The organism is Pseudomonas sp. RC2C2, assembly GCF_018390435.1.
In the GTDB taxonomy this organism is placed as follows: domain Bacteria; phylum Pseudomonadota; class Gammaproteobacteria; order Pseudomonadales; family Pseudomonadaceae; genus Aquipseudomonas; species Aquipseudomonas donghuensis.
In genome coordinates this window covers 2,429,612-2,887,762 of the sequence record NZ_JAHBAX010000001.1, presented here as the reverse complement: position 1 = coordinate 2,887,762, position 458,151 = coordinate 2,429,612, and the positions used below count along the sequence as shown (strand labels likewise).

Here is a 458,151-nt window from a genome sequence, read left to right as displayed (position 1 = left end):
GTTCGCCATGTTGATGATCTTTATCGGCCCACTGGTTTCCCAGTCGATGCCGATGGATCACCGTGCCATGCCGGCCGGCATGAGCATGGACAGCGCTGCCGATTATTGCCATGCCGACAGCCACCACGGTGGTAGCCCGGCGCTGAAGGTGATCTGGGAGAAGTGCGGCTATTGCAGCCTGTTCTTCCATTGCCCGGCGCTGCCCCAGGCCCTGAGCCTGCTCAACACCGAAGCCGTTCCCGCCAGCCACCGACTGCTCGTCCACCCGCGCCAGGGCCATGCCCGGCAGACGGTATTCCCCGGCGCCCGCAGCCGCGCGCCGCCTTCCCCCATCGTCGTCTGAGCCCACTACCTGCGCCCGAAGTCCGGCAACTGCCGTCGACTGCGCGCACCCTTATGACTGATCGATGTTGGAATCATTATGTCCGGCTGCACCGCTGTTTTTCGTCTGTCCCTGCAAGGGACCATCGCCGTGATCTGCGGCACCCTGCTCAGCCCCCTGGCCCTGGCCGCCAACCAGGCCCAGGACACGCATGTCCATGACCAGGCCGAACTGAGCCCGACGGTGATCACCGCCGTGGCTCCCAGCTCGCCACTGACCATCGTCACCAACCCCAAGGACCCACGCCAGCCGGTACCGGCCAGTGATGGCGCCGACTACCTGAAAACCATCCCGGGCTTTTCGGCCATTCGCGCTGGTGGCACCAATGGTGACCCGGTCCTGCGCGGCATGTTCGGCTCACGCCTGAACATCCTCACCAACGGCGGCGTGATGCTCGGCGCCTGCCCCAACCGCATGGATGCCCCGACTTCGTACATCTCGCCGGAAACCTACGACCGCCTGACCGTGATCAAGGGCCCGCAAAGCGTGATCTGGGGCCCGGGCGCCTCGGCCGGGACCATCCTCTTTGACCGCGAGCCGGAAAAATTCGGCGAGCTCGGCAGCCGCGTCAACGCCAGCCTGCTGGGTGGCTCCAACGGCCGCTTCGACAAGGTGCTGGATGCCGCCGCCGGCAATCGCTACGGCTATGCGCGTTTCGTCGGCAACCAGTCGCGCTCCGATGACTATGAAGACGGCAATGGCGACACCGTGCCGTCGCGCTGGGACAAATGGAACGGTGACGTCGCCCTGGGCTGGACGCCGGACGCCGACACCCTGGTGGAACTGACCGCCGGCAAGGGCGACGGTGAAGCCCGCTACGCCGGGCGCGGCATGGACGGCTCGCAGTTCAAGCGCGAAAGCCTTGGCCTGCGTTTCGAGAAGTCCAACATCGGCGAGGTCTGGGACAAGCTCGAAGCCCAGGTCTACTACAACTATGCCGACCACGTGATGGACAACTACAGCCTGCGCACGCCCTCGGGCATGGGCATGATGGGCATGCCGATGGTCAGCAACGTCGACCGACGGACCCTTGGCGGGCGAATCAAGGGCACTTGGCGCTGGGATGACCTGCAACTGATCAGCGGCATCGACGCGCAGACCAACGAACACCGCCAACGCGGCGGCATGGGCATCGATGCGCACAAGCACATGGCCTGGACCAAGGACGCCGACTTCCACAACTACGGGGTGTTCGGCGAACTGACCTGGTACGCCGCCGAACAGGACCGGCTGATCACCGGCGCGCGCCTGGACCGTGCATCGGCCAAGGACTACCGAGCCACCAGCGCCACTCGCGACAATACCCGCGCCGATACCCTGCCCAGCGGTTTTATCCGCTACGAGCATGACCTGGTGGACGTTCCCGCCACCACCTACGTCGGCCTCGGCCACGCCCAGCGCTTTCCCGACTACTGGGAGCTGTTCTCGCCCAAGTCCGGTCCGGCCGGTTCAGTCAACGCCTTCGACAGTATCAAGCCGGAGAAAACCACCCAGCTCGACTTCGGCATCCAGTACCAGACCGAGACCATCGACGCCTGGGCCTCGGGCTATGTCGGGCAGATTCGCGATTACATCCTCTTCGACTACCGGCCGGGGATGATGGGCATGCCCAGCTCGCGCGCGCAGAACATCGACGCGCGGATCATGGGCGGCGAACTGGGCGCGGCGTACAAGTTGACCAGCAACTGGAAAGCCGACGCCACCCTCGCCTACGCGTGGGGCAAGAACAGCAGCGACGGCAAGGCACTGCCGCAGATGCCACCGCTGGAAAGCCGCCTGGGCCTGACCTACAGCCGTGATGTGTGGAGCGCCGGCGCCTTGTGGCGCCTGGTCGCGGCACAAAACCGCATCGCCGAGAATTCCGGCAACGTGGTGGGCAAGGACTATGAGAAGAGCGGCGGTTTCGGCGTGTTCTCGCTCAACGGCGCCTACAAGGTCAGCAACAACCTCAAACTCAGTGCCGGGGTCGACAACCTGTTCGACAAGGCGTACGCCGAACACTTGAACCTGGCGGGCAATGCCGGCTTCGGCTTCCCGGCCAGCGACCCGCAGCCGATCAATGAGCCGGGGCGTACGTTCTGGACCAAGGTCGACCTGAGTTTCTGACCCACCCCGGGCGCGATTACTGATCGCGCCTTCCCCAGGCAACACGGGAGCGGGCTTGCCCCGCGAGACCCTGCGACTGAAGAACCGCTATCGCGGGGCAAGGCGAATCGCCACGCCGCCGCTCCTACAGCAAATCCGTTAACATAGGCCCCCGCTTTTTCAGGCCCGCAGGACCTTGATGAGTACCCTGAGTATCAGCGACCTGTACTGGTCGCCCCTGGGCCACGGCCACTGCCACCACCAGTTCCAGCTGCGCGCCGTTGAGCTGCAGGTCGGCGTCGGCGAGTTCGTCGGCCTGATCGGCCCCAACGGCAGCGGCAAGACCAGCCTGCTGCGCTGCGCCTACCGCTTCAACAAGCCGGAACGCGGCCAGGTGCGCCTGGGCGCACATGACCTGTGGCAGCAGTCTTCGCGCTGGTGCGCCCAGCGCATTGCCGTGGTGCTGCAGGAGTTTCCCGATGCCTTCGGCCTGAATGTCGAGGAAGTCGTCGCCATGGGCCGCACGCCCCATAAAGGCCTGTTCGACGGCGACAGTCACGCGGATCGCCAGTTGGTGCAACAGGCCTTGCAGGCGGTCGGCCTGCAGGGTTTTGATGACCACACCTTCGCCAGCCTGTCCGGCGGCGAGAAGCAGCGAGTGATCCTCGCCCGCGCCCTGGTCCAGCAACCCCAGGTGTTGATCCTCGATGAGCCGACCAACCACCTCGACCCCCGTTATCAGCTGGAGCTGTTGCAGCAGGTGCGGCGCCTGGGCATTGGCACCCTGGCGAGCATCCATGACTTGAACCTGGCTGCGGCCTTCTGTGATCGCCTGTATGTGCTCGATCACGGGCGCATCGTCGCCAGCGGCACGCCTGACCAGGTGCTGACTGCCGAGTTGCTGCAGGAGGTGTTCGGCGTGCAAGCGCTGATCGACCGCCACCCTCTGGCTGACCACCCACGCCTTACCTGGATAACCCAGCGATGATTCGATCCACCCTGCTGCTCGGCCTGGCCTTGCTGCTGGCCAGCCCCGGCGTTTTCGCCGAGGCGACCCAATACCCGTTGACCGTGCAGAGCTGCAACCGCCAGGTGACCTTCACCCAAGCCCCGGAGCATGCCCTGAGCCATGACATCAACATGACCCAGATGATGCTCGCCCTCGGCCTGCGCTCGCGCATGGTCGGCTACAGCGGCGTCAGCGGCTGGAAGGCGGTGACCCCGCAGTTGCGCAAGCAACTCGACGGCCTGCCGGAACTGGCGGCCAAGTACCCGTCGGTGGAAACCCTGCTCAACGCCAATGTCGACTTCCTGTTCGCCGGCTGGGACTACGGCATGCGCGTCGGTGGCGACCTGACGCCACAGAGCCTGGCGCCGCTGGGCATCCCGGTCTATGAGTTGACCGAGTCCTGCGCCTTTGTCATGAAGCGCCCGGCCGCGAGCCTGGATGACACCTATACCGACCTGCGCAACCTCGGCAGGATCTTCGACGTGCAGGAACGCGCCGAGCGACTGATCGGTGAGATGCAACAGCGCGTCGCCGTGGTCCAGCAGCACTTGCCGGCACAGCGCCCACGGGTGTTTCTCTACGACAGCGGCGAAGACCGGGCCATGACCTCCGGGCGCCTGGGCATGCCCGAGGCGCTGATCGCCGCAGCGGGCGGGCGCAATGTGCTCGACGACATCGAGGCCAGCTGGACCCGGGTCAACTGGGAGAGCGTGGTCGAACGCAACCCCGAGGTGATCGTCATCGTCGACTATGGCGAAGTCAGCGCCGCGCAGAAGCAGGCGTTTCTCCAACAGCACCCAGCCCTGCAATCGGTCGATGCGATCCGCAACAAGCGCTTCGTGGTCATTCCTTACGTGGCGGCCACGCCAAGCCTTGAGAACGTCGAAGCCATCGAGACCATCGCCAAGAGCCTGCACGGCGCATGAGGTCCGCAAGCGCCCGTCATCGCCTGTTGCTGCTCGGGCTGTTCGCCCTGCTGCTGGTCTCCTGCGTGGTCTCCCTGGGCTTCGGCTCGGCACCGGTGCCGGTCGAGGTGGTCTGGCGGGTCCTGCTGTTCAAGCTGTTCGGCGTTACCGGCGAAGCGCCTGCATGGAGCACCGGCCAGGAGCATATCGTCTGGTTGATTCGCGTGCCGCGCATGCTCCTGGCGGCGCTGGTCGGCGGCGGCCTGGCGATGATTGGCGCCGTACTGCAGGCCGTGACCCGCAACCCGCTGGCCGACCCGCACCTGCTCGGCGTCACCTCCGGGGCAACACTCGGTGCAGTACTGGTGGTGCTGCATATCGGTGAACTGCTGGGTGTGTTGACCTTGCCCCTGGCGGCCTTCATCGGTGCCCTGTGCAGCATGCTGCTGGTGCTGGCCATCGCCAGCCGCCACGGCCGCCTGGACAGCGACCGTCTGCTGCTCTGCGGCGTGGCGGTGGCCTTTGTGATGATGGCAGCGGCTAACCTGCTGCTGTTTCTCGGTGATCACCGGGCAAGCTCGGCGGTGATGTTCTGGATGCTCGGCGGCCTGGGCCTGGCGCGCTGGGAGCTGCTGCCGATTCCGGCCATCAGCGTGTTGCTGGGGCTGGCCTTGCTGCTGGGCATGGCCCGCTCGCTGAACGCGCTGATGGCCGGTGAGCAGACCGCCGTGACCCTTGGCCTGAATGCGCGCAAGGTCCGTCTGCTGGCGTTTCTGATCTGTTCACTGTTGACCGGCGTGCTGGTGGCGATCAGTGGCTCGATCGGCTTTGTCGGCTTGATGGTGCCGCACATCGCCCGGCGCCTGGTCGGTGCCGAGCACAGCCGCCTGCTGCCGGTGTGCCTGCTGCTGGGCAGCCTGTTCCTGATCTGGGTCGACGTCGCCGCGCGCACGTTGATCTCGCCCGAGGACCTGCCCATCGGCATCGCCACCGCCGCCATTGGTGGCTTGTTCTTTATCGGCCTGATGCGCCGACGTTGATCGCGGTCAACACCGCCGGCGCCTTGAGACGTATTGTCGCGCTAGCGCCAGGAAGGCGCGTGTTAGCCTAGCGGCGCACAAAAAGACTGACCTCAACGGAATGCCTGCCGATGACTGTGAACCTGCCCCCGCAACACCCCGTTCCCGATGACCATGACCACCTGCAACGCAGCCTGTCCAACCGCCATATCCAACTGATCGCCATCGGTGGTGCCATCGGCACCGGCCTGTTCATGGGCTCGGGCAAGACCATCAGCCTGGCCGGTCCGTCGATCATCTTCGTCTACATGATCATCGGTTTCATGCTGTTCTTCGTCATGCGTGCCATGGGCGAACTGCTGCTGTCGAACCTCAACTACAAGTCGTTCATCGATTTCTCCGCCGACCTGCTCGGGCCCTGGGCCGGCTACTTTACCGGCTGGACCTACTGGTTCTGCTGGATCATCACCGGCATCGCCGATGTCATCGCGATCTCGGCCTATTCGCAGTTCTGGTTCCCTGACTTGCCGCAATGGGCGCCGGCGATTGCCTGTGTCGGCCTGCTGCTGTCACTGAACCTGATCACGGTGAAGATGTTCGGCGAAATCGAGTTCTGGTTCGCCATGATCAAGATCGTCGCTATCGTCGCCCTGGTCGGCACCGGTCTGTACATGGTCGTGGCCGGCTTCCAGTCGCCCGCCGGGCGCACCGCCGACATTGCCAACCTGTGGAATGACCAGGGCATGTTCCCCCATGGCCTGATGGGCTTTTTTGCCGGTTTCCAGATTGCCGTGTTCGCCTTCGTCGGCATCGAACTGGTGGGCACCACCGCCGCCGAAGCGAAGAACCCGGAGCGCAACCTGCCGCGGGCAATCAACTCGATCCCGGTGCGCATCATCGTCTTCTACGTGCTGGCGCTGATCACCATCATGGCGGTCACGCCATGGCGCGACGTGGTGCCCGGCAAGAGCCCGTTCGTGGAACTGTTCGTGCTCGCCGGCCTGCCGGCGGCGGCCAGCATCATCAACTTCGTGGTGCTGACCTCGGCGGCCTCGTCGGCCAACAGCGGCGTGTTCTCCACCAGCCGCATGCTCTTCGGCCTGGCCCAGCAGGGTGATGCACCCCGCAGCTTCGAACACCTTTCCAGCCGCAAGGTGCCGGCCAACGGCCTGTACTTCTCCTGCACCTGCCTGCTGCTGGGCGCCGCACTGATGTATGTGGTCCCCGACCTGATCGAAGCCTTCACCCTGGTGACCACGGTATCGGCGATCCTGTTCATGTTCGTCTGGACCCTGATCCTGCTGTCTTACCTGAGCTACCGCAAGCAGCGCGCGGCGCTGCACCAGGCCTCGAAGTACAAGATGCCTGGCGGGCGCTTGATGTGCTGGGTGTGCCTGGCGTTCTTCGCCTTCATCCTGGTGCTGCTGGGCCTAGAGCACGATACCCGCCAGGCACTGATCGTCACGCCGCTGTGGTTCGTGTTGCTGACCGTGACCTACCAGTTCGTGCGGCGTAACCGCGCGCTGCTGATGGCCAACGCCGACAGCTGATCAGCCGAACTACAGGCCGCCCTGCTCGTACGCCGCCGCCACACTGTCCCACAGCTGTTCCAGTACGGCGGCGGCCTCGGCGCGCTGTGCCTCGCTCGGGCCGTCGATGAACTCACTGCGGCCCTGGCCAAGGCTCAGGCAGGCATCGATGCCATTGCCCCAGATGTACGAATAGATCAGCAGAAAACTGTCCGAATCGACGTCGGCGTAGTGCGCGACCTGCCGCAGGGGCGCCAGCAGTTGCAGCATCTCGCCATAATTGTCAGTGAACTCCAGCACGGCGAACGTCCACACCCCGGCCTGCTCATCGTAATGACTGCGGCTACCCGGGGAGAACTCAACCCAACCTGCGATCAGGTCGCCCAGGCTGCAGGTAGTGGATCGGTCCAGGTCATGGGCGGACAGCTCACCCGCCCCGTAGGCGTCCTTGCTGTCATACCAGCGTTGCCAATCATCGAACTGCCGCGGGTTGGCCACCGGCGCGCTCATAACCGCCTGATAGGCAGCGGGGCTGAGGTTGCAGCGAATGTACAGCGACGAAGCTTCCATCGGGTCTGTCCTTGTTCCGTGGGTGAGGGTTGATTAAAGCCAGCACAGGGCCGCTTAGCGTTGTGCCGCCTTGAACAGTTCGGCCAGCACTGCGTCGGCCTCCTGACGTTGGGCCGGCGTCGGCGCCTTGGCAAACTGGCTGCGGCCGTTGAGGGTCAGGTAGGCGTCGTCGCCGTTGCCCCAGATGTACGAGTAGACCAGCATGAAACTGTCGGAGTCGGCCGCGCAATAGGGTGCGACGCTGCGTAGCGGCGCCAGCAGGGAGATCATCTCGCCGTAGTTATCACTGAACTGCAACAGGGCGAAACGCCAGGCGCCCGCCTTCTCGTCGTACTCCGAGTACGTGCCCCAACCAGTGACGCCGACCAGCTCTCTAAGGTTTCGCGCCACCAGCGGCCGCAGGTCTTCACTCCTGACCTTGCCCGGGCCATACATCCCATGGCTGTCGAACCATTGCTGCCAATCATCGAAGGCTGGCGCCCCGCCTGGCGGGGCGGCCTTGACCTCGGCGTACTGGGCAGCGGTCATGTTGCAGCGAAAATACAGCGAGGACGGCTCGCTGGCCTGCACCTGCCCCACTGCGGCCCACAAGCCGGCCACCAGCATCCCTGCACGCACGTGTCTGTTCACTGTCATCGTCCCTGATCGGTGTTGAAGGCGGCGATGATACCCGCGCGAACCAAAGCTGTGCAGACAAGTTTGCAGCGCACAGGTCCCGGCGCCATCACGGTGCAGGCACGCTTCATTGCCGTCGCAAATCCCCATGAAACCCCTGTCCCAGACAGCCTCGCGCTACCCGGCACAGCCCTTGCTAACGCTCTTGGGCGAAGTCGCCATCTGCCCAACAGAACATCCGATTCCATGGAGAGAGCACTATGAAGCGTCGCAGTCTGATCAAGGCCTTTACCCTCAGCGCGTCCATCGCGGCCATGGGCCTGAGCTGGAGCATCCAGGCCGCCGAGACCATCAAGGTCGGCATCCTGCACTCGCTGTCGGGGACCATGGCGATTTCCGAAACCTCGCTCAAGGACATGGCCCTGATGACCATCGAGCAAATCAACGCCAAGGGTGGGGTCAACGGCAAGCTGCTGGAGCCGGTGGTGGTCGACCCGGCCTCGAACTGGCCGCTGTTCGCCGAAAAGGGCCGCCAGCTGCTGACCCAGGACAAGGTCGCGGTGGTGTTCGGCTGCTGGACCTCGGTGTCGCGCAAGTCGGTACTGCCGGTGTTCGAAGAGCTCAATGGCCTGCTGTTCTACCCGGTGCAGTATGAGGGCGAAGAGATGTCGCCGAACGTCTTCTACACCGGTGCCGCACCCAACCAGCAGGCGATCCCGGCGGTGGAATACCTGATGAGCGAAGACGGCGGCAGCGCCAAGCGCTACTTCCTGCTGGGTACCGACTACGTCTACCCGCGCACCACCAACAAGATCCTGCGCGCCTTCCTGCACAGCAAGGGCGTGGCCGACAAGGACATCGAAGAGGTCTACACGCCGTTCGGCCACAGCGATTACCAGACCATCGTCGCCAACATCAAGAAGTTCTCCGCCGGCGGCAAGACCGCGGTCATCTCCACGGTCAACGGCGACTCCAACGTGCCGTTCTACAAGGAACTGGCCAACCAGGGCCTGAAAGCCACCGACGTGCCGGTGGTGGCCTTCTCGGTGGGCGAGGAAGAACTGCGCGGCATCGACACCAAGCCGTTGGTCGGGCACCTGGCGGCGTGGAACTACTTCGAGTCGGTGGATAACCCGGTCAACAGCCAGTTCGTCGCCGATTGGAAAGCCTACGCCAAGGCCAAGAACCTGCCAGGCGCCGACAAGGCGGTGACCAACGACCCGATGGAGGCCACCTACGTCGGCATTCATATGTGGGCCCAGGCGGTCGAGAAAGCCAAGTCCACCGATGTCGACAAGGTCCGCGAAGCCCTGGCCGGGCAGACCTTCAAGGCGCCGTCGGGCTACACCCTGACCATGGACAAGAGCAATCACCACCTGCACAAGCCGGTGATGATCGGCGAGATCCAGGATGACGGTCAGTTCAACGTGGTCTGGGAAACCGGGCAGCCGCTGCGTGCGCAGCCATGGAGCCCGTTCATTCCGGGCAACGACAAGCGGCCGGATTATGCGGTGAAGGGCAACTGAGCCACCGGGGCCGCTTGGCGGCCCATCGCTGGCAAGCCAGCGCCCACAAGGACCGCGCCTCCCCACAGGCACTGCATGTACCTGTGGGAGCTGGCTTGCCAGCGATGAGGCCCTGAGAAACTCCACAACCGCGACGGATCCCGCTATGCCCAAGGCCCTCCAGCGCCTCCTCCTCGGTCTGCTCCTGCTGCTGCCGCTAGCCGCCCCGGCAGCCGACGCAGACTACTTCATCGCCGCCAAGGCCAATGAGCAGGCGCGCCTGCTCCAGGACTGGGCGGCGCAACCGGACCCGGCCCGCGTTGAACTGCTGAGCGCTCTGCAACAAGGCCGCATCGCCGCCGGCGACACCCGCAAACTGCGCCTGAACAACCGCTTGCGCGGGCTTGTGGATAACGCCCTGGCCAGCCATCAGTTGCTCAGCGCAGATAGCACAGTGCGCCTGGCGGCTGCCCAACAATTGCAGAAAAGCGCCCAGCCGGCCCAGGTCGCCTTCCTCGACCGGCGCTTCGCCAGCGAAGCCGATGCCGCCGTCCATGCGGCATTGGCCCTGGCCCTGGCCAACCTGCAACTGGTCGACAGCGACCCGGCCGTGCGCCTGGCGGCGGTGCGCCTGCTCGGCGAAACCGGCGACCCGATGGCCCGCACCCGATTGGAGGCGCTGCTCGAACCCGGTGTCGAGAGCAACGCCGGCGTGCGTACCGCCGCCGAAACCAGCCTGGCCCAGGTCAAGCGCAAGCTGCTGTTTGGCGAGCTGCTCGGCCAGGCCTTCAGCGGCCTGTCGCTGGGTTCGATCCTGTTGCTCGCGGCCCTGGGCCTGGCCATCACCTTCGGCCTGCTCGGGGTGATCAACATGGCCCACGGCGAGATGCTCATGCTCGGCGCCTACGCCACCTATGTCGTGCAGGTCCTGGTGCAACGCTACGTGCCCGAGGCCATCGTGTTCTACCCGCTGATCGCCCTGCCGGTGGCCTTCGCCGTCAGTGCCGGGGTCGGCATGCTCCTGGAGCGCACGGTGATCCGCCACCTGTATGGCCGCCCGCTGGAAACCCTGCTGGCCACCTGGGGCATCAGCCTGATCCTGATCCAGGCCATCCGCCTGCTGTTCGGCGCACAGAACGTCGAAGTGGCCAACCCGGCCTGGCTCTCCGGTGGCCTCCAGGTGCTGCCCAACCTGGTGCTGCCCTACAGCCGCCTGGTGATCATCGCCTTCGCGCTGTTCGTGGTGCTGCTGACCTGGTTGCTGCTCAACCGCACGCGCCTGGGCCTGAACGTGCGTGCCGTCACCCAGAACCGCAACATGGCCGCCTGCTGCGGCGTACCGACCGGGCGTGTGGACATGCTTGCCTTTGGCCTCGGCTCCGGTATCGCCGGGCTCGGTGGCGTGGCCCTGAGCCAGATCGGCAACGTCGGCCCGGACCTGGGCCAGAGCTACATCATCGACTCGTTCCTGGTGGTGGTGCTGGGCGGCGTCGGGCAACTGGCCGGTAGCCTCTGGGCGGCCTTTGGCCTGGGCATCGCCAACAAACTGCTGGAGCCGCAGATCGGTGCAGTGCTCGGCAAGATCCTCATCCTTGCGCTGATCATTCTGTTCATCCAGAAACGCCCGCAAGGCCTCTTCGCGCTCAAGGGACGGGTAATCGACTGATGAACCAGCCTCTGCTTGTTACCGCCAGCCAGAAGGCCGGCCCGCGCTGGACCCTGGCCATCGGCACCACGGTGCTACTGGTGCTGCTGGCCCTGCCAGTGCTGTCGTTGCTGCCCGCCGGGCACAGCCTGCAGGTCTCGGCCTATACCCTGACCCTGGTCGGCAAGATCCTCTGCTACGCCATCGTCGCCCTGGCCCTGGACCTGGTCTGGGGCTATGCCGGGTTGCTGTCGCTGGGCCATGGCCTGTTCTTCGCCCTCGGCGGCTATGCCATGGGCATGTACCTGATGCGCGAAGCGTCTGGTGATGGCCTGCCAGCGTTCATGACCTTCCTGTCGTGGAGCGAACTGCCCTGGTACTGGGCCGGCACCCAGCACTTTGCCTGGGCCCTGTGCCTGGTGGTGCTGGCGCCGGGTTTGCTGGCGCTGGTGTTCGGCTACTTCGCCTTCCGTTCACGGATCAAGGGCGTGTACTTCTCGATCATGACCCAGGCCCTGACCTTCGCCGGCATGCTGCTGTTCTTTCGCAACGAGACCGGCTTTGGCGGCAACAACGGCTTCACCCATTTTCGCAGCATCCTCGGCTTTGAAATCACCGCGCAAAGCACCCGCGCGGTGCTGTTCCTGCTCACCGTCGCCTTGCTGGTGGCCAGCCTGTACCTGGGCTGGTGCCTGGCCCGGAGCAAGTTCGGCCGGGTCCTGACCGCCCTGCGCGATGCCGAGAACCGCCTGATGTTCTGCGGCTACGACCCGCGCGGTTTCAAGTTGTTCGTCTGGGTGCTGAGCGCGGTGCTGTGCGGTCTGGCCGGGGCCTTGTACGTGCCGCAGGTGGGCATCATCAACCCTAGCGAGATGTCGCCGACCAACTCCATCGAAGCTGCCGTGTGGGTCGCCCTCGGCGGACGCGGCACACTGATCGGGCCGCTGCTGGGGGCCGGCCTGGTCAACGGCATGAAGAGCTGGTTCACCGTGGCCTTTCCCGAGTACTGGCTGTTCTGCCTCGGAGCGCTGTTCATCCTGGTGACCCTGTACCTGCCACGGGGCGTGGTCGGTCTGCTGAACAAAAGGGGCGAACAATGAGAGCCATCCCACTACCGCCGGTGCACCCGGAATTCATGCTCGAACCGATCCTCGACGCTGGCAGCGGCCGCGATGCCATCGGCCTCGGCCAGCGCCGCGGCGAAGGCCTGGAGGTGCGCCACGGCACGCTGCTGACCCTGGAAGACATCAACGTCAGCTTCGACGGTTTCAAGGCGCTGAACAACCTCAACCTGTACATCGGCGTCGGTGAGCTGCGCTGCATCATCGGCCCCAACGGTGCCGGCAAGACCACCCTGATGGATGTGATCACCGGCAAGACCCGCCCTACCAGCGGCAAGGCCTGGTTCGGCGACACCCTGGACCTGACGCGCATGAGCGAGGTACAGATCGCCCAGGCCGGAATCGGCCGCAAGTTCCAGAAGCCGACGGTGTTCGAGGCCCTGAGCGTATTCGAGAACCTGGAGCTGGCGCAGAAGGCCGACAAGTCGGTGCTGGCCAGCCTGCTGGCGCGCCTGAGCGGCGAGCAGCGCGAGCGCATCGACGAGATCCTGCAGACCATTGGCCTGAGCGCTTCGGCCCAGCGCCCGGCCGGTTTGCTCTCCCACGGCCAGAAGCAGTTCCTGGAGATCGGCATGCTGCTGATGCAGGACCCGCAGTTACTGCTGCTGGATGAGCCGGTGGCGGGCATGACCGATGCCGAAACCGAATTCACCGCCGAACTGTTCAAAAGCCTGGCCGGCAAGCATTCGCTGATGGTGGTCGAGCATGACATGGGCTTTGTCGGCAGCATCGCCGACCACGTCACCGTGCTGCACCAGGGCAGTGTGCTGGCCGAAGGGTCGCTGGAACAGGTGCAGGCGGATGACCGGGTGATCGAGGTCTACCTCGGGCGATGAGGCCAACAAAGGACGACAACATGCTGAAAATCGACTCACTGCACCAATACTACGGCGGCAGCCACATCCTGCGCGGCTTGTCGTTCGAGGCCAAGGTCGGTGAAGTCACCTGCCTGTTAGGCCGCAATGGCGTCGGCAAGACCACCCTGCTGCGCTGCCTGATGGGCCTGCTGCCCACCCGCGAAGGCAGCGTGCACTGGGAAGGCCAGGCGATCACCGCGCTCAAGCCGCACCAGCGGGTGCACGCCGGCATTGCCTACGTGCCCCAGGGCCGCGAGATTTTCCCGCGCCTGAGCGTCGAGGAGAACCTGCTGATGGGCCTGTCGCGCTTTGGCGCCAGCCAGGCCCACAGCGTGCCGGCGTTCATCTACGAGCTGTTCCCGGTGCTGCTGCAGATGAAACAGCGCCGTGGCGGCGACCTCTCCGGTGGCCAGCAACAACAACTGGCCATCGGCCGCGCCCTGGCCAGCCAGCCGCGCCTGCTGATCCTCGACGAGCCCACCGAAGGCATTCAGCCTTCAGTCATCAAGGAGATCGGCGCGGTCATCAGCACACTTGCCGCCCGTGGCGACATGGCGATCCTGCTGGTCGAGCAGTTCTACGACTTTGCCGTGGAGCTTGCCGACCAGTACCTGGTGATGTCACGCGGTGAAATCATCCAGGCCGGGCGTGGCGAAAATATGGAAGCCGAGGGTGTGCGCGGCCTGGTAACCATTTAACCTGAGCCGATCACAGTGCCCCTGTTCGAGAACCTGCCATGACTTACCTGTTGCGCGATGCAGTGCCTGCCGACCTGACGGGCATTCGCGATATCTATAACGACGCCGTGCTCAACACCACGGCGATCTGGAACGAGCAAGCGGTCGATCTGGACAACCGCCAAGCCTGGTTCGATGCTCGCCAGGCCCAGGGTTATCCAATCCTGGTGGCGGTGAACGCTGCCAACGAGGTACTCGGCTATGCTTCATTTGGCGACTGGCGGCCGTTCGAAGGTTTTCGCCATACCGTCGAGCACTCGGTGTACATCCGCAGTGACCAGCGCGGCAACGGCCTGGGGCCCAAGCTGATGCAGGCGCTGATCGAACGGGCCCGCGCCTGCAACAAACACGTAATGGTCGCCGCCATCGAAAGCGGCAACGCCGCCTCGATTCGCCTGCATCAGCGCCTGGGCTTCACCCTCAACGGGCAGATGCCCCAGGTCGGGGTGAAGTTTGGTCGCTGGCTGGACCTGACCTTCATGCAATTGATCCTCAGCCCCGATGCCCCGCCCCCGACAATGGAGTGACGCCTGTGAATGCTGCGCAGCTCAATCGTGTGACCCATGAAAGCTTTGCCTACTACCGCGACGGCCTGGTGGCGTTGCTGCTCGATGCCGTGCAACACGGCGCCTCGGTGGGGTTTCTGGCCGATATCGATGCGCAGCAGGCCGAGGGCTATTTCGAGGAGGTGCGCCAGCGCCTGGTCAGCGGTGAGCTGTTGCTGTGGGTGGTGGGCAAGGACAAGGAAGTGCTGGGCAGTGTCCAGCTGGGCTTGTGCCTTAAGCCCAATGGTTTGAACCGGGCTGAAGTGCAAAAGCTGCTGGTGCACAGCGCGGCACGGCACCGGGGCCTTGGCCAGCAACTGATGCAGGCGCTGGAAACGACGGCGCGGCAGAAGCAGCGCGGCATGCTGTACCTGGATACCGAAGCCGGCTCGGGGGCCGAAGCTTTTTATCGGTCGCAGGGGTACAGCAAGGCCGGGGAGATTCCTGATTATGCCTGTGGGCCGGACGGGATCTATCGGGCAACGGCGCTGTACTACAAATTGCTCTAGGTCTTCAGGGCCAATCGCCGGCAAGGCCGGCTCCCACAGGGTACTGCATGCACAGGGCCAGTGTGGGAGCCGGCCTTGCCGGCGATCGGTCGCGCAGCGCAGGCAATGAACTCAGCCCTGCACAAACCGCCCCAAACGTTGCCTGAGCATGCTGTTCTCGCTGCGCAGTTGCTGCACTTCCTCCAGCAGCTCCAGGGCCAGCGCGACCCCTTCCCACTCCAGTTGCAGATCGTGGTGCAGCTTGGCCGCGCGCTTGGCCAGCACCGGCGCCTGATCGTCAAACAGCCAGTCTTCCGGCGTTCGCCCGGAAGGCTCGACAATGCCGTGTTCGACGATTTCGATCACGTAGGCCGCCGGCAGATCGGCTTCCTGACAGAGGGTCTGCATGTCCAGTTGAACGACCAGGGTACTGCTCATGATCAGCTACTCCATTGTGTCCTCGGGTTGAATGCGGCCTTTTCCGACAACTTGGTCCACAGCTCGCGGGCGGCGGCATCGGACTGGCTCGGCATCACCACTTTCAATTGCGCGAACAGGTCGCCGCGCTGGCCGTGCTTGTTGCCCAGGCCCATGCCCTTGATCCGCAGGCGCTGACCGTTCTGGCTGTCCGGACGGATGGTCAAGTTGACCTTGCCGGTCAGGGTCGGCATCGCCACCTTGGTGCCCAGCGCGGCCTCCCACGGTGCCAGCGGCACGGTGATGATCAGGTCATGACCTTCGACATCGAACAGCGGATGCGGTGCCATGCGAATGGTCAGGAACAAGTCGCCATTGGCCCCGCCACCGACGCCCGGTGCGCCCTGGCCCTTGAGGCGGATCTTCTCGCCGTCGCTGACGCCGGCCGGGATCTTCACGTTCAGGGTCTTGGTGGTAAAGCCGGTGCGCTGACCACTGGCGTTGTGCTGCGGCACCTGGAAGCTGATCTGCTTGGACTCGCTGGACAGGGTCTCTTCAAGGAAAATCGCCAGTTCCATTTCCACGTCTTGCCCCCGCCGTCCGGCACTGCGTTGCTGGCCGCGGCCAAATGGATTGCCATTGCCACCGCGCGAACCGAAGATCGAGCTGAAGAAATCGGAAAAATCGCCACCGTCACCAAAGCCGCCAGCACCTGCCGAACCGCGGCTTTGCCAGCCTGGCGGGCCCTGGAACGGCCGGCCGTGCTGGCCGTATTTGCGCAGTTCGTCGTACTCGGCGCGTTTTTCCGGGCTGCTCAGGGCTTCATAGGCCTCGTTGGCCTCCTTGAATTTCTCCTCGGCGTCACGCTCTTTGCTGACGTCGGGGTGATACTTGCGCGCGAGCTTGCGGTAGGCGGTCTTGATCGCCTTGTCATCCGCCGTCGGCTCTACGCCAAGAATCTTGTAATAGTCTTTGAAGTCCATCTAAGGAATCACCATGGGTTAATCGAATGCTTGTGTAGATTGGGGTCAAGCATAGCCTTTCAAGGTGCCCATGGGTTTGCTGCAAAGCAGATAATCGGTCTTGATTCTGCTGACGGCTGGCATAAACTGCGCGGCCGTTTTTCCCCCGGAAGTACAACCCATGAGTGACGCATCCCCGGCCCATGCCTGCGGCATCGACTTTGGCACCTCCAACTCCACCGTCGGCTGGCACCGCCCGGGCGTGGAGTCGTTGATCGCCCTGGAAGACGGCAAGATCACCCTGCCGTCGGTGGTCTTCTTCAACATCGAGGAGCGCCGCCCGGTGTATGGCCGCCTGGCCCTGCACGAATACCTCGAAGGCTATGAAGGCCGCCTGATGCGCTCGCTCAAGAGCCTGCTGGGTTCCAAGCTGATCAAGCACGACACCAGCGTGCTGGGTATCGCGCTGCCGTTCAAGGACCTGCTGGGCATGTTCATCGGCGAACTGAAAAAGCGCGCCGAAGCCAATGCCGGCCGGGCCTTCGACGAGGTCGTACTGGGCCGCCCGGTGCATTTCGTCGATGACGACCAGGCCGCCGACCAGGAAGCCGAAGACACCCTGGCGCAAGTCGCGAAGAAGATCGGTTTCAAGCACGTGTCGTTTCAGTACGAACCCATTGCCGCGGCCTTTGACTATGAGTCGAACATCCAGGGCGAAGAGCTGGTGCTGATCGTCGACATCGGCGGGGGTACTTCGGACTTCTCCCTGGTGCGCCTGGCCCCCGAGCGGCACATGCTCGATGACCGCCAGCAGGACATCCTCGCCACCGGTGGCGTGCACATCGGCGGTACCGACTTCGACAAGCAGCTGAGCCTGCAGGGCGTGATGCCGCTGTTCGGCTACGGCAGCCGGATGAAAAGCGGTGCCTTCATGCCCACCAGCCACCACATGAACCTGGCCACCTGGCACACCATCAACTCGGTGTACTCGCAAAAATCCCAGCTGGCCCTGGGCAGCATGCGCTACGACATCGAAGACACCGACGGCATCGACCGCCTGTTCAAGCTGATCGAACAGCGCGCCGGGCACTGGCTGGCGATGGAAGTGGAAGAAACCAAGATCGAGCTGACCCACAACGAGCGCCGCCTGGTCGACCTCAAGCGGGTCGAGCCGGGCCTCAGCGTCGAGCTGAGCCGGGCGCTGTTCGAGGAGTCGATCGACAACCTGCTCGAGCGCGTGCGCGGCAGTGTCAGCGAGTTGCTGGTCAAGGCCGGCGTCGGCGTCGCGCAGGTCGACACGGTGTTCTTCACCGGCGGTTCCAGCGGCATCCCGGCCTTGCGCCAGAGCGTGGCGGCGATGCTGCCCAATGCCCGCCATGTCGAAGGCAACATCTTCGGCAGCATTGGCAGCGGCTTGGCGATCGAGGCGCGCAAGCGTTACGGTTGAGATAGCCGGGGCCGCGTTGCGGCCCTTTCGCCGGCAACGCCGGCGCTAGCCTTCAGTTCACACCAGCTCTTGCTGGCGCAACTCACTCTTCAGGTAGGCGTAGTAAATCGGCCCCGCCACCACCCCCGGCAAGCCGAACGCCGCCTCGCATACCAGCATCGCCAGCAGCAATTCCCACGACTTGGCACTGATCTGCCCGCCGACGATCCGCGCGTTGAGGAAGTACTCGACCTTGTGGATAACGATCAGGTAACCGAGCGCCGCCATCGCCACCCAGATCGACAACGACAGGCCGACGATGGTGATCAGGGTGTTGGACATCAGGTTGCCGATCACCGGCAGCAAGCCGAGCAAGAAGGTCAGCACGATCAGGGTCTTGGTCAGCGGCAGGTGCACGCCGAACAGCGGCAGTACCACGGCAAGGAAGATGCCGGTGAAGAAGGTGTTGAGCAGGGAAATCTTGATCTGCGCGAAGACAATGTTGCGAAACGCCTGCACTAAAAGCGCCAGACGGTTGAACAACGCCGCCGCCAGAGGCTTGCGCTTGGAGATGTCGGGGATGCGCTGCAGGGCGACAATGGCGCCGAGGATCATGCCGATCAGCAGGGTGACGAACATGTGCGCCGCGCCCTTGCCCACCAGTTGCAGCTCACCCAGGTGGGTCTTGAGCCATTCGCCGATGGCCACTTTGAACTCCGAGGCGCTGGCCGGCAGGTAGGCATCGATGAACGGCGGCAACTGCCCGCGGGCCTGGTCGACCAACAGCATGAACTTGTCCAGGGATGCCCCGGGGTTTTCCGCTTCATGCAGCAAGAAACTGATGGCGCCGGCGAACAGCAGGGTCAGGGTGCTGACCACCAGGGTGCCGAGCAACGCCACCGCCAGCCAACGCGCCCGTTGCCCGGCAATCAGGTGCTGCAGTTTGGGGGTGAGCATGTTGACCAGTTCGAACACCAGCAGACCGGCCAGCAGGCTCGGCAACAACTTGAGCGGCAACACCAGCAACAGGCCGGAGAAGACGATGATCCAACTGGCCAGGGTGATCTGGCGCGGAGTAAAGGTCATACAACCTCGAAAGGCGACGGCATGGAAAACCGGCAGTCTGCCAGCCTTCGCCCGGCAGGCATAGTGGCATGCAGCGGCACTGCGGCTGGCAATGCCGTTGTGATGTTTCTATGATTGCCGCCCCCCGATGGAATGGTGGCGTCTCGCAGCGCATTCGCAGGTAAGCGAAACAGGAGTCCCTCTGTGCCTTCCCACCTTCAAGGCAAAGAGCTCCAGACCATGTGCAAACTGCTTGTCCTGCTTCCGCTGATGCTGCTTGGCGGCTGTTCGGAAGATTTCGCCACCCTGCATTTCGCGCAGCCGGTAAGCGCCTACTATGGCGACCTCAGGCCGCAATACGGCGATGACCTGTACCAGGCCATCCTGGCACTGAAAATCGATCCAAAAGACATCGAGGTCGAGCTTGACGATGACCACCGGCAGAACTTGCTGATCAACGTCTCACGCTCGCTCGATGCCGGTAAGCGCCAAGCCCTGCGCGAGTTGTTCGATGAAATTCCCCGGGCTCGCGCCGCCGCTTCCTGGGAAGTCGATGTCACCCTTGAACCGCACGCGCCGGGCGCCAGGTTCGACGGTTTAAGCGAGGCGGTCAAAAGCATCCAGGGGCCAGTCACCCTGCAGCTCAAGCTTGGCAATCGTATCGAAGCGCTTTCCAGTGCCACGCTGCGCGAGCGCACGCTTGCCGCCGAGAACAACAGTGAAGTGTCGAGCATCATCACCTGTCACGTGCTGGCCGAGGTGTCCGGTGGCCCATTCAAGTTCAGGTCGATCGTGCAGCGCGACGATGGCCCACCGGAACGCGCGCAGGTCATTATCGAGTACGCGCCGATGCATTTCGCCCAACTGCCGGCACGCTTCGACTTCAAGGACCCGACCCTGCGGGAGAGAATTCACAACGGCCAGGTCAAGGCCTGGCAAGCCGAGGGGACGCCGCAGCGCAGCCCGTGGCGCCCCTTCGAGATCGGCTCGCTGGGCAAGCAGAGCCTGAACTTGAATCCGGGCAAGGACCTGCGTATCGGCATGCTCCAGGGCGACTGCCGGGACCTGGCCAACCGCGCCGGCCGGCCATTCTCGCTGTTTCTCGGCGAGGGCCTGGACCGGCTCGAGTCGGTGACTTACGCCGCCGACGACTGAAGCTGGTCGCGAAAGGCTTCAGCGTTCTCGACATTGAAGCGGCTGAGGCGGTGCGCGCCGCTGAAGTCAACGATCAGGCGATTGCACAGCAACAGGTTCTGCACCTTGACCTCGGTGATCTCCTCCACTGGCACCGACACCCGGTACTGCTTGCCGTCGAAATAGTGCACCTTGCCCTCTTCCAGGCTCAGGCTGGTGGCAATTTCCTTGCCGCAGACCATGTTGAACAGGGCGGTGACCGACAACAGGGTCAGCAGGCTGAAAAAGGCCAGGTCACTGCCGTCGATCCAGTAGTTGATCGTGGCAATCGAGTAGAGGAAAAACGCTGCGGCAAAGAACGCCGAGCAGCCGAGCAACAGATGCTGGCGCGAGAAGTTGAAGTCCGTTTTCATGAAGATCCTGGCGATGAAGTGTGCAGGATGAACCACCCTGCCCGGGCCGCGGATCATAGGGGGGTGGCGACAGGCTCGCAAGGATCTCGGGCCTGCCGCCAGCAGCAGACGTTACTTTTTCTTCAGGCAGTCGCTCATGTAGGCCTTGCGCTCATCGCCCTTGAGCGCCTTGGTGGTGGCGTCGGCGTTGCAGGTTTTCATTTTCTCCTGCTGGGTCGCCGGCTTGGCTTTCAGGCAGTCGCTCATGAACGCCTTGCGCTCGTCACCCTTGAGCGCCTTGGTGGTGGCATCGGCATTACAGGTTTTCATTTTTTCCTGTTGCGCCGTGGCGGCAAATCCTTGGGAACACATCAGCAAACCCAGCAACAGCAACGGCACACGCACCATCTTCATGGCGTTTTCTCCTGGTCGCCGCGCACCACGCGCAGCTCTGGCGAGAGTGTAGACAAATATGGTTACAAACCTCCAGCACGCGGCTCTTCGGCCCGCGCTTGCCGCCGGTATTGCTCGGGCGTGCAGTGGGCCTGGCGCTGGAACATGGCGATGAAGGCCGAGGCGCTGCTGTAGCCCAGGTCGAAGGCAATCTGCTGAATCGGCAGGTTCTGTTCCAGCGCCTCGATGGCGCGCAAAAAGCGCAGGCGCAGGCGCCACTCGCCAAAGCTCATGCCCAGCTCGCGGATGAACTGGCGGGCCAGGGTGCGTTCGCTGACATGCAGGCTGGCGGCCCAATGGCCGAGCGGGCGATTGTCACCGGGCTGGGCATGCAGGGCCTGCAGCACCTCGCTCAGGCCGGCGCTGCGCGCGTATGGCAGGTAGCAGGTCTGGGTCGGTGCGCGGCGTAACTGGTCGACCAGCACCTGGGCCAGACGCTGGTCGGCCTGATCCTGCGCCACCTTGACGTCACGGGCGGCGAAGTCGCCGAGGATGGCCTTGAGGATCTCGCTGATCACCAGGGTGCAGGGGGCATCAGGCAGGCCCTGGCACAGCTCGCGATCCAGATAGACCGAGCGATAGACAATGGCCTGCGGGTTGTAGCAGCTGTGCTCGGTATCCGGCGGCACCCACACCGCATAGTGCGGTGGCGAGATGAAGCGCTGGCCGTCGATCTCCAGGTGCATGATGCCATGGGCCGCATAGTTGAGCTGGCCCCAGGCGTGCCGGTGCGCGGCGCTGTGGGTGTCGGCGCCGAATTCGTCGTAACGAAAGTACACCGGGGCCGGCAAGACCTCGAATTGCGGGATTTCTACGTACTTTATCGCCATGCTGTCTGGATCTATGCGCAGGTTGTCTGGATGCAAGTATAAGCAACAGGACAGACAAGCGGATAATGGCCGCCTGTTCCCTCAAGAGTTTCTGTTTCATGAATTATGCGTTTCCGTTGCTGGCGATCTTCATCTGGGCCGGCAATACCGTGGTCACCAAGATGTCTGCCGGGGCGATCTTCCCGGCCGAAATCGGCTTCTATCGCTGGCTGCTGGCAGGCCTGTTGTTCACCCCGTTCCTGCTGCGCCCGGTGCTGCGCAACTGGGCGGCCATTGGCCCGAACCTGGGCAAGGTCTTCATCCTCGGCGTATTGGGCATGGCGGTGTACCAGAGCCTGGCCTACTTCGCCGCCGCCATCACCAGCGCCACCAACATGGGCATCATCCTTTCGCTGATGCCGCTGATGTCCCTGGCCCTGGCGATCATCAGCCTCGGTCAGCGGCTGACCATCGGCGCGCTGATCGGGGCGCTGGTGTCGTTCATCGGTGTGCTGGTGGTGGTGTCGGCGGGCGATCTGGCGGTGCTGGCGCAACACGGGGTCAACGGCGGCGATGCGCTGATGCTGATCGCCACCCTGGCCTACGCGGTGTACAGCACCCTGCTGAAAAAGTGGCAGCTGCGTATCCCGCCGTTGCAACTGCTGTACCTGCAGGTGCTGGTGGCGATCATCGTATTGCTCCCGCTGTTCCTGTTCTCGGCAAAGACCGGCCTGGGCGCGGGCAACATCGGCCTGGTGATCTATGCCTGCGTTCTGGCCTCGATGATCGCGCCGCTGGCCTGGATGCAGGCGGTCAGCCGCCTGGGCCCGAGCCGCACGACCCTGTTCTTCAACCTGTTGCCAGCGGTGACGGCGGTGATCGCCGCCGGGGTGCTGGGTGAGCAACTGGCCCTTTATCACCTGGTGGGCGGGGTCTTGACCCTGGTCGGGGTGATCCTTGCCGAACGCCGGAAAACACCCCTGCGCCGCGCGACTATAGCCCCGCAGCCTTGAGCCTGGCGGCATGCTCGGTGAACAGCCGCACCGGCTCCGCGCCCTTGCCCACCGCCCCTAGCGACTGGTTGACGATGTCCAGGTGATCGAGCGGATAGTCATCACCGATCACCTGGCCCAGGTGCGAACTGAAGCGCCCGACCATACCGTCACACTGGCCCTTTTCCCGCACGAACGTGCGGGCGAACAGGCGGCAAAAGCGGTTGCTGCCGTCCAGGCGGTTGAGGCCGCGGTCGGTCCGCCCCGGTTGCAGGGTGCCGGACCAGGAGTAGTAACGCACACCATTGACCTCGGCCGGGCCCTCACCGCCCCAGGTGGTTGGCAGGCCCTGTGGATAAGCCTGGTTGAACAACGCCACCCCGGCGCTGGTCAGGGAGTGGTGCGAAGCGTGCACGTCGATCGGCAGTTTCGGCCCACGCCAGCCAGTCTCCAGCCAGCCCATCAACACCCCCAAGCCATGCAACAGTGCTGTGAGCAGGCGGCCACGAACAGAATCGGCCGGGTAGTGTTCGAACAGGTAATCGGCCAGTTCCGAGCCATGGTTGGGGCCGGCGATCGAGGTAACCGAGGCAACCCATTCCGGCCGCTTGGCCGCAGCGTAGCGCGCGGTCAGGGCGCCCTGGCTGTGGCCCATCAGGTTGACCTTGTCGGCCCCTGTACGCTGGCGAATACCTTCGATGATCAACAGCAACTGCTCGCCGCGCACCTCACTCGAGTTGAGCGCTGACACCTGCACGGCAAACACCTTGGCGCCGCCCCGGCGCAACGCCGAAACGATACCGAACCAGTAGGGATACAACAGCAAGCGAACAAACCCGAGCATGCCCGGCACCAACACCAGTGGATAACGCGTGGCGAGCCCTTGGGCCATGGCTGCATTCCCCGTTCCGTGGACAGTCGGCCAACCCTACAGGCAATTCGATGGCAATCGCAATCGAACTCCCGCCGCTCGCTGGGGTTCCAAGCCAATAGACCCTCAGCAAGGAGCTCAACCATGTACAAACATATCCTGGCCATTCTGCTGACCACCGCCACCCTGGCCGCCTGCGGCAGCCGTCCTGAGAACCCGGTGGACTACGTCACCTACCACGAGGAACCGCTGGTCAAACAGGTCGAGAACGGCATGACCATGCAGCGGGTGATCGCCATTGGCGGCAGCCCGTCGACGGTGATCGACCTGCCCCACGGCGGCACCTGCAACAACTACATCCTCAACCGTGACGGCAAGCAGCAGGCCTACTACGTACGCTTCGATGCCACTGGCCATGTCGACGCCAAGGGCTTCAAGACCTGCGAACAGCGTCAGGTCGATGACGATGCCGTCGAGAAGGCCAAGGCCAAGCTATAAAACTTTTCCGCCTGCCGGGGACTCACAGCTTAAGTAACCAGCGCGCCGACAGAGCGTGAAGATCTATCCATTTTCAGCCTGGAGATGATGATGAGCAACGTTGAACTGACCGATGTTAAAACCTTGCGTGAACGCGCCCGCCAGCATGTCGAGCAGGGCGCGGTGACCGAGGGCTACAGCGCCGACCGGGAGAAAATCCTGCGCCTGCTCAACGAGTCGCTGGCCACCGAGTGGGTCTGCGCCCTGCGCTACAAGCGCCACTACTACATGGCCAGCGGGATCAAGGCCAGTGTCGCCGCCGACGAGTTCCTCGAGCACGCCACCCAGGAGCTGGAGCACGCCGACAAGCTGGCCGAGCGCATTGTCCAGCTGGGCGGCGAACCGGACCTGAACCCGGACAACCTGAGCAAGAACTCCCATGCCCAGTACGTCGCCGGCAGCAACCTCAAGGAAATGGTCCTGGAAGACCTGATCGCCGAGCGGATCGCCATCGACAGCTACCGCGAGATCATCCAGTACATCGGCGAGAGCGACCCGACCACCCGGCGCATCTTCGAAGACATCCTGGCCCAGGAAGAAGAGCACGCCGACGACATGGCGGATTTGCTGCAAGGCCTCTGATCACCTCCCGCCAAAGGGCCGCGAAGCGGCCCCGCCCCTCACAATTACCCCGCCTTCACCGCCCGCGGTGCCTTGCCAGCCTTCATCTGCTCCAGCAACGGCGTGCACTGGTTGGGTACATCGCCACTTGGCGCAATCAACGCCAGCAAACCGGCTGCCGGGCCGGCAACCACGCCCAACGCCACCATCCCCGCCCCCCGCAGCGCTAGCGGCAGCGCCTGCACGCCAGCACTGGGCTTGGCAAACGGCCCGCGCACATACAGCGGCGAGCGCAACGAGAACAGGCGCACGCCCTTGGACTCGGGGTTAATCTTCAGGTCCAGCTGCTCGCTGGCAAAGTTGGCCGTGCCATCGATGTAGACGATCGCGTTCTCGGTGTCGAAGACGAACACCCGGGTCGTGGCCAGGCCATCCTTGATACCGAAATCGGCCGCCGCGCAGTTGATCTTCACTTCCTTGTCGCCAAACAGCTTGCCGACCACGTAGTTGCCGACGTTGAGCCCGGCGATCTCCATCAGTCCGCGGCTGATCGCACCATCGTTGATGAGCATTTTCAGGTCGCCATTGGCGGTGGCCAGCAAGGCCGCGACCGAGTTGCCGAGCCCGCTGATGTCGGCGTCGCCATTGAGCTCGCCGAAGCTGGTCTTCATCGGCTCGAAGGTCGGGAACAGTTGCTTGAGCTTGAAGTTGCGCGCACTCAATTGCGCCCTGCCCTGCAGCGGCACGCTGCGGCCATCGAGGCGCACCTGGGCGTCGAGCTTGCCGCCGGCGATGCCAAAGCGCAGCGGCTCCAGGCGCAGCACACCGTCATCGAGGACGAAGTGGCTGGACAGGTCAGTGAACGGCAACTCGGCACTGTGCACGATGCGTTTGCCGCTGAAGGTCACGTCGGCGTCCATGGTCCGCCAGCGTTCGGTACGAAACTCCTCGACCGGCAACACCTTGCCCGCCGGTTGCTTGCTGGCACCGCCGCGGGCTTTCTGCTGGGCGTTGGAGTCAGCGCCGATCAGCGGCGCCAGGTCCTTGAATAACAACTGGTTGGACACCAGCTTGCCGGTCAGCTTGGGCCTCGGTTGGCTGGCGACGAACGCCAGGTCGCCATGGATATCGCTGTCGCCGATCTTGCCATTGAAGCCTTCATAGCGAAATACCGCGCCGCCCGGTTCATGCAGCTTGGCGGTCAGATGACCGTCGGTGGCGTAGGGCGGCGAATCAGGCAGGGTCACGCCGGTCAGCGGATACAGGTTACCGAGGCTCGCGCCCGACAGCCGCAGGCGCAGGTCGAGGGCACCGAGGTTGCGCGGGTCGGTCAGGGTGCCAGCGACGGCGATGCGGGTATCACCAATGGCCATGTCTGCCTGCAGTGGGAACGGCTGCGAGGCGTCCTGCAGGGCCAGCAAACCGCCGATCTTGCCGGTACCGGCCAATGTCTGGCCTTTATAGCGACCCTTGACCATGAGGCCGAAGGCGTAGTCCTGGGCACTGCCGGCCTTCTGCGCTGAAGCCTTGCCGACGATGTCGCTGAACGGAATCGGTTTGCCCAGCGGGTCGATCAGTACGTCCAGACGGGTTTTCAAGGTCTGGTCATCAACACTGACCTGGCCCTTGTCGAAGCCGATGGCGCCGATGTCCAGCACCCACTCCGATGGTTGGGCCTGCTCATCCTTGGGGCCGAAGTCGAAGGTCCAGTTGGCACGACCGTCGGCCAGACGCTTGAGGCTGGCGGTCGGCTGGTTGAGGTCGATGCGCGGAATGACGATCCGCTGCACCAGCAGCGGCAGCGGCGCCAGGCGGAACTCGACGCGCTTGAGGCCGACCATCTGTGGCTCCTTGAGCCAGTCCGGGTTGCCCAGGGTCAGGTCTTCGGCGATGAAATGCGGCCATGGCAACCAGGCGCGCCAACCACCCTGCTCCAGCTCGCGCTGCCAGCGCACCGTCAGGTTACCGTTGATAGCGAAGGGCCGGTGCAGCGCTTCGGAGACCTTGGCATTGAGGGTGGGCTTGACCCGGTTCCAGTCGAACGTGGCGATGACGATCACCAGTACGGCCAGGACCAGCAGCAGGCTGGCGAGGGTCCAGGTGATGAGTTTGGCGGGGCGCGTCATTGCACGATTCTCCTGATGACTGCATGGCAAAAAGCGGGCGCGTTGATGGCACTTATCTCTTCGGACTGATGAAAAGCCGAGGGGTTTAATGGATCAGCCATGATATCGAGGTTTTTTCTGACCTCTCTCTCAACTTTTGTTGATCGTTACCCCATCCGCCAGCCCCGCCAACGGCCTCAGCAGCGCTGCTCATCGCGCCGTAACCAGCTAGCTAGAGCGGTCGCGGTAAAACATCAATTCCGTTGATTGTTACCATTATCTTTATGAACTTTTATCTGGCGTGTCCCGGCGTAGCATTGGCTCCGTACCCACTTTCCAGCCCCGCCGAGGAGCACCGAATCATGAAACGCCAATTACTGCTGAGCCTGTCCCTGTCCATTCTGGCCGCCAACGCCTTTGCCGTTCCCGCCGCCGACCAAGCCCTGAGCGCCGAATCGCGCTCGAGCTCGACGGTGATTTCGCAGCCACTGAACCCGCTGGCTGAAGGCGGTTCGGATCGCGTACTGGAACGCAACAACCGTGTCGCTGAAGGCGGTTCCGATCGCGTACTGGAGCGTAACAACCGTGTCGCCGAAGGCGGCGCCGATCGCCTGAATGACCGGGTCAAAGTTGCCGAGGGTGGCTCTGATCGCCTGAAACAGTATTACAAAGTAGCCGAAGGTGGTTCTGACCGTCTGAAAGCACGCTTCGAGGTCGCAGAAGGTGGCGCTGATCGCCTGATCGAAATCCAACGCGCGAGCTGAAGCCTATGCCAGACAACAAGACTCACCAATACTGTAGCGGCTCCCCTCCCAGCCCGGTCCATTGACCGGGCTTTGTTTTTCCGGCGCCAGCCTATTAGAGTGCAGGGCTGTTTCACTGCCTGCCGATACTTGCCATGCTGCCGCGCGCCGAACAAAAGCAACAGACCCGCCACGCCCTGCTGGATGCCGCCCGCCACCTGATGGAAAGCGGTCGAGGTTTCGGCAGCATCAGCCTGCGCGAAGTGGCGAAAACCGCAGGTATCGTCCCGACCGGCTTTTACCGGCATTTCTCCGACATGGACCAACTGGGCCTGGCCCTGGTCAATGAAGTCGGCGAAACCTTTCGCCAGACCATCCGCCTGGTACGCCAGAACGAATTCGAGCTCGGCGGCATCACCGACGCCTCGGTGCGGATCTTTCTCGATGTGGTAGCGGCCAACCGCGCCCAGTTTCTGTTCCTGGCCCGCGAGCAATATGGCGGTTCGCAACCGGTGCGCCAGGCCATCGGTACCTTGCGTCAAGGCATCAGCTCGGACCTGGCTACCGACCTTGCGCGTATGCCGCGTTGGCAGCACCTGGACGCCGCAGCCCTGGCGGTGATGGCCGACCTGGTGGTGAAAACCGTGTTCGCCACCCTGCCGGAACTGATCGATGAGCCGAGCGACAATACCGCCGTGCCAATCAGCGCCCAGGAAAAAATCACCCAGCAGCTGCGCTTCATCTTTGTCGGCGCCAAGCACTGGCAGGGGCTCAGCACCCTGTAGGCAGTCTGTTCTGGGGCTGCTTCGCAGCCCATCGCCGGCAAGGCCGGCTCCCACAGAGATCACTGCCCCCACCGAAGTCCTGTGGGAGCTGGCCTTGCCAGCGATGAGGCCGGCAAAGTCCCCGCCGTTTCCTGCTACCATTGCGCGCAAACGCACTGACCGCGACGAACTTTCTCCATGCCCGACCTTCGTACTGCCCAGCCTCAACTGCCCGCCCTGCTCGCCGAGGTCCAGGCGCACTTTGCCCAGCGCATCGTGCCGCTGTGGCAAGGCCCGGGCTGGAATGCAGAGATGGCCCTGCCCTTCGAAGCCCTCGACTCGCAGCAGCAGCCATTGCCTGCGCAGCGCTACCGGGCCATGGCCTGCGCGCGCCAGCTGTACCTGTTCAGCAGCCGCATCGAGCAGCCCGGCGCCAGCGAGCGCGCCGCGGCTCTGTTTCGCTCGTTGCAGCGGCACTTCCATGATGCCGAACACGGCGGCTGGTTCTACAGTATCGATGCCCAGGGCAAGCCGCTGGACCGGCGCAAGGACCTCTACACCCACGCCTTTATCGTCTTCGCCTGCGCGCATTACTGGGGCAAGGTTCGCGAGCCACTGGTCGAATCGACCCTCAATGCCGCGCTGGAAGTGGTGGCCGTGCAGTTCGCCCGCGATGACGGCCTGTACGAAGCGAGCCTTGGCGAAGATTGGTCGGACCTGGCCAGCGGCCCGCTGCAAAACCCGCTGATGCACCTGGCCGAAGCCTTCCTTGCCACCCTGGCAGTGCGTGACGATGAAGCCGTTCAACACGCGCTGGAAACCCTGGCAGCGGCCATGCAGATGCACTTCATCGATCCCGATCACGGGGTGATGCTGGAAAAACCGCGCGGCGCTGTGGATAACTGGTTCGAACCGGGTCACCAGTTCGAATGGTTCTACTTGCTGGAGTCTTCGCCGCGGCTACGCGGTGGTGAGTTGCATGGATCGCTCAGCCGGGCATTCACCTATGCCGAGCAATGCGGGGTGAAGGACACCGCGGTGCTGGCAATGCTCAGCGCCGATGGCCAGGTGCGCGACGCTACCCAGCGCATCTGGGCCCAGGCTGAATACCTGCGCGCCCTGACCTTGCGCCCGGAGAGCGCCGCCACGGTGCTGGCCCAGCTCAAGGCGCTGCAACAGAACTTCCTGCATGCCGGTGGCTGGTATGAGTGCCGGGATGCCAGTGGCAAGGTCAGCCGCTTCGATATGCCATCGACTACGCCTTACCATCTGGCGACGTGCCTGGAAGGCTTGCAGCGTCAGGTCTGACGCTATCGCCGGCAAGACCGGCTCCCACAACGGCCCTGGTGGCCTGAACCCCCTGTGGGAGCTGGCTTGCCAGCGATTAGGCCCTCACGCCTTGCCCGAACGATCGATAGAGAAACCCGCCCACGCCTGACTGACCGGCATCAGCTCAAGGCTGTTGATGTTGATGTGCGCCGGCTGGTTCATGATCCAGAAGATGGTCTCGGCGATATCCTGCGGCTGGATTGGCTCGGCCCCGGCATAGGTGGCGTCGTAACGCGCCTGGTCGCCACCGAAACGCACCAGCGAGAACTCGCTCTCGCACAGGCCCGGCTCGATGTTGCTCACCCGCACGCCAGTGCCCTGCAGGTCGCAGCGCAGGCTCAACGAGAACTGCCCGACGAACGCCTTGGTGCCGCCATACACGTGGCTACCCGGGTACGGATAGTTACCGGCCACCGAGCCGACGTTGAGGATGGTCGCACCACGGCCATGGGCGATCAGCCGTGGCAGCAGCAGGCGGGTGCTGTACATCAGGCCCTTGATGTTGGTGTCGACCATGGTTTCCCAGTCATCCAGATCACACTTGGGCGCCGGGTCCGCGCCCAGGGCCAGGCCTGCGTTGTTGATCAGCCCGCGCAGCTTGGCGAACGACGGCGGCAGGTTGGCGATGGCTTCTTCCATGGCCTTGCGGTCACGCACATCAAGCACCAGGCCGTGCACTTCGGTCAGCTGGGACAGCTCGGCGCACAGCGCTTGCAGGCGCTCCTGACGGCGACCGGTGAGCACCAGCGACCAGCCGGCTTCAGCAAAACGACGGGCGCAGGCTTCACCGAAGCCGGATGTTGCGCCAGTGATGAAAACGGTAGAGGTCATGCGGGTCTCCTTGATGAGGCTGATCACAGGGTTTTCAGCATGCCCACCATCGCATCCGGCAGCAAGCCATTCGGTTTACTGTACAAAAATCGATCAAACCTTGGAAAGGCCCGGTATAGAAGGCCTGCGGCAAACTTTGCTCATCTTATCCACAAGCCCTTCCACAAAATCCGGGGGCAACTTGAAAACCCTGAAAGCCATGTAATCCGGGCCTTGCGCAAGTATTTTCCTTGACCTTGGGCGCTGGCCTTGACCTCAGGGCCGTGGCGCGCGCTCACGGCGCGGATTTCCATGATGGCTCCAGGCCTGTAACTACGCTGTGTACGTCGATCTTTCCAAGGCTTGCCCACAGAGTTATCCACAGGCATTTGGAGCCCGTTAATCGCTATTTGCACTAAGGACAAAACACTTGACAAACCCTGATGCGAACGCCGGAAAAAAACCTGATCAAAAAACAACCACAAGCCTGAAGGCCTTGTAAATAAAGGCCTACAGCAAGCTGCACCCAAGTTACCCACAGTCGCTTCCACACCAATGGTGGACAACTCAAAAGCTGATAAAACAGCCAGTTAAAGCGACTTTCTGTCGCGCCCAAAAGAACGTTACCGCAAGGTTTTCCACAAAACTGTGGACAAAAAAAGACGCCCCGTCAGGCGGGGCGCTTTTTCCAGCTACAGATCAGTGCCCGCCCAGATAAGCGTTACGCACCTCCTCGTTGACCAACAGCTCCTGGCCAGTGCCAGTCATGCGGATATGGCCGTTGACCATCACATACGCGCGGTCCGAGAGCTTCAGCGCATGGTTGGCGTTCTGCTCCACCAGGAAGATGGTCATGCCGGTCTGCGCCAGCTCGCGCAAGGTGGCGAAGATCTGCTTGACCACGATCGGCGCCAGGCCCAGCGACGGCTCATCGAGCAGCAGCAACTTGGGACGGCTCATCAGCGCCCGGGCGATGGCGAGCATTTGCTGCTCGCCGCCGGACATGGTCATGGCGCGCTGGTTGCGCCGCTCCTTGAGCCGTGGGAACAGCTCGAACATGCGCTGCATGTCCTCGCTGGCGAACGTGTCGCCAATGGGGATGGTGCCCATCATCAGGTTCTCTTCCACCGACATGTCGGGGAACACCCGCCGGCCTTCCGGCGACTGGGCGATGCCGTTGGAGGCGATATAGTGCGAAGACTTGTGGGTAATGTCGGTGCCACGGTAGACGATCTGCCCGGCCGCCGCTCGCGGCTGGCCAAAGATCGACATCAGCAGGGTCGACTTGCCGGCACCGTTGGAGCCGATCAGGCTCACCGTTTCACCTTCATCGATGTGCAGCGAGACTTTTTTCAGGGCCTGGATCGGCCCGTAAAACACGTCGATCTCTTTCAGTTCGAGGATCGCTGTACTCATACCAGTTCCTCTTCATCGGCGCCCAGGTAAGCGGCAATCACCGTCGGGTTGTGACGGATGTCCTGTGGCGCGCCTTCGGCGATCAGTTTGCCGTGGTCGAGCACCACGATATGGTCGGAAATACTCATGACCATGCCCATGTCGTGCTCGATCAGCACCACGGTCAGGTCATGCTCGTCGCGCAGTACACGGATCATCTTGCTCAGCGCTTCGGTTTCCTGCGGGTTGAGGCCGGCGGCCGGTTCGTCCAGGCAAATGATTTGCGGGCGCGTGCACATGGCCCGGGCAATCTCCAGGCGACGTTGCTGCCCGTACGACAGCTCACCGGCCAGGCGGTTGGCACAGTCGACCAGGTCGACCACTTCCAGCCAGTAGAAGGCATGGTCCAGGGCATCGCTTTCGGCCTTGCGGTAGCCCTTGGTGTTGAGCACGCCAGCCAACAGGTTGCGGTTGACCCACATGTGCTGGGCTACCAGCAGGTTCTCGACCACCGACATTTCCCGAAACAGGCGAATATTCTGGAAAGTCCGCGCCAGGCCCGCGCGGTTGACCAGGTGGGTGCCGCCGAACATCTTGTAGTGCAGGCGGTTGATGAAGCGCTTGGGCGAGACGAAATCGCCCAGCCGGAAGCGCTCGCCCAACAGCTGGATCACGTTGGTGCGGGTGCCGCGCAGGTTCAGTTCGATGTTGCCGCCACTGGCTTTGTAGAAGCCGGTCAGGCAGTTGAACACCGTAGTCTTACCCGCACCGTTGGGGCCGATCAGGGCGAAGATGGAGTTGCGCTTGACCTTCAGGCTGACGTCACTGAGCGCCTTGATCCCGCCAAACTGCATCATCAGGTTGTCGACCGAGAGAATCACCTCATCGCTCATGGCGCTACTCCTTTACGCGGGACTACACCGGTACGGCTGATGCGAATCAGGCCGCGCGGTCTCCAGATCATCATCAGCACCATCAGCACGCCGAACAGCAGCACCCGGTACTCGGAGAAACTGCGCAGCAGCTCGGGCGCCACGGTCAGCACGAACGCCGCGATCACCACACCGACCGTCGAGCCCATGCCGCCGAGCACAACGATGGCGAGGATCAGCGCCGACTCGAAGAAGGTGAACGACGACGGGTTGACGAAGCCCTGGTAGCTGGCAAAAAACACCCCGGCAAGGCCGGCGGTGGAGGCGCCGAGAGTGAAGGCCGAGAGTTTCACCAGCACATGGTTCAAGCCCATGGAACGGCAAGCGATCTCGTCTTCGCGCAGTGCTTCCCAGGCGCGACCGACCGGCATGCGGGTCAAACGGTGCTTGATGTACAGCACCGCCAGCACCACCAGGAACAGCACGATGTAAATGAACAGGAATTTCAGGTTGGGGTTGTAATCAACGCCGAAGAACTCGTGGAACGGCACCCCGCCGTCCTTGGCCCGCCGGCCAAACTCCAGGCCCATGAAGGTTGGCGAAGGCACCGGCATGCCGTTGGGACCACCGGTGAACGACAGCCAGTTGTTGAGCACCAGACGGATGATTTCACCAAAGCCCAGCGTCACGATGGCCAGGTAGTCACCATGCATCCTCAGCACCGGGAAGCCCAATATGCACCCGGCCAGCGCCGCGGCCAGCGCCGCCAGCGGCAACACGGTCCAGAAGCCCAGCCCCAGGTACTGGTAACCCAGCGCCAGGCCATAGGCGCCGATGGCATAGAAGGCCACGTAGCCCAGGTCGAGCAGCCCCGCCAGACCGACCACGATGTTCAGGCCCAGGCCCAGCAGCACGTAGATCAGGCCGAGGATGACCACGGTGAGCAAGTACTTGTTGGCGAAGAACGGAAAGACGATGGCAATCACGATCAGTGCCGGGATGATCCAGCGCAGCCGCGACTTGTAGTCCGGCGCCAGCACGTGCACGCCGGAACCACTGCCCTCGAAGCCCTGGAGGATCGACTGGCCCTTGGGCGTCTGCAGGAACAGGCTGAGGATAAAGCGCCCGGCCATCACCCCGGCCACCAGCCAGGCAACACGGGTGGGTTCCAGGTTGAAACTGTAGCCGTCGAGCACCACGCCGACGATGGGCCCGAACACGATCAGGGAAATCAGCCCGGCGAGAATCGCATCGATCAGGCTGCGCTTGATATCGAATGTAGTTGTTTTGGCAGCAGACATACTTACACCTTCGCCACGAGTGGGCGACCCAGCAGGCCTTGGGGACGGAAGATCAGGATCAGCACCAGCAGCGAGAAACTGAACACGTCTTTGTAGTCGGAGTTGATCAGCCCGGAGAACAGCGACTCGGAAATACCGAGGATGATCCCGCCGAGCATGGCGCCCGGTAACGAGCCGATGCCACCGAGCACCGCGGCGGTGAAGGCCTTGATGCCGATGATGAAGCCGGCATAGAAGTCGAAGGTGCCGTAGTTCATGGTGATCAGTACGCCGGCCAGGGCCGCCATTACCGCACCGATGACGAACACATAGGAGATCACCCGGTCGGTGTTGATACCCAGGATCGAGGCCATCTTGCGATCCTGCTGGGTGGCCCGGCACATGCGCCCAAGCTTGGTGAACTTGATGATGTAGGTGAGTGCGGCCATGCCGACGAAGGCAGCCACCAGGATGAAGATCTTGGTGTAGGTCAGTTGGACGAAACCGGTGCCCACCTCGACGCGCCAGGCGCCTTCGAGCAGGGTCGGTACGCCTTGCTGGCGTGCGCCCTGGCTGATCTGCGCGTAGTTCTGCAGGATCAGCGAGATACCGATGGCACTGATCAGCGGTGCCAGGCGGGTGGAGTTGCGCAGGGGTTTGTAGGCAATGCGTTCGATGGTCCAGCCGTAGACTCCAGTGACCACCACCGTGAAGATCAGCGTCCCGAGCATCAGCAAGGGGAAGGATTCGATACCGAAATACGCCAGCAATGCCAGGCTGATTGCCGCCAGATACGCGGAAATCATATACACCTCGCCGTGCGCGAAGTTGATCATGCCGATGATGCCATAGACCATTGTGTAGCCGATGGCGATCAGGCCATAGACAGACCCGAGGGTCAGCCCATTGACCAGTTGCTGCAGGAAAATACCATCCATAACGCAATCTCACGTATTTGAGATTGCACAAGCGCCGACTACGGTGAGCCCTGGATGAAGCGGCTCTCGCAGCGCAGGGTTGTGCAGATCTACGAGAAAAGACAGGTACGGCGCAAAACCGGGCAGCGACCCGGGCACAGGCCCGGGTCGCCTACCGTTGTTATTTTTGTTTTTCCAGTTGGTGATACTTGCCGTCCTTGTCCCACTGGTAGACCACGTAGTCGGAGACCGTCAGGTCACCCTTGCTGTCCCACTTCTTCTCACCCATCACGGTTTGCACCGGGTTGGCCTTGAGCCACTTGGCAGCGTCTTCGCCCTTGTTCGACTTGGCGCCGTTGAAGGCGGCGGCCAGGGCCTGAACCGAGGCGTAGGCATACAGGGTGTAGCCTTCAGGTTCGGTGCCGCCTTTGCGGAACTCTTCAACCACTGCCTTGCTGTCTGGCAGCAGGCGCGGGTCGGCGCCGAAGGTCATGTACACGCCATCGACGTACTGCGGGCCGCCAGCGGTGGCGACCAGTTCGTCAGTGACGATGCCGTCGTCGGACATGAACTTGACGTCTTTCAGACCCGCCTCACGCAGTTGCCGGACCAGTGGGCCGGCTTCCGGGTGCAGGCCACCGAAGTAGACGACGTCGGCACCGGTTCCGCGGATCTTGGTGACCACAGCGCTGAAGTCCTTCTCGCCACGGGTCAGGCCTTCATACAGCACTGGTGTCACGCCGCGTTTGACCAGTTGAGCCTTGGTCGCATCGGCCAGGCCCTGGCCGTAGGTGTCCTTGTCGTGCAGGACCACGACCTTCTTGCCCTTGAGCACATCGACGATGTAGTCGCCGGCGACGATGCCCTGCTGGTCATCACGCCCGCACATGCGGAACATGCCGGTCAGGCCGCGTTCGGTAACTTGCGGGTTGGTCGAACCCGGGGTGATGGCGATGACACCGGCTTCGTCGTACACCTCCGAAGCGGGGATGGTATTGGACGAGCAGAAGTGCCCGACCACACCGACGACCTTTTCCTGATCAACCAGGCGGTTGGCCACGGCCACGGCCTGCTTCGGCTCGCAGGCATCGTCACCCTTGACCAGCTGAATCTTCTCGCCGTTGACACCGCCTGCGGCGTTGATCTTGTCGGCCGCCGCCTGTGCACCTTTCATGTACTGCTCGCCAAACGCTGCGTTGGCACCGGTCATCGGGCCTGCTACGCCGATCTTGATGTCGGCCTGAACATACGAAGAAACGCCCAGCGCCGTAGCCACGGCAAGGGCCAGAAAGCCTTTCTTGTAAAACGTCTGCGACATGAGGTGGTGCTCCTGGAGTTTTTTTTGGTTGGCACTACAACTTTCAGCAATTGCTCTGAGCAAGCGCCGTGCCAGTGGTTTTTTATTCTGGAAAAACTCGTGAACAAGTTGCAGTGCAAGGATTCGCGGCCTTTTTTTATTGGTCGTGCAACCGTCTGCCTCACGGCAAGCGCCACCCGTTCCAGCAAAAAAGAGCAACCGCGAAGTGCCATCATTGCAACCCTTGGTTGTGGTTACGTGCAACCGGCCTGTAACAGGATGCGTAACCGAACTGCACATCCGTGGTGCGCGACTGCTACAGCGGGCACCATTACAGGCTAGCCGCTGAGCGCTAAAAGCGCCGCTACCTGTAGCCTGCTACTGAATTACCCCAGGCCTGGCCTGCCCCCGCAGCGATAAAGGCTGGCACAATGCGCAGGTCTGTGCGTCGTCGCGGCTGGTGATGGCGTGCGCCCCCTTTGGAGCCCTTTATGAGCGAGAGTGCATTTGCCGATCGCATCGTGCAGAACCTGCTCGACACCGATTTCTACAAGCTGACCATGATGCAGGCCGTGCTGCACAACTACCCCAACGTCGACGTTGAATGGGAGTTCCGCTGCCGCAATGGTGAAGACCTGCGCCCTTATCTGGCGCAGATCCGCGAACAGATCGAGCAACTGTGCGAACTGAGCCTGGGTAATGGCCAGTTGGGTTTTCTTGAGCAGATCAGCTTCATGAAGCCGGACTTCTTGCGCTTTCTCGGGCTGTTCCGTTTCAACCTGCGCTACCTGCAACTGGGGGTGGAGAACGATCAGCTGTACCTGCGCCTGCGCGGGCCCTGGCTGCACGTGATCCTGTTTGAAGTGCCTTTGCTTGCGATCATCAGCGAAGTACGCAACCGCCATCGTCATCCGCAGGCAAAGCTCAGCGACGCACGCGACCAGCTGTACCGCAAGTTCGACTGGCTCAAGGCCAATGCCAGCAGCGACGAGCTGGCCGAGTTGCAGGTCGCCGACTTCGGCACCCGCCGACGCTTCTCCTACAAGGTTCAGGAAGAAATAGTACGGGTGCTCAAGGAAGATTTCCCGGCGCGCTTTGTCGGCACCAGTAACGTGCACCTGGCACGGAAACTGGATATCAAGCCCTTGGGGACCATGGCCCATGAATGGATCATGGCCCATCAACAACTGGGGCCGCGGCTGATCGACAGCCAGATCGCCGCGCTCGATTGCTGGGTGCGCGAATACCGCGGGCTGCTTGGCATCGCCCTGACCGACTGCATCACCATGGATGCCTTCCTGAGCGATTTCGACCTGTACTTTGCCAAGCTGTTCGACGGCCTGCGCCATGACTCGGGCGACCCGGTGCAGTGGGCGGAAAAGGCCATCGCCCACTACCGCAAGCTGGGGATCGACCCGATGACCAAGACCCTGGTGTTCTCCGACGGCCTGAACCTGACCAAGTCGCTGGAGATCTTCCGTGCCCTGCGCGGGCGGATCAACGTCAGCTTCGGCATCGGCACCAACCTCACCTGCGACCTGCCCGGGGTGGCGCCGATGAGCATCGTGCTTAAAATGACCGACTGTAACGGCCAGCCCGTCGCCAAGATTTCCGATGAGGCGGCCAAGACCCAATGCCGCGACGAAAACTTCGTCGCCTACCTGCGCCACGTCTTCAAAGTGTCCAAGGAGTAATTCATGCAAGCCGTCCAGCGAGAGATTGCGCAAGCGCTCAAGGTCCAGCCGCCGTTTACCGACAGCGCCGCGCTCGACGCCGAAGTCGCCCGGCGCGTGGCGTTCATCAAGACCTGCCTGAGCAACGCACGGCTCAAGACCCTGGTGCTGGGCATCAGCGGCGGCGTCGACTCGTTGACCGCGGCGCTGATGGCGCAACGGGCGATCAACGAACTGCGCCGCGAGACCGGTGACGAGCAGTACCGCTTCATCGCCGTGCGCCTGCCCTACCAACTGCAGCACGACGAGCACGATGCCCAGGCCTGCCTGGAGGTGATCAAGGCAGACGAGGTGCACACCGTCGACATCGCCCCGGCCGTGCGGGCCCTGGCAGCCGAGGTCGAGGCCCTGGAGAACGGCACGCCGGCAATGGTCGACTTTGTCGTCGGCAATACCAAGGCGCGCATGCGCATGGTTGCTCAGTACACCATCGCCGGCGCCCGTCAGGGCCTGGTGATCGGCACCGACCACGCCGCCGAAGCGGTGATGGGCTTCTTTACCAAGTTTGGTGATGGTTCCTGCGACCTGGCGCCGCTCAGCGGCCTGGTGAAAAACCAGGTACGGGCCATCGCGCGCAGCTTTGGCGCGCCGCAATCATTGGTGGAAAAGGTCCCGACGGCGGACCTGGAAGACCTGGCGCCCGGCAAGCCGGACGAAGCATCCCATGGGGTGACCTATGCGCAGATCGATGCGTTCCTGCATGGCGAGCCGGTGAGCCAGGAAGCCTTCGATATCATCAGCGCCACGTACCGCAAGACCCAGCACAAGCGCGAGATGCCGTTCGCGCCTTGAGGCGCTGATTGATTCGCCGGCAACGCCGGCTCCCACAGTAATCGGTGTGGGAGCCGGCGTTGCCGGCGATGGCTGGGGGGGGGCCCCCCCCCTGGGCTGCAAAGCAGCCCCAGGGCAATTACTTCAGGGTAACAGTGCCTTTCATCATCGAGATGTGGCCAGGGAACGAGCAGAAGAAGCCGTACTTCTCGTCTGCCTTGAGCTTGGACACGTCGATGGTCAGCGAATCCTTCTCGCCAGCGCCAATGATCTTGGTATGGGCGATCACGCGCGCGTCGCCTTCTTTCAGGTAGCTCTTGTCGATGCCAGCCGCCAGGCCGTCGGTGGCGATTGGCTGCATGTCAGCTTCTTTGCTGATCACCAGGTTGTGGCCCATGACGTTCTTCGGCAACGAACCGGAGTGGGTCAGCTCGACGGTGAAGGTCTTGCAGCTCTTGTCGATTTCGATGGCCTTGGTGTTGAAGGACATCTGGTCGGTGGAGTCGATCGTCGCCTTGCACTCAGCGGCAAATACCTGAGTGCTGGCGAGGGTCAGCAAGGATACTGCTACAACTTTGGCAAACATCGTGAATCTCCATGGCAGGGGTTTTTATCAGTTTGAAGACTGCCTGAAACCGCAAGACCGGCCCATGATGTGGGTCAAGCGCTGGCCGAAGAGCCAGGCAGTGAATTTGTTCTATGGATTGTATACAGGAAATCTAAGTGCCCATCATGCACCTTTGAGGGAGGATGAGACAACCTCTCATTTAGGAGTAAATGATCATGTCCTTTGGTACTTTCCTGAACAGCCTTCTGGCCGCCTACGCCTGCGGCGCTGCAGGCGCCTCCTGCGAGTTTGCCCGGCCGGAGTGAACACTGCGGGCTTGGAAGCGAGCGGCCAGCGCCTTACTCTGTGCACGCTTGTAACCGGAGAGAAGCAATGCCCGTACGTTCCGTTTGTGTGTTCTGTGGCGCCAGCACCGGCGTCAACCCGGCCTACCGCGAGGCGGCCATCGCCCTCGGCCAGGCCATCGCCGAGCGCGGCCTGACCCTGGTCTACGGCGGTGGCGCCGTGGGCTTGATGGGTATCGTTGCCGATGCGGCCATGGCTGCGGGCGGCGAGGTGATCGGCATCATCCCCGAAGCGCTGAAAAACGCCGAGATCGGCCACACCGGCCTGACCCGCCTGGAAGTGGTCGACGGCATGCACGCGCGCAAGGCACGCATGGCTGAACTGAGCGACGCCTTCGTCGCCCTCCCGGGCGGCCTGGGAACCCTGGAAGAACTGTTCGAAGTCTGGACCTGGGGCCAATTGGGCTACCACGCCAAGCCGCTGGGCCTGCTCGACGTCAACGGCCTCTACAGCAAGCTGGGCAGCTTTCTCGACCATGTGGTGGAAGAGGGCTTCGTACGCCCGCAACACCGCGCCATGCTGCAACTGGCCGACTCGCCCGCCGAGCTGCTCGACGCCATGGACAGCTTCGAAGCCCCGGTCCTGCCCAAGTGGGTCGACAAAAAGCCTGACTGACTGTGGGAGCGGGCTTGACCCGCGATCGAGCGCGTAGCAGTCGCAATCCAGGCAACACCTGATGGGCCTCATCGCGGGTCAAGCCCGCTCCTACAAGGCAGTGGCTTCATCCAGCGGCATCACCGTGACCTGCACCTGCGGGTCATGGCAGCCGCCACCGAGGATCACCCCGCGCAACGGCGACACATCGGAAAAGTCCCGACCCCAGGCCAGGGTGATGTGCTCCAGCGCCGGGCGCAGGTTGTTGGTGGGGTCGAAATCGATCCAGCCCTGCCCCGGGCAAAACACCGAAACCCACGCATGCGAGGCATCGGCACCAATCAGCCGTGGCTGGCCGGGTGGCGGACGGGTCAGCAGGTAGCCGCTGACATAGCGCGCCGCCAGCCCACGCGAACGCAGACAGGCGAGCATCAGGTGGGCAAAGTCCTGGCACACCCCACGACGGCGCTCCAGCACCTCCACCAGCGGCGTGGCGACCTGGGTAGCGTCGGCGTCGAAGGTGAACTCAGTAAAAATCTTCTCCATCAGCGCCTGCACGCCCGCCAGCAATGCCTGCCCGGGTTGAAAACAGGACTCGCTGAAGGCAACGAAGCGCTGCTTGAGCCGCACATAAGGTGACTCGAAGCGGTAGCGACAGGCTTCCAGAGCCGCGCTCGAAAGCGGCTGATTGGCATAGGTCAGGGCATCGCGTACCTGCTCCCACGCGGGCGCCGCGGCAAAGTCCGGCGCGGCCCGCTCCAGCACTTCGATTTGCAAACGCGCCACCACCCGCAACTGCTCATGCTGGCGCTCGAATGCCAGGCGGGTCAGCGGGTTGCCGAACACATCCCAGTCATCACGGCGCTGGGTCGGCTGCGGGCTGACCTGCAGGGCCTGGGCCGTACAGCGTTGCCAGGCACAAGGCCGCGGCCACAGGTGCGCCAGCTGCTGGGCCAGGGACACCGGGCTGTCGTAGCGGTAGTGGGTGTCGTGAACGATCTGGTAGCGGGCACTCATCACAGCGACACCGTCTGTTGGCTGACATCATCGACATGAGCGAAATGGCGTAGGGCCAGGCGCTCGGAGAGCTCGCCACTGGCGATGGTGACCGCTTGCAGCAGATCAGCCAGCCCGGCCAACACCGCCTGCACGCTGGCGTTGCCGAACAGTGGATGCTCCAGGCTGCGCAGGTCGAAGTGGCGCAATTGCTCAGCCAGCAGGGCCAGGGCCGGATCGCGAGGGCTGTCGAACTCTTCGCTCAAGCGCTGGTTGGCACGCACCAGCAGCTTGAGCTGGAACAGCACCGCGTGGGGGTTTTGTTCATCGAGCAACAACAGATCGAGCACCGGGATCAGTTGCGCAACGGCCAGATAACGCGAGCGATAAGTGATGCTGCTGTTGCCCAGCTCCAGCAACCATTCAAGCCCGGCTTGATCGTACACCGCCGGCCCGCGCAGAAACGCCGCCAGGCTACTGCACAGCGATTGCAGACGCTCGATGCGCCGGCCAAGCATCAAAAAGCGCCAGCCCTCGTCGCGGGTCATATCGTCCAGGGCAAACCCCGAGAGCGCCGCCAGCGACATCACCAGGCGGTTGAGAACATCCACCCGTTCGCCGAAATCCGCCTCGCCATCCTCCAGGCATTGCGCCTCCCGCTGCAGCTCGACCAGCGCCTGCCAGTTCTCCCGTGAGAGCTTGCCGCGCACCTGCGACGCCGCCCACTGCAGGCGCAGCAGGTTGGCGCGCAGGCTGAACGCCCAGTCCGCATCATCCAGCGCCGCGCGCAAGCGCCCGGGCAAGTCGCCCTCCTCCGGCAGCAGCGACAACTCATCGGCCAGCTCCACCGCTGCTTGCAAGGCCAGCGGATCGTCGCCGTCCAGGTAACGGGTTAGGATGATCCGCAGCAAACGCGCACTGGCATCGCAACGCTCGCAGTAGCGTCCGAACCAGAACAGGTTCTCTACCACGCGCGATGGCAGGTAAGGGTCCTGACGGATCAATTCGGCCACACCGATAGTGCGCTGGGCCCGCCACTGTTCACCCTGTGGTGCCGCCTCGCCAAGTACCCAGGTGTCCTTGCTGGCGCCGCCGCGCTGCATCGACACCACTTCGGCATCGGCCTGGGCCGCGACCCGGGTCAGGCCACCGGGCAACACCCGATACCCCTCGGCCGTGGCCACCGCATACACGCGCATGCCAATGGCCCGCGCCTGCAACTGGCCCTGCTCGGCCTGCCACACCGGCGCCTGGGACAACTGCGCCAACGCCTGGGCCACGTAGGCATAGGGCCGGGCCTGGATGCGCTCGGCCAGGGCCTGGCGTTGGGCCGGGTCGAGGTCGCGACCGAACACCGGGCTGAAACTCTGCGAGGGAAACGCCGGCCTGACCACCAACATGGGCAACTGCTCCAGGGCGCGGGCCATCACCGGAGGCTCACCACACCACCAGGTGGCAATCGACGGCAGGCTCAGGTCTTCAGCAAAAAAACGCTGGTTGATCGCGGGCAAAAAGCCGAGCAGGCCAGGCGATTCCAGCACCCCGCTACCCAGTGCATTGGCCACCAGCACCCGGCCCTGGCGCACCGCATCAAGCAAACCGGGCACGCCCAGGGCCGAATCGGTGCGCAGCTCCAGCGGGTCACAGAAGTCATCGTCCAGGCGGCGCATGATCGCGTGCACCCGACGCAAGCCGCTCAAAGTCTTGAGGTACACCGTGGCGTCGCGCACGGTCAGGTCGCTGCCCTCGACCAGTGGATAACCCAGTTGCCGAGCCAGGTACAGGTGCTCGAAATAGCTCTCGTTAAAGCGCCCCGGAGTCAGCAGCACCACCAGCGGCGCGTCCTTGTCGCTTGGCGCCAGACGCGCCAGGGTCTGTTGCAGGGTGCGGAAAAACCCGGACAGGTGCTGCACTTGCAGATCGCGGTAGAGCTCGGGCAAGGCCCGCGAGACGATGGTGCGGTTTTCCAGCGCGAAACCTGCACCCGACGGCGCCTGGGTACGGTCGGCGGTTACCCACCAGCGACCGTCCGGGGCGCGAGCAAGGTCCACGGCGTAGATATGCAGGTAAGTCCCTTCCGGCGCGGCGATACCCTGGCAGGGCCAGAGAAAATTGTTATGGCCATAGACCAGCTCGGCCGGCAGCAGGCCTTCACGGATCAACTGCTGCGGCCCGTAGATATCGGCCAGCACCGCATTGAGCAAACGCGCGCGCTGTTCAACGCCGGCCGCCAGCTGCTGCCATTCGGCGGCCGGCAGCAGGTGCGGCAACAGGTCCAGCTCCCACGGCCGGTCGGCGCCCTTGGGGTCGGCATAAACGTTGTAGGTGACGCCGTTCTCGCGTAACTGGCGGGTCAACGAGGCCTGGCGTTGAGCCAGTTGCGCCGGCCCGCTGCGCTGCAGGTAGGCGCACAGCAGTTGCCAATGGCCACGCACGGCGCCTTGGCCTTCGAGCATCTCGTGATAGGTCCCCGCACTCAGCGGGTAAGCATCAAACAGGTCAGGCATGGCAATGCTCGAAGGCCACAAGTCAGTTCAGAGTAGCGCTCAGCTGCGGCGCAAATCCAGGGTAAAGGGTAGTTCCGGGTTCACCTGCGGCTCAGGGATCGCCATCACGCCCGGGCTGTGTCCAAGGCGGAAGAAGCGCGCCTGACGCCGGCTCTGGGCTTCGTTGGCATTGACCGGCAGGGTCTGGTAACTGCGCCCGCCCGGATGGGCGACATGGTACTGGCAGCCGCCTAGCGAACGGCCCATCCAGGTGTCCAGCAGGTCGAACACCAGCGGCACATGCACCGCGATGGTCGGCTGCAAACAATTGGCCGGCTGCCAGGCGCGATAGCGCACGGCGGCGACGAACTCACCGACCCGCCCGGTTGGCTGCAAGGGTAGCGCCCGACCGTTACAGGTCAGTTGATAGCGCTCCGGCGACAGGCCGCTGACCTTGACCTGCAGGCGCTCCAGCGACGAATCGACATAACGCACGGTGGCACCGCCACTGCCCTCCTCGCCCAGTACATGCCAGGGCTCCAGGGCCTGGCGCAGTTCCAGTTCAATGCCATTGACGGCAAAGTCGCCGACCTTGGGAAAACGAAACTCCAGGTGCGCGGCGAACCACTCGGCCCGCAGCGGGTAACCTGCGGCGTTGAGCTCGACCAGCACATCAGCGAAGTCCTGCTCGATAAAGTGCGGCAGCATGAACCGGTCATGCAGTTCGGTCCCCCAGCGGGCCAGGCGCTTGGGCGCATAAGGTTCACGCCAGAAACGCGCGACCAAGGCACGCAGCAGCAGTTGCTGGACCAGGCTCATGCGTGCATGCGGCGGCATCTCGAAGGCACGCAGCTCAAGCAAACCCAGGCGCCCGGCCGGACCATCCGGGGAATACAGTTTGTCGATGCAGAACTCGGCGCGATGGGTGTTGCCGGTAACGTCGATCAGCAGGTTGCGCAGCAGCCGGTCGACCAGCCACGGCGGGCATTGCTCACCGGCCTCGGGCATCTGCGCGAAGGCGATTTCCAGCTCATACAGGGCATCGTTACGCGCTTCATCAACCCGCGGCGCCTGGGACGTCGGGCCGATGAACAGGCCGGAAAACAGGTAGGACAATGACGGATGGTTGTGCCAGTAGCTGATCAGGCTGCGCAGCAGGTCGGGGCGGCGCAGGAAGGGGGAGTCGGCCGGCGTCGCGCCGCCAAGGACGAAATGGTTGCCGCCACCGGTACCGGTGTGACGGCCGTCGATCATGAATTTTTCGCAGCTCAAGCGCGTCAGCCGCGCCTGTTCGTAGAGAAATTCGGTGCGCTCCACCAATTCATCCCAACTGGCCGAAGGCTGCACGTTGACCTCGATGACGCCGGGGTCGGGGGTGACTTTGAAATTGGCCAGGCGCGGATCGGCCGGTGGCTCGTAGCCTTCGAGGATGACCGGGCAATGCAGCTCGGCCGCGGTGGCTTCGATCACTGCGAGCAGCTCGAGGTAATCCTCCAGCCGTGACAGCGGCGGCATGAACAGGTACAACCGCCCCTCACGCGGCTCGGCGCACAGCGCCGTGCGCGTCAGCCAGTCTGCCGAAGCATCGATCTCGGGGGCTGCGCGCTCCTGCTGGTCGACTGCCTGCTGCGCACTGGCCTTGAGCAACTCTTCACAACCGGGCAAGTCGCCCAAGGTCTGGTTCGGGTCGGCGGGGTGCACATAGGGGTATTCAGCGGCCTTGACCCAAGGCTGCGCCGCCAGCGGCAAGCGATAGCCAAGCGGCGAGTCGCCAGGCACCAGCCGGCAATGTTCATCACGCAGGTACCAGCGCCCACTCTGCCAGCGTTGTTCGTCGGCGCTGCGGGCCAGCGGCAGAACCTGGCCGATGACCTGGTCCAGGCCCTGGCCAAACACCTTGCGCAGCCTCGCCCGTTCCATCTCGTCGTTCAGGCGCGCATCGTCGGCGCGCACATTGGACGGCAAGCCGCCCTCGCGCCATAGGTAATAGAGGTGGTCTTCATAAGCGGCGAAGACATAGCGTGGCGGCAGCTTCAGCCGTTCGGCAACGCTGGCCAGGAAGCGCCCGGCCAGGTTGCTGTCGGCACCGAGGTCCTCCTGCTCGTCGGCAATCAACGCCGGGTTGCTCCACAACGGCACACCATCGCGGCGCCAGAAGCAGTTGAGCGACCAGCGCGGCAGCTGCTCCCCCGGATACCACTTGCCCTGGCCGAAGTGCACCAGAGCGCTGGGGGCGTAATGCTTGTACAGGCGCTGGAACAGTTCGCCCGCCAGGCGCCGCTTGTTCGCACCCAACGCGGCGGTATTCCACTCGGCGCCGTCAGGGTCGTCGATGGCCACGAAGGTCGGTTCACCGCCCATGGTCAGGCGTACATCCGCCGCTTTCAGGTCGCTATCCACCTGCCGCCCGAGGGCAACGATGGCCTGCCATTGCTCATCGCTGTAGGGCAACGTCACCCGTGGCGATTCCCACAGGCGCTCGACGCTCATGTCATGTTCGAAGGTGCATGCGCAGGGCTCGACCAGGCCACTGATCGGCGCCGCTGAAGTCGGATCGGAACTACAGGCCAATGGAATATGACCTTCACCGGCAAACAGCCCTGAGGTGGCGTCCAGGCCGACCCAGCCAGCACCTGGCAGGTACACCTCGCACCAGGCGTGCAGGTCGGTGAAATCTTCTTCGGTGCCGGACGGCCCGTCCAGCGACTTGATGTCGGCCGTCAGCTGAATCAGATAACCGGAGACAAACCGCGCCGCCAAGCCCAGGTGGCGCAGCAGTTGCACCAACAGCCAGGCCGAATCGCGGCAGGAGCCGGAGCCCAGTTCCAAGGTCTGCTCCGGGGTTTGCACGCCAGGCTCCAGGCGAATCAGGTAACTGATGTCTTCGCTCAGGCGCTGATTGAGCGCCACCAGGAAATCGACGCTGGCTTGCGGCGCGCGCTCGATGCTTTGCAGGTAGGTGGCGAACATCGGCGTCAGCGGCAGCTGTTCCAGGTAGGGCATCAGCTCATGGCGTTCGTCACGGCCATAGCTAAAGGGAATCTGCTCGGCGCAGGGTTCAAGGAAGAAGTCGAAAGGGTTGAACACCGCCATCTCGGCGACCAGGTCGACTTCGACACGCAGGCTGTCGGTCTTTTCCGGAAACACCAGGCGCGCCAGGTAATTGCCCTGTGGGTCCTGCTGCCAATTGATGAAATGCCCACCCGGTTGCACTTTCAGTCCGTAGGAAAGGATCCGCGTGCGGCTGTGGGCCGCCGGACGCAGGCGCACGATTTGCGGGCCCAGTTCAACCGCACGGTCGTAGCGGTATTCGGTGACATGGTGCAAGGCGACATGAATCGACACGGCGGGCCTCCTGCGAGCCTGGGCGGTAGTGGAACCGCGCAAGACTTGTGCCATGGCCCCAGGCCTGCGATTCCTTGCATGCAGCCCGTACCGTCGCACTCAAAACGCACCGTAGCGAGGCCGCCGTGCAAGCCTTGCACAGATTTGAGGCTTTGCCAGCGACGCAAACAAAAACGCCAGCCCGAAGGCTGGCGTTTCAGTTAGCGCGGCAGAACCGGCTGGCGGGCGGGCTTCTTCTTGCCCTTGCCGCCCTTGGCGGCATCCTTGCGCGCCTTGGCCGCTTCCTGGTTGCGGGCAAACGCCGCAGCCTTGGCCTGTTCGCGCTTGTCCCAAGGCTTGGAACCGTCACTGGCACGCGGCGGCAAGCCGTTGTGCTGGGTGAGGATCTTCTGTTCCTTGGCCACCTTGTGGCTGCCGGCCGGGGTCGAGTTCTTGCGCCGGGCACTCTGGTAGCTGTCGGTCGCCGGCTGGTGCAGCGGGATCAACTGGTGCTTGCCCGGGCCGATCAGGTCGGCACGGCCCATGCGTTCCAGGGCTTCACGCAGCATCGGCCAGCCCTTCGGGTCGTGATAGCGCAGGAACGCCTTGTGCAGGCGGCGCTGCTGCTCGCTCTTGACGATGGTCACCGGGTCGCTCTTGTAGGTGACCTTGCGCAGCGGGTTCTTGCCCGAGTGATACATGGCCGTGGCCGACGCCATTGGCGACGGGTAGAACGCCTGCACCTGGTCGGCACGGAAGCCGTTGCCCTTGAGCCACAGGGCCAGGTTCATCATGTCTTCGTCGGTGGTGCCCGGGTGCGCGGCGATGAAGTACGGGATCAGGTACTGCTCCTTGCCCGCCTCTTTCGAGTACTTCTCGAACATGCGCTTGAAGCGGTCGTAGCTACCGATGCCCGGTTTCATCATCTGGTTCAGCGGGCCTTCCTCGGTATGCTCCGGGGCAATCTTCAGGTAGCCGCCGACGTGGTGGGTCACCAGCTCCTTGACGTACTCCGGCGATTCCACCGCCAGGTCGTAACGCAGGCCCGAGGCGATGAGGATCTTCTTCACCCCTGGCAGGTCACGGGCGCTGCGGTACAGCTTGATCAGCGCCGAGTGGTCGGTGTTCAGGTTCGGGCAGATGCCGGGGAACACGCACGATGGCTTGCGGCACGCCGATTCGATCTCGGGGCTCTTGCAGGCGATGCGGTACATGTTCGCGGTCGGGCCACCAAGGTCGGAGATCACCCCGGTAAAACCGGGAACCTTGTCACGGATCTCTTCGATCTCGCGAATGATCGACTCGTGCGAACGGTTCTGGATGATGCGCCCTTCGTGCTCGGTGATCGAGCAGAAGGTGCAGCCGCCGAAGCAGCCGCGCATGATGTTCACCGAGAAACGGATCATGTCGTAGGCAGGGATTTTCTCCTTGCCGTACGCCGGGTGCGGGATGCGCGCATAGGGCATACCGAACACGTAGTCCATTTCTTCGGTGGTCATAGGAATGGGTGGCGGGTTGAACCAGACGTCCACTTCGCCATGCTTCTGCACCAGGGCACGGGCGTTGCCCGGGTTGGTTTCCAGGTGCAACACGCGGTTGGCGTGGGCATAGAGCACTGGGTCGTTGCGAACCTTCTCGAACGACGGCAGACGGATGACCGTCTTGTCGCGGGTCATGCGCGGGCTGGCGAGAATCTGCACCACCTTGGCTTCGTTCGGGTCTTCGACCTCGCCCTTCTCCTGCTCGATGGCGCAGGCCTGGGTGTCCTGGGTGTTGACGTACGGGTTGATGATCTTGTCGACCTTGCCCGGGCGGTCGATACGGGTCGAGTCGACCTCGTACCAGCCTTGCGGGGTATCACGGCGTACGAAGGCAGTGCCGCGAATGTCGGTGATGTTCTCGATCGACTCACCGAACGACAGGCGCTGGGCCACTTCGACGATGGCCCGCTCGGCGTTGCCGTACAGCAGGATGTCGGCGCAGGCGTCGATCAGGATCGAATGACGCACCTTGTCCTGCCAGTAGTCGTAATGCGCAATACGGCGCAGGGAGGCTTCAATGCCGCCGAGGACGATCGGCACATGCTTGTAGGCTTCCTTGCAGCGCTGGCTGTAAACCAGGCTGGCGCGGTCCGGACGCTTGCCGGCCATACCGCCCGGGGTGTAGGCATCGTCGGAACGAATCTTCTTGTCGGCCGTGTAGCGGTTGATCATCGAGTCCATGTTGCCGGCCGCGACGCCGAAGAACAGGTTCGGCTCGCCGAGCTTCATGAAGTCGTCTTTGGACTGCCAGTTCGGCTGGGCAATGATGCCCACGCGAAAGCCCTGGGCCTCCAGCAGGCGGCCGATGATGGCCATGCCGAACGACGGGTGGTCGACGTAGGCATCACCGGTCACGATGATGATGTCGCAGGAATCCCAGCCGAGCTGATCCATCTCCTCCCTGCTCATCGGCAGGAACGGTGCTGGCCCGAAGCATTCGGCCCAGTACTTGGGATAGTCGAAAAGTGGTTTGGCTGCTTGCATGTCAGTGACCGGTGGCTAATCGATGAAAAATCGCGGGCGCGGAATATAGCACAAAAATTGACCAAATCCGACGGTGGTGGTCGGAATCAACCCACAACAATTATTTACCGCCCGTCGCCGCCAGTGCCGCGCTCTGATCTGCGTTTTCCACCAATGGAGACGCACACCATGCCCCCCTCAACTGTCGAGCAGGACCCACTGGCAGCCAACGACCAGCAACGCTGGTCGGATCGACTGACCCTGGAGCTGATTGAAGAGCATCTGAACCAGACCTTGCAAACCCTGGATGAACAAGAACAGCGCCGCTACCTGCAACTGGCCCGTCTCGGCCCGCAACTGCGCCAGCGCCTGAGCGATGCCCTGCGTCAGTTTCAACGGACTTTCGAGCACCAGGCCCTGGAGGACCTGCGCCAACAACTTGCCCTGGCATCCGGCCAGGCGCTGGACCCCCTGAGCACCTACCTGCACACCTATTCGCTGGAGATTCAGCGCGAGTTCCCCCACCAGGAAGTCGAACACCTGCAGACTCGCAGCCTCTGGCAGGCAGCCCAGGACAACTTTGGCTTCAACATTGCCCTGCAAAGCGGCTCAGGACAGGACTTCCTCAGGGCCAGCAGCATCAACACCCGCGAGTCAGGTGGGCGTCATTCGCTGATCCCGGTCAGCACCTTCGTCGATATCGTGCGCAAGCTGAACCTGGGCAAGCGCTTGCAAGACGCGTTGCAGCAGAAGCTACCTGCCCTGAGCGCACAAGCGGTCAGCGACTACCAGCGTGCCCTGCTGCAATTTGCCCTGCTGGAAGCCTATCGCAGCACCGAAGACCACGAATTCAACCGTGAGCAACTGGCTAGCCTGCAAACGGCCTGCGAGCGACCAGGGGGCCTGCAGTGGACGTATTTCAGCCTTAAGTTGCCGGACGGGGTCATCGAGCACCTGCTTCGGCTGGCCGAGGCCCAGCCACTGCTCAGGCCGATCAAGCAGGCACTGGATGCACTGGCCAGCCAGCGCATGACCCAGACCCTGATGGGCAACCTGATTCCTCTGCCATTCTTCGTGGTGCGCCTGGGCGATGGGGTTTTCAGCTATTTTCCCGAACGCCCGGGCGGCGCCTGGCGCTCTCACGTCTCGGCCGTCGACGCTGTGGACTCGCTGCGCCAGCAGATCCACCAGAGCCAAAACACCAGCGCGTTGCATTGGCTCTATCAATGGCTGCCGCTTGCGCTACAACAAAAACTCTCGGCACTGCTCAAGCCTGACAACGTTGACCGCAACCAGCTCAATGCATTGGCCAAATGGCTGTACGACACCTTCGCCACCCAGCCCTCCACCGCCCTGCTCGATGTCGTCGAGAACCCGAACAGCCCGTGGAAATCGCAATCACTGCTCCAGGCTATCGCCCAGGAGCAGCAGCACGGGATCGCCGCCGACCTTTCGCTGATGGCGATCAGCAACAACAGCGTGGATTTCGACACCTTCCAGAAAGGTGCGCTGTTCGTGGTCAGCGAAGTGCTGGAGCTGCTGACGCTGTCGGTTCCCGGCGGCGTTACCGGTCTCAACCGCGCCATGCTAACCGCCACCTTCGCCAGCCTCGGTTTCCAGTCGATTTGCGCAGCCAACGCACTGCTGTCCGGCCGCACCAGCGAAGCAGTCCAGGCAGCGGCTGATATCGCCGACCTGATAATCAGCGCCAGGCTTCAGGGCCTCGGCGCACGGCTCTCGGCGCGCCGCTCAAGGCAGTTGGTGACGGCCCTTGGCCGTGCACCGGCAATTGAGGCACGCGTGGCACAGCAACTGGATTCGCGAAGCTGGAGCGCCGCCAAATTGCTGGAACACCTGCTGCCTCAGCTCCCAGCCAAGGCGATAACCTCAGTGTTGCGCCTGAGCGGTGTGCAGCGCGAACAGCTGGAGGCGGCATGGAGCGTCGCAGCGGACCTGCCTTGGCAACTGCGCTGCGTGATTGAAAGGCAACAACCGACCAACGCAGAGGGCAACCCGGCCATTGCCGCCCTGACCCTGCGCTTCCCCGGTCTGTCTGTTGCGGCCGCGCGCGAAGCCCTGCACCGCCACCCCGAGCTGATGCAGCTACAAGCGGACAGCCTCATCGAGCCCGGCCCCATTGCGACCGTGCTCGGGCTTGCGCAAGAAAGCCGCAGCCTGTTGGCGCTGTGCAAGCTGGACGATGAACTGGCGGGCCCCGACCGGGATGTCGAAGCCCTGTGCTGTCAATTGCTCGCCAGCCACCCTGAGTGGCCAGCCACATCAGGCATCCGCATCGAAGAGAACCTTCAGGCCCCACCCGCTACAGGCTTCGCCCCCGCACCGCCCGTTCAGTACTTCGCTGCTCCCGACGCCACGGGCTACCTGAACCTGACCCGCACCGGCAGCCACTATCACTTCCAGGACATGCCAGGCGCTGCGCTACTGCAGGCCTTGCACGAGCATCCACACAACCCATTGCGCAAGGACGTTAGTGTTGCCATGTTGCGCGCACAACTGCTCGACATCGCCCTGCGCAACCGCGAACTGCTGCCGGAACTGCTGGCCGAGCCCCCTCTGCAAGCGGTCTCAGCCGGGCGATTGAGGGTCAGCGCCCATCCATTGGCCAGTACTGCTGGCACGCCTGGCAGCGGAATTCATCATTACCAAGGGACAACCTACGCCATGATCGAGGGCGCGGCATACCCGATAGTGCCTGACGCCCCGGCATCAACGCCAGAATGGCGGGTATGGCGGCTGGCAGACGGCCCGCGCGCCGATAGCCCGGCGATTGTGCTGTATCGCCAGCACTGGTACTACGCCCGGGTTCCTGGCGCCGCCGGCATGCCCCGCCGAGGAGGGCGTCTGGCGCAAATGCAGGAGCAGAACCGCGCAGCAGCCACAGCCGAGCGAGCTGCCCAATTTCAACAGCAGCACAACACTCGCCAGCAACTGCTTGAGGTCAACCAGGCACTGCTGACGACCGCCGACCAGATGACCCAAGTCACTGCGCGGGTCAACGCCGCGATTGGAGGCTCAGACACACAGCAACAAGCCATCGCCGCCCTGGTGGTGACCTACTGGAAAGCCATCAAACACATTTCGACGAAGATCGACCTGCTTGCAATCCTGGGCGACCCGCAAACACTGCCCCAGCAACGAGAGATGCACGTGTATCGGCTTCATTGCCTGGAAAAAATCATGCTCAGCCAGGACCTCGCCTTCACCGGTGAAACCGGGGAAATGCTGGCCGACCCGCATCAAGGCGAGCATGGCCGCTATCGCCTGCAACACCGGCGCATCCTCCAGCACCTGGAAGAAAAACGCCCCTTCCTCGACAAGCACGCCGCCTATATCGAGGCCCTGTCCAGCGGTTTTCCAGGCACTCAGACCGACACTTATCTCGCCCGAGCCAGGGAAGACTTCCCTGCAACCCCGCTGATGCGCCAAGCAGCGGTGATCCTGTTCAAGTTGGACTTGCTGGTGATCAGCGACACTCCGGACCCGCAAGCCCGGATCCAGTTCAATACCGAGGCGGCGCTGCGCCTGGTGCAACTGCACGACGCCCTGACCACCTACACCGACCTGGACAGCCTCCCGGAAAACTATCAGCTCTCACTGCTCGATGACCTGCAACGCCAGTTCGACAGCCACCAGCAAGGGCTAAGATCCATGCAGGACACCGCTGCCACGCTGGATAAAGCCCACCTGCGCGATATCGACCAGGTGCTGGTCAGCCTCATGCGGCAGATACAGCAGCGACTTGAGTCGATGTATCGGGACCTGACCAGCAACACCTTGTTGAGCCTTGATTCGCAGGCCCTGGACACTGATTTTCTGCCCGCCCAACCACTGCAGCGGCCTGTCGCCGGGCCACGCAAGCGGGTGATCAAAGTCAGGCAGCAGGGCACTACGGCATTTAAGGTAGGGCAAGCACATACCGACGAGCAGGGCCGGGAAGTGGTCGATATCATCAGCCCCGGCATCGTTGCCGGGCCCCGGGTGCAGCGCTACGTCAATCCGGTGGCCGGCTACTGGCAGCCACTTGCCGTTGAGCGCAGAGTTGGCACCGCTGCGTCACTGGCAACGCAACTGTCCCAGGCCAATACGTTACTGGGCAAAGTCGAGCAGCAACTGGACAGCGCACGCCAGGATGCCGAGAAACAGCAAAACCCGACCAACATCGTCGAGGCCCTTGAGCGTCACGCCGGGGCCTTGGAGGTTTTGGCACAGGGCATTGAGTCATCCAGCACCGAGGCTGAACAGCGAACACTGCTCGATCGCCTGCGCGGCGGCGCCCAGCGCTTGCGCCAGCACGGCGAAGCATTGCGCCTGATGCTGTACAAATCACCGGAAACGCTCGACATCAATCGCCTGCTGTACCTGATCGAGCACCGGCAAGTGAGCGTGCACAAGACACTGATGCGAGCGCCGCGCGGTAAAGGCCGGAACAAGCACTTCCTCGACATTTACCAGATCCGCGATGTCCAGGGCAGCCGCTCGACACTGTGGGAAGCGCATTTTCACTACGATGCCACAACGACCGCCATGGAGCAGTTCCAACTCAAGGGCGCGCACTTGAAGACCCTGGCGCAAAGCCGCCTGGGCGCGGCATCACAGGCCCAGGCCGAGCGGGAGGGGCAAGCCCATGTACCGATCTGGCGTGCTGCCTTCAGCCCTCAGGCAGCGCGCGAACTGTTCAGAGCCGCCAGTGACGGCTGAGCGACTTACTCGTCGTCGTCGAAGTTGTAACTGCCCGGCGCGAGGTTTTCGAAGCGTGTGTACTTGCCGATGAAGGCCAGGCGGATAAAGCCGATCGGGCCGTTCCGCTGCTTGCCGATGATGATTTCGGCAATGCCCTTGTGCTCGGTCTCCGGGTGGTAGACCTCGTCGCGGTAAACGAACATGATCACGTCGGCGTCCTGCTCGATCGCACCGGATTCACGCAAGTCGGAGTTCACCGGGCGCTTGTTTGGCCGCTGCTCGAGGGAGCGGTTGAGCTGCGACAAGGCGACTACCGGGCAGTTGAACTCTTTGGCCAGGGCCTTGAGCGAGCGGGAGATCTCGGAAATCTCGTTGGTGCGGTTGTCGCCGCTGGAGCCCGGGATCTGCATCAGCTGCAGGTAGTCGATCATGATCATGGCGATGTCGCCATGCTCGCGCACCAGGCGGCGGGTACGCGCACGCATCTCCGACGGGCTGATGCCGGCGGTATCGTCGATGAACAGCTTGCGGTCGTTGAGCAGGTTGACCGCCGAGGTCAGGCGCGGCCAGTCGTCGTCTTCCAGCTGGCCGGAACGCACCTTGGTCTGGTCGATGCGCCCGAGCGAGGACAGCATACGCATGATCAGCGATTCGCCTGGCATCTCCAGGGAGTACACCAGTACCGCCTTGTCGCTGCGCAGTACGGCGTTCTCCACCAGGTTCATGGCGAAGGTGGTCTTACCCATCGATGGACGACCGGCGACGATGATCAGGTCGGCGGGCTGCAGGCCGCTGGTTTTCTCGTCGAGATCGGTGTAGCCGGTGGACAGGCCGGTGATCGCGCTGTCGGTGTTGAACAACGTATCGATGCGGTCGATGGCCTTGGTCAGCAGGTCGTTGACGCCCACCGGGCCGCCGGTTTTCGGTCGGGCTTCGGCGATCTGGAAGATCTGCCGTTCGGCTTCGTCGAGGATCTCCGCGGCATTGCGCCCCTGGGGGTTGAAGGCGCTGTCGGCGATCTCGTTGCTGATGCTGATCAGTTGGCGCAGGGTCGCCCGCTCGCGGATGATCGCGGCATAGGCCTTGATGTTGGCCACCGACGGGGTGTTCTTGGCCAGCTCGCCCAGGTAACCCAGGCCGCCGACTTGCGAACTCAGGCCTTCCTTGTCCAGCTGCTCGTGCAGGGTGACCACGTCGAACGGGGCCATCTGGTCGGCGAGCTTGTGGATAGCGCGGAAGATCAGGCGGTGGTCATGCCGGTAGAAGTCGCCATCGGAGACTTGATCGAGCACCCGCTCCCAGGCGTTGTTGTCCAGCATCAAGCCACCGAGCACGGCCTGTTCGGCCTCGATGGAATGCGGCGGCACCTTCAGGGCAGCGGTTTGCAGATCATATTGCTCGGGGGCGGTTATCTCGTTCATGGCCACGCAGGAATCAGGGTGATGAAAAAGACAAAGGGCACGACCTGCAAAGCAGGATCGTGCCCGATGTTAACCGGCTGACACCCAAGGTGCCAGCCGATCGGTACAGCTTAGGCTGCGACAACAACCACGCGAACGGTGGCTTCAACGTCGCTGTGCAGGTGCACGGCAACGTCGTATTCGCCGACGTTACGGATGGTGCCGTTCGGCAGACGAACTTCAGCTTTGGCCACTTCAACGCCGGAGGCGGTCAGGGCGTCAGCGATGTCGTGGGTGCCGATCGAACCGAACAGCTTGCCTTCGTCACCGGCGGTGGCAGTGATGGTCACTTCCAGCTCAGCCAGTTGGGCAGCGCGAGTTTCGGCCGAAGCTTTTTTCTCTGCAGCGATTTTTTCCAGCTCAGCACGACGCTCTTCGAACGCAGCCAGGTTGGCAGCGGTCGCAGCGGTGGCTTTGCCGAATGGCAGCAGGAAGTTACGACCGTAACCGGCCTTAACATTTACCTTGTCGCCCAGGTTGCCCAGGTTGGCGACTTTTTCCAGCAGGATCAGTTCCATTTGGTATTAACCTCTTAACTTTTAACCTTCACCGTTCGCGTCATCGGCATCCTTGGATGCTGAACGACCACGAAAATCAATCAGGCTGTCGACAATGGCCAGAACCACGAGCAATGGACCGATCAAGTGCATGAAAGGCAACAGCGTGACGTATAACCCCACCAGCCAAAAATTGGCCAGGCGTTTCTGCGCGACCAGCCCGTGAATCAGGGCCAGCCCGGCGAACATGAACGCAACACTGCACAGCGGCAACAGAATCAATGCGTGCAGCCCCATGAACGGTGCTACAAACATGACGGCCAGCAATGCCAGCATCACGCCCTTGGGGAACCGAATCGCGCGAAATTCGCGACCGAAACCACCTGGGTTGTACAACAACGCCTGCCAATAACGCCCAAGAATCAGACATGACACGCTAAAGACCTGCAGCGTTATCGCTATTGAAGCGATCAAGATTGGGGCCATCACTGAGGCGAGCATTGCCTTCTGGTCCGCCGAGATAGTCTCGTAGGCTTTACCCATCACTAACGGCAAGGCATCTTGCGACGCTTTGGCGAGTGAATCGATGTAAGGACCCAGCAAGGTCCCCAGGCTCACCGCAAACAACAACCCCACTACCACGCTGACCAGCAGCACGCGGTTCCAGGAATGGCCTGCGCGCAAAACCAACGCAAGGCTGCAAGACCCCACCAGCACCAGCAACGCTGTCGGGTCCTTCAGGAAGTGCCAGCTCAACAACGTCGCCAGCAATCCCAGACCAAGGACGCTCAATGCGTCCGAACCGCGCCGCAGAAGCACAAGGCATCCCGCAGCGGCACTCAACCAGAACAACAGCGGCAATGCCGCCGATCCGGCCACGACAAGCGTGGCCTGCACACGTCCGCGCATGATGTAATCAGCTAGCGCTCGCATGCACTTTATCCTTTGCTACTTGTCGACGACCCGGTCTCAGCGGCCGTGGCTGTCGGTGTAGGGCAGCAGGGCCAGGAAGCGGGCGCGCTTGATAGCGGTAGCCAGCTGACGCTGATAACGAGCTTTGGTACCGGTGATACGGCTTGGAACGATCTTGCCGGTTTCGGATACGTAAGCTTTCAGGGTGTTGAGATCTTTGTAATCGATCTCTTTCACGTCTTCAGCAGTGAAGCGGCAGAATTTACGACGACGGAAGAAACGTGCCATGTAATAGGCTCCTCAAAAGGTCCGTGGATTACTCGTCAGCGTTATCGCTGTTGTCGCTGTCGTTGCTGTCATCGCCATCGGCGCTGTCAGCATGCTCAGGACGGTCGCGACGCTCACGGCGCTCACTGCGGTTCTCTTCAGCCTTGAGCATCTCGGACTGGCCGGTAACGGCTTCGTCGCGACGGATGACCAGGTTACGGATCACGGCATCGTTGTAGCGGAAGTTGTCTTCCAGCTCGGCCAGGGCCTTGCCGGTGCACTCAACGTTCAGCATCACGTAGTGAGCCTTGTGAACATTGTTGATTGCATAGGCCAGTTGACGACGGCCCCAGTCTTCCAGACGGTGGATTTTGCCGCCGTCTTCTTCGATCAGCTTGGTGTAACGCTCAACCATGCCGCCGACTTGCTCGCTCTGGTCAGGGTGGACCAGAAAGATGATTTCGTAATGACGCATGAATGCTCCTTACGGGTTGTAGTCTGCCACCAGAGTGGTCAGACAAGGAGTGAAGGACACTTGTATGTCTTGCCCTGGGAAAAGGCGCATGAACGCCTGCCAACATGGCAAGGGGCGCAATTGTAGAGAAGCGCCGAGGGACAAGCAAGGCAATTGGTGAATTATTGAGCAGCACCGAGGTGCTGCGATCGCCGGCAAGGCCAGCGCCCACAGACGTGCACAACACCTGTGGGAGCCGGCCTTGCCGGCGATGGGCTGCGAAGCAGCCCGCAGAGATCAGCGCTTGGCCTTAGCCTGCCGCTGACGAACGGCCTCGAACAGGCACACGCCCGTCGCCACCGAGACGTTGAGGCTGCTGACGCTACCGGCCATCGGCAGCTTGACCAGAAAATCACAGTGCTCGCGGGTCAAGCGGCGCATGCCCTTGCCTTCGGCGCCCATGATCAGGATGGTCGGGCCCGTCAGGTCCTGTTGATACAGCTCCTGCTCGGCCTCGCCCGCCGTTCCCACCACCCACAGGCCACGCTGCTGGAGTTTCTCCAGGGTCCGCGCCAGGTTGGTGACCGCCACCAAGGGGATGACTTCGGCCGCACCGCAGGCCACTTTACGCACCGCAGGGGTCAGGGTCGCCGACTTGTCCTTGGGCACCACCACCGCCAGGGCGCCGGCAGCATCGGCGGTGCGCAGGCAGGCGCCGAGGTTGTGCGGGTCGGTGACGCCGTCGAGCACCAGGATCAGCGGCGCGCCCTCAGTACGGTCGAGCAGCTCTTCGAGCATCGCCTCGCCCCAGACCTGGCTCGGGCTGACTTCAGCCACCACGCCCTGGTGCACGCCTTCAACCCAGGCATCCATCTCACGGCGCTCGGCCTGGCCGACCGCCACGCGGTTCTGCGCAGCAAGCTCAAGCAGCGGCTGCAGGCGCGGCTCGCTGCGCCCTTCGGACAACCAGATCTGCTTGACCCGCTTGGGGTGATGACGCAACAGGGCTTCCACGGCATGCACGCCGTAGATCTTTTCCAACTGACTCATGACTTGGCCTTGGGTTTACGTGACGCGGAGCCGGCTTTCGGCGGCCCTTTACGGTGCTTGCTCGGTTTTTCCGACTTGCCCGACTTGGATGCCGGCTTGCTACCTGCGTGCTTGGCATCGGACATCAAGGCCTTCTTCATCTCCCGGCTCTTGCGCACTTCGGCGTTTTTCGCCGCGGCATGGGAGGGGAAATAGGCTTCGGCGGTTTCGTTCTTCTTGCTCCGGCGCGCAGGTTCAGCGGCCTTGGTCACTTCAGCCTTGTCGAGCACCGGTACCGGCTTGCCGTCTTGTGGACGCACGCCTTCGCCACGCTGCTTGCGACCAATCGGCGCCTTGAGGGTGTTCTCGGCCATCTCGAAGTCGATCTTGCGCTGCTCGAGATCGACGCGCATCACCCGCACCTCGACGGTGTCGCCCAGGCGGAAGTTGCGCCCGGTACGTTCACCGGCCAGGCGGTGATGCACAGGGTCGAAGTGGTAGTAATCACCCGGCAAGGCGCTGACGTGCACCATGCCTTCGACGTAGATGTCGGTCAGCTCGACGAACAGGCCAAAGCCGGTCACCGCGGTGATCACACCCGGGAAGCTCTCGCCGACGCGGTCTTTCATGTACTCGCACTTGAGCCAGTTGACCACGTCGCGGGTGGCCTCGTCGGCACGCCGCTCGCTCATTGAGCACTGCTCGCCGAGCTGCTCCAGGGTCGCCTCGTCGTACGGGTAGATACGCGCCTTGGGAATGCTCATCGCACCGGCACGCTTGACGTGCGGGGTTTCCTGGCGCGAACGGATCACGCTGCGGATGGCCCGGTGGGTGAGCAGGTCCGGGTAGCGACGGATCGGCGAGGTGAAGTGGGTGTACGCCTCGTAATTCAGACCGAAGTGGCCATTGTTGTCGGCGCTGTACACCGCCTGGCTCAGGGAGCGCAGCATCACGGTCTGGATCAGGTGGAAATCCGGGCGGTCGGCGATGCTCGCCAGCAGTGCCTGGTAATCCTTGGGCGACGGCCCCTCCTTGCCCTTGTGCAGGGACAGGCCCAGCTCGCCCAGGAAGGCGCGCAGTTTTTCCAGACGCTCCGGTGGCGGGCCGTCGTGAACACGGTACAGCGCAGGGATTTCGTGCTTCTTGAGGAACTCGGCGGTGGCCACGTTGGCCGCCAGCATGCACTCTTCGATCAGCTTGTGGGCGTCGTTGCGCACGGTCGGGCGAATTTCGGCGATCTTGCGCTCGGAACCGAAGATGATCCGGGTTTCCTGGGTTTCGAAGTCGATCGCACCACGGGTATGACGGGCCGCCAGCAGCACCTTGTACAGCGCATAGAGCTGCTTGAGGTCCGGCACCACGTTGCTGTACTGCTCGCGCAGGGCCTTGCCTTCGCGGGTACGGGCGTGTTCGAGCATGCTGCTGACCTTGTTGTAGGTCAGGCGCGCATGAGAGTGGATCACCGCTTCGTAGAATTGGTAATCGACCATCTGCCCGGACTTGTTGATGGTCATTTCACAGACCATCGCCAAGCGGTCGACGTGCGGGTTCAGCGAGCACAGGCCGTTGGACAGCTCTTCGGGCAGCATCGGCACCACGCGCTCGGGGAAATACACCGAGTTGCCGCGCACCTGGGCTTCGGCATCCAGGGCAGAACCCAGGCGCACGTAGCTGGAGACGTCGGCGATCGCCACGTACAGGCGCCAGCCACCGGAGAACAGGCGCAACTTGCCCAGGCTCTCGCAGTACACCGCATCGTCGAAGTCGCGGGCATCTTCGCCGTCGATGGTGACGAACGGCAGATGGCGCAGATCGACGCGGTGCTCTTTGTCTTTCTCTTCGACTTCCGGCTTGAGCTTGCGCGCTTCCTTGATCACGGCTTCTGGCCAGACATGCGGAATATCGTAGCTGCGCAGGGCAACGTCGATTTCCATGCCCGGGGCCATGTAGTTGCCGATCACTTCGGTGATATCGCCCTGAGGCTGGAAGCGCGGGGTCGGCCAGTGGGTGATCTTGACCTCGACGAACTGACCGATCTTGGCACCGCCGTTGCGACCCGGGGTGATCAGCACTTCCTGCTGGACCTTGGGGTTGTCGGGGGTGACAAAGCCGATACCGCCTTCTTCGAAGTAGCGGCCGACGATGCTCTCGTGGGCACGGGAGATCACTTCGACCACCACACCTTCGCGGCGGCCACGACGGTCCAGGCCGGAAACCCGGGCCAGGGCGCGGTCGCCATCGAACACCAGGCGCATTTGTGCGGGGCTGAGGAACAGGTCGTCGCTGCCGTCATCCGGGATCAGGAAACCGAAGCCGTCGCGGTGGCCGGCGATGCGGCCGAGGATCAGGTCGAGCTTGTCTACCGGGGCATAAGTGCCGCGCCGGGTATAGATCAGCTGGCCGTCGCGCTCCATCGCACGCAGGCGGCGGCGCAGGGCTTCGATCTGGTCTTCGGTGGTCAGGCCGAACTCTTCGACCAGCTGCTCACGGGCTGCCGGCGAGCCGCGCTCGTCCAGACGCTGGAGGATCAGCTCACGGCTAGGAATAGGGTTTTCGTATTTTTCCGCTTCACGAGCGGCCTCGGGATCGAGGGTCTGCCAATCGGCCATTAGGAGGGGTTCACCTTGTCTATATAAGGGTTAGTTTGGCATAGGCGTATTGAAACCGGAAATTTCAGGCTTGGACAGCCCTGTCAGAGCCCCCTCAATGCTGCCAAAACCATCATAAGGAACAACGACTTGAATTTTTTAAGATTTTTTCTGAACGGGGGTTTACAGCTCTCAGAGGCATCCGTATAGTGCGCACCACAGCGACGGACACCGTCGTTATAGTTGAGATGCAACACGATGTGAAGCATCATGTTCCTCAGCGAAATGCCCAGATGGTGAAATTGGTAGACACGCCAGCTTCAGGTGCTGGTGACCTTACGGTCGTGGAAGTTCGAGTCTTCTTCTGGGCACCAATTTCAAATCTTAGAACTGCCTCCGGCTTCTGAGATTTACTGCAACACGCTACACTGTTTTTGTTTCAAGCTACACCGCTTCATTTTGCCCAGATGGTGAAATTGGTAGACACGCCAGCTTCAGGTGCTGGTGACCTTACGGTCGTGGAAGTTCGAGTCTTCTTCTGGGCACCAATTCAGATCAAACCCGCGAAAGCGGGTTTTTTCGTTTCTGCCCCTCCCCTTTTCCTCGCCTGCAATCCTGAAACGACCGATAGCCTGCTCATGAATTTTCCCTCACAAGGGCATTTGAGAAGCAATATCGATTATCATTGTTTCCAGATATGTAGCCGCAAGCGAGGAAGTACCCGCATGACGTTCCGCAATAACACCCTGTTGCGCGGCCTGGCCGTCTCTGTTTTTGCCATGGTGCTGGGCACGCCAGCCGCCATGGCCGCCGATCCTGTGGCACTGACCCTGTACAACGGCCAGCACAAGGAAATCGGTGAAGCCATCGCCAAGGCCTACGAGGCCAAGACCGGTATCCACATCAACATTCGCAAGGGCAGCAGCAACCAGCTGGCCAGCCAGATCATCGAAGAAGGCGATCGCTCCCCCGCCGACGTCATCTACACCGAAGAATCGCCACCGCTGAACAACCTCGGCGAGCTGGGCCTGTTGGCCAAGATCGATGATTCGACCCTGCAGGTGCTGCCCAAGGAATATGTCGCCGGCAACGGCACCTGGATGGGCGTCACCGCGCGCACTCGCGTGGTCGCCTTCAACCCCAAGGTGATCGACGAGAAAGACCTGCCGCCCTCGGTGATGGATTTCGCCGACCCCGAGTGGGACGGCAAGATCGGCTTCGTGCCGACCAGCGGCGCGTTCCAGGAACAGGCCGTGGCCATCCTCAAGCTGCACGGCCGCGACGCCGCCGAAGAATGGCTGACCGGCCTCAAGGCCTTCGGCAAGACCTACACCAACAACATGGTTGCACTCAAAGCCGTGGAGAACGGCGAAGTCGCGGCGGTGCTGGTGAACAACTACTACTGGTACGCCCTGAAGAAAGAGCGCGGCCAGCTGGACTCGAAACTCTACTACCTGGCCGATGGCGACGCTGGCGGCCTGGTCACCATCTCCAGCGCTGCTGCGGTGAAAGCCAGCAAACACCCGAAACAAGCCCAGGCACTACTGGCCTGGATGGCCAGCGAAGAAGGCCAGCGGGTGATTACCCAGACCACCGCCGAGTATCCGCTGCATAAAGGCATGGTCTCGGACCAGGGCCTGAAGCCCTTCGAAGACCTGCGCCCGCCGAAAATCAGCCCGGCCGACCTGGGTAATGCCGAAGAAGCCCTGGAGCTCGAACGCGAAGTTGGCCTGCTGTAATGAGCGCAGCCCTGCCCGCGGCCGCACTGGCCAGCCGTTACGTACCCAAGCGCAAGCGCCCGTCGATCTGGGTGGTGCTGCCGGTGTTGCTGCTGGTCGGGCTGAGCCTGTTACCGCTGCTGTATGTCGCCCTCAAGACCTGGGAAGCCGGCTGGCGCGAAGCCTTGCACCTGCTCTGGCGCCCGTTCGTTTGGGGCCTGCTGCGCAACACCCTGATGCTCATGGCCGGCGTCACCCTGGCCTGCATGGCCCTGGGCGTATCCCTGGCCTGGTTGCTTGAGCGCAGCGACCTGCCAGGGCGGCGCCTGTGGGGCGTGATCCTGTGCCTGCCGTTTGCCGTGCCGGCGTTTGTCAGCGGCTTTACCTGGGTATCGCTGAGCCCGCGCTTCGAAGGCCTGGGCGGCGCCATCCTGGTAATGAGCCTGTCCAAATATCCGCTGGTGTTCCTGCCGGTGGCGGCCACGTTGCGCAACCTCGACACCTCGCTGGAAGAGTCGGCGCGCACCCTGGGACAGACACGCTGGGGCGTATTCTTTCGCATCACCCTACCGCTGCTATGGCCGTCGATCATCGGTGGTAGCCTGTTGATTGCCCTGCACATGCTGGTGGAGTTCGGCGCCTTGTCGATCCTCGGCCTGCAGACGTTCACCACCGCGATCTACCAGCAGTTCGAGCTGGAGTTCAGCAACGCCAACGCCGCCATGCTCTCGGCGGTGCTGTTGTTCATGTGTCTGCTGATGCTATGGCTGGAACTGCGCGTGCGCGGCAAAGCCCGGCATGTGCGGATCGGCCAGGGCGTGGCCCGGCGTGGTGCGCCGATTCACCTGCGCGCATGGATGCCGGTGGGGCAGCTGTACTGCCTGACATTGGCACTGCTGGGCAGCGGCATTCCGTTGGGCATGCTCGGCTACTGGCTGAGTGTTGGCTCGTCGGCGGCGTTTCCGCTGGCCGATATCAGCCGCGCCCTGTTCTCGTCGCTGTCGCTGTCACTGGGTGGCGCCGGGCTGAGCCTGTTGCTGGCTCTGCCGGTTAGCTTCCTGGTGGTGCGCTACAAGGGCCGCCTGGCGATCTGGGCCGAGCGCCTGCCGTACTTGCTGCATGCGCTGCCGGGGTTGGTGATTGCCCTGACCCTGGTGTACTTCGCCCTGCACTACGTGCCGGCGCTGTACCAGACCACAGGATTGTTGTTGCTGGCTTATGCGCTGCTGTTCCTGCCGCTGGCCCAGGCACCGGTGCGCACGGCCCTGAACAAGGCGGCGCCACAGCTTGAAGAAGCCGCACGCACCCTTGGCGCGACGCAGTTCACGGCGTTCTGCCGGGTGACCCTGCCAATCATCTTCCCGGCCCTGGCTGCGGCATTTGCCCTGGTGTTCCTGGATGCCATGAAGGAACTGACGGCGACCCTGCTGCTCAGCCCGACCGGCATGACCACCCTGGCCACCGAGGTGTGGGCGCATACCGCCAACGTCGAGTTCGCGGCAGCGGCACCTTATGCGGCGCTGTTGATTCTAGTGTCCGGGTTGCCGGTGTATCTGCTGACTACGCGGATGTACCTGAACCGCGCGTGATGCCTGAAAAGCATCGCGGGGCAAGCCCGGAACTGCCCCAAGCTGGCCTTGAGCTGCGCTGCCAGGTCATCGAGCACCTTGCTGCTGGCGGTGGTCTGCATCACCACCTCGGCGGCCCGCTCGGCCTGGGTGTGAATGGTCTGCACCCGGCCGCGCACCGCCTGAGCACCCTGCGCCTGCTGCTCAGCCGCACGGGTAGCCAGGCCGATGGCCGCATGCACCTGCTCCACCGAGGCCTGCACCGACTGCTGCACGCGAGCGTTATCGCGTAGCACCAGCAGGCCCTCGCTGGCTTGCCGCCCTGCCTGGCTGATCGCCGCCACCGCTTCTTTCGCCCCTTGCTGCAACGCACCGATATGCGCCTGGATATCACCGGTAGAGCTCTGGGTTTTGCTCGCCAGCGCCCTCACCTCATCGGCCACCACAGCAAAACCACGGCCGGTTTCCCCGGCGCGCGCCGCCTCGATGGCAGCGTTGAGCGCCAGCAAGTTGGTCTGCTCGGCGATGCCATGGATCACCGTCAGCACCACCTCGATCTGCTCGCTTTGCTGGGCCAGGCGCTCGATGACCTTGGAACCGGTCTCGACCTGCCCGGCCAGGTCCTCGATAAGCTTGGCCACCTGAGTAGAGGTACGGCTGTTCTCGTCAGTGGCCTGACGAATATCCACCACCTGCTGCAAGGCCGACTGCATGGCCTGGCTTTCAGCCTGGGCCTCATCGGCCATGCTCGACAAGTCGCGCAGGCTGGCGGCAACCTCATCGCGCTGCAGCTCGGCAGCGGCGTCGGCGCCAGCATTGCGCTGGGCCATGGCGCCGATCTCGATGCCGGTACGCTGGGCCACCTCGCCGGCCTCGCGAACGATGGGCTGCAGCTTGGCGACGAACTGATTGACCGCTGCGGCCATATCGCCGATCTCGTCGCGGCTGTCGATGGTGACGCGCTTGGTCAGATCGCCCTCACCCGCCGCCAGGTCGTTCAACGCAGCGATCAACAGGCGCAACTTGTTGACCACGCGCCGACCGAGCACCACGGCCACCACCAGCAACACGCCCAGGCCGACCAGGGCCAGACCCACGCCGATGTTCCAGCGCAGGGTTGCCGCGGCGTCCTGGACGCTTTGCGCAGTGTTGGCCTGCATGCCGGCCGCACTCGCCTGAGCCGCTTCCAGGCGCGCGCTCAGGGCCTTGTTGCTGTCTGCTGCGGCGCCCACCAGGCTGTCGCCGACCAGTTGATCACCACTGGCAATCAACGCCGAGAAGCGCTTGTCCAGTGCCACCAGCTCATGGTCAACCACGGCAGTGGAGACGCCCATCAGCACCTTGCCGATCTCGACACCGTTGGGGTTGATCGAGGCTTCGACAAGGTACACCGACGGGTCGTTACGCGCGGCATCCAGTACCTTGTCCAGCGCCCGCTCGCCCTGCCCCCTCTCCAGCAGCGCCTGGTTGATCGGGTTCTGCCGGTTGAGGTAACGGGTCAGGTGCTGGCCCTGAGCGTCGTCGTACACCACGAACAACACGTTGGGGTTGCGCTGGGCCCGACGGGAGAACTCCGACAGGGTCGGCACGTCGTTATCCCACATGGCTCGCGGCGCCACCGAGGCCAGCAACTCGGCCATGTCGTTGGCCGAATCCTTGAGGTTCTTTTCAAGGGTCGCGCGCAATTGTGCCTGTTCATCCTGCAAGCGCGTGGAAAGGCCTGCAGTCAGGCGCTGACGGGTACTGGTGGAGAGGCTATCGAGCCCGGAGCTGACCTCCCTGCCAGCCTGTTCGAGTTCAGCGGCAAGCTTCTGGCTGTCGGTAGCCAGACGATTGTCCAGATCGGCCTCCAGGGCAGTGACCGTGCTCCGGGTCAGCGCGACCGCGACCAGCACCTGCACCAAAAGAGCGATACCAAGAGCAACAAAGACAGGCCGCAACAGGCGGCTTCGTAACAGTGAGAGAACGGCAGACACGAAAGAACCCTCTACTTCTGGGGCCATTAAGGTGATGGCACCGCTTGAGCGATTCTTACAGCAAAGGTTGTGCCGATCAGCCGACAGAAACGACAAAGGCCCCTATCAAGGGGCCTTTGTCTTTACATCAGTCGCGAATCAGGCGAACGGATGACGCAGCACGATGGTCTCGTTGCGGTCCGGGCCGGTGGAGATGATGTCGATCGGCGCGCCGACCAGCTCTTCCACACGCTTGATGTAGGCACGGGCATTGGCCGGCAGTTCTTCCAGGGTCTTGGCACCCAGGGTCGACTCGCTCCAGCCCGGCATTTCTTCGTACACCGGCTCCAGGCCGATGTAGCTGTCGGCGTCGGTCGGGGCGTCGATAACGGCACCGTTCTCGTTTTTGTAGCCCACGCAGATACGGATGGTTTCCAGGCCGTCGAGCACGTCCAGCTTGGTCAGGCACAGGCCGGAGATGCTGTTGACGTCGATGGCGCGACGCAGGATCACGGCATCGAACCAGCCGCAACGACGGGCACGGCCGGTGGTGGCGCCGAACTCATGACCACGCTTGGCCAGGAAGGCACCGACGTCATCGAACAGTTCGGTCGGGAACGGGCCCGAGCCAACACGGGTGGTGTAGGCCTTGGTGATACCCAGGATGTAGTCCAGGTACATAGGGCCAACGCCCGAACCGGTAGCGATGCCGCCAGCGGTGGTGTTGGAGCTGGTAACGAACGGGTAGGTACCGTGGTCGATGTCCAGCAGCGAGCCCTGGGCGCCTTCGAACATGATGTCCTTGCCGGCGCGACGCAGGTTGTGCAGCTCGGCAGTGACGTCGAGCATCATCGGCTTGAGCAGCTCGGCGTATTCCATGCACTCGTCCAGCGTCTTCTGGAAGTCGATTGCAGGCTCTTTGTAGTAATTGACCAGCACGAAGTTGTGGTAGTCCAGCAGCTCGCCGAGCTTGGCAGCGAAACGCTCGCGGTGGAACAGGTCACCGATGCGCAGGCCGCGACGGGCAACCTTGTCTTCATAGGCCGGGCCGATGCCGCGACCGGTGGTGCCGATCTTCTGCTCGCCACGGGCTTTTTCACGGGCCTGGTCGAGGGCCACGTGGTAGGACAGGATCAGCGGGCAGGAAGGGCTGATGCGCAGGCGCTCGCGCACCGGTACGCCTTTCTCTTCGAGCTTGTTGATTTCACGCAGCAGGGCGTCAGGTGCAACCACCACGCCGTTGCCGATCAGGCACTGCACGCCTTCGCGCAGCACGCCCGAAGGGATCAGGTGCAGCACGGTCTTTTCACCGTCGATCACCAGGGTGTGGCCAGCGTTGTGGCCACCCTGGTAGCGCACTACGGCGGCAGCATGTTCGGTCAGCAGATCGACGATCTTGCCTTTGCCCTCATCACCCCACTGGGTGCCCAGGACTACGACATTCTTACCCATAACACTTGTCCTCATTCGCGCAAACTTGGCGCCGGCTCGTACCGGCGGGGAATCTCAAATGGCCAGCGGCAGAACCTGCCAAAGCCCGTTTTGCTGAATCAATTGCCGATCGCAATCCGCCTCGACGGCGGCAGTCAATGGCTGCCCAGGCAAGGCCTGAACCACCCGCTGACCTTCACTGCGCAATTGGCAGACCAACTGCCAGAGTGCCGCATCGCTGCTGTCGGGCATCCAGATCCCGCCAGACGGCAATACCACCTCGGCTCGCCCCAGTGTGACCAGGGTCTTCAAATCCGTGGAGAAACCGGTGGCCGGGCGTGCCCGGCCAAAGTCTGCTCCGATGTCGTCGTAACGACCGCCCTGGGCGATCGACTGACCGACACCCGGGACGAACGCGGCAAACACCACACCGGTGTGGTAGTGGTAGCCACGCAACTCGCCCAGGTCAAAATACAGCGGCAGCTCGGGGTAACGCGTGGCCAGCCGCTCGGCGATCGCCATCAGGTCATCCAGTGCCGCCAGTACCGCCGCCGGTGCACGGCCCAGACGCACACGCGCCTCAGCCAGCACTTCGCGACCACCGCACAGCTCGGTGAGCGAGCGCAGCATGGCGGCCAGGTCCGCTGGCAGCTTGGCGGTCAGCTCGATCACTTCGTCGACGGCCTTGCGCTGCAGGGCATCGAACAGCTGCTGCTCGATCGCACCCGACAAACCGGCGGCACGGGCCAGGCCGCGGTAGATACCGACGTGGCCAAGGTCCATGTGCACGTCCGGTACATCGGCCAGTTGCAGCATGGCCAGCATCAGGCTGATCACCTCGACGTCGCTGACCGGGCTGGCGTCGCCGTACAGCTCGGCACCGAGCTGGATCGGGCTGCGCGAGGTCGACAACGCCCGTGGCAAGGCATGCAGCACGCTGCCGGCATAGCACAGACGGCTCGGACCTTCACGACGCAGGGTGTGCGCATCGATGCGCGCTACCTGCGGGGTGATGTCGGCACGGAAGCCCATCTGCCGGCCCGATTGCGGGTCGATGACCTTGAAGGTCCGCAGGTCCAGGTCCTGGCCGGCACCGGTGAGCAGCGATTCCAGGTACTCGATATGCGGAGTCACGACGAAGTCATAACCCCAGCTCTGGAACAGATCCAACACCTGCCGACGCGCGATTTCGATGCGCGCCGCCTCAGGTGGCAGTACTTCTTCGATGCCATCTGGCAGCAGCCAGCGGTCTACCGTTGCCATTACGCCATTTCCCCTATGGTCCGGGCGGCTTGCCCGCGGGCGAGCCTTGAGTGAAGCAGGTATCGGCAAACAATGGCGCGCAGCACCGATTCCAGCGCTACCGCCGTGCCTATACCCTCGAATACCTTGGGCTGCTCTGTAGACCCGAGCCGGGTTTGAACCGTTCGATCTTGCAGACGCAAAAAAGCCGGGAATTTCCCGGCTGCCGCATCATACACCCGTTTTCTCGCGGGATCACCCCGCCAGGCGTTTTAGCCGCCCGGCGGGGTAGATGCTTATGGCTTGGTCTTGCCCATAAAGCGGAAGAACTCGCTGCTCGGATCGAGCACCAGTACGTCGCTCTTGTCGGCAAAGCTCTCGCGGTAGGCCTTGAGGCTACGGTAGAACGCGTAGAACTCCTGGTCCTGACCGTAGGCCTTGGCGTAGATCGACGCTGCCTGGGCATCGCCATCACCGCGGGTCTCTTCCGATTCCCGGTAGGCTTCAGCCAGCAGTACCCGGCGCTGACGATCGGCGTCGGCACGGATGCCTTCGGCCAGCTCGTTACCCTTGGCGCGGTGCTCGCGGGCTTCACGCTCGCGCTCGGTGCTCATGCGCTCGAACACGCTGCGGTTGACTTCCTTGGGCAGGTCGATGGCCTTGACGCGAACGTCGACCACTTCGATACCCAGTTCCTTGCTGGCCATACGGTTCAGCGAGGCAGTGATGTCAGCCATCAGCGCGTCACGTTCACCGGAGACCACTTCGTGCAGGGTGCGTTTACCGAACTGGTCACGCAGGCCGCTTTCCAGACGGCGCGACAGACGTTCGTCGGCAATCTGCTTGAGGCCCGAGGTCGCGGTATAGAAGCGCTCGGCATCCTTGACCCGCCACTTGGCGTAGGCATCGACCATCACCGCTTTCTTTTCCAGGGTCAAGAAGCGCTGGGTCGGGGCGTCCAGGGTCATCAGGCGGGCGTCGAACTTGCGCACCTGGTTGACGTAAGGAACCTTCACATGCAGGCCAGGCTGGACATCAGCCTGGACCACACGACCAAATTGCAGGAGTACCGCACGCTCGGTCTGGGCCACGATGTAGAAGCTGTTCCAGGCCACGATCGCCAGCACCACGGCCACGATCAGGGCGATCAGCGATTTATTGCTCATCAGCGGCTCTCCCTAGTACGCAACTGTGTTTGCTGCTGTTGCAGTTCCGCCGCCGCACGGTTGGCCGCATCGGCATTGGCCGACGGCGCAACGGTGACCGGGGCAGAGCCGGAACGGCTGCCCTGCACCATCTTGTCGAGCGGCAGGTAGAGCAGGTTGCTCTGGCCGTCCTTGCCGGAAACCAGGACCTTGCTGGTGTTGCTGTAGACTTCCTGCATGGTGTCCAGGTACAGGCGCTGACGGGTCACTTCAGGGGCCTTGCGGTACTCGGCAACCAGCTTGGTGAAGCGGTCGGCCTCACCCTTGGCACGCGAGACGACTTCGTCGCGGTAACCGTTGGCGTCCTCGATGATCCGCTGGGCCTGACCACGGGCCTCCGGCACCACGCCATTAGCGTAGGACTCGGCCTGGTTGCGGGCACGCTGCTCGTCTTCACGGGCACGGATCACGTCGTCGAAGGCTTCCTGCACTTCACGCGGGGCTGCCGCGCTCTGTACGTTGACCTGGGTGACAGTGATACCGGTCCGGTAGGTATCGAGGAAACGCTGCAGGCGCTCCTTGATTTCCACGGCCATCTGCTCACGACCTTCGGTCAGCACCTTGTCCATCGCGGTGGAACCCACCACGTGACGCAAGGCACTGTCGGTCGCGTGCTGCAGGCTGATTTCAGGCTGATCGACGTTCAGCACGAAATCCTGCAGGTTGGTGATCTTGTACTGCACGGTCAGCGGCACCTCGACGATGTTCTCGTCTTCGGTCAGCATCTGCCCCTGCTTGGTATAGGCACGTTCGCGGGTAACGTTCTCCATGTACTTGCGATCGATCGGCGGGAAGTAGATGTTCAGGCCCGGCCCTACGGTTTCGTAGTATTTGCCGAAGCGCAGCACGACTGCCTGCTCCTGTTCGTCGACCACGTACACGGCGCTGTACAGCCAGATAGCTGCAAGCACGGCGAGACCGATGCCGAGCAGGCCGAAGCCACCGCCCTTGCCGACGCCGCCATCACCACCGCGTTTCTTGCCACTGCCGAACATGCCGTTCAGGCTGTCCTGCAGCTTGCGGAAGGCCTCGTCGAGATCCGGCGGCCCTTTCTTGTCGCCACCACGGCGCCCGCCCCACGGATCCTGATTGTTCGAGTTGCCACCCGGCTCATTCCAAGCCATAGCGCTCTCCATCTGATAAAGCAAAGACGCGCCCACGGCGCGCCGTCCAATGCTACAGAATGCCTGTCACGGCTGCCCGACCGCGTCGCCGGGCATTTATTGCAAAGTATGTTGCTCGATGAATTCCAGCGGCTGCAAACCTTCGCGGCTGACCAGGCGGTTCAACTCCACCCGCGGCAGTCGCACAGCCAGCAGGCTGCTGCCTTCATCGTCATGCTCTTCGCTCTGCACCGCGCCCAGTTCAAAGAACTGCGCACGCAACCGGGCAAAACGCTGTTCAAGGCGCAAGGTACCGACAAACAGGTCATCCCCCAGCAATTCGGCGACCGCCTGCCCCACCAGCTCCAGCCCCCGACCATCGCGGGCCGAGACCCAGACCCGTTGCGGCTTGCCATCGGCATCGCGCTGAATCTGCGGCTCGACACCTTCAAGCAGGTCGAGTTTGTTATAGACCTCGAGGATCGGCAAGCCTTCTGCACCGATCTCTCCCAATACCGCCATGACCTGCTCGATCTGCGCCATGCGCTCAGGCTCATGGGCGTCGATCACATGCAGCAGCAGGTCGGAGTTGCTCGACTCTTCGAGCGTAGCCCGAAATGCCTCGACCAGCTTGTGCGGAAGGTGACGAATGAAGCCCACGGTGTCGGCCAGCACGATCGGCCCGAGGTCGTCGAGCTCAAGCCGGCGCAGGGTCGGGTCGAGGGTCGCGAACAACTGGTCGGCGGCATAGACCTCGGACTGGGTCAGGGCGTTGAACAGGGTGGACTTGCCGGCGTTGGTGTAGCCGACCAGGGAAACCGAGGGGATATCCGCCCGTTTACGGCCACGGCGAGCTTGTTCACGCTGGCTGCGGACCTTCTCCAGGCGCGCCTTGATCTGGCGCAGGCGTACCCGCAGCAGGCGGCGGTCGGTTTCGAGCTGGGTTTCACCCGGGCCGCGCAGGCCGATACCGCCCTTTTGCCGCTCAAGGTGAGTCCAGCCACGCACCAGCCGCGTGCTCATGTGCTCGAGCTGGGCCAGTTCGACCTGCAGCTTGCCTTCATGGGTACGCGCCCGCTGGGCGAAGATATCGAGAATCAGACCGGTGCGGTCAAGCACGCGACACTCGAAGACTCGCTCGAGGTTACGTTCCTGACTGGGTGTGAGGGTGTGATTGAATATCACCAAATCTACCTGCTCGGCGTTGACCAGGTCGCGTAACTCTTCGACCTTGCCGCTGCCAATCAGGTATTTGGCGGTGGGCTGATGTCGCGCCACATTGGCGAACGCGACAATATCGGCCCCAGCCGACAGTGCCAGCTCCTGAAACTCCTGCGGATCTTCGCGCGCCTCAGGGTTCTGACCTTCCAAGTGAACGAGGACCGCCCGTTCACCACCACCGTGGCGCTCAAAGAACAAAGCAGACTCCTATCAGGCGTTACCTGGCTCAGCGTCGCCTTGCTCGGATTCGGTTGCGCTAGGCAGACGGATCGGACGCACAGGGACAACTGTCGAGATGGCGTGTTTGTAAACCATCTGGCTAACGGTGTTCTTCAGCAGAATCACGAACTGGTCGAAGGATTCGATCGTGCCTTGCAGCTTGATGCCGTTAACCAGATAGATCGAAACCCCAACTTTTTCTTTTCTCAAAGTATTCAAGTAAGGGTCTTGTAGCGAATGCCCTTTTGACATATGCCGCACTCCTGTAAGGATCAATAGTAAAAAAATCAAAGAAAAACTGATGGCTCAAGCCGCCCCACCCCAAGGATAGACGGCAATTGCAAGGACTCAGCTCAATATGGAGACCGATCCAAGGTATTTCAAGGTGCGAGACAGATTGTCGCAGGCCAGGCTGTCCAACCAGTGCAGGTCAGCCCAACTACGCAACCAGGTGAACTGCCGCTTCGCCAATTGGCGAGTGGCAATGATGCCGCGCTCCTGCATTTCAACTGAATTCAACTTGCCATCAAGGTGATCCCAGACCTGGCGATAACCAACCGCCCGTATAGACGGCAGCCCCGCGTGCAAGTCACTTCTGGCTCGCAGCAATCGGACCTCGTCAACGAAGCCCTGTTCCAGCATTTGCCCGAATCGTAGCGCAATCCGCTCGTGCAGTATGTGCCGATCGGTTGGGGCAATGGCCAGGCTGGCGACAGTATAGGGCAATTGTCCCGCTGCGGACGCGCCTGCGGCGCTACTTTCCGCGGATTGACGCTGGCGATGTGACGTCATCGTCAGGCCGCTGACCCGGTAGACCTCCAGCGCGCGGATCAGCCGCTGCGGGTCATTGGGGTGAATACGTGCCGCCGATTCCGGGTCGACCGCCGCCAACTGCTGGTGCAAGGCGTGCAAGCCGAGGCGCTGGGCCTCTTCTTCGAGCTCGGCACGCACCTGTGGGTCAGCCGCCGGCATGTCCGCCAGGCCTTCGAGCAAAGCCTTGTAATAAAGCATGGTGCCGCCGACCAGCAGGGGGATTTTGCCGCGCGCGGTGATATCGGCCATGGCCTCCAGCGCATCGCGACGAAAATCGGCGGCCGAATAGCTTTCAGCCGGGTCAAGGATGTCGATCAAGCGATGCGGATGGGCAGCCAGAATCTCTTTGGACGGCTTGGCAGTGCCAATGTCCATGCCACGGTAGACCAGCGCCGAGTCGACACTGATCAGCTCGCATGGCAGGACCTTGGTCAGCTCGATGGCAAGGTCGGTCTTGCCCGCCGCAGTCGGGCCCATGAGGAATATCGCTGGAGGTTTGCCACTCATGTCATCGACCGCGCAAAAACAGTTTGTCCAGATCGTCCAGGCCCATCTGGGTCCAGGTCGGCCGGCCATGGTTGCATTGACCGCTGCGCTCGGTGTTTTCCATGTCGCGCAGCAGGCCGTTCATTTCAGCGATGGCCAGGCGCCGGTTGGCGCGGATGGCGCCGTGGCAGGCCATGGTCCCGAGCAGCTCGTTCAGGTGCGCCTGAATACGGTCACTGGTGCCGTATTCCATCAGATCGGCCAGAACGTCCTGGACCAGGCGGTTGGCCTCGGCCTGCTTGAGCAGCGCCGGAATCTGCCGGATCGCCAGGCTTTCCGGGCCCAGGCGCTGCAGCTCGAAGCCCAGGCGCTGGAACCACTCGGCGTGCTCTTCGGCGCAATCGGCTTCGCGCTGGCTCAAGGCCAGGGACTCCGGCACCAACAGCGGCTGGCCGCTGAGGCCTTCGCTGGCCATGGCCACCTTGAGGCGTTCGTACATGATCCGTTCATGGGCGGCGTGCATGTCCACCAGCACCAGACCGACGGCGTTTTCGGCAAGAATATAAATGCCCTTGAGCTGGGCCAGGGCGTAGCCCAGCGGCGGGATGTCGCCCTGGCCTTCGGGCAAGGCCACCGGCGCAGCCTCGGCCAGCGGCGCAAAGAACTCCCGGTACACGCCCTGAGCTTCGGCTGCAGGCAATGCCTGGGTCGGTCGCGGCGTGTACTGGTATTGATAGCCTGCACCACTGCCATTGCTACCCACAGACGGACGCAGGCCTGGCTCGGCCATCGGCTGCTCAAGCAGGTTGGCAGCCAGGCGCATCTCGCCCTGGGGGCCGAACTCACCGGCCTGAATGCCGCTGGGGCGGATGATCTCGCTGGTGGCAGCGGGCGCGGCCAGCTGATCTTCCGGGCGCACATCGGCCAGGGCGCGATGCAGGGTGCCGTATAAAAAGTCGTGAACCATGCGCCCGTCACGGAAGCGCACTTCGTGCTTGGTCGGGTGCACGTTGACGTCGACACCGGTAGGGTCGACCTCGAAAAACAGCACGAAAGTCGGGTGCCGGCCATTGAACAGCACGTCACGGTAGGCCTGGCGCACGGCGTGGGCGACCAGTTTGTCGCGCACGGCACGACCATTGACGAAGAAGTACTGCAGGTCGGCCTGGCTGCGCGAGAAGGTCGGCAAACCGACCCAACCCCACAGGTGCAGGCCGTTGCGCTCAACCTCGATCGGCAGCGCCTGTTCTAGGAAGCCCGGGCCGCAGATGGCCGCTACACGGCGGGCGCGCGCGGTATCGTCATGGGCTTCGTGCAGGCTGAGGATGCTTTTGCCGTTATGGCGCAGGTGAAAACCCACGTCAAAACGCGCCAGCGCCAGGCGCCGGATCACTTCCTGCAGGTGATCGAATTCGGTTTTTTCGGTCTTGAGAAACTTGCGCCGGGCCGGGGTATTGAAGAACAGGTCGCGCACTTCCACCGAGGTACCGACCGGATGCGCTGCGGGCTGCACTCGCGGGGCCATGTCGCGGCCTTCGGTTTCCACCTGCCAGGCCTGTTCGGCATCGCGGGTACGCGAGGTCAGGGTCAGGCGGGCGACCGAGCTGATCGAGGCCAGGGCTTCACCACGAAAGCCCAGGCTCATGACCCGCTCAAGGTCTTCAAGGTCGCGAATCTTGCTGGTGGCGTGGCGGGCCAGGGCCAACGGCAGGTCATCGGCGGCAATACCAGCGCCGTCGTCGCGCACGCGCAGCAACTTGACGCCGCCCTGCTCGACTTCAACGTCGATACGCTTGGCGCCGGAGTCCAGGCTGTTTTCCAGCAACTCCTTGATCACCGATGCCGGGCGCTCGACCACCTCACCGGCGGCAATCTGGTTGGCCAGCCGCGGGCTGAGCAGCTCGATGCGGGCACTGCTGCTCATTGCTGGGCCGCCAGGGCGGTGGTCGGGATGTTCAGGTGCTGGCCGACTTTGAGCTCATCGGTTTTCAGGCTGTTGGCGCTGCGCAGGCTGGCAACGCTGACCTGATAACGCACGGCGATCATCGCCAGGGTCTCGCCCGGGCGCACCGAATGCTCGCGCGGGCCCTGGGCAATCTTGCCGCTGTCGCGCAGCCAGGCGACATAAGTGCCCGGCGGCGGGTTCTGCTGGAAGAACTGGCGCACGCCGCTGTGGATCGAACGCGCCAGGGATTGCTGGTGGCTCGGGGTAGCCAGCTTGGCCGCCTCGTTGGCGTTGGAGATAAAGCCGGTTTCCACCAGGATCGATGGGATGTCTGGCGATTTAAGCACCATGAAGCCGGCCTGTTCGACGCGCTGCTTGTGCAGCGGGGTGATCCGGCCCATGTTGCCCAGGACCTTCTGGCCGACGTTGAGGCTGGAGGAGAGCGAGGCGGTCATCGACAGGTCGAGCAGCACACCTGCAAGCATGCGGTCCTTGTCATCGAGGCTGACGTTGCCGGCACCACCGATCAGGTCGGAGCGGTTTTCGCTGTCGGCCAGCCAGCGCGCGGTTTCCGAAGTGGCACCGCGATCGGACAGCGCAAACACCGAGGCACCGAAGGCCGCCTTGGACGGCGCAGCGTCCGCGTGGATCGAAATGAACAGGTCGGCGCCCTTCTTGCGGGCAATCTCGGTGCGTTTACGCAGCGGGATGAAGTAGTCACCGGTACGGGTCAGCTCGGCGCGAAAGCCCTTCTCGGTGTTGATCTGGCGCTGCAGTTCCTTGGCAATGGCCAGGACGATGTCTTTTTCATGCTGGCCACGCGAACCGGAAGCCCCCGGGTCTTCACCGCCGTGACCGGCATCGATGGCAATGACAATGTCACGCTTGCCGTTGGGCACTGGAGGCAGCTTGATCGCCGGTTGCGCCGGGGTTACCGGCACAGCCGGCGTGGTCGCCACCGGCGGCGTTGGCGGTGGCGGCGCAGCATCGGCCTCCTGGTCGAACAGGTCGACCACCAGGCGGTTGCCGTACTGGGCATTGGGCGCCAGGATGAAGCTCTTGGGCGTCACCGATTTTTTCAGGTCGACCACTACGCGCAAGTCGGTCGGCGTACGCTGGGCCGAGCGCACGCTGGTAATCGGGGTATTGGAGGTGGACACCGACAACGGCGCAGCCAGGGTCGCGCCATTGATGTCGATCACCAGGCGATCCGGGGCGGTCAGGGTAAATACGCTGTGCTGCACAGGGCCCGAGAGGTCGAAGACCAGCCGTGTGTTATCCGGCGCTCGCCATAAACGCATACTTTTGACTTGCGTGACGGCCAGAGCGTCAACGGTCACTACCGTAAGCAGCAGTCCTACGACAGAAACCAGTGCGCGAATGCGCATACCTATCCCCATTTTCTATTTGAATTCCAAGGCCAGAGCGGCACACCAGGCTTCGCCACGTGCCCCCTGCGGCGACAGGTTGAGCGAACGACCGCCCGCCTGGGGGCTTATGGTAATGGTCAGGTCGGGCTTTGGCAAAATGCCCGCCCCTTTTTGGGGCCACTCGAACAGGCACAAGGCGTCATCTTCGAAGTAATCGCGGATGCCCAAGAACTCCAGTTCCTCCGGATCGACCAAGCGATACAGGTCGAAGTGGAACGCGCGAATGTCGCCAATCTCGTAAGGCTCAACCACTGTAAAGGTAGGACTCTTTACCGCCCCTTGGTGTCCGAGGCCGCGAATAATACCGCGCGACAGGGTGGTCTTGCCCGCTCCCAGGTCCCCTTCGAGAAAAATCACGCCGTGACCTTGAGTCACCTTGGCAATGCTATGGCCAACGTTGACCGTGGCCTGTTCATCGGCCAAAAACAGGGTTATGCCAAACACGCTGAATGCTCCTCCAATAACTGACGAATTGCCGGGACCATGTCGCTGGCCGCCAGGCCGCGGCCCTGCACGGCCAGGCGCTCGCCCGCACAGGCATGCAGCCAGACGCCCAGGCAGGCCGCGTCCCAGGCCGACATGCCCTGGGCGAGCAAGGCGCCGAGCACACCACTGAGCACATCCCCCAGGCCGGCACCCGCCATGGCCGGATGACCGCGCGAGCACAGCGCCAGTTGCCCCGCCGGGTCGGCTACCAGGGTGCCGGCGCCCTTCAGCACGCATATGACCGCGTATTTACGCGCGAGTTTGCGTGCCGCGCCGGGCCGGTCAGCCTGCACCGCCTCGGTCGATACACCCAGTAAACGAGCGGCCTCCCCCGGGTGCGGGGTGATGACGCTGCCTTTGGGCAATGGCAAAGGCTGGCGCGCCAGCAGGTTCAGGGCATCGGCGTCCCACACCTGCGGCGCCTGGCTGCTGGCCACCGCCGACAACAGGCTGCGGCCCCAGGCCGCCTGCCCAAGCCCCGGGCCGACCACCAGCACCGAAGCCCGCTCGATCGGCGTCATCAACTGGTTGGCCGAATGCACACCCAGGCTCATCACCTCGGGCAGACGGGCCATTGCTGCGGGCACATGCTCGGCACGCGTGACCAGCGACACCAGCCCGGCGCCGCAACGCAACGCCGCTTCGGCACTGAGCAGCACGGCACCACCCGTGCCGCGATCACCACCGACCACCAGCACATGGCCGAAGTCGCCCTTATGGGCGTCGGCAGGACGTGGCGCCAGGGGCGCAAGGGTGACGCTGGTGAGCCGATGTGGCTCGTTTGCGGGGTGTTTGGTCTGAGGCATGGGTCAAAGGCTCTGATGTCTGGCAGAATTATACGCACCTGAGTCCGTATTGCCTTATTCCCATGTCTGCTTCCGCCCCCGACCTACCCACGCTGGCCCAATCGATCAAGGATTGGGGCCGAGAGCTCGGCTTTGCCCATGTCGGCATCGCCGGGGTGGACCTGGGCGAGCACGAAAAACACCTGGAGCGCTGGCTTGAGGCCGGCTATCACGGCGAAATGGACTACATGGGCGCCCACGGCAGCAAGCGCTCGCACCCGGATGAGCTGGTGCCCGGCACCTTGCGCGTGGTGTCCCTGCGCATGGACTACCTGCCGGGTGATACGCGCATGGCCCAGCAACTGGCCCAACCGGAGAAAGCCTATATCTCCCGCTACGCCCTGGGCCGCGACTACCACAAGCTGGTACGCAAACGCGTGCAACACCTGGCCGAGCGCATCCAGAAAGAGATCGGCCCGTTTGGCTTTCGGGCGTTTGTCGACAGCGCCCCAGTGCTGGAAAAGGCCATCGCCGAGCAGGCCGGGCTGGGCTGGATCGGCAAGAACACCCTGCTGCTCAACCGCAAGGCCGGCAGTTACTTCTTTCTTGCCGAGCTGTTCGTCGATATGCCGCTGCCGGTCGATCCGCCACACGCCAGCGAACACTGCGGACGCTGCAGCGCCTGCCTGGACATCTGCCCGACCCAGGCCTTTGTCGGCCCCTATGTGCTGGATGCCAGGCGCTGTATCTCGTACCTGACCATCGAGCTGAAAAGCGCGATCCCCGAAGAGCTGCGACCGTTGATCGGTAATCGGGTATTCGGCTGCGACGACTGCCAGATTGTCTGCCCGTGGAACCGTTTTGCCCGCCCCAGCGGCGAGAGCGACTTCAAGCCCCGGCACAATCTCGATAGCGCCGGGCTTGCAGAGCTGTTCATGTGGGATGAGCAGACCTTCCTCGACAGCACCGAAGGCTCACCGCTGCGCCGTGCCGGTTATGAGCGCTGGTTACGCAACCTGGCGGTGGGGCTGGGCAATGCACCGTCGACTATCCAGGTGCTGGAGGCGCTCAAGGCGCGGCGGGAGTATCCGTCGGAGCTGGTGCGCGAGCATGTGGAGTGGGCGTTGGGGCAGCATGCCGAGCGGCAGGCTGGCTGAATCAGCGGCGCAGGCATCGCTGGCAAGCCAGCTCCCACAGGGGACCAGGCGGGTTGCATTATTGAGACCGGTCAGGGGCTATGTGGGAGCTGGCTTGCCAGCGATGAGGCCGGCACAAGCAAATCAATGCTCGTCGTTGTAATGAAACTTGGGCATTTCCCAATGAAACCGAATCGCCAGCAGCCGTAGCAGGAAACCGCCAAACAAGGTCAGCAGAATCGCCTGCTCACCCGGCACATTGAAGTACACGCACCCCAGATAGAACCAGGCCGCCGCGAACGACACACTGGCATACAGCTCTCGGCGGAAGATCAGCGGAATATCGTTACAAAAGATATCCCGAAGAATGCCGCCAAACACCCCGGTGATCACCCCGCTGATCGACGCCACCAGCATGCCCTGGCCCATTTCCAGCGCCGTCATGCAGCCGATCAGGGTGAAGGCCACCAGCCCCAGGGCATCGAGCACCAGGAACAGCGAGCGCAGGTGGCGCATCAGCGGTGCAATGAAGATGGTCATCAGCGCCGCGAAACTGGTCAACACCAGGTATTCCGGGTGCTTGACCCAGGTCAGCGGGTAATGCCCCAGCAGTACGTCGCGCACCGAGCCACCACCCAGCGCGGTGATGCAGGCGATCAGCACCACACCGAACCAGTCCATACCGCGACGGCCGGCCGACAGCGCGCCAGTCATGGCTTCAGCGGTGATAGCAACGAGGTAGAGCATCAACAACATGGCGCAGATCCGAGCAATGGGGCGCGCAGTCTAACCAGTTGCCACAGGCACCAAAAGGGGGCGCCGCACGGATTGTCTGTACAAGCCGACGGCGCTGCGATCAGAACTTGATGAAGTGCTCGCGATAGTGGCGCAATTCGTTGATCGACTCGCGGATATCGTCCAGCGCCAGGTGGGTACCGCCCTTCTTGAAGCTGTCGCGCACCTCAGGGGCCCAGCGTGCCGCCAGCTCCTTGAGGGTCGAGACGTCGAGGTTGCGGTAGTGGAAGTAGTTTTCCAGGTTGCGCATGTGGCGATAGAGGAACCGGCGATCCTGGCAGATGCTGTTGCCACAGATCGGGGATTTGCCTTTGGGTACCCACTGCTCCAGGAAAGCGATGGTCTGGGCCTCGGCTTCGGCCATGCTGACCGTGCTGTCCTTGACCCGCTGAGTCAGGCCGGAGGCGCCATGGGTGCGGGTGTTCCACTCATCCATGCGCGCCAGCACTGCATCACTGTGGTGAATGGCGATCACCGGGCCTTCGGCCAGGGTGTTGAGGTCGCTGTCGGTGACGATGGTGGCCATTTCGATAATGACGTCTTGATCCGGATCCAGACCGGTCATTTCCAGGTCGATCCAGATCAGGTTCTGTGGGTTCTGCATGATTCTGCTCCTCGGTAGGTGCGCAGTTTAGCCTAGTGGAGCGTGCTAAACTCCCCGCCGTTAAATATTGCCTCCCGAACACGGAACCTTCATGGCCAAACGCCAGCTCAATCGACGCCAGAACTGGCGCATCGAAAAAATCCAGGGTGAACGCGCTGCCCGCGCCGCCAAACGCGAACAACAGACCCTGAAGGAGCTCGAAGGCGGCGACCTCGGCCCGGAACAACTGGGCCTGGTTATCGCCCACTTTGGCGTGCAGGTCGAAGTCGAAGCCCAGGACGGCGACGTTGCCGGCCAGGTGTTCCGTTGCCACTTGCGCGCCAACCTGCCAGCGCTGGTCACCGGCGACAAGGTCGTGTGGCGGGCTGGCAACCAGGGCATCGGCGTGATCGTGGCACAGATGCCACGCCACACCGAGCTGTGCCGCCCGGACAGCCGCGGCCAGCTCAAGCCGGTGGCGGCCAACATCGACCTGATCGTGATCGTCTTCGCCCCGGCACCGGAACCCCATGCCAACCTGATCGACCGTTACCTGGTGGCGGCTGAACATGCCGGCATCCGGCCGTTGCTGCTGCTGAACAAGGCCGACCTGATCGACGAACAGAACGCGCCGGCGCTCAATGCGTTGCTGGCGGTGTACCGACAGCTGAGCTATCCCGTGCTGGAAGTGTCGGCCCATCAGGGCAATGGCATGGAGCAGCTGCAGGCGCAACTCGACGGCCACATCAGTGTGTTCGTCGGCCAGTCCGGGGTTGGCAAGTCATCGCTGGTCAACAGCCTGCTGCCCGATGTGCAGACCCGCGTCGGCGACCTGTCGGAATGGTCCGGCCAGGGCACCCACACCACCACCACCGCCCGCCTCTATCACTTCCCTGGCGGTGGCGAACTGATCGACTCCCCGGGTATCCGTGAATTCGGCCTGGGCCACGTCAGCCGCGCCGATGTCGAAGCCGGCTTCATCGAATTCACCGACCTGCTCGGCACCTGCCGCTTTCGCGACTGCAAGCACGATCGCGAACCCGGTTGCGCGTTGCTCAAGGCCCTCGAAGATGGCCGCGTGCAACAGCAGCGAATGAACAGCTACCGTTCGATCATCGCCAGCCTGCCGCAAGACAGCTACTGAGTACCCGAGGCTCGGAAACGGGCCTCAAACGGCTACAAAGTAGGACCTATATGTAGGGATTTTTACCCAAACAAGCAGGAAGCATCTTGTTTGTTGGTCGTACCTTGCTGTCCGAAAGACTTTCGCTGATTGTCACCTTTCAAGATTCGCCGCCATGAAGCGAATCGCCCCATGCCCTGCGTATGAAAGGAATCAACCATGACAATTCAGCCGTTACGCATCGATGCCACGCCCTCCAGCCTGGGAGGGCACCACTGATGCCAGTCTTTATCAGTTATCGCCACAGCCAACGCCTGGACGCCTTCATCATCAATGAACGGCTCAAGCTCGAAGGCATCAGTACCCAACTGGACCTGTTCGACAACGAGGCGCAGCAGACCACCGACGATATCAGCGGCATTATCCGGCGCAACATCAGCCAATGTACCCATCTGATCGCCGTGCTTGCCCCCGAGACCGCCGACGCCTGGTGGGTGCCCTTCCAACTGGGGGCGGCGACCCTGGTCAATCGCCGGGTTGCCTTCTACCAATGCGGCGAGGCCACCTTACCGGCCTATCTGGAGAAGTGGCCAACCATGTACAACCGCGAGCACATTGACCTGTACGTTCGCGCCTACCATGACGAGCAGACCTTCAAGCGCTCGATCGACAGTGAAGCCTGCGAGGCCAATGCCACCAACCGCTCCAACGCCGATTTCTTCCATGCCGACCTCAAGGCCAAGATCCGCCGCGGCTTCTAGTCCGTAGCGTAAAAAAACGCCCGTGGGCATCGCTGCGCACGGGCGTTTTTCTACAAACAGTATTACTGCTTGTTTTCGTCCATCTTCAACACGCCGTCCTCGAAGATGTTCAGCTTCTGCCGCAACTCCCGTGGCTGCATCGGCTCGGGCTCGGCCGCCGGGGCCTGCGCTTGCGGGGCAGCCGGTACCGGCGCTGCAGCACCGGGTTGCGCGGCATCAGGGGCAGCAGGCTGGGTCTGCTCGCCCTCGATGGTACGCTGGGCCTTCTTGGTCAGGACAATGATATCGATACGGCGGTTGACCGGGTTGAGCGGGTTCTGCCGGTCGAACAACGACGACGAGGCGTAACCCACTACCCGTGCCACCTGGGTATCCGGATAGCCACCGGCGACCAGCGCACGACGGGCCGCGTTGGCACGGTTGGCCGACAGCTCCCAGTTACCGAAGTCACCGGTACCGGCGTACGGCTTGGCATCGGTATGGCCGCTGATGCTGATCTTGTTCGGCACCGCCTTGATGGTGTCGGCCATGGCCAGCAGGATGTCTTCGAAGTACGGTTGCAAACGCGCGCTACCCAGGTCGAACATCGGCCGGTTCTCGGCGTCCATGATCTGGATGCGCAGGCCGTCCTGAGTGATTTCGAAGAGGATCTGGTCCTTGAACTTCTGCAGTTGCGGGTTTTCTTCGACCTTGTTCTGCAGCTCCTGCAACAGCAGTTCCAGGCGTTCGCGCTCAACCTGCTCGGCCATGCTCTCAACCTTGTCCTGGTCCAGTTGCAAGCTGGTGTCAGGGGTCGGCTCGGATTTCACTTCCGGGTTGATGGTTTTTTCCGGAGCGAGCTGGGGCGAACCACCGAGATCGATGATGTAGGGCGTACCGCTCTCGGAAAAACCGATCGGGTCTTTGAAGTAGCCGGCAATGGCAATCTTCTGCTCAGGCGTGGCCGTCGACAGCAGCCACAGCACCAGGAAGAACGCCATCATCGCCGTAGCGAAGTCGGCGAAGGCGATCTTCCAGGCGCCACCGTGGTGGCCGTCGCCAAAGCGCTTGATGCGCTTGACGATAATGGGCTGATTGTTCTCCATGGCTTAGCGACCGCGAACTGCTTGTTCCAGCTCGGCGAAGCTCGGGCGATGGGCCGGGAACAGCACCTTGCGCCCGAACTCCACGGCCAGCGATGGCGGCATGCCCGAGGCCGAAGCCACCAGCGAGGCCTTGATCGCCTCGTAGATGTTGAGCTCTTCCTTGGCGTCATGGCGCAAGGATGTGGCCAACGGGCCGAAGAAACCGTAGGCGGCGAGAATACCGAAGAAGGTACCCACCAGCGCTGCACCCACGTGCAGGCCGATGGACTTCTGGTCGCCATCGCCCAGCGAGGCCATGGTCACCACGATACCCAGAACCGCAGCGACGATACCGAAACCTGGCATGCCGTCGGCGATGCCGGTCACGGCATGGGACGGGTGCTCGAGTTCTTCCTTCATGCTCAGCAGTTCCATGTCGAACAGGCCCTCGAGCTCGTGCGGGGCCATGTTGCCAGTGGACATGATGCGCAGGTAATCACAGATGAACGCCGTCATGCGCTCATCCCCCAGGACTGCCGGGTACTTGGCGAAAATCGGGCTGGCAGCGGCGTCTTCGATATCGGCTTCGATCGCCATCATGCCTTCGCGACGGGATTTGTTGAGAATCTCGTAGACCAGGCCCAGCACCTCGATATAGAAAGTGTGGGTAAAACGCGTGCCAAACATCTTCAGCGACTTCTTGATTACATGCATGGTCATGTAACCAGGGTTGGCCTGAAGAAATGCACCAAAGGCAGCGCCACCGATGATCAGCACTTCGAAAGGCTGAATCAGGGCCGCAATCTTGCCGTGGGAAAGAACATATCCGCCGAGCACACTCGCGAATACGACGATGATGCCGATAATTTTAGCCATAGATAGGAAGCACTTACTGTCGTGGTCAGGGTCGTGAGCGGAAGTTAAAAAAACTCTTCTTCTACTTATCGGCAGAAGTGCGCCAGACTATAGTCAGTCAAGGCGAAAAGCCAGTTCGGCCTACCTCCAGCATGCCTATTGAAACCATCGTGCCAAGTCAAACACCAAAAACACTCGATGCCTGGGTCAAGCTCCTCGATAGCGTGCGCCTACCGGTGCCGCTGGCCAGTTTCGAGCGGGTAAAAGCCGCCATCGGCGACAGCCGCCGCTCATTGCGCGATATCGCCGAACTGATGCAGAACAGCCCGGCCCTGGTGCTCAGCGTGATGCGCGAGGCCAATCACCACAGCAGTACGGCCATGAGCGAGCCGGCCGAGAGCCTGGAAATCGCCCTCAACCGCCTGGGGCTTGCGCGTACCACAGAGCTGCTGGAACGCCTGCCGGCCGTGCCCGAGAGCGAGATTGCGCCCACCCTGCGCCAGTTGCAGATGGTCAGCCAGCACGCCAGCCAGCAGGCCAACGGCCTGTTCGCCAGCCGCCTGGCGCGTCTGTGGCAAGAAATCCACTGGGGTAGCCTGCTGTTCCTGGCGCCGCTGTGGCCGCTGGCGCTGACGCACCCCAAGCTCCTCGATGAATGGGAGCTGCGCGTGGTGCACAAAGGCGAGTCGGCCTCCCGAGTGGAAGAAGAGCTGTTTGGCGTACGGGTCATGAGCCTGTGCAAGGCCCTGGCCGAACACTGGCGCCTGCCGGACTGGGTAACCCGCGGTTACCATTTACTGCAGGAAGAACGCCGCCTGCTGGCCGAGGCGATCCTCATCGCCCGCGATCAGGACAGCCTGCACCAGCAACAACGCCTCGACGATCAGCCAAGCTTGCGCCGCTGGTTCAATCAGCCGGCCAATACCGTGCTACTGGCCAACGGCCTGGCCCTGGCCTCGCAGGCGGGCTGGACCAATGCACATGTGCAGCGCTGGCAGCTGCTCACCAGCCTTTACCTGCAAACGCCGTTGGACGATGTGCAACAACTGGTGCACCAACAGGCGGCGATCAGTGCCCGTCATCACGCCGGCCCCGGCCTGTTCCACCCGGCCGAGGCTCTGCTCTGGCCCTGGCAGCAACAACACCTGCACCAGGGCCAGATCGCTCCGCCAACGCCCTCGGCCCAGGCCCTGGGCACCTGGCGCAAGCTCTGCGGCGAGTTGCTCGCCGAGCCGAGCCCGTTCAGCAATGCCATCCACCTCACTACCCTGGCGCGCGATGCCCTGGTCGCCTGCGGCATGCAACGACTGATGCTGTTGATGACCGACAAGACCGTGAGCCAGTTGCGGGTTCACCAGACTGCCGGCATTCCCGGTGAAGCTGCCAACCTGGTGCTGCCTATCGAGCAAAGCAAACTGTTGCAGCGTTTGCTGAGCAAGTCGGCGCAACTGCGCCTGACCCCGGACAACCACGCCCAGTTCTCGGCCCTGCTGCCGGCCAGCCTGCGTGCGCTGTTTCGCAGCGAACATGTGTTGCTGCGCTCGCTATCGAGCAATGGCCGGGTGGTGATGCTGCTGGTCGCCGACCAGGGCGGCAAGCCATTGGCCGACGTCAGCGTGCAAGCCTTCGGCAAAACCGCGCAATGCATCGAGCGGGCCCTGACCGCCTTCAGCAACCGCAGCGCCTGAGCCATGCGCTACAATCGCCCCCTCTGTTCCGCTCTGGAGACTCTGGATGACTGACTTTTCTGGCTTGCCCCTGGTAATCGAGCCGGCTGATCTGCAAGCCCGGCTGGATGCGCCAGAGTTGATCCTGGTCGACCTGACCAGCCCCAACCGCTATGCCAGCGGGCATGTTCCCGGTGCGCGCTTCGTCGACCCGAAGCGCACGCAGCTGGGCCAGCCTCCCGCGCCAGGCCTGTTGCCGGCCAAGGCTGACCTGGAAAAACTGTTTGCCGAACTCGGCCATAACGCCAACGCGGTCTACGTCGTATATGACGAGGAAGGCGGCGGTTGGGCCGGGCGCTTCATCTGGCTGCTCGACGTCATCGGGCACAAGCGCTACCACTACCTCAACGGTGGCATCCAGGCCTGGCCGGCCAACAACCTTGCCACTGATGTGCCGCTCAACATCACCGGCACGGTCAGCCTGACCCTGCACGAAGAGCCAACGGCAACCCGCGAGTACCTGCAAAGCCGCCTCGGTGCCACCGACCTGGTGATCTGGGACGCGCGCAGCCCAGCCGAGTACCGTGGCGAGAAAGTCCTCGCGGCCAAGGGCGGGCATATCCCCGGCGCGGTCAATTTCGAATGGACCGCCGGCATGGACATGAACGATCACCTGCGTATCCGCAAGGACATGCCCGAAATCCTCGCGCAGCTGGGCATCAGCAAAGACAAGGAAGTGGTCACCCACTGCCAGACTCATCACCGTTCCGGCTTTACCTACCTGGTGGCCAAGCATCTGGGCTACCCTCGGGTCAAAGCCTACGCCGGATCCTGGGGCGAATGGGGCAACCACCCCGACACCCCTGTCGAAGTTTAAGGAAACCTAATGAAATCCCGCTTGTTCATCATCAGTCAGTACCTGCTGCCTCATCACCTGCTTTCGCGCCTGGCCGGCTGCATCGCCGAATGCCGCGTGCGCTGGTTCAAGAACGCCTTCACCAGCTGGTTCGCCAAGCGCTACCAGGTGGACATGTCCCAGGCCCTGGTCGAAGACGTCACCGCCTACGAGCACTTCAACGCCTTCTTTACCCGCGCCCTCAAGCCAGGTGCGCGTCCGCTGGATGAAACCCCGGGGGCGATCCTCTGCCCGGCCGACGGTGCCGTCAGCCAGCTCGGCCCGATCGAGCATGGGCGTATCTTCCAGGCCAAGGGCCACAGTTTCAGCGCCCTGGAGCTGCTGGGTGGCGATCCGGCCAACGCCGCGCCGTTCATGGGTGGCCAGTTCGCCACCATCTACCTGTCGCCCAAGGACTACCACCGCGTGCACATGCCGCTGGCCGGCACCCTGCGCGAGATGATCTACGTACCGGGCCGGTTGTTCTCGGTCAACCAGACCACTGCCGAAAACGTTCCGGAACTGTTCGCCCGCAACGAGCGCGTCGTCTGCCTGTTCGACACCGAACGCGGGCCGATGGCCGTGGTACTGGTGGGTGCGATGATCGTCGCCTCGATCGAAACCGTCTGGGCCGGCCTGGTGACGCCACCCAAGCGTGAACTGAAAACCGTGCGCTACGACGAAGCCAGCCGTGCGCCGATCCACCTGGAGAAAGGCGCCGAGCTGGGCCGTTTCAAGCTGGGTTCGACAGCCGTGGTACTGTTCGGGCCAGAGCAAGTGAAATGGGCCGAAGAGCTCGGCGCAGGCTCTGCGGTAAGCATGGGCCAGCGCCTGGCACTGCCGGAGCAAGCCTGAAAATAAAAAAGCCCGCAGCGATGCGGGCTTTTTTGTACCTGGCTTTCGGATCCTGCGCAAAACCCTGTGGGAGCTGGCTTGCCAGCGATGGGCCGCACAGCGACCCCGCCATCACGCGCGACCGTCGCGATCCCGGAAACCCAACAGGTACAGCACACCATCCAGGCCCAGGGTCGAGATCGCCTGCTTGGCCGATTGTTTGACCAATGGCTTGGCGCGGAAGGCCACACCCAGGCCAGCAATCGCCAGCATCGGCAGATCGTTGGCGCCGTCACCGACCGCAATGGTCTGCTCCATCTGCAGGCCTTCCTTGCGCGCCAGCTCGCCAAGCAGGTCGGCCTTGCGCTGGGCATCGACGATCGGCTCGACAGCCACGCCGGTCACCTTGCCATCGACCACTTCCAGCTCGTTGGCGAACACATAATCGATGCCCAGCTTGGCTTGCAGCTGCTTGGCGAAGTAGGTGAAGCCGCCAGAGAGAATGGCGGTCTTGTAGCCCAGGCGCTTGAGTTCGGCAAAGAGCGTCTCGGCGCCTTCGGTCAGGCGTAGCGAAGCACCGATCTGGTCCAGCACGCCAACGTCCAGGCCCTTGAGCAGCGCCAGGCGCTCCTTGAAGCTGGCACGGAAATCCAGTTCGCCGCGCATGGCCCGCTCGGTGATTTCTGCAACCTGCTCGCCTACACCCGCCGCCTTGGCCAGCTCGTCGATCACTTCGGCTTCGATCAGCGTCGAGTCCATGTCGAACACTGCCAGGCGGCGGTTGCGACGGAACAGCGAATCCTGCTGGAAGGCGATGTCAACGTTCAGCTCCTGGGCGACGCTGAGGAACTCGGCGCGCAGGGCCTGTGGATCAGCCGGTTCGCCACGTACCGAGAACTCGATGCAGCCCTTGCCCTGCTCAACCGGAGTGTCCAGCGCCACACGACCGGACAGGCGATCGATATGGTCGATGTTCAACCCGTACTTGGCGGTGATCGAGCTGACGCGCTGCAACTGCTCGGCAGTCACCTTGCGGGTCAGCAGGGTGACGATATGCCGGGCCTTGCCCTGGCCTTCGACCCAGTTCTGGTAGTCGGCTTCGGAAACCGGAGTAAAACGCACCTGCTGGTCGAGTTCGTAGCCCGCAAACAGGATGTTCTTGAGCACCGATGAAGCCTTCTCGGTATCCGGAATTTCCACCAGGATGCCAAAGGACAGGGTGTCGTGAATCACCGCCTGACCGATGTCGAGGATGTTCACCCCACCCTGGGCCAGGACGCCGGTGATGGCCGCAGTAAGACCCGGGCGGTCCTCACCAGTGATGTTAATCAGAACGATTTCGCGCAAGACGGGCTCCGACTCGTTGAAAAAAAGCGCATTCTACCGATTTTCGCTGACCATCGGGCGCAGTCGATACTTTGCCCGCCCCTGAGCCCTCGCTATACTGCGCAGCAACTTCTCCGACATAAAGAGCCGCGCTCTGTGAACCGGCCCACGCCCGTTAAGACCGACAACTTCTTCCTGCTGATCTTCCACGCCCTGCGCCAACGCCGAATACCGCTGGCGCTGCGTATCGCCTGCCATAACGTGTTCCTGGTGGCACTGGCGCTGGTGATCTACGCCTGCGTGATGGGCCTGCAGTTCAAGGAAGCCATGCATGAGCAGGCCGATGCCCTGGGGCAGAGCCTGACCACCCAAACCGCGACCTCGGCCACCGAGCTGCTGGTGTCCAACGACATCCTCAGCCTCAATGTGCTGCTCGGCAATCTGGTGAAGAACCCGTTGGTGGCCCATGCGGCGATCTACAGCGTCGACAACCGGATCCTTGCAGAAGCCGGCCAGCGCCCGAAAAACGGCCTGCTGGGCGAGGCCGAGGGCCTGTACCAGACCAAGATCACCTTCCAGGACGTGACCGCCGGGCAACTGCGCATCAGCCTGGACATGAGCCAGTTCCAGCAGCCGCTGACCATCAGCCTGCAGAGCATGGGCATTCTTGCCGGCATCCTGCTGGCCCTGGCACTGGCCATGAGCCTGCGCCTGGGTCGCTACATCTCCACCCCGCTGCTGCAATTGCGGGTCTGGCTGCGCGACATCAACGAGTTCACCCCGGCCATCGAGCGCCAGGATGAAATCGGCGACCTGGCGCGCCAGCTGCACACCCGCCTGGCACCGCCGCCACGGGAAGTCGAGCCGGAAGAAGAAGCCGAAGAATCCTTCGACGAGGATGAGCCGGAATTCGAAGTGCGCAACCTGCGCGACCCAAGCTTCGACGAGCAACCTGCCGTGGCCAGGGCCGCCAAACCGGTAAAACCTGCGGCAGATGACGACAGCGATGATGCCTTCGCCGACCTGCTCGACGAAGACCACAGCCCCGCCCCTGTTCCGGCTGCCCCGATCAACCGTGAGCCACAGGCCAGCGCCGTTCTGGCGGTGCAACTGGGCTCCCAGGAACAACTGCGACGGCTGCCGCGCACGCGCCTTACCGAACTGCTTGAGCGCTACCGCGACTGCCTCGACCAGGCTGCCTCGCTGTATGAAAGCGAAGTGCACACCCTTAACGACGGCAGCACCCTGCTGTTGTTCCACAGCCAGGACAGTGGCGAGGACTACCTCACCAACGCCATCTGCTGTGGCGAGCTGCTGCGTGCCCTGGGCCATGCCCTGCAGATCGAAGTGGCCGACAGCGGCATCACCCTGCAATTGCAGTTGGGCCTGGCCCTGGGTGAAGACCTGCACGGCCTGAGCCAGATCGACCTGTTGCTGACTGAAAAGGCCCAGGATGCCCTGGCCCTGTCGCAGCACAGCCGCAACCTGCTACTGGTCGAGCGCAAGATCAGCGACGACGCCCTGGTGCGCCAGCGCGCCCGCATCCGCCCGATCGCCAGCCCCGAGGGTGCCTGCTGCGTCGAGCGCTTGATGGAGCCGTACCCGTCGATGCTGGAACGGCAATTGGCGCGGATGCATGAGCGCCGGGTCAAGAGCTGAGCCCCTGCTAGACCTAAAAGCCCGCAGTGATGCGGGCTTTTTTGTTGCTGACCTGTGGGAGCTGGCTTGCCAGCGATGAGGACAGACCGGTGCTGGCTGACTTACGACCGCTTCACGGCCGATCGCTGGCAAGCCAGCTTCCACAGACAGGATGAGCGCCCACAAAAAAGCCCGCATCGCTGCGGGCTTTTTGTAGGCACTCGACTCAGAAGCGGAACACTTCCAGATCAGTACGAATCGGTGTCGCCAACGGAATTTTCGGCTTCTCCGGCTCTTTGCGCACCTGAACCGGTGCCGCCTTTTTCGGTTGTTCTTCAACCACCACAGGCTGATTGGCCAGCGGCTTCAAGGCAATACTCAACTGTTCTGCGAGCTTTTGCAGCAACTGGCCCTGGGCCTGGACCTGAGCGGCCGAGCTACCCTGGTGCTGTTGCTCCAGGTGCACGATGCGGTTGTCACGGACCTGGCCACGGCGATCCAGCAGGCGCCACTGGGCGTCGAGGATCGCTGGCTGGTTGGTACCGGAGTCCAGGCGGGTAATCGACAGCAGAACCTGTACATCCGGGGTGAAACCGGTGCTGGCCGGGGCCAGGACCACCCGCTGGCTGTCCAGACGCCAGGCCAGTTGACGGACCAGCAACTGGTCGATATCGGCCGACAGGCTACCGGCCCAACGGCCATCGGTGGCTGCGGTCAGGCTGCCATCGGCCTGGCGCTGCAGCAGGGTCTCGCGTTGCAGGTAGTCGGCAACCGATACAGGGCCGAGCACCACTGCCATGCCAGCGCTTTGCTTGGGTTGGCCAGGCTCACCGCTGTCGAGCTGATACAGGGATACCGGTTGGTGCATGCTGCAACCGGCCAATCCGAGCACGCCACACAGCAGAACCAACGGAAGGCGCAGAAATTTCATCATCCCATCCAGGCGGTCGCCACAAGGCAAACCGCAGTGATACTCATATAGATTCGTTCGGGTACACAGCCACGCTGGTACCGCAAGGGGCCTATCATCCGCGAAATAGCGGCTCGACTCCAGTGTTTCAACCCCGAACGGGCAGGAAAATACCCGTTCAGGCTGTCTAACCCAGACTTACCCGGGGATTTCGACCAACAGTGCGTCAACCCGCTGGAAGCCACGGGGCAGCTTGTTGCCCCGGCGCCCGCGTTCGCCCTTGTAATGTTCAAGGTCGTCGGCCTTGAGTGACAGGGTACGCTTGCCGGCCTGCAATACAAGGGTCGCGCCGTCAGGAAGGACGGCCAGATCTGTGACAAATTCTTCACGTGAGGCCACCCGATCACCCGGGATGCCAATGATTTTATTGCCCTTGCCCTTACCCAGCTGTGGCAGGTCGCTGACCTTGAAGATCAATAGCCGACCTTCGGTGGTCACCGCCGCAAGCCAGTTGTGCTCGCGATCGGCCACCGGCCGCGGCGCGATGACCTTGGCGCCGTTTGGCAGGCTGAGCAGCGCTTTACCGGCCTTGTTCTTGGCCTGCAGGTCTTCGCCCTTGACCACGAAGCCGTAGCCGGCGTCGGAGGCGATCACATACAGGGCGTCATCTTCAGGCAACAGCACGCAATCGAAGCTCGCCCCCGGCGGCGGCGTCAGGCGCCCGGTCAGCGGTTCGCCCTGGCCACGGGCCGACGGCAAGGTATGAGCGGCCAGCGAGTAGCTGCGCCCGGTGGAGTCGATCAGTACGGCAAACTGGTTCGAGCGCCCGGCAGCGGCGACCTTGAAGCCATCGCCGGCCTTGTAGGACAGCCCCGTGGCATCGATGTCGTGGCCCTTGGCGCAACGCACCCAGCCCTTCTCCGAGAGCACCACGGTGACCGGCTCGGTCGGCATCAGTTCGTTTTCCGACAGGGCCTTGGCTTCGGCCCGCTCGACGATGGGCGAGCGGCGGTTGTCGCCATAGGTTTCGGCGTCCTTGATCAGCTCGGCACGCACCAGCTTGCGCAGCTTGGTTTCGCTGCCCAGCAGGGCGATCAGCTTGGCTTGCTCCTTGGCCAGCTCGTCCTGCTCGTTGCGGATCTTCATCTCTTCCAGGCGCGCCAACTGCCGCAGGCGGGTCTCGAGGATGTACTCGGCCTGGGTTTCGGTGAGGTCGAAACGGGCAATCAGCGCAGCTTTTGGCTGGTCCTCGGTACGGATGATATGGATCACTTCATCCAGGTTGAGGAAAGCCACCAACAGGCCTTCGAGCAGGTGCAGGCGGCGTTCGACCTTGTCCAGGCGGAACTTCAGGCGGCGGCGCACCGTCTGCACGCGAAATTCCAGCCATTCAACCAGCAGCGCACGCAGGTTTTTCAGCTGCGGGCGGCCGTCCAGGCCAATGATGTTGACGTTGACCCGGTAGCTGGACTCAAGGTCGGTAGTGGCGAACAGGTGCTGCATCAGTTCGTCGAGGTCGACCCGGTTGGAACGGGCGATGATGACAATGCGGCACGGGTTCTCGTGGTCCGACTCGTCGCGCAGGTCGGCGACCATCGGTAGCTTCTTGGCCTGCATCTGCGCGGCGATCTGCTCCAGCACCTTGGCCCCGGAAACCTGGTGCGGCAGCGCGGTGACGACGATGTCGCCGTCTTCGATGCGGTACACCGCACGCATGCGCACCGAACCACGGCCGCTTTCGTAGATTTTCAGCAGCTCGGCGCGCGGGGTGATGATCTCGGCTTCGGTCGGATAGTCCGGGCCCTGGATGTGCTCGCAGAGCTGCTCGACCGTGGCCTTGGGCTCATCGAGCAGACGTACGCAGGCCGAGGCGACTTCGCGCAGGTTGTGCGGCGGCACGTCGGTGGCCATGCCCACGGCGATACCGGTGGTGCCGTTGAGCAGGATATTCGGCAGGCGCGCGGGCAGCACCGCAGGCTCGTCGAGGGTGCCGTCGAAGTTCGGCACCCAGTCGGCCGTACCCTGGCCCAGCTCGCTGAGCAGCACTTCGGAGTAGCGCGACAGGCGTGCTTCGGTGTAACGCATGGCGGCGAAGGATTTCGGATCGTCCGGCGCACCCCAGTTGCCCTGGCCATCGACCAGGGTGTAGCGGTAGCTGAACGGCTGCGCCATCAGCACCATGGCCTCATAGCAGGCCGAGTCGCCATGGGGGTGGAACTTGCCGAGCACGTCACCGACGGTACGCGCCGACTTCTTGTGCTTGGAGTCGGCGTCCAGGCCCAGTTCGCTCATGGCATAGACGATGCGCCGTTGCACCGGCTTCAGGCCGTCGCCGATATGCGGCAAGGCACGGTCCATGATCACGTACATGGAGTAGTTGAGGTAGGCCTGTTCGGTGAAGTCAGCCAGTGACCGGCGCTCTACGCCATCGAGGCTGAGATCAAGGGAGTCGCTCATGCGGGCCTCATCATTTCAGGTTCTGGCGCAGCAGCAAGGTGCCACCACGCTGGGTAAATTCGAGTTGTTTCAGGGCACTCATGCCCAGTAATACCTGTTCGCCATCCAGCCCCGGCACCACCAGCGCGCGGACATTGCGCAGGAGGATATCGCCCAGTTGCAACTGCTCCAGGCGTGTGCGATAGCCCTGGGTACGGCCGTTGGCGGTACTCAACATCACCGGCGCACCGTGTTCCAGGCCGAGCTTGCTGGCCAGGGCTTCGGGAATCGCCACGTCAGTGGCCCCGGTGTCGAGCAGAAAATGTACTGTCTGGCCGTTGATCCGGCCATCGGCGACGAAATGCCCCTGGCCATTGCCGGCCAGTTGCACTTCGATGTAACCCTCGCCATGTTGCGAGGTGACCACGGCATTGGGGTTGGCCTGGCGCTGTTCCCACTCGCCGAAAAAGCGCGTAGCCAGGAACAATCCGGCCGCCCAGGCCAGAATCAGCAATACCCGGCCAGCCCGCTTGCCCGGCGGCTGGCTCACGACTTGGCACTCCAGCCACCGGCCGGCGCGGCAAAGCGCCAGACGATCGGTCGCGATTCGCCGTCCTGGCGGGTCGCACCGTTGTTGTCCAGGCCGATCCAGGCGCCCGTGTCATCGATCACCAGAGCCTCGGCCAGGCCGAAAGGCTGCGAGTAATGCCGATGCTCGGCCAGCGCATCGGCGGCAAACGACCAGCAGCGTTCGACCTTGGCAGTCTGCGCGTCCCGCCGGCAGATGCGGTAGGCATTGCGTTCCAGGGTAAAGAGCTTGTCGTTGTACAGTGCCAGGTCGGCAAAGTCCCGCGACACCGGGCGCGGCTTGGTCATCTGCGATGGCTGCATCTCGACCCCGGCTTCGCTGAGCAGCACGCAGCCGTCGCCACAGTTCCAGGTGGTCTGCAAGCGGTTGATCAACAACAGGCCGCGGCGCTCGCGCTCGGCCGCCAGCCAGATGCGGTCACCGGCCGGGCTCACCGCCAGGCCTTCGAACAGCGCATTGAAATGCAGCAACATGCCACTGGCCCGCGCCTGACGGACCATGCTCGGGTCGATCTTCAACCAGTTAGGTGCACCCTCTACCGGCACTTGCAGCACTGCCGCATGGGCTTCGCTGACCAGGTAGTGGTTGCCGGCGCCGTCGCAGCTCAGGCCTTCGAAATCCAGCTCACCGCCGCGCACCTGCGAAGCAACCCAGGTGCGCGAACGCAAGCCCCAGGGCAGACCGCTTTCCGGTACCGGCGGTACGTCCATGTGCAGCGCTTGCGCTTGCCAGACCGTTGCCGAGGTGTCCAGGCGGTAGAGCAGCTCGTCGTCGCGGTCCGAAACCGCCCACAATCCGCCACGGCATGCACTCAGGCCGGACAGGTTGCCACCGCGCATGCCCTCGACCGGGTGCTCGGCAACCAGCTTGAGCTCGGGCCAGGGCGCCGCCTGTGACGACGGGGCGAACAGCGCCAGCAGCGCAGCCAGGGCCCGAGCTATCAAGCCAGGACCTCGGCCAGGTTGCCTTTGGATTCCAGCCAGCTCTTGCGATCGCCAGCGCGCTTTTTGGCCAGCAGCATGTCCATGATCTCGCGGGTGCCGTCCAGATCGTCCAGGGTCAGCTGGACCAGGCGCCGGGTGTTCGGGTCCATGGTGGTTTCGCGCAGCTGCGGCGGGTTCATCTCGCCCAGCCCCTTGAATCGGGTGACCTGCGGCTTGCCGCGCTTCTTCTCGGCCACCAGGCGGTCGAGGATGCCATCGCGTTCGGCTTCGTCCAGGGCGTAGTAGATCTCCTTGCCCAGGTCGATGCGGTACAGCGGCGGCATGGCCACATACACGTGGCCAGCTTCGACCAGCGGGCGGAAATGCTGGACAAACAGGGCGCAGAGCAAAGTGGCAATGTGCAGGCCGTCGGAGTCGGCGTCGGCGAGGATGCAGATCTTGCCGTAGCGCAACTGGCTCATGTCCGCAGCGCCCGGGTCGACACCGATGGCCACGGCGATGTTGTGCACTTCCTGGCTGGCGAGTACTTCGCCGCCATCGACTTCCCAGGTGTTGAGGATCTTGCCGCGCAGCGGCAGGATGGCCTGGAACTCTTTGTCACGCGCCTGCTTGGCCGAACCGCCCGCCGAATCACCCTCGACCAGGAACAGCTCGGCGCGCATCGGGTCCTGCCCGGCGCAGTCAGCCAACTTGCCGGGCAGTGCCGGGCCCTGGGTGATGCGCTTGCGCTCGACCTTCTTGCTCGCCTTGAGGCGCCGGCCGGCGTTGTTGATGGCAAGCTCGGCCAGTTGCATGCCCAGCTCGGGGTGAGCGTTGAGCCACAGGCTGAAGGCATCCTTGACCACGCCGGAGACGAACGCGGCCGCCTCGCGGGAGGACAGGCGCTCCTTGGTCTGCCCGGAGAACTGCGGCTCCTGCATCTTCATCGAGAGCACGAAGCTGATGCGCTCCCAGACGTCTTCCGGCGCCAGCTTGACCCCGCGCGGCAGCAAGTTGCGGAACTCGCAGAACTCGCGCATGGCATCGAGCAGGCCCTGGCGCAGGCCATTGACGTGGGTACCGCCCTGGGCGGTGGGGATCAGGTTGACGTAGCTTTCCTGAACGCTGTCGCCGCCTTCGGGCAGCCACAGCAGCGCCCAGTCGACCGCTTCCTTGTTACCGGCCAGGCTGCCGCAAAACGGCTCGTCGGGCAGGCGCAGGAAGTCGCTGACCGAATCGACCAGGTAGGAACGCAGGCCGTCTTCGTAATGCCACTCAACCTTCTCGCCGCTGGCCTTGTCTTCGAAACTGACCAGCAGCCCCGGGCACAATACCGCCTTGGCCTTGAGCACGTGCTTGAGGCGGCTGATGGAGAATTTCGGCGAATCGAAATACTTCGGGTCCGGAGCGAAGTACACGCAGGTTCCGGTGTTGCGCTTGCCAACGGTGCCGACCACTTCCAGCTCGGTGGCCTTGTAGCCATCGGCGAAGGTCATCTGATACTCGTTGCCATCACGCTTGACCTTGACCCGCACCTGGCTGGACAAGGCGTTGACCACCGAAATACCAACCCCGTGCAGACCGCCGGAGAACTGGTAGTTCTTGTTGGAGAACTTGCCGCCGGCGTGCAGCTTGGTGAGGATCAGCTCGACCCCGGAGACGCCTTCTTCAGGGTGGATGTCCACCGGCATGCCGCGACCGTCGTCGGACACTTCCAGGGAATGGTCGGCGTGGAGGATCACCTGCACCGACTTGGCGTGCCCGGCCAGGGCTTCGTCGACACTGTTGTCGATCACTTCCTGGGCAAGGTGGTTCGGCCGGCTGGTATCGGTGTACATGCCCGGGCGCTTGCGCACCGGGTCAAGGCCGGAGAGGACTTCGATGGCGTCTGCGTTATAGGCACTAGCGCTGGGAATGGCCATGGGTTCTCGTCGTCAGTCGTGGGTGAAAATAGGTTATCAAAATACAGAAAAATCGAGCGCTTGATACTGCTGCGGGGCAATACCGGCAAAGCTCAGCAGGGCTGGCAGGCGTTCGCTAAAGCCCTGGAAGCTGTGATCGCCACCGGCCTGGATGCGCAGCGCGCAAGCGCGGTAGAACTGCTCGGCCTGGCGGTAGTCCAGGGTTTCATCGGCGGTTTGCAGCCACACTTGAAAGCGACCGGCATCCACCGGTGCTGGCACTTCCAGTTCGGCCAACGCCTGCACGTGGTCCAGGGTCAGCTCCCAGGTTTCGCCGGTGTAGAGGTTCTGCTGGGGCCCCAGGTAGCCATCGAACAGCCGGTGCGGGTTGACCGCCGGGTTGATCAGCAAGGCCTTGAGCCCATGGCGCTCGGCCAGATGGGTGGCATAGTAGCCGCCGAGCGAGCTGCCGACCAGTAATGGCGATTCAAGCTCGGCAATGGCGGCGTCCAGCTGGGCAATGGCCTGGCGCGGGTGATGATGCAGCGCCGGGACGCGCAGGCGCTCGCTCAGCCCCAGTTGTGCCATGACTGCTACCAGTTGGCAGGCCTTTTTCGACGACGACGCGCTGTTGAACCCGTGAATATAGAGAATCGAACCCGACATGCCGCCCCCGATGCGCCTTGAATGCCTGGATCGCCAGGCAGGAAAGCGCGCATTTTAGCCTGTTCGGCGGCAGAAGGAGCGGTTTCAGTGTTTTGGCAACACTTAATAGCCGTCGCCTGCGTAATCGACGGTGAATTCGAAGTCGGTCACCCGCGATACGCCGGTGTCGATCGAGCCATCCGCCTGCAGGCGCAGCCAGCGATAGCCCGGAGCCTGCTCGCCGACTTTGAAGTCTTCGCTCCCCGGCTCGAACTGGATGCAGGTCGACGGTGAGGCCAATAGCCGCACACCGTCGCGCACCTGGTCCCATTCCTGATGAATGTGTCCCCAGAGCAAGGCGCGCACCTGTGGATAACCTTTCAGTACGGCAAACAGCGCATCGGCATTGCGCAAGCCGATCGGTGCCATCCAGGCGCAATCGATAGGCACCGGCTGGTGATGAAAGCAGATCAGGTGATGGCGCTCGGGCGCTTCGCTCAACGCTTGCTCGAGCACGTTGAGCTGGCCGTCATCGAGCAACCCCGGCACCGAGCCGGGCACTGCCGAGTTGAGCAGCAGGATTCGCCAGTTACCGATATCCACCACGGGATCGAGCAGTTCGGTGCCCTGCGCCGCCTGCTCCATCGGCAACGGCTCGTCATGATTACCGGCAAGCCAGCGTGCCGGGGCCTTGAGGCTGGCGGTCAGGTCACGAAAACTGGCGTAGGACGCCAGCGAGCCGTCCTGGGACAGGTCGCCGGTGGCCAGCACCAGGTCGATCCGCGGCTGCTCGGCGCGCACCCGTTCGATCACGCGCTGCAGGCTGTCGCGGGTGTTCATGCCCAGCAGCGTGCCTTGCGGGTCGGCAAACAGGTGGCTGTCGGTCAGTTGCACCAGGTGCACTGGCGCGTCGCGAAGTGGGATCGATGATTGCGGCAATGGCCGACTCCTTGAACGGATTCAGCGCGATTATGGCGGCTGGCGGGCTTTGAGCAAATACTCGAAAACGACCGCCGTCACATTTCAGCGAACGACGGCCAACTCATGGCCACAGGCCAGGCAATAGCTCAGCCATTCACCGAGGAAGAGGTTGAGCTGGGCCTTTTCATCCGGCTGGTGCATGGCCGCATTCGGGTACGGGTAGATGCTGCGAAAGCGCCGGGCATGCTCGGCGCTGACCACTTCGGCCATGCGCGCGTCGTGGTAGACCTGCACTTCCAGCTGCGGCACCGGCAGCCAGGGCAGGCTGTGCTCCTGGCGCACGCGCAAGGTGGTGGTGTAAGGGCAAGCGAGCACGACATCGAGGACCAGTACGCCAAGCATCTGGTCCCCTTGGGTCATGCCGATCCGGCGCGAGCTCTGGGTGCTGCGCATGTCGGGCAGCAGGCGCATCAAGCGCGCATAGTTGGCCTCGCAGGCAGCCTGCAACCCGACCAGATCGACCCGGTAGCGCTCGCGCAGCAGATTCACGACCATAGCCCCCTGACTTCAGCGCGGTTCAAGGCCAGCCATTGCAAGGCAATGATGGTTGCCGCGTTGGCAATTTTGCCATCGCGCACGGCCTGCAGCGCATCCTCGAACGCCCAGACCCTGACGCGAATATCCTCGCCCTCTTCTTCCAGGCCATGCAGGCCACCGGCCCCATCGCTGCTGCAGCGACCCAGAAACAGATGCACAAATTCATCGCTGCCGCCCGGTGACGGGAAATACCGGGTCATCGGCCACAGCGTACTGAACACAAGTCCAGCTTCCTCCTCGGCTTCGCGGTGTGCAACTTCTTCCGGTTGTTCGTCCTTGTCGATCAGACCGGCGACCAGCTCGATCAACCAGGGGTTGTCGACCTTGCCGATGGCACCGACGCGAAACTGCTCGATCAGCACCACTTCATCGCGCTGGGCGTCGTAGGGCAGCACGCACACCGCATCGTGACGCACGAAAAGTTCGCGGCTGATTTCGCGCCCCATGCCACCGGCATACAGCTCGTGGCTAAGGCGAAGTTTGTCCAGGCGGTAGAAGCCCTTGTAGCAAATGGCCCGGTCGATGATCTCGACCTTGCTGGGCGTTGCGTTGTTGAACGTGTCTGGCATGGGAATCCTCGTTACCTCATTTACCGCATCGCGCCATCCTAACCTGCACACCGCCGTGTTTCACCTCTTTAAAGATACTGTCCAGGCTGCGAGGATAGACACCCCGCTGGTCTATTCAGCTTAGTGGCGAACTGAAGGCCTTGCCGACGGTCCAAGTCCGATCACCTTTGCCTTACAAGGATCATCATGACGCTTGTGAAACTGACGTCCGTGGCCGTGCTGGCCCTGGCCCTAGGCGCTTGTCAGAGCCTGTTCCAGCCCAACATGCGCACGCCGCTGGAGGTCAAGCGCGACCGCTGGGAGCACATCAAGCCCGGTTGCAGCAACGCCGATTGCCCGCTGGTCAACATCGACACCATCCACTTCCCGGCCAACCCCAAGCTGGACGGCATCATCGAGAAACGCCTGCTACAACTGACCCAGGACAACGAGCGCAGCGCCCTGCCCGCCTCGCTCAAAGCCTATGAAGAGCAGTTCATGGCCAGCGCCGAAAGCCGCAACAGCAGCTACCTGCAAGCCAAGGTACGCGAGCAGCATGACGGACTGGTGATCATCGAGCTGTCCAGTTATCTGGATACTGGTGGCGCCCATGGTATGCCCGGGCGCGGCTTCATCAACTATTCGCGCCAGCAGGACAAGGTGCTGAGCCTGCAGGACATGCTGGTACCGGGCCAGGAAGCGACCTTCTGGAAGACTGCCGAAGAAGCCCACAAAGGCTGGCTGATCAGCACCGGCATGGACAAGGACGCCGAGTTCGTCAAGACCTGGCCCTTCCGCCAGACCCCGCACATTGCCCTGACCTACGGTGCGGTGGTGCTCAAGTACGAGGTCTATGCCATCGCCCCGTACTCCATGGGCCACATCGAGCTGAAAATCCCCTACCCGCGCCTGAACGGTGTGATCAAGCCGGAGTTGTTTCCCGGTCGCGGCTGACCGCTGGCGCTGCCGCCCAGTACACCAACCCTGCCAGCAGCAAGGCCGGCAGGGTCGAGCCGAGGTTCGGGGCGTAGTGTGCCAGCAGATGGTACGCCGCCACGCCAATCGCCCAGGCCAACAATGCCGGCCAATGCAGGCTGTGGATCGGGCTGGCATCGCTGCGGCGGCGACGGATGATGAAATGATCGACCAGCACCACGCCGAACAGCGGTGCGAACACCGAGCCGATCAGCAAGAGGAAGTTCTGGTACTGCGCCAACGGCGCGAAACTGGCGATCAGGGTGCACAGCACACCGATGGCCAAGGCCAGGTGCTCGACCTTCAGGCGTACCAGAAAACCGCTGGAAACGGCCGCCGAGTGAATATCGGCAAAGGCCTTTTCCGACTCGTCGAGCAGGATCAGCAGCAGTGGGATACCCAGGCCCGCGCCAGCCAGCGCCAGCAGCAGGGTATTGACCTCAGCCGCTGGAGCAAACGCCAGGGTGTAGGCCACGCCCAGGCTCATCATCCATACGTTGCCGATGAAATAGCCCAGCGCCGTGCCGGCAAACACCCGGCTGGCACGCTGGCTGAAGCGTGAGTAGTCGGCAATCAGCGGCAACCATGACAGCGGCATGGCAATCGCAATGTCGATACCGATCGCCAGCGGCATCGAACCATCGCCGGCACGCGCCCACAGCGCGGCCAGATCGGCCTTGGCAAAGAGGTTCCAGGTCAGCCACAGGCAGGCACCGATCAGCAGCCAGATCCCCCACTTGCGCAAGATCTTGCGCACGAAGGTCAACGGCCCGCTGATCGCCAGCAAGGTGGCCAGGACACCAAAGCACAAGGTCCAGAGCAACGGGTTGGTCAGCGCACTGCCTGCACCGAAGGCGCGCTCGCTGAGCAAGCTGGCGGCATCACGCATGACGATGATTTCGAACGAGCCCCAGCCGATCAACTGCAGCAGGTTGAGCATGGCCGGCAGGCGTGCGCCATTGCGGCCCAGGCTGCGGCGCAGGGCGGCCATGGACGACAAACCGGTGTCACTGCCGATGACCCCGACGGCGGCGAGCAGCAGCACGCCGACGCTGGTACCGACGATGATCGCCAGCACCGCATTGGCCAGGCCCAGGCCCGGGCCGAGCAAGGCGCCGGTCTGCAGGACCATCAGGCCGATACCGAGGGAAAACCACAGGGAACAAAGGTCGCGACCGCTGAGCACGCGCTGCTCGGCGCTGACCGGGTGATCGGGGGAAAACGGGCTGGGTGTGCTCACGAGAGTAGTCTCGACAGGAGGAATTTATTGTTCTTCAGGGCCCTAACGCTGGCAAGCCAGCTCCCACCGGTACCTTGTGGGAGCTGGCTTGCCAGCGATGCGGTGTGCACCAGCACACCGCCTGAACAGCCCGATCAGACCTTCTTGTACAACTGGCTGCCTTCCTGGCGGAACCGCTCGGCCTGCTCGCGCATGCCATCCTCGACCGCCACGTCCACCGCTTCGATGCGCTGGTTGGCGGCGTATTCGCGCACTTCCTGGGTGATCTTCATCGAGCAGAACTTCGGCCCGCACATGGAGCAGAAGTGCGCGACCTTGGCCGAATCCTTGGGCAGGGTTTCGTCATGGAAGCTGCGCGCGGTGTCCGGGTCCAGGCCGAGGTTGAACTGGTCTTCCCAGCGGAACTCGAAGCGCGCCTTGGACAGCGCGTTGTCGCGGATTTGCGCACCCGGATGACCTTTTGCCAGGTCCGCAGCATGGGCGGCGATCTTGTAAGTGATGATGCCGGTCTTGACGTCATCCTTGTTCGGCAGGCCCAGGTGTTCCTTGGGCGTGACGTAGCAGAGCATCGCACAACCGAACCAGCCGATCATCGCCGCACCGATACCGGAGGTGATGTGATCGTAGCCCGGGGCAATGTCGGTAGTCAGCGGGCCGAGGGTGTAGAACGGCGCTTCGTCGCAGCACTCGAGCTGCTTGTCCATGTTCTCCTTGATCAGTTGCATCGGCACGTGGCCCGGGCCTTCGATCATGCACTGGACGTCATGCTTCCAGGCGATCTTGGTCAGCTCGCCGAGGGTTTCCAGCTCGCCGAACTGCGCTTCGTCGTTGGCGTCGGCAATCGAGCCCGGACGCAGGCCATCGCCCAGCGAGAAGCTGACGTCGTAAGCCTTCATGATTTCGCAGATTTCGTCGAAATGGGTGTAGAGGAAGTTCTCTTTGTGGTGCGCCAGGCACCACTTGGCCATGATCGAGCCGCCGCGGCTGACGATACCGGTGACCCGCTTTGCGGTCAGCGGCACATAGCGCAACAGCACGCCGGCGTGGATGGTGAAGTAGTCCACGCCCTGCTCGGCCTGTTCGATCAGGGTGTCGCGGAACAGCTCCCAGGTCAGGTCTTCGGCCACGCCGTTGACCTTCTCCAGGGCCTGGTAGATCGGCACGGTACCGATCGGCACCGGCGAGTTGCGGATGATCCACTCGCGGGTTTCGTGGATGTGCTTGCCGGTGGACAGGTCCATGACGGTGTCCGAACCCCAGCGAATGCCCCAGGTCAGCTTGGCCACTTCTTCTTCGATGGACGAGCCCAGGGCGCTGTTGCCGATGTTGCCGTTGATCTTCACCAGGAAGTTGCGGCCGATGATCATCGGCTCCAGCTCCACGTGGTTGATGTTGGCCGGGATGATCGCGCGACCGCGGGCGATTTCCTCGCGTACGAACTCGGCGGTGATTTCTTTCGGGATGCTGGCACCGAAGCTGTGACCGGCATGCTGCTGGTCGAGCAGCCCTGCGGCGCGAGCTTCCTGCAACTTCATGTTTTCACGGATGGCGACGTATTCCATCTCGGCGGTAATGATGCCCTGGCGCGCATAGTGCATCTGGCTGACGTTGGCGCCGGCCTTGGCCCGGCGCGGGTTGCGCACGTGGGCGAAACGCAGTTTGGTCAGTTCGGCATCGGCCAGGCGTTGCTGGCCGAAGTCCGACGACAAGCCGGCGAGGCGTTCGGTGTCACCCCGGGCGTCGATCCACGCTGAACGGACATCGCCCAGGCCTTTGCGCACGTCGATGATCACGTTGGGATCGGTGTAGGGACCGGACGTGTCGTAGACCAGCACCGGAGCGTTGGCTTCGCCGCCGAAATCGGTCGGGGTGTCGTCCAGGCTGATTTCACGCATGGGCACGCGGATGTCCGGGCGCGAGCCTTCGACATAGATTTTGCGCGAACGGGTGAACGGCTGTACGGACTGTTGATCGACCTGGGCCGATTCACTCAGATTGGTATGTTTTTCTTGTTTACTCATCACAGGCTCTCCAGACGGCTTCCTAGCAGTGGAATGTCGGGGAGAACCTGAAAGGCACGGACGCACCATGGGTGGTGCTGTACCAAATGCGCGGTGATGCCTGCAGCGATGATGGCTGCCTCGACACTCCCGGACCTGGCACAAGAGACTCGCCGGGAAAGCGAGAAATCTTGTTCCCTACGCAGGCGCTAACCTGATCAGGTTCAACGGGATCCGGATTATCCGATCTCAGCCTCAACGCAAGGCACCCCGACAAGAACGTGGGCAGTCTAGACTGGAGTGGCATGCAAAGCCAAGCACCTGGACATGGACACGATAAATGGCGCAAATAGCGGATTGTTGCGAAATGCCTGCACAACTACACTCACCAGTTCAGAAATTCTCACCGTTCAAGGATTGCCCTATGCTGCGCAAACTCTCACTGGCCCTTGCCGTGTCTTGTGCTACCAACGGAATGGCCTGGGCAGCGGATGTGCCCCTGTCGGCGAAGACCGACCTGGTCAGTGTCTATCAGGAAGCCGTGAACAATAACGCCGACCTGGCGGCCGCCCGCGCCAACTACGGCGCCCAGAAGGAAGTGGTGCCCCAGGCCCGTGCCGGCCTGCTGCCAAACCTCTCGGCCGGCGCCGAGATGATGAGCAACCGCACCAAGATCGACAGCCCTTCGGTGACCTCCAACCGCAGCGGCAATTCCTGGCAGGCGACCCTGGCGCAACCGATCTTCCGCGCTGACCGCTGGTTCCAGTTGCAGGCGGCTGAAGCGGTCAACGAGCAGGCGGCCCTGGAGCTGTCGGCTACCGAACAGAACCTGATCCTGCAAAGCGCCGAAAACTACTTTGCCGTGCTGCGCGCCCAGGACACCCTGGCCTCGACCAAGGCCGAAGAAGCCGCGTTCAAGCGCCAGCTCGACCAGTCCAACGAGCGCTTCGACGTCGGCCTCTCGGACAAGACCGACGTGCTGCAGTCCCAGGCCAGCTACGACACCGCCCGGGCCAACCGCATCGTTGCCCAGCGTCAGGTCGATGACGCCTTCGAGGCGCTGATCACCCTGACCAACCGCGACTACAACTCGGTGCAGGGCATCGTCCACACCCTGCCGGTACAAGTGCCGGTGCCAAACGATGCCAAGGCCTGGGTCGAGACGGCCGGCAAACAGAACCTCAACCTGCTGGCCACCAACTACGCGGTAAGCGCCGCCGAAGAGACCCTGCGCCAGCGCAAGGCCGGGCACGCACCGACCGTGGATGCGGTAGCACGCTACCAGAAAGGCGACAACGACAGCCTGGGCTTCACCAACCCCAACCTCACCGGGCAGAACTACAGCGGCGATGTCGAACAGACCAGCATCGGCCTGCAGTTGAACATCCCGATCTACAGCGGCGGCCTGACCAGCTCGCAGGTACGCGAGGCTTACCAACGCCTGAGCCAGAGTGAACAGCAACGCGAAAGCCTGCGCCGCCAGGTGGTGGAAAACACCCGCAACCTGCACCGTGCAGTGAACACCGATGTCGAGCAGGTGCAAGCGCGCAAGCAGTCGATCATCTCCAACCAGAGCGCCCTGGAAGCCACGGAAATCGGCTACCAGGTGGGTACCCGCAACATCGTCGACGTGCTCGACGCCCAGCGCCAGCTGTACACCTCGGTGCGCGACTACAACAATACCCGCTACGACTACATCCTCGACAACCTGCGCTTGAAGCAGGCGGCAGGCACGTTGAGCCCGCAGGACCTGACGGATTTGAGCCGCTATCTGAAATCGGACTACAACCCGGACAAGGACTTCCTGCCGCCAGACCTGGCAGCAGCGGCCAAGGCCAACTTCGAAGCCCGTCCCTGAAAAGCGATCGCCGGCAAGACCGGCTCCCACAAAAACCTGTGGGAGCAACTGTCTTGATCAGGCTGTTTGCACTCGCCAAGGGGTATTGTCCCGCAGCATTGCATTCAGCCTGACGATCAGCACCCGCATGCAGGCTACGAGGGCCACTTTGGCGCACTTGCCACGCTCCCGAAGTGCTTCGTAGCGTGCTTTAAATTCCGTGTTGTGGCGGATGATGATCCAGCTCGACATGTACAGAACTCGCCTTACATGCGCCCGCCCCCCCCATATCTGGCGGTGCCCTCGATGGCTACCGCTATCGTTGTTGTAAGGCGCTACGCCCACCAGCGCGGCGATTTGACGGCGGTCCAACTGCCCCAGTTCAGGCAGTGAGGCGAGCAGATTTGCGGCGGTTACTCGACCGATTCCGCTCACCGCCAACAACTGACGCGCCCTGGTATCGTCAAGTTGCACCATCGCCTGGTCAATTTCTTCGTCGAGGCGTTTGATCAGCACTTTCAGCTGTTCTATGTGCTCATCAAAGTGGGCCATCACCATTGCCGAGCGGCATTGCAGGCGACGCCGCTTGTAGTCATCACGGCTCTGCACAAATTGGGCGCGCTGCTTCACCAGCTCTCGCAGCTCTTCGCGTTCAGGGCTGACCGGTTGGCCTTGAGGGGCGCTGAGGTGTGCAGTGAAGTCCGCAAGGACTTCGGCGTCGATCTTGTCGGTTTTGGCTTTTTTACCCATGGCATCGGCGAATTTTCGGGCACGGGCTGGGTTGATGCAGATGGTTTCGAAACCCGCTGAGCGCAATGCAATCAGCACCTCTTTCTCGTAGCCGCCGGTCGCTTCAATCAACACTCTGCTGATCTTGAAGTCCTTCAGTCGCCCGATCAGCACATCAAAGCCTGGGCGTTCATTGACTACTTCGAAGCGGATTTTCTGAGGTTTGATGCAGATTTCCAAAGTGGCTTTGGCAGTGTCGATTCCAACAGAAGACAACATGGCTGAACCCTCTTACACTCAGTTGTGAGAGCGCTCTGGCTTGGCCCACGCTTGTGATTCGAGAGGCGCTCAATCAACTGTTCGGGCTCGGGCCAGGGTGGAGAGGTGAATGGCAGCTTTGCTCCCACACGTGCTTTAAGCACTACCGGCGTACAGCTTGCCATTCACCGCTCTCACTTCTGATTCTATTCCTACCTAAAGACACAAGCCGGCCTTGCCGGCGATGGCAGGCGAAGCCTGCCTAGATCAACCGCCCCAGCGCATCCAGCAAGCGCTTCAATGCCCCCTGATTGGTCTTCATCACCGCCAACCCCGCCGCCCCCATGCGCTGCGCATCCCGCGGCAACTCGATCAGCCGCCGCACCTCGGCCGCCAGCCCTTGGGCATCATCGACTTCCTGCAAGGCACCGGCCTCACGCAGCATCGCCGCGATCTCGAGGAAGTTGAACAGGTGCGGACCACTGAGCACCGGCAGCGACAGCGCCGCCGGCTCCAGCAGGTTGTGCCCGCCGTTAGCCACCAGGCTGCCGCCAACGAAGGCAATATCGGCCAGGGCGTAGAGAAACAGCAGCTCGCCCATCGTGTCGCCGAGCAGCACGGCCGTATCCGCGTTGATCGGTTCGGCACTGGAACGGCGAACCGTTGGGAATTGCCCGCGACACAGCTCGAACACGCTGTTGAAGCGTTCCGGATGGCGCGGCACCAGGATCAGCAAGGCGTCGGCGTGATGTTCACGCAACTGCCGGTGGGCAGCGAGAATGACCTCGTCTTCGCCTTCATGGGTACTGGCGGCGATCCACACAGGGCGCTGGCTGGCCTGCCACTGCTCACGCAAGGCACGAGCGCGGTGCAGCAGTTGCTCGTCGATACTCAGGTCAAATTTGATCGAACCGGTGACCTGCACACACTCAGGTCGCGCACCCAACTGGCGAAAGCGCTGGGCCTCGGTTTCGGTCTGCACCGCGATCAGGCTCATTTCGGCCAGCATCGGCCGGGTCAACCCGGCAAAGCGCGCATAACCGCGGGCCGAGCGCTCAGACAATCGCGCGTTGGCCAACGCCACCGCTATACCGCGCTTGGCGCACTGGTGAATGTGATTGGGCCACAGCTCGGTTTCCATGATCACCGCAAGCTTGGGCTGCACGTGATCGAGAAAGCGCCCGGCAGCCCAGGGCAAGTCATATGGCAGGTAGCAGTGCTGAATTCGCGGCTCATCGGCAAACATCGCCCGGATCCGCTCGGACCCAGTCGGGGTCATGCAGGTGATGGTGATCGGCAGCTGTGGATAAGCCTGCAGCAAGGCGCGAATCATCGGCGCCGCGGCGATGCTTTCACCTACCGACACCGCGTGCACCCAGATACCGCCCTTGGCCATGGCCGGCAGGTTCAGGGCGAAACGCTCGCCGACACGCTGAGCATAGGCCGGGGCCTTGCGCGAACGCAGAAACAGGCGCAGCGCAACCAGCGGCAGGCCCAGGTGAAACAGCAGGGTATAGAGGGTTCTGTTCATGGCGCCGAAGTGTACTAGCCAATTGCGCGCAAGTGCACTGCGAAGCGTTCAGCCAGCCACTGTGCAGCGGGGCCCAGCGGCTCGTCACGACGCCACACCAGCTCGACCACCAGCGCCGGTGGCGTCCATTCGCTGGCCAGCTCGACCATTTGCGCCTGGTAGGTGGGGTACTGCACCACATGCCGCGGCAACCAGGCCCAGCCCAGGCCACGCATCAGCAACTCGGCCATGGCGTAGAAGCTGTCGGCACGCCAGATCTGCGGGCTGATCGGCTCGCCACCGGGATAGCCGCTTTCCTGTGGGGTGATCAGCAACTGGCGGTGCCTGGCCAGGTCCTGGCGGGTAACCCGCTGCAGGCCGGTCAGTGGATGATCCACCGCACACACCGTGACCATCTCGATCCGTCCTACAGCCCGGCGCTCAAGGGCCTCCGGCATATGGTCATGGTGAAACAACAGGCCCAGATCGGCGCGCCGTTCGATCAACTTGCGTGCAACGTCGCCCTGGGCGCCGCTGGCCATCTGCACCTCAAGCAAGGGGAACTGCCGAGCCAATTCGTCGAGGCTGTCGATCACCGGTTGATAGGGCATGGCCTCGTCCTGGGCCACGCGCAGCTGCGCCTCTTGCCCGCGCATCAGGGCCAGGGCACGGCCGTCGAGGCGTTCGCACTGGCGCAGCAGTTCGCGGGCATCTTCCAGCAAGGTTGCGCCTGCCTCGGTCAGGCGCGGCTGGCGGCCGCTGCTGCGCTCGAACAGGGTCACGCCCAGGTCAGTCTCCAGCAGGGCAATGCCGTTGCTCACCGCCGATTGCGCCTTGCGCTGCTCACGGGCCACTGCCGAAAACGAACGCAGCTCGGCGACCCGCACGAACATGCGCAACTGCTCCAGGTTCCACTGCTCGGCCATCAACCTATCTCCAGGAAAGATAGGTAATGACTTTACCCCATTCAGGCTTGCTCTAGAATGCCCAGCCAGAACAGAGGATTACCGACATGAATGCCTACACCTACCTGGCTATCGCCATCTGCGCCGAAGTTATCGCCACCGCCTCGATGAAAGCCGTCAAGGGCCTGAGCACGCCCCTGCCGCTGCTGCTGATGGTCTGTGGCTACGCGGTGGCGTTCTGGATGCTGACCCTGGTGGTGCGCAGCATTCCGGTGGGTATCGCCTATGCAATCTGGTCGGGCCTGGGCATCGTCCTGATCAGCATCGCGGCGCTGGTGATCTACGGGCAGAAGCTGGATGTACCGGCGATGCTCGGCATGGCCATGATCGTCGGCGGCGTGGTGGTGATCCAGGTCTTCTCGAAAACCGCCGGGCATTGATCCGCAACCGGGTGCAATGCTTCACAGGCTGTATACTGGGCGTCTGTCCAAGCTTGTGAGGTTCATGCATGCCAACCGTAATTTCCACCGATGTGCTGATCGTCGGCGCCGGGGTCGCAGGCCTCTGGCTCAATGCCCGCCTGCGCCGGCTCGGCTATTCGACGGTGCTGGTGGAACGCGCCAGCCTCGGTGGCGAGCAAACCCTCAAGTCCCAGGGGATCATCCACGGCGGCGCCAAATATGCCCTGCACGGTGCCCTGACCGGCGCCTCGGAGGCCATCGCCGACATGCCGCGGCGCTGGCGCGAGGCCCTGGCCGGCAACGGCGAGCTGGACCTGTCCGGCGTGCGCCTGCTGTCTGACGCCCATTACTTGTGGTCACCCGGCACCCTGGCCGGCAATCTCACCAGCTTTTTTGCCAGCAAGGCGGTGCGCGGCCGTGTCGATCAGGTCAAGGGCGATCAACTGCCGCCTGCCCTGCAGGACCGCGCCTTCAAGGGCAAGGTCTATCGCCTGGCCGAATTGGTCGTCGATGTGCCGAGCCTGCTGAACAAGCTCGCGGAGCTGGCCGGCGACAGCCTGCTGGCCGCTCAATCCATCGAACCGCTGAACGACAATGGCGAGCTGCTTGGCTTGCGCGTCGACGGCCGCGAGATCCGCGCCCAACGCGTGGTGCTCAGCGCCGGTGCCGGCAATGCCGCGTTGCTTGAAGCCCTGGGCCTGAGCCAGCCGGCCATGCAGCGCCGGCCGCTGCACATGGTCATGGCCAAGGGCGCCAGCCTCAAGCCCTTGTACGCCCACTGCCTGGGCGGCGGGCCGAAGCCGCGCATCACCGTCACCAGCCACCCGGCAGCTGATGGCCAGTGGGTCTGGTACCTGGGCGGCGACCTGGCCGAAGCCGATGGCGTAGCCCGCGAACCTGAAGCGCAGATTGCGGCGGCGAAAAAAGAAGTCGGCAACCTGCTGCCCTGGATCGACCTCAGCCAGGTGCGCTGGGCCACCGTGCGCATCGACCGCGCCGAGCCCGCACAGTCGGGGCTGGTGCGCCCGGACAACGCCTTCCTTGCCGAGCAACAGCGTCTGCTGGTGGGCTGGCCGACCAAGCTGGCCCTGGCCCCGGACTTCAGCGACCGGGTGCTGGCCACCCTTGAGCGTGACGGCATCAAGCCGGCCGCTCAGGCTACCCTGCCCGAACTGCCCCGGCCACCCATGGCCCTGCCGGTGTGGGAGCAACTGCTGCCATGAGCCTGCCGAGCCTGCACGACCTGCATCGTCCCCTCGGCAGTACCGGCCTGACGGTGTCGCCACTGGGCCTGGGCACCGTCAAGCTCGGCCGCGACCAGGGCGTCAAGTACCCCAACGGCTTCACCATTCCCGACGACGCTGAAGCACGCATGCTGCTGGCCCAGGCCCGCGAGCTGGGCATCAACCTGATCGACACCGCGCCAGCCTACGGCCGCAGCGAGGAACGCCTCGGCCCGCTGTTGCGCGGTCAGCGTGAGCACTGGGTGATCGTCAGCAAGGTGGGCGAGGAGTTCGAAGACGGCCAGTCGCGTTTCGACTTCAGTGCAGCGCACACGCGCTTTTCCATCGAGCGCAGCCTCAAACGCCTGGAAACCGACTGCATCGACCTGGTGCTGGTGCATTCCGACGGCAACGATCTGCATATCCTCGAACATGAAGAGGTCTACCAGACCCTCGAAGCGTTGAAGCAGGAAGGCAAGATCCGAGGTTTCGGCCTTTCCGGCAAGACCGCAGCGGGCGGCCTCAAAGCGCTTGAGCGCGGCGATTGCGCCATGGTCACCTACAATCTGAACGAGCAGGCTGAACGACCGGTGATCGATTACGCTGCCGAACACGGCAAGGCGATCCTGGTGAAAAAGGCCCTGGCCAGTGGTCACGTGTGCCTGAGCCCGGGGGTCGATCCGGTGCGCGCCAGCTTCGAACTGCTGTTTGCCCAGCCTGGCGTCAGCAGTGCTATTGTCGGCACCATCAACCCGCTGCACCTGGCCCATAACGTGGCAACCGTTGCCAACGTCCTGCGCCACTGACATCCACGCCGCCGCCGCGGCCGACCCCAACGCAAGAAGGAGCCGACATGCCGCGAACGCTGATCCGCAAGAACCCCAGCAACTTCAAGACCCTGCCGCTGCACGTCGAGGCCAGCCCCGAAGGCCTCGTCTACCAGAGCATCGGCATGCCGCTGAACTTCGCCCAGACCCTGCAACGGCGCAAGCCGATCCAGCTCGCCGACAGCCAGCACTTTGCTATCGAGCTGGCCAATCTCGGCGTGTCGGTGCGCCTGACCCTGCGCTGGCAAAATCGCGATTACTGGGTGCTGGTGCGTCAGCGCCGTCAGGACCGCGGCGATGTGGTGCTGAAACTGATTTCAGGCTATGTGCCCGCTCAGGAGCTGAACCTGCCGCTGCATACGGCAATTCAGGAGGTTGCCGAAGAATGCCTGCTGGAAACCCCGGAAGGCTGGCTTGGCGGGCGCTTCAACGACACCTGGCTACCGGCTCCCTACGCTGACGCCTTGCACTACCGCGAAGCCCTGCCCTTCGTGCTCACTCCGCAGTCCGGCGCCGCACGCCCGGTGCGCTGCGCCAATCTGCAGTTGCTGGAGCGGCCTCGGGCCTACGTGCACTTGCCCACCGCGTCACTGCAGTTGATCTACGACCTGTGTCTGCAAGTCCCCCGCGAGGCCAAATCACTGAGCCTGTTCCACGTTGACGAGCGCCTTGAAGGCGACCAACTCGTCGCTCGCCTCAACCGCAAGCGCCCCGACCTGTACCTGATGCCGCTGGAAGACGGCCAGCCACGTGCCGAACTCTACACCCTGAGCAAGGATCGTCTGCTACCGGCCAGCACCCGCGGCCTGTACCTGGCCGAAAGCTTTGCCAGGCAGGAGGGATGGCTGGTCAGGGATGAGCGGATACGTTGGAAGGACTGGGTCAGGCAGCAAGGCCTGACGCCAGCGAAGCCGGACAGCGGCTTGAAGCGGCTGACCGGTAGAGCGCGGGAGCTGTTGCAGATGGCCCGTGGCGGATTGCGCAAGTAGAGCCGATCGCGGGGCGACTTGCCCCGCGATGTTTCAGTTCTTGCGGATCTTCTCGACGATAGCGGTGGTCGAGCTGTTTTCCACCAGCCCCAGCACCTTCACGGTGCCGCCGTAGGCCGTGACGATATCGGCGCCGACCACCTGGTCGATGCCATAGTCACCGCCCTTGACCAGCACGTCCGGCTTGACCTGGCTCAGCAGGTTCTCCGGCGTAACCTCAGGGAAGCTGATGACCCAGTCCACTGCCCCGAGGCCGGCCAGCACAGCCATGCGCCGGTCAACACTGTTGATCGGCCGGCCCGGACCTTTCAGGCGGCTGACCGAGGCATCATCGTTGACCGCGACAATCAGGCGATCGCCCTGGGCACGGGCCTGCTCCAGGTAGGTCACGTGACCGGCATGGAGGATGTCAAAGCAACCGTTGGTGAAGACGATCTTCTCGTTGTGCGCGCGGGCATCATCGATGGCCAGCAGCAGCTGGTCGAGGCTCAGCACGCCACGCTCGGAACCTTCTTCGCGCTGGATGGCGCGGCGCAACTCCGGGGCACTGATGGCTGCGGTACCCAGTTTGCCGACCACGATACCGGCGGCAAGATTGGCCAGGCCCACCGCATGGGGCAGCTCTTCGCCGGCAGCAATGGCTGCGGCCAGGGTCGAGATCACCGTATCGCCGGCACCCGTCACGTCAAACACTTCACGGGCCCGGGCAGGCAGGTGCAGGGCCGGGTGACCAGGACGCAGCAAGGTCATGCCGTGCTCGCCACGGGTCACCAGCAAGGCACCGAGCTCCAGCTCGCTCATTAGTTGGCCACCCTTGGCCACCAGCTCGGCCTCGTCGGCGCAACGGCCAACGATGGTTTCGAACTCGCTGAGGTTGGGGGTGATCAGGCTGGCACCACGGTAGATCGAGAAATCCTTGCCCTTGGGGTCGGCCAGCACCGGAATGCCCTTGGCCCGGGCCGCCTGGATCAGGCTCTGGTGGTTTTTCAACGCTCCCTTGCCATAGTCCGACAGGACCAGCACCTTGACGCCATCGAGCAGCGCATCGACCTCGGTGCCCAGGGACAACGGGTCGGTGGCAAAGGGCTCTTCAAAGTCGATACGCAGCAACTGCTGATGGCGGCTCATGACCCGCAACTTGACGATGGTCGGCTGGTGGGCAATACGCTGGAAGATCGAGCGCACACCGGCAGCCTGCAGGCTGTTGGCGAGGCTGTCGGCCGCCTCGTCCTGGCCCGTCACGCCAACCAGTGCAGCCGGGGCCCCCAGGGCGGCGATGTTCAAGGCCACGTTGGCCGCGCCGCCGGGACGGTCCTCGATCTGTTCGACCTTGACCACCGGTACCGGCGCTTCAGGCGAAATCCGTGAGGTACCGCCATGCCAGTAGCGGTCGAGCATGACATCGCCCACCACCAGTACCGGGGCTTGATCGAAACGCGGCATGGACAACTTCATGGGCAACCCATATACAAAATAATTAACAGGGGCAGGATATTAGCACAGGCAAAGCGAAGGCTTGTTTACCGCCTTGTTGCCAGGCATTCCAAGGAAAGGCTGCCGGGGCACGACAGGCCCCGGCGCGTGTGAATCAGGTGATATCGGCCTTGGCCGGTTCGTCCAGGCCCATGGCATGCAGCCTGGCGTAATAGCCATTGGCAGCCAGCAACTCGGCATGGGTACCGCGCTCGACCAACTTGCCCTGATCCATGACCAGGATCATATCGGCCTTCTCGATAGTCGACAGACGGTGGGCGATCACCAGCGTGGTGCGCCCTTGCATCACGTGATCCAATGCGGCCTGGATGTGTCGCTCGGACTCGGTATCGAGGGCCGAAGTGGCCTCGTCGAGAATCAGCAACGGCGCATTCTTGAGCAGCGCCCGGGCAATCGCCAGGCGCTGGCGCTGACCACCGGAGAGCAGCACGCCATTCTCACCGACCTGGGTGTCGAAGCCTTGCGGCAACTGCTCGACGAACTCCTTGGCATAGGCATCGGCGGCAGCGGCTTCGATCTCGGCCCGCGGCGCACCGGCCAGGTCGCCATAAGCGATGTTGTTGGCCACGGTGTCGTTGAACAGGGTCACGTGCTGGGTCACCTGGGCGACGTGCTTGCGCAAGTTACGCAGTCGGTAGTTCTCGATCTCCACGCCGTCGAGCAGGATCTGCCCCTGGTCGTGGTGATAGAAGCGCGGGATCAATGCCGCCAGAGTCGACTTGCCACTGCCCGAACGCCCCACCAGGGCGATCATCTGCCCGGGTTCGGCGGTGAAGGAAATGTCGCTCAGGACCTGACGTTCGGTACCCGGATAGGTGAAATTCAGGTTACGGACCTCGAGGCGCCCCACAACACGGTCCAATTCAACGGTGCCACTGTCGACTTCCGGCGCCTCGTCCAGTTGCTCGAAAATGCTTTCGGCACCGGCCAGCCCCTTCTGGATGGTCGAACTGACTTCCGACAACTGGCGGATTGGCTTGGGCAGCAGGCCCGCCGCAGTGATATAGGCCACCAGATCACCGGCCGTAGCATCACCGCGCAGAAACAGCACCAGGAACATCAGCGCGGCCATGGCGGTATAGATCACCAGTTGCAGCATTGGTGTGTAGACCGCGCCGGTCTTGGTCATGCGCAGCTGCTTGTCGGTGTTGCTCTGGCTGGCATTGGCAAAGCGCTGTTGCTCATAGCTTTCGCCACCGAAGCTGCGCACGACGCGGTAGCCCTGGATGGTCTCGGAAGCGACGTGGGTGACATCGCCCATGGCCACCTGAATCTTCTTGCTCTGCTTGCGGAATTTCTTGCTCGCAGTTCCGACCATCAGCGCAATCACCGGCAGGATCGCCAGCATCACCAAGGTCAGTTTCCAGTTCATCCACAACAGGTAGACAAACAGGAAGACCACGGTCAGGCCTTCGCGGATCACCACCTTGATCGCATCGGTCGCAGCGCCGGTGACCATGGTCACGTTGAAGGTGATGCGCGAGATCAGGTGACCGGAGTTGTGGTTATCAAAGTAGCGGTTGGGCAGCACCAGCAGCTTGTTGAACAACTCGACCCGCAGGTCATGTACCAGACCCAGGGAGACTTTGGCCAGAAAGTAGTTGCCCAGGAACGAGCCGAGGCCCTGCCACGCTGCGATCAGCACGATCAGCAGTGGTACGGCCTGCAGCAACTGCAGGTCTTTCAGGTAAGGCACGGTGGGGAACAACACAGCCTGAGGGTTGCTCAAACCATCGACGAAATACTTGAGAATGCCGGCCAGCATTGGCTGGGTCGAGGCAAAGATCACAAAGCCGAGGATACTCAGCATAAAAATGCCGATGTACGGCTTCACATAGCTCAGCAGCCGGAAGTAGATTTTCAGGCTGGAGCTCTGCTCCGCCTCTCGCGGTGTTTCAGCCATCGTCGAGCTCGCTGTTCAGATTGAACCGGAAATTTTATCACAGCCTGGAGCTCGGGCACGCCCCCAGACCAGGACAGTGGCCAGGCCAACCGGCAGCCAGCTGATGAACCATTCAGCACGCGGGGTGCCAGTGAGGCTGGCGGCGTCAAACTGCATGGCCAGGGTCGAGAAAAGCCACAGGCCCATCAAGCCCTTGCCGAAGGCGGTGTCACGGGCTTTCCAGATTTCGCGTAATACACAAAGCCAGACAGCCAACCATAGCAGCATGCCGGGAATGCCCAGTTCTATTGCAATGTGAGTGAACATGTTATGCGCGTGATCAAACTCCAGGCCTACCGCCTGGATTTTATAGAACGCGCCCAATCCCAGGCCCGCCCATGGGTGCTCGGCAATCATCTGCAGGCTGGCCTGCAAGATTTCCGGTCGATAGGACGAGCCCCGCGCCATGATCAGCGGCTGCATCAAGACAAAAACAACAATCGCCACAACCATCGCCGCACCCGCGATCCAACAACTACGACGATCCCGGCACCAGATGGGCATGGCAAGCACTGAAATCAGCAGTGCCAGTGCCGCACCTCGACTCTGGCAGAGCAGCAGAAACATACCGAGGGCGATCAACGATAAGCCCCAGGCACCTTGCAACACCAGGGTGCGCGGCGGCCAATGAAGCATCCAGATAATGGCGGCAGCAATTACATAAGCGCCAAGAATAGGATGGGAAATTTCCCCTATACCGTAAAGTCGGGCATACCAGGGCTGTGCCTGAACCCCATAGAACAGCGCGATTGAACAGACCGCTGCGACCGCCAGACCAACACCGCCCCAGTTAAGCAGGCGCATCACACGCGCAGCGTCTGCATTGGCCATCATTGGAAAAAACAGCAGGAACACTGCGATATACACCAGGCGTTTGACCTCACGCCCACCCTCGTCGACACTGCTCCAGGAAAGACTCAGGGCAGACCAGCCAAGCAGCAGGGCAACCGAGAGCCATAGCCAGCGCTGGGCTTTCCAGGTATCAACAATGAGCACGCGAGCCGACCATAGCAACACCAGTGCCGGTAGCCACAAAAATGCGATCAAACCTTGCTGGTATACCTTGTTACTGGGCGCCAAAGCGATTGCCACCACGAACCACAACAAACCGATCGCCAGCCAGGACTGCGCCCAACGCCTTGCGTACATCATGCTTTTCCCCATCGTTTCAACAACACCGGCATGGTGCATCCTTAAAACTTTCGGCATTATTGCCGGTCATTTTGCTTGCCCGATGACAAGGCCCCTATCCATGCAATGTTCCCGGCTACCCCAGGTCGACTTCAATCAGCTGACACTCGGCGCCCAGGTCCTGGAGGCCGACAGCTACGGAGCTAAAGTCTACCTGCTAACCGATGGCAATATCCTCAAGCTGTTCCGACGCAAGCGGCTAATTTCATCTGCCTTGCTGCGACCTTACTCGCGTCGCTTCATCGACAACGCCTTGCAACTGAAGAAGCTTGGAGTTCCTACGCTTGAAGTACTCAAGTACTTCACCCTCGATGCCCCTGGCATGACCGCCGTGCTGTACCAACCTTTGCCCGGAGAAACCCTGCGCCAACTGTCCCGACAGCCGGGCTTCAGCTGGCAGAAGCACCTGCCGGAGCTGGTTGCCCTGATACAGCAGCTGCATCGTTCGGGCATCTACTTTCGCTCATTGCACCTGGGCAACATTGTGGTGACGCCACAACAGCAATGGGGCTTGATCGATGTGGCTGACATGCGTTTCCTGCGGGCGCCATTATCCGCACGACTGGTAAGGCGCAACGTGCAGCACTTTGCTCGCTACATTGGCCGAGAACAGTTGGGGGATGAGTTTCCCCTTGCAGAATTAGAGCGCGCCCTGTTGAAGTGAGGTTTTTCAGGGCGTGCGTAGCAGTTCACGGGAAGCCTGACTGAAACTCTGCCAGGCTTGATCCGGGGCCAGCGCCTGTTGCTGAGCCACCGCGACCTGTTCTGCAGGCAATGCCGTACAGTCAATGATCGCCTTGGCCCACGCCTGGGGATCGCCCGCCGGGGCATAAAGGCCCGCGTCACCCAATTGCTCGCGAAACACTGACAGATCGCTGCACAGTACCGGCACTTCTGCCATCACCGCCTCCTGGAGCACCAGCCCCAGGCCCTCAGCATGCGAGGGTATGAGCACCCAGTCAAATGCCCGGTAGAGTTGCGCCAGGCCGTTGCAATGGCCTGGCATCGAGACTTTATCAACCAGTCCCAGCGCCTTGAGCCGCCCTTCCAGCAATGCGCGTTGCACACCCTCACCAAGAATCACCAGGCGCAGGTCCGGCTGCTGCTGGCTAGCCTGAGCAAAGGCCTCCAGCAGGTAATCGAAACCCTTGCTATCAACGAGGCGGCCGACTGCACCCATTACCCGCACTCCTCGGGTTGGCAAGTTCAACGCCAGTCGGGCTTGCTCCGGCTCAAGCAGGCCACGGCGAAACCCTTTTGGCTCGAGGGCTGTACGTAATACGTTGACTGGTATGCCGAGGTCTTGCTCCAACGCGCTGGCAAGGGTCTGGGATACCGCCACAATACTCAACCGACTGCTGGGGATCGCGCGTAGCAAGGCGACATCTGCCCGACGTAAACGGGTCTTGCCGTGAAAGACGATAGCTGCCCGGACATCCGGCATTTTCTGCACGACCGGCAGAATCAGCCGCGACACCCCCAACCCATCCAGCACCAGCACCTGCGCATTGGCCTGCTCCAGCGCTTCACGCAGGCGGCCATGCAACCAGGGCCTGAGCAACACCCACAGATGCCGCCCCTTGAGCAGACGATGGGACAACTGCCACTCACGTGTCGATTCTGCGCTGCAGCAGGAACCCCGGCCTTGCAGTAGCCAACTGCTGATCCTTGCCCCAGGCTCCGCCTGGGACAAAATCTGCTGGTGAACCTTGTGCACCGAGCTATAGGCCGAGCCACCTGCCCACATGATGTTGACGATATTCACGGGGAGCCCCCCCCCTGCGTCGGACTGGATAACTGGCAAACCAGAAGTATCAATTCGCAAGAAGGCCAACCCACACTCCCATTGCAAATCCGATCAACAACATGACTGCCAGCTTGACCCGCTCGCGCTGACGCCGGCGGGCTTTACGCTGACGCTCTTCAGGCAGACTCACGTGCATGCCGAAGCCTGTGTGCAACACTGCGTCACCTTCCAGGCTCACCCCAGTCAGGTTCAACTCGGCATAGCGCTTTGACAATGCCTTTTCACCAGCATAGGCGGCAAACGGCGCACAGCGCTGATAATCGCTCAGGCGGCGCAAACCGGGGTTCAGCGAGAAGCTTTGCCACTCGGGCTTGTCCGACAGCAATGGGTAGCAGGGAACACCGGCGATCACCTGGCGCTCGCCCAGATGGATATACGGGCTGTGCAATTTCAGGTCGTAGACATAGCTACGCAACCAGACCTGCAGGAGCTGCGGGCTGACCGCCAGGATCGCCAGCGAGTCCTCGACAAAGCCTGGGCGGTAGAACTCCCAGTCATCCTCGCAATGGAAGATGTAGGGGGTCTTTACGTGACTATAGGAAAGGTCGATCGACGCCAACTGGCCCAGCTTCGGGCGATTGACGAAGACCGTGCAGTACGGCTTCCAGTGCTCGGGGATAGCCTGGTGAACAGCCTCATCCCCGGAGTCCTCGGTGATGAACACTTCACGAATAGGCGCGGTATTGAACCGGTCAAAGCTTTCCAGCGTAAGTTTTAGCAAATCGAAGCGTCCGCAACTGGTGACAACCAGTGTTACGTCACTATCTTGGCAGAATCGCACCGGACCCCCTCCCCATAAACTGTATTCAAATGTTCAAGACTACTTGCCTGGTTTCAGGACAGCCGGCTCATATGCCCAGTCTCAAACGCAAGCGCTGCCAGCCGGTCAGGGCTGGACGGGGACGAAGAGGTGGCTGCATTTTTTCCACGATGCTACGACCTACCTGGGCGAAGCTGAATTGCGAGACCGCCAGATCACGACCGTTATTGCTGATTCGCTCAACCAGTTCAGGGTCGGCACGCAACACTTTCAGCTTCTCTTGCAACTGGGCAATGCTGTCATAGAGCACCACGTTATGCATGTCTTTGAGGCCCAGGGCGCGATTCTCCGCCTCACCCTGGCTAAAGGCCAGCAAAACGCAGCCACAGGCCATCGCCTCGAAATTCTTGATCATGTATTCGCCCATGCCGACATCCGCGCTGACAAAAAAGCGGATGCGGTTGAGCGTGTTGCAGTATTCTTCGCCCGACTTGGTGCGCGTAACCAGCAGGTTTTCAACCTGGGCCAGCTCGTCGAGCAGCGCCTTGCGGCCACTGTAGGCAACACTGTTGGTACTGCCGACGAACGCCAGCTCGATGTCCCGCTCACGCCCCTGGTCGGCCAGCAACTGCTGGTCGTAGCCCTTGGGCACAAACACAGCATCAAAACCTTCCTGGCATAGCTGTTCGCTGACCCTGTAGCCGGAACTGATCACCCGCGCCCAGGGCAACTGGCGGTAGTGAGCGCTGAACTTGCCGGTGTACTTGCACGGGATGTAATTCTGGTAGGCATCATGTTCGAGGATGACCAGGTTGGGCACCGTGCGAATGAAGCCAACCTGGCGAATCTCTTGCTTGAAGCGCAGGAAGAACACGATCCGGTCGTACTTGTCGACCTCGACTTCGCGGCGAAAATAACGACGCAGATTACGCTGATCGTCACTGCTCAGCCAGCGCAGATCACAGTCGCAATGCGCAGCAACACCGTCATACAAGCGATCAAGGATCGCCCGTTGTTCTTTCTGCACCAGAAATAGAACTTTCATTGTCTTCCTTGCGGCGCTCGGGCCACAGCTTTCAATCTTGCAGCGTCATGATCAGAGGTCACGACGCCAGAACAATTCATGGCGACGCACGGCCTTGCGGAAAAATTCGTTCTCGCCATAAGGCGAAGCTCGGCGCCCGGCCAGCCAGCGTTGCAGCAAGCGGCGCAGGCGGCGCTTGAACGGTGCAGGAGGCTGCAGGTCGTGCATCATGCCCAGTGCCATGGCCTTGTCGCGCTGGCTTGGCAAGTCCAGCACCAGGCTGTAGGGCACCCAGCCCTGGCTCGCCTCCAGTTGCGGCGGCAAGGCCACCCCTGTACCGCTGTCACCCATTGGCCAACGGTCGTTGTCATACAGGTGATTGGCATAACACAGCAGGGTTTCAGGCTGCCATTCCAGGCCCAGCAACGCCTCAAGCACGGCCGCCTGGGCGCAGATGTGGTCAGGGTGCGGATCGAGAGTCGGGTGTGGCATCACCAGCACCTGTGGCCGGGCCTTGAGCAACAGTGCACGCAAATCGGCCAGCAGGTTGTTCCAGGTCGGCGCGCCGTCCTGGTCACCCGGCAGGGTCAGCGGGTTGAACTGGCGGAACAGGCGAGTATCGGTAAGCCCGGCCTCGCGCGAAGCCATCGGCTCTGCAGGCTCGGCCTGCATGACCGGGAGCTGCAAGCAGAAATACCCAAGCTGCACGCAGCGAGATTCCGGCACACCCGCCCAGCGCGGCACGGCGATGCTGTCCCAGGCCCGCAAGCGGCCCTTCAAACGTGCAGCCTCGGCCTTCTCCAGGCCCATTTTCTGGTAGTGTTCGGCTTCGATTTCACCAGCAGTCAAGGTCACCACCCAGGTCTCCTCGGCCTGGCTGTAGAGGCCAAATGCAGCGAGTTCGGCATCATCGGCATGGGGCGCAATGACCATCACCCGTCGTTGGCGCAGGTCCGCGCACGCTGCAACCCACAGCTGCGCTTCGCCCTCCAGCCGGCAGTAGCGCCCACGCAGGCGCAGGCCCCCAGCCATGAGCGGTTCAGCCAGCCCGGTAAGGTTCAGGTAACGAAGACCGTTTACGCCCCGTTCGAAGGTCTGAACATCTTCACCGCCCAGGCTTACCGCAGGGTCGAGGAAACGCCCCAGCCAACCGCTCTTCAGGCGCAGCTGAAGGATCAGCGTTTCGTCACCGCCAAGCTGCAGCGGCGAGTGCAGGCGCACAAGACCGTCGACCAGTGCGGCCGGATGGGCCACGCAGCCTGGCGGGAACTGATACTGATAGTCCTCGGTCGGCGAATAGAACAGGTGATCGGCAAACCACGCCTCGTGAGCCGCCCACAGCAGCGGCAGCAACAGCAGCGGCAGCCACCACTGGACAAAAATGCCCAGGGCGAGCAGCACCAGCAGACCAATCAGCAGCCCCAGGCGCTTGTTGCGCCGGTGGCGCTTGAGCAACTGCTGCTTGCGGCTCACACCTGAAACACCGGCACAGGGTTGCACCAACGGTCCTTGTACTCACGATCGGCACGGCCGAAGGAGAAACGCAGGGGCTTGTCGCGCGTGCGGGCGTCTTCCCAGGCGGCCTGGGTATTGAGGAAGCTCAGTACGCTGCCAGGGCTGAAAGCCTTGGTTTGCGGGTCGACACCGCCGTTGATGTATTCGACGCTGATCCACTGCGGCGCTTCGACCCGGTAAACCAGCTGGATGGCAATCGGCGCACCCTCAAGAAACAACACCGAACCGATCAACAACTCGCGCAGGCGCTCGATCACTTCGGCCATGCGCTCGCCACCGGTGGCCGGGAACTCCCAGCGGCGCTGGAACAGATCGCAGTAGATTGCGGCAAGTTCAGCACTGGAGAAATCCGTGACCGGCCGCACCTGGCCGCCCGCCTCTTCGAGCAAACGCAGTTCGCGGCGCTGGTTGTAGCGAAACTTCTTCGACAGGTCTTCAGGCGTACGCGCCATGGCCAGCGCTTCGGTCTGCGGCTTGAGGTTGGCAAAGCGGCCCTGGTTGAGCTCGGACAGATAGCGCCCGGCATGACGCAGCGGCGCCTGGGTATCGGCGGCAGCCGGCAGGATCAGCTCGGCGTTGCCCAGGTCGTACAGGCCTTTTTTGCCCTGACGCTTGAGCACATCCTTGGACAGTGCCAGATGGCGGCCCCAGGTAGGAATCGCGGCCTTGAGCTCGCCATTGCGCTGCCAACCCAGGTAACGCACCGGGATCTGTGCCAGATCAGCCAGTTGCTCGACCACCAGCGGATGGGTGGCGACACTGCCACCAAATTGGTGCCAGACCTGAGCGTAGGTAGCCGCATCGATCTGCGTCCAGCCGCGCTCGCGCCAGCCTTGAATATGATTGAGCATCAGGCCTCCGCCGCCAGCGCACGAACGTGCGGCAGTTGCCAGAAGGCCTCGCGCACCGCGGCATCGGAGAAACGCTCACGCAGGCGTTCAAGCATGCGCCCGGCACATTCCTGGCGTTGCCCTGGATCGAGCGCAGCCAGGTGCTGCAAGCCCTGGCCCAGGCGCTCGGCGTCGCCCAGCGGGAACAGGATGCCGACACCCTCGACCACCTCGACCGCACCACCACAGGCCGTGGCCAGCAGCGGTACACCAGCGACCATGGCTTCGAGCAAGACCATGCCGAACGGCTCGTGGTCGGAGCTCAAGGCGAAGGCGTCGAAAGCACGGAAGTAATGCCGGGCATCAGGCACCTGACCGAGAAAATCCACCTGCGCGGAAATACCGAGCTCGGCGGCCTGGTCCTTGAGCTTCTGCTCCAGGCGGCCCTTGCCGAGAATTACCAGCCGAGCACCGGCCGGCAGCTGCGGCAGAGCCTGGGCAAAACCACGCAGCAAGGTGGCCTGGTCCTTGTCCGGATGCAGGCGGCCGACGTTGCCGACAATCCATGCTTGCGGGTCCAGGCCCAACGCCTCGCGCGCCTGCGCGGCAGGTACCTGGCTGGCCTGCAGCGCCTCGATGTCGATGCGGTTGTAGAGGGTCTGGATACGCTCGGCCGGCCACTTGGGCAGGCATTTGCGCATGTCGTCGCGCACCGCATCAGAGACACCGAGCAGGCTCAGGCGCTTGCTGAACAGGTTGGCAAACAGCTGGCGGCTGCCCCGCAAATAGTCACCAAACGCGTGGTGCACGCCAATCACCGGCAAGCGCGTGCCAAGCAAGGCGATATAGATAGGCTTGAAGCGGTGAGCGATACAGAAGCTGAACTCGCGGCTGGCGACGATCCGCCGTAACGCACGGATCGCCCCCAGCTTCAGGCCACGGATGGCCTTGGAGCTGAACCCGAGGAAGATCACTTCATCCGAGGCGCAGCCGGCCGCTACCTGAGGGTCGGCAGCGCCGGTAAGGAACACCGTGGTGACCTTGTAGCCGCTGCCGTCGAACAGACTGGCGTACTGGCGCGCGCAGTCCAGAAACGGACCGTCATATCCATGACAGAACTGCAGTACGCGTTTTTCAGCCCTGGACGTCATAGGTGTCCGCGCCGTCCTTGACCACCAGGATGTCTTCCATGATCAGGTACTGCAGGTCCGAGCCGAAGAACATGTTCAGCGCATCGGTCGGCGAGCAGATCATCGGCTCGCCACGGCGGTTGAGCGAGGTGTTCAACGACACGCCGTTACCGGTCAGGGTCTCCAGCGCTTTCATCATGTCGTAATAGCGCGGATTGTACTCGCGTTTGAGCACCTGGGCCCGCGAGGTGCCGTCTTCGTGGACGACTTCCGGCACGCGGGTCTTCCACTCTTCAGCCACTTCGAAGGTGAAGGTCATGAACGGCGCCGGATGATCGATCTTGATCATCTGCGGTGCGACGGTGTCGAGCATCGACGGGCAGAAAGGCCTCCAGCGCTCGCGGAACTTGATCTGGTGGTTGATGCGGTCGGCAACGCCTTCCACGCTTGGGCAACCAATGATCGAACGACCACCGAGCGCGCGCGGGCCGAACTCCATGCGGCCCTGGAACCAGGCCACCGGGTTGCCGTCGACCATGATCTTGGCGATCTGCTCGGGCATGTTCTCCAGCTTGCGCCATTTCGGCTGGCTCGGGTGACGCGCACAGGCGGCGATCACGTCCTCGTTGGAGTATGCCGGACCGAGGTAGACGTGTTCCATCTTCTCGACCGGCACGCCACGGGCGTGGGACACATAGGCAGCAGCACCCACCGCGGTACCGGCGTCGCCGGAAGCCGGCTGGACGAACAGTTCCTTGAGGTCTGGACGGGCAATGATCTTCTGGTTGAGCTTGACGTTCAGCGCGCAACCACCGGCAAAGGCCAGCTTGCCGGTCTCCTTGAGGATGTCGCCCAGATAATGGTCGATCATCTGCAGGGCGAGCTTCTCGAACAGCGCCTGCATGCTCGCGGCGTAGTGGATGTACGGCTCGTCGGCGATGTCGCCTTCGCGTTTCGGGCCCAGCCATTCGATGAGCTTGGGCGAGAAGTAGAAGCCTTTGCCCTTCTCTTTATACCGACGCAGGCCGATGACGTTGGCGTAGTCGGTGTTGATCACCAGCTCGCCGTTCTCGAACGAGGCCAGGCGCGAGAAATCGTACTTGCTGGCATCGCCGTACGGCGCCATGCCCATGACCTTGAACTCGCCATCGAGCATCTCGAAGCCGAGGAACTCGGTGATCGCGCCATACAGGCCGCCCAACGAGTCCGGGTCGAAGAATTCCTTGATCTTGTGGATCTTGCCGTTTTCGCCGTAGCCAAAGAAGGTCGTGGCGTATTCGCCTTTACCGTCGATACCGAGGATCGCGGTCTTCTCCTTGAAGCCCGAGCAGTGGTAGGCACTGGAGGCATGAGCCAGGTGGTGCTCGACCGGCTCGATCTTGACCTTCTTCGGGTCGAAGCCCAGTTGCTCCAGGCACCAGACGATTTTCTTGCGATAGCGCTTGTAGCGACGGTTGCCCATCAGGATCGCGTCAAGGGCGCGGTCCGGGGCATACCAGTAACGCTTGGCGTAGTGCCAGCGAGCCTTGCCGAACAGGCTGATCGGGGCGAACGGGATCGCTACCACGTCAACGTCGGACGGTTTGATACCGGCCTGTTCCAGGCAGAACTTCGCCGATTCGTAGGGCATGCGGTTCTTTGCATGTTTATCGCGCACGAAGCGCTCTTCTTCAGCGGCGGCAATCAGCTTGCCGTCGATGTACAGAGCCGCGGAAGGGTCATGACTAAGGGCGCCGGACAGGCCAAGAATCGTCAATGCCAAGGGTCTAGCCTCTTCAATCTGTAAATATGCGCGCGGGCCATTGGGGCGGGCGGCAGCCAAAGCGCGGGATTATAACGCAAAGCGTAGGAGCGGGCTTGCCCCGCGATTGCATACATTCAGACACACCGCATTGCGGGGCAAGCCCGCTCCTACAGCAGTTATTCGGCGATCAACCAATCCATCCGCCAGCTACCCTGGGTCTGCGCCAGCACCTGGGACAGCCACGGCAGCAGCGCACGCAGCTCTTCTTCCAGGCCCCATGGCGGGTTGGCGATGGCCAGGCCCGAGCCGTTGAGGCCCTGCGGGCTGTCCTGTGGATGCACATACAGCTCGACCCGCAGCAGCTTCGGCGCACCGGTACTGGTCAGGTCCTGGTAGAAGCGCACCAGTTGGCGCTGGTCCTTGATCGGGTACCAGATAGCCGCGACGGTCTGGCGCATGCGACCGATGGTCTCTTTCATCGCCTGGGTGCAGCGCTTGAGCTCGTCGGCTTGCTCGAACGGTGGATCGATGAGCATGACAGCGCGTTTTTCCTGCACCGGCAACAAGGCCCGCGGCACATGCCAGCCCTCACCCAGGTGCACGGCGACGCGCGGGTCCTTCTTCATGTTGTCCTTGAGCAGGCGGCCGTCTTCGGGGTGCTTCTCGTTGAGCAGCACACGGTCCTGCTGGCGGGCCAGGCGCCGGGCCAGCTCCGGGGAACCCGGGTAGTAGCGCAGCTCGCCGTCAGGGTTCATCTTGCGCAGGATGCGCAGGTAGTCTGCGGTGACTTCCGGCAAGTCGTCGCGCCCCCAGAGACGACCGATCCCTTCGATCCATTCGCCGGTACGCGTCGCCTGGTCGCCCTGCAGGTCGTAAAGACCCAGGCCGGCGTGGGTGTCGAGGTAGGCAAACGGCTGCTCCTTGCGCGACATCAACGCGATCAGACGGGTCAGCACAAGGTGTTTGAAGACGTCGGCATGGTTGCCGGCGTGGAAGGCGTGACGATAGTTCATGGCAACTCCTGCAAGACCGCGCAGTTTACCTTGTCATGCGGGCGGCGTCAGGCACGGGCCGCCAAAACGACAACGGCCCGGGCTCTTGCGAGACCGGGCCGTTGTCAGGCGAAGCTCAACAGTCGATCAATGACCGGCTTTGAACGCCTCGTCGGCAGCTTCGAAGCGCGACACCATGCCCTTCGACGGGCTACCGGCCTTGCTGACGAAGTAGATCGCCAGGGCGCCGAGAATGAAGCCCGGGATGATCTCGTACAGACCCCAGATGGAGAAGTGCTTCCACACCACAACGGTGATCGCACCCACCAGGATACCGGCCAACGCGCCGTCACGGGTCATGCCTTTCCACAGCACCGAGATCAGCACCACCGGACCGAAGGCAGCACCGAAGCCGGCCCAGGCGTAGCTGACCAGACCCAGCACGCGGTTCTCAGGGTTGGAGGCGATCAGGATGGCAACCACAGCCACCAGCAGCACCATGGCACGGCCGACCCAGACCAGCTCCAGCTGCGAGGCACCCTTGCGCAGGAAGGTCTTGTAGAAGTCTTCGGTCAGGGCGCTGGAGCACACCAGCAGCTGGCAGCTCAGGGTACTCATGACCGCTGCCAGGATGGCCGACAGCAGAACACCGGCGATCCAAGGGTTGAAGAGGATCTTGGCCAGCTCAATGAACACCCGCTCATGGTTCTCGGCGACCGGGCCCGCGACGTCCGGATGCGCCGAGAAGTAGGCGATGCCGAAGAAGCCAACGGCGCAGGTGCCGACCAGGCAGAGGATCATCCAGGTCATGGAGATGCGACGCGCATTGGCGATCGACTTGACCGAGTCAGCGGCCATGAAGCGCGCCAGGATGTGCGGCTGGCCGAAGTAGCCCAGACCCCAGCCCATCAGCGAGATGATGCCGATGAAGGTGGTGCCCTTGAGCATGTCGAAGTTGCCCGCGTCCTGCAGTTCGATGGCCGCGAAGGTGGTATCGAAGCCACCGGTTGCGATCAGCACGATCACCGGCGTCAGGATCAGGGCGAAGATCATCAGCGTGGCCTGGACGGTATCGGTCCAGCTCACCGCCAGGAAGCCACCCACGAAGGTGTAAGCAATGGTCGCCGCTGCGCCAGCCCACAGCGCGGTCTCATAGGACATGCCGAAGGTGCTTTCGAACAGGCGGGCACCGGCAACGATACCGGAAGCACAATAGATGGTGAAGAACACCAGGATCACCACCGCGGAGATGATCCGCAGCAACCCGCTGTTGTCTTCAAAGCGGCTGGAGAAGTAATCCGGCAGGGTCAATGCATCACCGTTATGCTCGGTCTGCACACGCAGGCGGCCGGCGACGAACAGCCAGTTCAGGTAGGCACCGACGATCAGGCCGATGGCGATCCAGCTTTCCGACAGACCCGACATGTAGATGGCGCCCGGCAGGCCCATCAACAGCCAGCCACTCATGTCCGACGCACCGGCCGAAAGCGCGGTAACCACGCTGCCGAGGCTGCGACCGCCAAGAATGTAGTCAGAAAGGTTGTTGGTGGAGCGATAGGCCATGAAGCCGATCAGCACCATTGCCGCGATGTAGATCACGAACGTGATCAAGGTTGGATTGCTTACACTCATTGTTGCGCCCTGGCGTTTGTTTTTATGTAGCGACAGCCTCAGAGGAGGTTGCACCCAGGCCGCGAATCCTATGCAACAACGCAAAGAGGGTGCAACCTGTTTTTACAATCAAGTTGCACCTCGTCGGAAATTTTGCGTAACAGCAGGTTTTTGCTCCCTTTTGGAGCAAGAACACCTATTTTCAGAAGAAAATGCACCATAAACAGCCATTTCCGCTGCGGGGTTTTACCCACCGGACGAGTTGCACTTTTTTCCTGCATTTTTTGGGTTGCACTAGGTTGCACCCGAAATCGCGCACGGCTAATCTTGGCGCCAGCTTAAGTCACAACCTGTGGCAATAATGAGGATAAGAAATGGCGACGACCACCCTTGGGGTCAAACTCGACGACCCTACCCGTGAGCGACTCAAAGCAGCTGCGACGTCTATCGACCGCACGCCGCACTGGTTGATCAAACAAGCGATCTTCAACTACCTGGAGAAGCTCGAGGGTGGCGCCACCCTGACCGAACTCAACGGTCAGCCCGGCATTCATGCCGACGATGCCGGCGAAGTCCAGGCCGACCACGCCCACCAGTGCTTCCTCGAGTTCGCCGAGAGCATCCTGCCGCAATCGGTACTGCGCTCGGCCATCACCGCCGCCTACCGCCGCCCCGAGCCGGAAGTGGTACCGATGCTGCTTGAGCAGGCACGCCTGCCGGCTGCCATGGCCGAAGCGACCAACAAACTGGCCGCTGGCATCGCCGAAAAACTGCGCAACCAGAAAAGCGCTGGCGGTCGTGCCGGCATCGTCCAGGGTCTATTGCAGGAATTTTCCCTGTCGTCCCAGGAAGGCGTGGCACTGATGTGCCTGGCCGAAGCCCTGCTGCGTATCCCCGACAAAGGCACCCGTGACGCCCTGATCCGCGACAAGATCAGCACCGGCAACTGGCAACCGCACCTGGGCAACAGCCCGTCGCTGTTCGTCAACGCGGCCACCTGGGGCCTGTTGCTGACTGGCAAGCTGGTCTCGACCCACAACGAATCCGGCCTGACCTCTTCGCTCAGCCGCATCATCGGCAAGAGCGGCGAGCCGATGATCCGCAAGGGCGTCGACATGGCCATGCGCCTGATGGGCGAGCAGTTCGTGACTGGCGAAACCATCGCCGAAGCCCTGGCCAATGCCAGCAAGTTCGAAGCCAAAGGCTTCCGCTACTCCTACGACATGCTCGGTGAAGCGGCACTGACCGAACATGACGCCCAGAAGTACCTGGCGTCCTATGAGCAGGCCATTCACTCGATCGGCAAGGCCTCTCACGGTCGCGGCATCTATGAAGGCCCGGGCATCTCGATCAAGCTCTCGGCCCTGCACCCGCGCTACAGCCGCGCCCAGTACGAGCGGGTGATGGACGAGCTGTACCCGCGCCTGCTGTCGCTGACCCTGCTGGCCAAGCAATACGACATCGGCCTGAACATCGACGCCGAAGAAGCCGATCGCCTGGAGCTGTCGCTGGACCTGCTCGAGCGCCTGTGCTTCGAGCCGCAACTGACCGGCTGGAACGGTATCGGTTTCGTTATCCAGGCCTACCAGAAGCGCTGCCCGTACGTGATCGACTACGTCATCGACCTGGCCCGCCGCAGCCGCCATCGCCTGATGATCCGCCTGGTTAAGGGTGCCTACTGGGACAGCGAAATCAAGCGCGCCCAGGTCGACGGCCTGGAAGGCTATCCGGTGTACACCCGCAAGGTGTACACCGATGTGTCCTACATTGCTTGCGCACGCAAACTGCTGTCGGTGCCGGAAGTCATCTACCCGCAGTTCGCCACCCACAACGCTCACACCCTGTCGGCCATCTATCACATTGCTGGTCAGAACTATTACCCGGGCCAGTATGAGTTCCAGTGCCTGCACGGCATGGGCGAGCCGCTGTACGAACAGGTTGTCGGCAAGGTCGCCGATGGCAAGCTGAACCGTCCGTGCCGCGTGTACGCACCGGTCGGCACCCATGAAACCCTGCTGGCCTACCTGGTGCGCCGCCTGCTGGAAAACGGCGCCAACACCTCGTTCGTCAACCGCATCGCCGACCAGTCGATCTCGATTCAGGAACTGGTCGCCGACCCGGTCGCCACCATCGAGCAGATGGCCACCCAGGAAGGCAGCTTCGGCCTACCGCACCCACGCATTCCGCTGCCGCGTGACCTGTATGGCGCCGAGCGGGCCAACTCCGCCGGTATCGACCTGGCCAACGAACACCGCCTGGCTTCGCTGTCCTGCGCCCTGCTGGCCACCGCCCACAATGACTGGAAAGCCGCGCCGATGCTCGGTTGCGCCTCCAGCAGCGAAGCGCCTGCCCAGGTTTTGAACCCGGCAGATCTGCGCGATGTGGTCGGTCACGTCCAGGAAGCCAACGTCACCGACGTCGACAACGCCATCCAGTGCGCCCTCAACGCCGCGCCGATCTGGCAGGCCACCCCGCCAGCCGAACGCGCTGCGATCCTGGAACGTGCCGCCGACCTGATGGAAGCCGAGATCCAGCCGCTGATGGGCCTGCTTGCCCGTGAAGCCGGCAAGACCTTCGCCAACGCCATTGCCGAAGTGCGTGAAGCAGTCGACTTCCTGCGCTACTACGCCGTGCAGGCGCGCAACGACTTCAGCAACGACGCCCACCGCCCACTGGGCCCGGTGGTGTGCATCAGCCCATGGAACTTCCCGCTGGCTATCTTCAGCGGCCAGGTTGCCGCTGCGCTTGCCGCCGGTAACCCGGTGCTGGCCAAGCCGGCCGAGCAAACGCCGCTGGTGGCTGCCCAGGCCGTGCGCCTGCTGCTCGAAGCCGGTATCCCTGAAGGCGTGGTGCAACTGCTGCCAGGGCGCGGTGAAACCGTCGGCGCCCGCCTGGTCGGCGACGATCGGGTCAAAGGCGTGATGTTCACCGGCTCCACCGAAGTCGCCCGCCTGCTGCAACGCAACATCGCTGGCCGCCTGGACGCCCAGGGCCGTCCGATCCCGCTGATCGCCGAAACCGGCGGCCAGAACGCAATGATCGTCGACTCCTCGGCGCTCACCGAACAAGTGGTCATCGACGTAGTGTCGTCGGCCTTCGACAGCGCCGGTCAGCGTTGCTCGGCCCTGCGCGTACTGTGCCTGCAGGAAGATTCCGCCGACCGCGTCATCGAAATGCTCAAGGGCGCCATGGCTGAAAGCCGTCTGGGTAACCCCGAGCGCCTGGCCGTGGACATTGGCCCGGTGATCGACGCCGAAGCCAAGGCTGGTATCGAGAAGCACATCCAAGGCATGCGCGACAAAGGCCGTACCGTGTACCAGATGGCAATCGCCGATGGTGAAGAGATCAAGCGCGGCACCTTCGTGATGCCAACCCTGATCGAACTGGAGAGCTTCGACGAGCTGCAACGCGAGATCTTCGGCCCGGTACTGCACGTGGTGCGCTACAACCGCAAGAACCTCGACCAGTTGATCGAGCAGATCAATGCCTCCGGTTACGGCCTGACCCTGGGTGTGCACACCCGGATCGACGAAACCATTGCCAAGGTCATCGACAACGTCAACGCCGGTAACGTCTACGTCAACCGCAACATCGTCGGTGCCGTGGTTGGCGTGCAGCCATTCGGTGGTGAAGGCCTGTCTGGTACCGGCCCGAAAGCCGGTGGCCCGCTGTACCTGTACCGCCTGCTGTCGACCCGCCCGGCCGGCGCCATCGAGCAGTCATTCCAGCGCACCGACGGCGAAAACGCCCCGGACACCCGCCTGCGCGACAGCTTGAGCAAACCGCTGCAAGCCCTCAAAACCTGGGCGGCGAGCAATCAGCTGAACGACCTGAGCGACTTGTGCGAACAGTTCGCCCAGCAATCGCAAAGCGGTATCAGCCGCCTGCTGGCGGGGCCGACTGGCGAGCGCAACAGCTACACCATCCTGCCGCGCGAGCACGTGCTGTGCCTGGCCGAGGTCGAAGCTGACCTGCTGACCCAACTGGCCGCAGTCCTGGCCGTGGGCAGCTCGGCGGTCTGGCCGGAAGGCGAGCTGAGCAAGACCCTGCGCAATCGTCTGCCAAAGGAAGTGCAAGCGCGCATCCAGCTGGTGGCCGACTGGAACAAGGACGAAGTGGTGTTCGACGCCGTCCTCCATCACGGCGACTCCGACCAACTGCGCGCCGTGTGCGAGCAGGTGGCCAAGCGCGCCGGTGCCATCGTCGGTGTTCACGGCCTGTCGTCGGGTGAAACCGCGATTGCCCTGGAGCGCCTGGTGATCGAGCGCGCGCTGAGCGTCAACACCGCTGCTGCCGGTGGCAACGCGAGCCTGATGACTATCGGCTGACGTTAGCGCAACCACGAAAAAGGGAGAGCATCTGCTCTCCCTTTTTCGTTACGGGCTCAATAAAAACCTATCATCAGCGAACCTACAGCAAGCAACACCAACGACGGCCAAAACAATAGCCCCCAGAGCATCCAAATCCAGTTAATCAACGACAGCCTTGCATTGGCCAACCCCTGCTCATCTCCTTCACTGAAGTTGATGGCGCACTGAATTCTGACAATCACCCAGATGAATACTCCATGTGAAGTCAGCAGGAGCATCGTGGCGATATGAAAGAAATGTTCCCAGGCGCCCTGGTCCAACAACAGCAAAGGACCCACGCCAATCAGGTAAAGCAATGTCAGGACCAATGGTGACCATCGGTACTCAAGCCTTGATTGGCGAATCCGCGCATCGATCCGCCTCATCAGCGGATACAGGAAAATGATCGGGAACAAGGCGCGGACCAATGGCAAGACAGGCTCGCCTGTAACTTTTCGGTACAAGACCCAGCTTCGGTGAAAACAGAACCACCAATACAGGCCAAAGGTGAAGAAACTCATGATGGCCAGTTTTTTGGGCGACACCACAAAGAACTGAGGATGATCGTTGACCCCGGAAGTTGTTTCTGACGACATCGACAAATACCGACTCAGAGGAACAGAGAATGAGTCGACATCTAACCGGTTTGAGGCTGTTGAAATCTGCCATACCGATCCTAACCAGAAGTACGACCGGTCCTAAGCCGAGCGCCGCCGCTCGCTCATGCCCCGTCATCACCTGTACCTATTAACCTGTCCTGATCCCTGCCTGCACCCTAGACTCGGCCCATCCCCAGACAGGAATGCCGCCATGTCCGAGACCCTGCTCAGCGCCCGCAACCTGGCCTTCGAACTCTATGAAGTGCTCGACGCCGAGGCCCTGACCCAACGCCCGCGCTTTGCCGAGCACAACCGCGAAACCTTCGACGCCGCCCTGAGCACCGCGCGATCCATCGCTGAAAAGTACTTCGCCCCGCACAACCGCAAGGGCGATGAGCACGAGCCGCGCTATGAAAATGGCGAGGCGGTGCTGATTCCGGAGGTAAAGCCTGCGGTCGATGCCTTCCTTGAAGCAGGTTTTCTCAATGCCAGCCGTGACTTCGAAGCCGGTGGCATGCAGTTGCCGACCCTGCTGTCGCAAGCCTGCTTCGCCCACTTCCAGGCCGCCAACGCCGGGACCACGGCCTACCCGTTCCTGACCATGGGCGCTGCCAACCTGATCGAGAGTTTTGGTAGCGACGAGCAGAAACGCCTGTTCCTGCAGCCGATGATCGACGGCCGGTTCTTCGGCACCATGGCCCTGACCGAGCCGCACGCCGGTTCGTCCCTGGCCGATATCCGCACCCGCGCCGAACCGGCCGACGATGGCAGCTATCGGCTGCGCGGCAACAAGATCTTCATTTCCGGCGGTGACCATTCGCTGTCGGAAAACATCGTGCACATGGTCCTGGCCAAATTGCCGGATGCGCCGCCCGGGGTGAAGGGCATTTCGCTGTTTATCGTGCCCAAGTTCCTGGTCAACGCCGACGGCAGCCTGGGCCCGCGCAACGATGTGCTGCTGGCCGGGCTGTTCCACAAGATGGGCTGGCGCGGCACCACCTCGACGGCGCTGAACTTCGGCGACAACGGCCAGTGCGTCGGCTACCTGGTGGGCAAGCCGCACCAGGGCCTGGCCTGTATGTTCCAGATGATGAACGAGGCGCGCATCGGCGTCGGCATGGGTGCGGTGATGCTCGGCTATGCCGGCTACCTGTACTCGCTGGAGTACGCCCGCCAGCGTCCGCAGGGACGCCTGCCAGACAACAAGGACCCGGCCACTGCTGCCGTGCCGATCATCAACCACAGCGATGTCAAGCGCATGCTGCTGACCCAGAAGGCCTATGTCGAAGGCGCCTTCGACCTGGGCCTGTACGCGGCGCGATTGTTCGATGACAGCCAGAGCGGCGAAAGCGCAACGCTTCGCCAGCAGGCCCATGAGCTGCTCGACCTGCTGACGCCGATCGTCAAGTCATGGCCGTCGGAGTTCTGCCTGAAGGCCAACGAACTGGCCATCCAGATTCTCGGTGGCCATGGCTACACCCGCGAGTACCCGGTCGAGCAGTACTACCGCGACAACCGCCTGAATCCCATTCACGAAGGCACCCACGGCATCCAGTCACTGGACCTGCTCGGGCGCAAACTGGCGCAGAACGGCGGTGCCGGGCTCAAGCAACTGGTCCGTCTGATCGCCACCACCTGCAAGCATGCCCAACAGCACAGCAGCCTGGATCGCCTGCGTGTACCGTTGGAGCAGTTGCTCATGCGCCTGCAGGAAGTGACGCTCGGGCTGCTCGACGACTTGGGCCAGGGTCAGGTCAATGCTGCCCTGGCCAACTCGGCGCTGTACCTCAAGGCCTTCGGCCACTGCGTGATCGGCTGGCGCTGGCTGGAGCAGGCAGTGCGTGCCGAACAGGGCCTGGCCGGGGGTAACCCGGCTGATCGCGACTTCTACCTGGGCAAATTGCAGGCCGCGCGTTATTTCCTGACCTGGGAAGTGCCGGGCTGCCATAATGAGCTGGCATTGCTCGCGGCCCGTGACGATACCTGCCTGAGCATGCACGACGAGTGGTTCTGAGGGGGAACCACCGCGCACACGGAGGTTCCCGCATGTTCGAGTTGACCGCATTGCTGCGCCAGCGCTTCGCCGCCCTGCGCAGCAGTGGCGAATTCTTTTCCCTGCGTTATGTGCAGCAGAGCCAGCAGCACCTGTCGGTGCGCAAGAATATCGCCGAGCCGCCGTTCCTCAGCCGTGACGAAGGCGCAATGCTGACCGTGCGCCTCAATGGCGTGGAAACCTACGCCGCCACTGCCGACCTGTCCCAGGCCGGCCTGCAGCGGGCTCTGGAGCAGGCTGAAGCACTGGCCCGGCAGATCGCCGGGCGCGCCCTGCTCGACCTGCGCGAACAACCGGTGGCCACAGGCCGCGCCGACTACTGCTCGCCCAACCTCGAGCAAGCTTTCCCGTCCCTGGCCGAGTGCTACGCCCTGCTCGCCCAGGAGTCGGCCAGCGTGCCGAGCGACAGTCGTCTGGTGAACTGGCACGCCAGCCTCGGTATCAGCACTATCGAACAGATCTACCTGAACACTGCCGGCGCCGAATTGCGCCAGGCTCAGCGCTTCATCTACCCGGGCTTCAGCACCACTGCCTTCGACGGCCAGGACAGCCAGACCCGCACCCTGGGCCGGGAGAACTTCGGCCAGCAGGGCGGCCTGGATGTGATCGAGCGTTGCGGGCTGGTCGGCGCCGGAGCCAAGGTCGCCGATCAGGCCCTGCAACTGCTGCTGGCGCCGAACACGCCAAGCGGTGTGCGCGACCTGCTGCTGATGCCCGACCAGATGATGCTGCAGATCCACGAATCCATCGGTCACCCGCTGGAAATGGACCGCATCCTCGGCGACGAGCGCAATTACGCCGGCACCAGCTTCGTCAAAGCCAGCGACTTCGGCAACCTGCAATACGGCTCGAAACTGCTCAACGTGACCTTCGACCCGTCGATCCGCGAGGAGCTGGCCAGCTACAGCCACGACGATGACGGCAGCGCCGCGCACAAGCAGTTCCTGATCAAGGACGGTTTGCTGGTTCGTCCGCTCGGTGGCGCCCTGTCGCAGTTCCGCTCTGGCCTTGAAGGGGTGGCCAACAGCCGCGCCTGCGGCTGGAACCGCGCGCCGATCGACCGCATGGCCAACCTCAACATCGAGCCGGGCGACAAGCCCCTGGCGCAACTGATCGGCGGCATCGAGCAGGGCATCCTGATGCGCACCAACCGCTCGTGGTCGATCGACGATGCGCGCAACAAGTTCCAGTTCGGTTGCGAATGGGGCCAGTTGATCGAGAACGGCGAGCTCAAGGGCGTGGTCAAGAACCCCAACTACCGCGGCATCTCCGCACAGTTCTGGGGCAACCTCAGCGCCGTCGGTGACGCCAGTACCCTGCAGGTATTGGGTACACCGAACTGCGGCAAGGGCGAGCCCAACCAGGTGGTACGGGTGGGCCACGCCTCCCCCGCCTGCGTATTCAGCCAGATCGACGTATTCGGAGGAGACGCCTGATGGCTGCCACCCCACTGCAAAGCTTTCAGCACCTGGTCGCCAGCCTGCGTGACGCAGTACCCGCCCCTGAGCATTTCACCCTCAGCTACAGCGGCGAACACTCGCAGTTCATCCGTTTCAATCACGCCAAGGTGCGCCAGGCCGGTGAAGTCCAGCAAGCCAGTTGCGTGCTCAAGCTGATCGCCGACGGGCGCCAGGCCGAGCTGCAGTTCACCTTGGGCAACGATGCCGAAGTGGACCAACTGCGCTTGCAACAGGCTTTGGAGCAGCTGCGCCAGACCCTGCCGCTGCTCGAGCCCGACCCTTACCTGCAGCTCAACGACAGCGCCTGGCAAAGCCATAGCGTGCAGGATCAACCGCTGCCTGACAGCGCCGAGGTACTGGCGCAGATCGAGCAAGGCGCAGGTGATCTGGATCTGGTCGGCATCTATGCCGCAGGCCCCATCTGCCGCGGCTTTGCCAGCTCGTTCGGGGCATTTGGCTGGCACCAGGCCAATAGCTTCAACTTCGACTGGAGCCTGTTCCACAGCAACGGCGAAGCGGTCAAAGCCAACTATGCCGGGCAAACCTGGGACCACGAAGCCTTCGCCGTGCGCCTGCAGCAGACCCGCGAACAACTTGACTACCTCGGCCGCCCGCTGAAAAAGCTCGCCCCCGGCCAGTACCGCGCCTACCTGGCACCGGCGGCGCTCGACGAGGTCATGGGCATGCTCTGCTGGGGTGGCTTCTCGGCCCAGGCCATCGCCACCAAGAACAGCCCGCTGCAGCGCCTGTACAGTGCCGATGCCAGTCTGAGCCCATTGACCAGCATTGCCGAACAGGTCAGCGGTTCGCTGAGCCCGTCGTTCTCGGATGAAGGCTTGCTGCGCAGCGACCTGCGTCTGATCGACAAAGGCCAGGCCCTGGATCGCCTGATCTGCGCACGCAGCGCCGCCGAGTTCGAGCTGGCGGCCAACGGTGCCGACAGTCACGAAGCACCTTGCGCCCTGAGCATGGCGCCAGGTGACCTGGAGCACAGTGAAATCCTCACCCGCCTGGGCACCGGCCTGTACATCAGCAACCTTTGGTACCTGAACTACTCGGACCTGCCTGCGGCGCGCATGACCGGCCTGACCCGCTTTGCCACCTTCTGGGTCGAGAACGGTGAGATTCAGGCTCCAGTAAGCACCATGCGCTTTGACGACAGTGTCTACAGCTTGCTGGGTTCGCAGCTGGAAGCGTTGACGACAGACCGCGAGCTGATTCTGTCGACCAGCACCTACGGGCAACGGCAGACCAGTTCGAGCCATTTGCCGGGAGCCTTGGTCAAACGCCTGACGTTGACACTGTGATAACCCCGATCGCTGGCAAGCCAGCTCCCACACGGATCTGTGTGAACTTGTCCCTGTGGGAGCCGGCTTGCCGGCGATGAGGCCCTCGACCTTGTAGAGATGCCCATGCCCAACCGCGCCCCGCTGGACCCGACCACCGCCCGCTGGATCCCCTGGGTAGTGGCCATCGCCTTCTTCATGCAGTCGCTCGACGGCACCATCCTCAACACCGCCCTGCCGGCCATGGCCCGCGACCTGGCCGAAGACCCGCTGCGCATGCAGTCGGTAATCATCGCCTACATGCTCACCGTGGCCCTGCTGATCCCGGCCTCGGGCTGGATTGCCGACCGCTTCGGCACCAAGCGCATTTTCTTCGGCGCCATCCTCCTGTTCAGCCTCGGCTCGCTGCTCTGCGCCCTGGCCAGCAGCCTCGGCATGCTGGTGGCGGCGCGGGTGATCCAGGGCCTGGGCGGGGCATTGATGTTGCCGGTCGGGCGCTTGGTGGTGCTGCGCGCCTATCCGCGTTCGGAACTGGTGCGGATCATGAGCTTCATCACCATCCCCGGCCTGCTCGGTCCGTTGCTGGGCCCGACCATGGGCGGCTGGCTGGTGGAGATTCTCAGCTGGCACTGGATCTTCCTGCTCAACCTGCCGGTTGGCGCCATCGGTTGTTATGCGGTGTGGAAGTTCATCCCCGACCTGCGCGGCAGCGAGCGCACCCGCTTCGACAGCATCGGCTTCGTGCTGTTCGGCGCGGCGATGGTGCTGATCACCATCGCCATGGAAGGCCTGGGCGAACTGCACTTGCCGCACCTGCGGGTGATGTTGTTGCTGTTCGCCGGCATGGCCTGCCTGGCCGCCTACTGGCTGCGCGCCGGCAGCGTCGACAACCCGCTGTTTTCGCCAAAACTGTTCCGCACCCGGACCTTCTCGGTGGGTATCCTCGGCAACCTGTTCGCTCGTCTCGGCAGTGGCGCCCTGCCGTTTCTGGTGCCGCTGTTGCTGCAGGTGGCGCTGGGCTATTCACCGTCCCAGGCCGGCATGAGCATGATCCCCCTGGCCGCTGCGGCGATGCTCGCCAAGTCGATTGCCCGGCCGCTGATCGAGCGTTTCGGCTACCGCAACATTCTCACCGGCAACACCCTGCTGCTGGGCTTGCTGCTGGCCAGCCTGGGACTGGTCGACGAGCAGACGCCCTACGCCCTGCTGCTGTTGCAACTGGGCTTGCTGGGCGCGGTCAACTCGATGCAATTCACGGCAATGAACACCGTGACCCTGATCGATCTGGATGACCACAACGCCAGCAGCGGCAACAGCCTGCTGTCGGTGGTCGCGCAACTGTCGCTGAGCCTCGGCGTGGCCTGCGCTGGCGCCCTGCTCGGCGGTTTTACCGCAGCGGGCAGCGCCGAGGGCGTAGAAAGCACCCTCGGGGCGTTCCAGCTGACCTTCGTGACCATCGGCCTGATGGCCATGTTCGCCGCAGCGATCTTCATGCAGCTGTCCAGGGCGGACGGAAGGCGTGCCCCTCGTCCGGAACCGGAGATCGAGCCTTAGGGCTAAAGGCCACGAGGCTGGTACACTGCGCGACATTTTGTTTTGCAGGCCAGTCTCGTGACCACCATTGCCACCGTCTTCGCCACTTTGCCGCTGTCCGCCGCCATGCTGGCCAACCTGGACGCCCTCGGCTACGCCCAGATGACCCCGATCCAGGCCCAGAGCCTGCCGGTGATGCTCAAGGGCATGGACCTGATCGCCCAGGCCAAGACCGGCAGCGGCAAGACTGCCGCCTTCGGCATCGGCCTGCTCAACCCGCTCAACCCGCGCTACTTCGGTTGCCAGGCGCTGGTGCTGTGCCCGACCCGCGAGCTGGCCGACCAGGTGGCCAAAGAACTGCGCCGCCTGGCCCGCAGCGAAGACAACATCAAGATCCTCACCCTCTGCGGTGGTGTGTCCCTCGGCCCGCAGATCGCTTCGCTGGAGCACGGCGCGCACATCATCGTCGGTACCCCGGGCCGCGTGCAGCAGCACCTGAGCAAGGGCACCCTGGTGCTCGATGGCCTCAACACCCTGGTGCTCGATGAAGCCGACCGCATGCTCGACATGGGCTTCTACGACGCCATCGCCGACATCATCGGCCAGACCCCGAAGCGCCGCCAGACCCTGCTGTTCTCCGCCACCTACCCGGCCGGCATCAAGCAGTTGGCCTCGACCTTCATGCGCGACCCGCAGACCGTCAAGGTCGAGTCGCAGCACGCCGACAGCCAGATCGAGCAGCGCTTCTACGAGATCAACCCGGACCAGCGCATGGACGCGGTGAGCAAGCTGCTCGGCCATTTCCGTCCGCAGTCGTGCGTGGCGTTCTGCTTCACCAAGCAGCAGTGCCAGGAGCTGGTCGAGCACCTGCAGGCCAAGGGCATCGCCGCCCAGGCCCTGCATGGCGACCTGGAGCAGCGTGACCGCGACCAGGTCCTGACCCTGTTCGCCAACCGCAGCCTGTCGGTGCTGGTGGCCACCGACGTCGCCGCCCGCGGCCTGGATATCGATGCCCTGGACATGGTTATCAACGTCGAGCTGGCCCGCGATGCCGAGATCCACGTGCACCGCGTCGGCCGTACCGGTCGGGCGGGCGAGAAAGGCCTGGCGGTGAGCCTGGTGGCCCCGGCCGAAGGCCATCGCGCCCAGGCCATCGAAGACATGCAAAAGGCCGCCCTGCGCTGGGAACAGCTCGACAGCCTCAAGGCCCAGAATGGTGCACCGCTGCTGCCGACCATGAGCACCCTGTGCATCGCTGCCGGGCGCAAGGACAAACTGCGTCCTGGCGATATCCTCGGCGCCTTGACCGGTGATGCCGGCTTGCCGGGCACCCAAGTGGGCAAGATCGCCATCTTCGACTTCCAGGCGTTCGTTGCTGTCGAGCGGGCGGTGGCCAAGCAGGCGTTGCAGCGGCTCAACAGCGGCAAGATCAAGGGGCGGTCGTTGCGGGTACGGATCGTCTGACACCTTTTCGCCGGGCAAGCCCGTTCCTACACACCCTGTAGGAGCGGGCTTGCTCCGCGATCGCTTCACCACCGAATCTCGAGGATTTTGCAGTGCGTTCCACCGAAGTGATCATCATCGGCGCTGGCGCCGCCGGCCTGATGTGTGCCTTGACCGCCGCCAAACGTGGCCGCCAGGTGCTGTTGCTCGACCACGCCAACAAGCCGGGCAAGAAGATCCTCATGTCCGGCGGCGGCCGTTGCAACTTCACCAACATGTACACTGAGCCGAGCAACTTCCTCTCGCACAACCCGCACTTTTGCAAGTCGGCCCTGGCCCGCTACACCCAGTGGGATTTCATCGAGATGGTCGGCAAGCACGGCGTGCCCTACCACGAGAAGAAGCTCGGCCAGCTGTTCTGCGATAACAAGTCCAGCGACATCCTCGGCATGCTCCTGGACGAATGCGCCAGCGCCGGCGCCGAACTGCGCATGGATACGCGTATCGAGCAGATCGAAAAACTCGACAGCGGCTACCTGCTGGAAACCAGCGCCGGCCAGTTCCAGTGCCAGTCACTGGTGATCGCCACCGGCGGCCTGTCGATCCCGACCCTCGGCGCCACCGGTTTCGGCTACCAGGTAGCCCGCCAGTTCGGCCACACCTTGCTGCCGACCCGCGCGGGCCTGGTGCCGTTCACCATCACCGAACCGCAGCTCAAGGCCATCTGCACTGAACTGTCGGGGACCTCGGTGGATTGCGTAGCCAGCTGCAACGGCAGCAGCTTCCGGGAAAACCTGCTGTTCACCCACCGCGGCCTGAGCGGCCCGGCGATCCTGCAGATTTCTTCGTTCTGGCAGGCTGGCGACACGCTTGAAATCAACCTGCTGCCGGAGCATGACGCCCTGGGCTGGCTGCAACAGCAGCAAGCCGAGCGCCCCAACAGCGAGCTCAAGACCCTGCTCGGGGAGATCTTCACCAAGAAGATGGCCAACCTGCTGGCCGAGCACTGGTTCGTCTCCAAGCCGATGAAGCAGTACACCCCGGCGGAACTGGCCCAGGTCAGCGACAAGCTCGGGGCCTGGCAGGTGGTGCCGGCCGGCACCGAAGGCTACCGCACGGCCGAGGTGACCCTGGGCGGCGTCGATACCCGCGAGGTCTCGTCGAAAACCATGGAATCACTGAAAAGCCCGGGCCTGTACTTTATTGGCGAAGTGCTCGACGTCAGCGGCCACCTGGGCGGCTTCAACTTCCAGTGGGCCTGGGCCTCGGCGTACGCGGCCGCGCAGTTCGTCTAACCTTCGCGGTAGAATCAGCGCATCAAGGAACAAATTTTGCTGGTCAGAGGGTAGCGGTAACACCGCTGCCATCTGATTGGCTCAATTTCGATCATCGCCCAAGGCCTGCCCACCCGACATGTCATCTTCCTCGTTCAGCCAATCGTTGCGCCGCCTCTGGGCCCTGGACAAGTTCAGCTATGCCATCCGCGTTCTCATCGCCCTGACCGGCAGCATGCTGCTGTGCTGGTACAAGGACGAGATGAGCCTGCTGATCCCGCTGTTCCTGGGGATTATCGCCAGCGCCCTGGCTGAAACCGACGACAGCTGGCAGGGGCGCCTGAATGCCCTGGCGGTAACCCTGGTATGTTTCACCATCGCCGCGTTGTCGGTGGAGTTGCTGTTTCCCTATCCGATCATCTTCGGTTGCGCCCTGGCCCTGGCCAGCTTCGCCCTGACCATGCTTGGCGCCCTCGGTGAACGCTACGGGGCGATTGCCTCGGCAACGCTGATCCTCTCGGTGTACACCATGATTGGCGTCGACCAGCGTGGCGGCGAGGTCACGGACTTCTGGCATGAGCCACTGCTGCTGGTGGCCGGGGCCGCCTGGTACGGTTTGCTTTCAGTGCTGTGGCAGGCGCTGTTCTCCAACCAGCCGGTACAGCAGAGCCTGGCCCGGCTGTTCCGCGAACTGGGCCGCTACCTCAAGCTCAAGGCCACCCTGTTCGAACCGATCCGCCAACTGGACGTCGAAGCCCGCCGCCTGGAGCTGGCGCAGCAGAATGGCCGGGTGGTGGCCGCGCTCAATGCGGCCAAGGAGATCATCCTGCACCGGGTTGGCAATGGCCGGCCGGGGTCGAAGGTCAGCCGCTATTTGAAGCTGTACTTCCTCGCCCAGGACATCCACGAGCGCGCCAGCTCTTCGCACTACCCGTACAACGCCCTGACTGAAGCCTTCTTCCACAGCGATGTGCTGTTCCGCTGCCAGCGCCTGCTGCGCCAGCAAGGGGTGGCCTGTCAGCAGCTGTCCGAATCCATCCAGCTGCGCCAGCCGTTCACCTACGACACCAGCTTCACCCAGGCCCTGGAAGACCTGCACGCCTCGCTCGAACACCTGCGCATCCAGAGCAACCCGGCCTGGCGCGGCCTGCTGCGTTCGCTGCGCGCACTGGCGGCTAACCTGGCGACCCTCGACCGCCTGCTCAGCGACGCCAGCAACCCCGACAACCTCGCCGATGCCAGCGACAGCAGCCTGCTCGACCGTTCGCCGCGTAACTTCAAGGACGTCTGGAGCCGCCTGCGCCAGCAACTGACACCGACCTCGCTGCTGTTCCGCCATGCCCTGCGCCTGCCGCTGGCGCTGTCGATCGGCTATGGCATGGTGCACCTGATTCACCCGACCCAGGGCTACTGGATCATCCTCACCACATTGTTCGTCTGCCAACCCAACTACGGCGCCACGCGGCGCAAGCTGGTGCAACGGATCATCGGCACCGCCATCGGCCTGACCGTCGGCTGGGCGCTGTTCGACCTGTTCCCGAGCCCGGTCATCCAGTCGCTGTTCGCCGTGGCCGCCGGGGTGGTGTTCTTCGTCAACCGCACCACCCGCTACACCCTGGCGACCGCAGCGATCACCCTGATGGTGCTGTTTTGCTTCAACCAGATCGGCGATGGCTACGGGCTGTTCCTGCCGCGCCTGTTCGATACCCTGGTAGGCAGCCTGATCGCCATCCTCGCGGTGTTCCTGTTCCTCCCGGACTGGCAGGGACGGCGCCTGAACAAGGTGCTGGCCAACACCCTGAGCTGCAACAGCACCTACCTGCGCCAGATCATGCAGCAGTACGCCCAGGGCAAGAGCGACGACCTCGCCTACCGCCTGGCCCGGCGCAATGCCCACAACGCCGATGCGGCGCTGTCGACCACCCTGGCCAACATGCTCATGGAGCCTGGGCATTTTCGTAAGGAGGCGGATGTCGGCTTTCGCTTTTTGGTGCTCTCGCACACCCTGCTCAGCTATCTCTCGGGCCTGGGTGCACACCGCGATAACGCGCTGGATGCCGAGGTTCGCGAGCAGTTGATCGACAGTGCCGGAGCGCGCCTGGCCAACAGCCTGGATGAGATTGCCGAAGGCCTGGCCAGCAAGCTGCCGGTGGCCATTCACAGTGATGCCGAAGAGGCCCTGGCCAATGAGCTTGAGCAGATGCCCGAAGAGCTCGACGAAAACCAGCGCCTGGTGCAAACCCAGCTGGCGCTGATCTGCCGTCAATTGGGACCGCTACGGACCCTTGCCGCGCACCTGATCAAGGACAGCGCGACAGCCTGATCACAAGCCGTGCTGCCTGAGCAGCCGGGCATAGCTACCGTCGGCTTTCATCTGCGCAATGGCGCGGTCGAAGCCGGCGACGATCTGCTGGTGCTCGGGGTTCTTCAGACTGACCAGGATATGCAGGCTGTTCTCGCTGATGGGCTGGTCAAAGAACTCCACCGCCTCACGCACCTCTTTCGGTTCGCGCTTGAGGTAGTAACCGGCAACGAACTCATCTTCCAGCGCCAGGCGCACGCGGCCCGCGGCCAACATGCCGACGGCGACGGAAAAACTGCGTACCGGAATCTTCTGCAAATGGGTGTCGCTGTCGAACTCGGGCGAGTAGGCGTAATCGCGCACTACAGCAATGGGGAACGGGTACAGGTCGCTGAGGGCATTGAAGCGCACCGCGTCGCCTTTGCGCTTGAGCAGACGGATACGGTTGGTCAGGTAGCTGGCGGAAAACTGGCCAATCTGCGTACGCGCGTCGTTGTACCAGGCGTTGACCAGCACATCGTAGCGCCCGTCCCCCACTCCCAGCAGCGCCCGCGCCCAGGGCACCTGTTCGTATTGGCTGGTATAGCCGGCACGGGTCAGGGCGGTGGTGACGATGGCCGTGGCCAAGCCGCCGTTGGCCATGTTGGCGTCAGTGAAAGGTGGCCAGCTGTCAGCAACCAGGCGCAGCGTGGCGGCCTGCGCCGTCGTGCTCGCCAGCAGCAGTATTCCCAGCAAAGCCAAGACTCGAAGCAATGGCCGCATGCTCAAATCCTTTAGCGAACCTCTGGTTCGCGCCGTTGATTTCAACTGCTTGAGAATGTTCAGTGCCTATCAGCCATTGCAGGTTACACAAAGAAGCAGCACTCGGGCAGAGACAAATGATATCAAATAGCCTCTATTCTGGTCGACTTCGAGCCTGTGTTGACCTGGAGCAATTAGACCCTCGCCTCGCTGTCTGCCATGATCAGGGGTATCAACCGCTTGAGAGACGCCCATGGCCATCGACTGGATCTGCAAACACCACAGCGACATTGGCAAGGAACAACTCTATGCCATTCTGCGACTGCGCACCGAAGTGTTCGTGGTCGAACAGAAATGCGCCTACCAGGAGGTCGACGGCCAGGACCTGGAGGGCGACACCTGCCACCTGATGGCCTGGGAGGGTGACAATCTGCTGGCTTACCTGCGTTTACTCGATCCGCAATCCCAGGGCGGTGACGTGGTCATTGGCCGGGTACTGATCGCCCCAGAGGCACGTGGTCGTGGACTGGGTCATGAACTGATGGAGCACGGGCTCAAGTATGCAGAGGAATACTGGCCAGAAGTGCCGGTGTACCTGTCCGCCCAGGCGCACTTGCAGGACTACTATGCACGCCATGGCTTCAAGGTGGCGGGAGAGGAGTATCTGGAAGACGATATCCCGCATATCGGTATGCGTCGCGGCTGAAATTCAGGGCTGCTGCGCAGCCCATCGCTGGCAAGCCAGCTCCCACAGGAGTCACACAGAACCTTGTGGGAGCTGGCTTGCCAGCGATGGGGCCCTCAGGGATACCCCAGCACTTCACGAATACCGCGCAAATGCTGGATGATCCACTGCTTGTCGATCGCTCCCCAGTCACGAATCCGGTAGTGCCCGGCATGATTGCGCGCCCCTGCCTGCTGCTCGAACTCACAGACGATATCCAGGTCAGCCAGGGCGGCAATGGTGTCCTGGGCGGTGCGCCGCGGCATGCCGGTGGCCTCCATCAACGCCGGGACAGTGCTGGCCGTCTGGCTGTCGATCAGCCAGGCGACATACAGCCGGCGGTAGAAACTGCTCTTGGTCTTGCTCACTTCCATTGGCAAATCCTCAGGGCCTACAGGCTGGCGGGCAGCTCGCGGTAGGTCAGGTAAACCCGCAGGTCGAATTCCAGTTGATGGTAGCCCGGCTGCATGTATTCGCAGAGCTGGTAGAACGCCTTGTTGTGATCGGACTCTTTCAGGTGCGCCAGCTCATGCACCACGATCATCTTCAGGAACTGCGGCGCCGCCTCCTTGAACAACGAGGCGATGCGGATTTCCTTCTTGGCCTTCAATTTGCCACCCTGTACCCGCGACACAGCGGTGTGCAGGCCGAGTGCCCGGTGGGTGAGGTCCAGGCGGTTATCGAACAACACCTTGTCAAGGTTCGGCGCGTTGCGCAGGTGCTCCTGCTTGAGCGCCTGGGTGTAGGCGTATAGCGCCTTGTCGCTCTGCACCGCGTGCTTGTCCGGATAGCGCTGCTGCAGGTAATCGCCCAGGCGATTGCTGGCAATCAACTGGCGAACCTGGTCTTGCAGGGCGGGCGGATAGGCTTGCAGGTACTTGAGCACAGTCATGGTCAAAACGGCTGACGATAAAAGCGCCCAGTGTACCCAACTACACCCCTTGCCAGTCAAAAAAGCCCGGAAACGCCCCGGCGTCACCAGGAGTCATGGGCCGCGCCACCAAGAAGCCTTGCACATATTCGCAACCATTGGCTTGCAACCAATGCGCCTGCTCGCGGGTTTCGACGCCTTCGGCGATCACGCTGATACGGTACTGCCGGCACAGGTCAATCACGCAACGCACCAGCGCCGCGTCCGCTTGCGACCCGGGCAGACGTGCGACCAAATGGCGGTCAAGCTTGAGGGTGTCGATCGGTAGATCGCGCAGCATGCGCAACGAACAATCGCCGGCACCGAAATCGTCGAGGGCAACGCGTACGCCTAGCTCCCTGAGCTTGTGCAACTGCTTCAAGGCCACCTCGTTGTTGACCATCAGCGAGGTCTCGGCAATCTCGACCTCCAGCTGCGCCGGCTCCAGGCCCTGGCTGCCAATCACCCGCCCGAGCTCCTCGACCAGGTTGGGCATGGCAAACTGCACGCGACTGAGGCTGATCCCCAGCACCAAGGCTGGATCGAAGCAATCCTGCCAGTCATGCCGTTGCGCTGCACCCTGGGCATAGATCCAGCTGGCCAGGCGCGAAATCAACCGCGCCTCCTCCAGCAAGGGCAGGAACAGCCCCGGCGGTACATCGCCAACGCTGGGGTGCTGCCAACGCAACAACGCCTCGAAGCCGCGCAGGCGTCCGTCGGCAAAGGCGACCTGAGGCTGGTAGACCAGGCTGAAGTCCTCGTTCTCAATGGCGCCGCGCACCGAGTCCTCGAGCATCAGCCGTGAACGTGCCCGGCCGTTAAGGTCCTGGTCGTAATAGCGATATTGCTGGCGCCCAGCCTGCTTGGCCGCATACATCGCGGCATCGGCCGCACGCAGCAGGCCGTCGAGGTTGGCGCCACAATCGGGGTAGGTGGCAATACCGATGCTCACGCCCAGGGTCACTTCCATGCCGTCGATCTGCTGGCAGATCGACATGCGCTCGATCACCCGCTCGGCAAATCGCGCAGCCTGCTCCGGGTATTCAAGTGCATCGAACAGCGCCGTGAACTCATCGCCGCCCATGCGCGCGAGAATCGCGCTGGCCCCCAGGCAATCCTTGAGCTGCTCGGCCACCCAATGCAGCACCCGGTCGCCCGCCTCATGGCCGAGAAAATCATTGATCCGCTTGAATCCATCCAGGTCCAGGTACATCAGGGCCTGGGCCTTGTCGCTGCGTTCGTTGCGTACCAGCGCACTTTCGGCGGCCTGATAGAAGCCACGACGGTTGAGCAGGCCGGTCAGGGGGTCGGTGACCGCCTGGAACTCCAGTTGCTGGTGCAGGTTGCGCACCACCGACATGTCCAGCACCGTGACCACCATGGCCCGCTGACCATCGGTCAACGGCGAACAGGACAGCGCCACCGGCACCGGCTGGCCACCGGCGGTGCGCAGCAAAGCATCGTGGATACGGAAAATCTGCCGGTCCAGGTAGGCCTGGTAGAAGGCCGACTCATTCCACAACGTCATGCCTGGCGATTGCACGAAATCCAGCAGGCTGGCGCCTTGCAGCTTCTCGACAGGGGCTTCGAGCAACTGGGAAATGGCCGGATTGGCAAAGGTGATTCCACCGTTTTCATTCACCACCAAAATACCTTCGGCGGCATTGTTGAGCACCGAGGCATTGAAGGCCCGCGCCGCCTCGAGGTCGCGACTCAAACGCTGCAACGAGCGCCGGTTGCGCTGCTGCTCAAGCAAGGCCTGGACCTTGGGTTTGAGAATCTGCGGGTCGAAGGGTTTGAACAGGTAATCCACTGCGCCACTGGCATACCCTTTGAGCACGGCGGCCTGGGACTGCTCGTTGGCGGTAAGAAAGATGATTGGCGTCAACCGCGTGCGTTGGCTGCCGCGCATCAAGCGGGCAACCTCGAAACCGTCCATGCCGGGCATCTGCACATCCAGCAGCACCAGGTCCACTTCGTGTTCGAGCAACGCGCTCAGGGCTTCCGTCCCGGAGCTCGCGGTAAGTACTTGCCAATCCTGGCGGGCCAGCAAGGCCCGCATGCTGATCAGGTTTTCCGGGTAGTCATCAACGACCAGCAGTACTGAGCCGCTATCGTGTGACTGAGGTTGCGCGCAATCCATGCTGCTTCTCTTAAGGCACCAATGCCGGACTTCGGCTGAAATCTGTGCGTAACTCTAGACCCGGCTGCCGCAAATCTGAAGTCAGCACATTGCCATCATGCGCGGAATGGCCTGTTAGCCGACTAACGGTCTGTCCATCCGGGCCATGCGCGCCGACTCCCTGGCGCACAGGCACAAAAAAACCCGCATCGCTGCGGGTTTTTCTGTTCAGGCTTAGTTGACCTTGGCGGCCAGCTCGCCCTTGGCGTAGCGCTGGAACATCGCTTCCAGGGAGATCGGCTTGATCTTCGAGGCGTTGCCTGCGGTACCGAAGGCTTCGTAACGGGCGATGCAGACATCGCGCATGGCCTTGACGGTTTCGCCGAAGAATTTGCGCGGGTCGAACTCGCTCGGATTGGTGGCCATCAGGCGACGCATGGCACCGGTGGAAGCCAGGCGCAGGTCGGTGTCGATGTTGACCTTGCGTACGCCGTACTTGATGCCTTCGACGATTTCCTCAACCGGAACGCCGTAGGTTTCCTTGATGTCGCCGCCGTACTGGTTGATGATCGCCAACCACTCTTGCGGTACTGAGGACGAACCGTGCATCACCAGGTGGGTGTTGGGGATGCGCTTGTGGATTTCCTTGATGCGGTCGATTGCCAGCACGTCGCCGGTAGGCGGCTTGGTGAACTTGTAGGCACCGTGGCTGGTACCGATGGCGATGGCCAGGGCATCGACCTGGGTCTTCTTGACGAAGTCGGCGGCTTCTTCCGGATCGGTCAGCATCTGGCTGTGATCCAGCACGCCTTCGGCGCCGATACCGTCTTCTTCACCGGCCATGCCGGTTTCCAGCGAACCCAGGCAACCCAGCTCGCCTTCAACCGAAACGCCGCAAGCGTGAGCCATGGCCACGGTTTGCTGGGTAACGCGGACGTTGTAGTCGTAGTCGGTTGGAGTCTTGCCGTCTTCACCCAGCGAGCCGTCCATCATGACCGAGCTGAAACCCAGCTGGATCGAGCGCTGGCAGACGTCAGGGCTGGTGCCGTGGTCCTGGTGCATGCACACCGGGATGTGCGGGAATTCTTCGATGGCAGCCAGGATCAGGTGGCGCAGGAACGGCGCGCCAGCGTATTTGCGGGCACCGGCCGAGGCCTGGACAATCACCGGGGAGTCGGTCTTGTCAGCGGCTTCCATGATGGCGCGCATCTGCTCGAGGTTGTTGACGTTGAAAGCTGGAACGCCGTAGCCGAATTCAGCGGCGTGGTCCAGCATCTGGCGCATGCTAATGAGTGCCATTGTGTATCTCTCTCCCGACAAGCGTCGTTTTTCGTGCAAGCCTGCCGCAGCGGCGGTTGCTATTCAAGTAGTGTGGGCCATCAGACGGCCCGGCCAGTCACGGCGCCTTGCAGCCCCGCCCTATCAAATCGTTGGTGGCGACCCAGTACACCAGGCCTTCATCACCCTTGCTGTGGAACGCCAGCACTCCATCGCTGTACAGCGCACCCGAGCCACTGGGCTCCGGCTTGAGCCGGTAGACCTGGTCGCCGCCCCCGAGGCGTACATCCACGTCCTGCTGGCTGCTGTCGACAAAACGCCAGAGCACTTCGGCCTGGCTGTCACAGACCCAGCGGGTCCAGTTGTCGGTCGGCGCCGGTGCAGGCTTGAGGCTTGCACAACCACCGAGTACTGCCAGGGCCATCAAGGCCACTACCGCTTTCATCCAATACCCTCTAGCAGACCACAAACCGGCCGGTAGGTTGCCGCGAACCGATCAAGGGCAACCCTGGGCCCGGCGCTGATGTTCGTCGTCGTATTTTTCCAGGCCATCCGGGCCCAGCCTTTTGTTGATCACCGGTGCCGTTTCAGCCTGCCATTCAGACTGATAGCAGCCGCCTTTCGGCGTGCCGGGCTTTTGCGCCGCCTGCTCCGGGTTGCTGGAGCAAGCGCCGAGCAACCCGGCCAGGATAATCACAGGCAACTGCTTGACCATCAGGTCGCTCCCTTTGCCAGGCGCTGAGTGGATCAGGCCTTGGCCCGCTGTTCCAGCACTTCAACGGCCGGCAGCACTTTACCTTCGACGAACTCGAGGAATGCACCGCCACCGGTAGAAATGTAGGAGATCTGCTCGGCAACGCCATATTTGTCGATAGCCGCCAGGGTATCGCCACCGCCAGCGATGGAGAATGCAGCGCTGTCGGCGATGGCCTGGGCCAGGACCTTGGTGCCGTTGCCGAACTGGTCGAATTCGAACACGCCAACCGGGCCGTTCCACAGGATGGTCTTCGACGACTTCAGCAGCTCGGCGAAGTTGGCCGCGGTTTGCGGACCGATATCCAGGATCATGTCGTCTTCGGCAACGTCAGCAATCAGCTTGACGGTCGCTTCGGCGCTTTCGGCAAATTCCTTGGCAACCACTACGTCCACCGGCAGCGGCACGTTGACCTTGGCGGCGATGGCCTTGGCGGTGTCGATCAGGTCAGGCTCGTACAGCGACTTGCCGACCGGGTGACCGGCCGCAGCCAGAAAGGTGTTGGCGATGCCGCCGCCGACGATCAGCAGGTCGCAGATCTGGCTCAGGCTGTTGAGCACGTCCAGCTTGGTCGAAACCTTGGAGCCGGCAACGATGGCCGCCATCGGCTTGGCCGGGGCTTTCAGGGCCTTGCCCAGGGCGTCCAGCTCGGCGGCCAGCAGCGGGCCAGCAGCGGCGACCTTGGCGAACTTGGCAACACCGTGAGTCGAGCCTTCGGCGCGGTGAGCGGTACCGAACGCGTCCATCACGAATACATCGCACAGGGCGGCGTATTTCTGCGCCAGCTCGTCAGCGTTCTTCTTCTCGCCCTTGTTGAAGCGCACGTTCTCGAACAGGACGATATCACCGGCCTTGATTTCGACACCGTCGAGGTAGTCGGCAACCAGCGGCACGTCGCGGCCCAGGGCCTTGCTCAGGTACTCGGCGACCGGCTTGAGGCTGTTCTCGGCGGAAAATTCGCCTTCACTCGGGCGGCCCAGGTGCGAGCAGACCATCACGGCCGCGCCCTTTTCCAGGGCCAGCTTGATGGTCGGCAGCGAAGCGAGGATACGCGCATCGCTGGCAACCACACCGTCCTTCACAGGCACGTTGAGGTCTTCGCGGATCAGTACGCGCTTACCTTGCAGATCGAGGTCGGTCATCTTCAACACGGTCATGAATGCAGTCCTTCAGGGCTGTTTACAAGTGGAGCGGGTTTGATTGACGACGTGCAGAAAGTGATCGGCAACGTCGAGCATACGGTTGGCAAAACCCCATTCGTTGTCGAACCAGGCCAGCAGGTTGACCAGCCGGGGGCCGGAAACGCGGGTCTGGCTGGCATCGACAATCGCCGAATGCGGGTCATGGTTGAAATCACAACTGGCGTGCGGCAGTTCAGTGTAGGCCAGCAGACCTTGCAGCGGGCCGCTCAGGGCGGCTTCGCGCAGCACCCGGTTGACCTCGGCTGCGGTGGTATCGCGGGCGGTCTGCAGGGTGATGTCCAGGCACGACACGTTGACGGTCGGCACGCGTACGGCTTTGGCCTGAATTCGCCCGGCAAGTTCCGGCAACAGCCGTTCGATACCGCGGGCAAGACCCGTGGACACCGGGATCACCGACTGGAACGCCGAACGGGTACGGCGCAGGTCTTCGTGGTGGTAGGCGTCGATCACCGGCTGGTCGTTCATCGCCGAGTGAATAGTGGTGATCGACACGTACTCCAGGCCAAAAGCCTGGTCCAGCACCCGCAGCAGCGGCACCCCGCAGTTGGTGGTGCAGGAGGCGTTGGAGACCAGCGTCTCGGTGCCGTCCAGGCAATCCTGGTTGATGCCGTAGACCACCGTGGCATCGACATCCGCCTCGCTGGCCATGGGCTGGGAGAACAGCACCCGCGGCGCACCGGCGTCGAGAAAACGCATGGCATCGGCACGGGTGTTGTAGGCACCGGAGCACTCCAGCACCAGGTCGACGTCGAGCGCCGCCCAGTCGACCCCTTCCGGGGTGGCACTGCGCAACACCTTCACGCAGTCGCCGTTGATATGCAGACAATCGCCGTCGACCTTCACCTCACCGGGGAAACGCCCGTGGGTGGAGTCGAAGCGTGTCAGGTATTCGATGCTGGCCTGGTCGGCCAGGTCGTTCAGTGCAACGATCTCGAAGCCCGCCTTCGCCCCCCGTTCAAAGAGTGCGCGCAAGACGCAACGACCAATACGGCCGTAGCCGTTGAGTGCAACTTTGTAAGGACGCGATTGGGGCATGGGATGCTCACGGAACAGAAGCGTTATCTGCAACCTGCGGGAATCGAGTTGACTTCAATCGCTGGCAAGCCAGCTCCCACAGGGATCACCGCAGCCCCTGTGGGAGCTGGCTTGCCAGCGATGAAGCCGACGCCAGTCCCACAGGGAAACGGGATCAGTCTTCCAGCAGCTCTTCAGCAGTACCCAGGATGTTTTCCAGGGTGAAACCGAACTCTTCGAACAGCGCCGACGCAGGAGCCGACTCGCCGTAGGTGGTCATGCCGATGACGCGGCCTTCGAGGCCGACGTACTTGTACCAGAAGTCGGCATGGGCCGCTTCGATGGCGATACGCGCGCCGACTTCCAGTGGCAGCACCGACTGTTTGTAGCCAGCATCCTGAGCGTCGAACACACTGGTCGATGGCATCGACACGACGCGGACCTTGCGGCCTTGTTCGGTCAGCTTGTCGAACGCCTGAACCGCCAGGCCGACTTCGGAACCGGTGGCGATCAGGATCAGCTCAGGCTCGCCGGCGCAGTCTTTGAGGACGTAGCCGCCGCGGCTGATGTTGGCGACCTGCTCGGCGTCACGCGCCTGGTGCTGCAGGTTCTGACGCGAGAAGATCAGCGCCGATGGGCCGTCTTTGCGCTCCAGGGCGACCTTCCAGGAGACTGCCGACTCGACGGCATCGGCTGGGCGCCAGGTGTCCAGGTTCGGCGTGCTGCGCAGGCTGGTCAGTTGCTCGATCGGCTGGTGGGTCGGGCCGTCTTCGCCCAGACCGATGGAGTCGTGGGTGTAGACGTGGATGACCCGCTGCTTCATCAGCGCCGACATGCGCACCGCGTTGCGGGCGTATTCCATGAACATCAGGAAGGTCGCGCCGTAAGGCACCAGGCCGCCGTGCAGGGCGACACCGTTCATGATCGCGGTCATGCCGAACTCACGCACGCCGTAGAACATGTAGTTGCCGCTGGCGTCTTCGGCGCTGACACCTTTGCAGCCTTTCCACAGGGTCAGGTTGGAACCGGCCAGGTCGGCCGAACCGCCCAGCAGTTCAGGCAGCAGCGGGCCGAAGGCGTTCAGGGCGTTCTGGCTGGCTTTACGGCTGGCAATGGTCTCGCCCTTGGCCGCGACTTCAGCGATGTAGGCCGCAGCCTTTTCCGCGAAGTCAGCCGGCAGGTCACCGCTCAGGCGGCGCACCAGTTCATTGGCAAGCTCTGGGTGAGCGGCGGAGTAGGCAGCGAAACGCTGGTCCCATTCGGCTTCAACGGCCTTGCCGGCTTCCTTGGCGTCCCACTCGGCGTAGATGTCAGCCGGGATTTCGAACGGTGCGTGATTCCAGTTCAGCGCCTTGCGCGCCAGGGCGATTTCGTCGTTGCCCAGCGGGGCACCGTGGCAATCTTCCTTGCCCTGCTTGTTCGGCGAGCCGAAACCGATGATGGTCTTGCAGCAGATCAGGGTCGGCTGCTCGCTCTTGCGCGCGGTGTCGATGGCGGTGCGGATCTCGTCGGCGTCATGGCCGTCGACATTGCGGATCACCTGCCAGTTGTAGGCTTCGAAACGCTTCGGGGTGTCATCGGTGAACCAGCCTTCGACTTCGCCGTCGATGGAGATGCCGTTGTCATCGTAGAAGGCGATCAGCTTGCCCAGGCCCAGGGTACCGGCCAGGGAAGCGACTTCGTGGGAAATACCTTCCATCATGCAACCATCACCCAGGAACACATAGGTGTGGTGGTCGACGACGTTATGACCTGCGCGGTTGAACTGGCTCGCCAGGACTTTTTCCGCCAGGGCGAAACCAACGGCATTGGCCAGGCCCTGGCCCAGTGGGCCGGTGGTGGTCTCGACGCCCGGGGTGTAACCGAACTCCGGGTGGCCCGGGGTACGGCTGTGCAGTTGACGGAAGCTCTTCAGGTCGTCGATCGACAGGTCGTAGCCGGTCAGGTGCAGCAGCGAGTAAATCAGCATCGAACCGTGGCCGTTGGACAGCACGAAGCGGTCACGGTCAGCGAAGTTCGGGTTGGTCGGGTTGTGCTTCAGGTAGTCACGCCACAGAACCTCGGCGATATCCGCCATGCCCATAGGGGCACCGGGGTGGCCGCTGTTGGCCTTTTGCACGGCATCCATGCTGAGGGCACGAATGGCGTTGGCACGCTCACGACGGCTGGGCATCGCTTATCTCCTGGGTGTTGAATTAGTTACGAAACGAAAAAAGGCGGCCATTTTCGCCCAGGCACGTGCCCGGGGGCAATGACGGATGGTCGATGCAGCATGATTTTCCTGTGATTGAGAGAAGAATCAGGCGTTAGACCGGGCAAACAGCCGGATCGGTCGCACAGCCTGCGACGAATTGCCCCGCTTATCGCGCAATATCAAAACTTTTTGATATTGGCCTTGCGACGTTACCGCTGCCTGACTAGACTGCCGCACCATGAACCTACCCGTGCCGTCGATCCGCCAAGAGCAAAGCGACGCGCTGGCTGCCCTGTGCAAAGCCGGCGGCGACCCATTGCGCCTGAATGTATTGCGCGCACTGGCCAGCGACTCGTTCGGTGTGCTGGAGCTGGCGCAGATCTTCGCCATTGGTCAATCGGGCATGAGCCACCACCTCAAGGTGCTGGCCCAGGCCGGCCTGGTGGCGACCCGTCGCGAAGGCAATGCGATCTTCTACCGTCGCGCCCTGCCCGACGGCCCGAGCCTCGGCGGCAAGCTGCATGCAGCGTTGCTCGAAGAGGTGGACGGGCTGGGCCTGGCCGATGAAGTCCAGGCCCGTATCGCCCAGGTGCAACAACGCCGGGCCGCCACCAGCCAGGACTTTTTCCTGCGTGTCGAAGAGAAGTTTCGTGCCCAGCAGGACCTGATCGCCGGCTTGCCGCAATACCGCGAAAGCCTGCTGGCCCTGCTCGACAAACTCAGCTTCGAAACCGACGCCGATGCCCTCGAAGTAGGGCCCGGCGACGGCGAATTTCTTCCCGAGCTGGCCCGGCGCTTCACCCGGGTCACCGCTCTGGACAACAGCCCGACCATGCTCGACCTGGCCCGCCGGGTCTGCGAGCGCGAAGGTCTGGCTAATGTGAACCTGCAGTTGGCCGATGCACTCAGTGCAACGGATGTGGAAGCCGACTGCGTAGTGCTGAATATGGTCCTGCACCATTTCAGCGCCCCGGCCGAAGCCCTGCGGCAGCTGGCCAACCGCGTGAAACCAGGCGGAAGCCTGTTGGTAACAGAGTTGTGCAGCCACGACCAGAGCTGGGCCAGAGAGGCCTGTGGCGATATCTGGCTGGGCTTCGAGCAGGACGACCTGGCCCGTTGGGCCAGCGCTGCGGGACTGGCGCCCGGGGACAGCCTCTATGTGGGCTTACGTAATGGTTTCCAGATTCAGGTCCGCCATTTTCAGCGACCGGCTGGCGACATCACCATCGGTAAATTTTAGGAACCCGTCGAGATGAGCGAATACTCCCTTTTCACCTCCGAGTCCGTGTCTGAAGGGCATCCGGACAAAATCGCCGACCAGATTTCGGATGCGGTGCTGGACGCCATCATCACCCAGGACAAGTTCGCCCGCGTGGCCTGCGAAACCCTGGTGAAAACCGGTGTGGCAATCATCGCTGGCGAAGTCACCACCTCGGCCTGGGTCGATCTGGAAGACATCGTTCGCAAAGTCATCGTCGACATCGGCTACAACAGCTCCGACGTCGGCTTCGACGGCGCGACTTGCGCGGTCATGAACATCATCGGCAAGCAGTCGGTAGACATCGCCCAGGGCGTTGACCGCAGCAAGCCTGAAGACCAGGGTGCCGGCGACCAGGGCCTGATGTTCGGCTACGCCAGCAACGAAACCGACGTGCTGATGCCAGCACCGATCTGCTTCTCGCACCGTCTGGTCGAGCGCCAGGCCGAAGCACGCAAGTCCGGCCTGCTGCCGTGGCTGCGCCCGGATGCCAAGTCGCAGGTTACCTGCCGTTACGAAGGCGGCAAGGTAGTCGGTATCGACGCCGTTGTACTGTCGACCCAGCACAATCCTGAAGTGTCGCAAAAAGACCTGCAGGAAGCGGTGATGGAGCTGATCGTCAAGCACACCCTGCCGGCCGAACTGCTGCACAAAGGCACCCAGTTCCATATCAACCCGACCGGCCAGTTCATCATCGGCGGCCCGGTGGGTGACTGCGGTCTGACCGGCCGCAAGATCATCGTCGACAGCTATGGCGGCATGGCCCGTCACGGCGGTGGTGCGTTCTCCGGCAAGGACCCGTCCAAGGTTGACCGTTCCGCGGCTTACGCCGGTCGCTACGTGGCCAAGAACATTGTCGCAGCCGGCCTGGCCGAGCGTTGCGAGATCCAGGTTTCCTACGCCATTGGTGTCGCTCAGCCGACTTCGATCTCGCTGAACACCTTCGGCACCGGCAAGATCTCCGACGACAAGATCGTCCAGCTGGTGCGCGAGTGCTTCGACCTGCGCCCGTACGCGATCACCACCATGCTCGACCTGCTGCACCCGATGTACCAGGAAACCGCTGCCTACGGTCACTTCGGCCGTATCCCGCAGCAGAAGACCGTCGGCGACGACACCTTCACCACCTTCACCTGGGAACGCACCGACCGCGTCGACGCCCTGCGCGCCGCTGCCGGCCTGTAAGGGCTGAAGCCACAAGCTGCAAGTTGCAAGTTGCAAGTAAAAAGCCCCGGCCGGGTAACTGGCCGGGGCTTTTCATTTGGCAGCAGCACTCCCTCTTGTGGGACTGACCTGGACACATGACCTGACAGTTGCAATCCCTCAAGGCGAACAATCTTTCCTAGGCTTGGTGTTCCACTTCACCGAGCAAGGATGCTCGCCATGCTGCACCAATCCCTGTTCGCCCTACTGCTCTTGCTTTGGCTGCTCCCGGCACACGCGCAGACTTGCCCCGACTGGCCGACGGTCCAGGCCCGGGCTGAAATCCGCCAGCTCCAGCTGACGCTTGCCGACTGGGACGATCACTATCACCGTCAGGGTGTCTCACTGGTCGCCGACGAACTCTACGACCAGAGCCGTACGCGCCTGAGCCATCTGCAAAGCTGCTTCCCCTTGCCGGCCAAGGCGCCGGGCAACCCGCTGAAAACCGCCGTCGGCCCCCTGCGCCACCCGATTGCCCATACCGGCCTGGGCAAGCTGGCCGACGAGGCGGCAGTCAAAGCCTGGCTGCATGGCAAGCAAGACCTGTGGATTCAGCCCAAGGTCGACGGCGTGGCTGCCACCCTGGTCTATCGCGGCGGCAAGCTGGTGCAACTGATCAGCCGTGGCGACGGCGTTCATGGTCACGACTGGAGCCGCCACATCCCGGCCCTGGGCGGGCTCAACCAGCAGTTGCCCGAGCCGCTCGACCTTGTGCTTCAGGGCGAACTGTTCTGGCGCCTGGACGGCCATGTGCAAGCCAATGCCGGCAGCCTCAACGCCCGCGGCAATGTCGCCGGCTTGCTGGCACGCAAACGCATCAGCGCCGAACAGGGCGCGGTGGTCGGGTTGTTCGTCTGGGCCTGGCCGCAGGGACCGGCCGATCAGCGCGCGCGGCTCAAGGGTTTGAGCACATTGGGCTTTGAACATAGCGAGCGTTACAGCGAACCCTTGAGCACCTTTGCCGAGGCTGCCAGGTGGCGTGAGTATTGGTACCGCAGCCCGCTGCCGTTCGCCAGCGACGGCGTTGTGCTGCGTCAGGGCAATCGTCCGGACGGCACGCGCTGGCAAGCACGCGACCCTTACTGGATAACCGCCTGGAAGTACCCTTTTGCCCAGGCCCTGGCTGAAGTCCGTGGTGTGCAGTTCAACATTGGCCGCACCGGGCGCATCACGCCGGTGCTGCAGATCAAGCCGGTGCAACTGGATGACCGGCAGATCCGTCAGGTCAGCCTCGGCTCCTTTCAGCGCTGGCAGCAGCTGGACATCCGCCCCGGTGATCAAGTGGCCATCAGCCTGGCCGGGCTGACCATCCCGCGCCTGGACGAGGTCGTACTCCGCAGCGTTCAACGTATGAACATCGCGGTCCCGGACCCTGCCCACTACCACCTGCTCAGTTGCTGGCAAGCGAGCGATGGCTGCCGCGGCCAGTTCATCGCCCGGCTCAACTGGCTCAGCGGCAAGCAAGGCCTGAACATGCCAGGGCTGGGCCCGGGTACCTGGGAGAAACTGATCGACAGCGGTCATGTTCGCGGCCTGGGCGACTGGCTGGACCTCCAGGACCAAGACCTGCAATCGGTACCCGGACTAGGTGAGCGCAGCCGCCAGCAGTTGCTGCACGCCTTCGACCAGGCTCGCCAGCAACCCTTCGCGCGCTGGCTCAGCGCTTTGGGCGTTCCAGCCGCAACGCCTTTGGCAGCGGATACCACTTGGGTAGACCTGCTCCAGCGCGACGCCGGGCAATGGCTGAGCGAACCGGGTGTTGGCCAAGGTCGCAGTGCTCAATTGCTGGCATTTTTCAGCTCACCCGAGGTGCAGATAGTGGCCGAACAATTGCGCAGACACACAATCGAGGGTTTCTAATTTTCCCGGATCAGGGCAGCATCACGGATTCTGCCAAGCCCGCGACAACGGAGCCCCCAATGAAACTGCTTTCCCCGCTTGCCCTGTTCACTGCCTGCTCACTCCTGGCCGCGCCCCTGCTGGCCGCTGAAGAACAGCCAGGCCTGACCGGTTGCGCAGCCAAGAAGCAAGCCATCAGCGAGCAGATCGAGCAGGCTCGCGCCCATGGCAACAGTGATCAGCAAGCCGGCCTGGAAAAGGCCCTCAGCGAAGTGACCGAGCACTGCACCGACGCCGGTCTGCGCAAGGAGCGCGAGCAGAAAGTCCTCGACGCCCGCCATGAAGTGAACCAGCGCACCAAGGACCTGGACAAGGCCATGAAAAAAGGCGATGCCGAGAAGATCAACAAGCGCAAGGACAAGCTGGCCGAGTCCAAGCAGGAGCTGCAGCAAGCCCTGGATGAGTTGGAGAAGTAACAGCAGGCGGGAACATTGGGGCTGTTACGCAGCCCATCGTTGGCAAAGCCAGCGATGGGGCGCCTTGCGCCCCCTGATCAGTCAGTGATTACGAAACTCGGTATGACAGGCTTTGCATGCCGCCTCGACCTTGTTCATCGGCACCGTCAGCGCTGCCGCCTTGAGCGGCTGGGTACGGGTCGCCGCCACCAGCTCGGCGGTGGTGGCCTCCATCTGCCGGGCCAGGTCCTGGAAGCGCGCCTGCTTCTCCCAGACATCGGCGCGGGCGCTGCTATCATCCTCCTCACGAACCTGCGGGAAGTGCTTCCACGGTTCACGAGACAGGTTATCGAGCTTGACCGCGCCATCGGCGAACTTCTGCCCATCGAAGGCCAGGCGCCCACGCAACATGCCACCCAGATCTTCGCTGGTCTTGAGCATTTGCTTGAAGATCGTCTTGCGCTGGCCCAGCGGCGAGTTCGGGTCGACCCCGCCACAGGCACTCAGGGTCACACACGCCAGCAATACAACAGAAAGTCGCTTGAGCATCTTGATCACTTCGGCTCACGGAAAAAGGCGGCCAGTATCCTCGCCTCACCGGCAAAGACCAATACCCTTATTAAAACTACGGTTTGCAAAACAGGCGGCAAGCCCCGCAAACCGCCGAGGAACCCCGTTGATGAAACTTCCTTTGCGCCACTTTGGCTGGACCCTTTCAGTACTGGCCCTGCTGGCCGGCTGCAACGGCAGCGAGCCAGAAAAAACCCAACCTCATCCGCTGGCCAGCTATGTTGGCGCCACCTGGAAAGACCTGCCGCAGGTCAGCGACAGCGACCTGGTGGCCGGTTTCGAATCCTGGCGCAGTGCCTGCGAGCGACTCAAGCGCGATGCCGTCTGGGCCAACACCTGCACGGCAGCAGCAGCCGTTCCATCCAGCCCGGTTGAAGTACGCAGCTTTCTTCAAGCGCAGCTGGACGTCTACAGCATGCGTTCAGCCGACAACAACGCCAATGGCCTGATCACCGGATATTACGAACCGGTGTACCCCGGCAGCCTGACCCAGACCGCCAGCGCCAACGTGCCGGTCTATGGCGTGCCGGACGACATGATCGTGGTCGCCCTGGACAGCGTGTATCCCGAGCTCAAGGGCAAGCGCCTGCGTGGCCGCCTTGATGGCCGGGTGCTGAAGCCTTACGACACCGCTGAAACCATCAATGCCCAGGGCGTCAAAGCGCAGGTTCTGGCCTGGCTGACAGATCCGATGGACCTGCAGTTCCTGCAGATCCAGGGCTCGGGCCGCATTCAGCTGGAGAGCGGCCGCCAGCTGCGCATCGGCTATGCCGACCAGAACGGCCACCCTTATCGCCCGATCGGCCGCTGGCTGGTGGAACAGGGGCAATTGAAGAAAGAAGAAGTGACCATGGGCAGCATCCACGCCTGGGCCCAGAGCAACCCGACGCGGGTACCGGAACTGTTGGCGAGCAACCCCAGTTATGTGTTCTTCAGCACTCGCCCGGACAGCAATGAGGGCCCGCGCGGTTCGCTCAACGTACCGCTGACCGCCGGCTACAGTGTGGCCATCGATCGCAAGGTGATTCCGCTGGGCAGCCTGCTATGGCTCTCCACCACCCGCCCTGACGGTGCTCCGGTGGTTCGCCCGGTCGCGGCCCAGGACACTGGCGGGGCAATCACCGGCGAGGTGCGCGCCGACCTGTTCTGGGGCACCGGCAGTGAAGCCGGCAAACTGGCCGGCGACATGAAGCAGCAGGGCCAGATCTGGTTGCTGTGGCCCAAGGGCGCAGCGTTGCCGGCCGTGCCCCAGGTGCCGTGACGCGGCTTAGATCGAGACGAAGAAGAACGACGCTACCAGGCCCAGGCCGACGAACCATACCAGCGAGCGCAGGGCGGCCCAGTCGGCCAGGTAGCAGATGATGTAGAGCAGGCGGCTGGTGATGTAGAGCACCGCCAGAACATCCTGGGTCACCTGCTCGGCATTGCCGACGATGTCGGCGATGATTACCGCGGCGGCAAACGCCGGGAAGGCTTCGAAGCTGTTCAATTGCGCCGCGTGGGCTCGACGCGGGAAGCCCTCGAGCTTGTCGAGGAAAGCCCGCGGGTCGTGGTTCTGCCGCAGGCTGAAGCGACCGCTGCCAACCTTGGCGATGCTGGTACAGAGAATGGGGAGGAACAACGCGATCAGTACACACCAGAAGGCAACGGTCATGGCCAAGTCCTTGTCAGTAAAAATATCAGAGCTTCATGATCAGCATGCCGATCAGCACCAGCGCACAGGCTAAGAGCCTCGGCCTGCCAAAAGGTTCTTTGAGGTAGCGCATGCCCAACAGCACCACCAGGATCACGCTGACCTCGCGCAGCGCTGCCGCCTCGGCCACCGAGCCCAACTGCATGGCCCAGAGCACCAGGGCATAGCTCAACAGCACGCAAAAGCCTACCGCCAGCCCCAAGCGCCACTGCAGTCGCCAGAACAGCATGAACGGTGCGCGTCGGGCCACCCCTGCCAGCAACGGAAACGGCCAGGCGCTGACCAGGGTCAGCCATACAAGATAGTCCAGCGGCTGTGACCACAGGCGGATCGCCTGGCCATCGAACCAGGTGTAGCAACCGATGCACAAGCCAATCAAGGCCACCACCGGCAGCATCGACCAGGGTAGCCGATCACCGCCACCGCCTTGCCAGAGCAGACAGAGCATGCCGCAGGGGATCAGCAAAATGCCGATGATCTGCTGGCTGCTCAGGGACTCGCCGGCAAACGTCAGGGTCAGTGCCAGCACCACCAGCGGCGACAAGCCGCGCATCAACGGATAGACCAGCCCCAGGTCACCGACCCGGTAAGCTTGAATCAGCAGGAAACGATAGAAGAGCTCGAACAGCGCCGACGCCAGCATCCACGGCCAGACGTCAGCCGGCGGCACCTGGACGAACGCCACCATGGCAAACGCGAACACCAGTGCCACCACGTCCATGCTGGCAATTACCAGCAGGCGTTCGCCGCTGAACTTGATCAGGGTGTTCCAGGTCGCGTGCAGCAGCGCCGCGACCAGTACCAGTGAAGTGGCTAACACGCAAAGGTCCTTGGCAAGGCAGGTGAGGTCATCAATGGCCAGCCGCTATATAACCACTTCAGCGCAGGGCGCTGGAAACGAAATTGAAGGAACGTGGTCAACGGATCCAGTCAAAAGTGTGTCCCGAAGCCCTCGGCAGGTCATCAAAGAAATGCCCGAGGCTATCGGGTGTCGACTTGGAAGCCACTACAGGACCTAGGATGCTTGAGCTCGTTGCTGCGTTTATCTGTTTGACCACCCTCCTCACCTATGTGAACTACCGCTTCATCGGCCTGCCCCCGACCATCGGCGTCATGGTCACCGCCTTGCTGTTCTCCCTACTGTTGCAAGGCCTGAGCGTTATCGGCTATCCCGGCCTGGAAGAACGCGTGCAGGGCTTGATGAACCAGATCGATTTCAACGATCTGCTGATGCACTGGATGCTGTCGTTCCTGCTGTTCGCCGGCGCCTTGCACGTGAACCTGGCCGACCTGCGCAGCTACCGCTGGCCGATCGGCCTGCTGGCGACTGTCGGCGTGCTGATCGCCACCGTGGTCATCGGTTTTCTTGCCCACTGGATTTTCGCCCTGTTCGGCTGGCACGTGAGCTTGCTCTACTGCCTGCTGTTCGGCGCGCTGATCTCGCCAACCGACCCGATCGCGGTACTCGGCGCGCTGCGTACCGCCAACGCCTCCAAGCCGCTGAAGACCACCATCGTCGGTGAGTCGCTGTTTAACGACGGCACCGCCGTTGTCGTGTTCACCGTGCTGCTGGGCATCGCCCAGCTTGGCGAAACCCCCACGGTGGCTGACACCGCGATTCTGTTCGCCCGCGAAGCCATTGGCGGCGTGGTGTTCGGCGGCCTGGTCGGCTACATCACCTACCGCATGATCAAGAGCATCGAGCAGTACCAGGTCGAGGTCATGCTGACCCTGGCGCTGGTCATCGGCGGCTCGGCCATGGCCTATGAACTGCATGTTTCAGCGCCGATCGCCATGGTGGTGGCGGGCCTGATCATCGGTAACCTGGGCCGCAACCTGGCGATGAACGACATGACCCGTCGCTACCTGGATGGCTTCTGGGAACTGATCGACGACATGCTCAATGCCCTGCTGTTTGCCCTGATCGGCCTCGAGCTGTTGTTGCTGCCGTTCTCCTGGATGCACCTGGCGGCGGCTGGCGTACTGGCGCTGGCGATCCTGCTGTCGCGCCTGCTGACCGTGGCCCCGGCCATCGTCATGCTGCGCCGCTGGCGGTCGGTGCCACGCGGCACCGTGCGGGTACTGACCTGGGGCGGATTGCGCGGTGGCGTGTCGGTGGCCCTGGCCCTGTCGCTGCCAAGCGGCAGCGAGCGCGACCTGTTGCTGAGCATCACCTACATCGTGGTGCTGTCGTCGATCCTGTTGCAGGGCCTGACGATCGGGCGGGTGGTGCGCGGGGTTACCGAGCAGCCTTGAGGCCGCTATCGCTGGCAAGCCCGCTCCCACAGGGATATGTGGGAGCCGGCTTGCCGGCGATGCCTTTCATTCCACCGCGGTATCGAACTGATCCTTGATGTACTTGATCTCGGTGCGCCCGTGCGGCGCCGGCAGGCCGTCTTCACCCAGGTTGACGAAGACCATGCGGTCGACCGTGAGGATGCTCTTGCGGGTGATCTTGTTGCGCACTTCGCACTTGAGGGTGATCGAGGTGCGCCCGAATTCGGTGGCGGTGATGCCCAGTTCGATAATGTCGCCCTGGCGCGAGGCGCTGACGAAGTTGATCTCCGAGATGTACTTGGTCACCACGCGCTGGTTGCCCAGTTGAACGATCGCATAGATCGCCGCCTCTTCATCGATCCAGCGCAGCAGGCTGCCGCCGAACAGGGTGCCGTTGGGGTTGAGGTCTTCGGGTTTTACCCATTTGCGGGTGTGGAAATTCATCGCTACTCCTGACCTTGGCCTCTGAAAAGTCGAGCGCCAAAGGGCAATACAGCCCTCCGGCCCTTGTTCTACATGGTAGTCCCATTCGGGTGGCGTCGACCATTACGACCATTGGTCAGTAGCCATGGAAATTTCACCGGGCGCACTTTGACACCCCGCTCTATACATCTAGCCTGAGCATGTGATCCACAGATCACTCCAGGTAGTCGGACAACCGGAACTTGGCATACGGCGCGGCAGAACCGGCATCGCAGGAAGCGAAGCTCCGGGCAGTGCCAGTGGAGAGCAACTGAGGCTCACCATTGACCTACTCGAACTGTGAAAAGGAATCCACTCATGTCCCGAGTCATTGATGTCAGCATCAACTTCGACACCGAAACCATCCTCAAGAAATTCCCCAATCCGAGCAAGGACCCGAACAAGCCCACGTTCATCCCGCCGGAACATATCTACATGGTCACCTACCAGGACAACGTCATCGCCGGCCAGGCCGGCGGCGAGTTGCACCTCAGGGGCCGCGTAGGCGATGTAGTTCGCTGGCGCGAGCAGAGCATTTCATTTGGCTTCGAGCAGTCCGTAATCCTTTATGCGTTCGTCTGCGACGACCCGAAGCACCAACTGCTGGAAGACCCTCGTCCCCTGCGCGCCAAAGTGCAAACGGCTGTGCCTAACGCGAACAATAAGTCTGTTCCGACCTGCCAGATCAACGACAACTACTACTGGCGCGGCGACCTGCTCGCGCAAGGCAAAGTCACTTACCACTTCAAGTTCATGATCGTCGATCGTGATTGCAAGTGCTGTGGCTACTTCGAATGGGATCCGTTCATCACCATCACCAACTGATCCAGTGCATGTGCCATCGGCCTGCGGGCCGGTGGCACATGTCAAAACCCTCCCCAATTGGTGCTCATGGAAGGAGCTCATCATGGCTACGGAGAAACCTGAACACGTTGTGCTTATCGTCGATACCAAGGGCCTGCTCGACTCTCTTGAACCGCTGCCCATTGATCCCGACTCACCCGCCGATCTCGACCCCCGCCACCTGTGCATCCTGCACGCCCGCCCGGAGACGGACGCCCCCCTGCTTGTCGACGCTCCACGGCTGACCATCGAGGCTGGGAAAACGCTGCTGCTGCGCATGGTGCCAGTGGCGCTGCTCGGCGAAGAAATACTCTTCAGCCACAGCCCTGCCAGCACGCCCCCGCTGGCAATCGAGCTGATCGAACAGCACAACGTGCACCTGGCGCTTCCCGAAGCGTCCACCCCGCTGCAACCGTCGAGCCGTGAGGTCGACGATTATCACTGGCAGCTGCGCAGCGACCAGCCTGGCGAGTTCAAGCTTACCTGGCAGGTCATGCTACTGGCCCAGGACTGCGAGCCGCTGGCTTACCTGCGCCTGCACCTGGATCTGCTGGTCACGATGCCGACCGGCTGAGCCGTTGATTTGTCTTTAGCGCTTGGGAAGCTCGAAAAGCCCGGCTATAATCGCCCGGCATTATTCGACGGTGGCTACATTGGCTACCGTTCCCGCCACCTGTCCGAGGGGCGCTGCAGCAGGTTCAACCTGTCAGGCTCGGATGGGGCGTTGTCCCGCCAGGCATGCCTGCGGACACTAAACGCACAACGGCGCCCATTCGCACATTACGAATGGAGGCTCTCAATGAGCGCTGTAAACACGCCTGCTGGTTTTACCGATTACAAAGTCGCCGATATCTCCCTGGCTGCCTGGGGCCGTCGCGAGACCATCATTGCTGAATCGGAAATGCCTGCGCTGATGGGCCTGCGCCGCAAGTACCTGCAAGAGCAACCGCTCAAGGGTGCGAAAATCCTCGGCTGCATCCACATGACCATTCAGACCGCCGTGCTGATCGAAACCCTGGTTGCCCTGGGTGCCGAAGTACGCTGGTCGTCCTGCAACATCTTCTCGACTCAAGACCAGGCCGCTGCCTCCATCGCGGCTGCCGGCATCCCAGTTTTCGCCTGGAAAGGCGAGACCGAGGAAGAGTACGAGTGGTGCCTGGAGCAAACCATCCTCAAGGATGGCCAGCCATGGGACGCCAACATGATCCTCGACGATGGCGGCGACCTCACCGAGCTGCTGCACAAGAAGTATCCGGCTGTGCTGGAGCGCGTCCACGGCGTCACCGAAGAGACCACCACCGGTGTGCACCGCCTGCTCGACATGCTGGCCAAGGGTGAGCTGAAAGTCCCGGCGATCAACGTCAACGACTCGGTCACCAAGAGCAAGAACGACAACAAGTACGGCTGCCGTCACAGCCTCAACGACGCCATCAAGCGCGGCACCGACCACCTGCTGTCGGGCAAGCAGGCGCTGGTCATCGGCTACGGTGACGTCGGCAAGGGCTCGGCCCAGTCGCTGCGTCAGGAAGGCATGATCGTCAAGGTGTCGGAAGTCGACCCGATCTGCGCCATGCAAGCCTGCATGGACGGTTTCGAGCTGGTCTCGCCGTTCATCGACGGTATCAACAACGGTACCGAAGCGAGCATCGACAAGGCGCTGCTGGGCAAGATCGACCTGATCGTGACCACCACCGGTAACGTCAACGTCTGCGATGCCAACATGCTCAAGGCCCTGAAGAAGCGCGCCGTGGTCTGCAACATCGGCCACTTCGACAATGAAATCGATACCGCTTTCATGCGCAAGAACTGGGCTTGGGAAGAAGTCAAACCACAGGTACACAAGGTCCACCGTACCGGCCATGGCGACTTCGACCCACAGAACGACGACTACCTGATCCTGCTGGCCGAAGGCCGCCTGGTGAACCTGGGCAACGCCACCGGTCACCCGAGCCGGATCATGGACGGCTCGTTCGCCAACCAGGTCCTGGCCCAGATCTTCCTGTTCCAGCAGAAGTACGCCGACCTGCCAGCCGCTCAGAAAGCCGAGCGCCTGACCGTTGAAGTCCTGCCGAAGAAGCTCGACGAAGAAGTGGCCCTGGAAATGGTCCGCGGCTTCGGCGGCGTGGTGACCCAACTGACCAAGCAGCAGGCCGACTACATCGGCGTTACTGTTGAAGGGCCGTTCAAGCCACACGCCTATCGCTACTGAAAGTTGGTAGCTGCAAGCTACAAGCTGCAAGCGGTTCGCGCCGCTGCTGCTTATAGCTTGCGGCTTGTAGCTTGCCGCTGAAGAGAGTCTTCTATGTCTCAGGAACGTCGTTACAGCTTCGAGTTCTTCCCGACCAAGACCGATGCTGGACATGAAAAACTGCTTGCCACTGCCCGCCAGCTGGCCAGCTACAACCCGGATTTCTTCTCCTGCACCTACGGTGCCGGTGGCTCGACCCGCGACCGCACGCTCAACACCGTGCTGCAGCTGGAAAGCGAAGTGAAAGTCCCGGCGGCCCCGCACCTGTCGTGCGTCGGCGACAGCAAGGATGACCTGCGCTCGCTGCTGATCCAGTACAAGGCAGCTGGCATCCAGCGCATCGTTGCCCTGCGTGGCGACTTGCCATCGGGCATGGGCATGGCCAGCGGCGAGTTGCGCTACGCCAACGAACTGGTCGAGTTCATCCGCCAGGAAAGCGGCGATCACTTTCACATCGAAATCGCCGCCTACCCGGAGATGCATCCGCAGGCGCGCAATTTCGAAGATGACCTGAAAAACTTCGTACGCAAGGCCAACGCCGGCGCCAACAGCGCCATCACCCAGTACTTCTTCAACGCCGACAGCTATTTCTACTTCGTCGAGCGTGTGCAGCAGATGGGGGTGGATATCCCTGTAGTACCGGGGATCATGCCGATCACCAACTACAGCAAGCTGGCGCGTTTCTCCGACGCCTGCGGCGCCGAGATCCCACGCTGGATCCGCAAGCAGCTGGAAGCTTACGGCGACGACGTGAAGAGCATCCAGGCCTTTGGCGAAGAAGTCATCACCCGTATGTGCGAACAACTGCTGCAAGGCGGCGCACCTGGGCTGCACTTCTATACCCTGAACCAGGCCGATCCGAGCCTGGCGATCTGGAACAACCTCAAGTTGCCCCGCTGATCGGCTCGCTACACCACAGGTAACAATTGCGTCAAAATATTGATAAGGCCTTTAGCTTACGCTAAGGGCCTTTTCTGCATTCTTACCCCCTGACGGATTCTCGTGCCTTCATGCGCCAAGGACTTACCCCTGCTCGACCGCAACTTGTTTACCTGGTCTTCGGGCCACACACCTATCATCAGGAAGCCCAGTTCAGCATCGTCAGCGCCCTGGCCAACCTGCGCAAGACTCCCGGGCAAGCCCTTGATATCCAGGTCTACAGCGACAACCCCGAGCCCTACCTGCATCTGCCGGTAAGCGTACATCCACTCGACGCGGCCACCCGCGAAGCCTGGAACCAGCCCTACGGTTATCACTTTCGCAGCAAGCATGTGGTGCTGCGTAAGGTGCTGGCCAGTGCGCCCATGGCAGTGCTGATCGATACCGACACGTTTTTCCATCAGTCGCCCATCGAACTGTTCCACCGGGTCAAGCCAGGCACCTTGCTGTGCAACGCCATCGGCGGCACCTATGGCAGTGACCCGCAGTGCCTGCTGTTTCAGACCCTGGCACCGATGCTCGAGGAGCGCGGCCTGGCCGACCGGAACATGCCACTGCTGAACTCCGGGGTCATTGGCCTGATGCAGGAAGATGCACCGTTGCTCGACCGCTCCATCGCCTTGATGGACGAGTACTACCCCCACGCCAAGGGGGCTTACACCCTGGAAGAGTTCTGCCTGACTGTCGCGGCCTACCGGCAGATGCAGGTCAACCAGTGCACCGACCTGATCCATCACTACTGGAGCCGCAAGCAGCTGTTCCGGGCCAAGGTCCAGGCCTGGCTGGCCAAGCACCAGCATGCCCCTCTGACTGAAGCGGCGCTGGCCGATGTCTACCGCGTCAACGCCCAGCTGCCCAAGCCGCCCACCCTGCAGCGGCTGGGCTACAAGGCCTTGAGCCTGACCTTGCCGGCCGAACAGCGCCAGTTCATGCGCGAGTTGCTCAACGGCTGCTACGACTACCCCAACGAGTTCGACCGCGCCTGCGCCTCGGCTTGGTGGGACAAGGCCCTGGACAACGCCAAGGCCCGGCATCCGCAGCCGCTCTGCCCCGCGACCCTGCAGCAATGGTTCGAGCATCCCGGTATGCGCCTGTCCCTGGGCCGCAAGCACCGCACCGTGCGTGATTTGCTGTTAAAGCGATCACAGCGCTGACAACCCGGCTGGATCGACGTGCACGGCTACTAGCCATAGCCGTGCGCACGTCGTAATCTCCAGCCATGCCCGATTTCACCCGTCTGTTGACCGCGCTGTTTCTCACTTGCCTGAGTGCCTTTGCCCATGGCGAGAAGCTACGTATCGTCACCGAACCCTGGGCTCCCTATGTCTACCTTGAAGACGGTCAGGCCAAAGGCATCGACTACGAGGTGACCGCCGAAGTATTCAAACGCCTGGGCGTCGAGGTGGAATGGCAATTCCTGCCGTGGAAACGCTGCCTGGCCATGATCGAACAAGGTCTGGCCGATGGTGTGCTGGACATCTTCCAGACCGAACAGCGCGACAGCCAGCTGTTCTACCCCAGCGAACCGCTGTCCGACGTCGAATTCACCCTCTTCTACGCCAACGACCGACCGCACAAGGTCAAGCGCCTGGAAGACCTGCGCGGCCTGACGGTAGGGACCTCGCCCGGTTACAGCTACGGAGCGGCGTTTATCGAGTCGCCGCTATTCACCCGCGAACCTGCGCCCACCCATGAGGCCAACTTCGGCAAGCTGCAGCGCGGGCGCATCGACCTGCTGATCACTGACCGTCGAGTAGGCCGCTACCTAGTGCGCAACCTGGGCCTGGAGCAGCAGATCAGCGAACTGCCGCTGGTGATCAGCCGCCAGAGCCAGTACCTGGCGGTGCGCCGCAATGTCGGCATGGACCTGCTGGCCCAGCGCTTTGCCGCCGAGCTGCGCCGCTTCAAGCGCGAACCGGCCTATGCCGCGCTGCATGCCCGTTACGCCAGTGCCGGGGAAAACTTTCAACCCGCCGTTGAGCAGCAGGAACACAGCACGCGCTGAATGCTCTGTTATACTCGGGCCTTCCCGCCAGGCTTACGCCCGGACGCTCGGCCTTGCAAAAGGCATCCCGACCGGCAGGACAGCGCGGCCAAGAGCCCGCCCGCCGCCCCGGATGCGCATTGAAGGCCCTGCAGGACCGGACGCGATAGCATCACCTGATGCCCGTCGCGCCAGGCAAGATTATCCCATCGGGCTCAGCCCCCATTAGAACAGGATTACTCATGTCCTTTGCTTCCCTCGGTCTCTCCGAGGCTCTAGTCCGCGCCATCGAGGCAGCGGGCTACACCCAGCCCACTCCGGTGCAACAGCGGGCCATTCCCGCCGTGTTGCAAGGCCGCGACCTGATGGTTGCCGCCCAGACAGGTACTGGTAAAACCGGCGGCTTCGCCCTGCCGATCCTTGAGCGCCTGTTCCCAGGCGGTCACCCGGACAAATCCCAGCGTCATGGCCCACGCCAGCCGCGGGTACTGGTGCTGACCCCGACGCGCGAACTGGCCGCCCAGGTTCACGACAGCTTCAAGGTCTACGCCCGCGACCTCAAATTCGTCAGCGCCTGCATCTTTGGTGGCGTCGGCATGAACCCCCAGGTTCAGGCCATGGCCAAGGGCGTTGATGTGCTGGTAGCCTGCCCGGGGCGCTTGCTCGACCTGGCCGGCCAGGGCAGCGTTGACCTGTCCCATGTCGAAACCCTGGTGCTGGACGAAGCCGACCGCATGCTCGACATGGGCTTCATCCACGATGTGAAAAAGGTCCTCGCCCGTTTGCCGGCCAAGCGCCAGAACCTGCTGTTCTCGGCGACCTTCTCCAAGGACATCACTGACCTTGCCGACAAGCTGCTGCACAATCCGGAACGCATTGAAGTCACGCCGCCGAACACTACCGTCGAGCGTATCGAACAACGCGTCTACCGCCTGCCGGCCAGCCACAAGCGTGCCTTGCTGGCGCACCTGATCACTACCGGCGCCTGGGAACAGGTACTGGTGTTCACCCGTACCAAGCATGGCGCCAACCGCCTGGCCGAGTACCTGGAAAAGCACGGCCTGACCGCCGCCGCGATCCACGGCAACAAGAGCCAGAACGCCCGTACCAAGGCCCTGGCCGACTTCAAGGCCGGTACCGTGCGCATCATGGTCGCCACCGACATCGCCGCCCGTGGCCTGGACATCGACCAACTGCCGCACGTGGTCAACTTCGAGTTGCCCAATGTCGAAGAAGATTACGTCCACCGCATCGGCCGTACCGGCCGTGCCGGTCGCTCGGGTGAGGCCATTTCGCTGGTCGCTCCGGATGAAGAAAAGCTGCTCAAGAGCATCGAGCGCGTCACCCGCCAGAAAATCCCGGATGGCGACCTGATGGGCTTTGACGCCTCCAAGGTCGAAGCTGAAAAACCCGAAACCCGTGAACGTCCGCAAAACAATCCGCGCACTGGCCGTGGCCAACGTGCCGATGGCAGCAATGCCAACAGTGGCGGCCGCAAGGACAAGGGCAAGGATCAGGGCAAAGACAAAGGCCGCGACAAGGACAAGGAAAAAACTGCGGAGAAATCCGCTGGTGGCCGCCAGGAGCGCAAGCCGCGCGACAACAAGCCGCGTCAGGCCCAGTCGGCTCAGCCAGGTATCCCGCCAGTGCCGGCCAACCGTGATCCGGAAGAATTCCTGGATGACGAAGTCGACAACTTCGGTAACCGCGCCGACTACGTCAGCCCTTACCAGAACAAGGGCAACCAGGGCCGCAACCGTCGCCCGGGTGCACCTGCCCAGGCTGGCGCCGGTACGGGTGGCCAGCCACGGGGTGGTCAGCCACGCAGCAACAACGGCCCGCGTAGCGGTGGCAGTGCTTCGGCCAATGGAGAGAAACGCGGTGGTGGTGCCCGTAGTGGTGGTGGCGGCCGTGACGGCCAGGCGCGCCGCGACGGTGGTGGCGGTCGTAACCGTCGTCCAGCCCGCGATGATCAATCGAGCCAGGAACCGGCCGTGCGCAACCCGCGTGAAGGCCAGTCGCAGCCGAAGATCATGCACAAGGAGTCGAAGGTCGATCGCTTCCCGACTGCCGAGCAGCTCGAGCAACTGCCAAGCCGTCCACGTGGCGAGAAACCTGCTTTGCTGACGCGCAACCGCTGATTCAGCGACCGCGCCAACAAAAACGCCGCCCCTAGGGGCGGCGTTTTTGTTCGTTCAGCAGCAATTACTTCTGCTTGACGCCTTCGATCGTGATGTCCAGATCCAGGGTCTGCGATGCAGGGCCTGGGCCTTTGATGCCGAAGTCGTTCAGGTTCAGCGTGGTCTTGGCGTTGAAACCGGCACGCTCGCCACCCCATGGATCCTTGCCTTCACCGTTGAAGGTAGCCTTGAAGATCACCGGTTTGGTCACACCGTGCAGGGTCAGGTCGCCGGTCACGTCAGCGGTTTTCTCGCCGGTAGATTTAACGGCGGTGGACACGAACTTGGCCTCTGGGTACTTCTTCACATCGAGGAAGTCTTTGCTGGCGATGTGCTTGTCACGCTCGGCGTGGTTGGACCACAGGCTGGCGGTTTTCAGGTCGACTGCGATCTTGCTGGCCTCAGGCTTGGTCGAATCCCAGCTGAAGGAACCATCGAAATCCTTGAAAGTACCGTGGATGAAGCTGTAGCCCAGGTGGCTGATCTTCCAGTCAACGAAGGCGTGCTGGCCTTCCTTGTCGATCTTGTAATCTGCTGCCATGGCTTGGCCGGCGGACAACAGTGCGGTACCGAGCGCCAGAGCGGCAAAAGTCTTTTTCAACATGCGTCTATATCCCTTTGGAGTTGAGGTTGAACATCAAGCTTTGCGGCCCAGCATGCGGATCAGGGTCGCGTCACGGTCAATAAAGTGGTGTTTCAGGGCGGCCAGGCCATGCAGCCCGGCAAAAATCACCAGGCCCCAGGCCAGGTAGAAATGGATTTCGCCGGCGACGTCGGCCTGGTCGGGCAGATTGCTGACCAGCGCCGGCACTTCAAACAGGCCGAACACCGGAATGCCAACACCATCGGCGGTAGAAATCAGGTAACCGGCAATCATCACCGCGAACAAACCCAGGTACAGCAGGCCATGGCCGGCAGTGGAGGCCAGGCGAGTCAGTTTGCCGTGGCTGGCCGGAGCCGGCGGGGGCGGACTGACAAAGCGCCAGAGCACACGCAGCAGCATTACCCCAAGCAGCACCAGGCCGATGCTTTTGTGCAGGTCGGGGGCGTCTTTGCGCCAGGTGCTGTAGTAGTCCAGGCCCATCATCCACAGGCCCAGGCCGAACAGGCCGAATACGGCCAGCGCAACACCCCAGTGCAGGAAGATGCTGACAAGGCCATAACGAGAAGATGAATTGCGCAGTTGCATTGCCGTGTTTCCCTGTAAGAACTGTGCTCAAGACTAACGAGTTATTTATCGATTAAAAGCAGAAAAACTTGCTCTGAAATATCGAGAAATATGATCTTTAGTATGAAACGAAGCTATTAAGGAAACATTAACTACGTGGGAAGGGAAGACCCTGAGGGTCTTGGGGCCGTAGCGCGGCCCATCACCGGCAACGCCGGCTCCCACAGGTTCGGCTTGAACAAAACCCTGTGGGAGCCGGTCTTGCCGGCGATGAAGTCAGCGCATTACTGCGCCTTGGCCTGGGTATCGGCCACCGGCTTTTTCACCGGTTCCGCCTTGGCAGCGGCTTTCTTCACTGGCGCAGCCTTGGCTGCAGTCTTTTTCTGCTGTTGCGCTTTGGCCACCGGTTTTTTCGCCGGCGCCTGCTTGGCCGCAGGTTTGGCCGGGGCCGCTTTTACCGGCGCCTTGGCCGGTTCTTCCTTGGCAACCGGTGCTACCGTGGGTGCCGGTGCAGTAGCCGGAGCGGGTGCCGGGGCAACCTCGGCAGGCTTGGCGGATGGCTGCTCGGCAGGCTTGTCAGCACCGCCGAACAGACGCTTGAAGAACCCTGGCTTGCCCTCTTCCTTCTTCACCGGCTCCTCGGCCTTGGCCGACTTGTCGGACGAACCACCAAACAGGTTGCTGAAGAAGTTGCCCTTGCTCGCCGCCGCCGCAGCCGTGCCTGCAGCAGCGGTGGCCGCTACCGCCTTGACCGGTTCGAACGACTTGCCGGCCGCCAGATCCTGGACCTGGCTGGCAGCGCGCTGACCACTGCGCAGGGCGCCTTCGAGGGTGCCCGGGTACATCGCATCGGTGTGCTCGCCCGCAAAGGCAATACGCTGCACCGGACGCTCCCACAGGCGCCAGTACTTGCTGATCTGGCCAGGACCATAGGCCAGGTAGGCGCCACCGGTACCGACGTCGGTGCTGTAACGGCGCACTTCGTAGCCGGTGAAGGCACCGCGGGCCTGCGGGTAGAAGGCGTGCAGGCGGATCAGCACCTGATCGACCATCTGCTTGTCGCCAAAGGCTTGCAGCAGACGCGCGTTGTCACCGGAAAGGTTGATCACCACGTTGGCGCCGCCCTTGAGCGCAGGCTCGATCCAGAGCATGCCCAGGCCGGTGTTGCTGTAGATCTCGCCGGACATCCGCGAGCGGCTCTCCCACACCGGGGTCTTGAACTTGAGCATCAGCTGGTCGCGCCAGCCGTAGTTGGTACCCTTGAGCGCAGCCAGGTGCTTGGCGTCCAGGCCCGGGGTCATCTGGATTTTCGACAGGGCGCGCAGCGGCACGGCCAGCACTACGTAATCGGCCTGGTAACCGACGCTACCGACTTTGACGGTGACGCCGTCCTTGTCCTGGACAATGGCACTTACCGGCGATTGGGTCTTGATGGTCTTCAACTGTTTGACGAAGGCCTGGGCCAGTACCGGGCTGCCGCCTGGCAGGCGGGCCGCGCGCAGGTCACGGTCGCTGACGCCACGGTAGACGCGGGTCTGCTGGGCGAAATAGAGCAGCGACAGGCGCGATGGCTCGTCGTAGCGGGTACGGATTTGCTGATTGATCAACTGGCGTGCGGTGGCCGGCAACTGCAGCTTGTCGAGCCAGCCGGAGACGTTGAGCTGGTCGAGGGCAAACAGGGTGCTGTTGGCCGCCGGGTTCAGCGGATCGTCGATCGAGCGCGCCAGGTCGTCGAGGGTCTTCTCGTAACGCTTGAGCGCCTCGGCGGTGGCCGGCTGCTTGGTGGCCAGGTCGGTCGAGCTGAAATACTCGCCGTCGATCAGGTAACCCGGGGTCCGCACGAACTCCGGTGCCGGCAGGGTACTGAGCTTGAAGGTGTCCAGGTACTGGTTGAGCACCGGCTGGGCCTTGCTGTTGCCGATCCATTCGCTGGTGGCCAGGCCCGAGCGCCCGCCCATGCCGGCCTTGGCTTCCAGCAGGGTCACCTGCCACCCCTTGTTCTGCAACTCATAGGCGGCTGTCAGGCCGGCCAGACCGCCACCGACGACGATTGCCGTCGGGGCCTTGTCCTTGGCCAGCGCAGTGCCGCTGAACAGTCCTATCATTACCAGCGCACACGCGCGCAGCCAACCAGCAGACATTTGGCGAACTCCGGATCAAAGCAGAAGTGTTTGGGGGGATCCCCCCAGAAAGAGTAGCCGAAGGATACGCCACGCCAAGCGCCCCCGCCAGCAACGCCAGCACCCTGATTGCAGCGCACGGGTTGTTCTCGGCCGGCGCATTGCATAGGCTTGCGCGGCATGTCCGAGCCGCCGTCGCCAGGAGAATCGAAATGGGCCTCAACCAACAGTGGATGCAACGCGACCTCAAGGTCCTGTGGCACCCCTGCACCCAGATGAAAGATCACGAACAACTGCCGCTGATTCCAATCAAGCGCGGCCAAGGCGTGTGGCTGGAAGACTTCGAAGGCAAGCACTATCTCGACGCCGTCAGCTCCTGGTGGGTCAACGTTTTTGGCCATGCCAACCCGCGCATCAACCAGCGCATCAAGGATCAGGTCGACCAGCTCGAACACGTGATCCTCGCCGGCTTCAGCCATCAGCCGGTGATCGAGCTCTCCGAGCGCCTGGTGCAGATCACCCCTGAAGGCCTGGACCGGGTGTTCTACGCCGATAACGGTTCGTCCTGCATCGAAGTGGCGCTGAAAATGAGCTTCCACTACTGGCTGAACAAAGGTCAGCCGGAGAAAAAGCGCTTCGTCACCCTGAGCAACAGCTATCACGGCGAAACCATCGCGGCGATGTCGGTCGGCGATGTGCCGCTGTTCACCGAGACCTACAAGGCGCTGCTGCTCGACACCATCAAGGTGCCGAGCCCGGACTGCTACCTGCGCCCCGAGGGCATGGGCTGGGAAGAACACTCGCGCACTATGTTCGCGGCCATGGAGCAGACCCTGGCCGAACACCATGCCACGGTTGCCGCCGTCATCGTCGAACCGCTGATCCAGGGCGCTGGCGGCATGCGCATGTACCACCCGGTGTACCTCAAGCTGCTGCGTGAAGCCTGCGACCGCTATGGCGTGCACCTGATCCACGACGAAATCGCCGTGGGCTTTGGCCGCACCGGGACGATGTTCGCCTGCGAACAGGCCGGCATCCGCCCGGACTTCCTGTGCCTGTCCAAGGCCCTGACCGGCGGCTACCTGCCGCTGGCCGCCTGCCTGACCACCAACGAGGTGTACAGCGCCTTCTACGACGATTACCCGACCCTGCGCGCCTTCCTCCACTCGCACAGCTACACCGGCAACCCGCTGGCCTGTGCCGCGGCGCTGGCGACCCTGGATATCTTCGAGCAGGACAACGTCATCGAAGCCAACAAGGCTCTCTCCCAGCGCATGGCCACCGCCACCGCGCACCTGGTCGACCACCCGCATGTCGCCGAAGTGCGCCAGACCGGCATGGCCCTGGCCATCGAGATGGTCCAGGACAAGGCCAGCAAGACCGCCTACCCGTGGCAGGAGCGCCGTGGCCTGAAGGTCTTCGAGCACGCCCTGAGTCGCGGTGCCCTGCTGCGCCCGCTGGGCAGCGTGGTGTACTTCCTGCCGCCTTACGTGATCACCCCGGAGCAGATCGACTTCCTTGCCGAGGTGGCCACCGAGGGCATCGACATCGCCACCCGCAGCAGCATCAGCGTGGCGGTGCCGGCTGATTTCCACCCTGACTTCCGCGATCCGGGCTAACCGCATCGCGGGTCAAGCCCGCTCCCACAGAGATCCCTGTAGGAGCGGGCTTGACCCGCGATGAGGCCCGCACTGCCAACACATTTTTAGAGTTAGCCCATGAGACTGTCCCGCTTCTTCATCGACGCCCCCCTGAGCCTCGGCGCCCACGATCTGCCCGAAGCCCAGGCCCACTACATCGGCCGCGTGCTGCGCATGGCCACCGGCGACGCCGTGCAACTGTTCGACGGCAGCGGCCAGGAGTTTCGCGGCCAGTTGCTCGAAGTCGGCAAGAAAACCGTCCGCGTGCAGCTCGACGAAGCCTTCGCCGGTCAAGCCGACTCAAGCCTGCAGGTTCACCTCGGCCAGGGCCTGTCCCGCGGCGAGCGCATGGACTGGGCCATCCAGAAGGCCACCGAGCTGGGTGTCAGTGCCATTACCCCGATCGTCAGCGAGCGCTGCGAAGTGCGCCTGAAAGATGAGCGCGCCGACAAGCGCCTGGCCCACTGGCGCCAGGTGGCAATCAGCGCCTGCGAGCAGTGCGGGCGCTCCAGCGTGCCGGTGATTCACCCGCCGCAGCTGCTGGCCGACTGGCTCAAGGCCTGCGACGAAGACCTCAAGCTGGTCCTGCACCCGGTCGCTGAACCGATGGTCAGCCACCAGAAGCCGGCCAGCCTGGCCTTTCTGATCGGTCCTGAGGGCGGTCTGAGCGAAGCAGAAGTGGAGCAGGCCAAAGGCGCCGGCTTCCACGCCGCGCGCCTGGGCCCGCGGGTGCTGCGCACCGAAACCGCGCCGGTGGTGGCCCTGGCCGTCGCCCAGCAGCTGTGGGGCGACTTCTAGAGCACGTAGAAGAACACCGCGATGAAGTGCAGCAGGCTGCCGGCAATCACGAACAGGTGCCAGATGCCATGCCAATGGCGAAAGCGGCTGTCGTAGGCGAAGAAGATGATGCCGATGGTGTAGAACGCACCACCGGCCGCCAGCCAGGCAAAGCCTGCGGCGCCGAGACTGGCCAGCAGTGGCTTGACCGCCACCAGCACGATCCAGCCCATCAGTGCATAGATGATGATCGACATCACCCGCGCTTCGGAGCGCGGCTTGATCTCTTGCAGCATGCCGATCACCGCCAGCCCCCAGACTACCCCGAACAGGCTCCAGCCCCACGGCCCGCGCAGGCTGACCAGGCAGAACGGCGTATAGCTGCCGGCAATCAACAGGTAGATGGACAGGTGATCGAGCTTGCGCATGACCACTTTGGCCTTGCCGCGCACGCTGTGATAAAGCGTCGAGATGCTGTAGAGCAACAACAGTGTGAAACCGTAGATCGCCAGGCTGACGATCTTCCAGGGGTCACCTTGCAGGCTTGCCACCACCAGCAGCCAGATGGTGCCAATGCAAGCCAGCACGGCGCCGACCAGATGGGTCCAGGCATTGAAACGTTCACCGTGATACATGCAACAGGATCCTCCTGACTAGTAACAGGGCTCCCATCCTACACAGGCAAATGTTTCAAACCACCCCTGCGTTCACCAACAGCTGTTCCAGTGCAGGAAGATCCGGCACCCGCGCCACCTGTTCGCCCACCTGCACCGCCGCCATCTCCAGGGCGGCCAGCGGCACATCGACGTAGTTGAGCTGGCTGTCGAGCTTGCACGAGCGTGGAATGCCCTGCACCAGCAAGGCAACAAAGCGCAGCGGGCTGCTGCCCAGGGCATTGAGCACGACAATCCGCGCCCGCTCGCCAACCTGTAGCTGGCCGCCACAGGCCGATTCGAAGCTGAGCAGAGGCAAGCGCTGGCCACGCCAGTCGATCCAGCCAAGCAACCATTCAGGCGACGCCAGCACCGGGCTGCCGACCTGAAAGCCGATCAGTTCGGCCACGGCAACGTTGGGCAGCACCAGGCAGCGATCGCTCAAGGGCAGCAGCAAGCCGGTCAGGCTGCTGCGCCGGTTATGCCGGGCGGGTTGTTCAAGCATCGCGGCGGCTCCATTGGGCAATACTCTGCAGCAGCACCGACTCTTGATAGGGCTTGCCCAGGTAGTCGTTGACGCCGATGGCCATGGCCCGGTCGCGGTGTTTCTGGCCGGTACGCGAAGTGATCATGATGATCGGCAGGTCCTCGAGCTTGGGATCGTGACGAATCTGTGTGGCAACTTCAAAGCCGTCCATGCGCGGCATTTCAATGTCCAGCAGAAGCACGTCCGGACGATGTTCCTGCAACAGGGCCATGGCGTCGACCCCGTCCTTGGCGGTCAGCACGTTCATGCCGTGGCGCTCGAGCAGCCGCCCGGTGACCTTGCGCACGGTCACCGAGTCGTCCACCACCATCACCAGCAGCGGCCGTTCCGGCACGCTGCCATGGTTTTCCCGGCGCAGACCTTCGCTGCTGCGATGGTGCTGGGCCAACTGCTGCAGGCCGCGTAACTGGCCGAGCAAGTCGAGAATCAGCACCACCCGGCCATCACCCAGCAAGGTCGCCCCGGACAACCCCTGGACCGCAGCGAACTGCGGCCCCAGGCTTTTGACCACGATCTCGCGGCTGGCCGCCAGGCCATCGACCTGCACGGCGTACTGTTGATCGTGGGAATGCACCAGCAACACCGGCAGCGGCAGGCTCTGGCCCAACAGTTTCGGTTGCGCCGCGCCTTGCAGCAGCTCGCCCAGGTAGCGCAGCTCATAGCGGTGTCCGGCGTATCGGTAATGCGGCGGGTCGAGCTGGTAGCAGGCTTCAAGCTCGGCCGGCGGCACGCGGACGATGCCTTCGATGGTGTTCAGCGGAATCGCGTACAGCTCTTCACCGTACTGGACCATCAACCCACGGTTGATCGACACAGTGAACGGCAGGCGGATCAGAAAACGCGCGCCCTTGCCCGGCTTCGACTCGATCACCATCGAACCACCGAGCTGCTTGACCTCTTCATGGACCACGTCCATGCCCAGCCCTCGCCCGGAAATCTGGGTGATCTTCTCGGCGGTGGAGAACCCCGGCTGAAGGATGAACTGCATGATCTCGTGGTCGCTGAGCACCGCCGCAGGGTCGAGCAGCCCACGGTTGATCGCCTTGCGCCGCACGGCCTCAAGCGGCACCCCTGCACCGTCATCGGTCATTTCGATGACGATATCGGCGCCTTCATGCAACAGGTTCAGCGAGATCAGCCCCTGCTCCGGCTTACCGGCCGCCAGGCGCGCCTCGCGCGACTCCAGGCCATGGTCGACGGCGTTGCGCAGCATGTGCTCTAGCGGCGCCATCATGCGCTCCAGCACGCTGCGGTCCATCTCGCCCTCGGCATTGCCGATCACCAGTTCAACCTGCTTGCCCAGCTCGCTGGACACCTGCCGCACCACCCGCTGCAAACGCGGCACCAGGCGCTCGAACGGCACCATGCGGGTGCGCATCAGGCCTTCCTGCAGGTCGCTGTTGACCCGCGCCTGCTGCTGCAACAGGCTCTGCGCGTCATGGGCACGCACGCTCAGGGTTTCCTTGAGGTCAAGCAGGTCGGAAGCCGACTCGAACAGCGCCCGCGACAACTGCTGCAGTTGCGAATGGCGGTCCATCTCCAGCGGGTCGAAGTCATCGTAGGCCTGGCCGTCGCCGTCGGCCTGGCGGCTGAGAATGCGCCCCTGGGTTTCGGTATCCAGGCGGCGCAACTGGTCGCGCATGCGCTCCAGGGTGGTTTCCATCTCGTTCAGGGCCACCTGCGCATCGTTGACCTGCTGCTCGATGCGGCCACGGATGATCGAGTTTTCGCCGGCCAGATTGCCCAGGTCATCGAGCAACTCCGAGGCCACCTTGACCATGTCGCCGGCGCCACGCTCAGGCGCGGTCACCGGCAGTTCCGGCGGCGCCGTGTCCGGGTGCGCCTGGCCGGCGGCGGTATCGGCCAATGCCGCGCTGCTGAAGTTGCGGATGTAGTCGATCAGCGCCGTAGCCGCGTGCAGCGGCTGTTGCAGGCGCACGGCATCGAGCATGTGGGCCAGGCGGTCATGACAGTTCTGCAGCAGGCTGAACAGCGCCGGGCTGGGTTGCAACTGGCCAGCGGCAAGCAGTTCGTAGAGGAACTCCAGCTCGTGGGCCAGGTCGCCGATCGGCCCGATCTCGACCATGCGTGCACCGCCCTTGAGGGTGTGCAGGTCACGCAGCAGGTTTTCGACCTCGACGCCATTGCGCGGCTCGGCTTGCCAGCGCAGCAGGGCCGCACTGGAGCTTTCGACCAGGTCGAGGCTTTCTTCGAGGAAGATCTCCAGCAACTCTTTGTCGCCAGCGTCCTGCTGCGCTTCGACAGGCTTATCCACAACCGCAGGCGGCGGTGCGTCATGACGGAACTCGCGCAGCGCCGCCAGCAGTTCGACCTGGGCTGCCGGCACCTGGCCTTGCTGCAATTGTTCGAGCATCTGCGCCAGTTGCTGGTGGCTGCGCTTGAGCAGGGCAAACAGCTCGGCACCGGGGCTGAAGCGCCGGTCCACCAGGCCTTCGTAAAGCAGCTCAAGCTCTTGCGCCAGCACTTCGAACGCCCCCATGGCAGCCATCTGTGCGCCGCCCTTGAGGGTTTGCAGGTCACGGGCCAGCGACGACAGCGCCGAGGCGTTATCGGTATCCAGCAGCCAGCGCGCCAGGGCCTGGTCGGCACTGTCGAGAATGTCGTTGGCTTCATCGAGGAACAGCTCGAGCATGGCCGGGTCCGGTGCCTGGGCGGCCAGTTCGGCGGTGGCGCTGGCAAGCTCGGTGATTGCCCCGCCCTGGCTGCTGACCAGGCCCATGGCCGACGGTTCCAAGCCTTCGTCGAGCAGTTCGCGCAGGGCCTGCAAGCGTTCCGGACGCGGGTCGACTTCCTGGCCGGCGGCGATCTGGTCGAGCATGTCGATCAGCGCTTCATGGGCGCTCTGCGCCTCGCTGAAGAATCGCGGGCTGACCGCCAGGCTGCTCTCCTCCACTGCACCGTAGAGGTCGAGCAAGGCTTCACACAGTTCGTCCACCTGCCACAGGTCGGCCAGGTGCGCGCTCTGGCCGAGAGTGGTCAGTTCATCGAGCAGCGCATTGAGCTCCTGGCGCTCACCCGGATGCTCCTGCCAACGCAGCAGCAACGACTCGGCGTCGAGCAGGATGTCCATGCCCTGGGCCAGGAAGCTGGCAATCAGTTGCGGGTCGCGCTTGACCCGCAAGCCCTGGCTCGGCGCCTCCAGCAACGCCTGCAGGCGCGCATCGACCACCTGGTGAATATCGGCAATCAGCGTCGCAGCCCCGGCAATCGGCGCCAACGGTGAACTGGAAAGCTGCTGCACGCCACGGCGCAGCAGCGGATCTGCGGTTTCCAGGAGGTAGATTTCTTCAAGATCAAAGGCCAGCAGATGGGCCTTGAACTCGCGGGCCAGTAAGTCCAGGGCACCGGCCAGCTCGGCAATCGGCAACACCCCGGCCATCGCCGCGCTGCCCTTGAGGGTGTGCAGGGCGCGCTGCAGGTTGTCGCTGACCGGCAGCGGCAGGTGCTGATCGGCCTCGCGCAAAAAGGCTTCGAGGCTGTCCAGGTGCCCCAGGGCCTCGTTGCGGAATATCTCCAGCAATTGCGGGTCAATGGCTTCGCTGGCCACGGCCTCGCTGTGCGGGTCATTCATGGCCAGCGCATGCAGATGCGTCGCCAATTGCTCAATCTCGGGATGGGCCGGCGCCAGGGCCTGGGCAAACTCGCCAAGCAGCGCAGGCATCTCATCCAGGGCTTGTTGCAACGCGGCGAAGGGCGCCGCGCCAATCTCCACCCGGCCTTCGAGCACACGGTTGAGCAGGTGCTCCGCCGCCCATGCCAGTTCCGCCAGCGCCTGGGCGCGGACCATGCGCCCACTGCCCTTGAGGGTGTGCAGGCCGCGGCGCAGTTCGATCAGGGCTTCGCGATCGGCGCTGTCGGCTTGCCAACGGGCCCACATTTCATTGAGCAACGGCAGCAGCTCGTTGGCTTCTTCAAGGAATATCTCGCGCAACTCGTCATCGATCGGCATGACGTCAGGCGCAGCTACCGCCGGCACCTCTATCACCGCAGGTTCCGGCTCAAGGCGATAACCCAGGGCAGCAAGGCTGTGCTGGGCCGCCTCGAGGAACCGCGAGGGATTGGCCTGGGGGTCGGCAATCAGCCATTGCAGGTAACACTCGCAGGCACTCAAGGCCTCGGCCAGATGGCTCAGGGCCGAAGGCTCAGCAAGAGTTTCGTTGCCCAGCAGATGCTCATGTACATAGTCGCCGCAGTGGCCGATCAACGCCGCTGCCCGCGGCAGCATCAGCATCGCCAGGGCGCCACGGATTTGCTGCAGCAAGCCAGGCAGTGGTTGCAGGCGTTGTGGCTGCCAGCCAGCATCCAGGCAATCGCCGATCAGGTCCTTGACCTGTTGCAACACGGCTAAGGCCTCTTCAAGCACCAGTTGCCGAATCTCGGCCAGATCGGTGCCCGGCAGCGGGCTCTGGCTGCTCTGCTCCAGCGGCCCGACCATGCCGGCCAGGGTTGCCTCGACATACAGCAACGCCCCGGCGATATCCATCAACAGCGCATCGGCCGGCTCACGCTGGCCCTGGGCCAGGCTTTGCAGCACCAGCACCTGATCGATGATCACTCGGCGCGGCTGGCCAAAGCCGAGCACGGCCAGGGTGTCGGCGATCTGCCGCAGCGGCGCCAGCAACGGCTCCAGCTCGTCCAGATGCTGGCGATCGCCACGCACGAACTGGTCCAGACGCTCCTTGACCCGCTTGAGGTCTTCGCACAAAGCGGCGACCACCGAGCGCAGCGCATCGCGATCAGGCCCGGCCTGCAGGCGATCGCGCCAGGTCCCCAGGTACAGGTCGAGGTTGGCCAGCTCTTCAGCGTCAGCGGGGCTACTGGTCAGTAGGCTGTCCTGCGCCAGGGGCTCGGCGCCGCGCTCGGCACGCAGCTGGTTGAGTACCGGCAGCACCACCAGCGGCAGGTCACGGCGGGCGCTGCGCAGGCGCTCAAGGTACAGCGGTAATTGCTCCAGGCCGCGAAACAGTGCGCCCAGCGCTTCACCGCGCTGGCTGGCCCGGCCCTGGCGCAAGGCCAGACCCAGTTGTTCCATTTCTTCGGCGAGCAGGGCCGCGCCATTGAGCTCGAGCATCAGCAGGCTTCCGCGCACCTGATGCAGCTGTTCGACGAAGCCATCGAGTACGGCCTCATCTCCGGGCTCGGCGGCGAAGTGCTCCAGGGTCAGGCGCGCCTGGCCCAGGCAGTCGGCAACCGCCCCTTTGACCCAGGCCAGTGCTACCGTATCGTGCCGATCCGCCATAACTGCTCCCATCACCATGAGGCCCTCAACGCGGCGGTGTCGGCGGCAAAGTAAAGCCGGACACCGAGCGGCGCATTTCACTGGCCATGCGCGCCAGGTTGCCAATGCTTTCGGCGGTGGCGGTAGAGCCAGCCGAGGTTTGCGAGGTGATCTGCTGGATTACCGACATGGTATGCGAGATCTGCCCGGCCGAAGAGGTCTGCAGCTGGGCGGCATCGGAGATGCTGTGAATCAGGTCGGCGAGGGTCTGGGATACGCCTTCGATTTCCGCCAGGGCCACCCCGGCATCCTGGGCCAGGCGTGCGCCGCGCACCACCTCGGCGGTGGTCTGCTCCATGGAGATCACCGCCTCGTTGGTGTCGGCCTGGATGGTCCGCACCAGCGCTTCGATCTGGCGCGTGGCCGACGACGAGCGCTCGGCCAGGCGTTGCACTTCATCGGCAACCACGGCAAAGCCACGCCCGGCTTCACCGGCCAGCGAGGCCTGGATCGCCGCGTTGAGGGCGAGGATGTTGGTTTGGTCAGCAATGTCGTCGATCAGGCTGACGATATCGCCAATCTCCTGGGACGACTCGCCCAGGCGCTTGATCCGCTTGGCGGTGTCCTGGATCTGTTCGCGGATGTTGTCCATGCCGTTGATGGTGTTGTGCACCACCTCGTTGCCCTTGTTGGCGATGGCGACCGAACGCTCGGCCACTTTCGCCGACTCGTAGGCGTGGGTGGACACCCGGTCGATGGACTCGGCCATGTCGCCCACCGCCACCGAGGCATCGCTGATCTGCTGGGCCTGGTGTTCGGAGGCCTTGGCCAGCTGGCGCGCGGTGTTCTGGGTGTCCTGCACGGCGGCGGCCACCTCCTCGGCACTGAGGTTGATGGTCGCCACCAGGTCGCGCAGTTGGTCGATGGAGTAATTGATCGAGTCGGCGATGGCGCCGGTGAAGTCCTCGGTGACCGAGACCGTCACGGTCAAATCGCCATCGGCGAGGTCTTCGATTTCGTCGAGCAGACGCATGATCGCCTGCTGGTTGCGTTCGTTTTTCTCGGCGGTTTCGCGCAGCTGGCGGTGAGTGGTACGCACCATCACCAGGCCGATGAGGATGATCGAAGCCAGCGCCAGCAAGCCCAGCACATAGCCGCCGACGGTATCCAGAGTGCGCCCGCCGGCCAGGTTCTCGAAGCCGGTGGCCAGTCGCGAGGCTTCATCGAGCAGGGTTTGCGACAGGCCGAAGATACTCCCGGCGGCTTCGCGGACACGGAACAGTTCAGGCGAGGTTTCAAGGATTTCGTCGACCGAGCCTGCGACGAACTGGAACAGTTCGGCGATCTCGGCCAGCCGCGCGCGGGCATCGGGGTCTTGCACGCGGGTAACCTGGATCGCCTCGTTGCCGCCGAGCATGGCTTCGAGCACCTGGCCGAAACGGCTGGCGTCGCGGCCGAAGGCATCGGCGGCCTGAACCGCAGTGTCATCCCCGGCCAGAACGGTGTTGACCGAGCCGAGAATGCGCTCTGCCAGCAGCGACTGGCGCTGGGCCACCGCGACCTGACTGGCCGGGGCGCCGCTTTGCAGCAGGATTTCCACGACCTTCTCGTACTCCACCTGCAACTGCGGCACGGTTTCGGCCAGGGTCGCGGCGACCTGGTGCAGCGACAGCACGGTCTGTTCACTGGCAAGAATCGCGTCGGTGTTCTTGCGCAGGTTTTCCCAGTCGCGCAGCACCGCGTCCATTTCCTTGCGCACCGCCGGCGGCGCGGCAGGCAGGCCGGTACTGCTATCACCCTTTTTCAGGTAGCCCCAGCGCTGTTCGAAATCATTGCGCGCCTCGCTCAGCAGGCGAAAGGCCACAGCCTTGCCGGCCGCCGCTTCAGTGGCGTTCTTGGCAATGCGCTGGGACAGCACGCGCAGCTCGCCGGCATGGCCGATGTACTGCTTGTCGTAATTGGCCTGGGTGTTGAGGTAGGCGAAGTTGGCGAACAGCAGGATGATCGACAGGATCAGCACCACGAACAACGCCGCGATCTGCGCGCTGCTGCGGGAACCCTGGGGCGATGGAGCCGTCTTGGTGGTAGTCACGGAGGTGGCATTCCTTTACAACGCGACGTCGAGGAAACCCGGCGCCTGGGCCAGGGCGAAGGGGCTGAAGATCGCCCAACTGCGCTCACGCTGAAAATGCCCCTGAACGAAGGGCGCGGCAGCGCTCAATAACGGAGTTGGCGGCGACAGGTCGAGGTTGTGCAGCGCAAAGTGCTGCAGACCCAGCACCTCATCGACCAGCAACCCGGTAAACAACTCGTCATGGTCGAGTACCAGCACCCGTCGCTGCTTGCGTGGGGCCGACAGGCCGAGGCCGAAAAAACCGCAGAGGTCCATCACCGGCAACAAGCGGCCGCGCAGGTTGGCCACCCCGCTGACCCACGGCTTGACCCCGGGAATGCGGCTCAGACGCGGCTCGTGCAGGACCTCGGCGACTTCGCCCATGGGCGCGACGAACCACTGCTCGGCGATGCGAAAGCCGATGCCGCTCCAGCTCTGCAGGCGGGTTTCCTGCAACGGCAGGTCGGCGGCCAGCAGCCGGCAACGCCGGTCGATGTCCAGCAGCAGCTCGAAAGCCGTCAGCGACTCGCCCATGGGCTGGCTGGTCAACCTTTGAGCACGGCGTTGAGCTTCTTGATCAGGGTGTCTTCGTCCACCGGCTTGGTCAGGTAGTCCCTGGCGCCCTGACGCTGGCCCCAGACCTTGTCGGTTTCCTGGTCCTTGGTGGTAACGATGATCACCGGAATGTGCGCGGTCTCAGGGGTCTTGCTCAACTGGCGGGTGGCCTGGAAGCCGTTGACCCCGGGCATGACGATATCCATCAGCACCGCGTCGGGCTGTTCCTGGCGGGCCAGGGCCACGCCGTCGGCGCCGTTTTCGGCCTTGAGCACCTGATGCCCGTGTTTTTCGAGCATACCGGTCAGTTTGTACATTTCGGTCGGCGAGTCGTCGACGATCAGAACTCGGGCCATGCTGTTCCCCATGAAGGAATAGACGCCTGCGGCGGCGCAGCGTCAGGGTGCGTGTTGTTCTTCTGCGGCGAATCCCGGCACATGGGCCTTGATTGCGTCCAGCAGTTCTTCCTTGCTGAAAGGTTTGGTCAAAAATTGATCAGAACCGACGACGCGGCCGCGGGCCTTGTCGAACAGACCATCGCGAGACGACAGCAAAATCACCGGCGTGTCCTTGAAGGTGCTGTTCTGCTTGATCAGGGCGCAGGTCTGGTAACCGTCCAGACGCGGCATCAGCACGTCGACGAAAATGATCTGCGGCTGGTGGTCGATGATCTTGGCCAGGGCATCGAAACCGTCGATGGCCGTGATGACCTCACATCCTGCTTCGCTGAGCAATATCTGGGCGGTGCGGCGAATCGTCTTGGAGTCGTCGATCACCATCACCTTCAATGCCGCGCCGGGCTGTTCCATAATTGCTCTACCATCGCTGCTCGCTATGAGCGGCAAGCTACAAGTTTCTAGCGGCAAGAAAAAGCAGGGTGAACGCGGCGTGCTTTTTCTTGTGGCCTATGGCTTGTGGCTTGCAGCTGGAGACGGCCTCGCAGGCCACGTGCCAGGCCTTTTTAGCACACTCTGGGGGGTGCATTCCATCGGCCCGCGCCGACGCCCGCCGCAGCACCGGCCAGGATGCGTTTTTCCCTTGACCGCCAGCGCCGCGAGCGCCACCCTGACGCCACTTTTCATTCGAGCCAATGCGGCCCATTGCCGCTGAGAGGATTTAGCCCATGAGCGTTCGCCTCGGGATTGTCATGGACCCCATTGCGCGCATTTCCTATAAAAAGGACAGCTCGCTGGCCATGTTGCTGGCCGCCCAGGAGCGCGGCTGGTCGCTGTTCTACATGGAGCAGCAGGACCTCTACCAGGGTGCCGGCCAGGCCCGCGCGCGCATGCGCCCGCTGAAAGTCTTCGCCGACCCGGAGCACTGGTTCGAGCTCGACGCCGAGCAAGACTGCGCCCTGAGCGAGCTGGACGTGATCCTGATGCGCAAGGATCCGCCGTTCGACATGGAGTTCGTCTACAGCACCTACCTGCTGGAACAGGCCGAAGCCGCCGGCGTGCTGGTGGTCAACCGCCCGCAGAGCCTGCGCGACTGCAACGAAAAACTGTTTGCCACGCTGTTCCCGCAGTGCACGCCGCCGACCCTGGTCAGCCGCCGCGCCGACATCCTGCGTGAATTCGTCAACCAGCAGGGCGACACCATCCTCAAGCCGCTGGACGGCATGGGCGGCACCTCGATCTTTCGCCATCGCCCCGGCGACCCGAACCTCTCGGTGATCCTCGAAACCTTGACCGGCAACGGCACCCAGCAAATCATGGCGCAAGGCTATCTGCCGGCCATCAAGGACGGCGACAAGCGCATCCTGATGATCGACGGCGAGCCGGTGCCTTATTGCCTGGCGCGCATCCCCGCCTCTGGCGAAACCCGTGGCAACCTTGCCGCCGGTGGCCGTGGCGAAGCCCGCCCGCTGACCGACCGCGACCGCTGGATCGCCGAACAGGTCGGCCCAACCCTGCGCGAGAAGGGCCTGCTGTTCGTCGGCCTGGACGTGATCGGCGAGCACCTGACCGAAATCAACGTCACCAGCCCGACCTGCATCCGCGAGATCGACAATGCCTTCGGCACCAAGATCGGCGTGCAGTTGATGGATGCCATTGATCGCAAGCTCAAGGCGCGCTGACAGCCGACGCGGAGCAACCGCGCAGAGTGGGGTATCATGCCGGTCGTTTTTATGACCTGGGCACCTGCTCTGCCGGTTTTTCCCGGGTTTTGCAGCTGCTGGATACCTGATGACGCTTCCTGCTGACATCCCTGCCGACTTCTCTCCACCCCGCGTACGCCCGGTGGATCGCCTGGGTTTTACCTTGTTCCTGGCGGCGCTGCTGCACCTGGTGCTGATCCTCGGCGTCGGTTTCACCTTCGCCAAGCCCGAAGAAATCCGCCGGACCATGGAAATCACCCTGGCCACCTTCAAGAGCGAAAAAGCGCCGCAGAAGGCTGACTACCTGGCCCAGGACAACCAGCAAGGCAGCGGCACCCTGGACAAGAAAGCGCTGCCGAAAACCACCGAAGTGGCGCCCTTCCAGGACAGCAAGATCAATAAGGTCACACCGCCTCCAGCCGCCAAGCCCGAAGTGCAGCCGCAACCGACGCCGCCCAAAGCCGTGGTCGCGACCAAGGCACCGAAGCCGGAAAAAGTCGAAACCCGGCCCAAGGAAGCCAAGCCGCAGCCCAAACCCAAGGCCGCGACCCCGGATTTCGACAGCTCGCAACTGTCCAGCCAGATCGCCAGCCTCGAAGCCGAGCTCTCCAACGAGCAACAGCTGTACGCCAAGCGTCCGCGCATTCATCGCCTCAACGCCGCCTCGACCATGCGCGACAAGGGCGCCTGGTACAAGGATGAGTGGCGCAAGAAGGTCGAGCGCATCGGCAACCTCAACTATCCCGACGAAGCCCGGCGCCAGCAGATCTACGGCAGCCTGCGGCTGATGGTGTCGATCAACCGCGACGGCTCGCTGTATGAGGTGCTGGTGCTGGAGTCTTCGGGCCAGCCCCTGCTCGACCAGGCAGCCCAGCGCATCGTACGCCTGGCCGCGCCGTTCGCGCCGTTCACCGGCGACCTGGCCGATATCGACCGGCTGGAGATCATCCGTACCTGGCGTTTCGCCCGCGGCGACCGCCTGCAAAGCAACTGATCTAAGGCTCCGCCTGATGGCAAAACAATAGCCATTTTGCGATGATGCGCGCCCGTATATCCCCCTCGAGAAAGGATTCTTTTGATGTCGCGCATCCATTTCGCCCGCAAAACCGCTGCCCTCGGCCTGGCCCTGGCAGCGTGTGTATTGCCAGCTGTCGCCTTCGCCGACGCCGCCGAGCTGTCGCAGAAGCTGTACAACGAAGTTGGCGAGTACAAGTACGACGAAACCCCGGCGCGCCTGGCCAAGATCCAGGCCCTGCTCGACCAGGGTGCCGACCCGAAAGGCCAGCCGATGTTCCTGGCAGCCTCCTACAAGATCGTCGCGCCGTTCGAGCTGTTCCTGCCAAAGATCGGTGACGTCAACACGCCAATCCAGGAAAACGGCGAAACCCTACTGCTATTCGTCCTCAACCAGGCCGAACAGTCGAAGGCCTCCGAGGCTGACCTGCGCATGGTCAAGGGCCTGATCAAGGCTGGCGCCAACGTCAATGTATTAGCCCAGGGCGATTCCGCCACGCCGCTGAACACCGCAGCACGCAAGGGCTCACCCGAACTGATCAAGCTGCTGCTGGATTCCGGCGCCGATGCCAAGGCCGTCCGGCCGAACGGCTTTACCCCACTGACCGGACCGGGTGCTTCAAACCTGGAGGTGATCAAGCTGCTGGTCGCTGCCGGCGCCAATCCGTACCAGGTCACCCTGACCGGCTCGACGCCGCTGCACCATGTTTGCGAACGCGCCTTTGAGATGAACGGCCAGCCCGACCCGCAAGCCGCCCAGCGCATCGCCCTGCTGCTGAAAAAAGGCAGCTCGATCGATGCCTACCACGAGCAGCACGGCACCTTCCCGGTCGGTACGCCGCTGGAAGAAGCCGCCCGCTCGGACAACCCGGACTGCGTCGCCGCACTGATCAAGGCCGGCTCCAGCCTGAAGGCCCCGGCGTTCCCGGAGAGCTACCTGGCCAAGTACCCGCAGGCCAAGCAGCAGACCGTCCAGGAGTACGTGCTGTCGGCCGCTGAAGAGTCGCCAACCCTGTATACCGAAGAAGTGGTCAAGCTGTTCAAGTAACCCCGCAGTAAAGCTGACAAGGTGACGCCAGCACCTTGTCAGCGTGGCCGCTCACCGCCACACTATCAACCATGAAGAACCTCAGCCCGGATTACCTCAAGCACCAGTTCCTGATCGCCATGCCACACATGGCCGACCCGAACTTCGCGCAGACCTTGACCTACATTGTCGAGCACAACGCCAATGGGGCGATGGGGCTGGTGGTCAATCGACCGCAGGACCTCAACCTGGCCGACATCCTCGAACAACTGCGCCCGGAGGTCGATCCGCCGGCCAGTTGCACCCACGTCCCGATCTACATGGGCGGCCCGGTACAAACCGACCGCGGCTTCGTCCTGCATAGCAGCGAGCGCACCTTCCAGGCCACCGTCGAGCTCGACGGCCTGTCACTGACCACCTCCCAGGACGTGCTGTTCGCCATCGCTGACGGCCTTGGCCCCAAGCGGAGCCTGATCGCCCTCGGCTATGCCGGCTGGGAAGCCGGGCAACTGGAAGCGGAGCTGGCCGACAACGCCTGGCTGAACTGCCCGTTCGACCCCGAGATCATCTTCGGCATGGCCTGCGAGCAGCGCCTTGCAGCGGCCGCAGCACGCCTGGGGATCAACCTCAGCCTGTTGACCAGCCAGGCGGGGCACGCCTGATGGCCGAAGTACGCTTGCTGCTGGGCTTTGACTACGGCAGCCGCCAGATCGGCGTCGCGGTCGGCCAGGTCATCACCGGCCAGGCCCGCGAGCTGTGCACCCTCAAGGCGCAGAACGGCACACCGGACTGGGCCCAGGTGGAAAAACTGATCAAGGAATGGAAACCCGACGCCCTGGTGGTCGGCCTGCCATTGAACATGGACGGCACCCCCAGCGAGATGAGCGAGCGCGCGGAAAAATTCGCCCGCCGCCTCAATGGCCGCTTCAACCTGCCGGTGCACACCCACGACGAGCGCCTGACCACCTTCGAGGCCAAGGGCGAACGCATGGCCCGTGGCGGCCAGCGTGGCAGCTATCGCGACAACCCGGTGGACGCCATTGCCGCCGCCTTGCTGCTGCAGGGCTGGCTGGAGGCCAATACCGGGGCCTGAGACCCGATCATCGCATTCAAGCCGGGCCAGCGTACCGCTCCCCGGCCCCTTGAGGAGCAAGCATGAGCCTACCCAATCCCGCCGAACTGATCCGGCAGATGGCCGTTGACCTTCGCGCCCATCTGGCCCGGCGCGCCATTGCCGAGCCGCGCTTCATCGGCATCCGCACTGGTGGTGTCTGGGTCGCCCAGGCACTGCTTGAAGAACTGGGCAGCGATGCCGCCCTGGGCACACTTGACGTTTCCTTCTACCGCGACGACTTCAGCCAGAACGGCCTGCACCCGCAGGTGCGCCCGTCCGACCTGCCGTTCGAGATCGAAGGCCAGCACCTGGTGCTGATCGACGACGTGCTGATGAGCGGACGCACCATCCGCGCCGCCCTCAACGAACTGTTCGACTATGGCCGCCCGGCCAGCGTGACCCTGGTCTGCCTGCTCGACCTGGATGCCGGTGAATTGCCGATCCGGCCGAATGTGGTCGGCGCCACCCTGTCGCTGGCCGCCCATGAACGGGTAAAATTGACCGGACCCGCACCGCTCGCCCTCGAGCGCCAGGACCTCGCCTCCGCATCCGCCCTTTAAGAGTCCCCCGCGATGACGCCAATCGACGCCAAGCGCCCGCTGCAGCTCAATGATCAGGGCCAGCTGCGCCACTTTCTCTCGCTCGACGGTTTGCCCCGCGAACTGCTGACCGAAATCCTCGACACCGCCGACTCGTTCCTCGAAGTCGGCGCCCGGGCCGTGAAGAAGGTCCCGCTGCTACGCGGCAAGACCGTCTGCAACGTGTTCTTCGAGAACTCCACCCGCACTCGTACCACCTTCGAACTGGCCGCCCAGCGGCTGTCGGCGGACGTCATCACCCTGAACGTGTCGACCTCCTCGACCAGCAAGGGCGAAACCCTGTTCGACACCCTGCGCAACCTCGAAGCCATGGCGGCCGACATGTTCGTCGTGCGCCATGCCGACTCGGGCGCCGCGCACTTCATCGCCGAGCATGTGTGCCCGGAGGTGGCGATCATCAACGGCGGCGACGGCCGCCACGCCCACCCGACCCAGGGCATGCTCGACATGCTCACCATTCGTCGACACAAGGGCGGCTTCGAGAACCTCTCGGTGGCCATCGTCGGCGACATCCTGCACTCGCGGGTCGCGCGCTCGAACATGCTCGCACTGAAAACCCTGGGCTGCCCGGATATCCGCGTGATCGGCCCGAAAACCCTGCTGCCGATCGGTATCGAGCAGTATGGCGTCAAGGTCTACACCGACCTCGAGCAAGGCCTCAAGGACGTCGACGTGGTGATCATGCTGCGCCTGCAGCGTGAGCGCATGGCCGGCGGCCTGCTGCCCAGCGAAGGCGAATTCTACCGCCTGTTCGGCCTGACCACCGCACGCCTGGCCGGAGCCAAACCGGATGCCATCGTCATGCACCCGGGCCCGATCAACCGCGGCGTGGAGATCGAATCGGCCGTGGCCGACGGCGCTCACTCGGTGATTCTCAACCAGGTCACCTACGGCATCGCGGTGCGCATGGCGGTGCTGTCCATGGCCATGAGCGGGCAGACCGCGCAACGTCAATTCGAGCAGGAGAACGCCCAGTGACCCTCAGTATTCTCGGCGCCCGGGTCATCGACCCCCTGAGTGGCCTGGACCAGACCACCGACCTGCACATCGATGCCGGCAAGATCATCGCCATCGGCGCCGCCCCGGCAGGCTTCAAGCCCGCGCGCAGCATCGACGCCCAGGGCCTGGTGGCCGCACCCGGCCTGGTCGACCTCAATGTCGCCCTGCGCGAGCCCGGTTACAGCCGCAAAGGCAGCATCGCCAGCGAAACCCGCGCCGCCGCTGCCGGCGGCGTCACCAGCCTGTGCTGCCCACCGCAGACCAAGCCTGTACTGGACACCTCGGCAGTGGCCGAACTGATCCTCGACCGCGCCCGCGAAGCCGGGCACAGCAAGGTCTATCCGATCGGCGCCCTGAGCAAAGGCCTGGAAGGCGAGCAGCTTGCAGAGCTGATCGCCCTGCGCGACGCCGGTTGCGTAGCCTTCGGCAACGGCCTCAATGCCTTTGCCAACAACCGCACCCTGGCCCGTGCCCTGGAGTACGCCGCGACCTTCGACCTGACGGTGATCTTCCACTCCCAGGACCGCGACCTGGCCCAGGGCGGCCTGGCCCACGAAGGCGCCATGGCCAGCTTCCTCGGCTTGCCGGGCATCCCGGAAACCGCCGAAACCGTGGCCCTGGCGCGTAACCTGCTGCTGGTCGAACAAACCGGCGTGCGCGCCCACTTCAGCCAGCTGACCAGCGCCCGCGGTGCGCGGCTGATCGCCCAGGCCCAGGCACTGGGCCTGCCGGTCACCGCCGACGTTGCCCTGTACCAGTTGATCCTCACCGACGAAGCGCTGCGCGACTTCTCAAGCCTCTACCACGTGCAACCGCCGCTGCGCACCCGTGCCGACCGCGACGGCCTGCGCGAGGCAGTGAAGTCCGGGGTGATCCAGGCGATCTCCAGCCATCACCAGCCCCATGAGCGTGATGCCAAGCTGGCGCCGTTCGGGGCGACCGAACCGGGCATCAGCAGCGTCGAACTGTTGTTGCCGCTGGCCATGACCCTGGTGGAGGACGGCCTGCTCGACCTGCCAACTTTGTTGCAGCGTTTGTCTGCGGGCCCTGCCGCGGCGCTGCGCCTGCCAGCGGGCGAGCTGAAGGTTGGCAGTGCGGCCGACCTGGTGCTGTTCGATGCCAAGGCCTCGACCGTCGCTGGCGAGCAGTGGCGCTCCAAGGGCGACAACTGCCCGTTCATCGGCCACTGCCTGCCGGGAGCGGTGCGTTATACCTTGGTCGATGGGCATATCAGTCACGAGACCTGAAGGTCAGCCACAAGCTGCAAGCCTTGAGCTACAAGCGGACCAGGCCAGTCGCCGGTCCGCTTTTTCTTGCCGCTTCAAGCTTGCAGCTTATCGCTCACACACATGTGTGTAGTTGAAATCCTTCCCACCACCCCCATATGAGTCTGCATCAGGCATTTTCGCCCCGCTGCGTGGAGACTCTCCCTTGACCACCATCGTTTCAGTTCGCCGCCACGGCAAAGTCGTCATGGGTGGCGACGGCCAGGTTTCCCTCGGCAACACCGTGATGAAAGGCAACGCCAAGAAAGTCCGCCGCCTGTACCACGGCCAGGTCATCGCCGGTTTCGCCGGTGCCACCGCCGACGCTTTCACCCTGTTCGAACGCTTCGAAGGGCAACTGGAAAAACACCAGGGCCATCTGGTCCGTGCCGCCGTGGAGCTGGCCAAGGAATGGCGTACCGACCGCTCCCTGAGCCGCCTGGAAGCCATGCTGGCTGTGGCCAACAAGGACGCCTCCTTGATCATTACCGGCAACGGTGACGTGGTCGAGCCCGAAGACGGCTTGATTGCCATGGGCTCCGGTGGCGCCTACGCCCAGGCCGCCGCCCGCGCCCTGCTGCAGAAGACCGACCTCTCGGCCCGCGAAATCGCCGAGACCGCGCTGAACATCGCCGGTGACATCTGTGTGTTCACCAACCATCACCTGACCATCGAGGAGCAGGACCTGGCCGAGTAATTCAGCTGTTCTGGCGCCCGGCCCCGGTGGCCGGGCTTTTCCACGCTGACTTATCGAGCCCAAGGACCATCATTACCATGTCCATGACCCCCCGCGAGATCGTCCACGAACTCAACCGCCACATCATCGGCCAGGACGACGCCAAGCGCGCCGTCGCCATCGCCTTGCGCAACCGCTGGCGGCGCATGCAGCTGCCAGCCGAGCTGCGCGTTGAGGTGACGCCGAAGAACATCCTGATGATCGGCCCGACCGGCGTCGGCAAGACCGAAATCGCCCGGCGCCTGGCCAAACTGGCCAATGCACCGTTCATCAAGGTCGAAGCGACCAAGTTCACCGAAGTCGGCTATGTCGGTCGTGACGTCGAGTCGATCATCCGCGACCTGGCCGATGCCGCAATCAAGATGCTCCGCGAGCAGGAAATCATCCGTGTCGGCCACCGCGCCGAAGACGCCGCCGAAGAGCGCATCCTCGATGCCCTGCTGCCGCCTGCGCGCACTGGCTTCAATGAAGACCAGGTGACCAGCCAGGACTCCAACACCCGTCAGCTGTTCCGCAAGCGCCTGCGTGAAGGCCAGCTGGACGACAAGGAAATCGAGATCGAAGTGGCCGAGGCCATGGGCGTCGACATTTCCGCGCCACCGGGCATGGAAGAGATGACCAACCAGCTGCAGAACCTGTTCGCCAACATGGGCAAGGGCAAGCGCAAGAGCCGCAAACTCAAGGTCAAGGAAGCGCTCAAGCTGGTGCGCGACGAAGAAGCCGGGCGCCTGGTCAACGAAGACGAGCTCAAGGCCAAGGCCCTGGAAGCGGTTGAGCAGCACGGCATCGTGTTCATCGACGAAATCGACAAGGTCGCCAAGCGCGGCAACGTCGGCGGCGCCGATGTCTCGCGCGAAGGTGTCCAGCGCGACCTGCTGCCGCTGATCGAAGGCTGCACGGTGAACACCAAGCTGGGCATGGTCAAGACCGACCATATCTTGTTCATCGCCTCCGGTGCCTTCCACCTGAGCAAGCCAAGCGACCTGGTGCCCGAGCTGCAAGGCCGTCTGCCGATCCGCGTCGAGCTCAAGGCCCTGAGCCCGGAAGACTTCGAGCGCATCCTCAGCGAACCGCACGCCTCGCTCACCGAGCAGTACCGTGAGCTGCTGAAAACCGAAGGCCTGAACATCGAGTTCGCCGCCGACGGCATCAAGCGCCTGGCCGAGATCGCCTGGCAGGTCAACGAGAAGACCGAGAACATCGGTGCCCGTCGCCTGCACACCCTGCTCGAGCGCCTGCTCGAAGAGGTGTCGTTCAGCGCCGGCGACCTGGCCAGCGCCCACAGCGAAGCGCCGATCCACATCGACGCCGACTACGTCAACAGTCACCTGGGCGAATTGGCGCAGAACGAAGACCTGTCACGCTACATCCTGTAGCGCAGCGGCAAGCTTCAAGTTGCAAGCTGCAAGCTGGACACCGGTGTCTTGCAGCTTGTAGCTTGCAGCTTGTAGCCCAAGAGCCCTTATCCATGACCAGACTCCCCAGCAGCATCAACCTGCACAAAGCTTCCAAGACCCTCTCCCTGACCTACGGGCCAGGCGAGGTGTACCACCTGCCCGCCGAATTCCTGCGCGTGCACTCCCCCTCCGCCGAGGTCCAGGGCCACGGCAATCCGATCCTGCAGTACGGCAAGCTCGGCGTCGGCCTGAGCGGGCTGGAACCTGCCGGCCAGTACGCACTGAAACTGACCTTCGACGACGGCCATGACAGCGGCCTGTTCACCTGGGAATACCTCGAGCAGCTGTGCCTGCGCCAGGAGGCCCTCTGGGCCGACTATCTCGATGAGCTGGCAAAGGCCGGAAAATCCCGCGACCCCAACGAGTCGATCGTCAAGCTGATGCTCTAGCTCGCGCCCTCCAGGGTTTAGAGCGCATTTTCTAATTCTATTTGCTTGAATGCCTGCACTACGGCCAATGAGTGGCCGTCTTGCGCTATACCAAAAAGTCGGGTAACCAATGGATCTGGCAAGTTCCCTGCATCGGATTTAATGCAGGGTCGGGCTGGTATGTAGAGGTCGCGAGCGAAAGCAGGCAGTCTTCTCACGCAGAAAAAACCCGCAGGGCTCATCGTCGTTTGCATCCGGCCGCAGGACCGCAGTTCGTTATCACTGGTCACCCGAGCAGCAGTACCGGGCGTTCGTCTGTGTAACGCGCACAGTCAACCGGTACTCGTCTCAGGACAACGGAGCGTCGTAGATGAGTAACAAGAATAACGATGACCTGCAGCGCCAAGCCTCGGAAAACACCCTGGGTCTGAACCCGGTGATCGGCTTGCGCCGCAAGGATTTGCTGACTTCTGCTCGAATGGTACTGCGTCAGGCCATTCGCCAACCGCTGCACAGTGCCAAGCATGTCGCGCATTTCGGCATGGAACTCAAGGATGTGATCTTCGGCAAGTCGAGCTTGCAACCGGAAAACGATGACCGTCGTTTTCACGACCCGGCCTGGAGCCAGAACCCGCTGTATCGCCGCTACCTGCAGACTTACCTGGCCTGGCGCAAGGAACTGCACGATTGGATCGGTAGCAGCAATCTTTCCGACCAGGACATCAGCCGCGGCCACTTCGTCATCAACCTGATGACCGAGGCCATGGCGCCGACCAACACGGCGGCCAACCCGGCGGCGGTCAAGCGCTTCTTCGAAACCGGCGGTAAGAGCCTGCTCGACGGCTTGTCGAACCTGGCCAAGGACTTGGTCAACAATGGCGGCATGCCCAGCCAGGTGAACATGGACGCCTTCGAGGTCGGCAAGAATCTGGGCACCAGCGAAGGCGCGGTGGTGTTTCGCAACGACGTGCTGGAGCTGATCCAGTACCGGCCGATCACCGAACAGGTGCTGGAAAAGCCGCTGTTGGTGGTGCCGCCGCAGATCAACAAGTTCTACGTCTTCGACCTCAGCCCGGAAAAGAGCCTGGCGCGTTTCTGCCTGCGCTCCAACGTGCAGACCTTCATCGTCAGTTGGCGCAACCCGACCAAGTCCCAGCGCGAATGGGGCCTGTCGACCTACATCGATGCGCTCAAGGAGGCGGTCGACGTGGTCCTGGCGATCACCGGCAGCAAGGACCTGAACATGCTCGGCGCCTGCTCCGGCGGCATCACCTGCACTGCGCTGGTGGGCCACTACGCGGCGCTGGGCGAGAAAAAGGTCAACGCCCTGACCCTGCTGGTCAGCGTGCTCGACACCACCCTCGACACCCAGGTGGCGCTGTTCGTCGACGAACAGACCCTCGAAGCCGCCAAGCGCCACTCCTACCAGGCCGGCGTGCTCGAAGGCCGCGACATGGCCAAGGTGTTCGCCTGGATGCGGCCCAACGACCTGATCTGGAACTACTGGGTCAACAACTACTTGCTGGGCAACGAGCCACCGGTGTTCGACATCCTGTTCTGGAACAACGACACCACGCGCCTGCCGGCCGCCTTCCACGGCGACCTGATCGAAATGTTCAAAAACAATCCACTGCTGCGCCCCGATGCACTGGAAGTGTGCGGCACACCGATCGACCTCAAGCAGGTGACCACCGACATCTTCAGCGTCGCCGGTACCGCCGATCACATCACCCCGTGGCAATCGTGCTACAAATCGGCCCAGCTGTTCGGTGGCAAGGTCGAGTTCCTGCTGTCCAACAGTGGGCACATCCAGAGCATCCTCAACCCGCCGGGCAACCCCAAGGCGCGTTACATGACCAACAGTGAAATGCCCGCCAGCGCCCTCGACTGGCAAGAGAACTCGACCAAGCACACCGACTCCTGGTGGCTGTACTGGCAGACCTGGCTGGCCGAGCGTTCGGGCAAGCTGAAGAAAGCGCCGGCCAACCTTGGCAACAAGGCTTATGTGGCCGGTGCCGCAGCGCCAGGGACCTACGTTCACGAGCGTTGATAGCGAACACCGCCGCAGCTCGAAAAGGCTGCGGCGTTTATCCACCACAGGGCTTCGCGCATGCCGCAACCGTATATTTTCAGGACCGTCGATCTGGATGGACAAACCATCCGCACCGCCGTCCGACCCGGCAAGCCGCACTTGACGCCCTTGCTGATCTTCAATGGTATCGGCGCCAACCTGGAGCTGGTATTCCCCTTCATCCAGGCCCTGGACCCGGACCTGGAGGTGATTGCCTTCGATGTGCCGGGCGTCGGTGGCTCATCGACCCCGCGCCACCCGTACCGCTTTCCCGGGCTGGCCAAGCTCACCACCCGCATGCTCGACTACCTCGACTATGGCCAGGTCAATGTCATTGGCGTGTCCTGGGGCGGTGCCCTGGCCCAGCAGTTCGCCCATGACTATCCCGAGCGCTGCAAGAAACTGGTGCTGGCCGCCACCGCCGCCGGTGCGGTGATGGTCCCGGGCAAGCCCAAGGTGCTGTGGTTGATGGCCAGCCCCAGGCGCTACGTGCAACCGTCCCATGTCATCCGCATCGCGCCACAGATCTACGGCGGCGGTTTTCGCCGCGACCCTGACCTGGCCTTGTCGCACGCGGCCAAGGTGCGCTCCGGGGGCAAGCTTGGTTACTACTGGCAGCTGTTTGCCGGGCTCGGCTGGACCAGCATTCACTGGCTGCACAAGATCCAGCAGCCGACCCTGGTGCTGGCTGGCGACGACGATCCGCTAATTCCCTTGATCAACATGCGTCTGTTGGCCTGGCGAATTCCCAATGCCCAGCTACACATAATCGACGACGGTCATTTGTTCCTGATCACCCGGGCCGAGACCGTCGCCCCGATCATCATGAAGTTCCTCCAGCAAGAGCGCCAACGCGCCGTCATGCACCCTCGGCCCGCTCCCAGCAGCTGAGAAGCCTGCCACACCCGAGCCCTTGGCAGGACGCCAGGCAACCCGGGTGCGCGGCGTGAGGTTGGTGTCGCTCTTGCATTGATGTGTTTGTTGATGGCCTGACGACGGAGTGTTGCCTGATGAAAGACAAACCCGCGAAGGGATCGCTACCGGTCCCCGCCACCTATATGAACGTGCAGAGTGCGATCAGCGGCCTGCGCGGTCGTGACCTGCTCTCGACCTTGCGCAGTGTCAGCCGCCATGGCCTGCGCCATCCGCTGCACACCGCCAAGCACATGCTCGCCCTGGGCAATCAACTAGGCAAAGTGCTGCTCGGCGAAACCCCCTATCAACCCAACCCCCGCGACAACCGCTTCAAGGACCCGGCCTGGAGCCAGAACCCGCTCTACAGCCGCGGCCTGCAGGCGTACCTGGCGTGGCAGAAGCAGACCCGCCTGTGGATCGATGAAAGCCAGCTGGAACCGGACGACCGCGCCCGCGCGCACTTCCTGTTCACCTTGTTCAACGATGCCGTGTCGCCCAGCAACTCGCTGCTCAACCCCCTGGCGGTCAAGGAACTGTTCAACTCCGGCGGCCTGAGCCTGGTGCGTGGCATCAACCACCTGCTCGATGACCTGCGCCACAACGACGGCCTGCCGCGCCAGGTCAACCCACAAGCCTTTGAAGTCGGCCGCAACCTGGCCACCACGCCGGGCGCGGTGGTGTTTCGCAACGAGCTGCTGGAGCTGATCCAGTACAAGCCGATGAGCGAAAAACAGTATGCCAAGCCGCTGTTGGTGGTACCGCCGCAGATCAACAAGTTCTACATCTTCGACCTGAGCCCGGCCAACAGCTTCGTTCAGTACATGCTCAAGAACGGCTTGCAGACCTTCATGATCAGCTGGCGCAACCCCGACCCGCGTCATCGCGAGTGGGGCCTGTCGAGCTACGTCGAAGCGCTGGAAGAAGCCATGAACGTGTGCAGGGCGATCACCGGCAGCCGCGAGATCAACCTCATGGGCGCCTGCGCCGGCGGCCTGACCATGGCCGCGCTGCAAGGCCACTTGCAGGCCAAGCGCCAGTTGCGCCGGGTCAACAGCGCCACCTACCTGGTCAGCCTGCTCGACAGCCAGATCGACAGCCCGGCCAGCCTGTTCGCCGATGAACAAACCCTGGAAGCGGCCAAGCGCCGCTCCTACCAGCAAGGGGTGCTCGATGGCCGCGAAATCGCCCGGGTGTTTGCCTGGATGCGTCCCAACGACCTGATCTGGAACTACTGGGTCAACAACTACCTGCTGGGCAAGGCGCCACCGGCGTTCGACATTCTCTACTGGAACAACGACAACACCCGCCTGCCGGCCGCGCTGCATGGCGACCTGCTGGACTTCTTCAAGCACAACCCGCTGGCCCATGCCGCGGGCCTTGAGGTGTGCGGCACGCCGATCGACCTGCAGAAGGTCAACGTCGACAGTTTCAGCGTCGCCGGCAACAACGACCACATCACCCCCTGGGATGCGGTGTATCGCTCGGCATTGCTGCTCGGTGGCGACAAGCGCTTCATCCTCGCCAACAGCGGCCATGTACAGAGCATCATCAACCCACCGGGCAACCCCAAGGCGCATTACGTCGACAACTCGCGCCTGAGCAGTGACCCGCGGGCCTGGCTCTACGATGGCAAGCAGATCGACGGCAGTTGGTGGCCGCAGTGGCTGGAATGGATTCAAGCGCGCTCCGGCGCCCAGCGCGAAACCCTGATGGCCCTTGGCAACCAGCACTACCCTCCCATGGACCCCGCGCCCGGCAGCTACGTCCAGGCGCGCTGAACAAGAAGAACGGATGAAAACCCGCGACCGTATCCTCGAATGTGCCCTGCAGTTGTTCAACCGCCAGGGCGAGCCGAATGTCTCGACCCTGGAGATTGCCAACGAGATGGGCATCAGCCCGGGCAACCTCTACTACCACTTCCACGGCAAGGAGCCGCTGGTGCTGGGGTTGTTCGAACGTTTCGAGGAGGAGCTCACGCCACTGCTCGACCCGCCGCTGGAAGTGCGCCTGGATGCCGAGGACTACTGGCTGTTCCTGCACTTGATCGTCGAGCGCATGGCCCAGTACCGCTTCCTGTTCCAGGACCTGTCGAACCTGACCGGGCGCTTGCCCAAGCTGGCTCGCGGCATGCGCAACCTGCTCAACGCCCTCAAGCGCACCCTGGCGGCGCTGCTGGCCAGCCTCAAGGCGCAGGGCCAGGTGCTCAGCGATACTCGGGCGTTGGGGCAGCTTGTTGAGCAGATCACCCTGACGCTGCTGTTCTCGCTCGATTACCAGCGGGTGCTGGCCCGTGAAGGTGAGGTGGGGGTGGTGGTGTATCAGGTGATGATGCTGGTGGCGCCGCACCTGGAGGCGGGCTCGCGGCATGCAGCCGAGCAGTTGGCGCTAAGGTATCTGGAGGGCTGAAAGCACGCGGGGCAAGTCGGGTCGCCGCACCGCCGCTCCCACAAAATCCTGTGGGAGCGGCGGTGCGGCGACCCGACTTGCCCCGCGATAAAGCCAGTATCAGGACTGGCTGATCGGGCTTACCGGTGCCAATGGCGCCACAGAGGCCGGTGCAGCACTGGCTACCGATGCCGGGCTTGGCGCCGGTGCAGCGCTGGCCGCAGGTGCCGCCGGCTTCGCTGCTGCAGGTTTAGCTGCTGGCTTGGCCGCTGGCTTCTTCACTGCCGGTTTCTTCGCCGCAGCCGGTTTGGCTGCTGGCTTGGCCGCAGGTTTAGCCGCTGCGGTTTTCGCCGCTGGCTTGGCTGCAGGTTTAGCCGCTGCAGTTTTTGCTGCAGGTTTCGCCGCCGCTTTCGGTGCAGCCTTGGCCAATGGCTTGGCTGCAGCCTTGCTCGCTGCCGGCTTTTTCGAGATGGGCGTCACCGATGCACCGGTCAGCTTCTCGATCTGCTTGGTCAGCGTGTCGACCTGCTTGTGCAGGGCGGCGACTTCATTGCGGCTCGGAACGCCCAGACGCGAAATGGCACTGTTCAGGCGCTTGTCGAAAGCCTCTTCGAGCTCGCCCCATTTGCCCAGCGCGCGATCTTTGACATTACTGACCCGAGAGCTAGCCGATTTCGCAGTAGCCTTGGCCGAGTCGACCGAACTCTTGGCTAGCTTCTCAGCTTTCTCACCATCCTTGACCAGGGTGTCGAACAGCTTGCTGCCATCCGCATCGATCTTGGAGTAGATACCCAAACCAGCCAGCCAGATCTTGCGGGAATACTTCTCGATCCCCCCGACCCAGGAGCTGCCTTCTTTCTCAGTATTCTTCTTGCCAGCCATCCCGCTCTCCTTATTGTTTACGTGCGACACGTTCAAGCAATGCCGTGAGCTCATCGAGCTTGGCAGAGAGTGCCTCCACGTCATGTTTAGACGGAATGCCGATGCGATTCAAGGCGCTTGCGACCCGCGTGTCGAAAGCCTTTTCGATTTTGTCGAGTTGAACCTCGACCTTGCCCTTGACGCTGGTCAGCTCGCCCTTCACCGAATCAATCTCGGAGTTGGCAGCATCGACCTTCGCATCGAGTTTTTTCTTGCCGCGTTGTTCTACCGATTCGCCGGCCTTGACCAGCTCTTTAAGGTAGTCGGCACCTTCCTGACCTACCCGGGTGTAAGCCCCCAGGCCTGCCAGCCAGATCTTGCGCGCGTAGCCGCGCACCTCACCCAACCTGCGCTGGGCGTCGTCTTTTTTCTTCAGGATCACTTTGGCCATGCTCTGCACCTCACGCTCTGAACGGAAATGGAGGAACTGCCCACGGAAGTTGGGCCTGAGCACAAGGTAGGGGGGAAAATTAGAATTGGCACACTAATAAAGGGGCAGCGGCAAGCTTCAAGCTTCAAGCGGCAAGAAAGGGCAGCGGTGATCTTGAAACCGTCGCCCCCTCCCATTCACCGCGAAGCACTTGCAGCTTGCAGCTTGAAGCTCCCCCCTTGAGCCGCTAGGCGAGCGCCTTATCCAGCGCCCGCTCGATCTCACTCTTGATGGTCCCGCTCATCATCGACAGCATCATGCCCAGCTTCAGCTCGACCTTGATGCTGTCCTCGCCAATCAGCACGCTGCCGTTGGCACCACTGCGCTTGACCTCGACCCGGTCGCCGTTCCAGCTGGCCTTGAGGTCGTATTCGCGGGCCAGCTTGTCGACCAGGGCTTCGGCCTTTTGCCGGGCCGCGTCGCGGCCCAGGCTGTGTTTGCGTTCAACGCTGATCTGGGTCATTCATTCAATCCTGGGTTCGAAGGCATACTTATATTATGCCCGCGCCCCACCTGCGACACACCCCGCCAAGACAAATCCGACCGTACGCCCTAGAATGGCCAGTAATTTTTTCCGGTGAAGCGATATGAACGATCAGCGCAAAGGCGACCACGCCGAACCCACCACCCACTTCGGCTACAAGAACGTGCCGGAAAGCCAGAAGGCCGAGAAAGTCGCCGAGGTGTTCCACTCGGTGGCGGCCAAGTACGACCTGATGAACGATGTGCTCTCCGGCGGCATGCACCGCCTGTGGAAGCGCTTCACCATCGAGCTGTCGGGCGTGCGCCCGGGTAACCGGGTGCTCGACATCGCCGGCGGCACTGGCGACCTGGCGGCCAAGTTCTCGCACCTGGTCGGCCCTACCGGCCAGGTGGTGCTGGCCGACATCAACGAGTCGATGCTCAAGGTCGGTCGCGACCGCCTGCTCGACCGCGGCGTGGCAGGCAACATCGAGTTCGTCCAGGCCGACGCCGAAAAACTGCCATTCCCGGACAACCACTTCGACTGCGTGACCATCGCCTTCGGCCTGCGCAACGTCACCCACAAGGAAGACGCCATCCGCTCCATGCTGCGGGTGCTCAAGCCCGGTGGCCGGTTGCTGGTGCTGGAATTCTCCAAACCGACCAACAAGCTGATGTCCAAGGTCTACGACGCCTACTCGTTCGCCTTCATGCCGCTGGCCGGCAAGCTGATCACCAACGACTCGGAAAGCTACCGCTACCTGGCCGAATCGATCCGCATGCACCCCGACCAGGAAACCCTCAAGGCGATGATGGTCGAGGCCGGCTTCGATCGCGTCACCTACCACAACATGACCAGCGGCATCGTCGCCCTGCACCGGGGAATCAAGCCCTGATGCTCCTGGCCGGCCTGCTCGCCAGCGTCGAACACGGCCTCAACCGTGTTTTGCGCCTGGACAGCACAGCGCTGCCGCGCTTGAGCCCGCTGGACGGCAAGGTGATTGCCATCGACTGCCGCCAGCCGGCCTTGCAGCTGTTCATCCTGCCCAGCGACGAAGGCCTGATGCTCGCCGCGCACTGGGCCAATGAGGCTGACTGCACCTTGCGTGCGCCGGCCAGCAGCCTGGTGCGCCTGGCCCTGAGCCAGGACAAGAGCGCGGTGCTGCACAGCCCGCAGGTCGAGCTTGAAGGCGATAGCGCGGTGCTGCTCGATCTGGTCGCGGTGCTGCAGGACCTGGAGCTTGACTGGGAGTACGAAGTCTCCCGCTGGCTGGGGCCGATCGCCACGCAGTTGCTCAGCGGCCATTTGCGCAGCCGCGCCAACTGGACCCGCCAGGGCCTGGCGGCGCTCAACCAGAACCTCTCCGAGTACCTCGCCGAAGAGGCCCGGACCCTGGTAGGCCAGCGCGAAGCCGAAGCCCGTTTCAGCGAACTCGACACGCTAAAAGTCGATATTGAACGCCTTGAGGCGCGCATCGAGCGCCTTGCCCGATCCCTTGATACCAGCGATAACGCATGAAGCTGCTTGCCGTCCGCCGTCTGTTGCGCATCCAGCGCGTCGTGATCCGTTACCGTCTCGATGACCTGCTGTTCGCCCTGCCCCTGCCCTGGTGGCTGATGGGCCTGCGCTATGCCATGCCCTGGCGCTGGCTGCCGCGCAAAGAGCTGGAGCTCAGCCGTGGCGCGCGCCTGCGCCTGGCGCTGCAGGACCTGGGGCCGATCTTCATCAAGTTCGGCCAGTTGCTGTCGACCCGCCGCGACCTGCTGCCCGAAGACATCGCCGACGAGCTGATGCTGCTGCAGGACCGGGTGCCGCCGTTCGATCCGCAAAAAGCCATCGCCCTGATCGAAGAACAGCTCGGGGCGAAGATCAGCGAGGTGTTCAGCCGCTTTGACGTCGAGCCGTTGGCTTCGGCATCGGTGGCCCAGGTACACGCGGCCAAGCTCAAGAGCGGCGAAGAGGTGGTGGTCAAGGTGGTGCGCCCGGGCCTCAAGCCGGTCATTGCTCAGGACCTGGCCTGGCTGTTCCTGATTGCCCGCGGCGCCGAACGGGTTTCGGCCGATGCACGCCTGCTGCACCCGGTGGAAGTGGTCAACGACTACGAAAAGACCATCTACGACGAACTCGACCTGTTGCGCGAAGCGGCCAACGCCAGCCAGCTCAAGCGTAACTTCGAAGGCTCGGAGATGATGTACGTGCCCCAGGTGTACTGGGACTGGTGCCGGCCTAAAGTGCTGGTGATGGAGCGCATCTACGGTATTCAGGTCACTGACCTGGCGACCCTGGCCGACCAGCGCACCGACATGAAGATGCTCGCCGAGCGTGGCGTGGAGATCTTCTTCACCCAGGTCTTTCGCGACAGCTTCTTCCATGCCGACATGCACCCAGGCAACATCTTCGTCAGCACGGTCAAGCCGTGGTGCCCGCAGTACATTGCCATCGACTGCGGCATCGTCGGCAGCCTGACCCCCGAGGACCAGGACTACCTGGCACGCAACCTGTTTGCCTTCTTCAAGCGCGACTACCGCCGTGTGGCGCAGTTGCACATTGACTCGGGCTGGGTACCGGCACAGACCAAACTGAATGAATTCGAAGCGGCGATCCGCACCGTGTGCGAGCCGATCTTCGAAAAACCGTTAAAGGATATTTCTTTCGGCCAGGTGCTGATGCGCCTGTTCCAGACCGCGCGGCGCTTCAACATGGAAGTCCAGCCGCAGCTTGTTCTGTTGCAGAAGACCCTGCTCAACATCGAAGGCCTGGGCCGCCAGCTGTACCCGGACCTGGACCTGTGGACCACCGCCCAGCCGTTCCTCGAGCGCTGGATGCGCGAACGGGTCAGCCCCAAGACCCTGCTGCAGAACCTGCATGGCCAGGTCGAGCAGATCCCGCACCTGGCCGGCATGACTCGCGACCTGCTCGAACGCATGTCGCAGCCGCACCTGGCCGACCCGCCCGCGACCTGGCAGCCGAAGAACGATCACTGGGCCCTGCGCCTGCTCGGTGCCGGGCTGCTCGGCGGCGGCGCCACCCTGGCTGCCGGCGCGGTCAGCCTCAGCGCTCCCGCTGCCTGGCCTGCCTGGTTGATGCTGGCCGCTGGCCTCTACCTGATCGTGCGTCGATAGCCAGCCGGGCTGCTGGCTGGCACACTAGCACAAGGGTTCGGCAAAGGATCGGACCCGGCTTTGGAGTCGAAAATGAAAGACTGGCTGGACGAGATCAACTGGAACAGCGATGGCCTGGTACCGGCTATCGCCCAGGACCACAAGACCGGGCGCGTGCTGATGATGGCCTGGATGAACCGCGAAGCGCTGGCGCTGACCGCCGCCGAGCAGCGGGCCATCTACTGGTCACGTTCGCGTGGCAAACTGTGGCGCAAGGGCGAAGAATCCGGCCACGTGCAAAAGCTGCACGAAATGCGCCTGGACTGCGACGCCGACGTGATCATCCTGATGGTTGAACAACTGGGTCATATCGCCTGCCATACCGGCCGCGAGAGCTGCTTCTACCGGGTCTTCGACAACGGTGAGTGGAAGACCGTCGATCCGGTCATCAAGGACCCGCATGCCATCTACAGCGCAGGACATTGACATGAGCGACACCCTGACCCGCCTGGCCGAAGTACTGGAAGCGCGCAAAGGCGCCGAGCCCGACAGCTCGTACGTGGCCAGCCTGTATCACAAGGGCCTGAACAAGATTCTGGAAAAGCTCGGCGAAGAGTCGGTCGAGACCATCATCGCCGCCAAGGATGCCGCCCACAGCGGCGACTGCAGCGATGTCATCTACGAGACCGCCGATCTGTGGTTCCATAGCCTGGTCATGCTCGCCCAACTGGGCCAGCACCCGCAGGCGGTGCTGGACGAACTGGACCGCCGTTTCGGCCTGTCCGGGCACGCCGAGAAAGCAGCGCGTCAGCCGTCGGCCTAACTGAATTATTTCGAGGGATTGCACCATGGGTATTTTTGACTGGAAACACTGGATCGTCCTGCTGGTCGTGGTGGTACTGGTGTTTGGTACCAAGAAGCTGAAGAACTTCGGCAGCGACCTGGGCGAGTCGATCAAGGGCTTCAAGAAAGCCATGAACGAAGAAGAGACCAAACCGGCCGAACAGACGCCCCCTCCGGTGCAACCCGTCCAGCCGCAGGCCACTTCGCCGCTGAACCAGCCGCAGACCATCGATGGCCAGGCCCACAAGGTCGAAGAGCCGATCAGGAAAGATTGATCAATGTTCGGGATCAGCTTCAGCGAACTGTTGCTCGTGGGCCTGGTGGCCCTGCTGGTGCTCGGCCCCGAGCGCCTGCCGGGCGCCGCGCGTACCGCCGGGCTGTGGATCGGCCGGCTCAAGCGCAGCTTCAATGCGATCAAGCAGGAGGTCGAGCGTGAAATCGGCGCCGATGACATCCGTCGTCAGTTGCACAACGAGCACATCCTCTCCATGGAGCAGGAAGCGCGCAAGATCCTCAACCCCAACAGCGTGACGCCTGAGCCGCCTGCAACCCCGGTTGCCCATGGCGAAAGCGCCCCGGCGCCAACACCCAGCAGCAGCGAAACCACGCCGCCAGCCGCCAGCGCGCCCACCGAACCGACACAGCCCCCGCGAGCCCCATGAGCGATATTCCGGAAAACGACCAGCCGATGCCGCTGGTTTCGCACCTCACCGAGTTGCGTACACGCCTGCTGCGCTGCGTCGCGGCCATCTTCCTGATCTTCGCCGGGCTGTTTTCCTTCGCGCAGCAGATCTACACCCTGGTCTCGGCGCCGTTGCGCGAGCACCTGCCGGCCAACGCGACGATGATCGCCACCGACGTCGCCTCGCCGTTCCTGACGCCGTTCAAGCTGACCATGATCGTCTCGCTGTTCCTGGCCATTCCGTTGATCCTCCAGCAGATCTGGGGCTTCATCGCGCCGGGCCTGTACCGCCATGAAAAGCGCATCGCCATTCCGTTGCTGGTGTCGAGCATCATCCTCTTCTACGCCGGCATGGCCTTTGCGTATTTTCTGGTGTTCCCGCTGATCTTCGGCTTCTTCGCCAGCGCCACCCCGGAAGGGGTGTCGATGATGACGGACATTTCCAGCTACCTGGACTTCGTCATGACCCTGTTCTTCGCCTTCGGCGTGGCCTTCGAGATCCCGGTGGCCGTGGTCCTGCTGGTGTGGATCGGCGTGGTCGATGTGAAGTACCTGCGAAAGATCCGCCCGTACGTGATCATTGGCTGCTTCGTGGTCGGCATGATCCTGACCCCGCCGGACATCTTCTCGCAGACCCTGCTCGCCGTGCCGATGTGGCTGCTGTTCGAGATCGGCGTGCTGTTTGGCGGGCTGATCCGCAAGCGTAGCGAACACCCTGAAGACGCTGCCGACGACCATAACGACCAGCCGCCAGCGACTCAGCCGTGAACCTGCTGTTACTTGAAGAGGCCGATTTCATCGCGGCCGATCGCGTGGTGCTGGCTGACCGGCGCTTTACCCACATGCAGGAAATCCACCGCGTGGCGGTGGGCGATACCCTGCGCGTCGGGCGTATCGGCGGGCTGATGGGCCAGGCCGTGGTACTGCGCCTGGAAGGCCATGAAGCCGAGCTCAGCGTCAGCTTCGACCAGCCACCACCGTCCAAGCTGCCGCTGACTTTGGTGCTGGCCCTGCCACGGCCGAAAATGCTCCGTCGGGTGTTCCAGACCGTCGCCACCATGGGCGTGCCAAAGCTGATCCTGGTCAACAGCTACCGGGTCGAGAAAAGCTTCTGGCAAACCCCGTTCCTCGAGCCCGAAGCCATCCGCGAACAGCTGATCCTCGGCCTTGAGCAGACCCGCGATACCGTGCTGCCCGAGGTGATCATCGAGAAGCGCTTCAAGCCGTTTGTCGAAGACCGCCTGCCGGCCATTGCGCAAGGCACCCTCGGCCTGGTCGGCCATCCAGGCCCGTACCCGCCCTGCCCGCGCGGGCTGAACGAGCCGGTTACCCTGGCCATTGGCCCGGAAGGTGGCTGGATTCCCTACGAGATCGACCTGCTGGGCAAGGCCGGGCTGAACCCGGTACAACTCGGCGAACGCATCCTGCGCGTGGAAACAGCGGTCACCGCCCTGCTCGCCCGTCTGTTCTGACTTCAGTTTTGCCGCTCCAGGCCGATGCATTGGCACCAGAAAAATAATCGCCTCTGCCGATCGCAATGGAGTCCCACCATGTACCGTTGGTTAGCCCAGCACCTGGGTAACGTGAGCGTCAATCTCAAACTCGGCATCGGCTTCGGCCTGGTCCTGTTGCTGACCCTGGCCATTACCCTGACCGGCTGGCAGGGCCTGAACGGCATCAGCAACCGTGGCGACACCCTGGGCGGGATTTCCCAGGTGCACCAGGCCACCCTCGAACTGCGCATTGCCCGCCAGGGCTTCCAACTCAAAGGCGACGAGGCCGCGGCGCAGAACCTCAACAATGCCCTGGCTGCGCTTGAGCGCCAGTTGCAAGCGGTCGACCAACGCATCGTCCTGCCCGAGAACCGCCGTCGCATCGAGCAGCAGCACGAAGCCGTGCGCCAGTACCGCCAGGCGCTAAGCAGTGCCGACAAGGCCGCCCAACAGCGCGAAGCCGCTCGTGCCGTGCTCGGCAGCAGCGCCGACGAGGCCGCGGCGTTGATCGCCCAGGTCGAGCAACAACTGCTCAGCGGCAGCGACCTGAACCTGTTCAACAGCGTGGTCGGTGCCAGCAAGCTGCTGCAACAGGCGCGCTTCCAGGTGCGTGGCTACACCTACAGCGGCAAGCCCGAATTCCAGCACACTGCGCTGGAGGCCATCGACCAGGCCACCTCGCAGCTCAAGACCCTGGCCGAAGTACTGCCGGCCAGCTACACCAGCAACTTCAACCAGGCCGCCCGCGCCCTGGGTAACTACCGCGGCGCCGTGGTCGAGTTCGGCAATGCGCAAAACGCCTCCGAGCAGGCCGCTCAACAAATGGTTGTCTTGGGCCAGAACCTGATCGAGCAGAGCCAGCAACTGACCAGCACCCTTACCACCCTGCGCGATGACGAGTCGCAACACGCCAAGTCGATGCTGGCCCTGGCCACCGTGCTGGCCTTGCTGTTCGGCCTGCTGGCCGCCTGGGCGATTACCCGGCAGATCATTATCCCCCTGCGTCAAACCCTCAATGCCGCCGACCGGGTTGCCAGTGGCGACCTGCGCCACGACCTCAAGATCGACCGCCGTGACGAGCTGGGCCAGTTGCAGCGCAGCATGCAGCGCATGACCGTGAGCCTGCGCGAATTGATCGGCGGCATCGGCGACGGCGTCACCCAGATTGCCAGCGCCGCCGAAGAACTGTCAGCGGTCACCGAGCAGACCAGTGCCGGGGTCAACAATCAAAAGGTCGAGACCGACCAGGTGGCCACCGCCATGAACGAAATGGCCGCCACCGTACAAGAGGTCGCACGTAACGCCGAGGAAGCCTCGGAAGCGGCGGTGATGGCCGATCAGCAGGCCCGCGAAGGTGATCGAGTGGTCGGCGAAGCCATCGCCCAGATCGAGCGCCTGGCCAGCGAGGTCAACCACTCCAGCGAAGCCATGGGCCAGCTCAAGGCCGAAAGCGACAAGATCGGCAGCGTGCTCGATGTGATCAAGTCAGTCGCCCAGCAAACCAACCTGCTCGCCCTCAACGCCGCCATCGAAGCTGCCCGCGCCGGGGAAGCCGGGCGTGGCTTTGCCGTGGTCGCCGATGAAGTACGCAGCCTGGCACAACGCACCCAGCAGTCCACCGAAGAGATCGAACAGTTGATCGCCGGCCTGCAGAACGGCACCCAGCAGGTTGCCACGGTAATGGACGCCAGCCGCGGCCTGACCGACAGCAGCGTCGAGCTGACTCGCCGCGCCGGCACCTCGCTGGAAACCATCACCCGCACCGTGTCGTCGATCCAGGCGATGAACCAGCAGATCGCTGCGGCAGCCGAGCAGCAAAGCGCGGTGGCCGAAGAAATCAACCGTAGCGTGATGAACGTGCGAGATGTGTCGGACCAGACATCGGCCGCCAGTGAAGAGACGGCGGCGTCGAGCGTTGAGCTGGCGCGGTTGGGGACGCATCTGCAGACGCTGGTCGGCAAGTTCCAGCTGTAGAAAGCATCGCGGGGCAAGCCCGCTCCTACCGGTCTGGTGGGAGCGGGCTTGCCCCGCGATGGGGCCCTAAAGCACCTGCCGCAAAAACGCCTGTGCGCGCAGGTCCTTGGGTGAGGTGAAGAACGCCTCCGGCGGCGAATCTTCCAGCAGCTTGCCGTGATCGAAGAACAGCACCCGATCCGCCACTTCCCGGGCAAAGCCCATTTCGTGGGTGACGCAAACCATGGTCATACCTTCCAGGGCCAGGGTTTTCATCACATCCAGCACTTCGCCAACCATTTCCGGGTCGAGCGCCGATGTCGGCTCATCGAACAGCATCACCTTGGGGTCCATGGCCAGGGCCCGGGCGATCGCCACCCGTTGCTGCTGACCGCCGGACAGGCGTGACGGGTACTCGTTGGCCTTCTGGCCAATCCCGACCTTCTCCAGCAACGCCCGGGCCTTGGCCTCGCGCTCGACCTTGCCACGCTTGCGCACGACCTTCTGCGCCAGGCACAGGTTCTCCAGCACGGTCATGTGCGGGAACAGGTTGAAATGCTGGAACACCATGCCCACTTCACGGCGGTAGGCGTTGACGTCGGTCTTCGGGTCGGCCAGCTGCAGGCCATCGATGGCCACGGTGCCTTCATCGAACGACTCCAGGCCATTGAGGCATCGCAGGAAAGTCGACTTGCCCGAGCCCGAAGGGCCAAGTACCACCAGCACTTCGCCCTTGGCCACGTTGGTGCTGACGTGATCGACCGCACGCACCACCTGCCCGCGGGTATCGAAGACTTTTACCAGGTCACGGACTTCAATCACTTTGCGCAAGCCTCCGCTCAAGCCGGCTGGCCATGTGCGACAGCGGCAGGTTGATCAACAGGTACAGACCGGCGACGCAGAACCAGATCTCGAACGTCGAGAACGAGGTGGTGATCGCCTCGCGACCGCTTTTGGTCAGTTCGGTGATGGCGATCACCGAGACCAGCGAGGTGTCCTTGACCAGGCTGATGAACTGCCCGGCCAGCGGCGGCAGCACGCGTTTGAAGGCTTGCGGCAGCACCACATGGCGCATCGACTGACCGGCGCTCAGGCCCAGCGAACGGGCGGCTTCACCCTGGCCCTTGGCGATCGACTGCACACCGGCGCGGACGATCTCGGCGACATAAGCGCCGGTGAACAGCGCCAGCGCCGCCACCCCGGCAAACTCCCGGGACAGGTTGAGCACAGTGCCGATGAAGAAGTAAAAGATGAAAATCTGTACCAGCAACGGCGTGCCGCGCACCAGCTCGACGTAGACCGTCGACAGGTCACGCAGGGTCGGGTTGTTCGACAGCCGGCAAAGCCCGGCAAACAGGCCGATCAGCAGCCCCAGCACGCCGGAGGCGACCGAGATCCATACGGTGGTCCACAGGCCCCAGGCCAACGGCCCGGCAGCCCAGTGATGGGTAACGCCGATCAGGTCGCCTTCGGCCACATCGTCGCCGCGCGACAGCTGCACGCTGGCCTGTTCGACCTCGAAGACCTGCTCGCCACCGCTCTCGTCACGTACGGTGACGCTGGCCATGTCGCCTTTGCTGACGATGGCTTCGATGGTGCCGTTTTCGCTGACGCGTTGGGCGACTTCAGCCTGGTAGGCGAAATACTGCGGCACCCGGTTCCAGCGCCACTCGTAGGAAATCATCGAGGTCGCGTAATACAGGCTGACCGCCAGGCCGATCAGGACCAGCGCGGTCAGCCCGTGCCAGGGCCACTGGGCTTTCTTGTGTTTGATCACGTGAGGGTACTTCCGTAAAAGCGAACGCGCAGGGCCAGCCTGCGCGTCGGGTTTCAAGCCAGGCGTGGTGCCTCGGCCTTATTCCATGTCCTTGAGCCAGGCGGTGTCCTTGAACCACTTGTCGTGGATTCGATCGTAGGTACCGTCGTGCTTGATCTGGTGCAGGAAGTTGTTGATGAAGTTCAGGCTGTCGTAATCGCCCTTCTTCAGGCCGAAGGCCAACGGTTCGAAGGTGAACGGCTTGTCGAGGAACAGCAGCTTGCCGGCGCCGGCCTTGTTCACCGCCACGACGTTGTATGGGGCGTCGTAGACAAAGGCATCGGCCTTGCCGTTGACCACGTCCATCACCGCTTCCTGCTCGTTGTCGTAGCCGTGGTACTTGGCCTTGCCGATCAGTTTCTTGGCGACCATCTCACCGGTGGTGCCAAGCTTGGAGGTCAGGCGGTACTTCTCGTTGTTCAGGTCTTTGTAGGACTTGATCTCTTCAGCCAGTTCCTTGCGAATCAGCAGGGTCTGGCCGACCACGATGAAGGGCTCGCTGAAGTTCAGCTTGAGGTTGCGTTCCTGGGTCAGGGTCATGCCGCTGCCGATCATGTCGAACTTGTCGGTCATCAGCGCCGGGATAATGCCGTCGTAGGCGGTGGAGACCATCTCCAGCTTGACGCCCATGGACTTGGCCATGGCCTTGAGGATATCGACCTCGAAGCCGATGATCTCACCGCGCTTGTTGGTCATCTGGAACGGCATGTAGGTAGGGTCCATGCCGACACGCAGGGTGCCGCGCTTGACCGCGTCATCGATGGCACCGGCCGCCTGCGCGGCACTTACCGCAACCAGCGCCGTGACGCCGACCAGCAGCATCGACAGATACTTCTTAATCATCACCAGATCCCCTAGCAGGAAAGCTCGAATTTTATTGTTGGCGCGAACCGTCCTATTCAGACGGGTGCGAGATATTCGGGGAGGGATGCTAACGCATGAACGGCACGGTACATATAGCCGAAGACGACTTTGTTACCCATTGATCCCAGAAAAAACATCGCCGGCAACGCCGGCTCCCACAAGGTCAGTTGTGCATACAACCCTGTGGGAGCCGGCGTTGCCGGCGATTGCTTGAGCCGATCAGGCGATCAGGCACTGGCCAGCGAAGGCTGTACGGCAGGCTCCGGATGCAGGGGCAGCAGCGGCGAGTGCGGGTCGTTGGCGATCGACTGACGCCAGACGCCCAGCCAGGCCTCGTTCTGCTCATCCCAGACAGCTGTGTGCAGACGTGCCAGGGCGACCGGGTCGCTGAGCAGGGCCAGACGGGTATTGCCATCCAGACCGCTCGGGCCGCCGTCCAGGGCCTTGGCGATACGTTCGGCTCGCAGCGCTTCGATTGGCGCCGCGACGCCGTGACGGGCTGTGGCCAAGGCGCAGGCCAGGGCGTTCTGCTGCGGGTCGACCACGGCACGGACGAAGCCGTCGTGCATGGCGTGCCAGCGGTTCTCGTGGGTGTACTGGTCGGTGGCCAGCAGCTCATGAGGCGTGGCGTATTCCTCGGGAATCAGGAACAGGCTCTCGTCCTTGGCACGCAGGCCCAGGTGCACACGGCTGGAGATCACCGACACCGGGATCGACAGCATCAGCGAACCGACGATCGGCACCAGCCACCACAAAAAGCTCGGGTTCAGCCAGGCCACCAGCAGCGCCCAAGCCACACCCAGCAGGGTTTGCGGGCCATGGCGGCGTACCGCTTCACTCCACGGGGTGGAGTCATCGTCACGTTGCGGCGAGTTCCAGGTCGCGGCCCAGCCGAGGAACGCGGCAAGCACGAAGCGGGTGTGGAAGATCATCCGCACTGGCGCCAGGAGCATGGAGAAGAGCATCTCCAGCAGCATCGACAGGGTGACCTTGAAGCGCCCGCCAAACTCTTTCGCACCCTTGGCCCAGATCAGGATGACACTGAGCAGCTTGGGCAGGAACAGCAGCACGATAGTGGTGGAGAACAGCGCGATGGCCTTCTCCGGGTGCCACTGCGGCCACAGCGGGTAGAGCTGGCGTGGTTCGAGGAAGTACTGCGGCTCCATCAGGGTATTGGTCGCCAGCAACGCGGTCGACAATACCAGGAAGAAGAACCACAACGGTGCCGACAGGTACGACATCACCCCGGTGAGGAACACCGCACGGTGCACCGGGTGCATGCCTTTCACCAGGAACAGGCGGAAGTTCATCAGGTTGCCGTGGCACCAGCGCCGGTCGCGCTTGAGCTCATCGAGCAGGTTCGGCGGCAGTTCTTCGTAGCTGCCCGGCAGGTCGTAGGCAATCCACACGCCCCAGCCAGCCCGACGCATCAGCGCCGCTTCAACGAAGTCGTGGGAAAGGATCGCACCGGCAAACGCGCCCTTGCCCGGCAACGGCGCCAGGGCGCAGTGCTCGATGAAGGGCTTCATGCGGATGATCGCGTTGTGGCCCCAGTAGTGCGACTCACCAAGCTGCCAGAAGTGCAGGCCAGCGGTGAACAGTGGGCCGTAGACGCGGGTGGCGAACTGCTGCATGCGCGCATACAGGGTATCCATGCCCGAGGCTTTCGGCGCGGTCTGGATGATCCCTGCGTCCGGGTTGGCCTCCATCAGGCGCACCAGGCTGGTCAGGCATTCGCCACTCATCACGCTGTCGGCGTCGAGCACCACCATGTAGCGGTAATCGCCCCCCCAGCGACGGCAGAAGTCGTCGAGGTTGCCGCTCTTGCGTTTGACCCGGCGGCGACGGCGACGGTAGAAGATCCGCCCGAAGCCCTTGGACTCGCGGCAGACTTCCAGCCAGGCCTGTTGCTCGGCCACGGCGATGTCGGTGTCGTTGGTGTCGCTGAGCACGAAGAAGTCGAAACGGTCGAGGTCACCGGTTGCGGCCACCGACTCGAAAGTCGCCCGCAGGCCAGCGAATACCCGCGGCACGTCTTCGTTGCAGATCGGCATGACGATCGCAGTGCGAGCACCGGCTTCGATAGGCTCGTTGCCGGCACTGCTGCCGGAGATCCGGTACTTGTCACGCCCGGTAAGCAACTCCAGAAAGCCCATCAGCGCGGTCCAGAAACCCGCCGAGACCCAGCAGAAGAGGATACCGAAAAGGACCAGGATGCTGGTCTGCAGCGCATACGGCCAGACTTGCGTGGCGGTTTGCAGCAGCGGTTGGTGCATGACTTCGGCGAGGTCGACGAACGACCAGCCCTGGTACGGCAGGATGCCTTTCATGTACCAGCCGGCGACGATGGTCTGACCGAGCATCAGCGCCAACAGGATGTAGCGGCGCATCGAGCCGACCCAGCGCCAACGGGCCTTGGGCAGCTCACGTTTTTCCGGCGCCGGCGCGTTGGTGCGGCCGGTCAGGCGGCGCCAGGCGCGGATCAGGATGTTGGTGCGCCACGGCTCGGGGATTACCCGGGTGCGACGGATCGGCGGCGTGGCCTTCAGGCACACTCGGCCGCTACCGTCCACCGCAAGCATCTCGGCGTCTTGCAGGTCTTCGGCGCAGGTCACGTGCAGGCGCTCGCCCACCGAGGCCTGGACGGCCTCGGCAGCTTCGACGCCCGGCTGGGCAGACAGGCGCTGATGCAACTCGCTGAACGAGGAGCAGCGGGCGAGTTCCGCGCGTTGCTCGTCGCTCAGGGGCAGGTGGGCCAGATACTCGCTGAGCGATTCTGGCCGGGTATGGGCATTACTCATCGGCAGGCAACTGATAGCTCCAGGTCTCGGTCAGCACCTGTTCGGTGGTGGCCGGTGCCCCGGTGGTGGACGCCGCATCGGCGGCAGGTTGCTCGGCAGGCTTGTCGGCCTTGGCCTGTTTGGCCGCAGCTTTGTCCTGCTTGCTTGGTTTGGCAGGCTTGGCCGGTTCGACCGGAACATCACGCAGCAGCGCGGCGCGCATTTCCACGGACTTGCTCGGGTCCTTGACCTTCAACCGCAGGGTCAGGCGCCAGCCTTTGATTTGCGGGTTGTAACGCAGGTTGTTCTCGACCACTTCGGCATTGTCGCCGACGCTGATCTGGCTACGCACTGCGGTGTCTTCCGGCAGTTTGCTCAGCACCGGGCCTTCGAAGTCGACCAGGAAGGCCACGCTGCCATCAGGCTGACGGATCAGGTTGGACTGTTTGACGTCACCGGTCGAGCGCAGGGTCTGCTTGACCCAGCCCAGGTTCGGCGAGTGCAGGTTGGACTCGTCGATGGTCCAGTGCAGGCGGTAGGCGTATTCGAACGGGGTGCCTGGCTCCGGCAGTTTCTCCGGGCTCCAGAAAGCCACGATATTGTCGTTGGTTTCATCGGCGGTCGGGATCTCGACCAGATCGACGGTACCCTTGCCCCAGTCACCCACCGGCTCGATCCAGGCACTTGGACGCTTCTGGTAGTTGTCGTCGAGGTCTTCGAACTGGCTGAAGTCACGCTGGCGTTGCAGCAGGCCGAAACCACGCGGGTTCTCGACGCTGAAGTTGCTCACGGCCAGGTGTTTCGGGTTGTTCAGCGGGCGCCACAGCCACTCGCCGTTACCGGCATGGATCGACAGGCCTTCGGAGTCGTGCAGGGCCGGACGGTAGTTGAGCACCTTGGATGGCTGGTTGCCACCGAACAGGAACATGCTGGTCAGCGGGGCGACACCCAGGCGGCTGACGCGGTCACGCAGGAACACCTTGGACTGCACGTCGACAATGGTGTCGCTGCCCGGACGCAGGGTCAGGCGGTAGGCGCCGGTGGAGCGCGGCGAATCGAGCAGCGCATAGATCACCAGCTGCTTGTCGGTCGGTTTTGGACGCTCGACCCAGAACTCGGTGAACCGCGGGAATTCTTCGCCAGACGGCAACGCAGTGTCGATGGCCAGGCCACGAGCGGACAGGCCATACACATGGCCCTTGCCGACCACGCGGAAATAGCTGGCGCCAAGCAGGGTCATGATTTCATCCTGCTTGTCGGCCTTGTTGATCGGGTACAGCACGCGGAAACCGGCGTAGCCCAGTTTTTCGGTGGCCTTGGCGTCGAACTGCAGGTCACCGAAATCGAAACGGCTCGGGTCGTACTTGATCTCTTTCACCGCCTTGGGGGTGATTTCGTTGATCTTGACCGGCGTGTCGAAATGCATGCCCTGGTGGTAGAAGGACAGCTTGAACGGCGTCTTGTCCTTGGCCCACTCGGCCTTTTCGTTGAGGAAGCGGATCTTCTGGTAGTCCGCGTACTTCATTTCGCGGAACACCGCCGGCAGATTGCTTTTTGGCGCCTCGTACTTCTGCCCGGCAAGATCCTTCGCCTTGGCCGCGACATCGTCAAGGTTGAACGCCCAGAGCTGGCCTGCGCCGAGCAGGCTTACCAGCGTTGCGCCTGCCAACAGGGCCTTGCGCAGCCGAATGCCGGGAGTTCTTGGTGCATTACAGGGACTTACAATCACGAGCAACCCTCGCCGAAAACAGATCATAAAACCAACGGCCAGCGACATATGCCAGGTTGGCGAGCACTGTTCGGACTCCGAAAGGGCACAATGATTCCCCAAACGGTTCCGGACAGTCTCAAGTCAGAGTGAAACGAACCCACGAACGCAGGCCCACATAGCGCGCGATTATCCAGCAGGCCGCGTTACAACGCATCAGGCTGAACAAACTATTTATGCAACCAAACCCCTTGTTTTCCCGCAAACAGGGGTTTTTTGCCATCATATTTGTAACATAAATGTTACCGGGCCATCATTGACCAGGTGCACCTGCATGTCAGCTCCGAACTGACCACTGGCAACCGTCGCGTGCTGGACCTGGGCCTGGGCCAACATATAGTCGAAAAGCTCGGCGCCCAGCGCTGGCGGCGCAGCCGTGGAAAAACTCGGGCGCAGGCCGTTCTGGGTATCGGCGGCCAGGGTGAACTGCGACACCAGCAGCAGGCCGCCGCCAATATCCTTGAGCGACAGGTTCATCTTGCCCTGGGGATCGCTGAACACCCGGTAGTTGAGTAGCTTGTGCAGCAGCTTGTCGGCATGTGCGCGGGTATCGCCGGGCTCGACCGCGACCAGCACCAGCAGGCCCTGGTCGATGGCCCCGACGGTTTTGCCCTCGACATCCACCCGCGCGCCACGCACGCGTTGCAGCAAACCCTTCATGCTTCTTCCAGGGGCAGGTCGAGCAGGCGCCGGGCCATTTGGTCGGCGGCACGCACCAGGGCATCGGTAATGCCCGGCTCGGAGGCCGCGTGACCGGCGTCGCGAATCACCTTCAGCTCACTGTTCGGCCAGGCCTGGTGCAGTTCCCAGGCGTTGTCCAGCGGGCAGATCACGTCGTAGCGACCATGCACGATCACCGCCGGCAGGTGGGCGATCTTGGGCATGTCGCGGATCAACTGGTCCGGCTCAAGGAACGCATTGTTGGTGAAGTAGTGGCATTCGATACGGGCAATCGACAGTGCACGCTGCGGCTCGGAGAAACGGTCGACCACCAGCGGGTTGGGTCGCAGGGTCGCGGTACGTCCTTCCCAGGTCGACCAGGCCTTGGCCGCATGCATCTGGGCAATCTGGTCGTTGCCGGTCAGGCGCTTGTGGAAGGCCTTGACCAGGTCGTCGCGTTCTTCGGCCGGAATCGGTGCGATGTAGTCCTGCCAGTAATCGGGGAACAGGCGGCTGGCGCCGGCCTGATAGAACCATTCGATCTCTTGTGCACGGCACAGGAAGATGCCGCGCAGGATCAGGCCATGCACCCGCTCGGGGTGGGTCTGGGCATAGGCCAGGGCCAGGGTAGAGCCCCAGGAGCCGCCGAACAGCACCCACTTCTCGATCCCCAGGTGCTTGCGAATGCGTTCCAGGTCTTCGACCAGGTGCCAGGTGGTGTTGTTTTCCAGGCTGGCATGCGGGGTCGAACGACCGCAGCCGCGCTGGTCGAAGGTGATGATGCGGTACTGGTTGGGATTGAAGTAGCAGCGGCTCTGGGCATCGCAGCCGGCACCCGGGCCGCCATGGATGAACACCACCGGCAGACCTTCCGGCGAACCGCTCTCATCGACATACAGCACATGCGGTGCTTCCACGGCCAGATCGTGCCGGGCGTAGGGTTTGATCTGCGGGTACAAGGTCTGCATTACGCACTCCGTGTGGGAATTATTCTGCCGTTGGGCATCATAAACCTGAATTGCGCTTAGAGCATGTACCTGTGATGGCTTTGAGGGCCCTATCGCTGGCAAGCCAGCTCCCACAGGTTCGATACACCCTGCGGGAGCTGGCTTGCCAGCGATGAGGTCACCCCCGGCTCAAGCCTGGTAGCGCTCCTTGCCCCACGCCAGCACCGTCTCCAGCAATTGCTGTAACACCACCTGCGTCGGCGCGGCCAGATCCTCGCGGTACTTGAACGGCTCGACCTCTTCCATATAGGTGCTTTGCGCCAGCTCCAACTGCACCGCATGAATGTCGTTGGCCGGGTCACCGTAGTGACGGGTGATATGCCCACCCTTGAAGCGACCATTGAGCACATGGCTGTACTGCTCAAACTTTGCGCAAACGCCCTGCAGCCGCTCAGCCAGCTGCGAGTCGCAACTGGCGCCGTTGAAGGTGCCGAGGTTGAAGTCCGGTAGCTTGCCCTCGAACAGGTGCGGGATGTGCGAGCGGATCGAGTGGGCATCCCACAGCAAGGCATAGCCAAACTGCTCGCGCAGGCGCGCCAGCTCATTGCCGATAGTGTCGTGGTACGGCCGCCAGATCGCTTCCAGGTACCCCGCGCGTTCCTGCGCCGACGGCGCCTGGCCGTCCTTGAACAACGGCTCGCCCTCGAACAGGGTCGCCGGGTAGAGGCCGGTAGTGGCACCGACATACAGCGGCTTGTCGTCGTCCGGGCGGTTCAGGTCGATGACGAAACGCGAATACTCGGCCGCGACCACACTGGCACCCAAGCCACGGGCGAAGTCGTACAGCTGCGGAATATGCCAGTCGGTATCCGGCAGGCTTTGCGCAGGCTCGACCAAGCCCTGCTGCACCGCAGGCGTCAGGCGCAAACCGGCGTGGGGCATGCTGATCAGCAGCGGCAACGTGCCCTGGTGAAAACTCAGTACCTTGTCCATACGGCCTCTCTCAATTGAAAATTTCATGGCCCAGGCGCACCACCCGCTTGGGCAGTTCGCCGCCCAGCCAGTAAGCCAGGTCGGCCGGTCGTTCGATCTGCCAGGCGACGAAGTCGGCCACCTTGCCGGCCTCCAGCGAACCATGGCTATCGCCCAGGCCCAGGGCCGTGGCCGCGTGCAGGGTGACACCGGCCAAGGCTTCTTCCGGGGTCATGCGGAACAGGGTACAGGCCATGTTCAGCATCAGGCGCAGCGACAGCGCCGGCGAAGTGCCAGGGTTGAGGTCGCTGGCAATGGCGATCTTCACCCCATGCTTGCGCAGGGCATCCATTGGCGGCAACTGGGTTTCACGCAGGAAGTAGAAGGCACCGGGCAGCAGCACCGCCACGGTACCGGCCGCCGCCATGGCGATGGCGTCGTCTTCAGTCATGAACTCCAGGTGATCGGCTGACAACGCCTGGTAGCGCGCCGCCAGGCTGGAACCGGCCAAGGACGACAGTTGCTCGGCATGCAGCTTGACCGGCAGGCCCAGCTCCCGGGCCTTGATAAACACCCGCTCGACCTGGGCCGGAGAGAACGCCAGGTACTCGCAGAAAGCATCCACCGCGTCGACCAGGCCCTCGGCGGCCAGGGCCGGGAGCATTTGGTCGCAGATGTGGCTGATGTAGTCGTCTGCGCGATCCTTGTATTCCGGCGGCAAGGCATGGGCGGCCAGGCAGGTGCTGCGCACGGTCAGTGGCAGCTCCTCGCCCAGGCGGCGAATGACCTTGAGCAGCTTGCGCTCGCTGGCCAGGTCCAGGCCGTAGCCGGACTTGATTTCCAGGGTGGTGACGCCATCGCGCATCAGCGCCTGCACGCGCTGGCGGGCGCTGGCGAACAGTTCGTCCTCGCTGGCCGCGCGGGTTGCCCGCACAGTGCTGGCGATACCGCCGCCCTGGGCGGCGATCTCGGCATAGCTGACGCCTTGCAGGCGCTGCTCGAACTCACCGCTGCGGTTGCCGCCAAACACCGTGTGGGTGTGGCAGTCGATCAAACCCGGTGTGACCCAGGCGCCGCCCAGGTCCACGGTTCTGTCAGCGACCAGGGCCGGCAGTTGCTGGCGCGGGCCGATCCACTCGATATGACCGGCGCTGGTGACCATCGCCGCATCCTCGATGATCGAGTAAACGCCTTGCGCCATGCTTGCCACATGGCAGTGCTGCCAGAGGGTTTTCATCCAGAGTCTCCTTGATCAGAGTTGAGAAGGTTCCTGCACCAGCGGCTGCTCGACGGCAACCACCTGTGGCTTGCACCAGAGTTTGTACGCCACCACCAGGAACAGCACCCAGACCACGCCCACCAACAACGCTGCCTGCGTATCCGGGAAGTAGCCGAGTACGCCGAAAACGAACAGCATGAAAGCAATCGCCGCCGCCGGGCCATAAGGCCAGAACGGTACCGGGAATTTCAGCTGGGCGACTTCTTCGCGGCTCATGCTGCGGCGCATGGCAACCTGGGTCACCAGGATCATCAGCCAGACCCACACGGTAGCAAAGGTCGCAATCGAGGCGATCAGCAGGAACACGTTTTCCGGGATCAGGTAGTTGAGCACCACACCGCCGAGCAACGCCGCGCCCATGACCAGTACGGTCATCCACGGCACACCGTGACGGGAGATCTTGGCAAAGCCCTTAGGCGCCTGCCCTTGCTGGGCCAGGCCGTACATCATGCGCCCGGCGCCGAAGATGTCGCTGTTGATCGCCGAGACGGCAGCGGAAATCACCACGATGTTGAGCACGGTCGCCGCCGAACCGATCCCCAGATTGCTGAAGATCTGCACGAACGGGCTGCCCTGGCTGCCAATCTGCGGCCATGGGTACAGGCACATCAGCACGAACAGGGTCAGCACATAGAACAGCAGGATGCGCATCGGCACGGCGTTGATTGCCTTGGGGAGAACGCGCTGCGGGTCCTTGGCCTCACCGGCGGTGATACCGATGATCTCGATACCGCCGAAGGCAAACATCACCACGGCAAACGAGGCGATCAGGCCGCCAATGCCATTGGGCATGAAGCCGCCATGCTCGAACAGGTTGCTGATACCCACGGCGTTATCGGCACCGGCATTGCTCAGGCCGAAGGCCATGATGCCGAAACCGGCCAGGATCATCGCGACGATGGCACCGACCTTGAGCAGCGACAGCCAGAATTCCATCTCGCCGAACACCTTGACGTTGCACAGGTTCAGGCCGCCGATCAGAAAGACGATGCCCAACACCCAGATCCAGCGTGCCACTTCCGGGAACCAGAACCCCATATAGATGCCGAAGGCGGTGACGTCGGCCAGGCAAACGATGATCATTTCAAAGGCATAAGTCCAGCCGAGGATGAACCCCGACATCGGCCCCAGATACGTGCTGGCGTAGTGGCCGAACGAGCCGGATACCGGGTTGTGCACGGCCATTTCGCCCAACGCGCGCATGACCATGAACACTGCCGCGCCACCGATCAGATAAGCCAGCAGCACCGCAGGCCCGGCCATCTGGATGGCCGAGGCCGAACCGTAGAACAACCCGGTGCCAATCGCTGACCCCAGCGCCATGAAACGAATGTGTCGCGCGGTTAGCCCACGCTTGAGTCCTTGAGCTTGAGATTGCATTTTCGCGTCCTGTTCTTGTTGTAGGCGAAAAGCGGCACGGACCCGAGGGTCCGTGCGGCAGGCGGCTGGCCAGGCAGGCCAGCCCGAGGGGTCACAGGCTAGGCAGGACCTTGGCCGGCAGCAGGCCGGTCAGGCGCCCAGCGGCCAGCAGGGCGATGGCCGCCTCGATGTCCGGGGCGAAGAAGCGGTCTTTCTCGTAGAAGGCGACCTTGCTGCGCAGGGTTTGACGCGCCTGCTCCAGTTTTGGCGAAGTCTTCAGGCCTTCGCGCAGGTCCAGGCCCTGACAGGCGGCCAGCCATTCAACGGCGAGGATGCCGCGCACGTTGTCGCTCATTTCCCACAGACGCTTGCCGGCAGCCGGGGCCATCGACACGTGGTCTTCTTGGTTGGCCGACGTCGGCAGGCTGTCGACACTGTGCGGATGGGCCAGGGCCTTGTTCTCGCTGGCCAGCGCAGCTGCGGTGACCTGGGCGATCATGAAGCCGGAGTTGACCCCGCCATTGGCCACCAGGAACGGCGGCAGCTGGGACATGTGCTTGTCCATCATCAGCGAGATGCGGCGCTCGCTCAGCGAACCGATCTCGGCGATGGCCAGGGCCATGTTGTCGGCGGCCATGGCCACGGGCTCGGCGTGGAAGTTACCACCGGAGATCACATCACCTTCGGCGGCGAACACCAGCGGGTTGTCGGACACGGCGTTGGCTTCGATCACCAGCACTTCGGCGGCCTGGCGGAACTGGGTCAGGCAGGCGCCCATGACCTGTGGCTGGCAGCGCAGCGAGTACGGGTCCTGGACCTTGCCGCAGTTCTCGTGGGAGGCGGAGACTTCGCTGCCGTCACCCAGCAGGTCGCGGTAGCAGGCGGCGGCGTCGATCTGGCCGCGCTGGCCACGGGCTTCGTGAATACGCGCATCGAACGGCGAACGCGAACCCAGCACCGCTTCGACGGTCAGGCCACCGACCGACATGGCCGCGGCGAACAGGTCTTCGCCTTCGAACAGGCCGCGCAGGGCAAAGGCGGTGGACGCCTGAGTGCCGTTGAGCAGCGCCAGGCCCTCTTTGGCCGCCAGGGTCAGCGGCTCAAGGCCGGCAACCGCCAGGGCCTCGGTGGCCGACAGCCATTGGCCGTTGTGGCGCGCCTTGCCTTCACCCAGCAGTACCAGCGACATGTGCGCCAGCGGCGCGAGGTCGCCGGAAGCGCCGACCGAACCCTTGAGCGGGATGTGCGGATAGACTTCGGCGTTGATCAGCGCGATCAGGGCGTCGATCACCTTGCGGCGGATGCCGGAGAAACCACGGCTCAGGCTGTTGACCTTGAGCACCATGATCAGCCGCACCAGGGCATCGTCAATCGGCTGGCCAACGCCGGCGGCGTGGGACAGCACCAGCGAACGCTGGAGGTTTTCCAGGTCGTGGCTGGCGATACGGGTCGAGGCCAACAGGCCGAAGCCGGTGTTGATGCCGTAGGCGGTGCGGTTTTCCGCGAGAATCTGCTCGACACAGGCGACGCTGGCGTCGATCTGCTGGTCAGCGCTGGAGTCCAGCTTGAGTTTTACCGGCTGCTGGTAGATCGCACGCAGCTGAGCCAGGGTCAGGGTGCCGGGCTTGAGGGTCAATTCAGTCACGTTAATGCTCCGTACTCGTGAGGCGAATGCGCCTGCATAGATATCAGTATCAACCATTTACCGCAGATCAGCCTGTGATCATCGGCAGGTTCAAGCCTTGTTCTTTGGCGCAGTCGATGGCGATCTGATAACCGGCATCGGCGTGACGCATGACACCGGTGCCCGGGTCGTTGGTCAGTACGCGGGCGATCCGCTCGGCAGCCTCGTCAGTACCGTCGCAGACGATGACCATGCCCGAGTGCTGGGAGAAGCCCATGCCCACGCCACCACCGTGGTGCAAGGACACCCAGGTCGCGCCGCTGGCGGTGTTGAGCAGGGCGTTGAGCAGTGGCCAGTCGGAGACGGCATCGGAGCCATCCTGCATCGATTCGGTTTCACGGTTCGGGCTGGATACCGAGCCGGAGTCCAGGTGGTCGCGGCCGATGACGATCGGTGCCGACAGCTCACCGCGGCGGACCATTTCGTTGAACGCCAGGCCCAGCTTGGCGCGCTGGCCCAGGCCGACCCAGCAGATACGTGCTGGCAGGCCCTGGAAGCTGATGCGCTCGCGGGCCATGTCCAGCCAGTTGTGCAGGTGGGCGTCGTCCGGGATCAGTTCCTTGACCTTGGCGTCGGTCTTGTAGATGTCTTCGGCGTTGCCCGACAGCGCTGCCCAGCGGAACGGGCCGATACCACGGCAGAACAGCGGACGGATGTAGGCCGGTACGAAGCCCGGGAAGTCGAAGGCATTGGTCACGCCCTCTTCCTTGGCCATCTGGCGGATGTTGTTGCCGTAGTCGAAGGTCGGCACGCCCTGCTTCTGGAACTCGAGCATGGCTTTGACGTGTACGGCCATCGATTGCTTGGCGGCCTTGACCACGGCTGCCGGTTCGGTCTGCGCACGCTCGCGGTACTGCTCCCAGGTCCAGCCGGCCGGCAGGTAACCGTTGAGCGGGTCGTGGGCGCTGGTCTGGTCAGTGACCATGTCCGGGCGCACGCCACGCTTGATCAGCTCAGGCAGGATTTCGGCGGCGTTGCCCAGCAGGGCGATGGAAATGGCCTTGCCTTCGGCGGTGTACTTGGCGATGCGCGCCAGGGCGTCGTCCAGATCCTTGGCTTGCTCGTCGACATAACGGCTGCTCAGGCGGAAGTCGATGCGGCTCTGCTGGCATTCGATGTTCAGCGAGCAGGCACCGGCCAGGGTCGCCGCCAGAGGCTGGGCGCCGCCCATGCCACCCAGGCCTGCGGTCAGCACCCACTTGCCCTTGAGGCTGCCGTTGTAGTGCTGGCGACCGGCTTCGACGAAGGTTTCGTAGGTGCCCTGGACGATGCCCTGGCTGCCGATGTAGATCCAGCTACCGGCGGTCATCTGGCCGTACATGGCCAGGCCCTTGGCATCCAGTTCGTTGAAGTGTTCCCAGTTGGCCCAGTGCGGTACCAGGTTGGAGTTGGCGATCAGTACGCGCGGGGCGTTGCTGTGGGTCTTGAACACGCCGACCGGCTTGCCGGATTGCACCAGCAGGGTCTCGTCGTCGTTCAGGTTGGTCAGGCTCTCGACGATCTTGTCGTAGCACTCCCAGTTACGCGCGGCACGGCCGATACCACCGTACACCACCAGCTCTTTCGGGTTCTCGGCCACTTCCGGGTCGAGGTTGTTCATCAGCATGCGCAACGGTGCTTCGGTCAGCCAGCTTTTGGCGGTCAGCTTGTTGCCGCGCGCTGCGCGGATTTCGACGTCACGGTATTTCTTGAAGTTGTTGTCAGTCACGGAAATGGCTCCTCAGCGATCGGTCCAGAGCAACCCAGGCATTGGGTGGGTCATGGCACTTATACAAACACATCTTTACTTGTATGTACAAGCATAGGCAATTGAAATGCCAACTCCTCTCCTGGGTGCTTTCGCGGCGCTAATGCAGGCGCTAGAGCCCCGCAGCACGTGGGCTGTGGCGAGATAAAAAAATTTGAGCCGATGAGTGGTCGAACAACGTGGAGCCGTGGCGTTGCACCACTTTGGGTCAATCGGTAACAGCCCCGGCCGAACCGCTCAGCCGAGGCGTAACAACTTCAGCGAGGGCTCAGCTCGATCAGGCAGCAACGACCCTGGAGGTTCAAGGTCTGCAGGCTATCGGTACCGTCAAGGCGCATGCAGTCATAACGTCCGAGCACATGCTCACCCTGCCCGTCCAGCGCCACCTCGACCTGCGAGGCTGCCGCAAACAGCAGCAAGGTCGTCGCCGAACTGAACACCCGCTGGCTGCCATCGAGCCACTGCAGGCGCGCGCGGTAACGCTCGGGGGAATAGATCAGATTGAAATCGCGAATCGAACCGCCGAGCAGGCTGCAACTGACCTGACTCTCGCCCCTGAAGGCAAAGGCATCGAACGGCAACAGCGGGCGCGTCGGCTGACCATCAACCTGCAGGCGCATGCCCTCACCCTCAAGCACGGTGATAATCCGCTGATAACCGGCAAAGCTGGAAAAGCCACCGGACTCGGCGATATCGGCAATCGATAGACGCCAACCGAAACCCTCCAGGCCTGCGCCGGCATCGCGGGTGATTTCTTCGGTGCTGCCGCCGCCGTTCTTCCATGGCATGCGGGGGTAGTCTTTGGCGCGTAAAATCTGCAACTGGCTCATTTGCTGAAGCGTCCTTCCAGACGATGACGGGATCCGGGATGAATCAGACGAGCGGCAGTCACTGGCTGGCGCCCCGACCAGGTACGGCGGCGGATCAGCAGGCACGGCTCGCCTTGTTCGATTTGCAGCAGGCGGCATTCTTCCGGCTCGGCGAGGATCGCTTCGACCACGTGCTCGCCTTCGGTCAGCGGCGCGACCTGGGACAAATAGGCGTAGGGCGTCTGCCGGGTGAAGTCCTGCTTGAGGTAATCGGGTGCCACCGCGGCGTTGACGAAGCGGTCTTCGATTTGCACGGCAACGCCGTTCTCGTAATGCACGATCAGCGAGTGGAACACCCGCTGGCCTTCACGCATGTCCAGGGCCAGGGCGCGCTCGGAACCGGCGGCCTCTTCGGCCAGGACAATCACCTGGCACGTGTGCTGGTGCCCGCGGGCGGCGATCTCGTCGGCAATGTTGTTGACCTCGAACAGCGCCGAGCGGCTCTTGGGTTCGGCAACAAAGGTGCCGACGCCCTGCATGCGCACCAGCAGGCCTTCAGCAGTCAGCTCGCGCAGGGCGCGGTTGATGGTCATGCGACTGAAGCCCAGCTGGTTGACCAGCTCGCTTTCAGACGGCACCCGGTGATGCGGTGGCCAGCTGCCATTCTGGATCTGCTGGGCGATCATTTGTTTGACCCGGGCGTACAGCGGCGCCGGACCCTCGCCCATCTGGGCAACCAGCGCGGAGACAGGAGGTGTCGGCACGGAAAATATCCTTGTTCGATTGAATGAACGGTAGCTTGCCGGAGTTTACCCAGCAGGCAAACGTCTGTATATGTATATACAAATAATCACAATGAGGTGCCGTGCCGATGTCCGTCTTCTTTGCCGAACGTGCTTTGCTGCCTACGGGCTGGGCCGAAAACGTCCGAATCGAGGTCGGCGCTGATGGCCTGCTGACCAGCCTCCAAGCCAACGCCTCGGCCGAAAACGCCGAACGCCTGGCCGGTCCGCTGTTGCCGGGCATGCCCAACCTGCACTCGCATGCCTTCCAGCGCGCCATGGCCGGGCTCGCAGAAGTAGCCGGCAACCCTAACGACAGCTTCTGGACCTGGCGCGAACTGATGTATCGCCTAGTCGGCAAGATCAGCCCTGAACAGCTGCAGGTCATCGCCCGCCAGCTGTACATCGAGATGCTCAAGGCCGGCTACACCTCGGTTGCCGAATTCCACTACGTTCACCACGACACCCAGGGCCAGGTTTACGCCGACCCGGCGGAGCTATCCCTGCGCATCAGCGCGGCGGCGCGCGCCAGCGGCATCGGCCTGACCCTGCTGCCGGTGCTGTACAGCCACTCCGGCTTTGGCGGGCAAGCCCCGAACGAAGGCCAGCGGCGTTTTATCAACAGCACCGAACAGTATCTGAACCTGCAGGCGCGCCTGGCGCCGCTGCTGGCCGAGCAGCCCGCGCAGGCCCTGGGCCTGTGCTTCCATTCCCTGCGTGCGGTGACGCCGGAACAGATTGCCCAGGTCCTGGCCGCCAGCGACAAGGCCTGCCCGGTGCACATCCATATCGCCGAGCAGCAGAAGGAAGTCGACGATTGCCTGGCCTGGAGCGGTCGCCGGCCATTGCAGTGGCTCTATGAGAACACCGAAGTCGATCAGCGCTGGTGCCTGGTCCATGCCACCCATGCCGAACCCGACGAAGTCGAACTGATGGCCCGCAGCCGCGCGGTCGCCGGCCTGTGCCTGACCACCGAAGCGAACCTGGGCGACGGGATCTTCCCGGCGGTGGACTACCTGGCCCGCGGCGGGCGCCTGGGGATCGGCTCGGACAGCCATGTGTCGCTGAGCGTGGTCGAGGAGCTGCGCTGGCTGGAATATGGCCAGCGCCTGCGCGACCAGCGCCGCAATCGCCTGTACCGCGGCGACCAGCCGATGGTCGGGCGCACCTTGTTCGATGCCGCCCTGAGCGGTGGCGCCCAGGCCCTGGGGCAGCCGATTGGCGAACTGGCGGTGGGCAAGCGCGCAGACTGGCTGGTGCTCGATGGCAACGACCCGTACCTGGCGACGGCCAGTGCAGACGGCATTCTCAACCGTTGGCTGTTTGCTGGCGGCGACCGTCAGGTGCGCGATGTGATGGTCAACGGCCAGTGGGTAGTGCGCCAGGGCCGCCATGCCCAGGAAGAAGACAGCGCGCGGGAATTTGCCGGGGTGCTGCGCAGCCTGTTGGGCTGATCCAAGACCGAGGCGAGACTATCGCTGGCAAGCCAGCTCCCACAGGGATTGCACTGCCCTTGTGGGAGCTGGCTTGCCAGCGATTCGGGCATCAAGGCTTAGCCGCAGCCATGTCCTTGTCCGCCACCCGCCAGATCAGCCGCTGGGTGTCGTAGCCCTGCTGGCGCGCCTTGGCCAGCAGGCTTTCGCGCTGCAAGGCCGGGATGGTCGGGGTACGCGAGAGTATCCACAGGTACTTGCGATCCGGATTGCCGACCAGCGCGGTGTGGTATTTGTCGTCGACGTAGAGGATCCAGTAGTCACCCTTGGCAACGCCCGGCAGCAACTTCGAGAACCAGTTGTCGAACACCACCCAAAGCTTGTCGGTCTTGCCCGGCACCTGCACGTTGGCCGTGCCGCTGGCCTCCTGCCATTCGCCTTCAAGGGTGCGGCAGCGGTTGAGCACACCAACGCTGCCGTCCGGCTTGAGGTTGTAATGGGCCTCGGACTGGGCACAGTCACGCTGGAAATACATCGGCAAACGCGCCAGCTCATACCACTTGCCCTGGTAGCGCTTGAGGTCGACGCTGTTGGCGGTCTTCGGCTCAAGCGAGCCTGCACCGGAACTGGCGCAGCCGCCGAGGATCAACCCGGCGCACAGCGCCAACAGCAGGTGCAGCTGCTTCATTTGAGGCCCTGCCCGGAATACATCAGCACCTTGTCACCGGCGTACTGGACGCTGATAAAGGTCTTCTCGTCGCCCCAGGTGCAGCTGGACATGCCCAAGGCACCGGAGCAATCGGTCGGCGCACCGAGCAGTTTCTCGACCTCGGCCTTGGCCATGCCGGACTTGAGCTGTGAGTAGTTTTCCTGGTTGATCTTGTTGCACGCAGTGAGGAACACGCACAAGGACAGCAGGGCGAGGGAACGCAACGACATGAAGGGTCACTCCTGGACATGAGGGTGCAGGCGCAATGGCCTACCGACAGCTTAGAAGGGAAAAAGCCCATCCGGTTCCCGAGCGTCCCGGTTTTGTTGGCGTCAAAGCCCCGCCATTGGTCGACTGGTGAGTTCTGTGATTAATCTTTTGCCCAGAACGGACGACACAGGAAGGCGCTGCGACCGTTTGCCGCGCCCCATCCGTTGACCCCGCCTTGTGCAGACAGACCTCGCAATGACAAAAAACCTGAAGTTCAGCCACAAGATTCTGCTCGCCGCCGCCCTGGTGGTCGCTGTCGCCTTCACCTGTTTCATCCTGTTCAACGATTACCGCCAGCGCCAGACCCTGCGCAGCAATACCGAAGCCTCGATGCAGGAGCTCGGCAGCCTGACCAGCAGCAACATCCAGACCTGGCTGCAAAGCCGCATGCAAATTTTGCAATCACTGTCCCAGCAGGTCGCCATCGATGGCGCCAGCAAGGACAGCCTGACCCGCAGCCTGAGCCTGCCGGTGTACGGCAGCAACTTTCTGCTGACCTACTTCGGCGGCCAGGACGGCTACATGCAGTCGGTACCGCTGGGCAACCGCGCCGCCGACTACGACCCGCGAGTGCGCGGCTGGTACAAGGCTGCCACCGGCGCCGGCCAGACCATCGTCACCGAGCCGTACATTTCTGTTTCAGCGAACAAATTGGTGATTACCCTCGCCACCCCGGTACAGCATCAGGGCCGGCTGATCGGGGTCAACGGCGTCGACACCGACCTGGACAGCATCAGCGCGATCATCAACGCCCTGAACTTCGACGGCCACGGCCAGGCCTTCATCGTCAACGGCGCGGGCAAGATCCTCGTGCACCCGCAAGCCGACCTGGTCCTGAAAAACCTCAGCGACGCTTACCCGCAAGGCGCCCCGCAGGTCGGCAGCGGCCTGAAAGAAGCCGAACTGGACGGGCACAAGCAGTTCATCACCTTCACCAAGGTCAACGGCGTGCCTTCGGCTGACTGGTACGTGGCACTGGTGCTCGACCAGGATTTTGCCTTTGCCACGCTCAGCGAACTGCGCACCTCGGCGGTGGTCGCCACGGTGATCGCGGTGCTGATCATCATCGCCCTGCTTGGCGTGCTGATTCGCGTGCTGATGGAGCCACTGCACGTGATGGGCCGGGCCATGTATGACATCGCCGAAGGCGAAGGCGACCTGACCCGGCGCCTGCGCATCCATGGCCAGGACGAATTCGGCAGCCTCGGCCAGTCGTTCAACCGTTTTGTCGAACGCATCCATGAGTCGATCCGCGAAGTGGCCTCGGCCACCGGCCAGGTCAATGAAGTGGCCCTGCGCGTGGTCAGTGCCTCTAACGCCTCGATCCACAACGCCGACCAGCAGTCGAGCCGCACCAGCAGCGTCGCGGCGGCGATCAACCAGCTCGGTGCCGCCGCCCAGGAAATCGCCCAGAACGCCGCCCTCGCCTCGCAGCATTCCAGCGACGCGCGCAATCTGGCCGAACAAGGCCAGCAGGTGGTCGAGCAGACCATCGAGGTAATGAACCAGCTGTCGGCGAAGATCAGCGACTCGTGTGGCAACATCGAGACGCTCAATGCCAACACGGTGAACATCGGTCAGATTCTTGAAGTGATCAGCGGCATTTCCCAGCAAACCAACCTGTTGGCGCTCAACGCCGCCATTGAAGCGGCCCGCGCCGGTGAAGCCGGGCGTGGATTTGCCGTGGTGGCGGACGAGGTCCGCAACCTCGCCCACCGCACCCAGGATTCGGCGCAGCAGGTTCAGCGCATCATTGAAGAGCTGCAGGCCGGCGCCCAGGTGGCGGTCGGCACCATGACCGAAAGCCAGAGCCACAGCCAGCACAGCGTCGGCATCGCCAACCAGGCCGGTGAGCGGCTGGGCAGCGTGACCCAACGCATCGGCGAGATCGACGGCATGAACCAGTCGGTGGCCACCGCCACCGAAGAGCAGACCGCCGTGGTCGAGTCGATCAATGTCGACATTACCGAGATCAATACGCTGAATCAGGAAGGGGTAGAGAACCTGCAGGCAACCTTGCGCGCCTGCAATGACCTGGAGAATCAGGCCAATCGCTTGAAGCAGTTGGTGGGGAGTTTCAGGATCTGATCTACAGCTAATCGCAGGTCAGGCCAGCTCCCACAGGCAATGCAAATCTCTGTGGGAGCTGGCTTGCCAGCGATAGATTCAGCTCAAAACCTCGAGCCTGGCTCCAGCAGAAAATCCATCTCTTCGTCGGTGCTCGGCCGGCCCAGCAGCAAATTGCGATGTGGGAAGCGGCCAAAGCGGGCGATCACCCGCTGGTGCTGCTCGGCGTAGTCGAGAAAACCTTCGAACAAACGCCGATCGGCATCCGGCTGGGCCTCGAGCAGCCACTGGTAACGCTCGACGCTGATGTTCTGCCAATCCAGTACCTCGGCATGCTCCAGCACCAGCAGGATGAACACCCGCTGGATCGGCAGCAGCTGGTAATCCCAGTTCTTCTGCAAGCCCTGCATCACCACCACCTGCGCTCGCCGGTCGCCATCGAAGGCCCGCGGCGTATCGCGGTGGATCATGCGCGGCAACTGGTCGAGCAGCAACACCAGCCCCAACCAGCCCTGAGGGCATTGCTGCCACTCATCCAGGCCACCGGCCAGGGCGTGCTCCATCAAATCGCCGAACAGCGCCTGCGCCTCAGCATCATGGTGCTTGCCGAACCACAGCGTGCTCTTCTCGTCAGCCACGGCCTGGGGGCTGGTGCCCCAGCCAAACCACCACTCCAGTAACGGCTGCCAAGGTGCGAGCATGATTTACTCCTTGTGATAACCGGTAACGCGCTCGACTTCCTGCTTGGAGCCGAGGAACACTGCCACGCGCTGGTGCAGGCTATCCGGCTGGATGTCGAGGATGCGCTGGTGACCGTCGGTGGAAGCACCGCCGGCCTGTTCGATGATGAAGGACATCGGGTTGGCTTCGTACATCAGGCGCAGCTTGCCCGGCTTGGACGGCTCGCGCGCATCGCGCGGGTACATGAACAGGCCGCCACGGGTGAGGATGCGGTGCACATCGGCAACCATCGAGGCGATCCAGCGCATGTTGTAGTTCTTTTTCAACGGACCGGTCTCACCGGCCAGCAGCTCGCCCACGTAACGGGTCACCGGCGCTTCCCAGTGGCGCTGGTTGGACATGTTGATGGCGAACTCGGCGGTGGTTTCCGGCACCTGGATGTTCTCGTGGGTCAGCACGAAGCTGCCCAGCTCGCGGTCCAGGGTGAAGCCCTTGACGCCGTTGCCCAGGGTCAGGATCAGCATGGTCTGCGGGCCGTAGATCGCGTAACCGGCGGCAACCTGCTTGGTACCCGGCTGCAGGAAGGCCTGCTCGTTGAGGCTTTCGTTCTGGCTCAGGTATTCGTTCGGGCAGCGCAGTACCGAGAAGATGGTACCGACCGAAACGTTGACGTCGATGTTCGACGAACCGTCCAGCGGGTCGAATACCAGCAGGTAGGCACCTTTCGGGTACTTGCCCGGGATCTGGTAGGCGTTGTCCATCTCTTCGGAGGCCATGCCGGCCAGGTGACCGCCCCACTCGTTGGCTTCGAGCAGGATGTCGTTGGAGATCACGTCCAGTTTCTTCTGGACTTCGCCCTGCACGTTTTCAGTGCCCATGCTGCCCAGAACACCACCCAGCGCGCCTTTGGAGACGTTGTGGCTGATTTCCTTGCACGCACGCGCCACCACTTCGATCAGGAAGCGCAGATCGGCAGGGGTACTGTTGCTGCGGGTCTGCTCAATCAAATAGCGACTCAGGGTAACGCGGGACATGTAAGGCTCCGAAGGAAGGGGGGGTAATAAAAACCCACGCAGTTTACAGGGAGAGTGAAGCGCTAGCGAGCAATCAGACACGCCTGGCCGATCAGACGGCACATCGGCCCGAGAGTTCACCACCCCCCGGGCCGACCTTTGCAGCTTAGCCAAGCGCTCTCCAGATGTCAGTGGCGTACTCGCGGATGGTCCGGTCCGAGGAGAACCAGCCCATGCGCGCGGTGTTGAGCACCGCCATGCGCCACCACTGCCTGGGTTCGCGCCAGAGCGCTTCGACGCGCAATTGCGCGTCCCAGTAAGCGTCGAAATCGGCGCACACCAGGAAGCGGTCATAGGCCACCAACGAGTCGACCAGACCGACATAGCGACCCGGGTCATCAGGTGAAAACACCCCGCCGCGAATGGCCTGAAGCACGTCGTTGAGCCGATGAGAGGCGCCGATCGCCGCACTGGCGCCAAAGTCGCCGCTGCGCTTGCGCGCCTCCACCTGCTGGGAGGTCAGGCCGAAGATGAACATGTTCTCAACGCCGACCTGCTCGCACATCTCGACATTGGCCCCGTCCAGGGTGCCGATGGTCAGCGCACCGTTAAGGCCGAACTTCATGTTGCTGGTGCCGGACGCCTCATACCCGGCGGTGGAAATCTGCTCGGAGAGATCGGCCGCCGGGATGATGCTCTCGGCCAGGCTGACGTTGTAGTTGGGCAAAAACACCACCTTGAGCAGGCCGCGCACGGTCGGGTCGTTGTTGACCACCTTGGCGATGTCGTTGGCCAGCTTGATGATCAGCTTGGCCTGGTGATAGCTGGCCGCCGCCTTGCCGGCGAATATCTTCACCCGTGGCGCCCAGCCGGTGCCAGGCTCGGCGCGGATGGCCTGGTACAGGGCCACCGTGTGCAGCAGGTTGAGCAACTGGCGCTTGTACTCATGGATCCGTTTGACCTGCACATCGAACATCGCCTCGGGATTGAGGGTGATGCCAAGGCGCTCCTGGATCAAGCTGGCCAGGGCCTTCTTGCTGTGCAGGCGCTGGGCGGCGAATTGCTTGCAGAACGACGCTTTGTCGGCGAAGGGATCAAGGTCGCGCAGACGCCCTTGCGGGTCATCGAGCACGTCGGCGCCCAGCGCCTCGACCAGCATGCCGGTCAGCTGCGGGTTGGTCTGGAACAGCCAGCGACGGAAGGTAATGCCGTTGGTCTTGTTGTTGATTCGCTCCGGGTAGAGCTTGTGCAGCTCGGCGAATACCGTGCTGCGCATCAGCTTGCTGTGCAGCGCCGACACGCCGTTGACGCTGTGCGAGCCAAGGAACGCCAGGTTGCCCATGCGCACCCGGCGACCGTTGTCTTCCTCGATCAGCGACACCGCGCGCAGCACGTCGAAATCGTGGATGCCCTTGGCGCGCAAGGCGTCGATATGAAAGGCGTTGATCAGGTAGATGATCTGCATGTGCCGCGGCAGCATGCGCTCCATCAGGCCCACCGGCCAGGTTTCCAGGGCTTCGGGCAGCAATGTGTGGTTGGTGTAGGCCAGGGTCTCGACAGTCAGCTGCCAGGCCGTGTCCCAAGGCACTTCGTGCTGGTCGACCAATAGGCGCATCAGCTCGGCGACGGCGATCGAAGGATGGGTGTCGTTGAGCTGGATCGCCGCCTGCTGCGGCAGGTTGAGCAGGCTGTCGTGCATGTTCAGGTGACGGCGCAGCAGGTCCTGCAGCGAGGCCGAGACGAAGAAATACTCCTGGCGCAGGCGCAGTTCCTGGCCGGCCTCGGTACTGTCGGCCGGGTACAGCACCCGCGAGATACTTTCAGCCCGCGCTACTTCGGCGACGGCGCCCAGGTGGTCACCAGCATTGAAACGCTCCAGGTGCAGCTCTTCCAGCGCCCGCGCCCGCCACAAGCGCAGGGTGTTGACGCTGGCGCCGCGCCAGCCGACCACCGGCGTGTCGTAGGCCACCGCCCGCACGGTCTCGGCCGGCCACCATACCTGGCGCTGCTGGCCACCGGCGTCGTGCACGGTTTCGACGCTACCACCGAAGCTGATCGGGTAGATCACCTCGGCACGCTCGAATTCCCAGGGGTTGCCGAAGTCCAGCCAGTTCTCGGTCTGCTCCTGCTGCCAGCCATCGACCACCGCCTGGCGGAACAGGCCGTGCTCGTAACGAATGCCGTAACCGTGGGCGGCGATGCCGAGGGTCGACATGCTCTCCATGAAACAGGCCGCCAGGCGCCCCAGGCCACCGTTGCCCAGGGCCGCATCGGGTTCCAGCAGGCGGATGCGCTCAAGGTCGACGTTCAGCCCGTCCAGCGCCTCACGGGCGACATCCAGCAGGCCCAGGTTGCTCAAACTGTCGTACAGCAGGCGGCCGATGAGAAATTCCAGCGACAGGTAATACACCCGCTTCTGGCTTTTGCGGTAGATCTGCCGGGTGTGGTCCATCCAGTGATCGACCATGTGATCCCGGGCAGCCAGGGCAATGGCTTCGAACCAGTCGTGATCGAAGGCGTGCTCCGGGTCCTTGCCGACCGCGTAGGTCAATTTATCCAGCACAGCGGTGCGAAAAGCGGCCACCTCTGCGTCACGAGCGAGCGGTTCCTGAGACATGCGATGTCCTCGGGCAAGTTGACGAATGCGGATGGAGATTTCTCAGCCTAGACCGTTCGACACAGAGCGGAAGCGCAGGTTCGGGAGTTTCTGCGTAAAAACAGCGGCGATGGCGGGCGCAACCGGCAAATGGCTGTTCACATTTTGACCAACTCCGGTATGATCGCGCGCCCACCCGAACATCTAAAACCAGAACCTGATGAAACCGACCCTGATTGCCGCCGCCGAAGTCGACCGCCTGGAAACCTGGCAGAAGTACCAAAGCCATATGTGCGGAGGCTGCAACTCGACCTGCTGCACCTTGCCGACGGAAGTGAAAATCAAAGACCTGATCCGCATGGGCGTAGTGGATGAGTTCGAGGTGGGCGAGCCGCCGAAGAACATTGCCAAGCGTTTGCAGAAAGACGGGATCATCCAGCGCTTCAACCAGAAGTCGGGAATTTTCACCCTGGCGCAGATGAGCAACGACGACTGCCTGTACCTGGATCGTAAGAGCCGCCTGTGCACCATTTATGACACACGCCCGGACACCTGTCGCAACCATCCACGGATCGGCCCGCGGCCGGGTTATTGCGCCTACATTCCCAAGCCAGCGGCGCGCCGCTAAAAGCATCGCTGGCAAGCCAGCTCCCACAGGGTTGTACATGATCTTGTGGGAGCTGGCTTGCCAGCGATGAAGCCAACCCGGTTTCATGTCCCGCACAAACAAAAACGCCCCCGGCCTTGCGGCCGGGGGCGTTTTTTATTTCAGCCGAGCTTAGTTAGCCTTGGCTTTCTTGGCAGCGCGGGTACGCTCGCCTTCGTCGAGGATCTTCTTGCGCAGACGGATCGACTTAGGCGTGACTTCGCACAGCTCGTCGTCCTGGATGAATTCCAGAGCCTGTTCCAGGGTGAAGCGAACAGGTGGAACCAGGGCGATGGTTTCGTCTTTACCCGAAGCACGCATGTTGTCGAGCTTCTTGCCCTTGGTAGGGTTGACGCCCAGGTCGTTGTCACGGCTGTTCAGACCAACGATCTGACCGTTGTAGATTTCCTGGCCGTGCTCGACGAACAGCTTGCCGCGCGCCTGCAGGGTTTCCAGGGAGTAGGTCAGGGCCTTGCCGGTCTCGACCGAAACCAGTACACCGTTCTGACGGCCGGACATGTGGCCGGACTTCATCGGAGCGTAACGGTCGAAGATCGAGGTCAGGATGCCTGCACCGTTGGTCAGGGTCAGGAACTGGTTACGGAAACCGATCAGACCACGGGCTGGAATGTTGTATTCCAGGCGTACACGGCCCTTGCCATCCGGAACCATGTTGGTCAGGTCGCCTTTACGCAGACCCATTTCTTCCATGACCTTGCCCTGGGAATCTTCAGGGATGTCGATGGTGACGTTCTCGAACGGCTCGTGCTTGGCACCGTCGACTTCACGGATGATCACTTCCGGACGACCAACACCCATTTCGAAGCCTTCGCGACGCATGGTTTCGATCAGAACCGACAGGTGCAGCTCACCACGGCCGGATACCTTGAACTTGTCAGCCGAGTCGCCTTCTTCAACGCGCAGTGCAACGTTGTACAGCAGCTCTTTGTCCAGACGTTCCTTGATGTTGCGGGAAGTCACGAACTTGCCTTCTTTACCGCAGAACGGCGAGTCGTTGACCTGGAAGGTCATCGAAACGGTTGGCTCGTCAACGGTCAGCGGCTTCATCGCTTCAACTGCGTCCGGGGAGCACAGGGTGTCGGAGATGAACAGCTCGTCGAAACCGCTGATGCAGACGATGTCGCCAGCCTGGGCTTCTTCGACGTCAACGCGGTGCAGACCGTGGTGACCCATCAGCTTGAGGATACGGCCGTTGCGCTTCTTGCCGTCGGTGTCGATAGCGACAACCGGGGTGTTCGGCTTGACGCGGCCACGGGCGATACGGCCAACGCCGATAACACCGAGGAAGCTGTTGTAGTCCAGTGCCGAGATCTGCATCTGGAACGGGCCGTCACGGTCAACAGCCGGCGCCGGTACGTTGTCGACGATCGACTGGTACAGCGGGGTCATGTCTTCGGCCATTTCGGTGTGGTCCAGACCGGCAATACCGTTCAGGGCCGAGGCGTAGACGACTTTGAAGTCCAGCTGTTCTTCGGTGGCACCGAGGTTGTCGAACAGGTCGAAGATCTGGTCCAGAACCCAGTCAGGACGCGCGCCTGGACGGTCGACCTTGTTGATCACCACGATTGGACGCAGGCCGGCTTCGAAAGCCTTCTTGGTCACGAAACGGGTTTGCGGCATAGGGCCGTCCTGGGCGTCGACCAGCAGCAGCACCGAGTCAACCATCGACATTACACGCTCAACCTCGCCACCGAAGTCGGCGTGGCCGGGGGTGTCGACGATGTTGATGTGGTAGCCGTTCCAGTTGATGGCGGTGTTTTTCGCCAGAATGGTAATACCGCGCTCTTTTTCCTGGTCGTTGGAGTCCATGACGCGCTCGTCGTTGAGCTCGTTACGCTCCAGGGTGCCGGACTGACGCAGGAGTTTGTCGACCAGGGTGGTTTTACCATGGTCAACGTGGGCGATGATGGCGATGTTACGCAGATTTTCGATCACGTGTGTATCTCGATCAGAGGATTCGGGTTGCCGCCCAGTCTAGGCGGCGAATATGAATGAATGGCGCTCAAACGGCCCGGTGGTCGGGAGGGCGATGGCGGATGCTCCCGCCATATAGCCCCGGCGTCTTATGTCGGACGATAAACGCGCACATTGGCATGTCCCTCACTGAGCAGATGATGGGCATGCAGGCGACTCATTACTCCCTTGTCGCAATACAGCAGGTACTGGCGCGTGGCATCCAGCTCCTTGAAGCGACTGTTCAGGGCGTAGAACGGCAAGGCCTTGACCTCGATGCCGTCCAGTTCCAGGGGCTGGTCTTCCTGGGCATCAGGGTGACGAATGTCGATCACCACCTGCCCGGCCAGCGCCTGGCTGACTTCTTCGATCTGGATATCTTCGCTGAGTTCATCGATCACGTGGTCGATGGAGATCAGCCGGGCGCGTTCCAGGGCGCGCTCAAGCACCGCCATGTCGAACTGCTTCTCTTCATGGTCGAGGCGATGACGCTTGGCGCAGGTGGTCGGGTTCACCGAGATCACGCCGCAGTATTCAGGCATGTGCTTGGCGAACTCGGCGGTGCCGATCTGCTGGGCCTGGTCGATGATGTCCTGCTTGTGGCTGGCGAGCAAGGGGCGCAACACCAGTTTCTCGGTGGCCGAATCGATCACCGCGAGGTTCGGCAAGGTCTGGCTCGACACCTGGGAGATGGCTTCACCGGTCACCAGGGCGTCGATTTCCAGACGGTCGGCGATGTTGGTCGCCGCGCGCAGCATCATGCGCTTGAGGGTCACGCCCATGTAGCTGTTGTCGACCTTGCCGAGGATCTCGCCGACCACTTCTTCGAACGGCACGCTGACGAACAGCACGCGCTGGCTGCTGCCGTACTTCTTCCACAGGTAGTGGGCGACTTCCATCACCCCCAACTCGTGGGCACGGCCGCCGAGGTTGAAGAAGCAGAAGTGGGTCATCAGGCCACGGCGCATCATCTGGTAGGCGGCGACGGTGGAGTCGAAGCCACCGGACATCAGCACCAGGGTCTGCTCCAGCGCGCCCAACGGATAACCGCCGATGCCTTTGTGCTGGTTGTGAATGACGTACAGACGCTTGTCGCGCACCTCGATGCGCACCTCGACTTCCGGCGTACGCAGGTCGATACCGGCGGCGCCGCACTGCTGGCGCAGCTGGCTGCCGACATAACGGTCGACGTCCATCGAGCTGAAATCGTGGTGGCCGCCGCGCTTGCAGCGTACGGCAAAGCGCTTGCCGGCCAGCAGGTGACCGAAGTGCTGCTTGCACTTGGCGACGATGTCGTCGAAATCACCCAGCGGGTATTCGTCGACCTGCAGGAAGTGGGCTATGCCCGGCATGCAGGTCAGACGCTCGGTCATTTCGCGCAGGACTTTCTCGTCCTCGATGTGAGTGATCACTTCGAGGTTATCCCAGACACCGTTAACCGCGAGCGCAGGATCGAGGTCCTTGAGCACGGTGCGGATGTTGCGGGCCAGTTGACGGATGAAGCGCTTGCGAACCGGCCGGCTCTTGATAGTGATCTCTGGGAAGACTTTTACGATTAGTTTCATGAAAAACAGCGCGCGAGGTGCCGACTAAAAAAGTGGGGCGCGGATTATAGCGGAAATTGCTCAAGCTTTGAGCAACTTTTGTACAGAAGGTTTTCTGTGCGCCAAAATGGTGCGCCATGCTCGATTAGCGCATCTTTAAAGTGCAGAAAAAAGCCGTGAATTTGCGAAAACGGTCGAAAACGCTTGGGTTTGGGGCAAAAATCCCAACTCGGGGCACTGGCATGCAATTTGCTCCCTTGTGAGGCAGGTTGCCTTGGCCGACTATTCGCGCCCGGCATCACCCAAATTAAAGGGCTGCACAGGCAAGCTCTACCCCACCCGGAGGACACTATGTCGAAGTCGGTTCAACTCATCAAAGATCATGACGTTAAATGGATTGATCTGCGCTTCACTGACACCAAAGGCACTCAGCACCACGTGACCATGCCAGCTCGTGATGCGCTGGATGAAGATTTCTTCGAAGCCGGCAAGATGTTCGACGGTTCCTCCATCGCGGGCTGGAAAGGCATCGAAGCTTCCGACATGATCCTGATGCCGGACGACGCCTCCGCCGTGCTCGACCCGTTCACCGAAGAGCCGACCCTGATCCTGGTCTGCGACATCATCGAACCGTCGACCATGCAAGGCTATGACCGCGACCCACGCGCCATCGCCCGCCGCGCCGAAGAGTACCTGAAGACCACCGGTATCGGTGACACCGTGTTCGTCGGCCCAGAGCCTGAGTTCTTCATCTTCGACGAAGTGAAGTTCAAGTCCGACATTTCCGGCTCGATGTTCAAGATCTACTCCGAGCAAGGCTCGTGGATGTCCGACCAGGACGTCGAAGGCGGCAACAAGGGCCACCGTCCAGGCGTCAAAGGCGGCTACTTCCCAGTACCTCCGTTCGACCACGACCACGAAATCCGTACTGCCATGTGCAACGCCATGGAAGAAATGGGCCTGGTCATCGAAGTACACCACCACGAAGTGGCAACTGCCGGCCAGAACGAAATCGGCGTGCAGTTCAACACCCTGGTGAAGAAGGCTGACGAAGTTCAGACCCTCAAGTACTGCGTACACAACGTTGCCGACGCCTACGGCCGCACCGCGACCTTCATGCCGAAGCCGCTGTACGGCGACAACGGCTCGGGCATGCACGTGCACATGTCCATCTCCAAAGATGGCAAGAACACCTTCTCCGGCGAAGGCTATGCCGGCCTGTCCGACACCGCCCTGTACTTCATCGGCGGTATCATCAAGCACGGTAAGGCCCTGAACGGCTTCACCAACCCGGCCACCAACTCCTACAAGCGTCTGGTGCCAGGCTTCGAAGCACCGGTCATGCTGGCCTACTCGGCCCGCAACCGTTCGGCCTCGATCCGTATCCCGTACGTTTCCAGCCCGAAAGCCCGCCGTATCGAAGCGCGCTTCCCGGATCCGGCTGCCAACCCGTACCTGTGCTTCGCGGCACTGATGATGGCCGGCCTGGACGGTATCCAGAACAAGATCCACCCAGGCGATGCCGCCGACAAGAACCTGTACGACCTGCCGCCTGAAGAGGCGAAAGAGATCCCGCAGGTCTGCGGCAGCCTGAAAGAAGCCCTGGAAGAGCTGGACAAGGGCCGTGCGTTCCTGACCAAGGGCGGCGTGTTCTCCGACGACTTCATCGATGCCTACATCGCGCTGAAAAGCGAAGAAGAAATCAAGGTCCGCACCTTCGTACACCCACTGGAATACGAGCTGTACTACAGCTGCTAAGCCAGTGACGCTCGCGCAAGCGGCGTAGCTTGAAAAAGGCCTCCTTCGGGAGGCCTTTTTCATACACATTCTTCAGACGCTCCCGATAGGTCAACCCCCTGACCTCGACCATGCTGGCTCAGCAAACCACGCCCGAGCCCATCATGATCCGCACCCTTATCACTCTCCCCCTGTTCGCTTTGCTGACAGGCTGCAGCACCCCGCCAGCACAGGTCGAATCACAGGTGCTGCTGCGCACCAGCAACGCCTGGGATGGCAGCCAGTACCCAAACTACCCCGACGGCCCGCCGGAACTGACCCTGGTGAAGATCCGCATCCCGCCTGAAACAACGCTCGACTGGCACAGCCATCCAATGCCCAACGCCGGCTACCTGCTCGCAGGTGAATTGCTGGTAGAAACCCGCGACAGCGGCAAGCAGGTGCGCATCAAGGCCGCAGACGCCTTGGCCGAGATAGTCGATGGCGTGCATCGTGGGCGCACAGGCACACAAGCGGCCGAGTTGATCGTTTTTTATGCAGGCAGCTCCGGCGTGCCGCTCTCCCGCCCCGCGATATCATCCAAACCGCTGACGTCACTGCTCGACAGCATCGACCAACGACTGCACATCGCCCAAGCCGTTGCCCTGAACAAATGGGACTCGGGCCAGCCTGTAGAAGCGCCCGAGCGTGAGCAGCAGGTCATCGCCAATGCCCGGAGCCAGGCCCTGCGCTTTGGTGTGGACGAGCACCGGGCAGCCGTGTTCTTCGCCGACCAGATCGAAGCCAACAAGCTGCTCCAGTACCGCGCACTGTCGCGCTGGCATGCCGCAGGCAGCGCACCACAAACGCCACGAGTCGATCTGGGCAGCCAATTGCGCCCGCAACTGGATCGCCTGCAACGCACACTGCTGAGCCAACTGGCAGAGTTTGATCGCAACCGCCCGGCGCAATGCCAGGCAACCCTCGCCCAGGCCATCGGTCAACTGGGCAAAGATCCGCAGCAGTCCCTGGCCCTGATCCGCGCCACCACGCATTTATGCTCGTCGCAGTAAACCTTCCACTATGCTCTATATTGGTGCATGCAATTGCCTGCACCTGAGCAACTCAGCCCATTTTGGTTCATGAAAAGTGCTAACTCAGGACTTTTTAGCCATTTTTCGCGCAAATACAGGTCTTAATCCGGAAATTCCGCTTCTTTTCGGAGCCTTGGTTTGCTTTTTGCATTTTCTTTGTACCAGCGGATTACCAGCGACCGCGACTTGGGCCCAGGCCGAGGTTGTATGAGCCAAAAGAGGTCAACGACGCCCCATGACCATCAGCGATGCACTGCACCGACTGCTACTGGACAACCTGACCACCGCCACCATCCTGCTCGACGCCGACCTGCGTCTTGAGTACATGAACCCGGCGGCGGAAATGCTCCTGGCCATCAGTGGCCAGCGCAGCCATGGGCAATTCATCAGCGAACTGTTCACCGAATCGCCCGAAGCGCTGAATTCCCTGCGCCAGGCGGTGGAACACGCACACCCCTTCACCAAGCGTGAAGCCCAACTGACCTCGCTGACCGGCCAGACCCAGACCGTCGACTACGCGGTGACCCCGATCCTCAGCAAGGGCGCGACCCTGCTGCTGCTTGAGGTGCACCCGCGCGACCGCTTGCTGCGCATCACCAAGGAAGAGGCCCAGCTGTCCAAGCAGGAAACCACCAAGATGCTGGTGCGCGGCCTGGCTCACGAAATCAAGAACCCCCTCGGCGGTATCCGCGGCGCCGCCCAGCTGCTGGCCCGCGAACTGCCCGAAGATGGCCTGAAGGATTACACCAATGTGATCATTGAAGAGGCCGATCGCCTGCGCAACCTGGTCGACCGTATGCTCGGCTCGAACAAGCTGCCATCGCTGGCCCTGACCAACATCCATGAGGTGCTGGAGCGGGTCTGCAGCCTGGTCGAAGCCGAAAGCCAGGGCGGTATCACCCTGGTGCGCGACTACGACCCGAGCCTGCCGGACGTGCTGATCGACCGCGAGCAGATGATCCAGGCGGTGCTCAACATCGTGCGCAACGCCATGCAGGCCATCAGCGGCCAGAACGAGCTGCGCCTGGGCCGCATCAGCCTGCGCAGCCGGGCCATGCGCCAGTTCACCATCGGCCACACCCGTCATCGCCTGGTGGCCAGGATCGAGATCATCGACAACGGCCCCGGCATTCCTGCCGAACTGCAGGAAACCATCTTCTACCCCATGGTCAGCGGTCGCCCGGACGGTACCGGGCTGGGCCTGGCCATTACCCAGAACATCATCAGCCAGCACCAGGGCCTGATCGAGTGTGACAGCCACCCTGGCCACACCACCTTCTCGATCTTCCTGCCGCTGGAACAAGGAGCCACCGCCTCATGAGCCGAAGTGAAACTGTCTGGATCGTCGACGATGATCGTTCCATCCGCTGGGTGCTGGAAAAAGCCCTGCAACAGGAAGGCATGACCACCCAGAGCTTCGACAGCGCCGACGGGGTCATGAGCCGCCTGGCCCGGCAGCAGCCGGACGTAATCATTTCCGACATCCGCATGCCCGGCGCCAGCGGCCTGGACTTGCTCGCGCAGATTCGCGAGCAGCACCCGCGCCTGCCGGTGATCATCATGACCGCCCATTCCGACCTGGACAGCGCGGTGGCGTCCTATCAGGGCGGTGCCTTTGAGTACCTGCCCAAGCCGTTCGACGTCGACGAGGCGGTATCGCTGGTCAAGCGCGCCAACCAGCACGCCCAGGAGCAACAGGGCCTGGACGTGGCACCGAGCCTGACCCGCACCCCGGAGATCATCGGCGAAGCGCCGGCGATGCAGGAGGTGTTCCGCGCCATTGGCCGCCTGAGCCATTCCAATATCACCGTGCTGATCAATGGCGAGTCCGGCACCGGTAAAGAGCTGGTCGCCCACGCCTTGCACCGCCACAGCCCGCGGGCGGCATCGCCGTTCATCGCCTTGAACATGGCGGCGATTCCCAAGGACCTGATGGAGTCGGAGCTGTTCGGCCACGAGAAAGGCGCCTTCACCGGCGCCGCCAACCTGCGCCGCGGCCGCTTCGAGCAGGCCGATGGCGGCACCCTGTTCCTCGACGAGATCGGCGACATGCCGGCCGACACCCAGACCCGCCTGCTGCGGGTGCTGGCCGATGGCGAGTTCTACCGGGTGGGCGGGCATGTGCCGGTCAAGGTCGATGTGCGAATCATTGCCGCCACCCACCAGAACCTGGAAACCCTGGTGCTAGCCGGCAAGTTTCGTGAAGACCTGTTTCACCGTCTGAACGTGATCCGCATCCACATCCCGCGCCTGGCCGATCGTCGCGAGGATATCCCGACCCTGGCCAGGCACTTCCTCGGCCGCGCCGCCCAGGAGCTGGCGGTGGAGCCCAAGTTACTCAAGGCCGAGACCGAGGAGTTCATCCGCAACCTGCCGTGGCCGGGCAACGTGCGTCAGCTGGAGAACACCTGCCGCTGGATCACGGTGATGGCCTCGGGGCGTGAAGTGCATATCGGCGACCTGCCGCCGGAGCTGCTCAACCTGCCGCAAGACACAGCGCCGGTAACCAACTGGGAACAAGCCTTGCGCCAGTGGGCCGACCAGGCCCTGGCCCGTGGCCAGTCAAGCCTGCTCGACAGCGCCGTGCCGAGCTTCGAGCGGATCATGATCGAGACTGCGCTCAAGCACACCGCTGGCCGCCGCCGCGATGCCGCGGTGCTGCTGGGCTGGGGCCGCAACACCCTGACGCGCAAGATCAAGGAGTTGGGGATGAAGGTCGATGGCGGCGATGAGGACGGTGACGACGAGGCCTGACCTGTGGGAGCTGGCTTGCCAGCGATCGAGCGCGAAGCGGTCGCATCCGGTCTGTAGAGAATGCACAGACTGCATTGACCTCATCGCTGGCAAGCCAGCTCCCACAAGATTGCAATTTGCCCCATTGATGCACCGACGCCGCTATCGGTGCACCGCCTGAAGGCACAAATCCCCGGCAAAACCCTGCCTACCCCCTCAAAACCCACCATTTTGCGCACTGCAACAAAACTGGCACACACCCTGCACTAGTATCAGTACTTCCAGTTTTGGGGACCTTGGTACAGGCAGGCCGGGGAATCCCCTCTTTTATTCGCGCAGCTTCACCTGCACCCGCCAGCGTCCGCCCTCCTCTGCACCGGCCCATTCGCCGTGCAGGGGGCGGGCCGCGACCAGGGTCACGAGCAAGCCAGCATCACTGCTCTGCACCCGCCAGCTCACAGGCTTACCCTGCAACTGCAACTGACCACGCGCAGCCTTGCCCTCGGCCTCGAACAGCAGGGCCAGGGTGCCTTCGACCTCTTCGCCGTGCAGCTTGGGCTCCTCGTTGAACCACAGGTTCAAGCCCGCCTCGACCACCTCGACCTGCTCCAGCACGCGTGGCTCGGGCGCGGTCAGGCGACCGATCATCAGCCCCACCAGCATGCCGAACAGCGCCAGGGAAAACAGCACGCGCGGCCAGAGCTGCGAACGCGGGTCCGGTTCAGGAGTAGAATGCTCGCCATCTTTATGTTCGGAGCCGTGCATGTTTCACGTCATCCTCTTTCAACCAGAGATTCCGCCGAATACCGGCAACATCATCAGACTGTGCGCCAACAGCGGCTGCCACCTGCACCTGATCGAGCCGATCGGCTTCGAGCTGGACGACAAGCGCTTGCGCCGGGCCGGTCTGGACTACCATGAGTATGCCACGCTCAAGCGCCATGCAGACCTGCCCAGCTGCCTGGAAAGCCTAGGCCAGCCGCGGCTGTTCGCGTTCACCACGAAAGCATCGCACCCTTACCACGAAACCGCTTTCCAGCCGGGTGACGCCTTCCTGTTCGGCCCGGAAAGCCGTGGCCTTCCCGCCGAGGTACTGGACAGCCTGCCCGCCGAGCAGCGCCTGCGCCTGCCGATGCGTCCGGGCTGCCGCAGCCTGAACCTGTCCAACACGGTGGCGGTGACGGTGTACGAGGCGTGGCGCCAGCAAGGTTTTGCCTGAGAGATCCTTTCGCGGGTCAAGCCCGTTCCTACAGTGTTCGCGATAACCCCCAAGAAAAAAGCGCCCCGAGGGGCGCTTTTTGCTTCATCGCAACAGGCTTATTGCAGCGAAGGGGCTTCGCCAGCTTCCTGCATGCGTTGCATTTCCTGAGCGTACAGTGCGTCGAAGTTGACCGGCGAGAGCATCAGTGCCGGGAACGAACCACGGGTCACCAGGCTGTCCAGCGCTTCACGGGCGTACGGGAACAGGATGTTCGGGCAGAAAGCGCCCAGGGTGTGGCTCATCGACGCCGGGTCGAGGTTCTTGATCAGGAAGATACCGGCTTGTTGCACTTCAGCGATGAAGGCCACTTCTTCGCCGTTCTTCACGGTCACCGACAGGGTCAGCACGACCTCGTGGAAGTCGCCTTCCAGGCCTTTTTGCTTGGTGTTCAGGTCCAGGGCGACGCTCGGCTCCCACTGCTGACGGAAGATCGCCGGGCTTTTTGGCGCTTCGAACGACAGGTCGCGCACGTAGATGCGCTGCAGGGAGAACTGCGGAGTGTTGTCGTCGGCTGCGGCTGCGGCGTCGTTGTTCTGTTGATCAGTCATGACAGATCCTTCTTTCCAGAGTCTTTAATGGGTTTCTGATTCAGGCCTTGAGCAGCGCGTCGAGCTTGCCGGCGCGCTCCAGGGCATACAGGTCGTCGCAACCGCCGACGTGGGTGGCGCCGATCCAGATCTGCGGCACCGAGGTACGCCCGGCCTTCTGGCTCATTTCGGCGCGCACCTGAGGCTTGCCATCGACCTTGATCTCTTCGAAGGCCACGCCTTTGCTGGCGAGCAGGTGCTTGGCCCGCGAGCAGTAAGGGCAGTAATCGCTGGAGTAGACGATGACGTTGCTCATGTCACTTCACCAGCGGCAGGTTATCGGCCTTCCAGCTCGACACGCCGCCCGACAGCTTGGCAGCGGTGAAGCCGGCCTTGAGCAGCTCGCGCGCGGTGGTGCCGGCGTGCTGGCCCATGGCGTCGACGATGATCAGGGTCTTGTTGGCCTTGTGCTTTTCCAGCTCGCCGATGCGCGCGGCGACCTTGTCCTGGGGAATGTTCACGGCACCAACGATGTGGCCGGCGGCGTAGTCCTTGCTCGAACGGATGTCGATCACCAGGCCTTTGTCGGCGTTGACCAGTGCAGTCAGTTCGCCAGTGCTCAGGCTGCGGCCGCCCTTGCGTGCTTCGGTGACGATCAGCAGAACCAGCAGAACGACGAAGATACCGACCAGCAGATAGTGATTTGTTGCGAATTCAATCAGGTGAGCAACCATCGGAGGGTGTTTCCAGGCCATTAAAAATGTTGGCCAGTATACACAGCCCCCAAGGTCGGCCAAAGCCCGCCGGGCAGGGTTATCGCCAGTAATTCTCATTGCCGCGCTACAGCCCGTCGGCCAGCGCCAGCGGGGCTGCAAGGTTAATTCGTCATTCGTGGCAAATTTGCCCTAAAATGCGTGTCTTTATCATCTGAACAACCGTGAGTGTGGGATTGATGACGAGCACGCCAAAACCCTTGGTCCTGATCATCCTGGATGGTTTCGGTCACAGCGAAAGCCACGAATACAACGCCATCTACTCGGCCAATACGCCGGTCTACGATCGCCTGCGCGCTACCCTGCCGCATGGCTTGATCTCCGGTTCCGGCATGGATGTCGGCCTGCCGGACGGGCAAATGGGTAACTCCGAGGTCGGCCACATGAACCTCGGCGCCGGCCGCGTGGTGTACCAGGACTTCACCCGGGTGACCAAGGCAATCAAGGACGGCGAGTTCTTCGACAACCCGGTATTGTGCGGTGCGGTCGACAAGGCTGTCGGCGCCGGCAAGGCCGTGCATATCCTTGGCCTGCTTTCCGATGGCGGCGTGCACAGCCACCAGGACCACCTGGTGGCCATGGCCGAGCTTGCCGCCCAGCGCGGTGCCGAAAAAATCTACCTGCACGCCTTCCTCGACGGCCGCGACACGCCGCCCAAAAGCGCGCAATCGTCGATCGAGCTGCTCGACGCCACCTTCGCCAAACTCGGCAAGGGCCGCATCGCCAGCCTGATCGGCCGCTACTACGCCATGGACCGCGACAACCGCTGGGACCGCGTATCGGCCGCCTATAACCTGATCGTCGACAGCAACGCCGAATTCAGCGCCGACAGCGCCCTGGCCGGCCTCGAAGCGGCCTACGCCCGCGACGAGAGCGACGAATTCGTCAAGGCCACGCGCATTGGCGAAGCGGTCAAGGTCGAAGACGGCGACGCGGTGATCTTCATGAACTTTCGCGCCGACCGCGCCCGCGAGCTGTCGCGAGTGTTCGTCGAGCCTGAATTCAACGAATTCCCACGCGCGCGCCTGCCCAAGCTTGCCGCCTACATCGGCCTGACCCAGTACTCGGCAAAAATCCCGGCCCCGGCCGCATTCGCCCCGGGCAGCCTGGACAACGTGCTCGGCGAATACCTGGCGAAAAACGGCAAGACCCAGCTGCGCATCGCCGAAACCGAGAAATACGCCCACGTCACCTTCTTCTTCTCCGGTGGCCGTGAAGAGCCCTTCGAAGGCGAAGAACGCATCCTCATCCCGTCGCCGAAGGTCGCCACCTATGACCTGCAGCCGGAAATGAGCGCGCCGGAGGTCACCGACCGCATCATCGAAGCCATCGAGCAGCAGCGTTACGACGTGATCGTGGTCAACTACGCCAACGGCGACATGGTCGGCCACAGCGGCGTGTTCGAGGCTGCGGTCAAGGCCGTCGAAGCCCTGGACCTGTGCGTCGGGCGCATCGTCGAGGCGCTGGACAAGGTCGGCGGCGAAGCGCTGATCACCGCCGACCACGGCAACGTCGAGCAGATGGAAGACGAATGCACCGGCCAGGCGCACACCGCGCACACCACCGAGCCGGTACCGTTCATCTATGTTGGCAAGCGCAAAGTGCAGGTCCGCGAAGGCGGCGTGCTGGCCGACGTGGCGCCAACCATGCTCATGCTGCTGGGCCTGGAAAAACCGGCAGAAATGACCGGCTCGTCGATTCTGATCGACGGCTAAAGCCGCTGAAGACAAGCTACAAGCCGCAAGAAAGAGCCCATTCACCCGTTTTTCTTGCCGCTTGTAGCTTGCCGCTTGCCGCTAAAGCCGTTTTTTTTGCAAGCCATGGCGGGCATACTAGGCCAGTCTCTATGCCTGGTGCCGCCCACCCCATGTTTCGCGCCCTGATCGTACTCGCCCTGTCTTGCCTGCTCAGCCCGGCCTTCGCCGATGAGCGCGCGCAAACCCAGCAACAACTGGACGCCACGCGCCAGGACATTGCCGAGCTGAAAAAGATGCTTGGCAAGTTGCAGGAGGAAAAATCCGGCGTGCAGAAAGACCTGCGCTCGACCGAAACCGACATCGGCAAGCTGGAAAAGCAGGTGGAGGCCCTGCAACTCGAACTAAAAAAGACCGAAGGCGAACTGGAGCGCCTTGATACCGAGAAAAAAAAACTCCAGAGCGCCCGCATTGAACAGCAACGACTGATCGCCATCCAGGCCCGTTCGGCCTACCAGAATGGCCGCGAGGAATACCTGAAACTGCTGCTCAACCAGCAGAACCCGGAAAAATTCGCCCGCACCCTGACCTATTACGATTACCTGAGCCAGGCGCGCCTGAGCCAGTTGCGCAATTTCAACGAGACCCTGCGCCAGTTGGCCAACGTCGAAAAGGACATCAGCCTGCAGCAGGCCCAGTTGCTGGCCCAGCAAGGCACCCTCGACAGCCAGCGCCAGGAGCTGGAGAAAGTCCGTGCCGAGCGTAAAGAGGTGCTGGCCAAGCTCAACAATGACGTCAAGGCCCGCGACCAGAAGCTGCAGGCCCGCGAGCAGGACCAGGCCGACCTGACCAAGGTGCTCAAAACCATCGAGGAAACCCTCGCCCGTCAGGCCCGCGAAGCCGAAGAAGCGCGGCAGAAGGCCCTGCTCGCCGCCCAGGAGGCGGAAAAGCAACGCCAGCGTGAAGCCCTGGCCGCCAACAGCAGCGAGGCGCCGAAGAAGCCCAAGGCGATCCCTGGCCCACTGGTTTCCAGCAGCGGCGAAACCTTCGGTGGTGCTTTTTCTGCCGCACAGGGAAAACTTCCATGGCCGGTCAATGGTCGATTGCTGGCCCGCTTTGGCGAAACCCGTGGTGATGACTCGCGGGCCAAGTGGGACGGCGTGATGATCAGTGCCTCCCCTGGCAGCCAGGTGCGCGCCGTGCATGGCGGCCGGGTGGTATTTGCCGACTGGTTGCGCGGCGCTGGACTTCTGGTCATTCTCGACCATGGTAATGGTTACCTGAGCCTGTACGGCCATAACCAGAGCCTGCTCAAGAGCGCCGGCGACGTGGTCAAGGCCGGTGAGGCCATCTCCACCGTCGGCAACAGTGGCGGCCAAGACAGCTCAGGGCTGTATTTTGCCATCCGCCAGCAGGGCCGCCCCAGCGACCCCGCACAATGGTGCCGTGCCCAGGGATAGGCAACACCCCCCTTTTTGACGGCGTAGCGCAACTTCGGGCTGCGCCGATGCTCTACGGAGCGCTACCAGGATCAGGAGTTCGTTCGACATGCTGCAATCGCCTCGCCTCACCTCGCTGGCCCTGACCATCGCCATGGTCCTCGGCGCGCCCCTGGCCCGTGCGGCCGAGCCGGCCAAGCCCGCCGCGATTCCAGCGACGACCGTCTCGGCATCGTCATCCAAGGCACCGTTGCCACTGGAAGAACTGCGCACCTTCGCCGAGGTCATGGACCGCATCAAGGCCGCCTATGTCGAACCGGTAGACGACAAGACCCTGCTGGAAAACGCCATCAAGGGCATGCTCAGCAACCTCGATCCGCACTCGGCCTACCTCGGCCCGGAAGATTTCCTCGAGCTGCAAGAGAGCACCAGCGGTGAGTTCGGCGGCCTGGGCATCGAAGTGGGCATGGAAGACGGCTTCATCAAGGTGGTCTCGCCGATTGACGAGACCCCGGCCTCGCGCGCCGGTATCGAAGCCGGCGACCTGATCGTCAAGATCAACGGCCAGCCGACCCGCGGCCAGACCATGACCGAAGCGGTCGACAAGATGCGCGGCAAGGTCGGCGAGAAAATCACCCTGACCCTGGTGCGCGACGGCGGCAACCCGTTCGATGTAACCCTTGCCCGCGCGGTCATCCAGGTCAAGAGCGTCAAGAGCCAGATGCTCGAAGACGGTTACGGCTACATCCGCATCACCCAGTTCCAGGTCAAGACCGGCGAAGAAGTCGGCAAGGCGCTGGCCAAGCTGCGCAAGGACAACGGCAAGAAGATGCGCGGCCTGGTCCTGGACCTGCGCAACAACCCCGGTGGCGTCCTGCAATCGGCCGTGGAAGTGGCCGACCACTTCCTCACCAAGGGCCTGATCGTCTACACCAAGGGCCGTATCGCCAACTCCGAGCTGCGCTTCTCCGCCGACCCGGCCGATGCCAGCGAAGGCGTGCCATTGGTGGTGCTGATCAACGGCGGCAGTGCCTCGGCGTCGGAAATTGTCGCCGGCGCCCTGCAAGACCAGAAGCGTGGCGTGCTGATGGGCACCGACAGCTTCGGCAAAGGCTCGGTGCAAACCGTGCTGCCGCTGAACAACGACCGCGCACTTAAGATCACCACGGCGCTGTACTTCACCCCCAACGGCCGTTCGATCCAGGCCCAGGGCATTGTCCCGGACATCGAGGTGCGCCGCGCCAAGATTACCGCCGAGCAGGACGGTGAAAACTTCAAGGAAGCCGACCTGCAGGGCCACCTGGGCAACGGCAACGGCGGCGCCGACCGTCCGTCGGGCAAGGGCGGCGGCGCCAAGCCTCGCCCACAGGATGATGACTACCAGCTCAGCCAGGCCCTGAGCCTGCTCAAGGGCCTGAGCATCACCCAGGGTAAATAAGGCCAGTTGATGCGTTACCTGCTGTTGGCCCTGTTGTACCTGATGAGCGGTGTCGCCCTGGCGGCGCCGACTCAACCGGGCAAGGCCTACCTGACACTGATCATCGACGACCTGGGGCAGAACCCTGCGCGCGACTCACGCGCCCTGGCCCTGCCCGGCCCGGTGACCCTGGCGATCATGCCCGATACCCCGCATGCCACAGCGTTTGCCCGCCAGGCCCATCACGCCGGCAAGACGGTGATCCTGCACATGCCCATGGACCCGGCCACCGGCCCCTACGCCTGGCACCCCGGTACACCCTTGCCGGAGCTTGAGCGCCGGTTGAACGCGGCGCTCGACAAAGTGCCCTACGCCGTCGGGATCAACAACCACATGGGCAGCCGCATGACCGCGGAGCCTGCGGCCATGGCCTGGTTGATGGGTGAATTGCAGCGCCGCGACCTGTTCTTCGTCGACAGCCGCACCAGCGCCGCCACGGTGGCCGCCAAATCGGCACAAAGCATCGGCCTGGCCAGCGTGTCGCGGGATGTGTTCCTCGATGACCTGCGCACCACCGAAGCCATTACCGGCCAGCTGCAACAGGGTATTGCCCTGGCGCGCAAGCAAGGCACGGCGGTACTGATCGGGCATCCTTATCCACAGACGCTGGAAGTGCTCGAACGCGAACTGCCCAAGCTCAAGGCCCAGGGCGTCGAGTGGATAGAAATTCAGCAGATGATCGCCGAGCGCGGCAACCGGGCGATGCCGGCTCACGGCAAGCAGGGCTTTTACAGCCCTGCTCGCGCGGCCCAGTGAGCCTTCGTCAATCCCAGGGAAGGATCCGTTCGAGCTGACTGGCCTTCAGGTCTGCCCGATAGATCTCCAGGAACTGCTGGTTAGTCTTCGCCGCCTGCAACTGTGTCTCGCGCCCCCACGTACGTTCGGCCCAGAGTTTCAGGTGGCCTTTGCTGAACTGACGCTGGTTGGCGGCCTGGGAGCCGTAGTGCAGATGCACTTCCCATAAACCGCTATCCCGCGCAGGCCCTTGCGCCTTGCGCACTTCATAGACATCCAGGTAGTCGTCAGCTGCCAGCTTCTTGCGCTCAACGGTCCTTGCGATGGTGATCTGCCCTTCAGCGTGAAGGTAGGCAAGACTTTCACCATTCGGTCGACTGCTGGCCAAATGCAACGTCACCAGCAGATTGCGTTTGCGCTCATTCAAGCGGCTGATGCACTGCTCCACAGTTGCTCGCAGTGCATTGTCACTGGCTGCAGCGTCTGCGCCTTCAAGCATTCTCGCCACACGCTGCAGTTTCTCGACATGACGTTCGATGACAAAAGACAAGCTGTGTGGTTCGTTCGAGGAGATGTAGCGCTTTGCCAGGGCGATTACACCGGCAACCTCGTTGTTCAGGCGCTGTGCCTGGATACGGGCCTGCGCCCGCTCACTGGCAGTCAATGGCGCGGACTCAACCGGGAACGTGGCCGGCACCACTTCGATCCAGACGTCACCCTGCTGGTGGTAGGTGCCGAGCACCTTTTTGCTCACGGGGTCACGCTGCTCAACCACTGGCTCGCCGAGCAGTTGCGTCTCTTCGCCGACCAGTGTTTTGCCTCCTCGCAAATGAACCACACGACGCATGCCCACCCGCGGCTTGTACGGCAAACGCTTGAACGGAAGCGGCGTCTCCCACTTCTGTTCCCGAACGGCCGCCTCCAGTTCCAGCTCGGCCGTCGCTTTAACCAGCCGCACCTGCTCCTTGTAATAATTGAGCGCCTGCTTGTTTACCACCACACCACCAAAGCGTTCCAGATAGTCGACCATGGTCAAGGCATTGGCATACTCACTCTGCACGCTTTGCAGACCGCTGATGGTTTCTTCTGAGGCAAAGTTGCCGCTGATCAATTCATCCAGGGTACTGCCTGCACCGCTGACGGACTTGCCGATCAGGTAATCATTGGTGGAAACAAGTGTCTGCACATCGGTGCCAGACAGTCTTTCTAGCGAGAGCTCGGCAAGGTCCCTGATCAGGTCGATTTTCAGTTGCAATGTTGTCACTGAGCGCTGGCCAACAATACTGTGGACCTGCTCCTGCTTGCCGTCATAGGCAATAGTGCCGTCGGTCAATGTATCAATCAGCAGCACGTCCAGTTTTTCCATTACCTCCTGTAGACGCAGCTGCAATGGCACCACCGCCATATGCCTCGCTCGGTAGGTGTTGTACGCCGCTACCTGTTCCGGGGTTGCCGGCAAGGTTACTATCTGTTTGCGAAGCGCAGCTAACTCATCGAACCTGGCCAGCAATATCAGTTCATCATGGATCAACATATAGTTCCTGAGGAGCTGCTTGCGCACCATGCCTCGGCGCTGCTTCAACGGCCTTGCCGTAACCTCGGGGAGGAACTTTGAGAACTTCGGAGTGAGCAGCGTTTTCATGCTGGCTTCCACCTCCAGGTCAATCTTGATTGACTGTTCCAGCGTGTCGATCAACGCACTGCGTGTTGTGTCCAGCAGGCTCTTCTTATCGGTAATCTTTATGCGTGTACTGTCGACCAACGCGCTCAAGCCTTCTGTGCTATCACCCTGGTCAATCCGCGCCTGTAAGCTGTCGCGCAGGTTCAGCAACTACTGCAGCGCACTCGAATGCTCCGCCATCGATGCCCACTGCGGTGTCAGCTCGGCAACCAACGCATTGTTTTTCAGGTCCAGCTCACCTATTTCGGACTGCAGCTTACGGACTGCCTCCTGGTTGACCTCCTGCTGCCCCGCCACTCGCCGTTTGGGACCGCCTCCTCTGAGCCGCAGACTCAGGTCAAACTGCCATGTATTGTTCTCTATGGTCAGCCAGGGGCCAGGCCGGCCTTGCTCGTCGACCACTCGCATCCCTTGGGCGTCGGCCCTGACGTTGTAAACATGACCTTCAATCAACGCGTAGTATCGCCCGGCAAGCAGGTACAGGCCCCGATACGAGCCTTGGCTCAACGGCGGATGACTCCCCAGTGAAGCCGATGAACGAAAGCCCGATATCGGTCGAGGATAATCCGTCGAGCTCGACTTGAGCCCCTGGGGTCCATACCAGGAAAAATCCAGTTCCAAGTCCGCTTTCACCCTCAGGGCACTGGGAGCAAAGGTTTTGCCCTGGACAGGAATTGCCCGAGGTACGGAGGGCGTGAACCGGCGACTCGGACCAAAGACCGGGACCTCACGCTTGTCTGCGGCAACTGGCGGCTCGACCTTCGGTAGGCTGGCGTGAAACAACACCATGACCAGGTTGAGCAGCAGATCGACCACTGCCGTTGATTTTTCGAACTCATTGCCATTTTTCAATGCATCTGCATCAGCATGCACTGTCAGCGCACCCTGAACGAGCCAGGCAACCACAGCCGCTGGCCCCCGTAAAAACGGCGTGGCCACGCTGAACAGCAGGTTGAACAACAAACCTGCACCCTCGAGCAGCATCGCCCAGCGGTCTTCGGCATTGGAGATCGTCTCGCGCTCGGCCAGCTCCACCAGCATCTGTGTATTGGCCATGTACAAGTTGCTGTCCGCCCCCGGATGCCAGCCCTGCAAGTCCAGCTGTGCCGGCTGGACGGGCTCCAGCCCCAGTTGAGTATCGAGGATAGGCCGACGTAAATGCGGCTCCTGGAAACCGCCATGGCCATATACCCGCTGAGCGTCGCTGCTCATCCAGGCCAAAATGCTTTGCTGCAGATCCTCCTGCGCCAGAATCTGCTCAAGCAACGCCTGCTGGCTGGCAAACTCCTGGAACGGTCTGTCGGCGCTCATTGGCCGGTAGAGCACGACCTTTCCCGCAGCGTGCGCCGACATAAACACAAAGGTGTTGGTCACTCGATCGGCTTCGCTGGCAGTCTCCTCACGCTTGAACGCCAAAGGCGCCAACAGGCTTTGACTCTCACCGCTGTCCGCTCGAAAGAACGCGACAACACGCTGGTAACCGGTATCAGACAGCGCTCCATCGATCTTGGCCTTGAGCGCAAGGAGCGGCAACTGGCTTGCCTGTTCCATGGCGAACAGGCTTATCCGCTCGACATTCTGGTCCGCATCCTGAAGTTTTTTGCTCAGGTACTGGGGATAGGTGCGACCGATATCTGCACGCTGCACCAATGCTTTCAGGTAATCGGTTGTCAACCAGGGCCACAGCAGCTGATCGGTTTTATGCGTGATTTTTTTCAATATGGCTCCCCTGGCCGAGCCCAGGTTGCCAATGGCAAATTCAGTCAGGGGCATGCGCTTGATCTCCACGCTCCCTGAGAATGTGCCCGGAACTCCACGCGCCAACCAGAACTCCAGCACCAGGTCGTCGGCATCATAATTGGCCTCAGTCAGATGGTCAGCGCGCATCAGTTCAAGCAGGGACTGGCGCGTGAAGGCACGTAGATCAAGGATGCCATCAAGGGAGGACTTGCCGTTGGAACTGGCTTGCGCAACCAGCAGATCCAGCACCCGCGTACGGTACTCCAGTCGATCAGCCATTGAAGCTTGACGCAACCATTGCGGCAGTTCGGATTCGCCCTGCCGTAACTGCAAGAGCCGGTAAGGATGTGCGCAAAAGAAAGACGCAGGATCGGTCAAGGCAGCGTACCCCTGATCCAGCTCGACTACGGTGCTGAAATGCCGCCCGTTCACGGGCTCCAGACCTTCAAGCAGCAGGTTCAGGAGCACTGCCCCCTGCATCGCGAACATATCGGTTGTGATGGGGTAGCGATCCCAACCGAATGAATCAAGCTGATACTGACGGGCAAGCCCATCACTCAGGCTCTGGGCCATGCTGTCCAGCGAATCAAAGGCATCGATACGCCCACTGGGCTTGCACAACAGAACGATGTTGCGATTTGCCAATGTCAGTGTCACCAACAGGTCCGGCAGCAACTGCTGGTAACGAACCTCGGCGCCAGCCACAGTGACATCAAGCAAAAAAACTTCAGGCACCTCGCTGGGGTTGTGCCACGCAGTGCTGTTACTCGCCGCTAACAGCGCATAGATGCAACTGCGTTGCTCATCATCCAGACCTTGTGCTTCAACCCCGCTGGCCAGGGCGGCCTTGAGCATGTGCCCCACCCCCTGCAGAGGCGTGCCACCCGAGCCACTTCGTGTCTGCCAGAAATCGACCTGGGCCCGTTGAAGAAACGGCTCGACGTTGGCCAGCAGCTCATTGAACGCGTCGGTGACCAGGGTCAGATCAGGAAGTCTGCCCAGGCCACTGGTCGCGTCGCGGTCATAAATGGGTCGGGGCGTAGGGGTAAAGCTCAGGAAACAATTGCTCAGAGCAATCCCGGTAAAATTGAATGTTGTTTGCGAGATAAGCTTTTCGAGAAAGACTTCGGCCAGTGACTTTATCGTCAATGTGTCGAGATCTTCTGGCGCTCGCGTACAGAGATAGATCTCTTTTGACCCGCGCAGTTGCGGGTAGCTTTTGTCGATTTCCGGGTATTGCTTGGCCAGCCGCTGCACCAATTGCTGATGCACTACAGCGCGCAGCGTTGGCCGCGACGCAAACGCCAGGCCGACGGTTTGCTCAAAGGAGTCCAAGGCGATGGTCATTGTCGTTGTCTCTGGGTAAGGGACCCGTGACGATAACGACACCTACAGCATTGCCTGCGTTAACTATTGCTCAGGTCTTTTACAGGTAACGAGCAAACACCTGCTCGACAAAGCCCTCGGCTTTCATCTGCTCCAGCGCCTGCTGCAGCTTGTTCACCACCTCGTCCGGCACTTCACGGTTAAGCGCCAGGTACAGCTCGGCACCGTGAAAACGCAGCACCGTCTTAAGCTTGCTCACCCCCACCTGGCGCGCCAGGTAGCGCCCGGCCGGGTCGCCGCTGGCCCACAGGTCGATTTCGCCGTTCACCAGCTTTTTCGCGTTGTCGCGGTCGCGCAGCACCAACACCGGGTTCAGGCCTTGCTTGGCCAGGTATTCGGCAATCGCATCCCCTTTATAAGCCCCGATACGATAACGCTTGGCTTGCTGCAGGCTGCTCAAGGCAATCGGGCTGCCCTCGGGGGCCAGCAAAATCCAGTCATCCGGCCCCAGCGGCCCGACCCACTTGAACAGCTTTTCCCGCTCGGGCTGACGGGCCATGACGAAAACGCCGTAGCCGGGGGTTTGCAGGGCCTGCTCGTAGATGCGCTGCCAGGGGAAGCGCAGGGTCATGCTGTAGGGCACCCCGGCGCGCTTGAACATCTCGCGTACCAGGTCGGCGGCAATGCCATTGATGCCATCGTCGCGGGCGAAGCTCTTGCCGCTGATGGCCATGTTGTAGGGCGGGAAGTTTTCGGTGAGCAGCACCACAGGCTCGCTCGCCTGGGCAAGGTGGGTGAACGACAGGCAGCTGCACAGCAACAGGACAAGACGCTTGAACATGGTGGCACCGGGCTCCTTGGCAACGCCAAGAGTGCCGGGGCCTAGTGCGCCTGTCCAGTCTGCACCGGTATCACAACAAAAAGGGCCCTGTTCCTGCGAACAGAGCCCTTCGGGTCCATCAGCCGTTATCAGCTGTAGACACGCCCCAGCAACTGGCGATGGCTTTCGAACTGATCGAGCACATCCCGGGTGATCTGCTCCGGGGTGAAGCCCATCAGGTCGTATTCCTGACTGCCGTTGTGCAGGTAGACCTCGGCGCGGTAGAAGCGCTGGCGCACTTCCGACTCGCCTTCCACCGGTGCTTCGCTCGGCGCGGCCAGGTAGCCGTCCAGGCTTACTTCGTAAACGAACGGGTTACCTTCTTCCATGTCGATGCGCAGGCCCATGGCCGAACGCGACTGGCCGACCCGGGTCTGCACCTGGAAGCCCAGGGTCTGCAGCTGCGCGGCTGCTTCCTTGAGCGCCGGGCTGACGCGCTTGTCCATGAAGCGCTGAACGATCGCCTGGGTCGGCTGCAGGTCCAGCTGGCTCAGGCGCTCGCTGAAACCGCGACGGCCACGGGCAGCCAGTTCGGCCTGCTCCTGCTCGACCTGGCTGTCCTGTTTCATGGCCTTGTACAGGCCGAACATGAACAGCACCAGCACTACCGAGAACGGCAGTCCCGCCAGCACCACCATGGTCTGCATGGCCTGGAAGTTACCGGCCAGAAGCAAACCGATGGTGACCACGGTAATGATCGCCGACCAGAGAATACGCAGCCAGTTCGGCGCATCTTCGTCGACATGGCCGCCTTTGCAGGAAAGGTTGGCCATCATCACCGCGCCGGAGTCGGCTGGGGTCAGGAACAGTACGAAGCCAACGAAAATCGCGACACCGACCACGATCTTGGCAAACGGATAGTGCTCGAGCAGCTGGTAGATCGACATCGCCGGCTGTTCCAGCGCCGTTCGACCGAGTTCCACCGCGCCCTGGTTCATCACCAGGTCCAGTGCCGAGTTGCCGAAGATCGACAGCCAGGCCAAGGTGAAGCCCAGCGGAATCAGCAGCACGCCAGCGACCAGTTCGCGCACGGTACGACCGCGCGAGATACGGGCAATGAACATGCCGACGAACGGGCCCCAGGAAATCCACCAGGCCCAGTAGAACACGGTCCACAGGCCCAGCCAGCGCTCGGACTTGTCACTGTCGCCTTCATAGACGTACAGGTCGAAGGTCTTTAGCACCGCGCCGTTGAGGTAGTCGCCGATGTTCTGCACGAAGCTGTTGAGCAGGTGCAGGGTCGGGCCGTTGAGCAGCACGAACAACAGCAGGCCGCTGAACAGGATGATGTTGAGGTTGGACAGGCGGCGGATGCCGTTCTCCACACCCGACACGGCGGCGATGGTCGCCACGGTGCTCATCACCAGGATCACGATCAGCAGGTTGGTGTCGCTGTGCTGCATGCCGAACAGGTATTCCAGCCCCGAGGACACCTGCATCGAACCAATACCCAGGTTGGTCACCAGGCCCAGCAGGGTCACGAACATGCCGAAGATGTCGACGGTGTGGCCCGCGGCCCCCTTGACCCAACGCTCACCGACCAGCGGGTACAGCGCCGAGCGCAGTGCCAGGGGTTGGTTGTGGCGGTAGGCGAAGTAGGCCACGGCCAGGCCGACCAGAGCATAGATTGCCCAGCCATGCAGACCCCAGTGCAGGAAGGTCAGCTGCAGGCCTTCACGGGCCGCTTGCAGGCTGGCCGGTGCGCCTTCAGGCGGGTTGAAGTAGTGATCCAGCGGCTCGGACGCGCCGAAGTACAGCAGCGAGATACCGATACCGGAGGAGAACAGCATCCCGGCCCAGGCACCATAGCTGAAGTCCGGCTTGTCATCCTTGCCGCCAAGCTTGAGCTTGCCGAAATTGGAGAAGGCCAGAACGATGACGAACAGCAGGTAGCCGCCAATCACCAGCATGTAGTACCAGCCGAAGCTGCGCGACAACCAGGCCTGGGCCTCGTTCAGCACGCGGCCGGCGGTTTCGGGAACTGCGATCAGCAAGGCAGTCAACAGCAGGATCAACAACGTCGAGGTGAAGAACACCACGCTGTTGACCCGGACCCTCTCGGCAGGGGTCTTGATTAGGGAGGCAGAACTCATTGCACATAGGCTCCGGGCAGTGCGAGAGAAACACGAAACAATCGTTACCCAAGCAAATGGTGCAATAGCCCCACTGCTTCAGGTGTTATAAAAGCACCTTGAAAAAACCGTGATCCCGAATCGATTGCGTTGAAAAAAACAGGCCGAAAACCCCGTCCCGAGGGTTGGCCGCGCGGTGCGATACCGCTCGGCAGATCTGCTCAACGCGCCGTTTACACCCGTCAACACCTTGTATTCCGGGGGTTCCACGTCTTTTTGGGGTGCCAATTTGTGCTCACTGCAGGCAGGAAAAACCTGTCAATTGCACAGATTGTCGCAGAGCTTATTCTTTGTTGATTGAACGTTCAATCAAAACAAAATAGACTGGCCTTCGCCGAGGCAGCCGCTCGTCGACTGCTCGCAGGCCTGAGGAGATTTGCAAGATGCCCAAGGTCGGTATGCAACCCATTCGCCGCCAGCAGTTGATCGAAGCCACATTGATGGCCATCGACCAGGTCGGCATGGGTGACGCCAGCATTGCGCTGATCGCCCGTTTGGCCGGTGTGTCGAATGGCATCATCAGTCACTACTTTCAGGACAAGAACGGCCTGATCGCAGCGACCATGCGGTACTTGATGAGCGTGCTGAACGAGAACGTCGTCGCCAACCGGCAGGCGCTCAAGGACACCAGCCCGCGCGCCCACCTGCAGGTGATTATCGAAGGCAACTTCGACGCCAGCCAGGTCAACGGCCCGGCAATGAAAACCTGGTTGGCCTTCTGGGCTTCCAGCATGCACCAGCCGTCTTTGCACAGGTTGCAGCGGATCAACGATCACCGCTTGTATTCCAACCTGTGCTGCCAGTTCCGCCGCGTCCTGCCGCTGCCTGATGCACGCACCGCGGCCCGTGGCCTGGCAGCATTGATCGACGGCCTGTGGCTGCGCGGTGCGCTGTCCGGAGACGCGTTCGACACCGACCAGGCGAAACAAATCGCTTACGAATACATGGATCTACAACTGGCGAAACAGACGAGCCCGGACACGCAAAACCAGGCCTCTGAACCACCGCGCGTCGCGATTGCCAAACAAGCAGGAGCGCTGCACGGATAGCCAAACACACATATGCACTTGCGAGGACACTATGGCCCGTTTCGAACTGCAAAAACTCTACATTGATGGTGGTTATGTCGACGCTTCCAGCGACGCTACCTTCGACGCCATCAACCCGGCCAACGGCGAAGTCCTCGCCCAGGTGCAACGCGCTACCCAGGCCGACGTCGAGCGCGCCGTAGAAAGCGCCGAACGCGGCCAGAAAGTCTGGGCGGCGATGACCGCCATGCAGCGTTCGCGCATCCTGCGCCGCGCCGTCGACATCCTGCGCGAGCGCAACGATGAGCTGGCCGCCCTGGAAACCCTGGACACCGGCAAGTCCTACTCCGAAACCCGCTACGTCGATATCGTCACCGGCGCCGACGTGCTGGAATACTACGCAGGCCTGGTACCGGCCATCGAAGGCGAGCAGATCCCGCTGCGCGACAGCTCGTTCGTCTATACCCGCCGCGAGCCGCTGGGCGTGACCGCCGGTATCGGCGCCTGGAACTACCCGATCCAGATCGCCCTGTGGAAATCCGCTCCTGCCCTGGCGGCCGGTAACGCGATGATCTTCAAGCCGAGCGAAGTCACCTCGCTGACCACCCTGAAACTGGCCGAGATCTACACCGAAGCCGGCCTGCCGGACGGCGTGTTCAACGTTCTGACCGGCAGCGGCCGCGAAGTCGGCACCTGGCTGACCGAGCACCCGCGCATCGAGAAAATCTCCTTCACCGGCGGCACCACCACCGGCAAGAAGGTCATGGCCAGCGCCTCGAGCTCGACGCTCAAGGAAGTCACCATGGAACTGGGCGGCAAGTCGCCACTGATCATCTGCGACGACGCCGACCTCGATCGCGCCGCCGACATCGCCATGATGGCCAACTTCTACAGCTCGGGCCAGGTCTGCACCAACGGTACCCGCGTGTTCGTCCCTGCCTCGATGAAAGCGGCTTTCGAAGCCAAGATCGCCGAGCGCGTTGCGCGCATCCGCGTTGGCAACCCTGAAGACGAAAACACCAACTTCGGCCCGCTGGTCAGCTTCGCTCACATGGAAAGCGTGCTGGGCTACATCGCCAAGGGCAAGGAAGAAGGCGCACGCGTTCTCTGTGGCGGCGAGCGCCTGACCGCAGGCGAACTGGCCAAGGGCGCATTCGTGGCGCCGACCGTGTTCACCGACTGCCGTGACGACATGACCATCGTCAAGGAAGAGATCTTCGGCCCAGTGATGAGCATCCTCTCCTACGAGACCGAGGAAGAAGTCATCCGTCGTGCCAACGACACCGAATACGGCCTGGCCGCTGGCGTGTGCACCAACGACATCAGCCGCGCCCACCGCATCATCCACCAGCTGGAAGCCGGTATCTGCTGGATCAACGCCTGGGGCGAGTCGCCAGCCGAAATGCCGGTCGGCGGTTACAAGCAGTCCGGTGTCGGCCGTGAGAACGGCGTGAGCTCGCTGGCTCAGTACACTCGCATCAAATCCGTTCAAGTTGAGCTGGGTTCCTACAACTCGGTGTTCTGAAGCGACAAGCTTCAAGCGGCAAGCTGCAAATCAAAGCCGGTGCGTGTTGCGCCAACCGGCTCTTGCAGCTCTCACTCATTTGCGAGCCTCGCACGACCGCATTTTCTTGCGGCTTGTAGCTTGAGGCTTGCAGCTGCTTTCGGAGAAAGCCATGGAATATGACTACATCATCGTCGGTGCCGGCTCTGCCGGTAATACCCTGGCGACCCGCCTGACCGAAGACGAAGGCGTGACTGTCCTGCTGCTCGAGGCCGGTGGCCCTGACTACCGCATGGACTTCCGCACCCAGATGCCAGCCGCGCTGGCCTTCCCGCTGCAGGGCCGCCGCTACAACTGGGCCTACGAGACCGACCCGGAGCCGCACATGGACGGCCGCCGGATGGAATGCGGTCGCGGCAAGGGCCTGGGTGGCTCGTCGCTGATCAACGGCATGTGCTACATCCGCGGCAACGCCATGGACTTCGACGGCTGGGCAAAACTGCCAGGCCTTGAGGACTGGACCTACCTGGACTGCCTGCCGTACTTCCGCAAAGCGGAAACCCGCGACATCGGCGCCAACGATTACCACGGCGGCGAAGGCCCGGTCAGCGTGACCACGCCTAAAGCCGGTAACAACCCGCTGTTCCACGCCATGGTCGAAGCCGGCGTGCAAGCCGGTTACCCGCGTACCGAAGACCTCAACGGCTACCAGCAGGAAGGTTTCGGCCCGATGGACCGTACCGTGACGCCTAAAGGCCGTCGCTCCAGCACCGCCCGCGGCTACCTGGACACCGCCAAGAAGCGCTCGACCCTGACCATCGTCACTCACGCCCTGAGCGATCGCGTGCTGTTCGACGGCAAGCGCGCCGTGGGCGTCAGCTACCTGGTCGGCGCCAGCGAAGAGCGCGTCGAAGCCCGTGCGCGCAAGGAAGTGATCGTCTGCTCCGGCGCCATCGCTTCGCCGCAACTGCTGCAACGCTCCGGCGTTGGCCCGCGTGCGCTGCTGGAAAGCCTCAACGTGCCTGTGGTTCACGACCTGCCAGGTGTGGGCGAAAACCTGCAGGACCACCTTGAGCTGTACCTGCAGTACGCCTGCACCCAGCCAGTGTCGCTGTACCCGTCGCTGCTCTGGTACAACCAGCCGGCCATTGGTGCCGAGTGGCTGTTCAAGGGCACCGGTATCGGCGCCAGCAACCAGTTCGAAGCCGGTGGTTTCATCCGTACTCGTGAAGAGTTCGAATGGCCGAACATCCAGTACCACTTCCTGCCGGTGGCGATCAATTACAACGGCAGCAACGGTGTACAGGAACACGGCTTCCAGGCCCACATGGGTTCGATGCGCTCGCCTAGCCGCGGCCGTATCCAGCTCAAGTCCAAAGACCCGCGCCAGCACCCGAGCATCCTGTTCAACTACATGGCGACCGAGCAGGACTGGCAGGAATTTCGTGACGGCATCCGCCTGACCCGCGAAATCATGGCCCAGCCTGCGCTGGACGCCTACCGTGGCCGCGAAATCAGCCCGGGCGCCGACGTGCAGACCGACGAGGAACTGGACAAGTTCATCCGCGAGCACGCCGAGACCGCGTTCCACCCGTCCTGCTCGTGCAAGATGGGCGACGACGAGATGGCGGTGGTCGACGGCCAGGGCCGCGTGCATGGCATGCAGGGCCTGCGAGTGGTCGATGCCTCGATCATGCCGATCATCATCACCGGCAACCTCAACGCCACCACGATCATGATCGCCGAGAAAATCGCCGACAAGATCCGCAACCGCCAGCCGCTGCCACGCAGCACCGCCAAGTACTACGTCGCCAACGGCGCGCCGGTCAAAGGCAAGGCGCTGCGTGAGGTCAAGCAGGCGTAAAACCCTGCCGCCCCCATCGCTGGCAAGGCCAGCTCCCACAATTTAGGGTTGATCATCCTTCCCTGTGGGAGCCGGCCTTGCCAGCGACATAAAGAAAAAGCACCTGCCCGGTGCTTTTTTTGTCCCCGCGATTAACCCTTTACAGCCCGCCAACCCCTCAGGTTAGAATCCTTGGCACGCGACCTGCTTGATATTCAAAGCAAACCGCCCCTCCTTCCTGCTTTTCCCCGGAGTACTGCCTTTGGATGCGTCCACCATCAATAGCCTGTTCTTGATCGGCGCATTGCTGGTGGGTGCAAGTATTCTGGTCAGCTCACTGTCTTCACGCCTGGGCATCCCGATCCTGGTCATCATCCTTGCGGTCGGCATGATCGCCGGGGTCGATGGTGGCGGGATCATCTTCAACAACTACCCGACCGCCTATCTGGTGGGCAACCTGGCCCTCGCGGTGATCCTCCTCGACGGCGGCCTGCGCACGCGGGTGGCGAGTTTCCGCGTGGCCCTGTGGCCGGCGCTGTCGCTGGCGACCGTCGGCGTGCTGATCACCACCGGCCTGACCGGCATGGTCGCCGCCTGGCTGTTCAACCTGAGCCTGATCCAGGGCCTGCTGATCGGCGCCATCGTCGGCTCCACCGACGCTGCGGCGGTGTTCTCGCTGCTCGGCGGCAAGGGCCTGAACGAACGGGTGACGGCAACCCTCGAAATCGAATCGGGCAGTAACGACCCGATGGCGGTGTTTCTCACCGTAACCCTGATCGACATGATCGCCAGCGGCCAGACCGGCCTGCACTGGAGCCTGCTCACTCACCTGTTGCGCGAGTTCGGCATCGGCGGCCTGCTGGGCCTGGGGGGCGGCTGGCTGATGCTGCAGCTGGTCAACCGCATCAACCTCGCCGGCGGCCTGTACCCGATCCTGGTGGTGGCCGGCGGCCTGGTGGTGTTCTCGCTGACCAACGCCCTGCACGGCAGCGGCTTCCTTGCCGTGTACCTGTGTGGCCTGGTGCTGGGCAACCGCCCGATCCGCAGCCGCCACGGCATCCTGCACATGCTCGACGGCATGGCCTGGCTGGCGCAAATCGGTATGTTCCTGGTCCTCGGCCTGCTGGTGACGCCTCACGACCTGCTACCGATCGCCCTGCCGGCGCTGGGCCTGGCGCTGTGGATGATTATCTTCGCCCGGCCGCTGTCGGTGGTCGCCAGCCTGCTGCCGTTCAAGGCCTTCCATGGCCGCGAAAAAGCCTTTATCTCCTGGGTAGGCCTGCGTGGCGCGGTACCGATCATTCTGGCGGTGTTCCCGTTGATGGCCGGGCTGCCGGATGCCCAGTTGTTCTTCAACCTGGCGTTCTTCATCGTCCTGGTGTCGTTGCTGGTGCAGGGCACCAGCCTGCCCTGGGTGGCCAAGCTGCTGAAAGTGACGGTACCGCCCGACCCTGCCCCGATCTCCCGTTCGGCCCTGGAAGTGCACATCACCAGCGAGTGGGAGTTGTTCATCTATCGACTGGGCGCGGAAAAATGGTGCATCGGCGCCGCCCTGCGCGAGCTGAAAATGCCTGAAGGCACCCGTATCGCAGCGCTGTTTCGCGGTCAGCAACTGCTCCATCCGTCGGGAAGTACCACCCTGGAAGTCGACGACCTGCTCTGCGTGATCGGCCACGAACACAACCTGCCGGCCCTCGGCAAGCTGTTCAGCCAGGCACCGCAGCGTGGCCAGGACCTGCGCTTCTTTGGTGACTTCGTGCTCGAAGGTGACGCAGAACTGGGGGCTGTAGCGGCGTTGTACGGATTGAAGCTCGACGGCCAGGACCCGCACATGCCGCTCAGCCGCTTCATCGCGCAGAAGGTTGGCGGCGCACCGGTGGTCGGCGACCAGATCGAGTGGAACAGCACCTTGTGGACGGTTGCAGTGATGGAAGGGAACAAGATCCTCAAAGTGGGCGTCAAATTCCCCGAAGGAACTCGACCCGGCCCTGGATTGTTCCTTTAAACTCTGTTCTTCGCCTCTGCCTGTACGAATTTTCTGCCTATGTCCCTGCGCACGTTGTTAAGCGCAGCCCTGATCGGGCTGTGCCTGTCCTTCTCCCCGGTGTGGGCGGCTGAACCGCCAACCACGGCAGCGATCCAGCAAAGCCTGGACAAGATCACCGAACGCAAGCTGCCCGAGGCCGAACAGAAAGCCCTGCAGCAGGTGCTCGAAAAGACCCTGGCCTTCCTCGGCAACAAAGAGGACAGCGAGAAGAAGCTCACCGCGCTCAAGCACCAGCTCAACGACGCGCCGCGCCAGACCAGCGAAAACCAGCGCGAGCTGGCCAAACTCAAGGACAGCAAGGTGATCCCGGTCACCCAGCGCTACGCCGCCTCCAGCGTGCCGCAGCTGGAGCAATTGCTGGCCGAGCGCACCACCGAGCAGGGCGAACTGCAAAAAGCGCTGTCCGAGGCCAACAGCCTGACCATCACCGCGCAGACCCGGCCCGAACGGGCCCAGGCAGAAATCAGCGCCAACCAGACCCGCACCCAGCAGATCAACACCAGCCTGAAGATCGGCAAGGACGGCGGCAAGCCGCTCAGCGCCGACCAGCGCAACCAGCTCAACGCCGAACTGGCCGCGCTCAACGCCCTGACCCTGCTGCGCCGCCAGGAACTGGCCGGCAACAGCCTGCTGCAAGACCTGGGCAACAGCCAGCATGACCTGCTGATCGAGCGCGCCGCGCGCCTGGAACAGGAAATCCAGGACCTGCAGACGCTGATCAACCAGAAGCGTCTGGCCCAGTCCCAGCAAACCGTCACCGAACAGTCGATCGAAGCGCAGAAAGCTGGCGGCAGCACCCTGCTGGCCACCGAAAGCGCCGCCAACCTCAAGCTCTCCGACTACCTGCTGCGCAGCACCGACAGCCTCAACGACCTGACCCAGCAGAACCTCAAGACCAAGCAGCAGTTGGACAGCCTGACCCAGAGCGACCAGGCTCTGGACGAGCAGATCAGCGTGCTCAAGGGCAGCCTGCTGTTGTCGAAGATCCTCTACAAGCAAAAGCAGGCGCTGCCGCACCTGAAGCTCGACCGCGACCTGGCCGACCAGATCGCCGACATCCGCCTGTACCAGTTCGAGATCAACCAGCAGCGCGAGCAGATCAGCAGCCCGAGCAGCTATGTCGACAAGCTGCTCACCGCACAACCACCCGAGACCGTCACCCCGCAATTGCGCAAGGCCTTGCTGGAAGTGGCGATCACTCGCAGCGACCTGCTCGAACGCCTGAACCGTGAACTGAGCGCGCTGCTCAACGAATCAATCACTCTGCAGTTGAACCAGAAGCAACTGTTCAGCACCGCGCAGAACCTGCGTGCAACCCTTGATGAGCAGATGTTCTGGATCCCCAGCAACAAGCCGCTGGACCTGGAATGGCTGCGCAGCGTGCCCGAGCGCCTGCAGAAACAGGTGGTCAGCCTGCCCTGGGGGTCGGGCCTGCGGGAGCTGACCGACGGCCTGGCCCAGCGCCCGTTGCTGTTCCTGCCCTTGCTGTTGCTGATCGGCGCCCTGCTGTGGCGGCGCAAGTACCTGTATGCGCGCCTGACCAAGGTTCATCAGGATGTCGGCCACTTCAAGCGTGACAGCCAGTGGCACACGCCCCAGGCCATCCTGGTCAATATTCTCCTGGCCATGCCCCTGAGCCTGGGCCTGGCCCTGTGCGGCTATGCCCTGCAGGTCGACGCCCGCGGGCAGAACGCCAACCTCGCCTCGGCGCTGTTCCAGGTGGCCCAGGCCTGGCTGGTGTTCTACACCGCCTACCGGATACTCGCCCCGGGCGGCGTGGCCGAACTGCACTTTCGCTGGGAAAAGCCCCAGGTCGAATTCCTCCGTGGCTGGATCCGCCGCCTCGGCACCGTGGTCCTGGCCCTGGTCGGGGTGGTGGCGGTGGCCGAGCATCAACCCTCGGCGCTGGCTGAAGACGTGCTCGGCATCGGCGTGGTGCTGACCTGCTATGCGCTGATGGCCTGGCTGCTCAGCCGCCTGCTGCTGAGCAGCCCCACCCACCGCAACACCTCGCTGTTTCGCAAGGCCGTGGGCGTGGCCTTCACCGCGCTGCCGGTGGCGCTGTTCATCGCCGTGTGCTTTGGCTATTACTACACCGCGCTCAAGCTCACCGACCGCCTGATCGATACCCTGTACCTGCTGATGTTCTGGCTGGTGATCGAAGCCGCCTTCGTCCGCGGCCTGGCCGTGGCCGCCCGGCGCCTGGCCTACCAGCGGGCGCTGAGCAAGCGCCAGGCGGCCAAGGAAGGCCTGGATGGCGAAGTGCTGGTCGAAGAGCCGACCCTGGACATCGAACAGGTCAACCAGCAGTCCCTGCGACTGATTCGCCTGGCCCTGCTCGGCGGCTTCATCGCCGCCCTGTACTGGGTCTGGTCGGACCTGATCAGCGTGTTCGCCTACCTCGACAACATCACCCTGTACGAGTACACCAGCGGCACCGGCGCATCCATGAGCATGGTGCCGATCAGCCTGCGCGACCTGCTGGGCGCACTGGTGATCATCGGCATCACCGTTGCCCTGGCCGGCAACTTGCCTGGCCTGCTGGAAGTGCTGGTGCTATCACGCCTGAACCTGGCCCAGGGCAGCGCCTACGCCACCACCACGTTGCTGTCCTACGTGATTGCCGGGGTCGGCTTCGTCTCTACCCTGTCAGCCTTGGGCGTCAGCTGGGACAAGCTGCAATGGCTGGTGGCCGCACTGTCGGTGGGCCTGGGCTTCGGCATGCAGGAGATCTTCGCCAACTTCATCTCCGGGATCATGATCCTGTTCGAGCGCCCGGTACGGATCGGCGACACCATCACCATCGGCAACCTCTCCGGCACGGTGAGCAAGATCCGCATTCGCGCCACCACCATCACCGACTTCGACCGCAAGGACATTATTGTCCCGAACAAGACCTTCATCACCGGGCAACTGATCAACTGGTCGCTGACCGACACCATCACCCGGGTGACCCTCAAGCTCGGCGTCGACTACGGCTCGGACCTCGACCTGGTGCGCACCCTGCTGCTCAAGGCCGCCAACGACAACCCACGGGTACTCAAGGAACCGGCGCCGATCGTCTATTTCCTCAACTTCGGCGAAAGCACCCTGGACCATGAACTGCGCATGCACGTACGCGACCTGGGCGACCGCAACCCGGTACTCGACGAGATCAACCGCTACATCAACAAAGAGTTCAAGCGGCAGCACATCAACATCTCCTTCCGGCAGATGGAGATCTACCTGAAGAACATGCAGGGCCAGGAGTACAAGATGGTCCCGGTAGAAAGCCTGGACAAGACCGTGCTGCCAACCGCCAACAACAGCGGCAAGCCCGCTGACGAAGCGCCAGGCAAACCGGCCTGACTGGACGCCAGCGGCCATACCCTTGCAGAATACTCAGGTTTTCTCCAGGAGATGGCCGTTGAAAGCCCTCGACGAACTGACGTTCGATAACCGTTTCGCCCGCCTGGGCGACGCCTTTTCTACTTCGGTACTGCCCGAGCCGATTGCCGAACCGCGCCTGGTGATCGCCAGCGAAGCGGCCATGGCGTTGCTCGACCTGGAACCAACCGAAGCCTATTCCCCGGTCTTTGCCGAACTGTTCGGCGGCCACAAACTGTGGGCCGAGGCCGAGCCGCGGGCGATGGTCTATTCCGGGCATCAGTTCGGCTCCTACAACCCACGCCTGGGCGATGGCCGTGGCCTGTTGCTGGGCGAAGTGCGCAATGACGCCGGCCAATCCTGGGACCTGCACCTCAAGGGCGCCGGGCAGACGCCGTATTCGCGTATGGGCGATGGCCGCGCGGTACTGCGCTCCTCGATCCGCGAATTCCTTGCCTCCGAAGCCCTGCCAGCCCTGGGCATCCCCAGCAGCCGGGCGCTGTGCGTGATCGGCTCAAGTACGCCGGTCTGGCGCGAAACCCAGGAGCGCGCGGCCATGCTGTTGCGCCTGGCGCCGAGCCATGTACGCTTCGGTCATTTCGAGTATTTCTATTACACCCGCCAGCCCGAGCAGCAGCGCATGCTTGCCGAGCATGTGCTCAATACGCATTTCGCCGAGTGCCGCGACGCGCCGGAACCGTACCTGGCGATGTTCCGCACCATTGTCGAGCGCAACGCCGAGCTGATTGCCCGCTGGCAGGCTTACGGCTTCTGCCACGGCGTGATGAACACCGACAACATGTCGATCCTGGGCATCACCTTCGACTTCGGCCCCTTTGCCTTCCTCGACGACTTCGACGCCAACTTCATCTGCAATCACTCCGATGACCAGGGCCGCTACAGCTACAGCAATCAGGTGCCCATCGCCCACTGGAACCTCAGCGCCCTGGCCCAGGCCCTGACGCCGTTCATCAGCGTCGAAGCGCTGAAGGAAACCCTGGGGCTGTTCCTGCCGTTGTACGAGGCCCATTACCTGGACCTGATGCGTCGGCGTCTGGGCCTGACCCGCGCGGAAGACGGCGACAAGCTGCTGATCGAACGCCTGTTGCAACTGATGCAACCGGGCGCGGTGGACTACACCCTGTTCTTCCGCCAGCTCGGCGACCAGCCTGCTGAGCAGGCGCTGCAGGTAGTGCGTGACGACTTCATCGACTTGGCCGGTTTCGACCTGTGGTCAGCCGATTACCTGGCACGCCTGCAGCGCGAGCCCGGCAACGCCGAAGGCCGCCGCGCGCGCATGCATGCGGTCAACCCGCTGTACATCCTGCGCAACTACCTGGCCCAGCGCGCCATCGAGGCGGCCGAGGGTGGCGACTACGAGGAAGTTCGCCGCCTGCACCAGGTGCTGAGCAAACCGTTCGAGGAGCAAGCGGGGATGCAAGCCTACGCCCAGCGGCCACCGGAGTGGGGCAAGCACCTGGAAATCAGCTGCTCGTCCTAAGGCCTGCGCCTCAGCTGTCGAGCCACCAGTCGAGCAGGGTTTCGTCCTCGTCATCGTCGAGGTTGCGGTAGATGTTGGCGTAATACCACTCGACGCCGGTGCTCTGGCGAAAGCGGTCGAACACTTCACGGATGGCTGCAAAACCGTTACGCGCGGGGATGGCCAGGGTCAGGTTGCCCTTGTAGCGACCATCCAGAGAACCGCCGAGCAGCGTCTGCACTTCGTCTTGCAGTGTGTCGACAGCCCCCTGGGGCAAGTCGTCGGCATAGATATGAATGCAGAAGTTGCCACCCCGCTGCAGCACTTCGGCGCGCTGGTCCGGGTGGTTGATACGGATGGTATCGCCACGCGCCAAGTCGAGGGCCAACCCTGGTGACGACAGCAGCTCAAAGGTATTCGCATCGATCTGACGGACCGGCACGCTCTCGAATACCGGTTCGCCATTGGATCGGGAATCGACAAAAATGCGGATATGCGCTGAATGCTGGCAATCCATCGGGCACTCCATGGCCTGTGTACAAGGCGTACATGCTAAACCATTCAACATGTAGGTGCGGGCGTAACCCGCGAACGACCGCAGACCGGTCGCAACTCTCGGAGCTTTCATGACTGATCCACTACTCATCCCCTGCCCCCACTGCAACGGCCTCAACCGCATCCCCGGCGAACGCCTTGGCGACAGCCCGAAATGCGGCCGCTGCAAGAACCCGGTCCTGCTGAGCACGCCGTTTGATTTGAAACAGGGCGACTACGCCAGCCAGATCAAGGGCGACCTGCCGTTGCTGATCGATGTCTGGGCCGATTGGTGCGGGCCATGCAAGTCGTTTGCGCCGATCTTCGCGCAGGCGGCCAGCCAGCTCAGCGGGCGCTGCCGCCTGGCCAAGCTGGACAGCGAGGCCAACCAGCAACTGGCCGGGCAATTGGGGATTCGTTCGATTCCCAGCCTGATCCTGCTCAGAAACGGCCGGGAAGTGGCGCGCCAGAGCGGTGCATTCCCACTCCAGCAACTGCTGGAATGGTTGCGCAGCCAGGGCGTCTAGACGCCTTCTTCGAGCAGGGCGTGCAGTTCAACGAACTGCTGGGTCAGCTTGTGCCGCGGCTCCAGATGAATCAGCGGCAGGCTGGCCTGGTGTGATTCACGCATCTTCACCGAGCTGTTGAGGTATACCGGCAGCACCGGCAGCCCCTCGGCGATCAACTCGTCAAGCATCTGCTGGGGCAGGCTGGCGCGGGCCTGGAACTGGTTGACGACAATGCCTTCGACCCGCAGTTCTTCGTTGTGATCGTCCTTGAGCTCGTCGATCTCGGCCAGCAGCCCGTACAGCGCCTGGCGCGAGAAACTGTCGCAATCGAAGGGGATCAACACTCGATCAGCCGCGATCAACGCAGAAACAGCATAGAAGTTAAGCGCTGGCGGAGTATCCAGGTAAATCCGGTCATAGTCCTCGTCCAGCTCATCCAGCAGTTTGCGCAGCTTGTTGATCTTGTGCTTGGCCTCAAGCTTGGGCTGCAGGTCAGCCAGCTCGGCGGTGGCGGTCACCACATGCAGGTTGTCGAACGGTGTTTCGTAGATATCGACCTTGTTCTTTTTCGCAAACGGCCCGGAAGACAGGGTCTGCTTGAAAAAGTCGGCAATGCCCATGGGAATGTCCTCGCCGGTAAGGCCGGTAAGGTACTGGGTCGAGTTGGCCTGGGCATCCAGGTCGATCAACAGGGTTCGATAGCCTTCATTGGCACTCACCGCTGCCAGGTTGCAGGCAATGCTCGACTTGCCGACGCCACCTTTCTGATTGAACACCACGCGCCGCATGGAATGACCTCCGTGTGTCTGGGGATGACCGAGTATGTGTGCGAAGGGTTCGCTTGACCAGCACCGTTGGGCTCAAGTTGACGAGGAATCGACCGACAACCCATAACCTCCGTTGGTCGGGAAAAACCTGACTGATCTGACGAAGCTGAACAATCGAGGTCTGTTTCAAGCCGGAGTATTTGTAACCAGCATTTGCTACACGCCGACAGCACCGGGATAATGCGCGCCACTCGGCGATTGCGCCACACCCCTGTCAGGTCGTTGTTGCGAGTTACTCCCTCGGCAAGGAAGTCCCTCAGGGCGGGAAGTACAACAAAGTGATCACATTCAATATCAGCCAGTGGCGCGCGTGGGCACCAGGCCTGCAGACGGCTGCCGATTGGCAGGCCTGGAGCCAGGCAAAGCACTTGCCGGCAGAGGCTGAACAGGCACCGGATGTGTCGTTTTTACCAGCCATGCAGCGTCGTCGCCTGAGCCGCCTGGCGCGCATGGCCTTTGCCGTGGGCTGGCCGCTGGCCGAGGGTTTGCAGGATGTGCCGCTGGTGTTCGTTTCCCGGCATGGCGAAACCCCGCGTACCTTCGAGATCCTCAGCGACCTGGCCAATGAGCAACCGCTGTCGCCAACCCAATTCAGCCTGTCGGTACACAACGCGGTGATTGGCTTGTGGTCGATCATGCGGGGCGAAACCAGTGAGATGACCGCCCTGGCTGCTGCCGGTGACGGTTTCGAACAGGGTGTGCTGGAAGCTGCTTGCCTGCTGGGCGAAGGCGCTCCGGCGGTGCTGCTGATTGTTACTGAAGAGCAGCCGCCCGCGGCTTACGGCCCGAGGATTGATGACGTGCCCTTCGCCTATGCGCTGGGCCTGCTCCTGACACCAGGCGATGAATGGCAACTGCACCTTGGCGATAACGTCGGCGCTGTACCTTCGAGCGAACCCCATGCCTTGAGCTGGTTGCGTTGCCTGCTCAAGGGCGACAGCACTTGTACCCACACCTGGAAGAGCCGCACATGGAACTGGCAACGCAAGCCATAAGCAGACCGCGCGACGCCTATTACTGGCGCCTGCTCGCTACCGCCGTCAGCTTTCTGCTGTTCGGCGTCGGCGGCCTGTGCCTGCGCCTGCTGGTCTTCCCGCTGCTGGCCGGCCTGCCCGGCGATGCCGCACGCCATCGCCAGCGCGCCCGGCACACCATCAGCTGGCTGTTCTGGCGCTTCATTCGCTTCATGGCCGCCAGCGGCGTGCTCACCTATGAAATCAAGGGCGCCGAAAAGCTCGGCCGCCCGGGGCAGATGATCATCGCCAACCACCCGTCGCTGATCGATGTGGTGTTTCTCATCGGCCTGGTGCGCCAGGCCAATTGCGTGGTCAAGCAAAGTCTCTGGCACAACCCGTGCACCCGTGGCCCGGTGCGCTCGGCCGAGTACATCAGCAACGACGGCAGCATGGACATGCTCGACAGCGCCGTGGCGGCGCTGCAAGGCGGCCAAACCCTGATCATCTTCCCCGAAGGCACGCGCACCCAACCCGGCCAGCCGCCTGCCTTTCATCGCGGCGCGGCGGCCATTGCCCTGCGCGGTGCGAACATCATCACCCCGGTCACCATCAAGGTCGCCCCCAGCACCTTGACCAAGGCCGAACCCTGGTACCGCATACCCCAGCGCCGGGTGCATTTCAACTTGCAGGTCGGTGCCGACATCGACCCGCAGGCCTTCGCCGCACAAGGCCCTGCCCCGCAGGCCTCGCGCAAACTCAATGAACACCTGCATCAGCACTTCACCAAGGAGCTCGCCGAAGATGAGCGATCCACAGAACACCCTTAACCACGACATCAAGCTGTTGATCATCGACGCCCTGGGCCTGGAAGACATCAGCGCCCAGGACATCGGCGACGAGCAGACCCTGTTTGGCGAAGGCCTGGGCCTGGATTCGGTGGACGCCCTCGAACTCGGCCTGGCGATCCAGAAGAAGTACGGCATCAAGATCGACGCCGATGCCAAGGACACCCGTAACCATTTCACCAGCGTGGCCAGCCTTGCGGCTTTCGTCACCGCTAAACAGGCAGCCTGAGACAGCACCATGCAAACCCGCGAAGACATTTTCAACACCCTGCGCGACGCCCTGGTCGAACTGTTCGAACTGGATCCGGCCAGCATCAGCCTGGAGTCGAACCTGTACCAGGACCTGGAAATCGACAGCATCGACGCCGTCGACCTGATCGATCACATCAAGCGCCAGACCGGCAAGAAAATCGCCGCCGACGAATTCAAGGCCGTACGTACCGTCAATGACGTGGTCGAGGCGGTGTACCGCCTGGTCAACTCTGCGGCATGAAACGCCTGATCGGCCTCGGCCTGCTGCTGGCCGGTCTGCTGTACCCCTTTGCGGTGCATTTTGGCATGGCCCACTTTGCCCCCTGGCAGTTCGGCCTGTTGCTCGGCGGCCTGTGGCTGGCGCGCGCCTTGAGCGAACCGAGGCGGCCCGGCGGGCACTGGATGGCCGTAGCCGCGATTGCCTTCTGCGCGTTGCTGGCGCTGTTCAACAGCCCGCAGCTGCTGCGTTGGTACCCGGTGCTGATCAGCGCGTTCATGCTCGGCCTGTTTGGCCTGAGCCTGAAATTCGGCCCGCCGGTGGCCGAGCGCCTGGCGCGGCTGCGTGAGCCGGAACTGCCTGCCGTGGCGATCCACTACACGCGCCAGGTGACCAAGGTCTGGAGCCTGTTCTTCCTGGCCAACGGCCTGGTCGCCGCCGCCCTGACCCTGTGGGCGCCGCTGAGCTGGTGGACCCTGTACAACGGCCTGATCGCCTACGGGCTGATGGGCCTGCTGTTTGCCATTGAATGGCTGATAAGACAACGCGTGCGAGGACGCTCATGAAATGGATTGCCCTTGAGCAACTGCTGCACCCGGCCGATGCGCCGCGCACGGTGAGCTTCGCCCCGGCGCTGGACCACGCGAGCCTGTGCCAGCAAGCCCTGCAAGTGGCCGCCGGCCTCCAGCTGCGTGGCGTGAAGCGCATTGCCGTGCACCTGGAAGACGCCGCACAGCTGGCCGTCGCCCTGCTCGGCGCCTGGCGTGCCGGCGTGCAGGTGCTGCTGCCTGCCGACCTGCAAGCCCAGACCCGCCAGCGCTGGCGCGGCGAGGTCGAGCTGTGGCTGAGCGATCAGCCACAAGACACCACGCTGGAGGCCCTGTTCGAAGCGCCGCTGGCCGCCGCCGACCTGAATCTGGACCAGTGCCGGTTGAGCCTGTGCACCTCCGGCTCCAGCGGTGAACCCAAGCGCATCGACAAGAGCCTGCGCCAGCTGGCCAATGAGGTGCAGGCCCTGGAACAGCTGTGGGGCAAGGACCTGGGCGCTGCCTGCATCATCGGCAGTGTCGCCACCCAGCATATCTATGGCTTGCTGTTTCGCGTGCTCTGGCCGCTGTGCGCCGGGCGCCCGTTCGTGCGTCGCCAGTTGCCCTTCCCGGAAGACCTGCAGCGCGCCAGCCGCGAGCACCCGGCCTTTGCCTGGGTGGCCAGCCCGGCGCTGCTCAAGCGCATGGGCGACAACCTCGACTGGCCAGCGTTGAGCCCGGTGCGCCGGGTGTTTTCCTCCGGCGGCGAACTGCCGGCCAGCGCCGCCCAGGCCTTGCACCAGCGCCTGCAGCAATGGCCAACGGAAATTCTTGGCAGCTCGGAAACCGGCGGCATCGCCTGGCGTCAAGGCGACAGCCTGTGGCAGCCATTTGCCGAGGTGCGCCTGAGCCAGAACCAGGACGGTGCACTGCGCATTGAATCGCCTTACCTGCCGCCCGGTCATATCGAACAAAGCGCCGATGCCGTCGAGTTTGCTGCTGATGGGCGTTTTCGTTTGCTCGGGCGCCTGGACCGCATCGTCAAACTGGAAGAAAAACGCATCTCCCTGCCGATGCTGGAGCAGGCCCTGATCGAGCACGCCTGGGTCGAGGACGCGCGCCTGGGCGTGATCCAGGAAAACCGCGCCAGCCTCGGCGCCCTGCTGGTGCTCAGCGCTGTTGGCCTGTACGCCTTGCGCAACCAGGGCCGCCGCGCGCTCACCGAAGGCTTGCGTCAGCACCTCAGCCAGCACTGCGAAGCCCTGGCCCTGCCCCGGCGCTGGCGCCTGCTGCGGCAATTGCCGTTCAACGCCCAGGGCAAACTGCCCCAGGCCGAACTCCAAGCCCTGTTGCTGGCGCCCCGGCCGAAAGGCCCGGAAGTGCTCAGCCAGGCCGAGGTGGATGGCGAGCTGCAGCTACAACTGGCAGTGTCGGCGGACCTGGCCTATTTCAACGGTCACTTCCCGCAGACCCCGGTGCTGCCAGGCGTGGTCCAGGTCGACTGGGCGCTGGCCCTGGGACAACAATTGCTCGACCGGCCGCGCCAGTTCGCCGGCATGGAAGTGCTGAAATTCCAGCAACTGGTGCGCCCTGGCGACCCGCTGCAGCTGACCCTGCGTTTCGATGCCGAGCGCGGCAAGTTGTACTTCGCCTACAGCAACGCCGGGGTGCCCTGCTCCAGTGGCCGCATTGTGCTGGAGGCCATCGGTGAATAAGCCCTGTGCGGTAATCCCGGTGTACAACCACGAACTGGCCGTGCCCGCGGTGGTTGCCGACCTGCTCGCCGCCGGCCTGCCCTGCGTATTGGTCGATGATGCCAGCAGCCCGGCCTGCGCCACCGTGCTGCGCCAGTTGGCCGAGCACCAGCAGGTGTTCCTGGTGCAACTGCAGGTCAACCAGGGCAAGGGCGGCGCAGTCATGGCCGGCCTGCGCGAAGCCGCGCGCCTGGGCTTCAGCCATGCCTTGCAGGTGGACGCCGACGGCCAGCATGACCTGGCCGATGTCAGCCGCTTTCTCGAACAGTCGCAGGCTTATCCACAGGCGCTGATCTGCGGTTATCCACAGTACGACGCCAGCGTGCCCAAAGGCCGTCTGTACGCGCGCTACCTGACCCATGTATGGGTGTGGATCAACAGCCTGTCGCTGCAGATTCCCGATTCGATGTGCGGTTTTCGGGTCTATCCGCTGCCACCGACCCTGGCGCTGATCGACGCGGTGAACCTCGGCAAGCGCATGGACTTCGACCCGGAGATCCTCGTCCGCCTGGCCTGGCGCAACCAGCCGATGCGCTGGCTGCCGACCAAAGTGCATTACCCGGCCGATGGCCTGTCGCACTTTCGCCTGTTCCACGACAACGCGCTGATCTCGAAGATGCACACCAAGCTGTTCTTCGGCATGTTGCTGCGCGCCCCGGCAATCCTCTGGCGGCGGTGGCAGGCATGAGCAGTCGCGAACAACACTGGGCCGCACACCAGGAGCGCGGCAGCTTCTGGCTGATGAAACTGACCGCCTTGGGCATCAAGCTGCTCGGCCGGCGCCTGCTCAGCCCGGTGCTGTATGCCATCGTCCTGTACTTCTTCCTGTTCGGTCGCCGCGCCCGGCAGAGCATCTGGCAATACCAGCGGCGCCTGGCCGACTGGAGCGGGCAACCCCGTCTGCGCCCCAGCCACCGTCGGGTGTTCGGCCAGTTCATGGCCTTCGCCGATGCCCTGCTGGACAAGCTCGATGTGTGGAACGGCAAGCTGCGCCTGGAGCAGATCGAGATCGTCGACCCGGGCAAACTGCACACCCAGCTACGCGCCGAGCGCGGGCAGCTGCTGGTGGGTGCGCACCTGGGCAACCTTGAAGTCTGCCGCGCCCTGGCCGAGCTTGGCGAGCAAGTGACCATGAACGTGCTGGTGCATACCAAGCACGCCGAGCGCTTCAATCGCCTGCTGGGTGAATCGGGGGCGAGCAACCTGCGGCTGATCCAGGTCAGCGAGCTGGACCCGGCGATCATGCTGCAACTGAGCCAGCGCCTGGACCGCGGCGAATGGCTGGCGATTGCCGGCGACCGCGTGCCGCTGCATGGTGCGCGCACGGTCGAAGTGGATTTCCTCGGCCACCGCGCCGCCTTCCCGCAGGGCCCGTGGCTGCTGGCCGGGCTGCTCAAGTGCCGGCTCAACCTGTTCTTCTGCCTCAAGCAGCAAGGCCGCTACCAGGTGATCCTCGAACCCTTCGCCCAGGCCATCGAGTGGCGCCGCGGCCAGCGCGATCAGGTGATCGCCGACTGGGCCGGGCGCTACGCCGAACGCCTGGGCCACTATTGCCTGCAAGCGCCGCAGCAATGGTTCAATTTCTACCCTTTCTGGAAGACCGATGACGATGCATCCGCATAAGCCCGTGACCTTCGGCGCGCTGCCGTTGGCAATCGAAGACGTCCTCGCCCTGGCCCACCGCCAGGCCGAAACCCGCCTGCAGGACGACAGCGAATACCGCGCGCGGATTGCCCGTGGCGCGCAGTTCCTCGACTCGCTGCTGGACAAGGAAGGGGTGATCTACGGGGTGACCACCGGCTACGGCGACTCGTGCGTGGTGGCAGTGCCGCTGGAGCATGTCGAGGCCCTGCCCAAGCACCTGTACACTTTCCATGGCTGCGGCCTGGGCCAGTTGCTGGATGCGCCGGCCACCCGCGCGGTGCTAGCCGCCCGCTTGCAGTCGCTGTGCCACGGCGTCTCTGGCGTGCGCATCGAGTTGCTGGAGCGCCTGCAGGCGTTTCTCGCCCATGACATCCTGCCGTTGATTCCCCAGGAAGGTTCGGTGGGTGCCAGCGGCGACCTGACGCCGCTGTCCTACGTTGCCGCAACCCTGTCCGGCGAGCGCGAAGTCATGTACCGCGGCGAGCGCCGCAGCGCCGCTGACGTACACCGTGAGCTGGGCTGGCAGCCGCTGGTGCTGCGGCCCAAGGAAGCCCTGGCGCTGATGAACGGCACTGCGGTAATGACCGGCCTGGCCTGCCTGGCGTTCGCCCGTGCCGATTACCTGCTCAAACTCGCCACGCGCATCACCGCGCTGAACGTGGTTGCCCTGCAAGGCAACCCGGAGCACTTCGACGAGCGCCTGTTCGCCGCCAAGCCGCACCCGGGGCAGATGCAGGTGGCCGCCTGGTTGCGCCAGGACCTGGCCATCGACGCGCCGACTGCGCCGCTGCACCGCCTGCAGGACCGCTACTCGCTGCGCTGCGCTCCGCATGTGCTGGGCGTGCTGGCCGACAGCCTGGGCTGGCTGCGTGGTTTTATCGAGACCGAACTGAACAGCGCCAACGACAACCCGATCATCGACGCCGAAGCCGAACGCGTGCTGCACGGCGGGCACTTTTATGGTGGCCATATCGCCTTCGCCATGGACAGCCTGAAGAACCTGGTGGCCAACGTTGCCGACCTGCTCGACCGCCAGCTCGCCCTGCTGGTCGACGTGCGCTACAACCACGGCCTGGCGAGCAACCTGTCGGGCGCCAGCGCCGAGCGGGCGATGCTCAACCACGGCTTCAAGGCCGTGCAGATCGGCGCCAGCGCCTGGACCGCCGAAGCCCTGAAAAACACCATGCCGGCCAGCGTGTTCTCGCGCTCCACCGAATGCCACAACCAGGACAAGGTGAGCATGGGCACCATCGCCGCCCGCGATGCCCTGCGGGTGCTGGAGCTGACCGAACAGGTCGCCGCCGCCACCCTGCTGGCCGCCAACCAGGGCGTCTGGCTGCGCAGCCGCGAAGCCGACGCCCGCGACCTGCCGCCGGCCCTGGCCGAGATGCATGCAGCGTTGCTCGAAGATTTCGCCCCGGTGATCGAAGACCGCGCGCTGGAAAGCGATCTGCGCCGGTGCCTGAGCCGTATTGCCGAACAACACTGGAGGCTGCATGCGTAGTCAGGGAGTGCTGCACGTTGATACCGAAGTGCTGGTGCCATTCTTCGATGTCGACAGCATGCTGGTGGTCTGGCACGGCCATTACGTCAAATACCTCGAGGTAGCGCGCTGCGCGTTGCTCGACCGCCTCGAACACAACTACCTGCAGATGCAGGCCTCGGGCTTTGCCTGGCCGGTGATCGACCTGCAGTTGCGCTATGTGCGCGGCGCCACCTTCGGCCAGCGCCTGAACGTGCGCGCCAGCCTGGTGGAGTGGGAGAACCGGCTTAAGATCAACTACCTGATCAGCGATGCCGCCACCGGCGAACGCATGACCCGCGCCAGTTCCGTGCAGGTCGCCGTCGACATCGCCAGCGGCGAGATGCAACTGGCGTCGCCACAGGTGATGCTCGACGCAGTGAACCAGGTGCTCAAATGAAAACGCTATTGCGTAGCCTGCTGTGCATCGGCCTGCTTGCCAGTTGCACGCTGGCCCAAGCCTTTGGCCTCGATGAGCTGAGCAAGCAACTGGGCGAACCTGCGGTCATCAAGGGTCCGTTCATCCAGGAAAAACACCTGCGCGCCCTGCCGCAGCCGCTGGTCAGCAAAGGCCAGTTCGTTCTGGCCCGTGACCATGGCCTGCTGTGGCTGCTGCAAACGCCGCTCAAGCAGGACTACCGCCTCAACGCCCAGGGCATCGCCCGCCGCGACCCGTCCGGCTGGCAGATGCTGCCGGGCAAGAGCGCCGGCGCCGAGCAGAACCGCCTGTTCTTTGCCGTGCTGCAAGGCGACAGCAGTGGCCTGCAGCGTGACTTCGAGCTGAGCCTGCAAGGCGATGCCAAGCACTGGCAGCTGCGCCTGACCCCGCGTTCGCTACTGCTCAAGCAGGTGTTCAGCCAGATCGATATCGATGGCGGACGCTATGTCGAACGCATCCAGTTGCTGGAAACCCAGGGCGATAGCACGGTACTGCGCATGCCAGCGAGCAGCAGCGCCAGCCTGACCGACACGGAGCGCCGCGATTTTGCCGAGTGAGCGCCTGTTGCCACGACTGTTTTTACTGTTGTTGATCGCCGTGCTGGCCCTCGCGGGGTGGCAGTGGCACCGCGCTGCGCCTTTGTCTGCAGACCTGATGACGCTGGTGCCCGGCGCCACCCAGGACCCGCTGGTGCAGCGCGCCGAGCAGCGCATGCAGGAGCCGCTGAACCGCGAAATGCTGGTGCTGGTCGGCCATCCCCAGCGTGAGCAGGCCATCGCCCTGGCCCAGCGCCTGGCTGAGCAATGGCAGGCCAGCGGCGTGTTCGAGAAGGTTCAGTGGAGCCTGCAGACCGACCTGCAGGCGTTGCGCGAGCAGCTGCTGCAAGGGCGCCTGGCGATGCTCTCGCGCGCCGACCGCAACAGCCTGGTCGACAACCCGCAAGGCTTTATCGAGCAACGCGTACAAAACCTCTACGACCCCTTTGCCGGCTTTAGCCTGGTGCCGAGCCAGGACGACTGGCTGGGCCTGACCGGACGCATCCAGAACAGCCAGCCACGTCCTGCCGCGGTGCAACTGGACACCGCCAGCGGCGCGCTGGTGGCTGAAGCGGACGGGCAGTACTGGGTGCTGCTGCGTGCCCGCACCCTGGGCAATGCGTTCGATATGCAACTGCCCCTGCAAGTCGCCGACCTGCTCGCCAGCAGCCGGGTTGAAGCCGGGCAGCACGGCGCCCGCCTGCTGGCCGCCAGTGGCTTGCTGTATGCGGCCAACGGCCAGCGCCAGGCCAGCCAGGAGATCACCTGGGTCGGCGGCGGCGCCACGGTCGGCATCCTGCTGCTGTTGCTGCTGGCGTTCCGCCGCCTGCGGGTACTGCTGGCCTTCGTTCCGGTGCTGGTCGGCATGCTGTTTGGTGCGGTGGCCTGCGTGGCGCTGTTCGGCCAGATGCACGTGATGACCCTGGTGCTCGGCTCGAGCCTGATCGGCGTGGCCGTCGACTACCCGCTGCACTACCTGTCGAAAAGCTGGAGCCTGCGTCCCTGGCGAGCCTGGCCGGCTTTGCGGCTGACCTTGCCGGGCCTGAGCCTGAGCCTGGCCACCAGTTGCATCGGCTACCTGGCACTGGCCTTCACGCCGTTCCCGGCGCTGACCCAGATTGCCGTGTTTTCCGCCGCCGGCCTGCTCGGCGCCTACCTCAGCGCCGTGTGCCTGCTGCCGGCACTGCTCAAAGGTATCGAGCTGCAGCCTGCGCAATGGCCGTTGGGCATTGCCCAGTGGCTGGTGGACCTGCGTCAGAAACTGCTGAACAAGGTGCCAAGCGCCATCCTGCTCGGCCTGCTGATGCTGTTCTGCGCTGCGGGCCTGTGGCAGCTGGACAGCCGCAACGATATCCGCCAGTGGGTCGGCAGCCCGCCGCAATTGCTCGAAGAAGCCCAGGCCGTGGCGCGCATTACCGGCTACCAACCCACCAGCCAGTTCTACCTGGTGCGCGGCGCCGACCAGAGCCAACTGCTGGCACGCCTGCAAAGCCTCGGCACACGCCTGGACGAGCTGGTCGAAACCGACAAGCTCAAGGGCTACATGGCCCTCAGCCAACTGGTCGCCAGCCCAACCGAGCAGCAACAGGCACGCGACGCGCTGGGCAGCCTGCCGCTACAACCGCTGCTGGCCCTGGGCGTGCCGCAAAGCGCGTTACAGGCTGAACTGGCGAAAGTCCAGGCACTGCCTACCCTCGACATCGATCACGCCCTCAGCGGCCCGCTGGGCGAACCCTGGCGCACCTTGTGGCTGGGTGCGGACGGCCAGGGCGTCGCCGCCATCGTCAGCCTGCAAGGCTTGAACGATCCGGCGTTGCTGCGCCTGCAGGCCGACGATCTCGACGGCGTGCAACTGGTGGAGCGCCTCGGTGACCTCAACCGGGTGTTCGCCGCCACCCAGGTCAGCGCCGCCGAGCTCAAGCTGTTGTCGTGCGCGCTGATCGTGGTGCTGCTGATCCTGCCGTTTGGCCTCGGCGGCGCCCTGCGCATCGTCGCCCTGCCGTTGCTCGCCGCGCTGTGCAGCCTGGCTTGCCTGGGCTGGCTGGGCCAGCCGCTGACCCTGTTCAGCCTGTTCGGCCTGCTGCTGGTGACCGCCATCAGCGTCGACTACGCGATCCTCATGCACGAGCAGATCGGCGGCGCCGCCGTCAGCCTGCTCGGCACCCTGCTCGCAGCCACCACCACCTGGTTGTCGTTCGGCCTGCTGGCAGTGTCGAGCACTCCGGCGGTGAGCAATTTCGGCCTGGCGGTCAGCCTGGGCCTGGCCTTCAGTTTTGTCCTCGCACCCTGGGCGGCCACCGGGCACAAGGAACAGGCGGCATGAGTATCGCGTTGCTCTGGGCCCTGGCCCTGGTGTTGTTCTGGATCGTCAGTGAGCTCGGCCGGCGCCTGGGGCTGATCCCGATTGTCAGCCAGTTGCTGCTGGCAACCCTCGGCCTGCCACTGCTGATGTTGTTCTGGGTCGAGCCCCACTTGCAGCTCAGCGGCGCCGCGCTGGTGGCACCGGCCTGGCTGAAAACCCTGTATGGCCTGAGTTTTGCCCTGCTGCTGGGGCATATTCTTGCTGACGTCGTGGAGCTGAACGTCGACCGCCAGAGCCTGAAGATCGCCCTGCCGAGCTTCCTCGTGCCCTTTGCCTGTGGCCTGGCCTGTGGCGCGTTGTTGCTGCCCGAGCAGCCCTGGCTGACCACCCTGGCCCTCGGCCTGGTTTTCGCCATCACCGCCATCCCGGTGCTCTACCTGTACCTGCGCAACATCGACTACCCACCCGCCGCAACCCGCCGGCTGATGCAGTCGGCGATCCTCATCGACCTGACCTGCTGGCTGCTGTTCGGCCTCGGCAAGGGCAGCCTCGAACCCGTGAGCCTGTTACTGCCGCTGCTCGCTGCCTGCCTGCCGTTGCCGCTGTACGCCCTCGGTGTGCGTCGGCCCTGGGTCTACAGCCTGGGCTTTTTCGGCCTGCTGTTCGTCGCCGAACACTACCGGCTCAACGCGCTGATCTTCGGCATCGGCTACCTGTGCTGCCTGGCCTGGCTCAAGTTGCCGCTGCGCATGCCGTTATCGGACCTGTGGATAAAACGCCTGCAGAACGGCATTGCGATCCCGCTGATCCTGACCTTCGGCATCATCCAGATCGATGTCCACAACGTGCTACTGGGCTTCGATGCCATCCAGTTGAGTGCCCTGCTGCTGTTGCCGATCGTCAGCAAGCTGCTCGGCAACTGGCTGGGCCTGTGCTGGGCGACGCCGTCGTTCGCCGGCGCGAGCAAATGGCGGGAAAGCCTGCTGCTCAATATTCGCGGCTTGAGCGAGATCGTCTTTCTCAACCTGCTGCTGCAACAACAGTTGATCAGCCCGGCGCTGTACTTCGCGCTGATGCTGATGAGCCTGGTCGCCACGCTGATGCCCGCGCTGGCCGGCCTGCACCGGATTCCATTGAAGACTGCCCAACCGGCAAGGAGGCCTTATGCCGAACCCTGAACTGCAACAACGGCAGGTATTGATTATCGGCGCCGGCCCGTCCGGCGCCATCGCCGGGGCCTTGCTCAAGCGCAACGGCCACGACGTGCTGATCATCGAGCGCCAGCGCTTCCCGCGTTTTTCCATCGGCGAAAGCCTGTTGTCGCATTGCATCGACTTCGTCGAAGAAGCCGGCATGCTCCCGGCCCTTGAAGCGGCGGGTTTCCAGCGCAAGAACGGCGCGGCCTTCGCCTGGGGCGATGAGTACAGCGCCTTCGATTTCGGCGACACCTTCAGCAATGGCAAGCCGAGCACCTTCCAGGTTCAACGCGCCCAGTTCGACCAGCTGCTGGCCGACCAGGCCGAGGCCCAGGGCGTTGAAATCCGCTACGAAGAAGAGATCATCGCCGCCGACTTCGAGCGCCCGCGCCCGCAAGTGCGCGTGCGCCGCCTGGATGGCAGTGAGTACTGCATCGAAGCCGCATTCGTCCTCGATGCCAGCGGCTATGGCCGCGTGCTGCCGCGCCTGCTGGACCTGGAAGCACCGTCGAACTTCCCGGTGCGCCAGGCGGTATTCACGCATATCGAAGACCGCATCGACCACCCGGCCTTCGACCGGGAAAAGATCCTCATCACCACCCATCCGCAGCACCGGGATATCTGGTTCTGGACCATTCCGTTCAGCAACGGCCGCTGCTCCCTGGGGGTGGTCGCCGCCGCCGAGCACTTTGCCGCCGCGCCGGCCGACCTGGATGCCTGCCTGAAGGACTTCGTCGCCCAGACCCCAAGCCTGGCCAAGGTCCTGGCCAACGCCGTGTGGGACACCCCGGCGCGGACCATCGGCGGCTACTCGGCCAACGTCAAGACCCTGCACGGCCCGGGCTTCGCCTTGCTCGGCAACGCCGCAGAATTCCTCGACCCGGTGTTCTCCTCCGGGGTGACCATCGCCATGCGCTCGGCGAGCATGGCCGCCGGCGTCCTGCACCGCCAGTTGCAGGGCGAAGGCGTCGATTGGCAGAGCGAGTTCGCCGAGCCGCTCAAGCGTGGCGTCGACACTTTCCGCGCCTACGTTGAAGGCTGGTACAACGGCAGCTTCCAGGACGTCATCTACCACCCGGCCAGCTCGCCGGAAATCCGCGCGATGATCAGCTCGATCCTGGCCGGCTACGCCTGGGACCAACGCAACCCGTTCGTGGCCGAACCCAAGCGGCGCCTGCGCATGCTCGCCGAAGTCTGTGCCAGGACGCCGGCATGAAATTCCTCAGCGACAGCTACGTCGAGGAAACCCGTTTCGGCTTCTGGTTCCTGCGCAGCCATACCTGGCAGCATCATGTGCTGCGCGTAGCGATCAACGACCTGCGCCGGCTGTTCGACCAGGCACCACCCCGTGCCCCCGTGCTGCTCGATGCCGGCTGCGGCCAGGGCAAGTCGTTCCAGTACCTGCAGCGGGTGTTCGCCCCCGCCCGGTTGCTGGGTACCGACGCCGACCCGCACAGCCTTGAACTGAGCCAGGCCGAGGCCGGCCGCCTGGGCCTGAACGTCGAGCTGCGCGGCAGTGACTGCGCGGCGTTGCAGTTTGCCGACAGCAGCGTCGATATCCTCTTCTGCCACCAGACCTTCCACCACCTGGTCGAGCAGGAAAAAGCCCTGGCCGAGTTCTACCGGGTACTCAAGCCCGGTGGCTACCTGCTGTTTGCCGAGTCCACCGAGGCCTACATCGACACCTGGGTGATTCGCTGGCTGTTCCGCCACCCCATGCACGTGCAGAAAAGTGCCGAACAGTACCTGCAGATGCTCCGCGACCAGGGTTTCGAATTTGGCGCGCAGAATGTCTCTTACCCGTACCTGTGGTGGAGCCGTTCCAGCGACTTCGGCCTGCTCGAACGCTTTGGCCTGTGCAAGCCGCCACCGGTCGGCCAGCGCGAAGAGACCCTGGTCAACGTGGTCGCCCGCAAACCCTTGAACCCAGCCGAGCCGAGTGCATGAAACGCCTGTTGCTGATCCTCGCCTTCGCCCTGCTGAGCGCCTGCGCCAGCCGTGCACCGCTGCCCGTGCAGTTACCGCCGCTGAGCCTGCCGCTGCAGTTGCACATCCAGCGCGAACAGGCCGGGCAGCGACAGGACTGGTTGCTGGTGATCCAGCGCGAGGACACCAACCTGCGCTGGTCGCTGCTGGATCTGCTGGGTATTCCGCAAGCCCGGCAGTTGCTCGATCAAGGCCAGTGGCAAGCCGACGGCCTGCTACCGCCCAACCCGGCGGCCCGCGAACTGTTCGCTGCCCTGCTGTTCGCCCTGACCCCTGCCGAACAGCTGCAACAGCTCTATCCCGGCGCCCGCCAGCTAGGCCAGCAGCGCTGGCTGGGTGAACGCTGGCGCGTCGACTACCGACAAGCCGACGACTTCACCTTGAACCTCGACCGGGGCCTGCGTTATCTAGTCAGCCCACTACCCAGCGAGAACACGCCATGACCGCTTATCTCAATGCCCTGGGCCTGGTCTGTGCCCTGGGGCGCGGCCAGGCCGACGTTGCCCGCCGGCTGTTTGCCGGCGACTGCTCAGGCATGCGTGTGGAGGACGGCTGGGTACCGCAACGCGGTCTGCCGGTGGCGGCCGTACAAGACGAGTTGCCAAGCTTGCCCGCCGCGTTGCAGGCCCATCACAGCCGCAACAACCAACTGCTGTACGTCGCCTGCCTGCAGATTGACGCAGCGATCGAAGCGGCCATCGCCCGCTTTGGCCGCCAGCGCATCGGCATCGTCCTGGGCACCAGCACCTCGGGCATCAAGGAAGCCAGCGACAGCATCGCTCACTACCTGCGTGAGCAGCAGTTCCCGCCGAGCTACGACTACGCCCAGCAGGAGCTCAGCGCCCCGGCCAACTTTCTCGCCGACTGGCTGCAGCTGAGCGGCCCGGCCTATGTGATTTCCACCGCCTGCACCTCCAGTGCACGGGCCTTGATGAGTGCCCGGCGCCTGTTGGACCTGGGGGTGTGCGACGCGGTGATCTGCGGTGGTGTGGATAGCCTGTGCAAGCTGACCCTCAACGGCTTCACTGCCCTGGAAGCAGTCAGCGCCGAGCGCTGCAACCCGTTCTCGGTCAACCGCAACGGCATCAACATCGGCGAAGCCGCGGCGCTGTTTCTGATGACCCGCGAAGCCAACCACGAAGGCGCCAGCATCGCCCTGCTCGGTGCCGGTGCCAGCTCGGACGCGCATCACATCTCCGCCCCCGAGCCCAGCGGCAAAGGCGCCTTGCAGGCGATGCGCAAAGCGCTGGACAATGCCCGCCTGCAACCTGCACAGATCGACTACCTGAACCTGCACGGCACCGCCACGCGGCACAACGACGCCATGGAAAGCCTGGCCGTGCATGAACTGTTTGGCAGCCAGCTGGCCTGCTCATCGAGCAAGCCGATGACCGGGCATACCCTGGGTGCCGCTGGCGCCCTGGAAGCCGCGTTCTGCTGGTTGAGCCTGGCCGCCGACAATACCGAAGGGCGCTTGCCACCGCATGTCTGGGATGGTGTGGATGACCCACAACTGCCGGCCCTGAACCTGGTCGATGCCAGCCAGCGCCTGCCGGCCCAGGGCCCGCGACGCCTGATGAGCAACTCGTTCGCCTTCGGTGGCAACAACGTCAGCCTGATTCTCGGAGACACCCCATGATCACCTGGCCACTGGCCGAACTGCTGCCCCATGCCGGCGACATGATCCTCATCGATCAGGTCGAGTCCTTCGATGAAGAGCAAATCCATACCCACCTGACCGTGCGCCCCGGCGGCCTGTTCAACCGCGCCGACGGCAGCCTGCCGGCCTGGGTCGGCATCGAGCTGATGGCCCAGAGCGTGGCCGCCTACGCCGGTTGCCGCGCGCGCCAGCAAGGCCAGGCGGTGGCGCTGGGCTTTTTGCTCGGCACGCGTAAATTCGAATGCAATGTCGAACATTTCCCTGCCGGTGCCCACTTGCGCATCCATGCCCTGCGGTCGCTCGAAGACGACAACGGCATGGGGGTGTTCGAGTGTCACCTGCGTGGCCCGGGCATCCATGCCACGGCCCGTTTGAATGTTTTTCGCCCGCCACAGGCGGCCAGTTACCTGGCCGAAGCGGGCCCAGAGGAGTCCCCCCATGACTGATACCATCCTGGTCACCGGTTCCAGCCGAGGCATAGGCCGGGCCATCGCCCTGCGCCTGGCGCGGGCCGGTTTCGACCTGGTCCTGCATTGCCGAAGCGGGCGCAACGAAGCCGACGCCGTTGCAGAAGAAGTCCGGGGCTTGGGCCAGCAAGCCCGCGTGCTGCAGTTCGACGTTGCCGATCGCGCCGCTTGCGCCGCCATCCTTACTGATGACGTTGAAACCCACGGCGCCTACTACGGCGTGGTCTGCAACGCCGGCCTGACCCGCGACGGCGCCTTCCCGGCCCTCACTGAAGAAGACTGGGACCAGGTACTGCGTACCAACCTCGACGGCTTCTACAACGTTCTGCACCCGCTGATGATGCCGATGATCCGTCGGCGCAAAGCCGGGCGCATTGTGTGCATCACCTCGGTTTCGGGGATGATCGGCAACCGCGGCCAGGTCAACTACAGCGCTTCCAAAGCCGGGGTGATCGGTGCGGCCAAGGCCCTGGCGATCGAGCTGGGCAAGCGCAAGATCACCGTCAACTGCGTCGCCCCGGGGCTGATCGACACGGCCATGCTGGATGAACACGTGCCGGTCGAAGAGCTGCTGAAAATGATCCCGGTGCAGCGCATGGGCACCCCGGAAGAAGTCGCCGGCGCAGTGAATTTCCTCATGTCGGCCGAAGCCGCCTACATCACCCGCCAGGTGCTGGCAGTCAATGGAGGCCTGTGCTGATGAAACGTGTAGTCGTCACCGGCATGGCCGGTATCACCTCGCTGGGCAGCGACTGGCAGAGCATCGCCGGCAACTTCGCCAGCAACCGCAGCGGCATCCGCCGCATGGACGAATGGGACCGCTTCGAAGAGCTCAACACGCGCTTGGCCGGCCCCATCGATGACTTCAAGGTGCCCGCCGGCTGGACCCGCAAGCAACTGCGCAGCATGGGCCGGGTCTCGCGCCTGGCCGTGGCGGCAGCGCAGAACGCCCTGCGCGATGCCGGCCTGCTCGATGACCCGTCGATCCGCGATGGGCGCATGGGCGTGGCCTGCGGTTCGTCCACCGGCAGCACCGACGAGATCAAGGCGTTTGGCAACATGCTGCTCAACTCGGTGGCCGAGGGCCTCAACGCCAACTCCTATGTCCGGATGATGCCGCACACCACGGCAGCCAATATCAGCATTTTCTTCGGTCTCACCGGGCGCCTGATCCCCACCTCCAGCGCCTGCACCAGCGGCAGCCAGGGCATCGGCTACGCCTATGAAGCGATCAAGTTCGGCCGCCTGCCGCTGATGCTCGCTGGCGGCGCCGAAGAGCTGTGCCCGACCGAGGCCATGGTCTTCGACGCGCTGTACGCCACCAGCCTGAAGAACGATGCCCCGCACAGCAGCCCCAGCCCTTACGACAGCGGCCGCGACGGCCTGGTGATCGGCGAAGGCGGCGGCATGCTGGTGCTCGAAGAGCTGGAACATGCCCAGGCCCGCGGCGCACACATCTACGCCGAGATCGTCGGCTTTGGCAGTAACGCCGACGGCCAGCACACGACTCGCCCGGAGCAGGCGACCATGCGCCGGGCCATGGAGCTGGCACTGCAAGACGCCAACCTGGCGCCGGAGGCCATCGGCTATGTGAACGGTCATGGCACCGCCACCGAGCAGGGCGATATCGCCGAAACCCTGGCCACCAGCAGCCTGTTTGGCCCACGCATGCCGATCAGCTCGCAAAAAAGCTTCCTCGGCCACACCCTGGGCGCTTGCGGCGCGCTGGAGTCCTGGTTCAGCATCGAGATGATGAACAGCGACCGCTATGTGCACACCCTCAACCTTGAGCACATCGACCCGCGCTGCGGCGAGCTGGACTACTTGTGCGGCGAGTTTCGCAGCATGAGTCACGACTATGTGATGAACAACAACTTCGCTTTTGGCGGGGTCAACACCTCGCTGATTTTCCGTCGCTGGACCTGACCTGAAACCTGCTGGAGAGAAAGGAATGTCTTCATTGATTCGCGCCGCTGTCCTCGGCCTGGCCCTTGCGGGCCTGGCTGGCTGTACCTCGAAACCGGTACTGACCCCACAAGAGCAGCTTGTAGTCGGCCACAACTACAACCATGAGCAGGTGCAGCAGGCCATCCTCAAGGCCGTGGCCAACCGCGGCTGGACCCCGCGCAAGGTCACCCCGAACCTGATCCAGGCCGACATCCTGGTACGCAATACCTTCTATGCCGCCGTCGACATCCACTACAGCGTCAGCAACTTTCGCATCAACTACCGCGACAGCCGCGAGCTGGGCTACAAGGACGGCAAGATTCACCGCAATTACAACCGTTGGGTGAACAACCTCGACAAAAGCATCCTGCAAGAGCTGAACAAGCTGGAAGCCCAGAACATCGTGCAGCGCGCCATCAGCGAACAGCATTCGAACACTGTTGAATAATCAAGGAACGACATAATGCGTCTGAAAACCTGGACCGCCACCACCGCCCTGCTGCTCTGCGCCCTGCCCGGCCTCAGCCAGGCCCGCGACACCACCCACTACCTGCCGTTCGAGAAAGTCGTGGCGCAGATGACCGCCGAGAACAAGCTCGACGGTTCGGTGAAGTTCTACCTGGCCGGCGTGCAGCCCAAGGGCAAGGTCACCGTGGTCAGCCCGGCAGCGGTCACCAACAAGAAGACCAACGCCTTCAACAAAACGGACGCAGCAGCCTGCGAATGGGCCCTGCAATCAGCGCTACTGACCATGCAGGACGCCGCCCGCAAGGTTGGCGCCAACGCCGTGACCAACATCAGCAGCTACTACAAGCGCAACGAGCGCAAGGACGCCACCACCTACGAATGCCACGCCGGCGCGATCATGGCTGGCGTTGCGCTGAAGGGCGACCTGGCCAAGGTCCAGTAACTCAGCTGCGTTCCAGGGCCTGGCGGGTCAACAACTCGGCAAAGGCCCTGGCCATCGCCGACGGCGCATCGCGGCGCTGCACCAACCACACGGCAGTCACCGCGTCGTCGTCGAGCAAGGTCCGGTACACCACCCCGTCGATGCGCATGCGCTGGAACGAAGCCGGCAATACCGACACCCCCAACCCCGCCGCCACCAGGCCGATGATGGTCATCGCCTCCCCCGCCTCCTGGGCAAAATGCGGACTGAACCCGGCCTGGCGTGCCAGGCTCAGCAACTGCGCGTGCAAGCCACTGCCGTAACTGCGCGGAAAAAACACGAACGGCTCCTGGGCCAGGGCCGCCATGTGCACCCCGGCGTCACTGCCTTGCGCCAGCGGATGGGCAGCATTGATCACCGCCACCAGCGGCTCGCGAAACAGCTCGACGACATTCAGGCTCTCAGGCAAGGCCAAGGGGCGCATCAGGCCGACCTCGATCGACTCGTCGAGCAAGGCGTCAGCGACATCGCGGCTGCTCATTTCCTTGAGGTTCAGGTGCACCGCCGGGAAGCGCTGACGAAACGCGTGAATAGCCTTGGGAATGCTCGAGTTGAAGGGTGCCGAAGAAGTGAAGCCAATCTTCATCTCGCCCAGCTCACCCAGTTGCGCACGCCGGGCGACATCGGCAGCCTTGTCGACTTGCGCCAGCACCAGCCGTGCCTCTTCGAGGAACAGGCGCCCGGCCTCGCTGAGCTCGACCCGACGATTGGTTCGCTCGAACAAGCGTGCCCCCAGCTCCTGTTCAAGGGCCTGGATCTGCTGACTCAACGGTGGCTGGGAAATCCCCAGGTTCTGCGCCGCCCGGCCAAAATGCAGCTCTTCGGCGACGGCGATGAAGTAGCGCAGGTGACGCAATTCCATGGCAGCTCCAATAGGTCGTAAAACCTCTTAAACAGGTCGAACAATATATTGGAAATGATCATTAGCCAGCTATATGCTTTTTTCACTGCCTGACAGGCCGTAGCGCCCCCGAGGTCACCCGTGAAAACTGCTGTTGCGCCCCACGCCCACGAACTGCCCCCTGCTCCGCTCGACGAAATCGTCGCCACCCTCAACGAAAGCTGGATCGAAAAAGGCACCCCGGCCTTTTTGCGCACCGTACTGGCGCTGTTCTGCGGCGGCTTTGCCACCTTTGCCCTGCTGTACTGCGTGCAGCCGATGATGCCGCTGCTGTCACAGGAGTTCTCGATCAGCGCCGCGCAAAGCAGCCTGATCCTCTCGGTGTCCACCGGCATGCTGGCATTCGGGTTGCTGATCACCGGGCCGATTTCCGACCGCATAGGGCGCAAGCCGGTAATGGTCTTCGCCCTGTTCTGCGCTGCGCTGTGCACCATCGTCAGCGCCCTGATGCCCAGCTGGCACGGCGTGCTGCTGACCCGGGCGCTGCTCGGGCTGTCGCTGAGTGGCCTGGCGGCGGTGGCCATGACCTACCTGAGCGAAGAGATCCACCCCCAGCACATCGGCCTGGCCATGGGCCTGTACATCGGTGGCAACGCCATTGGCGGCATGAGCGGACGCTTGATCACAGGCGTGCTGATCGACTTCGTCAGCTGGCACACGGCGATGCTGGTGATCGGTGGCCTGGCTCTGGTTGCGGCGGCGGTGTTCTGGAAGATCCTTCCGCAATCGCGCAACTTCCGCCCGCGCTCGCTGCATCCGCGCAGCCTGCTCGACGGTTTTACCCTGCACTTTCGCGATGCCGGCCTACCTTGGCTGTTCCTCGAAGCCTTCCTGCTGATGGGCGCTTTCGTCACCCTGTTCAACTACATCGGCTATCGCCTGCTGGCCGAGCCCTATCACATGAGCCAGGCGCTGGTCGGGCTGCTGTCGGTGGTGTACCTGTCGGGGATCTACAGCTCGGCGCAAATCGGTGCCCTGGCGGACAAGCTGGGCCGGCGCAAGGTGTTCTGGGCGACCATTGTGCTGATGTTCGGCGGCTTGCTGATGACCCTGCTCAGCCCCTTGCCGCTGATTATCGTCGGCATGCTGGTGTTCACCTTCGGCTTTTTCGGCGCGCATTCGGTGGCCAGCAGCTGGATTGGCCGACGGGCGAGCAAGGCCAAGGGCCAGGCCTCGTCGTTGTACCTGTTCAGTTATTACGCCGGGTCGAGTGTGGCGGGGACGGCGGGCGGGGTGTTCTGGCACCAGGCGGGATGGAACGGCATCGGGCTGTTCATTGGCAGCTTGCTGGTAGTGGCCTTGCTGGTGGCGGTGCACTTGAGCAAGTTGCCGGCCAAGGCTTGAGCTGAGGGCCGCTGCGCGGCCCATCGCCGGCAAGGCCGGCTCCCACAGGAGCGGGCCTGCCACTGGATCAGTTGATCACTTCAACCCGATCAACATCCACTTCACGGCTCATCAGGTGCTTCTCGACTTCACCGCTCAGCTTGACCTTGGTCTTGTCGTTGAAGGCCACCGGCGGCAGGTCTTCGTCATCGATCTCGACGGTGATGGTGCCGGTGGTGTCCTTGAACTCGTACTTGTCATCGTTGTTCACTTTCTTCACCACGTAGCCTTGCAACACCACCGGGGTGTCGTCAGCGGCGTCATTGGCGGCGGCAACCGTGGTCACCGACTGGGCGCCAGGGCCGGTATAGCCGGCAGCCAGGGCAGCAGTGCTGAACAGCGGAGCAAGCAGCAGAGCGAGGTAACGCGTTTTCATGGTGTGGATCCTGTCTGGGTTTCGATGGAGCCAGATTACCCAGGCAGGCTGAATTGAACCTTAATAGCAGTGGGAGCGGGCTTGCCCCGCGATCGCGCTGATTCAGTCAGGTCGCAATCGCGGGGCAAGCCCGCTCCCACTTAGTGGTACTGCGCCGACAACTCGTGCACGGCGTTGATGAACACGCCGGCATGCTCCGGATCAACCTCCGGGGTGATGCCGTGACCGAGGTTGAATACATGGCCACTGCCCTGGCCGTAGCTGGCAAGGATGCGCCCGACTTCGGCACGGATGGCCTCCGGCTTGGCATACAGCACGGTCGGGTCCATGTTGCCCTGCAGGGCGACCTTGCTGCCAACGCGCTGGCGGGCTTCGCCGATGTCACAGGTCCAGTCCAGGCCCAGGGCATCAGCGCCGGCCTCGGCGATGCTTTCCAGCCACAGACCGCCGTTCTTGGTGAAGAGGATGACCGGCACCTTGCGCCCTTCGTGCTCGCGGATCAGGCCGCTGACGATCTTGCGCATGTAGGCCAGGGAGAACTCCTGGTAGGCCGCCGCCGACAGGTTGCCGCCCCAGGTGTCGAAGATCTGTACCGCTTGTGCACCGGCCAGGATCTGCCCGTTGAGGTAGCTGATGACCGACTGGGCCAGCTTGTCGAGCAGCAGGTGCATGGCCTGCGGGTTGTCGTAGAGCATGGCCTTGGTCTTGCGGAAGTCTTTCGACGAGCCGCCTTCGACCATGTAGGTGGCCAGGGTCCAGGGGCTGCCGGAGAAGCCGATCAGCGGCACGCGGCCATTGAGCTCGCGGCGGATGGTGCTGACGGCATCCATGACGTAGCCCAGGTCCTTCTGCGGATCAGGGATCGGCAGCGCTTCGATGTCGGCCAGGGTGCTGATGACCTTCTTGAAACGCGGGCCTTCGCCGGTTTCGAAGTACAGGCCCTGGCCCATGGCGTCAGGGATGGTGAGGATGTCCGAGAACAGGATCGCGGCGTCCAGCGGGTAGCGGTCCAGCGGTTGCAGGGTGACCTCGCAGGCAAACTGCGGGTTCATGCACAGGCTCATGAAGTCGCCGGCCTTGGCGCGGCTGGCGCGGTACTCCGGCAGGTAGCGGCCGGCCTGGCGCATCATCCACACCGGGGTGACGTCTACGGGTTGCTTGAGCAGGGCGCGCAGAAAACGATCGTTCTTCAAGGCAGTCATGTCGGCATCCGGAAAAAAAGTGGGGGCATTTTCTCAGAGCCCAACGTAAAAGGCACGGTATCAACCGTGCCTTTTGTCTATCGACTTGTGACAGGTCAATAGATTTCCTTAAAAGCATCGCTGGCAAGCCAGCTCCCACAAGGTGGGAGCTGGCTTGCCAGCGATCAGGCCCAATCAGACCTCCAGGTAATCCAGAATCCCCTCGGCGGCATTGCGCCCCTCGAAGATCGCCGTCACCACCAGGTCGGAACCGCGGACCATGTCGCCACCGGCGAAGATCTTCGGGTTGCTGGTCTGGTGCTTGTAGGTGTTCTTCTCCGGTGCCACGACGCGGCCCTGGCTGTCGGTCTGGATGCTGAACTGCTCGAACCACGGCGCCGGGCTGGGGCGGAAACCGAAGGCGATGACCACGGCATCGGCCGGGATGATCTCTTCGGAACCCGGGATCGGCTCAGGGCTGCGGCGGCCACGGGCGTCCGGCTCGCCGAGACGGGTCTCGACCACCTTCACGCCTTCGACCTTGTCTTCACCGACAATCGCGATCGGCTGACGGTTGTAGAGGAACTTCACCCCTTCTTCCTTGGCGTTCTTCACCTCTTTGCGCGAGCCGGGCATGTTCGCCTCGTCACGACGGTAGGCACAGGTCACGGCCTTGGCGCCCTGGCGGATGGAGGTGCGGTTGCAGTCCATCGCCGTGTCGCCGCCACCGAGCACCACGACCTTCTTGCCTTTCATGTCGACGAAATCTTCCGGCGACTTTTCAAAGCCCAGGTTGCGGTTGACGTTGGCCACCAGGAAATCCAGGGCATCGTGCACGCCCGGCAGGTCTTCACCGGGGAAGCCGCCCTTCATGTAGGTGTAGGTGCCCATGCCCATGAACACGGCATCGTATTCCTCGAGCAACTGCTCCATGCTGACATCCTTGCCCACCTCGGTGTTGAGGCGGAACTCGATGCCCATGCCGGTGAAGACTTCGCGGCGATTGCTCAGCACGGTCTTTTCCAGCTTGAACTCGGGGATGCCAAAGGTCAGCAGGCCGCCAATTTCCGGGTTGCGGTCGAACACCACCGGGGTCACCCCGCCGCGCACCAGCACGTCGGCGCAGCCCAGGCCGGCCGGGCCGGCGCCGATGATGGCAACGCGCTTGCCGGTCGGCTTGACCTTGGACATGTCCGGGCGCCAGCCCATGGCGAAGGCGGTGTCGGTGATGTACTTCTCCACCGAACCGATGGTCACCGCGCCGAAGCCGTCGTTGAGGGTGCAGGCACCCTCGCACAGGCGGTCCTGCGGGCACACCCGGCCGCAGACTTCCGGCAGGGTGTTGGTCTGGTGCGACAACTCCGCGGCGGCGAGGATGTTGCCTTCGGCGACCAGCTTCAACCAGTTGGGGATGAAGTTGTGCACCGGGCACTTCCACTCGCAGTACGGGTTGCCACAGCCCAGGCAGCGGTGGGCCTGTTCGGCCGACTGCTGGGGTTTGAAGGGCTCGTAGATCTCTACGAACTCTTTCTTGCGTTGACGCAACAGTTTCTTCTTCGGATCCTTGCGCCCGACCTCGATGAACTGGAAGTCATTGCTGAGACGTTCAGCCATTTTCAATACCTCTTTACCGCAGTTGCTAGCTTCAAGCTGCAAGCTGCAAGACGATCACGTGGGCCGGCAAACCTCGTACTGCTTTGAACTTGCAGCTTGAGGCTTGCCGCTTGCCGCTTGCCGCTACTGCGGGTTGGCACGGGTGCTGGACAGCAGGTTCTTCAGGTTGGCCGCCTTCGGCTTGACCAGCCAGAAGCGCCGCACGTAGTCGTCCAGGTTTTCCCAGAGCTCACGACCCCATTCGCTGTTGGTTTCTTCGACGTACTCAGCCAGCACGCGCTGCAGGTGGCTGCGATAAGCCTCCATGGCCTCGCCGCTGATGCGCTGGATCTCGACCAGTTCGTGGTTGAGCTTGTCGACGAAGCTGTTGTCCATGTCCAGCACGTAGGCAAAACCACCGGTCATGCCCGAGCCGAAGTTGTAACCGGTCTTGCCCAGAACGCAGACAAAGCCACCGGTCATGTACTCACAGCAGTGATCGCCTGTGCCCTCGACAATCGCGTGGGCACCGGAGTTGCGCACGGCAAAGCGCTCGCCTGCGGTACCGGCGGCGAACAGCTTGCCGCCGGTGGCGCCGTACAGGCAGGTGTTGCCGATGATGGCGCTGTGCTGGGTGGCGAACGGGCTGCCCGCAGGCGGTACGATCACCAGCTTGCCACCGGTCATGCCTTTACCGACGTAGTCGTTGGCATCGCCTTCGAGGTACATGTTCAGGCCACCGGCGTTCCACACCCCGAAGCTCTGCCCGGCAGTGCCCTTGAAGCGGAAGGTGATCGGTGCCTTGGCCATGCCCTGGTTGCCGTGCAGGCGGGCGATTTCGCCGGAGATCCGCGCACCGATGGAACGGTCGCAGTTGCAGATGTCCAGGTCGAACTCGGCGCCCGACAGGTCGCGAATGGCCGGCAGGGCCATGTCGACCATTTTCTCGGCCAGCACGCCCTTGTCGAACGGCGGGTTGCGGTCGACTTCACAGAACTGCGGCTTGTCGGCCGGCACGTGCTCGCTGCCCAGCAACGGGCTGAGGTCCAGGTGCTTCTGCTTCTCGGTTTCACCGGGGAGCATTTCCAGCAGGTCGGTACGCCCGATCAGCTCGCCGAGGCTGCGCACGCCCAGCTTGGCCAGCCACTCACGGGTTTCTTCGGCGACATAGGTGAAGAAGTTCACCACCATGTCGACGGTACCGATGTAGTGATCCTTGCGCAGCTTGTCGTTCTGGGTGGCAACGCCGGTGGCGCAGTTGTTCAGGTGACAGATACGCAGGTATTTGCAGCCCAGGGCGATCATCGGCGCGGTGCCGAAGCCGAAGCTTTCGGCGCCGAGGATCGCCGCCTTGATCACGTCCAGGCCGGTTTTCAGGCCGCCATCGGTCTGCACCCGGACCTTGCCGCGCAAGTCGTTGCCGCGCAAGGTCTGGTGGGTTTCGGCCAGGCCCAGCTCCCACGGCGCACCAGCGTACTTGATCGAGGTCAGCGGCGAAGCGCCGGTGCCGCCGTCGTAGCCGGAGATGGTGATCAGGTCGGCATAGGCCTTGGCCACGCCGGCGGCGATGGTGCCAACGCCCGCTTCTGCCACCAGCTTGACCGAGACCAGTGCCTGCGGGTTGACCTGCTTGAGGTCGAAGATCAGTTGCGAAAGGTCTTCGATCGAGTAGATATCATGGTGCGGCGGAGGCGAGATCAGGGTCACGCCAGGCACGGCGTAGCGCAGCCGGGCGATCAGGCCGTTGACCTTGCCGCCAGGCAGCTGCCCGCCCTCACCCGGCTTGGCGCCCTGGGCCACCTTGATCTGCAGCACTTCGGCGTTGACCAGGTACTCGGGGGTAACGCCGAAGCGGCCGGTGGCCACCTGCTTGATCTTCGAGCTCTTGATGGTGCCGTAGCGGGCCGGGTCTTCGCCGCCCTCACCGGAGTTGGAGCGCGCGCCCAGGCGGTTCATCGCCTCGGCCAGGGCTTCGTGAGCTTCCGGCGACAGCGCGCCGAGGGAGATACCGGCAGAGTCGAAACGCTTGAGGATATCTTCCAGCGGCTCGACCTGCTCCAGCGCCAGCGGCTGGTCGGCGACCTTGACCTTGAGCAGGTCGCGGATCATCGACACCGGGCGCTTGTCGACCAGCGCGGTGTATTCCTTGAACTTGGCGTAGTCGCCCTGCTGCACGGCGGCCTGCAGGGTGTTGACCACGTCCGGGTTGTAGGCGTGGTATTCGCCACCATGGACGAACTTCAGCAGGCCACCCTGCTGGATCGGCTTGCGCGCGCTCCAGGCTTCGGCGGCGAGCAGCTTCTGCTCGTTCTCGATGTCGACGAAGCGTGCGCCCTTGAGGCGGCTGGCAACGCCACGGAAGCTCAGGTTCACCACTTCTTCCGAGAGGCCGACGGCTTCGAACAACTGCGCACCACGGTAGGAACCGACAGTCGAGATACCCATCTTCGAGAGGATCTTCAACAGGCCCTTGGAGATGCCCTTGCGGTAGTACTTGAAGACTTCTTCCAGGTCACCGAGCACTTCGCCGGTGCGGATCAGGTCAGCCAGCACTTCGTAGGCCAGGTACGGATACACCGCCGAAGCACCGAAACCGATCAGCACGGCAAAGTGATGCGGGTCGCGGGCGGTGGCGGTTTCAACCAGGATGTTGCTGTCGCAGCGCAAGCCCAGCTCGGTCAGGCGGTGATGCACGGCCCCCACGGCCAGCGACGCATGCACCGGCAGTTTGCCCGGGGCGATATGGCGGTCGCTGAGCACCAGCTGGGTCTTGCCACTGCGCACGGCTTCTTCGGCCTGATCGGCGATGTTGCGCACCGCAGCTTCCAGGCCCAGGCTCTCTTCGTAGTTGAGGTCGATCAGCTGGCGCTCGAAGCCGGGGCGGTCGAGGTTCATCAGCGAACGCCACTTGGCTGGCGAGATCACCGGCGAGCTGAGGATTACCCGCGAGGCGTGCTCGGGGGATTCCTGGAAGATGTTGCGCTCGGCACCCAGGCAGATCTCCAGCGACATGACGATCGCTTCGCGCAGCGGGTCGATCGGCGGGTTGGTGACCTGGGCGAACTGCTGGCGGAAGTAGTCATAGGTCGAACGCACGCGCTGCGAAAGGATCGCCATCGGCGTGTCATCGCCCATCGAACCGACCGCTTCCTGGCCTTGCTCGCCGAGCGGACGCAGTACCTGGTCGCGCTCTTCGAAGGTGACCTGGAACATCTTCATGTATTGCTTGAGCTGGTCAGCGTCGTAGCTGGCCACGCCCTGGTCGTCGCTGAGATCGGCCTGGATGCGCAGGGCATTCTGGCGCAGCCAGCGCTTGTACGGGTGGCGCGACTTCAGGCGGTTGTCGATGGCGTCGGTGTCGAGGATCTGCCCGGTTTCGGTGTCCACGGCAAAGATCTGCCCCGGGCCGACACGGCCCTTGGCGATCACGTCTTCGGGCTTGTAGTCCCACACGCCGATTTCCGACGCCAGGGTGATATAGCCGTTCTTGGTCGTGACCCAGCGCGCCGGGCGCAGGCCGTTACGGTCGAGCAGGCACACCGCGTGGCGGCCTTCGGTCAGTACCACGCCGGCCGGGCCGTCCCACGCTTCCATGTGCATGGAGTTGTATTCGTAGAAGGCGCGCAGGTCGGCGTCCATGGTCTCGACGTTCTGCCACGCCGGCGGAATGATCATGCGCACGCCACGGAACAGGTCGATGCCGCCGGTGACCATCAGTTCGAGCATGTTGTCCATGCTCGAGGAGTCGGAGCCGACGCGGTTGACCAGCGGGCCGAGCTCTTCCAGGTCCGGGATCAGGTCGTTGGCGAACTTGGTGCGACGCGCCTGGGCCCAGTTGCGGTTACCGGTGATGGTATTGATTTCGCCGTTGTGGGCGAGGAAGCGGAACGGTTGCGCCAACGGCCATTTCGGCAGGGTGTTGGTGGAGAAGCGCTGGTGGAACACGCAGATCGCGGTTTGCAGGCGCTCGTCGCTAAGGTCCGGATAGAAGGCGGCGAGGTCCGCCGGCATCATCAGGCCTTTGTAGATGATGGTCTTGTGCGAAAAGCTGCAGATGTAGTGGTCGGTGTCGGCGGCGTTGGCCACCGAAGAGCGACGACGGGAACTGAACAGCTTGATGGCGAATTCCTGATCGCTCAGGCCTTCACCGCCGATGAACACCTGCTCGATCTGCGGCAGGCGTTCCAGGGCCAGGCGGCCAAGGACGCTGGTGTCGATCGGCACTTTGCGCCAGCCCACCAGTTGCAGGCCAGCCGCGAGGATTTCGCGGTTCATGTTGGCGCGCGCGGCTTCAGCCTTGGCGTTGTCCTGATTGAAGAACACCATGCCGACCGCGTACTGCTTGGGCAGCTCATTGCCGAACTGTTCGCGGGCCACGGCACGCAGGAACTGGTCGGGCTTCTGCATGAGCAGACCGCAACCGTCGCCGGTCTTGCCGTCGGCGTTGATCCCACCACGGTGGGTCATGCAGGTCAGGGCCTGGATGGCCGTTTGCAAAAGGTGGTGGCTGGGTTCACCCGTCATATGGGCGATCAGGCCAAAACCACAGTTATCCTTGAATTCTTCGGGATGGTACAGACCTGTTTTCATAGACACTTTCTCACCAGGTTCGCCTCTCACCAAGGCAAATCTTTTTTTAGTACAACCACTTACCATCCACGCCGAACGAATGCCAGCTTTGCGGGGGCAATAGGGGAGCCATTGTTGCACAGCGACAGGGAAGCCCACAAATTTACGACGAATTGCCGTAAATCCATGTCGCGTTTTTGAATGTTTTTAAGCGTGCACCGTGGTAACGGCATGGCTTGAGTCTGAAGCGTTTCAGCCTGGACTGCAAGATGGGCTTGTGGCCGGCAGTCTGGGACAGAAAAGCCTGCCGCGCAGTACGCAGCAGGCTTGACCGATGTTCAGGAGTCGCTCAGCAGGTGGCGGGGGTAGTGCCACCAGGCTATATCAGCGGGTCGAGGCCAGTTCTTGTTGGACGCTGGCGACGGTACGTGGCCAAGGTTTACCAGCCTGGACCTTGGCTGGCAAGGCCTTGATTGCAGCCAGAGCGGCATCACGGCTGGCGAAGTTGCCATAAGTGATCACGTACAGCGGCTTGCCCTGCAGGGTTTTCTTGAAGTAGCGATAGTCGCCACCCTGCGCCTTGACGTAGGCCTGGGCCGACGCTTCGGAGCTGGTACCGAGGATTTGCACGACATAATTGCCCGGCTTCTGCCCGGCATACCAGCTACCACCGGCCGCAGGCTTGGCCGCCGGCTTCTCGGCAGGCTTAGGTGCAGGCTTGGCGGTTGCAACCTGGGTTGGTGCAGGCTTGGCAGCAGGTGCAACCGGCTTGCTGGCAACAGGCGCCGCCGGCTGCTGCACAGGTGCAACCGGCTGTACCGGAGCAACGGGCTGTGCTGGAGCAACCGGTTGTGCCGGCGCTGGCGCTGGGCCAGCGGCGACACCCGCCGGTGGAGCAATAGTGGTGACGGTAGGTGGCTGCAGTGCGGTTTCGCCAGCAGGCGTGGACTCTTCACCCTCGCCCATGCCGGTCGACTCGGCCAGCGGGCCACGCATCACCGGTTGCGACTGACCTACCAGCGGCAGCGGCATTGGTTGCGAATTGCCGGCGAACTCGATGGCCGGGCCGCCATTGTTCGACTGGGCATTGCCCGGCTGACCTTCACCCAGCGGCAGTTGCGCCTGTTCGGCAGGAGCAGTCGGCGCCTGATCACCCTTCTTCGGCATCAGCACGGCGGCCGCGACGGCGACCACGACGACAGCAGACAACGCCAGCACATGTTTCTTCGGCATATTGAACCCCATTGATGGTCGCTTCGCCGTGGTCCGGCTGGCGATCATGGCTTCGATCAAGGTATCGCGGGCGACCTGGTTGATTGCCCCAGGCCAGCCGTCAGAGTTTTGGTGAATATCAACGATCTGTTCACTGGTGAACACCTCGATGCCCCGCCCGGCACCGTCCAGGCGCTGCTCGAGGTACTCACGGGTTTCTTCTTCGCTATAGGGCTCAAGCTCGATGACATGGAAACGTTCCTGCTCGGCATTGAGCTCTTCCAGCCCGGCGATCAGTGACGGCTCGCCAAACAGGAAGACATGCGGACGCCCTTCCGGAGTGCCCGCCGCCAACTCCAGCAAGGCTTGGAGTGCCGACTCGCCAAGTTGTTCCGCATCGTCCACCAGCAGATAGACTTCCTGCCCGGTCAGTGCCAGTTGCACCACCTGGGCAAGGATGTCCGGGACTTCGACCTGGGCCACGCCCAACGACTGGGCAACCTGGCCGAGCAGGCTGGCGGCATCGCTGGCACCACGGGCGGAAACCACCACACTCTGCACCGATTGTTTGTTGGTGCTGGCCACCAGGGCCTGACGCAGCAGGGTTTTGCCGCTGCCCTGCGGGCCGGTAACCACCAGCAGCAACTGGCTGTAACGGGCCAGGTGGTGCAGTTGGCCCAGCACCGGCTTGCGCTGGGCAGGGAAGAATTTGAAACCCGGCACCCGTGCAGCGAAGGGGTCGTGGTTCAACTGGTAATGGCCGAGAAAGGCCTCGTCGGCATGCAAACTAGTCATCGGACGCTCATCAACCTCAAAGCTGGGCCACGATCGCGCGGTAATCCGCGGCCAGCGTGGCCTGAAGAATCTCTTTCGGATAGTCGTCGGTGACCACCGCTTCGCCCATGCGGCGCAGCAGGACCAGACGCAGACGACCGTCGAGTACCTTTTTATCTACTGCCATGTGCTCCATGAACTGCGCCGGGGTCATCTCCGCGGGCGGCACCACCGGCAAGCCTGCGTTCTGGAACAGACGGATACCACGGTCACGCTCCTGCTGGCTGATCCAGCCCAGGCGCATGGACATTTCCAGGGCCATGACAGTACCGGCAGCGACGGCCTCACCGTGAAGCCACACACCATAGCCCATGTGGGTCTCGATGGCGTGGCCAAAGGTGTGGCCCAGGTTCAGGGTGGCGCGCACGCCGGACTCACGTTCATCAGCACCGACCACCGCGGCCTTGGCCGCGCAGGAACGACGGATGGCCTCGGTCAGCGCCACCTGGTCGAGACCGCGCAGGGCCTGCATGTGCTCTTCGAGCCAACCGAGGAACGGTTCGTCACAGATCAGGCCGTACTTGATCACTTCGGCCAGGCCCGCCGACAGCTCGCGCGGCGGCAGGGAATTGAGACTGCGGGTGTCGATCAGCACCGCATTGGGCTGATAGAAGGCACCGACCATGTTCTTGCCCAGCGGGTGGTTGATACCGGTCTTGCCGCCCACCGACGAATCGACCTGGGACAGCAGGGTTGTCGGCACCTGGATGAAATCCACGCCGCGCTGGTAGCAGGCGGCGGCAAAGCCGGCCATATCGCCAATCACTCCACCGCCAAGCGCAACCACGGTAGTGCGGCGGTCGTGGCGGGCAGTCAGCAGCGCATCGAAGATCAGCTGCAGGGTTTCCCAGTTCTTGTAGGCCTCGCCGTCAGGCAGCACCACCGGCAGCACCGAGTAGGCCCCCAGGGTCTTGCTCAAACGTTCCAGATAGAGGGGTGCGACAGTCTCGTTGGACACGATGGCGACCTGTCGGCCGGCAATATGCGGCGCCAGCAGTTCAGGTTGATCCAGCAGGCCTTCGCCAATGTAGATCGGGTAGCTACGTTCGCCCAATTCGACCTTTAGTGTCTGCATGTGTCCCCACAATGAACTAGGCGCGGCATCGATGGCTCGAACCGCGCGATAACGGTGTGCCCTGTCACGGCATGACTGGTCGCGAGGATAGTCCTGGCTTAACGGGGCGGCAACTTCTGCAAGCGCTCGAGAATATCCTGCACCACCATCCGCGGCGGCCGTTCGTCGGTTTCCACCACCAGATCGGCAATCTCGCGGTAAAGCGGGTCGCGAACCTCCAGCAGCGCGCGCAAGGTCGCCTCCGGGTTGGCCGTGCGCAGCAAAGGCCGGTTGCGATCACGCGAGGTACGCCCGACCTGCTGCTCAACCGAGGCGTGCAGGTACACCACCCGCCCGCCGGCATGCAGGGCTTGGCGGTTGGCATCGCGCATCACCGCGCCGCCTCCGGTAGCCAGCACCACGCCATCGAACGCACAGAGCTCGGCGATCATCGCCTGCTCGCGGTCACGAAAGCCCGGCTCGCCTTCTTTATCGAAGATCCACGGGATATTGGCGCCGGTGCGCAATTCAATTTCCTTGTCGGAATCCTTGAACGGCAGGCGCAGCTCTTTGGCCAGCAGGCGGCCGATGGTGCTTTTGCCAGCACCCATCGGCCCCACAAGTATCAAATTTCGCACAGAATCAACGACTCACAGCAATCGCCTGGTCACTCATGATACGCGGAGTCAGGAAGACCAGCAGCTCGGATTTTTTCTCTTGTAGAACATCGCGACGAAACAGCCGCCCAACATACGGCACATCGCCGAAAAATGGCACCTTGTCGACAACTTTACTTTGCACCGTCGAGTACACGCCGCCGATCACGATGGTCTCGCCATCATTGATGCGCACCTTGGCGTTGACCTCGTTCTTGCGGATCGCCGGCACGTGATCAAGGGCATTGAGGTAGTCGGGCTCGTCCTTGGTCACCTTGACCGCCATGATCACCCGGTTGTCCGGGGTGATCTGCGGGGTCACCTCCAGAGACAGCGATGCCTCACGGAAGGTCACGGACGTGGCGCCGCTGCCGCTGGTTTCCTGATACGGCACCTCGGTGCCCTTGAGGATCCGCGCGGTTTCCTTGTCGGCGGTAACCACCTTGGGCTGGGAGATGATCTCGCCATTGCCGGTCTTTTCCATGGCGCTGAGCTCCAGGTCGAGCAGTACGTTGTTGCGCACCAGGCCCACGCCGATGCTGGACGCGGCCCTATCCACGCCAAGATCGACAAAGGTATCGGCGCTGCCGAGACTCAAACCCTTGCCCACCTGCACGGCGCCACCCCAACGCACCCCCAGGGCCTTTTCGAAATCGACATTGGCCTCGACAATCCGCGCCTCGATCATCACCTGACGAACCGGTACATCCAGTTCGCCGATCAGCCTGCGCAGCTCTTCCAGACGCTCTGGCGGCTGGCTGGCGACCCGGGTATTGGTGCGCTCGTCGACACTCAGCGAACCGTGGCTGGCGCCCCCGGCCTCATGGGCCATCAGGGCGTGGAACAACTCGGCGATATCGGCAGCCTTGGCATGATGGATCGGGATCAGCTCGCGCCGCGACGGCGCTGAACCGGCCAGCTCGGCACGCGGTGCGACCAGCAGCACATTGCCGTCCTTGCGCTGCTCCAGGCCCTTGCTGCGCAGTACCAGATCCAACGCCTGGTCCCAGGGCACATCCTGCAAACGCAAGGTCACCTTGCCTTGAACCGCGTCACTGGCCACCAGGTTGACCCCGGAAAAGTCGGCCAGCACCTGCAATACCGTACGTACCTCGACATCCTGGAAATTAAGCGACAGCGGCTCGCCACCGTACAGCTGCTTCCCCGCAACGACGCCGGCAAACAGACAGCCCCCTATCAGCGCTGCAATAACACCTCCCTTGCCCATCGATGACCTCCCTGGCCAGCACCTTCAACGCAGGGCGAGTGTTCGCCGCCGCAGTTGCCAGCCTTGGCCGGCAATAAAAACCTGCTCGATAACGTCGACCTGCCGCTCGCTTATCTCGACAACCTTCCCCTGATCACGGCCCAGCCGGTCACCGACCTGAAGCCGATGCACAAGGCCATCAGCCTGAATCAGTGCATAGCGGACGCTACGATTGGCCAAGCTACCGACCATCTCGAACTGCTCCAGCGCCAGACGCTGCAAAACATCGGCGGCTGGCTGCAGCGCAGAAGGCGCAAAAGGGTTGCGCAGCACGGCAACTGCTCGGCGCTCGGGAGGCGCTGGCGGCAAGCCCTGCGCCAGGGCATACAGTGAGTGATGCCGGTAGGTCCGGGCTTGCAGCTCCATGAGCACAAGCCCCGCATCGGCCGGCTTGAGCGACAGCCCATGCACGGTCACCAGCCGCGGCTGCGCAGCCAGGTCAGCGAAGAACCCGGCAAGGTCCGAAAAGGTGCCACGCAGACGCAGTTGCAGGGGCCGCTCAAGGTAATGCTCAGCGGGTGACGCCTCGAGCACCTGCAACTGCTCGATGGCCACCGCATGGGCCTCGGCCAGGCGGGACAGGGTTTCGAACACCGCAGGCTCGTCGCGCCCCGACGACAATTGCCAACGGGCTTGTTGCAGACGGCTGTGCAATGCCACCTGCTCGGCACTGCTTGCGCCCTCGTGCGGTAATGGATCGGTCCCTTGGCCAACCTGCATCAGCAAAGGCCGCAAATGCACGGCGTAGGCCACGCTCGCCAGCAGTGCCAGCAACCCCATCAGCATCATCACCTGCACGGGCCAGGCACGCCGTGCCACCGGGCCCCAGAGGCTCAAGGCGCTACCTTCAATGCCGCGGCCAACTCAAACGCATGGCCTTCCTCGACCGCACTTATCTGCTGCAACTCGGCAGAACTGATCAAGGGTGAGGACGACAGGTTACCTGCCAATTGCGCAACCAAAGCGGCCGACTGAGCCATTCCAGTGAGTTTGAGCGCAGTCAGCTCCTGGCTCAGGGCGGTGAGGTACAGACCGTCGGGCATGGCCTGCTCAATATGTTCAAGCACATCCACGGCAAAAAAACGGCCAGCCTGCAGGCCCTCCAACTGACGCAGCTCATGCAGCAGGGCTTCAGGCTCCGGCTGCCCGCCCTCCCGCTTGAGCGTGGCCAGGCTCAGCGCCTGCTCCTGCAGCACGCCCCGGTAATGGAGGTCGACGAACCCGGTGGTAACGGCAGCCAGCAGCACAACGGCTGCACAGCCAGCCTGAAACCTTCGAATACGCAGGCGATGGCGGCGCTCGCGCCACGGCAACAGGTTTAGCCCGCATTCCCACATCGCCAGGCCACAGGCCACGCGCAGGTTCGATGCCACGTGCGCCAGCTCGGCGTCGAGCTGCAGAACAGCCGCCTCGCCTGTGGTTGCACGCTGCACTGCATGAGTATCGATTTCCAGCACCCTGGCGCTCAGCCCTGCGACCTCAAAGGTGGCTTCCAGCACATCCAGCATGCCGCGATGGCAGGCGGTAATCGCCACCTGCACGCTGGATGCATCGCCTGCAACCGGTTCAAGAACCTGGTAATCCAGCGCGGTATCTTCAAGGTCAAAGGGGATGAACTGCTCGGCGGCATCGTGCACGCGCGCAGCGACTTCGGCATCGCCCAGGCCAGCCGGCAGCGTCAGTAATTTGCTGATGGCCCGCGTAGCCGGCAAGGCCACAGCGCCCTGCCGACAGCGGCTGCCGCTGCGCTGCAGTGCGCGTTTCAAGGCTTGGCCGACCACCTCGGGGTCAGCAATCCAACCGTCTACCACGGCCCCTGCAGGCAGCGGCTCAAGCGCCCAGGCCCGCACGCACCAGGCGCCTTTGTGCCGGTGCAACTGCACCAGTCGGATGGACGGCAGGGCAATTTCTATCCCCAGGAGTGAACCGGCATCCATGCCGAAGCGTCCTAGCATTGGTTTTTCCTTGCTGGCGGTAGCCGCGCGCGTAACGCGGCGAGTTGAAAAATGCTTATAATGCCCAGCGTTTATCCTTTGTCCGCTGGCCCCGCGCGCAACCCATTCTTCTATCTGGACGCCCAAAAGCCTTGATACGCCTGCTGAAGTTCTTCTGGTGGTCTTTCGTCGCAGTCATCTGCGCGCTCATGCTCGGTCTGAGCGGCGCATTTCTGTATCTTAGCCCCAGCTTGCCCTCGGTAGAGGCCCTCAGAAGCATCCAGTTGCAGATCCCTTTGCGGGTCTACAGCGGCGACGGCAAACTGATTGCCGAGTTTGGCGAAATGCGCCGCTCGCCCATCCGTTTCGCCGACATTCCGCCGCATTTCATCCAGGCTCTGCTCTCGGCCGAAGACGACAATTTCGCCAATCACTATGGCGTCGACCCCAGCAGCCTGATGCGTGCTGCAACACAATTGCTCAAGTCCGGGCACATCCAGACTGGCGGCAGCACCATCACCATGCAGGTGGCGAAGAACTTCTTCCTCAGCAGCGAACGCAGCTTCTCGCGCAAGACCAACGAGATTCTCCTGGCCCTGCAGATCGAACGCGAACTGACCAAGGACGAGATCCTCGAGCTGTACGTCAACAAGATCTACCTGGGCAACCGCGCCTACGGCATCGAGGCCGCAGCGCAGGTGTACTACGGCAAATCGATCCGCGATGTGAGCCTGGCGCAGATGGCGATGATCGCCGGCCTGCCTAAAGCACCGTCGCGCTTCAACCCATTGGCCAACCCGGTGCGCGCCAAAGAGCGCCGCGACTGGATCCTGGGGCGCATGTACAAGCTCGGCAAGATCGACGAAGCCAGCTACCAGGCTGCCCTGGCCGAGCCGATCAACGCCAGCTACCACGTACCGACCCCGGAAGTTAACGCCCCTTACATCGCCGAAATGGCCCGCGCCGAAATGGTCGGCCGCTACGGCAGCGATGCCTACACCGAAGGCTTCCGTGTCACCACCACGGTGCCAAGCGACCTGCAGGAAATCGCCAACAAAGCGGTACTCAATGGCCTGACCACCTACGATGAGCGCCACGGCTACCGTGGCCCCGAATCGCGCTTCCCGGGCAAGACCCGCGACGCCTGGCGGCAGGAGCTGAGCAAGCAGCGCCCGCTGGGCGGCCTGGAACCTGTGATCGTCACCGACGTCAGCAAGGCCGGCCTGCAGGTTCTGACCCGCGCCGGCAATCAGGAAAGCGTGGCCTGGGAGACCATGAAGTGGGCCCGCCCGTTCCTCAACACCAACAGCCAGGGTCGCGCGCCGCAGCAGCCTTCGGACGTTGCCCAGGTCGGCGACCTGATTCGCGTCCAGCGCCTGGACGACGGCAGCCTCAAGTTCAGCCAGGTACCGGGAGCGCAGAGCGCCCTGGTATCGCTGGACCCGAACAGCGGTGCGATCCGCGCCCTGGTCGGCGGCTTCTCGTTCGAGCAGAGCAACTACAACCGCGCCATGCAGGCCAAGCGTCAGCCGGGCTCGAGCTTCAAGCCGTTCGTGTACAGCGCCGCGCTGGACAACGGCTACACCGCCGCCAGCCTGGTCAACGACGCACCTATCGTGTTCGTCGACGAGTACCTGGACAAGGTCTGGCGCCCGAAAAACGACACCAACACCTTCCTCGGCCCGATCCGCATGCGCGAGGCGCTGTACAAGTCGCGCAACCTGGTATCGATCCGCCTGCTGCAGGCCATGGGCGTCAGCTCGACCATCGACTACATCAGCAAGTTCGGCTTCAACAAGCAGGACCTGCCGCCCAACCTGTCCCTGGCCCTGGGCACCGCGACCCTGACGCCGATGGAAATCGCCACCGGCTGGAGCACCTTTGCCAACGGCGGCTACAAGATCAGCCCGTACCTGATCGAACGCATCGAGAGCCGCAACGGCGAGACCCTGTTCACCGCCAACCCGCCGCGGGTCCCGCAAGCCGAGCAGGTCGAGGCCGGCATCGCCGCGCCAGAGCAGCCGATCACCAGCCAACTGCCGGGTGAAGGCCTGAGCACCGTTGCCAGCAACCCGGCTGCAGACGTCGTCCAGCCCCCTGCCGTGGCCGAGCGCATCGTCGACGGGCGCACTACCTACATCCTCACCAGCATGCTCCAGGACGTGATCAAACGCGGTACCGGGCGCCGGGCCCTGGCCCTGGGCCGTACCGACCTGGCCGGCAAGACCGGCACCACCAACGAGTCCAAGGACGCCTGGTTCTCCGGCTATAACGCCGATTACGTGACCACGGTGTGGACCGGTTTCGACCAGCCGGAAACCCTCGGCCGTCGCGAATACGGCGGTACCGTGGCACTGCCGATCTGGATGAACTACATGGGCGCTGCGCTCAAGGACAAGCCCAACCATGCACCGGCCGAGCCGGAAGGCATCCTCAGCCTGCGCGTCGACCCGGTCAGCGGTCGCGCGGCCACACCGAGCACGCCGAATGCCTACTTCGAGCTGTTCAAGGCCGAAGACACTCCGCCATCGGTCAATGAGCTGGGCAACGGCAGCGCGCCGGGTAGCCCGCTGCCAGCGGATGAGGCGGCACCGATCGATCTGTTCTGATGGCCAGCCCCCAGCGCGGGGCAAGCCCGCTCCCACACTGAAACAGGCCCCATCAGCCTCTGTGGGAGCTGGCTTGCCAGCGATGAAGCCAAAACCGATCCACAGCCGTCACCCACAAAAAAGCCCCGACTCTCACGAGCCGGGGCTTTTTGTTACAACGCTACAACAGCTTAGCCGTTGAACACGTCATCCACGTTTTTCAGCGGGTAGTTCTTCGGATACGGCAGGGTTGCCACGCCGGTCTCGATCGCAGCCTTGGCCACGGCATCGGAAACGACGGTGATCAGACGGGCATCCATCGGCTTCGGAATGATGTACTCACGGCCAAATTCCAGGGAGTCGACGCCGTAGGCTGCGCAGACTTCCTTCGGCACTGGCAGCTTGGCCAGGTCTTTCAGGGCGTTGGCGGCGGCGATCTTCATCTCTTCGTTGATGCGCTTGGCGCGAACGTCCAGGGCACCACGGAAGATGAACGGGAAGCCCAGTACGTTGTTGACCTGGTTCGGGTAGTCGGAACGACCGGTGGCCATGATCACGTCATCACGGGTGGCGTGAGCCAGCTCCGGGGAGATCTCTGGATCAGGGTTGGAGCAGGCGAACACGATTGGGTTCGGCGCCATCGACTTCAGGCCTTCAGCGCTCAGCAGGTTCGGGCCGGACAGGCCGACGAACACGTCAGCGCCTTGCAGGGCGTCAGCCAGGGTGCGCTTGTCGGTAGCGTGGGCGAACACCGCCTTGTACTGGTTCAGGTCGTCACGGCCAGCGTGGATCACGCCAGTGCGGTCAACCATGAAGATGTTCTCGATCTGCGCGCCCATGCTCACCAGCAGTTTCATGCAGGAGATGGCGGCAGCACCGGCGCCCAGGCAGACGATCTTGGCGTCGGCCAGGTTTTTGCCAGCGATTTCCAGGGCGTTGATCATGCCGGCGGCGGTAACGATCGCGGTGCCGTGCTGGTCATCGTGGAATACCGGAATGTCGCACTGTTCGATCAGCGCGCGCTCGATTTCAAAGCACTCTGGCGCCTTGATGTCTTCCAGGTTGATGCCACCGAAGGTGATGGAGATACGCTTGACGGTGTCGATGAAGGCCTGCGGGCTCTCGGCGTCGACTTCGATGTCGAACACGTCGATACCGGCGAAACGCTTGAACAGAACACCCTTGCCTTCCATGACCGGCTTGGAGGCCAGTGGGCCGAGGTTACCCAGGCCAAGGATGGCGGTGCCGTCGGAAATGACTGCTACCAGATTGCCCTTGCCGGTGTACTTGTAGGCCAGTTCCGGATCGCGACCAATTTCACGTACCGGCTCGGCCACGCCAGGGCTGTAGGCCAGCGCCAGGTCGCGAGCAGTCGCGGTAGGCTTGGTGAGCTCGACGCTCAGTTTCCCCGGACGAGGCTGAGCATGGTATTCGAGAGCGGCGGTTTTCAAATCTGACATGGTGGGCATTCCGCTATTTACTGTTCTGACGGACCGCCGAGGATACGCAAAGAGCAAAGGGCCGACAAGACTGCCCGGTCACTTGTGTCAAGGCCTTTAACCTACGACTTTCCGCCAAGAGCCGCAGCCCGCAAGGGTTTTGATGTGTACAATTGAAATTAAAAATGTAGACAATTTTTTATCTTTCGACCCTTTCCAGCATCGACGGATCGGTCAGCGGCAGCAGCCAGCGCTGCTGACCAGGCTTCAGGCCACCTTTGCGGGAACGATCCAGCACCCAACCGCGGGCCTCAATGGATCGACCTTTCAGCTCAGCAAAGAAGGAAGAGGGGAAATTGCGCTGCAACCGCGCGGGTACCTGGAGCACCAGGGCATCGTCGATTTCAATCCAGATCCCCCCGCGATTGCGCTCGATATCCATCACCTTGCCACTTATCAGCGCAAAGCCAGATTGTCGCAACTCGCTCGCCGGGGTCAGTGGCGATTGCCGCCACAGGCCTTTGCCAGCCTGACGAGCGGCACGCTCGGCCTGCTCCTGGCAGACAGTCAGGGCGACGTTGGGCGCGACCGCAACCCGGTAGCCAAGACCTTCACTGAGCAATTGTGCTTCGAAATTGTCGCCAGAACGGCCGTAGACATGAGCCAGAGTGCGGCCGTATTTGTCCCGCGGCTCGACGCCCGGAACCAGGCTCACCTCGCCGCCACTGGCCTTGACCAGGGCTTGCAAACGCTGGCGCGCGGCCTCGGCGAAGGCTTCACTGGTGCGACCTTTGCGACCGATTTCCGGTGCATTGATACCGATCAGGCGGACACTGCGCCCATCATTCAGACGCAAGGTATCGCCGTCGACCACCTGACGCACGCTGACCACCTGTGCATCGACAGGCGCCGCGCAGAACGCCAGGGCCGGCAACTGCCAAATCGCGCCCATAAAAAAGGCGCCCGCGAGGGACGCCTTTTTCAGCAGCAATGCCAAACCCATGGGGCCAGCTTCGCGCAATCTTACTTCTTGGCACCGAACATGCCGAAGCGATCTGCGAACTTCTGTACGCGGCCGCCGGTGTCCAGGACCTTCTGCTTACCGGTGTAGAACGGGTGGCAGAGGTTGCAAACGTCGATCGGCAGGGCCTTGGCCAGAGTCGAGCGAGTTTCGAATTTGTTACCGCAGCTGCAGGTAACTTCTACAGCTTCGTATACCGGATGGATATCGGCTTTCATGGTGTTTCCTCAGTGCTGACGTGCCGCCACTCAACACCATTGTTGAATACCGCACGCAAAATAGGGTCCGAATAATACCAGAGCAAACAGCCAACGCAAGTTGTCGCTTACACCGGCGGTCGTCTGCTAGGCTCGCCGGGTCCTGGAATTCCCCTGCAGAGAACCTTTCGCGTGTCCGACGTCATTCTACGCCTTGCCCTGCCCTCGCCTCTGCGGCGGCTGTTCGACTACAGGGCACCGGCGAGCATGGCGCGCCAGGCACTGACCCCGGGCATGCGCATCCGCGTGCCGTTCGGTCGGCGCGAGATGATCGGGATACTCATCGAGATCAGCGACACCAGCGAGGTGCCGGCCGACAAACTGAAGCCGGCCATAGCCCTGCTCGACCCGGTGTCGCCGGTGCCGCCGGCGCTGTTCAAGCTGTGCCTGTGGACCGCGCAATATTATCAGCACAGCCTCGGCGACACCTTGAGCTGGGCCCTACCGGTGCTGCTGCGCCAGGGCGAACCGGCGCAAGCGCGCCAGGAGCGCTTCTGGCAAGTGGCTCCGGGCGCTCGCCTGGACGACCCGCGCATCGCCCGCGCGCCGCGCCAGCGCGAAGCCCTGGCAACCTTGGCGCAACATCCCCACGGTGTTGCCCATACCTTGCTGAGCAAGCTGATGTTGAGCAAGGACAGCCTCGACCTGCTGCTGGCCAAGGAACTGGTCCAGGTCGAAGTACGCCGCCACCTGCCCCAGGAGCGCCACGAGCGCTGGTTGGCGCAGCCGGAACTGCCCCTGAACGACGAGCAGCGCGCCGCCTTCAATGCCGTGCGCTCGGGTTTTGACAGCTTTCATGCGTTTTTACTGGCCGGGGTTACCGGTAGCGGCAAGACCGAGGTCTACCTGCAGCTGATCCGCGAAGCCCTGGAAGCCGGCAAGCAGGCGCTGATCCTGATCCCGGAGATCAACCTCGGGCCGCAAACCCTGGCGCGCTTCGAGCAGCGCTTCAACGCGCGCATCGCCCTGCTGCACTCGGCGGTCAACGACCGCGAGCGCCTGGACGCCTGGCTCGCCGCCCGCGACGGCGAGGCCGACATCATCATCGGCACCCGCTCGGCATTGTTCACGCCGATGAAAAACCCGGGGCTGATCATCATCGACGAAGAGCACGACGGCTCGTACAAGCAGCAGGAAGGCCTGCGCTACCACGCCCGCGACCTGGCGCTGGTGCGCGCACGCCAGGAGAACATCCCGATCCTGCTGGGTTCGGCCACGCCTTCGCTGGAAAGCCTGCACAACGCCCACAGCGGCCGCTACGGCCTGCTGCGCCTCAATCAGCGTGCTGGCGGCGCCCAGCAGCCGCGCTTCTTGCGTCTGGATGTAAAAAGCCGGCCACTGGACAGCGGCATCAGCGGGCCGATGCAGCAAGCCATCGGCCAGACCCTGGCGGCCGGCCAGCAGGTGCTGGTGTTCCTCAACCGCCGCGGCTTTGCCCCGACGCTGCTGTGCCATGACTGCGGCTGGATGTCCGAATGCCCGCGCTGCGATGCGCGGATGACCGTGCACCAGCGCTCCAACGAGCTGCGCTGCCACCACTGCGGTTATGACGAGCGGGTGCCGCGCCAGTGCCCGCAGTGCAACAAGGTCGACCTGCGCCCGGTCGGCGCCGGCACCGAGCGCGCCGAAGAGCGCCTGAGCATTCTTTTTCCCGATTACCCGGTGCTGCGCGTCGACCGCGACAGCACCTCGCGCAAGGATGCGATGAACCAGTTGTTCGCCACCATCCAGCGCGGCCAGCCGTGCATCCTCGTTGGCACCCAGATGCTCGCCAAGGGCCACCACTTTCCGCGGGTGACCCTGGTGTCGATCCTCGATGCCGATGGCGGCCTGTTCTCGGGGGATTTTCGCGCCAGCGAGCGCATGGCGCAGATGATCGTCCAGGTTGCCGGCCGCGCCGGGCGCGCCGAGGAGCCAGGCAAGGTGATCATCCAGACCCACCTGGCCGACCATCCTTTGTTGGTGCAACTGACCGAACAGGGCTACTTCGCCTTCGCCGAGCAGGCCTTGAGCGAGCGCCGAGCCGCCGGCCTGCCGCCTTTCGCGCACTTGGCCCTGTTGCGCGCTGAGGCGCACAAGCCGGGGCAAGCCGAGGGTTTTCTCGATGAAGCCTGCAGCGCCGCCGAACAGTTATTGGCCGAACAGGGCCTGCACGGTATCGAGCTGCTCGGCCCGGTACCGGCGCCGATGGAGCGCCGCGCGGGGCGGTTTCGCGCGCAATTGTTGCTCCAGGCCAATGCCCGGGCACCTTTGCATCGACTGATCAGCGCCTGGTTGCTAGTGTTGGAGCAGATGCCGTCCGGGCGCCAGGTGCGTTGGTCGCTGGATGTCGATCCGGTGGATTTGTACTGATCCATCGCGGGGCAAGCCCGCTCCTACACACCCCTGTAGGAGCGGGCTTGCCCCGCGATAGCGCCCCAAAGGTTGGCAACCTCGCCCCGGCAACGGATAATGTCCAGTTTTTCCACCTGCGCATCGAAGCGCCGCCGCGCTTGCGGTCGAAAGAGAAGCCCATGAAAGACACCATTCGCCAGCTGATCCAGCAAGCCCTCACCCAACTCGTCACCGACGGTGTGCTGCCTGAAGGGCTGACGCCGGCGATCCAGGTGGAGAACGCCCGGGACAAGACTCACGGCGACTTCGCCAGCAACATCGCGATGATGCTGGCCAAGCCTGCCGGCATGAAGCCGCGCGACCTGGCCGAGAAGCTCATCGCCGCCCTGCCTGCCGACGAGCAGGTCAGCAAGGTCGAGATTGCCGGCCCGGGCTTTCTCAACTTCTTCCAGAATACCCAGGCCCTGGCCTCGCGCCTGGATGCGGCCCTGGCCGACGCCAAGCTGGGCGTGAAGAAAGCCGGCCCGCAGCAGAAGGTGGTGGTCGACCTGTCGGCACCGAACCTGGCCAAGGAGATGCACGTTGGCCACCTGCGCTCGACCATCATCGGTGACGCCGTGTCGCGCGTGCTGGAGTTCCTCGGCGATGACGTGATCCGTCAGAACCACGTCGGCGACTGGGGCACCCAGTTCGGCATGCTGATGGCTTATCTGCAGGAAAACCCGATCACCAGCGACGAGCTGTCGGACCTGGAAAACTTCTACCGTGCGGCGAAAAAACGCTTCGACGAATCCGAAGCGTTCGCCGACCGCGCTCGCGGCCTGGTGGTCAAGCTGCAAGCCGGCGACCCGGAATGCCTGAAGCTGTGGACCCGCTTCAAGGATATTTCGCTGTCGCACTGCCAGAAGACCTACGAGCTGCTCAACGTCAAGCTGACCATGGCCGACGTTATGGGCGAAAGCGCCTACAACGATGACCTGGCCAATGTCGTCAACGACCTCAAGGCCAAGGGCCTGCTGGTCGAGAGCAAGGGCGCCCAGTGCGTGTTCCTTGAAGAGTTCAAGACCGCCGAAGGCGAGCCGCTGCCAGTGATCGTACAGAAAGCCGACGGCGGCTACCTGTACGCCACCACCGACCTTGCCGCCGTGCGCTACCGCAGCAACGTGCTCAAGGCCGACCGCGCCCTGTACTTTGTCGACCAGCGCCAGGCCCTGCACTTCAACCAGGTCTTCGAAGTGGCCCGCCGCGCCGGTTTCGTCGGCCACCCGATGCAGATGGAACACATGGGCTTCGGCACCATGAACGGTGCCGACGGCCGCCCGTTCAAGACTCGCGACGGCGGCACGGTGAAGCTGATCGACCTGCTCACCGAAGCCAAGGAACGTGCCTACGCCCTGGTCAAGGAGAAGAACCCGGAGCTGGCCGAGGCCGACCTGCGCGCCATCGGCGAAGTGGTGGGGATTGGCGCGGTGAAGTACGCCGACCTGTCCAAGCACCGCACCAGCGACTACAGCTTCAACTTCGAGCTGATGCTCAACTTCGAAGGCAACACCGCGCCTTACCTGCTGTACGCCTACACCCGCGTTGCCGGCGTGTTCCGCAAGCTGGGCAAGGACTTCGATGAAGTCGACGGCCAGATCATCCTGCAAGCGCCACAGGAGCAGGACCTGGCCGCGCGCCTGGCGCAGTTCGGCGAGATCCTGAACAACGTCGCCGAAAAAGGCACGCCGCACGTGCTGTGCACCTATCTGTACGACGTTGCCGGCCTGTTCTCCAGCTTCTACGAGAACTGCCCGATCCTCGCCGCCGACACCCCTGAACAACAGCAGAGCCGCCTGCGTCTGGCGGCCCTGACTGGCCGCACCCTCAAGCAAGGTCTGGAACTGCTCGGCCTGGAAACCCTGGAGCGCATGTAAGTTGGCTGCCAAGAAAAAACCCGCACCCAAGCGCGGCGCCAGTCGCTATCAGCCACCTGCCAAGCAACCGATCCCGGGCTGGCTGTGGCTGGCGATCGGCCTGTCGGTGGGCGCCTTTGTCGTTTTCCTGATGAAGCTCGAGCCCGGCAACGACGAGGTCAAGCGCAGCAAGCCCGAGCAGCAGAAGGCCGAGAAGGTCGCCGAGGCCAACAAGACCACGCCAAGCCCGCAGCAGCCGGTAAAACCGAAGTACGACTTCTATACCCTGCTGCCGGAATCGGAAGTGATCGTGCCGCCTGAAGCGGTGCCGGAGAAAACCCCGCCGGTACCGGCGCAACCACCGGTAACCCCGGCGGAAGCGGCGAAGATCGACACCGCCCGGGCCCAGGCGGCGCTGAACGGCCTGACCCCGCCACCGGCGCCACCGGTGATCAAGCCAGCAGCGACCACCCAGTTCTTCCTGCAGGCCGGTTCGTTCCGCAAGCAGGCGGATGCCGACAAGGTTCGCGCGCAGATCATCCTGCTTGGCCAGGCGGTCAAGGTGGAATCCGGAACGGTCAAGGAAGAAACCTGGTACCGCGTACTGGTTGGCCCGTTCAGCAACCGTGAACAGCTGACCGTGGCGCAGAAGCAACTGGCCGGCAGCGGCTTCAGCAACTTGCTGTTGCAGCAACGCCAGACCCGCCAGTAACCCCGCCCCAAGGCCTTGTCGCAGCGCACTGCGACAAGGCCTCAGGCTTTAACGCCGCTGGGCGTTGGCCAGTGACACCTGGGTATTGAGCGTCCAGAAGTCATACAGCACACCCACCAGAAACAGCCCGCCGGTGCACAGGTAGATCAGGCCAGTGATCCACTTGCCCTGGTACATGCGGTGCACGCCAAACACCCCCAGGAAGGTCAGCAGGATCCACGCCAGGCTGTAGTCCAGTGGACCTGGCTGAAAGCGCAGGTCGGCTTCGCGGTCCATCGCCGGGATCAGGAACAGGTCGATCAGCCAGCCAATGCCCAATAGGCCCAGGGTGAAGAACCAGAGGGTGCCGGTGACCGGTTTGCCGTAGTAGAAGCGGTGCGCGCCGGTGAAGCCAAAAATCCACAGCAGATAACCGATCACTTTGCTGTGGGTGTCGTGCAACTGACTGCCCTGTTGATAACTGTTCATTCATAGCCCCTGTGGGTTATCGATAAATTTTCTAAAGAAAAATGTGACTTTTCTCTGGCGACCCGACGTGTGGTCATTTGCCACCCCGCCCGCCGCAAACCCCTATCCTGTCTGGCCCACGCCTTTCAAATGCAGGCCAATCGCCGCTTCTGGCGGTTTTTGCCGGCACCTGGAATCGACCAACGGATCAGAATTTGATCAAAAAGCTGTTATAAAGTTGCGCGCTAACCTACCTAGAGCCCTGCCTATGCGTCCTTTTTTCAAGACATGGCTGACCATCTGCCTATTATTGCCACTGGCCGCCCACGCCACCAATCGTGAGCAACGGCTACCCAACGGTTTCTCCGGGTATACCTCCAATTCCACTGCTGCACGTCCATACAAGAACGTCAGCAGCAACATCCAGCACAGCCCCAAGCGCAGCGCCCGTTCGAGCAAGCCGCTACCGGTCGCCGCGGCCATGTCGCCGCAGCAGAGCAGCGATGTGCTCAGCCGTGCGGTCAACGTGCTCGGCACCCCGTACCGCTGGGGCGGCAGCAGCCCGAGCAAGGGCTTTGACTGCAGCGGCCTGGTCAAGTACGCCTTCAACGACATCGATGAAGTCGACCTGCCACGCACCTCCAACGCCATGGCCAGCGGCCACGGCATCAAGGTCGACCGCAACGACCTCAAGCCGGGCGACCTGATCTTCTTCAACATCAAGAGCCGCCGGGTCAACCACGTCGCCATCTACCTGGGTAACGACCGCTTCATCCACGCGCCGCGCACCGGCAAGCGGGTCAGCATCGACACCCTGAACAAACCTTACTGGCAAAGCCGCTACGTGGTTGCCAAACGCGTCCTGCCAAAAAGCCAGCAACTGGCCCTGGCCAAGCGCTAGAAACGTCCCGGCGCCCGCTCACGAGCGCTGTCGGGGCCTGACCAGCCCTTGCCGCACCAGGCCCTGCAGACATCCGTCCAGGGTCTGCATGCCCTGCGCCCCACCTGTCTGAATCGCCGAATAGAGCTGCGCCACCTTGCCCTCACGGACCAGGTTACGCACTGCCGGCGTTGCCAGCAGGATCTCATGGGCCGCCACCCGCCCACCGCCTACACGCTCGACCAATACCTGCGAGACCACCGCCTGCAGCGACTCGGCCAGCATCGCGCGCACCAGTTGCTTCTCCTCGGCGGCAAACACATCCACCAGGCGATCGATGGTTTTCGCCGCCGACCCGGTGTGTACCGTGGCCAGCACCAGGTGCCCGGTTTCCGCCGCAGTCAGCGCCAGGCGTATCGTCTGCGGGTCGCGCAGCTCACCGAGCATGATCACATCCGGGTCCTGACGCAGCGCCGCACGCAATGCCTGGGCAAAACCATGGCTGTGCCGGCCGATCTCGCGCTGACTGATCCGGCTACGCTGCGAGCTGTGGATAAACTCGATGGGGTCCTCGAGGGTGACGATATGCAATGGCCGCTCGCGGTTCAGGTGATCGACCAGGGCCGCGAGGGTGGTTGACTTACCCGAACCGGTGGGCCCGGTGACCAGCACCAGCCCGCCCGCCAGCTCGGCAATCTGTCGAAACACATCCCCAAGACCCAGCTCGGCCAGGCTGCTGACCTGCGCCGGAATCACCCGCAGCACCGCCGCAGCGCCCTGCAACTGCTGGAACACATTGACCCGAAAGCGCGCCAATGCTGGCACGGCGAAGGCAAAGTCGACGTCCAAATGTGTTTCAAAATCCTTTTGCTGCGCCTCAGACATGATTTGCGCGAGCAGTTCATCCATGTGTTGCGGCGTCAGCAGCGGCAGCGACAGCGGGCTCAAGCGCGCCTCAAGACGCAGCGCCGGTACTTCGCCCGCCGCCAGGTGCAGGTCGGAGGCACCGGCCCGTACCGCCAGCGCCAGCAGTTCAGTCACATCCATGAGACTCCCCAAAGACCGCCAAGCAGGTAGAATGCCGCAGACCCAAAGAGCCGCTGGCATCGATCAATGTCCACCATAGCAGACAACCTTTCCACGCTCGCCGCACGCATCCGTGCCGCCGCGCTGGCCGCCGGGCGCGAGCCTTCGGCCGTCCAGCTGCTGGCCGTGAGCAAGACCAAACCCGCCGCCGCCGTGCGCGAAGCCTTCGCCGCCGGGGTGCGCGATGTCGGTGAGAACTACCTGCAGGAAGCCTTGAACAAACAGGGCGAATTGACCGACCTGCCCTTGACCTGGCACTTCATCGGCCCCATTCAGTCTAACAAGACTCGTGCGATTGCCGAGCACTTTGACTGGGTACATTCCGTGGACCGCCTGAAAATCGCCCAACGCCTGTCCGAGCAACGCCCCGACCACCTTGCAGCGTTGAATATCTGCCTGCAGGTCAACGTCAGTGGCGAAGCGAGCAAGTCCGGCTGCACCCCCGAGGAGCTACCGGCGCTGGCCCGCACCATCGCCGCGCTGCCACGCCTGCGCCTGCGCGGGCTGATGGCGATTCCCGAGCCGACCGACAACGAGGCCGCCCAACAAGCCGCCTTCGCCCGGGTGCGCCAACTGCAGGCGAGCCTTGGCCTGGACCTCGACACCCTGTCCATGGGCATGAGCCATGACCTGGAAGCCGCGATTGCCCAGGGCGCGACCTGGGTGCGTATCGGCACCGCGCTGTTCGGTGCCCGTGACTACGGCCAGCCCTGACCCATGCTTTTTCCCTCTTTCCCTATCAAGGACCTGACATGAGCAAGACTCGTATTGCCTTTATCGGCGCCGGCAACATGGCTGCCAGCCTGATCGGCGGCCTGCGCGCCCAGGGCCTGGAAGCTTCGCAGATCCGCGCCAGCGATCCGGGCGCCGAGCAGCGGGCGAAAATCCATGCCGAGCACGGCATCGAGATGTTCGCCGACAACGCCCAGGCCATCGAAGGTGCCGATGTGGTGGTCCTGGCGGTCAAGCCACAGGCGATGAAAGCCGTGTGCGAAGCCCTCAAACCCAGCCTCAAGCCCGAGCAACTGGTGGTCTCGATTGCCGCCGGGATCACCTGCGCGAGCATGAACAACTGGCTCGGCGCCCAGCCGATCGTGCGCTGCATGCCCAACACCCCGGCGCTGCTGCGCCAGGGCGTCAGCGGCCTGTTCGCCACCGCCCAGGTTTCGCCGGCCCAGCGCCAGCAGGCCGAGCAGCTGCTGTCGGCCGTGGGTATCGCCCTGTGGCTGGACGCCGAGCAACAGCTCGATGCGGTGACCGCCGTGTCCGGCAGTGGCCCTGCGTACTTCTTCTTGCTGATCGAGGCCATGACCGCCGCCGGCGAAAAACTCGGCCTGCCACGGGAAACCGCCGCCAAGCTGACCCTGCAAACCGCCCTGGGCGCCGCGCACATGGCGGTCAGTAGCGATGTCGACGCCGCCGAGCTGCGCCGCCGGGTAACCTCGCCGGCCGGCACCACGGAAGCGGCGATCAAGTCGTTCCAGGCCAATGGATTCGAAGCGCTGGTGGAACAGGCGCTGGGTGCCGCTGCGCACCGCTCGGCCGAAATGGCCGAACAACTGGGCAACTAAGGAGCCGAAGATGATCGGATTGAACACCGCTGCAATCTATGTGCTGCAGACCCTCGGCAGCCTGTACCTGCTGATCGTGGTCCTGCGCTTTGTCCTGCAACTGGTGCGCGCGGACTTCTACAACCCGCTCAGCCAGTTCGCCGTACGTGCTACCCAACCGCTGCTCAAGCCGATGCGTCGGGTGATCCCGAGCCTGTTCGGCCTGGACATGTCGTCGCTGCTGCTGGCGCTCATCATCCAGATGCTGGTGATGGGCCTGACCCTGCTGCTGGCCTACGGCACCACCGGCAACCCGCTGCAACTGCTGGTCTGGTCAATCATTGGCGTGACCTCGCTGTTTCTGAAGATTTTCTTCTTCGCCCTGATCATCAGCGTGATCCTCTCGTGGGTCGCACCGGGCAGCCATAACCCGGGCGCCGAGCTGATCAACCAGATCTGCGACCCGTTCCTCGCCCCGTTCCGGCGCATCCTGCCAAACCTGGGCGGCCTGGACATCTCGCCGATCCTGGCGTTCATGGCCCTGAAGCTGATCGACATGCTGGTGATCAACAACCTGGCGGCGATGACCGGAATGCCGGAGGTTCTGCGCCTGTTGGTCTGATCTGCACCTGCAGCGCCCTATCGCTGGCAAGCCAGCTCCCACAAGGCTCGCGACAACCTGTGGGAGCTGGTTTGCCAGCGATGTTTTTCAAGCCTTGGCACATTGCTTGCCGCCCACCCCGGTGGTCTTTAGACTTACGCCTCATTCAAGCGTGAGCAGGGTCGATGTCCACTGTCTTTCCCGAAGATTCGGTCGGTCTGGTAACACCGCAACTGGCACAGTTCAGCGAGCCGCTGGCGCTGGCCTGCGGTCGCTCGCTGGCCACCTATGAACTGATCTACGAAACCTACGGCACGCTCAACAGCAAGGCCAGCAACGCCGTGCTGATCTGTCATGCGCTGTCCGGCCATCACCATGCCGCCGGCTACCACAGCCCCGACGACCGCAAGCCGGGCTGGTGGGACAGCTGCATTGGCCCTGGCAAGCCGATCGATACCAATCGCTTCTTCGTGGTCAGCCTCAACAACCTCGGCGGTTGCAATGGCAGCACCGGCCCCAGCAGCATCAATCCGCTCACCGGCAAGCCCTACGGCGCCGATTTCCCGGTGCTGACCGTGGAAGACTGGGTGCACAGCCAGGCGCGTCTGGCCGATCGCCTGGGCATCCAGCAATGGGCCGCAGTGGTAGGCGGCAGCCTGGGCGGCATGCAGGCACTGCAGTGGACCATCACCTACCCCGACCGTGTGCGACACTGCCTGGACATCGCCTCGGCGCCCAAACTCTCGGCACAGAACATCGCCTTCAACGAGGTGGCGCGCCAAGCCATCCTTACCGACCCCGAGTTCCACGGTGGCTCGTTCCAAAACCTGGGCGTGATCCCCAAGCGCGGCCTGATGCTGGCGCGCATGGTCGGGCACATCACCTACCTGTCCGACGACTCCATGGGCGAGAAATTCGGCCGCGAGCTGAAAAGCGACAAGCTCAACTACGACTTCCACAGCGTCGAGTTCCAGGTCGAAAGCTACCTGCGTTACCAGGGCGAGGAATTCTCCGGTCGTTTCGACGCCAACACCTACCTGCTGATGACCAAGGCGCTGGACTACTTCGACCCGGCCGCCAGCCACCGCGGCGACCTGGCGGCGACCCTGGCGCATGTCACGGCGGACTACTGCGTGATGTCGTTCACCACCGACTGGCGCTTCTCGCCGGCGCGCTCGCGCGAGATCGTCGACGCCCTGATCGCCGCACGCAAGAACGTCTGCTACCTGGATATCGACTCGCCCTATGGCCACGATGCCTTCCTGATCCCGACCCCGCGCTACATCACGGGTTTCACGAACTACATGAACCGCATCGTCTGCTGAGGACCCTATGAGAGCCGACCTGGAAATCATCCAAGACTGGATCCCCGCTGGCAGCCGGGTACTCGACCTCGGTTGCGGTACCGGTGAGCTGCTGGCGTCGTTGCGCGACCACAAGCAAGTCACCGGCTATGGCCTGGAAATCGACCCCGACAACATCGCCCAGTGCGTGGCCAAGGGCGTCAACGTCATCGAGCAGGACCTCGACAAGGGCCTGGGCAATTTCGCCAGCAACAGTTTCGACGTGGTGGTCATGACCCAGGCCCTGCAGGCCGTGGAGTACCCTGACCGGATTCTCGACGAAATGCTCCGCGTTGGCCGCCAGTGCATCATCACCTTCCCCAACTTCGGCCACTGGCGTTGCCGCTGGTACCTGGCGACCAAAGGTCGCATGCCGGTTTCCGACTTCATGCCGTATACCTGGTACAACACGCCGAACATCCACTTCTGCACCTTTGAAGACTTCGAGGCCCTGTGCGGCGAACGCCGCGCCCAGGTCCTCGACCGCCTGGCGGTCGACCATTTGCACCGCCACGGGTGGGCGAGCAAGCTATGGCCTAATCTTCTAGGTGAGATCGGCATTTACCGTGTCAGCAGCCCCGGCCTTACCGAACACAAGGTCGCGGTTTAACCCGCACACCGGAGGAGAACGATCATGGGTCGCTTGTTGAGCTGTTTACTGGTTGCCTGCCTGAGCCTGTCGGCGGTTGCCGCCGATGCCATCAAGGGCGAGCGCAAGGAAGTCTTTGGCGATACCACCGTGCACTACAGCACCTTTATTTCCACCTTCCTGCAGCCGGACATTGCCAAGTCTGCGGAGCTGGTGCGCAGCAAGAACCAGGGCGTGATCAACGTCTCGGTGATCAAGGCCGGCAAGCCGGTGGTCACCCAGGTCAGCGGCACCGTCAAGGACCTGACCAGCGCCTCGGTACCGCTGAAGTTCAAGCAGATCACCGAGCAAGGCGCGATCTACTACATCGCCCAGTTCCCTGTTGAGCAACAGGAAACCCGTACCTTCACCATCAATGTTGGCGTTGACGGCAAGACCGAAACCATCAGCTTCAACCAAGAGCTTTTTCCAGGCGAATGATGACTTTTCAACAAATCGTATTGGCCAGCCACAACGCCGGCAAACTCAAGGAACTGCAGGCCATGCTCGGTGATACCGTGCGGCTGCGCTCCATTGGCGAATTCAGCAGCGTCGAGCCGGAAGAAACCGGCTTGTCGTTCGTCGAGAACGCCATCCTCAAGGCACGCAATGCCGCACGCATTTCCGGCATGCCGGCGCTGGCCGACGATTCGGGCCTGGCCGTGGACTTCCTGGGCGGCGCGCCAGGCATCTATTCGGCACGTTACGCCGATGGCAAAGGCGACGCCGCAAACAACGCCAAATTGCTCGATGTGCTCAAGGACGTCCCGCAGGAGCAGCGCGGCGCCCAGTTCGTCTGCGTCCTGGCCCTGGTCCGCCATGCCGACGACCCGCTGCCGATCCTCTGCGAAGGGCTGTGGCACGGTCGCATCCTGACCCAGGCCAGCGGCGCCCACGGTTTTGGCTATGACCCGCTGTTCTGGGTGCCGGAGCGCGATTGCTCGAGCGCCGAGCTGAGCCCTGCCGACAAGAACCAGATAAGCCACCGTGCCCGCGCCATGAGCCTGCTGCGTCAACGTCTGGGCCTGGCATGACCGAGCGTTCGCCGGCACAGCCACTGCACCTGGGCGAGGCTGGCTTTACTTCCCAAGCACCGCGGGCGGCCCTGCCACAGCTGCCGCCCCTGGCGCTGTACATCCATATCCCCTGGTGCGTGCGCAAATGCCCGTACTGCGACTTCAACTCCCACGCCGCCACCCCCGAACTACCGGAAGAAGCCTACGTCGACGCCCTGCTCGCCGACCTCGACCAGGAGCTGGGCAACGTCTATGGCCGCCCGATCAGCTCAATCTTCTTTGGCGGCGGCACCCCGAGCCTGTTCAGCGCCCGCGCCCTGGGGCGCTTGCTGGTAGGTGTGGAACAACGCATACCGTTTGCCAGGGACATCGAAATCACCCTGGAGGCCAACCCCGGGACCTTCGAACAAGAGAAGTTCAAGGCCTACCGGCAGCTGGGCATCAATCGCCTGTCGATCGGCATCCAGAGCTTCCAGCAGGCCAAGCTCGAAGCCCTGGGCCGCATCCACAACGGTGACGAGGCCATTCGCGCCGCCGACATGGCGCGCAATGCCGGGTTCGACAACTTCAACCTCGACCTGATGCACGGCCTGCCCGACCAGTCGCTGGACGACGCCCTGGGCGACCTGCGCCAGGCGATTGCGCTGAACCCCACGCACCTGTCCTGGTACCAGTTGACCCTGGAGCCGAACACGGTGTTCTGGAACCAGCCGCCGCTGTTGCCCGAAGACGACATCCTCTGGGACATACAGGAGGCCGGCCAGGCCCTGCTGGCCAGCCACGGCTATGCCCAGTACGAAGTCTCGGCCTACGCCCAGCCTGGCCGCGCCGCCCGCCACAACCTCAACTACTGGAGCTTTGGCGATTTCATCGGCATTGGCGCTGGTGCCCACGGCAAGCTCAGCCACCCCGACGGACGTATCCTGCGCACCTGGAAGACCCGCCTGCCCAAGGACTACCTGAACCCGGCCAAGGCCTTCAAGGCCGGCGAGAAGCTGCTGCCGGTGGATGAGCTGCCGTTCGAGTTCCTGATGAACGCCCTGCGCCTGACCCAAGGGGTGGAGATCGAGCTGTTCAGCCAACGCACCGGCTTGCCGCTGGAACAGCTCGCAGCAGCGCGCCGTGAAGCCGAACAAAAAGGGCTTTTGCAGGTCGAACCGACGCGACTGGTCGCTACCGCGCGTGGCCAGTTGTTCCTCAACGACCTGCTGCAGTATTTCTTGACCTAAGGATTGCGAATGGACCTGGTACTCGACTTGCTCTCGACCGTTTCCCGCTGGAGTCGCAGCAACTTGTCGGAGATTTCCCTGGCCTTGGTGGGCTGTTTGCTGGTGCTGTTCGGCACCGACATCAAAGGCTGGGTCGAACAACGCCTGGGCGGCCTTGCAGGCGCCTTGCGCGTACCGTTCATGGCCTTGCTGGTGATGATCGGCAGCGGTGCCGCGCTGATCTATGCCACCCCGTGGGTGGTGAAGGGGCTGGCGCAGTTCAACAACTATGCGTTGGCGCCGGTGTTGCTGATTGTGCTGGTGTTGATTGGCGTGGTTGCTGATCGACGCTGAAAAAATATGGCGCTTTCAGGGCTGCTTCGCAGCCCATCGCCGGCAAAGCCGGCTCCCACAAAGATCTCCTGACACTTCAAAACTGCAGGCAATCACAGCACCTGTGGGAGCCGGCCTTGCCGGCGATCGAGCGCAAAGCGCTCGCCGTTTTACGCCAGCTTTTCGAACTTCAAGTCCCACACCCCATGCCCAAGCCGCTCGCCACGGCGTTCGAACTTGGTGATCGGGCGCTCGGCCGGGCGCTCTACGCACTTGCCGTCTTCGGCCAGGTTGCGATAACCCGGGGCGACGTTCATCACTTCCAGCATGTATTCGGCATAGGGCTCCCAGTCGGTGGCCATATGGAACACGCCGCCTACCTTGAGCTTGCTGCGCACAAGCTCCGCGAATTCCGGCTGGACGATGCGGCGCTTGTGGTGACGGCTCTTGTGCCAAGGGTCGGGGAAGAACAGCATCAGCCGGTCGAGGCTGTTGTCAGCCACGCACTTGTTCAGCACTTCGATGGCATCGCAGTCATACACCCGCAGGTTCTTCAGGCCCTGGGTCAGCACACCGTTGAGCAGTGCACCAACACCCGGACGGTGCACTTCGACACCGATGAAGTCCTGCTCCGGTGCGGCAGCGGCCATTTCCAGCAGGGAATGGCCCATGCCGAAACCGATCTCCAGGGTACGCGGCGCCGAGCGGCCGAAAACCTGGTCGTAGTCCACCGGGCTATCAGCCAGGGGCAGGATGAACAGCGGCCCACCCTGGTCCAGGCCACGCTGCTGGCCTTCGGTCATGCGCCCGGCGCGCATCACGAAACTCTTGATGCGGCGGTGTTGGCGCTCTTCGCCTTCGGTGGTGATCGGCGTTTCTTGCGATTCAGTCATCAGGGGCTCTTACTTGATCAGACCATCCAGCGGCGACGAGGCGCTGGCATAGAGTTTTTTCGGCATACGCCCGGCCAGATAGGCCAGACGGCCAGCGACAATGGCGTGTTTCATGGCTTCGGCCATCATGATCGGCTGCTGTGCGTGAGCAATTGCCGAGTTCATCAGCACCGCCTCACAGCCCATTTCCATGGCGATGGTGGCGTCGGAAGCAGTACCGACACCGGCATCGACCAGCACCGGGACTTTCGATTCCTCGAGGATGATCTGCAGGTTGTACGGGTTGCAGATCCCCAGGCCCGTACCGATCAGGCCGGCCAGCGGCATCACCGCGATACAGCCGGCTTCGGCCAGCTGACGGGCGATGATCGGGTCGTCGCTGGTGTAGACCATCACGTCGAAACCGTCCTTGACCAGCACTTCGGCGGCCTTGAGGGTCTCGATCACGTTGGGGAACAGGGTCTTCTGGTCGGCCAGCACTTCCAGCTTGACCAGATTGTGGCCATCGAGCAGTTCACGGGCCAGGCGACAGGTGCGCACGGCTTCGACCGCATCAAAGCAGCCGGCGGTGTTCGGCAGGATGGTGTAGCGATCAGGCGGCAGTACGTCGAGCAGGTTCGGTTCGCCCGGGTTCTGGCCGATGTTGGTGCGGCGCACGGCAACCGTGACGATCTCGGCACCGGAAGCCTCGATGGCCAGGCGGGTTTCTTCCAGGTCACGGTACTTGCCGGTGCCGACCAGCAGGCGCGACTGGAAGGTACGACCGGCCAGGGTGAAGGGCTTGTCGCTACGAACGTTGCTCATCGGTAATCCTCTTGAAGGTTGAGGGACTTGCAGGTAAATCGCGAAGGCCTAGCCACCGCCAATGGCGTGCACCACTTCAACCTGGTCGCCTTCGTTCAGCGCGGTGCTGTCGTGCTGGCTGCGTGGCACGATATCCAGGTTGAGTTCGACCGCCACCCGGCGACCTGCCAGGTCAAGCCGGTTGAGCAGGGCCGCGACGCTTTCGCCATCGGGCAATTCGAAAGGTTCACCGTTCAGTTGAATGCGCATGCGCACGGCCGCCATTATTTTTAGGGGCCCGCATTCTAGCCCTGATCAGGGCGCAAACCCAAGGCCGGGCCGCGCCATTCGTCTCGATCCGGACTCGCGGGTCAGCTCAGGCGCCAGGCTGCAAGGCCCAGGCACAGCCATCCGCCGAGAAACGCCAGGCCGCCAAAGGGGGTGATGATACCGAGCTTGCCGATACCGCTCAGGGTCAGCACATACAGGCTACCGGAAAACAGCAGGATCCCCAGGGCGAACAGACCACCGGCCCAACCGACCAGGCGCCCGGGCAGGTGCACCGACAGCACCGCCACCGCGAGCAGCGCCAGGGCATGCACCAGCTGGTAGGTCACGCCGGTATGGAAGATCGCCAGGTATTCGCTGCTCAGCCGGCCCTTGAGGCCATGAGCCGCAAAGGCGCCCAGGGCCACGCCGGTAAAGCCGAAAAACGCCGAAAGCAGCAGAAAACTACGCAGCATTGGGAAGACTCCTAGTCAGCACAGGGTCTGTATAATGGCCCGCTCCATCGGTTCGGCCAAGCCATCACCTATGCTGTCTTCCATTTTCCGTCGCCTCACCCGTGCCCTGCTGTGGTTTGCCGCAGGCAGTGCCCTGCTGGTGCTGGTGTTTCGCTGGCTGCCGCCGCCAGGCACCGCGCTGATGGTCGAGCGCAAGGTCGAGTCCTGGTTCAACGGCCAGCCCATCGACCTGCAACGGGACTGGGAGCCATGGGAACAAATCTCCGATGAGCTGAAAGTGGCGGTGATCGCCGGCGAAGACCAGAAGTTCGCCAACCACTGGGGCTTTGACTTCAACGCCATCCAGGCGGCGCTGGCCCATAACGAACGCGGCGGCAGCATCCGTGGTGCCAGCACCCTCAGCCAGCAAGTGGCCAAGAACCAGTTCCTCTGGGCTGGCCGAAGCTGGTTGCGCAAGGGCCTGGAAGCCTGGTTCACCGCGCTGATCGAACTGCTGTGGTCGAAAGAGCGGATTCTTGAGGTCTATCTCAACAGCGCTGAATGGGGCGAAGGGGTGTTTGGCGCGCAGGCGGCAGCGCGGCACCACTTCGGCGTCGATGCCAGCCAGCTGTCGCGCCAGCAAGCCAGCCTGCTGGCAGCGGTACTGCCCAGCCCGTTGAACTGGAGCGCCAGCCGGCCAAGCACTTACGTGGCGCGACGCGCCGGCTGGATTCGCCAGCAGATGCGCCAACTGGGCGGTAACGGCTACCTGGCGCCGCTGGACAGCCCACGCCGGGCGCCCTGGAGCCAATAAAAAACCCGGCAGAGCACGCGCCTTGCCGGGTTTTCATTGTTCGCTGATTACTGGGTAAACGACTTAGAACGCGCCCATGTAGTCACGCTTGCCCACTTCTACACCGTTGTGACGCAGGATTGCGTAAGTGGTGGTGACGTGGAAGAAGAACTGCGGCAGGCCGTAGGTCAGCAAATAAGCCTGGCCACTGAAGCGCTTCTCTTTCGGCGTGCCCGGACGGGTCACGATTTCGATGCCTTCCTTGCCGTCGATCTGCGCCGGCGCAACGCCGTCCAGGAAAGCCAGAACCTTGCTGATCAGCGCTTGCAGTTCAGCAAAGGTGGTTTCGCTGTCATCGTATTTCGGCAACTCGACCTCAGCCAGGCGCGCCGATACACCCTTGGCGAAATCAACAGCGATCTGCACCTGGCGAACCAGTGGAAACATATCCGGATACAGGCGAGCCTGGAGAAACACGCTCGGCTCAATGTTTTTCGCCGTAGCGTGAGCTTCGGCCTTGCTCAGAACATCGCTCAAGGCGTTGAGCATTTGCTTGAAAACAGGAACAGAAGCGGCATACAAGGAAATGGTCATAACAGCCTCGACAAGGGTGGCGGAGAATCATGAAAAAGCCCCGACACGTCGGGGCTTTTTGGTTATTGCCGTTTTGCGAATCAGACCGCGATCAAGGCTTTGACCTTATTCATCGCGTTCTTTTCCAGCTGGCGGATCCGCTCGGCGGACACGCTGTACTTCTCGGCCAGGTCATGCAGGGTGGCCTTTTCCTCGGCCAGCCAGCGCTGGTAGAGGATATCGCGGCTGCGGTCATCCAGGCCTTGCAGGGCTTCGTGCAGGTTGCTGGTGGAGTTGTCACTCCAGTCGGCATCCTCCAGCTGACGCGCAGGGTCGTAACGGTGGTCTTCCAGGTAGTTGGCCGGCGACTGGAACGCACTGTCGTCGTCGGCTTCACTGGCCGGGTCGAAGGCCATGTCCTGACCGGTCAGGCGGCTCTCCATCTCCCGCACTTCACGCGGCTCGACGCCCAGGCTTTCGGCGACACGATGGACTTCATCGTTGTTCAGCCAGGCCAGGCGTTTTTTCTGGCTGCGCAGGTTGAAGAACAGCTTGCGCTGGGCCTTGGTGGTGGCCACCTTGACGATGCGCCAGTTGCGCAGGATGAACTCGTGAATCTCGGCCTTGATCCAGTGCACCGCGAAGGACACCAGGCGCACGCCCATTTCCGGGTTGAAGCGCTTGACCGCTTTCATCAGGCCAACGTTGCCTTCCTGAATCAGGTCGGCCTGGGCCAGCCCGTAGCCGGAATAGCTGCGAGCGATGTGTACGACAAAGCGCAGGTGGGCGAGCACCATCTGCCGAGCCGCCCCAAGATCCTGCTCATAGTAGAGACTCTCGGCCAGTTCACGCTCCTGCTCCGGCGTCAGCAGTGGAATGCTGTTGACCGTGTGCACGTAGGCTTCCAGGTTTGCGCCGGGAACCAGGGCATAGGCAGGTTGCAACGAAGTGGTCATACGAAAAAACCTCCGACTCACTAAACTCGTGCCAAAGGCACTGCCAACATTGACCGGGAACCGCGAAACAAGTTCCCTAAAAATGAAAAGAGTCAATACCGGCAAAAAGACACTATCGCGGTGCAAGCTCGCTCAAGTGGCGGGCGACCGCAATCCAAGCACCGATATACCCTAACAATACCGCTCCAAGCAAGAGGGAAAGACCATCGGCTGACGGAACCCCGGCCAGGGCAAAATCACTGCCATATAGCCCGGAAAGCCCGATAACCGCGTCATTCAGCCAGTTCAGGCCAAATGCCAGCACGCCCCAGGCCAGTACCCCGGCACCCAGGCCGTACAAGGCGCCCATGTACAGGAAAGGCCGGCGCACATAGCTGTCGGTGCCACCGACCAGCTTGATCACTTCAATCTCGGTACGACGGTTCTCGATGTGCAGGCGAATTGTGTTACCAATTACCAAAAGCAGGGCCGAGACCAGCAAAACGGTCAAGCCGAAGACGAACCGATCCCCCAACTTGAGGATCGCTGCCAGGCGCTCGACCCACACCAGGTCAAGCTGCGCGGCTTCGACCTTGGGCAGCTCGGCCAGGCGCTGACGCAGGGCTTCCAGTGCCGGCTTGTCGACTTGCGCCGGGGTCACCACCACCACGCCAGGCAGCGGGTTTTCCGGCAGTTCGCGCAGGGCTTCGCCCAGGCCGGACTGCTGCTGGAACTCGTTGAGGGCCTGTTCGCGGCTGACATACTCGGCTTCGGCAACACCTGGCAAGCCTTTGATCTGCTCGCGCAGGGCTTCGCCGTCATGGCTGCTGGCATCCAGCTTCAGGTACAGTGAAATCTGCGCCGCGCGCTGCCACGAACCGCCCAGACGCTCGACGTTGCTCAGCAGCAACGACAGGCCCATCGGCAGGCTCAGGGCCACCGCCATCACCAGGCAGGTAAAGAAGCTGCCGATCGGCTGTTTGCCCAGGCGCCGCAGGCTGTCGAGCAGGCTCGAGCGGTGGCTTTCCAGCCAGGCGTGCAGCAGGGTACGGAAATCCGGGCCGTCATCATCGTGAGCGCCGCGTTTTTTTTGTTCCGGTGCAGGTTCAGCGGCTTTTGGCGCTACCCGCTCGGACACCTTGGGACTACGTGTCGCACTCATTGCCCGGCCTCCCCATCGCCGATCAAGCGGCCGCGCTGCAGGGTCAGCATGCGATGGCGCATGCGCGCGATCAGCGCCAGGTCGTGACTGGCGATCAGCACGCTGGTACCCAGGCGGTTGATATCTTCGAAAACGCCCATGATCTCCGCGGCCAGGCGCGGGTCGAGGTTACCGGTGGGTTCGTCCGCCAGCAGCAAGGCCGGGCGGTGGACGATAGCGCGAGCAATGCCGACGCGCTGTTGCTGGCCGGTAGACAGGTCGCCGGGGTACAGCTCGGCTTTGTCCGACAGGGCCACGCGTTCGAGCGCCGAGTCGACCCGCTTGGCCACTTCGGCCTTGGACAGGCCGAGGATCTGCAGCGGCAGGGCGACGTTGTTGAACACGGTGCGGTCGAACAGCAGCTGGTGGTTCTGGAATACCACGCCGATCTGCCGGCGCAGGAACGGGATCTGCGCATTGCTGATCTGCCCCAGGTCCTGCCCGGCCAGCAGCAACTTGCCGCTGGTGGGGCGTTCCATGGCCAGCAGCAGGCGCAGCAGGGTACTTTTGCCGGCACCGGAATGGCCGGTAACGAACAGGAATTCGCCCCGACGCACCCGAAAACTCAACTCATGCAGGCCAACGTGACCATTGGGGTAGCGCTTGGCGACCTGTTCGAATCGAATCATGGATGCTCCCGCTCGGCAAACAGTGCTTTCACGAAGGGTTCGGCTTCGAACGTGCGCAGATCGTCAATTCCTTCGCCCACGCCAATATAGCGGATCGGCAGGCCGAACTGCTTGGCCAGGGCAAAGATCACCCCGCCTTTGGCGGTGCCGTCAAGCTTGGTCAGGGCCAGGCCGGTCAGTTCGACGCTCTGGTTGAAATGCTTGGCCTGGTTGATGGCGTTCTGTCCGGTACCGGCGTCGAGCACCAGCAGCACCTCGTGCGGCGCGTCGGCATCGAGCTTGCCGATAACCCGGCGAACCTTCTTCAGCTCTTCCATCAGGTTGTCTTTAGTGTGCAGGCGACCGGCGGTGTCGGCGATCAACACATCTATATTACGGGCCTTGGCGGCCTGCACGGCATCGAAGATCACCGAGGCCGAATCGGCGCCGGTGTGCTGGGCGATGACCGGGATCTGGTTGCGCTCGCCCCAGACCTGCAGTTGCTCGACCGCTGCGGCGCGGAAGGTGTCGCCAGCGGCGAGCATGACTTTCTTGCCTTCGAGCTGCAGCTTTTTCGCCAGCTTGCCGATAGTGGTGGTCTTGCCAGCGCCGTTGACGCCGACCACCAGGATCACGAACGGCTTGGCCTGGTGGTGGATACGCAGCGGTTGCTCGACCGGCTTGAGCAGGTCGGCCAGCTCGCCTTGCAGCGACTTGTACAACGCATCGCTGTCGGCCAACTGCTTGCGCGCAACCTTCTGGGTCAGGCTCTGGACGATCACCGAGGTGGCTTCGACGCCAACGTCGGCGGTCAGCAGGCGGGTTTCGATCTCATCGAGCAGGTCGTCGTCGATAGCCTTCTTGCCCAGGAACAGGCTGGCCATGCCTTCGCCGATACTGGCGCTGGTCTTCGACAGGCCCTGTTTGAGGCGGGCGAAGAAGCCACCCTTGCTCTCTTCGCTGCGGGCTGGAGCGGCAGGCTCGGCTGGAGCAGGCTCGGCAACCGCAGCAGGCACCGCAACGGCAGCGGCTACAGGGGCAGGCTCGGGTTGCGGTACGACGACCGGCGCAGGCGCAACAACCGGTTCAGGCGCAACGACTACTGGCTCAGGCTCAGGCTCAGGCCCAGGCACAACCACCACCGGCTCAGGCTCGATGACCGGGGCCGGGACAGGCTCCTGACGCGGTGGAATGGGCGGCGGCGTATGCGGCTCAAGGTCGGCAACCAGGGCTACCGGCTCTTCAGGCACGGGCAGCACCAGGCCGACGGACGGTACCGGTTGCACCTCGACTGGCGCAGCAGGTGGCGCAGCGGTCACAGGCTCCGGCGCGGCAACCGGCGCAGGCGCAACCTCGACCGGGGCAACGGCGGCCACAACCTCGGCAGGCAACGCAGCAGGTTGCTCCGCTTCAATCGGTGCAGGAGCTTGCGGCTGTTCGGCTACAGGTTGCTGGGGCTTTTTGCGCAGCCAGCCGAACAGGCCTTTCTTTTCACCAGCCGCGGCCGGCGTCTTTTTGTCGTCGTTGGAACCAAACATGGAAGACGGCTATCTCAGGGTAGCGATGCGCCACTGCGGCGCTTCTTAAATTCTCTTAACGCAGAACAGTCTACTTTTAATCCGGCTCGTTCTTGCGCAGCATTTTGTCATCAAGCCTTCGGGCTGGTTCCATGACAGGCATGGTCCTCAGGCAACCGGATCAGTATCCTAGCACCTCCAAGCCCGCCGACGCTAAGACCACGCGGGCAGTCCTACAGGTTAAACAACGTATGAATGCTCTAGCCCGCCGCGCCGCTGGCCTGTTGCTCAGCACAGTTTGTCTGCCGTTCGCGGCCTTTGCCGCCGATACGCAACCCACCCACGAGTTCATTCTCGACAACGGCCTGAAAGTGGTCGTGCGCGAGGACCACCGGGCGCCGGTGGTGGTCTCGCAGATCTGGTACAAGGTCGGCTCGACCTACGAATCCCCCGGCCAGACCGGCCTTTCCCATGCACTGGAACACATGATGTTCAAGGGCAGCGAGAAGCTCGGCCCCGGCGAAGCCTCGCGCATTCTGCGTGACCTGGGCGCCGAAGAGAACGCCTTCACCAGCGACGATTACACCGCTTATTACCAGGTACTGGCCCGCGACCGCCTGCCGGTGGCCCTGGAGCTTGAAGCCGACCGCATGGCCAGCCTGCGCCTGCCGGCCGACGAGTTCAGCCGCGAAATCGAGGTCATCAAGGAAGAGCGCCGCCTGCGCACCGATGACCAGCCCAACGCCAAGGCCTTCGAGCTGTTCAGCGCCATGGCCTTCCCGGCCAGCAGCTATCGCACCCCGACCATCGGCTGGATGGCTGACCTTGACCGCATGAAGGTCGAGGAGCTGCGCCACTGGTACGAGTCCTGGTACGTGCCGAACAACGCCACCCTGGTGGTGGTCGGCGATGTCACCGTCGATGAGGTCAAGGGCCTGGCCCAGCGCTTCTTCGGCGCCATCCCGAAACGTGCGGTGCCACCGGCCAAGCTGCCGCTGGAACTGGCCAAGCCTGGCCTGCGTGAAACCACCCTGCATGTGCAAACCCAGCTGCCGAGCCTGATCTACGGCTTCAACGCCCCGGGCCTGGCCACTGCCAAGGACCCGCGCACCGTGCACGCCCTGCGGCTGATCTCGGCGCTGCTCGACGGCGGCTACAGCGCTCGCCTGCCGAGCCGCCTGGAGCGCGGCCAGGAGCTGGTTTCCGGCGCCTCGTCCAGCTACAACCCGTTCACCCGCGGCGATAGCCTGTTCCTGATCTCGGCCACGCCGAACCTGCAGAAGCACAAGACCCTGGCCGACGTCGAAGCCGGTATCTGGAAGCTGCTCGACGAGCTCAAGACCACCCCGCCCTCGCCTGAAGAGCTTGAGCGCGTACGTGCCCAGGTCATCGCCGGGCTGGTCTACGACCGCGACTCCATCAGCAGCCAGGCCACCGCCATCGGCCAGCTGGAAACCGTCGGCCTGTCGTGGAAACTGATCGACAGTGAACTGGACGAGCTGAAAAGCGTGACGCCGGCCGATATCCAGAACGCCGCCCGCACCTATTTCACCCGTGAACGCCTGAGCGTTGCCCATGTACTGCCCGAGGAGAACGCTCATGAGTGAACGCAGCGCACCCCGCTACACCCTGATCGGCCTGGGCCTGCTGTTGCTGATCGGCCTGCTGGCATTCTTCCTGGCCAAGCCTGCGCAGTCGGATAACGCCGCGCAACCGGCCACCAGCACCGCAGCCAAGCCGGCCAATACCCTGCAATCGCTGGCCGAGCTGGACGGCAAGGCGCCAAGCCGCCGGCAACTGAACATCCAGACCTGGAACACCGCCGAAGGCGCCCGCGTGCTGTTCGTCGAAGCCCGCGAGTTGCCGATGTTCGACCTGCGCCTGACCTTCGCCGCCGGCAGTAGCCAGGACGGCGATGCCCCGGGCCTGGCGACCCTTACCAACGCCATGCTCAACGAAGGCGTGGCCGGCAAGGACGTCACCGCCATCGCCGAAGGCTTCGAAGGCCTGGGCGCCGACTTTGGCAACGGCGCCTACCGCGACATGGCTGTAGCCTCGCTGCGCAGCCTGAGCGCCGCCGACAAACGCGAGCCGGCGCTGAAGCTGTTCGCCGACGTGGTCGGCAAGCCAACCTTCCCGCAGGACGCCCTGACCCGCATCAAGAACCAGATGCAGGCCGGCTTCGAGTACCAGAAGCAAAACCCGGGCAAACTCGCCAGCATCGAGTTGTTCGAGCGCCTGTACGGCAACCACCCCTATGCTCACCCAAGTGACGGCACCGCCAAGAGCATCCCGCCGATTACCCTGGAACAACTGCGTGCCTTCCACGCCAAGGCCTACGCCGCTGGCAACACGGTGATCGCACTGGTCGGTGATCTGAGCCGCAGCGAAGCTGAAGCCATCGCCGCGCAGGTCTCCTCGGCCCTGCCCAAAGGCCCGGCCCTGGCCAAGCTGGCCCAGCCAAGCGAGCCCAAGGCCGGCGCCAACCACATCGATTTCCCGTCCAAGCAGACCCACCTGATGCTCGCCCAACTGGGTATCGACCGTAACGATCCGGACTACGCCGCGCTGTCGCTGGGTAACCAGATCCTCGGCGGCGGCACCTTCGGCACCCGCTTGATGAGCGAAGTGCGCGAAAAGCGCGGCCTGACCTATGGCGTGTACTCGGTGTTCAGCCCGATGCAGGTGCGTGGCCCGTTCATGATCAACCTGCAGACCCGTGCCGAGCTCAGCGAGGGCACCCTCAAGCTGGTCCAGGACATCCTCGCCGACTACCTCAAGAGCGGCCCGACCCAGCAAGAACTGGACGACGCCAAGCGTGAACTGGCCGGCAGCTTCCCGCTGTCCAATGCCAGCAACGCCAGCATCGTCGGCCAACTGGGCGCCATCGGCTTCTACAACCTGCCACTGACCTGGCTGGAAGACTACATGCAACAGTCCCAGGCGCTGACCACCGAACAGGTCAAGGCTGCACTGAACAAACACCTGGCCGCTGACAAGATGGTCATCGTCACCGCCGGGCCAAGCGTGCCGCAAAAACCCTTGCCGCCGCCCACTGACAAACCCGCCGAGCAACCGCTTGGCGTACCGGAGCACTAATGGCCAGTCCATCCGCAAAACCGGCCAAGCCGCACCACGGCCAGGGCCAACTGCGCATCATTGCCGGCGAATGGCGTAGCCGGCGCCTGAGCTTCCCTGACGCGCCGGGCCTGCGCCCGACCCCGGACCGGGTCCGCGAGACCCTGTTCAACTGGCTCGCCCCGTACATCGAAGGGGCCAAGGTGCTCGACGCCTACACCGGCAGCGGTGCGCTGTACCTCGAAGCGCTGTCCCGTGGCGCGGCCGAGTCCGTGGCCCTGGACAGCAACCCGGCGGCCATCGCCAGCCTGCGGCAGAATCTGGAAACCCTGCGTTGCCCACGCGGCCAGGTGATCCAGACCGACGCCCAGCGCTACCTGCAGGGTGAACCGAAGCTGGCCTTCGACCTGGTGTTCCTCGATCCGCCGTTCAACCAGGGCCTGCTGCCCACCACCTGCGCCTTGCTTGAAGAGCGTCAGTGGCTGGCCGAGAGCGCCTGGATCTACACCGAGAGCGAAACCCCGCCATCGACCCTGCAACTGCCCGGCAACTGGCGCTTGCACCGGGAGAAGAAGGCCGGCCAGGTGTACTACGCACTCTGGCAGCGCGGCTGAGCAGTCACCACGACCCGGCCGCTGCCGGGTCGTGCGCGCTAAATATCTAACGCCTTTCATCTCCACGCTTGCCTGATCGTGTGCCTTGTTTTCAACCACAAGGATCACTGTCATGGATCGACGCACCTCCCTCAGGAGCAGCCTGCTCGGCCTGTTTCTGCTATCAGGCCAGGCCCTGGCCGAACCCTCCATTCGCCATGAGTTCACCCTCGACAACGGCCTGCACGTAGTCATCAGCGAGGACCGCCGGGCTCCCGTGGTCACCACACATATGCTGGTCAAGGTGGGTTCGAGTCACGAATACCCCGGGCAGTCCGGTTTGTCCCACGCCCTCGAACACCTGCTCTACCGAGGCAGTGCCAAGACCGCCCCAGGTCAGCTCTCACAGATCATCGAGCGCCTGGGCGGCGAGGACAACGCCTACACCATCCGTGACTTCACCGTGCATCATCAGACGCTGCCCAGTGATCGGCTGGCTGTAGCGCTGGAGCTCAATGCCGATCTGCTCAAAGGCGCAGTGCTGAGCGAACACGAGTTCGTGCGCGAAATCGAAGCGGTCAAGGCTGAGCGGCGAGAGAATGTCGATGACGATCCATTGCAAAGGCTCTTCGAGCAACTGCAGGCCATTGCCTACCCGCAAAGCAGCTATCACACCCCGGTAATCGGCTGGATGAGTGATCTGCAGCGCATGCACAACGATGAACTGCACGCCTGGTATCGCACCTGGTATGCACCCAATAATGCGACGTTGATCATCGTCGGCGATGTGCAGCGCGATGATGTAAAACGACAGGTTGAAAAGTACTTTGCAGGCTTCCCTCGCCAGGACCTGCCAATCAGCAAAAAACCCCTTCAAGTCACTGCGCCAGGACAACGGCAGGTTACGGTGCATGATGATTTCAGCACGCCAACGCTGATCATGGCCTTCAACGTGCCGACCTACGCCACCGCTGAATCGGCAGATGACGTGCATGCCTTGCGCCTGCTCTCGGCATTGCTGGGCTCAGGCCTGAGCGCCCGCCTCAGTACCAGGCTGGAACGCCAACAAACACTGCTATCGCATCCCGAAGTCAACTATGGGCCGGTGGCCAGGGGCGATAACCTGTTCGAAATCCAGGCCTCTATCAACACCGCCCACCCCAGACCGCTGGCCGAACTGCAAGCGGCTATCTGGGCAGAACTGCAGGCACTGAAAAAGCGTCCTCCCGAACCTGTCGAACTTGCTCGGGCGCGGGCACTGCTGCTGGCCGAAAATACCTTTGCCCGCGATTCCCTCGAAGGCCAGGCCAGCGATATAGCCGCCATGCTCGGCAGCGGCTTGCCAGCCTCTCAGTTGGACAATGACGCAACCGACCTACAGCGAATAACCTGCGAACAGATTCAACAGGTCGCCAAAACCTACTTCACCCGCGAACGACTCGCGGTCGCCTACCTGCAGGCCAAGGAGGCCGATGATGAATAAGCTCAAACGTTACCTTTTGCCTGCCCTACTGGTGATGGCATCCGCCACTTCCCACGCCCAGAGCCAAAGCGCTCCACTTGAACTGGAATCCCTGAAAACCACCGGGACACTGGCAATCAACCCGCAATTGCCGATCGAATCGTGGCAGACACCTCAGGGCAGCAAAGTCCTGTTTGTGCGCAACAACCAATTGCCGATGTTTGATCTTCAGGTTGTATTTGCCGCTGGCAGCGCCCGCGATGATGGTGCCGCCGGCCTGGCGCAACTCACCCTGAGCATGCTCGATGAAGGCACCGTCGAGCGCGATGCCTTGCAGATCGCCGAAGACTTCGACGAAGTGGGTGCGATATTCAACAAGCAGGCACTGCGAGACAGTGCAGCCGTAACCCTGCGCAGCCTCAGTAGCCAAGAGCAGAGAAGCAAAGCCGTCGGGTTGCTGGCAGAAGTGCTCGGCAAACCCCAATTGGCCGAAGACAAGCTGCCGCAGATCAAGGATCAGCTCACCAGCCTGCTCACACAACGCCAGCAGCACGCGACTTACAAGGCCCATGACCTGCTCTACCAACATGCATTCGCTAATCATCCCTACGCGTCGAACAGCATCGGCACCGTGCAGGCTATCGAATCGCTGACCATTGCCGATGTACGGGCCTTTCACCAAAGCGCCTTCAGCGCGGGCAATGCCCTGATAACCCTGGTGGGCGACCTTTCGCTCGAGCAGGCCGAGGCTATCGCGAGTCACATATCGGCAGCGTTGCCCCAGGGGCCGGCACTCTGGCCATTACCCGTGCCAGCGTCCTTCGAGCCCGAGATTTACCACCTTGAACATCCAGGCACCCAGGCGCTCTTGTTGTTCGCCATTCCCGGCATCAATGCCCGAGATCCAGATGCGCCCGCGCTGACGCTGGCCAACCTGATATTAGGTGGGCCCGGCGCAACTTCGCGGCTGTTCAATGAACTGCGCAGCCAACGCGGATTGACCTACGCTGCCAGCTCAAGGCTGATCCAGCACCCTGCCAGCGGTATCTGGACCTTTACTACTCAGGTTCAGGCCAGGTATCGCGATGCCACAATGGCGTTGCTGGAGCAATTGCTTACAGACTATGCCGTTCAGGGCCCAACTGCGCAGGAGTTCGAAGATGCGAAGCAGAAACTACGCGGCAACTACCTGCTGGGCTCGGTGAGCAACCAGCAGATCAGCGATCTCCTGCGCTTCACCGGCTTCAACCAGTTACCACTGGATAGCCGCCAGGCTTTTCTCAAGAAGGTCCAGGCCTTGACCCTGGACCAGCTGAAAGTCGCATTGAAAAATCACCTCAAGCTCGACAAGCTGGTGCAAATCAGTGTCGGCCCAACGGTCGAACAGGACGCCTTGCCTGAATCCAAACCTGCAACCGGCTGATGGTTTCAAGCAAGTGTCAGTAACCGGACATACACTTATCTGAAATAGATTTGCGAGTAATACACGATGTCGCCCTCAGCCCCCAGCCCCTTCAAACCTGCCCTGGGGCTGGGCAATCCGCATTTGCAGACACTCTGGGGGCCGCTGTGGCGCAAGTCGGCGGCCCTGAGCCGTCAGCGCGAACGTCTATGGCTCGCCGATGGCGACTTTCTCGACCTCGACTGGCATGGCCCACATGAAGCAACAACGCCAGTGGTGCTGGTACTGCACGGGCTGACCGGCTCTTCCAACTCACCGTACGTCATCGGTATCCAACAGGCCCTGGCCGACTGCGGCTGGGCCAGCGTGGCGCTGAACTGGCGCGGCTGCTCGGGAGAGCCCAACCTGCTGCCACGCAGCTACCACTCCGGCGCCAGCGAAGACCTGGCCGAAACCATCGACCACCTGCGTGCGCAGCGCCCGCAAGCTCCGTTGTACGCCGTCGGTTATTCGCTGGGCGGCAATGTACTACTCAAGCATTTGGGTGAAGCCGGCTCGGCCAGCCAATTGCAGGCGGCGGTGGCGGTATCGGTACCGTTTCGCCTTGACCAGTGCGCCGACCGCATCGGCCTGGGTTTTTCCCGGGTGTACCAGGCGCATTTCATGCGCGCCATGCTCGCTTATGTGAAGGACAAGCAGCGCCACTTCCAGCATCACGGCCACCACGAAGGGCTCGCCGCGCTGGAGCGCCTGGGGCCGCTGGAAAATCTGCGCACCTTCTGGGATTTCGACGGCCGGGTGACCGCACCGCTCAATGGCTTTCGCGATGCCAAGGATTACTACCAGCGTGCTTCCAGCCGGTATTTTCTGGGCGAGAACCGCACGCCGACGCTGATCATCCATTCCAGCGATGATCCGTTCGTGTTCGCCCATAGCTTGCCAGCGGTCAATGAACTGGCGGCGCAGACCACCTTTGAGCTGCATGCACGGGGCGGGCATGTGGGCTTTGTCGATGGCAGCGTGCGCAACCCGGGGTATTACCTGGAGCGGCGGATTCCGCAGTGGCTGGCGATAAATAGAGCTGGCTGAAAAAGCATCGCCGGCAAGGCTGCATTGCAGCCCAACAAGGGCTTACTCAGTCGCCGGTGGCCACCGCCCGTTTGGAGTCGGTAATCCAATCACTCCACGAGCCTGCATACAGCTTGCCCAGCGGATACCCCGCCAGCGCCAGGGCAAACAGGTTGTGGCAAGCCGTCACCCCCGACCCGCAGTAAGCAACCAGTTGCTCTGGCGAACGCTTGTCCAGCTTCTCGGCAAAGCGCTGCTTGAGCTGCTCGGCCGGCAGAAACCGCCCGTCGGCGCCCAGATTGTCGGTAAAGGCCGCGCATTGTGCACCGGGAATATGCCCGGCCACCGGATCGATTGGCTCGACCTCGCCGCGAAAACGCGGCAGCCCACGGGCATCAATCAACGTAAGCTCCGGCTGGCCCAGGCGCTCGCCCAACTGCGTGGCATCCACTACCAGGCTATCGTCCGGCTCGCCGCTGAAGTTACCTTCGCGCTTGACCGGCGGGTCGAGGCTCAGCGGCAGCCCGGCCGCATGCCAGGCTTTAAGACCGCCATCGAGGATGAATACACCACTGCGCTTGCCCAACCAGGCCAGCAACCACCAGGCCCGGGCCGCGAAGGCGCCCGGACCATCGTCGTACAGGACAATCTCACTGTCGTTATCGATACCCCAGGCCCGCAGCCGTCCGATCAGGTGCTGCGGCTCCGGCAGCGGATGCCGCCCGGTCACGCCCTTGGTGACCGGCCCACTGAGGTCGCGCTCAAGGTCGGCAAAGTGCGCCCCGGCAATATGCCCCTCGGCATAGCTGCGCTGACCATAATCGATGTCTTCCAGGGCAAAACGGCAATCGAGAATCACCAGCGCCGGCGCCTCCAGGCGTTCGGCCAATTGCTGGGCGGTGATCAGTTGCGCGAGGGGCATGACAGTCTCCTGAACGATTGAACGGGTAAGGCCTGGGCGTTATTGCTCCAGTGCCTGGTCAAGCGAAACGTAGAACTCCTGGCACAAGGCATCCACGGCGGGGCGCGCCTTGGCGGTGACAAAGCCGAGCTCCAGCACCAATACCTGATAGACACCACGCTTGAAGGCTTCTTCACTCAAATGCGTTGAAATTTCGCGAGTCGTGCAGAGAAAACGCACCCAGGATGTGAGAACAATCCAGGCATTGAGGGTCAGCGACTCGATCTGCACGCTGTCCATCTCAACGATGCCGGCCTCGACAAAGCCGCGATAGATCGCCTGGCCCTGCAGCAGGCAACGCTGGGAAAAGCGCCTATATCGCGCAGCCAACTCTTTGTCGCTGTCGAGCAGATGCTCAAGGTCGCGGTGCAGAAAGCGGTAGTTCCACATCGCCGCCAGCAGCGCCTTGAGGTAGAAGCGCTTGTCCTCGACCGTCGCCTGACGCCCTTGCGGCGGGCGCAGGAAGCTTTCCACCAACTCTTCATACTGGGTGAAGAGCACGGCGATGATTTCCTGCTTGTTGGCAAAGTGGTAGTACAGGTTGCCGGGCGAGATTTCCATGTGCGCGGCAATGTGGTTGGTGCTGACACTGCGCTCGCCCTGCTGGTTGAACAGCTCCAGGCTGTTCTGCACGATGCGCTCGCGGGTCTTGATACGCGGGGCCATGATCAATTCCAGGCGTTGAGCTTGAATGTATAGGTCCATCTTACGGTGTATCCACACCGGTATGTACCTGCAGACGCTGTGAAAAACAGTCGCACAGGGCACATATTAGAGTATATGCTCTAGAAAACCTGCCTTGCCGTGGAGTTTCGCATGCTCGCCGACGCTACCCGCTCTTTGCCGCTCACCGAATTCGATGCCCTCGACGCGCTGTTCGCCGCCCAGCGCCAGGCCTTTGCCGGTAACCCCATGCCCTCGGCGCCGCAGCGCCGGCAATGGCTGAAAAGCTTGCGCGAAGCCCTGCTGGAGCAACAGGACGCGTTGGTTGCAGCGATCAGCGAGGACTTTTCCGGGCGCAGTGCCGACGAAACCTTGCTGGCCGAACTGATGCCGAGTATTCAGGGCCTGCGCCATGGCGAAAAACACCTCAAGCAGTGGATGAAAGCCTCGAAACGCAAGGTCGGCCTGGCCTTCCAGCCGGCCAGCGCCAAGGTGCAGTACCAGCCGCTGGGCGTGGTCGGCATCATCGTGCCGTGGAACTACCCGCTGCTTCTTGCCATCGGCCCGCTGACCTGCGCCCTGGCCGCCGGCAACCGGGTAATGCTCAAGCTCAGCGAAGCCACGCCAGCCACCGGCCTGCTGCTCAAGCAGTTGCTCGACAAGGTATTCCCCGACGACCTGGTCAGCGTCGTGCTGGGTGAAGCCGAGGTTGGCCAGGCCTTCTCGCGGCTGCCGTTCGACCACCTGTTGTTCACTGGCGCCACCAGCGTCGGCCGCCAGGTAATGCTTGCCGCCGCGCAGAACCTGACCCCGGTGACCCTGGAGCTGGGCGGCAAATCGCCAGCCATCGTCTCTGCCAGCGTGCCCCTGGCCGATGCCGCCGAACGCATCGCCTTCGGCAAGACCCTCAATGCCGGGCAGACCTGCGTGGCCCCCGACTACGTGCTGGTGCCGCGCGATCGTCTCGACGACTTCGCCCATGCCTATCGCAATGTGGTCCGGCGCTTCTACCCGACCCTGGCCGACAACCCGGACTACAGCGCGATCATCAACCCACGCCACCTGGCCCGCCTGCAGAGCTACCTGGAAGACGCCCGTAGCAAGGGTGCCGAAATCATCGACCTGTACCCCGAAGAACCTCGCCAGGGCCGCCGCCTGCCGCCACACCTGCTGCTCAAGGTCAGCGACGAGATGCGTGTGATGCAGGACGAAATCTTCGGCCCGTTACTGCCACTGGTGCCCTACGACAGCCTCGACCAGGCGCTGGCCTACATCAATCAGCGCCCGCGCCCGCTGGCGCTGTATTACTTCGGCTACGAACGCCGCGAACAACAACGGGTGCTGGAGCAGACCCACTCCGGCGGCGTGTGCCTCAATGACACGTTGCTGCACGTCGCCCAGGACGACCTGCCATTCGGCGGCATCGGCCCGTCGGGCATGGGCCATTACCACGGTCATGAAGGCTTCCTGACCTTCAGCAAGGCCAAGGCGGTACTCGCTAAGCAGCGCTTCAACGCCGCGCGGCTGATCTACCCGCCCTACGGCAAGACACTGCTCAAGCTGGTGTACAAACTGTTCATTCGCTGAAAACCACCCTCGGGCCTGATAACAATGACTACAAGCCTGCCTGTACCCCCCGCGCTCAGCCGGCGCGGGCTGCTCAAGTTCAGCCTCGGCGCCAGCGCTTTCCTCGCCACCGCCGGACTGGGTGCCAGCCTTGCCGGCTGCTCGGCGCAATCACCGGCGCATGGTTTCATCGCCCTGCGCCAGAACGACCTGGCCATTGTTAAGGCGCTGATTCCGGTCGTGCTTGCCGGCACCGAGGCGGCTGATAGCGGCGCAGCCTTGCTGCACAGGCTGGACAATAAACTCGCCGCCCTGTCGCCGGCCATGCTCAAGCTGACCCGGCAACTGTTCGACGTGCTCGCCATGGCGCTGACCCGTGGGCCGTTGACCGGCATCTGGGGCGGCTGGGACAACGCCAGCAGCGCGCAGATCCAAGCCTTTCTGCAACGCTGGCAGGACAGCTCGCTGAATCTGCTGCGCATGGGCCACGCCTCGTTGCTGCAGCTGCTGCACATGGCCTGGTACGAGTTGCCGGAATCCTGGGCCCATTGCGGCTACCCCGGCCCGCCCAAGGTTTGATCCCCCCATAACAACAAGAGGCTGAAGATGCCCGTACCCGACCTGTTTCGCGACGGCCTTGGCCGTGGCTGGAAAACCCGTGACGCCTCGCGCCTGGACCAGGACCTGAGCCTTGAAACCGACATCGCCATCATCGGTAGCGGCGCCGGCGGTGCCACCAGTGCCGAACTGCTCAGCGCCGCCGGCTTCAGGGTGCTGCTGATCGAGGAAGGCCCGCTGAAAACCAGCAGCGACTTCCACATGCTCGAAGACCAGGCCTACGCCAGCCTCTACCAGGAAGGTATCGGGCGCATGAGCAAGGATGGCGCCATTACCATCCTGCAAGGCCGCGCGGTCGGCGGCACGACCTTGATCAACTGGACCTCGAGCTTTCGCACCCCTGAACCGACCCTGGAGCACTGGGCCAGGGAACATGGCGTTAAGGGCCTGAGCAGCGCCGAACTGGCGCCGTGGTTCGCGCGCACGGAACAACGCCTGGGCATCGAGCCGTGGATCATGCCGCCCAACGCCAACAACGAGGCGCTGCGCCGCGGCTGCGAAGCGCTGGGCTACACCTGGAAGGTGATCCCGCGCAACGTGCGCGGCTGCTGGAACCTGGGCTATTGCGGCATGGGCTGCCCGGTCAACGCCAAGCAGTCGATGCTGGTCACCAGCATCCCGGCGGCCCTCGAGCACGGCGGCGAGCTGCTCTACCTGGCCCGGGCCGAGCGCCTGGAACACAACGGTGAACAGATCAGCGGCCTGCAGTGCGTGGCCATGGACTCACGCTGCGTCGAACCCACCGGCCGGCAAATCCGGGTCAAGGCCCGGCATTACATCCTCGCCGGCGGCGGCATCAATAGCCCCGGCCTGCTGCTGCGCTCGGACGCCCCGGACCCGCATGAACGCCTGGGCAAGCGCACCTTCCTGCACCTGGTCAACTTCAGCGCCGGGCTGTTCAAGGAGCCGGTCAACCCGTTCTACGGCGCACCGCAGTCGATCTACTCCGACCATTTCCAGTGGCGCGACGGCGTCAGCGGGCCGATGGGCTACAAGCTTGAAGTACCGCCCCTGCACCCGGCGCTGGCCAGCACCCTGCTGGGCAGCTTCGGCAAGGAAAACGCCCTGCGCATGGCGCAATTGCCGCATACCCACGTGATGCTCGCCTTGCTGCGCGACGGTTTTCACCCCGACAGCGTCGGTGGCGAGGTGCAGTTGCGCGGCGATGGCTCGCCAGTGCTCGACTACCCGGTTTCGCCCTATGCCTGGGACGGCGTGCGCCGGGCCTTCCAGAGCATGGCCGAAATCCAGTTCGCCGCCGGCGCCGACAGCGTGATGCCGGTGCACAGTGATGCCCGCCAGGTAAAAACCCTGGCCGAAGCCCGGCAGATGATCGACGGCCTGAACCTTGAGCTGTTTCGCACGCGCCTGGGCAGCGCCCACGTCATGGGTGGCTGCGCCATGGGCGAGGACCCGCGCCAGGCGGTATGCGACAGTCTGGGACGCCATCATCAGCTGGCCAACCTGTCGATCCATGACGGCTCGCTGTTCCCCACCAGCATCGGTGCCAACCCGCAATTGTCGGTGTATGGCCTCAGTGCACGGCTCAGCGATGCCCTGGCCGAGCGTCTGGCGCCTGGCAGATGACAACAAATGGCCGCACTGTCTATAGTGCCTTCAGCGTGGACGGGTGACTTGGCCGACCGCCACTGCTGCGATACCATCCGACTCCCCAACGCACTCCTGCCAGGACGACGCGATGAACCGAGTGTTGTACCCAGGTACTTTCGACCCTATTACCAAGGGCCATGGCGATCTGGTCGAACGTGCCTCGCGGCTGTTCGACCAAGTGATCATTGCGGTCGCCGCCAGCCCGAAGAAAAACCCCCTGTTCCCAATGGAGCAACGGGTGGAACTGGCTCGCGAGGTCACCAAGCACCTGCCCAATGTCGAAGTCATCGGCTTCTCCACCTTGCTGGCGCATTTCGCCAAGGAACAGCAGGCCAATGTGTTCCTGCGCGGCCTGCGGGCTGTTTCGGACTTTGAGTACGAATTTCAGCTGGCGAACATGAACCGCCAGCTGGCCCCCGACGTCGAGAGCCTGTTCCTCACCCCCTCGGAGCGCTATTCGTTCATTTCCTCGACCCTGGTCCGGGAAATCGCGGCGCTGGGCGGCGACATCAGCAAATTCGTCCACCCGGTGGTGGCCGAGGCCCTGACCGAACGCTTCAAGAAGTGACATCGGCGATTTGACCATGGCGCCCGCGTGCACTGCGGGCGCTAATGCGGCACAATTATGCCCATTGGTTTTCAAATGCCCGGGTGCTGAGCCCTGGCCGGAGTCCCCATGTCCCTGATCATCACCGACGACTGCATCAACTGCGACGTCTGCGAACCCGAGTGCCCGAACGCCGCGATCTCTCAAGGCGAAGAGATCTACGTGATCGACCCTAACCTGTGCACCCAGTGCGTCGGCCACTACGACGAGCCGCAATGCCAGCAAGTCTGCCCGGTAGACTGCATCCCTCTGGATGAAGCGCATCCGGAGACCGAAGCGCAGCTGATGGAAAAATACCGCCGAATCACCGGCAAGGCCTGATGCCGTTCGTCGCCCGGCTCGTACCGCTGGTCCTTGGCGCCGCCCTGGCGCTGGGCGCGGTGTGTGCCCAGGCCCAAGGCCCGGGCCGCGCCGCGATTGCCACGCCGCATGCCCAGGCGACCGCGGCTGCGCGGGAAGTGCTTGAGCAAGGCGGCAACGCCTTTGATGCGGCCATTGCGATCAGCGCCGCGCTGGCGGTGGTCGAGCCCTATGGCTCGGGCCTTGGTGGCGGCGGCTTCTTCCTGTTGCGCGAAGGCGAGACACCGGCCCGCTATGCCTTTATCGATGCCCGCGAGCGGGCACCGGGCAAGGCCAGCGAAGCCATGTACCTCAAGGACGGCAAGGTCCAGCCCGGGTTGTCGATCAATGGCCCGTTGGCAGCGGCGATTCCCGGCTTGCCGGCAGCGCTCGCCGATCTTGCCGCCCAGTACGGCAAGCTGCCGCTGAAAAGCACCCTGGCACCGGCCATTCGCCTGGCCAACCAGGGTTTTGCCGTCGACCGCATTTACCGCGACCGCGCCCAGATGCGCCTGGGCGCCCTGCGCGATGATCCGGAAAGCGCCCGACTGTTCCTCATCAACGGTGAAGTCCCGGCCCTTGGCGCGCACATCCGCCAACCAGAACTGGCCATCACCCTTGAGCGCATCGCCTATCAGGGCCGCGACGGTTTCTATGCCGGCCCCACCGCTCAGGCCATGGTTCAGGGCGTACAAGCGGCGGGGGGCATCTGGAGCCTGGATGACCTGGCCAACTACCGCACCGCCAAACGCGAGCCGCTGCGTTATCAGCTGGCCGATCAACGCGAACTGATCAGCGCCCCACCACCCTCAGCCGGTGGAGTGGCCCTGGCCCAGAGCCTGGCAATGCTCCAGCGCCTGCCCTGGCAAAGCGCCGAACCGGTACAACGCAGCCATTACGTGCTGGAAGTATTGCGCCGGGCCTACCGCGACCGCGGCCTGCTCGGCGATCCGGACTACGTCGCCAACCCGCTGCCACAACTGCTCGCACGCCATTACCTGACGGGCCTGGCCGACAGCATCGACGTGCACCAGGCCACGCCCAGCAGCAGCCTGCCGCCCGCCCCGGCCTGGCGCGAAGGCGATCACACCACCCACTTCGCGGTGATCGACGCCGACGGCAATGCCGTGGCCGCGACCTTGTCGGTCAACCTGCCATTTGGCGCAGCGTTTAGCGCCCCGGGTACCGGCGTGGTGCTGAACAACGAAATGGATGACTTTGCCGCCGACCCACGTGGCAGCAACAGTTACGGCCTGGCTGGCAGCCAGGCCAACGCCGTGGCCGCCGGCAAACGGCCGCTGTCGAGCATGAGCCCGAGTTTTATCGAGAGCCCGACCCAGTTCGCCGCCTTCGGCACGCCGGGCGGCAGCCGTATCCCGAGCATGGTACTGTTGTCGATGCTGGGGCTTCTTGAGGGCAAGCCGGTTGCCAGCTGGCCTGCGGTACCGCGCTATCACCACCAGTACCTGCCCGATGTGGTCGAGCACGAACCGGGAGCGCTCAGCGCCGGGCAGCAGCGTGACCTGCAGGCGCGCGGCTACCAGCTCAAGGACCTGGGCCGCAGCTATGGCAATCAGCAAGTATTGTTCTGGGACAAGGCCCGGCAAACCCTGGAAGCCGCCAGCGACCCCCGCGGCGTGGGCGCAGCGCAGGTGCTCAGCCCGCGCTGAGCAGCGTCACTTCTGGCAGCGCGGGCAGTAGACGCTGGCGCGCTGGCCGAGCTTGACCTCACGCAGGATACTGCCGCAGACCTTGCACGGCTCTTCCCCTCGCCCGTAGACGAACAGCTCCTGCTGGAAGTAGCCCGGCTGGCCATCGCCGCCGATAAAGTCGCGCAAGGTGGTGCCGCCGCGCTCGATGGCACACGCCAGGATGCGTTTGATCTCGATCGCCAGCTTCAGGTAGCGCGCCCGGGAAATGCTCCCGGCTTCGCGGCGCGGGTCGATGCCGGCTGCGAACAGCGCTTCGGTCGCATAGATATTGCCAACCCCGACCACCACCGCGTTGTCCATGATGAACGGCTTGACCGCCATGGACTTGCCCCGCGACAGCTGGAACAGTCGCTCGCCATCGAACAGATCGGTCAAAGGCTCCGGGCCGAGCTTGATCAGCAGCTCGTGATTGAGCGGATCAAGGCTCCACAGCATCGCCCCAAAGCGCCGCGGATCGGTGTAGCGCAGCGCCAGGCCCGACTCCAGTTCGATATCCACATGCTCGTGCTTGGCCGCCGGCAAGCCGATCTCGACCAGGCGCAAATTGCCGGACATGCCCAGGTGGCTGATCAAGGTGCCGACTTCGGCATTGAGCAGCAGGTACTTGGCGCGCCGCTCGACCTTGACGAAGCGTTGCCCGGACAGGCGAATGTCGAGGTCCTCGGGGATCGGCCAACGCAAGCGCCGCTCACGGACGATCACCCGGCTGACCCGCTGGCCTTCCAGGTAAGGCGCGATGCCGCGCCGGGTGGTTTCGACTTCTGGCAATTCCGGCATGGATCAGTGACCGCCCAGTTCGCGAATAGTCTGCTTCAGACTCTCAAAGTCATACTCGGACAAGCCGACATAATCGAGCACCAGGTGCCCGACGGTATTCCATTCGTGGTCCACGCTCTGGTTGCCCAGGACTCGGTACGATGAACAGATATGCTCGGCCATCTTCAGGATCGCCAGCAGATTCTTCAGTTGGCTATTGCGCGCCGAGTCATCGCTGAACACCGCCAGGGCGTTGTGATGGTTGGCGATGGCATTGCTCAGGTGTTCCGGCAGGCGCCACGACTTGGCAGTGTAGTAACCGACCACCGCGTGGTTGGTGTTGAACACCTGGTTCTCGGTGTCGACCACCCGGTGTTCGGCACCGGCGCTGGCGTAGGCATCCTCGAGCACGCTCATGTACTCGGGAAAGCGCTTGAGCATCAGCGGCACGCCGCAATCATGGAACAGGCCCAGGGCATAAGCTTCGTCCACCGCCTGCGAGCCGATGCGCTTGGCCAGGGTCAGGCAGGTCATGGCCACGTCCTGGGCGGTATCCCAGAACCGATTGAGGGTGACGATGGTGTCGTCGCTCATCTCGCCCTTGATCGACTGGGCGTTGATCAGGTTGATGATCGAGCGGCTGCCAAGCAGGTTCACCGCGCGCTGGATCGAGGCGATCTTGTTGCTCAGGCCGTAATACGGCGAGTTGACCAGCTTGAGCAACGCACCGGACAGGCCCGGGTCCTGGGAGATCAGCTTGGCGATCACCTCCAGGTCAGGGTCGGGCATGTATTGCTCGAACTGCAGGTCAACCATGATCTGCGGCTGCGGCGGGACGCTGATGCCTTGCAGGGCGTTCTGGATCTGTTCGGCGGAGAGTTCCTGGGACATAAGTACACACTCGGGGCTGAGCGGCGATTCTAACCCGATCGTACTGGCCAGGGGTGAAGCGAAAGGCCATCGCTCTGTTGCAATTTGTCGCTATTCCCCATCGACGCGCCAGGCATCGGGTTATAATCCCGCTCTTTTTTCCCGGAGCGACGTCATGTCCCTGCCCAGCCTTCGTCTTAAAGCCAATGCCGACCGCCGCCTGCGCGCCGGCCACCTGTGGGTCTACAGCAACGAAATCGACGTCGCCGCGACCCCGCTGCATGGCTTCAAGGCCGGTGACCAGGCGATCCTCGAAACCGCCGGCGGCAAGGCCCTTGGCGTCGTCGCCATGAGCCCGAACAACCTGATCTGCGCCCGCCTGCTGTCGCGTGACGCCAAGCTGGTCCTGGACAAATCGCTGCTGGTGCACCGCATCAACGTTGCCCTGTCGCTGCGCGAGCGCCTGTTCGACAAGCCGTTCTACCGCCTGGTGTACGGTGATTCCGACTTGCTGCCGGGCCTGGTGGTCGATCGTTTCGGCGACATCCTGGTGGTCCAGCTCGCCTCGGCGACCATGGAACAGCACAAGGACGACGTGGTTGCCGCGCTGGTTCAGGTACTCAAGCCGACCGGCATCCTGTTCAAGAACGACTCCGCCGCCCGCGATGCCGAAGGCCTGGGCCGTTACGTTGAAACCGTGTTCGGCCTGGTGCCGGAGTGGGTGGCTCTGGAAGAGAACGGCGTGAAGTTCGAAGCGCCGGTCATGGAAGGCCAGAAGACCGGCTGGTTCTACGACCACCGCATGAACCGCGCGCGCTTGGCACCGTACGTCAAAGGCAAGCGCGTGCTCGACCTGTTCAGCTACATCGGTGGCTGGGGCGTACAGGCCGGTGCCTTTGGCGCCAGCGAAGTGTTCTGCGTCGATGCCTCGGGCTTTGCCCTGGACGGCGTCGAGCGTAACGCCGGGCTCAACGGCATTGCCGAGAAGCTGACCTGCATCGAAGGCGACGTGTTCGAAGCGCTGAAAGAGCTCAAGGCCTCCGAAGAGCGTTTCGACGTGATCGTGGCCGACCCGCCCGCCTTCATCAAGCGCAAGAAAGACCTGAAAAACGGCGAAGGCGCCTACCGTCGCCTGAACGAACAGGCCATGCGCCTGCTGACCAAGGACGGCATCCTGGTCAGTGCATCCTGCTCGATGCACCTGCCGGAAGACGACCTGCAGAACATCCTGCTGACCAGCGCCCGCCACCTGGACCGCAACATCCAGTTGCTCGAGCGCGGCGGCCAGGGCCCGGATCACCCGGTGCACCCGGCGATCCCGGAAACCCGCTACATCAAGAGCATCACCTGCCGCCTGCTGCCTAACAGCTAAGGCGCGGTGCAATAAAAAATCCCGGCCTGGTGCCGGGATTTTTTTCGCCTGTAATACGCTAGCGGTTGGGCTGCCAGGTCAGATCGACGCCATCGAGGGTCAGTGTCTTGTAGCGCGGCATCACCGGCTTCATCTGCCCATGGCGGATCAGCTGAACCAGTCGCTCGGTGTTATCGCGAATACTGTGCAGGCTACCGACTTCGCGCCATTCCCCCTTGCCCTCGCGGGCAAACAGGAAAACGCTGGATGCGTAGGTGTGCCGCGGGATCATCAACACTTCGTTGCGCCCGTCGCCATCCATGTCCACGCCCCACAGAAAACAGCCCCTGCCAGAGCATTGAGTCTCGGCCATGCCCATCTTGGCGAACACCTCGCTGCCAGGCTGCTCGGGGCCCAACCATTCCAGTTTCGGCCCGCGATTGTCTTCGCCATACCGCGAGTGGGATTCATCCATGATCCACTGCAGTCTCTTGCGGCCTTCAGCGTCGAACAGCTCGTCAGTCTTGAGCCGCTCTTCCAGCGCCGTGAACGCCTCACGCCCCGGCTTGCCCAGGCTGTGATACAAGGTTCTGGCATCGAATTCCTGGATGGCGGTACGCCCGCTAAGCAGGCGCTCGACCTGGTTGTTGGCACTGAGCTGCAAAGGGTTCAGCAGTGGCGTATAGAACAGCACCACCAGCACCGCGCTGAGCAGGGCAATCCACGGGTTACTGACTCGCAGGCTATTGAGCCAGCCCTTGCGCGAGGCGAACACCGCCCACAGAGCAGCAAGGCTGTGCACCTGCATCACGCCGATCAACAACAGGGCGAGGATACGCTCAGGCGTCAGGCCGTACTGATTCACCCGCAACCAGCTTGAATAGCCCGCCAGCGCCACCAGCACCGGCAAGCACAGCAAGCAGGCCTCGACCAGGCGCTTGAGCACGCCCGGATAGGGATTGGCCTGATGGCCATCCTGGAACACGCCGTTGACCAAAAACAGGTTGATGGCCACCAGCAACAAAAGGATGGTGGTCGAGTAGCCGGTATTCCAGATCGGCTGCAACCCGGTAAACGGCAGCATCAGGCTGAACAGTAAGGCGATCAGCGTGCTCAGTGGCAGCAACACACGGCACAGGGTCAGCAGGACACCGCGCAACAGGCCGATGACTTTTTCGTTCTCCAGGCCCATGCGCATCCCCAGGGAGAACACCACAGCCAGCCCGATCCGCGTTACTGGCGCCGAAGTCAGCACGTCTTCGACCTGGGGGATGCCAAGCATCAGGAACAAGCGCCCGCACAGCCACAGCAACAGCCAGAACAACATAGTGAACAGCAGCGCCAGGAGGACGATAAAGATGTTGTTCCAGGCATGCCGGAACAGGTCTTCATAACGCGGCCGCAGCCCTTCGCGGGTCGGCCAGCTGAGGATGAAGGCGGTGCCGATGTAGGTCACGACAACCGCGGCCAGCCATGAGCTCTGCCAGACCCAGCCCAGCGTGTCCTGACTGAAGGTCCAGCTGCTGATAAAGCCGATCAGCAGCGTCAGGCCCAGGACCAGCCAACCGGTACCGCGTTGCAACACCGCACTGCCGAGCAGTTGCAGGTTGACCCCAGCCACCAGCACGGCGGCGCACAGGCCAAATGGCAGCCCGGCGATATCGATCTGGATGTGCCTGGCGTAGAGGAACACCAGGCCTTGCAGCAGGCCAATGGCCAGGTAGAACAGTAAAGATCGACTTATCGCAGGCATTGCAAATCCTTTTGGCCAGTGGGGTGCGAAGCGCGCAAGTCTACCCAAAGCCTGGCAGCCGACGCCAAGGCCTTTACCTTGCGGGCTGTACTAACGGCCAATTATCACAACGCCATTCCCTCAAGGCCGCAGCGGTGTAGAATCGGGCTATTCATCGCCAGTCATCCCCGGCGGGTTTATGAGCTCTGGCCGAGCGCACGGCGATCCCGCGGCGATCTCGGCTTCATCCGTACCAGCGGCCACCTGCCTTCGGTGCAAAGGACAAGAGAAGCTCACTCCCCTTTTTGTTACCTGATTAGCCGCCAGGAGTGCTTCATGCCTGATTACCGCTCGAAAACGTCCACCCACGGCCGCAATATGGCCGGCGCCCGCGCCCTCTGGCGTGCCACCGGGATGAAGGACGAGGACTTCAAAAAACCGATCATCGCCATCGCCAACTCCTTCACCCAGTTCGTCCCGGGCCACGTGCACCTGAAGGACCTGGGCCAGCTGGTGGCCCGCGAGATCGAACGTGCCGGTGGCGTGGCCAAGGAGTTCAACACCATCGCGGTCGACGACGGCATCGCCATGGGCCACGACGGCATGCTCTATTCGCTGCCCAGCCGCGAGATCATTGCCGACTCGGTCGAGTACATGGTCAACGCCCACTGCGCCGACGCCATCGTCTGCATCTCCAACTGCGACAAGATCACCCCTGGCATGCTGATGGCCGCCCTGCGCCTGAACATTCCGGTGATCTTCGTTTCCGGCGGGCCGATGGAAGCTGGCAAGACCAAGCTGGCCAACCACGGCCTGGACCTGGTCGATGCCATGGTCATTGCCGCCGACTCCACCGCCAGCGATGAAAAAGTCGCCGAGTACGAGCGCAGCGCCTGCCCGACCTGCGGTTCGTGCTCCGGCATGTTCACCGCCAACTCGATGAACTGCCTGACCGAAGCCCTGGGCCTGGCCCTGCCGGGCAACGGTTCGACCCTGGCCACCCACAGCGACCGCGAGCAGCTGTTCCTGCAGGCTGGGCGCACCATCGTCGAGCTGTGCAAACGCTACTACGGCGACAACGACCAGAGCGTGCTGCCGCGCAACATCGCCAACTTCAAGGCGTTCGAGAACGCCATGATGCTCGACATCGCCATGGGCGGTTCGACCAACACCATCCTGCACCTGCTGGCCGCCGCCCAGGAAGCCGAGATCGCTTTCGACCTGCGCGACATCGATCGCCTGTCGCGCAAAGTGCCGCAGCTGTGCAAAGTGGCGCCGAACATCCAGAAGTACCACATGGAAGACGTCCACCGCGCCGGCGGCATCTTCAGCATCCTCGGCTCGCTGGCCCGCGGCGGCCTGCTGCACACCGACCTGCCGACCGTGCACAGCCCGAGCATGGAAGAAGCCATCGCCAAGTGGGACATCACCCAGACCAACGACGAAGCGGTTCACCACTTCTTCAAGGCGGGCCCGGCGGGTATCCCGACCCAGACCGCATTCAGCCAGTCGACCCGTTGGCCGACCCTGGATGATGACCGTGAAAACGGCTGCATCCGCAGCGTCGAGCACGCCTACTCGCAAGAAGGCGGCCTGGCCGTGCTGTACGGCAATATCGCCCTGGACGGCTGCGTGGTGAAAACCGCCGGCGTCGACGAGTCGATCCACGTCTTCGAAGGCAACGCCAAGATCTTCGAAAGCCAGGACAGCGCCGTGCGCGGCATCCTTGCTGACGAAGTGAAGGCAGGCGACATCGTCATCATCCGCTACGAAGGTCCGAAAGGCGGCCCGGGCATGCAAGAGATGCTCTACCCGACCTCGTACCTCAAGTCCAAGGGCCTGGGCAAAGCTTGCGCCCTGCTCACCGACGGCCGCTTCTCGGGCGGCACCTCGGGCCTGTCGATCGGCCACGCTTCGCCAGAAGCCGCAGCCGGCGGCGCCATTGGCCTGGTGCAGGACGGCGACAAGGTGCTGATCGACATCCCCAACCGCTCGATCAACCTGCTGGTCAGCGATGAAGAGCTGGCCGCACGCCGGGTGGAACAGGACAAGAAAGGCTGGAAACCGGTCGAAGCACGGCCACGCAAAGTGACCACTGCGCTCAAGGCCTACGCCCTGCTGGCGACCAGCGCCGACAAGGGCGCGGTACGCAACAAGGCACTGCTGGACGGGCTGTAAGCAGAAAAGCATCGCGGGGCAAGCCCGCTCCCACAGGTGTGGGAGCGGGCTTGCCCCGCGATGGCCTCAACTCAGTACTTGGCCCGTACAGTAAAGGTCAGGTTGCGCGGTTCGCCATAGAAGTTCGACCCCCACGAACTGTCCACCCGCTCATAGTACGTACGATCGAACAGGTTATTGGCCGTCAGCGTCGCCGACAGGTTCTGGTTGAATTTGTAGCCCATCTGGGCCGTGGCGATGCTGTAGCCGCCCTGGACGAAGTCCACGTCACGCTTGTAGTAGGTGGCACTCACTGCCCGCACCCCGCCACCGACGCTGAAGTCCTTCAGCGGGCCATCGGCAAATTCGTAGCGCGTCCACAGGTTGAAGTTGTGCTTGGGGGTGATGGTGGTGCCCTGGTTGGTGTCTTCGCCGCTCAGCGACTTGAGCAGGGTGAAGGCGTAGCCGGTGCTGATGCTCCAGTTGTCGGTGAGGTTGCCGCTCAGCTCGGTTTCCCAACCCTGGCTGCGAATCTTGCCTTGCGGCTCGTAGTACTGGTTGTTGGCCACCAGCTCGGCGCGGTTCTCGTCGTAGATGCGAAACAGCGCCACGCTGCCATTCAAGCGGCCATCGTAAAACTCACGCTTGAGGCCGATTTCGTACTGTTTACCTTTGCGCGGGGCGATGGTCTGGCCACCGGCATTCACATCGGTCTGCGGCTTGAACACGCTGGTGTAGCTGGCATAGGCCGACAGCTCCGGCGTCAGCTTGGCCACCAGCGCCCCGTAGGGAATGACCTTGCGGTTGATGCTGGTCTCGGTGCTGTTGAAGTTGTTGAAGAAGGCGTTGGCGTTATGCGCATCGCTTTCGAACCAGGTCACCCGGCTGCCGAGGATTACGTCCAGCCAGTCGGTGGCGCTGATCTTGGTGCGGGCGTAGAGGCCGTACTGGTGCGATTTCGACCAGTTGCCGTTGTCCATTTCGTACTTCTGCTTGGGGATATTGATGCTGCCCGGGTCGAACACGTTGGTGTCGAAGTATTCACCACCGCCATAGGTGAAGTCCTTGTCCAGGTGCTGGTATTCAGCCCCCATGGTCAGCTCGTGGGTACGGCCAAAGGCTTCCACCGGCAAGGTCACGAAGCTGTCCAGGCCCAGGGTCTTGATGTGGGTGTAGTAGGAGTAGGCCACCGCCGAGCTGGCGCCGGTGGCCGGGTCGACCGCACCGTCGCTCCAGGTGAAGTTGCGGGTCGGGGTTTCAGCATCGCGGTAGGTCAACGAGGTCTTGAACTGGCCACCGTTCTCCAGGGCGTGATCGACTTCGAAGAAGCTTTCCCAGACGTGCTCGTCCAGTTCGTTCCACTTGGCATCGACGAAGGTCGAGCGCTTGACGTCCAGCAGCTTGCCGCTGGCGTAAGCCGGCAGGCCGAACGCCGGAGTAGAACGGTTCTTCTGATAGGCGCCGCCCAGCGACAGGGTAGTGTCCGGGGTCACGTCGTATTCCAGCCGGCCATACACCATTGGCCGCTCGTTCTGGGCGTAATCGACGAAGGACTTGTTGTCCTCATAAGCGGTAACGAAGCGCCCGCGCAGGCTGCCGTCGCTGTTGAGCGGGCCGGTGATGTCCACGGTCGAGTGGTAGTGATCGTAGGAGCCTGCCGACAGCTCGCCACTGAGGGCGAACTGACCGAGGGCGCGCTTGCGCACCAGGTTGATGGTGCCGCCGGGCTCACCGGCGCCCTGGTACAGGCCGGAGGGCCCGCGCAACACTTCAACGCGGTCGAACATCGCCAGGTCGAAGCTGGTCATCAGGTCGCCCTGGCCAGTCATTTGCGAGACGCCGTCGACCTGCACCTGATCGACCAGGAAGCCGCGCATGTACACATCATTCAGACTGGAGCCGGAGTTGTAGCTCTTGATCGTCGCCCCGGTGACCTGGCGCATGGCGTCCTGCAGGCTGTTCATGTTCTGGTCGTCCATACGCTGACGGGTGACGACCGACACCGACTGCGGAATGTCCTTGAGCTTTTGTTCGCCCTTGCCGATGGTCAGCGCACCGGTTGTGTAGGACTGGCTACCTTCGGTGGTAGCGCCCAGCACCTTGCCGCCGACCATGGTCGCGCCCAACTGCAACGCGGTGTCTTCGCCCTGGCGTTTTTCCAGGGTTACGCTATCGCGATCGATGTAGGTTGCACTCAGGCCAGTGCCGGCCAGTAGCTGGGCCAGGGCCTGGTCCTGTGGATAACTGCCGCTCAAGCCCGGGGAGCGCAGGCCTTGAGTGACCTCGGCGCCCACCAGCACCTGCACCCGGGTTACCGCACTGAAGGCCGCCAGCGCCGCATCCAGCGATTGCGCCGGGATCTCGAAGCGATAGGCCTGCGCTTGCGCGGTAGACGCGGCCAGGGTCGGCATTGCCAGCGTGCCGCAGCCCAGGGCAATGGCCAGGCTCAGCAGGGTCGGCACGCCGGGCAGGCGCCGGGTGGCGGTGGTGTGTTCCATCAGTGGTGCTCCCCAGAATCGTCGAAGTCGTTAAGTGGCGCCACACTGTCTGAGAGTGCTTATTATTTGCGCCTACGAGATCAAGGACGTCAGCTGCTGGGGAAACCCTGAAACTTTCGTAAGAAATTTTTCAGCCCTCGCGCAACACCCGCAGATACGGGGTGTAGTGCTCGGCGCGCAGGCCCAGGGTGTGGGTCAAGGCCTTGAGCACGGCCTCGGGCTTGTCGATCTCGAACACTCCCGAGACTTTGCGCTGGCGCAGGCTCTCGCCCAACACCAGGGTCTGCCCCGGCCAGTAGCGGTTCAGGGCATCGACCACTTCGACCAGCGGCTGCTCGCGGAACACCAGTTGGCGCTGGCGCCAGGCGAACTCGGCCGGCACATCAAAACCATGCTCGGCGCTCAGGCGAGCGCCGCGATACTCGACACCGCGACCGGGTTCCAGCAGCACTGACTGAGTGTTGTCGGCACTGACCTGGACCTTGCCCTGGGCTACCCGCACCCGGGTCTGGTCGCCTTCCCGGGCCACGCTGAAGCGCGTGCCCACGACCCTGACCCAGCCATCACCGGAGCGAATCACAAACGGCCGCGCCGGGTCATGGCTGACGTCGAACCAGGCCTCGCCACGCAATAACCGCACCCGCCGCTCGCCATCGACCAGCTCGACCTGCACGGCCGTATCGGTGTTGAGTTGTAGTTGCGAACCGTCCGCCAGGGCAATGCTGCGCGACTCGCCGGTGCGGGTGGCATAGTCGGCGCGCCAGCGGTCCGGCCAGGGGCTGTACGCCAGCCAACCGACCATCAGCAGCACCGCGGCAGCACTGGCCCAGACCTGCAGCCGCGGCCGGCGCCAACGCGCGCGCTGCGCCTGGCGGATCTGCCGCGCCGGTTCACACAAGGCACCCAGCAGGCCAAGCACTTCCTCCCAGGCCTGGGCCTGTGCCGGGCCCTGGGCCAGCCAGGCGCTGAAGGCCTCGCGCTCATCGGCCGTGACGTCTTCGGCCTGCAGGCGGTAGTACCAGCCGCTGGCTTCGGCGAACAGGTCGTCGGCCTCTATGGCGTGTGGGTCGGTCATCGGGGTATCCGTCGCTGCAATTGGCCGGCTCATGGGCACGACCTCGGCGTACCGCTGAGCAAGCGCGCCTTGATAAAGGCCCGGCAGTCGATCAGCGCACGACGCAATTGGTATTCGACACTACGCGGGGAGACCTGCAGGCGCTCGCCAATTTCCCGGTAGGAACATTCGTCGACATGATAGAGCAGGAAGATGTGCCGGGTCGCCTCGGGCAGGGCCTGGATAGCCTCGTGCATCAGCGCCTGCTCTTGCAGCGCAGACAATTGCTCGTCGGCACCTGGCGTTTCGCAGGCCAGCTCCTCGCTGGGTTCGCCGCCGTCCAGGCGCTCGCGACGAATGGACTGACGCTGATGGTCACGTACCAGGTTGCTGGCAATGGTGAAGAGGAAGGCCGGTAGATTGTCGATCTTCTTGTCGGCAGGCAGCCGCGCCAGACGCAGGAAAGACTCCTGGGTCAGGTCGGCTGCCACCTGCGCATTACCGGTACGGCGCGCAACAAAGGCTTCCAGCGCTTTCTTGTGCTCGGCGAACAAGCGGGCAATCTGCGTATTCCACGAAGACACGGTACTTCCTGGCGTTGGGCCTCAAGGTGAGCGCACGCTAGCAGAAGATGAGATGAATTCGCAATTGATATCTATTTTGCTTACTGAATCTGCTCCGGCGTGACGATCACCCAGTTCTTGTCCGCCGTCACCGGCAACCCCTCTTTGGCCTGGGCCGCTGCATGCTTGGCAATCATGCCGTTGATCTGGTCCATGTACTTGGCCTTGCGATTTATCCACAGGTGGATGCCGCCCTTGGCCACGTCGACGCTATGGAACTGCATGTAGCCATCACTGGTTGGGGTATCGCCACCGACCAGCACCGGCTTCTTCCACTCATCAATATAGGTGAGGATCGCCGCCTGCTTGCCCGCCATCCAGGTGGCCGGAGTCCACAGGTAGGGGGTCAGTTCCAGGCCCAGGTTGGCCTGCGCGTCGTAGCGGCCGGCACTGATCTGCTTGCGCGCGGTGGTCAGGGCGCCGCTGGTGCGGTCCTTGAGCAGCAAGCTGACGCCGATCACGTTCTGCGGTTTGACGTTGTAGCCATACTTGGGATCGGCGGCGACCATGCGCACCAGTTCTTCGGAGGCGGCGCTGATCACGTAGACCTCGATGCCGTTTTCCATCAGCTTGTTGAACAGCTCGGCTTGGCCTGCGAACACTTTCGGCGGTTGCACCTCGATGGGCTTGACCTGATCACCCTCGTAGTAGGTGCTCGGCACCGGCTTGCCCGAAGCCATCAGCTCATCGACATAACCTTTGAGCTCCTTGAGGGTGAAGCCGGAAAACACTTGGGCGACCCAGGGGTAGCAGACCATGTCGTCGATTTCGCAGAGCCGGTAGTAGTAACTGAACAGGCTCTCCTTGTGCTCGGCGGTGTCCTTGAAGGGGATGAGCTTGAGTGACGGATCGAGCTTGTCACGGCTGAGCAGGCCCTTGTTCTCCATGAACGGCAGCAGCGATTCTTCGAGGTCGAAGCGGTAGCTGGTGTTGTCCATGTCGAAGACCGCGTAGTTGCCCTTGTTAGCGTTGGCGGCAATCATTGTGTCCAGTTGTTTGGCAGCCTCGACCGGCCAGTGCTTGAGTTCCGTGGCCCAGCTATGCCCGGTCAGCAACAAGGCAAGGCCGGCGGCGAGGATTTTCGGAGCAGACGTCATGTGCATTTCTCCAGAAAAGTGGCCCGCTCACGCTAGCAAAGCCTGAAATGCACACCGACCCGACAGCGACACCGACACGCCCCTGAGCGGCCACGTGCATTCTGTTTGCGACCCGCCGTTATTCCAAAAACGACTATAGAAATTCCATTTCGATATAAATTCGTTCGTTTTCATGCTGTTAGCATTTCTGTTCGCAATCGCACACAGAGGCGATGCCCCGCCTTTTTTCCTGGAGCTTCAATGAATCTGCCGTTGTCTCTCAATCTGCTGGCGTTCCTGGCGTTGTTGCTGGGCCTGGCGCAAACCCGTCATGGCAACTGGAGCCTGGCCAAGAAGGTCCTGGTCGGCCTGGTCCTCGGCGTGCTGTTCGGCGCCGCCCTGCATGCCATCTATGGCGCCGGCAACCCGATCCTCAAGGCCACCATCAGCTGGCTCGACCTGGTGGGCAACGGTTACGTGCAGTTGCTGCAGATGATCGTCATGCCGCTGATCTTCGCCTCGATCCTCAGCGCCGTGGCGCGCCTGCACAACGCTTCGTCGCTGGGCAAGATCAGCTTCCTGACCATCGGCACCCTGCTGTTCACCACGGCCATCGCCGCATTGATCGGCATCGTGCTGACCAACCTGTTCGGCCTGACCGCCGAAGGCCTGGTGGCCGGCACCGCCGAAACTGCGCGCATGGCGGCGATCCAGAGCGACTACGTGGGCAAGGTCACCGACCTGAACATCCCACAGCTGCTGCTGTCGTTCATCCCCAGCAACCCGGTGGGCGACCTGGCCCGGGCCAAGCCGACCTCGATCATCAGCGTGGTGATCTTTGCCGTGTTCCTCGGCATGGCCGCCCTGCAGTTGCTCAAGGATGATGCCGAGAAGGGCAACCGCGCCCTGGCTGCCATCGACACCCTGCAAGCCTGGGTGATGCGCCTGGTGCGCCTGGTGATGAAGCTCACCCCGTACGGCGTGCTGGCGTTGATGACCAAGGTGGTGGCCAGCTCGAACCTGGACGACATCCTCAAGCTCGGCAGCTTCGTGGTGGTGTCGTACATCGGCCTGGGCCTGATGTTCGTGGTGCACGGCCTGCTGCTGGCTATGAGCGGTGTGAACCCGCTGCGCTTCTTCCGCAAGGTCTGGCCGGTGCTGACCTTCGCCTTCACCAGCCGCTCCAGCGCCGCCAGCATCCCGCTGAGCATCGAGGCGCAAACCCTGCGCCTGGGCATTCCGCAGTCGATCGCAAGCTTTGCCGCATCGTTCGGGGCGACCATTGGCCAGAACGGCTGCGCCGGCCTGTACCCGGCGATGTTGGCGGTGATGGTGGCGCCAGCGGTGGGCATCGATCCATTTGACCCGCTGTGGATTGCCACCCTGGTGGCGATCGTCACCCTGAGTTCGGCGGGTGTCGCGGGCGTGGGTGGTGGTGCGACCTTCGCGGCACTGATCGTACTACCAGCCATGGGCTTGCCGGTCGAGCTGGTGGCCTTGCTGATCTCGGTCGAGCCGTTGATCGACATGGGCCGCACGGCGCTGAACGTGAACGGTTCGATGACTGCAGGGGCGATCACCAGCCAGATGCTCAAGCAGACTGACAAGTCAGTGCTGGAGGCGCAGGAGCATGCGCAGCTGACGCACTCCTGAGTCCTGCGTCGCCCTGAAGGGCCTCATCGCCGGCGTTGCCGGCGATGCTTTTCAGGCCTTTTCCCAGACCTCGAAGTGATAAGCAGGCTTGTCACCTTCAGCCGCATTCGCCTGACTCGACGCCAGCTTCCACTGCGCCTGATCAAACGGCGGAAACCACGCATCCCCTTCCGGGTTCAATTCCACCCGCGTCAGGTACAGCCGATCCGCCAGGCCGCGCTCGATCGCCTGGGTATACAGCTGCGCGCCGCCGATCAGCATCAGCTCATCGACGCCCTGCGCCAGTGCCCATTGCTCGGCACGCACCATCGCTTCATCGAGCGAGGCGAACACCTCGGCACCTTCGAGCTGCAAGCCCGGCTGGCGGCTGACCACCAGGTTCAAGCGCCCCGGCAGCGGTCGGCCCAGCGAATCCCAGGTTTTGCGACCCATGATGATCGGCTTGCCCAGGGTGGTGGCCTTGAAATACTTGAAATCCCCCGGCAGGTGCCAGGGCATGCTGTTGTCGATGCCGATCACGCGGTTCTCGGCGAGGGCCGCGATCAGGCTGAGGGGGAGTGATGTTTTCATGCCGGCGAGGATAGCAAAGCCCGATCTTCGATGCCTGGGTTATGCTTTGGGCTGACTTGATCAATGGAAGACCGCGTGACTGCACTGACTGACCTGGACAAACGCTGGCTCACCGAAGCCGTGCGCCTGCGCGAAGAACATGCAGGCCCCTTGGAAGACCAGGAAGCCAACCGCCGCGCCCGCCAATCGGGCGGCGACCTGCCGGCGCGCATCGAAAGCCGCGCCCTGTGGCTGGCCGAACGCGATGGCATGCGCAGCGCCCTGCAACACTGGAAACAAGGCGCACGCCTGGCGCTGGCGGCCCTGATGGTGCTTGCCGTGCTCAGCGGCGCCGGCCTGGCCTTGGCCGCCCTCGGCGACAGCCTGCGCCCGGTGAACGTGTTCTGGGCCCTGGGCAGCCTGCTCGGGCTTAACCTGTTGCTGTTGCTCGGCTGGTTGCTGGGCTTTTTCTTCACCGCTGAACAGGGCGCCAGCCTTGGCCGCCTGTGGCTGTGGCTCAGCGAAAAATTCGCCCGTGATGCCCAGGCCGCGCACCTGGCACCCGCCCTGCTAGTGATGCTGCAACGGCAAAGGCTCAACCGCTGGCTGCTCGGCCTGCTGGTGCACAGCCTGTGGCTGGTAGCCCTGGGCACGGCGCTGCTGATGTTGCTGATTCTGCTGGCGACCCGGCGTTATGGCTTCGTCTGGGAAACCACCATTCTTGGCGCCGACACCTTCGTTGCCCTGACCCAGGCCCTGGGTGCCCTGCCGGCGTTGCTTGGCTTCAGCGTACCGGACGTGGCCATGATCCGCGCCAGCGGCGACAGCCAACCGGCACTGGAACTGGCCCGCCAGGCCTGGGCCGGCTGGTTGCTGGGGGTGCTGCTGGTGTATGGCATCGTCCCGCGCCTGCTGCTTGCCGCCTGGTGCCTATGGCACTGGCGCAGTGGCCGGGCGCGCTTGCACCTGGACCTCAATCTGCCCGGCTACAGCCAGTTGCGCGATGCGCTGATGCCCAGCAGCGAACGCCTGGGCGTCAACGATGCCGCGCCTGATGCCCTGCCGCAGATTGTCCGGGGCGTCGGCGAAGAACACAGCAATGGCGCCCTGCTGGTCGGTCTCGAACTGGACGACAAACGCCCATGGCCACCCGCCCTGCCAGCAGCGGTAAGCAACGCCGGCATCCTCGACAGCCGCGAGTCTCGCAACAAGCTGCTCGAACAGCTCAGCCGCTTTCCTCCGGCGCGCCTGGCGATTGCCTGCGACCCGCGCCGCTCGCCCGACCGCGGTAGCCTGGCACTGCTTGCCGAGCTTGCGCGTAATGCCGGCGCCACGCGCATCTGGCTGCTGCAGGCGATGCCCGGCCAGGCGCTGGATGCTGACCGTCTCGGCGACTGGCATCAGGCCCTGGAACAACTCGGCTTGAATTACGCCGACACTGCCCCGCTGAACTGGCTGGAGCATGGCCATGACTAAGCCACTGAAACTGGCCGTGGTCGGCCACACCAATGTCGGCAAGACCTCGCTGTTGCGCACCCTGACCCGCGATGTCGGCTTCGGCGAAGTGTCCCACCGGCCGAGCACCACCCGCCATGTCGAGGGCGCACGCCTGTCGGTTGACGGCGAGCCACTGCTGGAGCTCTACGACACGCCGGGGCTGGAAGATGCCATCGCCCTGCTCGATTACCTCGAACGCCTGGAACGCCCGGGCGAACGCCTTGATGGTCCGGCGCGGCTGGAGCGCTTTCTGCAGGGCAGCGAAGCACGCCAGCGTTTTGAACAAGAGGCCAAGGTGCTGCGCCAGTTGCTGGCCAGCGATGCCGGTCTGTATGTGATTGATGCCCGCGAGCCGGTGCTGGCCAAGTACCGCGACGAGCTGGAAGTGCTCGCCGGATGCGGCAAGCCGCTGTTGCCGGTGCTCAATTTCGTCGCCAGCAGCGACCATCGTGAAGCCGACTGGCGCGAAGCCCTGGCGCGTCTGGGTCTGCATGCGCTGGTGCGCTTCGACAGCGTCGCCCCGCCGGAAGACGGCGAGCGTCGCCTGTACGAAAGCCTGGCCTTGATGCTGGAGCACTCCCGCAGCGCACTGCAACGCCTGATCGACGATCAACAGGCCCAGCGCCAGGCCCGGCGTGAAAGCGCCAAGCGCCTGGTCGCCGATCTGCTGCTCGACTGCGCTGCCTGCCGGCGCAGCGTAGTTGCCGAACCCGGCGCCGAGGCCGTGGCCATCGAAGCCCTGCGCCGCGATGTGCGCCAGCGCGAGCAACGCTGCGTCGAAGCACTGCTCAAGCTCTATGCCTTTCGCAAGGAAGACGCCGCCAGCAGCGACCTGCCCTTGCTCGACGGGCGCTGGGGCGATGACCTGTTCAACCCGGAAACCCTCAAGCTGCTCGGAGTACGCCTGGGCAGCGGCGTGGCGGCCGGTGCGGCGGCCGGGGCGGGAGTCGATTTGCTGGTCGGCGGCCTGACCCTCGGGGTTGCAGCGCTGGCCGGGGCGATTGCCGGCGGCGCCCTGCAGACCGCCCGCAGCTATGGCTCGCGCCTGCTCGGCAAGCTCAAGGGCCAGCGCGAGTTGACGGTGGATGACAGCGTGTTGCGCCTGTTGGCACTGCGTCAGCATCAGCTGATGCATGCGTTGGATGCCCGTGGTCATGCGGCGATGGAGCGAATCAAGCTGGCAACACCGCAGGAGCAGACCTGGCGTGAAGGCAAATTGCCGGAAGCGCTGAACAAGGCACGGGCGCATCCGCAGTGGTCGTCGCTCAATCCGGGGGCGAGGGTCAATCAGGCGGAGCGTCAGGAGCAGATTGATGCTTTGGTGCTAGAGCTTTAGGACGCTATCGCGGGGCAAGCCGGGGACATGGTTTACAGGCTCATACGCATGGTCAGTCGCTCTCCTCTAGCAAACGGGCGATATGTTGCTCGGCCAGGGCCGGGCCGACGCTCATGCCGACGCCGCTGTGCATCAGCGCGGCGCTGATACCCGGCGCGACCTGCAGCAAGGAAAACGGCCCCGGCCCGCCAGAACCATAGACGCCCTGCCAGCGTTCGACCACTTCGATGCGCCCGCCCAGGGTGTGCTCGGCCAGCTCGAGCATCCAGTTGTCGACCTGCTCGGCGTTGAACGGTGAAGCATCGCTGCCATAGGCATGGGAGTCGCCAATGATCAGCTCGCCATGGGGTGTAGGGCTGATCAGCAGGTGGATGCCGTGCTCCAGCAGGTGCGGGCTGTTGGCCTGCAGTTGCGCTTTAAGCGCCTGGGCTTGCGCCAGGTCGGCGAAGGCGCCGTAGTGTACGCAGCTCAGGCCGGTCAGCAATGCGTGCTGCAGGTCGAGCTTGAAGCGCGGCCGGGCACGCAGCATCTGTAGACGACAAATCTGCGGCTGCAGGGCAGCGATGGGTTCGGCGAGCAGGGTCTGGTAGTCGTGACCGGAGCAGACCACCACCTGTTTGGCGTTGAAATCCCCCGCCGTGGTCGACACCCGCCCCGGTTCGATACCGCGCACCAGGGTAGAGAAATGAAACTGTACATCCAGCACCTGCTGCAGGAAGCGGATCAGGCTCGGCAAGGCTTCGCGTGAATACAACTGCTGGTCTTGCAGCCCGCGCAAGGCGGCGCGGTGGTGGCGGAACTGGCCGCCATACAGGTCGTTCAGGTCGGCGCCGCTGAGCAGTTGCACCTGGTAGTCATGTTGTGGCGCACGCTCGGCGCAGAAGGCTTCGAGCAGTTCCAGTTCCAGCGCGGTACGGGCAAACAGCAGCGAGCCATTGGCCTTGAGCTCGAAGCCGGCCTGCTGCGCCCAGTGCTTCCAGATGCCGCTGCTGGCCTTGGCCAGCTCGAGCATCTGGCCGGGCGGCTGGCCGGTGACCAGGGCCTGGCCGAAGTTGCGCACCGAAGCGCCCAGGGGCGTGGCGCTGCGCTCGAAGACCCGCACCTTGAGCCCACGCCGGGCGGCGGCGTAGGCATGGGACAGGCCGAGGATGCCGGCGCCGACGATGAGTAGATCGGTCATTTGAGGTTCCTTGAAGAATTCGTCGCCCCCATCGCTGGCAAGCCAGCTCCCACAGGTACTGCATACACCGATCCTGTGGGAGCTGGCTTGCCAGCGATGAAGTCAACGCAGTGTTACTGCTGCGCCACCTTCTCCGACTTGCCGTCATAGCGCTTGCGCCACTCGGCGAGGATGCTGTCTCGGTTCTTCGAAGCCCAGGCGAAGTCGTTCTTGATCAGGCGCTGCTCGTAGTCGGCCGGCAGTTCGGTCTGCGGCTTGGCGATACCGGGCTGGGCCAGGACGGCGAAGTTTTCCTTGTACAGCTCCATGGCCGCCGGGCTTGCCGAGAAGTCGGCCAGGCGCTTGGCCGCGTCTTCATGCTGGCTGCCCTTGATCACCGCAGTGGCTTCGATCTCCCAGCCCAGGCCTTCCTTGGGCAGGACGATGTCCAGCGGCGCGCCCTGGCGCTTGAGCTGCACAGCCGGGTATTCGAAGGAGATACCAATCGGGAACTCACCCGCCGCCGCCAGCTTGCAAGGCTTGGAGCCGGAGTGAACGTACTGGCCGATGTTCTTGTGCAGGCCGTCCATGTACGCCCAGCCCTGTTTCTCGCCGAAGGTCTGCAGCCAGGCGCTGACATCGAGGAAGCCGGTGCCGGAAGACGCCGGGTTGGGCATGACGATCTTGCCCTTGTACTCGGGCTTGGTCAGATCCTGCCAGCTCACCGGCTTGCTCAGGCCCTGTTTCTCGGCCTCGACGGTGTTGAAGCAGATGGTCGCGGCCCAGACGTCCATGCCCACCCAGGCTGGCGGGTTGGCGGCATCGCGGTAGTTGGCGCCGATCTTGCCGAGGTCTTTCGGTGCATAGCTTTGCAGCATCCCCTGCTGGTCGAGGATGGCCAGGCTCGACGCTGCCAGGCCCCACACGGCATCGGCTTGCGGGCGGTCTTTTTCGGCCAGCAGTTTGGCGGTGATGATGCCGGTGGAATCCCGCACCCATTTGATTTCGATGTCCGGGTTGGCCTTCTCGAAGGCTTGCTTGTAGCTCTTGAGCTGTTCGGCTTCGAGTGCGGTGTAGACCGTCAGCTGGGTGTCGGCGGCGTAGGCCTGCACACTGAACGCAGTGAGGACGGCAGCGGCAAGAGCAAGTGGCTTGAACATGATGCGGTTCCTTTGAACGGTACAGGTTGGGAGAGGCAATCAGTGACCCGGCGCGCGCTGGCGCCAGGCTTGGGAGCGTTGCAACAGGCCGCGCGAGGCCCAGGCCAGGAGCAGCGAAACGGTGGCGCTGGTAAACAGGATCAGGGTCGACATCGCCGCGGCACCGCCGACGTTGCCGGCGTCATCCATGTTCAGTACGGCGACCGCGGCGAGGATGGTGTCGGGGCTGTAGAGGAAGATCGCCGCCGACACCGTGGTCATTGCCGAGACGAACAGGTAGCGGATGATGTCGAGCAATGCCGGCAGGCAGATCGGCACGGTGACCCGCAGAAAATGCCGGTACAGCGGCGCCTTGAGCGACAGCGCAGCGGCCTCGAACTCGCCATCGAGCTGGCGCAGGGCGGTGGTCGCGGTCATCTGCGCGGTGGTCAGGTAGTGGGCGATGGTGCACACCACCAGCAGCGCCATGCTGCCGTAGAACACATGCAGCGGGTTGCTGGCGAGGTTGAAGAAGAACACGTAGCCAAGCCCCAGAACCAGCCCCGGCACCGCCATCGGCACGAAGCTGAGCAGGCGCAGCAACAGGTTCAGGCCGCGCTGGCCCTTGGTTTTTTCCATCAGGTAGGCACCGGTGAAAATCACCGCGCTGCCGATCAGCGCCGTGCCCAGGGCCATGGTCAGACTGTTGCGGTAGGCCAGCCAGCCGCCACCGGCGGTTTCGTCGAACTGGTAGTGCTTGAGCGACAGCGACAGGTTGTAAGGCCAGAACTTGACCAGCGATGAGTACACCGCCATGCCCACCACCAGCAACAGCACCGCGCAAATCAGTATGACCACGGCCAGGAAGCAGGCATCGCGGCGCCGCGAAGGCTGTGGCTGGAACACCTGGGCACGGCCGCTCATCGAGTCGCCCTGGCGGCGGCGCAACCAGGCATCGACGGCAAAGCTGAGCAGCGCCGGCACCAACAGGACCATGCCGATCAAGGCACCGCGGCCGAACTGTTGCTGGCCGACCACGGCCTTGTAGGCCTCCAGCGCCAGCACCTGATAATCGCCACCGACCACCACTGGCACACCGAAATCGGTGATGGTCAGGGTGAACACCAGGCAGAAGGCGGCGAACACCGCCTGCCGGGTCGCCGGCCAGGTGATGCTGTGAAAGGCGCGCCAAGGCCCGGCCCCCATGCTCGAGGCGGCGTCGAACAAACGCGCATCGGCCAGCGACAGGGCTGAAAGCAGGATCATCAGCGCATGCGGGAAGGTGTAGATGGCCTCACCGAGGACAATGCCCCAGAAGCCGTAGATATTGTCGCTGAGCAGCCCGCGCAGCAGGCCCTGATTGCCGAACAGGTAGACCAGGGCAATGGCCGGCAGCATCGATGGCGCCAGCAACGGTAGCAATGAGATGCCGCGCCACAGGCCTTTGGCCGGGATCAGCGTGCGCTGCAGGGCGTAGGCGAACAGGTAGGCCAGCGGCACCACAATGGCTGCAACGCTGAGCGAGACTTTCAGGCTGTTGCCCAGCAACCAGTGGAAGTTGGCACTGGCAAACAATTCGCGGGCGGCAACCAGGCCACCGCCCTGGCCGGTATCACTGCTGAAACCGCGCCAGAAGATCGCCAGCAGTGGCATCAGGACCGCGACGGTGAGCAGAAGCAGCAGCAACCACTTGCCGCCGACCACGAACAGTCGATCCCCCAGCGGTACACCGGCGCGCTGTGCTGCCTTTGCGTGTGCGATCGGCATGGCGATTGGCGCAGCCATCTCAGGCAAACACCTGCAGGCTGCGCGGCGGCAAGGCGACCCAGATGTCCTGGGAGCCCAGGCGCGGCATCGACTCGGGGGCGACTTCAGCAAGCAGGGCATGGCCTGGCAGCTCGTTGAATTCGAAACTCATGCGACAGCGATTACCCAGGAAAGTGATCTCGCGCACCCGTGCCGGAAACAGGTTCTCCTCGTGCACCGGCGGGTTGACGCTGATCGCTTCCGGGCGGCAGAACAGGCGACCGCTACGGGCCTGGCCGGCACCGTCGGCCAGGCGCATGTTCAGCGCACCGACCTGGGCATGGCTGTCGCTGTGACGCTGGAACGGCAGCCAGTTGCCCTGGCCAACGAACTCGGCAACGAACGGCGTGGCCGGCTTGTCGTAGATTTCCTGCGGGGTGGCGTACTGTTCGACCTGGCCGTTGTTCATCACCGCAATGCGGTCGGCCATCAACATGGCTTCGTCCTGATTGTGGGTGACCATCAGGGTGGTAATGCCGAGCTGGCGCTGCAGCTGGCGCAGTTCGCTGCACAGGTGCTCGCGAACCCGGGCATCGAGGGCCGACATCGGCTCGTCGAGCAGCAGCAACGAAGGTGCCGGGGCCAGGGCGCGGGCCAGGGCCACCCGCTGTTGCTGGCCGCCGGAAAGCTGGCCGGGGTACTTCTTCTCGCTGCCGCTCAGGCCCACCAGCTCGAGCATCTGCACCACCCGCTGGCGCACTTCGTCACGGCCACTGCCAGCCAGGCCGTAGGCGATGTTGGCTTCGACGGTAAGGTTGGGGAACAGCGCGTAGGACTGGAACAGGATGCCATAGTCACGAGCCTGGGGCGGCAGCTCGGAGATGTCGCGCTCACCGATGTACAGGGTGCCGCGGTCCTGGCGCTCCAGGCCTGCAATGCAGCGCAGCAGGGTGGTCTTGCCACAGCCGGACGGGCCCAGCAAGCACACCAGCTCCCCGGCAGCGACGTCGAGGGAAACATCATGCAGGGCGGTAAAGGCGCCGAAGCGCTTGTGGATACCGCGCACCTTCATCTGTGCGCCTGGGTTTGCGACCGCAGTGTTCATGGCAGGACCTCATCGAACGAATGAGGGTCATGCTAGGCAGGCAATGCGAAGGTTCTGTGGCGCAGAGGCAAAAGTTGCCGATAGTGGTATAGGCAGATTTTGGTGTGATCTCGGTTGGCAAGGCTGCGCCTTGCATCGCTGGCAAGCCAGCTCCCACAGGTCCAGTGCATGCAGTACCCTGTGGGAGCTGGCTTGCCAGCGATTATCTATATCTCTACCGCCGCAACTTCCTGGGCCAGCCCCAGAAACGCCGCCGGCAAGCGCGCCTGGCGCCGCTCCTTGAGGCAATACAGATACTCATGCATCACCGGCGCACCCTCCAGGCTCAGCACCCGCAGCTCGGGGTTATGCGGCACTTCATGGCGGGCAATGATGCTGATGCCGATATTGCGCAGCACCGCCTCGCGAATCGACTCGCGGCTGCCGATCTCCAGCAGCGACCCAACCTTCACCCCCGCCGCTTCCAGCATCTGTTCGGTCAGTTTGCGCGTGGTCGAACCCTGCTCACGCACCAACAGGCAATGCCCGGCCAGTGCCGACAACGGCAGCGACTCACGGCTGGCCAACACATGGTTACGATGCACCGCCACCACCAGCGGATCGGTACCCAGCACCCGCCGTACCAGGCGCGCATCCTCGACCAGTTGCGAAGACGCGGCCAGATCGACCCGATAGTCTTCGAGCAACTCCAGCACCTGCTGGGAGTTGCCGATCTCCACCGACACCTCCACCTGTGGCAGGCGCTCGCGGAAGATCTTCACCAGGTCGAGGATGTAATACGGCGCCGTGGCGGCGATGCGCAAACTGCCCTGGCCCTGGCCGCTGTTGCGCAGGAAGAACTCGATATCGGCTTCCTGCTGCAGCAGCGCCTTGACCATCGGCAACAGCCGCGTGCCGTCGTCACTGAGGGTCAGGCGCCGACCGCCGCGGTAGAACAGCTCCACCGCGTACTGGCTTTCCAGGTTGCGGATCTGCGTGGTCACCGTCGGTTGGCTGAGCCCGAGTTTCTTCGCCGCCAGGGTAATGCTGCCCAGGCGGGCAACCATGTAGAAGGCTTTCAACTCGGAACTCAACATACATCCTCTATTTACGCAGCAGGCGCAGGCCGTTGAAGACCACCAGCAAACTCACGCCCATGTCGGCGAACACCGCCATCCACATGGTTGCCATGCCGGCGAAGGTGACCGCCAGGAAGATCGCCTTGATCCCCAGGGCCAGGACGATGTTCTGGGTCAGGATCGCCGCACTCTGGCGCGAGAGCCTGACGAAGGCCGGGATTTTGCGCAAGTCATCATCCATCAGCGCCACGTCGGCGGTCTCGATGGCAGTGTCAGTACCGGCCGCAGCCATGGCAAAACCGATCTCGGCCCGGGCCAGGGCCGGCGCATCATTGATACCGTCGCCGACCATGCCGACCCGATGGCCCTGGGCGTACAGGTCTTCGATGGTCTTGAGCTTGTCGGCCGGCAGCAGGTTGCCATGGGCCTGGTCGATACCGACCTGGGCGGCAATGGCCTGGGCCGTGTGCGGATTGTCGCCGGTCAGCATGACAGTCTTGATACCCAGCTCATGCAGTTCGGCAATCGCCTCGCGGCTGCTGTCCTTGACCGTGTCGGCGACGGCGAACAGCGCCAGCGGGCCGGACTTGTCGAGCAGCAGCACGACGGTCTTGCCCTGGCGCTCGAGGGCATCGAGCCGGGCTTCGAGCTGCGCCGAGCACAGGCCCAGTTCTTCGACCAGGCGATGGTTGCCCAGGTGATACAGCTCGCCGTCGATTTCGCCGCGCACACCTCGGCCGGCCAGGGCTTCGAAGGCCGTCACCTCGCTCAGGGGCAGTTGCTGCTCTGTAGCGAACACGGCAATGGCACGGGAGACCGGGTGGTCGGAGCGGTCGGCGAGGCTGGCCGCCAGCGCCTGGGCACGGCCTTCGAACAACGGCTCAAGCACTTCATGGTCGGTTTGCACCGGCTTGCCATGGGTGATGGTGCCGGTCTTGTCCAGGGCCAGGAAGTCGAGCTTGCGCCCGCCTTCCAGGTACACCCCGCCCTTGACCAGGATGCCTTTGCGCGCCGCCGCAGCCAGGCCGCTGACAATGGTCACCGGGGTAGAAATCACCAGCGCACACGGGCACGCCACCACCAGCAATACCAGGGCGCGGTAGATCCAGTCGAACCAGGCGCCAGCCATGAACAGCGGCGGAATCACCGCTACCGCCAGGGCAAAGGCGAACACGGCCGGGGTGTAGATGCGCGAGAACTGGTCGACGAAGCGCTGGGTCGGCGCCCGCGCGCCCTGGGCTTCTTCCACGGCCTTGATGATCCGTGCCAGGGTCGATTGCCCGGCCGCCGCCGTGACCCGGTACTCCAGCGCACCGGCCTGGTTGATGGTACCGGCGAACACCTTGTCGCCCGGGCCCTTCTCTACCGGCAGGCTCTCGCCAGTGATCGGCGCCTGGTCGATACTTGACTGGCCGCTGACCACCTCGCCGTCCAGGCCGATGCGCTCGCCGGGACGCACCCGCACCAGCGCGCCCAGGGCGACCTGCTTGACGTCCAGCTCACGCCACTGGCCATCGGCTTGCTGCACGGTGGCGAGGTCCGGGCTCAACTGCATCAGGCCGCCAATAGCGTTACGCGCGCGGTCCAGCGAGCGTGCTTCGATCAGCTCGGCGACGGTGAAGAGGAACATGACCATGGCCGCTTCCGGCCACTGGCCGATCAACACCGCACCGGTCACGGCGATGCTCATCAGCGCGTTGATATTGAGGTTGCCGTTCTTCAGCGCGATCCAGCCCTTTTTGTAGGTACCCAGGCCGCAGCTGAGGATCGACACCAGGGCGACCAGGGCCACCACCCAGGAAGGCGCCAGCTCGGCGAAATGGATGGCCTCGGCGCCCAGCGCCGCCACACCGGCCAACGCCAGCGGCCACCAGTGCTTTTTCGCTGGCGCAGGCGTAGCGCCAGCTTCCTCGGTGGCATCGCTCAGCGGTTCAGCCTGCATGCCCAACGAGGCTACGGCCTGCTCGATGACGACAGTGTCGGCATGGGTATGGCGTACACCGAGGATGCGGTTGATCAGGTTGAATTCCAGCTGCTCGACCCCCGCCAGCTTGCCCAGCTTGTTCTGGATCAGCGTCTGCTCGGTCGGGCAATCCATGGCCTCGATGCGGAAACGACTCAACCGCGCACCGGCGCTACTCGCCTCGCTCAGTTGCACCAGCGCCGGCGCGGCGTCGTGGGAACAGCAGCTGCTGTGGGCGTGCTCGGCATGCTCATGCTTGGCGTGATCATGGCTGTGCTCATGATCGTGGGCGGCTTTACCTGGGGTGTGGCTGACAGGCTGGTTCATGGGTTCATCCTTAAATGTCCTGTTGCCAAGTGAACACCCTGTAGCCACTATAGGGTCAAGCCACTTGTCGAGGTATTTGCAGATGAAGATCGGAGAACTGGCCAAGGCCACCGATTGCGCGGTGGAAACCATCCGTTACTACGAGCGGGAAAACCTGCTGCCGGAGCCGGCGCGCAGCGAGGGCAACTACCGGATGTACACCCAGGCCCACGTCGAGCGCCTGACCTTCATCCGCAACTGCCGCACCCTGGACATGACCCTGGAAGAAATCCGCAGCCTGCTGCACCTGCGCGACAGCCCGGAAGACCAGTGTGAAAGCGTCAACGCCCTGATCGACGAGCATATCCAGCACGTCAAGGCGCGTATCGACGGCCTGCAGGCCCTGCAGGCCCAACTGCTGGAACTGCGTCAGCACTGCCATCCCAAGGAGGTCCAGTGCTCGATCCTGCAGCATCTTGAGGTCAATGGTGCGGTGACGGCGCCAGAGGCGGAGCATTCGCATGTGGGCAGGAGCCACGGGCACTGATTGAGGTGCCCGCTCCCACAGTAATTTCAGACGGTTAATCAGACCGCCATCGGCGCCGTCATTGGCGCGTGGTGCTCGTAGCCTTCAAGGCTGAAGTCGCTCGGTTCGATCTTCTCCAGCCACTGCGGCTCGTACACGCCGGTCTTGGCGAATTCCGGCACGCGATCGTTGATCACCAGCTTCGGCGCTGCCAGCGGCTCGCGCTTGAGCTGTTCGTTGAGCATGTCCAGGTGGTTCTCGTAGACGTGCGCATCACCGATGAAATAGGTGAACCAGCGCGGCGTGTAGCCAGTCAGGCGGCCCATCAGCGACAGCAAGGCAGCGCCTTCGGTGAGGTTGAACGGCGTGCCCAGGCCCAGGTCGTTGGAACGGATGTAGAGGGTCAGGGAAATTTCCCTGGTCTCGACATTCGGGTGGAACTGGTACAGCAGGTGGCACGGCGGCAGGGCCATCTCGTCGAGCTGGGCGCAGTTCCAGCCGTGGAACAGGATGCGGCGGCTGCCCGGGTCGTTGTGGATGGTGTCGATGCACTGGCGGATCTGGTCGATGGCCTTGTACAGCACGACGAAGGCTTCACCGTCTTCCTCGGCCTGGGCGATCTGCTGGAAGCCCTGGCTCCGGGCCAGCTCGATGGCGGCCGGGTTGCTCAGCGGGATGCGTTTGTAAGCCGGCCACTGGCGCCATTGCACGCCGTAGATCTCGCCGAGGTCGTCATGGCCCTGGCGGAACGGGTTGGCCAGCCACTGGGCGTTTTCGTTGGCGTTCTGATCCCAGACCTTGCAGCCCAGCTCGCGAAACTCGCCAGCGTTCTTCACGCCGCGCAGGAAACCGACCATCTCGCCGATCGCCGACTTGAACGCCAGCTTGCGGGTGGTGATGGCCGGAAAGCCCATCTGCAGGTCGAAGCGCAGCATGGCGCCCGGCAGGCTGATGGTGCGGATGCCGGTACGGTTACCCTGCAGGGTGCCGTTTTCGATCACGTCACGGACCAGATCTAGATACTGTTTCATGGCTTACCTGTAGCTAGGACGGCAGGGGATCGCCCTGCCGTGGAAATTCAAACGGCGGCCTTGGCCGTGGGTTTGCGGTTATAGGCCCACCAGATCAGGCCGATGCCGCCGAGGATCATCGGCACGCAAAGCAACTGCCCCATGGTCAACCAGCCAAAGGCAAGGTAGCCAAGCTGGGCGTCGGGTACCCGCACGAATTCGACGATAAAGCGGAAAATTCCGTAGAACAGCGCGAACATGCCGGAAACTGCCATGGTCGGACGCGGTTTGCGCGAGTACAGCCAGAGAATCAGGAATAATGCCACACCTTCCAGGGCGAACTGGTACAGCTGCGACGGGTGACGTGGCAGCTGGGCCGGGTCGCTGAACGGCGGGAAGACCATGGCCCACGGCACGTCGGTGGCCTTGCCCCACAGCTCGGCATTGATGAAGTTGCCGATACGCCCGGCGCCCAGGCCAATCGGCACCAGTGGCGCGACGAAGTCCATCAGCTCGAAGAACGACTTGTTGTTGCGCTTGCCGAACCACAAGGCCGCGAGCATGACGCCGATGAAGCCGCCGTGGAACGACATGCCGCCCTTCCATACCTCGAAGATCAAGGTCGGGTTGGCCAGATAGGCGTGCAGGTCATAGAACAGCACGTAGCCCAGGCGACCACCGACAATCACCCCCATCGACAGCCAGAACACCAGGTCGGAGAGCTTCTCGCGGCTCCAGGTCGGGTCAAAGCGGTTGAGGCGACGCGAGGCCAGCAGCCAGGCGCCGCCGATGCCGACCAGATACATCAGGCCGTACCAATGGATTTTCAGCGGACCCAGGGCCACGGCCACTGGATCGATCTGCGGGTAAGGCAGCATGGTGACTCCTCTCGTTAAAGCAAAAAGCTCAAGCCGACGCAGAACAGCAGCGCGGCAAACAGCCGTTTGAGCAAGCGTGGCGACAGTTTATGTGCCAGGCGCGCGCCGAAGCGGGCGAAAAACATGCTGGTCAGGGCAATGCCCAGCAGCGCCGGCAGGTACACGAAGCCCAGGCTGTGCGCCGGCAGATGCGGGTCATGCCAGCCCAGCCAGATGAAACTCAGGGCACTGGCCACGGCAATCGGGAAACCACAGGCCGACGACGTTGCCACTGCCTGCTGCATGGGCAGGCTGCGCCAGGTCAGGAACGGCACGGTCAACGAGCCGCCGCCAATGCCGAAGATTGCCGAGGCCCAGCCGATCACGCTACCCGCAACCGTCAGCCCGGGCTTGCCGGGGATGCCGCGGCTGGCCTTGGGCTTGAGGTCCAGGGCCATCTGCACGGCGATCACCAGGGCGAACACGCCAATGATCTTTTGCAGCATCGGGCCCTGGATCGCCGAGGCGGTTTTGGCGCCGATACCGGCGCCGATCAGTATCCCCAGGGTCATCCAGACGAAGATCGGCCACTGCACTGCGCCCTTGCGGTGGTGCTCGCGGATGGCATTGACCGAGGTGAAGACAATGGTCGCCAGCGAAGTCCCCACCGCCAGGTGGGTCAGCACCGAAGCGTCGAAGCCTTGCACAGTGAAACTGAGCACCAGCACCGGCACGATGATGATGCCACCACCAACGCCGAACAGCCCGGCCAGCACGCCTGCGCAGGCGCCCAGCGCCAGATAGAGCACGAATTCCATTGCCGCCCCCCGTAAATTCAGTCCGGCATGGTAACGGAAGGTAGGCCTGCGGCTCTAGTGAAGACACATTAAGTCGATGGATCGCGTCGGACGCTATGGGTAGAGTGGGCAAAAACACAGAGGCCCACCTATGTGCCTGATCGTTTTTGCCTGGCGGCCGGGGCATGCCCAGCCGCTGATCGTCGCGGCCAACCGTGATGAGTTCTACGCCCGCCCCAGCCGTGTGCTGGGGGCCTGGGAGGATGCGCCCGGGGTTTACGCCGGGCGCGACCTGGAAGCCGGCGGCACCTGGCTGGGTGTCGGGCCCAATGGCCGCTTTGCGGCGCTGACCAATATCCGCGACCCGCATCAGCCCCAGGGCGCCCGGTCGCGGGGCGAGCTGGTGGCGGCGTTCCTGCGAGGTGAGCTGGGGGTCGAGGCTTATCTGGATCAGGTCGCCAGCCGTAGCCAGCAGTATTCGGGCTTCAACCTGCTGGTCGCCGATAACGCACAACTGGGTTACCTGAATGCCCGACAACCTACGCCGCAGCTGCTGGGCGAAGGGGTTTACGGCGTGTCCAATGCCGGGCTGGATACGCCCTGGCCGAAGCTGCTCAAGGCGCGGGCGGGGTTGCAGCAGCACCTGGCCGATCCGCAGCCCGAGCGCTTGCTGGAGCTGCTTGGGGATAACTTGCCGGCGGCGGACAGCGAGCTGCCGGAGACCGGCGTGGGGTTGGGGACCGAACGGTTGCTGTCGAGCGTGTTTATCGCCAGCCAGAACTACGGGACGCGGGCCAGTACGGTGCTGATTGTCGAGGCGGATGGTCGGCGGCGGTTGCTGGAGCGCAGTTTTGGGCCGCTTGGCGGGCATCTGGGGGAGGTGTGTTTGCAGGTCTGACGCTATCGCCGGCAAGCCAGCTCCCACAGGGTCGGTGAATGCAGGTCCATTGTGGGAGCTGGCTTGCCAGCGATGGGCTGCAAAGCAGCCCTAAAATCACAAGGCCTTGCCCACCCCGGGCCCGATCATCCGCGCCAGGCCCAGATTCTTCAGGGCCAGCTGCAACGAACTGTGGATAACTTGCGGGTTGTCGATGCTCATGGCCTGGGCCAGCAGCTCCTTGGATTTGCTCAGGCTGACCTGACGCAGCATCCACTTCACCTTGGGCAGGTTGGTGGCGTTCATCGACAGGCTGTCGAAGCCCATGGCCATCAACAGTACCGCTGCCGCCGGGTCACCGGCCATTTCACCGCAGATGCTCACCGGCTTGCCTTCGGCGTGGGCGTCGCGCACCACGTTCTGCAGGGCCTGGAGCACCGCCGGGTGCAGGTAGTCATAGAGGTCGGCGACGCGCGGGTTGTTGCGGTCCACCGCCAGCAAATACTGGGTCAGGTCGTTGGAGCCGACCGACAGGAAATCCACCTGGCGTGCCAGCTCGCGGGTTTGGTACACCGCAGCGGGAATCTCAACCATCACTCCCACCGGCGGCATCGGCACGTCGGTGCCTTCGTCGCGCACTTCGCCCCAGGCCCGATGGATCAGGTGCAGGGCTTCTTCGAGTTCGTGGATACCGGAAATCATCGGCAGCAGGATGCGCAGGTTGTTCAGGCCTTCGCTGGCCTTGAGCATCGCGCGGGTCTGCACCAGGAAGATTTCCGGGTGGTCGAGGGTGACGCGAATACCGCGCCAGCCGAGGAACGGGTTGTCTTCCTTGATCGGGAAGTACGACAGCGCCTTGTCACCGCCGATATCCAGGCTGCGCATGGTTACCGGCAGCGGGTGGAAGGCCGCCAGTTGCTCGCGGTAGATCGCCAGCTGCTCTTTTTCACTGGGGAAGCGCTGGTTGATCATGAACGGTACTTCGGTACGGTACAGGCCGACACCTTCGGCGCCACGTTGCTGGGCGCGGGCGACATCGGCGAGCAGCCCGGTGTTGACCCACAGCGGCATGCGGTGGCCATCGAGGGTTACGCAAGGCAGTTCGCGCAGGGCGTCGAGGCCCTGGGCCAGCTGGCGCTCTTCTTCGACCACTTCGGCGTACTGCTTGCGCAGCACTTCGCTGGGGTTGGTGTAGACCTCGCCCTTGTAGCCATCGACGATCATGTCGATGCCGTCGACCTTGGAGTACGGCAGGTCAACCAGGCCCATGACGGTCGGGATGCCCATGGCCCGGGCCAGGATAGCGACGTGGGAGTTGCCTGAGCCCAGTACCGAGACCAGGCCGAGCAGCTTGCCTTCCGGCACCTCGCCGAGCATCGCCGGAGTCAGTTCTTCACTGATCAGAATGGTGTTGTCGGGATAGACCAACGACAGCTGACGGGCCTCCTGCAGGTAGGCCAGCAGTCGCCGGCCCAGATCCTTCACGTCGGAAGCCCTCTCGCGCAGGTAGGCATCGTCCATCAGCTCGAAACGATTGACGTGCTCGCCGACCACCTGGCGCAGCGCGCCCTGGGCCCACTGGCCGGTCTTGATCACCTGCACCACTTCACCGCCCAGGGCCGCGTCTTCGAGCATCATCAGGTAGACGTCGAACAGCGCGCGCTCTTCCGGGCGCAATTGGGTGGCGAGCTTGGCGGAGAGGTTGCGCATGTCTTCGCGCACCCCTTCCAGGGCGTTGTTGAACAGAAGCAGCTCGGCGTCGATGTCATCGACGGTCTTGTCCGGCACCACGTCGAGGTCGGCCGGCGGCAGCATGACCACCGCCTTGCCCACCGCAGCGCCGGGTGAACCGGGTACGCCGACGAACTTGGCCTCCTGGATACCCTTGCCCTGACGGCCCAGGCCGCGGATCGAGCCGGTGGCCTCGGCGTGGGCGATAACCCCGGCGAGCTGCGCGCTCATGGTCACCAGGAAGGCTTCTTCGCCTTCATCGAACTGACGGCGCTCCTTTTGCTGGATGACCAACACCCCGACCACGCGGCGGTGGTGGATGATCGGTGCACCGAGGAAGGAGGCAAAACGCTCCTCGCCGGTTTCGGCGAAGTAGCGATAACGCGGGTGATCGGCGGCGTTTTCCAGGTTCAGCGGCTCTTCCCGGGTACCGACCAGGCCGACCAGGCCTTCGTTGGGGGCCATGCTGACCTTGCCGATCGAGCGCTTGTTCAAGCCCTCGGTGGCCATCAGCACGAAGCGGTTGGTCTCGGGATCGAGCAGGTAGACGGAGCAGACCTGACTGCCCATGGCCTCTTTTACGCGCAACACAATGATCCCCAACGCCGTCTTGAGATCCTTGGCGGAGTTAACTTCCTGGACGATCTTGCGCAGCGTATTGAGCATGGCTCGGGGTCGAACTCCGTCGTCAGTCGCGCGCCAGCAGGCGCGGGGCAAGCTCTTTGAGAGCGCGGCGGTAAACCTCGCGCTTGAATGTCACCACCTGGCCCAGCGGATACCAATAGCTGACCCAGCGCCAGCCGTCGAACTCCGGTTTACCGGTCAAGTCCATCCGCACCCGCTGCTCGTTGGAGACCAGGCGCAACAGGAACCATTTCTGTTTCTGGCCGATGCACAGCGGTTGGCTGTGGGTACGGACCAGGCGTTGGGGTAAACGATAACGCAACCAGCCGCGGGTGCAGGCAAGAATTTCAACATCATCTCGCTCCAGCCCCACTTCTTCGTTCAGCTCGCGGTACAGGGCATCTTCCGGCGTTTCCTCGGGGTTGATACCTCCCTGGGGAAACTGCCAGGCATCCTGGTTGATCCGTCGAGCCCATAGCACCTGCCCAAGATCATTCGTCAGAATGATCCCGACATTGGGGCGAAAACCATCGGGGTCGATCACGGCAGCAACCTCGCAAACGCATGTCACGGCATTGTTCCACAAAGGTCACGAAGCCAGCAACGCGCCTGTTTACCTTATGTGCACCGTTGTGAAAAGTCCGTATTCTGTGGGACTTTTCAGATGTTATGCGAGTGACTTAAATGCGCCTGGCTTTATTCGATCTGGACAATACGCTCCTTGGTGGCGACAGCGACCACGCCTGGGGGGATTACCTGTGCGAACGCGGCATTCTCGACCCGGTCGAGTACCAGAACCGCAACGACGCTTTCTATCAGGACTACCTGGCCGGCAAGCTGGACCTCAGTGCCTACCTGAACTTCAGCCTGGAAATCCTCGCGACCACGGAAATCGCCCAGCTCGACGAATGGCATCGCGATTTCATGCGCGATTGCGTCGAGCCGATCATCCTGCCCAAGGCGCTGGCCCTGCTGAAGAAGCATCGGGATGCCGGTGACAAGCTGGTGATCATCACCGCCACCAACCGTTTCATCACCGGCCCGATCGCCAAACGCCTGGGCGTTCAGACCCTGCTGGCCACCGAATGCGAAATGGTCGACGGTCGTTTCAGCGGCCGCAGTACCGATATACCGTGCTTCCGTGAAGGCAAGGTGACGCGCCTGAACCGCTGGCTGCTGGAGAACGGCTATAGCCTGGATGACAGCTACTTCTACAGCGACTCGATGAACGACCTGCCACTGCTGGAAAAGGTCACAAACCCGGTGGCGGTCGACCCCGACCCGAACCTGCGTGCCGAAGCCCAGAAACGCGGCTGGCCAGTGATCAGCCTGCGCGATTGATGCGTGAGTGGCCGCTGCCTCCCCGGCAGCGGCCTCAGCTTGGCTTGGCGACCATCATGTAGAAAATCACCATGAACGCCAGGAACGCCGGCCAGCCCAGGCCAAACCACCAGCGCATGTAGCTGGTCGCCTTCATCGGCATCGCCACACCGTCGCGCAAGGCCTGCTCGGCCAACCTGTGCACGCGAATCTGCAGCCACACCACCGGCAGCCAGCAGATGCCGGCAAACACGTACAAGCCAAAGCTCCACATCAGCCAGCTCTGGTGCGGCGGCCACCCGGCCAGCAACACCAGGCCGATGCCGCTCAATGGCTGGAACACCGCAGTGGTCGCGGTAAATGCCCAGTCGGCGAACACCAGGTGCTTGAAGGTCGTCGCGATTACCTCGACCTTGCCGGTACGCCAGGCGCGCAGGGCATAGTAGGCCGAACCGGCACCGAGGCCGAACAGAACGGTAGAAGACAGGATGTGCAGGGTTTTGAGCAGCAGGTAAGCACTCATCGACGCGGTTCAGTCCATAGAAGCCAAAGGGTAGCCACCATCATCACCAGGTTCTTGGCGACGGCAGCGTAGGGGTCAAACCAGTAATGCGGCAGCACCACGCTGATGATCAGCGTGTAGCCGAGCATCAACAGCAGTTGCGCCTGCAGCGCCCGGCGTCGCCAACGGCGCAGCAGCAGGCCGATGCCGAGGACGAAATCGCACAGTGAGCCGGCAATTACCGCCAGGGTTGCCGCATAGCCTTGCAAACCGGCTTCGGCAAGAATACGCAGGCCCCAGTCATGGCCAGGGCCAAGGCTGACCACGGCAGTGCCCAGCCAGATCAGCACCAACACCGCCAGCATTAGCGGTCGTAACGCCAGCTGGCTGCTCTGGGCGGCGCTCGGCCAGGTTGCCAACCGCGAGGCCAGCGGCGCGCAGCGATAACCGCAGTGCCCGGCGAGGATATCGGGGTCGGCGCAATTGTCGCGCCGGGCCAGGCGCAGGCTCTGGCTGTTCAATGCCCGCCAGCCGAGGCGATCGCCAAGCCAGACCGCAGGCCGAGCGAGCATTGACGGCACTTCAAGGTAGCGGGCTGGCGCCCAGCCCTGTGCTGCACGCAGGCTATCCAATACTTGGGCCAAGGTCATTTGCTGCGGGCCGACCAACGGCACGACGCAGGGCTGCGCCGGCCACTGTCGCATCAGCGCCAGCACCGCCGCACTCAGGTCGTCGATGTGCAGGGGTTGCAACTGCGCCTTGAGGCCCAGCAGCGCAATCATTGGCCAGGGTGACAAGCGCGCCAGCCACTGGCTGCTGGTGCCGCCGGCCCCGAGCAGCAGCGACGGGCGCAGCACCACGGCCGGAATGCCCAGCCCCAACAGGTAATCGTCTGCACGCGCCTTGCTGGCCAAAAAGGGCACATCCGCCTGTTCACCGGCGCCCAGCGCAGAAATCTGCAAAACCCGCACGCCACGCTGCGCCGCCAGGTCGAACAGCGCCCGGGTGCCAATGTCCTGGGTTCGCGACAGCTGGCCTTCCTGGGTGCTGAGCACACCGGCGGCATTGATCAGCAGGTCGATACCGGCGGGAAGCGCATAGGCCGTTGGCTCCAGCGCCAGCCGGTCGAGGTCGAGGATTTGCCAGGTAACCCCGGGCAGCGACGCTGGCTGCGCATGGCGGCTGGTCGCGAAAACCTGATGGCCAGCCATGTGCAAGGCCTGCAGAAGATGGCGGCCAACGAACCCCGTGGCCCCCACCAGTAACACCTTCATGACGATCCTTATCGTTTAAACCGGCTTGGCACCCATCAGCCCGGCGATGGCGATAAAACACACACCGCTGAACACTGCCAGCGCCAGGGTGAATTTCGGGTTGCCCACGGTCGGCGCCGTGCGCAGGCGATTGACCCGCACCAGCAGCCAGAACCAGCTGAACGCACCGACGGTGTAGATCACACTGGAACCCAGCACCCAGGTCTGGCCCAACGGCCAGCCGATCAGGTGTACCAGCCACCAGCCGGTGAACGGCATGCTCACCAGGCAAATGCCCATCAACAGCCAGACAAACACCAGCGGCCGAGCCATCAGCCGCGTGTGGGCACTGGCATCACCCTTGCGGCGCGCGATAAAGGTCCAGATCGCCAGCCCCAATGCGCTGCCCAGCAGCAACACGGTGGCCAGAATGTGGGCGGTTTTCAGGGTCGTCAGCAGTTCCATTTCTTTTATCTTCCTCAGGCATTGCCCAAAAGCGTAGACGCTCAGCCCAGGAACAGCCGGTACGCCGGGTTATCGGTTTCGTCCCAGTACGGGTAGCCGATCTTGGCCAGCGCCGCCGGCACCAGATGGCGCTCATCATCCGGCACCTGCAGGCCGGCGACCACGCGACCATCGGCCGCGCCGTGGTTGCGGTAGTGGAACATCGAGATGTTCCAGCGCCCACCCAACTTGTTGAGGAAGTTGAACAGCGCACCCGGGCGTTCGGGAAACTCGAAACGCAACACCAGCTCATCGCTGACCCGCGCCGCATGGCCGCCGACCATATGGCGGATGTGCAGCTTGGCCAGTTCGTTATCGGTCAGGTCGAGGACCGGGAAGCCTTGCTCGGTCAGGCTCTGGATCAGCGCACTGCGCGGGTCGGTATCCGGATGGGTCTGCACACCGACGAAGATGTGCGCCTCGCCGTCGGCATGGTAGCGGTAGTTGAATTCGGTGATCTGGCGCTTGCCCACCGCCTCGCAGAAGGCCTTGAAGCTGCCGGGCCGCTCGGGGATGGTCACGGCGATGATGGCTTCACGGCCCTCCCCCAGTTCGGCACGCTCGGCGACATGGCGCAGGCGGTCGAAGTTGACGTTGGCGCCGGAATCGATGGCGACCAGGGTCTGCCCGGTCACCCCGTTGAGTTCGACGTACTTCTTGATCCCGGCAACGCCCAAGGCGCCGGCAGGTTCGGTGATCGAGCGGGTATCGTCATAGATATCCTTGATTGCCGCGCAGATCTCGTCGGTACTGACGGTGATCACGTCATCGACATACTGCTTGCAGATGTCGAAGGTGTGCTGACCGATCTGCGCCACTGCCACACCGTCGGCAAACAGCCCGACCTGCGGCAGTACCACACGCTCACCCGCTGCCATGGCGGCCTGCAGGCAGTTGGAGTCGTCCGGCTCGACGCCGATCACCTTGATCTGCGGGCGCAGGTACTTCACGTAGGCCGCGATGCCGGCAATCAGGCCGCCGCCGCCAACCGGAACGAAGATCGCATCCAGCTGCCCCGGGTGCTGACGGAGGATCTCCATGGCCACGGTGCCCTGCCCGGCGATGGTGAGCGGATCGTCATAGGGGTGGATGTAGACGAAGCCTTTCTCGTCCACCAGCTTCAGCGAGTACGCCAGCGCTTCCGGGAACGTATCACCATGCAGCACCACCTTGCCGCCGCGCGAACGCACGCCTTCGACCTTGATCTCGGGGGTGGTCTTGGGCATCACGATGGTGGCCTTGATCCCCAGCTCACGGGCCGCCAGGGCCACGCCCTGGGCATGGTTGCCGGCCGATGCGGTGACCACGCCACGGGCCAGTTCTTCAGCACTGAGCTGGGCCAGTTTGTTGTAGGCACCGCGAATCTTGAACGAGAACACCGGCTGCAAGTCTTCACGCTTGAGCAGGATGTTGTTGCCCAGGCGCTTGCTCAGCTGGCCGGCGGTCTGCAACGGGGTTTCGACGGCAACGTCGTAAACGCGCGAGGTGAGGATCTTCTTGACGTACTGTTCGAGCATCGGGAAAGCATCACTGAGCGGTTGGGCGAGGTTTGCGAGTCTACCCCAGCGCCCTGTCGGGCGACCACAGCAAGCCAGGGGTTTTAGCCGCTATACTACGCGCCTTCACGATACTCCTCCCCGCTTCGGAGCCCGCATGACCCAGGACCAACTCAAACAGGCTGTCGCCCAGGCCGCTGTCGATTTCATTCTGCCCAAGCTCGACGACAAGAGCATCGTCGGCGTCGGCACCGGTTCGACCGCCAACTGCTTCATCGACGCCCTGGCCAAGCACAAGACCGCCTTCGACGGCGCCGTGGCCAGCTCCGAAGCGACCGCTGCACGCCTGAAAGGTCATGGTATTCCGGTGTATGAGCTGAACACCGTCAGCGACCTGGAGTTCTACGTTGATGGTGCCGACGAAAGCGACGAACACCTGAACCTGATCAAGGGCGGTGGCGCGGCCCTGACCCGCGAGAAAATCGTTGCCGCCGTGGCCAAGACCTTCATCTGCATCGCCGACGCCAGCAAGCTGGTGCCGGTACTGGGCGCCTTCCCGTTGCCGGTCGAAGTGATTCCAATGGCCCGCAGCCACGTGGCGCGCCAGCTGGTCAAGCTGGGGGGCGACCCGGTGTACCGCGAGGGTGTGCTGACCGATAACGGCAACATCATTCTCGATGTGCACAACCTGCAGATCACCAACCCGGTCGAGCTGGAAAGCCAGATCAATGCGATTGTCGGCGTGGTCACCAATGGCCTGTTCGCGGCGCGGCCGGCGGATCTGCTGTTGCTGGGGACTTCGGAAGGGGTCAAGAGCCTCAAGGCCTGAGGTGTCTGATTCAGGGCGGCTTTGCAGCCTATCGCTGGCAAGCCAGCTCCCACAGGTTCTGCTTGTGGGAGCTGGCTTTCCAGCGATGAAGTTTACTCGGCTGGCTTCTTGAACACGTAAAACAGGTTCGGCTCGCTGACCAGGTAAATGGTCCCGGCATCGTCCATGGCGATACCTTCGGCCTGCGGCACGCTCTTCTTCAGGCCCTGAAAGCCCTTGCGCAACGACAAGGTGCTCAGCGGCTTGCCCTGCACATCCAGCTCCAGCACCAGCTGCGATTCATCCGACAGCGCCAGCAAGTGGCCGCTGCGCTCATCGAACTGCAAGCTCGACAGGTCACGCACAAACAACCGCGAATCACGCTTCTGGTCCTGCACCACATGCACCGCATACGGTTGCTCGGGGTTGTCATGGGGGAAGCCATGCACCTCGTAGATCAGCATCGGGTCGCGCTCCTTGGCCACGAACAGGCGCTTGCCGGCCGAGTCGTAGGCCAGGCCTTCAAAACCTTTGTTGCCATTGAGGCCGATACCCAGGGTCAGTTGTTCGGCATCCTTGGCATCGAGAAAGGGCGTGTTGTCGTTCAGGCGCACGCGAATCAGACGCTGCTCGCGCTCGTCGGTGATCACGTAGCTGTTGGGGCCGACGTACTCCACCGCCTCCGGGTCGCCAAAGCCGGTCAGCGGCACCCGGCGCAGGATACGCCCGTCCAGTGACAGCTCGATCAGCTCGGAGCGCTTGTTGGTCACGGTAAACAGGCTGTTGCGGTCGGGGTCGAAGGTCAGCGCCGAGATATCGTCGTCCAGGCCTTCGACAGGTTGAGCCTCCAGCACCACCTGGTACTGGTCCAGGCCAATGCTCTGCTCGAACGGCTGCCACCAGGTCTTGAGGTTGAACCAGCCGCGCTCGAACAGGCGGTACTGCTGCCCGGCCGCGGTGACCAGAAGCAAGCCGAGCAGGCTCAAAACCAGGAAAATCAGGGGCAGGCGAATGTAGCGACGCATTCAGGTGGACTCAGTAAGTGACAGCCTGAATCTTCCCACACTCAACTGAAGTGAAACTTAATCCTGAAGTAGGAAAAGTCTGAAATCAGGGCTTGTTAAAACGATAGAACAGGTTCGGCTCACTGACGATGTACAGCGTGCCTTTGTCGTCCATCGCCACGCCTTCGGCTCGCGGGATACGCTTGTTCAAGCCATTGAAACCGCCCAGCAGAGTCATGAAGCTGACCTGCTCGCCCTTCTCGTTCAGCTCCAGCAGCATGTTCGAGTCAGCGGACAGCACCAGCAGGTGCCCGGTACGCGGATCGACGCCCAGGGCCGAGAGGTTGCGCAGGTCCAGCTCGTCGCTTGGCAGCGGCTGCTTGTCGCCAGTCAGTGGGCTATGGCCGTCGCTGCTCCAGGTGAACAAGGCCGGCGGCCGCTCTTCACCAAGGATGATGCGCTGTTGCATAGGGTCCCAGGCCACGGCTTCGAAGGCTTTGTTCTGGTTTTCCGAAGGGCCGAGGTCGTATTGCGGGAAATCGGCGATGTTCAGCGATTGGGTGTCGGCATTGAGGGTGACGATGGTCATCTTGTGATCGCGCTCGTCGACAATCGCCAGGCGCCCGCCCTCCAGCACTGCAACCCCTTCAGGATTGCTCCAGCCCACCAGCGGCATTTTGCGCAGCACGTCGCCTTCAAGGGTCAGCTCAACCAGGAAGGGATTCTTGCCCATGACGGCGAACAAGGTTTTGCTCACCGGGTTGTAGGACAGGTCAGAAGCTTCATCATCCTCCATGCCCGGCAGCACCTTGGCATCGATATTGACCTGGTAATCCGGCAACCAGATGCTGGCCTGCTGCTCGACCTTGCTTTCGAAACGCTCCTGCAACCAGAGCAAGCCACGGTCATCCCAATGCATGGCAATCGCCACGCCGTAGCCGATGATTGCCGCGGCTGCCGCCCAGGTGGACCAGCGCAAGGCCAGGCCACGTTTGCGCGCAGGCGGCACGGAATTGCTCGAAGGTAGGGGAGTGGCCATGAAGTTTTGCTCTTTTTGCCAGTTGATATCACGTAACCGGCGCGTTCGCAGAGCCAGGTCCGCACGCATTATCCGGATCGGTTGTGAAAAAAATGGCAAAACCGACAAGCCGCATGGCAGCCGACAATACTGGCTGCCATGCCAACATGGTTAAAGCACCTGGCTTTCGAAACGACTGACGCCTGGCAGCTCCACCACCAGCTTGTCGCCCGGATTGAGCGGGCCAACCCCGACCGGGGTACCGGTGAGAATCACATCACCGGCCATCAGCGAGAATTGCGTGGCCATGTGCTGGATCATCGGCACGATCGGGTTGAGCATCAGTGCGCTGTTGCCGTCCTGGCGCACTTCGCCGTTGAGGGTCAGGCGGATGCCAATGTCGGTCAGGTCTTCAAAGGCGCTGACCGGCACGAACGGCGGCAGCACGCAGGCGCCATCGAAGCACTTGGAGCGCTCCCACGGCAGGCCTTTTTCCTTCAGCTGTGCCTGCAGATCGCGCAGCGTCAGGTCCAGGGCCGGGGCGAAGCCGGAGATAGCGTCGAGCACTTCTTCTACGGTCGGGTTGGTAGACAGCGACTTGCCGAGCAACACGGCAATTTCTGTCTCGTAATGCACCGAACCGCGCTCAGTCGGGATCTTGAAGCCGCTGTCGAGCGGCACCACACAACTGCCCGGTTTGATGAACAACAGGGGTTCGGTCGGGATCGGGTTATCCAGCTCTTGGGCGTGCTCGGCATAGTTGCGCCCGATGCACACCACCTTGCCCAGGGGAAAGTGAATACGCGTGCCGTCTACATACTGGTGCTGATAGCTCATTGCCGACTCCTGGCGCTATTGGATGCTCTTGTGCCTGTGGCTTACTCGACAGCGAAGATCTTGCCCGGGTTCATGATCCCGTTGGGGTCGAACGCCGCCTTCACTGCTTTCATGTATTCGATCTCAACCGGCGAGCGACTGTAGGTCAAGTAATCGCGCTTGGTCATGCCCACGCCGTGCTCGGCAGAGATCGAGCCGTTGTACTTCTCGACGGTCTCGAACACCCACTTGTTCACCGTCGCGCACTTGGCAAAGAATTCGTCCTTGCTCAGGTTCTGCGGCTTGAGGATGTTCAGGTGCAGGTTGCCGTCGCCGATATGGCCGTACCAGACCACTTCGAAATCCGGGTAGTTATCCGCGACGATCGCGTCAATATCCTTGAGAAACGCCGGCACTTTCGACACGGTCACCGAAATATCGTTCTTGTACGGGGTCCAGTGCGAGATGGTTTCGGAGATGAACTCGCGCAGCTTCCACAGGTTCTGCAACTGCTGTTCGCTCTGGCTCATGACCCCGTCCAGCACCCAGCCCTGCTCCACGCAGTGCTCGAACGTGGCCAGGGCGTCATTGGCCACCTCCTCGTTGCTGGCTTCGAACTCCAGCAATACATAGAACGGACAGTCGGTCGCGAACGGCGCCGGCACGTCGCCGCGGCCCATGATCTTGGCCAGGGCCTTGTCGGAGAAGAACTCGAAGGCGGTCAGGTCGAGCCTGGCACGAAACGCGTGCAGCACCGGCATGATCGAGTCGAAGTCCGGCGTACCGAGGACCATGGCCGTGAGATTGTTCGGCGCCCGGTCCAGGCGCATGGTGGCCTCGACCACAAAACCCAGGGTGCCCTCGGCGCCAATGAACAGCTGACGCAGGTCGTAGCCGGTGGCGTTCTTGATCAGGTCCTTGTTCAGCTCGAGCACATCGCCCTTGCCGGTGACGACCTTGAGGCCGGCGACCCAATTGCGGGTCATGCCGTAGCGAATAACCTTGATTCCGCCGGCATTGGTGCCGATATTGCCGCCAGTCTGACTGGAACCTGCCGAAGCGAAGTCCACCGGGTAATACAACCCCTTTGCTTCGGCGAAATCCTGCAACTGCTGGGTAATCACCCCCGGCTGACAGACCACCGAGCGGTCGAATTCGTTGAAATCGAGAATCTGGTTCATGTAGTCGAAGGCCACGACCACTTCGCCATTGGCCGCTACCGCCGCTGCCGACAGCCCGGTTCGGCCGCCCGACGGCACCAGGGCGACCTTGTGCTGGTTGGCCCAGCGGACAATAGCCTGAACCTGTTCGATGCTCTTGGGGAAGACGATGGCCGAAGGCGCCGGCGCGAAGTGCTTGGTCCAGTCCTTGCCGTAAGCGTCAAGGGAGGCCGCGTCGGTCAGCACCTTACCGGGCTCTACCAGAGTCATCAGTTCATCAATCAGCGCAAGATCGGTCATCGATAGAACTCTCGAACTATTCATAGTCACCCTGAGCACACTTCACGTCCCAGGGATGGGCGTATCGGGGGGTACTCATGCTAGCATACGCCCCCCGCTGATCGTGCTTCAGGCCGATGCTGCGAGAGCTTCACTTCCCTGCCATTTTTCTCCGGGACACAGGTTTACGCAGATGAGCAAGACTTCTCTCGATAAGAGCAAGATCAAGTTCCTTCTTCTCGAAGGCGTCCACCAATCCGCCGTGGACGTCCTCAAGGCCGCCGGGTATACCAGCATCGAGTACCTCACCGGTTCTCTGCCCGACGCTGAGTTGAAAGAAAAGATCGCTGATGCCCACTTCATCGGCATCCGCTCGCGCACTCAACTGACCGAAGAGGTTTTCGACTGCGCCAAGAAACTGGTCGCTGTCGGCTGTTTCTGCATCGGTACCAACCAGGTTGACCTGAACGCCGCTCGTGAGCGCGGTATCGCCGTGTTCAACGCGCCGTACTCCAATACCCGTTCGGTGGCCGAACTGGTGCTGGCCGAAGCGATCCTGCTGCTGCGCGGCATCCCCGAGAAAAACGCTTCCTGCCACCGTGGTGGCTGGATCAAGAGCGCGGCCAACTCCTTCGAGATCCGTGGCAAGAAGCTGGGCATCGTCGGCTACGGCTCGATCGGTACCCAACTGTCGGTCCTGGCCGAAGGCCTGGGCATGCAGGTGTTCTTCTTCGACCCGCTGACCAAGCTGCCATTGGGCAACGCTACCCAGGTCACCAGCCTGCACGAGCTGCTGGGCCTGGCCGACATCGTCTCGCTGCACGTGCCTGAGCTGCCATCCACCCAATGGATGATCGGCGAGAAAGAAATCCGTGCGATGAAGAAGGGCTCGATCCTGATCAACGCCGCCCGCGGTACCGTGGTCGAGCTGGATCACCTGGCTGCGGCCATCAAGGACAAGCACCTGATCGGCGCCGCCATCGACGTGTTCCCGGTCGAGCCACGCTCCAACGACGAGCAGTTCGAAAGCCCGCTGCGCGGCCTGGACAACGTGATCCTGACCCCGCACATCGGCGGTTCCACCGCTGAAGCCCAGGCCAACATCGGTCTGGAAGTGGCCGAGAAGCTGGTCAAGTACAGCGACAACGGTACTTCCGTGTCGTCGGTCAACTTCCCTGAAGTGGCCCTGCCGGCGCACCCGGGCAAGCACCGTCTGCTGCACATCCACGAAAACATTCCGGGTGTACTCAGCGAAATCAACAAAGTGTTCGCCGAAAACGGGATCAACATCTCCGGTCAGTTCCTGCAGACCAACGAGAAAGTCGGTTACGTGGTTATCGACGTTGACGCCGAGTACTCGGACCTGGCGCAAGAAAAACTGCAACAGATCAAGGGCACCATCCGTTCCCGCGTTCTGTTCTAAGTTTTCCGTGCGACAAAAAAGGGAGGCCGTGATGGCCTCCCTTTTTTATGCCCGCCTTACTTGACGGTAACGGTGATCTTCTTCGACTCGACACTCGGCTTGAACGGCACGTGGAACTTGTCGCCCAGCACCAGTTGCAGGGTGTGCTGGCCCGGGGTCAGGGTCAGTTGGACTTCGGTCTGCGCCTTGCCGAAGTGCAGCACTTGCGGGCCCGCCGGCAGCGGTGCGTTGTTTTCCGGCAGCAGGCTGGTTGGCAGCACCTGGTCGGCCGCAGGCTGCTTGTCGACATCCACCAGCAAGTGGTGGTGGCCGGTATGCGGAGTAGCATCACCTGCCGGTTTGAGCTCCATGCCCTCGATGCCGAACTTGACGGTGAAGGTCTTGTCGACCGTAGCGCCATCGGCCGGGGAAACGATGAAGACCTTGGCGTCTTTTGGCGGCTCCTGGCTTTTCAGGCCATCGGCGGCCGCGGCAAAGGCCGAGACACCCATCAGCAATCCGGCGACGGCTGCACGCGAAAATAGGCTTTTCATTCACTTCTCCTGTGTTTTACTTCAATAACGTTTGCCACTGAACGAACGGCAACGGTGGATTACCATAGTCCAAATGCGTCAAAACATGTTTAACAACGGGAGAGAAAAAATTTCGCCACCGGTTAAACATCCTCCACCTGACGTGGTCCTAAGTTGTGCTCGACCGTGACAACAACAGAAAGTCGCGGCGACTCGATTTCACTGCCAAGCATTCAAGGGGCTTAAATGCGTTTTGCCATTGGGGTACTACTTGCCACCCTCCTCAGCCCATGGGCACAGGCCGAGCTGATCGACGACGTCAATGACCGCGGTGAACTGCGCATTGCCGTAGAAGCCAACATGGCGCCGTTCAACTTCAAGGACAAGAACGAGAAACTGAGCGGTTTTGAAGTCGAACTTGGGCAATTGCTGGCCAATGAGCTCGATCTGCGCGCCGACTTTGTCGTGGTTGAATCCAAGGATTTGCTGGCAGGTGTTGAAAGCGGTAGCTACGACATCGCAATCAACCACGTCGCCGCCACCCCGGAACTCAAGGAGCGCCTGGATTTCAGCGAACCCTACGCCTACTCCAGCGCCCAGTTGATTGTACGCAAGGAGGAAAAACGCCCGCTGAGCACCCTTCAAGCGCTCAAGGGCCATAGCCTGGGCGTCGTTCAGGGCAGCCAGTTCGCTGAGCAGGCGCGAGTGGTTGAAGGCGTGGACCTGCGCAGCTACCCGGATGCATCGCAGCCGATCAAGGATGTGGCCAACGACCAGATCGATGCCGCCATCAGCGACCGTTTGCTGGTGCCTTATGCCATTCGCGACAGCCAGCAGCCCGTAAGCAAAGGCGCCACGGTCGGCCCGACTCTGAGCCTGGCGATTCCGTTCCAGAAGGGTAACCCCGCGTTCCAGAGCGCTGTGGATAACGCCCTGCAACGAATCAAGGCCGATGGCCGGCTGAGCGAGTTGTCGCAGAAGTGGTTCGGGATGGATGCGAGCAAGCCGCCGAAGTAATCGATAGGGGCTGCTTTGCAGCCCATCGCTGGCAAGCCAGCGCCCACAGGTACTGCAAGCACTGGACCTTGTGGGAACTGGCTTGCCAGCGATGAGGCCTGCAGATCAAAGTTGCTTTAACGCCAACTCCGCCGCCTCAAGCTCCAGCTCACTGAACACCTGTAGCCCCTCCCGGCGCAGCAGCGCCGTGGTCACGCCCTCGCCCGCCACTTTGGTGCCGCTGAACGTTCCGTCATAAGTCAGCGCATTGCCGCACGACGGGCTGCCGGACTTGAGCACGGCAATCCGGATGCCATGGCGGCGCACCAGCGCCAGCGCCAGCTGCGCCCCGGCCAGGAACTGCGCACTGACATCCTCGCCCGTGACCGTCAGTACCTGTCCATCACCCTCAAGCACCGCCGCCCCCTGCCCACCGGGGATCTCTGCCGGCGGCCGTGGCGTTGGCAAGCCGCCCGCCACTTCAGGGCACAATGGCACCACACGCCCTTCGGCCTGCCACTGCTGGAGCAAATCCGGATGGCCACTGGCGCGCCCGTCATAGCGCACCAGCTGGCCGAGCAGGCAAGCACTGACCAGGACCTTGTGCATCTCAGAACGGCTCGTTGCCACGGCGGCGGAACCAGCCGGTAAGCGACAGGCGATCGCGCCGAGCCGGCAGCACCTCATGGGGGACTTCGCCGGACAGGAACACCACCAGGCACCCACCGATCGGCTGCACGTCATGCTCGACGTCGCCCCTGAGGGTCATGCGCAACTGACCACCGTGTTCGGGCTGCCAGCCCTCGTTGAGGTAGATCACTGCCGAGACCATGCGCCGGTCGTCATCGCGAAAGCGGTCGACGTGCTTGCGGTAGAAAGCACCAGGCGGATACAGGGCGAAATGGCACTCGAAGTCCTCAAGGCCGAGGAACAAGCCGCGATTAAGGGCTACGCGCAGGCTGTTCATAAGCTCGAGGTAGTGGTCGCAAGGCTCGGCCTGGCCGGGTTCCAGCCACTGGATATGGTCGCCACGGATGCCCTCGCGGACCTCCTGGGCAACGCCCCGGCCCACGGCTGCTGGCGCAAGCTCGCCCTCGGCGGCGCGTTTGCGGCACTCGGCCGCCAGCGCCAGGGTCAGCGGCTCTGGAAGAAAGGTATCTTGCTGCGACCAGCCACGGGTGGCCAGGTCGTCGACGATGCGCAACAGCAGGGGGTCATCAGGGGATATGTGCATGTCGCGCATAGTATCGATCTGCCGCGAAATCCGACAGCGCCACTTGGCCGAGAGTGTGCAATGGCTTCTCGACAAAGCCCCGCCATGGCAAGGACAATAGCGCCCTGCCGACAGGAGTCCTGAATGCGCCGTTTGTTTTTACTGCTGATGATGATCTGCACCACGCCTGTCTGGGCAGACAGCCTCGACCAACTCTACAAGGTCGCCGGCTGGCCCGAGCAGCGCGCCCACTTTACCGATGCCCTCGATGCCGCCCAGCAGCGCTATCGCAGCAGCCTGCCGCCTGCGGTTTACCAGGCGCTGGTCAACAACAGCAATCAGCGCTTCCAGGCCCAGGCCGTGGACAAACGCGCTGAAGCCCAGTTGCGCGCCAACCTCAGCGACCCTGCCCCGGCCCTGGCCTTTTTCCAGTCGCCGCTGGGGCGCAAGATCGTCGCCGCCGAACTGCTTGCCACCCGTCGCGATCAGTTGGCCAAGAACGCCAAGGGCTTGCCCAAGGTCCAGGCCAGCGACAACCGTCTGCTGATCATCGGCCACCTGGCCCAGGCCCTGCCTGCCCGTGAAGCCGGCGCCGAAGTGAGCCTGGCAATCGCCGGGGTCGCCGCCGACAGCCTTAGCCAGATGATCCCCGGCCTGCTCGGTGGCGGCCAGGCCCAGGGCCTGCTCGACGGCCAGCGCCAGCGCCTGATGGAGCAGATCGGCAGCGAGCTGAACAACACCCTGCTGTACGTCTACCGCGACCTGTCCGATGCCGAGCTGGAAGCGTTCGCCACCTTTGCCGAGTCAGCCGAGGGCAAGGCTTACTACAAGGCAGCCCTGGCGGCGATTCGCGCCGGCCTTGCGGTTGGCCAGGACACCTCGCAACTGCAGTGATCAGCCCAGGCGCTGGTCGATGAAATCAAAGTAGCGCGCGCGGATCGCTGGCAGTTCGTTGGCCAGGTGATGCCGCGCTTCGGGAATCATCAGGATCCGCGGCGCGGCGAATTTCTCCCCCAGCACCTTGAGGTTGTACGGCCAGTCGACGGTCATGTCCGACTCGCCCTGGATGATCAGCGGCTGGCGCGGGCTGACCGGCGCCGCTTCAATGCGCTTGACCCAATCGAGCAACGCCCCCACCCAGGCCGTCGGCAAGCACCGTGGTTGCAACGGGTCGGCCAGCAGGAACGGCAGGAAGGTCGGGTCGTTGCTGTTCTCGCTGAAGCGCCGCTCGATGCCGTTGACGAAAGGCCTGAGCACCCGGTAGCTGAACTTCGACCAGCGCCACGCACGTGGCCGTACCAGCGGCGCGAGCAGGATCACCTCGCCCTGGGCCGGGCTCTCGGCACCGCGATGCAGCAGGTGGTCGACGACGATCGCGCCGCCGGTGCTCTGCCCAAACAGATGCCAGGGCTGCGGCAGGTTCAAGCCGCGCGCCTGCTCGAACAGCGCTTGCAGCACCTGCTGATAGGCACTGAAATCATCGATGCTGGCCCGCTCGCCACTGGACAGCCCGTGCCCCGGCAGGTCGCAGGAGATCACCGCATACTGCTGATCCAGCGCCCAATCGATGACATGCCGGTACAGGCCCATGTGGTCATAAAAGCCGTGCAGCAAAATCAGGGTCGCCACTGGCGCTGCCGGCAGCCACACCTGGCCGACCACCTCGAAACCGGCGACGTCGAAGCGTCCCAGCCAGATCTGCGGCACGGCGTCACGAGCGGGCAGGTCCAAGCCATAAAAGCGCTGATAGGCCTGGGCCTGCGTCGACAGTGGCTGCCGCGCCGCCAGGGAAGACAGGCTGGCACGTAGGGAGTCGGGCTGAAATGACGCGGGCATAAAAGATTTCCAGACGCAAAAGCGGGTTATTGACCTGTGATATTCATCTGTCGCCGCCAGCATGGCAAGCTAGGCGACTTTTTTCGGACATTGCCCACATGCCCCGCTCGCCCGCCAAAACCCTGCTTGGCCTGTTACTCGTCGCGCTCTGCGGCGCTGGCCTGTGGTGGGCCTACGACAGCTTCCAGAGCCGCTACCTGCGCACCTTCGACAACCAGACCGCGCTGTTTTCCGGCGACCGCCTGCAACTGCCGACGAGCCTTGCCGGCCCCGGGCCGATCCGCCTGGTGCACTTCTGGGACCCGGCCTGCCCGTGCAACGTCGGCAACCAACAGCACCTGGCTGAATTGATCGAGCACTTCGGCCCCCAGGGCGTCGAGTTCTATGTGGTGCAAAAACCCGGGACCCGCGGCCAACTGCCCGCCACCCTGAGCGCGCTCAAACCGCTGAGCGCGCTGCCCGGCGCCGAACACCTGCCGGCCACCCCGGGCGTGGCGATCTGGGACCGCAACGGCCAGTTGGCCTACTTCGGCCCTTACAGCGAAGGCGCGACCTGCAACTCAAGCAACAGCTTCATCGAACCGATCCTGCTGGCCCTGAGCCAGGGCCGGGCAGTCAACGCCACCCACACCATGGCGGTAGGCTGCTACTGCCCCTGGCAGCCCTAGCGCACTCGCGCAGGATTGCCCACCACGGTGGCGCCAGCCGGTACATCGCGAGTCACCACACTACCGGCACCGATCACGGCGTTATCACCCACCGTCACCCCCGGCAGAATGATCGCGCCGCCGCCGATCCAGACGTTGTTGCCGATCTTCACCGGCCGCCCGCTTTCCAGGCCGCTGCGGCGCAGCTCCGGGTCCAGCGGGTGGTCGGCGGTGTAGATCTGCACTGCCGGGCCGATCTGGCAGTCATCGCCGATGCTCACCGGGGTGACGTCGAGGATCACGCAGTTGAAGTTCATGAACACGTTGGCGCCCACGCTGATGTTGTAGCCGTAGTCGCAGTAGAACGGCGGGCGAATCACCGCCCCGTCGCCGACCTCGCCGAAATGCTCGACCAGCAGGCCGTGGCGCTGCTCATTAAGCAGCTCGGCGCTGTTGTTGTAACGCTGCATCCAGTGCTTGTTGGCAATCTGCTCGGCCTGCAGCTGCGGGCAACTGGCGTGATAGAGCTGGCCGCTGAGCATCTTCTGCTTTTCACTGAGATTCATCAGTCCCTCCTGTGGGGCTATCCTCTGTCCGATTTTACCGCGATGATCGGAGCACAAGATCCGCTAAAAGCACAAGGAGTCACGATGAAGCGCAGCCTGACCTTCCTCGCCGTGGTCATTGCCGCGGCCGCTGGCGGCGGTTACTGGTACGTGCACGACAAGCTGCCGCAACGCCAGGGCGAGGTCATCCTGAGCCATCTGCAAGCGCCGGTCAGCGTGCGCTATGACACCCGCGGCGTGCCGCATATCCAGGCGCAGAACGAGGCCGACCTGTACCGCGCCCTGGGCTATGTGCACGCCCAGGATCGCCTGTTCCAGATGGAGGTCATCCGCCGCCTGGCGCGGGGCGAGCTGGCCGAGATCCTCGGCAGCAAGCTGGTGGGTACCGACGCCCTGTTCCGCAGCCTGCGCATTCGCGAGCAGGCCGAGCTGTATGTCGAGCGCCAGGACAAGCACTCGCCGGCCTGGCTTGCCCTGCAAGCCTACCTGGAGGGCGTCAATGCCTGGCAGGACAGCCATCCCAAGCCGATGGAGTTCGACGTGCTGGGCATCAAACCGCGCCCCTTCACCGCGCAGGACACCCTGAGCATCGCCGGCTACATGGCCTACAGCTTTGCCGCGGCGTTTCGCACGGAACCTGCACTGACCTACATCCGTGACCAGTTGGGTGCCGAGTACCTGAAGATCTTCGACCTGGACTGGAACCCGCAAGGTGCCCTGGCCAGCAAGCCAGCCCTGGCCGCCAACGACTGGCAGAGCCTGCAACAGCTGGCGCAACGCAGCCAGCAAGCCCTGAGCGAGGCCGGCATTCCCCAGTACGAAGGCAGCAACGCCTGGGCGCTTTCCGGCAGCCGCACCCGCAGTGGCAAGCCGCTGCTGGCCGGCGATCCGCATATCAGCTTTGCCGTGCCGTCGGTGTGGTACGAGGCGGAACTGAGCGCGCCCGGCTTCAACCTCTATGGCTATCACCAGGCCCTGAACCCCTTCGCATCGCTGGGCCACAACCGCGACTTCGGCTGGAGCCTGACCATGTTCCAGAACGATGACGTCGACCTGATCGCCGAACAGGTCAACCCCGACAACCCCGAACAGGTGAAGATCAACGGCCAGTGGCAGACCCTGACCCAGACCCAGGCACAGATCGCGGTGAAGAACGAGGCGCCGGTGAACATCACCCTGCGCCGTTCGCCCCACGGGCCGATCGTTAACTCGGTGCTGGGCGATACCGCGGGGCCGACGCCGATTGCCGTGTGGTGGGCGTTCCTGGAAACCGAGAACCCGATCCTCGAGGGTTTCTACCAGGTCAACCGCGCCGACACCCTGGCCAAGATGCGCGCTGCGGCGGCAAAAATTCAGGCGCCCGGGCTCAACCTGGTCTGGGCCAATGCCCGTGGCGATATCGGCTGGTGGGCGGCGGCGCAATTGCCGATTCGCCCCGCCGGCGTCAACCCGGGCTTCATCCTCGACGGCAGCACGCCCCAGGCCGACAAGCTCGGTTTCTACCCCTTCAGCGCCAACCCGCAGGCGGAGAACCCGGCCAGCGGCTACATCGTTTCGGCCAACTTCCAGCCGCCGGCAAACATGCCGATTGCGGGCTATTACAACCTGGCCGACCGGGGCCAGCGCCTGAACCAACAGCTGGCCGATCCGCAGACCAAATGGGACCAGCAGAACAGCCAGGCGCTGCAACTGGACACCATCACCGACTACGGCCCGCGCACCCTGGCGCCGCTGCTGGCGGTGCTGCGGGAAGTGGCCGAGGGCGATCAGGAGAAGGAGCTGGTCGAGCAACTGGCAGCGTGGAACGGCGACTACCCGGTGGACTCGGTCAGCGCCACGCTGTTCAACCAATTCCTCTACGACCTGGCCTACGCGGCGCTGCATGACGAGCTGGGCGATACCTGGTTCCGGACATTGATCAGCACCCGCGCCATCGATGCCGCGTTGCCACGCCTGGCGGCCGACGCCGCTTCCCCCTGGTGGGGTAGACAGGGCAGCAGCGAGCACGGTGACCGCCAGGCGGCGGTGAAGCAGGCCTGGGGCAAAACGCTGGCGCACCTGCGCGCGACCCTTGGCAATGACCCGGAGGGCTGGCAATGGGGCAAGGCCCACACCCTGACCCACAATCATCCATTAGGGCTGCAGAAGCCGTTGAACCTGTTGTTCAATGTCGGGCCGTTTGCCGCGCCGGGTACTCATGAGGTGCCGAACAACTTGTCGGCGAAGATCGGCCCGGCACCGTGGCCGGTGACCTATGGGCCGTCGACCCGGCGGCTGATCGATTTTGCCGATGCCGGGCAAGCACTGACCATCAACCCGGTAGGGCAAAGCGGAGTATTGTTCGACAAGCACTATGGCGACCAGGCCAAGGACTATATCGAGGGCCGGTATCACAAGGCGCAGATGGGGGTGATTCCCGCGCAGAGCACCTTGAAGCTGGAGCCCCGGAATTAGCAAGGCTGCGCCTTGCATCGCTGGCAACGCCAGCTCCCACAGGTCCGGTGGACACACGTTCATTGTGGGAGCCGGCCTTGCCGGCGATGGGCTGCGCCAGCAGCCCCAAATGGTCAGCCCTGCCAGTTACCCCCTTCGACAATCACGCTCTCAGGCTTGGTGTCATCGCTGAGCTCCTTGCGCACATACTGGTCATACAGTTTGAGCAGGTACTTTTGCTCACCCAGGCGCGCCAGTTCGGCGTTGACCCAATCACGCAGCTCGATGTTGCCCTTCTTCACCGCCGGTGCAATCGGTGCTTCCTCGCCGAGTTTTTCTTCCAGCACGCGATAGCCCGGGTTCTGCTTCGACCAACTGAACAGGATCAGGTTGTCCTGGGCGTAGGCATCACCACGACCACTGGCCAGGGCCTGCAGCGACTCGGTGTTCTTCTCGAACTTGAGCAGCTTCCAGTCCGGGTGGTTCTTGGTCAGCCAGATATCGGCGGTGGTGCCGGTGGTGACGATGGTGGTCTTGTCGGCCAGGTCATCGAGCTTCTTCACGCTGCTGCCTTCCGGTACCAGGGCCTGCACGGCAACGCGCAGGTTGGGGTTGGTGAACTCCACCGCGTCCTTGCGTTCCGGGGTGACGGTCATGTTGGCCAGGATCAGGTCGACCTTGTCGCTCTGCAGGAACGGAATCCGGCTGGCTGGCTCCACGGCAACGAACTCCACCTTGTTCTCGTCGCCGAGCAGATCCTTGGCAAACTGGCGGCCGATGTCGGTATCAAAACCGACATAGCGCCCGGCCTCATCGACAAAGCCGAACGGCGGCTTGTCGGTGAATACGCCGACGATCAGCTTGTCGCGGGCCTTGATGGTTTCCAGGTAGCTGGTGGCCGGGGCGGCGCCACCGGCGGCCGGTTTGCCCGGTTCTTCAGCCTTGTTGCAACCGGCCAGCAAGGCCAGGCCGAGTACCGACAACAGCAGTTTCGAAGTCTTGGCAGTTTTCATGACAGTTCCTTTGCGGGAGTTTTGGGCAGGCTTTCAACAAAGGAGAATTTCTCCAGAAACTGCTGCGCGCGTGCGCTCTGCGGGTTCGTAAAGAAGCTCTCGGGGTCGCGTTGTTCAAGGATCCTGCCGGCCTCCATGAACACGATACGGTCGGCCACCGCACGAGCGAAGGCCATTTCATGGGTAACGATGAGCAGGGTCATGCCGCCCTGGGCCAGGCCCTGAATCACCTGCAGCACTTCCTTGACCATTTCCGGGTCGAGCGCGGCGGTGACTTCGTCGAACAGCATCACTTGCGGGTTCATGCACAGCGAACGAACGATGGCGATGCGTTGCTGCTGGCCACCGGAAAGCTGGCGCGGGAAGGCGTCGCGCTTGTCCAGCAAGCCGACCCTGGCCAGCAGGGCTTCAGCGTGGGCCTGGGCTTCTCGGCGCTCGCGCTTTTGCACCTTGAGCGGGCCAAGCAGCAGGTTGTCGATCACGCTCATATGGCCGAACAGGTGATAACTCTGAAACACCATGCCGACCTGCTGGCGTACCTGGCGCCAGTCGGTGCCGGCCCCCAGCAATTCTTTACCGGCCAGGCGCAGGCTGCCGCTGTGGGCCGTTTCCAGGCCATTGAGGCAACGCAGCAGGGTGCTCTTGCCGCAGCCGCTGGGGCCGAGGATCACCACCACTTCGCCGCTGCGTACCTGCAGGTCGATGTGGTCGAGCACCTGCTGTGCGCCGAAGAATTTGTTGAAGCCCTTGAACTCGATCAGTGCGCTCATGCGTGTGTCCAGCGGCGCTCCAGCGCGCGCGAGGCGGCTGACAGCGGGTAGCAGATAAAGAAGAAAAACAGGAACAGTACGCCGTAGATCAGCACCGACTCGTAGGTGCGCTCGATGATCTGCTGGCCGACCTTGATCACGTCGACCACGCCGATCAGCACCGCCAGCGAACTGGTCTTGATGATTCGCGTGTAGATGTTGATGGTCGGCGGGGTCATGCGCTTGAGCGCCTGGGGCAGCAATACGTAGCCATACAGTTGCAACCCGGAAAGGCCAATCGACAGGCCCGCTTCGCGCTGCCCGCGTGGCAACGACTGCAGCGCGCCACGCACCACTTCGCCCACTTCGCTGGCGCCCCACAACGACAGCACCAGCACCGCACACCAGAAGCTCGGAATACTCAAGGCAAAGAAAATCGGCAGGCCGAAAAACAGCAGGTACAGCCAGACCAGCACCGGGATCGCCCGGAACAGCTCCAGGTAGATGCGCAGCAGCACATTCACACTGCGTTTGCCCAGGGTCGCCAACACGCCGTAGAGCACGCCGCCGAGAGTGGCGAAGAGGATGCTCAGCGCCGAAATTGCCAGGGTTTGCGCGGCCCCCTTGCCCAGTTGCGGCAAGGACACCAGCAACAACTCAAGACCCGAACTGGCCATGCTGCAGCCTCCGTTCCAGGCGGCTAAGCAGCAGCGACAATGGCAGGAACAGCAGCACGCAGATCAGCGTCAGCACCGCAAGCATCTCGTAGGTCTTGTAGTACAGGGCGATATAGCTCTTGGTGGTGTAGAGAATCTCCGGCACCGCCACCGCCGACACCACGGTGGTTTCCTTGAGCAAAAAGATGAAATTGGCGAACAGCGCCGGCAGGCTGAGGATCCCCGCCTGGGGCAGGATCACATGGCGCAGCAACTGGCCTTCCGACAGGCCGATGGAGCGCCCCGACTCCAGTTGCGCCACCGGCACCGCCTCGACGCCTGCGCGCAGCACCTCGGTCAGGTAGGCGCCGCCGAGGAAGGTCATGGTGATGAGCGCCGCAGCAAAACCAGAAATCTTCAAGCCCAGTTCCGGCAAGGCGAAGTAGACGAAGAAGAGCTGGATCAGCAGCGGCGTGTTGCGCGCCAGCTCCACATAGAGCTTTACCAGGCGCTGCAGGTACGGCGTGCGGTAAACCAGGATCGCCGCGTTGACCAGCGCCACCAGCAGCGAAGTGCCGATGGCGATCAGGCCGACTTGCAGGGTGACGCCCACCGCCTTGAGAAACGCTGGCAATGTGCTAAGGATAAAAGCGAAGTCGAAGCTCATGGAGTAAGCCTCGGCAGACAGTGACGATGCGTCATGGACAGGATCTCGGACCGGCCCGAGGGTAAACGGGCGGCTCTAAACAGGGGTTGTCAGTGCGGGTAAGCACAATAGGTAGACTCTAAAGGTATAAAAATATTTATTTAAATACCTTTATTGCATATTGATATCACCCAAACAGCTAACCTGCGAAATCCTTGGCGGTGGCGGGATCTTTTCGCTGCAAATGCTATCCAAGCGCTGTCACTTCCCTCCCTTTCAAGGAAGACAACAACAATGAACAGCCAAGCGAACCACGATCCCCAAGACCTGTTGAAGCTGCTCAGCGCCTTGTTGCGCGCGGTGCAAACCCGCAACTGAGGCACACACGAAAACGCCGACGCAGCAGAGCCGGCGTCGGCGTTATCAGGGTAGTGAAGGTGCTGCCGCGGATCAGAACGCCGGCAGTACCGCGCCGCTGTATTTCTTCTCGATGAAGGTCTTCACTTCAGGGCTGGTCAGGGCCTTGGCCAGCTTCTGGATGGCGGCGCTGTCCTTGTTGTCCGGACGGGCGACCAGGAAGTTCACGTACGGCGAGTCGGCACCTTCGATCACCAGGGCGTCCTTGGCCGGGTTCAGGCCGGCTTCCAGGGCGTAGTTGGTGTTGATCATGTCTAGGTCGACCTGATCCAGCACACGCGGCAGCATGGCCGACTCAAGCTCGCGGAATTTCAGTTTCTTCGGGTTCTGGGCAATGTCTTTCGGGGTCGCCAGGGCGTTCTTCGGGTCTTTCAGGGTGATCAGGCCAGCCTTCTGCAACAGCAGCAGGGCACGACCGCTGTTGCTGCCTTCGTTAGGGATGGCAACGGTAGCGCCGTCCTTCAGATCGCTCAGCTTGGTGACCTTCTTCGAGTAGCCGCCGAACGGTTCGACGTGCACGCCGATCACGGTTTCCAGGTGGGTGCCTTTGCCTTCGTTGAAGTTCTTCAGGTACGGCAGGGTCTGGAAGTAGTTGGCGTCCAGACGCTTCTGGTCGACCTGCACGTTAGGCTGCACATAGTCGGTGAAGACCTTGATCTCCAGGTCCACACCTTCCTTGGCCAGGGTCGGCTTGATCAGCTCGAGGATTTCCGCGTGCGGTACCGGGGTAGCGGCAACTACCAGCTTCTCGCCCGCCTGGGCAAAACCTGCAACCGACAGAGCGGCCGCCAGAGCAGTCAACAACAGAGCCTTTTTCATGCGCAGTCCTTATTCGAATACACGGCCATCGGGCGACGGCGAAGGTGAGGGTTGCCAGTACGTTGCTAGCTGGCTTGAGGCGGACAATACCTAGATTTTTTATGCCAGAACAATATCTTTTATTTCGCTGCTTATTCCATTTCTAACAGGCACCGTCATGCACCCCTTGCATGGGTTCAGGCGCCTGGTTGCGCCAGGCGCAACAGGGCCGCTTCCAGCAGTTGTTGCAGCGCACTGCGTTCACCCGGCTCGCCAAGGCTCAGCAACTGCTCCAGCTGGCGGGCCAGAGCGCTCAACGGTGTCGGCAGATTCAGGTGCTGGGGGAGAATTTCTTCACCGCTGCTGACCAGCAGGGCAAAGTGAATGACGTTCTCAAGTTCGCGGGTATTGCCCGGCCAGCTGTGCAACTCGAGCAGCCGCTGCGCCGCTTCGCTGATCAAGGGCACCGGCAGGTTCAGGCGCGGGCTGTAGATGCCGACGAAATACTCGGCCAGCGGCAGGATATCGCCGACCCGTTCGCGCAAAGCCGGCAGCTCCAGCTGGCCTTCGCGCAGGTAATGATAAAGGCGCTCATGAAACTTACCGGCACTCACCGCCTCCGCCAGGTCAATGCTCGACGCGGCGACCAGGCGCACGTCCACCGGGTTCGGTTGCTGGGCACCGACGCGGGTGACTTCGCGATTCTCCAGCGCCGAGAGCAGCTTGGTCTGGATCGGCAGCGGCAAGTCGGCGATTTCGTCCAGGTACAGGGTCCCGCCGTTGGCCGAACCAAACCAGCCCGCCCGACTGCTGGCCGCACCGCTGTGGGCACCGGCGCTGTAACCGAACAGCTCGGCGTCGGCATAGGTCGGGCTGATCGCCGCGCAATTGACCGAAACAAATAGCCCACCGCGATCACTGGCGCGATGAATCTGCCGGGCCAGTAGCTCCTTGCCGGTTCCGGTCTCGCCGCGGATCAGCACCGGCAGGGCCAAGGGCGCGAGCAGCTCGAGCTCCTCGCGCAGTTGCCGCGAGCGCGGGTCGACGAACACCAGCGCCTTGGCGCGAATGCTCAACGGGCTCTTGTCCAGTTCGGGAAACGTCAGCAAAGGCTGGCCGAAGGTGTCGTGATTACTCATGGCAAACTCCCGCCCTTGGCGCTTTCCGGCCGGGCGTTCGAATCAAGGCGAAGGGTCAGCGCCGGAAGGTCAGGCGCGGCGTAGGGCGTGCTGTTCCAAGCGGTTCTGCAGGCGATACAGGTAAGCGAAACCCTGCTCCCAGCGACGGTGCCCGGACTTGACGTTGATATGCCCGGCACCGGCCAGAAAGCCGGTCTCGGCGCCCCAGGCACGGGCCAGCTGCATGGCCCGCGGGGCGCTCACGGCCGGGTCGTTATCAGAGCTGACCACCTGGCTGGGAAATGGCAGCAGCAGTTGCGGAATCGGTGCGAAGTTACGCAGGGCTGGTGCACAGGTCGGGCGTTCGACGTCCGCCGGGGCCACCAGCAAGGCACCCCGTATGCGGCGCAACAGGGTCGCGCTGGCCTGCGCCGCCCAATGGGCAACAGTGATGCACCCCAGGCTGTGGGCGATAAGGATCACCGGCGATTCATCCGCGGCCACGGCATGCTCGAGTGCGGCCACCCAGTCCTCGCGCTGTGGGGTCAACCAGTCGGCTTGCTCGACCCGGGCGCTGTTGGGCAACACCTGCTGCCAGTGAGTTTGCCAATGATCGTCTGGCGAACCTTGCCAGCCCGGCACAATCAGGTAACGGATCGACTCGTTGCGCATGGGGCTCCTCCTGCTGCGTTTGCGTGCATGAGGCCAAGTATAGGGGGGTGGTTATATTCGTAAAGGAATAAGAAGCTATTTATTAATAACCAAATATCGAATCAGAACCGACCTCATTTCGGGGCAAGCCCGCTCCTACAGGGGCGATAAAAAAAGGGGCCACCCCCTGCCGAAGGACTGGCCCCTGAAGCATTGCCTGAGAGATGTTGCTCAGCGGGCGGTGATCACCGACAGCTTGGTGATACCCGCACGTTCGATCGAGGCCATGGCCCGCGCCACTTCCCCATAGTTCACGCCATCGTCGGCCTGCAGCTGCACGCGCAGCTCCGGGTCCTTGGCCTTGGCCGCCTGCAGGTTGGTTTCCAGCAGATCCGGCTGGATCTGGTCCTTGTTGATGAACAGCTTGCCGCCACCATCGATGCTGACCACCAGCGGGTCCTTCTGCTCCACCGGGGCCACGGCCTCGGTCTTGGGCAGGTTGATGGGGATGGCGTTGGTCAGCAGTGGCGCGGTGACGATGAACACCACCAGCAGCACCAGCATCACATCCACCAGCGGCGTTACGTTGATCTCGCTGAGTACTTCATCACTGTCCTGGGTCGAGAAGGCCATATCAGGATGCCTCCTTCACTTTCTGGGTGTTCTGGCCAGCGACGGCCTTGTAGGCGGTGGGGTGCACCAGCACCCGGAACGCGCTCTTCTGCGCCAGGCTATAGAAATCGTGGGCAAAGTCATCGAGGTCGGCGGCGGTCAGCTTCAGGCGGCGCAGGAAGTAGTTGTAGACCAGCACCGCCGGCACCGCGACAGCGATACCCACACCAGTGGCGACCAGCGCCGCACCGATCGGCCCGGCCACGGTTTCCAGGCTCGCCGAGCCTGCGGCGCTGATGCCCTTGAGGGCTTCCATGATCCCCCAGACGGTGCCGAACAGGCCGATGAAGGGCGAGGTGCTGCCGATACTGGCGACTACCGCCAGGCCGGTTTCCAGCGAACGGCGCTCCCGCACGATCTGCTGGCGCAGGGCACGTTCGAGGCGGTCCTGATGGTTGATCGCCTGGCTCAGGTCGCTGGCCTGCTGGCCGGGTTCACCGACGGCAATGGCGGCATAACCGGCCTGGGCGACACGGGCGGCGGCGCCCGGTTGCGCATGGCTGAGTTCGGCGGCTGAATCCAGGCTTGAGGCAGCCCAGAATTGTTTGTGGAAACGTTTGTCCTGATTCTTCAGGCGCACGAACTGCACGCCCTTGACCAGGGCCAGGCCCCAGGTGACGACGGAGAAGCCCACCAGCAGCCAGATCACCGCGCTTTCGATGGATTCGAGGGGGGATGCCAATACAGTCATGATCAATACTCTCTTCTGTTAGCGCGAATTAGCGGATCTTGAAGTCGATGGGTACGCTGACCCAGCCGTCCTGGGCCACGTCGCCCTGCTTGGCCGGGACGAAGCTCCAGCGCTTGACCGCCGCCAGGGCGGCGGCGTCGAGTTGCTGGCGGCCACTGCTTTTCTGAATCTGGATGTCTCCCGGCTTGCCGCTGGCCAGCACCTGTACCCGCAACAACACCGTGCCTTCCCAACCGCGCCGCTGGGCCAGCGACGGGTACTCCGGCGCCGGGTTCTTCAGGTACCCGGCGTTGGCCGAGGCCGGCGTCACCGGGGCTGGCGCCGCTGGTGCGGGAGGCGCTGGCGGTGCTGGCGGTTGTGGCGGCGCAGGCGGTTGCTCGACAGCCTTGGGCGCAGGTTTGGGTGCCGGTTTGGGCACAGGTTTAGGCTTGGGCTTGGGTACCGGTTTCGGTGCAGGCTTGGCGGCCAGTTCATCGACCACCGGTGGCGGCGGCTCGACCACTGCCGGCGGTGGCGGCGGTGGCGGCTCGACAGCCGGGGGCGCCGGTTGCGAAAACTCGATGGTCATCGGCGGAATTTGGGGCGGGACCACCGGCAACACCGGGGTCGGCGCCTGGCTGACCCAGTAGGCCACCGCTCCGTGCAAGGCCAGGGCAAACACCCCGAGCAGAATTTTCTCCCGACGGCTCAGCGAGCTTTTCGGCGTGCTTTGCAGGCGCAACTGCGCCAGCGGCAACCGCAGCGGGCGACCGAGGTCGACCAGCTCGCCGCTCGGCGTCTGGCGCCAAAGCACATCGTGAGCACTGGCGGCGGTCTGGACATTACCCATTGATCAACTCCTGGGACGTGAGTGCGTTTCGTCGAAGGCAGGTCAATTGCCTTCGCTGGGGTGGATCATCAACTTCTGCTGCTTATGTCTTAAAGTAATTTTTAAAGTTATGAATAGAACCAAAATACATATACAAAACGGCTGAACCGCTCTAAGCCGCGCCCTTCAAGGGCTGGCGCCAAGCGCCTGAAACGCCATGCCTGCAGTGCATGAAAAATATTCGGCAAAGGCATGGCAAAACGCCGTTTCAGAAGTCGTAGCGGCCGGTGACACCCAAGGTTCTCGGGGTGCCCAACAGGCCTTCATAGCCGCCGTTGGCCGCGCTCCAGAGGGTGGTGTAGTAGGTCTTGTCGAAGGCGTTCTTCAGCCACAGCGAGACATCCCACTGGCCCTGGCCAAGGTCGCCACGCAGGCCGGTGGACAGGTTGACCACGGCATAGCTGGGGATCTGCGCATAGTCCGAGTCCTCGACGGTGCCCACCGCCTTGGAGCGGAACGCGTAGCTGGCGGTGACATAAGGCTGCAGGCCGTTGTCCAGGTCCCACTGGTATTGGCCATTGGCGTTGGCGATCCATTTCGACGCGCCGACCACCTGGTGGCCGCTCAAGTCGCAAGCCGCAGGGGCTCCCGGTTGCAGCGCGACTTCTGGCGCGCACGGGGCGTCCTTGTAGGACAGGTACCGAACGTCGTTGTAGGAGCCGTTAAGGTTCAGGGTCAGGCCGCGCAGCGGGATCAGCGTGCTTTCCAACTCCACCCCGCGCGAACGCACGGAGCCGGCGTTGGTCAGGTACTGCACGCGGTTGGCGTCGTCGTAGGCGTTGGTCTGGTAGCCGTGCACTTCGGTCCAGAACAGGTTGGCGTTGAGCTGCAGGCGACGGTCCCACAGGGTGCTCTTCACGCCCAGCTCAGCATTGTTGGCGCGCTCGGTGCCAATCAACAGCGAGTCGGCGCCAGCCACCGGCGCCGTGCCCACCGCCAGGTTGACGCCACCGGACTTCTCGCCGTGAGACAAGGTGGCATAGCCGAGCAGGTCATCGGTGAAGCGATAACTCAGGTTGAGCAAGCCCGAAGGGCTGGTGCTGTACTGGTTGAGGTCGCCCGAATCATAGGCGCCAACCCGGCCCTGGCGCGCGGTTGCCGCAGCGCCTGCCACAGCGGCACCACCGACCGGCGCGGCACGATCGACCCAGGCGCTTTTCTCTTCGTAGGTGCCGCGTACCCCGGCGGTGAAGTCCAGGCGCTCGGTCAGGTGCCAGGTACCCTGGGCGAACAAGGCAAAGCTGTCGGTCTCGATATGGCCCTTGCCGACGCTGCTGACATTGGCCAGCGCACCGGCTGGCGTGCCATTCCAGACATCGGCCTGGGGCCCGTAATGAACAAAGGATTTGTTATCCAGATCCGAGCCGAAGTAATAGGCACCGATGACATAGTCAAAGAAGCCGCCGCTGGGTGAGGCCAGGCGCAACTCCTGCGAGTATTGCTTATCGCGCACCGACACCCCGGCGTTGTAGGCCGCCGGCACATTGAGGCCATCGTCGTTGCGCGGGGTGAAATCCCACCAGCGGTAGGAGCTCACCGAGGTCAGAGTGAAGTCGTTGGCCAGGGTCCAGTTGGCTTCCAGTGACGTGCCGCCCTGGAACACCGTGACCTGCTGATCGTCATCGAGGTTGACCTTGCGCTTGCTGCCGTCGACCAACGTCGCCCCAGCGGCCCGGGCCCGCGCTTCATAGCGGTTGACGCCATTGATGGTCGGCCCGGTGCTGTACAGCAGGCGGGTGCCGGCGCTGGAATCTTCTTCGTTGTAGTCGCCGATCCAGCGCAGGTTGAACTGCTCGTTGGGTTTGTACAGCAACTGCCCGCGAAAGCCCTGGCGCGAACCGCCGTTGAGGGTGTGGCCGTCGAACTCGTTCTTGATGTCGCCGTCGTTGCGCGTGCGGTAGGCCGAAATGCGCCCGGCCAGGGTCTCGCTCAAGGGCCCGGACAGGGTGCCCTTGGTCTGGAAGTAACCGTCCTCGCCCACCGAGGTTTCGATGCTGCGCTCGGGGGTGAAGCTTGGCGCGCGAGTGCTGATATTGATCACCCCGGCAGTGGTGTTCTTGCCGAACAGCGTGCCTTGCGGGCCACGCAGCACTTCCAGTTGCTCGATGTCCATGAGGTCAAACACCGCCATGCCCGGGCGGCCGAGGTAGACGTTGTCCAGGTACAGGCCGACGCTGCCTTCGAGGCCATCACTGGCCGGGTTGTTGCCAAGACCGCGAATCGACACGCTGGACTGGCGCGCATGCATGTAAGCGACGTTGACGCTGGGCACCAGTTGCTGCAGGTCCTGGATGCGATAGACCCGCTGGCTTTCCAGGGCCTGGCCGTCGAGCACGCTGATCGGCGTCGGCACGCTCTGCGCGCTCTCTTCGCGGCGCCGGGCGGTGACAGTGACGGTCTTGAGCTGACTGTCGCTGGCCTTGACCTCAGGCTTTGCCGATTCTGCGGCCTGGGCCGGCAACCAGTGGGCGCTACCAGCCAGCAGCAAGGCCAGGGGCAGGCGCTGGAGCCGCCGTGAAGACAAGGGTGCAGCGCGAAGGGTCGGGCTCATGGGCGGCTCCTGGCAAAGGAATTTATATTCCTTTTAGTTATTTATTTATGATTAGACATACATTTACTGCATAAGAGATTGCCTTTATAAGGAGTGCACCAGAGGCAGAGCAAATGCATTTGCCCGATACTTTTTATGTGAAAAATGCATATAGACCTGCGCCAACTCCGCCACCTGATCGCCCTCGCCGAGCACCGCAGCTTCGTCGCCGCGGCGACCGCGGTGAACCTCTCGCAATCGGCCTTCAGCCGTAGCATCCAGGCCCTGGAGCACAGTGCCGGCTGCCAGTTGGTGGACCGCTCGCACAAGGAGCTGCCGCCGACCAAGCAAGGCCTGGTGGTGCTCGAACACGCGCGGCGGCTGGTCGGTGGCGCGCGCCAGCTGAGCAACGAAATCAGCCAGTTCAATGGCCTGGAGGCGGGCGAGCTGCGTTTCGGCTGCGGCCCGGCGCCAGCAGCGGGCCTGGTACCGCGGGCGATTGGCGGCTTCATCGGCCGCTACCCCAAGGCACGGGTGCAGTTTCAGGTCGATGACTGGCAGAGCCTGAACAAGCGCCTGCTGGCCGAGGAATTCGAATTCTTCGTTGCCGACACCCGCCACTTCGAAGCCGATCCGCAGTACCAGACCCTGCGCTTGCGCCCACGGCGCTGGCACTTCTGCTGCCGAGCCGGGCATCCGCTGGCGGCGCTGCCCGGCGTCAGCGCCGAGCAGCTGTTGCAGTACCCACTGGCCGTCACCTTGCGTCCGCCAAACCTGCGCAAGGTGATCGCCGACCTGAGCGGTCGCCCGGATTTCGTCGCCAACGTCGAGTGCGAGAACAGTTACAGCCTGCTTGGCGTCGTGCTCAACTCCGATGCGATCGGCATCTGCGGTTCGTACAGCGACGCCCTGCACAACGCTAATGGCAAGCTGGTACGGCTGAACATCGACGGCCTGGGTGACAACTGCGAGGAGCTCTACACCCGCTATGGCATCGTCAGCCAGGCGCGCCTGCGCCTGTCGCCGCTGGCCGAGGCAATGATCGAGCAGATCATCCTCACCGATCAGGCCGACCGCGCCCTGGACACCTGCAGCCTGGAGCAGCTGGCGATCTGAGCCATTGCGCGGCACGCATCGCCAGCATTCGCCAAATGCGCTTGTGATGCGTGCCTCGGGCGGCGAAAACAGTCAGCTGAAATTCGCTCAGGTGACTGCCATGCCCCACCCCACTGCCGTGCGCAACGTGCTGTACATCATGTGCGACCAACTGCGTCGCGATTACCTCTCGTGCTACGGCCACCGCCACCTGCACACGCCGAACATCGACCGCCTGGCCGCCGGGGTGCGCTTCAGCCGCGCCTATACCCAAGGCACCATCTGCGGCCCGTCGAGGATGTCGGCCTACACCGGACGTTACGTCAGCAGCCATCAGGTAGCCTGGAACGGCGTGCCGCTGCCGCTGGATGAACTGACCCTCGGTGACTACCTGCGGCCCGCCGGAGTTCGCACCGCGCTGGTGGGCAAGACCCACGCCACGCCGAACCAGGAAGCCTTGCAACAACTGGCCATCGACCCGCTCGGGAGCATGGCCGAACAACTCAACGAGGTGGGTTTCGAGCCCGTTGCCCGTCACGACGGGATCTTCCCCGACGATTCGCTGTTCGCCGACAAACGCGAAAGCGCGCCCTACACCCGCTACCTGCGCGACCACGGCTTTGCCGGCGAAAACCCCTGGCACAGCTGGGCCAATGCCGCCGAAGGCGACGACGGTGAAATCCTCAGCGGCTGGCACATGCGCAACGCCGACCTGCCAACGCGCCTGCCCGAGCAGCATTCGGAGACGGTCTATACCACCGACCGCGCCATCGACTTCATCCAGGCCCAGGGCGAGCACCCCTGGTGCCTGCACCTGTCGTACATCAAGCCGCACTGGCCCTACATCGCCCCCGCGCCGTACCACGCGTTGTACCGCGCCAGCCAGGTGCAGGCAGCCATACCCGTTCAGCAAGACAACAATCACCCAGTGTATGCCGCGTTCCGCCAGCACCAGGAAAGCCTCAACTTCTCTCGCGAAGAAGTACGCCTGAAAGTGATCCCCACCTACATGGGCCTGATCAAACAGATCGACGACCAGCTCGGGCGCCTGTTCGATGTGTTGCAAAGCAATGGGCGCTGGGATGACACGCTGATCGTGTTCACCAGTGACCATGGTGATTTTCTCGGCGACCATGGCTTGGGCGAAAAGGAGTTTTTGCTCGAGCCTGCGGTGGGTGTGCCGTTGATCGTGCGTGATCCGCGCGCGGCGGCCGATGTCAGCCGGGGCACGGTGGATGAGCGCTTGGTGGAGACCATCGATGCGTTGCCGACCTTTCTCGAAGCGCTGGGGCTGCCGGGTGCGGAGCATCGGCTGGAGGGGCGCTCGCTGATTCCGCTATTGCATGGCACGGCCAGCACCTGGCGCAGCTACGCCATCGCCGAGTACGACTATGCCTTCCAGGCCCCGGCCCGTGAGCGCCTGGGCCAGCCAATCGACCGTTGCCGGATGACCATGGTGCGCAGCGAGCGCTGGAAGTACCTGGCCTATGACGGCTTTCGCGCGCAGCTGTTCGACCTGCTCAATGACCCGCAGGAATTGCACGACCTGGGCGCGGATCCGGCCTATGCGGATGTGCGCGAGACGCACCAGAGCTACTTGTTCGAATGGCTAAGGGGCTTGAAGCGGCGGACCACCATCAGCCATGCCGAAATCGAGCGGCGTGGGCAGTGGTTTCGTTATGGCGAGCCGCGGGAGGATAGCGTGGTGAAGATCGGGGTGTGGTAGGGGCTGCTTTGCAGCCCATCGCTGGCAAGCCAGCTCCCACAGGGTTCAGTGTATGCAGTACCTGTGGGAGCTGGCTTGCCAGCGATGAGGCCCTTAGATATTGGCCACTTTCTGCCAGACCTTGGGCTTGAAGAACAAGGTCTCGCCGCGCGCCAAACCACTCAGGCTGTCATGGTCCTTGACCACCTCGGCCTCGATCAGCTCGCTCTGCCCTTCGACCTTCAAGGTCACCCGGGTAGTTGCCCCCAGCGGGCGGATATCGCGTACTTCGGCCGGGTGGTGGCCCTCGATCTCGTGACGCGACAGCGACACTTCATGCGGGCGGAACAACACGTGGTGGCCTTCACTCAGGTGCAGGCGGTTGGAGTCGCCGAGGAAGTGATAAACAAAGTCGCTGGCCGGGTTCTCGTAGACCTCGCCCGGCGAGCCGATCTGCTCGATCACGCCCTTGTTCATCACCACGATACGGTCAGCAACTTCCATGGCTTCTTCCTGGTCATGGGTGACGAACACCGACGTCAGGTTGATGTCCTCGTGCAGGCGCGCCAACCAGCGGCGCAGCTCTTTACGCACCTTGGCATCCAGCGCACCGAACGGCTCGTCGAGCAGCAGCACCTTGGGCTCCACCGCCAGGGCGCGGGCCAGGGCAATACGCTGGCGCTGGCCGCCAGACAACTGTTCCGGGTAACGGTCGCTGAGCCAGTCGAGCTGGACCATGTTCAGCAGCTCGTGGACCTTCTCGGCAATCTTGCTCTCGCTCGGGCGCTCGCCCTTGGGCTTCATGCGCAAGCCGAAGGCGACGTTGTCGAACACGCTCATGTGGCGGAACAACGCGTAGTGCTGGAACACGAAACCGACGTTGCGATCACGCACGTCGTGGCCGGAGACGTCTTCGCCGTGGAAGACGATGCTGCCCTGGTCGGGGGTTTCCAGCCCGGCGATGATCCGCAGCAGGGTGGTCTTGCCGCAGCCGGACGGGCCGAGCAAGGCCACCAGCTCGCCGCTGTGGATATCCAGGTTGATGCTGTCCAGTGCCTGGAAAGCGTTGAAGCGCTTGCTGACGTTACGAACTTCGATCGACATGAATTATTCCTCCGCCGCGTTATGGCGCAGACGGTTAATACGGGACTCGCTCCACTGCTTGAGCAGCAGGATGAAGAGCGCCAGGATCAGCAACAGGCTGGCGACGCTGAAGGCCGCAACGTGGTTGTATTCGTTGTAGAGGATCTCGACGTGCAGCGGCAAGGTGTTGGTCACCCCGCGAATGTGCCCGGACACCACCGACACCGCACCAAACTCACCCATCGCCCGCGCGGTACACAACACCACGCCGTAGATCAGGCCCCATTTGATGTTGGGCAGGGTCACGTGCCAGAACATTTGCCAGCCGTTGGCACCGAGCAGGCGCGCGGCCTCCTCTTCCTGGGTGCCCTGCTCCTGCATCAGCGGGATCAGTTCACGAGCCACGAACGGCACGGTGACGAAGATGGTCGCCAGAACAATGCCCGGCAAGGCGAAGACGATCTGGATGTCGTGATCCTGCAGCCACGGCCCGAACAGGCCCTGGGCACCGAACATCAGCACGTAGACCAGGCCTGCGATCACCGGCGACACCGAAAATGGCAGGTCGATAAGGGTGACCAGGATGCTCTTGCCACGGAAGGTGTACTTGCTCACGCACCAGGCGGCGCTGACCCCGAACACCAGGTTCAGCGGCACCGAGATGGCCACGGCGATCAGGGTCAGCTTCAGCGCCGACAAGGCGTCGGGCTCGAAGATCGCCTCGAAGAACGTTCCCAGGCCCATTTTCAGGCCCTGGGACACCACGATCACCAGCGGCAGCAGCAGGAACAGGGCAAAGATCAACCAGCCAAGGCTGATCAGGATGCGCCGTGAAGTGGCACTGCCACGGCGGGCGGCGTTGGCCGAAGCGGCCGCGCCAATAGAAGTCGCAGACATGGACGTGGCCTCCTTCAAGGGGTTTCGATGCGCCGCTGCAGCAGGTTGATCAGCAGCAACAGGATGAAGGAAACCACCAGCATCAACACGCCGATGGCGGTGGCGCCGGTGTAGTCGTACTGGTCGAGCTTGACCATGATCAGCAGCGGCAGGATCTCGGTCTTCATCGGCATGTTGCCGGCGATGAAGATCACCGAACCATACTCGCCAACGCCCCGGGCAAAAGCCAGGGCAAAGCCGGTCAGCCATGCCGGCAACAGTGCCGGCGCCAGCACATAGCGAAACACCTGCAGCGGCTTGGCACCCAGGCAGGCGGCGGCCTCTTCGACTTCACGGGGGATGTCGGCCAGCACCGGCTGCACCGTACGCACCACGAACGGCAGGGTCACGAAGGTCAGCGCCAGGGTGATACCCAGCGGGGTGTAAGCAATCTTGAAACCCAGGTCGGTGGCGAACTGGCCAACCAGGCCGGCCGGTGCGTACAGCGCGGTCAAGGCGATACCGGCCACCGCCGTGGGCAGGGCGAACGGCAGGTCGATCATGGCATCGATGATCTTGCGCCCGGGGAAGGTATAGCGCACCAGCACCCAGGCCAGCAGGGTACCGATGATACCGTTGATGATGGCAGCGTAGAGGGCCGTGCCGAAGCTCAGCTTGAGCGCCGCGAGCACTCGCGGTGCGCTGACGATGGCCCAGAACTGCTCCCAGGTGAGCTGGGCGGCATGTATGAACATGGCGGCCAGCGGTATCAGCACAATCAGGCTGAGGTACACCAAGGTGTAGCCCAGCGTCAGCCCGAAGCCGGGTATGACGGGGGAAATACGACGTGACATAAAGGTCCCTGGTTGAACGCACGAAGCCCGGGACGAATCCCGGGCCCATGCTGGCTACTGAACGGCGATTATCCTGACGGGCATTGCATCACTGCGCCGTGTAGATCTGGTCGAACACGCCACCATCGTTGAAGAACTTGGGTTGGGCAGTCTTCCAGCCACCGAAGTCTTTGTCGATAGTCACCAGGTCCAGTTTCGGGAACTGCTTGGCGTATTCGGCAGCGACTTTCGGATCACGCGGGCGGTAGAAGTTCTCGGCGGCAATCTTCTGCCCGGCCGGGCTGTACAGGTGCTTGAGGTATTCCTCGGCGATCTGCTCGTTGCCCTTCTTCTGCGCGTTCTTGTCGACCACCGCCACGGGCGGCTCGGCGAGGATCGACAGCGACGGCACGACGATCTCGAACTTGTCGGCGCCACCATCTTCCTTGAGGGCCAGGAAGGCTTCGTTTTCCCAGGCCAGCAACACGTCACCCTGACCGTTGTTGACGAAGGTGATGGTCGAGCCACGGGCGCCGGTGTCCAGTACCGGTACGTGCTTGAACAGCTCTTTCACGTATGCCTGGGCCTTGGCTTCGCTGCCACCGCTTTTCAGACCGTAGGCCCAGGCAGCGAGGAAGTTCCAGCGGGCGCCGCCGGAGGTTTTCGGGTTCGGCGTGATGACCGAGACGTCTTTCTTGATCAGGTCGCCCCAGTCCTTGATGCCTTTCGGGTTGCCCTTGCGCACCAGGAACACGATGGTCGAGGTGTAGGGGGTGCTGGCGTCCGGCAGGCGGGTCTGCCAGTTGTCCGGCAGGGTCTTGCCGAGCTTGGCCACTTCGTCGATGTCGCCGGCCAGGGCCAGGGTCACCACGTCGGCGCGCAGGCCGTCGATCACCGCGCGGGCCTGCTTGCCCGAACCACCGTGGGACTGCTGGATCTTCACCTTGTCGTCCGGGTGAGCCTGCTGCCAGTGCTTGACGAACTCGGCGTTGTACTGCTGATACAACTCGCGGGTCGGATCATAGGACACGTTCAGCAGTTCGTAGTCCTTGGCGATTGCGGAACCGGCAAAAACGGCGCTGGCGAGGGCGGCCAGGGCATAACGGCGGATGGACATGGTGAAGCTCCCGATTGGCGTATTTTTCTAATTAGGTGGCGCGATAATCAGCTGGGCTTGTTGCCGGGGTTCTGCAGGCGGAACTTTTCCTTGCGTTCGATCTGCACGACCTGGGCGTTGTGCACGGTGATTTCCACCGCGCCAAACCGCAGGTCACGCAGGGCGCTCTGGATTTCGCGCAGAATGGTGGCTTCGTCCTGACCGTCAACGCTACGCAGAGATGCGCTCATGCTCGTGCTCCTGTGATATGGGTGCCGTGCAGTGCGTGAAGGGGAGCGACTGCGCCTGGCTTGAGGGCAATCTTAGGGGGACGCGAATATTCTTAAAAATACTATTTAAGAATTTTTATATAACTGAAATAGAGTTTCGCGGGACCAGTCGGATCACCGCCCCGCGATAGGGCCCTCAGGCCCAGCGCAATTGCTGCGCCGGCACCGGCCGCCCGAACCAGTAGCCCTGGCCCAGCTGACACTGTTGCTCCAGCAGAAAGCGCGCCTGCTCGGCCTGCTCGATGCCCTCGGCATGCACCAGCATGCCCATGCTCCGGGCCAGGGCGATAATCACCCGCACAATCGCCACATCGTCTTCATCACAGGGCAAGCCGGCGACAAAACCCTGGTCGATCTTGAGCTTCTGCACCGGCAGGCGCTTGAGCCGCAGCAACGACGAATAGCCGGTGCCAAAGTCATCGATGGCCAGGCGCAAGCCCAACTCACGCAGCCGATGCAATTGCTCAAGGGCTACTTCAGGGTCGTCCATCACCGCGCTTTCGGTAACCTCCAGCTCCAGCAACGCCGGGTCCAGCGCCGTGTCGTGCAGCACCTGCGCCACTTGCTGATAAAGGTCACGATGACCAAACAGGCGGCTGGAGATATTCACTGCAACAAATTCCAGCGCCCGCCCCTCGGCCTGCCATTGCACCCTCTGCAGGCAGGCCTGGCGCAACACCCAGGTGTCGATATCGGCAATCAGCCCAGTGCGTTCGGCAATCGGGATGAACTCCCCGGGCGGCACCAGCCCGCGCTGCGGATGCTGCCAGCGCACCAGCGCCTCGACACCGATCATCTTGCCGCTGCACAGGTCATGTACCGGCTGGTAATAGACCCGCAGCTCTTCCTGCTCCAAGGCCCGGCGCAGCTCGCCAGCGGTCTCGACCCGCTGCTGGGCGTGAGCGGTCAGCTCTTCGGTGTACAGCGCATAACCGGCACGGCCGCTGCTCTTGGCCTTGAACAGCGCGGAGTCGGCATTGCGCAGCAACTGCTCGGCGCTCAAGGCGTCGCTGGGGAACAGGCTGATGCCGATGCTGACGCTGATGAACAAGCGCTGGCTATCGACCTCGAATGGCGCTTTCATGCCATCGATGATGCTCTGCGCCAAGGCTGCGGCCTGGCCGACCTGCGAGCAGTTTTCGGCCAGCACGGCGAACTCGTCACCGCCCAGGCGGGCCAGGGTCACACCATTGCCCAGGAGCGAGCGCAAGCGCTCACCGACCACCTTGAGCAACTGGTCGCCAATGTTGTGGCCAAGGCTGTCGTTGATGCTCTGGAAGTGGTCCAGGTCGAGCAGCAGCAAGGCGCAACCGCGCTTGTTGGTCTGTGCCGCAGCCAGTGCCTGCGCGGTGCGGTCGTTGAACAGCAGGCGGTTGGGCAGGTCGGTGAGCGGGTCGTGATGGGCCAGATACGCCAGCTCGCGCTCGGAATGCTTGATCGCGCTGATGTCGCTGAACACCGCGACGTAATGGCTCAACTCGCCGCTGTCATCGCGGATGGCGCAAATCGTCTGCCATTGCGGATACACCTCGCCGCTTTTGCGCCGGTTCCAGATCTCGCCGCTCCACTCGCCCTTTTGCGCCAGGGTGGCGTAAATCTGCTGGTAGAACGCGGCAACATGGCGGCCGGACTTGAACTTGCTCGGGCGCTGGCCAAGCACTTCGTCCTTGTCGTAACCGGTGATCTGCATGAATGCCCGATTCACATGCACGATCAGGCCATCGCGGTCGGTAACCAGCACCCCTTCCAGGGTGCTGTCGAACACCGCGGCAGCCATGCGCAGACGCTCGCGGTCTTCACGGCGCAAGCGCACACCGACGCCGATGAAATTGAGCAGGCGGGCGCGCGAGACAAAAATCAGCAGGGCGCTGCACAACACCCAGAAATGCGCGCTGATCAGCTGCCAGCGGCCGATTTGCTCAGGCGCATCGAAAAGACTGTTCAATAATTGATCAGACAGTGCCAGCCACAATACCGATAGCACAAGGTAGAGCGCCGCCATGCGCATGGCGTCTCGAATGGAAGCAGACATAAGGTCCCGGGCAAACCCACAAAAATTTGTGGGGGATTATAGGGTAGAAACATCCGGTGACCTCCTATCTAAAAGGCCGACTGGTTTTATTTGCTGGCGCAGGGATAATGTTTCCCGCTGTTCCCTATGTTTTTGAGGGCCATTTCGCCTATGTGGTACGAAGGTTTGCTCAACTTGTCAGTGTGGCAATTGCTGGCAGTTACCCTGGTAATGACGCATGTGACCATCGTCAGCGTTACCGTTTACCTGCACCGTTATTCCGCCCACCGCTCGCTGGAACTCAACGCCGGGCTCAAGCACTTTTTCCGTTTCTGGCTGTGGCTGACCACGGCGCAGAACACCCGCGAGTGGACCGCCATCCACCGCAAGCACCACGCCAAATGCGAAACCGTCGACGACCCGCACAGCCCGGTCATCAAGGGCCTGTCGACGGTGCTGCGCAAGGGCGCCGAGCTGTACCGCGAAGAGGCACAGAACCCGGAAACCCTGCGCATCTACGGCAAGAACTGCCCGGAAGACTGGATCGAACGCAACCTCTACAGCCGCTACAAGCTCGGCGGCATCGCCCTGATGGCGGTGATCGACCTGCTGCTGTTCGGCACCGCCGGCATCACCATCTGGGCCGTGCAGATGATGTGGATTCCATTCTGGGCTGCCGGCGTGGTCAACGGCCTGGGCCATGCGGTCGGCTATCGCAACTTCGAGTGCCGCGACGCCGCCACCAACCTGGTGCCCTGGGGCATCATCATTGGCGGTGAAGAGCTGCACAACAACCACCACACCTACCCCAACTCGGCCAAGCTGTCGGTCAAGCGCTGGGAGTTCGACATGGGCTGGGCCTGGATCAAGCTGTTCTGCTGGCTGCGCCTGGCCAAGGTGCAGCGCGTCGCGCCTATCGCCCACCGGGTCGAAGGCAAGGGCCAGCTGGACATGGACACCGCCATGGCGATCCTCAACAACCGCTTCCAGATCATGGCCCAGTACCGCAAGCTGGTGATCGCGCCGCTGGTCCAGCAGGAGCTGGCGCGGGTCGACGATTCGGTCCGTCACCAGTTCCGCCGTGCCAAGCGTTTGCTGTCGCGGGAAACCAGCCTGCTGGAAGACCGTCATCACCTGCGCATCCAGACCATGCTCGAGCACAGCCAGGCACTGAAAACCATCTACGAGAAACGCCTGGCCCTGCAACAGATCTGGGCGCGCACCAGCGCCAACGGCCACGACATGCTCGCGGCCATGAAAGACTGGGTCCACGAAGCCGAGGCCAGCGGTATCCAGTCGCTGCGCGACTTCGCCGCCCAGCTCAAGACCTACTCGCTGCGCCCTGCCCTGGCCTGATGCCGTTGATCGGCGCGCCGGCTTAGCGGCGCGCCGACCGGAACTTAGCCGCCGAATCTCACTCTGACAGGCATATCGCCCGCGTGGCGGGCCGGGTCGTGGCCGCACGCCCCAGTCGTGAGAATTTCCGCGCAAATGGTCAAGAACACTCCAACAACCCTGGCCTGCAACCCGCCACCTGAAGCCGCCCAAACCCTTCTGGCCCTGATGCATGCCCAAGGCGAAGTCGCGCGCCTGAGTGAGCGTGAACAACTGTTCAGCTCTTTGCTCGACAGCGTCAATGCCGTGCTCTGGGCATTCGACTGGGAAAGCCGCCAGGTGCTCTACGTCAGTCCCGCCTACGAGCGCATTTTTGGCCGCCCGGCCGGCCTGTTGCTGGCCGACTTCAACGAATGGCGCGACAGCATCTACCCCGATGACCTGGACTACGCCGAACGGAGCCTGGCGCAAGTGCTGGAAAAAGGCGCAGTGGAGGATCGCGAGTACCGCATCATCGCCGCCGACGGCCAGGTGCGCTGGATCAGCGACAAATGCTTCATCAGCCAACAGGCCATGCCGGACCAGCGGGTGATCATTGTCGGCATGGCCGAGGACATCACCGAAAAGAAGCAGCTCGAAGGCGAGCTGCAGCGCCTGGCGACCACCGACGTACTGACCCAGAGCAGCAACCGCCGACACTTCTTCGAGTGCGCCCAGCATGCCTTCGAAACCGCACGACGGGAGCAGGCGCCGTTAGCGTTCCTGCTGCTCGACATCGATGACTTCAAGCAGATCAACGACACCTACGGCCACCAGGAAGGCGACTATGTGCTACAGCGCATCGCTGATACCGGCAAGGCGGTGCTGCGCCGTGGCGACCAGTTCGGGCGCATTGGTGGCGAGGAGTTCGCCGCGGTGTTTCCGGGCTGCACGCCGGAAATTGCCCAGCACATCGCCGAGCGCCTGCAGCGCGAGATCCAGCGCTTGAGCTTCAGCCATGACGACAAGGTATTCGGGGTGACGGTGAGCCAGGGCCTGACCGGGATCACCGAGGCCGACGAGTCGCTGGACAGCCTGTTTGCCCGGGCGGATGCGGCGATGTACCAGGCCAAGCGCCAGGGCAAGAATCAGATTGTAAGAGGCTGAAAAGCATCGCTGGCAAGCCAGTTCCCACAAGGGCCGGGGCATGCAAACCCTGTGGGAGCTGGCCTTGCCAGCGATTGGGCCGCAAATCGACCCCAAAATCTCAAACCTTGCGCAACCTGCCCAGCTCCGCCATCCCCACCTTGAGCAAGCGCGCCGTCTTGCTTTCAGCCAGGCCTTCCAACCCCTGATCCGCCGGCAAGCGCGCCAACTGCCCGGCCAGGTTCATCACCAGCGCATCGCGCGAATACACCCCGCCGCCCAACTGGTAGATCGCCGCAATCAGTTCACGCAGCTCCAGCGGTAGCCGCCAGCGGGTACGCAGCGCCGAGCCGAACGCCGCACCAAACTCGTTGAGCGACAACTCCACCGAATCCTCATCCAGCTCACCCCCGGCCTGCTGCCACTCCTGCAAACATCGCAGCAGCGCCAGATCGCCCAGGCAATGCAGCAAGCCGGCACAATAGCAGCGCTCCTGGTCGAGCTCGAGCATGCGCGCCAGGGTCCGCGCGTATTCGGCGGTGTGCAGCGACAAGCCCCAGAAGTGTTCGGCATGGCGCGACAGGATTGGATCGCTGAGCTTGGCGCTACGCTTGAGCGCCAGCCCCAGAATCAGGTTCATGCTCTGGGTCGTGCCCAGCTTGTTCAGCGCCTGCATCAGGCTCTGCACCGCACCGTCGCGATGCAGTGCAGCGCTGTTGGCGGCGGCGATCAGCACGGCGGTGACCTGTGGATCGTTGCGGATCTCGGCTTCCAGTACCTTGAGGTCCAGGCCCTGGGGCTGCAGGCTGCGCTTGATTGCCAACTTCACATCAGCGAACAGCGGGCCGCCATCGGAGGTGGCGCGGCGCTCTTGCAGAAAGCGCGGCAAAGTCGCGCCTGGCTGCAACGGCGGTACCAGGCAAGCGACCTCCTCCCCGGCGCTGAGCAACAAGTCTTCCAGGCGCTGGCGCAGGGCGTCCATGTTCAGCGGCTTGCTCAGGTAAGCGGTCGGCGCGAACGGCAGCACCTCGCGCACACTGGCGGCGTCACTGCGGTTGCTCATGAGAATGAACGGCAATACCGGCTGGCGGCCCTTGGCACGCACGTTGCGCAGCAGGTCGAGGCCATCGCCGCCGGGCAGCTCGCGTGCGGCGATGATCAGGTCCGGCTTGCTGGCCAGCGCCGCCAGCGCTTGCGAGCCATCGGCGCACACCTGCAGGCGCGCATCGCAGCGCACACTGAGGAGCATCTGGCTCAGCATGTCCCGTACCCAGGGATCACCTTCGGCAATCAGCACGCACGGTGCCTGGGCGGGCTCTACAACGCTCATACACAACTCTCCCGATATTCCGCTACACGCAATCCCGTGCACCTTCCAAGGTGTCTCCTTGTAGGCAACCTTAGCTCCCTGGCCATCCTTTGAGCGAAAAAAAACCCGCCGAAGCGGGTTTTTCTTCTAATGCGTCACAGTTTACGCGAGTTCTGCGAAGCACTCTTCGATGATTGCCAGACCTTGGTCCAGTTGCTCATCAGGCGAGGTCAGCGGAACCAGGATACGCAGGACGTTGCCGTAGGTGCCGCACGACAGCAGGATCAGGCCCTTGTCGCGCGCCTTGGCCACGACCGAAGCGACAGCAGCAGCGTTCGGGGTGTGGGAGCCGGCTTTGTCGAACACTTCAACCGCGATCATCGAGCCCAGGGCACGCACGTCACCGATGATCGGGTGCTTGTCCTGGATCTTGCGCAAGCCGGCGACCAGACGCTCGCCAACGGCCTTGCTGCGGTCCAGCAGTTTCTCTTCTTCGAACACGTCCATCACCGCCAGGGCCGCGGCGCAAGCGATCGGGCTACCGGCGTAGGTGCCGCCCAGGCCGCCTGGGGCGATGGCGTCCATGTACTCGGCCTTGCCGCACACACCGGCCAGCGGGAAGCCACCAGCGATGGATTTGGCGAAGGTGGTCAGGTCTGGAGCAACGCCCATCTGTTCCATGGCGAAGAAGGTGCCGGTACGGCCAGCGCCGGTCTGCACTTCGTCAGCGATCAGGAGGATGCCGTGCTGGTCGCACAGGGCACGCAGGCGCTTCATGAACTCTTTCGGCGCAACATAGAAACCACCTTCGCCCTGAACTGGCTCGATGATGATTGCCGCGATGTCACGGGGTTCGGCGTCGTTCTTGAAGATACGCTCGATGGAAGCGATCGAGTCGTCGATGCTCACACCGTGCAGCTCGTTCGGGTACAGGGCGCGGAAGATGCCGCCTGGCATCAGGCCCATGCCGGCCGAGTAAGGCACGACTTTACCGGTCAGGCCCAGGGTCATCATGGTACGGCCGTGGTAAGCGCCGGTGAAGGCGATCACGCCGGCACGGCCAGTGGCGGCGCGGGCGATCTTGACCGCGTTTTCAACGGCTTCGGAACCGGTGGTGACCAGCAGGGTTTTCTTGGCGAAGTCGCCTGGTACCTTGGCGTTGATCTTTTCGCACAGCTCGACGTACGGCTCGTAGGCCAGGACCTGGAAGCAGGTATGGGTCAGCTTGTGCAGCTGGGCTTCAACGGCAGCGATGATCTTCGGATGCACGTGACCGGTGTTCAGTACCGCGATACCGCCGGCGAAGTCGATGAACTCGCGGCCTTCGACGTCAGTGACAGTGGCGTTCTTTGCCGACTCGGCGAAGATCGGGTGGATCTGGCCAACACCACGTGGAACTGCGGCGACACGACGTTGCATCAAAGATTCGTTGGTCTTGCTCATAATGTCCTCAATTCGCCACCCACAAGGTGGCGCGATTCAAGTCGGAGTGGCCGGTATTCAACTGCAGGCAGCATGCGTTGATCGACTGCTGCAGGGGCCCAGGCCACGGGGTGTACGGTGTAAAAAGGCCAGCGAGACGTCGCTCTCGCGCCCCGCTGGCAGAGGTAAAGCCTTACGCTGCGATCAGATGCTGATGCACAGGTATTTGATTTCCAGGTAGTCCTCAATGCCGTACTTGGAACCTTCGCGGCCCAGGCCCGAGGCCTTGATACCGCCGAACGGCGAGACTTCGTTGGAGATCAGACCGGTGTTGATACCGACCATGCCGTATTCCAGGGCTTCGGCGACACGGAACACACGGCTCATGTCACGGGCATAGAAGTACGAGGCCAGACCGAACTCGGTGTCGTTGGACATGGCGATGACTTCGGCCTCGTCCTTGAAACGGAACAGTGGCGCCAGCGGGCCGAAGGTTTCTTCCTTGGCCACCGCTGCGTTGTTTGGCACGTTGACCAGCACGGTCGGCTCGAAGAAGTTACCTTCGATCAACTTGCCGCCGGTCAGTACCTGGGCGCCTTTGCCAACTGCATCGGCAATGTGCTCCTGGACCTTGGCCACGGCTTTTTCGTCGATCAGCGGGCCGGTGGTGGTGCCGTCTTCCAGGCCGTTGCCGATCTTCAGCTTGGCCACAGCGGCCTTGAGCTTCTCGGCGAAGGCATCGTAGACGCCGTCCTGCACGTAGATACGGTTGGCGCAGACGCAGGTCTGGCCGTTGTTGCGGTACTTGGAGATGATCGCGCCGTCGACGGCCTTATCCAGGTCTGCGTCGTCGAACACGATGAACGGCGCGTTGCCGCCCAGCTCCAGGGAAACCTTCTTGATGTCCTTGGCGCATTCGGCCATCAGCTGGCGACCGATCTCGGTGGAGCCGGTGAACGACAACTTGCGCACGATCGGGTTGCCGGTCAGCTCACTGCCGATGTCGCCGGCGCTGCCGGTCACCACGCTCAGCACGCCAGCCGGGATACCGGCACGGGTGGCCAGCTCAACCAGGGCCAGGGCCGAGTACGGGGTTTGCGAAGCAGGCTTGAGCACCATGGTGCAGCCAGCGGCCAGGGCCGGGCCGGCTTTACGGGTGATCATCGCCGCCGGGAAGTTCCACGGGGTAATGGCCGCGGTCACGCCGATCGGCTGCTTGATCACGATCAGGCGCTTGTCTGGCTGGTGACCCGGGATGGTGTCGCCGTAGACGCGCTTGGCTTCTTCAGCGAACCACTCGATAAAGGAAGCGGCGTAGACGATCTCGCCCTTGGCTTCGGCCAGTGGCTTGCCCTGCTCGGTGGTCATCAGGCGAGCCAGGTCGTCCTGGTGCTCGATCATCAGCTCGAACCAGCGACGCAGCTTGCCAGCACGTTCTTTGGCGGTCAGCGCGCGCCAGGCCGGCAGCGCCTTGTCGGCGGCCTCGATGGCACGGCGGGTTTCAGCGGCGCCCATCTTCGGCACAGTGCCGATGATCTCGCCCGTTGCCGGGTTGTTGACCTTGATCGTCTGGCCGTTGTCCGCGTCCAGCCACTCTCCATTGATGAAGGCTTGCTGGCGGAACAACTGGGCGTCTTTAAGCTGCATGTCGGGCTTCCTTAACTGCACCGTGCAGGCACGGCGCGAATTATTGATTGTAGAAAAAGGAGAGCGTTTGAAATCTCAAACGAATCCTAGGATCAACGAGGAGAAAGGACAATAGGGTGTTCGAAAAAAAGAACAAAAAGCGCTGTGCGGCTGATTTTTTCAGATCAACGTCATTTATAGCCCCTTGAGTGTGCGAAATCGACCACAGCCATTCTGACGATGGACGCCGCCAGCCTAGATGGGTATCATGGCGCCCGCGTTGCACTCGTAGCTCAGCTGGATAGAGTACTGCCCTCCGAAGGCAGGGGTCGTGGGTTCGAATCCCGCCGAGTGCGCCATATCGATCAAGGCTCAGGTGAATACCTGGGCCTTTTTTGTTTTCCGAGCCCGCTGCTACCAGCACGCGTCTATGTCAGATGATGTTTCGAAGTCTCGAAATATGTCGTCCTAAGAAATACCCTACGCGGTCTGTCGATACCCGTCTGCCTGTCCCTGGGAACTCGTGCCTCTAGGCTCCTACCCATCACCGAAATCTCGGTGATCGGGCGTGGTAACCCGGAGTGTGCATCATCCTATACAGTCAATGGCGGCTGTATGCGGGAGGCTTTCGAGCCTGCCGGGATTGATGCTCACCCCGGTTTACCACCCCGTGTACAGCTGCCACCCATTCGGGTGGTAACGGATTGCGGTGTCAGCTCCGACTTGTGAGCATCGACATGAAAAAAATCGTCCCCGATCCACCACTCGATAAATCCGCCGCCACCGCCCACTCCGTCTTTGGCAACTGCCAAGCCGGGCACGCTGCGCTGTTCGCTGTCTGCTCCGGCGTCGCCGCCCATGATGCGCTGGTGCATGCCTCTCTCTACCTAGGCTGCGCTTACGACACTGGGAAATACCCACGCAAGAAAAATGTCGCAGCAGAGAAGCCTTCGGATAAGGCAAAATGCCACTAACTGATTCGCATTTATCGAGTCAGGCCCCCTGGAATACACCAGCAAGAAGGATCTTTATGAAGCGGTTCGCTTTGACCCCGGCCCGGTGGGTCGGGATGCTGTGCTGTCTGTTCGCCTTGAACATGGCACAGGCCAAGGACGACGGTACCGACCCCTCCGTCACCATCGAAAAGGACATTCTACGCACCGTGGTTGCCGAAGACGGCAGCTACGCCTCCACCCAGGACCTGGTCCTGCTGATCAACGAAGAACGCGCGATCCAGGCCAAGGCCCAGCAATCGCTGTACTACAACCGCACGCTGGAAACCCTGGAAGTTACCCAGGCCTACACTCAGAAGCCGGACGGCCGCAAGGTCGTGGTCAGCCCAGAGCAGATCAAGGAGCAACAGGAACGCCAGTCATCCCAGGCGCCAATGTTCCACGACAGCCTGGTCAAGGTGGTGATTTTCCCGGAAGTGGCAGTCGGCGACCGCCTGGTGCTGAGCTTCAAGAAGCAGCGCAAGACCCCGCTGTTCCCCGGCCAGTTCGAAGACCTGGCGATGCCGCAGTTCCACCCCACCAAACAGTTCACCCTGATCTACGACCTGCCGAAGAACCTCAAGCTCAATGCCGAGGCCAAGGGTTTCAAGGCATCCAGCCCCAAGGCCGAGGCCGGCCGCAAGGTTTACCAGTGGGACTATGTACAGGGTGACAACGCTCGTACAGAACTGGGCGCGGTAGCCTACTCGGACTACGGCAAGTACCTGGCCGTGTCCACCTTTGCTGACTACAGCGAATTCGCCAAAGCCTACGCGGCGCGGGCCAACAGCGAAGTCACGCCGGCCATCCGCGAGCTGGCCGAGAAGCTGACAGCCAAGATCGATGACCCACGCGACAAGGCCTTGGCCCTGGGTGACTGGGTGCGCCGCAATATCCGCTACGTGGCGGTGTACATCGGCGCGGGCGGCGTCGTGCCGCATGCTGCCGACACCGTGCTGAGCAACCGCTATGGCGATTGCAAAGACCACGTAGCCCTGCTCGAAGCGCTGCTGGCCGCGGTCAACATTGAAAGCACCCCGGCCCTGATCAACCTCGGCAGTGCCTACGCCCTGCCCAAGGTGCCAACCCTGGGTGTGATCAACCACGTGGTCACCTACGTGCCGAGCCTGGACCTGTACCTGGACTCCACTGCCGAAGCCATCGCCAGCGGCTATCTGCCAGCCCCGGTGCTGGACAAGCCTACCGTGCTGGCCCGCTCGGGCAAGCTCGGCCACACCCCGGCCACCCAGCCAGGCCTGGTGCACAACAGCACCACGTATACCGTGGCCAGCAGCGGCGCCGCCGACTTCACGCATGCCTCGAAGATCGACGGTTGGGCCGCCGAGATGAACCGCTGGATGATGCGCAACATGCAACCGGCCGAGCGCGACCTGCTGACCCAGCGCATCCTCGCCGCCTACGGCCAGCGTGGCAGCGGCAAGATCAGCAGCGATGACCTGGAAACCAGCGGCGCCTTCGAGATGCACATCAACGGTCGCAGTGAAAACCTGGTCAACCTGCCCGGCCCGATCGGCGTGCCGACCCTGACCAGCCTGGCCGGCGGCATCGCCCAGAACGTCTTCGGCTTCATCGCCGAGAAGCAGCGTACCCAGGACTTCACCTGTATCTCCGGTATCACCGAAGAACAGGCACGCTTCGAGTTCCCGGCCGACGTCAAGATCATCGCCGCGCCCAAACCTGTGACCCTCAAGGACAAGCACTTCGATTACAGCGCCGAGTATGCCCTGCAGGGCAACAGCCTGGTGGTCAAGCGCCGCCTGGACTTCCACAACCCGAAAGCGGTGTGCAGCGTGAAGGACTTCGAGAAGATGAAGCCAACCCTGGACGCCATGCTCAATGACCTGAACAGCCAGGTGATCGTGCAGAAGAGCTGACGTATCGCGCCCTGTTAAATCCTTTGGGGTTCAGCAGGGCGCTGCCACTGTTACGCCACCTATGAAATATTTGGTAAACTCCCCGCCGACTTCTGCTGCACACACGCAAGCAGAAACGATCAAAAGGAATTGTCATGGCAATGGTTTTTTGCCGCGGTTGTGCCAAGGAAATCCATGAAACGGCACCCAGCTGCCCACAGTGCGGCGCCCCTCAGTATCTCCCCGCCACCTCGCAACCTGCCAGCCAACCCTCGCCCTGGATGGGCATCACTTCGCTGATCCTCGGCATCCTCTGCGGGCTTTCACTGTTCGACGACTCCGATTGGGACCGTAACACTCTGTTGGGATTAGGCCTGTTTGCGCTGACCGGGTTGATCCTGGGCACGCTCAGCATCGTCAACAAAAAGCCGGGAAGCAACATGGCAATTGCCGGTGCGACTTTGTCGGGTATTTCACTGTTTGTGTATATCGGACTATCAGTTAATTAATGTAAGGGACAACAAATGAGTATGGTTTTTTGCCGTGGCTGCGCCAAGGAAATCCACAGCAGCGCCCTGGCTTGCCCGGCGTGTGGTGCACCGCAAGCTGCTGCAGCACCTGTGACCGCCGCACCTGCGCCGACTGGCATCTGGTACTTTGAAGTATTGAAGAAATACGCCGTGTTCTCCGGCCGCGCGCGCCGCAAGGAATACTGGATGTTCTTCCTGGTCAACATCCTGGTGGCCATGGTGCTGGGCTTTATCGACCGCGTGGCCGGTACCGGTGCCATCCTCTCCAACCTGTATAGCCTGGCACTGCTGATTCCGGGCATCGCCGTAGGCGTTCGACGCATGCACGACACCGACCGTAGCGGCTGGTGGCTGCTGCTCCCGATCGTCAACCTGATCTTCCTGTGCCAGGACAGCCAGCCAGGCCCGAACCGTTTCGGCCAAAACCCGAAAGGTATCGCTTGATCACGGAATGATCGAGTCTCAAAGCAAAGCGGCCATCATTGGCCGCTTTTGCATTTTTGCGCCCATGACGTTTTTCAATCACATCGATGCCGCTTTCGCCCTTGCCCTGCAGCGATCTGTACACGATTCTTTAGCTATCTGCCGTCACCCACTCCCAGCATCGCAGAGGCCTCTATGAAAACCGTGGCACAGCTTCTAAAAACAAAAGCCCAGCAGCACCACCAGGTTCACACCATCGGCCCCGACCACATGGTGCTCGATGCGCTGAGGTTGATGGCGGAGAAGAACGTCGGTGCCCTGCCGGTGGTGCAGGACGGGCGTGTAGTGGGGATCGTCAGTGAGCGCGACTACGCGCGCAAGATGGTGCTCAAGGGCCGCAGTTCGGTGGGCACTCCCGTCAGTGCGATCATGAGTGCGCCGGTGATTACCGTCGACCCGCACCAGAACGTCGAATACTGCATGAACATGATGACCAACAGTCACCTGCGCCACTTGCCGGTGGTCGAGAACGGCGAACTGCTCGGCCTGTTGTCGATTGGCGACCTGGTCAAGGAAGCCATCGCTGAACAGGCCAACATGATCCTGCAGCTGGAACAGTACATTCGCGGCGACTGATTCGCTGCGCGCTCAGCGGTATTCGCCCTCCAGCTCGTCGAGCTGGTGGTCGAAGCTGCGCAAGCGCGCCGACCAGGTGTATACCAGCACTTCCAGGTCGCGATTGAGCACGGCGGCGCCACGACCGCTGCTTTGCTGCGAGTCGCACAAGTCCAGTTGATAACGTTCCCGGGCCATGGCGGTGGCCACGGTCGAGAGCTCGCGGGCGTTGTCCAGCCAGTGGCGGCGGTCATGGGTTTCGCGATCAAGCTCGCGGCATTGGCGTTTCAGGGCTTCAAGGCTCTGCTCCAGCGGCGTGCCTTCAAGCTCGCCCATCACCTCCTGAAAGGTGCGTCCGGGCTGCCAGTAGCTGCCCCAGAAATAGCGGTCGAACACCGTCTCGACCCGGCGCAAGGCAACCTTGGTGTTCCAGATCGCGACCAGCGTTCGGCCCTGGGCCAACTGACGCTTGCTCACGCGCAATTGCTGCCAGCCAATCCAGGCCAGCGCGGTCAGCGCCAACGCACCGATCACGCCCCCGGCGGCATAGAGAAACACCAGTGCCTGGCCCAGCTGGTGGGTCTGTTTGATTCCGTAGAAATAACCGACGGTCAGCAGGCCCAGGGCAGTCACGGCACACCAGAAACCGGCGGCATAGGGATCTTTCATTGGCGCTATCCCCTTGTTGTTTTTTCCTGAGCATAGCAACGCCGTTCACCGGTAGATGTGCCGCTCAGCGTTTATTTTCTAGGACGCCGCAGCGCCTCGTTGAGCTGGTCGAACATCACCGCCCAGTCGGCATCTTCGTCGATACTGTCTTTCAGAAACGCTCGCTGGCTTGAGGTCCAGAACGTCGCATCGACCAGCTTGATATCGCTTTTTAGCGGCGAATGACTGGTTATGAATTGATCAATCCCCTTCGGATCGTCAGGTAATCCCAGTTGCTTGAACAATTCGGAAAACTTGTGGTTTGGTGCTTCCATGGGTCACTCCTTGGGGCCAGGCCGGGCATCCACGACGCCAGCCTGGCAGTGGGTTGATCATCAGCAAACCTCACGCACTTCGGCGTTTGGCACCAGTTTCAGGTACTGCGTCATGTTCATGTGGATCAGGTGATCGTGATCGCCTGCCTCGACATAAATATCCCCCTGACGGGTCAGGGTCGGATCGAGCAACATCTTGATCGAGTAAGCATCACCCAACGCCGGAATGGCACCACGTTCGCAGTCGCCGAACAGATGTGGCAAGCCGCTTTCATGGGTCATTTGCCAGGGTCCGGTGGCCCGCACCTTGCTCATGTCCAGGTGACGGTTAGCCGGTAGCACGGCCATCAGGTAATTGCCCCGGCGGTCGTCGAGCATGACCGACTTGGCCACCCGCTCGGCAGGTACGCCGGCGGTACGCGCCGACTCAAGGCTGGTTGATGAGTGCGGATGAGAAACGATTTCATAGTCGCAGCCGGCCTTGTCCAGGCATTGCTGCAGGGTTTTTGCCATACGCATGATGCACCTCCGGATACAACGCCCCCACTTCTGAAGTTTAGGCCGTGCTGCATCAAGCAGCCGACTAAACTTATTGGACACGCACTGCCCGGGTGAATTCAGGTGATCGCTCGCTGGTGTCGGCACCTGCTGCTTCTACTGATGCTCAGCGCCCTGACGAGCGGCGTGGCTGCGCCCGGCAATCCGGTGCTGGTGATGAGTATCGACGGTGCCATCGGTCCGGCCAGCGCCGACTATCTGGTACGCGGCCTGGAACAGGCCAAGGCACAGCAGGCGCAACTGGTGGTCATCCGCCTCGACACCCCGGGCGGGCTCGACAGCTCGATGCGCGCGATCATCAAGGCGATTGTCGCCAGCCCCGTACCCGTCGCGACCTTCGTCGCGCCCGGTGGCGCCCGCGCGGCCAGCGCCGGCACTTACATCCTTTATGCCAGCCACGTGGCGGCAATGGCCCCGGGCACAAACCTTGGCGCCGCCACGCCGGTACAGATCGGCGGCCTGCCGGGCACGCCCAAGGACCCAGCCGCACCGCCCGCCTCGCCCACCGGCGACAAGCAAGCGCCGAACAGTGAGCAGGACACCCTGACCCGCAAGCAGATCAACGACGCCGCCGCCTACATTCGCGGCCTGGCACAACTGCGCGGGCGCAATGCCGATTGGGCGGAGCAAGCGGTGCGCGAATCGGTGAGCCTGCCCGCCAACGAAGCCCTGCGCCTGAAAGTCATTGACCGTATCGCCAACGACCTCCCCGACCTGCTGCGCCAACTCGACGGCAAGAGCCTGGAAGCCGCTGGCCAGCCGGTGCAGTTGCATACGGCCAATGTGGCGATCATCGAACGCGAGCCGGACTGGCGCACGCGCCTACTGGCGGTGATCACCAACCCCAGCGTGGCGCTGATCCTGATCATGATCGGCATCTACGGGCTGATGTTCGAGTTCATGAGCCCCGGCTCCGGAGTGGGCGGGGTGATCGGCGGCATCTGCCTGCTGGTCGCTCTGTATGCCCTGCAGCTATTGCCGGTGAGCTATGCCGGGGCGGCGCTGATCATGCTCGGTATCGCCTTCATGATTGCCGAGGCGTTCCTGCCCAGTTTCGGTGTGGTCGGCTTTGGCGGCATCGTCGCGTTCGTGGTCGGCGCGGTGATATTGATGGACACCGATGTGCCCGGCTTCGGCATCCCCCTGGCATTGATCCTGACCCTCGCGCTGCTCTCGGCGCTGCTGCTCGGCGGTGTCTTGGGCATGGCCATGAAGGCGCGCAAGCGCGCGCTGGTCAGCGGTGATGCCGGGCTGGTGGGCAGCCTGGCGACAGTGATGGCGGTCAATGACAGCGACCCGTTCATCGGCTCGGTGCAGGTGCAGGGTGAGCAGTGGCAGGCCCAATGCCAGACGCCACTGCAGGTGGGGCAACGCGTCCGGGTGATTACACGCAAGGGCGTACTACTGGACGTCAGCGCCGAAGCAGAAGCACCGGCGCAAGGAGACTGAGATGTTTTTCGAACTGGGCTTTGGCGCATTGCTGGCACTGCTGGCGGTGCTGTTGCTGGCGGCATTCCGCATCCTGCGCGAATACGAACGTGGCGTGGTGTTCCAGCTCGGACGCTTCTGGCGAGTCAAGGGCCCGGGCCTGGTGTTGCTGATCCCGGGGATCCAGCAGATGGTCCGGGTCGACCTGCGCACGGTGGTGCTGGATGTGCCGCCGCAGGATGTAATCACCCGCGACAACGTCTCGGTCAAGGTCAACGCGGTGCTGTACTTTCGCGTGCTTGACCCGCAGAAGGCGATCATCCAGGTCGAAGACTTTCTCATGGCCACCAGCCAACTGGCGCAGACCACCCTGCGCGCGGTGCTCGGCAAGCATGAGCTGGATGAGTTACTGGCCGAGCGCGAGCGGCTGAACCTGGACATCCGCCAGGTGCTGGATGCGCAGACCGATGCCTGGGGCATCAAGGTCGCCAACGTCGAGATCAAGCACGTCGATCTCAATGAGTCGATGATCCGCGCCATTGCCCGTCAGGCCGAGGCTGAACGGGAGCGGCGGGCCAAGGTAATCCATGCCGAAGGTGAGCTGCAGGCGTCGGAGAAACTGATGCAGGCAGCGGAAATGCTCGGCCGCCAATCGGGCGCGATGCAGCTGCGGTACATGCAGACCCTGGGCACTATTGCCGGGGACAAGTCGTCGACGATCGTGTTTCCGTTGCCGATCGAGATGCTCAAGGGGCTTGTGGATAAGTGAAGTCGCCAATCGCCGGCAAGGCCGGCTCCCACAAAGGATCTGTTGACGCCGGCCCCTGTGGGAGCTGGCTTTGCCGGCGCAGCCTTGCCGCTCTTACCAACCGCCACCCAACGCCAGGAACAACCCAATCTGCCCCATCGCCACCTGGGTATTGGCCGCCGCCAGCTGCGCGCGCATGTCGGTGTAGGTGCGGGTTGCCTGCAGGTCGGCGAGGAACGACTCGCGCCCGGCCTGATAAAAGCGGTGGGTCTGATCCGCCGCCAATTGCGCCGAACGCTCGGCATCAGCCAGGGCATCACGGCGCTCCAGCAAAGCACTGTATTGCGCAAGGCTGGTCTGGGTTTCACGAATGGCATTGAGCACCACCCCATCAAAATGCGCCAGCGCCGCCTGGGTCGAAGCTTCTGCCGCGCGAATGCGCGCTCGCGAACCGTTGGTCGGCACCGTCCAGGTCAGCAGCGGGCCGAAGCCCCAGCGGTTGGTCGCAGGTTCCCCCAGGTTGTCGAGAATACCGATAGTGCCCACTTGGGCACCGATACTGATGTCTGGATACAACTGCCCAGTGGCCACGCCAATGGTCGCCGTGGCCGCCGCCAGGCTGCGTTCGGCCTGACGGATATCCGGGCGGCGCTTGAGCAGCGCCGCGCCATCACCCACCGGCAGGACCTGGGCGATATGCGGCAACTCGGCGCAATCGCCCGTGCCGGCCGGCAATTGATTGAGCGGTTTGGCCAACAGCATCGACAAGGTGTACAGGCCCGCTTCACGCGCGGCCTGGTAACGCGGCAGCTCGGCGCGCAGGGATTTGAACTGGGTCTGCGACCGGGTCACCTGGGTTTCGTCACCACGACCGGCGTCGCGCAGGCGCTGGGTCAGGGTCACGCTCTGTTCTTGCAGGCCCAGGGACTCATGGGCGATGTGATATTCCTCGTTGGCCGCGCATACCTGGGTATAGGCGCGGACCACATCCGCCACCAGGGTGATGCGCGCAGTATCGGCGGCAGCCTGGGTCGCATCGGCATTGGCCTGGGCGGCCTCGACGCCACGCTTGAGGGTGCCCCACAGGTCAAACTGGTAGGAAGCGCTGATAATCGCCTCACCAATGTTGGCCACCGGCACCTTCTCTGGCAGCAGGAACGCCTCGCCAGACTCTTGCAAACGCTGGGCGCCCAGCTTCACGCCACCATTGAGGCCGCCCTGGGCCTCGGCTTCTTCGACCTGGGCACGGGCCTTGGCGATATTCGCTGCCGCTACGCGCAGTTCAGTGTTGGCGGCCAGGGCCAGACGCACCAGCTCATTGAGGCGCTCGTCCTGGTACAGGTGCCACCAGTCTTTGGGCACAGGCGCCGAGACCACGCTGTTGGCGTCCTGGCGCAGTTCGCCCTGCAGGTCGGCGCGCTGGATGGCAGCGTCCTTGGGCACGTGGTAATCCGGCCCGACCATCTGACAGGCCGACAGCAGCAGGCTCAGGCCAAGCAGCGACAGCCGTTTCATTGCCCGCGGCCCTCAAGGATCGACACCGTCGCGGTACGCCCGGCGATCATGCGAAAGTCCGCCGGCACTTCATCGAAGGCAATGCGCACCGGGATCCGCTGGGCCAGCCGCACCCAGCTGAACGCCGGGTTGACGTTGGGCAGCAGGTTGGCGCCGCTGCTGCGGTCGCGGTCCTCGATACCGGCGGCGATGCTCTGCACCCGCCCGCTCAGGCGGGTACTGTCGCCGAGCACGCGGATATCCACAGCCTGGCCGATGTGAATGCCGGCCAGCTTGGTTTCCTCGAAGTAGCCATCGACGTGGTAGGAGTCGCTGTCGACCACCGACAGCACTGGCCGACCGGCGCTGACAAATTCGTGGGCACGTGGCGCGCGGTCGTTGAGGTAGCCATCGACCGGGCTGCGTACCACCGAGCGGTCGAGGTTCAGTTGCGCGGCATCCACCGCCACCTGGGCTTCGGCCAGGGCCGATTCGGCGCGGGCCTGGCGCGACTGGCTCTCTTCCAGTTGCTCCTGCGCCACCAGGTTGCCCAGGCCACGGTTACGCCGGGCTTCACGCTGGGCCTGGGCCAGGGTTTCCTTGCGCTCGGCCAGGGTCGCCTGGGCCTGGCGCAAGGCCAGGTGGAAGCGGTCCTGGTCGATGGTAAACAGCACGTCACCGCGCTTGACCACCTGGTTGTCGCGCACTTCGACCTGCTGGATCAAGCCGGAAACATCCGGGGCAATCTGGATCACATCAGCACGGATGTGACCGTCACGGGTCCAGGGCGCGAACATGTAGTACATGACCATCTGCCAGACCAGTACGGTCGCCAGCGTCACTACCAGCAGGGTCAGGACCACGCGGCCCAGGGTCAACAAGGGTTTTTTCATGGCAGCATCAGGTTTCGGCAAAAGTGGTCGACCGTGCCGAGCAGCACGGCGTAAAGCGCAACGTTGAACAGCGCCCGGTGCCAGACCAGGCGATAGAAGTGCACCCGGTTGAGCAGCGCGTGCACAGCGAGGAACACCAGGTAGGTGAGCACCATCATCACCAGCAGCGTGGGCAGGAACACCCCGCTGATATCCAGATCTCCGATCACAGCGGTGCTCCATCGATGCCGTAGGGCAGTTGTGGCTGATCGTCGGATGGTTCCAGCACCACCTCGACACCTGGCAACAGCGCCAGGCGCAAACCACTCAGGGCATGCAGCAGGTGCACGCGGGCTTCGGCGCTATCGGCCAGGTCATTAAGGTTCAGGGCGCGGCGGGCGCGCTCCATGCTCTGCAGCAACACCTCGGGAGCGTGCAGGCGACGACGGGCATCCAGGCAGGCCTGAAAGTGTTCACCCACCTCCTCCACCACCCGCCCCAGCAATTGGCGCGGGTGTGCGCCGACCCGAGGCATGTAGGCCAGCAGGTCGAGCAGGTTCAGGCCCACGCGCAGGTCACGCAGCGCGGTGCCGGTGTCCTGTCCGGTCTGGGTCAGGCGCGGCAGTTGCTGCATCAGCCGATCGAGCATCTGCACACCCAGGCGCCGATGCTCGGCCAGGGTCGCCGGCTGGGTCATGCCGACGATGTCGTGCCAACTGAAACGGGTCAGGCGCTTGGCCGCAAGCTCGACGCCGAACGGGCGCACCACCAGGGTCCAGATAAAGGCGAACAGCAAGCCCACCGGCCCGGCCAGGTTGGCGTTGATAAAGGTCAGGAAGTTGGCGTCGTAGGCACCCTGAATGCTGATGAACGAGGCGGTGTTGACGATGGTCAGCAAGGTGCCCAGGTAGAAGCGCGGCTGCACGGTCAAGGTGCCGACGCAGATGCACGGCACGGCGAAGGCCAGTACCAGCATCGGGAAGTCATGCAGGTTGGGCAGCACCAGGAACAGGTAAAGGCTGGCGAACAGCACCGACAACGAGGTCCAGAAGAAAAAGCGGTAGATCTGCGGCGCCGGATCGTCCATGGCGGCAAAGAAGCTACAGGCCACGGCAGCGAGAATCACCGCGCTGCCACCGTCGCTCCAGCCAAGCAGGATCCACAGCGTGGTGGCGGCAATGATCGCGGTGACGGTGGAGAACACCGAATAGAGCATCAAGCCACGGTCGAAGAATGGCGTCAGCCGGCCCAGGCGCCAGTGCCGATAGACCGCGCGCCACGGCGACAGGTCTTCATTGCGGATAGCGTGCTGCAGGCTGCAGCAGTCCTGCCACAGATCGACCCACTCGGCCAGGCGATAAAGCGCGTTGGACAGCAGCAGCGAGGCGCGTTGGTCAAGGGACACAGCGCTCGGTTGCAGGTGTTCGATTTGCCCACGCAGAGCAGACCAGCGCGCCGGCGATGCATCCTGTGCGGTGCCTTGCAGCCAGGCACGGGCCTCGCCCAGCAACGGCTGCAATTGCTTGGTCTGGGCCGGGGCGCGGCCTTCGAGGGCAAGCAAGGCGTCGTCGAGGGCATCGATCACCGGCAGCAGGTGGATCATCCGCCCGCGCAGCTCGCGGGCGTTCTTTACCGTTTGCGGGCGGGCGCCTTCATGGGACAGCTGGCCGATCATCAGCTCCAGCGAGTTGAAGGTGGTGACCATCGAGGCACGCAGACCGCCGACTTTCTCGGCGCTGGCTTCGCGGGCCAGAAAGGTGTCGCTGTAGCGAATCGCCTCGTTGAACCAGTTGCCGGTGGCGCCGACCAGCACCGGGGTCAGGCGCCGCGGCCAGAAGATCGCCCCGACCACCGCCGCACAGACAATGCCCAGGCAGATTTCCTGGGCCCGTGACGAGGCAATGTCGAATACGGCCAGCGGCTCGTCGACCACCGGCAGGGCAATCATCGGCAAGGTGTAGCCGGCAAGCATCAGCGCATAGCTATTGGCGGTGCGCAGGTGCAGCGAGAGGAACAGCAAGGTGCCGGTCCACAAGGCCACGGCAACCGTCAGCAGTACCGGTGTCTGCACCAGCAGCGGCACCAGGAACACCGCCCCGGCGGCGCCGAGCAGGGTGCCCATGGCCCGGTACAGGGCCTTGGAACTGGTGGGCCCGACGAATGGGCTGGAGACGATGTACACCGTGGCCATGGCCCAGTAAGGCCGCGGCAGCTGCATGAGCAGGGCGATGTACAGGGCGATCATCGAAGCGGCAAAGGTGCGCACGCCGTAGAACCAGTCGCGCGCAGGCGGCATCGAGCTGAAAAAACCGTTCACGTCGGCACGCCCGGGGTGCGCTGGGCAGCCTCTTCGAAGGCGCGCAGCACGCGCAGGGTGGCCAGCAGGTCGGCTTCGTCGATGCCCTGCAGCACTTCACGGCGCAGGCGCACCAGTTCGCCTTCGATGGCTTCGGCGAGCACCCGGCCGCTGGCGGTCAGGCTCAGTGCCTTGGCCCGGCGGTCGAGCGGATCTTCCGTGCGGCAGACGAAGCCGGCCGTGCACAGCTGGTCGAGCAGGCGTACCAGCGACGGGCTTTCAAGCCCTGCCGCTTGCGCTACGGCGACCTGGTGCACGCCATCGCCCAGGCGCACGATCATCAGCAGTGGCATCGCACAGGCTTCGGAAATGCCGTAGCCGGCCAGAGTCGCCTGGCAGATGCGCCGCCAGTGTCGGCCAGCCACCACCATACCGCTGCTGATGTTGAGTTGCAGTGCGTCGAGGGTCATGAAGGGAGGTTCGTGGCTATATTCATAGTTTGCTAACTATCAATATTCTTCGATCACCGCCCCTGCCGTCAATAGTGGCTGACAGACGTCATGTTCAAGGTTGCAGCTGATCGTCCAGCTTCATGTTCAGCGCCAGCTTGCTGCCCAGGCTGATCGCCTGCTCGCGCCAGAACAGATAACGCAGGGCGTTGTTGACCTCGCTGAAGTGCAGCGCCAACGCTTCGGCAGCCTGCATCACCCCGGCCACAGCGGCCAGTTCCAGCCAGTACACCGCGGCTTTGGTGTCGACGTTGACCGTCAGCCCATGCAGCAGCCGGTAGCCAACCTCGAAGCGGCAACGGGCGTCACCGCGCTGGGCGCCACGTAGAAACCAGCGATAGGCCTGCTGCAGGTCGACCTGCCATTCCTGGCTGTCGCTGTCACAGATTTCTTCCTCGTAGAGGTCGCCAAGGGCGGCGGCGGCATGCTCCAAGCCACGCTCGAAAGCCTGCTGGTAATACTCCGCCGCGCTGGCGTAGGCCACCTCGACGCCTTTGCCGAAGTAATGCTGCTGGCCAAGGTTGAACCAGGCAGCAGCGCTGCCCTGCAGGGCCGCCATGCGCAACAGATGCCCGGCCAAGGTCGGGTCGGCGCGCCAGTACTTGCCGTTGAGCCAGATCCAGCCCAGGTCATTGAGCGCACCGACGTTGCCCTCCAGGGCCTGGGCACGCAGGTCGTCGTACACCGCCTGCAGGTCAGCGGCTTCATCCAGGCGGCTGATCAGGCTGAAACTCTCGCCCAGCGCTGCCCGCTGGCTGGGCATGCCGACCCCGGCGTACAACCGCTGCAGGCGGCCGGGCCGACCAGGCGCAGGGATGATCCGCTCGGGCAACAGGCGCTCAAGCAGTGGGTAAATGTTGCTGGCAGCTGACATGTTCGTCCTCATTGAACTACCCACAGATCCAACAGCGGGAGTGATGAGGCGTGATTCTGCGCACGGTCACGACAAAACCTGTCGCGAACAATTCAGTTAGGGCACTCAACTGCTTCATCCTTGATCTGGATACATAAATGGCTAATTGCCATATCACCGCGCTGGCGCCATGCTACAACCGCAAGCCTAGACAAGGACGCCGCCTTTTGCCCTCTGCCACGACACGTGCCACCCTCAGCCGCCAATGGGAGTTGCTGCGCCAGTTGCCCAGCCGCTCGCCGGGGATTACCAGTGCCGAGTTGGTAGGCCGCCTGCAGGACGCAGGTTTTTCCATCAGCAAGCGCAGCATCGAGCGCGACCTCAATGAGCTGTCGCTGATCTTCCCGCTGGAACGCAACGACAAGAGCATCCCTTATGGCTGGCACTGGGCGGCCAACGCCTGCATCGAGCTACGCGGTATCAGTGTCAGCGAGGCGCTGAGCCTGGCGCTGGTGGAAGAGGCCGTGCGCCCGCTGTTGCCGGGGAGCATGCTGAAAGTGCTGGACCCGCGCTTCAGCCATGCCCGGCAAAAGCTCGAACACCTGTCGGGGGCGAACAAGGTGGCGCGCTGGCTGGACAAGGTCGCCAGCGTGCGCCCGGACATGAACATGCAGGCACCGGAAGTGCCCGACAGCATCCTCGAGACCGTGCAACACGCGCTGCTTGAGGAATACCAGTTGCACTGCCAGTACTACTCGGCTCACAACGACACGCTCAGCGAACTGACCCTCAACCCGCTGGCGCTGATCCAGCGCGGCCAGGTCAGTTACCTGATTGCCAGCGCCGCGTCCTGTACCGACATTCGCCAGTTCGCTGTGCATCGCTTTCGCAAGCTGCACATTCTCGACAGCCCGACCGAAGGCCTGCATGCCTTCGATCTGCAGGCCTACCTGCGCAGCGATGCCCTGCAGTTCGGCGATAGCGACAAGATCGAGCTGCAGGCCTGGATCAGCGACAACCTCGCCCGCCTGGTGCGCGAAACGCCGCTGTCGGCGGACATGCACCTGACCCCGCTGGAGAATGGCCACCGCCTACGGGCCACCGTCAGCAACAGCTGGCAGCTGCGCTGGTGGCTACTGAGCCAGGGCGACGGGCTGATCGTCGAGCAGCCCCTGAGCCTGCGCCAGCAGATTGCCGAAACCCTCCACAATGCCGCCGCGCAGTATCGATCGGCCTGAGCCTGTCAGCGCTGCATGCCCCAGCGGCGCACGGTAATACGCTCCAGGGTGTTGAATACCAGGCTTTCGACCAGCAGGCCGATGAGGATCACCACTGCGAGCCCGGCGAACACCTTGTCGGTGTACAGCTCGTTGCGGTTCTGGAAGATGTACCAGCCCAGCCCGCCCTTGCCGCTGGTGGCGCCAAACACCAGTTCGGCGGCGATCAGTGTGCGCCAGGCAAAGGCCCAGCCGATCTTCAGGCCCGAGAGGATCGACGGCAGCGCCGCCGGAATCAGGATCTGCACCACCAGCCGCAAGCCACGCAGGCCATAGTTGCGACCGGCCATGCGCAAGGTCTCCGACACCCCGAGAAAGCCCGCGTAGGTATTGAGCGCCAGGGCCCAGAGCACCGAATGCACCAACACGAAGATCAGGCTGTTGTCGCCCAGGCCGAACCACAGCAGCGCCAATGGCAGCAAGGCAATTGCCGGCAGCGGGTTGAACATCGAGGTCAGGGTGCTGAGCAGGTCGCGGCCGAACTGGGTCGACACCGCCAGGCTGGTCAGGCCGAAAGCCAGGACGATCCCCAGCAGATAGCCCTTGAGCAGCACCACCAGCGACACGCCGACCTTGGCCGGCAGCTCGCCGCTGAGCAGGCCGTCATACAGGGCTGCCGCGGTCTGCAGGAAGCTCGGCAGCAGCAGTTCGTTGCCCTGGTAGCGGGCGATGGCTTCCCAGGCCAGGGCCAGGAGGATCAGGATTAGGCCCTTGCGCAGCCAGCCCTGTTGCCAGAGGCGCTGACCCAGCGGCAGTTCGCGCTCTACGGGGACACTCAGTAGCGGTTCGAGGACAACTTCGTATTCCTGACGCGGCGTAACAGTTGTGGTCATGGTGAGACTCCCGGTCAGTAGGCAATGCGAATGTCGGCGAAGCCCAAGGCCGGGTCGTGCTCGACCTGGGCATCGTCGTCGAACAGCAAGCGGTGGACGCGCCGCGCCGACGCCTGAAAGTCGCTGGCGCCCAGGCTCTGCAGGTCGTACTGGTGGCTGTGGATCTCGGCGCGTACCCGGCCCGGATGCGGCGACAGCAAGAGGATGCGGTTGCCGACCACCAGCGCTTCTTCGATCGAATGGGTGACGAACAACAAGGTGAAACGCACCTCTTCCCAGAGCAGCAGCAACTCTTCCTGCATCTTGCGCCGGGTCAGGGCGTCGAGGGCGGCGAAGGGTTCGTCCATCAGCAGGATCTTCGGTTGCATGGCCAGCGCCCGGGCAATCGCCACGCGGGCTTTCATGCCGCCCGACAGGGTATGCGGATAGGCGTCGGCAAAGCCGGCCAGGCCGACTTTCTCCAGGTAGTGCAAGGCGCGCGCTTCGGCCTCCTTGCGTTTGAGCGTGCCGGAAGCGAGCAGCGGGAACATCACGTTCTGCTTGACGGTTTTCCACGGCGGCAGCTGGTCGAACTCCTGGAACACCACGATGCGGTCCGGTCCCGGGCCCTGCACTGCCTGGCCCTGCAAGCGGATCTGCCCTTCCCGGGGCTCAATGAAGCCGGCCACCGCCTTGAGCAGGGTCGACTTGCCACAACCCGAGGGCCCGAGCAGGACAAAGCGGTCGGCCTTGTCCACTTCGAAACTGACCTGGTGGGTAGCCCGCACCATGCGCTGCGCGGTGCGGTACTCCAGGCTTAGGTTATCCACCTGCAGCAGCGGCGGCGTTGCGACGCTGCTCAGCTTGCTGACCGTGTGGCCTGGCAATGGGGTGTTCATCCGGCTCAGCTCCCTTGCAGCGGTTTCTCGTCCTGGAAGAAGTAGTCCTTCCAGGATTCGGGTTTGTGCTTGATCGCGCCCACGCGGTAGAGGAATTCAGCCAGCGGATAGGTGTTCTTCGGCGTCACGCTGAATTCGTACTGCGGGTTGTCGATGATCTTCAGCAGTGCCTCGCGGTCGATCTTGGCCTTGGTCACGCGGATGTAGGTGTCGGCTGCGGCGGCCTTGTCGTTCTGGGCGAACTCGGCGGCTTGCGCCAGGGCATCGACGAAAGCTTTGTAGGTCTTGGGGTTGTCGTTGCGAAATTTCTCGGTGGCGAACAACACGGTCGGCGAGTTCGGGCCGAGCAGGTCGTAGGTGTTGAGCACCACGTGCACGTCCTTGTTGGCCAGTACCTGATCCTGGAACGGCGGGTTGGAGAAGTGCGCGTTCAGCTCGGTGCCACCGGCCAGCAAGGCCGCGGTGGCATCAGGATGGGGAACGGCCAGGGTGTATTTGTCGAGGCGGTTGTATTCCTTGTCGCCCCACTGCTTGGCAGCGGCGTACTGCAGGAACCGCGACTGCACCGAGACGCCCACCGCCGGCAGGGCGATGCGGTCTTTCTCGCTGAAGTCGGCGATGGTCTTCACCTTGGGATTGCTGCTGACCAGGTAGTAGGGAAAGTTGCCCAGCGAGGCCACGGCCTTGACGTTCTGCCGGCCCTGGGTGCGGTCCCAGATGGTCAGCAGCGGGCCGACGCCGGCGCCGGCGATATCCACCGAACCGGAGAGCAAGGCGTCGTTGATCGCGGCGCCACCAGACAGCTGCGTCCAATCGACCTTGATGTCGATGCCCTGCGCCTTGCCATGCTTCTCGATCAGGTTCTGATCGCGCACCACGTTGAGCAGCAGGTAAACAATGCCGAACTGTTCGGCAATGCGGATTTCACCTTCGGCCTGGGCCGTGGCCGGTGCCACCAGGCTGCCGGCAAGCAGGCTGGCACCCAGGCCGATACTGGCCGCCAGGCGGCTGATTGATTTGCGCATGCTGTACTCCTCGAAAGATCAGAACGGGGCATCGCCCTGGATGGTGGTGCGGTACAGCTTGCGGCGCAGGTGCGCAGGGCAGCCGCTGGCCAGGTGAATCAATGAACGGTTGTCCCAGAACACCAGGTCATGGGGCTGCCATTGGTGGCGGTAGATGTTCTGCTCGAGCACGCTGTGGGCGTAGAGCTCGGCAAGGAGCTGCCGGCTTTCGTCTTCAGGCAGGCCAACGATGCGGGTGGTGAAGCCTTCGCTGACGAACAGCGCCTTGCGGCCGTTTTCCGGGTGGGTGCGCACCACCGGGTGAATCACCTCCTGAACCTGCGCCAGTTGCTCGGCGGTCAGGGTCGGGCGCCAGTTGCCTTCGAACTTGGTCTCGCTGTAGCGAGCGGTATAGGAATGCGCGGCGCTGCGGCCTTCAACGGCTTTGCGCAGGGCCTCGGGCAGGCCGTCCCAGGCCTTGTGCATGTCGGCGAACAGGGTGTCGCCGCCTTCGCTGGGCAACTCCTGGGCATGCAGCATCGAGCCCAGGCTTGGCAGCTCCTTGTACGACAGGTCCGAGTGCCAGAACTTGCCGGCGTCGCCCAGGCCAATGTTCTGCCCGTTCTCGACGATGTTGGAGACGATGAGGATTTGCGGGTGGCCGGCGAGCAGGAACTGCTTGAGCACGTGGATCTGCAGCTCACCAAAACGGCGGCTGAAGGCGATCTGTTGTTCGGGGCTGATGCGCTGGTCGCGAAACACCAGCACATGGTGGTCGAGATGAGCCCGGTGGATCCGGGTGAAATCTTCGCCGCTGACGGTTTTGCTCAGATCCAGGCCAATGATCTCGGCGCCGACGGCACCGCTGAACGGCAGGATTTCGAAGGCTTGCTGCTGTGCGCTGTCGATGGACGACAAGGCGTTAGAGGCCGCTGACATGATTCACTCCCACGCAGAGCGCGCCCAAAGGTGCGCGCATCGATCAGAAACTCACGGTGTTCCGTGTTGGTTCGGTCGTGCGGCGCGCCGATTGGTCGGCAGGTACGCAGGGGAATGACTATAAAGTCATAAGGGATAGAATTTAAATATCTTTAGAGCATAAGCATATGGTGAGCTTCAGGGCCTCATCGCTGGCAAGCCAGCTCCCACAAAGTCCAACTGTGGGAGCTGGCTTGCCAGCGATGCTTTTAGCGCTCGCGCAGCGCTTCGGCACGCGCGCGGATGATCGGCTTGAGCAAGTAGCTCAATACGCTCTTCTTGCCGGTGATGATGTCCACCGAAGCGACCATCCCCGGGATGATCAACAGCGGCTTGTCGTCGGTCCCCAGGTGGCTGCGCTCGGTGCGCAGCTTGATCACGTAGAAGGTGTTCTTGTCTTCGTCGGTGATGGTGTCGGCACCGATCTGTTCGAGCTTGGCTTTCAAGCCGCCGTAGATGGTGAAGTCATAGGCGGTGAACTTGACCATCGCCTCCTGCCCCGGGTGCAGGAAGGCGATGTCTTGCGGGCGGATGCGCGCTTCGACCAGCAAG

At 63.0% G+C, this 458,151-nt stretch carries 407 protein-coding genes, 3 tRNA genes, 4 pseudogenes and 2 riboswitches (2 of these 416 only partly in view); of the genes and pseudogenes, 190 read left to right on the top strand and 224 right to left on the bottom strand.

Features of this window, described 5'->3' with window-relative positions:
• The 6 genes from KHO53_RS13305 to cycA form a co-directional block, all read left to right on the top strand.
• Positions 1–343 carry the 3' portion of a DUF2946 domain-containing protein gene (locus KHO53_RS13305; RefSeq protein WP_036995534.1) on the top strand. Its footprint begins 77 nt before the window's first position, so 343 of the gene's 420 nt are visible here — the last part of the coding sequence; its start codon lies off the left edge, out of view; its stop codon occupies positions 341–343.
• 78 nt (positions 344–421) lie between these two features.
• Positions 422–2,488 (top strand): TonB-dependent copper receptor, encoded by a 2,067-nt coding sequence (locus KHO53_RS13300; protein ID WP_010221661.1) that lies wholly within the window; start codon positions 422–424, stop codon positions 2,486–2,488.
• 178 nt (positions 2,489–2,666) lie between these two features.
• On the top strand, positions 2,667–3,455 hold the full coding sequence (locus KHO53_RS13295; protein ID WP_010221660.1) for an ABC transporter ATP-binding protein: 789 nt from the start codon (positions 2,667–2,669) through the stop codon (positions 3,453–3,455).
• Complete coding sequence (locus KHO53_RS13290; RefSeq protein WP_010221659.1) at positions 3,452–4,402, top strand: ABC transporter substrate-binding protein; 951 nt, start codon at positions 3,452–3,454, stop codon at positions 4,400–4,402. Before KHO53_RS13295 ends, KHO53_RS13290 begins: the two co-directional genes overlap by 4 nt.
• A complete protein-coding gene (locus KHO53_RS13285) occupies positions 4,399–5,421 on the top strand; it encodes a FecCD family ABC transporter permease (RefSeq protein ID WP_010221658.1) in 1,023 nt (340 codons plus the stop codon). Before KHO53_RS13290 ends, KHO53_RS13285 begins: the two co-directional genes overlap by 4 nt.
• 110 nt (positions 5,422–5,531) lie before the next feature.
• Entirely contained in the window at positions 5,532–6,950 is a 1,419-nt protein-coding gene (cycA, locus tag KHO53_RS13280; protein WP_213570387.1) for a D-serine/D-alanine/glycine transporter, read from the top strand.
• A gap of 9 nt (positions 6,951–6,959) precedes the next feature.
• Here cycA and KHO53_RS13275 read toward each other — a convergent pair whose 3' ends face one another.
• Entirely contained in the window at positions 6,960–7,499 is a 540-nt protein-coding gene (locus tag KHO53_RS13275; protein ID WP_010221655.1) for a hypothetical protein, read from the bottom strand.
• 54 nt (positions 7,500–7,553) lie between these two features.
• Positions 7,554–8,129: a hypothetical protein gene (locus KHO53_RS13270; RefSeq protein WP_232531793.1), complete on the bottom strand. Its 576-nt coding sequence runs from the start codon at positions 8,127–8,129 to the stop codon at positions 7,554–7,556.
• Positions 8,130–8,374: 245 nt separating this feature from the next.
• Between KHO53_RS13270 and urtA the strand changes: the two genes are divergently transcribed.
• The 7 genes from urtA (at position 8,375) to KHO53_RS13235 (ending at position 15,033) form a co-directional block, all read left to right on the top strand.
• Positions 8,375–9,640, top strand: a complete 1,266-nt coding sequence (gene urtA / locus KHO53_RS13265; RefSeq protein WP_010221653.1) for an urea ABC transporter substrate-binding protein — start codon at positions 8,375–8,377, stop codon at positions 9,638–9,640.
• Positions 9,641–9,785: 145 nt separating this feature from the next.
• Positions 9,786–11,285, top strand: a complete 1,500-nt coding sequence (gene urtB / locus KHO53_RS13260) for an urea ABC transporter permease subunit UrtB (protein WP_213570386.1) — start codon at positions 9,786–9,788, stop codon at positions 11,283–11,285.
• Complete coding sequence (gene urtC / locus KHO53_RS13255) at positions 11,285–12,364, top strand: urea ABC transporter permease subunit UrtC (RefSeq protein ID WP_213570385.1); 1,080 nt, start codon at positions 11,285–11,287, stop codon at positions 12,362–12,364. Before urtB ends, urtC begins: the two co-directional genes overlap by 1 nt.
• A 35-nt stretch (positions 12,365–12,399) precedes the next feature.
• Complete coding sequence (urtD, locus tag KHO53_RS13250) at positions 12,400–13,221, top strand: urea ABC transporter ATP-binding protein UrtD (protein WP_010221650.1); 822 nt, start codon at positions 12,400–12,402, stop codon at positions 13,219–13,221.
• Between the two features lie 20 nt (positions 13,222–13,241).
• Positions 13,242–13,940 carry an urea ABC transporter ATP-binding subunit UrtE gene (gene urtE, locus KHO53_RS13245; protein ID WP_213570384.1) on the top strand — a complete coding sequence of 233 codons (699 nt, stop codon included), beginning with the start codon at positions 13,242–13,244 and terminating at the stop codon, positions 13,938–13,940.
• Between the two features lie 38 nt (positions 13,941–13,978).
• Positions 13,979–14,506, top strand: coding sequence for a GNAT family N-acetyltransferase (locus KHO53_RS13240; RefSeq protein WP_010221648.1), 528 nt, complete (start codon positions 13,979–13,981; stop codon positions 14,504–14,506).
• Between the two features lie 5 nt (positions 14,507–14,511).
• A complete protein-coding gene (locus tag KHO53_RS13235) occupies positions 14,512–15,033 on the top strand; it encodes a GNAT family N-acetyltransferase (protein WP_010221647.1) in 522 nt (173 codons plus the stop codon).
• A 111-nt stretch (positions 15,034–15,144) separates the two neighbouring features.
• Here the strand turns inward: KHO53_RS13235 and KHO53_RS13230 are convergent, their stop codons facing one another.
• Together KHO53_RS13230 and cbpA are read right to left on the bottom strand one after the other, a co-directional pair.
• On the bottom strand, positions 15,145–15,450 hold the full coding sequence (locus KHO53_RS13230; RefSeq protein ID WP_010221646.1) for a chaperone modulator CbpM: 306 nt from the start codon (positions 15,448–15,450) through the stop codon (positions 15,145–15,147).
• Positions 15,451–15,452: 2 nt separating this feature from the next.
• Complete coding sequence (gene cbpA / locus KHO53_RS13225; protein ID WP_010221645.1) at positions 15,453–16,412, bottom strand: curved DNA-binding protein; 960 nt, start codon at positions 16,410–16,412, stop codon at positions 15,453–15,455.
• 160 nt (positions 16,413–16,572) lie between these two features.
• On the opposite strand from cbpA, the gene KHO53_RS13220 reads away from it, so the two are divergent.
• A complete protein-coding gene (locus tag KHO53_RS13220; protein WP_213570383.1) occupies positions 16,573–17,838 on the top strand; it encodes an Hsp70 family protein in 1,266 nt (421 codons plus the stop codon).
• A 57-nt stretch (positions 17,839–17,895) separates the two neighbouring features.
• Here KHO53_RS13220 and KHO53_RS13215 read toward each other — a convergent pair whose 3' ends face one another.
• Positions 17,896–18,903 carry an AI-2E family transporter gene (locus KHO53_RS13215; protein WP_010221643.1) on the bottom strand — a complete coding sequence of 336 codons (1,008 nt, stop codon included), beginning with the start codon at positions 18,901–18,903 and terminating at the stop codon, positions 17,896–17,898.
• 219 nt (positions 18,904–19,122) lie between these two features.
• Here KHO53_RS13215 and KHO53_RS13210 point away from each other — a divergent pair, with 219 nt between their 5' ends.
• The gene (locus tag KHO53_RS13210; RefSeq protein WP_213570382.1) at positions 19,123–20,037 is read left to right on the top strand and encodes a hypothetical protein; all 915 of its coding nucleotides are present in this window, start codon (positions 19,123–19,125) and stop codon (positions 20,035–20,037) included.
• Here the strand turns inward: KHO53_RS13210 and KHO53_RS13205 are convergent.
• From KHO53_RS13205 to KHO53_RS13195, 3 genes are all read right to left on the bottom strand, one after another.
• Positions 20,019–20,429 (bottom strand): hypothetical protein, encoded by a 411-nt coding sequence (locus KHO53_RS13205; RefSeq protein WP_213570381.1) that lies wholly within the window; start codon positions 20,427–20,429, stop codon positions 20,019–20,021. The genes KHO53_RS13210 and KHO53_RS13205 overlap by 19 nt on opposite strands.
• A 111-nt stretch (positions 20,430–20,540) precedes the next feature.
• Positions 20,541–20,822 (bottom strand): PsiF family protein, encoded by a 282-nt coding sequence (locus tag KHO53_RS13200; RefSeq protein ID WP_010221640.1) that lies wholly within the window; start codon positions 20,820–20,822, stop codon positions 20,541–20,543.
• A 62-nt stretch (positions 20,823–20,884) separates the two neighbouring features.
• A complete protein-coding gene (locus tag KHO53_RS13195) occupies positions 20,885–21,691 on the bottom strand; it encodes an AraC family transcriptional regulator (RefSeq protein WP_010221639.1) in 807 nt (268 codons plus the stop codon).
• A 98-nt stretch (positions 21,692–21,789) separates the two neighbouring features.
• Here KHO53_RS13195 and KHO53_RS13190 point away from each other — a divergent pair, with 98 nt between their 5' ends.
• Positions 21,790–22,683 (top strand): DMT family transporter, encoded by an 894-nt coding sequence (locus tag KHO53_RS13190; protein WP_213570380.1) that lies wholly within the window; start codon positions 21,790–21,792, stop codon positions 22,681–22,683.
• On the opposite strand, the gene KHO53_RS13185 is transcribed toward KHO53_RS13190, so the two are convergent.
• Positions 22,664–23,554, bottom strand: coding sequence for a lipase family alpha/beta hydrolase (locus KHO53_RS13185; protein WP_213570379.1), 891 nt, complete (start codon positions 23,552–23,554; stop codon positions 22,664–22,666). The two genes, KHO53_RS13190 and KHO53_RS13185, sit on opposite strands and share 20 nt — an antisense overlap.
• A gap of 123 nt (positions 23,555–23,677) precedes the next feature.
• Between KHO53_RS13185 and osmE the strand changes: the two genes are divergently transcribed.
• Positions 23,678–24,031 carry an osmotically-inducible lipoprotein OsmE gene (osmE, locus tag KHO53_RS13180; RefSeq protein ID WP_100782903.1) on the top strand — a complete coding sequence of 118 codons (354 nt, stop codon included), beginning with the start codon at positions 23,678–23,680 and terminating at the stop codon, positions 24,029–24,031.
• A 90-nt stretch (positions 24,032–24,121) separates the two neighbouring features.
• Positions 24,122–24,652 carry a ferritin-like domain-containing protein gene (locus tag KHO53_RS13175; protein ID WP_010221634.1) on the top strand — a complete coding sequence of 177 codons (531 nt, stop codon included), beginning with the start codon at positions 24,122–24,124 and terminating at the stop codon, positions 24,650–24,652.
• 44 nt (positions 24,653–24,696) lie between these two features.
• Here KHO53_RS13175 and KHO53_RS13170 read toward each other — a convergent pair whose 3' ends face one another.
• A complete protein-coding gene (locus KHO53_RS13170; RefSeq protein WP_010221633.1) occupies positions 24,697–26,757 on the bottom strand; it encodes an AsmA family protein in 2,061 nt (686 codons plus the stop codon).
• Positions 26,758–27,098: 341 nt separating this feature from the next.
• Between KHO53_RS13170 and KHO53_RS13165 the strand changes: the two genes are divergently transcribed.
• The 3 genes from KHO53_RS13165 (at position 27,099) to KHO53_RS13155 (ending at position 29,551) form a co-directional block, all read left to right on the top strand.
• Complete coding sequence (locus KHO53_RS13165) at positions 27,099–27,500, top strand: hypothetical protein (RefSeq protein ID WP_010221632.1); 402 nt, start codon at positions 27,099–27,101, stop codon at positions 27,498–27,500.
• 134 nt (positions 27,501–27,634) lie between these two features.
• Positions 27,635–28,264: a TetR family transcriptional regulator gene (locus KHO53_RS13160; protein WP_010221631.1), complete on the top strand. Its 630-nt coding sequence runs from the start codon at positions 27,635–27,637 to the stop codon at positions 28,262–28,264.
• Positions 28,265–28,441: 177 nt separating this feature from the next.
• Positions 28,442–29,551 (top strand): AGE family epimerase/isomerase, encoded by a 1,110-nt coding sequence (locus KHO53_RS13155; RefSeq protein ID WP_036995515.1) that lies wholly within the window; start codon positions 28,442–28,444, stop codon positions 29,549–29,551.
• 84 nt (positions 29,552–29,635) lie between these two features.
• Here the strand turns inward: KHO53_RS13155 and KHO53_RS13150 are convergent, their stop codons facing one another.
• The 6 genes from KHO53_RS13150 to KHO53_RS13125 form a co-directional block, all read right to left on the bottom strand.
• Entirely contained in the window at positions 29,636–30,403 is a 768-nt protein-coding gene (locus KHO53_RS13150) for an SDR family oxidoreductase (RefSeq protein ID WP_010221629.1), read from the bottom strand.
• A gap of 678 nt (positions 30,404–31,081) precedes the next feature.
• On the bottom strand, positions 31,082–31,798 hold the full coding sequence (locus tag KHO53_RS13145; protein WP_010221628.1) for an ABC transporter ATP-binding protein: 717 nt from the start codon (positions 31,796–31,798) through the stop codon (positions 31,082–31,084).
• The gene (locus KHO53_RS13140) at positions 31,795–32,670 is read right to left on the bottom strand and encodes an ABC transporter ATP-binding protein (protein ID WP_010221627.1); all 876 of its coding nucleotides are present in this window, start codon (positions 32,668–32,670) and stop codon (positions 31,795–31,797) included. Before KHO53_RS13140 ends, KHO53_RS13145 begins: the two co-directional genes overlap by 4 nt.
• A complete protein-coding gene (gene livM / locus KHO53_RS13135) occupies positions 32,667–33,950 on the bottom strand; it encodes a high-affinity branched-chain amino acid ABC transporter permease LivM (RefSeq protein WP_010221626.1) in 1,284 nt (427 codons plus the stop codon). The genes KHO53_RS13140 and livM overlap by 4 nt, the downstream gene beginning before the upstream one ends.
• Positions 33,951–33,952: 2 nt before the next feature.
• The gene (locus tag KHO53_RS13130; protein ID WP_010221625.1) at positions 33,953–34,867 is read right to left on the bottom strand and encodes an ABC transporter permease subunit; all 915 of its coding nucleotides are present in this window, start codon (positions 34,865–34,867) and stop codon (positions 33,953–33,955) included.
• 160 nt (positions 34,868–35,027) lie between these two features.
• Positions 35,028–36,164: a branched-chain amino acid ABC transporter substrate-binding protein gene (locus tag KHO53_RS13125; protein ID WP_010221624.1), complete on the bottom strand. Its 1,137-nt coding sequence runs from the start codon at positions 36,162–36,164 to the stop codon at positions 35,028–35,030.
• 470 nt (positions 36,165–36,634) lie between these two features.
• Here KHO53_RS13125 and pncB point away from each other — a divergent pair, with 470 nt between their 5' ends.
• The gene (pncB, locus tag KHO53_RS13120) at positions 36,635–37,837 is read left to right on the top strand and encodes a nicotinate phosphoribosyltransferase (protein WP_213570378.1); all 1,203 of its coding nucleotides are present in this window, start codon (positions 36,635–36,637) and stop codon (positions 37,835–37,837) included.
• Between the two features lie 3 nt (positions 37,838–37,840).
• On the top strand, positions 37,841–38,668 hold the full coding sequence (gene nadE, locus KHO53_RS13115; protein ID WP_213570377.1) for an NAD(+) synthase: 828 nt from the start codon (positions 37,841–37,843) through the stop codon (positions 38,666–38,668).
• A gap of 118 nt (positions 38,669–38,786) precedes the next feature.
• Here the strand turns inward: nadE and azu are convergent, their stop codons facing one another.
• A complete protein-coding gene (azu, locus tag KHO53_RS13110) occupies positions 38,787–39,233 on the bottom strand; it encodes an azurin (protein WP_010221621.1) in 447 nt (148 codons plus the stop codon).
• Between the two features lie 354 nt (positions 39,234–39,587).
• Here azu and KHO53_RS13105 point away from each other — a divergent pair, with 354 nt between their 5' ends.
• The gene (locus tag KHO53_RS13105) at positions 39,588–40,175 is read left to right on the top strand and encodes a cytokinin riboside 5'-monophosphate phosphoribohydrolase (protein ID WP_213570376.1); all 588 of its coding nucleotides are present in this window, start codon (positions 39,588–39,590) and stop codon (positions 40,173–40,175) included.
• Positions 40,176–40,265: 90 nt separating this feature from the next.
• Here the strand turns inward: KHO53_RS13105 and KHO53_RS13100 are convergent, their stop codons facing one another.
• The 4 genes from KHO53_RS13100 to KHO53_RS13085 form a co-directional block, all read right to left on the bottom strand.
• On the bottom strand, positions 40,266–41,171 hold the full coding sequence (locus KHO53_RS13100; RefSeq protein ID WP_213570375.1) for a transglutaminase family protein: 906 nt from the start codon (positions 41,169–41,171) through the stop codon (positions 40,266–40,268).
• Positions 41,171–43,657, bottom strand: a complete 2,487-nt coding sequence (locus KHO53_RS13095) for a circularly permuted type 2 ATP-grasp protein (RefSeq protein WP_213570374.1) — start codon at positions 43,655–43,657, stop codon at positions 41,171–41,173. The genes KHO53_RS13100 and KHO53_RS13095 overlap by 1 nt, the downstream gene beginning before the upstream one ends.
• 39 nt (positions 43,658–43,696) lie before the next feature.
• On the bottom strand, positions 43,697–46,981 hold the full coding sequence (locus KHO53_RS13090) for a transglutaminase family protein (RefSeq protein ID WP_213570373.1): 3,285 nt from the start codon (positions 46,979–46,981) through the stop codon (positions 43,697–43,699).
• Between the two features lie 200 nt (positions 46,982–47,181).
• On the bottom strand, positions 47,182–49,485 hold the full coding sequence (locus KHO53_RS13085) for a YgiQ family radical SAM protein (protein ID WP_036995507.1): 2,304 nt from the start codon (positions 49,483–49,485) through the stop codon (positions 47,182–47,184).
• A gap of 168 nt (positions 49,486–49,653) precedes the next feature.
• Between KHO53_RS13085 and KHO53_RS13080 the strand changes: the two genes are divergently transcribed.
• The gene (locus KHO53_RS13080; protein ID WP_213570372.1) at positions 49,654–54,183 is read left to right on the top strand and encodes a hypothetical protein; all 4,530 of its coding nucleotides are present in this window, start codon (positions 49,654–49,656) and stop codon (positions 54,181–54,183) included.
• Positions 54,184–54,188: 5 nt separating this feature from the next.
• On the opposite strand, the gene dnaB is transcribed toward KHO53_RS13080, so the two are convergent.
• The 7 genes from dnaB to rnr all read right to left on the bottom strand — a co-directional run bounded on the left by dnaB (position 54,189) and on the right by rnr (position 61,393).
• The gene (dnaB, locus tag KHO53_RS13075; RefSeq protein ID WP_010221608.1) at positions 54,189–55,586 is read right to left on the bottom strand and encodes a replicative DNA helicase; all 1,398 of its coding nucleotides are present in this window, start codon (positions 55,584–55,586) and stop codon (positions 54,189–54,191) included.
• A gap of 110 nt (positions 55,587–55,696) precedes the next feature.
• Positions 55,697–56,143: a 50S ribosomal protein L9 gene (rplI, locus tag KHO53_RS13070; protein ID WP_010221607.1), complete on the bottom strand. Its 447-nt coding sequence runs from the start codon at positions 56,141–56,143 to the stop codon at positions 55,697–55,699.
• A gap of 21 nt (positions 56,144–56,164) precedes the next feature.
• The gene (locus KHO53_RS13065; RefSeq protein ID WP_010221606.1) at positions 56,165–57,055 is read right to left on the bottom strand and encodes a YybS family protein; all 891 of its coding nucleotides are present in this window, start codon (positions 57,053–57,055) and stop codon (positions 56,165–56,167) included.
• Positions 57,056–57,091: 36 nt separating this feature from the next.
• Positions 57,092–57,322, bottom strand: a complete 231-nt coding sequence (gene rpsR / locus KHO53_RS13060; RefSeq protein ID WP_009403887.1) for a 30S ribosomal protein S18 — start codon at positions 57,320–57,322, stop codon at positions 57,092–57,094.
• 28 nt (positions 57,323–57,350) lie between these two features.
• Complete coding sequence (gene rpsF / locus KHO53_RS13055) at positions 57,351–57,776, bottom strand: 30S ribosomal protein S6 (RefSeq protein WP_010221605.1); 426 nt, start codon at positions 57,774–57,776, stop codon at positions 57,351–57,353.
• Positions 57,777–58,052: 276 nt separating this feature from the next.
• Positions 58,053–58,805: a 23S rRNA (guanosine(2251)-2'-O)-methyltransferase RlmB gene (gene rlmB, locus KHO53_RS13050; protein WP_010221604.1), complete on the bottom strand. Its 753-nt coding sequence runs from the start codon at positions 58,803–58,805 to the stop codon at positions 58,053–58,055.
• Positions 58,802–61,393, bottom strand: coding sequence for a ribonuclease R (gene rnr / locus KHO53_RS13045; RefSeq protein ID WP_036995504.1), 2,592 nt, complete (start codon positions 61,391–61,393; stop codon positions 58,802–58,804). Before rnr ends, rlmB begins: the two co-directional genes overlap by 4 nt.
• A gap of 266 nt (positions 61,394–61,659) precedes the next feature.
• On the opposite strand from rnr, the gene KHO53_RS13040 reads away from it, so the two are divergent.
• The 4 genes from KHO53_RS13040 (at position 61,660) to KHO53_RS13025 (ending at position 64,679) form a co-directional block, all read left to right on the top strand.
• A tRNA-Leu gene (locus tag KHO53_RS13040) sits at positions 61,660–61,746 on the top strand.
• A gap of 87 nt (positions 61,747–61,833) precedes the next feature.
• Positions 61,834–61,920 (top strand) — tRNA-Leu (locus tag KHO53_RS13035).
• A 177-nt stretch (positions 61,921–62,097) separates the two neighbouring features.
• Positions 62,098–63,111: an extracellular solute-binding protein gene (locus KHO53_RS13030; RefSeq protein WP_010221602.1), complete on the top strand. Its 1,014-nt coding sequence runs from the start codon at positions 62,098–62,100 to the stop codon at positions 63,109–63,111.
• Complete coding sequence (locus tag KHO53_RS13025) at positions 63,111–64,679, top strand: ABC transporter permease (protein WP_010221601.1); 1,569 nt, start codon at positions 63,111–63,113, stop codon at positions 64,677–64,679. Before KHO53_RS13030 ends, KHO53_RS13025 begins: the two co-directional genes overlap by 1 nt.
• Here KHO53_RS13025 and KHO53_RS13020 read toward each other — a convergent pair.
• The 12 genes from KHO53_RS13020 to KHO53_RS12965 all read right to left on the bottom strand — a co-directional run bounded on the left by KHO53_RS13020 (position 64,601) and on the right by KHO53_RS12965 (position 79,000).
• The gene (locus tag KHO53_RS13020; protein WP_213570371.1) at positions 64,601–66,634 is read right to left on the bottom strand and encodes a methyl-accepting chemotaxis protein; all 2,034 of its coding nucleotides are present in this window, start codon (positions 66,632–66,634) and stop codon (positions 64,601–64,603) included. The two genes, KHO53_RS13025 and KHO53_RS13020, sit on opposite strands and share 79 nt — an antisense overlap.
• Positions 66,635–66,772: 138 nt before the next feature.
• Positions 66,773–68,065, bottom strand: a complete 1,293-nt coding sequence (locus tag KHO53_RS13015; protein WP_010221599.1) for an adenylosuccinate synthase — start codon at positions 68,063–68,065, stop codon at positions 66,773–66,775.
• A gap of 54 nt (positions 68,066–68,119) precedes the next feature.
• A complete protein-coding gene (locus KHO53_RS13010; protein WP_010221598.1) occupies positions 68,120–69,307 on the bottom strand; it encodes an ATP phosphoribosyltransferase regulatory subunit in 1,188 nt (395 codons plus the stop codon).
• Between the two features lie 275 nt (positions 69,308–69,582).
• Positions 69,583–70,452 carry a protease modulator HflC gene (hflC, locus tag KHO53_RS13005; RefSeq protein WP_010221597.1) on the bottom strand — a complete coding sequence of 290 codons (870 nt, stop codon included), beginning with the start codon at positions 70,450–70,452 and terminating at the stop codon, positions 69,583–69,585.
• Complete coding sequence (gene hflK, locus KHO53_RS13000; RefSeq protein WP_010221596.1) at positions 70,452–71,615, bottom strand: FtsH protease activity modulator HflK; 1,164 nt, start codon at positions 71,613–71,615, stop codon at positions 70,452–70,454. The genes hflC and hflK overlap by 1 nt, the downstream gene beginning before the upstream one ends.
• 96 nt (positions 71,616–71,711) lie before the next feature.
• Entirely contained in the window at positions 71,712–73,013 is a 1,302-nt protein-coding gene (gene hflX, locus KHO53_RS12995; RefSeq protein WP_010221595.1) for a ribosome rescue GTPase HflX, read from the bottom strand.
• 12 nt (positions 73,014–73,025) lie between these two features.
• Complete coding sequence (hfq, locus tag KHO53_RS12990; RefSeq protein WP_010221594.1) at positions 73,026–73,286, bottom strand: RNA chaperone Hfq; 261 nt, start codon at positions 73,284–73,286, stop codon at positions 73,026–73,028.
• A 96-nt stretch (positions 73,287–73,382) separates the two neighbouring features.
• Entirely contained in the window at positions 73,383–74,354 is a 972-nt protein-coding gene (gene miaA, locus KHO53_RS12985) for a tRNA (adenosine(37)-N6)-dimethylallyltransferase MiaA (RefSeq protein ID WP_010221593.1), read from the bottom strand.
• A gap of 1 nt (position 74,355) precedes the next feature.
• Positions 74,356–76,257 (bottom strand): DNA mismatch repair endonuclease MutL, encoded by a 1,902-nt coding sequence (gene mutL / locus KHO53_RS12980; protein WP_010221592.1) that lies wholly within the window; start codon positions 76,255–76,257, stop codon positions 74,356–74,358.
• The gene (locus tag KHO53_RS12975) at positions 76,254–77,678 is read right to left on the bottom strand and encodes an N-acetylmuramoyl-L-alanine amidase (RefSeq protein WP_198421649.1); all 1,425 of its coding nucleotides are present in this window, start codon (positions 77,676–77,678) and stop codon (positions 76,254–76,256) included. The genes mutL and KHO53_RS12975 overlap by 4 nt, the downstream gene beginning before the upstream one ends.
• Before the next feature lie 3 nt (positions 77,679–77,681).
• A complete protein-coding gene (tsaE, locus tag KHO53_RS12970) occupies positions 77,682–78,152 on the bottom strand; it encodes a tRNA (adenosine(37)-N6)-threonylcarbamoyltransferase complex ATPase subunit type 1 TsaE (RefSeq protein WP_010221590.1) in 471 nt (156 codons plus the stop codon).
• Positions 78,140–79,000: an NAD(P)H-hydrate dehydratase gene (locus tag KHO53_RS12965; RefSeq protein ID WP_010221589.1), complete on the bottom strand. Its 861-nt coding sequence runs from the start codon at positions 78,998–79,000 to the stop codon at positions 78,140–78,142. The genes tsaE and KHO53_RS12965 overlap by 13 nt, the downstream gene beginning before the upstream one ends.
• A 62-nt stretch (positions 79,001–79,062) precedes the next feature.
• Between KHO53_RS12965 and queG the strand changes: the two genes are divergently transcribed.
• Positions 79,063–80,136, top strand: a complete 1,074-nt coding sequence (gene queG, locus KHO53_RS12960) for a tRNA epoxyqueuosine(34) reductase QueG (protein WP_036995501.1) — start codon at positions 79,063–79,065, stop codon at positions 80,134–80,136.
• 123 nt (positions 80,137–80,259) lie between these two features.
• On the opposite strand, the gene KHO53_RS12955 is transcribed toward queG, so the two are convergent.
• Positions 80,260–80,871: a trimeric intracellular cation channel family protein gene (locus tag KHO53_RS12955; protein WP_010221587.1), complete on the bottom strand. Its 612-nt coding sequence runs from the start codon at positions 80,869–80,871 to the stop codon at positions 80,260–80,262.
• A gap of 100 nt (positions 80,872–80,971) precedes the next feature.
• Complete coding sequence (gene orn / locus KHO53_RS12950) at positions 80,972–81,514, bottom strand: oligoribonuclease (RefSeq protein WP_036995500.1); 543 nt, start codon at positions 81,512–81,514, stop codon at positions 80,972–80,974.
• A 91-nt stretch (positions 81,515–81,605) separates the two neighbouring features.
• Between orn and rsgA the strand changes: the two genes are divergently transcribed.
• The gene (gene rsgA, locus KHO53_RS12945) at positions 81,606–82,637 is read left to right on the top strand and encodes a small ribosomal subunit biogenesis GTPase RsgA (RefSeq protein ID WP_213570370.1); all 1,032 of its coding nucleotides are present in this window, start codon (positions 81,606–81,608) and stop codon (positions 82,635–82,637) included.
• Between the two features lie 257 nt (positions 82,638–82,894).
• Complete coding sequence (locus tag KHO53_RS12940; RefSeq protein WP_010221584.1) at positions 82,895–83,377, top strand: TIR domain-containing protein; 483 nt, start codon at positions 82,895–82,897, stop codon at positions 83,375–83,377.
• A 62-nt stretch (positions 83,378–83,439) separates the two neighbouring features.
• On the opposite strand, the gene motB is transcribed toward KHO53_RS12940, so the two are convergent.
• Together motB and motA are read right to left on the bottom strand one after the other, a co-directional pair.
• Positions 83,440–84,462, bottom strand: a complete 1,023-nt coding sequence (motB, locus tag KHO53_RS12935) for a flagellar motor protein MotB (protein WP_100782896.1) — start codon at positions 84,460–84,462, stop codon at positions 83,440–83,442.
• Between the two features lie 3 nt (positions 84,463–84,465).
• A complete protein-coding gene (motA, locus tag KHO53_RS12930) occupies positions 84,466–85,317 on the bottom strand; it encodes a flagellar motor stator protein MotA (protein ID WP_010221582.1) in 852 nt (283 codons plus the stop codon).
• A 131-nt stretch (positions 85,318–85,448) separates the two neighbouring features.
• On the opposite strand from motA, the gene KHO53_RS12925 reads away from it, so the two are divergent.
• Genes KHO53_RS12925 through asd form a run of 3 tightly spaced genes read left to right on the top strand, consistent with a single transcriptional unit; the run spans position 85,449 to position 88,713 of the window.
• On the top strand, positions 85,449–86,984 hold the full coding sequence (locus tag KHO53_RS12925) for an HDOD domain-containing protein (protein ID WP_213570369.1): 1,536 nt from the start codon (positions 85,449–85,451) through the stop codon (positions 86,982–86,984).
• 46 nt (positions 86,985–87,030) lie between these two features.
• Positions 87,031–87,840 (top strand): rhodanese-like domain-containing protein, encoded by an 810-nt coding sequence (locus KHO53_RS12920; RefSeq protein ID WP_010221580.1) that lies wholly within the window; start codon positions 87,031–87,033, stop codon positions 87,838–87,840.
• A 9-nt stretch (positions 87,841–87,849) separates the two neighbouring features.
• Positions 87,850–88,713 (top strand): archaetidylserine decarboxylase, encoded by an 864-nt coding sequence (gene asd, locus KHO53_RS12915; protein WP_010221579.1) that lies wholly within the window; start codon positions 87,850–87,852, stop codon positions 88,711–88,713.
• Between the two features lie 111 nt (positions 88,714–88,824).
• On the opposite strand, the gene serB is transcribed toward asd, so the two are convergent.
• A complete protein-coding gene (gene serB / locus KHO53_RS12910; RefSeq protein ID WP_010221578.1) occupies positions 88,825–90,039 on the bottom strand; it encodes a phosphoserine phosphatase SerB in 1,215 nt (404 codons plus the stop codon).
• Between the two features lie 135 nt (positions 90,040–90,174).
• Between serB and KHO53_RS12905 the strand changes: the two genes are divergently transcribed.
• The gene (locus tag KHO53_RS12905; protein WP_010221577.1) at positions 90,175–91,677 is read left to right on the top strand and encodes a HAMP domain-containing protein; all 1,503 of its coding nucleotides are present in this window, start codon (positions 90,175–90,177) and stop codon (positions 91,675–91,677) included.
• A gap of 205 nt (positions 91,678–91,882) precedes the next feature.
• On the opposite strand, the gene KHO53_RS12900 is transcribed toward KHO53_RS12905, so the two are convergent.
• The 9 genes from KHO53_RS12900 to KHO53_RS12860 form a co-directional block, all read right to left on the bottom strand.
• Positions 91,883–92,587, bottom strand: a complete 705-nt coding sequence (locus KHO53_RS12900) for a PqiC family protein (RefSeq protein ID WP_026001219.1) — start codon at positions 92,585–92,587, stop codon at positions 91,883–91,885.
• A gap of 177 nt (positions 92,588–92,764) precedes the next feature.
• Positions 92,765–95,023 carry a DNA topoisomerase IV subunit A gene (parC, locus tag KHO53_RS12895; RefSeq protein ID WP_010221575.1) on the bottom strand — a complete coding sequence of 753 codons (2,259 nt, stop codon included), beginning with the start codon at positions 95,021–95,023 and terminating at the stop codon, positions 92,765–92,767.
• 10 nt (positions 95,024–95,033) lie between these two features.
• Positions 95,034–95,552, bottom strand: coding sequence for a retropepsin-like aspartic protease family protein (locus KHO53_RS12890; protein ID WP_010221574.1), 519 nt, complete (start codon positions 95,550–95,552; stop codon positions 95,034–95,036).
• Positions 95,549–96,535 (bottom strand): esterase-like activity of phytase family protein, encoded by a 987-nt coding sequence (locus tag KHO53_RS12885; protein ID WP_213570368.1) that lies wholly within the window; start codon positions 96,533–96,535, stop codon positions 95,549–95,551. The genes KHO53_RS12890 and KHO53_RS12885 overlap by 4 nt, the downstream gene beginning before the upstream one ends.
• A complete protein-coding gene (gene parE, locus KHO53_RS12880) occupies positions 96,532–98,436 on the bottom strand; it encodes a DNA topoisomerase IV subunit B (RefSeq protein WP_010221572.1) in 1,905 nt (634 codons plus the stop codon). The genes KHO53_RS12885 and parE overlap by 4 nt, the downstream gene beginning before the upstream one ends.
• Before the next feature lie 36 nt (positions 98,437–98,472).
• Positions 98,473–99,081 (bottom strand): YqiA/YcfP family alpha/beta fold hydrolase, encoded by a 609-nt coding sequence (locus tag KHO53_RS12875; protein ID WP_213570367.1) that lies wholly within the window; start codon positions 99,079–99,081, stop codon positions 98,473–98,475.
• A gap of 102 nt (positions 99,082–99,183) precedes the next feature.
• The gene (gene cpdA / locus KHO53_RS12870; RefSeq protein ID WP_051636765.1) at positions 99,184–99,999 is read right to left on the bottom strand and encodes a 3',5'-cyclic-AMP phosphodiesterase; all 816 of its coding nucleotides are present in this window, start codon (positions 99,997–99,999) and stop codon (positions 99,184–99,186) included.
• Between the two features lie 84 nt (positions 100,000–100,083).
• A complete protein-coding gene (locus KHO53_RS12865) occupies positions 100,084–100,536 on the bottom strand; it encodes a DUF1249 domain-containing protein (protein WP_010221569.1) in 453 nt (150 codons plus the stop codon).
• A complete protein-coding gene (locus KHO53_RS12860) occupies positions 100,527–101,147 on the bottom strand; it encodes an NUDIX domain-containing protein (protein ID WP_010221568.1) in 621 nt (206 codons plus the stop codon). The genes KHO53_RS12865 and KHO53_RS12860 overlap by 10 nt, the downstream gene beginning before the upstream one ends.
• Positions 101,148–101,333: 186 nt before the next feature.
• Between KHO53_RS12860 and KHO53_RS12855 the strand changes: the two genes are divergently transcribed.
• Positions 101,334–102,080 (top strand): DUF3298 and DUF4163 domain-containing protein, encoded by a 747-nt coding sequence (locus KHO53_RS12855; RefSeq protein WP_010221567.1) that lies wholly within the window; start codon positions 101,334–101,336, stop codon positions 102,078–102,080.
• Here the strand turns inward: KHO53_RS12855 and cytX are convergent.
• Together cytX and thiC are read right to left on the bottom strand one after the other, a co-directional pair.
• Positions 102,049–103,341, bottom strand: coding sequence for a putative hydroxymethylpyrimidine transporter CytX (gene cytX / locus KHO53_RS12850; protein ID WP_010221566.1), 1,293 nt, complete (start codon positions 103,339–103,341; stop codon positions 102,049–102,051). The genes KHO53_RS12855 and cytX overlap by 32 nt on opposite strands.
• A 134-nt stretch (positions 103,342–103,475) precedes the next feature.
• Complete coding sequence (gene thiC / locus KHO53_RS12845) at positions 103,476–105,362, bottom strand: phosphomethylpyrimidine synthase ThiC (protein ID WP_010221565.1); 1,887 nt, start codon at positions 105,360–105,362, stop codon at positions 103,476–103,478.
• Positions 105,363–105,519: 157 nt separating this feature from the next.
• Positions 105,520–105,624: riboswitch (TPP riboswitch) on the bottom strand.
• Between the two features lie 141 nt (positions 105,625–105,765).
• Between thiC and KHO53_RS12840 the strand changes: the two genes are divergently transcribed.
• Positions 105,766–107,199 (top strand): TolC family outer membrane protein, encoded by a 1,434-nt coding sequence (locus KHO53_RS12840; RefSeq protein ID WP_010221564.1) that lies wholly within the window; start codon positions 105,766–105,768, stop codon positions 107,197–107,199.
• Positions 107,200–107,256: 57 nt separating this feature from the next.
• Here KHO53_RS12840 and KHO53_RS12835 read toward each other — a convergent pair whose 3' ends face one another.
• From KHO53_RS12835 to KHO53_RS12825, 3 genes are all read right to left on the bottom strand, one after another.
• On the bottom strand, positions 107,257–108,186 hold the full coding sequence (locus tag KHO53_RS12835; RefSeq protein ID WP_213570366.1) for an IS110 family transposase: 930 nt from the start codon (positions 108,184–108,186) through the stop codon (positions 107,257–107,259).
• A 241-nt stretch (positions 108,187–108,427) separates the two neighbouring features.
• Positions 108,428–109,696 (bottom strand): lipid IV(A) 3-deoxy-D-manno-octulosonic acid transferase, encoded by a 1,269-nt coding sequence (gene waaA, locus KHO53_RS12830; protein ID WP_213570365.1) that lies wholly within the window; start codon positions 109,694–109,696, stop codon positions 108,428–108,430.
• A 14-nt stretch (positions 109,697–109,710) separates the two neighbouring features.
• Positions 109,711–110,601, bottom strand: coding sequence for a LysR family transcriptional regulator (locus tag KHO53_RS12825; RefSeq protein WP_010221562.1), 891 nt, complete (start codon positions 110,599–110,601; stop codon positions 109,711–109,713).
• Between the two features lie 86 nt (positions 110,602–110,687).
• Between KHO53_RS12825 and KHO53_RS12820 the strand changes: the two genes are divergently transcribed.
• The 4 genes from KHO53_RS12820 to KHO53_RS12805 all read left to right on the top strand — a co-directional run bounded on the left by KHO53_RS12820 (position 110,688) and on the right by KHO53_RS12805 (position 114,080).
• Positions 110,688–111,020: a DMT family transporter gene (locus KHO53_RS12820; RefSeq protein ID WP_010221561.1), complete on the top strand. Its 333-nt coding sequence runs from the start codon at positions 110,688–110,690 to the stop codon at positions 111,018–111,020.
• A gap of 68 nt (positions 111,021–111,088) precedes the next feature.
• On the top strand, positions 111,089–112,264 hold the full coding sequence (locus KHO53_RS12815) for an NAD(P)/FAD-dependent oxidoreductase (protein ID WP_213570364.1): 1,176 nt from the start codon (positions 111,089–111,091) through the stop codon (positions 112,262–112,264).
• Positions 112,261–113,070 carry an aldo/keto reductase gene (locus KHO53_RS12810; RefSeq protein ID WP_010221559.1) on the top strand — a complete coding sequence of 270 codons (810 nt, stop codon included), beginning with the start codon at positions 112,261–112,263 and terminating at the stop codon, positions 113,068–113,070. Before KHO53_RS12815 ends, KHO53_RS12810 begins: the two co-directional genes overlap by 4 nt.
• Before the next feature lie 47 nt (positions 113,071–113,117).
• Complete coding sequence (locus KHO53_RS12805) at positions 113,118–114,080, top strand: hypothetical protein (protein WP_010221558.1); 963 nt, start codon at positions 113,118–113,120, stop codon at positions 114,078–114,080.
• A 33-nt stretch (positions 114,081–114,113) separates the two neighbouring features.
• On the opposite strand, the gene hldE is transcribed toward KHO53_RS12805, so the two are convergent.
• The 3 genes from hldE to KHO53_RS12790 form a co-directional block, all read right to left on the bottom strand.
• Positions 114,114–115,535, bottom strand: a complete 1,422-nt coding sequence (gene hldE, locus KHO53_RS12800; protein WP_213570363.1) for a bifunctional D-glycero-beta-D-manno-heptose-7-phosphate kinase/D-glycero-beta-D-manno-heptose 1-phosphate adenylyltransferase HldE — start codon at positions 115,533–115,535, stop codon at positions 114,114–114,116.
• A 133-nt stretch (positions 115,536–115,668) separates the two neighbouring features.
• Positions 115,669–117,477 (bottom strand): lipid A export permease/ATP-binding protein MsbA, encoded by a 1,809-nt coding sequence (gene msbA / locus KHO53_RS12795; RefSeq protein ID WP_036995483.1) that lies wholly within the window; start codon positions 117,475–117,477, stop codon positions 115,669–115,671.
• Between the two features lie 15 nt (positions 117,478–117,492).
• Complete coding sequence (locus KHO53_RS12790) at positions 117,493–118,668, bottom strand: O-antigen ligase family protein (protein WP_189638169.1); 1,176 nt, start codon at positions 118,666–118,668, stop codon at positions 117,493–117,495.
• 100 nt (positions 118,669–118,768) lie between these two features.
• Between KHO53_RS12790 and KHO53_RS12785 the strand changes: the two genes are divergently transcribed.
• Positions 118,769–119,371 (top strand): BUD32 family EKC/KEOPS complex subunit, encoded by a 603-nt coding sequence (locus KHO53_RS12785; protein ID WP_213570362.1) that lies wholly within the window; start codon positions 118,769–118,771, stop codon positions 119,369–119,371.
• Between the two features lie 6 nt (positions 119,372–119,377).
• Here KHO53_RS12785 and KHO53_RS12780 read toward each other — a convergent pair whose 3' ends face one another.
• The 9 genes from KHO53_RS12780 to putP form a co-directional block, all read right to left on the bottom strand.
• Positions 119,378–120,472 (bottom strand): glycosyltransferase, encoded by a 1,095-nt coding sequence (locus KHO53_RS12780; protein WP_100782928.1) that lies wholly within the window; start codon positions 120,470–120,472, stop codon positions 119,378–119,380.
• Positions 120,473–120,521: 49 nt separating this feature from the next.
• A complete protein-coding gene (locus KHO53_RS12775) occupies positions 120,522–121,295 on the bottom strand; it encodes a glycosyltransferase family 2 protein (protein ID WP_213570361.1) in 774 nt (257 codons plus the stop codon).
• Positions 121,296–121,362: 67 nt separating this feature from the next.
• Entirely contained in the window at positions 121,363–122,319 is a 957-nt protein-coding gene (locus KHO53_RS12770) for a glycosyltransferase family protein (protein ID WP_036995475.1), read from the bottom strand.
• 51 nt (positions 122,320–122,370) lie between these two features.
• Entirely contained in the window at positions 122,371–123,771 is a 1,401-nt protein-coding gene (locus KHO53_RS12765) for a PIG-L deacetylase family protein (protein ID WP_213570360.1), read from the bottom strand.
• A complete protein-coding gene (locus KHO53_RS12760) occupies positions 123,768–124,664 on the bottom strand; it encodes an antimicrobial resistance protein Mig-14 (protein ID WP_100782888.1) in 897 nt (298 codons plus the stop codon). The genes KHO53_RS12765 and KHO53_RS12760 overlap by 4 nt, the downstream gene beginning before the upstream one ends.
• A complete protein-coding gene (locus KHO53_RS12755) occupies positions 124,664–125,794 on the bottom strand; it encodes a glycosyltransferase (RefSeq protein WP_100782887.1) in 1,131 nt (376 codons plus the stop codon). Before KHO53_RS12755 ends, KHO53_RS12760 begins: the two co-directional genes overlap by 1 nt.
• Positions 125,778–127,535 carry a carbamoyltransferase family protein gene (locus KHO53_RS12750; RefSeq protein ID WP_036995471.1) on the bottom strand — a complete coding sequence of 586 codons (1,758 nt, stop codon included), beginning with the start codon at positions 127,533–127,535 and terminating at the stop codon, positions 125,778–125,780. The genes KHO53_RS12755 and KHO53_RS12750 overlap by 17 nt, the downstream gene beginning before the upstream one ends.
• A 158-nt stretch (positions 127,536–127,693) precedes the next feature.
• Entirely contained in the window at positions 127,694–128,530 is an 837-nt protein-coding gene (locus KHO53_RS12745; RefSeq protein WP_010221549.1) for a 23S rRNA (adenine(2030)-N(6))-methyltransferase RlmJ, read from the bottom strand.
• A 126-nt stretch (positions 128,531–128,656) separates the two neighbouring features.
• A complete protein-coding gene (putP, locus tag KHO53_RS12740; protein ID WP_010221548.1) occupies positions 128,657–130,141 on the bottom strand; it encodes a sodium/proline symporter PutP in 1,485 nt (494 codons plus the stop codon).
• Positions 130,142–130,494: 353 nt separating this feature from the next.
• Here putP and putA point away from each other — a divergent pair, with 353 nt between their 5' ends.
• Positions 130,495–134,448: a trifunctional transcriptional regulator/proline dehydrogenase/L-glutamate gamma-semialdehyde dehydrogenase gene (putA, locus tag KHO53_RS12735; protein ID WP_213570359.1), complete on the top strand. Its 3,954-nt coding sequence runs from the start codon at positions 130,495–130,497 to the stop codon at positions 134,446–134,448.
• A gap of 56 nt (positions 134,449–134,504) precedes the next feature.
• Here putA and KHO53_RS12730 read toward each other — a convergent pair whose 3' ends face one another.
• On the bottom strand, positions 134,505–135,065 hold the full coding sequence (locus KHO53_RS12730) for a hypothetical protein (protein WP_051636763.1): 561 nt from the start codon (positions 135,063–135,065) through the stop codon (positions 134,505–134,507).
• A gap of 214 nt (positions 135,066–135,279) precedes the next feature.
• Here KHO53_RS12730 and KHO53_RS12725 point away from each other — a divergent pair, with 214 nt between their 5' ends.
• From KHO53_RS12725 to yccS, 7 genes are all read left to right on the top strand, one after another.
• On the top strand, positions 135,280–137,082 hold the full coding sequence (locus tag KHO53_RS12725; protein ID WP_010221544.1) for an acyl-CoA dehydrogenase: 1,803 nt from the start codon (positions 135,280–135,282) through the stop codon (positions 137,080–137,082).
• 32 nt (positions 137,083–137,114) lie between these two features.
• Entirely contained in the window at positions 137,115–138,557 is a 1,443-nt protein-coding gene (locus tag KHO53_RS12720) for a TldD/PmbA family protein (RefSeq protein WP_010221543.1), read from the top strand.
• Entirely contained in the window at positions 138,557–139,888 is a 1,332-nt protein-coding gene (locus KHO53_RS12715; RefSeq protein ID WP_010221542.1) for a TldD/PmbA family protein, read from the top strand. Before KHO53_RS12720 ends, KHO53_RS12715 begins: the two co-directional genes overlap by 1 nt.
• 105 nt (positions 139,889–139,993) lie before the next feature.
• Complete coding sequence (mdtD, locus tag KHO53_RS12710) at positions 139,994–141,421, top strand: multidrug transporter subunit MdtD (RefSeq protein WP_010221541.1); 1,428 nt, start codon at positions 139,994–139,996, stop codon at positions 141,419–141,421.
• Positions 141,422–141,526: 105 nt separating this feature from the next.
• Positions 141,527–142,864: an ATP-dependent RNA helicase DbpA gene (gene dbpA / locus KHO53_RS12705; RefSeq protein ID WP_232531859.1), complete on the top strand. Its 1,338-nt coding sequence runs from the start codon at positions 141,527–141,529 to the stop codon at positions 142,862–142,864.
• 92 nt (positions 142,865–142,956) lie between these two features.
• Positions 142,957–144,138: a BaiN/RdsA family NAD(P)/FAD-dependent oxidoreductase gene (locus KHO53_RS12700; RefSeq protein WP_010221539.1), complete on the top strand. Its 1,182-nt coding sequence runs from the start codon at positions 142,957–142,959 to the stop codon at positions 144,136–144,138.
• A 118-nt stretch (positions 144,139–144,256) separates the two neighbouring features.
• Complete coding sequence (gene yccS, locus KHO53_RS12695; RefSeq protein WP_036995465.1) at positions 144,257–146,440, top strand: YccS family putative transporter; 2,184 nt, start codon at positions 144,257–144,259, stop codon at positions 146,438–146,440.
• Here yccS and KHO53_RS12690 read toward each other — a convergent pair whose 3' ends face one another.
• The gene (locus tag KHO53_RS12690; RefSeq protein ID WP_010221537.1) at positions 146,441–147,181 is read right to left on the bottom strand and encodes a substrate-binding periplasmic protein; all 741 of its coding nucleotides are present in this window, start codon (positions 147,179–147,181) and stop codon (positions 146,441–146,443) included.
• Positions 147,182–147,413: 232 nt separating this feature from the next.
• Between KHO53_RS12690 and KHO53_RS12685 the strand changes: the two genes are divergently transcribed.
• Positions 147,414–147,866, top strand: coding sequence for a GNAT family N-acetyltransferase (locus tag KHO53_RS12685; RefSeq protein ID WP_010221536.1), 453 nt, complete (start codon positions 147,414–147,416; stop codon positions 147,864–147,866).
• 95 nt (positions 147,867–147,961) lie between these two features.
• Here KHO53_RS12685 and KHO53_RS12680 read toward each other — a convergent pair whose 3' ends face one another.
• The 9 genes from KHO53_RS12680 to tkt all read right to left on the bottom strand — a co-directional run bounded on the left by KHO53_RS12680 (position 147,962) and on the right by tkt (position 157,337).
• Positions 147,962–148,258, bottom strand: coding sequence for a winged helix-turn-helix domain-containing protein (locus KHO53_RS12680; RefSeq protein ID WP_010221535.1), 297 nt, complete (start codon positions 148,256–148,258; stop codon positions 147,962–147,964).
• A 17-nt stretch (positions 148,259–148,275) separates the two neighbouring features.
• Positions 148,276–148,776, bottom strand: a complete 501-nt coding sequence (locus KHO53_RS12675) for a M48 metallopeptidase family protein (RefSeq protein ID WP_010221534.1) — start codon at positions 148,774–148,776, stop codon at positions 148,276–148,278.
• 40 nt (positions 148,777–148,816) lie between these two features.
• Positions 148,817–150,937 (bottom strand): putative bifunctional diguanylate cyclase/phosphodiesterase, encoded by a 2,121-nt coding sequence (locus KHO53_RS12670; RefSeq protein ID WP_100782883.1) that lies wholly within the window; start codon positions 150,935–150,937, stop codon positions 148,817–148,819.
• Between the two features lie 213 nt (positions 150,938–151,150).
• Positions 151,151–152,215 carry a class II fructose-bisphosphate aldolase gene (fba, locus tag KHO53_RS12665; RefSeq protein WP_010221532.1) on the bottom strand — a complete coding sequence of 355 codons (1,065 nt, stop codon included), beginning with the start codon at positions 152,213–152,215 and terminating at the stop codon, positions 151,151–151,153.
• Positions 152,216–152,312: 97 nt separating this feature from the next.
• Positions 152,313–152,639 carry an MliC family protein gene (locus tag KHO53_RS12660; RefSeq protein WP_010221531.1) on the bottom strand — a complete coding sequence of 109 codons (327 nt, stop codon included), beginning with the start codon at positions 152,637–152,639 and terminating at the stop codon, positions 152,313–152,315.
• Positions 152,640–152,690: 51 nt separating this feature from the next.
• Positions 152,691–152,942, bottom strand: a complete 252-nt coding sequence (locus KHO53_RS12655) for a hypothetical protein (protein WP_174242317.1) — start codon at positions 152,940–152,942, stop codon at positions 152,691–152,693.
• On the bottom strand, positions 152,942–154,105 hold the full coding sequence (locus KHO53_RS12650; RefSeq protein ID WP_010221529.1) for a phosphoglycerate kinase: 1,164 nt from the start codon (positions 154,103–154,105) through the stop codon (positions 152,942–152,944). Before KHO53_RS12650 ends, KHO53_RS12655 begins: the two co-directional genes overlap by 1 nt.
• Before the next feature lie 12 nt (positions 154,106–154,117).
• Positions 154,118–155,185 (bottom strand): erythrose-4-phosphate dehydrogenase, encoded by a 1,068-nt coding sequence (gene epd, locus KHO53_RS12645; protein ID WP_036995463.1) that lies wholly within the window; start codon positions 155,183–155,185, stop codon positions 154,118–154,120.
• 154 nt (positions 155,186–155,339) lie between these two features.
• On the bottom strand, positions 155,340–157,337 hold the full coding sequence (gene tkt / locus KHO53_RS12640) for a transketolase (RefSeq protein ID WP_036995462.1): 1,998 nt from the start codon (positions 157,335–157,337) through the stop codon (positions 155,340–155,342).
• A 259-nt stretch (positions 157,338–157,596) separates the two neighbouring features.
• Between tkt and KHO53_RS12635 the strand changes: the two genes are divergently transcribed.
• The 4 genes from KHO53_RS12635 to KHO53_RS12620 all read left to right on the top strand — a co-directional run bounded on the left by KHO53_RS12635 (position 157,597) and on the right by KHO53_RS12620 (position 162,134).
• Complete coding sequence (locus KHO53_RS12635) at positions 157,597–158,598, top strand: ArsR/SmtB family transcription factor (protein WP_026001214.1); 1,002 nt, start codon at positions 157,597–157,599, stop codon at positions 158,596–158,598.
• Positions 158,599–158,610: 12 nt separating this feature from the next.
• Positions 158,611–159,801 carry a methionine adenosyltransferase gene (metK, locus tag KHO53_RS12630; RefSeq protein ID WP_010221525.1) on the top strand — a complete coding sequence of 397 codons (1,191 nt, stop codon included), beginning with the start codon at positions 158,611–158,613 and terminating at the stop codon, positions 159,799–159,801.
• 198 nt (positions 159,802–159,999) lie between these two features.
• The gene (gene ligB / locus KHO53_RS12625) at positions 160,000–161,679 is read left to right on the top strand and encodes an NAD-dependent DNA ligase LigB (protein ID WP_213570357.1); all 1,680 of its coding nucleotides are present in this window, start codon (positions 160,000–160,002) and stop codon (positions 161,677–161,679) included.
• Between the two features lie 59 nt (positions 161,680–161,738).
• Entirely contained in the window at positions 161,739–162,134 is a 396-nt protein-coding gene (locus tag KHO53_RS12620; protein WP_036995461.1) for a DUF1090 domain-containing protein, read from the top strand.
• Between the two features lie 81 nt (positions 162,135–162,215).
• On the opposite strand, the gene KHO53_RS12615 is transcribed toward KHO53_RS12620, so the two are convergent.
• The gene (locus KHO53_RS12615) at positions 162,216–162,662 is read right to left on the bottom strand and encodes a c-type cytochrome (RefSeq protein ID WP_010221522.1); all 447 of its coding nucleotides are present in this window, start codon (positions 162,660–162,662) and stop codon (positions 162,216–162,218) included.
• Positions 162,663–162,792: 130 nt separating this feature from the next.
• Here KHO53_RS12615 and mltA point away from each other — a divergent pair, with 130 nt between their 5' ends.
• A complete protein-coding gene (gene mltA / locus KHO53_RS12610; protein WP_010221521.1) occupies positions 162,793–163,944 on the top strand; it encodes a murein transglycosylase A in 1,152 nt (383 codons plus the stop codon).
• Between the two features lie 6 nt (positions 163,945–163,950).
• Here mltA and KHO53_RS12605 read toward each other — a convergent pair whose 3' ends face one another.
• Together KHO53_RS12605 and KHO53_RS12600 are read right to left on the bottom strand one after the other, a co-directional pair.
• Positions 163,951–164,337, bottom strand: a complete 387-nt coding sequence (locus tag KHO53_RS12605) for an MAPEG family protein (RefSeq protein WP_036995460.1) — start codon at positions 164,335–164,337, stop codon at positions 163,951–163,953.
• 25 nt (positions 164,338–164,362) lie between these two features.
• On the bottom strand, positions 164,363–165,196 hold the full coding sequence (locus KHO53_RS12600; protein ID WP_036995459.1) for an EamA family transporter: 834 nt from the start codon (positions 165,194–165,196) through the stop codon (positions 164,363–164,365).
• A gap of 200 nt (positions 165,197–165,396) precedes the next feature.
• On the opposite strand from KHO53_RS12600, the gene KHO53_RS12595 reads away from it, so the two are divergent.
• A complete protein-coding gene (locus KHO53_RS12595; RefSeq protein WP_159388029.1) occupies positions 165,397–166,632 on the top strand; it encodes a cation:proton antiporter in 1,236 nt (411 codons plus the stop codon).
• A 66-nt stretch (positions 166,633–166,698) separates the two neighbouring features.
• On the opposite strand, the gene KHO53_RS12590 is transcribed toward KHO53_RS12595, so the two are convergent.
• Positions 166,699–167,097 (bottom strand): acyl-CoA thioesterase, encoded by a 399-nt coding sequence (locus KHO53_RS12590; protein WP_010221517.1) that lies wholly within the window; start codon positions 167,095–167,097, stop codon positions 166,699–166,701.
• Between the two features lie 336 nt (positions 167,098–167,433).
• On the opposite strand from KHO53_RS12590, the gene KHO53_RS12585 reads away from it, so the two are divergent.
• The 7 genes from KHO53_RS12585 to rhlE2 all read left to right on the top strand — a co-directional run bounded on the left by KHO53_RS12585 (position 167,434) and on the right by rhlE2 (position 175,270).
• Positions 167,434–167,940, top strand: a complete 507-nt coding sequence (locus tag KHO53_RS12585) for an inclusion body family protein (protein WP_036995457.1) — start codon at positions 167,434–167,436, stop codon at positions 167,938–167,940.
• A gap of 82 nt (positions 167,941–168,022) precedes the next feature.
• Positions 168,023–168,532 carry an AidA/PixA family protein gene (locus tag KHO53_RS12580; RefSeq protein WP_213570356.1) on the top strand — a complete coding sequence of 170 codons (510 nt, stop codon included), beginning with the start codon at positions 168,023–168,025 and terminating at the stop codon, positions 168,530–168,532.
• A gap of 99 nt (positions 168,533–168,631) precedes the next feature.
• Positions 168,632–168,736: riboswitch (S-adenosyl-L-homocysteine riboswitch) on the top strand.
• Positions 168,737–168,757: 21 nt separating this feature from the next.
• Complete coding sequence (gene ahcY / locus KHO53_RS12575) at positions 168,758–170,167, top strand: adenosylhomocysteinase (protein WP_010221514.1); 1,410 nt, start codon at positions 168,758–168,760, stop codon at positions 170,165–170,167.
• Positions 170,168–170,260: 93 nt separating this feature from the next.
• Positions 170,261–171,106, top strand: a complete 846-nt coding sequence (gene metF / locus KHO53_RS12570) for a methylenetetrahydrofolate reductase [NAD(P)H] (protein ID WP_010221513.1) — start codon at positions 170,261–170,263, stop codon at positions 171,104–171,106.
• 110 nt (positions 171,107–171,216) lie between these two features.
• Complete coding sequence (locus KHO53_RS12565; RefSeq protein ID WP_159388027.1) at positions 171,217–172,299, top strand: hypothetical protein; 1,083 nt, start codon at positions 171,217–171,219, stop codon at positions 172,297–172,299.
• Positions 172,300–172,364: 65 nt separating this feature from the next.
• On the top strand, positions 172,365–173,150 hold the full coding sequence (locus KHO53_RS12560; RefSeq protein ID WP_010221511.1) for a substrate-binding periplasmic protein: 786 nt from the start codon (positions 172,365–172,367) through the stop codon (positions 173,148–173,150).
• 221 nt (positions 173,151–173,371) lie between these two features.
• Positions 173,372–175,270 (top strand): RNA helicase RhlE2, encoded by a 1,899-nt coding sequence (rhlE2, locus tag KHO53_RS12555; protein WP_100782876.1) that lies wholly within the window; start codon positions 173,372–173,374, stop codon positions 175,268–175,270.
• Positions 175,271–175,334: 64 nt separating this feature from the next.
• Here rhlE2 and KHO53_RS12550 read toward each other — a convergent pair whose 3' ends face one another.
• The 3 genes from KHO53_RS12550 to KHO53_RS12540 form a co-directional block, all read right to left on the bottom strand.
• Positions 175,335–175,913, bottom strand: coding sequence for a YceI family protein (locus tag KHO53_RS12550; RefSeq protein WP_036995453.1), 579 nt, complete (start codon positions 175,911–175,913; stop codon positions 175,335–175,337).
• Positions 175,914–175,946: 33 nt separating this feature from the next.
• Positions 175,947–176,498 (bottom strand): cytochrome b, encoded by a 552-nt coding sequence (locus KHO53_RS12545; RefSeq protein WP_010221508.1) that lies wholly within the window; start codon positions 176,496–176,498, stop codon positions 175,947–175,949.
• Between the two features lie 263 nt (positions 176,499–176,761).
• Positions 176,762–178,618 carry a flavin monoamine oxidase family protein gene (locus KHO53_RS12540; RefSeq protein WP_010221507.1) on the bottom strand — a complete coding sequence of 619 codons (1,857 nt, stop codon included), beginning with the start codon at positions 178,616–178,618 and terminating at the stop codon, positions 176,762–176,764.
• 191 nt (positions 178,619–178,809) lie between these two features.
• Here KHO53_RS12540 and KHO53_RS12535 point away from each other — a divergent pair, with 191 nt between their 5' ends.
• Both KHO53_RS12535 and KHO53_RS12530 read left to right on the top strand, forming a co-directional pair.
• Positions 178,810–180,216 (top strand): adenosylmethionine--8-amino-7-oxononanoate transaminase, encoded by a 1,407-nt coding sequence (locus KHO53_RS12535; RefSeq protein ID WP_010221506.1) that lies wholly within the window; start codon positions 178,810–178,812, stop codon positions 180,214–180,216.
• 99 nt (positions 180,217–180,315) lie between these two features.
• Positions 180,316–181,035 carry a 16S rRNA (uracil(1498)-N(3))-methyltransferase gene (locus KHO53_RS12530; RefSeq protein ID WP_213570355.1) on the top strand — a complete coding sequence of 240 codons (720 nt, stop codon included), beginning with the start codon at positions 180,316–180,318 and terminating at the stop codon, positions 181,033–181,035.
• On the opposite strand, the gene trhA is transcribed toward KHO53_RS12530, so the two are convergent.
• The 8 genes and pseudogenes from trhA to pilG all read right to left on the bottom strand — a co-directional run bounded on the left by trhA (position 181,032) and on the right by pilG (position 190,930).
• Positions 181,032–181,649, bottom strand: coding sequence for a PAQR family membrane homeostasis protein TrhA (gene trhA, locus KHO53_RS12525; protein WP_010221504.1), 618 nt, complete (start codon positions 181,647–181,649; stop codon positions 181,032–181,034). The two genes, KHO53_RS12530 and trhA, sit on opposite strands and share 4 nt — an antisense overlap.
• 55 nt (positions 181,650–181,704) lie before the next feature.
• Complete coding sequence (locus tag KHO53_RS12520) at positions 181,705–182,172, bottom strand: chemotaxis protein CheW (protein WP_213570354.1); 468 nt, start codon at positions 182,170–182,172, stop codon at positions 181,705–181,707.
• Positions 182,165–182,542 (bottom strand): annotated as a pseudogene (locus tag KHO53_RS25975) (response regulator); the annotation flags it as partial. The pseudogene KHO53_RS25975 and the gene KHO53_RS12520, both read right to left, overlap by 8 nt.
• A gap of 135 nt (positions 182,543–182,677) precedes the next feature.
• Positions 182,678–186,670 (bottom strand): annotated as a pseudogene (locus KHO53_RS12515) (chemotaxis protein CheA); the annotation flags it as partial.
• A gap of 829 nt (positions 186,671–187,499) precedes the next feature.
• Positions 187,500–189,545 (bottom strand): methyl-accepting chemotaxis protein, encoded by a 2,046-nt coding sequence (locus tag KHO53_RS12510; protein WP_010221501.1) that lies wholly within the window; start codon positions 189,543–189,545, stop codon positions 187,500–187,502.
• A 15-nt stretch (positions 189,546–189,560) separates the two neighbouring features.
• Complete coding sequence (locus KHO53_RS12505) at positions 189,561–190,115, bottom strand: chemotaxis protein CheW (RefSeq protein ID WP_026001212.1); 555 nt, start codon at positions 190,113–190,115, stop codon at positions 189,561–189,563.
• The gene (gene pilH / locus KHO53_RS12500; protein ID WP_010221499.1) at positions 190,112–190,477 is read right to left on the bottom strand and encodes a twitching motility response regulator PilH; all 366 of its coding nucleotides are present in this window, start codon (positions 190,475–190,477) and stop codon (positions 190,112–190,114) included. The genes KHO53_RS12505 and pilH overlap by 4 nt, the downstream gene beginning before the upstream one ends.
• 42 nt (positions 190,478–190,519) lie before the next feature.
• Complete coding sequence (gene pilG / locus KHO53_RS12495) at positions 190,520–190,930, bottom strand: twitching motility response regulator PilG (RefSeq protein WP_010221498.1); 411 nt, start codon at positions 190,928–190,930, stop codon at positions 190,520–190,522.
• 314 nt (positions 190,931–191,244) lie between these two features.
• On the opposite strand from pilG, the gene gshB reads away from it, so the two are divergent.
• The 15 genes from gshB to KHO53_RS12420 all read left to right on the top strand — a co-directional run bounded on the left by gshB (position 191,245) and on the right by KHO53_RS12420 (position 206,190).
• The gene (gene gshB, locus KHO53_RS12490; RefSeq protein WP_036995450.1) at positions 191,245–192,198 is read left to right on the top strand and encodes a glutathione synthase; all 954 of its coding nucleotides are present in this window, start codon (positions 191,245–191,247) and stop codon (positions 192,196–192,198) included.
• 109 nt (positions 192,199–192,307) lie between these two features.
• Positions 192,308–193,213, top strand: coding sequence for an energy transducer TonB (locus tag KHO53_RS12485; protein ID WP_010221496.1), 906 nt, complete (start codon positions 192,308–192,310; stop codon positions 193,211–193,213).
• Between the two features lie 84 nt (positions 193,214–193,297).
• Complete coding sequence (locus tag KHO53_RS12480) at positions 193,298–194,281, top strand: ankyrin repeat domain-containing protein (protein WP_100782643.1); 984 nt, start codon at positions 193,298–193,300, stop codon at positions 194,279–194,281.
• A 71-nt stretch (positions 194,282–194,352) separates the two neighbouring features.
• Positions 194,353–194,922, top strand: a complete 570-nt coding sequence (locus tag KHO53_RS12475; RefSeq protein ID WP_010221494.1) for a YqgE/AlgH family protein — start codon at positions 194,353–194,355, stop codon at positions 194,920–194,922.
• Positions 194,922–195,353, top strand: a complete 432-nt coding sequence (ruvX, locus tag KHO53_RS12470) for a Holliday junction resolvase RuvX (RefSeq protein WP_010221493.1) — start codon at positions 194,922–194,924, stop codon at positions 195,351–195,353. The genes KHO53_RS12475 and ruvX overlap by 1 nt, the downstream gene beginning before the upstream one ends.
• Before the next feature lie 62 nt (positions 195,354–195,415).
• Positions 195,416–195,934, top strand: coding sequence for a bifunctional pyr operon transcriptional regulator/uracil phosphoribosyltransferase PyrR (gene pyrR, locus KHO53_RS12465; RefSeq protein ID WP_010221492.1), 519 nt, complete (start codon positions 195,416–195,418; stop codon positions 195,932–195,934).
• Between the two features lie 12 nt (positions 195,935–195,946).
• The gene (locus KHO53_RS12460; protein ID WP_010221491.1) at positions 195,947–196,951 is read left to right on the top strand and encodes an aspartate carbamoyltransferase catalytic subunit; all 1,005 of its coding nucleotides are present in this window, start codon (positions 195,947–195,949) and stop codon (positions 196,949–196,951) included.
• On the top strand, positions 196,948–198,219 hold the full coding sequence (locus KHO53_RS12455; RefSeq protein ID WP_036995449.1) for a dihydroorotase: 1,272 nt from the start codon (positions 196,948–196,950) through the stop codon (positions 198,217–198,219). Before KHO53_RS12460 ends, KHO53_RS12455 begins: the two co-directional genes overlap by 4 nt.
• Positions 198,220–198,403: 184 nt before the next feature.
• Positions 198,404–198,934: an ATP-dependent protease subunit HslV gene (gene hslV, locus KHO53_RS12450; protein ID WP_010221489.1), complete on the top strand. Its 531-nt coding sequence runs from the start codon at positions 198,404–198,406 to the stop codon at positions 198,932–198,934.
• Positions 198,935–199,011: 77 nt separating this feature from the next.
• Positions 199,012–200,349, top strand: coding sequence for an ATP-dependent protease ATPase subunit HslU (gene hslU, locus KHO53_RS12445; RefSeq protein WP_010221488.1), 1,338 nt, complete (start codon positions 199,012–199,014; stop codon positions 200,347–200,349).
• A 92-nt stretch (positions 200,350–200,441) separates the two neighbouring features.
• A complete protein-coding gene (locus KHO53_RS12440) occupies positions 200,442–200,819 on the top strand; it encodes a gamma-butyrobetaine hydroxylase family protein (RefSeq protein WP_010221487.1) in 378 nt (125 codons plus the stop codon).
• Positions 200,820–201,168: 349 nt separating this feature from the next.
• On the top strand, positions 201,169–202,848 hold the full coding sequence (gene phaC / locus KHO53_RS12435; RefSeq protein WP_036995448.1) for a class II poly(R)-hydroxyalkanoic acid synthase: 1,680 nt from the start codon (positions 201,169–201,171) through the stop codon (positions 202,846–202,848).
• A gap of 60 nt (positions 202,849–202,908) precedes the next feature.
• On the top strand, positions 202,909–203,760 hold the full coding sequence (gene phaZ, locus KHO53_RS12430) for a poly(3-hydroxyalkanoate) depolymerase (RefSeq protein ID WP_010221485.1): 852 nt from the start codon (positions 202,909–202,911) through the stop codon (positions 203,758–203,760).
• A 119-nt stretch (positions 203,761–203,879) separates the two neighbouring features.
• Positions 203,880–205,562 carry a class II poly(R)-hydroxyalkanoic acid synthase gene (gene phaC / locus KHO53_RS12425; RefSeq protein WP_036995447.1) on the top strand — a complete coding sequence of 561 codons (1,683 nt, stop codon included), beginning with the start codon at positions 203,880–203,882 and terminating at the stop codon, positions 205,560–205,562.
• Positions 205,563–205,575: 13 nt separating this feature from the next.
• Positions 205,576–206,190, top strand: coding sequence for a TetR/AcrR family transcriptional regulator (locus tag KHO53_RS12420; RefSeq protein WP_010221483.1), 615 nt, complete (start codon positions 205,576–205,578; stop codon positions 206,188–206,190).
• A 99-nt stretch (positions 206,191–206,289) separates the two neighbouring features.
• On the opposite strand, the gene KHO53_RS12415 is transcribed toward KHO53_RS12420, so the two are convergent.
• From KHO53_RS12415 to KHO53_RS12405, 3 genes are all read right to left on the bottom strand, one after another.
• Entirely contained in the window at positions 206,290–207,051 is a 762-nt protein-coding gene (locus tag KHO53_RS12415) for a phasin family protein (protein ID WP_100782641.1), read from the bottom strand.
• 10 nt (positions 207,052–207,061) lie between these two features.
• Positions 207,062–207,481, bottom strand: a complete 420-nt coding sequence (locus tag KHO53_RS12410) for a phasin family protein (RefSeq protein ID WP_010222343.1) — start codon at positions 207,479–207,481, stop codon at positions 207,062–207,064.
• Positions 207,482–207,707: 226 nt separating this feature from the next.
• Positions 207,708–207,983 carry a polyhydroxyalkanoic acid system family protein gene (locus KHO53_RS12405; RefSeq protein WP_010222342.1) on the bottom strand — a complete coding sequence of 92 codons (276 nt, stop codon included), beginning with the start codon at positions 207,981–207,983 and terminating at the stop codon, positions 207,708–207,710.
• A gap of 124 nt (positions 207,984–208,107) precedes the next feature.
• Between KHO53_RS12405 and ubiE the strand changes: the two genes are divergently transcribed.
• The 11 genes and pseudogenes from ubiE to KHO53_RS25965 all read left to right on the top strand — a co-directional run bounded on the left by ubiE (position 208,108) and on the right by KHO53_RS25965 (position 216,076).
• Positions 208,108–208,878 (top strand): bifunctional demethylmenaquinone methyltransferase/2-methoxy-6-polyprenyl-1,4-benzoquinol methylase UbiE, encoded by a 771-nt coding sequence (gene ubiE, locus KHO53_RS12400; protein ID WP_010222341.1) that lies wholly within the window; start codon positions 208,108–208,110, stop codon positions 208,876–208,878.
• Positions 208,878–209,501 carry a ubiquinone biosynthesis accessory factor UbiJ gene (locus KHO53_RS12395; protein ID WP_010222340.1) on the top strand — a complete coding sequence of 208 codons (624 nt, stop codon included), beginning with the start codon at positions 208,878–208,880 and terminating at the stop codon, positions 209,499–209,501. The genes ubiE and KHO53_RS12395 overlap by 1 nt, the downstream gene beginning before the upstream one ends.
• Positions 209,498–211,105, top strand: a complete 1,608-nt coding sequence (ubiB, locus tag KHO53_RS12390) for a ubiquinone biosynthesis regulatory protein kinase UbiB (protein WP_213570352.1) — start codon at positions 209,498–209,500, stop codon at positions 211,103–211,105. Before KHO53_RS12395 ends, ubiB begins: the two co-directional genes overlap by 4 nt.
• Positions 211,106–211,177: 72 nt before the next feature.
• Positions 211,178–211,570 (top strand): phosphoribosyl-AMP cyclohydrolase, encoded by a 393-nt coding sequence (hisI, locus tag KHO53_RS12385; RefSeq protein WP_010222338.1) that lies wholly within the window; start codon positions 211,178–211,180, stop codon positions 211,568–211,570.
• A 1-nt stretch (position 211,571) separates the two neighbouring features.
• The gene (locus KHO53_RS12380) at positions 211,572–211,907 is read left to right on the top strand and encodes a phosphoribosyl-ATP diphosphatase (protein ID WP_010222337.1); all 336 of its coding nucleotides are present in this window, start codon (positions 211,572–211,574) and stop codon (positions 211,905–211,907) included.
• Positions 211,908–211,932: 25 nt separating this feature from the next.
• A complete protein-coding gene (locus KHO53_RS12375) occupies positions 211,933–212,202 on the top strand; it encodes a twin-arginine translocase TatA/TatE family subunit (protein ID WP_010222335.1) in 270 nt (89 codons plus the stop codon).
• 3 nt (positions 212,203–212,205) lie between these two features.
• Positions 212,206–212,589 (top strand): Sec-independent protein translocase protein TatB, encoded by a 384-nt coding sequence (gene tatB, locus KHO53_RS12370; protein ID WP_010222334.1) that lies wholly within the window; start codon positions 212,206–212,208, stop codon positions 212,587–212,589.
• Positions 212,586–213,377 (top strand): twin-arginine translocase subunit TatC, encoded by a 792-nt coding sequence (gene tatC / locus KHO53_RS12365; RefSeq protein ID WP_010222333.1) that lies wholly within the window; start codon positions 212,586–212,588, stop codon positions 213,375–213,377. The genes tatB and tatC overlap by 4 nt, the downstream gene beginning before the upstream one ends.
• Positions 213,374–214,081, top strand: coding sequence for a 16S rRNA (uracil(1498)-N(3))-methyltransferase (locus KHO53_RS12360; RefSeq protein ID WP_213570351.1), 708 nt, complete (start codon positions 213,374–213,376; stop codon positions 214,079–214,081). The genes tatC and KHO53_RS12360 overlap by 4 nt, the downstream gene beginning before the upstream one ends.
• Before the next feature lie 24 nt (positions 214,082–214,105).
• Positions 214,106–215,221, top strand: a pseudogene (locus KHO53_RS25970) (methyl-accepting chemotaxis protein); the annotation flags it as partial.
• Positions 215,204–216,076, top strand: coding sequence for a methyl-accepting chemotaxis protein (locus KHO53_RS25965; protein ID WP_374045263.1), 873 nt, complete (start codon positions 215,204–215,206; stop codon positions 216,074–216,076). The pseudogene KHO53_RS25970 and the gene KHO53_RS25965, both read left to right, overlap by 18 nt.
• 66 nt (positions 216,077–216,142) lie before the next feature.
• Here the strand turns inward: KHO53_RS25965 and KHO53_RS12350 are convergent, their stop codons facing one another.
• From KHO53_RS12350 to hutC, 14 genes are all read right to left on the bottom strand, one after another.
• Positions 216,143–216,877, bottom strand: coding sequence for an amino acid ABC transporter ATP-binding protein (locus KHO53_RS12350; RefSeq protein ID WP_010222327.1), 735 nt, complete (start codon positions 216,875–216,877; stop codon positions 216,143–216,145).
• A complete protein-coding gene (locus KHO53_RS12345) occupies positions 216,870–217,832 on the bottom strand; it encodes an amino acid ABC transporter permease (protein WP_100782639.1) in 963 nt (320 codons plus the stop codon). Before KHO53_RS12345 ends, KHO53_RS12350 begins: the two co-directional genes overlap by 8 nt.
• A 78-nt stretch (positions 217,833–217,910) precedes the next feature.
• Complete coding sequence (locus tag KHO53_RS12340) at positions 217,911–218,711, bottom strand: transporter substrate-binding domain-containing protein (RefSeq protein WP_162471126.1); 801 nt, start codon at positions 218,709–218,711, stop codon at positions 217,911–217,913.
• A gap of 251 nt (positions 218,712–218,962) precedes the next feature.
• Entirely contained in the window at positions 218,963–221,536 is a 2,574-nt protein-coding gene (gene mdoH / locus KHO53_RS12335; RefSeq protein ID WP_010222323.1) for a glucans biosynthesis glucosyltransferase MdoH, read from the bottom strand.
• Positions 221,529–223,244 carry a glucan biosynthesis protein G gene (locus tag KHO53_RS12330; RefSeq protein WP_036995587.1) on the bottom strand — a complete coding sequence of 572 codons (1,716 nt, stop codon included), beginning with the start codon at positions 223,242–223,244 and terminating at the stop codon, positions 221,529–221,531. Before KHO53_RS12330 ends, mdoH begins: the two co-directional genes overlap by 8 nt.
• 261 nt (positions 223,245–223,505) lie before the next feature.
• Entirely contained in the window at positions 223,506–223,943 is a 438-nt protein-coding gene (dtd, locus tag KHO53_RS12325; RefSeq protein WP_010222321.1) for a D-aminoacyl-tRNA deacylase, read from the bottom strand.
• Positions 223,940–224,911: a prolyl aminopeptidase gene (gene pip / locus KHO53_RS12320; RefSeq protein ID WP_010222320.1), complete on the bottom strand. Its 972-nt coding sequence runs from the start codon at positions 224,909–224,911 to the stop codon at positions 223,940–223,942. The genes dtd and pip overlap by 4 nt, the downstream gene beginning before the upstream one ends.
• A 168-nt stretch (positions 224,912–225,079) precedes the next feature.
• Positions 225,080–225,883 carry an N-formylglutamate deformylase gene (hutG, locus tag KHO53_RS12315; protein ID WP_010222319.1) on the bottom strand — a complete coding sequence of 268 codons (804 nt, stop codon included), beginning with the start codon at positions 225,881–225,883 and terminating at the stop codon, positions 225,080–225,082.
• Positions 225,884–225,893: 10 nt separating this feature from the next.
• Positions 225,894–227,099 carry an imidazolonepropionase gene (gene hutI / locus KHO53_RS12310; protein WP_036995441.1) on the bottom strand — a complete coding sequence of 402 codons (1,206 nt, stop codon included), beginning with the start codon at positions 227,097–227,099 and terminating at the stop codon, positions 225,894–225,896.
• 15 nt (positions 227,100–227,114) lie between these two features.
• Positions 227,115–228,521 carry an L-histidine transporter HutT gene (locus KHO53_RS12305; protein WP_010222317.1) on the bottom strand — a complete coding sequence of 469 codons (1,407 nt, stop codon included), beginning with the start codon at positions 228,519–228,521 and terminating at the stop codon, positions 227,115–227,117.
• Positions 228,522–228,612: 91 nt separating this feature from the next.
• Positions 228,613–230,145, bottom strand: a complete 1,533-nt coding sequence (gene hutH, locus KHO53_RS12300; protein WP_036995439.1) for a histidine ammonia-lyase — start codon at positions 230,143–230,145, stop codon at positions 228,613–228,615.
• 67 nt (positions 230,146–230,212) lie between these two features.
• The gene (gene hutU, locus KHO53_RS12295; protein ID WP_010222315.1) at positions 230,213–231,892 is read right to left on the bottom strand and encodes a urocanate hydratase; all 1,680 of its coding nucleotides are present in this window, start codon (positions 231,890–231,892) and stop codon (positions 230,213–230,215) included.
• 296 nt (positions 231,893–232,188) lie between these two features.
• A complete protein-coding gene (locus tag KHO53_RS12290; protein WP_213570350.1) occupies positions 232,189–232,761 on the bottom strand; it encodes a HutD/Ves family protein in 573 nt (190 codons plus the stop codon).
• Entirely contained in the window at positions 232,758–233,468 is a 711-nt protein-coding gene (gene hutC, locus KHO53_RS12285; protein WP_174242316.1) for a histidine utilization transcriptional repressor HutC, read from the bottom strand. Before hutC ends, KHO53_RS12290 begins: the two co-directional genes overlap by 4 nt.
• 143 nt (positions 233,469–233,611) lie before the next feature.
• Here hutC and KHO53_RS12280 point away from each other — a divergent pair, with 143 nt between their 5' ends.
• Complete coding sequence (locus KHO53_RS12280) at positions 233,612–234,976, top strand: formimidoylglutamate deiminase (RefSeq protein ID WP_213570349.1); 1,365 nt, start codon at positions 233,612–233,614, stop codon at positions 234,974–234,976.
• A 91-nt stretch (positions 234,977–235,067) separates the two neighbouring features.
• Here KHO53_RS12280 and KHO53_RS12275 read toward each other — a convergent pair whose 3' ends face one another.
• Together KHO53_RS12275 and KHO53_RS12270 are read right to left on the bottom strand one after the other, a co-directional pair.
• Positions 235,068–235,643, bottom strand: coding sequence for a lipocalin family protein (locus KHO53_RS12275; RefSeq protein WP_010222310.1), 576 nt, complete (start codon positions 235,641–235,643; stop codon positions 235,068–235,070).
• Positions 235,640–235,894 (bottom strand): outer membrane protein assembly factor BamE, encoded by a 255-nt coding sequence (locus tag KHO53_RS12270; RefSeq protein WP_010222308.1) that lies wholly within the window; start codon positions 235,892–235,894, stop codon positions 235,640–235,642. The genes KHO53_RS12275 and KHO53_RS12270 overlap by 4 nt, the downstream gene beginning before the upstream one ends.
• 235 nt (positions 235,895–236,129) lie before the next feature.
• Here KHO53_RS12270 and KHO53_RS25960 point away from each other — a divergent pair.
• Both KHO53_RS25960 and KHO53_RS25955 read left to right on the top strand, forming a co-directional pair.
• Positions 236,130–237,167 (top strand): annotated as a pseudogene (locus KHO53_RS25960) (HAMP domain-containing protein); the annotation flags it as partial.
• Between the two features lie 24 nt (positions 237,168–237,191).
• A complete protein-coding gene (locus KHO53_RS25955) occupies positions 237,192–238,022 on the top strand; it encodes a methyl-accepting chemotaxis protein (RefSeq protein WP_502937693.1) in 831 nt (276 codons plus the stop codon).
• Between the two features lie 83 nt (positions 238,023–238,105).
• Here KHO53_RS25955 and KHO53_RS12260 read toward each other — a convergent pair whose 3' ends face one another.
• The 3 genes from KHO53_RS12260 to KHO53_RS12250 form a co-directional block, all read right to left on the bottom strand.
• Positions 238,106–238,702 (bottom strand): DUF924 family protein, encoded by a 597-nt coding sequence (locus tag KHO53_RS12260; protein WP_010222304.1) that lies wholly within the window; start codon positions 238,700–238,702, stop codon positions 238,106–238,108.
• Between the two features lie 3 nt (positions 238,703–238,705).
• Entirely contained in the window at positions 238,706–239,716 is a 1,011-nt protein-coding gene (locus KHO53_RS12255) for a class 1 fructose-bisphosphatase (RefSeq protein ID WP_010222303.1), read from the bottom strand.
• Between the two features lie 145 nt (positions 239,717–239,861).
• Positions 239,862–242,312, bottom strand: coding sequence for a glycogen/starch/alpha-glucan phosphorylase (locus KHO53_RS12250; protein WP_010222302.1), 2,451 nt, complete (start codon positions 242,310–242,312; stop codon positions 239,862–239,864).
• 199 nt (positions 242,313–242,511) lie between these two features.
• Here KHO53_RS12250 and KHO53_RS12245 point away from each other — a divergent pair, with 199 nt between their 5' ends.
• Positions 242,512–242,919, top strand: a complete 408-nt coding sequence (locus KHO53_RS12245) for a YkgJ family cysteine cluster protein (protein WP_036995432.1) — start codon at positions 242,512–242,514, stop codon at positions 242,917–242,919.
• Positions 242,920–243,069: 150 nt separating this feature from the next.
• On the opposite strand, the gene typA is transcribed toward KHO53_RS12245, so the two are convergent.
• Positions 243,070–244,893, bottom strand: coding sequence for a translational GTPase TypA (typA, locus tag KHO53_RS12240; RefSeq protein WP_010222300.1), 1,824 nt, complete (start codon positions 244,891–244,893; stop codon positions 243,070–243,072).
• Positions 244,894–245,021: 128 nt separating this feature from the next.
• On the bottom strand, positions 245,022–246,476 hold the full coding sequence (gene thiI, locus KHO53_RS12235) for a tRNA uracil 4-sulfurtransferase ThiI (RefSeq protein WP_010222299.1): 1,455 nt from the start codon (positions 246,474–246,476) through the stop codon (positions 245,022–245,024).
• 330 nt (positions 246,477–246,806) lie between these two features.
• Between thiI and glnA the strand changes: the two genes are divergently transcribed.
• The 4 genes from glnA to ntrC all read left to right on the top strand — a co-directional run bounded on the left by glnA (position 246,807) and on the right by ntrC (position 252,019).
• A complete protein-coding gene (gene glnA / locus KHO53_RS12230) occupies positions 246,807–248,213 on the top strand; it encodes a glutamate--ammonia ligase (RefSeq protein WP_010222298.1) in 1,407 nt (468 codons plus the stop codon).
• 143 nt (positions 248,214–248,356) lie between these two features.
• On the top strand, positions 248,357–249,244 hold the full coding sequence (locus tag KHO53_RS12225; RefSeq protein ID WP_081492783.1) for a chorismate mutase: 888 nt from the start codon (positions 248,357–248,359) through the stop codon (positions 249,242–249,244).
• Between the two features lie 256 nt (positions 249,245–249,500).
• Positions 249,501–250,586 (top strand): nitrogen regulation protein NR(II), encoded by a 1,086-nt coding sequence (gene glnL / locus KHO53_RS12220; protein ID WP_010222296.1) that lies wholly within the window; start codon positions 249,501–249,503, stop codon positions 250,584–250,586.
• Positions 250,583–252,019, top strand: coding sequence for a nitrogen regulation protein NR(I) (gene ntrC / locus KHO53_RS12215; protein ID WP_010222294.1), 1,437 nt, complete (start codon positions 250,583–250,585; stop codon positions 252,017–252,019). The genes glnL and ntrC overlap by 4 nt, the downstream gene beginning before the upstream one ends.
• A gap of 306 nt (positions 252,020–252,325) precedes the next feature.
• Here the strand turns inward: ntrC and KHO53_RS12210 are convergent, their stop codons facing one another.
• A complete protein-coding gene (locus tag KHO53_RS12210; RefSeq protein WP_010222292.1) occupies positions 252,326–252,763 on the bottom strand; it encodes a hypothetical protein in 438 nt (145 codons plus the stop codon).
• Here KHO53_RS12210 and KHO53_RS12205 point away from each other — a divergent pair.
• A complete protein-coding gene (locus tag KHO53_RS12205) occupies positions 252,762–253,217 on the top strand; it encodes a tRNA (cytidine(34)-2'-O)-methyltransferase (RefSeq protein WP_010222290.1) in 456 nt (151 codons plus the stop codon). The two genes, KHO53_RS12210 and KHO53_RS12205, sit on opposite strands and share 2 nt — an antisense overlap.
• A 98-nt stretch (positions 253,218–253,315) precedes the next feature.
• Here KHO53_RS12205 and secB read toward each other — a convergent pair whose 3' ends face one another.
• Genes secB through KHO53_RS12190 form a run of 3 tightly spaced genes read right to left on the bottom strand, consistent with a single transcriptional unit; the run spans position 253,316 to position 254,520 of the window.
• The gene (secB, locus tag KHO53_RS12200; RefSeq protein ID WP_010222288.1) at positions 253,316–253,807 is read right to left on the bottom strand and encodes a protein-export chaperone SecB; all 492 of its coding nucleotides are present in this window, start codon (positions 253,805–253,807) and stop codon (positions 253,316–253,318) included.
• Between the two features lie 40 nt (positions 253,808–253,847).
• Positions 253,848–254,102 (bottom strand): glutaredoxin 3, encoded by a 255-nt coding sequence (gene grxC, locus KHO53_RS12195; protein ID WP_010222287.1) that lies wholly within the window; start codon positions 254,100–254,102, stop codon positions 253,848–253,850.
• A gap of 1 nt (position 254,103) precedes the next feature.
• Positions 254,104–254,520 carry a rhodanese-like domain-containing protein gene (locus tag KHO53_RS12190; protein ID WP_010222286.1) on the bottom strand — a complete coding sequence of 139 codons (417 nt, stop codon included), beginning with the start codon at positions 254,518–254,520 and terminating at the stop codon, positions 254,104–254,106.
• A 218-nt stretch (positions 254,521–254,738) separates the two neighbouring features.
• Here KHO53_RS12190 and gpmI point away from each other — a divergent pair, with 218 nt between their 5' ends.
• The 4 genes from gpmI to KHO53_RS12170 all read left to right on the top strand — a co-directional run bounded on the left by gpmI (position 254,739) and on the right by KHO53_RS12170 (position 259,925).
• A complete protein-coding gene (gene gpmI / locus KHO53_RS12185; RefSeq protein ID WP_213570347.1) occupies positions 254,739–256,274 on the top strand; it encodes a 2,3-bisphosphoglycerate-independent phosphoglycerate mutase in 1,536 nt (511 codons plus the stop codon).
• Positions 256,275–256,426: 152 nt separating this feature from the next.
• Positions 256,427–257,713, top strand: coding sequence for a murein hydrolase activator EnvC family protein (locus KHO53_RS12180; protein WP_010222283.1), 1,287 nt, complete (start codon positions 256,427–256,429; stop codon positions 257,711–257,713).
• A gap of 88 nt (positions 257,714–257,801) precedes the next feature.
• A complete protein-coding gene (locus KHO53_RS12175; protein ID WP_010222282.1) occupies positions 257,802–259,130 on the top strand; it encodes a S41 family peptidase in 1,329 nt (442 codons plus the stop codon).
• Positions 259,131–259,139: 9 nt separating this feature from the next.
• Positions 259,140–259,925 (top strand): divergent polysaccharide deacetylase family protein, encoded by a 786-nt coding sequence (locus KHO53_RS12170; protein WP_213570346.1) that lies wholly within the window; start codon positions 259,140–259,142, stop codon positions 259,923–259,925.
• Positions 259,926–259,932: 7 nt separating this feature from the next.
• On the opposite strand, the gene KHO53_RS12165 is transcribed toward KHO53_RS12170, so the two are convergent.
• From KHO53_RS12165 to betT, 4 genes are all read right to left on the bottom strand, one after another.
• A complete protein-coding gene (locus KHO53_RS12165) occupies positions 259,933–261,735 on the bottom strand; it encodes a hypothetical protein (RefSeq protein WP_213570345.1) in 1,803 nt (600 codons plus the stop codon).
• Positions 261,736–264,672, bottom strand: a complete 2,937-nt coding sequence (locus KHO53_RS12160; RefSeq protein WP_213570344.1) for a dermonecrotic toxin domain-containing protein — start codon at positions 264,670–264,672, stop codon at positions 261,736–261,738. It abuts the gene before it with no gap.
• Positions 264,673–264,751: 79 nt separating this feature from the next.
• On the bottom strand, positions 264,752–265,492 hold the full coding sequence (locus KHO53_RS12155) for a substrate-binding periplasmic protein (RefSeq protein ID WP_010222279.1): 741 nt from the start codon (positions 265,490–265,492) through the stop codon (positions 264,752–264,754).
• Between the two features lie 128 nt (positions 265,493–265,620).
• Positions 265,621–267,624 carry a choline BCCT transporter BetT gene (gene betT, locus KHO53_RS12150; RefSeq protein ID WP_036995423.1) on the bottom strand — a complete coding sequence of 668 codons (2,004 nt, stop codon included), beginning with the start codon at positions 267,622–267,624 and terminating at the stop codon, positions 265,621–265,623.
• Between the two features lie 422 nt (positions 267,625–268,046).
• Here betT and betI point away from each other — a divergent pair, with 422 nt between their 5' ends.
• From betI to selO, 6 genes are all read left to right on the top strand, one after another.
• A complete protein-coding gene (gene betI, locus KHO53_RS12145) occupies positions 268,047–268,712 on the top strand; it encodes a transcriptional regulator BetI (protein ID WP_010222276.1) in 666 nt (221 codons plus the stop codon).
• A 31-nt stretch (positions 268,713–268,743) separates the two neighbouring features.
• The gene (gene betB / locus KHO53_RS12140) at positions 268,744–270,216 is read left to right on the top strand and encodes a betaine-aldehyde dehydrogenase (protein WP_010222275.1); all 1,473 of its coding nucleotides are present in this window, start codon (positions 268,744–268,746) and stop codon (positions 270,214–270,216) included.
• A 151-nt stretch (positions 270,217–270,367) separates the two neighbouring features.
• Complete coding sequence (gene betA, locus KHO53_RS12135) at positions 270,368–272,059, top strand: choline dehydrogenase (RefSeq protein ID WP_010222274.1); 1,692 nt, start codon at positions 270,368–270,370, stop codon at positions 272,057–272,059.
• Between the two features lie 241 nt (positions 272,060–272,300).
• The gene (locus KHO53_RS12130) at positions 272,301–274,043 is read left to right on the top strand and encodes a potassium/proton antiporter (protein ID WP_010222273.1); all 1,743 of its coding nucleotides are present in this window, start codon (positions 272,301–272,303) and stop codon (positions 274,041–274,043) included.
• A gap of 39 nt (positions 274,044–274,082) precedes the next feature.
• Entirely contained in the window at positions 274,083–277,433 is a 3,351-nt protein-coding gene (gene mscK, locus KHO53_RS12125; RefSeq protein ID WP_036995421.1) for a mechanosensitive channel MscK, read from the top strand.
• Positions 277,434–277,491: 58 nt separating this feature from the next.
• Positions 277,492–278,952: a protein adenylyltransferase SelO gene (gene selO / locus KHO53_RS12120; RefSeq protein WP_036995420.1), complete on the top strand. Its 1,461-nt coding sequence runs from the start codon at positions 277,492–277,494 to the stop codon at positions 278,950–278,952.
• Between the two features lie 10 nt (positions 278,953–278,962).
• Here selO and KHO53_RS12115 read toward each other — a convergent pair whose 3' ends face one another.
• Positions 278,963–279,448, bottom strand: a complete 486-nt coding sequence (locus KHO53_RS12115) for a DUF4265 domain-containing protein (RefSeq protein ID WP_213570343.1) — start codon at positions 279,446–279,448, stop codon at positions 278,963–278,965.
• A 109-nt stretch (positions 279,449–279,557) separates the two neighbouring features.
• Between KHO53_RS12115 and trxC the strand changes: the two genes are divergently transcribed.
• Positions 279,558–279,992, top strand: a complete 435-nt coding sequence (trxC, locus tag KHO53_RS12110) for a thioredoxin TrxC (RefSeq protein ID WP_010222267.1) — start codon at positions 279,558–279,560, stop codon at positions 279,990–279,992.
• Here the strand turns inward: trxC and KHO53_RS12105 are convergent.
• Entirely contained in the window at positions 279,989–280,762 is a 774-nt protein-coding gene (locus tag KHO53_RS12105) for a ParA family protein (RefSeq protein ID WP_010222266.1), read from the bottom strand. The genes trxC and KHO53_RS12105 overlap by 4 nt on opposite strands.
• Before the next feature lie 317 nt (positions 280,763–281,079).
• On the opposite strand from KHO53_RS12105, the gene KHO53_RS12100 reads away from it, so the two are divergent.
• From KHO53_RS12100 to KHO53_RS11995, 22 genes are read left to right on the top strand one after another with little or no spacing between them, the layout of a single operon-like run.
• Positions 281,080–281,796 (top strand): beta-ketoacyl synthase chain length factor, encoded by a 717-nt coding sequence (locus KHO53_RS12100; protein WP_036995418.1) that lies wholly within the window; start codon positions 281,080–281,082, stop codon positions 281,794–281,796.
• Positions 281,772–282,584, top strand: coding sequence for a lysophospholipid acyltransferase family protein (locus KHO53_RS12095; RefSeq protein WP_010222264.1), 813 nt, complete (start codon positions 281,772–281,774; stop codon positions 282,582–282,584). The genes KHO53_RS12100 and KHO53_RS12095 overlap by 25 nt, the downstream gene beginning before the upstream one ends.
• Entirely contained in the window at positions 282,559–282,831 is a 273-nt protein-coding gene (locus KHO53_RS12090) for a phosphopantetheine-binding protein (protein WP_010222262.1), read from the top strand. The genes KHO53_RS12095 and KHO53_RS12090 overlap by 26 nt, the downstream gene beginning before the upstream one ends.
• 9 nt (positions 282,832–282,840) lie before the next feature.
• Positions 282,841–283,095 carry an acyl carrier protein gene (locus KHO53_RS12085; RefSeq protein ID WP_010222261.1) on the top strand — a complete coding sequence of 85 codons (255 nt, stop codon included), beginning with the start codon at positions 282,841–282,843 and terminating at the stop codon, positions 283,093–283,095.
• A complete protein-coding gene (locus tag KHO53_RS12080) occupies positions 283,092–283,637 on the top strand; it encodes a COG4648 family protein (RefSeq protein WP_010222260.1) in 546 nt (181 codons plus the stop codon). Before KHO53_RS12085 ends, KHO53_RS12080 begins: the two co-directional genes overlap by 4 nt.
• Positions 283,634–285,313, top strand: coding sequence for an acyl-CoA synthetase family protein (locus KHO53_RS12075; protein ID WP_213570342.1), 1,680 nt, complete (start codon positions 283,634–283,636; stop codon positions 285,311–285,313). The genes KHO53_RS12080 and KHO53_RS12075 overlap by 4 nt, the downstream gene beginning before the upstream one ends.
• Positions 285,306–286,040 carry a glycosyltransferase family 2 protein gene (locus tag KHO53_RS12070; RefSeq protein WP_010222257.1) on the top strand — a complete coding sequence of 245 codons (735 nt, stop codon included), beginning with the start codon at positions 285,306–285,308 and terminating at the stop codon, positions 286,038–286,040. The genes KHO53_RS12075 and KHO53_RS12070 overlap by 8 nt, the downstream gene beginning before the upstream one ends.
• Positions 286,037–286,975 carry a lysophospholipid acyltransferase family protein gene (locus tag KHO53_RS12065; protein WP_010222256.1) on the top strand — a complete coding sequence of 313 codons (939 nt, stop codon included), beginning with the start codon at positions 286,037–286,039 and terminating at the stop codon, positions 286,973–286,975. The genes KHO53_RS12070 and KHO53_RS12065 overlap by 4 nt, the downstream gene beginning before the upstream one ends.
• Positions 286,956–288,500 carry an HAL/PAL/TAL family ammonia-lyase gene (locus tag KHO53_RS12060; RefSeq protein WP_026001259.1) on the top strand — a complete coding sequence of 515 codons (1,545 nt, stop codon included), beginning with the start codon at positions 286,956–286,958 and terminating at the stop codon, positions 288,498–288,500. Before KHO53_RS12065 ends, KHO53_RS12060 begins: the two co-directional genes overlap by 20 nt.
• Positions 288,493–288,918, top strand: coding sequence for an acyl-CoA thioesterase (locus KHO53_RS12055; protein ID WP_010222254.1), 426 nt, complete (start codon positions 288,493–288,495; stop codon positions 288,916–288,918). Before KHO53_RS12060 ends, KHO53_RS12055 begins: the two co-directional genes overlap by 8 nt.
• Entirely contained in the window at positions 288,915–289,514 is a 600-nt protein-coding gene (locus KHO53_RS12050) for an outer membrane lipoprotein carrier protein LolA (RefSeq protein ID WP_100782625.1), read from the top strand. The genes KHO53_RS12055 and KHO53_RS12050 overlap by 4 nt, the downstream gene beginning before the upstream one ends.
• Entirely contained in the window at positions 289,504–291,816 is a 2,313-nt protein-coding gene (locus tag KHO53_RS12045; protein ID WP_213570341.1) for an MMPL family transporter, read from the top strand. Before KHO53_RS12050 ends, KHO53_RS12045 begins: the two co-directional genes overlap by 11 nt.
• Positions 291,813–292,973 (top strand): hypothetical protein, encoded by a 1,161-nt coding sequence (locus KHO53_RS12040; RefSeq protein ID WP_010222251.1) that lies wholly within the window; start codon positions 291,813–291,815, stop codon positions 292,971–292,973. The genes KHO53_RS12045 and KHO53_RS12040 overlap by 4 nt, the downstream gene beginning before the upstream one ends.
• Positions 292,960–294,207 (top strand): NAD(P)/FAD-dependent oxidoreductase, encoded by a 1,248-nt coding sequence (locus KHO53_RS12035; protein WP_036995411.1) that lies wholly within the window; start codon positions 292,960–292,962, stop codon positions 294,205–294,207. Before KHO53_RS12040 ends, KHO53_RS12035 begins: the two co-directional genes overlap by 14 nt.
• Positions 294,204–294,938: a class I SAM-dependent methyltransferase gene (locus tag KHO53_RS12030; RefSeq protein WP_213570340.1), complete on the top strand. Its 735-nt coding sequence runs from the start codon at positions 294,204–294,206 to the stop codon at positions 294,936–294,938. Before KHO53_RS12035 ends, KHO53_RS12030 begins: the two co-directional genes overlap by 4 nt.
• Positions 294,935–295,420 (top strand): hypothetical protein, encoded by a 486-nt coding sequence (locus KHO53_RS12025; RefSeq protein WP_010222248.1) that lies wholly within the window; start codon positions 294,935–294,937, stop codon positions 295,418–295,420. The genes KHO53_RS12030 and KHO53_RS12025 overlap by 4 nt, the downstream gene beginning before the upstream one ends.
• Positions 295,417–296,616, top strand: a complete 1,200-nt coding sequence (locus KHO53_RS12020; protein ID WP_010222246.1) for a beta-ketoacyl-[acyl-carrier-protein] synthase family protein — start codon at positions 295,417–295,419, stop codon at positions 296,614–296,616. The genes KHO53_RS12025 and KHO53_RS12020 overlap by 4 nt, the downstream gene beginning before the upstream one ends.
• Positions 296,613–297,083 (top strand): hotdog family protein, encoded by a 471-nt coding sequence (locus KHO53_RS12015; RefSeq protein WP_010222245.1) that lies wholly within the window; start codon positions 296,613–296,615, stop codon positions 297,081–297,083. The genes KHO53_RS12020 and KHO53_RS12015 overlap by 4 nt, the downstream gene beginning before the upstream one ends.
• Complete coding sequence (gene fabG, locus KHO53_RS12010) at positions 297,076–297,804, top strand: 3-oxoacyl-ACP reductase FabG (protein WP_010222244.1); 729 nt, start codon at positions 297,076–297,078, stop codon at positions 297,802–297,804. The genes KHO53_RS12015 and fabG overlap by 8 nt, the downstream gene beginning before the upstream one ends.
• On the top strand, positions 297,804–299,030 hold the full coding sequence (locus KHO53_RS12005; protein WP_036995405.1) for a beta-ketoacyl-ACP synthase: 1,227 nt from the start codon (positions 297,804–297,806) through the stop codon (positions 299,028–299,030). Before fabG ends, KHO53_RS12005 begins: the two co-directional genes overlap by 1 nt.
• 25 nt (positions 299,031–299,055) lie before the next feature.
• Positions 299,056–299,499 (top strand): hypothetical protein, encoded by a 444-nt coding sequence (locus tag KHO53_RS12000; protein ID WP_050990002.1) that lies wholly within the window; start codon positions 299,056–299,058, stop codon positions 299,497–299,499.
• Between the two features lie 15 nt (positions 299,500–299,514).
• The gene (locus KHO53_RS11995) at positions 299,515–299,961 is read left to right on the top strand and encodes a hypothetical protein (RefSeq protein ID WP_010222241.1); all 447 of its coding nucleotides are present in this window, start codon (positions 299,515–299,517) and stop codon (positions 299,959–299,961) included.
• 1 nt (position 299,962) lies between these two features.
• Here the strand turns inward: KHO53_RS11995 and KHO53_RS11990 are convergent, their stop codons facing one another.
• Positions 299,963–300,862, bottom strand: a complete 900-nt coding sequence (locus KHO53_RS11990; protein ID WP_010222240.1) for a LysR family transcriptional regulator — start codon at positions 300,860–300,862, stop codon at positions 299,963–299,965.
• 153 nt (positions 300,863–301,015) lie between these two features.
• On the opposite strand from KHO53_RS11990, the gene KHO53_RS11985 reads away from it, so the two are divergent.
• The gene (locus KHO53_RS11985; RefSeq protein ID WP_249684546.1) at positions 301,016–302,245 is read left to right on the top strand and encodes an MFS transporter; all 1,230 of its coding nucleotides are present in this window, start codon (positions 301,016–301,018) and stop codon (positions 302,243–302,245) included.
• Positions 302,246–302,312: 67 nt separating this feature from the next.
• Here the strand turns inward: KHO53_RS11985 and KHO53_RS11980 are convergent, their stop codons facing one another.
• The 10 genes from KHO53_RS11980 to pilM all read right to left on the bottom strand — a co-directional run bounded on the left by KHO53_RS11980 (position 302,313) and on the right by pilM (position 316,981).
• Positions 302,313–302,660 (bottom strand): YgiW/YdeI family stress tolerance OB fold protein, encoded by a 348-nt coding sequence (locus tag KHO53_RS11980; RefSeq protein WP_010222238.1) that lies wholly within the window; start codon positions 302,658–302,660, stop codon positions 302,313–302,315.
• A gap of 140 nt (positions 302,661–302,800) precedes the next feature.
• Complete coding sequence (gene hemE / locus KHO53_RS11975; RefSeq protein WP_010222237.1) at positions 302,801–303,862, bottom strand: uroporphyrinogen decarboxylase; 1,062 nt, start codon at positions 303,860–303,862, stop codon at positions 302,801–302,803.
• Positions 303,863–304,036: 174 nt separating this feature from the next.
• On the bottom strand, positions 304,037–305,455 hold the full coding sequence (locus KHO53_RS11970) for a glutamate synthase small subunit GltD family protein (protein WP_010222236.1): 1,419 nt from the start codon (positions 305,453–305,455) through the stop codon (positions 304,037–304,039).
• Between the two features lie 123 nt (positions 305,456–305,578).
• Positions 305,579–310,024 carry a glutamate synthase large subunit gene (gene gltB, locus KHO53_RS11965; protein ID WP_159387999.1) on the bottom strand — a complete coding sequence of 1,482 codons (4,446 nt, stop codon included), beginning with the start codon at positions 310,022–310,024 and terminating at the stop codon, positions 305,579–305,581.
• Between the two features lie 363 nt (positions 310,025–310,387).
• A complete protein-coding gene (locus tag KHO53_RS11960) occupies positions 310,388–312,010 on the bottom strand; it encodes an AAA family ATPase (protein WP_213570338.1) in 1,623 nt (540 codons plus the stop codon).
• Positions 312,011–312,026: 16 nt separating this feature from the next.
• The gene (gene aroB, locus KHO53_RS11955) at positions 312,027–313,124 is read right to left on the bottom strand and encodes a 3-dehydroquinate synthase (RefSeq protein WP_010222232.1); all 1,098 of its coding nucleotides are present in this window, start codon (positions 313,122–313,124) and stop codon (positions 312,027–312,029) included.
• Between the two features lie 98 nt (positions 313,125–313,222).
• Entirely contained in the window at positions 313,223–313,741 is a 519-nt protein-coding gene (aroK, locus tag KHO53_RS11950) for a shikimate kinase AroK (protein WP_010222231.1), read from the bottom strand.
• Positions 313,742–313,745: 4 nt separating this feature from the next.
• Positions 313,746–314,987 (bottom strand): type IV pilus secretin PilQ, encoded by a 1,242-nt coding sequence (locus tag KHO53_RS11945; protein WP_249684294.1) that lies wholly within the window; start codon positions 314,985–314,987, stop codon positions 313,746–313,748.
• Positions 314,988–315,011: 24 nt separating this feature from the next.
• Positions 315,012–315,863, bottom strand: a complete 852-nt coding sequence (locus KHO53_RS11940) for a pilus assembly protein PilP (RefSeq protein ID WP_213570337.1) — start codon at positions 315,861–315,863, stop codon at positions 315,012–315,014.
• A complete protein-coding gene (gene pilM / locus KHO53_RS11935; protein WP_213570336.1) occupies positions 315,860–316,981 on the bottom strand; it encodes a pilus assembly protein PilM in 1,122 nt (373 codons plus the stop codon). Before pilM ends, KHO53_RS11940 begins: the two co-directional genes overlap by 4 nt.
• 134 nt (positions 316,982–317,115) lie before the next feature.
• Here pilM and KHO53_RS11930 point away from each other — a divergent pair, with 134 nt between their 5' ends.
• Positions 317,116–319,569, top strand: coding sequence for a penicillin-binding protein 1A (locus tag KHO53_RS11930; protein ID WP_502937692.1), 2,454 nt, complete (start codon positions 317,116–317,118; stop codon positions 319,567–319,569).
• A 170-nt stretch (positions 319,570–319,739) separates the two neighbouring features.
• Here KHO53_RS11930 and KHO53_RS11925 read toward each other — a convergent pair whose 3' ends face one another.
• The 3 genes from KHO53_RS11925 to rpmE form a co-directional block, all read right to left on the bottom strand.
• A complete protein-coding gene (locus KHO53_RS11925) occupies positions 319,740–321,008 on the bottom strand; it encodes a malic enzyme-like NAD(P)-binding protein (protein WP_010222225.1) in 1,269 nt (422 codons plus the stop codon).
• A gap of 178 nt (positions 321,009–321,186) precedes the next feature.
• On the bottom strand, positions 321,187–322,008 hold the full coding sequence (locus KHO53_RS11920) for a thermonuclease family protein (RefSeq protein WP_026001258.1): 822 nt from the start codon (positions 322,006–322,008) through the stop codon (positions 321,187–321,189).
• Between the two features lie 2 nt (positions 322,009–322,010).
• A complete protein-coding gene (rpmE, locus tag KHO53_RS11915; protein ID WP_010222223.1) occupies positions 322,011–322,226 on the bottom strand; it encodes a 50S ribosomal protein L31 in 216 nt (71 codons plus the stop codon).
• 171 nt (positions 322,227–322,397) lie between these two features.
• Here rpmE and KHO53_RS11910 point away from each other — a divergent pair, with 171 nt between their 5' ends.
• From KHO53_RS11910 to KHO53_RS11900, 3 genes are all read left to right on the top strand, one after another.
• Positions 322,398–324,617, top strand: coding sequence for a primosomal protein N' (locus KHO53_RS11910; protein WP_159387995.1), 2,220 nt, complete (start codon positions 322,398–322,400; stop codon positions 324,615–324,617).
• A 161-nt stretch (positions 324,618–324,778) separates the two neighbouring features.
• Complete coding sequence (gene argS / locus KHO53_RS11905; protein WP_010222220.1) at positions 324,779–326,515, top strand: arginine--tRNA ligase; 1,737 nt, start codon at positions 324,779–324,781, stop codon at positions 326,513–326,515.
• Between the two features lies 1 nt (position 326,516).
• Positions 326,517–327,206: an SPOR domain-containing protein gene (locus tag KHO53_RS11900; RefSeq protein WP_010222218.1), complete on the top strand. Its 690-nt coding sequence runs from the start codon at positions 326,517–326,519 to the stop codon at positions 327,204–327,206.
• 48 nt (positions 327,207–327,254) lie between these two features.
• Here KHO53_RS11900 and KHO53_RS11895 read toward each other — a convergent pair whose 3' ends face one another.
• Positions 327,255–327,674, bottom strand: a complete 420-nt coding sequence (locus KHO53_RS11895) for an NINE protein (RefSeq protein ID WP_010222217.1) — start codon at positions 327,672–327,674, stop codon at positions 327,255–327,257.
• A 169-nt stretch (positions 327,675–327,843) separates the two neighbouring features.
• Here KHO53_RS11895 and KHO53_RS11890 point away from each other — a divergent pair, with 169 nt between their 5' ends.
• A complete protein-coding gene (locus KHO53_RS11890; RefSeq protein ID WP_374045260.1) occupies positions 327,844–328,554 on the top strand; it encodes a C40 family peptidase in 711 nt (236 codons plus the stop codon).
• Between the two features lie 18 nt (positions 328,555–328,572).
• Here the strand turns inward: KHO53_RS11890 and KHO53_RS11885 are convergent, their stop codons facing one another.
• Complete coding sequence (locus KHO53_RS11885; protein WP_213570334.1) at positions 328,573–329,580, bottom strand: type IV pilus twitching motility protein PilT; 1,008 nt, start codon at positions 329,578–329,580, stop codon at positions 328,573–328,575.
• A gap of 66 nt (positions 329,581–329,646) precedes the next feature.
• Here KHO53_RS11885 and KHO53_RS11880 point away from each other — a divergent pair, with 66 nt between their 5' ends.
• The 9 genes from KHO53_RS11880 (at position 329,647) to KHO53_RS11840 (ending at position 336,319) form a co-directional block, all read left to right on the top strand.
• A complete protein-coding gene (locus KHO53_RS11880; protein WP_010222211.1) occupies positions 329,647–330,333 on the top strand; it encodes a YggS family pyridoxal phosphate-dependent enzyme in 687 nt (228 codons plus the stop codon).
• A 38-nt stretch (positions 330,334–330,371) separates the two neighbouring features.
• A complete protein-coding gene (gene proC / locus KHO53_RS11875) occupies positions 330,372–331,190 on the top strand; it encodes a pyrroline-5-carboxylate reductase (RefSeq protein WP_010222210.1) in 819 nt (272 codons plus the stop codon).
• Between the two features lie 10 nt (positions 331,191–331,200).
• Positions 331,201–331,791: a YggT family protein gene (locus tag KHO53_RS11870; protein ID WP_010222208.1), complete on the top strand. Its 591-nt coding sequence runs from the start codon at positions 331,201–331,203 to the stop codon at positions 331,789–331,791.
• A gap of 164 nt (positions 331,792–331,955) precedes the next feature.
• On the top strand, positions 331,956–333,095 hold the full coding sequence (gene metX / locus KHO53_RS11865; RefSeq protein ID WP_010222207.1) for a homoserine O-succinyltransferase MetX: 1,140 nt from the start codon (positions 331,956–331,958) through the stop codon (positions 333,093–333,095).
• Positions 333,096–333,102: 7 nt separating this feature from the next.
• The gene (gene metW / locus KHO53_RS11860; protein ID WP_010222206.1) at positions 333,103–333,723 is read left to right on the top strand and encodes a methionine biosynthesis protein MetW; all 621 of its coding nucleotides are present in this window, start codon (positions 333,103–333,105) and stop codon (positions 333,721–333,723) included.
• A gap of 24 nt (positions 333,724–333,747) precedes the next feature.
• Positions 333,748–334,182 (top strand): DUF4426 domain-containing protein, encoded by a 435-nt coding sequence (locus tag KHO53_RS11855; RefSeq protein WP_010222205.1) that lies wholly within the window; start codon positions 333,748–333,750, stop codon positions 334,180–334,182.
• A complete protein-coding gene (gene rdgB / locus KHO53_RS11850; RefSeq protein ID WP_010222204.1) occupies positions 334,179–334,775 on the top strand; it encodes an RdgB/HAM1 family non-canonical purine NTP pyrophosphatase in 597 nt (198 codons plus the stop codon). Before KHO53_RS11855 ends, rdgB begins: the two co-directional genes overlap by 4 nt.
• Positions 334,772–335,986, top strand: a complete 1,215-nt coding sequence (hemW, locus tag KHO53_RS11845) for a radical SAM family heme chaperone HemW (RefSeq protein WP_036995398.1) — start codon at positions 334,772–334,774, stop codon at positions 335,984–335,986. Before rdgB ends, hemW begins: the two co-directional genes overlap by 4 nt.
• A 9-nt stretch (positions 335,987–335,995) precedes the next feature.
• Positions 335,996–336,319, top strand: a complete 324-nt coding sequence (locus KHO53_RS11840) for a DUF3392 domain-containing protein (RefSeq protein WP_010222202.1) — start codon at positions 335,996–335,998, stop codon at positions 336,317–336,319.
• Between the two features lie 149 nt (positions 336,320–336,468).
• On the opposite strand, the gene trmB is transcribed toward KHO53_RS11840, so the two are convergent.
• From trmB to KHO53_RS11820, 4 genes are all read right to left on the bottom strand, one after another.
• On the bottom strand, positions 336,469–337,191 hold the full coding sequence (gene trmB / locus KHO53_RS11835) for a tRNA (guanosine(46)-N7)-methyltransferase TrmB (RefSeq protein WP_010222200.1): 723 nt from the start codon (positions 337,189–337,191) through the stop codon (positions 336,469–336,471).
• 9 nt (positions 337,192–337,200) lie between these two features.
• A complete protein-coding gene (locus KHO53_RS11830) occupies positions 337,201–337,995 on the bottom strand; it encodes a thiazole synthase (protein WP_010222199.1) in 795 nt (264 codons plus the stop codon).
• Between the two features lie 48 nt (positions 337,996–338,043).
• Positions 338,044–338,244, bottom strand: coding sequence for a sulfur carrier protein ThiS (gene thiS / locus KHO53_RS11825; protein WP_010222198.1), 201 nt, complete (start codon positions 338,242–338,244; stop codon positions 338,044–338,046).
• A 101-nt stretch (positions 338,245–338,345) separates the two neighbouring features.
• Positions 338,346–338,717 (bottom strand): DUF423 domain-containing protein, encoded by a 372-nt coding sequence (locus KHO53_RS11820; RefSeq protein ID WP_010222197.1) that lies wholly within the window; start codon positions 338,715–338,717, stop codon positions 338,346–338,348.
• 34 nt (positions 338,718–338,751) lie between these two features.
• Here KHO53_RS11820 and mtgA point away from each other — a divergent pair, with 34 nt between their 5' ends.
• Entirely contained in the window at positions 338,752–339,510 is a 759-nt protein-coding gene (gene mtgA, locus KHO53_RS11815; protein ID WP_374045235.1) for a monofunctional biosynthetic peptidoglycan transglycosylase, read from the top strand.
• 63 nt (positions 339,511–339,573) lie between these two features.
• On the opposite strand, the gene KHO53_RS11810 is transcribed toward mtgA, so the two are convergent.
• From KHO53_RS11810 to ftsY, 5 genes are all read right to left on the bottom strand, one after another.
• Positions 339,574–340,083, bottom strand: coding sequence for a DUF1993 domain-containing protein (locus KHO53_RS11810; RefSeq protein WP_010222195.1), 510 nt, complete (start codon positions 340,081–340,083; stop codon positions 339,574–339,576).
• Between the two features lie 80 nt (positions 340,084–340,163).
• Complete coding sequence (rpoH, locus tag KHO53_RS11805) at positions 340,164–341,018, bottom strand: RNA polymerase sigma factor RpoH (RefSeq protein WP_010222193.1); 855 nt, start codon at positions 341,016–341,018, stop codon at positions 340,164–340,166.
• 112 nt (positions 341,019–341,130) lie between these two features.
• The gene (gene ftsX, locus KHO53_RS11800; protein WP_010222192.1) at positions 341,131–342,159 is read right to left on the bottom strand and encodes a permease-like cell division protein FtsX; all 1,029 of its coding nucleotides are present in this window, start codon (positions 342,157–342,159) and stop codon (positions 341,131–341,133) included.
• Positions 342,156–342,827, bottom strand: coding sequence for a cell division ATP-binding protein FtsE (gene ftsE, locus KHO53_RS11795; protein ID WP_010222191.1), 672 nt, complete (start codon positions 342,825–342,827; stop codon positions 342,156–342,158). The genes ftsX and ftsE overlap by 4 nt, the downstream gene beginning before the upstream one ends.
• Positions 342,824–344,344 (bottom strand): signal recognition particle-docking protein FtsY, encoded by a 1,521-nt coding sequence (gene ftsY / locus KHO53_RS11790; RefSeq protein WP_213570333.1) that lies wholly within the window; start codon positions 344,342–344,344, stop codon positions 342,824–342,826. Before ftsY ends, ftsE begins: the two co-directional genes overlap by 4 nt.
• A 230-nt stretch (positions 344,345–344,574) precedes the next feature.
• Between ftsY and KHO53_RS11785 the strand changes: the two genes are divergently transcribed.
• From KHO53_RS11785 to KHO53_RS11760, 6 genes are all read left to right on the top strand, one after another.
• A complete protein-coding gene (locus tag KHO53_RS11785; protein ID WP_010222189.1) occupies positions 344,575–345,930 on the top strand; it encodes a M16 family metallopeptidase in 1,356 nt (451 codons plus the stop codon).
• On the top strand, positions 345,923–347,422 hold the full coding sequence (locus KHO53_RS11780) for a M16 family metallopeptidase (protein WP_010222188.1): 1,500 nt from the start codon (positions 345,923–345,925) through the stop codon (positions 347,420–347,422). Before KHO53_RS11785 ends, KHO53_RS11780 begins: the two co-directional genes overlap by 8 nt.
• Entirely contained in the window at positions 347,422–348,015 is a 594-nt protein-coding gene (gene rsmD, locus KHO53_RS11775) for a 16S rRNA (guanine(966)-N(2))-methyltransferase RsmD (protein WP_010222187.1), read from the top strand. Before KHO53_RS11780 ends, rsmD begins: the two co-directional genes overlap by 1 nt.
• 103 nt (positions 348,016–348,118) lie before the next feature.
• Complete coding sequence (locus KHO53_RS11770) at positions 348,119–349,477, top strand: M16 family metallopeptidase (protein WP_374045259.1); 1,359 nt, start codon at positions 348,119–348,121, stop codon at positions 349,475–349,477.
• Complete coding sequence (locus tag KHO53_RS11765; RefSeq protein WP_213570332.1) at positions 349,470–350,879, top strand: M16 family metallopeptidase; 1,410 nt, start codon at positions 349,470–349,472, stop codon at positions 350,877–350,879. The genes KHO53_RS11770 and KHO53_RS11765 overlap by 8 nt, the downstream gene beginning before the upstream one ends.
• Positions 350,880–350,945: 66 nt before the next feature.
• Positions 350,946–351,947: a hydrolase gene (locus KHO53_RS11760; RefSeq protein WP_213570331.1), complete on the top strand. Its 1,002-nt coding sequence runs from the start codon at positions 350,946–350,948 to the stop codon at positions 351,945–351,947.
• Positions 351,948–351,993: 46 nt separating this feature from the next.
• Here the strand turns inward: KHO53_RS11760 and KHO53_RS11755 are convergent, their stop codons facing one another.
• On the bottom strand, positions 351,994–352,848 hold the full coding sequence (locus KHO53_RS11755; RefSeq protein WP_213570330.1) for a sulfurtransferase: 855 nt from the start codon (positions 352,846–352,848) through the stop codon (positions 351,994–351,996).
• 39 nt (positions 352,849–352,887) lie between these two features.
• A complete protein-coding gene (locus KHO53_RS11750; protein ID WP_010222181.1) occupies positions 352,888–353,553 on the bottom strand; it encodes a TetR/AcrR family transcriptional regulator in 666 nt (221 codons plus the stop codon).
• A 150-nt stretch (positions 353,554–353,703) separates the two neighbouring features.
• Here KHO53_RS11750 and KHO53_RS11745 point away from each other — a divergent pair, with 150 nt between their 5' ends.
• The 6 genes from KHO53_RS11745 (at position 353,704) to ggt (ending at position 359,961) form a co-directional block, all read left to right on the top strand.
• A complete protein-coding gene (locus tag KHO53_RS11745) occupies positions 353,704–355,137 on the top strand; it encodes a coniferyl aldehyde dehydrogenase (RefSeq protein ID WP_036995391.1) in 1,434 nt (477 codons plus the stop codon).
• Between the two features lie 24 nt (positions 355,138–355,161).
• The gene (locus tag KHO53_RS11740) at positions 355,162–355,695 is read left to right on the top strand and encodes a twin-arginine translocation pathway signal protein (protein WP_213570329.1); all 534 of its coding nucleotides are present in this window, start codon (positions 355,162–355,164) and stop codon (positions 355,693–355,695) included.
• 27 nt (positions 355,696–355,722) lie between these two features.
• A complete protein-coding gene (locus tag KHO53_RS11735; protein ID WP_036995390.1) occupies positions 355,723–357,321 on the top strand; it encodes a GMC family oxidoreductase in 1,599 nt (532 codons plus the stop codon).
• Between the two features lie 112 nt (positions 357,322–357,433).
• Positions 357,434–357,913: a pantetheine-phosphate adenylyltransferase gene (coaD, locus tag KHO53_RS11730; protein WP_010222177.1), complete on the top strand. Its 480-nt coding sequence runs from the start codon at positions 357,434–357,436 to the stop codon at positions 357,911–357,913.
• A gap of 108 nt (positions 357,914–358,021) precedes the next feature.
• Positions 358,022–358,273: a YfhL family 4Fe-4S dicluster ferredoxin gene (locus KHO53_RS11725; RefSeq protein WP_038997674.1), complete on the top strand. Its 252-nt coding sequence runs from the start codon at positions 358,022–358,024 to the stop codon at positions 358,271–358,273.
• Positions 358,273–359,961: a gamma-glutamyltransferase gene (ggt, locus tag KHO53_RS11720; protein WP_213570328.1), complete on the top strand. Its 1,689-nt coding sequence runs from the start codon at positions 358,273–358,275 to the stop codon at positions 359,959–359,961. Before KHO53_RS11725 ends, ggt begins: the two co-directional genes overlap by 1 nt.
• 6 nt (positions 359,962–359,967) lie before the next feature.
• Here the strand turns inward: ggt and mutM are convergent, their stop codons facing one another.
• Both mutM and KHO53_RS11710 read right to left on the bottom strand, forming a co-directional pair.
• The gene (gene mutM / locus KHO53_RS11715; protein ID WP_213570327.1) at positions 359,968–360,780 is read right to left on the bottom strand and encodes a bifunctional DNA-formamidopyrimidine glycosylase/DNA-(apurinic or apyrimidinic site) lyase; all 813 of its coding nucleotides are present in this window, start codon (positions 360,778–360,780) and stop codon (positions 359,968–359,970) included.
• A 3-nt stretch (positions 360,781–360,783) separates the two neighbouring features.
• The gene (locus KHO53_RS11710; RefSeq protein WP_010222173.1) at positions 360,784–361,650 is read right to left on the bottom strand and encodes an HDOD domain-containing protein; all 867 of its coding nucleotides are present in this window, start codon (positions 361,648–361,650) and stop codon (positions 360,784–360,786) included.
• A gap of 154 nt (positions 361,651–361,804) precedes the next feature.
• Between KHO53_RS11710 and KHO53_RS11705 the strand changes: the two genes are divergently transcribed.
• Positions 361,805–363,001: a class I SAM-dependent rRNA methyltransferase gene (locus KHO53_RS11705; RefSeq protein WP_213570326.1), complete on the top strand. Its 1,197-nt coding sequence runs from the start codon at positions 361,805–361,807 to the stop codon at positions 362,999–363,001.
• Between the two features lie 58 nt (positions 363,002–363,059).
• Here KHO53_RS11705 and KHO53_RS11700 read toward each other — a convergent pair whose 3' ends face one another.
• Entirely contained in the window at positions 363,060–364,733 is a 1,674-nt protein-coding gene (locus tag KHO53_RS11700) for a DUF4153 domain-containing protein (protein WP_213570325.1), read from the bottom strand.
• Between the two features lie 315 nt (positions 364,734–365,048).
• Here KHO53_RS11700 and ilvD point away from each other — a divergent pair, with 315 nt between their 5' ends.
• Positions 365,049–366,890 carry a dihydroxy-acid dehydratase gene (gene ilvD / locus KHO53_RS11695; RefSeq protein WP_100782611.1) on the top strand — a complete coding sequence of 614 codons (1,842 nt, stop codon included), beginning with the start codon at positions 365,049–365,051 and terminating at the stop codon, positions 366,888–366,890.
• Positions 366,891–366,961: 71 nt separating this feature from the next.
• On the opposite strand, the gene KHO53_RS11690 is transcribed toward ilvD, so the two are convergent.
• From KHO53_RS11690 to KHO53_RS11675, 4 genes are all read right to left on the bottom strand, one after another.
• Positions 366,962–369,367: a TonB-dependent siderophore receptor gene (locus KHO53_RS11690; protein WP_213570324.1), complete on the bottom strand. Its 2,406-nt coding sequence runs from the start codon at positions 369,365–369,367 to the stop codon at positions 366,962–366,964.
• A gap of 130 nt (positions 369,368–369,497) precedes the next feature.
• Positions 369,498–370,442 (bottom strand): FecR family protein, encoded by a 945-nt coding sequence (locus tag KHO53_RS11685; protein WP_213570323.1) that lies wholly within the window; start codon positions 370,440–370,442, stop codon positions 369,498–369,500.
• 29 nt (positions 370,443–370,471) lie between these two features.
• Positions 370,472–371,005 carry an RNA polymerase sigma factor gene (locus KHO53_RS11680; protein ID WP_010222163.1) on the bottom strand — a complete coding sequence of 178 codons (534 nt, stop codon included), beginning with the start codon at positions 371,003–371,005 and terminating at the stop codon, positions 370,472–370,474.
• 80 nt (positions 371,006–371,085) lie between these two features.
• Positions 371,086–372,141 carry an HAD family hydrolase gene (locus KHO53_RS11675; protein WP_010222160.1) on the bottom strand — a complete coding sequence of 352 codons (1,056 nt, stop codon included), beginning with the start codon at positions 372,139–372,141 and terminating at the stop codon, positions 371,086–371,088.
• Between the two features lie 240 nt (positions 372,142–372,381).
• On the opposite strand from KHO53_RS11675, the gene KHO53_RS11670 reads away from it, so the two are divergent.
• On the top strand, positions 372,382–373,773 hold the full coding sequence (locus tag KHO53_RS11670; protein ID WP_010222159.1) for an L-cystine transporter: 1,392 nt from the start codon (positions 372,382–372,384) through the stop codon (positions 373,771–373,773).
• 51 nt (positions 373,774–373,824) lie between these two features.
• On the opposite strand, the gene KHO53_RS11665 is transcribed toward KHO53_RS11670, so the two are convergent.
• Positions 373,825–374,343: a dihydrofolate reductase gene (locus KHO53_RS11665; protein WP_010222158.1), complete on the bottom strand. Its 519-nt coding sequence runs from the start codon at positions 374,341–374,343 to the stop codon at positions 373,825–373,827.
• Positions 374,344–374,406: 63 nt separating this feature from the next.
• Here KHO53_RS11665 and KHO53_RS11660 point away from each other — a divergent pair, with 63 nt between their 5' ends.
• Positions 374,407–375,798, top strand: a complete 1,392-nt coding sequence (locus tag KHO53_RS11660) for a DUF2868 domain-containing protein (RefSeq protein WP_213570322.1) — start codon at positions 374,407–374,409, stop codon at positions 375,796–375,798.
• Positions 375,791–377,155 (top strand): GTPase/DUF3482 domain-containing protein, encoded by a 1,365-nt coding sequence (locus KHO53_RS11655; protein WP_010222156.1) that lies wholly within the window; start codon positions 375,791–375,793, stop codon positions 377,153–377,155. The genes KHO53_RS11660 and KHO53_RS11655 overlap by 8 nt, the downstream gene beginning before the upstream one ends.
• Before the next feature lie 52 nt (positions 377,156–377,207).
• Here the strand turns inward: KHO53_RS11655 and KHO53_RS11650 are convergent, their stop codons facing one another.
• From KHO53_RS11650 to KHO53_RS11625, 6 genes are all read right to left on the bottom strand, one after another.
• Positions 377,208–378,335, bottom strand: a complete 1,128-nt coding sequence (locus tag KHO53_RS11650; RefSeq protein ID WP_100782604.1) for a TIGR03364 family FAD-dependent oxidoreductase — start codon at positions 378,333–378,335, stop codon at positions 377,208–377,210.
• Positions 378,336–378,448: 113 nt separating this feature from the next.
• Complete coding sequence (locus KHO53_RS11645) at positions 378,449–379,474, bottom strand: putative 2-aminoethylphosphonate ABC transporter substrate-binding protein (RefSeq protein ID WP_213570321.1); 1,026 nt, start codon at positions 379,472–379,474, stop codon at positions 378,449–378,451.
• Between the two features lie 39 nt (positions 379,475–379,513).
• Positions 379,514–381,238 carry a putative 2-aminoethylphosphonate ABC transporter permease subunit gene (locus tag KHO53_RS11640; protein WP_213570320.1) on the bottom strand — a complete coding sequence of 575 codons (1,725 nt, stop codon included), beginning with the start codon at positions 381,236–381,238 and terminating at the stop codon, positions 379,514–379,516.
• A gap of 1 nt (position 381,239) precedes the next feature.
• Positions 381,240–382,304: a putative 2-aminoethylphosphonate ABC transporter ATP-binding protein gene (locus KHO53_RS11635; RefSeq protein ID WP_213570319.1), complete on the bottom strand. Its 1,065-nt coding sequence runs from the start codon at positions 382,302–382,304 to the stop codon at positions 381,240–381,242.
• Positions 382,305–382,510: 206 nt separating this feature from the next.
• The gene (locus KHO53_RS11630) at positions 382,511–383,380 is read right to left on the bottom strand and encodes a LysR family transcriptional regulator (protein ID WP_010222149.1); all 870 of its coding nucleotides are present in this window, start codon (positions 383,378–383,380) and stop codon (positions 382,511–382,513) included.
• Positions 383,381–383,387: 7 nt separating this feature from the next.
• A complete protein-coding gene (locus tag KHO53_RS11625; protein ID WP_159387977.1) occupies positions 383,388–385,652 on the bottom strand; it encodes a heavy metal translocating P-type ATPase in 2,265 nt (754 codons plus the stop codon).
• An 82-nt stretch (positions 385,653–385,734) separates the two neighbouring features.
• On the opposite strand from KHO53_RS11625, the gene cadR reads away from it, so the two are divergent.
• Positions 385,735–386,178, top strand: coding sequence for a Cd(II)/Pb(II)-responsive transcriptional regulator (gene cadR / locus KHO53_RS11620; protein WP_010222147.1), 444 nt, complete (start codon positions 385,735–385,737; stop codon positions 386,176–386,178).
• Between the two features lie 38 nt (positions 386,179–386,216).
• Here the strand turns inward: cadR and KHO53_RS11615 are convergent, their stop codons facing one another.
• From KHO53_RS11615 to KHO53_RS11605, 3 genes are read right to left on the bottom strand one after another with little or no spacing between them, the layout of a single operon-like run.
• Entirely contained in the window at positions 386,217–387,188 is a 972-nt protein-coding gene (locus KHO53_RS11615) for a thymidylate synthase (protein WP_213570318.1), read from the bottom strand.
• Positions 387,189–387,235: 47 nt separating this feature from the next.
• On the bottom strand, positions 387,236–388,045 hold the full coding sequence (gene lgt, locus KHO53_RS11610) for a prolipoprotein diacylglyceryl transferase (RefSeq protein ID WP_036995377.1): 810 nt from the start codon (positions 388,043–388,045) through the stop codon (positions 387,236–387,238).
• Positions 388,046–388,059: 14 nt separating this feature from the next.
• Complete coding sequence (locus KHO53_RS11605; protein ID WP_036995375.1) at positions 388,060–388,842, bottom strand: sulfite exporter TauE/SafE family protein; 783 nt, start codon at positions 388,840–388,842, stop codon at positions 388,060–388,062.
• Positions 388,843–388,972: 130 nt separating this feature from the next.
• On the opposite strand from KHO53_RS11605, the gene KHO53_RS11600 reads away from it, so the two are divergent.
• Entirely contained in the window at positions 388,973–389,719 is a 747-nt protein-coding gene (locus tag KHO53_RS11600) for an NRDE family protein (protein ID WP_213570317.1), read from the top strand.
• A gap of 96 nt (positions 389,720–389,815) precedes the next feature.
• On the opposite strand, the gene ptsP is transcribed toward KHO53_RS11600, so the two are convergent.
• Both ptsP and KHO53_RS11590 read right to left on the bottom strand, forming a co-directional pair.
• Positions 389,816–392,095, bottom strand: a complete 2,280-nt coding sequence (ptsP, locus tag KHO53_RS11595) for a phosphoenolpyruvate--protein phosphotransferase (protein ID WP_010222141.1) — start codon at positions 392,093–392,095, stop codon at positions 389,816–389,818.
• Positions 392,096–392,117: 22 nt separating this feature from the next.
• On the bottom strand, positions 392,118–392,597 hold the full coding sequence (locus KHO53_RS11590) for an RNA pyrophosphohydrolase (RefSeq protein WP_010222140.1): 480 nt from the start codon (positions 392,595–392,597) through the stop codon (positions 392,118–392,120).
• Positions 392,598–392,737: 140 nt separating this feature from the next.
• Between KHO53_RS11590 and KHO53_RS11585 the strand changes: the two genes are divergently transcribed.
• Entirely contained in the window at positions 392,738–393,394 is a 657-nt protein-coding gene (locus KHO53_RS11585) for a histidinol-phosphatase (RefSeq protein ID WP_010222139.1), read from the top strand.
• Between the two features lie 34 nt (positions 393,395–393,428).
• Here KHO53_RS11585 and KHO53_RS11580 read toward each other — a convergent pair whose 3' ends face one another.
• The 4 genes from KHO53_RS11580 to ilvA are packed head-to-tail and all read right to left on the bottom strand — an operon-like array spanning position 393,429 to position 397,149.
• Positions 393,429–393,896, bottom strand: a complete 468-nt coding sequence (locus KHO53_RS11580) for a DUF2269 family protein (RefSeq protein WP_036995374.1) — start codon at positions 393,894–393,896, stop codon at positions 393,429–393,431.
• Positions 393,893–395,149 carry an SDR family oxidoreductase gene (locus KHO53_RS11575; protein ID WP_213570316.1) on the bottom strand — a complete coding sequence of 419 codons (1,257 nt, stop codon included), beginning with the start codon at positions 395,147–395,149 and terminating at the stop codon, positions 393,893–393,895. The genes KHO53_RS11580 and KHO53_RS11575 overlap by 4 nt, the downstream gene beginning before the upstream one ends.
• Positions 395,150–395,164: 15 nt before the next feature.
• Positions 395,165–395,593: a DUF2269 family protein gene (locus KHO53_RS11570; RefSeq protein ID WP_159387975.1), complete on the bottom strand. Its 429-nt coding sequence runs from the start codon at positions 395,591–395,593 to the stop codon at positions 395,165–395,167.
• Between the two features lie 41 nt (positions 395,594–395,634).
• Positions 395,635–397,149, bottom strand: coding sequence for a threonine ammonia-lyase, biosynthetic (ilvA, locus tag KHO53_RS11565; RefSeq protein ID WP_036995369.1), 1,515 nt, complete (start codon positions 397,147–397,149; stop codon positions 395,635–395,637).
• A 136-nt stretch (positions 397,150–397,285) separates the two neighbouring features.
• Here ilvA and rpiA point away from each other — a divergent pair, with 136 nt between their 5' ends.
• Positions 397,286–397,957: a ribose-5-phosphate isomerase RpiA gene (gene rpiA / locus KHO53_RS11560; RefSeq protein WP_010222132.1), complete on the top strand. Its 672-nt coding sequence runs from the start codon at positions 397,286–397,288 to the stop codon at positions 397,955–397,957.
• 92 nt (positions 397,958–398,049) lie between these two features.
• Here rpiA and KHO53_RS11555 read toward each other — a convergent pair whose 3' ends face one another.
• The 4 genes from KHO53_RS11555 to KHO53_RS11540 all read right to left on the bottom strand — a co-directional run bounded on the left by KHO53_RS11555 (position 398,050) and on the right by KHO53_RS11540 (position 402,234).
• Positions 398,050–398,961, bottom strand: coding sequence for an SdiA-regulated domain-containing protein (locus tag KHO53_RS11555; protein ID WP_036995368.1), 912 nt, complete (start codon positions 398,959–398,961; stop codon positions 398,050–398,052).
• Between the two features lie 85 nt (positions 398,962–399,046).
• Positions 399,047–399,979: an SdiA-regulated domain-containing protein gene (locus KHO53_RS11550; protein ID WP_036995367.1), complete on the bottom strand. Its 933-nt coding sequence runs from the start codon at positions 399,977–399,979 to the stop codon at positions 399,047–399,049.
• Between the two features lie 150 nt (positions 399,980–400,129).
• Positions 400,130–400,795 carry a fumarylacetoacetate hydrolase family protein gene (locus KHO53_RS11545; protein WP_010222128.1) on the bottom strand — a complete coding sequence of 222 codons (666 nt, stop codon included), beginning with the start codon at positions 400,793–400,795 and terminating at the stop codon, positions 400,130–400,132.
• Between the two features lie 41 nt (positions 400,796–400,836).
• Positions 400,837–402,234 (bottom strand): D-2-hydroxyglutarate dehydrogenase, encoded by a 1,398-nt coding sequence (locus KHO53_RS11540; RefSeq protein WP_213570315.1) that lies wholly within the window; start codon positions 402,232–402,234, stop codon positions 400,837–400,839.
• A 172-nt stretch (positions 402,235–402,406) separates the two neighbouring features.
• Here KHO53_RS11540 and serA point away from each other — a divergent pair, with 172 nt between their 5' ends.
• Entirely contained in the window at positions 402,407–403,636 is a 1,230-nt protein-coding gene (serA, locus tag KHO53_RS11535; protein WP_010222125.1) for a phosphoglycerate dehydrogenase, read from the top strand.
• Between the two features lie 56 nt (positions 403,637–403,692).
• On the opposite strand, the gene KHO53_RS11530 is transcribed toward serA, so the two are convergent.
• A complete protein-coding gene (locus KHO53_RS11530) occupies positions 403,693–404,169 on the bottom strand; it encodes a DUF4399 domain-containing protein (protein WP_010222123.1) in 477 nt (158 codons plus the stop codon).
• A gap of 225 nt (positions 404,170–404,394) precedes the next feature.
• Here KHO53_RS11530 and KHO53_RS11525 point away from each other — a divergent pair, with 225 nt between their 5' ends.
• Complete coding sequence (locus KHO53_RS11525) at positions 404,395–405,165, top strand: transporter substrate-binding domain-containing protein (protein WP_159387973.1); 771 nt, start codon at positions 404,395–404,397, stop codon at positions 405,163–405,165.
• 105 nt (positions 405,166–405,270) lie between these two features.
• Here KHO53_RS11525 and KHO53_RS11520 read toward each other — a convergent pair whose 3' ends face one another.
• Positions 405,271–405,753 (bottom strand): 2-thiouracil desulfurase family protein, encoded by a 483-nt coding sequence (locus KHO53_RS11520; protein ID WP_159387972.1) that lies wholly within the window; start codon positions 405,751–405,753, stop codon positions 405,271–405,273.
• Between the two features lies 1 nt (position 405,754).
• Entirely contained in the window at positions 405,755–406,387 is a 633-nt protein-coding gene (locus KHO53_RS11515) for a 2OG-Fe(II) oxygenase (protein ID WP_010222120.1), read from the bottom strand.
• A 114-nt stretch (positions 406,388–406,501) separates the two neighbouring features.
• Between KHO53_RS11515 and KHO53_RS11510 the strand changes: the two genes are divergently transcribed.
• Positions 406,502–407,251, top strand: coding sequence for a DUF2059 domain-containing protein (locus KHO53_RS11510; protein WP_010222119.1), 750 nt, complete (start codon positions 406,502–406,504; stop codon positions 407,249–407,251).
• On the opposite strand, the gene bipL is transcribed toward KHO53_RS11510, so the two are convergent.
• Complete coding sequence (gene bipL, locus KHO53_RS11505; RefSeq protein WP_100782595.1) at positions 407,252–408,193, bottom strand: phospholipase BipL; 942 nt, start codon at positions 408,191–408,193, stop codon at positions 407,252–407,254.
• Positions 408,194–408,291: 98 nt separating this feature from the next.
• Between bipL and KHO53_RS11500 the strand changes: the two genes are divergently transcribed.
• Entirely contained in the window at positions 408,292–408,861 is a 570-nt protein-coding gene (locus tag KHO53_RS11500) for a DUF6436 domain-containing protein (protein WP_010222116.1), read from the top strand.
• Here the strand turns inward: KHO53_RS11500 and KHO53_RS11495 are convergent.
• Positions 408,858–409,406, bottom strand: coding sequence for a sugar O-acetyltransferase (locus KHO53_RS11495; protein WP_010222115.1), 549 nt, complete (start codon positions 409,404–409,406; stop codon positions 408,858–408,860). The two genes, KHO53_RS11500 and KHO53_RS11495, sit on opposite strands and share 4 nt — an antisense overlap.
• Positions 409,407–409,490: 84 nt before the next feature.
• On the opposite strand from KHO53_RS11495, the gene KHO53_RS11490 reads away from it, so the two are divergent.
• The gene (locus KHO53_RS11490; protein WP_213570314.1) at positions 409,491–411,860 is read left to right on the top strand and encodes a penicillin acylase family protein; all 2,370 of its coding nucleotides are present in this window, start codon (positions 409,491–409,493) and stop codon (positions 411,858–411,860) included.
• Between the two features lie 113 nt (positions 411,861–411,973).
• Here the strand turns inward: KHO53_RS11490 and KHO53_RS11485 are convergent, their stop codons facing one another.
• The 11 genes from KHO53_RS11485 to KHO53_RS11435 all read right to left on the bottom strand — a co-directional run bounded on the left by KHO53_RS11485 (position 411,974) and on the right by KHO53_RS11435 (position 422,669).
• On the bottom strand, positions 411,974–412,852 hold the full coding sequence (locus KHO53_RS11485) for a transporter substrate-binding domain-containing protein (protein WP_010222113.1): 879 nt from the start codon (positions 412,850–412,852) through the stop codon (positions 411,974–411,976).
• Positions 412,849–413,622, bottom strand: coding sequence for an amino acid ABC transporter ATP-binding protein (locus KHO53_RS11480; protein WP_100782593.1), 774 nt, complete (start codon positions 413,620–413,622; stop codon positions 412,849–412,851). Before KHO53_RS11480 ends, KHO53_RS11485 begins: the two co-directional genes overlap by 4 nt.
• The gene (locus KHO53_RS11475) at positions 413,619–414,278 is read right to left on the bottom strand and encodes an amino acid ABC transporter permease (protein WP_010222111.1); all 660 of its coding nucleotides are present in this window, start codon (positions 414,276–414,278) and stop codon (positions 413,619–413,621) included. Before KHO53_RS11475 ends, KHO53_RS11480 begins: the two co-directional genes overlap by 4 nt.
• The gene (locus KHO53_RS11470; protein WP_010222110.1) at positions 414,259–414,924 is read right to left on the bottom strand and encodes an amino acid ABC transporter permease; all 666 of its coding nucleotides are present in this window, start codon (positions 414,922–414,924) and stop codon (positions 414,259–414,261) included. The genes KHO53_RS11475 and KHO53_RS11470 overlap by 20 nt, the downstream gene beginning before the upstream one ends.
• 429 nt (positions 414,925–415,353) lie before the next feature.
• Positions 415,354–416,139, bottom strand: coding sequence for a MetQ/NlpA family ABC transporter substrate-binding protein (locus KHO53_RS11465; protein WP_010222109.1), 786 nt, complete (start codon positions 416,137–416,139; stop codon positions 415,354–415,356).
• Between the two features lie 176 nt (positions 416,140–416,315).
• Entirely contained in the window at positions 416,316–417,257 is a 942-nt protein-coding gene (locus tag KHO53_RS11460; protein WP_036995359.1) for a sigma 54-interacting transcriptional regulator, read from the bottom strand.
• Between the two features lie 69 nt (positions 417,258–417,326).
• Positions 417,327–417,908 carry an alpha/beta hydrolase gene (locus KHO53_RS11455; RefSeq protein ID WP_010222107.1) on the bottom strand — a complete coding sequence of 194 codons (582 nt, stop codon included), beginning with the start codon at positions 417,906–417,908 and terminating at the stop codon, positions 417,327–417,329.
• 210 nt (positions 417,909–418,118) lie between these two features.
• Positions 418,119–418,520, bottom strand: coding sequence for an ExbD/TolR family protein (locus KHO53_RS11450; protein ID WP_010222106.1), 402 nt, complete (start codon positions 418,518–418,520; stop codon positions 418,119–418,121).
• 1 nt (position 418,521) lies between these two features.
• Complete coding sequence (locus KHO53_RS11445) at positions 418,522–419,250, bottom strand: MotA/TolQ/ExbB proton channel family protein (protein WP_010222105.1); 729 nt, start codon at positions 419,248–419,250, stop codon at positions 418,522–418,524.
• Between the two features lie 28 nt (positions 419,251–419,278).
• Positions 419,279–420,079, bottom strand: coding sequence for an energy transducer TonB (locus KHO53_RS11440; protein ID WP_213570313.1), 801 nt, complete (start codon positions 420,077–420,079; stop codon positions 419,279–419,281).
• 247 nt (positions 420,080–420,326) lie between these two features.
• Positions 420,327–422,669 carry a TonB-dependent receptor gene (locus tag KHO53_RS11435; protein ID WP_213570312.1) on the bottom strand — a complete coding sequence of 781 codons (2,343 nt, stop codon included), beginning with the start codon at positions 422,667–422,669 and terminating at the stop codon, positions 420,327–420,329.
• A 144-nt stretch (positions 422,670–422,813) separates the two neighbouring features.
• Between KHO53_RS11435 and KHO53_RS11430 the strand changes: the two genes are divergently transcribed.
• Entirely contained in the window at positions 422,814–423,764 is a 951-nt protein-coding gene (locus KHO53_RS11430) for a LysR family transcriptional regulator (protein ID WP_213570311.1), read from the top strand.
• 100 nt (positions 423,765–423,864) lie between these two features.
• On the top strand, positions 423,865–425,469 hold the full coding sequence (locus KHO53_RS11425; RefSeq protein ID WP_213570310.1) for an alkaline phosphatase family protein: 1,605 nt from the start codon (positions 423,865–423,867) through the stop codon (positions 425,467–425,469).
• 93 nt (positions 425,470–425,562) lie between these two features.
• Here the strand turns inward: KHO53_RS11425 and KHO53_RS11420 are convergent, their stop codons facing one another.
• The 6 genes from KHO53_RS11420 to dibA all read right to left on the bottom strand — a co-directional run bounded on the left by KHO53_RS11420 (position 425,563) and on the right by dibA (position 431,658).
• Positions 425,563–426,552, bottom strand: coding sequence for a sulfate/molybdate ABC transporter ATP-binding protein (locus tag KHO53_RS11420; RefSeq protein ID WP_010222100.1), 990 nt, complete (start codon positions 426,550–426,552; stop codon positions 425,563–425,565).
• A gap of 3 nt (positions 426,553–426,555) precedes the next feature.
• Entirely contained in the window at positions 426,556–427,428 is an 873-nt protein-coding gene (gene cysW / locus KHO53_RS11415) for a sulfate ABC transporter permease subunit CysW (protein ID WP_010222099.1), read from the bottom strand.
• 14 nt (positions 427,429–427,442) lie between these two features.
• Positions 427,443–428,261, bottom strand: a complete 819-nt coding sequence (gene cysT, locus KHO53_RS11410) for a sulfate ABC transporter permease subunit CysT (protein ID WP_010222098.1) — start codon at positions 428,259–428,261, stop codon at positions 427,443–427,445.
• 88 nt (positions 428,262–428,349) lie between these two features.
• Positions 428,350–429,357: a sulfate ABC transporter substrate-binding protein gene (locus KHO53_RS11405; protein WP_213570309.1), complete on the bottom strand. Its 1,008-nt coding sequence runs from the start codon at positions 429,355–429,357 to the stop codon at positions 428,350–428,352.
• Positions 429,358–429,404: 47 nt separating this feature from the next.
• On the bottom strand, positions 429,405–429,587 hold the full coding sequence (gene oscA / locus KHO53_RS11400; RefSeq protein ID WP_007941032.1) for a sulfur starvation response protein OscA: 183 nt from the start codon (positions 429,585–429,587) through the stop codon (positions 429,405–429,407).
• A gap of 175 nt (positions 429,588–429,762) precedes the next feature.
• Positions 429,763–431,658, bottom strand: coding sequence for a phosphodiesterase DibA (gene dibA / locus KHO53_RS11395; RefSeq protein ID WP_036995351.1), 1,896 nt, complete (start codon positions 431,656–431,658; stop codon positions 429,763–429,765).
• Between the two features lie 150 nt (positions 431,659–431,808).
• On the opposite strand from dibA, the gene desA reads away from it, so the two are divergent.
• Positions 431,809–432,993 (top strand): delta-9 fatty acid desaturase DesA, encoded by a 1,185-nt coding sequence (desA, locus tag KHO53_RS11390; protein ID WP_010222095.1) that lies wholly within the window; start codon positions 431,809–431,811, stop codon positions 432,991–432,993.
• 135 nt (positions 432,994–433,128) lie between these two features.
• Positions 433,129–434,118, top strand: a complete 990-nt coding sequence (locus KHO53_RS11385) for a GGDEF domain-containing protein (protein ID WP_010222094.1) — start codon at positions 433,129–433,131, stop codon at positions 434,116–434,118.
• Positions 434,119–434,218: 100 nt separating this feature from the next.
• Here the strand turns inward: KHO53_RS11385 and KHO53_RS11380 are convergent, their stop codons facing one another.
• From KHO53_RS11380 to gabD, 3 genes are all read right to left on the bottom strand, one after another.
• Positions 434,219–435,427, bottom strand: coding sequence for a response regulator (locus KHO53_RS11380; protein ID WP_100782589.1), 1,209 nt, complete (start codon positions 435,425–435,427; stop codon positions 434,219–434,221).
• A 141-nt stretch (positions 435,428–435,568) separates the two neighbouring features.
• On the bottom strand, positions 435,569–436,849 hold the full coding sequence (gabT, locus tag KHO53_RS11375) for a 4-aminobutyrate--2-oxoglutarate transaminase (RefSeq protein WP_010222092.1): 1,281 nt from the start codon (positions 436,847–436,849) through the stop codon (positions 435,569–435,571).
• Positions 436,850–437,032: 183 nt separating this feature from the next.
• Entirely contained in the window at positions 437,033–438,475 is a 1,443-nt protein-coding gene (gene gabD / locus KHO53_RS11370; RefSeq protein ID WP_010222091.1) for an NADP-dependent succinate-semialdehyde dehydrogenase, read from the bottom strand.
• A 261-nt stretch (positions 438,476–438,736) separates the two neighbouring features.
• Between gabD and KHO53_RS11365 the strand changes: the two genes are divergently transcribed.
• The 6 genes from KHO53_RS11365 (at position 438,737) to KHO53_RS11340 (ending at position 442,909) form a co-directional block, all read left to right on the top strand.
• Positions 438,737–438,813 (top strand) — tRNA-Arg (locus tag KHO53_RS11365).
• Between the two features lie 378 nt (positions 438,814–439,191).
• Positions 439,192–439,428, top strand: coding sequence for a DUF3077 domain-containing protein (locus KHO53_RS11360; RefSeq protein ID WP_213570308.1), 237 nt, complete (start codon positions 439,192–439,194; stop codon positions 439,426–439,428).
• A gap of 56 nt (positions 439,429–439,484) precedes the next feature.
• Positions 439,485–441,341, top strand: coding sequence for a DUF3857 domain-containing transglutaminase family protein (locus KHO53_RS11355; protein WP_213570307.1), 1,857 nt, complete (start codon positions 439,485–439,487; stop codon positions 441,339–441,341).
• Between the two features lie 134 nt (positions 441,342–441,475).
• A complete protein-coding gene (locus KHO53_RS11350) occupies positions 441,476–441,829 on the top strand; it encodes a hypothetical protein (protein ID WP_010222088.1) in 354 nt (117 codons plus the stop codon).
• Positions 441,830–441,844: 15 nt separating this feature from the next.
• The gene (locus KHO53_RS11345; RefSeq protein WP_010222087.1) at positions 441,845–442,294 is read left to right on the top strand and encodes a DUF805 domain-containing protein; all 450 of its coding nucleotides are present in this window, start codon (positions 441,845–441,847) and stop codon (positions 442,292–442,294) included.
• Positions 442,295–442,468: 174 nt separating this feature from the next.
• Positions 442,469–442,909 (top strand): CBS domain-containing protein, encoded by a 441-nt coding sequence (locus KHO53_RS11340; protein WP_010222085.1) that lies wholly within the window; start codon positions 442,469–442,471, stop codon positions 442,907–442,909.
• A 12-nt stretch (positions 442,910–442,921) separates the two neighbouring features.
• Here KHO53_RS11340 and KHO53_RS11335 read toward each other — a convergent pair whose 3' ends face one another.
• The 3 genes from KHO53_RS11335 to KHO53_RS11325 all read right to left on the bottom strand — a co-directional run bounded on the left by KHO53_RS11335 (position 442,922) and on the right by KHO53_RS11325 (position 444,390).
• Positions 442,922–443,557, bottom strand: a complete 636-nt coding sequence (locus KHO53_RS11335) for a hypothetical protein (protein WP_010222084.1) — start codon at positions 443,555–443,557, stop codon at positions 442,922–442,924.
• A gap of 71 nt (positions 443,558–443,628) precedes the next feature.
• Complete coding sequence (locus KHO53_RS11330; protein WP_213570306.1) at positions 443,629–443,871, bottom strand: DUF2789 domain-containing protein; 243 nt, start codon at positions 443,869–443,871, stop codon at positions 443,629–443,631.
• A gap of 60 nt (positions 443,872–443,931) precedes the next feature.
• The gene (locus KHO53_RS11325; RefSeq protein WP_010222082.1) at positions 443,932–444,390 is read right to left on the bottom strand and encodes an aminoacyl-tRNA deacylase; all 459 of its coding nucleotides are present in this window, start codon (positions 444,388–444,390) and stop codon (positions 443,932–443,934) included.
• Between the two features lie 102 nt (positions 444,391–444,492).
• Here KHO53_RS11325 and KHO53_RS11320 point away from each other — a divergent pair, with 102 nt between their 5' ends.
• Together KHO53_RS11320 and KHO53_RS11315 are read left to right on the top strand one after the other, a co-directional pair.
• Positions 444,493–445,878, top strand: coding sequence for an NfeD family protein (locus KHO53_RS11320; protein WP_036995349.1), 1,386 nt, complete (start codon positions 444,493–444,495; stop codon positions 445,876–445,878).
• Position 445,879: 1 nt separating this feature from the next.
• Entirely contained in the window at positions 445,880–446,626 is a 747-nt protein-coding gene (locus tag KHO53_RS11315; protein WP_010222080.1) for a slipin family protein, read from the top strand.
• A 93-nt stretch (positions 446,627–446,719) separates the two neighbouring features.
• Here KHO53_RS11315 and KHO53_RS11310 read toward each other — a convergent pair whose 3' ends face one another.
• The 6 genes from KHO53_RS11310 to KHO53_RS11285 all read right to left on the bottom strand — a co-directional run bounded on the left by KHO53_RS11310 (position 446,720) and on the right by KHO53_RS11285 (position 452,650).
• On the bottom strand, positions 446,720–448,120 hold the full coding sequence (locus tag KHO53_RS11310) for an efflux transporter outer membrane subunit (RefSeq protein WP_036995348.1): 1,401 nt from the start codon (positions 448,118–448,120) through the stop codon (positions 446,720–446,722).
• Positions 448,117–448,992: an efflux RND transporter periplasmic adaptor subunit gene (locus tag KHO53_RS11305; protein ID WP_213570305.1), complete on the bottom strand. Its 876-nt coding sequence runs from the start codon at positions 448,990–448,992 to the stop codon at positions 448,117–448,119. The genes KHO53_RS11310 and KHO53_RS11305 overlap by 4 nt, the downstream gene beginning before the upstream one ends.
• Entirely contained in the window at positions 448,989–449,201 is a 213-nt protein-coding gene (locus tag KHO53_RS11300) for a DUF1656 domain-containing protein (RefSeq protein WP_010222076.1), read from the bottom strand. The genes KHO53_RS11305 and KHO53_RS11300 overlap by 4 nt, the downstream gene beginning before the upstream one ends.
• Entirely contained in the window at positions 449,198–451,288 is a 2,091-nt protein-coding gene (locus tag KHO53_RS11295) for an FUSC family protein (RefSeq protein WP_213570304.1), read from the bottom strand. The genes KHO53_RS11300 and KHO53_RS11295 overlap by 4 nt, the downstream gene beginning before the upstream one ends.
• Positions 451,285–451,737 carry a MarR family winged helix-turn-helix transcriptional regulator gene (locus KHO53_RS11290; RefSeq protein WP_010222074.1) on the bottom strand — a complete coding sequence of 151 codons (453 nt, stop codon included), beginning with the start codon at positions 451,735–451,737 and terminating at the stop codon, positions 451,285–451,287. Before KHO53_RS11290 ends, KHO53_RS11295 begins: the two co-directional genes overlap by 4 nt.
• A 94-nt stretch (positions 451,738–451,831) precedes the next feature.
• Entirely contained in the window at positions 451,832–452,650 is an 819-nt protein-coding gene (locus KHO53_RS11285; RefSeq protein WP_010222072.1) for a tetratricopeptide repeat protein, read from the bottom strand.
• A 206-nt stretch (positions 452,651–452,856) separates the two neighbouring features.
• Between KHO53_RS11285 and KHO53_RS11280 the strand changes: the two genes are divergently transcribed.
• Positions 452,857–453,867 (top strand): helix-turn-helix transcriptional regulator, encoded by a 1,011-nt coding sequence (locus tag KHO53_RS11280; protein ID WP_010222070.1) that lies wholly within the window; start codon positions 452,857–452,859, stop codon positions 453,865–453,867.
• Between the two features lie 5 nt (positions 453,868–453,872).
• Here KHO53_RS11280 and KHO53_RS11275 read toward each other — a convergent pair whose 3' ends face one another.
• The 5 genes from KHO53_RS11275 to KHO53_RS11255 form a co-directional block, all read right to left on the bottom strand.
• The gene (locus KHO53_RS11275) at positions 453,873–454,739 is read right to left on the bottom strand and encodes an ABC transporter permease (RefSeq protein ID WP_213570303.1); all 867 of its coding nucleotides are present in this window, start codon (positions 454,737–454,739) and stop codon (positions 453,873–453,875) included.
• 14 nt (positions 454,740–454,753) lie between these two features.
• Positions 454,754–455,617 (bottom strand): ABC transporter ATP-binding protein, encoded by an 864-nt coding sequence (locus tag KHO53_RS11270; RefSeq protein ID WP_213570302.1) that lies wholly within the window; start codon positions 455,615–455,617, stop codon positions 454,754–454,756.
• A gap of 5 nt (positions 455,618–455,622) precedes the next feature.
• Entirely contained in the window at positions 455,623–456,642 is a 1,020-nt protein-coding gene (locus KHO53_RS11265) for an ABC transporter substrate-binding protein (RefSeq protein ID WP_100782582.1), read from the bottom strand.
• A gap of 18 nt (positions 456,643–456,660) precedes the next feature.
• The gene (locus KHO53_RS11260; protein WP_213570301.1) at positions 456,661–457,560 is read right to left on the bottom strand and encodes a TauD/TfdA dioxygenase family protein; all 900 of its coding nucleotides are present in this window, start codon (positions 457,558–457,560) and stop codon (positions 456,661–456,663) included.
• 248 nt (positions 457,561–457,808) lie between these two features.
• Positions 457,809–458,151, bottom strand: the final stretch of a protein-coding gene (locus tag KHO53_RS11255; RefSeq protein WP_174242313.1) for an HlyD family type I secretion periplasmic adaptor subunit. It continues 1,013 nt past the right edge of the window; only the last 343 of its 1,356 coding nucleotides appear in the window; its start codon lies beyond the right edge, outside the window; the stop codon is at positions 457,809–457,811.

Coding starts and splice junctions, on each gene's coding strand:
- parE (WP_010221572.1), bottom strand. CDS start 98,436: ATGGCCATTCCCAGCGCTAGTGCCTATAACGCAGACGCCATCGAAGTC.
- KHO53_RS12105 (WP_010222266.1), bottom strand. CDS start 280,762: ATGCGGCGCGTGGTGTTCAATCAGAAAGGTGGCGTCGGCAAGTCGAGC.
- KHO53_RS12590 (WP_010221517.1), bottom strand. CDS start 167,097: ATGAATTTCCACACCCGCAAATGGGTAAAACCCGAAGACCTCAACCCC.
- KHO53_RS13065 (WP_010221606.1), bottom strand. CDS start 57,055: ATGCGAGCGCTAGCTGATTACATCATGCGCGGACGTGTGCAGGCCACG.
- KHO53_RS11690 (WP_213570324.1), bottom strand. CDS start 369,367: ATGGAACACACCACCGCCACCCGGCGCCTGCCCGGCGTGCCGACCCTG.
- epd (WP_036995463.1), bottom strand. CDS start 155,185: ATGCCCCAATCGCGTCCTTACAAAGTTGCACTCAACGGCTACGGCCGT.
- metX (WP_010222207.1), top strand. CDS start 331,956: ATGTCCACTGTCTTTCCCGAAGATTCGGTCGGTCTGGTAACACCGCAA.
- KHO53_RS11725 (WP_038997674.1), top strand. CDS start 358,022: ATGTCCCTGATCATCACCGACGACTGCATCAACTGCGACGTCTGCGAA.
- KHO53_RS11465 (WP_010222109.1), bottom strand. CDS start 416,139: ATGAAAAAGGCTCTGTTGTTGACTGCTCTGGCGGCCGCTCTGTCGGTT.
- KHO53_RS11350 (WP_010222088.1), top strand. CDS start 441,476: ATGGCAATGGTTTTTTGCCGCGGTTGTGCCAAGGAAATCCATGAAACG.
- KHO53_RS12680 (WP_010221535.1), bottom strand. CDS start 148,258: ATGGAAGTGAGCAAGACCAAGAGCAGTTTCTACCGCCGGCTGTATGTC.
- pilM (WP_213570336.1), bottom strand. CDS start 316,981: ATGCTAGGACGCTTCGGCATGGATGCCGGTTCACTCCTGGGGATAGAA.
- grxC (WP_010222287.1), bottom strand. CDS start 254,102: ATGAGCAACGTCATCGTCTACTCCAGCGATTACTGCCCTTACTGCTCG.
- KHO53_RS11525 (WP_159387973.1), top strand. CDS start 404,395: ATGCGTTTTGCCATTGGGGTACTACTTGCCACCCTCCTCAGCCCATGG.
- hslU (WP_010221488.1), top strand. CDS start 199,012: ATGTCCATGACCCCCCGCGAGATCGTCCACGAACTCAACCGCCACATC.
- KHO53_RS12635 (WP_026001214.1), top strand. CDS start 157,597: ATGAACCTACCCGTGCCGTCGATCCGCCAAGAGCAAAGCGACGCGCTG.
- KHO53_RS12955 (WP_010221587.1), bottom strand. CDS start 80,871: ATGTTGTTGATGCTCTACCTCGTTGCTATCACCGCTGAAGCCATGACT.
- thiS (WP_010222198.1), bottom strand. CDS start 338,244: ATGCGCATTCAACTGAACGGTGAACCTTTCGAATTGCCCGATGGCGAA.
- KHO53_RS11265 (WP_100782582.1), bottom strand. CDS start 456,642: ATGCGCAAATCAATCAGCCGCCTGGCGGCCAGTATCGGCCTGGGTGCC.
- KHO53_RS12270 (WP_010222308.1), bottom strand. CDS start 235,894: ATGTCGTTGCGTTCCCTCGCCCTGCTGTCCTTGTGCGTGTTCCTCACT.
- phaC (WP_036995447.1), top strand. CDS start 203,880: ATGAAAGACAAACCCGCGAAGGGATCGCTACCGGTCCCCGCCACCTAT.
- KHO53_RS11660 (WP_213570322.1), top strand. CDS start 374,407: ATGGAAGACCGCGTGACTGCACTGACTGACCTGGACAAACGCTGGCTC.
- rpmE (WP_010222223.1), bottom strand. CDS start 322,226: ATGAAAGCCGATATCCATCCGGTATACGAAGCTGTAGAAGTTACCTGC.
- KHO53_RS12835 (WP_213570366.1), bottom strand. CDS start 108,186: ATGTTGTCTTCTGTTGGAATCGACACTGCCAAAGCCACTTTGGAAATC.
- KHO53_RS13085 (WP_036995507.1), bottom strand. CDS start 49,485: ATGCAAGCAGCCAAACCACTTTTCGACTATCCCAAGTACTGGGCCGAA.
- parC (WP_010221575.1), bottom strand. CDS start 95,023: ATGAGCGACTCCCTTGATCTCAGCCTCGATGGCGTAGAGCGCCGGTCA.
- KHO53_RS11655 (WP_010222156.1), top strand. CDS start 375,791: ATGACTAAGCCACTGAAACTGGCCGTGGTCGGCCACACCAATGTCGGC.
- KHO53_RS11700 (WP_213570325.1), bottom strand. CDS start 364,733: ATGCCTGCGATAAGTCGATCTTTACTGTTCTACCTGGCCATTGGCCTG.
- KHO53_RS12175 (WP_010222282.1), top strand. CDS start 257,802: ATGCTGCAATCGCCTCGCCTCACCTCGCTGGCCCTGACCATCGCCATG.
- metW (WP_010222206.1), top strand. CDS start 333,103: ATGAGAGCCGACCTGGAAATCATCCAAGACTGGATCCCCGCTGGCAGC.
- KHO53_RS13130 (WP_010221625.1), bottom strand. CDS start 34,867: ATGGATGGTATTTTCCTGCAGCAACTGGTCAATGGGCTGACCCTCGGG.
- KHO53_RS11870 (WP_010222208.1), top strand. CDS start 331,201: ATGATCGGATTGAACACCGCTGCAATCTATGTGCTGCAGACCCTCGGC.
- KHO53_RS12815 (WP_213570364.1), top strand. CDS start 111,089: ATGCCAACCGTAATTTCCACCGATGTGCTGATCGTCGGCGCCGGGGTC.
- KHO53_RS11640 (WP_213570320.1), bottom strand. CDS start 381,238: ATGGCTGCGCCAATCGCCATGCCGATCGCACACGCAAAGGCAGCACAG.
- hldE (WP_213570363.1), bottom strand. CDS start 115,535: ATGAAGTTGTCCATGCCGCGTTTCGATCAAGCCCCGGTACTGGTGGTG.
- rnr (WP_036995504.1), bottom strand. CDS start 61,393: ATGGCCGATTGGCAGACCCTCGATCCCGAGGCCGCTCGTGAAGCGGAA.
- KHO53_RS11440 (WP_213570313.1), bottom strand. CDS start 420,079: ATGGGTAATGTCCAGACCGCCGCCAGTGCTCACGATGTGCTTTGGCGC.
- KHO53_RS11575 (WP_213570316.1), bottom strand. CDS start 395,149: ATGAAGGTGTTACTGGTGGGGGCCACGGGGTTCGTTGGCCGCCATCTT.
- KHO53_RS11830 (WP_010222199.1), bottom strand. CDS start 337,995: ATGAGCAACGTTCGTAGCGACAAGCCCTTCACCCTGGCCGGTCGTACC.
- KHO53_RS11520 (WP_159387972.1), bottom strand. CDS start 405,753: ATGCACAAGGTCCTGGTCAGTGCTTGCCTGCTCGGCCAGCTGGTGCGC.
- cbpA (WP_010221645.1), bottom strand. CDS start 16,412: ATGGACTTCAAAGACTATTACAAGATTCTTGGCGTAGAGCCGACGGCG.
- serA (WP_010222125.1), top strand. CDS start 402,407: ATGAGCAAGACTTCTCTCGATAAGAGCAAGATCAAGTTCCTTCTTCTC.
- KHO53_RS11495 (WP_010222115.1), bottom strand. CDS start 409,406: ATGAATCTCAGTGAAAAGCAGAAGATGCTCAGCGGCCAGCTCTATCAC.
- KHO53_RS12620 (WP_036995461.1), top strand. CDS start 161,739: ATGAAACTGCTTTCCCCGCTTGCCCTGTTCACTGCCTGCTCACTCCTG.
- KHO53_RS11785 (WP_010222189.1), top strand. CDS start 344,575: ATGAATGCTCTAGCCCGCCGCGCCGCTGGCCTGTTGCTCAGCACAGTT.
- KHO53_RS12205 (WP_010222290.1), top strand. CDS start 252,762: ATGTTTCACGTCATCCTCTTTCAACCAGAGATTCCGCCGAATACCGGC.
- KHO53_RS12035 (WP_036995411.1), top strand. CDS start 292,960: ATGCCGAACCCTGAACTGCAACAACGGCAGGTATTGATTATCGGCGCC.
- KHO53_RS12865 (WP_010221569.1), bottom strand. CDS start 100,536: ATGGTCGTGAATCTGCTGCGCGAGCGCTACCGGGTCGATCTGGTCGGG.
- KHO53_RS12920 (WP_010221580.1), top strand. CDS start 87,031: ATGACTGACTTTTCTGGCTTGCCCCTGGTAATCGAGCCGGCTGATCTG.
- motA (WP_010221582.1), bottom strand. CDS start 85,317: ATGGCTAAAATTATCGGCATCATCGTCGTATTCGCGAGTGTGCTCGGC.
- KHO53_RS13285 (WP_010221658.1), top strand. CDS start 4,399: ATGAGGTCCGCAAGCGCCCGTCATCGCCTGTTGCTGCTCGGGCTGTTC.
- KHO53_RS13080 (WP_213570372.1), top strand. CDS start 49,654: ATGCCCCCCTCAACTGTCGAGCAGGACCCACTGGCAGCCAACGACCAG.
- KHO53_RS12025 (WP_010222248.1), top strand. CDS start 294,935: ATGAAACGCCTGTTGCTGATCCTCGCCTTCGCCCTGCTGAGCGCCTGC.
- asd (WP_010221579.1), top strand. CDS start 87,850: ATGAAATCCCGCTTGTTCATCATCAGTCAGTACCTGCTGCCTCATCAC.
- KHO53_RS11340 (WP_010222085.1), top strand. CDS start 442,469: ATGAAAACCGTGGCACAGCTTCTAAAAACAAAAGCCCAGCAGCACCAC.
- KHO53_RS11980 (WP_010222238.1), bottom strand. CDS start 302,660: ATGAAAACGCGTTACCTCGCTCTGCTGCTTGCTCCGCTGTTCAGCACT.
- KHO53_RS11650 (WP_100782604.1), bottom strand. CDS start 378,335: ATGACCGATCTACTCATCGTCGGCGCCGGCATCCTCGGCCTGTCCCAT.
- KHO53_RS11665 (WP_010222158.1), bottom strand. CDS start 374,343: ATGAAAACATCACTCCCCCTCAGCCTGATCGCGGCCCTCGCCGAGAAC.
- KHO53_RS11705 (WP_213570326.1), top strand. CDS start 361,805: ATGTCCCTGCCCAGCCTTCGTCTTAAAGCCAATGCCGACCGCCGCCTG.
- KHO53_RS11645 (WP_213570321.1), bottom strand. CDS start 379,474: ATGTTCAAGCCACTTGCTCTTGCCGCTGCCGTCCTCACTGCGTTCAGT.
- KHO53_RS12055 (WP_010222254.1), top strand. CDS start 288,493: ATGCGTAGTCAGGGAGTGCTGCACGTTGATACCGAAGTGCTGGTGCCA.
- KHO53_RS13195 (WP_010221639.1), bottom strand. CDS start 21,691: ATGGCGATAAAGTACGTAGAAATCCCGCAATTCGAGGTCTTGCCGGCC.
- KHO53_RS11355 (WP_213570307.1), top strand. CDS start 439,485: ATGAAGCGGTTCGCTTTGACCCCGGCCCGGTGGGTCGGGATGCTGTGC.
- KHO53_RS13030 (WP_010221602.1), top strand. CDS start 62,098: ATGACGTTCCGCAATAACACCCTGTTGCGCGGCCTGGCCGTCTCTGTT.
- KHO53_RS12420 (WP_010221483.1), top strand. CDS start 205,576: ATGAAAACCCGCGACCGTATCCTCGAATGTGCCCTGCAGTTGTTCAAC.
- KHO53_RS11600 (WP_213570317.1), top strand. CDS start 388,973: ATGTGCCTGATCGTTTTTGCCTGGCGGCCGGGGCATGCCCAGCCGCTG.
- mutL (WP_010221592.1), bottom strand. CDS start 76,257: ATGAGCAGCAGTGCCCGCATCGAGCTGCTCAGCCCGCGGCTGGCCAAC.
- ntrC (WP_010222294.1), top strand. CDS start 250,583: ATGAGCCGAAGTGAAACTGTCTGGATCGTCGACGATGATCGTTCCATC.
- KHO53_RS11290 (WP_010222074.1), bottom strand. CDS start 451,737: ATGACCCTCGACGCACTGCAACTCAACATCAGCAGCGGTATGGTGGTG.
- gabT (WP_010222092.1), bottom strand. CDS start 436,849: ATGAGCAAGACCAACGAATCTTTGATGCAACGTCGTGTCGCCGCAGTT.
- ubiB (WP_213570352.1), top strand. CDS start 209,498: ATGAAGCTGCTTGCCGTCCGCCGTCTGTTGCGCATCCAGCGCGTCGTG.
- KHO53_RS11990 (WP_010222240.1), bottom strand. CDS start 300,862: ATGGAATTGCGTCACCTGCGCTACTTCATCGCCGTCGCCGAAGAGCTG.
- KHO53_RS11895 (WP_010222217.1), bottom strand. CDS start 327,674: ATGAACAGTTATCAACAGGGCAGTCAGTTGCACGACACCCACAGCAAA.
- KHO53_RS12520 (WP_213570354.1), bottom strand. CDS start 182,172: ATGCTTGAACAACCCGCCCGGCATAACCGGCGCAGCAGCCTGACCGGC.
- KHO53_RS12585 (WP_036995457.1), top strand. CDS start 167,434: ATGTCCCGAGTCATTGATGTCAGCATCAACTTCGACACCGAAACCATC.
- KHO53_RS13010 (WP_010221598.1), bottom strand. CDS start 69,307: ATGGCAACGGTAGACCGCTGGCTGCTGCCAGATGGCATCGAAGAAGTA.
- KHO53_RS11380 (WP_100782589.1), bottom strand. CDS start 435,427: ATGAGCGTTGTAGAGCCCGCCCAGGCACCGTGCGTGCTGATTGCCGAA.
- KHO53_RS11385 (WP_010222094.1), top strand. CDS start 433,129: ATGGTCAAGAACACTCCAACAACCCTGGCCTGCAACCCGCCACCTGAA.
- KHO53_RS12275 (WP_010222310.1), bottom strand. CDS start 235,643: ATGAAGCAGCTGCACCTGCTGTTGGCGCTGTGCGCCGGGTTGATCCTC.
- dnaB (WP_010221608.1), bottom strand. CDS start 55,586: ATGAACGAGATAACCGCCCCCGAGCAATATGATCTGCAAACCGCTGCC.
- KHO53_RS13125 (WP_010221624.1), bottom strand. CDS start 36,164: ATGTCGCAGACGTTTTACAAGAAAGGCTTTCTGGCCCTTGCCGTGGCT.
- putP (WP_010221548.1), bottom strand. CDS start 130,141: ATGAGTGTAAGCAATCCAACCTTGATCACGTTCGTGATCTACATCGCG.
- KHO53_RS12785 (WP_213570362.1), top strand. CDS start 118,769: ATGCAATGTTCCCGGCTACCCCAGGTCGACTTCAATCAGCTGACACTC.
- KHO53_RS11540 (WP_213570315.1), bottom strand. CDS start 402,234: ATGACCGATCTTGCGCTGATTGATGAACTGATGACTCTGGTAGAGCCC.
- KHO53_RS11510 (WP_010222119.1), top strand. CDS start 406,502: ATGCGCCGTTTGTTTTTACTGCTGATGATGATCTGCACCACGCCTGTC.
- KHO53_RS11445 (WP_010222105.1), bottom strand. CDS start 419,250: ATGACTGTATTGGCATCCCCCCTCGAATCCATCGAAAGCGCGGTGATC.
- KHO53_RS12160 (WP_213570344.1), bottom strand. CDS start 264,672: ATGACCATCGCCTTGGACTCCTTTGAGCAAACCGTCGGCCTGGCGTTT.
- KHO53_RS11745 (WP_036995391.1), top strand. CDS start 353,704: ATGCTCGCCGACGCTACCCGCTCTTTGCCGCTCACCGAATTCGATGCC.
- argS (WP_010222220.1), top strand. CDS start 324,779: ATGAAAGACACCATTCGCCAGCTGATCCAGCAAGCCCTCACCCAACTC.
- cycA (WP_213570387.1), top strand. CDS start 5,532: ATGACTGTGAACCTGCCCCCGCAACACCCCGTTCCCGATGACCATGAC.
- KHO53_RS11550 (WP_036995367.1), bottom strand. CDS start 399,979: ATGGCCACTCCCCTACCTTCGAGCAATTCCGTGCCGCCTGCGCGCAAA.
- gshB (WP_036995450.1), top strand. CDS start 191,245: ATGAGCGTTCGCCTCGGGATTGTCATGGACCCCATTGCGCGCATTTCC.
- metF (WP_010221513.1), top strand. CDS start 170,261: ATGTCTCAGGAACGTCGTTACAGCTTCGAGTTCTTCCCGACCAAGACC.
- rpsF (WP_010221605.1), bottom strand. CDS start 57,776: ATGCGTCATTACGAAATCATCTTTCTGGTCCACCCTGACCAGAGCGAG.
- hutG (WP_010222319.1), bottom strand. CDS start 225,883: ATGGACAAGGTACTGAGTTTTCACCAGGGCACGTTGCCGCTGCTGATC.
- mscK (WP_036995421.1), top strand. CDS start 274,083: ATGTCCCTGCGCACGTTGTTAAGCGCAGCCCTGATCGGGCTGTGCCTG.
- KHO53_RS12030 (WP_213570340.1), top strand. CDS start 294,204: ATGAAATTCCTCAGCGACAGCTACGTCGAGGAAACCCGTTTCGGCTTC.
- KHO53_RS11840 (WP_010222202.1), top strand. CDS start 335,996: ATGGACCTGGTACTCGACTTGCTCTCGACCGTTTCCCGCTGGAGTCGC.
- KHO53_RS13100 (WP_213570375.1), bottom strand. CDS start 41,171: ATGAGTGCCCGCTACCAGATCGTTCACGACACCCACTACCGCTACGAC.
- KHO53_RS11335 (WP_010222084.1), bottom strand. CDS start 443,557: ATGAAAGATCCCTATGCCGCCGGTTTCTGGTGTGCCGTGACTGCCCTG.
- KHO53_RS13015 (WP_010221599.1), bottom strand. CDS start 68,065: ATGGGTAAGAATGTCGTAGTCCTGGGCACCCAGTGGGGTGATGAGGGC.
- KHO53_RS12190 (WP_010222286.1), bottom strand. CDS start 254,520: ATGGTTGCTCACCTGATTGAATTCGCAACAAATCACTATCTGCTGGTC.
- KHO53_RS13095 (WP_213570374.1), bottom strand. CDS start 43,657: ATGCCTGACCTGTTTGATGCTTACCCGCTGAGTGCGGGGACCTATCAC.
- KHO53_RS11315 (WP_010222080.1), top strand. CDS start 445,880: ATGTTTTTCGAACTGGGCTTTGGCGCATTGCTGGCACTGCTGGCGGTG.
- coaD (WP_010222177.1), top strand. CDS start 357,434: ATGAACCGAGTGTTGTACCCAGGTACTTTCGACCCTATTACCAAGGGC.
- KHO53_RS12660 (WP_010221531.1), bottom strand. CDS start 152,639: ATGAAAGCGGTAGTGGCCTTGATGGCCCTGGCAGTACTCGGTGGTTGT.
- pilG (WP_010221498.1), bottom strand. CDS start 190,930: ATGGAACAGCCCGGCGCGGCATTGAAGGTGATGGTGATCGACGACTCC.
- KHO53_RS12155 (WP_010222279.1), bottom strand. CDS start 265,492: ATGTTCAAGCGTCTTGTCCTGTTGCTGTGCAGCTGCCTGTCGTTCACC.
- KHO53_RS12115 (WP_213570343.1), bottom strand. CDS start 279,448: ATGGATTGCCAGCATTCAGCGCATATCCGCATTTTTGTCGATTCCCGA.
- KHO53_RS11820 (WP_010222197.1), bottom strand. CDS start 338,717: ATGCTGCGTAGTTTTCTGCTGCTTTCGGCGTTTTTCGGCTTTACCGGC.
- KHO53_RS12210 (WP_010222292.1), bottom strand. CDS start 252,763: ATGCACGGCTCCGAACATAAAGATGGCGAGCATTCTACTCCTGAACCG.
- desA (WP_010222095.1), top strand. CDS start 431,809: ATGTGGTACGAAGGTTTGCTCAACTTGTCAGTGTGGCAATTGCTGGCA.
- KHO53_RS12900 (WP_026001219.1), bottom strand. CDS start 92,587: ATGAAATTTCTGCGCCTTCCGTTGGTTCTGCTGTGTGGCGTGCTCGGA.
- KHO53_RS12965 (WP_010221589.1), bottom strand. CDS start 79,000: ATGCCTCAGACCAAACACCCCGCAAACGAGCCACATCGGCTCACCAGC.
- KHO53_RS11435 (WP_213570312.1), bottom strand. CDS start 422,669: ATGAGCCCGACCCTTCGCGCTGCACCCTTGTCTTCACGGCGGCTCCAG.
- ftsY (WP_213570333.1), bottom strand. CDS start 344,344: ATGTTTGGTTCCAACGACGACAAAAAGACGCCGGCCGCGGCTGGTGAA.
- KHO53_RS11765 (WP_213570332.1), top strand. CDS start 349,470: ATGAATAAGCTCAAACGTTACCTTTTGCCTGCCCTACTGGTGATGGCA.
- orn (WP_036995500.1), bottom strand. CDS start 81,514: ATGCAGAACCCACAGAACCTGATCTGGATCGACCTGGAAATGACCGGT.
- KHO53_RS12720 (WP_010221543.1), top strand. CDS start 137,115: ATGTTCGAGTTGACCGCATTGCTGCGCCAGCGCTTCGCCGCCCTGCGC.
- rdgB (WP_010222204.1), top strand. CDS start 334,179: ATGATGACTTTTCAACAAATCGTATTGGCCAGCCACAACGCCGGCAAA.
- KHO53_RS12650 (WP_010221529.1), bottom strand. CDS start 154,105: ATGACCGTGTTGAAGATGACCGACCTCGATCTGCAAGGTAAGCGCGTA.
- KHO53_RS12560 (WP_010221511.1), top strand. CDS start 172,365: ATGCCCGATTTCACCCGTCTGTTGACCGCGCTGTTTCTCACTTGCCTG.
- KHO53_RS12770 (WP_036995475.1), bottom strand. CDS start 122,319: ATGAAAGTTCTATTTCTGGTGCAGAAAGAACAACGGGCGATCCTTGAT.
- KHO53_RS11420 (WP_010222100.1), bottom strand. CDS start 426,552: ATGTCGATCGAAGTTCGTAACGTCAGCAAGCGCTTCAACGCTTTCCAG.
- rsgA (WP_213570370.1), top strand. CDS start 81,606: ATGGCCAAACGCCAGCTCAATCGACGCCAGAACTGGCGCATCGAAAAA.
- fabG (WP_010222244.1), top strand. CDS start 297,076: ATGACTGATACCATCCTGGTCACCGGTTCCAGCCGAGGCATAGGCCGG.
- KHO53_RS11780 (WP_010222188.1), top strand. CDS start 345,923: ATGAGTGAACGCAGCGCACCCCGCTACACCCTGATCGGCCTGGGCCTG.
- KHO53_RS12840 (WP_010221564.1), top strand. CDS start 105,766: ATGCTGCGCAAACTCTCACTGGCCCTTGCCGTGTCTTGTGCTACCAAC.
- KHO53_RS12755 (WP_100782887.1), bottom strand. CDS start 125,794: ATGACGTCCAGGGCTGAAAAACGCGTACTGCAGTTCTGTCATGGATAT.
- KHO53_RS12225 (WP_081492783.1), top strand. CDS start 248,357: ATGATCCGCACCCTTATCACTCTCCCCCTGTTCGCTTTGCTGACAGGC.
- KHO53_RS12805 (WP_010221558.1), top strand. CDS start 113,118: ATGCCGCGAACGCTGATCCGCAAGAACCCCAGCAACTTCAAGACCCTG.
- ligB (WP_213570357.1), top strand. CDS start 160,000: ATGCTGCACCAATCCCTGTTCGCCCTACTGCTCTTGCTTTGGCTGCTC.
- hisI (WP_010222338.1), top strand. CDS start 211,178: ATGAAAGACTGGCTGGACGAGATCAACTGGAACAGCGATGGCCTGGTA.
- KHO53_RS12745 (WP_010221549.1), bottom strand. CDS start 128,530: ATGAACTATCGTCACGCCTTCCACGCCGGCAACCATGCCGACGTCTTC.
- KHO53_RS13175 (WP_010221634.1), top strand. CDS start 24,122: ATGAGCAACGTTGAACTGACCGATGTTAAAACCTTGCGTGAACGCGCC.
- phaZ (WP_010221485.1), top strand. CDS start 202,909: ATGCCGCAACCGTATATTTTCAGGACCGTCGATCTGGATGGACAAACC.
- KHO53_RS11455 (WP_010222107.1), bottom strand. CDS start 417,908: ATGCGCAACGAGTCGATCCGTTACCTGATTGTGCCGGGCTGGCAAGGT.
- KHO53_RS13210 (WP_213570382.1), top strand. CDS start 19,123: ATGTGCAAACTGCTTGTCCTGCTTCCGCTGATGCTGCTTGGCGGCTGT.
- gabD (WP_010222091.1), bottom strand. CDS start 438,475: ATGCAGCTTAAAGACGCCCAGTTGTTCCGCCAGCAAGCCTTCATCAAT.
- KHO53_RS12405 (WP_010222342.1), bottom strand. CDS start 207,983: ATGACCCAGATCAGCGTTGAACGCAAACACAGCCTGGGCCGCGACGCG.
- rlmB (WP_010221604.1), bottom strand. CDS start 58,805: ATGAGTCAGTTGGAAAAGATCTACGGCGTGCATGCCGTGGAAGCCCTG.
- KHO53_RS11735 (WP_036995390.1), top strand. CDS start 355,723: ATGCCCGTACCCGACCTGTTTCGCGACGGCCTTGGCCGTGGCTGGAAA.
- KHO53_RS13295 (WP_010221660.1), top strand. CDS start 2,667: ATGAGTACCCTGAGTATCAGCGACCTGTACTGGTCGCCCCTGGGCCAC.
- metK (WP_010221525.1), top strand. CDS start 158,611: ATGAGCGAATACTCCCTTTTCACCTCCGAGTCCGTGTCTGAAGGGCAT.
- gpmI (WP_213570347.1), top strand. CDS start 254,739: ATGACGAGCACGCCAAAACCCTTGGTCCTGATCATCCTGGATGGTTTC.
- KHO53_RS11285 (WP_010222072.1), bottom strand. CDS start 452,650: ATGTCAGCTGCCAGCAACATTTACCCACTGCTTGAGCGCCTGTTGCCC.
- hutI (WP_036995441.1), bottom strand. CDS start 227,099: ATGAAAACCCTCTGGCAGCACTGCCATGTGGCAAGCATGGCGCAAGGC.
- KHO53_RS11625 (WP_159387977.1), bottom strand. CDS start 385,652: ATGAACCAGCCTGTCAGCCACACCCCAGGTAAAGCCGCCCACGATCAT.
- pilH (WP_010221499.1), bottom strand. CDS start 190,477: ATGGCCCGAGTTCTGATCGTCGACGACTCGCCGACCGAAATGTACAAA.
- KHO53_RS12670 (WP_100782883.1), bottom strand. CDS start 150,937: ATGGATTGCGCGCAACCTCAGTCACACGATAGCGGCTCAGTACTGCTG.
- KHO53_RS11635 (WP_213570319.1), bottom strand. CDS start 382,304: ATGAACACTGCGGTCGCAAACCCAGGCGCACAGATGAAGGTGCGCGGT.
- ubiE (WP_010222341.1), top strand. CDS start 208,108: ATGAACGATCAGCGCAAAGGCGACCACGCCGAACCCACCACCCACTTC.
- KHO53_RS11500 (WP_010222116.1), top strand. CDS start 408,292: ATGCCCCGCTCGCCCGCCAAAACCCTGCTTGGCCTGTTACTCGTCGCG.
- KHO53_RS12380 (WP_010222337.1), top strand. CDS start 211,572: ATGAGCGACACCCTGACCCGCCTGGCCGAAGTACTGGAAGCGCGCAAA.
- KHO53_RS11555 (WP_036995368.1), bottom strand. CDS start 398,961: ATGCGTCGCTACATTCGCCTGCCCCTGATTTTCCTGGTTTTGAGCCTG.
- KHO53_RS11260 (WP_213570301.1), bottom strand. CDS start 457,560: ATGTCAGCGGCCTCTAACGCCTTGTCGTCCATCGACAGCGCACAGCAG.
- KHO53_RS12545 (WP_010221508.1), bottom strand. CDS start 176,498: ATGCAACTGCGCAATTCATCTTCTCGTTATGGCCTTGTCAGCATCTTC.
- KHO53_RS12615 (WP_010221522.1), bottom strand. CDS start 162,662: ATGCTCAAGCGACTTTCTGTTGTATTGCTGGCGTGTGTGACCCTGAGT.
- KHO53_RS11310 (WP_036995348.1), bottom strand. CDS start 448,120: ATGAAACGGCTGTCGCTGCTTGGCCTGAGCCTGCTGCTGTCGGCCTGT.
- ftsX (WP_010222192.1), bottom strand. CDS start 342,159: ATGAGTGCGACACGTAGTCCCAAGGTGTCCGAGCGGGTAGCGCCAAAA.
- urtC (WP_213570385.1), top strand. CDS start 11,285: ATGAACCAGCCTCTGCTTGTTACCGCCAGCCAGAAGGCCGGCCCGCGC.
- queG (WP_036995501.1), top strand. CDS start 79,063: ATGTCTGCTTCCGCCCCCGACCTACCCACGCTGGCCCAATCGATCAAG.
- glnA (WP_010222298.1), top strand. CDS start 246,807: ATGTCGAAGTCGGTTCAACTCATCAAAGATCATGACGTTAAATGGATT.
- KHO53_RS11945 (WP_249684294.1), bottom strand. CDS start 314,987: ATGGGCAAGGGAGGTGTTATTGCAGCGCTGATAGGGGGCTGTCTGTTT.
- KHO53_RS13275 (WP_010221655.1), bottom strand. CDS start 7,499: ATGGAAGCTTCGTCGCTGTACATTCGCTGCAACCTCAGCCCCGCTGCC.
- KHO53_RS12250 (WP_010222302.1), bottom strand. CDS start 242,312: ATGTCTCAGGAACCGCTCGCTCGTGACGCAGAGGTGGCCGCTTTTCGC.
- KHO53_RS12725 (WP_010221544.1), top strand. CDS start 135,280: ATGTCCGAGACCCTGCTCAGCGCCCGCAACCTGGCCTTCGAACTCTAT.
- ilvA (WP_036995369.1), bottom strand. CDS start 397,149: ATGCTCGAACAGTACGTCAAGAAGATCCTCACCTCGCGCGTTTACGAC.
- KHO53_RS12530 (WP_213570355.1), top strand. CDS start 180,316: ATGAGACTGTCCCGCTTCTTCATCGACGCCCCCCTGAGCCTCGGCGCC.
- KHO53_RS11970 (WP_010222236.1), bottom strand. CDS start 305,455: ATGGCTGAACGTCTCAGCAATGACTTCCAGTTCATCGAGGTCGGGCGC.
- KHO53_RS11490 (WP_213570314.1), top strand. CDS start 409,491: ATGAAGCGCAGCCTGACCTTCCTCGCCGTGGTCATTGCCGCGGCCGCT.
- glnL (WP_010222296.1), top strand. CDS start 249,501: ATGACCATCAGCGATGCACTGCACCGACTGCTACTGGACAACCTGACC.
- KHO53_RS11685 (WP_213570323.1), bottom strand. CDS start 370,442: ATGACCGACCCACACGCCATAGAGGCCGACGACCTGTTCGCCGAAGCC.
- KHO53_RS11925 (WP_010222225.1), bottom strand. CDS start 321,008: ATGTCAGATTTGAAAACCGCCGCTCTCGAATACCATGCTCAGCCTCGT.
- KHO53_RS13200 (WP_010221640.1), bottom strand. CDS start 20,822: ATGAAGATGGTGCGTGTGCCGTTGCTGTTGCTGGGTTTGCTGATGTGT.
- KHO53_RS11710 (WP_010222173.1), bottom strand. CDS start 361,650: ATGTCCCAGGAACTCTCCGCCGAACAGATCCAGAACGCCCTGCAAGGC.
- KHO53_RS12565 (WP_159388027.1), top strand. CDS start 171,217: ATGCGCCAAGGACTTACCCCTGCTCGACCGCAACTTGTTTACCTGGTC.
- KHO53_RS13230 (WP_010221646.1), bottom strand. CDS start 15,450: ATGAGCAGTACCCTGGTCGTTCAACTGGACATGCAGACCCTCTGTCAG.
- oscA (WP_007941032.1), bottom strand. CDS start 429,587: ATGAGCGCATCTCTGCGTAGCGTTGACGGTCAGGACGAAGCCACCATT.
- fba (WP_010221532.1), bottom strand. CDS start 152,215: ATGGCACTCATTAGCATGCGCCAGATGCTGGACCACGCCGCTGAATTC.
- KHO53_RS12050 (WP_100782625.1), top strand. CDS start 288,915: ATGAAAACGCTATTGCGTAGCCTGCTGTGCATCGGCCTGCTTGCCAGT.
- KHO53_RS13240 (WP_010221648.1), top strand. CDS start 13,979: ATGACTTACCTGTTGCGCGATGCAGTGCCTGCCGACCTGACGGGCATT.
- ggt (WP_213570328.1), top strand. CDS start 358,273: ATGCCGTTCGTCGCCCGGCTCGTACCGCTGGTCCTTGGCGCCGCCCTG.
- KHO53_RS12375 (WP_010222335.1), top strand. CDS start 211,933: ATGGGTATTTTTGACTGGAAACACTGGATCGTCCTGCTGGTCGTGGTG.
- cadR (WP_010222147.1), top strand. CDS start 385,735: ATGAAGATCGGAGAACTGGCCAAGGCCACCGATTGCGCGGTGGAAACC.
- KHO53_RS13150 (WP_010221629.1), bottom strand. CDS start 30,403: ATGACCTCTACCGTTTTCATCACTGGCGCAACATCCGGCTTCGGTGAA.
- msbA (WP_036995483.1), bottom strand. CDS start 117,477: ATGGCTGAAACACCGCGAGAGGCGGAGCAGAGCTCCAGCCTGAAAATC.
- rsmD (WP_010222187.1), top strand. CDS start 347,422: ATGGCCAGTCCATCCGCAAAACCGGCCAAGCCGCACCACGGCCAGGGC.
- dtd (WP_010222321.1), bottom strand. CDS start 223,943: ATGAAGGGTTTGCTGCAACGCGTGCGTGGCGCGCGGGTGGATGTCGAG.
- KHO53_RS12535 (WP_010221506.1), top strand. CDS start 178,810: ATGGGCCTCAACCAACAGTGGATGCAACGCGACCTCAAGGTCCTGTGG.
- KHO53_RS12020 (WP_010222246.1), top strand. CDS start 295,417: ATGACCGCTTATCTCAATGCCCTGGGCCTGGTCTGTGCCCTGGGGCGC.
- KHO53_RS12040 (WP_010222251.1), top strand. CDS start 291,813: ATGAGTATCGCGTTGCTCTGGGCCCTGGCCCTGGTGTTGTTCTGGATC.
- KHO53_RS12820 (WP_010221561.1), top strand. CDS start 110,688: ATGAATGCCTACACCTACCTGGCTATCGCCATCTGCGCCGAAGTTATC.
- KHO53_RS11450 (WP_010222106.1), bottom strand. CDS start 418,520: ATGGCCTTCTCGACCCAGGACAGTGATGAAGTACTCAGCGAGATCAAC.
- KHO53_RS11470 (WP_010222110.1), bottom strand. CDS start 414,924: ATGAGCTTCGACTTCGCTTTTATCCTTAGCACATTGCCAGCGTTTCTC.
- urtE (WP_213570384.1), top strand. CDS start 13,242: ATGCTGAAAATCGACTCACTGCACCAATACTACGGCGGCAGCCACATC.
- KHO53_RS11515 (WP_010222120.1), bottom strand. CDS start 406,387: ATGCGCGACATGCACATATCCCCTGATGACCCCCTGCTGTTGCGCATC.
- KHO53_RS12255 (WP_010222303.1), bottom strand. CDS start 239,716: ATGTCCCGCGTTACCCTGAGTCGCTATTTGATTGAGCAGACCCGCAGC.
- urtD (WP_010221650.1), top strand. CDS start 12,400: ATGCTCGAACCGATCCTCGACGCTGGCAGCGGCCGCGATGCCATCGGC.
- KHO53_RS12975 (WP_198421649.1), bottom strand. CDS start 77,678: ATGGGGATAGGTATGCGCATTCGCGCACTGGTTTCTGTCGTAGGACTG.
- KHO53_RS11545 (WP_010222128.1), bottom strand. CDS start 400,795: ATGAGCTATCAGCACCAGTATGTAGACGGCACGCGTATTCACTTTCCC.
- KHO53_RS12790 (WP_189638169.1), bottom strand. CDS start 118,668: ATGATGTACGCAAGGCGTTGGGCGCAGTCCTGGCTGGCGATCGGTTTG.
- KHO53_RS12855 (WP_010221567.1), top strand. CDS start 101,334: ATGACGCTTGTGAAACTGACGTCCGTGGCCGTGCTGGCCCTGGCCCTA.
- KHO53_RS13205 (WP_213570381.1), bottom strand. CDS start 20,429: ATGAAAACGGACTTCAACTTCTCGCGCCAGCATCTGTTGCTCGGCTGC.
- rpiA (WP_010222132.1), top strand. CDS start 397,286: ATGACCCAGGACCAACTCAAACAGGCTGTCGCCCAGGCCGCTGTCGAT.
- KHO53_RS11580 (WP_036995374.1), bottom strand. CDS start 393,896: ATGAGTGCTTACCTGCTGCTCAAAACCCTGCACATCCTGTCTTCTACC.
- KHO53_RS11425 (WP_213570310.1), top strand. CDS start 423,865: ATGCCCCACCCCACTGCCGTGCGCAACGTGCTGTACATCATGTGCGAC.
- KHO53_RS12415 (WP_100782641.1), bottom strand. CDS start 207,051: ATGGCTGGCAAGAAGAATACTGAGAAAGAAGGCAGCTCCTGGGTCGGG.
- ilvD (WP_100782611.1), top strand. CDS start 365,049: ATGCCTGATTACCGCTCGAAAACGTCCACCCACGGCCGCAATATGGCC.
- gltB (WP_159387999.1), bottom strand. CDS start 310,024: ATGAAAACAGGTCTGTACCATCCCGAAGAATTCAAGGATAACTGTGGT.
- KHO53_RS12760 (WP_100782888.1), bottom strand. CDS start 124,664: ATGCTCAATCATATTCAAGGCTGGCGCGAGCGCGGCTGGACGCAGATC.
- KHO53_RS13215 (WP_010221643.1), bottom strand. CDS start 18,903: ATGACCTTTACTCCGCGCCAGATCACCCTGGCCAGTTGGATCATCGTC.
- pip (WP_010222320.1), bottom strand. CDS start 224,911: ATGCAGACCTTGTACCCGCAGATCAAACCCTACGCCCGGCACGATCTG.
- urtB (WP_213570386.1), top strand. CDS start 9,786: ATGCCCAAGGCCCTCCAGCGCCTCCTCCTCGGTCTGCTCCTGCTGCTG.
- KHO53_RS11405 (WP_213570309.1), bottom strand. CDS start 429,357: ATGTCCATCCGCCGTTATGCCCTGGCCGCCCTCGCCAGCGCCGTTTTT.
- KHO53_RS12825 (WP_010221562.1), bottom strand. CDS start 110,601: ATGGCCGAGCAGTGGAACCTGGAGCAGTTGCGCATGTTCGTGCGGGTC.
- KHO53_RS13220 (WP_213570383.1), top strand. CDS start 16,573: ATGAGTGACGCATCCCCGGCCCATGCCTGCGGCATCGACTTTGGCACC.
- KHO53_RS12810 (WP_010221559.1), top strand. CDS start 112,261: ATGAGCCTGCCGAGCCTGCACGACCTGCATCGTCCCCTCGGCAGTACC.
- KHO53_RS11325 (WP_010222082.1), bottom strand. CDS start 444,390: ATGCGTATGGCAAAAACCCTGCAGCAATGCCTGGACAAGGCCGGCTGC.
- secB (WP_010222288.1), bottom strand. CDS start 253,807: ATGACTGATCAACAGAACAACGACGCCGCAGCCGCAGCCGACGACAAC.
- miaA (WP_010221593.1), bottom strand. CDS start 74,354: ATGAGTGGCAAACCTCCAGCGATATTCCTCATGGGCCCGACTGCGGCG.
- lgt (WP_036995377.1), bottom strand. CDS start 388,045: ATGCTGCCTTACCCGCAGATCGATCCAGTGGCCGTGGCCCTGGGTCCG.
- KHO53_RS13160 (WP_010221631.1), top strand. CDS start 27,635: ATGCTGCCGCGCGCCGAACAAAAGCAACAGACCCGCCACGCCCTGCTG.
- KHO53_RS13145 (WP_010221628.1), bottom strand. CDS start 31,798: ATGAGTACAGCGATCCTCGAACTGAAAGAGATCGACGTGTTTTACGGG.
- livM (WP_010221626.1), bottom strand. CDS start 33,950: ATGTCTGCTGCCAAAACAACTACATTCGATATCAAGCGCAGCCTGATC.
- KHO53_RS11885 (WP_213570334.1), bottom strand. CDS start 329,580: ATGGATGTGACTGAACTGCTGGCGCTGGCGGTACGGGCCGGTGCCTCC.
- KHO53_RS11475 (WP_010222111.1), bottom strand. CDS start 414,278: ATGGCCAGTTCGGGTCTTGAGTTGTTGCTGGTGTCCTTGCCGCAACTG.
- KHO53_RS11675 (WP_010222160.1), bottom strand. CDS start 372,141: ATGACGTCTGCTCCGAAAATCCTCGCCGCCGGCCTTGCCTTGTTGCTG.
- KHO53_RS12095 (WP_010222264.1), top strand. CDS start 281,772: ATGGAACTGGCAACGCAAGCCATAAGCAGACCGCGCGACGCCTATTAC.
- dibA (WP_036995351.1), bottom strand. CDS start 431,658: ATGTCTGCTTCCATTCGAGACGCCATGCGCATGGCGGCGCTCTACCTT.
- pncB (WP_213570378.1), top strand. CDS start 36,635: ATGAGCGAGAGTGCATTTGCCGATCGCATCGTGCAGAACCTGCTCGAC.
- trmB (WP_010222200.1), bottom strand. CDS start 337,191: ATGACTGAATCGCAAGAAACGCCGATCACCACCGAAGGCGAAGAGCGC.
- KHO53_RS13300 (WP_010221661.1), top strand. CDS start 422: ATGTCCGGCTGCACCGCTGTTTTTCGTCTGTCCCTGCAAGGGACCATC.
- KHO53_RS12180 (WP_010222283.1), top strand. CDS start 256,427: ATGTTTCGCGCCCTGATCGTACTCGCCCTGTCTTGCCTGCTCAGCCCG.
- KHO53_RS12925 (WP_213570369.1), top strand. CDS start 85,449: ATGCCTATTGAAACCATCGTGCCAAGTCAAACACCAAAAACACTCGAT.
- KHO53_RS12940 (WP_010221584.1), top strand. CDS start 82,895: ATGCCAGTCTTTATCAGTTATCGCCACAGCCAACGCCTGGACGCCTTC.
- KHO53_RS13290 (WP_010221659.1), top strand. CDS start 3,452: ATGATTCGATCCACCCTGCTGCTCGGCCTGGCCTTGCTGCTGGCCAGC.
- KHO53_RS12860 (WP_010221568.1), bottom strand. CDS start 101,147: ATGCCAGACACGTTCAACAACGCAACGCCCAGCAAGGTCGAGATCATC.
- KHO53_RS11740 (WP_213570329.1), top strand. CDS start 355,162: ATGACTACAAGCCTGCCTGTACCCCCCGCGCTCAGCCGGCGCGGGCTG.
- azu (WP_010221621.1), bottom strand. CDS start 39,233: ATGTTTGCCAAAGTTGTAGCAGTATCCTTGCTGACCCTCGCCAGCACT.
- putA (WP_213570359.1), top strand. CDS start 130,495: ATGGCGACGACCACCCTTGGGGTCAAACTCGACGACCCTACCCGTGAG.
- mdoH (WP_010222323.1), bottom strand. CDS start 221,536: ATGAGTAATGCCCATACCCGGCCAGAATCGCTCAGCGAGTATCTGGCC.
- KHO53_RS12550 (WP_036995453.1), bottom strand. CDS start 175,913: ATGTTGAAAAAGACTTTTGCCGCTCTGGCGCTCGGTACCGCACTGTTG.
- KHO53_RS11750 (WP_010222181.1), bottom strand. CDS start 353,553: ATGGCCCCGCGTATCAAGACCCGCGAGCGCATCGTGCAGAACAGCCTG.
- phaC (WP_036995448.1), top strand. CDS start 201,169: ATGAGTAACAAGAATAACGATGACCTGCAGCGCCAAGCCTCGGAAAAC.
- nadE (WP_213570377.1), top strand. CDS start 37,841: ATGCAAGCCGTCCAGCGAGAGATTGCGCAAGCGCTCAAGGTCCAGCCG.
- KHO53_RS11345 (WP_010222087.1), top strand. CDS start 441,845: ATGAGTATGGTTTTTTGCCGTGGCTGCGCCAAGGAAATCCACAGCAGC.
- tkt (WP_036995462.1), bottom strand. CDS start 157,337: ATGCCCAGCCGTCGTGAGCGTGCCAACGCCATTCGTGCCCTCAGCATG.
- KHO53_RS12715 (WP_010221542.1), top strand. CDS start 138,557: ATGGCTGCCACCCCACTGCAAAGCTTTCAGCACCTGGTCGCCAGCCTG.
- KHO53_RS12595 (WP_159388029.1), top strand. CDS start 165,397: ATGCTTGAGCTCGTTGCTGCGTTTATCTGTTTGACCACCCTCCTCACC.
- rpoH (WP_010222193.1), bottom strand. CDS start 341,018: ATGACCACTTCGTTGCAACCTGCCTATGCCCTGGTTCCCGGCGCAAAC.
- KHO53_RS11615 (WP_213570318.1), bottom strand. CDS start 387,188: ATGAAACAGTATCTAGATCTGGTCCGTGACGTGATCGAAAACGGCACC.
- waaA (WP_213570365.1), bottom strand. CDS start 109,696: ATGAACAGAACCCTCTATACCCTGCTGTTTCACCTGGGCCTGCCGCTG.
- trhA (WP_010221504.1), bottom strand. CDS start 181,649: ATGTATCACGGTGAACGTTTCAATGCCTGGACCCATCTGGTCGGCGCC.
- thiI (WP_010222299.1), bottom strand. CDS start 246,476: ATGAAACTAATCGTAAAAGTCTTCCCAGAGATCACTATCAAGAGCCGG.
- KHO53_RS11485 (WP_010222113.1), bottom strand. CDS start 412,852: ATGAAAACTGCCAAGACTTCGAAACTGCTGTTGTCGGTACTCGGCCTG.
- KHO53_RS13105 (WP_213570376.1), top strand. CDS start 39,588: ATGCCCGTACGTTCCGTTTGTGTGTTCTGTGGCGCCAGCACCGGCGTC.
- KHO53_RS11460 (WP_036995359.1), bottom strand. CDS start 417,257: ATGAGTAATCACGACACCTTCGGCCAGCCTTTGCTGACGTTTCCCGAA.
- KHO53_RS12475 (WP_010221494.1), top strand. CDS start 194,353: ATGAAGAACCTCAGCCCGGATTACCTCAAGCACCAGTTCCTGATCGCC.
- rpsR (WP_009403887.1), bottom strand. CDS start 57,322: ATGGCACGTTTCTTCCGTCGTCGTAAATTCTGCCGCTTCACTGCTGAA.
- KHO53_RS12395 (WP_010222340.1), top strand. CDS start 208,878: ATGCTCCTGGCCGGCCTGCTCGCCAGCGTCGAACACGGCCTCAACCGT.
- dbpA (WP_232531859.1), top strand. CDS start 141,527: ATGCTGGCCAACCTGGACGCCCTCGGCTACGCCCAGATGACCCCGATC.
- KHO53_RS11270 (WP_213570302.1), bottom strand. CDS start 455,617: ATGAACACCCCATTGCCAGGCCACACGGTCAGCAAGCTGAGCAGCGTC.
- KHO53_RS13170 (WP_010221633.1), bottom strand. CDS start 26,757: ATGACGCGCCCCGCCAAACTCATCACCTGGACCCTCGCCAGCCTGCTG.
- betB (WP_010222275.1), top strand. CDS start 268,744: ATGGCCCGTTTCGAACTGCAAAAACTCTACATTGATGGTGGTTATGTC.
- mltA (WP_010221521.1), top strand. CDS start 162,793: ATGAAACTTCCTTTGCGCCACTTTGGCTGGACCCTTTCAGTACTGGCC.
- betA (WP_010222274.1), top strand. CDS start 270,368: ATGGAATATGACTACATCATCGTCGGTGCCGGCTCTGCCGGTAATACC.
- thiC (WP_010221565.1), bottom strand. CDS start 105,362: ATGAGTAAACAAGAAAAACATACCAATCTGAGTGAATCGGCCCAGGTC.
- betI (WP_010222276.1), top strand. CDS start 268,047: ATGCCCAAGGTCGGTATGCAACCCATTCGCCGCCAGCAGTTGATCGAA.
- aroB (WP_010222232.1), bottom strand. CDS start 313,124: ATGCAGACACTAAAGGTCGAATTGGGCGAACGTAGCTACCCGATCTAC.
- KHO53_RS12170 (WP_213570346.1), top strand. CDS start 259,140: ATGCGTTACCTGCTGTTGGCCCTGTTGTACCTGATGAGCGGTGTCGCC.
- KHO53_RS12875 (WP_213570367.1), bottom strand. CDS start 99,081: ATGTCGGGTTCGATTCTCTATATTCACGGGTTCAACAGCGCGTCGTCG.
- hemE (WP_010222237.1), bottom strand. CDS start 303,862: ATGACTGCCTTGAAGAACGATCGTTTTCTGCGCGCCCTGCTCAAGCAA.
- KHO53_RS11480 (WP_100782593.1), bottom strand. CDS start 413,622: ATGAGCGCACTGATCGAGTTCAAGGGCTTCAACAAATTCTTCGGCGCA.
- betT (WP_036995423.1), bottom strand. CDS start 267,624: ATGAGTTCTGCCTCCCTAATCAAGACCCCTGCCGAGAGGGTCCGGGTC.
- KHO53_RS11995 (WP_010222241.1), top strand. CDS start 299,515: ATGCGTCTGAAAACCTGGACCGCCACCACCGCCCTGCTGCTCTGCGCC.
- KHO53_RS11360 (WP_213570308.1), top strand. CDS start 439,192: ATGAAAAAAATCGTCCCCGATCCACCACTCGATAAATCCGCCGCCACC.
- mdtD (WP_010221541.1), top strand. CDS start 139,994: ATGCCCAACCGCGCCCCGCTGGACCCGACCACCGCCCGCTGGATCCCC.
- KHO53_RS11880 (WP_010222211.1), top strand. CDS start 329,647: ATGTCCACCATAGCAGACAACCTTTCCACGCTCGCCGCACGCATCCGT.
- KHO53_RS12580 (WP_213570356.1), top strand. CDS start 168,023: ATGGCTACGGAGAAACCTGAACACGTTGTGCTTATCGTCGATACCAAG.
- KHO53_RS12060 (WP_026001259.1), top strand. CDS start 286,956: ATGACGATGCATCCGCATAAGCCCGTGACCTTCGGCGCGCTGCCGTTG.
- KHO53_RS11960 (WP_213570338.1), bottom strand. CDS start 312,010: ATGACTAGTTTGCATGCCGACGAGGCCTTTCTCGGCCATTACCAGTTG.
- KHO53_RS12090 (WP_010222262.1), top strand. CDS start 282,559: ATGAGCGATCCACAGAACACCCTTAACCACGACATCAAGCTGTTGATC.
- KHO53_RS12440 (WP_010221487.1), top strand. CDS start 200,442: ATGACCAGACTCCCCAGCAGCATCAACCTGCACAAAGCTTCCAAGACC.
- KHO53_RS11755 (WP_213570330.1), bottom strand. CDS start 352,848: ATGCCCCTCGCGCAACTGATCACCGCCCAGCAATTGGCCGAACGCCTG.
- KHO53_RS12675 (WP_010221534.1), bottom strand. CDS start 148,776: ATGACTGTGCTCAAGTACCTGCAAGCCTATCCGCCCGCCCTGCAAGAC.
- KHO53_RS11330 (WP_213570306.1), bottom strand. CDS start 443,871: ATGGAAGCACCAAACCACAAGTTTTCCGAATTGTTCAAGCAACTGGGA.
- osmE (WP_100782903.1), top strand. CDS start 23,678: ATGTACAAACATATCCTGGCCATTCTGCTGACCACCGCCACCCTGGCC.
- tatB (WP_010222334.1), top strand. CDS start 212,206: ATGTTCGGGATCAGCTTCAGCGAACTGTTGCTCGTGGGCCTGGTGGCC.
- bipL (WP_100782595.1), bottom strand. CDS start 408,193: ATGCCCGCGTCATTTCAGCCCGACTCCCTACGTGCCAGCCTGTCTTCC.
- KHO53_RS12480 (WP_100782643.1), top strand. CDS start 193,298: ATGTCGCGCATCCATTTCGCCCGCAAAACCGCTGCCCTCGGCCTGGCC.
- KHO53_RS12460 (WP_010221491.1), top strand. CDS start 195,947: ATGACGCCAATCGACGCCAAGCGCCCGCTGCAGCTCAATGATCAGGGC.
- mutM (WP_213570327.1), bottom strand. CDS start 360,780: ATGCCGGAATTGCCAGAAGTCGAAACCACCCGGCGCGGCATCGCGCCT.
- KHO53_RS12730 (WP_051636763.1), bottom strand. CDS start 135,065: ATGTCGTCAGAAACAACTTCCGGGGTCAACGATCATCCTCAGTTCTTT.
- KHO53_RS13140 (WP_010221627.1), bottom strand. CDS start 32,670: ATGAGCGATGAGGTGATTCTCTCGGTCGACAACCTGATGATGCAGTTT.
- rplI (WP_010221607.1), bottom strand. CDS start 56,143: ATGGAACTGATCCTGCTGGAAAAAGTCGCCAACCTGGGCAACCTGGGC.
- yccS (WP_036995465.1), top strand. CDS start 144,257: ATGTCATCTTCCTCGTTCAGCCAATCGTTGCGCCGCCTCTGGGCCCTG.
- ftsE (WP_010222191.1), bottom strand. CDS start 342,827: ATGATTCGATTCGAACAGGTCGCCAAGCGCTACCCCAATGGTCACGTT.
- hutC (WP_174242316.1), bottom strand. CDS start 233,468: ATGGGCGAGGGTCCGGCGCCGCTGTACGCCCGGGTCAAACAAATGATC.
- pyrR (WP_010221492.1), top strand. CDS start 195,416: ATGAGCCTACCCAATCCCGCCGAACTGATCCGGCAGATGGCCGTTGAC.
- KHO53_RS11760 (WP_213570331.1), top strand. CDS start 350,946: ATGTCGCCCTCAGCCCCCAGCCCCTTCAAACCTGCCCTGGGGCTGGGC.
- KHO53_RS11530 (WP_010222123.1), bottom strand. CDS start 404,169: ATGAAAAGCCTATTTTCGCGTGCAGCCGTCGCCGGATTGCTGATGGGT.
- KHO53_RS11570 (WP_159387975.1), bottom strand. CDS start 395,593: ATGGAACTGCTGACGACCCTGAAAACCGCCCACATTCTGGCCACCGTG.
- KHO53_RS11305 (WP_213570305.1), bottom strand. CDS start 448,992: ATGAAAAAACCCTTGTTGACCCTGGGCCGCGTGGTCCTGACCCTGCTG.
- KHO53_RS13165 (WP_010221632.1), top strand. CDS start 27,099: ATGAAACGCCAATTACTGCTGAGCCTGTCCCTGTCCATTCTGGCCGCC.
- hflK (WP_010221596.1), bottom strand. CDS start 71,615: ATGGCTTGGAATGAGCCGGGTGGCAACTCGAACAATCAGGATCCGTGG.
- tatC (WP_010222333.1), top strand. CDS start 212,586: ATGAGCGATATTCCGGAAAACGACCAGCCGATGCCGCTGGTTTCGCAC.
- hfq (WP_010221594.1), bottom strand. CDS start 73,286: ATGTCAAAAGGGCATTCGCTACAAGACCCTTACTTGAATACTTTGAGA.
- KHO53_RS12005 (WP_036995405.1), top strand. CDS start 297,804: ATGAAACGTGTAGTCGTCACCGGCATGGCCGGTATCACCTCGCTGGGC.
- KHO53_RS11275 (WP_213570303.1), bottom strand. CDS start 454,739: ATGACCACAACTGTTACGCCGCGTCAGGAATACGAAGTTGTCCTCGAA.
- KHO53_RS12065 (WP_010222256.1), top strand. CDS start 286,037: ATGAGCAGTCGCGAACAACACTGGGCCGCACACCAGGAGCGCGGCAGC.
- ahcY (WP_010221514.1), top strand. CDS start 168,758: ATGAGCGCTGTAAACACGCCTGCTGGTTTTACCGATTACAAAGTCGCC.
- KHO53_RS11670 (WP_010222159.1), top strand. CDS start 372,382: ATGAATCTGCCGTTGTCTCTCAATCTGCTGGCGTTCCTGGCGTTGTTG.
- KHO53_RS12280 (WP_213570349.1), top strand. CDS start 233,612: ATGTCCGTCTTCTTTGCCGAACGTGCTTTGCTGCCTACGGGCTGGGCC.
- KHO53_RS11585 (WP_010222139.1), top strand. CDS start 392,738: ATGCGCCTGGCTTTATTCGATCTGGACAATACGCTCCTTGGTGGCGAC.
- KHO53_RS12540 (WP_010221507.1), bottom strand. CDS start 178,618: ATGTCTGCTGGTTGGCTGCGCGCGTGTGCGCTGGTAATGATAGGACTG.
- hflC (WP_010221597.1), bottom strand. CDS start 70,452: ATGAGCAATAAATCGCTGATCGCCCTGATCGTGGCCGTGGTGCTGGCG.
- KHO53_RS11810 (WP_010222195.1), bottom strand. CDS start 340,083: ATGACCATTTCCTTGTATGCCGCTTCTGTTCCTGTTTTCAAGCAAATG.
- cysW (WP_010222099.1), bottom strand. CDS start 427,428: ATGTCTGCGACTTCTATTGGCGCGGCCGCTTCGGCCAACGCCGCCCGC.
- rhlE2 (WP_100782876.1), top strand. CDS start 173,372: ATGTCCTTTGCTTCCCTCGGTCTCTCCGAGGCTCTAGTCCGCGCCATC.
- KHO53_RS12015 (WP_010222245.1), top strand. CDS start 296,613: ATGATCACCTGGCCACTGGCCGAACTGCTGCCCCATGCCGGCGACATG.
- KHO53_RS13190 (WP_213570380.1), top strand. CDS start 21,790: ATGAATTATGCGTTTCCGTTGCTGGCGATCTTCATCTGGGCCGGCAAT.
- KHO53_RS12085 (WP_010222261.1), top strand. CDS start 282,841: ATGCAAACCCGCGAAGACATTTTCAACACCCTGCGCGACGCCCTGGTC.
- KHO53_RS12605 (WP_036995460.1), bottom strand. CDS start 164,337: ATGACCGTTGCCTTCTGGTGTGTACTGATCGCGTTGTTCCTCCCCATT.
- KHO53_RS12260 (WP_010222304.1), bottom strand. CDS start 238,702: ATGCTCGCACCTTGGCAGCCGTTACTGGAGTGGTGGTTTGGCTGGGGC.
- KHO53_RS12690 (WP_010221537.1), bottom strand. CDS start 147,181: ATGCGGCCATTGCTTCGAGTCTTGGCTTTGCTGGGAATACTGCTGCTG.
- KHO53_RS12485 (WP_010221496.1), top strand. CDS start 192,308: ATGACGCTTCCTGCTGACATCCCTGCCGACTTCTCTCCACCCCGCGTA.
- KHO53_RS11430 (WP_213570311.1), top strand. CDS start 422,814: ATGCATATAGACCTGCGCCAACTCCGCCACCTGATCGCCCTCGCCGAG.
- KHO53_RS12245 (WP_036995432.1), top strand. CDS start 242,512: ATGAAACCGACCCTGATTGCCGCCGCCGAAGTCGACCGCCTGGAAACC.
- ptsP (WP_010222141.1), bottom strand. CDS start 392,095: ATGCTCAATACGCTGCGCAAGATCGTCCAGGAAGTTAACTCCGCCAAG.
- KHO53_RS11630 (WP_010222149.1), bottom strand. CDS start 383,380: ATGTTGAGTTCCGAGTTGAAAGCCTTCTACATGGTTGCCCGCCTGGGC.
- motB (WP_100782896.1), bottom strand. CDS start 84,462: ATGGAGAACAATCAGCCCATTATCGTCAAGCGCATCAAGCGCTTTGGC.
- KHO53_RS13155 (WP_036995515.1), top strand. CDS start 28,442: ATGCCCGACCTTCGTACTGCCCAGCCTCAACTGCCCGCCCTGCTCGCC.
- KHO53_RS12305 (WP_010222317.1), bottom strand. CDS start 228,521: ATGCAATCTCAAGCTCAAGGACTCAAGCGTGGGCTAACCGCGCGACAC.
- proC (WP_010222210.1), top strand. CDS start 330,372: ATGAGCAAGACTCGTATTGCCTTTATCGGCGCCGGCAACATGGCTGCC.
- KHO53_RS25965 (WP_374045263.1), top strand. CDS start 215,204: ATGCAGCGCATGACCGTGAGCCTGCGCGAATTGATCGGCGGCATCGGC.
- urtA (WP_010221653.1), top strand. CDS start 8,375: ATGAAGCGTCGCAGTCTGATCAAGGCCTTTACCCTCAGCGCGTCCATC.
- KHO53_RS12080 (WP_010222260.1), top strand. CDS start 283,092: ATGAAACGCCTGATCGGCCTCGGCCTGCTGCTGGCCGGTCTGCTGTAC.
- ruvX (WP_010221493.1), top strand. CDS start 194,922: ATGGCCGAAGTACGCTTGCTGCTGGGCTTTGACTACGGCAGCCGCCAG.
- mtgA (WP_374045235.1), top strand. CDS start 338,752: ATGGCCCGCTCCATCGGTTCGGCCAAGCCATCACCTATGCTGTCTTCC.
- KHO53_RS11855 (WP_010222205.1), top strand. CDS start 333,748: ATGGGTCGCTTGTTGAGCTGTTTACTGGTTGCCTGCCTGAGCCTGTCG.
- KHO53_RS12075 (WP_213570342.1), top strand. CDS start 283,634: ATGAAATGGATTGCCCTTGAGCAACTGCTGCACCCGGCCGATGCGCCG.
- cysT (WP_010222098.1), bottom strand. CDS start 428,261: ATGTCACGTCGTATTTCCCCCGTCATACCCGGCTTCGGGCTGACGCTG.
- KHO53_RS12000 (WP_050990002.1), top strand. CDS start 299,056: ATGTCTTCATTGATTCGCGCCGCTGTCCTCGGCCTGGCCCTTGCGGGC.
- KHO53_RS13025 (WP_010221601.1), top strand. CDS start 63,111: ATGAGCGCAGCCCTGCCCGCGGCCGCACTGGCCAGCCGTTACGTACCC.
- trxC (WP_010222267.1), top strand. CDS start 279,558: ATGACTGATCCACTACTCATCCCCTGCCCCCACTGCAACGGCCTCAAC.
- KHO53_RS12290 (WP_213570350.1), bottom strand. CDS start 232,761: ATGAGCCAGTTGCAGATTTTACGCGCCAAAGACTACCCCCGCATGCCA.
- KHO53_RS12410 (WP_010222343.1), bottom strand. CDS start 207,481: ATGGCCAAAGTGATCCTGAAGAAAAAAGACGACGCCCAGCGCAGGTTG.
- hemW (WP_036995398.1), top strand. CDS start 334,772: ATGACCGAGCGTTCGCCGGCACAGCCACTGCACCTGGGCGAGGCTGGC.
- KHO53_RS12685 (WP_010221536.1), top strand. CDS start 147,414: ATGGCCATCGACTGGATCTGCAAACACCACAGCGACATTGGCAAGGAA.
- KHO53_RS13185 (WP_213570379.1), bottom strand. CDS start 23,554: ATGGCCCAAGGGCTCGCCACGCGTTATCCACTGGTGTTGGTGCCGGGC.
- KHO53_RS11605 (WP_036995375.1), bottom strand. CDS start 388,842: ATGGAATTCGTGCTCTATCTGGCGCTGGGCGCCTGCGCAGGCGTGCTG.